379 protein-coding genes, 5 tRNA genes, 4 pseudogenes and 2 riboswitches (2 of these 390 cut by a window edge) are annotated in these 461,373 nt (G+C 29.7%); of the genes and pseudogenes, 177 read left to right on the forward strand and 211 right to left on the reverse strand.

Annotation, left to right across the window (positions count from 1 at the left end):
• Nucleotides 1–503 carry the 5' portion of an EndoU domain-containing protein gene (locus BLV71_RS07960; RefSeq protein WP_093870032.1) on the reverse strand. It extends 1,597 nt beyond the left edge of the window, so the window shows 503 of its 2,100 coding nt (coding positions 1–503); its start codon is at nt 501–503; its stop codon lies beyond the left edge, outside the window.
• A gap of 330 nt (nt 504–833) precedes the next feature.
• On the opposite strand from BLV71_RS07960, the gene BLV71_RS07965 reads away from it, so the two are divergent.
• Complete coding sequence (locus BLV71_RS07965) at nt 834–1,259, forward strand: hypothetical protein (RefSeq protein WP_093870033.1); 426 nt, start codon at nt 834–836, stop codon at nt 1,257–1,259.
• A gap of 6 nt (nt 1,260–1,265) precedes the next feature.
• On the opposite strand, the gene BLV71_RS07970 is transcribed toward BLV71_RS07965, so the two are convergent.
• The 8 genes from BLV71_RS07970 to BLV71_RS08005 form a co-directional block, all read right to left on the reverse strand.
• Nucleotides 1,266–1,478: a hypothetical protein gene (locus BLV71_RS07970; protein WP_093870034.1), complete on the reverse strand. Its 213-nt coding sequence runs from the start codon at nt 1,476–1,478 to the stop codon at nt 1,266–1,268.
• Between the two features lies 1 nt (nt 1,479).
• Entirely contained in the window at nt 1,480–2,187 is a 708-nt protein-coding gene (locus BLV71_RS07975; protein WP_093870035.1) for a hypothetical protein, read from the reverse strand.
• 46 nt (nt 2,188–2,233) lie between these two features.
• Nucleotides 2,234–2,416 carry a hypothetical protein gene (locus BLV71_RS07980; protein ID WP_093870036.1) on the reverse strand — a complete coding sequence of 61 codons (183 nt, stop codon included), beginning with the start codon at nt 2,414–2,416 and terminating at the stop codon, nt 2,234–2,236.
• A gap of 427 nt (nt 2,417–2,843) precedes the next feature.
• Entirely contained in the window at nt 2,844–4,406 is a 1,563-nt protein-coding gene (locus tag BLV71_RS07985) for a S41 family peptidase (RefSeq protein WP_093870037.1), read from the reverse strand.
• On the reverse strand, nt 4,399–4,824 hold the full coding sequence (locus BLV71_RS07990) for a deoxycytidylate deaminase (RefSeq protein WP_093870038.1): 426 nt from the start codon (nt 4,822–4,824) through the stop codon (nt 4,399–4,401). The genes BLV71_RS07985 and BLV71_RS07990 overlap by 8 nt, the downstream gene beginning before the upstream one ends.
• 58 nt (nt 4,825–4,882) lie before the next feature.
• Nucleotides 4,883–5,464 carry a HupE/UreJ family protein gene (locus BLV71_RS07995; protein WP_093870039.1) on the reverse strand — a complete coding sequence of 194 codons (582 nt, stop codon included), beginning with the start codon at nt 5,462–5,464 and terminating at the stop codon, nt 4,883–4,885.
• A 10-nt stretch (nt 5,465–5,474) separates the two neighbouring features.
• Nucleotides 5,475–5,981, reverse strand: coding sequence for an Lrp/AsnC ligand binding domain-containing protein (locus tag BLV71_RS08000; protein ID WP_369813911.1), 507 nt, complete (start codon nt 5,979–5,981; stop codon nt 5,475–5,477).
• A gap of 53 nt (nt 5,982–6,034) precedes the next feature.
• Nucleotides 6,035–6,445, reverse strand: coding sequence for a BrxA/BrxB family bacilliredoxin (locus BLV71_RS08005; RefSeq protein WP_093870041.1), 411 nt, complete (start codon nt 6,443–6,445; stop codon nt 6,035–6,037).
• 160 nt (nt 6,446–6,605) lie between these two features.
• On the opposite strand from BLV71_RS08005, the gene BLV71_RS08010 reads away from it, so the two are divergent.
• From BLV71_RS08010 to BLV71_RS08045, 8 genes are all read left to right on the forward strand, one after another.
• A complete protein-coding gene (locus BLV71_RS08010) occupies nt 6,606–7,358 on the forward strand; it encodes a TerB family tellurite resistance protein (protein WP_093870042.1) in 753 nt (250 codons plus the stop codon).
• Nucleotides 7,359–7,935: 577 nt separating this feature from the next.
• Complete coding sequence (locus BLV71_RS08015; protein WP_176974375.1) at nt 7,936–14,337, forward strand: beta strand repeat-containing protein; 6,402 nt, start codon at nt 7,936–7,938, stop codon at nt 14,335–14,337.
• A gap of 138 nt (nt 14,338–14,475) precedes the next feature.
• A complete protein-coding gene (locus BLV71_RS08020) occupies nt 14,476–20,001 on the forward strand; it encodes an Ig-like domain-containing protein (protein ID WP_093870044.1) in 5,526 nt (1,841 codons plus the stop codon).
• A 129-nt stretch (nt 20,002–20,130) separates the two neighbouring features.
• The gene (locus tag BLV71_RS08025; RefSeq protein ID WP_093870045.1) at nt 20,131–21,054 is read left to right on the forward strand and encodes a PorP/SprF family type IX secretion system membrane protein; all 924 of its coding nucleotides are present in this window, start codon (nt 20,131–20,133) and stop codon (nt 21,052–21,054) included.
• 20 nt (nt 21,055–21,074) lie between these two features.
• A complete protein-coding gene (locus BLV71_RS08030) occupies nt 21,075–23,012 on the forward strand; it encodes an OmpA family protein (RefSeq protein ID WP_093870046.1) in 1,938 nt (645 codons plus the stop codon).
• Nucleotides 23,013–23,131: 119 nt separating this feature from the next.
• The gene (gene ileS, locus BLV71_RS08035) at nt 23,132–26,539 is read left to right on the forward strand and encodes an isoleucine--tRNA ligase (protein WP_093870047.1); all 3,408 of its coding nucleotides are present in this window, start codon (nt 23,132–23,134) and stop codon (nt 26,537–26,539) included.
• A 4-nt stretch (nt 26,540–26,543) separates the two neighbouring features.
• Nucleotides 26,544–26,921: a TraR/DksA family transcriptional regulator gene (locus BLV71_RS08040; protein ID WP_093871988.1), complete on the forward strand. Its 378-nt coding sequence runs from the start codon at nt 26,544–26,546 to the stop codon at nt 26,919–26,921.
• A 321-nt stretch (nt 26,922–27,242) separates the two neighbouring features.
• On the forward strand, nt 27,243–29,135 hold the full coding sequence (locus tag BLV71_RS08045) for a M61 family metallopeptidase (RefSeq protein WP_093870048.1): 1,893 nt from the start codon (nt 27,243–27,245) through the stop codon (nt 29,133–29,135).
• A gap of 62 nt (nt 29,136–29,197) precedes the next feature.
• Here BLV71_RS08045 and BLV71_RS08050 read toward each other — a convergent pair whose 3' ends face one another.
• The 6 genes from BLV71_RS08050 to BLV71_RS08075 form a co-directional block, all read right to left on the reverse strand.
• Entirely contained in the window at nt 29,198–29,617 is a 420-nt protein-coding gene (locus tag BLV71_RS08050) for a thiol-disulfide oxidoreductase DCC family protein (protein ID WP_093870049.1), read from the reverse strand.
• 2 nt (nt 29,618–29,619) lie between these two features.
• The gene (locus BLV71_RS08055) at nt 29,620–30,906 is read right to left on the reverse strand and encodes a hypothetical protein (protein WP_093870050.1); all 1,287 of its coding nucleotides are present in this window, start codon (nt 30,904–30,906) and stop codon (nt 29,620–29,622) included.
• Between the two features lie 82 nt (nt 30,907–30,988).
• Complete coding sequence (locus BLV71_RS08060) at nt 30,989–31,792, reverse strand: helix-turn-helix domain-containing protein (RefSeq protein WP_093870051.1); 804 nt, start codon at nt 31,790–31,792, stop codon at nt 30,989–30,991.
• Between the two features lie 28 nt (nt 31,793–31,820).
• Complete coding sequence (locus BLV71_RS08065) at nt 31,821–33,371, reverse strand: hypothetical protein (RefSeq protein WP_093870052.1); 1,551 nt, start codon at nt 33,369–33,371, stop codon at nt 31,821–31,823.
• 2 nt (nt 33,372–33,373) lie between these two features.
• Complete coding sequence (locus tag BLV71_RS08070) at nt 33,374–34,237, reverse strand: ABC transporter ATP-binding protein (RefSeq protein WP_093870053.1); 864 nt, start codon at nt 34,235–34,237, stop codon at nt 33,374–33,376.
• A 4-nt stretch (nt 34,238–34,241) separates the two neighbouring features.
• Nucleotides 34,242–35,546: a serine hydrolase domain-containing protein gene (locus BLV71_RS08075; protein ID WP_093870054.1), complete on the reverse strand. Its 1,305-nt coding sequence runs from the start codon at nt 35,544–35,546 to the stop codon at nt 34,242–34,244.
• 217 nt (nt 35,547–35,763) lie between these two features.
• Between BLV71_RS08075 and BLV71_RS08080 the strand changes: the two genes are divergently transcribed.
• The 4 genes from BLV71_RS08080 (at nt 35,764) to BLV71_RS08095 (ending at nt 42,349) form a co-directional block, all read left to right on the forward strand.
• Nucleotides 35,764–36,738, forward strand: a complete 975-nt coding sequence (locus BLV71_RS08080) for a sensor histidine kinase (protein WP_093870055.1) — start codon at nt 35,764–35,766, stop codon at nt 36,736–36,738.
• Entirely contained in the window at nt 36,739–37,452 is a 714-nt protein-coding gene (locus tag BLV71_RS08085) for a LytR/AlgR family response regulator transcription factor (RefSeq protein ID WP_093870056.1), read from the forward strand.
• Between the two features lie 51 nt (nt 37,453–37,503).
• Entirely contained in the window at nt 37,504–38,076 is a 573-nt protein-coding gene (locus BLV71_RS08090; RefSeq protein ID WP_093870057.1) for a lipoprotein signal peptidase, read from the forward strand.
• A 271-nt stretch (nt 38,077–38,347) separates the two neighbouring features.
• The gene (locus BLV71_RS08095) at nt 38,348–42,349 is read left to right on the forward strand and encodes a choice-of-anchor L domain-containing protein (RefSeq protein WP_093870058.1); all 4,002 of its coding nucleotides are present in this window, start codon (nt 38,348–38,350) and stop codon (nt 42,347–42,349) included.
• Between the two features lie 5,020 nt (nt 42,350–47,369).
• Here BLV71_RS08095 and BLV71_RS18570 read toward each other — a convergent pair.
• Nucleotides 47,370–47,543, reverse strand: a complete 174-nt coding sequence (locus BLV71_RS18570; RefSeq protein ID WP_176974376.1) for a hypothetical protein — start codon at nt 47,541–47,543, stop codon at nt 47,370–47,372.
• A gap of 393 nt (nt 47,544–47,936) precedes the next feature.
• On the reverse strand, nt 47,937–48,419 hold the full coding sequence (locus tag BLV71_RS08100) for a hypothetical protein (RefSeq protein ID WP_093870059.1): 483 nt from the start codon (nt 48,417–48,419) through the stop codon (nt 47,937–47,939).
• Between the two features lie 412 nt (nt 48,420–48,831).
• Between BLV71_RS08100 and BLV71_RS08105 the strand changes: the two genes are divergently transcribed.
• From BLV71_RS08105 to BLV71_RS08120, 4 genes are all read left to right on the forward strand, one after another.
• Entirely contained in the window at nt 48,832–52,704 is a 3,873-nt protein-coding gene (locus BLV71_RS08105; RefSeq protein ID WP_093870060.1) for a T9SS type B sorting domain-containing protein, read from the forward strand.
• Between the two features lie 217 nt (nt 52,705–52,921).
• On the forward strand, nt 52,922–53,845 hold the full coding sequence (locus BLV71_RS08110) for a PorP/SprF family type IX secretion system membrane protein (RefSeq protein ID WP_093870061.1): 924 nt from the start codon (nt 52,922–52,924) through the stop codon (nt 53,843–53,845).
• A 19-nt stretch (nt 53,846–53,864) separates the two neighbouring features.
• On the forward strand, nt 53,865–55,814 hold the full coding sequence (locus BLV71_RS08115) for an OmpA family protein (RefSeq protein ID WP_093870062.1): 1,950 nt from the start codon (nt 53,865–53,867) through the stop codon (nt 55,812–55,814).
• Nucleotides 55,815–55,937: 123 nt separating this feature from the next.
• On the forward strand, nt 55,938–56,543 hold the full coding sequence (locus tag BLV71_RS08120) for a DUF4230 domain-containing protein (protein ID WP_093870063.1): 606 nt from the start codon (nt 55,938–55,940) through the stop codon (nt 56,541–56,543).
• Here BLV71_RS08120 and BLV71_RS08125 read toward each other — a convergent pair.
• From BLV71_RS08125 to pdxA, 9 genes are all read right to left on the reverse strand, one after another.
• The gene (locus BLV71_RS08125; protein WP_093870064.1) at nt 56,540–56,953 is read right to left on the reverse strand and encodes a DUF6691 family protein; all 414 of its coding nucleotides are present in this window, start codon (nt 56,951–56,953) and stop codon (nt 56,540–56,542) included. The two genes, BLV71_RS08120 and BLV71_RS08125, sit on opposite strands and share 4 nt — an antisense overlap.
• Nucleotide 56,954: 1 nt before the next feature.
• Nucleotides 56,955–57,515 (reverse strand): YeeE/YedE family protein, encoded by a 561-nt coding sequence (locus BLV71_RS08130; protein ID WP_093870065.1) that lies wholly within the window; start codon nt 57,513–57,515, stop codon nt 56,955–56,957.
• Nucleotides 57,516–57,568: 53 nt separating this feature from the next.
• Nucleotides 57,569–58,810, reverse strand: a complete 1,242-nt coding sequence (locus tag BLV71_RS08135) for a 3-deoxy-D-manno-octulosonic acid transferase (protein ID WP_093870066.1) — start codon at nt 58,808–58,810, stop codon at nt 57,569–57,571.
• 70 nt (nt 58,811–58,880) lie between these two features.
• Complete coding sequence (gene accC, locus BLV71_RS08140; protein WP_093870067.1) at nt 58,881–60,218, reverse strand: acetyl-CoA carboxylase biotin carboxylase subunit; 1,338 nt, start codon at nt 60,216–60,218, stop codon at nt 58,881–58,883.
• A gap of 76 nt (nt 60,219–60,294) precedes the next feature.
• Nucleotides 60,295–60,780, reverse strand: a complete 486-nt coding sequence (accB, locus tag BLV71_RS08145; RefSeq protein ID WP_093870068.1) for an acetyl-CoA carboxylase biotin carboxyl carrier protein — start codon at nt 60,778–60,780, stop codon at nt 60,295–60,297.
• A 24-nt stretch (nt 60,781–60,804) separates the two neighbouring features.
• Nucleotides 60,805–61,800 (reverse strand): beta-ketoacyl-ACP synthase III, encoded by a 996-nt coding sequence (locus BLV71_RS08150; RefSeq protein WP_093870069.1) that lies wholly within the window; start codon nt 61,798–61,800, stop codon nt 60,805–60,807.
• Nucleotides 61,801–61,952: 152 nt separating this feature from the next.
• Nucleotides 61,953–62,147: a 50S ribosomal protein L32 gene (gene rpmF / locus BLV71_RS08155; RefSeq protein WP_028892219.1), complete on the reverse strand. Its 195-nt coding sequence runs from the start codon at nt 62,145–62,147 to the stop codon at nt 61,953–61,955.
• 8 nt (nt 62,148–62,155) lie between these two features.
• Entirely contained in the window at nt 62,156–62,692 is a 537-nt protein-coding gene (locus BLV71_RS08160) for a YceD family protein (protein WP_093870070.1), read from the reverse strand.
• 73 nt (nt 62,693–62,765) lie between these two features.
• Nucleotides 62,766–63,800 carry a 4-hydroxythreonine-4-phosphate dehydrogenase PdxA gene (pdxA, locus tag BLV71_RS08165; RefSeq protein WP_093870071.1) on the reverse strand — a complete coding sequence of 345 codons (1,035 nt, stop codon included), beginning with the start codon at nt 63,798–63,800 and terminating at the stop codon, nt 62,766–62,768.
• A 58-nt stretch (nt 63,801–63,858) separates the two neighbouring features.
• Between pdxA and BLV71_RS08170 the strand changes: the two genes are divergently transcribed.
• The 3 genes from BLV71_RS08170 (at nt 63,859) to BLV71_RS08180 (ending at nt 67,779) form a co-directional block, all read left to right on the forward strand.
• The gene (locus tag BLV71_RS08170; protein ID WP_093870072.1) at nt 63,859–64,449 is read left to right on the forward strand and encodes a riboflavin synthase; all 591 of its coding nucleotides are present in this window, start codon (nt 63,859–63,861) and stop codon (nt 64,447–64,449) included.
• A 231-nt stretch (nt 64,450–64,680) separates the two neighbouring features.
• On the forward strand, nt 64,681–66,213 hold the full coding sequence (locus tag BLV71_RS08175) for a patatin-like phospholipase family protein (RefSeq protein ID WP_093870073.1): 1,533 nt from the start codon (nt 64,681–64,683) through the stop codon (nt 66,211–66,213).
• Nucleotides 66,214–66,480: 267 nt separating this feature from the next.
• Entirely contained in the window at nt 66,481–67,779 is a 1,299-nt protein-coding gene (locus BLV71_RS08180; protein ID WP_093870074.1) for a site-specific integrase, read from the forward strand.
• 403 nt (nt 67,780–68,182) lie between these two features.
• Here BLV71_RS08180 and BLV71_RS08185 read toward each other — a convergent pair whose 3' ends face one another.
• The 4 genes from BLV71_RS08185 to BLV71_RS08200 all read right to left on the reverse strand — a co-directional run bounded on the left by BLV71_RS08185 (nt 68,183) and on the right by BLV71_RS08200 (nt 75,296).
• Entirely contained in the window at nt 68,183–68,575 is a 393-nt protein-coding gene (locus tag BLV71_RS08185) for a hypothetical protein (RefSeq protein ID WP_093870075.1), read from the reverse strand.
• 67 nt (nt 68,576–68,642) lie between these two features.
• A complete protein-coding gene (locus BLV71_RS08190) occupies nt 68,643–69,128 on the reverse strand; it encodes a hypothetical protein (RefSeq protein WP_093870076.1) in 486 nt (161 codons plus the stop codon).
• Between the two features lie 5 nt (nt 69,129–69,133).
• On the reverse strand, nt 69,134–73,546 hold the full coding sequence (locus BLV71_RS08195; RefSeq protein ID WP_093870077.1) for a hypothetical protein: 4,413 nt from the start codon (nt 73,544–73,546) through the stop codon (nt 69,134–69,136).
• Nucleotides 73,547–73,550: 4 nt separating this feature from the next.
• A complete protein-coding gene (locus BLV71_RS08200) occupies nt 73,551–75,296 on the reverse strand; it encodes a hypothetical protein (protein ID WP_093870078.1) in 1,746 nt (581 codons plus the stop codon).
• A gap of 1,000 nt (nt 75,297–76,296) precedes the next feature.
• On the opposite strand from BLV71_RS08200, the gene BLV71_RS08205 reads away from it, so the two are divergent.
• Entirely contained in the window at nt 76,297–76,521 is a 225-nt protein-coding gene (locus tag BLV71_RS08205) for a hypothetical protein (protein WP_093870079.1), read from the forward strand.
• A gap of 93 nt (nt 76,522–76,614) precedes the next feature.
• Here the strand turns inward: BLV71_RS08205 and BLV71_RS08210 are convergent, their stop codons facing one another.
• Nucleotides 76,615–78,876, reverse strand: a complete 2,262-nt coding sequence (locus tag BLV71_RS08210; protein WP_093870080.1) for a hypothetical protein — start codon at nt 78,874–78,876, stop codon at nt 76,615–76,617.
• Nucleotides 78,877–79,229: 353 nt separating this feature from the next.
• Between BLV71_RS08210 and BLV71_RS08215 the strand changes: the two genes are divergently transcribed.
• The gene (locus BLV71_RS08215) at nt 79,230–79,439 is read left to right on the forward strand and encodes a site-specific integrase (protein WP_093870081.1); all 210 of its coding nucleotides are present in this window, start codon (nt 79,230–79,232) and stop codon (nt 79,437–79,439) included.
• A 105-nt stretch (nt 79,440–79,544) separates the two neighbouring features.
• Nucleotides 79,545–80,300, forward strand: a complete 756-nt coding sequence (locus BLV71_RS08220; RefSeq protein ID WP_093870082.1) for a hypothetical protein — start codon at nt 79,545–79,547, stop codon at nt 80,298–80,300.
• Between the two features lie 167 nt (nt 80,301–80,467).
• Here BLV71_RS08220 and BLV71_RS08225 read toward each other — a convergent pair whose 3' ends face one another.
• The 15 genes from BLV71_RS08225 to BLV71_RS08290 form a co-directional block, all read right to left on the reverse strand.
• Nucleotides 80,468–80,743, reverse strand: coding sequence for a hypothetical protein (locus BLV71_RS08225; RefSeq protein WP_093870083.1), 276 nt, complete (start codon nt 80,741–80,743; stop codon nt 80,468–80,470).
• A 32-nt stretch (nt 80,744–80,775) separates the two neighbouring features.
• Nucleotides 80,776–81,738 (reverse strand): hypothetical protein, encoded by a 963-nt coding sequence (locus BLV71_RS08230; protein ID WP_093870084.1) that lies wholly within the window; start codon nt 81,736–81,738, stop codon nt 80,776–80,778.
• Nucleotides 81,735–82,913, reverse strand: coding sequence for a toll/interleukin-1 receptor domain-containing protein (locus BLV71_RS08235; RefSeq protein ID WP_093870085.1), 1,179 nt, complete (start codon nt 82,911–82,913; stop codon nt 81,735–81,737). Before BLV71_RS08235 ends, BLV71_RS08230 begins: the two co-directional genes overlap by 4 nt.
• 36 nt (nt 82,914–82,949) lie before the next feature.
• A complete protein-coding gene (locus BLV71_RS08240; RefSeq protein ID WP_093870086.1) occupies nt 82,950–83,483 on the reverse strand; it encodes a TIR domain-containing protein in 534 nt (177 codons plus the stop codon).
• 26 nt (nt 83,484–83,509) lie between these two features.
• Nucleotides 83,510–84,127 (reverse strand): TIR domain-containing protein, encoded by a 618-nt coding sequence (locus BLV71_RS08245; RefSeq protein WP_093870087.1) that lies wholly within the window; start codon nt 84,125–84,127, stop codon nt 83,510–83,512.
• 2 nt (nt 84,128–84,129) lie between these two features.
• Nucleotides 84,130–84,690: a toll/interleukin-1 receptor domain-containing protein gene (locus tag BLV71_RS08250; protein WP_093870088.1), complete on the reverse strand. Its 561-nt coding sequence runs from the start codon at nt 84,688–84,690 to the stop codon at nt 84,130–84,132.
• A 3-nt stretch (nt 84,691–84,693) separates the two neighbouring features.
• Nucleotides 84,694–85,218, reverse strand: a complete 525-nt coding sequence (locus tag BLV71_RS08255) for a TIR domain-containing protein (RefSeq protein ID WP_093870089.1) — start codon at nt 85,216–85,218, stop codon at nt 84,694–84,696.
• 12 nt (nt 85,219–85,230) lie between these two features.
• A complete protein-coding gene (locus BLV71_RS08260) occupies nt 85,231–86,196 on the reverse strand; it encodes a caspase family protein (protein WP_176974377.1) in 966 nt (321 codons plus the stop codon).
• A gap of 13 nt (nt 86,197–86,209) precedes the next feature.
• Nucleotides 86,210–87,016 (reverse strand): hypothetical protein, encoded by an 807-nt coding sequence (locus BLV71_RS08265; RefSeq protein WP_093870091.1) that lies wholly within the window; start codon nt 87,014–87,016, stop codon nt 86,210–86,212.
• Nucleotides 87,017–87,123: 107 nt separating this feature from the next.
• Nucleotides 87,124–87,762 carry a response regulator transcription factor gene (locus tag BLV71_RS08270; protein WP_093870092.1) on the reverse strand — a complete coding sequence of 213 codons (639 nt, stop codon included), beginning with the start codon at nt 87,760–87,762 and terminating at the stop codon, nt 87,124–87,126.
• Nucleotides 87,763–87,771: 9 nt separating this feature from the next.
• On the reverse strand, nt 87,772–89,871 hold the full coding sequence (locus BLV71_RS08275; RefSeq protein ID WP_093870093.1) for an ATP-binding protein: 2,100 nt from the start codon (nt 89,869–89,871) through the stop codon (nt 87,772–87,774).
• 91 nt (nt 89,872–89,962) lie between these two features.
• Nucleotides 89,963–90,103, reverse strand: a complete 141-nt coding sequence (locus tag BLV71_RS18575) for a hypothetical protein (RefSeq protein ID WP_176974378.1) — start codon at nt 90,101–90,103, stop codon at nt 89,963–89,965.
• A gap of 315 nt (nt 90,104–90,418) precedes the next feature.
• A complete protein-coding gene (locus tag BLV71_RS08280; protein WP_093870094.1) occupies nt 90,419–90,688 on the reverse strand; it encodes a helix-turn-helix domain-containing protein in 270 nt (89 codons plus the stop codon).
• A gap of 819 nt (nt 90,689–91,507) precedes the next feature.
• Nucleotides 91,508–91,581: transfer RNA gene (locus BLV71_RS08285), tRNA-Ile, on the reverse strand.
• A 52-nt stretch (nt 91,582–91,633) separates the two neighbouring features.
• Nucleotides 91,634–92,605: a polyprenyl synthetase family protein gene (locus tag BLV71_RS08290; protein ID WP_093871989.1), complete on the reverse strand. Its 972-nt coding sequence runs from the start codon at nt 92,603–92,605 to the stop codon at nt 91,634–91,636.
• 126 nt (nt 92,606–92,731) lie between these two features.
• Between BLV71_RS08290 and BLV71_RS08295 the strand changes: the two genes are divergently transcribed.
• The 4 genes from BLV71_RS08295 to BLV71_RS08310 are packed head-to-tail and all read left to right on the forward strand — an operon-like array spanning nt 92,732 to nt 99,337.
• The gene (locus BLV71_RS08295) at nt 92,732–93,343 is read left to right on the forward strand and encodes a TetR/AcrR family transcriptional regulator (protein ID WP_093870095.1); all 612 of its coding nucleotides are present in this window, start codon (nt 92,732–92,734) and stop codon (nt 93,341–93,343) included.
• A 2-nt stretch (nt 93,344–93,345) separates the two neighbouring features.
• On the forward strand, nt 93,346–94,689 hold the full coding sequence (locus BLV71_RS08300) for a TolC family protein (protein WP_093870096.1): 1,344 nt from the start codon (nt 93,346–93,348) through the stop codon (nt 94,687–94,689).
• Nucleotides 94,690–94,696: 7 nt separating this feature from the next.
• Entirely contained in the window at nt 94,697–95,863 is a 1,167-nt protein-coding gene (locus tag BLV71_RS08305; RefSeq protein WP_093870097.1) for an efflux RND transporter periplasmic adaptor subunit, read from the forward strand.
• A gap of 9 nt (nt 95,864–95,872) precedes the next feature.
• The gene (locus BLV71_RS08310; RefSeq protein WP_093870098.1) at nt 95,873–99,337 is read left to right on the forward strand and encodes an efflux RND transporter permease subunit; all 3,465 of its coding nucleotides are present in this window, start codon (nt 95,873–95,875) and stop codon (nt 99,335–99,337) included.
• Nucleotides 99,338–99,573: 236 nt separating this feature from the next.
• Here BLV71_RS08310 and BLV71_RS08315 read toward each other — a convergent pair whose 3' ends face one another.
• On the reverse strand, nt 99,574–101,901 hold the full coding sequence (locus BLV71_RS08315; RefSeq protein ID WP_093870099.1) for a TonB-dependent receptor: 2,328 nt from the start codon (nt 101,899–101,901) through the stop codon (nt 99,574–99,576).
• A 5-nt stretch (nt 101,902–101,906) separates the two neighbouring features.
• Nucleotides 101,907–102,446, reverse strand: a complete 540-nt coding sequence (locus BLV71_RS08320) for an ankyrin repeat domain-containing protein (RefSeq protein WP_093870100.1) — start codon at nt 102,444–102,446, stop codon at nt 101,907–101,909.
• 210 nt (nt 102,447–102,656) lie between these two features.
• On the opposite strand from BLV71_RS08320, the gene BLV71_RS08325 reads away from it, so the two are divergent.
• Genes BLV71_RS08325 through BLV71_RS08340 form a run of 4 tightly spaced genes read left to right on the forward strand, consistent with a single transcriptional unit; the run spans nt 102,657 to nt 105,359 of the window.
• Nucleotides 102,657–103,730, forward strand: coding sequence for a sensor histidine kinase (locus tag BLV71_RS08325; protein WP_255405138.1), 1,074 nt, complete (start codon nt 102,657–102,659; stop codon nt 103,728–103,730).
• 3 nt (nt 103,731–103,733) lie between these two features.
• Entirely contained in the window at nt 103,734–104,441 is a 708-nt protein-coding gene (locus BLV71_RS08330; RefSeq protein ID WP_093870101.1) for a LytR/AlgR family response regulator transcription factor, read from the forward strand.
• 31 nt (nt 104,442–104,472) lie between these two features.
• Nucleotides 104,473–104,874, forward strand: coding sequence for a GlcG/HbpS family heme-binding protein (locus tag BLV71_RS08335; RefSeq protein WP_093870102.1), 402 nt, complete (start codon nt 104,473–104,475; stop codon nt 104,872–104,874).
• A gap of 14 nt (nt 104,875–104,888) precedes the next feature.
• Nucleotides 104,889–105,359 carry a regulatory protein RecX gene (locus BLV71_RS08340; protein WP_093870103.1) on the forward strand — a complete coding sequence of 157 codons (471 nt, stop codon included), beginning with the start codon at nt 104,889–104,891 and terminating at the stop codon, nt 105,357–105,359.
• Here the strand turns inward: BLV71_RS08340 and BLV71_RS08345 are convergent.
• From BLV71_RS08345 to BLV71_RS08355, 3 genes are all read right to left on the reverse strand, one after another.
• Nucleotides 105,352–105,873 carry a nuclear transport factor 2 family protein gene (locus BLV71_RS08345; protein ID WP_093870104.1) on the reverse strand — a complete coding sequence of 174 codons (522 nt, stop codon included), beginning with the start codon at nt 105,871–105,873 and terminating at the stop codon, nt 105,352–105,354. The two genes, BLV71_RS08340 and BLV71_RS08345, sit on opposite strands and share 8 nt — an antisense overlap.
• 134 nt (nt 105,874–106,007) lie before the next feature.
• A complete protein-coding gene (locus BLV71_RS08350) occupies nt 106,008–109,517 on the reverse strand; it encodes a T9SS type A sorting domain-containing protein (RefSeq protein ID WP_093870105.1) in 3,510 nt (1,169 codons plus the stop codon).
• A gap of 100 nt (nt 109,518–109,617) precedes the next feature.
• Nucleotides 109,618–110,163: a hypothetical protein gene (locus BLV71_RS08355; RefSeq protein ID WP_093870106.1), complete on the reverse strand. Its 546-nt coding sequence runs from the start codon at nt 110,161–110,163 to the stop codon at nt 109,618–109,620.
• A gap of 144 nt (nt 110,164–110,307) precedes the next feature.
• Here BLV71_RS08355 and BLV71_RS08360 point away from each other — a divergent pair, with 144 nt between their 5' ends.
• From BLV71_RS08360 to BLV71_RS08370, 3 genes are all read left to right on the forward strand, one after another.
• Nucleotides 110,308–111,267: an NAD-dependent epimerase/dehydratase family protein gene (locus BLV71_RS08360; RefSeq protein ID WP_093870107.1), complete on the forward strand. Its 960-nt coding sequence runs from the start codon at nt 110,308–110,310 to the stop codon at nt 111,265–111,267.
• Between the two features lie 75 nt (nt 111,268–111,342).
• Complete coding sequence (locus BLV71_RS08365; protein WP_093870108.1) at nt 111,343–111,933, forward strand: thioredoxin family protein; 591 nt, start codon at nt 111,343–111,345, stop codon at nt 111,931–111,933.
• 91 nt (nt 111,934–112,024) lie between these two features.
• On the forward strand, nt 112,025–112,504 hold the full coding sequence (locus BLV71_RS08370) for an ABC transporter ATPase (protein ID WP_093870109.1): 480 nt from the start codon (nt 112,025–112,027) through the stop codon (nt 112,502–112,504).
• A 63-nt stretch (nt 112,505–112,567) separates the two neighbouring features.
• Here the strand turns inward: BLV71_RS08370 and BLV71_RS08375 are convergent, their stop codons facing one another.
• The 9 genes from BLV71_RS08375 to BLV71_RS08415 form a co-directional block, all read right to left on the reverse strand.
• Nucleotides 112,568–113,101 (reverse strand): hypothetical protein, encoded by a 534-nt coding sequence (locus BLV71_RS08375; protein WP_093870110.1) that lies wholly within the window; start codon nt 113,099–113,101, stop codon nt 112,568–112,570.
• A 228-nt stretch (nt 113,102–113,329) separates the two neighbouring features.
• Nucleotides 113,330–114,019 (reverse strand): tRNA pseudouridine(55) synthase TruB, encoded by a 690-nt coding sequence (truB, locus tag BLV71_RS08380; RefSeq protein WP_093870111.1) that lies wholly within the window; start codon nt 114,017–114,019, stop codon nt 113,330–113,332.
• Entirely contained in the window at nt 114,020–114,814 is a 795-nt protein-coding gene (locus BLV71_RS08385; protein ID WP_093870112.1) for an undecaprenyl-diphosphate phosphatase, read from the reverse strand.
• 2 nt (nt 114,815–114,816) lie between these two features.
• Nucleotides 114,817–115,059, reverse strand: a complete 243-nt coding sequence (locus tag BLV71_RS08390) for a DUF3098 domain-containing protein (RefSeq protein ID WP_093870113.1) — start codon at nt 115,057–115,059, stop codon at nt 114,817–114,819.
• A gap of 62 nt (nt 115,060–115,121) precedes the next feature.
• Complete coding sequence (locus BLV71_RS08395) at nt 115,122–116,000, reverse strand: cell division protein FtsX (RefSeq protein WP_093870114.1); 879 nt, start codon at nt 115,998–116,000, stop codon at nt 115,122–115,124.
• A 122-nt stretch (nt 116,001–116,122) separates the two neighbouring features.
• Nucleotides 116,123–116,536 carry a methylmalonyl-CoA epimerase gene (gene mce / locus BLV71_RS08400; RefSeq protein ID WP_093870115.1) on the reverse strand — a complete coding sequence of 138 codons (414 nt, stop codon included), beginning with the start codon at nt 116,534–116,536 and terminating at the stop codon, nt 116,123–116,125.
• A 29-nt stretch (nt 116,537–116,565) separates the two neighbouring features.
• Nucleotides 116,566–117,111: a hypothetical protein gene (locus BLV71_RS08405; protein WP_093870116.1), complete on the reverse strand. Its 546-nt coding sequence runs from the start codon at nt 117,109–117,111 to the stop codon at nt 116,566–116,568.
• Between the two features lie 2 nt (nt 117,112–117,113).
• Nucleotides 117,114–117,785, reverse strand: coding sequence for a hypothetical protein (locus BLV71_RS08410; RefSeq protein ID WP_093870117.1), 672 nt, complete (start codon nt 117,783–117,785; stop codon nt 117,114–117,116).
• 115 nt (nt 117,786–117,900) lie between these two features.
• Nucleotides 117,901–118,521 (reverse strand): DUF2589 domain-containing protein, encoded by a 621-nt coding sequence (locus BLV71_RS08415; protein WP_093870118.1) that lies wholly within the window; start codon nt 118,519–118,521, stop codon nt 117,901–117,903.
• Nucleotides 118,522–118,956: 435 nt separating this feature from the next.
• Between BLV71_RS08415 and BLV71_RS08420 the strand changes: the two genes are divergently transcribed.
• The 6 genes from BLV71_RS08420 (at nt 118,957) to BLV71_RS08450 (ending at nt 124,372) form a co-directional block, all read left to right on the forward strand.
• A complete protein-coding gene (locus BLV71_RS08420) occupies nt 118,957–119,598 on the forward strand; it encodes a hypothetical protein (protein ID WP_093870119.1) in 642 nt (213 codons plus the stop codon).
• A 224-nt stretch (nt 119,599–119,822) separates the two neighbouring features.
• Nucleotides 119,823–120,497, forward strand: coding sequence for a hypothetical protein (locus BLV71_RS08425; protein WP_093870120.1), 675 nt, complete (start codon nt 119,823–119,825; stop codon nt 120,495–120,497).
• A 631-nt stretch (nt 120,498–121,128) separates the two neighbouring features.
• Complete coding sequence (locus BLV71_RS08435; protein ID WP_093870122.1) at nt 121,129–121,881, forward strand: sensor histidine kinase; 753 nt, start codon at nt 121,129–121,131, stop codon at nt 121,879–121,881.
• Between the two features lie 51 nt (nt 121,882–121,932).
• Nucleotides 121,933–122,580 (forward strand): response regulator transcription factor, encoded by a 648-nt coding sequence (locus BLV71_RS08440; RefSeq protein WP_093870123.1) that lies wholly within the window; start codon nt 121,933–121,935, stop codon nt 122,578–122,580.
• Nucleotides 122,581–122,621: 41 nt separating this feature from the next.
• Nucleotides 122,622–123,017, forward strand: a complete 396-nt coding sequence (gene rbfA, locus BLV71_RS08445) for a 30S ribosome-binding factor RbfA (protein WP_093870124.1) — start codon at nt 122,622–122,624, stop codon at nt 123,015–123,017.
• Between the two features lie 152 nt (nt 123,018–123,169).
• Nucleotides 123,170–124,372: an ABC transporter permease gene (locus tag BLV71_RS08450; RefSeq protein ID WP_093870125.1), complete on the forward strand. Its 1,203-nt coding sequence runs from the start codon at nt 123,170–123,172 to the stop codon at nt 124,370–124,372.
• Nucleotides 124,373–124,391: 19 nt separating this feature from the next.
• On the opposite strand, the gene dusB is transcribed toward BLV71_RS08450, so the two are convergent.
• The 5 genes from dusB to BLV71_RS08475 form a co-directional block, all read right to left on the reverse strand.
• Nucleotides 124,392–125,381 (reverse strand): tRNA dihydrouridine synthase DusB, encoded by a 990-nt coding sequence (gene dusB / locus BLV71_RS08455; RefSeq protein WP_093870126.1) that lies wholly within the window; start codon nt 125,379–125,381, stop codon nt 124,392–124,394.
• Between the two features lie 125 nt (nt 125,382–125,506).
• Nucleotides 125,507–126,385 (reverse strand): DUF5777 family beta-barrel protein, encoded by an 879-nt coding sequence (locus tag BLV71_RS08460; protein ID WP_093870127.1) that lies wholly within the window; start codon nt 126,383–126,385, stop codon nt 125,507–125,509.
• Nucleotides 126,370–126,753 carry a hypothetical protein gene (locus BLV71_RS08465; RefSeq protein WP_093870128.1) on the reverse strand — a complete coding sequence of 128 codons (384 nt, stop codon included), beginning with the start codon at nt 126,751–126,753 and terminating at the stop codon, nt 126,370–126,372. Before BLV71_RS08465 ends, BLV71_RS08460 begins: the two co-directional genes overlap by 16 nt.
• Entirely contained in the window at nt 126,731–127,264 is a 534-nt protein-coding gene (locus BLV71_RS08470; protein ID WP_176974379.1) for a YceI family protein, read from the reverse strand. Before BLV71_RS08470 ends, BLV71_RS08465 begins: the two co-directional genes overlap by 23 nt.
• Before the next feature lie 12 nt (nt 127,265–127,276).
• Nucleotides 127,277–127,621, reverse strand: a complete 345-nt coding sequence (locus BLV71_RS08475; RefSeq protein ID WP_093870129.1) for a hypothetical protein — start codon at nt 127,619–127,621, stop codon at nt 127,277–127,279.
• Nucleotides 127,622–128,009: 388 nt separating this feature from the next.
• Here BLV71_RS08475 and lepA point away from each other — a divergent pair, with 388 nt between their 5' ends.
• Together lepA and BLV71_RS08490 are read left to right on the forward strand one after the other, a co-directional pair.
• Nucleotides 128,010–129,806 carry a translation elongation factor 4 gene (lepA, locus tag BLV71_RS08485; RefSeq protein ID WP_093870131.1) on the forward strand — a complete coding sequence of 599 codons (1,797 nt, stop codon included), beginning with the start codon at nt 128,010–128,012 and terminating at the stop codon, nt 129,804–129,806.
• A 187-nt stretch (nt 129,807–129,993) separates the two neighbouring features.
• Entirely contained in the window at nt 129,994–132,846 is a 2,853-nt protein-coding gene (locus tag BLV71_RS08490; RefSeq protein WP_093870132.1) for a T9SS type A sorting domain-containing protein, read from the forward strand.
• Nucleotides 132,847–132,880: 34 nt separating this feature from the next.
• Here the strand turns inward: BLV71_RS08490 and BLV71_RS08495 are convergent, their stop codons facing one another.
• The 5 genes from BLV71_RS08495 to BLV71_RS08515 form a co-directional block, all read right to left on the reverse strand.
• Complete coding sequence (locus BLV71_RS08495) at nt 132,881–133,642, reverse strand: LytR/AlgR family response regulator transcription factor (protein ID WP_093870133.1); 762 nt, start codon at nt 133,640–133,642, stop codon at nt 132,881–132,883.
• A 14-nt stretch (nt 133,643–133,656) separates the two neighbouring features.
• Nucleotides 133,657–134,436 carry a sensor histidine kinase gene (locus BLV71_RS08500; RefSeq protein ID WP_255405140.1) on the reverse strand — a complete coding sequence of 260 codons (780 nt, stop codon included), beginning with the start codon at nt 134,434–134,436 and terminating at the stop codon, nt 133,657–133,659.
• Nucleotides 134,437–134,642: 206 nt separating this feature from the next.
• Nucleotides 134,643–135,200 carry a hypothetical protein gene (locus BLV71_RS08505; RefSeq protein ID WP_093870134.1) on the reverse strand — a complete coding sequence of 186 codons (558 nt, stop codon included), beginning with the start codon at nt 135,198–135,200 and terminating at the stop codon, nt 134,643–134,645.
• 14 nt (nt 135,201–135,214) lie between these two features.
• On the reverse strand, nt 135,215–137,587 hold the full coding sequence (locus BLV71_RS08510; protein ID WP_093870135.1) for a TonB-dependent receptor: 2,373 nt from the start codon (nt 137,585–137,587) through the stop codon (nt 135,215–135,217).
• Nucleotides 137,588–137,793: 206 nt separating this feature from the next.
• Complete coding sequence (locus tag BLV71_RS08515) at nt 137,794–138,489, reverse strand: zinc metallopeptidase (RefSeq protein ID WP_093870136.1); 696 nt, start codon at nt 138,487–138,489, stop codon at nt 137,794–137,796.
• 94 nt (nt 138,490–138,583) lie between these two features.
• On the opposite strand from BLV71_RS08515, the gene BLV71_RS08520 reads away from it, so the two are divergent.
• The 6 genes from BLV71_RS08520 to BLV71_RS08545 all read left to right on the forward strand — a co-directional run bounded on the left by BLV71_RS08520 (nt 138,584) and on the right by BLV71_RS08545 (nt 142,945).
• On the forward strand, nt 138,584–139,618 hold the full coding sequence (locus BLV71_RS08520) for an asparaginase (protein ID WP_093870137.1): 1,035 nt from the start codon (nt 138,584–138,586) through the stop codon (nt 139,616–139,618).
• A gap of 249 nt (nt 139,619–139,867) precedes the next feature.
• Nucleotides 139,868–140,590: a MotA/TolQ/ExbB proton channel family protein gene (locus tag BLV71_RS08525; RefSeq protein ID WP_093870138.1), complete on the forward strand. Its 723-nt coding sequence runs from the start codon at nt 139,868–139,870 to the stop codon at nt 140,588–140,590.
• Nucleotides 140,591–140,598: 8 nt separating this feature from the next.
• Nucleotides 140,599–141,033: a hypothetical protein gene (locus BLV71_RS08530; RefSeq protein ID WP_093870139.1), complete on the forward strand. Its 435-nt coding sequence runs from the start codon at nt 140,599–140,601 to the stop codon at nt 141,031–141,033.
• A 6-nt stretch (nt 141,034–141,039) separates the two neighbouring features.
• Complete coding sequence (locus tag BLV71_RS08535; RefSeq protein WP_093870140.1) at nt 141,040–141,669, forward strand: ExbD/TolR family protein; 630 nt, start codon at nt 141,040–141,042, stop codon at nt 141,667–141,669.
• An 18-nt stretch (nt 141,670–141,687) separates the two neighbouring features.
• Nucleotides 141,688–142,158, forward strand: coding sequence for an ExbD/TolR family protein (locus BLV71_RS08540; RefSeq protein ID WP_093870141.1), 471 nt, complete (start codon nt 141,688–141,690; stop codon nt 142,156–142,158).
• 124 nt (nt 142,159–142,282) lie between these two features.
• Entirely contained in the window at nt 142,283–142,945 is a 663-nt protein-coding gene (locus tag BLV71_RS08545) for a porin family protein (protein WP_093870142.1), read from the forward strand.
• On the opposite strand, the gene BLV71_RS08550 is transcribed toward BLV71_RS08545, so the two are convergent.
• From BLV71_RS08550 to BLV71_RS08605, 12 genes and pseudogenes are all read right to left on the reverse strand, one after another.
• Nucleotides 142,940–143,539: a hypothetical protein gene (locus BLV71_RS08550; RefSeq protein WP_093870143.1), complete on the reverse strand. Its 600-nt coding sequence runs from the start codon at nt 143,537–143,539 to the stop codon at nt 142,940–142,942. The two genes, BLV71_RS08545 and BLV71_RS08550, sit on opposite strands and share 6 nt — an antisense overlap.
• Nucleotides 143,539–145,002, reverse strand: coding sequence for an RNA polymerase factor sigma-54 (gene rpoN / locus BLV71_RS08555; protein WP_093870144.1), 1,464 nt, complete (start codon nt 145,000–145,002; stop codon nt 143,539–143,541). Before rpoN ends, BLV71_RS08550 begins: the two co-directional genes overlap by 1 nt.
• 84 nt (nt 145,003–145,086) lie before the next feature.
• Nucleotides 145,087–146,520: an asparagine--tRNA ligase gene (asnS, locus tag BLV71_RS08560; protein ID WP_093870145.1), complete on the reverse strand. Its 1,434-nt coding sequence runs from the start codon at nt 146,518–146,520 to the stop codon at nt 145,087–145,089.
• A 100-nt stretch (nt 146,521–146,620) separates the two neighbouring features.
• Nucleotides 146,621–148,987 carry an efflux RND transporter permease subunit gene (locus BLV71_RS08565; RefSeq protein WP_093870146.1) on the reverse strand — a complete coding sequence of 789 codons (2,367 nt, stop codon included), beginning with the start codon at nt 148,985–148,987 and terminating at the stop codon, nt 146,621–146,623.
• 98 nt (nt 148,988–149,085) lie between these two features.
• Nucleotides 149,086–149,640, reverse strand: a complete 555-nt coding sequence (gene frr / locus BLV71_RS08570; RefSeq protein ID WP_093870147.1) for a ribosome recycling factor — start codon at nt 149,638–149,640, stop codon at nt 149,086–149,088.
• 51 nt (nt 149,641–149,691) lie between these two features.
• A pseudogene (gene pyrH / locus BLV71_RS08575) lies at nt 149,692–150,401 on the reverse strand (UMP kinase).
• 102 nt (nt 150,402–150,503) lie between these two features.
• Entirely contained in the window at nt 150,504–151,472 is a 969-nt protein-coding gene (tsf, locus tag BLV71_RS08580; protein ID WP_093870148.1) for a translation elongation factor Ts, read from the reverse strand.
• An 89-nt stretch (nt 151,473–151,561) separates the two neighbouring features.
• Nucleotides 151,562–152,335: a 30S ribosomal protein S2 gene (rpsB, locus tag BLV71_RS08585; RefSeq protein ID WP_093870149.1), complete on the reverse strand. Its 774-nt coding sequence runs from the start codon at nt 152,333–152,335 to the stop codon at nt 151,562–151,564.
• Between the two features lie 154 nt (nt 152,336–152,489).
• The gene (rpsI, locus tag BLV71_RS08590; protein ID WP_093870150.1) at nt 152,490–152,876 is read right to left on the reverse strand and encodes a 30S ribosomal protein S9; all 387 of its coding nucleotides are present in this window, start codon (nt 152,874–152,876) and stop codon (nt 152,490–152,492) included.
• Complete coding sequence (rplM, locus tag BLV71_RS08595; RefSeq protein ID WP_093870151.1) at nt 152,876–153,331, reverse strand: 50S ribosomal protein L13; 456 nt, start codon at nt 153,329–153,331, stop codon at nt 152,876–152,878. Before rplM ends, rpsI begins: the two co-directional genes overlap by 1 nt.
• 100 nt (nt 153,332–153,431) lie before the next feature.
• Nucleotides 153,432–155,243 carry an LTA synthase family protein gene (locus tag BLV71_RS08600; protein ID WP_255405141.1) on the reverse strand — a complete coding sequence of 604 codons (1,812 nt, stop codon included), beginning with the start codon at nt 155,241–155,243 and terminating at the stop codon, nt 153,432–153,434.
• A 242-nt stretch (nt 155,244–155,485) separates the two neighbouring features.
• Complete coding sequence (locus BLV71_RS08605) at nt 155,486–156,334, reverse strand: OmpA family protein (RefSeq protein WP_093870153.1); 849 nt, start codon at nt 156,332–156,334, stop codon at nt 155,486–155,488.
• Nucleotides 156,335–156,461: 127 nt separating this feature from the next.
• On the opposite strand from BLV71_RS08605, the gene BLV71_RS08610 reads away from it, so the two are divergent.
• The gene (locus tag BLV71_RS08610; RefSeq protein ID WP_093870154.1) at nt 156,462–157,436 is read left to right on the forward strand and encodes an FAD:protein FMN transferase; all 975 of its coding nucleotides are present in this window, start codon (nt 156,462–156,464) and stop codon (nt 157,434–157,436) included.
• Here BLV71_RS08610 and BLV71_RS08615 read toward each other — a convergent pair.
• From BLV71_RS08615 to gpmI, 4 genes are read right to left on the reverse strand one after another with little or no spacing between them, the layout of a single operon-like run.
• Nucleotides 157,433–158,203 (reverse strand): class I SAM-dependent methyltransferase, encoded by a 771-nt coding sequence (locus tag BLV71_RS08615; protein WP_093870155.1) that lies wholly within the window; start codon nt 158,201–158,203, stop codon nt 157,433–157,435. The genes BLV71_RS08610 and BLV71_RS08615 overlap by 4 nt on opposite strands.
• A 5-nt stretch (nt 158,204–158,208) precedes the next feature.
• Nucleotides 158,209–159,027, reverse strand: coding sequence for a type I methionyl aminopeptidase (gene map / locus BLV71_RS08620; RefSeq protein WP_093870156.1), 819 nt, complete (start codon nt 159,025–159,027; stop codon nt 158,209–158,211).
• Nucleotides 159,028–159,057: 30 nt separating this feature from the next.
• Complete coding sequence (locus BLV71_RS08625; protein ID WP_093870157.1) at nt 159,058–159,588, reverse strand: thioredoxin family protein; 531 nt, start codon at nt 159,586–159,588, stop codon at nt 159,058–159,060.
• A gap of 15 nt (nt 159,589–159,603) precedes the next feature.
• Nucleotides 159,604–161,121, reverse strand: a complete 1,518-nt coding sequence (gene gpmI / locus BLV71_RS08630; protein ID WP_093870158.1) for a 2,3-bisphosphoglycerate-independent phosphoglycerate mutase — start codon at nt 161,119–161,121, stop codon at nt 159,604–159,606.
• A gap of 298 nt (nt 161,122–161,419) precedes the next feature.
• Between gpmI and BLV71_RS08635 the strand changes: the two genes are divergently transcribed.
• Nucleotides 161,420–164,785 carry an SMEK domain-containing protein gene (locus BLV71_RS08635; RefSeq protein WP_093870159.1) on the forward strand — a complete coding sequence of 1,122 codons (3,366 nt, stop codon included), beginning with the start codon at nt 161,420–161,422 and terminating at the stop codon, nt 164,783–164,785.
• Nucleotides 164,786–164,856: 71 nt separating this feature from the next.
• Here BLV71_RS08635 and BLV71_RS08640 read toward each other — a convergent pair whose 3' ends face one another.
• A complete protein-coding gene (locus BLV71_RS08640; protein WP_093870160.1) occupies nt 164,857–165,642 on the reverse strand; it encodes a M48 family metalloprotease in 786 nt (261 codons plus the stop codon).
• A 115-nt stretch (nt 165,643–165,757) separates the two neighbouring features.
• Here BLV71_RS08640 and BLV71_RS08645 point away from each other — a divergent pair, with 115 nt between their 5' ends.
• Complete coding sequence (locus BLV71_RS08645) at nt 165,758–167,515, forward strand: aromatic amino acid hydroxylase (protein WP_093870161.1); 1,758 nt, start codon at nt 165,758–165,760, stop codon at nt 167,513–167,515.
• 34 nt (nt 167,516–167,549) lie between these two features.
• Nucleotides 167,550–167,825: a rhodanese-like domain-containing protein gene (locus tag BLV71_RS08650; RefSeq protein WP_093871992.1), complete on the forward strand. Its 276-nt coding sequence runs from the start codon at nt 167,550–167,552 to the stop codon at nt 167,823–167,825.
• A 96-nt stretch (nt 167,826–167,921) separates the two neighbouring features.
• Here the strand turns inward: BLV71_RS08650 and BLV71_RS08655 are convergent, their stop codons facing one another.
• On the reverse strand, nt 167,922–168,872 hold the full coding sequence (locus BLV71_RS08655) for a GSCFA domain-containing protein (protein ID WP_093870162.1): 951 nt from the start codon (nt 168,870–168,872) through the stop codon (nt 167,922–167,924).
• Between the two features lie 167 nt (nt 168,873–169,039).
• Nucleotides 169,040–171,655: an alanine--tRNA ligase gene (gene alaS, locus BLV71_RS08660; RefSeq protein WP_093870163.1), complete on the reverse strand. Its 2,616-nt coding sequence runs from the start codon at nt 171,653–171,655 to the stop codon at nt 169,040–169,042.
• A 154-nt stretch (nt 171,656–171,809) separates the two neighbouring features.
• On the opposite strand from alaS, the gene BLV71_RS08665 reads away from it, so the two are divergent.
• From BLV71_RS08665 to BLV71_RS08700, 8 genes are all read left to right on the forward strand, one after another.
• The gene (locus BLV71_RS08665; RefSeq protein ID WP_093870164.1) at nt 171,810–172,778 is read left to right on the forward strand and encodes a M23 family metallopeptidase; all 969 of its coding nucleotides are present in this window, start codon (nt 171,810–171,812) and stop codon (nt 172,776–172,778) included.
• Between the two features lie 9 nt (nt 172,779–172,787).
• The gene (locus BLV71_RS08670; RefSeq protein WP_093870165.1) at nt 172,788–173,117 is read left to right on the forward strand and encodes a MerR family transcriptional regulator; all 330 of its coding nucleotides are present in this window, start codon (nt 172,788–172,790) and stop codon (nt 173,115–173,117) included.
• A gap of 11 nt (nt 173,118–173,128) precedes the next feature.
• A complete protein-coding gene (locus tag BLV71_RS08675) occupies nt 173,129–173,725 on the forward strand; it encodes a LemA family protein (protein ID WP_093870166.1) in 597 nt (198 codons plus the stop codon).
• Nucleotides 173,726–173,728: 3 nt separating this feature from the next.
• A complete protein-coding gene (locus BLV71_RS08680; protein WP_093870167.1) occupies nt 173,729–174,166 on the forward strand; it encodes a TPM domain-containing protein in 438 nt (145 codons plus the stop codon).
• Entirely contained in the window at nt 174,167–174,988 is an 822-nt protein-coding gene (locus BLV71_RS08685) for a TPM domain-containing protein (RefSeq protein WP_093870168.1), read from the forward strand. It abuts the gene before it with no gap.
• A gap of 155 nt (nt 174,989–175,143) precedes the next feature.
• On the forward strand, nt 175,144–175,857 hold the full coding sequence (locus tag BLV71_RS08690) for a hypothetical protein (protein WP_093870169.1): 714 nt from the start codon (nt 175,144–175,146) through the stop codon (nt 175,855–175,857).
• Between the two features lie 70 nt (nt 175,858–175,927).
• Complete coding sequence (gene bla, locus BLV71_RS08695) at nt 175,928–176,674, forward strand: subclass B1 metallo-beta-lactamase (protein ID WP_093870170.1); 747 nt, start codon at nt 175,928–175,930, stop codon at nt 176,672–176,674.
• 92 nt (nt 176,675–176,766) lie between these two features.
• The gene (locus BLV71_RS08700; RefSeq protein WP_255405142.1) at nt 176,767–177,627 is read left to right on the forward strand and encodes a hypothetical protein; all 861 of its coding nucleotides are present in this window, start codon (nt 176,767–176,769) and stop codon (nt 177,625–177,627) included.
• A gap of 104 nt (nt 177,628–177,731) precedes the next feature.
• On the opposite strand, the gene BLV71_RS08705 is transcribed toward BLV71_RS08700, so the two are convergent.
• The 6 genes from BLV71_RS08705 to BLV71_RS08730 form a co-directional block, all read right to left on the reverse strand.
• On the reverse strand, nt 177,732–178,106 hold the full coding sequence (locus BLV71_RS08705; RefSeq protein WP_093870171.1) for a DUF423 domain-containing protein: 375 nt from the start codon (nt 178,104–178,106) through the stop codon (nt 177,732–177,734).
• A 21-nt stretch (nt 178,107–178,127) separates the two neighbouring features.
• Entirely contained in the window at nt 178,128–181,784 is a 3,657-nt protein-coding gene (locus tag BLV71_RS08710; RefSeq protein WP_093870172.1) for a ShlB/FhaC/HecB family hemolysin secretion/activation protein, read from the reverse strand.
• Nucleotides 181,785–181,814: 30 nt separating this feature from the next.
• A complete protein-coding gene (locus BLV71_RS08715) occupies nt 181,815–182,393 on the reverse strand; it encodes a nucleotidyltransferase family protein (protein ID WP_093870173.1) in 579 nt (192 codons plus the stop codon).
• An 81-nt stretch (nt 182,394–182,474) separates the two neighbouring features.
• Complete coding sequence (locus BLV71_RS08720) at nt 182,475–183,491, reverse strand: XdhC family protein (protein WP_093870174.1); 1,017 nt, start codon at nt 183,489–183,491, stop codon at nt 182,475–182,477.
• Between the two features lie 33 nt (nt 183,492–183,524).
• The gene (locus BLV71_RS08725) at nt 183,525–185,090 is read right to left on the reverse strand and encodes a protein adenylyltransferase SelO (RefSeq protein ID WP_093870175.1); all 1,566 of its coding nucleotides are present in this window, start codon (nt 185,088–185,090) and stop codon (nt 183,525–183,527) included.
• A gap of 132 nt (nt 185,091–185,222) precedes the next feature.
• The gene (locus BLV71_RS08730; RefSeq protein WP_093870176.1) at nt 185,223–185,657 is read right to left on the reverse strand and encodes a hypothetical protein; all 435 of its coding nucleotides are present in this window, start codon (nt 185,655–185,657) and stop codon (nt 185,223–185,225) included.
• A gap of 293 nt (nt 185,658–185,950) precedes the next feature.
• Between BLV71_RS08730 and BLV71_RS08735 the strand changes: the two genes are divergently transcribed.
• From BLV71_RS08735 to BLV71_RS08745, 3 genes are all read left to right on the forward strand, one after another.
• On the forward strand, nt 185,951–186,394 hold the full coding sequence (locus BLV71_RS08735; RefSeq protein ID WP_093870177.1) for a hypothetical protein: 444 nt from the start codon (nt 185,951–185,953) through the stop codon (nt 186,392–186,394).
• 77 nt (nt 186,395–186,471) lie between these two features.
• Complete coding sequence (locus BLV71_RS08740; protein WP_176974380.1) at nt 186,472–188,106, forward strand: tetratricopeptide repeat-containing sensor histidine kinase; 1,635 nt, start codon at nt 186,472–186,474, stop codon at nt 188,104–188,106.
• A gap of 5 nt (nt 188,107–188,111) precedes the next feature.
• Nucleotides 188,112–188,849 carry a LytR/AlgR family response regulator transcription factor gene (locus BLV71_RS08745; protein ID WP_093870179.1) on the forward strand — a complete coding sequence of 246 codons (738 nt, stop codon included), beginning with the start codon at nt 188,112–188,114 and terminating at the stop codon, nt 188,847–188,849.
• 2 nt (nt 188,850–188,851) lie between these two features.
• On the opposite strand, the gene BLV71_RS08750 is transcribed toward BLV71_RS08745, so the two are convergent.
• The 5 genes from BLV71_RS08750 to msrB all read right to left on the reverse strand — a co-directional run bounded on the left by BLV71_RS08750 (nt 188,852) and on the right by msrB (nt 191,801).
• Nucleotides 188,852–189,193 carry a cyclic-phosphate processing receiver domain-containing protein gene (locus BLV71_RS08750; protein WP_093870180.1) on the reverse strand — a complete coding sequence of 114 codons (342 nt, stop codon included), beginning with the start codon at nt 189,191–189,193 and terminating at the stop codon, nt 188,852–188,854.
• Nucleotides 189,194–189,775: 582 nt separating this feature from the next.
• Complete coding sequence (locus BLV71_RS08755) at nt 189,776–190,135, reverse strand: hypothetical protein (protein ID WP_093870181.1); 360 nt, start codon at nt 190,133–190,135, stop codon at nt 189,776–189,778.
• 480 nt (nt 190,136–190,615) lie between these two features.
• A complete protein-coding gene (locus BLV71_RS19025) occupies nt 190,616–190,825 on the reverse strand; it encodes a glutaredoxin domain-containing protein (RefSeq protein WP_369813912.1) in 210 nt (69 codons plus the stop codon).
• A gap of 3 nt (nt 190,826–190,828) precedes the next feature.
• Complete coding sequence (msrA, locus tag BLV71_RS08765; RefSeq protein WP_093870182.1) at nt 190,829–191,359, reverse strand: peptide-methionine (S)-S-oxide reductase MsrA; 531 nt, start codon at nt 191,357–191,359, stop codon at nt 190,829–190,831.
• Nucleotides 191,352–191,801 (reverse strand): peptide-methionine (R)-S-oxide reductase MsrB, encoded by a 450-nt coding sequence (gene msrB, locus BLV71_RS08770; protein ID WP_093870183.1) that lies wholly within the window; start codon nt 191,799–191,801, stop codon nt 191,352–191,354. Before msrB ends, msrA begins: the two co-directional genes overlap by 8 nt.
• A gap of 105 nt (nt 191,802–191,906) precedes the next feature.
• On the opposite strand from msrB, the gene BLV71_RS08775 reads away from it, so the two are divergent.
• Nucleotides 191,907–193,112, forward strand: coding sequence for a Pycsar system effector family protein (locus tag BLV71_RS08775; RefSeq protein ID WP_093870184.1), 1,206 nt, complete (start codon nt 191,907–191,909; stop codon nt 193,110–193,112).
• 12 nt (nt 193,113–193,124) lie between these two features.
• Here the strand turns inward: BLV71_RS08775 and BLV71_RS08780 are convergent, their stop codons facing one another.
• The 4 genes from BLV71_RS08780 to BLV71_RS08795 form a co-directional block, all read right to left on the reverse strand.
• Nucleotides 193,125–195,515, reverse strand: a complete 2,391-nt coding sequence (locus tag BLV71_RS08780) for a GAF domain-containing protein (protein WP_093870185.1) — start codon at nt 195,513–195,515, stop codon at nt 193,125–193,127.
• A gap of 146 nt (nt 195,516–195,661) precedes the next feature.
• Nucleotides 195,662–198,436, reverse strand: a complete 2,775-nt coding sequence (locus BLV71_RS08785) for an outer membrane beta-barrel protein (RefSeq protein WP_093870186.1) — start codon at nt 198,434–198,436, stop codon at nt 195,662–195,664.
• A 76-nt stretch (nt 198,437–198,512) separates the two neighbouring features.
• The gene (der, locus tag BLV71_RS08790) at nt 198,513–199,820 is read right to left on the reverse strand and encodes a ribosome biogenesis GTPase Der (RefSeq protein WP_093870187.1); all 1,308 of its coding nucleotides are present in this window, start codon (nt 199,818–199,820) and stop codon (nt 198,513–198,515) included.
• Nucleotides 199,821–199,900: 80 nt separating this feature from the next.
• Nucleotides 199,901–201,418 (reverse strand): choice-of-anchor I family protein, encoded by a 1,518-nt coding sequence (locus tag BLV71_RS08795; protein WP_093870188.1) that lies wholly within the window; start codon nt 201,416–201,418, stop codon nt 199,901–199,903.
• Nucleotides 201,419–201,547: 129 nt separating this feature from the next.
• Here BLV71_RS08795 and BLV71_RS08800 point away from each other — a divergent pair, with 129 nt between their 5' ends.
• Complete coding sequence (locus tag BLV71_RS08800) at nt 201,548–202,054, forward strand: hypothetical protein (RefSeq protein ID WP_093870189.1); 507 nt, start codon at nt 201,548–201,550, stop codon at nt 202,052–202,054.
• 2 nt (nt 202,055–202,056) lie between these two features.
• Here BLV71_RS08800 and era read toward each other — a convergent pair whose 3' ends face one another.
• A complete protein-coding gene (era, locus tag BLV71_RS08805; protein ID WP_093870190.1) occupies nt 202,057–202,938 on the reverse strand; it encodes a GTPase Era in 882 nt (293 codons plus the stop codon).
• Nucleotides 202,939–203,077: 139 nt separating this feature from the next.
• Here era and BLV71_RS08810 point away from each other — a divergent pair.
• Nucleotides 203,078–203,150: transfer RNA gene (locus BLV71_RS08810), tRNA-Met, on the forward strand.
• 97 nt (nt 203,151–203,247) lie between these two features.
• Here BLV71_RS08810 and BLV71_RS08815 read toward each other — a convergent pair.
• From BLV71_RS08815 to BLV71_RS08855, 9 genes are all read right to left on the reverse strand, one after another.
• The gene (locus tag BLV71_RS08815) at nt 203,248–203,661 is read right to left on the reverse strand and encodes a VOC family protein (RefSeq protein WP_093870191.1); all 414 of its coding nucleotides are present in this window, start codon (nt 203,659–203,661) and stop codon (nt 203,248–203,250) included.
• Between the two features lie 2 nt (nt 203,662–203,663).
• Nucleotides 203,664–203,930, reverse strand: coding sequence for a hypothetical protein (locus tag BLV71_RS08820; RefSeq protein WP_093870192.1), 267 nt, complete (start codon nt 203,928–203,930; stop codon nt 203,664–203,666).
• Nucleotides 203,931–203,941: 11 nt separating this feature from the next.
• Nucleotides 203,942–204,205, reverse strand: a complete 264-nt coding sequence (locus BLV71_RS08825) for a hypothetical protein (protein ID WP_093870193.1) — start codon at nt 204,203–204,205, stop codon at nt 203,942–203,944.
• A 4-nt stretch (nt 204,206–204,209) separates the two neighbouring features.
• Complete coding sequence (locus BLV71_RS08830) at nt 204,210–205,187, reverse strand: deoxyhypusine synthase family protein (RefSeq protein ID WP_093871994.1); 978 nt, start codon at nt 205,185–205,187, stop codon at nt 204,210–204,212.
• Nucleotides 205,177–206,112 (reverse strand): agmatinase, encoded by a 936-nt coding sequence (gene speB / locus BLV71_RS08835; RefSeq protein ID WP_093870194.1) that lies wholly within the window; start codon nt 206,110–206,112, stop codon nt 205,177–205,179. The genes BLV71_RS08830 and speB overlap by 11 nt, the downstream gene beginning before the upstream one ends.
• Nucleotides 206,102–207,499 carry an arginine decarboxylase gene (locus BLV71_RS08840; RefSeq protein ID WP_093870195.1) on the reverse strand — a complete coding sequence of 466 codons (1,398 nt, stop codon included), beginning with the start codon at nt 207,497–207,499 and terminating at the stop codon, nt 206,102–206,104. The genes speB and BLV71_RS08840 overlap by 11 nt, the downstream gene beginning before the upstream one ends.
• A gap of 566 nt (nt 207,500–208,065) precedes the next feature.
• Nucleotides 208,066–208,827, reverse strand: a complete 762-nt coding sequence (locus BLV71_RS08845; protein ID WP_093870196.1) for a LytR/AlgR family response regulator transcription factor — start codon at nt 208,825–208,827, stop codon at nt 208,066–208,068.
• Nucleotides 208,828–208,831: 4 nt separating this feature from the next.
• A complete protein-coding gene (locus BLV71_RS08850) occupies nt 208,832–209,881 on the reverse strand; it encodes a sensor histidine kinase (RefSeq protein WP_093870197.1) in 1,050 nt (349 codons plus the stop codon).
• Nucleotides 209,882–212,284: a TonB-dependent receptor gene (locus BLV71_RS08855; RefSeq protein ID WP_093870198.1), complete on the reverse strand. Its 2,403-nt coding sequence runs from the start codon at nt 212,282–212,284 to the stop codon at nt 209,882–209,884.
• 480 nt (nt 212,285–212,764) lie between these two features.
• Between BLV71_RS08855 and BLV71_RS08860 the strand changes: the two genes are divergently transcribed.
• Nucleotides 212,765–213,526, forward strand: coding sequence for a ThiF family adenylyltransferase (locus BLV71_RS08860; RefSeq protein ID WP_093870199.1), 762 nt, complete (start codon nt 212,765–212,767; stop codon nt 213,524–213,526).
• Nucleotides 213,527–213,529: 3 nt separating this feature from the next.
• Here the strand turns inward: BLV71_RS08860 and BLV71_RS08865 are convergent, their stop codons facing one another.
• Nucleotides 213,530–214,288 (reverse strand): response regulator transcription factor, encoded by a 759-nt coding sequence (locus tag BLV71_RS08865; protein ID WP_093870200.1) that lies wholly within the window; start codon nt 214,286–214,288, stop codon nt 213,530–213,532.
• A 227-nt stretch (nt 214,289–214,515) separates the two neighbouring features.
• Between BLV71_RS08865 and BLV71_RS08870 the strand changes: the two genes are divergently transcribed.
• The 33 genes and pseudogenes from BLV71_RS08870 to BLV71_RS09025 all read left to right on the forward strand — a co-directional run bounded on the left by BLV71_RS08870 (nt 214,516) and on the right by BLV71_RS09025 (nt 283,818).
• A complete protein-coding gene (locus tag BLV71_RS08870; RefSeq protein WP_143032770.1) occupies nt 214,516–215,169 on the forward strand; it encodes a hypothetical protein in 654 nt (217 codons plus the stop codon).
• Between the two features lie 973 nt (nt 215,170–216,142).
• Nucleotides 216,143–216,673, forward strand: a complete 531-nt coding sequence (locus BLV71_RS08875; protein WP_093871995.1) for a UpxY family transcription antiterminator — start codon at nt 216,143–216,145, stop codon at nt 216,671–216,673.
• A 174-nt stretch (nt 216,674–216,847) separates the two neighbouring features.
• Nucleotides 216,848–218,146 carry a TolC family protein gene (locus BLV71_RS08880; protein ID WP_255405144.1) on the forward strand — a complete coding sequence of 433 codons (1,299 nt, stop codon included), beginning with the start codon at nt 216,848–216,850 and terminating at the stop codon, nt 218,144–218,146.
• Nucleotides 218,147–218,228: 82 nt separating this feature from the next.
• A complete protein-coding gene (locus BLV71_RS08885; protein WP_093870203.1) occupies nt 218,229–219,479 on the forward strand; it encodes an efflux RND transporter periplasmic adaptor subunit in 1,251 nt (416 codons plus the stop codon).
• A 104-nt stretch (nt 219,480–219,583) separates the two neighbouring features.
• Entirely contained in the window at nt 219,584–221,206 is a 1,623-nt protein-coding gene (locus BLV71_RS08890) for an MBL fold metallo-hydrolase (protein WP_093870204.1), read from the forward strand.
• 197 nt (nt 221,207–221,403) lie between these two features.
• Complete coding sequence (locus tag BLV71_RS08895) at nt 221,404–222,117, forward strand: ABC transporter ATP-binding protein (protein ID WP_093870205.1); 714 nt, start codon at nt 221,404–221,406, stop codon at nt 222,115–222,117.
• A 176-nt stretch (nt 222,118–222,293) separates the two neighbouring features.
• The gene (gene sbnA / locus BLV71_RS08900; protein WP_093870206.1) at nt 222,294–223,283 is read left to right on the forward strand and encodes a 2,3-diaminopropionate biosynthesis protein SbnA; all 990 of its coding nucleotides are present in this window, start codon (nt 222,294–222,296) and stop codon (nt 223,281–223,283) included.
• Between the two features lie 27 nt (nt 223,284–223,310).
• Nucleotides 223,311–224,276: a 2,3-diaminopropionate biosynthesis protein SbnB gene (locus BLV71_RS08905; protein ID WP_093870207.1), complete on the forward strand. Its 966-nt coding sequence runs from the start codon at nt 223,311–223,313 to the stop codon at nt 224,274–224,276.
• Nucleotides 224,277–224,583: 307 nt separating this feature from the next.
• The gene (locus BLV71_RS08910) at nt 224,584–226,518 is read left to right on the forward strand and encodes a cyclic peptide export ABC transporter (protein WP_093870208.1); all 1,935 of its coding nucleotides are present in this window, start codon (nt 224,584–224,586) and stop codon (nt 226,516–226,518) included.
• Nucleotides 226,519–226,557: 39 nt separating this feature from the next.
• The gene (locus BLV71_RS08915) at nt 226,558–228,948 is read left to right on the forward strand and encodes an ABC transporter permease (RefSeq protein ID WP_093870209.1); all 2,391 of its coding nucleotides are present in this window, start codon (nt 226,558–226,560) and stop codon (nt 228,946–228,948) included.
• Between the two features lie 153 nt (nt 228,949–229,101).
• Complete coding sequence (locus BLV71_RS08920) at nt 229,102–245,013, forward strand: non-ribosomal peptide synthetase (protein ID WP_093870210.1); 15,912 nt, start codon at nt 229,102–229,104, stop codon at nt 245,011–245,013.
• Nucleotides 245,014–245,232: 219 nt separating this feature from the next.
• On the forward strand, nt 245,233–251,793 hold the full coding sequence (locus tag BLV71_RS08925) for a non-ribosomal peptide synthetase (protein ID WP_176974381.1): 6,561 nt from the start codon (nt 245,233–245,235) through the stop codon (nt 251,791–251,793).
• Between the two features lie 202 nt (nt 251,794–251,995).
• Entirely contained in the window at nt 251,996–255,319 is a 3,324-nt protein-coding gene (locus tag BLV71_RS08930) for a non-ribosomal peptide synthetase (protein ID WP_093870212.1), read from the forward strand.
• An 80-nt stretch (nt 255,320–255,399) separates the two neighbouring features.
• On the forward strand, nt 255,400–256,137 hold the full coding sequence (locus BLV71_RS08935; protein WP_093870213.1) for a thioesterase II family protein: 738 nt from the start codon (nt 255,400–255,402) through the stop codon (nt 256,135–256,137).
• A 362-nt stretch (nt 256,138–256,499) separates the two neighbouring features.
• Nucleotides 256,500–258,041 carry an amino acid adenylation domain-containing protein gene (locus BLV71_RS08940; protein ID WP_093870214.1) on the forward strand — a complete coding sequence of 514 codons (1,542 nt, stop codon included), beginning with the start codon at nt 256,500–256,502 and terminating at the stop codon, nt 258,039–258,041.
• 11 nt (nt 258,042–258,052) lie between these two features.
• Nucleotides 258,053–258,307, forward strand: coding sequence for an acyl carrier protein (locus BLV71_RS08945; RefSeq protein ID WP_093870215.1), 255 nt, complete (start codon nt 258,053–258,055; stop codon nt 258,305–258,307).
• Entirely contained in the window at nt 258,307–259,197 is an 891-nt protein-coding gene (locus BLV71_RS08950) for a chlorinating enzyme (RefSeq protein WP_093870216.1), read from the forward strand. Before BLV71_RS08945 ends, BLV71_RS08950 begins: the two co-directional genes overlap by 1 nt.
• A gap of 147 nt (nt 259,198–259,344) precedes the next feature.
• Nucleotides 259,345–259,599 carry an acyl carrier protein gene (locus BLV71_RS08955; RefSeq protein ID WP_093870217.1) on the forward strand — a complete coding sequence of 85 codons (255 nt, stop codon included), beginning with the start codon at nt 259,345–259,347 and terminating at the stop codon, nt 259,597–259,599.
• Nucleotides 259,599–260,489, forward strand: coding sequence for a chlorinating enzyme (locus tag BLV71_RS08960; RefSeq protein WP_093870218.1), 891 nt, complete (start codon nt 259,599–259,601; stop codon nt 260,487–260,489). The genes BLV71_RS08955 and BLV71_RS08960 overlap by 1 nt, the downstream gene beginning before the upstream one ends.
• Before the next feature lie 218 nt (nt 260,490–260,707).
• Nucleotides 260,708–261,880 carry an alpha/beta fold hydrolase gene (locus BLV71_RS08965; RefSeq protein ID WP_093870219.1) on the forward strand — a complete coding sequence of 391 codons (1,173 nt, stop codon included), beginning with the start codon at nt 260,708–260,710 and terminating at the stop codon, nt 261,878–261,880.
• A 99-nt stretch (nt 261,881–261,979) separates the two neighbouring features.
• Entirely contained in the window at nt 261,980–262,564 is a 585-nt protein-coding gene (locus BLV71_RS08970) for a GIN domain-containing protein (RefSeq protein ID WP_093870220.1), read from the forward strand.
• Nucleotides 262,565–262,962: 398 nt separating this feature from the next.
• Entirely contained in the window at nt 262,963–263,097 is a 135-nt protein-coding gene (locus tag BLV71_RS18835) for a hypothetical protein (RefSeq protein ID WP_255405145.1), read from the forward strand.
• A 78-nt stretch (nt 263,098–263,175) separates the two neighbouring features.
• Nucleotides 263,176–264,018, forward strand: coding sequence for a HEAT repeat domain-containing protein (locus BLV71_RS08975; protein WP_093870221.1), 843 nt, complete (start codon nt 263,176–263,178; stop codon nt 264,016–264,018).
• Nucleotides 264,019–264,036: 18 nt separating this feature from the next.
• Nucleotides 264,037–264,927, forward strand: a complete 891-nt coding sequence (locus BLV71_RS08980; protein WP_093870222.1) for a hypothetical protein — start codon at nt 264,037–264,039, stop codon at nt 264,925–264,927.
• A 414-nt stretch (nt 264,928–265,341) separates the two neighbouring features.
• Nucleotides 265,342–272,415 (forward strand): non-ribosomal peptide synthetase, encoded by a 7,074-nt coding sequence (locus BLV71_RS08985; RefSeq protein WP_093870223.1) that lies wholly within the window; start codon nt 265,342–265,344, stop codon nt 272,413–272,415.
• A 37-nt stretch (nt 272,416–272,452) separates the two neighbouring features.
• Nucleotides 272,453–272,794, forward strand: coding sequence for a condensation domain-containing protein (locus tag BLV71_RS08990; protein WP_093870224.1), 342 nt, complete (start codon nt 272,453–272,455; stop codon nt 272,792–272,794).
• A gap of 35 nt (nt 272,795–272,829) precedes the next feature.
• A complete protein-coding gene (locus BLV71_RS08995; protein WP_143032771.1) occupies nt 272,830–273,057 on the forward strand; it encodes a condensation domain-containing protein in 228 nt (75 codons plus the stop codon).
• A 17-nt stretch (nt 273,058–273,074) separates the two neighbouring features.
• Nucleotides 273,075–273,821, forward strand: a complete 747-nt coding sequence (locus BLV71_RS09000) for an AMP-binding protein (protein WP_143032772.1) — start codon at nt 273,075–273,077, stop codon at nt 273,819–273,821.
• A gap of 29 nt (nt 273,822–273,850) precedes the next feature.
• Nucleotides 273,851–274,282 (forward strand): annotated as a pseudogene (locus BLV71_RS09005) (AMP-binding protein); the annotation flags it as partial.
• Nucleotides 274,283–274,323: 41 nt separating this feature from the next.
• Entirely contained in the window at nt 274,324–281,862 is a 7,539-nt protein-coding gene (locus BLV71_RS09010) for a non-ribosomal peptide synthetase (RefSeq protein ID WP_093870228.1), read from the forward strand.
• A 146-nt stretch (nt 281,863–282,008) separates the two neighbouring features.
• Nucleotides 282,009–282,947, forward strand: coding sequence for an ornithine carbamoyltransferase (locus BLV71_RS09015; protein ID WP_218131769.1), 939 nt, complete (start codon nt 282,009–282,011; stop codon nt 282,945–282,947).
• 70 nt (nt 282,948–283,017) lie between these two features.
• A complete protein-coding gene (locus tag BLV71_RS09020; protein ID WP_093870229.1) occupies nt 283,018–283,644 on the forward strand; it encodes a 4'-phosphopantetheinyl transferase family protein in 627 nt (208 codons plus the stop codon).
• A gap of 101 nt (nt 283,645–283,745) precedes the next feature.
• Nucleotides 283,746–283,818, forward strand: a tRNA-Met gene (locus tag BLV71_RS09025).
• A 72-nt stretch (nt 283,819–283,890) separates the two neighbouring features.
• On the opposite strand, the gene BLV71_RS09030 is transcribed toward BLV71_RS09025, so the two are convergent.
• From BLV71_RS09030 to BLV71_RS09045, 4 genes are all read right to left on the reverse strand, one after another.
• A complete protein-coding gene (locus BLV71_RS09030) occupies nt 283,891–285,138 on the reverse strand; it encodes an NAD(P)/FAD-dependent oxidoreductase (protein ID WP_093870230.1) in 1,248 nt (415 codons plus the stop codon).
• A gap of 3 nt (nt 285,139–285,141) precedes the next feature.
• Complete coding sequence (locus tag BLV71_RS09035; protein WP_093871997.1) at nt 285,142–286,149, reverse strand: 4-hydroxyproline epimerase; 1,008 nt, start codon at nt 286,147–286,149, stop codon at nt 285,142–285,144.
• A 91-nt stretch (nt 286,150–286,240) separates the two neighbouring features.
• The gene (locus BLV71_RS09040; RefSeq protein WP_093870231.1) at nt 286,241–287,845 is read right to left on the reverse strand and encodes an aldehyde dehydrogenase (NADP(+)); all 1,605 of its coding nucleotides are present in this window, start codon (nt 287,843–287,845) and stop codon (nt 286,241–286,243) included.
• A gap of 76 nt (nt 287,846–287,921) precedes the next feature.
• Nucleotides 287,922–288,851 (reverse strand): dihydrodipicolinate synthase family protein, encoded by a 930-nt coding sequence (locus BLV71_RS09045; protein ID WP_093870232.1) that lies wholly within the window; start codon nt 288,849–288,851, stop codon nt 287,922–287,924.
• Nucleotides 288,852–288,997: 146 nt separating this feature from the next.
• On the opposite strand from BLV71_RS09045, the gene BLV71_RS09050 reads away from it, so the two are divergent.
• Both BLV71_RS09050 and BLV71_RS09055 read left to right on the forward strand, forming a co-directional pair.
• On the forward strand, nt 288,998–289,837 hold the full coding sequence (locus BLV71_RS09050; protein WP_093870233.1) for an AraC family transcriptional regulator: 840 nt from the start codon (nt 288,998–289,000) through the stop codon (nt 289,835–289,837).
• Between the two features lie 183 nt (nt 289,838–290,020).
• Nucleotides 290,021–290,995: a PorP/SprF family type IX secretion system membrane protein gene (locus tag BLV71_RS09055; RefSeq protein WP_093870234.1), complete on the forward strand. Its 975-nt coding sequence runs from the start codon at nt 290,021–290,023 to the stop codon at nt 290,993–290,995.
• Here BLV71_RS09055 and murI read toward each other — a convergent pair.
• The 8 genes from murI to BLV71_RS09095 all read right to left on the reverse strand — a co-directional run bounded on the left by murI (nt 290,992) and on the right by BLV71_RS09095 (nt 298,962).
• Nucleotides 290,992–291,786: a glutamate racemase gene (gene murI, locus BLV71_RS09060; protein ID WP_093870235.1), complete on the reverse strand. Its 795-nt coding sequence runs from the start codon at nt 291,784–291,786 to the stop codon at nt 290,992–290,994. The genes BLV71_RS09055 and murI overlap by 4 nt on opposite strands.
• Before the next feature lie 80 nt (nt 291,787–291,866).
• Nucleotides 291,867–292,376, reverse strand: coding sequence for an OmpH/Skp family outer membrane protein (locus BLV71_RS09065; protein WP_093870236.1), 510 nt, complete (start codon nt 292,374–292,376; stop codon nt 291,867–291,869).
• A gap of 39 nt (nt 292,377–292,415) precedes the next feature.
• A complete protein-coding gene (locus BLV71_RS09070; RefSeq protein WP_093870237.1) occupies nt 292,416–293,207 on the reverse strand; it encodes an OmpH/Skp family outer membrane protein in 792 nt (263 codons plus the stop codon).
• A gap of 62 nt (nt 293,208–293,269) precedes the next feature.
• A complete protein-coding gene (bamA, locus tag BLV71_RS09075) occupies nt 293,270–295,837 on the reverse strand; it encodes an outer membrane protein assembly factor BamA (RefSeq protein WP_093870238.1) in 2,568 nt (855 codons plus the stop codon).
• Entirely contained in the window at nt 295,830–296,582 is a 753-nt protein-coding gene (locus BLV71_RS09080; protein WP_093870239.1) for an isoprenyl transferase, read from the reverse strand. Before BLV71_RS09080 ends, bamA begins: the two co-directional genes overlap by 8 nt.
• 4 nt (nt 296,583–296,586) lie before the next feature.
• Nucleotides 296,587–297,267 (reverse strand): type IX secretion system protein PorG, encoded by a 681-nt coding sequence (locus BLV71_RS09085; RefSeq protein ID WP_093870240.1) that lies wholly within the window; start codon nt 297,265–297,267, stop codon nt 296,587–296,589.
• A gap of 107 nt (nt 297,268–297,374) precedes the next feature.
• Nucleotides 297,375–298,271, reverse strand: a complete 897-nt coding sequence (locus BLV71_RS09090) for an NAD kinase (protein ID WP_093870241.1) — start codon at nt 298,269–298,271, stop codon at nt 297,375–297,377.
• Nucleotides 298,272–298,302: 31 nt separating this feature from the next.
• Nucleotides 298,303–298,962 carry a CBS domain-containing protein gene (locus BLV71_RS09095; protein WP_093870242.1) on the reverse strand — a complete coding sequence of 220 codons (660 nt, stop codon included), beginning with the start codon at nt 298,960–298,962 and terminating at the stop codon, nt 298,303–298,305.
• An 82-nt stretch (nt 298,963–299,044) separates the two neighbouring features.
• On the opposite strand from BLV71_RS09095, the gene BLV71_RS09100 reads away from it, so the two are divergent.
• Together BLV71_RS09100 and BLV71_RS09105 are read left to right on the forward strand one after the other, a co-directional pair.
• Nucleotides 299,045–299,761: a pyridoxine 5'-phosphate synthase gene (locus BLV71_RS09100; protein ID WP_093870243.1), complete on the forward strand. Its 717-nt coding sequence runs from the start codon at nt 299,045–299,047 to the stop codon at nt 299,759–299,761.
• A gap of 34 nt (nt 299,762–299,795) precedes the next feature.
• Nucleotides 299,796–300,566, forward strand: a complete 771-nt coding sequence (locus BLV71_RS09105; RefSeq protein ID WP_093870244.1) for an alpha/beta fold hydrolase — start codon at nt 299,796–299,798, stop codon at nt 300,564–300,566.
• Between the two features lie 141 nt (nt 300,567–300,707).
• Here BLV71_RS09105 and BLV71_RS09110 read toward each other — a convergent pair whose 3' ends face one another.
• The gene (locus BLV71_RS09110; protein ID WP_093870245.1) at nt 300,708–300,965 is read right to left on the reverse strand and encodes a hypothetical protein; all 258 of its coding nucleotides are present in this window, start codon (nt 300,963–300,965) and stop codon (nt 300,708–300,710) included.
• A gap of 144 nt (nt 300,966–301,109) precedes the next feature.
• Between BLV71_RS09110 and BLV71_RS09115 the strand changes: the two genes are divergently transcribed.
• A complete protein-coding gene (locus BLV71_RS09115; protein ID WP_093870246.1) occupies nt 301,110–301,481 on the forward strand; it encodes a hypothetical protein in 372 nt (123 codons plus the stop codon).
• 16 nt (nt 301,482–301,497) lie between these two features.
• On the opposite strand, the gene BLV71_RS09120 is transcribed toward BLV71_RS09115, so the two are convergent.
• The gene (locus tag BLV71_RS09120; RefSeq protein ID WP_093870247.1) at nt 301,498–302,076 is read right to left on the reverse strand and encodes an NAD(P)H-dependent oxidoreductase; all 579 of its coding nucleotides are present in this window, start codon (nt 302,074–302,076) and stop codon (nt 301,498–301,500) included.
• 63 nt (nt 302,077–302,139) lie between these two features.
• Nucleotides 302,140–302,676 carry a Crp/Fnr family transcriptional regulator gene (locus BLV71_RS09125; RefSeq protein WP_093870248.1) on the reverse strand — a complete coding sequence of 179 codons (537 nt, stop codon included), beginning with the start codon at nt 302,674–302,676 and terminating at the stop codon, nt 302,140–302,142.
• A gap of 471 nt (nt 302,677–303,147) precedes the next feature.
• On the opposite strand from BLV71_RS09125, the gene BLV71_RS09130 reads away from it, so the two are divergent.
• The 4 genes from BLV71_RS09130 to clpX all read left to right on the forward strand — a co-directional run bounded on the left by BLV71_RS09130 (nt 303,148) and on the right by clpX (nt 307,069).
• Entirely contained in the window at nt 303,148–303,495 is a 348-nt protein-coding gene (locus BLV71_RS09130; protein WP_093871998.1) for a phage holin family protein, read from the forward strand.
• Nucleotides 303,496–303,635: 140 nt separating this feature from the next.
• Nucleotides 303,636–304,967, forward strand: a complete 1,332-nt coding sequence (gene tig / locus BLV71_RS09135; protein ID WP_093870249.1) for a trigger factor — start codon at nt 303,636–303,638, stop codon at nt 304,965–304,967.
• Between the two features lie 124 nt (nt 304,968–305,091).
• A complete protein-coding gene (gene clpP / locus BLV71_RS09140) occupies nt 305,092–305,751 on the forward strand; it encodes an ATP-dependent Clp endopeptidase proteolytic subunit ClpP (RefSeq protein ID WP_093870250.1) in 660 nt (219 codons plus the stop codon).
• Nucleotides 305,752–305,830: 79 nt separating this feature from the next.
• On the forward strand, nt 305,831–307,069 hold the full coding sequence (gene clpX, locus BLV71_RS09145) for an ATP-dependent Clp protease ATP-binding subunit ClpX (protein WP_093870251.1): 1,239 nt from the start codon (nt 305,831–305,833) through the stop codon (nt 307,067–307,069).
• Between the two features lie 71 nt (nt 307,070–307,140).
• Here clpX and BLV71_RS09150 read toward each other — a convergent pair whose 3' ends face one another.
• Entirely contained in the window at nt 307,141–308,448 is a 1,308-nt protein-coding gene (locus tag BLV71_RS09150) for a leucine-rich repeat domain-containing protein (protein ID WP_093870252.1), read from the reverse strand.
• 130 nt (nt 308,449–308,578) lie between these two features.
• Here BLV71_RS09150 and dnaG point away from each other — a divergent pair, with 130 nt between their 5' ends.
• The gene (gene dnaG, locus BLV71_RS09155; RefSeq protein WP_093870253.1) at nt 308,579–310,558 is read left to right on the forward strand and encodes a DNA primase; all 1,980 of its coding nucleotides are present in this window, start codon (nt 308,579–308,581) and stop codon (nt 310,556–310,558) included.
• Between the two features lie 237 nt (nt 310,559–310,795).
• On the opposite strand, the gene nadE is transcribed toward dnaG, so the two are convergent.
• The gene (nadE, locus tag BLV71_RS09160) at nt 310,796–311,584 is read right to left on the reverse strand and encodes an NAD(+) synthase (RefSeq protein ID WP_093870254.1); all 789 of its coding nucleotides are present in this window, start codon (nt 311,582–311,584) and stop codon (nt 310,796–310,798) included.
• A 92-nt stretch (nt 311,585–311,676) separates the two neighbouring features.
• Here nadE and gldB point away from each other — a divergent pair, with 92 nt between their 5' ends.
• Together gldB and gldC are read left to right on the forward strand one after the other, a co-directional pair.
• Nucleotides 311,677–312,636: a gliding motility lipoprotein GldB gene (gene gldB / locus BLV71_RS09165; protein WP_093870255.1), complete on the forward strand. Its 960-nt coding sequence runs from the start codon at nt 311,677–311,679 to the stop codon at nt 312,634–312,636.
• Complete coding sequence (gene gldC / locus BLV71_RS09170) at nt 312,636–312,974, forward strand: gliding motility protein GldC (protein WP_093870256.1); 339 nt, start codon at nt 312,636–312,638, stop codon at nt 312,972–312,974. The genes gldB and gldC overlap by 1 nt, the downstream gene beginning before the upstream one ends.
• A 28-nt stretch (nt 312,975–313,002) precedes the next feature.
• Here gldC and folK read toward each other — a convergent pair whose 3' ends face one another.
• From folK to BLV71_RS09220, 10 genes and pseudogenes are all read right to left on the reverse strand, one after another.
• Nucleotides 313,003–314,133 (reverse strand): 2-amino-4-hydroxy-6-hydroxymethyldihydropteridine diphosphokinase, encoded by a 1,131-nt coding sequence (gene folK / locus BLV71_RS09175; protein ID WP_093870257.1) that lies wholly within the window; start codon nt 314,131–314,133, stop codon nt 313,003–313,005.
• Between the two features lie 575 nt (nt 314,134–314,708).
• A complete protein-coding gene (locus BLV71_RS09180) occupies nt 314,709–315,911 on the reverse strand; it encodes a hypothetical protein (protein ID WP_093870258.1) in 1,203 nt (400 codons plus the stop codon).
• The gene (locus tag BLV71_RS09185) at nt 315,904–316,446 is read right to left on the reverse strand and encodes an RNA polymerase sigma factor (RefSeq protein WP_093870259.1); all 543 of its coding nucleotides are present in this window, start codon (nt 316,444–316,446) and stop codon (nt 315,904–315,906) included. Before BLV71_RS09185 ends, BLV71_RS09180 begins: the two co-directional genes overlap by 8 nt.
• A gap of 81 nt (nt 316,447–316,527) precedes the next feature.
• A complete protein-coding gene (locus BLV71_RS09190) occupies nt 316,528–317,208 on the reverse strand; it encodes a hypothetical protein (RefSeq protein WP_093870260.1) in 681 nt (226 codons plus the stop codon).
• A 21-nt stretch (nt 317,209–317,229) separates the two neighbouring features.
• On the reverse strand, nt 317,230–318,192 hold the full coding sequence (locus tag BLV71_RS09195) for a C1 family peptidase (protein WP_093870261.1): 963 nt from the start codon (nt 318,190–318,192) through the stop codon (nt 317,230–317,232).
• A gap of 117 nt (nt 318,193–318,309) precedes the next feature.
• A pseudogene (locus tag BLV71_RS09200) lies at nt 318,310–320,537 on the reverse strand (polyribonucleotide nucleotidyltransferase).
• Nucleotides 320,538–320,720: 183 nt separating this feature from the next.
• Complete coding sequence (gene rpsO, locus BLV71_RS09205; protein WP_093870262.1) at nt 320,721–320,990, reverse strand: 30S ribosomal protein S15; 270 nt, start codon at nt 320,988–320,990, stop codon at nt 320,721–320,723.
• A 198-nt stretch (nt 320,991–321,188) separates the two neighbouring features.
• Complete coding sequence (accD, locus tag BLV71_RS09210; RefSeq protein ID WP_093870263.1) at nt 321,189–322,046, reverse strand: acetyl-CoA carboxylase, carboxyltransferase subunit beta; 858 nt, start codon at nt 322,044–322,046, stop codon at nt 321,189–321,191.
• A gap of 84 nt (nt 322,047–322,130) precedes the next feature.
• Nucleotides 322,131–323,189, reverse strand: a complete 1,059-nt coding sequence (fbaA, locus tag BLV71_RS09215) for a class II fructose-bisphosphate aldolase (protein ID WP_093870264.1) — start codon at nt 323,187–323,189, stop codon at nt 322,131–322,133.
• Nucleotides 323,190–323,278: 89 nt separating this feature from the next.
• On the reverse strand, nt 323,279–325,747 hold the full coding sequence (locus tag BLV71_RS09220; RefSeq protein WP_093870265.1) for a translocation and assembly module lipoprotein TamL: 2,469 nt from the start codon (nt 325,745–325,747) through the stop codon (nt 323,279–323,281).
• Between the two features lie 72 nt (nt 325,748–325,819).
• On the opposite strand from BLV71_RS09220, the gene BLV71_RS09225 reads away from it, so the two are divergent.
• Complete coding sequence (locus BLV71_RS09225; RefSeq protein WP_093870266.1) at nt 325,820–326,557, forward strand: TrmH family RNA methyltransferase; 738 nt, start codon at nt 325,820–325,822, stop codon at nt 326,555–326,557.
• Here the strand turns inward: BLV71_RS09225 and BLV71_RS09230 are convergent.
• From BLV71_RS09230 to BLV71_RS09270, 8 genes are all read right to left on the reverse strand, one after another.
• A complete protein-coding gene (locus BLV71_RS09230) occupies nt 326,554–327,507 on the reverse strand; it encodes a hypothetical protein (protein WP_093870267.1) in 954 nt (317 codons plus the stop codon). The genes BLV71_RS09225 and BLV71_RS09230 overlap by 4 nt on opposite strands.
• Nucleotides 327,508–327,675: 168 nt before the next feature.
• Nucleotides 327,676–328,668: an ATP-grasp domain-containing protein gene (locus BLV71_RS09240; RefSeq protein ID WP_093870269.1), complete on the reverse strand. Its 993-nt coding sequence runs from the start codon at nt 328,666–328,668 to the stop codon at nt 327,676–327,678.
• A gap of 45 nt (nt 328,669–328,713) precedes the next feature.
• Nucleotides 328,714–328,914 (reverse strand): hypothetical protein, encoded by a 201-nt coding sequence (locus BLV71_RS09245; protein ID WP_093870270.1) that lies wholly within the window; start codon nt 328,912–328,914, stop codon nt 328,714–328,716.
• Nucleotides 328,915–329,165: 251 nt separating this feature from the next.
• A complete protein-coding gene (locus BLV71_RS09250; protein ID WP_093870271.1) occupies nt 329,166–331,466 on the reverse strand; it encodes a TonB-dependent receptor in 2,301 nt (766 codons plus the stop codon).
• An 83-nt stretch (nt 331,467–331,549) separates the two neighbouring features.
• The gene (locus tag BLV71_RS09255) at nt 331,550–332,332 is read right to left on the reverse strand and encodes a response regulator transcription factor (protein ID WP_143032773.1); all 783 of its coding nucleotides are present in this window, start codon (nt 332,330–332,332) and stop codon (nt 331,550–331,552) included.
• Nucleotides 332,307–332,921: a deoxynucleoside kinase gene (locus tag BLV71_RS09260; RefSeq protein ID WP_093870273.1), complete on the reverse strand. Its 615-nt coding sequence runs from the start codon at nt 332,919–332,921 to the stop codon at nt 332,307–332,309. The genes BLV71_RS09255 and BLV71_RS09260 overlap by 26 nt, the downstream gene beginning before the upstream one ends.
• 55 nt (nt 332,922–332,976) lie before the next feature.
• Entirely contained in the window at nt 332,977–333,657 is a 681-nt protein-coding gene (locus BLV71_RS09265; protein ID WP_093870274.1) for a response regulator transcription factor, read from the reverse strand.
• Nucleotides 333,650–335,245 (reverse strand): sensor histidine kinase, encoded by a 1,596-nt coding sequence (locus tag BLV71_RS09270; protein ID WP_093870275.1) that lies wholly within the window; start codon nt 335,243–335,245, stop codon nt 333,650–333,652. Before BLV71_RS09270 ends, BLV71_RS09265 begins: the two co-directional genes overlap by 8 nt.
• 116 nt (nt 335,246–335,361) lie before the next feature.
• On the opposite strand from BLV71_RS09270, the gene BLV71_RS09275 reads away from it, so the two are divergent.
• The 4 genes from BLV71_RS09275 to BLV71_RS09290 all read left to right on the forward strand — a co-directional run bounded on the left by BLV71_RS09275 (nt 335,362) and on the right by BLV71_RS09290 (nt 340,657).
• A complete protein-coding gene (locus BLV71_RS09275; protein WP_093870276.1) occupies nt 335,362–336,081 on the forward strand; it encodes a TlpA family protein disulfide reductase in 720 nt (239 codons plus the stop codon).
• On the forward strand, nt 336,081–336,935 hold the full coding sequence (locus BLV71_RS09280) for a GLPGLI family protein (RefSeq protein WP_093870277.1): 855 nt from the start codon (nt 336,081–336,083) through the stop codon (nt 336,933–336,935). The genes BLV71_RS09275 and BLV71_RS09280 overlap by 1 nt, the downstream gene beginning before the upstream one ends.
• A gap of 74 nt (nt 336,936–337,009) precedes the next feature.
• Nucleotides 337,010–337,873, forward strand: coding sequence for a GLPGLI family protein (locus BLV71_RS09285; RefSeq protein ID WP_093870278.1), 864 nt, complete (start codon nt 337,010–337,012; stop codon nt 337,871–337,873).
• A 30-nt stretch (nt 337,874–337,903) separates the two neighbouring features.
• Nucleotides 337,904–340,657 (forward strand): carboxypeptidase-like regulatory domain-containing protein, encoded by a 2,754-nt coding sequence (locus BLV71_RS09290; RefSeq protein WP_093870279.1) that lies wholly within the window; start codon nt 337,904–337,906, stop codon nt 340,655–340,657.
• Nucleotides 340,658–340,727: 70 nt separating this feature from the next.
• Here BLV71_RS09290 and BLV71_RS09295 read toward each other — a convergent pair whose 3' ends face one another.
• Nucleotides 340,728–343,715 (reverse strand): reprolysin-like metallopeptidase, encoded by a 2,988-nt coding sequence (locus BLV71_RS09295; protein WP_093870280.1) that lies wholly within the window; start codon nt 343,713–343,715, stop codon nt 340,728–340,730.
• A gap of 68 nt (nt 343,716–343,783) precedes the next feature.
• Between BLV71_RS09295 and lipB the strand changes: the two genes are divergently transcribed.
• Nucleotides 343,784–344,485, forward strand: coding sequence for a lipoyl(octanoyl) transferase LipB (gene lipB / locus BLV71_RS09300; protein WP_093871999.1), 702 nt, complete (start codon nt 343,784–343,786; stop codon nt 344,483–344,485).
• A gap of 53 nt (nt 344,486–344,538) precedes the next feature.
• On the opposite strand, the gene BLV71_RS09305 is transcribed toward lipB, so the two are convergent.
• From BLV71_RS09305 to trxA, 15 genes are all read right to left on the reverse strand, one after another.
• The gene (locus BLV71_RS09305) at nt 344,539–345,183 is read right to left on the reverse strand and encodes a YceI family protein (protein ID WP_093870281.1); all 645 of its coding nucleotides are present in this window, start codon (nt 345,181–345,183) and stop codon (nt 344,539–344,541) included.
• Between the two features lie 68 nt (nt 345,184–345,251).
• Nucleotides 345,252–345,968, reverse strand: a complete 717-nt coding sequence (locus BLV71_RS09310) for a tRNA threonylcarbamoyladenosine dehydratase (RefSeq protein WP_093870282.1) — start codon at nt 345,966–345,968, stop codon at nt 345,252–345,254.
• Nucleotides 345,965–346,612: a TatD family hydrolase gene (locus BLV71_RS09315; RefSeq protein ID WP_176974382.1), complete on the reverse strand. Its 648-nt coding sequence runs from the start codon at nt 346,610–346,612 to the stop codon at nt 345,965–345,967. The genes BLV71_RS09310 and BLV71_RS09315 overlap by 4 nt, the downstream gene beginning before the upstream one ends.
• Nucleotides 346,613–346,622: 10 nt before the next feature.
• Complete coding sequence (gene dtd, locus BLV71_RS09320) at nt 346,623–347,075, reverse strand: D-aminoacyl-tRNA deacylase (RefSeq protein WP_093870284.1); 453 nt, start codon at nt 347,073–347,075, stop codon at nt 346,623–346,625.
• Nucleotides 347,076–347,082: 7 nt separating this feature from the next.
• Complete coding sequence (gene rsgA, locus BLV71_RS09325) at nt 347,083–348,024, reverse strand: ribosome small subunit-dependent GTPase A (protein WP_093870285.1); 942 nt, start codon at nt 348,022–348,024, stop codon at nt 347,083–347,085.
• 38 nt (nt 348,025–348,062) lie between these two features.
• Nucleotides 348,063–348,818 (reverse strand): DUF5995 family protein, encoded by a 756-nt coding sequence (locus tag BLV71_RS09330; RefSeq protein ID WP_093870286.1) that lies wholly within the window; start codon nt 348,816–348,818, stop codon nt 348,063–348,065.
• A gap of 100 nt (nt 348,819–348,918) precedes the next feature.
• Nucleotides 348,919–350,001, reverse strand: a complete 1,083-nt coding sequence (locus BLV71_RS09335; RefSeq protein ID WP_093870287.1) for a bifunctional 3-deoxy-7-phosphoheptulonate synthase/chorismate mutase type II — start codon at nt 349,999–350,001, stop codon at nt 348,919–348,921.
• Nucleotides 350,002–350,021: 20 nt separating this feature from the next.
• Complete coding sequence (locus tag BLV71_RS09340) at nt 350,022–350,870, reverse strand: prephenate dehydrogenase (RefSeq protein WP_093870288.1); 849 nt, start codon at nt 350,868–350,870, stop codon at nt 350,022–350,024.
• 1 nt (nt 350,871) lies between these two features.
• Nucleotides 350,872–352,014 carry a pyridoxal phosphate-dependent aminotransferase gene (locus BLV71_RS09345; protein ID WP_093870289.1) on the reverse strand — a complete coding sequence of 381 codons (1,143 nt, stop codon included), beginning with the start codon at nt 352,012–352,014 and terminating at the stop codon, nt 350,872–350,874.
• Nucleotides 352,011–352,835 (reverse strand): prephenate dehydratase, encoded by an 825-nt coding sequence (locus BLV71_RS09350; protein ID WP_093870290.1) that lies wholly within the window; start codon nt 352,833–352,835, stop codon nt 352,011–352,013. The genes BLV71_RS09345 and BLV71_RS09350 overlap by 4 nt, the downstream gene beginning before the upstream one ends.
• A 250-nt stretch (nt 352,836–353,085) precedes the next feature.
• Nucleotides 353,086–353,159 (reverse strand) — tRNA-Asp (locus BLV71_RS09355).
• Between the two features lie 90 nt (nt 353,160–353,249).
• Nucleotides 353,250–353,323 (reverse strand) — tRNA-Asp (locus tag BLV71_RS09360).
• Between the two features lie 54 nt (nt 353,324–353,377).
• Nucleotides 353,378–354,301, reverse strand: coding sequence for a DUF58 domain-containing protein (locus BLV71_RS09365; protein ID WP_093870291.1), 924 nt, complete (start codon nt 354,299–354,301; stop codon nt 353,378–353,380).
• Nucleotides 354,302–354,366: 65 nt separating this feature from the next.
• Complete coding sequence (locus tag BLV71_RS09370; RefSeq protein ID WP_093870292.1) at nt 354,367–356,919, reverse strand: M1 family metallopeptidase; 2,553 nt, start codon at nt 356,917–356,919, stop codon at nt 354,367–354,369.
• 108 nt (nt 356,920–357,027) lie between these two features.
• Nucleotides 357,028–357,345, reverse strand: a complete 318-nt coding sequence (trxA, locus tag BLV71_RS09375; RefSeq protein WP_093870293.1) for a thioredoxin — start codon at nt 357,343–357,345, stop codon at nt 357,028–357,030.
• A 294-nt stretch (nt 357,346–357,639) separates the two neighbouring features.
• Between trxA and metK the strand changes: the two genes are divergently transcribed.
• Together metK and BLV71_RS09385 are read left to right on the forward strand one after the other, a co-directional pair.
• Nucleotides 357,640–358,893, forward strand: coding sequence for a methionine adenosyltransferase (gene metK / locus BLV71_RS09380; protein WP_093870294.1), 1,254 nt, complete (start codon nt 357,640–357,642; stop codon nt 358,891–358,893).
• Between the two features lie 255 nt (nt 358,894–359,148).
• Nucleotides 359,149–359,415, forward strand: a complete 267-nt coding sequence (locus tag BLV71_RS09385; RefSeq protein ID WP_093870295.1) for a hypothetical protein — start codon at nt 359,149–359,151, stop codon at nt 359,413–359,415.
• Nucleotides 359,416–359,537: 122 nt separating this feature from the next.
• Here the strand turns inward: BLV71_RS09385 and BLV71_RS09390 are convergent, their stop codons facing one another.
• Complete coding sequence (locus tag BLV71_RS09390; protein WP_093870296.1) at nt 359,538–360,515, reverse strand: polyprenyl synthetase family protein; 978 nt, start codon at nt 360,513–360,515, stop codon at nt 359,538–359,540.
• A 68-nt stretch (nt 360,516–360,583) separates the two neighbouring features.
• On the opposite strand from BLV71_RS09390, the gene BLV71_RS09395 reads away from it, so the two are divergent.
• On the forward strand, nt 360,584–361,099 hold the full coding sequence (locus BLV71_RS09395) for a hypothetical protein (RefSeq protein ID WP_093870297.1): 516 nt from the start codon (nt 360,584–360,586) through the stop codon (nt 361,097–361,099).
• Here the strand turns inward: BLV71_RS09395 and BLV71_RS09400 are convergent.
• The 11 genes from BLV71_RS09400 to ruvC form a co-directional block, all read right to left on the reverse strand.
• On the reverse strand, nt 361,096–361,839 hold the full coding sequence (locus BLV71_RS09400; RefSeq protein ID WP_093870298.1) for a hypothetical protein: 744 nt from the start codon (nt 361,837–361,839) through the stop codon (nt 361,096–361,098). The two genes, BLV71_RS09395 and BLV71_RS09400, sit on opposite strands and share 4 nt — an antisense overlap.
• Complete coding sequence (gene rlmN / locus BLV71_RS09405; RefSeq protein WP_093870299.1) at nt 361,840–362,877, reverse strand: dual-specificity RNA methyltransferase RlmN; 1,038 nt, start codon at nt 362,875–362,877, stop codon at nt 361,840–361,842.
• A gap of 106 nt (nt 362,878–362,983) precedes the next feature.
• Nucleotides 362,984–364,033, reverse strand: coding sequence for a tRNA preQ1(34) S-adenosylmethionine ribosyltransferase-isomerase QueA (gene queA, locus BLV71_RS09410; protein ID WP_093870300.1), 1,050 nt, complete (start codon nt 364,031–364,033; stop codon nt 362,984–362,986).
• Between the two features lie 72 nt (nt 364,034–364,105).
• Complete coding sequence (locus BLV71_RS09415; RefSeq protein ID WP_093870301.1) at nt 364,106–365,332, reverse strand: 3-phosphoshikimate 1-carboxyvinyltransferase; 1,227 nt, start codon at nt 365,330–365,332, stop codon at nt 364,106–364,108.
• A gap of 5 nt (nt 365,333–365,337) precedes the next feature.
• A complete protein-coding gene (locus tag BLV71_RS09420) occupies nt 365,338–365,586 on the reverse strand; it encodes a hypothetical protein (RefSeq protein ID WP_093870302.1) in 249 nt (82 codons plus the stop codon).
• Complete coding sequence (locus BLV71_RS09425) at nt 365,587–365,913, reverse strand: nucleotide pyrophosphohydrolase (protein ID WP_093870303.1); 327 nt, start codon at nt 365,911–365,913, stop codon at nt 365,587–365,589. It lies immediately after the preceding gene.
• A gap of 53 nt (nt 365,914–365,966) precedes the next feature.
• Complete coding sequence (locus BLV71_RS09430) at nt 365,967–366,344, reverse strand: VOC family protein (protein WP_093870304.1); 378 nt, start codon at nt 366,342–366,344, stop codon at nt 365,967–365,969.
• Complete coding sequence (locus BLV71_RS09435; protein WP_093870305.1) at nt 366,310–367,545, reverse strand: MDR family MFS transporter; 1,236 nt, start codon at nt 367,543–367,545, stop codon at nt 366,310–366,312. The genes BLV71_RS09430 and BLV71_RS09435 overlap by 35 nt, the downstream gene beginning before the upstream one ends.
• A gap of 614 nt (nt 367,546–368,159) precedes the next feature.
• Nucleotides 368,160–368,909, reverse strand: a complete 750-nt coding sequence (locus tag BLV71_RS09440; protein ID WP_093870306.1) for a cyclase family protein — start codon at nt 368,907–368,909, stop codon at nt 368,160–368,162.
• A 13-nt stretch (nt 368,910–368,922) separates the two neighbouring features.
• Nucleotides 368,923–370,062, reverse strand: a complete 1,140-nt coding sequence (gene hemW / locus BLV71_RS09445) for a radical SAM family heme chaperone HemW (protein ID WP_093870307.1) — start codon at nt 370,060–370,062, stop codon at nt 368,923–368,925.
• A gap of 12 nt (nt 370,063–370,074) precedes the next feature.
• Complete coding sequence (gene ruvC, locus BLV71_RS09450) at nt 370,075–370,626, reverse strand: crossover junction endodeoxyribonuclease RuvC (RefSeq protein ID WP_093870308.1); 552 nt, start codon at nt 370,624–370,626, stop codon at nt 370,075–370,077.
• 48 nt (nt 370,627–370,674) lie between these two features.
• Between ruvC and BLV71_RS09455 the strand changes: the two genes are divergently transcribed.
• The 8 genes from BLV71_RS09455 to BLV71_RS09490 all read left to right on the forward strand — a co-directional run bounded on the left by BLV71_RS09455 (nt 370,675) and on the right by BLV71_RS09490 (nt 378,043).
• Nucleotides 370,675–371,418: a Bax inhibitor-1/YccA family protein gene (locus BLV71_RS09455; RefSeq protein WP_093870309.1), complete on the forward strand. Its 744-nt coding sequence runs from the start codon at nt 370,675–370,677 to the stop codon at nt 371,416–371,418.
• Between the two features lie 137 nt (nt 371,419–371,555).
• Complete coding sequence (locus BLV71_RS09460; protein WP_093870310.1) at nt 371,556–372,302, forward strand: LytR/AlgR family response regulator transcription factor; 747 nt, start codon at nt 371,556–371,558, stop codon at nt 372,300–372,302.
• Nucleotides 372,303–372,798: 496 nt separating this feature from the next.
• Nucleotides 372,799–373,317: an AidA/PixA family protein gene (locus tag BLV71_RS09465; RefSeq protein WP_093870311.1), complete on the forward strand. Its 519-nt coding sequence runs from the start codon at nt 372,799–372,801 to the stop codon at nt 373,315–373,317.
• Nucleotides 373,318–373,613: 296 nt separating this feature from the next.
• The gene (locus BLV71_RS09470; RefSeq protein WP_093870312.1) at nt 373,614–374,069 is read left to right on the forward strand and encodes a hypothetical protein; all 456 of its coding nucleotides are present in this window, start codon (nt 373,614–373,616) and stop codon (nt 374,067–374,069) included.
• Nucleotides 374,070–374,147: 78 nt separating this feature from the next.
• Nucleotides 374,148–375,908 carry a tetratricopeptide repeat-containing sensor histidine kinase gene (locus BLV71_RS09475; RefSeq protein WP_093870313.1) on the forward strand — a complete coding sequence of 587 codons (1,761 nt, stop codon included), beginning with the start codon at nt 374,148–374,150 and terminating at the stop codon, nt 375,906–375,908.
• Complete coding sequence (locus BLV71_RS09480) at nt 375,901–376,647, forward strand: LytR/AlgR family response regulator transcription factor (RefSeq protein ID WP_093870314.1); 747 nt, start codon at nt 375,901–375,903, stop codon at nt 376,645–376,647. Before BLV71_RS09475 ends, BLV71_RS09480 begins: the two co-directional genes overlap by 8 nt.
• A gap of 376 nt (nt 376,648–377,023) precedes the next feature.
• Nucleotides 377,024–377,434, forward strand: a complete 411-nt coding sequence (locus BLV71_RS09485; RefSeq protein ID WP_093870315.1) for a hypothetical protein — start codon at nt 377,024–377,026, stop codon at nt 377,432–377,434.
• 165 nt (nt 377,435–377,599) lie between these two features.
• Complete coding sequence (locus BLV71_RS09490) at nt 377,600–378,043, forward strand: hypothetical protein (RefSeq protein ID WP_093870316.1); 444 nt, start codon at nt 377,600–377,602, stop codon at nt 378,041–378,043.
• Nucleotides 378,044–378,140: 97 nt separating this feature from the next.
• Here BLV71_RS09490 and BLV71_RS09495 read toward each other — a convergent pair whose 3' ends face one another.
• Complete coding sequence (locus BLV71_RS09495; RefSeq protein WP_093870317.1) at nt 378,141–379,997, reverse strand: M1 family metallopeptidase; 1,857 nt, start codon at nt 379,995–379,997, stop codon at nt 378,141–378,143.
• A 260-nt stretch (nt 379,998–380,257) separates the two neighbouring features.
• On the opposite strand from BLV71_RS09495, the gene BLV71_RS09500 reads away from it, so the two are divergent.
• Nucleotides 380,258–380,596 carry a hypothetical protein gene (locus BLV71_RS09500; protein ID WP_093870318.1) on the forward strand — a complete coding sequence of 113 codons (339 nt, stop codon included), beginning with the start codon at nt 380,258–380,260 and terminating at the stop codon, nt 380,594–380,596.
• A gap of 65 nt (nt 380,597–380,661) precedes the next feature.
• Here the strand turns inward: BLV71_RS09500 and ade are convergent, their stop codons facing one another.
• The 3 genes from ade to BLV71_RS09515 form a co-directional block, all read right to left on the reverse strand.
• Complete coding sequence (ade, locus tag BLV71_RS09505; RefSeq protein WP_093870319.1) at nt 380,662–382,284, reverse strand: adenine deaminase; 1,623 nt, start codon at nt 382,282–382,284, stop codon at nt 380,662–380,664.
• A 94-nt stretch (nt 382,285–382,378) separates the two neighbouring features.
• On the reverse strand, nt 382,379–383,971 hold the full coding sequence (pckA, locus tag BLV71_RS09510; RefSeq protein ID WP_093870320.1) for a phosphoenolpyruvate carboxykinase (ATP): 1,593 nt from the start codon (nt 383,969–383,971) through the stop codon (nt 382,379–382,381).
• Between the two features lie 84 nt (nt 383,972–384,055).
• Entirely contained in the window at nt 384,056–384,439 is a 384-nt protein-coding gene (locus BLV71_RS09515; protein WP_093870321.1) for a DUF423 domain-containing protein, read from the reverse strand.
• A gap of 81 nt (nt 384,440–384,520) precedes the next feature.
• Here BLV71_RS09515 and BLV71_RS09520 point away from each other — a divergent pair, with 81 nt between their 5' ends.
• Together BLV71_RS09520 and BLV71_RS09525 are read left to right on the forward strand one after the other, a co-directional pair.
• Complete coding sequence (locus BLV71_RS09520; protein WP_093870322.1) at nt 384,521–385,891, forward strand: saccharopine dehydrogenase family protein; 1,371 nt, start codon at nt 384,521–384,523, stop codon at nt 385,889–385,891.
• 378 nt (nt 385,892–386,269) lie between these two features.
• Nucleotides 386,270–387,124, forward strand: coding sequence for an alpha/beta fold hydrolase (locus BLV71_RS09525; protein ID WP_093870323.1), 855 nt, complete (start codon nt 386,270–386,272; stop codon nt 387,122–387,124).
• A 9-nt stretch (nt 387,125–387,133) separates the two neighbouring features.
• On the opposite strand, the gene BLV71_RS09530 is transcribed toward BLV71_RS09525, so the two are convergent.
• Together BLV71_RS09530 and BLV71_RS18840 are read right to left on the reverse strand one after the other, a co-directional pair.
• Entirely contained in the window at nt 387,134–387,853 is a 720-nt protein-coding gene (locus BLV71_RS09530) for a tRNA1(Val) (adenine(37)-N6)-methyltransferase (RefSeq protein ID WP_093870324.1), read from the reverse strand.
• Entirely contained in the window at nt 387,854–387,985 is a 132-nt protein-coding gene (locus BLV71_RS18840; RefSeq protein WP_255405147.1) for a hypothetical protein, read from the reverse strand.
• Between the two features lie 295 nt (nt 387,986–388,280).
• Here BLV71_RS18840 and BLV71_RS09535 point away from each other — a divergent pair, with 295 nt between their 5' ends.
• The 4 genes from BLV71_RS09535 (at nt 388,281) to BLV71_RS09550 (ending at nt 393,014) form a co-directional block, all read left to right on the forward strand.
• The gene (locus BLV71_RS09535; RefSeq protein WP_143032774.1) at nt 388,281–388,931 is read left to right on the forward strand and encodes a hypothetical protein; all 651 of its coding nucleotides are present in this window, start codon (nt 388,281–388,283) and stop codon (nt 388,929–388,931) included.
• An 85-nt stretch (nt 388,932–389,016) separates the two neighbouring features.
• Complete coding sequence (locus BLV71_RS09540) at nt 389,017–389,532, forward strand: RNA polymerase sigma factor (protein ID WP_093870326.1); 516 nt, start codon at nt 389,017–389,019, stop codon at nt 389,530–389,532.
• A 3-nt stretch (nt 389,533–389,535) separates the two neighbouring features.
• On the forward strand, nt 389,536–390,447 hold the full coding sequence (locus BLV71_RS09545) for a FecR family protein (RefSeq protein WP_093870327.1): 912 nt from the start codon (nt 389,536–389,538) through the stop codon (nt 390,445–390,447).
• Nucleotides 390,448–390,545: 98 nt separating this feature from the next.
• Nucleotides 390,546–393,014 (forward strand): TonB-dependent receptor, encoded by a 2,469-nt coding sequence (locus BLV71_RS09550; RefSeq protein ID WP_176974383.1) that lies wholly within the window; start codon nt 390,546–390,548, stop codon nt 393,012–393,014.
• Between the two features lie 6 nt (nt 393,015–393,020).
• On the opposite strand, the gene mnmD is transcribed toward BLV71_RS09550, so the two are convergent.
• The 3 genes from mnmD to BLV71_RS09565 are packed head-to-tail and all read right to left on the reverse strand — an operon-like array spanning nt 393,021 to nt 394,598.
• Nucleotides 393,021–393,677, reverse strand: coding sequence for a tRNA (5-methylaminomethyl-2-thiouridine)(34)-methyltransferase MnmC2 (gene mnmD, locus BLV71_RS09555; RefSeq protein WP_093870329.1), 657 nt, complete (start codon nt 393,675–393,677; stop codon nt 393,021–393,023).
• Nucleotide 393,678: 1 nt separating this feature from the next.
• Complete coding sequence (locus tag BLV71_RS09560; RefSeq protein WP_093870330.1) at nt 393,679–394,095, reverse strand: hypothetical protein; 417 nt, start codon at nt 394,093–394,095, stop codon at nt 393,679–393,681.
• The gene (locus BLV71_RS09565; protein WP_093870331.1) at nt 394,095–394,598 is read right to left on the reverse strand and encodes a DUF4920 domain-containing protein; all 504 of its coding nucleotides are present in this window, start codon (nt 394,596–394,598) and stop codon (nt 394,095–394,097) included. The genes BLV71_RS09560 and BLV71_RS09565 overlap by 1 nt, the downstream gene beginning before the upstream one ends.
• A 118-nt stretch (nt 394,599–394,716) precedes the next feature.
• Here BLV71_RS09565 and BLV71_RS09570 point away from each other — a divergent pair, with 118 nt between their 5' ends.
• Both BLV71_RS09570 and BLV71_RS09575 read left to right on the forward strand, forming a co-directional pair.
• On the forward strand, nt 394,717–395,766 hold the full coding sequence (locus BLV71_RS09570) for a branched-chain amino acid aminotransferase (protein WP_093870332.1): 1,050 nt from the start codon (nt 394,717–394,719) through the stop codon (nt 395,764–395,766).
• 69 nt (nt 395,767–395,835) lie between these two features.
• The gene (locus BLV71_RS09575) at nt 395,836–396,666 is read left to right on the forward strand and encodes a TlpA family protein disulfide reductase (RefSeq protein ID WP_093870333.1); all 831 of its coding nucleotides are present in this window, start codon (nt 395,836–395,838) and stop codon (nt 396,664–396,666) included.
• Nucleotides 396,667–396,676: 10 nt separating this feature from the next.
• On the opposite strand, the gene BLV71_RS09580 is transcribed toward BLV71_RS09575, so the two are convergent.
• The 3 genes from BLV71_RS09580 to BLV71_RS09590 are packed head-to-tail and all read right to left on the reverse strand — an operon-like array spanning nt 396,677 to nt 398,502.
• Nucleotides 396,677–397,063, reverse strand: a complete 387-nt coding sequence (locus BLV71_RS09580; protein WP_093870334.1) for a pyrophosphohydrolase domain-containing protein — start codon at nt 397,061–397,063, stop codon at nt 396,677–396,679.
• A 23-nt stretch (nt 397,064–397,086) separates the two neighbouring features.
• Nucleotides 397,087–397,767 carry an HAD family hydrolase gene (locus BLV71_RS09585; RefSeq protein WP_093870335.1) on the reverse strand — a complete coding sequence of 227 codons (681 nt, stop codon included), beginning with the start codon at nt 397,765–397,767 and terminating at the stop codon, nt 397,087–397,089.
• Between the two features lie 6 nt (nt 397,768–397,773).
• Nucleotides 397,774–398,502, reverse strand: a complete 729-nt coding sequence (locus BLV71_RS09590) for an SDR family NAD(P)-dependent oxidoreductase (RefSeq protein WP_093870336.1) — start codon at nt 398,500–398,502, stop codon at nt 397,774–397,776.
• A 204-nt stretch (nt 398,503–398,706) separates the two neighbouring features.
• Between BLV71_RS09590 and BLV71_RS09595 the strand changes: the two genes are divergently transcribed.
• A complete protein-coding gene (locus BLV71_RS09595; RefSeq protein WP_093870337.1) occupies nt 398,707–398,898 on the forward strand; it encodes a hypothetical protein in 192 nt (63 codons plus the stop codon).
• Here the strand turns inward: BLV71_RS09595 and BLV71_RS09600 are convergent.
• The 4 genes from BLV71_RS09600 to BLV71_RS09615 form a co-directional block, all read right to left on the reverse strand.
• A complete protein-coding gene (locus BLV71_RS09600; RefSeq protein WP_093870338.1) occupies nt 398,895–399,437 on the reverse strand; it encodes a hypothetical protein in 543 nt (180 codons plus the stop codon). The genes BLV71_RS09595 and BLV71_RS09600 overlap by 4 nt on opposite strands.
• A 44-nt stretch (nt 399,438–399,481) precedes the next feature.
• Nucleotides 399,482–399,814, reverse strand: coding sequence for an ion channel (locus BLV71_RS09605; RefSeq protein WP_093870339.1), 333 nt, complete (start codon nt 399,812–399,814; stop codon nt 399,482–399,484).
• 88 nt (nt 399,815–399,902) lie between these two features.
• Nucleotides 399,903–401,939, reverse strand: a complete 2,037-nt coding sequence (locus BLV71_RS09610; RefSeq protein ID WP_093870340.1) for a dipeptidyl-peptidase 3 family protein — start codon at nt 401,937–401,939, stop codon at nt 399,903–399,905.
• 47 nt (nt 401,940–401,986) lie between these two features.
• Nucleotides 401,987–402,547, reverse strand: a complete 561-nt coding sequence (locus BLV71_RS09615; RefSeq protein WP_093872000.1) for a DNA-3-methyladenine glycosylase I — start codon at nt 402,545–402,547, stop codon at nt 401,987–401,989.
• 103 nt (nt 402,548–402,650) lie between these two features.
• Between BLV71_RS09615 and BLV71_RS09620 the strand changes: the two genes are divergently transcribed.
• Nucleotides 402,651–403,058, forward strand: a complete 408-nt coding sequence (locus BLV71_RS09620; RefSeq protein ID WP_093870341.1) for a DUF6146 family protein — start codon at nt 402,651–402,653, stop codon at nt 403,056–403,058.
• Between the two features lie 52 nt (nt 403,059–403,110).
• Complete coding sequence (gene sppA / locus BLV71_RS09625) at nt 403,111–404,856, forward strand: signal peptide peptidase SppA (RefSeq protein ID WP_093870342.1); 1,746 nt, start codon at nt 403,111–403,113, stop codon at nt 404,854–404,856.
• 87 nt (nt 404,857–404,943) lie between these two features.
• Here the strand turns inward: sppA and groL are convergent, their stop codons facing one another.
• The 8 genes from groL to miaB all read right to left on the reverse strand — a co-directional run bounded on the left by groL (nt 404,944) and on the right by miaB (nt 411,958).
• Nucleotides 404,944–406,581, reverse strand: a complete 1,638-nt coding sequence (gene groL, locus BLV71_RS09630; RefSeq protein WP_093870343.1) for a chaperonin GroEL — start codon at nt 406,579–406,581, stop codon at nt 404,944–404,946.
• A gap of 98 nt (nt 406,582–406,679) precedes the next feature.
• On the reverse strand, nt 406,680–406,955 hold the full coding sequence (locus BLV71_RS09635; RefSeq protein ID WP_093870344.1) for a co-chaperone GroES: 276 nt from the start codon (nt 406,953–406,955) through the stop codon (nt 406,680–406,682).
• Between the two features lie 166 nt (nt 406,956–407,121).
• Complete coding sequence (secG, locus tag BLV71_RS09640) at nt 407,122–407,466, reverse strand: preprotein translocase subunit SecG (protein WP_093870345.1); 345 nt, start codon at nt 407,464–407,466, stop codon at nt 407,122–407,124.
• The gene (locus BLV71_RS09645; RefSeq protein WP_093870346.1) at nt 407,466–408,191 is read right to left on the reverse strand and encodes a hypothetical protein; all 726 of its coding nucleotides are present in this window, start codon (nt 408,189–408,191) and stop codon (nt 407,466–407,468) included. The genes secG and BLV71_RS09645 overlap by 1 nt, the downstream gene beginning before the upstream one ends.
• 9 nt (nt 408,192–408,200) lie before the next feature.
• Nucleotides 408,201–408,707, reverse strand: a complete 507-nt coding sequence (locus BLV71_RS09650) for an LptE family protein (RefSeq protein WP_093870347.1) — start codon at nt 408,705–408,707, stop codon at nt 408,201–408,203.
• 53 nt (nt 408,708–408,760) lie between these two features.
• Nucleotides 408,761–409,990 (reverse strand): sigma 54-interacting transcriptional regulator, encoded by a 1,230-nt coding sequence (locus tag BLV71_RS09655; RefSeq protein ID WP_093870348.1) that lies wholly within the window; start codon nt 409,988–409,990, stop codon nt 408,761–408,763.
• 1 nt (nt 409,991) lies between these two features.
• The gene (locus BLV71_RS09660) at nt 409,992–410,489 is read right to left on the reverse strand and encodes a YcxB family protein (RefSeq protein ID WP_093870349.1); all 498 of its coding nucleotides are present in this window, start codon (nt 410,487–410,489) and stop codon (nt 409,992–409,994) included.
• A 14-nt stretch (nt 410,490–410,503) separates the two neighbouring features.
• Entirely contained in the window at nt 410,504–411,958 is a 1,455-nt protein-coding gene (gene miaB, locus BLV71_RS09665) for a tRNA (N6-isopentenyl adenosine(37)-C2)-methylthiotransferase MiaB (protein WP_093870350.1), read from the reverse strand.
• Between the two features lie 212 nt (nt 411,959–412,170).
• On the opposite strand from miaB, the gene topA reads away from it, so the two are divergent.
• From topA to BLV71_RS09700, 7 genes are all read left to right on the forward strand, one after another.
• On the forward strand, nt 412,171–414,645 hold the full coding sequence (gene topA / locus BLV71_RS09670; protein ID WP_093870351.1) for a type I DNA topoisomerase: 2,475 nt from the start codon (nt 412,171–412,173) through the stop codon (nt 414,643–414,645).
• 65 nt (nt 414,646–414,710) lie between these two features.
• Entirely contained in the window at nt 414,711–415,868 is a 1,158-nt protein-coding gene (locus BLV71_RS09675; protein ID WP_093870352.1) for a formimidoylglutamase, read from the forward strand.
• 101 nt (nt 415,869–415,969) lie between these two features.
• Nucleotides 415,970–417,343 carry a T9SS ring complex lipoprotein PorK/GldK gene (gene gldK, locus BLV71_RS09680; RefSeq protein ID WP_093870353.1) on the forward strand — a complete coding sequence of 458 codons (1,374 nt, stop codon included), beginning with the start codon at nt 415,970–415,972 and terminating at the stop codon, nt 417,341–417,343.
• 60 nt (nt 417,344–417,403) lie between these two features.
• Nucleotides 417,404–418,048 carry a type IX secretion system motor protein PorL/GldL gene (gene gldL / locus BLV71_RS09685; RefSeq protein WP_093870354.1) on the forward strand — a complete coding sequence of 215 codons (645 nt, stop codon included), beginning with the start codon at nt 417,404–417,406 and terminating at the stop codon, nt 418,046–418,048.
• 49 nt (nt 418,049–418,097) lie between these two features.
• Nucleotides 418,098–419,630 carry a type IX secretion system motor protein PorM/GldM gene (gene gldM, locus BLV71_RS09690; RefSeq protein WP_093870355.1) on the forward strand — a complete coding sequence of 511 codons (1,533 nt, stop codon included), beginning with the start codon at nt 418,098–418,100 and terminating at the stop codon, nt 419,628–419,630.
• Nucleotides 419,631–419,649: 19 nt separating this feature from the next.
• The gene (gene gldN, locus BLV71_RS09695; protein ID WP_093870356.1) at nt 419,650–420,513 is read left to right on the forward strand and encodes a type IX secretion system ring subunit PorN/GldN; all 864 of its coding nucleotides are present in this window, start codon (nt 419,650–419,652) and stop codon (nt 420,511–420,513) included.
• Nucleotides 420,514–420,604: 91 nt separating this feature from the next.
• Nucleotides 420,605–421,651, forward strand: a complete 1,047-nt coding sequence (locus BLV71_RS09700) for an NAD(P)/FAD-dependent oxidoreductase (protein ID WP_093870357.1) — start codon at nt 420,605–420,607, stop codon at nt 421,649–421,651.
• Nucleotides 421,652–421,849: 198 nt separating this feature from the next.
• On the opposite strand, the gene BLV71_RS09705 is transcribed toward BLV71_RS09700, so the two are convergent.
• The 3 genes from BLV71_RS09705 to BLV71_RS09715 form a co-directional block, all read right to left on the reverse strand.
• Nucleotides 421,850–422,479: a response regulator transcription factor gene (locus BLV71_RS09705; protein ID WP_093870358.1), complete on the reverse strand. Its 630-nt coding sequence runs from the start codon at nt 422,477–422,479 to the stop codon at nt 421,850–421,852.
• The gene (locus BLV71_RS09710) at nt 422,476–424,479 is read right to left on the reverse strand and encodes a tetratricopeptide repeat-containing sensor histidine kinase (RefSeq protein WP_093870359.1); all 2,004 of its coding nucleotides are present in this window, start codon (nt 424,477–424,479) and stop codon (nt 422,476–422,478) included. Before BLV71_RS09710 ends, BLV71_RS09705 begins: the two co-directional genes overlap by 4 nt.
• 111 nt (nt 424,480–424,590) lie before the next feature.
• Nucleotides 424,591–424,965: a DUF983 domain-containing protein gene (locus tag BLV71_RS09715; RefSeq protein WP_093870360.1), complete on the reverse strand. Its 375-nt coding sequence runs from the start codon at nt 424,963–424,965 to the stop codon at nt 424,591–424,593.
• Between the two features lie 122 nt (nt 424,966–425,087).
• On the opposite strand from BLV71_RS09715, the gene BLV71_RS09720 reads away from it, so the two are divergent.
• Genes BLV71_RS09720 through BLV71_RS09735 form a run of 4 tightly spaced genes read left to right on the forward strand, consistent with a single transcriptional unit; the run spans nt 425,088 to nt 429,294 of the window.
• Nucleotides 425,088–427,007 (forward strand): ABC-F family ATP-binding cassette domain-containing protein, encoded by a 1,920-nt coding sequence (locus BLV71_RS09720; protein WP_093870361.1) that lies wholly within the window; start codon nt 425,088–425,090, stop codon nt 427,005–427,007.
• Between the two features lie 11 nt (nt 427,008–427,018).
• A complete protein-coding gene (locus tag BLV71_RS09725) occupies nt 427,019–427,537 on the forward strand; it encodes a hypothetical protein (protein ID WP_093870362.1) in 519 nt (172 codons plus the stop codon).
• A gap of 3 nt (nt 427,538–427,540) precedes the next feature.
• Nucleotides 427,541–428,473, forward strand: a complete 933-nt coding sequence (locus tag BLV71_RS09730; protein ID WP_093870363.1) for a 1-aminocyclopropane-1-carboxylate deaminase/D-cysteine desulfhydrase — start codon at nt 427,541–427,543, stop codon at nt 428,471–428,473.
• Nucleotides 428,474–428,493: 20 nt separating this feature from the next.
• Complete coding sequence (locus BLV71_RS09735; RefSeq protein ID WP_093870364.1) at nt 428,494–429,294, forward strand: glucosaminidase domain-containing protein; 801 nt, start codon at nt 428,494–428,496, stop codon at nt 429,292–429,294.
• 56 nt (nt 429,295–429,350) lie between these two features.
• On the opposite strand, the gene BLV71_RS09740 is transcribed toward BLV71_RS09735, so the two are convergent.
• Both BLV71_RS09740 and BLV71_RS09745 read right to left on the reverse strand, forming a co-directional pair.
• Nucleotides 429,351–430,484 (reverse strand): vWA domain-containing protein, encoded by a 1,134-nt coding sequence (locus tag BLV71_RS09740; RefSeq protein ID WP_093870365.1) that lies wholly within the window; start codon nt 430,482–430,484, stop codon nt 429,351–429,353.
• Nucleotides 430,485–430,538: 54 nt separating this feature from the next.
• A complete protein-coding gene (locus tag BLV71_RS09745; RefSeq protein WP_093870366.1) occupies nt 430,539–431,240 on the reverse strand; it encodes an SIMPL domain-containing protein in 702 nt (233 codons plus the stop codon).
• Between the two features lie 305 nt (nt 431,241–431,545).
• Here BLV71_RS09745 and BLV71_RS09750 point away from each other — a divergent pair, with 305 nt between their 5' ends.
• The 4 genes from BLV71_RS09750 to BLV71_RS09765 all read left to right on the forward strand — a co-directional run bounded on the left by BLV71_RS09750 (nt 431,546) and on the right by BLV71_RS09765 (nt 435,981).
• Nucleotides 431,546–433,738, forward strand: a complete 2,193-nt coding sequence (locus tag BLV71_RS09750; protein WP_093870367.1) for a tetratricopeptide repeat-containing sensor histidine kinase — start codon at nt 431,546–431,548, stop codon at nt 433,736–433,738.
• Nucleotides 433,739–433,741: 3 nt separating this feature from the next.
• On the forward strand, nt 433,742–434,473 hold the full coding sequence (locus BLV71_RS09755; RefSeq protein ID WP_093870368.1) for a LytR/AlgR family response regulator transcription factor: 732 nt from the start codon (nt 433,742–433,744) through the stop codon (nt 434,471–434,473).
• A complete protein-coding gene (locus BLV71_RS09760) occupies nt 434,474–434,989 on the forward strand; it encodes a gamma carbonic anhydrase family protein (protein ID WP_093870369.1) in 516 nt (171 codons plus the stop codon). It abuts the gene before it with no gap.
• 113 nt (nt 434,990–435,102) lie between these two features.
• Complete coding sequence (locus BLV71_RS09765; protein ID WP_093870370.1) at nt 435,103–435,981, forward strand: hypothetical protein; 879 nt, start codon at nt 435,103–435,105, stop codon at nt 435,979–435,981.
• A gap of 104 nt (nt 435,982–436,085) precedes the next feature.
• On the opposite strand, the gene BLV71_RS09770 is transcribed toward BLV71_RS09765, so the two are convergent.
• Nucleotides 436,086–436,520 carry a hypothetical protein gene (locus BLV71_RS09770; protein WP_093870371.1) on the reverse strand — a complete coding sequence of 145 codons (435 nt, stop codon included), beginning with the start codon at nt 436,518–436,520 and terminating at the stop codon, nt 436,086–436,088.
• A gap of 89 nt (nt 436,521–436,609) precedes the next feature.
• Between BLV71_RS09770 and BLV71_RS09775 the strand changes: the two genes are divergently transcribed.
• The 21 genes and pseudogenes from BLV71_RS09775 (at nt 436,610) to metF (ending at nt 459,739) form a co-directional block, all read left to right on the forward strand.
• Nucleotides 436,610–437,587 (forward strand): endonuclease/exonuclease/phosphatase family protein, encoded by a 978-nt coding sequence (locus tag BLV71_RS09775; protein ID WP_093870372.1) that lies wholly within the window; start codon nt 436,610–436,612, stop codon nt 437,585–437,587.
• Nucleotides 437,588–437,693: 106 nt separating this feature from the next.
• Nucleotides 437,694–437,831, forward strand: a riboswitch (SAM riboswitch).
• 125 nt (nt 437,832–437,956) lie between these two features.
• Complete coding sequence (locus BLV71_RS09780) at nt 437,957–439,249, forward strand: O-acetylhomoserine aminocarboxypropyltransferase/cysteine synthase family protein (protein WP_093872001.1); 1,293 nt, start codon at nt 437,957–437,959, stop codon at nt 439,247–439,249.
• 26 nt (nt 439,250–439,275) lie between these two features.
• Nucleotides 439,276–442,674 carry a bifunctional aspartate kinase/homoserine dehydrogenase I gene (gene thrA / locus BLV71_RS09785; RefSeq protein WP_093872002.1) on the forward strand — a complete coding sequence of 1,133 codons (3,399 nt, stop codon included), beginning with the start codon at nt 439,276–439,278 and terminating at the stop codon, nt 442,672–442,674.
• Nucleotides 442,675–442,735: 61 nt separating this feature from the next.
• Nucleotides 442,736–443,902 (forward strand): trans-sulfuration enzyme family protein, encoded by a 1,167-nt coding sequence (locus tag BLV71_RS09790; RefSeq protein ID WP_093870373.1) that lies wholly within the window; start codon nt 442,736–442,738, stop codon nt 443,900–443,902.
• Between the two features lie 34 nt (nt 443,903–443,936).
• Entirely contained in the window at nt 443,937–444,344 is a 408-nt protein-coding gene (locus tag BLV71_RS09795; RefSeq protein ID WP_093870374.1) for an RrF2 family transcriptional regulator, read from the forward strand.
• A gap of 118 nt (nt 444,345–444,462) precedes the next feature.
• A complete protein-coding gene (locus tag BLV71_RS09800; RefSeq protein ID WP_093870375.1) occupies nt 444,463–444,717 on the forward strand; it encodes a DUF2061 domain-containing protein in 255 nt (84 codons plus the stop codon).
• On the forward strand, nt 444,714–445,337 hold the full coding sequence (locus tag BLV71_RS09805; RefSeq protein ID WP_176974384.1) for a phosphoadenosine phosphosulfate reductase domain-containing protein: 624 nt from the start codon (nt 444,714–444,716) through the stop codon (nt 445,335–445,337). Before BLV71_RS09800 ends, BLV71_RS09805 begins: the two co-directional genes overlap by 4 nt.
• A gap of 11 nt (nt 445,338–445,348) precedes the next feature.
• A pseudogene (cysD, locus tag BLV71_RS09810) lies at nt 445,349–446,253 on the forward strand (sulfate adenylyltransferase subunit CysD).
• 47 nt (nt 446,254–446,300) lie between these two features.
• A complete protein-coding gene (locus BLV71_RS09815; RefSeq protein ID WP_093870376.1) occupies nt 446,301–447,548 on the forward strand; it encodes a sulfate adenylyltransferase subunit 1 in 1,248 nt (415 codons plus the stop codon).
• Between the two features lie 12 nt (nt 447,549–447,560).
• Complete coding sequence (locus BLV71_RS09820) at nt 447,561–447,908, forward strand: 4Fe-4S dicluster domain-containing protein (protein ID WP_093870377.1); 348 nt, start codon at nt 447,561–447,563, stop codon at nt 447,906–447,908.
• Between the two features lie 34 nt (nt 447,909–447,942).
• Nucleotides 447,943–450,045: a HEPN domain-containing protein gene (locus tag BLV71_RS09825; RefSeq protein ID WP_093870378.1), complete on the forward strand. Its 2,103-nt coding sequence runs from the start codon at nt 447,943–447,945 to the stop codon at nt 450,043–450,045.
• 11 nt (nt 450,046–450,056) lie between these two features.
• On the forward strand, nt 450,057–450,824 hold the full coding sequence (cobA, locus tag BLV71_RS09830) for a uroporphyrinogen-III C-methyltransferase (RefSeq protein ID WP_176974445.1): 768 nt from the start codon (nt 450,057–450,059) through the stop codon (nt 450,822–450,824).
• Entirely contained in the window at nt 450,821–451,402 is a 582-nt protein-coding gene (locus BLV71_RS09835; RefSeq protein ID WP_093870380.1) for a precorrin-2 dehydrogenase/sirohydrochlorin ferrochelatase family protein, read from the forward strand. Before cobA ends, BLV71_RS09835 begins: the two co-directional genes overlap by 4 nt.
• 81 nt (nt 451,403–451,483) lie before the next feature.
• The gene (locus BLV71_RS09840; RefSeq protein WP_093870381.1) at nt 451,484–452,539 is read left to right on the forward strand and encodes an NAD(P)/FAD-dependent oxidoreductase; all 1,056 of its coding nucleotides are present in this window, start codon (nt 451,484–451,486) and stop codon (nt 452,537–452,539) included.
• Complete coding sequence (locus BLV71_RS09845) at nt 452,539–452,871, forward strand: 2Fe-2S iron-sulfur cluster-binding family protein (protein WP_093870382.1); 333 nt, start codon at nt 452,539–452,541, stop codon at nt 452,869–452,871. Before BLV71_RS09840 ends, BLV71_RS09845 begins: the two co-directional genes overlap by 1 nt.
• Nucleotides 452,872–452,899: 28 nt before the next feature.
• Nucleotides 452,900–453,643: a serine O-acetyltransferase EpsC gene (gene epsC / locus BLV71_RS09850; protein ID WP_093870383.1), complete on the forward strand. Its 744-nt coding sequence runs from the start codon at nt 452,900–452,902 to the stop codon at nt 453,641–453,643.
• 21 nt (nt 453,644–453,664) lie between these two features.
• Nucleotides 453,665–454,555 carry a cysteine synthase CysM gene (gene cysM, locus BLV71_RS09855; RefSeq protein WP_093870384.1) on the forward strand — a complete coding sequence of 297 codons (891 nt, stop codon included), beginning with the start codon at nt 453,665–453,667 and terminating at the stop codon, nt 454,553–454,555.
• 78 nt (nt 454,556–454,633) lie between these two features.
• Nucleotides 454,634–454,738: riboswitch (SAM riboswitch) on the forward strand.
• 50 nt (nt 454,739–454,788) lie between these two features.
• The gene (locus BLV71_RS09860; protein WP_093870385.1) at nt 454,789–455,793 is read left to right on the forward strand and encodes a homocysteine S-methyltransferase family protein; all 1,005 of its coding nucleotides are present in this window, start codon (nt 454,789–454,791) and stop codon (nt 455,791–455,793) included.
• A gap of 61 nt (nt 455,794–455,854) precedes the next feature.
• Nucleotides 455,855–458,530: a methionine synthase gene (gene metH / locus BLV71_RS09865; RefSeq protein ID WP_093870386.1), complete on the forward strand. Its 2,676-nt coding sequence runs from the start codon at nt 455,855–455,857 to the stop codon at nt 458,528–458,530.
• Nucleotides 458,531–458,540: 10 nt separating this feature from the next.
• Nucleotides 458,541–458,783 (forward strand): hypothetical protein, encoded by a 243-nt coding sequence (locus BLV71_RS09870; RefSeq protein WP_093872004.1) that lies wholly within the window; start codon nt 458,541–458,543, stop codon nt 458,781–458,783.
• On the forward strand, nt 458,783–459,739 hold the full coding sequence (metF, locus tag BLV71_RS09875; RefSeq protein ID WP_093870387.1) for a methylenetetrahydrofolate reductase [NAD(P)H]: 957 nt from the start codon (nt 458,783–458,785) through the stop codon (nt 459,737–459,739). The genes BLV71_RS09870 and metF overlap by 1 nt, the downstream gene beginning before the upstream one ends.
• Nucleotides 459,740–459,855: 116 nt before the next feature.
• Here metF and BLV71_RS09880 read toward each other — a convergent pair whose 3' ends face one another.
• The 3 genes from BLV71_RS09880 to BLV71_RS09890 all read right to left on the reverse strand — a co-directional run.
• Nucleotides 459,856–460,548, reverse strand: coding sequence for a nitroreductase family protein (locus BLV71_RS09880; RefSeq protein WP_093870388.1), 693 nt, complete (start codon nt 460,546–460,548; stop codon nt 459,856–459,858).
• 128 nt (nt 460,549–460,676) lie between these two features.
• On the reverse strand, nt 460,677–461,198 hold the full coding sequence (locus BLV71_RS09885; protein WP_093870389.1) for a toxin-antitoxin system YwqK family antitoxin: 522 nt from the start codon (nt 461,196–461,198) through the stop codon (nt 460,677–460,679).
• Nucleotides 461,173–461,373 carry the 3' end of a hypothetical protein gene (locus BLV71_RS09890; RefSeq protein WP_093870390.1) on the reverse strand. Its footprint extends 261 nt past the window's final position, so the window shows 201 of its 462 coding nt (coding positions 262–462); its start codon lies beyond the right edge, outside the window; the stop codon is at nt 461,173–461,175. Before BLV71_RS09890 ends, BLV71_RS09885 begins: the two co-directional genes overlap by 26 nt.

The raw sequence follows: 461,373 nt of genomic DNA on the forward strand, positions 1-461,373 counted from the left end.
TCAACGTCATTAAAATAAGGGCTTTTAGAAATTTTCGCTTTAAACACTAAATTCTCTCCATTTTGTACATAGTGTACTTTATTATATTTTAAAATATACCCTCTTATTTTGCCATTTTTCTTTTCAATAACTAAATTTTCAAAGGCTCTTTTTTCTTTAAGTTCTCTTTGAATACTAAAAGTATAAGATACATACTCTCCAATTTCTACTCTGTTGAAGTTTTCTGTATTTATAGTAAATTCATTGTTACTATGTGCGTGTTTATCAGATTTTGCATGCCCATGTTTTTTTTGATATACTTTATTTGCTTTAAATGTATTGGCTAGTTCAATGAAATCAGATTTATTTTGAGCTTCTTTTAAAGATAAGCTCTCAATAATAGGTTTAGTATTTTTTTGAGTGTTTTGTAATACAATATCATCTTCGTTTTGACAGCTGTAAAAAGTAAAAGCTAGTAAACAAAATGTGAGTAGTAGTTTGAATGTTCTTTTTTTCGTGTTCATAATTACAATTTTATTTTTTTTCAAAAATACTTAAATAAATATATTAAAAAGTAAGTCAACGACTTACTTTTTGTAAGTCATTGACTTACTTATTAAAAACTGTTTTTAAATGGAAATTAAATGAAGGAGTACTATTAGTTTAAAGAATAAAGGATATGAATTGTTATCAATTTTTAATAAAAAGAGTGTTTAAATTTTAAAGGGGAAAATACCTTTTTTTAAGATTATAACAGTACGCTGTTGCTATAGCTAGCCTTAATTTTCTTATATTTGTTACTGTGCAATCCGCTATATTGCATATTCCCAATTTAAAACCTTTCATATTTTATCATGATAATAAACAGAGTTAAAGAATTTATTGAATTTAAAGGTATTACTATTAGTGATTTTGAAAATACTATTAACATTGGTAATGGTGTTTTGAATGAAGCTATTAATAGTAGAACAGAAATAAATTCTAAATGGCTTGTTGTTATCTCTGCAAATTATCCTGAATTAAATTTTAATTGGTTGATTACAGGAAATGATTCGATGTTAAATTTAGAGAATGATTATGTGGTTGATTTGACAGGGGTGAAGAATGAAAATATTTTAGATTATATTTTAATCAATTCTGATAGTTTTAGAGAGGAAACTAAAATTGATGCCGTAGTTACAATATTATCTAACTTTCAACAACAAAGAGAGTTGAAAAAAATGTATGCTAAAATAGAAAGTTATGAAAAACTATTAGAACAAAAACTCAAAAACGAGTAATAGATTTTATAAAAAGTGAGATTTATTTTTGTTTAAAAACGTACTCATTTTTTTATCTAACTTATCGTTTATTTTTGCTGTTTTGTTTTCTTCTTCTATAACTTTTTTAGCTATTTCAATAATAGTTTTCTTTTTAATATTTCTACGTTGTTCTTTTGTAGTATAAGTCCTCTTTTTTAAGATTCTACGTATTATATTTCTCAGCAGCTTCATACTCATACTAAACTCCTTTTAGTGTTGTTACTATATCATCATCAAATGCATTGGTGTTTTCTTTAACGCTGTCAGCAGAAAGCATAGCCTTATCGTTCCTTTCAGAGTAAAGAGCTTTCAAAGCTACCCGAGGATAATGAACAGTTTTTATTCTATCAATTAATGAAAGTTGTTTTAAAATTAAATCATCTTTATAGGTGTAGTTTTTCACTAAAAAGTAGGTAAAACAACTTGAAAGTGCACCTGCAACTAATAAGATTATTATATAACTATTTTTACTAAAATCGTTATGTGTAAGAAATGTTAAATGAATTACCCAAAAAAAAGAGACTGCTATACCTGTGATTGAAATAAATTGAAATTTAAAAGTGCTTCCATTTACAATATCATGATACAATGATTTACAACTAAAAAGTAGACCTAAAATCACTAATCCAAACATGTAAATCCATAACCTAAAGCTACTTCTACCTCTAAAAGAATGTTCTTTTGCTAGCCTTTTTTTCTTTTTTGTGTAGATTTTTAATTTGTTTTGAGAAAGTTTCCATTTTTCTACCCTAGCTTTTTTATATTCTGATATGGTAAGAGTATTGCCAAGCTCTTTTAATAAGGAGTCTTGAACTTGGTTTCTTTCTTTAATAATTAAACTATAGTTTTTATAATGTTCATTATATTCATCTGAATATTTGTTAAAAAATATATGGAATAAAGACATAGTAACTATACAAAAAGCTACTATGCCTAATATAGTACTTTTAACATTATCCTTCCTCTCCTGTTTCTTGTTGATCTTCTCCTCCAACTGTTGGGTCTTCAGTTGGTTCGATGAGTTGGATGTTATTTTGTCTTTCATTTTGCTCAATTTCCTCTAAAGAATTATCCGTACAACTAGTTAATACTACCATACAAAATACTACTGCTAAAATTGTTCTTAAGTTTTTCATTTTACACTATTTTAAAGTTAATACTAGTGTAAATATAGTAGTAATTGATTGTTTAAAAGAAGTGTTTTGTATTGATTATTAGTCTGTTATAGCAAATAATGCTTTTTCAAACTTACAGCGTTTTTTTATGAAAAACAATACCCAATACCCCTAGTGTAAATCTACGGGGTTTCCCGTAGTTTGCTGTTTTTTTAACATTTTATAAAAGTGAGAATTTAAGCGTAAATATCCTATAAAAACTTGTTAATTAAAGGAGTGTGTAATATAGTTAGAAAATGCATTCAAAAATTTTCGATAATATAAAATAAAAGAAAGAGTGAAATTTAAAAACTAAAAATTCTAGTTTTAGTCTTTTAACTAAAAAAACTAACAATAATCCAGCTATTGTTAGTTTTTTTAAAGGGTGTTTTTATGTGGTTTTTAATGACTACTTTTTAGCTTCAATTTCTAAAACTTTTTGAATCATTTTATCATTTTGCTGATTTAGTTTATATAAACCTTCATCATTATATAAGTCTCTTGCAATTAATATTTTTAGATTTTTTTCTAATTGTTTCTTTGTTCTTTCTGAAACTGTATAATCTTTAAGCTTAGCTAAAAAAATATTAGATATTTTTTTATCCTTATTAAAGTTTTTGATAAAATCGCCTATTGATAATTTTGATAATTTTTTACGATTTCCATCAACATATTCAAATGCAAAATTATTTAAAGGTCTAAAAAAGATTGTTGGTAAATAAGCTGTAGTATCAACAGCTACAAACATATCAGGAATAATACCACCTCCACCATAAACAATTTTACCTTTTGGGGTTTTAAATTGTAAGCTATCAACTGTTTTTATACTATCCTTGTCAAATAATTCTCCATTGGTATATCTGTTTTGGATATCACTTCTGTAATCAGTCGATTTTTTATCCTTCTTATAAGGTTTTTGTATTGAACGTCCAGTAGGAGTGTAATAACGGGCTGTTGTTAATCTAACTGCTGAACCGTCTCCTAAATCCATTTCTTGTTGTACCAACCCTTTACCAAATGATCTGCGACCAATAATGATACCTTTATCATTGTCTTGTAAAGCTCCTGCAACAATTTCAGAAGCCGAGGCTGAATTTTCATCTATTAATACATATAAGTTTCCATTTTCAAAATCACCTTTTTCAGTAGCAAAAGATTTATTAATATCTCCTTTATTATTTTTAGTGTAAACTATGAGTTTGTCATCTTCTAAAAATTCATCTACAATCTTATTAGCTATGTCAATAAATCCACCACCATTACCACGTAAATCTAAAACTAAACTAGTCATCCCTTCTTTTAATAATTTTTCTAAAGAAGTTTTAAATTCTTTATAGGTATTACGAGCAAAACGATCTAATTTAATGTAACCAATGGTTTCATTTACCATGTAAGCTACATCAACACTCTTAATATTTACTTTACCGCGTGTAATGATAGTATTAAAAGTACTGTCATTTGTTTTTCTGTAAATTTGTAAATCAACATTGGTATTTGGCTTTCCCTTTAGTTTTTTTAGTATTTGTGCAGATTTCAAATTTTTACCATATAAAGTATCATTATCTGCTAATAAAATTCTATCACCAGCTTTAATGCCTTTTTTTATACTAGGACCACCTTTTATAGGTTCAATTACAGTAATAGTGTCTTCATCCATTCTAAATTGAACACCAATACCTACAAAGTTACCTTGCATATTTTCGGTTACTAATTGTAGGTTTTCTTTAGGAATATACACTGAGTGCGGATCTAATTTCCCAAGCATTTCAGCAATGGCACCATCTAATAGTTTGTCAGTGTTTACATTATCAACATAATCACTTTGAATGTAATCAATAAGTCTTTTGATTTTACGCTCATTAGATGAGTTTTTTCCAATGATGTTTGAGTTTCCTTTACTAAAAAATGTTCCGATAAGAATACCGAAAACAACAGCTATTGAAAAATATATAGGTAAATTGTTTTTATTCATTTGGTAAATGTGTCAGTTCTACTCCTGCTTTTTCTAAAAAATCCAATCCTGAACGATCTTTGTAAGCATCGGTATAAACAACACGTTTAATACCAGCTTGGTGTATAAGTTTACTACACTGTTGGCAAGGAGATAATGTTATATATAAAGTAGCATTAGTACATGATTGGGTTGAAGCTGCAACTTTTAAAATTGCATTGGCTTCAGCATGTAAAACATACCATTTAGTATATCCTTCATCATCTTCACAATAATTTTCAAAACCAGAAGGAGTACCATTATAACCGTCAGAAATAATCATTCGGTCTTTAACAATAAGAGCACCTACTTTTTTTCTTTTACAATGAGATAACTGTCCCCATTCATGCGCCATCTTTAAGTAAGCAATATCGTATTTACGTTGTTTTTTATTCAAGATCTAAAAATTTAGATAAAAAGCTAATTTAGTTAGAATTATAATTTAGTATTGTTAATTTTTACCAAAAAACACGATTAATCATCATTTGAAAAGCAAAACCAATAACTATAGAAGAAACAACAAGTATCCAATCACGGCGATTTACACCTAGTACACTTTGTGATAAAGAACCTATTAATAGTATTGCTAAAACTATTATTACTTGGGCAACTTCAACTCCTAGAGCAAATTCTAATAAAGGAACCAGTTTGTCACTAGACTTTCCAATCATGATTTTAAAATAATTTGAAAAACCAAGACCATGAATTAATCCAAAAAATAATGCGAAAAATAAATTTTGATTCTCCTTCCCAATTGAAGCTTTTTTTGCAGTTAAAACATTCATTAACCCTGTAATGAATATTGTTAAAGGGATTAAAAATTCAACCAAATCAGCTCGTACATTTATAATACCATATGCAGAAAGAGCTAAAGTAATTGAGTGTCCAACAGTAAATAAAGTAATTAACCATAATACTTTTTTCCATTGCTTAAATTGATATACAACAGCTAAAACAATTAAAAAAAGAATGTGGTCATAGGCTTTTATGTCTAAAACATGGAATAAGCCCATTTCAAAATATAAAACAAAATCGTTCATTTTTTAAATATTAAATTTTAATTTGTCGGTTAATTTGTTGGTCTAATGATATAAAAGTTTCTGTTCTAGAAACTCCTTTTATTGTTTGAATATCTTTATTTAATAAATGCATTAAATCTTCATTGTTTTTACACATTATTTTTATAAAAACAGCATAGTTTCCAGTAGTATAATGACTTTCAACAATTTCAGGTATTTCTTTTAATCTTTTAATAGCAGAAGAATATAAACTAGATGCATCTAAAAAGACACCAACAAAAGCTGTAGTAGTGTAGCCTAGTGTTTTCGGGTTTAAAACCATTTTATAACCCTCGATCAAATCTGAATCTTCTAATTTTCTTAATCTTTGATGAATAGCTGCGCCAGAAATTCCAACCTCACGAGCAATACTTAAAATTGGAGTTCTAGCATCTTGAACAAGTCTTTTTATAATTATTTTATCTATACCATCAATTTTAAATTTCTTTGTCATGATTTGTAATGTGTAAGAGGTAAAATTATAAAAAAAACCACTCATTTGAGTGGTTTTTGTTTTTTATTGTTTTGTTAAAATAATTTTTCAATTAAAATTTAACAAAATTCATCATAAGCTGCAGCTAAATTTTGAGCTATAGCTTGTGCTGATCTACCTTCAATGTGATGGCGTTCTAATATATGAACTAATTGACCATCTTTAAATAAAGCAATAGCTGGAGATGAAGGAGGAAAAGGAATCATATGTTCTCTTGCTTTAGCTGTAGATTCTTTTTCAACACCTGCAAAAACAGTGGTCAAATGATTTGGGCTTTTATCTGCTCCTAAAGAAGCAATAGCACCAGGTCTTGCAGTACCAGCTGCACAACCACAAACTGAATTTACCATTACTAAAGTTGTTCCTTCTTTTGCTAAAGCATTATCAACATCTTCAGCAGTATATAAAGCGTCAAAACCAGCGTTGATTAATTCATCACGCATAGGTTTTACTAATTCTTCTGGGTACATAAATAAAATTTTATACAAAGATACCTCTTTTATACAATTGAAGCAAAATTTTAAAAAAAGGAGTGTAGTTTTTAAAAAGTTACTAAAGTTATAATTTTAAAGAATAAAAAAGGTTTCAAGTTTAACCAAAGAGTGTTTATATTTGATTAAAAATATTTACATGGGGAAATTTGCCAAATGGTTAGGTGCGGGAGCTGGATTTACGTTAGGAGGTCCAATAGGAGCAATAATAGGTTTTGTAGTTGGTAGTTTTATTGATGGAGTTTCTGTTGATGATTTAAAGGAAGAAGAACAAGAGTACAAAGGGCATCAAAATGAAGAAAGTCAATATGTTCAATCTGGAGATTTTGAAATTAGTTTATTAATATTAGCGTCAATAGTAATTAAATCTGATGGGAAAATAGACCAGAGAGAACTAGATTATGTTAGGCAATACTTTGTTAATTTGTATGGAAAAACAAGGGCTAATCATGCATTTAAATTATTTAATGGAATTGTAAAAAGAGAAATTTCTACTAGACAGGTTTGTTTACAAATCAGACAATATATGTCGCATTCATCTCGCTTACAATTACTACATTTCTTATTCGGAATAGCAAATGCTGATGGTAGTATTGATGTTTCTGAAGAAGAAGCTATAAAAAAAATAGCGTATTACTTATATATTAATGAACGTGATTATAGTTCTATTAAAGCGATGTTTATTTCAGAATCTGAAAGTTCATATAAAATTTTAGAGATACCTAAAACAGCCTCTGAAGCTGAAATTAAAAAGGCTTACAGAAAAATGGTGAAAAAATACCATCCAGATAAATTAATAGGTTTAGGAGAAGAACATGTTAAAATAGGTAAGCAGAAATTTCAGAAAGTTCAAAAAGCTTATGATGAAATAAAAAAGCAAAAAGGTTTTTAGAAAGAATTGTTTTTTTTCATAAAAATATGTTAATAAATATTGATTTTTATTATATTAGCAGAGATGATATTAAAAAACAAGAGTTTTTTTATGAAGAATTCTTGTTTATGCGTGGGGAAAATCAATTTTTATAGAGCAAGTTTAAAATTTAAATTTTAAGCTATATGCTAACTACATTATAAAAACACCCTTTTTGATTTTTTTTATGCAAAAGTGAAACTATTAAGCCTAATTACTACAGCTTTAGTTTTAAAGGATAGTGTATTCTATAATTGTTAATGTCAAATCATTAAATTATAGAAATAGTATAATGTTTTTTAACATGTAAGAACTACTACTACTACTACTACTACTACTTTTTAATTTTACGGGTAATGTTACCTAATAAATTATTTACTATAAGTTTTACTTTTTTAAAGTAGAGCGCTGAGTTTTACTACTACACAACATATACTTATTACCTACTAAAGAAAGTATGTAATACAAATTTTTTAAAACTTTTTTAGTCCCCCAGATTATGAAGAGAAGTTACTACTATGGCAGTACAAAAGCCACATGTTTAAATATACTATTTAGCATGCTTATTACCTTTCAATGTGTTTTTTCACAAGAAGGAAAAATATTGAATTTAAAGCCAGCTAAAAATTCTGAAGATAATACCTCCTTTTTAGTTCTCAGAGGTTCAGAATTTAATAAGTCAATAAGTAGAAGCAGTGTTGGCAAAACAACACCATCTTTTTTGTTTTCTATGATGATGGCTACACCAACACTAGATTTAAATGGAATAACTTCAGGAAATAATTATGATTTCCAGGTTCAACCTACAACTTCAAATATATACCCCGTATCGGTTAGTCCACAAGTAACATCAGATGCAGGAATAGCAAGTGCAACAATAAGTTTTACAGGTGTTGTAGATACTTCATTTGGGGAGTTATTAGCAATTAATAGACCTGGATTTGATTTATTATGGTTTCAAACACCAGTTTCTGGTCCATTTGATTATCCAATAGGAGGTTCAACAATTCGAGTAACTCAAACTACCAGTACAACTTTTAGTGTAACAGAAACTTCAGGGAATCCGATATCAAATGCTGATTTTCAAACATTTTTGGCAACATTGTATTATGGAGATTTAGCAAGTCCTTATACAGATGGAATTCGTACAATGAATGTAGTTATCACAGATACTAATGGAGCTACAGCAAATGCAACTACAACAATAAGAGTTTTTACAACTCCACCTGTAGCTGTTGATGATGTTAATTCTGTTGCTGCTAATTCAACTACAACTATAACAGGAAACGTGTTAACAGATGGAACCAATGATTCTGGGGCTACAGCTATCTCTGTTTCGGAGGTTGATGTGTATCCAGCTAAAGTTGGTAATACATATACCACATTATATGGTACTATAACTATACAGTCAAATGGTAGTTACGTATATGATGTAGATGAAACGAGTGCATCTGTAACAGGATTAAGAAATGGTGAAACATTACATGATATTATATCATATACCATTGAAGATACAATAGGTATTAAAGATTATGGTTATTTAACAATTACAATTAATGGAGTAGATGAAGCGCCAGATGCAATTGATAATACAGATTCTTTAACGGCTTTTGTTGATGCAAGTGCTACAGGGAATGTAATTACAGATATTGGTACTGGTGGAGCTGATGCTGTTGATAGGGGATTGTCAACATTAGTATGGGAAAGTAATTTTACTAGTGGAGAAACCGTTCATGGAAAATCTAAAACTGTTGATGGGGTAGGAGTTTCATTTGTAACTGCTGATACTGGAGGTTTTGGTACATCGTTTAATCAAACGGTAGTTTATACAACTAATGGTGGGCATACAGGGTATTTATTGTATAATATTGATGGAACAACAAATCCCACGGATGATACTGTTTTAACTGTTAATTTTGATCAACCAGTCTATAATCTTGGATTTTTATTGGTAGATATAGATTTTTCTCAAGGGAGTACTTGGCAAGATCAGATTAAAATAGAAGGAACTTTAAATGGTTTAAATTCTACATATAAATATGTAACTACTGGAGGCGTGGTTGATGCAGGAAATAATACATTTTATGGTATCGGTAGTGCAATTGAGGCAGACGCAACTGGTAATGTAAATGTGTTTTTCGAAGAGCCAATTAATCAGCTTAAGTTAAGTTATAATTATGGACCCAATGCTACCGATGCAGACCAAGGAGGTCAAATAGCAGGAGTTTCTGATATTTATTGGCAAGGAGCTAGTTCAGTACTGGTTTTAAAAATAGGTACAACATTAGGGAATGTAAGTGCTGCAAATTTAGGAACTTCTTATGCTGGTACATATGGAACAATTATTGTCAATGCAGATGGTAGTTATGAGTATATTGTTGATACAACAAATCCAGCTGTGGCTGCTTTACTTGTTGGTCAAACTCTAACAGATACTTTTGTTTATGAAATTTCTGATGGAGTTTCTACAGATACAGCTAACTTAATAATTACAATTAATGGTTCAGGTAATGATGCTGATAGTGATGGGGAAGCGGATAGAGTTGATTTAGATGATGATAATGATGGTATTTTAGATACAGATGAATCATTAGGATGTGCCGGATCTCCTATGAATTTAACTGGTATTGGCTCTACTTTAACTACGGGGAGTTATTATGATGAAGAAACTCAAAAAATAATAAATGTAACAATTGCTACAACTGGTACGGTGGATGAAGGAAATGCTAATGGGGATATTTTAATGACGCAAGGAGGAACTGCTACTTTTACTTTTTCTTCTCCTGTAACTGTTTCTATTAAGCATGAAACAGGAATTACAGGAAATTTTGATGCTGGAGATACATGGGAGTTAACATCTACAGGAACTTATACTGTAGCTGATCCTAATAATGATTTAACAGTGAATTCTAATTCTGGAGGAGTATTAAATTTTGATGCCTTAGGAGCAACAGCTGCTTCTGAAGCATGGGAAATAAAGACAACTACCACTTCTTTAAAGTTTGATTTGAAATCCGGAAATACTAAATCTCCTATTAACTTAGGTTTAATTTGTGGAGGCTTTTTAGATACTGATAATGACGGTATACCGAATCATTTAGATTTAGATAGTGATAATGATAATTGTTATGATGCTATTGAGGCAAATGAGAATGTTTTAGCAAGCCAATTAGATGGTAATGGAAGAATAAATATAGCAAGCCAAGGAGGTATAGATGGGAATGGTGTTCCAAATTTAGTCAATTCAGGAGGTACAGCTGATATAGGAGGGGATCAGGGGCAAGGAGTAACTGGAAATGAAATAATAGCAACTAAAATACAGATTGATACTGAACCTACAAGTAGTACTATATGTTTGGGAGGTAATGCTACATTTACGACTGTAGCTTCTTCATTAAGTACAACTACATTTACAGGAACTGCGCCAGGGACTAATCCAGATTACAGTGGTAGTACCGGAACAACTACTGGGTTAATATACAAATGGGAAGAGCAAGTAGGAGGAATTGGAGCTTGGAATACAGTTAGTAATGGAGGTATATATAGTAATGCAACTACAGCAGCATTAACATTAACGAATCCACTTATAAGTGCTTCTACAAATAAATATAGATTAATAGCAACAAGTACAACAAATGTTTGCCAAAGTGTTACTTCTAGTGAAGTTACTTTAACAGTAACTCCAACGGTGACGATCGCAGCTTTTAGCCCAGCTACCAGTACACGCTGTCAAGGAGCAGGAAGTGTAACGACCACTACCACAGGAACGAATTCAACAGGAATCACCTATAGTTTAGATGCAGCTTCACTGACCGGAGGAAATAGTATTAATAGCGCAACAGGAGAAGTAACCTATGCAGCAGGTTGGAGTGGAACCACTACGATAACAGCAAGCGCGGCAGGATGTAACGGCCCAGCGACTACGACTCATGTGGTGACGGTAACTCCAACAGTGACGATCGCAGCTTTTAGTCCAGGGACTAGCACACGCTGTCAAGGAGCAGGCAGTGTAACGACCACTACCACAGGAACGAATTCAACAGGAATCACTTATAGTTTAGATGCTGCTTCACTCACTGGAGGGAATAGTATTAATAGCGCAACAGGAGAAGTAACCTACGCAGCAGGTTGGAGTGGAACCACCACGATAACAGCAAGCGCTGCAGGATGTAACGGCCCAGCGACTACGACTCATGTGGTGACGGTAACTCCAACGGTGACGATCGCAGCTTTTAGTCCAGGGACTAGCACACGCTGTCAAGGAGCAGGCAGTGTAACGACCACTACCACAGGAACGAATTCAACAGGAATCACTTATAGTTTAGATGCAGCTTCACTCACTGGAGGGAATAGTATTAATAGCGCAACAGGAGAAGTAACCTATGTAGCAGGTTGGAGTGGAACCACGACCATTACAGCAAGCGCTGCAGGATGTAATGGCCCAGCGACTACGACTCATGTGGTGACAGTAACTCCAACGGTGACGATCGCAGCTTTTAGTCCAGGGACTAGCACACGCTGTCAAGGAGCAGGAAGTGTAACGACCACTACCACAGGAACGAATTCAACAGGAATCACTTATAGCTTAGATGCTGCTTCACTCACTGGAGGGAATAGTATTAATAGCGCAACAGGAGAAGTAACCTATGTAGCAGGTTGGAGTGGAACCACGACCATTACAGCAAGCGCTGCAGGATGTAACGGCCCAGCGACTACGACTCATGTGGTGACGGTAACTCCAACGGTGACGATCGCAGCTTTTAGTCCAGGGACTAGCACACGCTGTCAAGGAGCAGGCAGTGTAACGACCACTACCACAGGAACGAATTCAACAGGAATCACTTATAGTTTAGATGCAGCTTCACTCACTGGAGGGAATAGTATTAATAGCGCAACAGGAGAAGTAACCTACGCAGCAGGTTGGAGTGGTACTACCACGATAACAGCAAGCGCGGCAGGATGTAACGGCCCAGCGACTACGACTCATGTGGTGACAGTAACTCCAACGGTGACGATCGCAGCTTTTAGTCCAGCTACCAGCACACGCTGTCAAGGAGCAGGCAGTGTAACGACCACTACCACAGGAACGAATTCAACAGGAATCACTTATAGCTTAGATGCAGCTTCACTGACTGGAGGGAATAGTATTAATAGCGCAACAGGAGAAGTAACCTATGCAGCAGGTTGGAGTGGAACCACGACCATTACAGCAAGCGCAGCAGGATGTAACGGCCCAGCGACTACGACTCATGTGGTGACAGTAACTCCAACGGTGACGATCGCAGCTTTTAGTCCAGGGACTAGCACACGCTGTCAAGGAGCAGGCAGTGTAACGACCACTACCACAGGAACGAATTCAACAGGAATCACTTATAGTTTAGATGCTGCTTCACTGACTGGGGGGAATAGTATTAATAGCGCAACAGGAGAAGTAACCTACGCAGCAGGTTGGAGTGGAACCACGACCATTACAGCAAGCGCTGCAGGATGTAACGGCCCAGCGACTACGACTCATGTGGTGACGGTAACTCCAACGGTGACGATCGCAGCTTTTAGTCCAGCTACCAGCACACGCTGTCAAGGAGCAGGCAGTGTAACGACCACTACCACAGGAACGAATTCAACAGGAATCACTTATAGTTTAGATGCAGCTTCACTCACTGGAGGGAATAGTATTAATAGCGCAACAGGAGAAGTAACCTATGTAGCAGGTTGGAGTGGAACCACCACGATAACAGCAAGCGCTGCAGGATGTAACGGCCCAGCGACTACGACTCATGTGGTGACGGTAACTCCAACGGTGACGATCGCAGCTTTTAGTCCAGGGACTAGCACACGCTGTCAAGGAGCAGGAAGTGTAACGACCACTACCACAGGAACGAATTCAACAGGAATCACTTATAGTTTAGATGCAGCTTCACTCACTGGAGGGAATAGTATTAATAGCGCAACAGGAGAAGTAACCTATGTAGCAGGTTGGAGTGGAACCACGACCATTACAGCAAGCGCTGCAGGATGTAATGGCCCAGCGACTACGACTCATGTGGTGACAGTAACTCCAACGGTGACGATCGCAGCTTTTAGTCCAGGGACTAGCACACGCTGTCAAGGAGCAGGAAGTGTAACGACCACTACCACAGGAACGAATTCAACAGGAATCACTTATAGCTTAGATGCTGCTTCACTCACTGGAGGGAATAGTATTAATAGCGCAACAGGAGAAGTAACCTATGTAGCAGGTTGGAGTGGAACCACGACCATTACAGCAAGCGCTGCAGGATGTAACGGCCCAGCGACTACGACTCATGTGGTGACGGTAACTCCAACGGTGACGATCGCAGCTTTTAGTCCAGGGACTAGCACACGCTGTCAAGGAGCAGGCAGTGTAACGACCACTACCACAGGAACGAATTCAACAGGAATCACTTATAGTTTAGATGCAGCTTCACTCACTGGAGGGAATAGTATTAATAGCGCAACAGGAGAAGTAACCTACGCAGCAGGTTGGAGTGGTACTACCACGATAACAGCAAGCGCGGCAGGATGTAACGGCCCAGCGACTACGACTCATGTGGTGACAGTAACTCCAACGGTGACGATCGCAGCTTTTAGTCCAGCTACCAGCACACGCTGTCAAGGAGCAGGCAGTGTAACGACCACTACCACAGGAACGAATTCAACAGGAATCACTTATAGCTTAGATGCAGCTTCACTGACTGGAGGGAATAGTATTAATAGCGCAACAGGAGAAGTAACCTACGCAGCAGGTTGGAGTGGAACCACGACCATTACAGCAAGCGCTGCAGGATGTAACGGCCCAGCGACTACGACTCATGTGGTGACGGTAACTCCAACGGTGACGATCGCAGCTTTTAGTCCAGGGACTAGCACACGCTGTCAAGGAGCAGGCAAGTGTAACGACCACTACCACAGGAACGAATTCAACAGGAATCACTTATAGTTTAGATGCTGCTTCACTGACTGGGGGGAATAGTATTAATAGCGCAACAGGAGAAGTAACCTACGCAGCAGGTTGGAGTGGAACCACCACGATAACAGCAAGCGCTGCAGGATGTAACGGCCAGCGACTACGACTCATGTGGTGACGGTAACTCCAACGGTGACGATCGCAGCTTTTAGTCCAGCTACCAGCACACGCTGTCAAGGAGCAGGCAGTGTAACGACCACTACCACAGGAACGAATTCAACAGGAATCACTTATAGTTTAGATGCAGCTTCACTCACTGGAGGGAATAGTATTAATAGCGCAACAGGAGAAGTAACCTATGTAGCAGGTTGGAGTGGAACCACCACGATAACAGCAAGCGCTGCAGGATGTAACGGCCCAGCGACTACGACTCATGTGGTGACGGTAACTCCAACGGTGACGATCGCAGCTTTTAGCCCAGGGACTAGCACACGCTGTCAAGGAGCAGGAAGTGTAACGACCACTACCACAGGAACGAATTCAACAGGAATCACTTATAGTTTAGATGCAGCTTCACTCACTGGAGGGAATAGTATTAATAGCGCAACAGGAGAAGTAACCTACGTAGCAGGTTGGAGTGGAACCACCACGATAACAGCAAGCGCGGCAGGATGTAACGGCCCAGCGACTACGACTCATGTGGTGACGGTAACTCCAACGGTGACTATCGCAGCTTTTAGTCCAGGGACTAGCACACGCTGTCAAGGAGCAGGAACTGTAACGACCACTACCACAGGAACGAATTCAACAGGAATCACTTATAGTTTAGATGCAGCTTCACTCACTGGAGGGAATAGTATTAATAGCGCAACAGGAGAAGTAACCTATGCAGCAGGTTGGAGTGGAACCACGACCATTACAGCAAGCGCTGCAGGATGTAACGGCCCAGCGACTACGACTCATGTGGTGACTATTGGAGGTTTAGTAAGTTTATCTATTAATGATATCACTTCAGATAATATATTAAATGCAGCAGAAGCAGGAACAACGATTGCAGTGACAGGAACAGTAGGAGGAGACTTTAATGTAGGAGATACCGTAACGTTAGTTGTAAATGGAAATACGTATACAGGAGTAGTTGATGCTTTAGGAAACTATAGTATTGATGTTCCAGGTTCAGATTTAGCAGCTGATGGAGATACTACAGTAGATGGTAGTTTTCTAGCAACTTTAACTTGTTCTGCTACAGATACCCAAGTTTATAGTGTTGATACGGTTTTACCAGTACCAACGATTAGCGTAGATGATATTACAGCAGATAATGTATTAAATGCAGCAGAAGCAGGAACAACGATTGCAGTAACAGGAACCGTAGGCGGAGACTTTAATGTAGGAGATACCGTAATGTTAGTTGTAAATGGAAATACCTATACAGGAGTAGTTGATGCTTTAGGAAACTATAGTATAGATGTACCAGGATCAGATTTAGCAGCGGATGGAGATACCACAGTAGATGCTAGTGTAAGTACTACCGATGGATCAGGAAATACAGCAACTGCAAATGATACCCAAGTTTATAGTGTTGATACAGTTTTACCAGTACCAACGATTAGCGTAGATGATATTACAACAGATAATATATTAAATGCAGCAGAAGCAGGAACAACGATTGCAGTAACAGGAACAGTAGGAGGAGACTTTAATGTAGGAGATACGGTAACGTTAGTTGTAAATGGAAATACGTATACAGGAGTAGTTGATGCTTTAGGAAACTATAGTATAGATGTACCAGGCTCAGATTTAGCAGCTGATGGAGATACTACAGTAGATGCGAGTGTAAGTACTACCGATGGATCAGGTAATACAGCAACTGCAAATGATACCCAAGTTTATAGTGTTGATACAGTTTTACCAGTACCAACGATTAGCGTAGATGACATTACAGCAGATAACATTTTAAATGCAGCTGAAGCAGGAACAACGATTGCAGTAACAGGAACCGTAGGCGGAGACTTTAATGTAGGAGATACCGTAACGTTAGTTGTAAATGGAAATACCTATACAGGAGTAGTTGATGCTTTAGGAAACTATAGTATTGATGTACCAGGATCAGATTTAGCAGCGGATGGGGATACCACAGTAGATGCTAGTGTAAGTACTACCGATGGAACAGGAAATACAGCGACTGCTACAGATACTCAAGTTTATAGTGTTGATACAGTTTTACCAGTACCAACGATAAGTGTAGATGATATTACAACAGATAATATATTAAATGCAGCAGAAGCAGGAACAACGATTGCAGTAACAGGAACAGTAGGAGGAGACTTTAATGTAGGAGATACGGTAACGTTAGTTTTAAATGGAAATACGTATACAGGAGTAGTTGATGCTTTAGGAAACTATAGTATAGATGTACCAGGCTCAGATTTAGCAGCTGATGGAGATACCACAGTAGATGCTAGTGTAAGTACTACCGATGGATCAGGAAATACAGCAACTGCAAGTGATACTCAAGTTTATAGTGTTGATACAGTTTTACCAGTACCAACGATAAGTGTAGATGATATTACAGCAGATAATATATTGAATGCAGCAGAAGCAGGAACAACGATTGCAGTAACAGGAACAGTAGGCGGAGACTTTAATGTAGGAGATACCGTAACGTTAGTTGTAAATGGAAATACCTATACAGGAGTAGTTGATGCTTTAGGAAACTATAGTATAGATGTACCAGGCTCAGATTTAGCAGCGGATGGAGATACCACAGTAGATGCTAGTGTAAGTACTACCGATGGATCAGGAAATACAGCAACTGCAATTGATACTCAAGTTTATAGTGTTGATACAGTTTTACCAGTACCAACGATTAGCGTAGATGATATCACGGCAGATAATGTATTAAATGCAGCAGAAGCAGGAACAACGATTGCAGTAACAGGAACCGTAGGCGGAGACTTTAATGTAGGAGATACCGTAACGTTAGTTGTAAATGGAAATACCTATACAGGAGTAGTTGATGCTTCAGGAAACTATAGTATTGATGTACCAGGATCAGATTTAGCAGCGGATGGAGATACCACAGTAGATGCTAGTGTAAGTACTACCGATGGATCAGGAAATACAGCAACTGCAAATGATACCCAAGTTTATAGTGTTGATACAGTTTTACCAGTACCAACGATTAGCGTAGATGATATCACGGCAGATAATGTATTAAATGCAGCAGAAGCAGGAACAACGATTGCAGTAACAGGAACCGTAGGAGGAGACTTTAATGTGGGAGATACCGTAACGTTAGTTGTAAATGGAAATACCTATACAGGAGTAGTTGATGCTTTAGGAAACTATAGTATAGATGTACCAGGATCAGATTTAGCAGCTGATAGTGACTTAACGGTAGATGCAAGTGTCATAACAGAAGATTCATCAGGAAATACAGCAACTGCAAATGATACTCAAGTTTATAGTTTGAAGGATACCGATGGCGATGGAATACCAGATAGTGTAGATGTAGATGATGATAATGATGGAATCCCAGATACAGCAGAAGGAACTGGAGATACAGATGGAGATGGAATACCAGATAGTTTAGATTTAGATAGTGATAATGATGGAATATTAGATGTAGATGAAGGCGGAAATGGCGATTTAGATACCAATGGCGATGGAGTTATCGATTCAAATGATACAGGCTATGTAGATGCAGACAATGATGGGCAAGCAGATGATTCAGTAGACACAGATGAAGAACCAGATACAGATGGTGATGGCGTACCGGATTATCAAGATTTAGATAGTGACAATGATGGAATCAATGATGTTATAGAGAATGGAAATGGCGATTTAGATACGAACAATGATGGAATTATCGATTCAAATGATACTGGAGGATCAGATAGTGATGGCGATGGTATTTCAGATAGTGTAGATTCAGATTCAAGTAATTTCGGAGAAGGAAATGGAGGAGAAGGAGATACAGTTGATACAGATGGCGATGGCGTACCAGATTATCAAGATTTAGATAGTGACAATGATGGAATCAATGATGTTATAGAGAATGGAAATGGCGATTTAGATACGAACAATGATGGAATTATCGATTCAAATGATACTGGAGGATCAGATAGTGATGGCGATGGTATTTCAGATAGTGTAGATTCAGATTCAAGTAATTTCGGAGAAGGAAATGGAGGAGAAGGAGATACAGTTGATACAGATGGCGATGGCGTACCAGATTATCAAGATTTAGATAGTGATGATGATGGTATCAATGATATTACTGAAGGCGGAAATGATGATGATGATGGAAACGGAGTAGTAGATGGTCCAGATAGTGACGGAGATGGAATTTCAGATGAAGTAGATGAAGATGATTCAGGATTTGGAGATTCAGGAAATACAGATGTAAATGATACAGATCCAACTGATCCAGATAGTGGAGGAACAGGAGTTGTAACAGATAGTGGAACAGATTCAGATGGCGATGGTATATCAGATAGTGTTGATGGCGATGATTCAGGATTTGGAGATGCAACTGATACCGATGGTGATGGAATTCCAGATCATCTAGATGTAGATGATGATAATGATGGAATACCAGATACAGCAGAAGGAACTGGAGATACAGATGGCGATGGAATACCAGATAGTTTAGATTTAGATAGTGATAATGATGGGATTTTAGATGTAGATGAAGGCGGAAATGGTGATTTAGATACCAATGGCGATGGAGTTATCGATTCAAATGATACAGGATATGTAGATGCAGATAATGATGGTCAGGCAGATAATTCAGTGGATACTGATGAAGAACCAGATACAGATGGCGATGGAGTACCAGATTATCAAGATTTAGATAGTGATAATGATGGAATCAATGATGTTATTGAGAATGGAAATGGTGATTTAGACACGAACAATGATGGAGTTATCGATTCAAATGATACTGGAGGCTCAGATAGTGATGGCGATGGTATATCAGATAGTGTAGATTCAGATTCAAGTAATTTCGGAGAAGGAGATGGAGGAGAAGGAGACACAGTTGATACAGATGGCGATGGCGTACCAGATTACCAGGACTTAGATAGTGATGATGATGGAATTAATGATATTACTGAAGGAGGAAATGATGATATGGATGGTAATGGAGTAGTAGATGGTCCAGATAGTGACGGAGATGGAATTTCAGATGAAGTAGATGAAGATGATTCAGGATTTGGAGATTCAGGAAATAATGATAACTTACCTGATGGGAACTCTGATGGTATCCCAGATGTTATTGATCCAAATGAAGGTGGAGGAACAGGAGTTTTACCAGATAGTGGAACAGATTCAGACGGTGATGGAATTGCTGATAGTGCAGATTTAAACGATTCTATTTTTGGAGACGCTATTGGAATTGATGACTGTGTTAGTGTTTACAATGAGTTTACACCCAATGATGATGGTAGTAATGATACTTTAATAATTGATTGTATAGAAAATTATCCTACAAATACATTAGAAATATTTAATAGATGGGGTAATTTAGTGTATAAAAAGAAGCAGTATAATAATAAGTGGGATGGTACCTCTACAGGAAGAGTAAATATTCAAGTAGACAATAAATTACCTTCTGGAACATATTTTTATGTTCTTGATTTAGGAAATGGTACAAAACCTAAAAAGGGGTGGATCTATATTAATAGAGATTAATGTTATAAATTTGCAAAATTTTATAAAAAAGACTATTTTTTGTTTAAATGTTTGCAATATAGTTTTTTACTGTATTTTTAAATAAAATAATAAAAAAAATCGTTAATAAACCTAAAGAAATTAGTAAGGATGAATAATATATTAAAAGTAATCAGCATACTAATATTAATGCTAAGTTCATGTATAGTAAGCGGACAGCAAGATCCTCAGTATACACAATATATGTTTAATACAATGAGTGTTAATCCAGCATATGTAGGTTCAAAAGGACATACAATGATCAACGTTTTGGCAAGAACTCAATGGGTTGGAATTGATGGAGCGCCAGATACTCAAACATTAAGTTATGATACTCCGTTAGGATATTCAGGAGTTGGATTAGGAATAAATTTGGTAAATGATGCAATTGGTCCATCTAATGAAACGTATATAGATGCAAATGTTTCTTATACCGTTCGAACAAGTGAAGATGGAAATTTAGCATTTGGATTAAAGTTGGGAGGGCGTTTTTTTAATGTAGACTGGAGTAAAGGAGTTTTTCGAGATGGAAATGATAGATCATTAAATCAAAATATAAGTAAGTTTTTACCAACAATAGGAGCAGGAGTTTATTATTACAAGTCAAATTGGTATTTAGGTTTTGCAGTTCCAAACATTTTGAGAACAGATCATTATGATGATGTGTCAAGTGGAGGAGTTGTGGCAACAGAAAGAATGCATTATTTTTTAATAGGAGGTTATGTATTTGATTTAAGCGAAACAATAAAGTTTAAGCCAGCAGTATTAAGTAAAATAGTAAGTGGAGCACCATTATCATTAGATGTATCAGCAAACTTTTTATTTAATGATAAATTTAGAGTTGGAGTAGCATGGAGATGGGATGATTCAATTAGTGCAATGTTAGGGTTTCAAATTAATGAATCATTACAAATAGGTTATGCTTACGATTTAACGACATCTAATTATAGTAATTACAATTCAGGAACTCATGAAGTAATGCTTCGATATGAGATATTTAAAGAACAAAAGATGAAATCGCCAAGATTTTTCTAGAACAATTAAACGGACGGGACATGAAAAGAACAATACTTTTATTATTATTGTTAGTAACTGCTATGGCTTTTGGGCAACGAAAATATGCAGCTGATAGGTATTTTAAAGAATACGCTTATAAAAAATCAGCAGAACTGTATGAAACTATTTATAACAAAGATGACAAAACATATTTGGTTATAAGTAGGTTGGCAGACTCATATTATTTTAATGTTGATTTTGATAAAGCAGAAAAATGGTATGCTGAATTAATGAACAAATTCGAATTAATGGCTTTACCAAAGCATGTGTTTAGATATGCTCAAACATTAAAAAGTAATGGTAAAATTGAAGAGTCAGATAGTTGGTTATTGAAATTGAAAAGAAATGATAGTAGAGTAAAAGCATTAGAGAAAAATAAAAATTACTTTATAGAATATTCAAACAGGCCAAAAACGTATATAAATATTCACAATCTTTCAGTGAATACAAAGTATTCTGATTTTGGTGGTTTTGTACATGATAATACATTGTATTTCGCTTCTACTAAACCTATAGATGTTAAAGATACTCGATTATATAAATGGAATAATCAACCATATTTAAACGTTTATTCGTCTAAAGAAAAAAACGTCGGAGAAGATAGAATATTATATGTAGGCACTTCAGAAAAATTAAATTCAATAAATTCTAAATATCATGAATCTAATGTAGTTATAACAAGAGATGGTTCAACAATGTATTTTACTAGAAATAATTATGATGGTGATAAATTAAAAGGAGATAAAGAAAGAACTACACATTTAAAGATATATAAAGTAAGTAAAGTAAATGAGGTGTGGGGTGATTTGAAAGAATTATCTTTTAATAATGATAATTATTCTGTAGGGCATCCTGCATTAAGTCCTGATGAGAGAACATTATACTTTGTATCTGATATGCCGAATGGCTATGGAAGCACAGATATTTATAAAGTAGCCATAGATGATAATGGTAATTATGGAAAACCAGAAAATTTAGGTGCAACAATTAATACTGAAGGAAGAGAAATGTTTCCATTTGTAGGAAATGATAATCGGTTGTATTTTTCTTCAGATGGGCATATAGGATTAGGAGCTTTAGATATTTTTGAGAGCGAGATAAAAGAAAACTCTTTTTCAGAGCCTATAAATTTGGGAAAACCTATTAATGGACCTAGAGATGATTTTTCTTTTGTAATAAATAAAGAGCTTTTTCAGGGATATTTTACATCAAATAGAAAAGGAGGAAAAGGAGATGATGATATTTATAGTTTTATAATTTACAACTGTAAAGAAGATATAAAAGGAATTGTATCAGACACAAGAACTGGAAACCCTATTGATAATGTAACTGTACGATTAATAAATGAAAAAGGAGAACCAATATCTGAGCAAGTAACAAAATCTGATGGAGCTTATTCTTTTGAAAAAATTGATTGTGAAAAGAACTTTGTAGTGGTCGCTTCAAAAGATGATTATAAAGCAACACAAAAAGAAACAGTAACTTTAGATGTAAATAAGAAAGTATTAAAAACAGATTTACAATTAGAGTCTTTAATTGTAGAAAATCAAATAATTATAAACCCAATTTATTTTGACTTTGACCTATTCAATATTCGAGAGGATGCTGAATATGAATTAGAAAACATTGTGTCTGTTATGAAAAACAATCCAGAAATGGTTATAAAAATTGAATCACATACAGATAGTAGAGGAACTAAAGAGTATAATAGAATTCTTTCAGATAATAGAGCTAAATCTACAAGAGATTATATAATTTCAAGAGGAATTGATTCAAAAAGAATAGAAAGTGCAATTGGTTATGGGGAAGACCAATTATTAAATAATTGTAAAGAAGGAAGAAAAAGTAAATGTACAGAAGAAGAACATCAAAAGAATAGAAGATCGTATTTTTATATTTTAGAAACTATTAAAAATGTAAAATCAAGTAATAAATAATATAGTAAAGTATATAAAAGCAAAAAAACGTCTCTATTCAGAGGCGTTTTTTTATAAGTCAAACATTACAATTACAAGAAAATACGTAATTTCGCACATTCAATAAATATAATAACAAAATGAGTAAGAAGTTTACTGAATACAAAGGCTTGGATTTACCAAAAGTAGCAGAAGAAATATTAAACTACTGGGAAGAAAACAACATCTTTGAGAAAAGTATTACTAGCCGTGAAGGAAATGAGCCGTTTGTTTTTTTTGAAGGACCACCTTCAGCAAATGGGTTGCCTGGAATTCACCATGCAATGGCACGCTCTATTAAAGATATTTTTTGTCGCTATAAAACTCAAAAAGGATACCAAGTAAAGCGTAAAGCAGGTTGGGATACACATGGTTTACCAGTAGAACTTGGAGTAGAAAAAGAATTAGGAATAACTAAAGAAGATATAGGAACCAAAATAACTGTAGAAGAATATAATACAGCCTGTAAAACAGCAGTAATGCGTTATACGGATATTTGGAATGACCTAACTCAAAAAATGGGCTATTGGGTAGATATGGAAGATCCATATATTACTTATAAGCCTAAATACATGGAATCAGTATGGTGGTTGTTAAAACAAATTTATAATAAAAACTTATTGTATAAAGGATATACAATTCAACCTTATTCACCAAAGGCAGGAACAGGTTTAAGCTCACATGAGTTAAACCAACCAGGAACTTATCAAGATGTAACTGATACGACTGTTGTTGCGCAATTTAAAACGATAAAAGATACATTACCTGAGTTTTTACAAGTAGAAGGAGATATTCATTTCTTAGCTTGGACAACAACACCATGGACATTACCAAGTAATACTGCTTTAACAGTTGGACCTAAAATCGAGTATGTTTTAGTAAAAACATTTAATCAATACACATTTGAAACTATTCAAGTAGTATTAGCAAAAAACTTAGTAGCAAAACAATTTGCTGGAAAGAAATTTGAACAAGTTGAAAACGAAAGTGATTTAAATAAGTACACAAAAGAAGATAAACAAATTCCATATTTAATTACTAATGAATTTATAGGTAAAGATTTAGTAGGTATTAAATATGAGCAATTATTAGATTACGTATTGCCTTATCAAAATCCAGAAAATGCATTTAGAGTAATTTCTGGTGATTTTGTAACTACTGAAGATGGTACAGGTATAGTTCACACTGCACCAACTTTTGGAGCTGACGATGCATTAGTAGCAAAACAAGCTACACCTGAGGTGCCACCATTGTTAGTATTAGATGAAAATGAAAACCCAGTTCCATTAGTAGATTTACAAGGTAAATTCAGGCAAGAAGTAAGTGAGTTTGCAGGTAAATATGTTAAGAATGAATATTATGCTGATGGAGAGGCTCCAGAAAAGTCAGTAGATGTTGAAATAGCAATTAAACTTAAAACTGAAAATAAAGCTTTTAAAGTTGAAAAGTATGTGCATAGCTATCCTAACTGTTGGCGTACAGATAAACCAATTTTATATTACCCATTAGATTCTTGGTTTATTAAGGTAACCGATGTTAAGGAAAAAATGTTCGACTTAAACGAAACAATTAACTGGAAACCAAAATCAACAGGAGAAGGGCGTTTTGGTAACTGGTTAAAAAATGCAAATGATTGGAATTTATCTCGTTCTCGTTTTTGGGGAATACCTTTACCTATTTGGCGTACTGAAGATGGAACTGAACAGTTATGTATTGGGTCATTAGCAGAGCTAAAAGAAGAGATAAAAAAATCAGTAGAAGCAGGAGTACTTTCTGAAGATATTTTTGCCGACTTTGAAGTAGGTAACATGTCTGAAGAGAACTATGATAAAATTGATTTACATAAAAATGTTGTAGATAAAATTATCTTAGTATCAGCTTCAGGAAAACCAATGCATAGAGAAAGTGATTTAATTGATGTTTGGTTTGACTCTGGTTCAATGCCTTATGCACAATGGCATTATCCGTTTGAAAATAAAGAGTTAATAGATAATACAGAAAGTTTCCCTGCAGATTTTATAGCTGAAGGAGTAGATCAAACACGTGGATGGTTTTATACTTTACATGCAATTGGAGCCATGGTGTTCGATTCTGTAGCATATAAAAATGTTGTATCTAATGGTTTAGTATTAGATAAAAACGGACATAAAATGTCTAAGCGTTTAGGAAATGCTGTTGATCCGTTTAAAACTCTAGCTGAATATGGGCCAGATGCTACACGTTGGTATATGATTTCAAATGCAAATCCATGGGATAACTTAAAATTTGATTTAGCCGGTATAGAAGAAGTAAAACGTAAGTTTTTTGGTACGCTATATAATACATATTCTTTCTTTACATTGTATGCTAATATTGATAACTTTAGTTATAGTGAAGCTGATGTTCCATTAAATGAAAGGCCTGAAATTGACCGTTGGATTTTATCTGAATTAAATACATTAATTAAAAAAGTTGATACTTTCTATTCAGAATACGAACCTACTAGAGCAACTAGAGCAATTTCAGATTTTGTACAAGATCATTTAAGTAATTGGTACGTTCGTTTATGTAGAAGACGTTTTTGGAAAGGAGAATACGCACAAGATAAAATATCAGCTTATCAAACGTTATATACATGTATGCTTACTGTAGCTAAGTTAGGATCACCAGTAGCTCCATTCTTTATGGATAGACTCTATAAGGATTTAACTGCTGCAACTCAAAAAGAAAATTTTGAAAGTGTTCATATAGCAGAATTTCCAAAATATGATGAATCTTTTGTGAATAAATCATTAGAAAGAAAAATGGAAAATGCACAAACTATTTCTTCTTTAGTTCTTTCTTTAAGAGCAAAAGAAAAAATAAAAGTGCGTCAGCCGCTACAAAAGATAATGATTCCTATACTTGATGAAACTCAAAAAGAGGAGATACTAGCAGTTGCTGATTTAATAAAATCTGAGGTAAATGTTAAAGAAATTCAATTGTTAGATGATGCTTCTGGTATATTAGTAAAACAAATAAAACCAAACTTTAAAGCTTTAGGGCCTAAGTTTGGTAAAGATATGAGATTGATAGCTAGCAAGATACAGTCTTTTTCTCAAGAAGATATTGCAATAATTGAAAAAGAAGGGAAAATATCTGTTGAAATTAATGAGAAAATTGTTAATTTAGAAACCGCTGATGTAGAAATTTCATCAAAAGATATTGAAGGCTGGTTAGTAGCAAATGCAGAAGGATTAACAGTGGCTTTAGATGTTACCATAACAGATGATTTACGTAAAGAAGGAGTAGCGAGAGAATTAATAAATAGAATTCAAAATGCACGTAAGGAAACTGGTTTAGAAGTAACAGATAGAATACGATTAACTTTCTTAAATTTTGCAGATTTACAAGAATCAATATTAGCAAATGAAACCTATATTAAAACAGAAACATTAACAAATGAGTTGGTTTTTGTTGAAGCGTTAGAAAATGGTACAGAAATTGAATTTGATACCATTAAAAGTAAAATGTTAATTGAAAAAATATAGCATTATGAATGACGTTAATGTAAGATACTCTGATAATGATTTACAAGAGTTCAAAGAAATTATTTTAAAGAAAATTGAAAAATCTGAAGAAGATTTAAAGTTGTTACAAGATTCCTATAAAAATGGATCTGGTAATGGTACTGAAGATACTTCACCCACCTTTAAATCCTTTGAAGAAGGTTCAGATACAATGTCTAAAGAAGCAAACATGCAACTAGCTATTAGACAAGAAAAATTTATCCGTGATTTAAAAAATGCGTTAGCACGTATTGAAAATAAAACATACGGAGTTTGTAGAGTTACAGGTAAGTTAATTCAAAAAGAACGATTAAAATTAGTACCGCATGCGACATTAAGTATTGAAGCAAAGCGTAAGCAATAATTTTTATAATTTTGTTAAGACATATAAAAAAGACTCCTGACTTAGGAGTCTTTTTTGGTTCAATACATAGGAAGTAATTTTCTAGATATTAGTATGTTTTCTATACCGACCGTTTTTTAATAAGAAAAGGTACTAAAAAGGTTAATAGTCAGGGTGAAATAATCGTTTTTTTGATATGAAATATTTAACTGAAAAGGAAAACTTAGTATAAAATTTATCCATGCTAATATTATCCTTTAAGAGAATTAACTTCTTTTTATAAAAAAATAAAGTAACAGATTGTACCTTTAGGCGTCTTATATAGAAGAAAAAATATTAAAAATGAATAAAAGCATATTAATTACTGCTATGGCAGGAGTATTATTAGTTGGATGTAATACTTCAAAAACTAAGTTTAACGATTTAGCTACTTCAAATCCAATAGAAACAACATTAGATTTAACTAAAGTTGAAAATGATAAAGTACCTGTAACGATAAACCCTGGACGATTTACTACAGAAAAAGTAACGTATAGATTACCAAGAGTTGTTCAAGGTACATATTCTGTTAGTGATTTTGGTAAATATGTTGATGGTTTTAAAGCATTTGATTATAAAGGAAATGCTTTATCAGTAAAAAAGGTTGATACTAATACTTGGGAAATTAATAATGCAGCTAGTTTAGATAAAATAACATATTTAGTAAATGATACTTTTGATATGGAGGTTAAAGGAGGTATAGGAGGAGAAGTTCCTTTTTCACCTGCAGGAACTAATATTGAAAACACAAACTACGTTTTAAACTTACATGGATTTATTGGATATTTTGATTCATTAAAAAATAGTCAATATAAGTTAGATGTAGTAGCTCCATCAAAATTTGCTAGAACTTCAGCTTTACAAGAAGTTGGAACAAAAACTAGTAAAGATGGAACTTCTTTAACTACAAGTTATTTTGCCCCTCGTTATTTTAATATAACTGATAATCCAATGTTTTATGGTGAATTAGATGTTGAAGAATTTAAAGTAGGTGATATTAAAATTGTATTAAGTGTATACTCTCCAAATAAAAAACATTCTGCTGAAAAAATTAAAGCGGTAATGGAAAAAATGATGCAAGCTCAAAAAGCTTATTTAGGTAGTGTTAATAGTACAGCTCGTTATGATATTTATTTATATTTATCAGATGGGTCTGAGAAAGCACCTAAAGGATTTGGAGCTTTAGAACATCATACTTCTACTGTAGTAGTTTTACCAGAAGGAATGCCTGATAATGCTTTAGCTAAAAGTATGATTGATGTTGTGTCTCACGAGTTTTTTCATATTGTAACTCCTTTAAGTGTTCATTCTGAAGACGTACATTATTTTGATTATAACCAACCAACTTTTTCAAAGCACTTATGGATGTATGAAGGAGTAACTGAATATTTTGCAACCTTATTTCAAGTAAATCAAGGATTAGTGAATGAAGATGAGTTTTATGCGAAAGTTATGGGTAAAATTAAATCAGCTTCTGGAATGAATGATACTATGAGTTTTACTAAAATGAGTGAAAATGTTTTAGATAAACCATACGCTCCACAATATTATAATGTTTACCAAAAAGGAGCTTTAATTGGTATGTGTATTGATATTTTAATGCGAGAAGAGAGTAATGGAAATAGAGGTATTTTATCATTAATGAAAGAATTATCTAATAAATATGGAAAAAATAAACCATTTGTAGATGATAATTTAATTGAAGAAATAACAGCAATGACTTATCCGTCAATTGGAGCTTTTTTAAATACACATGTTGTAGGAACTACTCCAATAGATTATAATACATTTTTTGCTAAAGCAGGATTAAATATTTCTGAATCTAAAGTAAAAACCAATTATATTCAAAATGATGGGGTTATGATTGTAAAAGGTGATAAACCAACTCAAAGTGTAAGGTTTACTGGAGGAGTTAAAAATAATAGCTTTTGGGCAGAAAATGGGGCGCAACCTAATGATGCTATTAAAGCAGTTGATGGAGTTGTGTTAACTAAAGAAAATGCAAATCAGATATTTAGAACAATGTATATGTGGCAGCCTGGAAAAGAAGTAGAGGTTAAATTAGAAAGAGATGGTAAAGAAGTTGTAATTAAAACAACATTAACTCAATCATATACAAAAGGAAGTAGTTTAAAAGAAAATTCAAACGCAACTCAAAAACAAAAGGAGTTACGTAAAGTATGGTTAAAAGGATAACCTAATTTAGTTTATAAAAAAAGACCAATGTTAAAACATTGGTCTTTTTTTATAAAACATTTTTAAGATAAAAAACGATTATTCAATTCTGGTGTTGGAATATAACAAGCTTCTTTTTTACCAAACCATTTGTACCTGTTTTTTGCAATATAAGAATACACTGCATCTCTAATAAAAGTAGGTACAATAAAAAAAATACTCAATAGCTTTACTGGAATATTTAATTTCAAGGCTATTTTTAATGCGGCAGTAGATTTAGCATATATCTTTTTATCTGGAGTAAATAGTAAAATAGAGTCTACTTTATTAGTATCAATATTAAAATGACTAATAATATTTCTTCCAATTTCCCCTTGTAAAGAAGTAAATAAAAATATTTTCTTTTTATCATGTTTAATAACATATTGTACACTATTGTTGCACAAGTTACAAACACCATCAAAAAGTATTAAATAATTATTTTCAGGAATATTTGGTAGCATATTTATCTATTATAAGGGAATTCATTAACCCAATTAAAACCTCTATTAGTTAATAGGAATTTCTTTTTGTAATCTTTAGTTCTTTTTAATTTGATTGATATAGTATCTAGTTTTACGGTTCCTTTTAAATAAAAATTAGTACTATCTCCTTCTGTATATTTTAAATTATAGATTTCTAAAGTATCTCTATAATTTTTTAAAATCAGTTCATTTTTTGTTGAATCAACAGTTAATTTATACCATTGACTTTTTTTGCCAATTGGTTTAATTTTTGCATATTTTTTACCATCAATCATTAAGTATTTCCATTTCTTTGTATTGTTAGAAGAAGAGATTAATGTATCGTTTAATTTAAATTCATCTACTTCATAAAGCCCTCTTAATATACTTTTGGAACTATTACCATAGTACTTTTCTTTAGATTCTAAAGTGCTATAAGTACCGTATCCTAAAACGTATCCTAAAAGTAATACTTTAAAAGCTAACATGGCTTTACTAATACCCTTTTTTAAAATAGGTTTATATATATCTGTAAGAGCAATAGGAGTTCTTAAAAAGAAAAATTCCCATAAAGTTTTAAAGTTTCTTGCTATTAAAAACGCACACATTAAAAATAAATGTGTAGAAAGTATTTTTACAGGAACATCATAAAAATAATTTACAGCCATAACATTTGCTGTAGTCATTAGCGTGATAATTAATCCAAAAGTTAGTGTTCTTCTAAATAAAAGTAGCACAGCTGCAACTTCAGCAATTCCCATAAATAAATTATAGCCTTTAGAAAAACCTAAGAAAGTCCATGCTAGCCCCATAGGAGAAGAATCTCCATAAGTTTGAGTTAATCTAGACATTGATGGGGCAGAAAATTGTAGTTGTATTACTTTAACCATCCCATAATTAATTAACATTAATCCTACATAACAGCGCACTGCTAGTGTTAACCAATAATACATTTTTGAATAGCTCTTAGTTTTTTTATCTAAAAAAGACCATACTATTGTTGATAACAAAGCTATAAGAGCGATTGTGAAAATTAATGTATAATCGTAAGTAGTATCTCCACTTCCGTTAGGACCAACTCTAATTTTATAAGTAATTCCTAAAATGTTTTTACCTACCCAAGGAATAAAATTATGTAAAAACTTATTGAAAAGTTCGCTAATGTAGCCAAAAAAAGGATAAGCGCCATTATTCTTAAAAAGGATAAATAAGGTAAAATAAGTAAAGAAAAAACGAAATAATATTTTTTCAGAAATAGACCAGATATTAATTTTCGGAAAAGTATTCATAATTTTTAATAATTGATAAAATATAACTTTCGAAAGTTACTTTTCAATTATAAAAATTAATTGTATTAAATGGACATTAACATTATTTTATATTTTTAAAATAAATTTCTTTTTCAGATAAAATACTGACATTTTTAAAAAAATGTTTTGGAGTTTCACTAGTTAGCTTTTTAAATATTTTATTAAAAAAAGCCTGATCATAAAATCCTGAATCAAAAGCAACATCAGATAACTTAAAAAAAGAGTTTTTAGACTTCATTTTTTTTAAAGAGTAACGAAATTTAATGTTTTTTCTTAAAATTGAAGGAGTAATTCCACAGTGTGTTAAAAAAAGACGATATAGCTTTTTATAACTACAATTGCATTTTTTAGCAATCTGGTGAATAGTTAATTCATTACTCTTCATAAGCGAAATACTTTTTAAAATAATTTCTAAATCTTTTTTTTCATTCAGTTTAGTAAGCAGAAAATCTTCAATTAATTTAATTTTAGTTATCTCTGTTTTATTAAAAAAAGTAGGATTATCTTTTAAGAAATCGTCAAACTCTTCAATTTGAAAAAAAGGGATTCTATTATAATTTTTAGTAATAAATTGAGATAAACCAAAAGCTTTGAAAATAATTACAAATTCTTTTACAACTCCTTTGCTGTTTACAAATAAAGGAGTTGTAAATTTATTTAAAGCAGTGAAAGAATTTGAAAAAGAGGAGTCTTCTGTAATTTTAATTTCATTATTAGAATAAGTTACATCAGCATTTTTAAAAAGACAAACAACATTACAGTCTGAAGGATATGCATAATATGCTTCATTGTTTAATTCTAATTCATAATAAAAGAGAATGTATTTTTCTAAATGAGGACTCGGTTTTATTGTTTTAATCTCCACTGATATTGTATTGTTTGTTTTTTAAGAGTTATAAGTTTCTTATCATTATTTTTCGTATTAAAAAACTAAAGACTATTAGTAAAATGATAGTAATTAATAGTTTAGCAATATAAATAGAATTATGTGTTAAGGCTCCAAAATAATCAACAAAAGGTATTCTATTGATATTGGCATAGGTAATCATGAAAAATAATACTTCAAATAACTTCTTTCCTTTTGTTAGGATCCCTAAAAAAATAGCTATTAAAGCAATAAAGATAGCACCTAAAATAATTGAACTAAAAGCTATAACGTCACCATGAATTATTAGGCGGATATATAAAGGACTTGCTAATAATAAAAGTAATAAAACACTTGCTAAAATTTGAGAAAATAATAAACGAGAAAGAGGTTTATATGATGAGAATGAAAAATAATAAATATCATTTTCAATTTCTTTTGTTGAAACATCTGATAACCTACCTACTTGTAAAAACCATAAAATGGGCAAAATAAATTGATGAGCAATTTGTAAAGGGGTTAGTAATAACGAAATCATTCCAGCAAAATTAATAAGCCATAACCATGTTTTTCCTTTTCTAATTAATAAGAGAAATTCGGTTTTTAGTAATGGGGAAATTTTGTAATTAGATTTAACCATTGGTAAATTAAGTAGAGTAATATCTTTGTATAAAGTTTTTTGTTTAGGTTTGATTTTAGATGGCTTATTTGAACTTTTTTCTTTTAAATTAAAACGATGAAAAAATAATGAAGTAATAGCTATTGCTCCTATAGAAAAAAGAATCCATGCTAAACGACTTAAAATAAAAGTTATTGGAAATGTTATTCCGTCAAATTGAAATTTTTTAGCTTCTTTTACATTTCCTAAAACATAACCTATACTTAGCTCTTTAGTTTTTTTCGCATTGGTAATCTTTCTCACTTGATTTTCCATATGATGCATTACTATTTCAGTGCCTAAAATATCTAATGAAAAATTGTTTTGATTCTTTTTGTTAGAAAGCATCAGTAGCGAGAATAAAAAGAAGAAACCGATATTTTGTAGAACAGAATACTTCCCTAAAAAGACTTCAAAAATAACAGCGATGCATGAAATAATAAAAAGAGCAGGTATTGTTATTATAAAGTAAGGTTTTATAAAATGAAGAATTTCAAAAGGGAAACCGTCATTGTAGAAAAAGAAAAGTATACTACTCATGATAAAGATGGTGCATAAAATGGCTAGTAAAACTAAAAAATTACTTAAAACTTTAGAAAATAAATAGTTGAAGTTTTCAATTTTAGTAGAAGCAATAATTTGGCCTACTTTTGTTTCTAAATCAGTTTTAATACTATTGTTAATTAAGTAAAAACCAATTAAAGACAGAAAAAGACTTGACATGATTGCAGTAACATAACCAAACCAAGCAGCGTTATAAGTGCCAATATAATTAGCAATTCGTATAGTTGAATAATTAGCATTAGGTTCAGGAATAAAAGTGTAGGCAATTGCTAAACTAGCACAAAGTGTAATTAAAAAAGCATAGCTTCTTGTACGTTGTAAATAATCTAATTTTATAATGGTAAAGAATGATTTCATAATTAATTAGTTTTAGTTAAGTATAAATAGGCATCTTCTAAATTAGCTTGCTGTTTTATGGCATTACTATCAGGTTTTTCAGAAATATATCTAACAATTAAATCGCCGTTTTTACGTGTAGTACTTACTATAATATGTGAGTTTTTGAACGCTGTATAATCTTCTTTTGCAATTTTAGTTTCATAAACTTTATCCTGAACTTTTCTTATGATATTTTCTTGATGACCTTTTACTATCAAAGAACCATTTTTAAGGATAGCAACTTGATCAGCAATTGTATCAATATCAGAAACAATATGAGAAGATAAAATAACAATACAGTTGTTTGCTAAGTCTGAAATTAAATTACGAAAACGAACACGTTCTTCAGGATCTAAGCCAACAGTAGGTTCATCAAAGATTAAAATTTTAGGGCTATTTATTAAAGCTTGTGCAATACCTACACGTTGTTTCATACCTCCTGAATAACTGCCTATTGGTTTTTTAGCAGCGCCAATTAAATTTAGACCTTCTAATAATTGTGTTATTCTTGGTTGTAGATTTTTACCACCAACTCCTTTCATTGCAGCCATGTATTCTAAAAATTCATAAGCATTTAAATTTGGGTATACTCCGAAGTCTTGAGGCAGAAAACCTAATTGTTTACGTATATAGTTTGCGTCTTTAGTTATGTTGTTTTTATTTAATAAAATAGTTCCATTAGAAGGTTTACTTAAGGTTGCAATCATTTTTAGTAAGGTAGATTTTCCAGCACCATTAGGACCTAATAATCCTAAAATCCCTTTTTCAATAGTCATTGAAAAATCTTTTAAACCGTACTTTTCTTTGTTATATTTCTTTGATATATTTTGTATTTCTAATTTCATTTTTTTATGATTTTATAAGTTTAATAGTAGTTTCTAACCCATTTTGTCTAAAAATTAATTCTTGAGGTTTTTCAGGGTTTACTTCTAGTTCTACACCAAAACTGCCATTATATAATTTGTTTTTTTCTTTACTTATTAAAATAACTTGGGCTCCTTGAGCTAAAAAATAAAGATGATTATTTTCTTCTTTAATTTCCATTGTCATTTTCATTCCATGTGAGTTAAATAGGTATTTACCTAATACATTTTTGAAATCTGAAGTAACATTTTTATTAAAAGAGATTGTATCTGTTTTACCATCTATAAAATTGAAAAGCTCATTTTTAAGCATTCTATTAAAAGGAATTATACGAGCATTACTAAATAGAAGAATTAAGTTTTTGTTTTTAGGATTGTAGTATTCTCTAAAAGAATATCCAATGTTGTTACCACCATGGCCAACATATCCATCTTTAAATTTCATAATTCCCAAACCATAATTAGCTTCATCAAAAGCAGTAAACTTTTGTAAAGATTTTTCAGAAATCAATGTTCCCTTTTGAAATAAGTGATTGTAAAACTTTGACATGTCGTTTAAATTAGACGCAACACTTCCTGCAGCATAGGCATAATTAGCAAAGAACCTATAATCTAAATACGATGTTATATCTTCTTTTTTGTGAATAGGTTTTGCTAAATTTTTTAGTTTTTTTGATACATAAGGGTAGGTATTTGTCATGTTACAAGGAGTAAAAATCCTTTCTTGTAATAAGTTGAAATAACTTTTATCGTTTACTTTTTCTAAAAGATGACCTAATAGAATATAATTAGTATTGCAGTAATCATACTTCCCAATTTTTTTAGGATTATTTTTAGGTATTTTATTAAGAAAATTTGAATTATAGAAAGAATCATTTTTTGCATAAAAATCCTTTTCAAAATTTTTCCCTACAATTTCTCCCAAACCACTTCTGTGTCTTAGTAATGTTTCAATAGTTAAACTTCCGTCAACATTTTTAATTGGCTGTAAATAAGTCCCAATCGAATCCGATAGCTTTATTGTTCCTTTTTCAACTTCTTGTAAAAGTAAAATAGCAGTCATTTTTTTAGTAGCGCTTCCAATATTGAAAATAGTATGATTGTTAAAATTGTATTTGCCAGCGTTGGCAACTGTAGTTTTACCGTTTTGTTGAACTAATACAGCAACTCCCTGATTTAATTCTTTAATATAAGGTGTGTATTTATCTAATTGTAGTTGTAGTGATTGTGCATAAATAATAGTAGATGTTATGCTAAAAAGAAAAATAAAGATTGATCTGTGAAATTTCATAATTAATAGTTTTTTATAATGAACACTTCAAAAGTCAATCAAAAGTTGTATTGAAAAAAAGAAGAGTGATAAACCATATTTAAAAAATGACAAAAGTGATTTTTACTATAATCATTGGTAGGAGTATGTTCAAATAAAAAAAAGTATCTTTCATCATTAAAAAATGGTTATTTTGTAAGTATAATGTATGTTTGAAGGATGTTTTTAAATAGAAGAAATGAAAAAAATTGATACTTGGATTGATAATAAAGTAGTACAAAATGTTTTTGTTTGGGGATGCTTATTCCTAGTGCTAGTAGGTGGAATACAATCAGAAAACAGATTGTCTGCAGCTTTTTATGCTATTTTATTTATTGTACCAACTATTTACTCAACTAACTATTTTATTTTACCGTTTTTTAATAAAAAGAAAATTACCTTTTTAATATTCTTTATATTAAATGGAATTATTTTTACAATTGTTCCTGTATACCTTATAAGTAAATCTTTAAAGCAAACATTAAGTTTAAAAATGTTTTTAAATCTTTTTGGATTTGTATTACTAGCAATGGTTTTTGGAATGGCTGTAAAAATTGCAAGAGATAGTTTTTCTCGCCGTCAGCAAGAAAAAGAAGCTGAGTTAAAGTTATTGAAAGCGCAGTTAAACCCACATTTTTTGTTTAATACATTAAATAATTTATATGGACTATCTGTTGTTAAATCAGATAAGTTACCAAGTTTAATGTTAAAGCTTTCTGATTTATTACGTTATAGTTTATATGAAACAAAAGAGGTTTATGTAGCACTTGAAAAAGAATTAAGTTACCTTCAAAATTATGTTTCTCTAGAAAAAATAAGATTAGAAGAACAATCTGAAATTAATTTTAAATTAGAAGGTAATTATATAGGAAAACAAATTGCTCCTATGCTATTAATTGTTTTTGTAGAAAATGCATTTAAACATTTAGGAGTTAGTTTAGATGAAAAAAGTAATGTTAAAGTGCTAGTCGATGTCACTGATGAAAACTTAAAGTTTGAATGTATAAATTCAACAGATTCAGGTTTGAAAGAAAATGATTTAGAAAAAGGAAAAAGTGGAATAGGATTACAAAATGTTAAAAAACGATTGAGTTTAATGTATCCTGAAACTCATAAGTTAGAGATTGTAAAAACAGAAAATGAATATAAAGTGAAATTAATACTTGATTTTTAGATGGAGAACCTCAAATGCATTATAGCTGATGATGAGCCAATAGCTCGTCAAATATTAGAAAGTTATATTAAAGAATTACCAAATTTAGAGTTAATATCATCGTGTAAAAATTCGTTTGAAGTAATGGCTGTTTTACAAGAAAAAGAAGTAGATCTACTTTTTTTAGATATTAATATGCCTAAACTTTCAGGTTTAAGTTTGTTAAAAACATTACAACAAAAACCATCAGTAATAATTACTACTGCATATCCTGAATATGCGGTAGAAGGTTTTGAATTATCTGTAACTGATTATTTGTTAAAACCTTTTTCGTTTGAACGTTTTTTTCAAGCTGTCATGAAAATAAAAAAGAAAGGAGTTATAAAATCAGAAGTGTTTTCTAAAAATAAAGAAGAAGAAAATAGTTCAATCTTTGTAAAGAGTGATAAAAAAATTATTAAACTAAATTTTAATGAAATCAATTATATTGAGGCTTATGGAAATTATATAAAAATTTATACAGATAAAAGAATTCTTACTCCACAAACACTTACTGATTTCTTAAAGAAAATACCGACTAACTTTATAAGAATTCATAAATCATTTGCTATTAACTTTAACAAAATTGTAATGATAGACGGTAATCAAATTGTATTACAAAACGAATTAAAATTAGCTATAGGGAAATCTTATAGGAAAGAACTTTTACAAAGAATAGATAAAGGTTTAGACTAAATTAGTCAATAACAATAGTTTTCTTATTTTTGTTGCTATTAAAATAAAAAAATGTCAAAAAAGAACATAGCAATCCTAACAGTAATTTTAGCAATTTTAATTGATCAAATAAGTAAGATATATGTGAAAACACATTTTACTCTAGGTGAAGAGGTAGTTGTTTTTAGCGACTGGTTTAAAATTCACTTTACTGAAAATAATGGAATGGCTTGGGGTTTTGAGTTTGGCGGTAAATCAGGAAAATTATTTTTAACGTTATTTAGACTAGTAGCTGTAACAGGTATTATATATTGGTTAATACAAAGTATAAAAAGAAAAACACATAACGCAGTAATTATAGCTATAGCCTTAATTTTAGCTGGAGCAGTTGGTAATATTATAGATTCAGTGTTTTATGGTGTTATTTTCGATTCTTCTATGCATAAAGTAGCTACGTTATTTGCTGATAAGCCTTATGGAGAATTATTTTATGGTAAAGTAGTTGATATGCTTTATTTTCCAATATATGAGGGTGAAAGTTTTACTTTTTTTAATGCTATTTTTAATGGTGCAGATTCTTGGATTACTATAGGAGTAATTTTACTTTTTATATTTAATAAGCAAGCTTTTCCTAAAGAAAACTAGTTTTAATTTTTATTTTTTCATTGCTGATCTAGAGTAGGTTAGGTGATTAATTATTTCTTTTTTTTTTGTAAATGTTAAATTTTTGTGTATATTAGCAATCAATTAGAGTAATATTGTCCCCCACACAATATTTTACACTTAAAGAAATTTACTCTTTTCATTATACTATAATTTTAGTATAATCTTTTACTATTTACTTTTTACTGAAAATGAATAATTAACTTTTAAAGTTTTAAAAGTTCAATTATTAATCTAATCTAATCCCCAAATTATGATTAAAAAGTATTCGTTCAGTAATCATTCTTTTTTATTGTTTGTTACATTTCTATTATTAGGAATAGGTACCTTGTTTTCTCAAGCAACCTATACAACAAATCCTTCAGCAGCAGCAATTGCAGCAGAATTACAATCGTCTGGTATCATTATTAGCAATCCAGTAATAACCTCTGGTACGGCTAATCAACTTGGTATATTTTCAAGCGGAACTACAAGTGCAAGTTTAGAGATAGATAGCGGTGTTGCTTTTACAACTTCGTCTATAGCAACAGCCTTTAATAATAATAATGTGAATGCATATAATTCTGAAGGGTTTGATGGAGGTTTCCCTTTTACTGATGAAGATTTAACAAATATTAATGCTACAGCTAACAGAGATGTTGTAGTTTTTGAGTTTGATTTTGTAGCCCAGCCAAACTATGTAGGTGTTTTGGTTGAGTATCAATTTGGTTCAGAGGAGTACCCTGATTATGTAGGGTCAGTTTTTAATGATGTTTTTGGTTTTTTTGTATCTGATCCTACTGGTTCTGATCCTTCTGTACCAGATGGGGATGTTAATTTAAATAACTTTTATGATTTTGGGGAAACACCAGCTTTAAATTTAGCAGTTGTACCTGGTACTTCTAATGCTGTATCAATTAATAATTTAAATGCAGGTTTTAAAGGGTGTGCACAAGATGGGGTAACTCCAGTCGATTTAACACAATCTGCTTTATATATTAACAATGGACATAACCCTGACAATGATGCTGATCCTAATAATACAGCTTCATGTAGCTTAAATGATCAAATAAAACCTATTCACACAGAATTTAATGGAATTACTAAAAAATTTACAACAAATATAAACTTAATTGTAGGTGTTACTTATCACATGAAAATAGCAATTGCTGATGTAGGTGATCAAAGTTTAGACTCAGGAGTTTTTGTTTCAAGTGTAGGTGGGCTTCCAATTATTGTAACGAACGATGACTCTGGAAGTGCTGTTACAACTTCAGGAGGAGTAGCTGTAGCTAATGTTTTAGTAAATGACACTGTAGGAACCGTAACAAATCCTCCTGTAGCAGATGTAGATTTAGTTGAGGTAAGTTCAACAAACGCAGGTGTTAGTTTAAATACAAGCACAGGTGAAGTTAATGTTGCTCCTGGAACAACTCCAGGCACATATTCATTAGTATATAGCACTTGTAAACCTGCGCCAACTAATTGTAGTTCTTCTACAGTAACAGTAACTGTTTTACCAGATGTAGATGGAGATAACATAACAGATTCAGTAGATTTAGATAATGATAATGACGGAATACTAGATATCAATGAAAGACCCTGCTATGCTTTCTCTGATGATTTTGGAACTGGAACTGGAAGTCCAGCTACTAGTCATCCTAATGTTCCAGCTGCAAATGTAGCAAACGTAAGAGTAGGTACTAATACAGATTTCGCAGGACAAGCTTGGTATCAGCCAAATTCTGGCTTAGATGCTGCTGGTAATGCAGAAGGAAAATATATAGCTTTAGATAATCCTATTGGAGTAGCTCCAGTTTTGGTTTATCAAGAGAATATAACAGTACAGGCTAATGAACAATATTCTTATAGTTTATTTGCTGTAGCAGCAAAAGAAGAAAGTGGTCAGCCAGCTAGTGCATATCCAGATGTTAGGATGCAAATTAAAGATGGGGTTGGAACAGTTTTACAAACAATTGACACAGGAACATTAACATTAGATTGGCAACGATTTGAGTTTTTATTTACTTCTACTACTACAACAGTTACCGTAGAAATATATAATAATAATGCTGATGCAGCATATAATACTTTATTACTAGATGAGATTGCTATTTCTTTAATTTCATGTGATACAGATAAAGACGGAACACCTGACTATTTAGATACAGATAGTGATAATGACGGATGTCCAGATTCAGTAGAATCTGGAGGAACAGACGCTACTAAAGATGGAGTTTTAGACGGAACTGGTTTCGATAGTAGTGGTCGAGTAACTGGAGGAACAGGAGGTTATAATGGAGTTAATGGAACTGAAATTATTAGTGAAGTGATTTCGAACGTTGTCATAACACCTGATCCGGCTTCAGTTTGTACTGGTAGTAATATAACATTAACAGCTACACCAACTGGACTTCGAGTTACTAATTTTGGAACAACCGGAGCAACAGGAGATGATATAACAACAGCTATTCCTTCAGGAGATTATGTGTATAAATGGTTTTTAGGAACTAGTACTACTCCTTTAACAAATGTAGCACCTTATAGTGGTACTTCTACTGCTTCTTTAGTGATTACAAATGCAACAGCAGGTTTATCTGGTAATAATTATAGAGTTGAAGTAACATCAACAAATAATAGTTGTCCACAAGAAGATACAGTAGCATTAACGGTTAATACTACTCCAGCAACGCCAGTAGTAAGTGTAACAGCAGCAAGCTGTTCAAGTGCAGCGGTAGTCACGGTAACAAATTATGTAGCAAGCGGGGTAACGTATACCTCTAGTCCAGCAGGTTTAACCGTAGGAGCTGGTGGAGTTGTAAGCGGAGGAGTAGATGGAACTTCTTATACGATTACTGCTACTAGTACCAGCGCAGGAAGTTGTCCAAGTACAGCCTCTTCAAGCTTTACTAATGATACCGATAGTCAATTAACAGTACCGAGTACGCCAGTAGTAAGTGTAACAGCAGCAAGCTGTTCAAGTGCAGCGGTAGTAACGGTAACAAATTATGTAGCAAGTGGTGTAACCTATACCTCTAGTCCAGCAGGCTTAACCGTAGGAGTAGGAGGAGTTGTAAGCGGAGGAGTAGATGGAACTTCTTATACGATTACAGCTACTAGTACAAGCGCAGGAAGTTGTCCAAGTACAGCCTCTTCAAGCTTTACTAATGATACCGATAGTCAATTAACAGTACCGAGTACGCCAGTAGTAAGTGTAACAGCAGCCAGCTGTTCAAGTGCAGCGGTAGTCACGGTAACAAATTATGTAGCAAGCGGGGTAACCTATACCTCTAGTCCAGCAGGTTTAACCGTAGGAGCAGGAGGAGTTGTAAGCGGAGGAGTAGATGGAACTTCTTATACCATTACAGCTACTAGTACCAGCGCAGGAAGTTGTCCAAGTACGGCCTCTTCAAGCTTTACTAATGATACCGATAGTCAATTAACAGTACCGAGTACGCCAGTAGTAAGTGTAACAGCAGCAAGCTGTTCAAGTGCAGCGGTAGTCACGGTAACAAATTATGTAGCAAGCGGGGTAACCTATACCTCTAGTCCAGCAGGTTTAACCGTAGGAGCAGGAGGAGTTGTAAGCGGAGGAGTAGATGGAACTTCTTATACGATTACTGCTACTAGTACCAGCGCAGGAAGTTGTCCAAGTACGGCCTCTTCAAGCTTTACGAATGATACCGATAGTCAATTAACAGTACCGAGTACACCAGCAGTAAGTGTAACAGCAGCAAGCTGTTCAAGTGCAGCGGTAGTAACGGTTACAAATTATGTAGCAAGTGGTGTTACGTATACCTCTAGTCCAGCAGGCTTAACCGTAGGAGCAGGAGGAGTTGTAAGCGGAGGAGTAGATGGAACTTCTTATACGATTACTGCTACTAGTACAAGCGCAGGAAGTTGTCCAAGTACGGCCTCTTCAAGCTTTACTAATGATACCGATAGTCAATTAAACAGTACCGAGTACACCGCAGTAAGTGTAACAGCAGCAAGCTGTTCAAGTGCAGCGGTAGTAACGGTAACAAATTATGTAGCAAGTGGTGTAACCTATACCTCTAGTCCAGCAGGATTAACCGTAGGAGCAGGAGGAGTAGTAAGCGGAGGAGTAGATGGAACTTCATATACGATTACTGCTACTAGTACTAGCGCAGGAAGTTGTCCAAGTACGGCCTCTTCAAGTTTTACTAATGATACCGATAGTCAATTAACAGTACCGAGTACGCCAGTAGTAAGTGTAACAGCAGCTAGCTGTTCAAGTGCAGCGGTAGTACGGTAACAAATTATGTAGCAAGTGGTGTAACCTATACTTCTAGTCCAGCAGGATTAACCGTAGGAGCAGGAGGAGTTGTAAGCGGAGGAGTAGATGGAACTTCTTATACGATTACAGCTACTAGTACCAGCGCAGGAAGTTGTCCAAGTACGGCCTCTTCAAGCTTTACTAATGATACCGATAGTCAATTAACAGTACCGAGTACGCCAGTAGTAAGTGTAACAGCAGCAAGCTGTTCAAGTGCAGCGGTAGTAACGGTAACAAATTATGTAGCAAGTGGTGTTACGTATACCTCTAGTCCAGCAGGCTTAACCGTAGGAGCAGGTGGAGTTGTAAGCGGAGGAGTAGATGGAACTTCTTATACGATTACAGCTACTAGTACCAGCGCAGGAAGTTGTCCAAGTACAGCCTCTTCAAGCTTTACTAATGATACCGATAGTCAATTAACAGTACCGAGTACGCCAGTAGTAAGTGTAACAGCAGCCAGCTGTTCAAGTGCAGCGGTAGTCACGGTTACAAATTATGTAGCAAGCGGGGTTACGTATACTCTAGTCCAGCAGGATTAACCGTAGGAGCAGGAGGAGTTGTAAGCGGAGGAGTAGATGGAACTTCTTATACCATTACAGCTACTAGTACCAGCGCAGGAAGTTGTCCAAGTACAGCCTCTTCAAGCTTTACTAATGATACCGATAGTCAATTAACAGTACCGAGTACGCCAGTAGTAAGTGTAACAGCAGCAAGCTGTTCAAGTGCAGCGGTAGTCACGGTAACAAATTATGTAGCAAGCGGTGTAACCTATACCTCTAGTCCAGCAGGATTAACCGTAGGAGCAGGAGGAGTTGTAAGCGGAGGAGTAGATGGAACTTCTTATACGATTACTGCTACTAGTACTAGCGCAGGAAGTTGTCCAAGTACGGCCTCTTCAAGCTTTACTAATGATACCGATAGTCAATTAACAGTACCGAGTACGCCAGTAGTAAGTGTAACAGCAGCAAGCTGTTCAAGTGCAGCGGTAGTCACGGTAACAAATTATGTAGCAAGTGGTGTAACCTATACCTCTAGTCCAGCAGGCTTAACCGTAGGAGTAGGAGGAGTTGTAAGCGGAGGAGTAGATGGAACTTCTTATACGATTACAGCTACTAGTACAAGCGCAGGAAGTTGTCCAAGTACAGCCTCTTCAAGCTTTACTAATGATACCGATAGTCAATTAACAGTACCGAGTACGCCAGTAGTAAGTGTAACAGCAGCCAGCTGTTCAAGTGCAGCGGTAGTAACGGTAACAAATTATGTAGCAAGCGGTGTAACCTATACCTCTAGTCCAGCAGGATTAACCGTAGGAGCAGGAGGAGTTGTAAGCGGCGGAGTAGATGGAACTTCTTATACCATTACAGCTACTAGTACCAGCGCAGGAAGTTGTCCAAGTACGGCCTCTTCAAGCTTTACTAATGATACCGATAGTCAATTAACAGTACCGAGTACGCCAGTAGTAAGTGTAACAGCAGCAAGCTGTTCAAGTGCAGCGGTAGTCACGGTAACAAATTATGTAGCAAGCGGTGTAACCTATACCTCTAGTCCAGCAGGTTAACCGTAGGAGCAGGAGGAGTTGTAAGCGGAGGAGTAGATGGAACTTCTTATACCATTACAGCTACTAGTACCAGCGCAGGAAGTTGTCCAAGTACAGCCTCTTCAAGCTTTACTAATGATACCGATAGTCAATTAACAGTACCGAGTACGCCAGTAGTAAGTGTAACAGCAGCAAGCTGTTCAAGTGCAGCGGTAGTCACGGTAACAAATTATGTAGCAAGCGGGGTAACCTATACCTCTAGTCCAGCAGGCTTAACCGTAGGAGCAGGAGGAGTTGTAAGCGGCGGAGTAGATGGAACTTCTTATACGATTACTGCTACTAGTACTAGCGCAGGAAGTTGTCCAAGTACAGCCTCTTCAAGCTTTACTAATGATACCGATAGTCAATTAACAGTACCGAGTACGCCAGTAGTAAGTGTAACAGCAGCAAGCTGTTCAAGTGCAGCGGTAGTAACGGTAACAAATTATGTAGCAAGCGGTGTAACCTATACCTCTAGTCCAGCAGGTTTAACCGTAGGAGCAGGAGGAGTTGTAAGCGGAGGAGTAGATGGAACTTCTTATACGATTACTGCTACTAGTACCAGCGCAGGAAGTTGTCCAAGTACAGCCTCTTCAAGCTTTACTAATGATACCGATAGTCAATTAACAGTACCGAGTACGCCAGTAGTAAGTGTAACAGCAGCAAGCTGTTCAAGTGCAGCGGTAGTAACGGTAACAAATTATGTAGCAAGTGGTGTAACCTATACCTCTAGTCCAGCAGGTTTAACCGTAGGAGCAGGAGGAGTTGTAAGCGGAGGAGTAGATGGAACTTCTTATACGATTACAGCTACTAGTACCAGCGCAGGAAGTTGTCCAAGTACAGCCTCTTCAAGCTTTACTAATGATACCGATAGTCAATTAACAGTACCGAGTACGCCAGTAGTAAGTGTAACAGCAGCAAGCTGTTCAAGTGCAGCGGTAGTAACGGTAACAAATTATGTAGCAAGTGGTGTTACGTATACCTCTAGTCCAGCAGGCTTAACCGTAGGAGCAGGAGGAGTTGTAAGCGGAGGAGTAGATGGAACTTCTTATACGATTACTGCTACTAGTACCAGCGCAGGAAGTTGTCCAAGTACAGCCTCTTCAAGCTTTACTAATGATACCGATAGTCAATTAACAGTACCGAGTACGCCAGTAGTAAGTGTAACAGCAGCAAGCTGTTCAAGTGCAGCGGTAGTACGGTAACAAATTATGTAGCAAGCGGTGTAACCTATACCTCTAGTCCAGCAGGTTTAACCGTAGGAGCAGGAGGAGTTGTAAGCGGAGGAGTAGATGGAACTTCTTATACGATTACTGCTACTAGTACCAGCGCAGGAAGTTGTCCAAGTACGGCCTCTTCAAGCTTTACTAATGATACCGATAGTCAATTAACAGTACCGAGTACGCCAGTAGTAAGTGTAACAGCAGCAAGCTGTTCAAGTGCAGCGGTAGTCACGGTAACAAATTATGTAGCAAGCGGTGTAACGTATACCTCTAGTCCAGCAGGCTTAACCGTAGGAGCAGGAGGAGTTGTAAGCGGAGGAGTAGATGGAACTTCTTATACGATTACAGCTACTAGTACTAGCGCAGGAAGTTGTCCAAGTACGGCCTCTTCAAGCTTTACTAATGATACCGATAGTCAATTAACAGTACCGAGTACGCCAGTAGTAAGTGTAACAGCAGCAAGCTGTTCAAGTGCAGCGGTAGTAACGGTAACAAATTATGTAGCAAGTGGTGTAACCTATACCTCTAGTCCAGCAGGATTAACCGTAGGAGCAGGTGGAGTTGTAAGCGGAGGAGTAGATGGAACTTCTTATACCATTACTGCTACTAGTACCAGCGCAGGAAGTTGTCCAAGTACGGCCTCTTCAAGCTTTACTAATGATACCGATAGTCAATTAACAGTACCGAGTACACCAGCAGTAAGTGTAACAGCAGCCAGCTGTTCAAGTGCAGCGGTAGTAACGGTTACAAATTATGTAGCAAGTGGTGTAACCTATACCTCTAGTCCAGCAGGCTTAACCGTAGGAGCAGGAGGAGTTGTAAGCGGAGGAGTAGATGGAACTTCTTATACCATTACAGCTACTAGTACAAGCGCAGGAAGTTGTCCAAGTACAGCCTCTTCAAGCTTTACTAATGATACCGATAGTCAATTAACAGTACCGAGTACGCCAGTAGTAAGTGTAACAGCAGCCAGCTGTTCAAGTGCAGCGGTAGTCACGGTTACAAATTATGTAGCAAGCGGTGTAACCTATACCTCTAGTCCAGCAGGATTAACCGTTGGAGCAGGAGGAGTTGTAAGCGGAGGAGTAGATGGAACTTCTTATACCATTACAGCTACTAGTACCAGCGCAGGAAGTTGTCCAAGTACGGCCTCTTCAAGCTTTACTAATGATACCGATAGTCAATTAACAGTACCGAGTACGCCAGTAGTAAGTGTAACAGCAGCCAGCTGTTCAAGTGCAGCGGTAGTCACGGTAACAAATTATGTAGCAAGCGGTGTTACCTATACCTCTAGTCCAGTAGGTTTAACCGTAGGAGCAGGAGGAGTTGTAAGCGGAGGAGTAGATGGAACTTCTTATACCATTACAGCTACTAGTACCAGCGCAGGAAGTTGTCCAAGTACGGCCTCTTCAAGCTTTACTAATGATACCGATAGTCAATTAACAGTACCGAGTACGCCAGTAGTAAGTGTAACAGCAGCAAGCTGTTCAAGTGCAGCGGTAGTAACGGTAACAAATTATGTAGCAAGTGGTGTTACGTATACCTCTAGTCCAGCAGGTTTAACCGTAGGAGCAGGAGGAGTTGTAAGCGGAGGAGTAGATGGAACTTCTTATACGATTACTGCTACTAGTACCAGCGCAGGAAGTTGTCCAAGTACAGCCTCTTCAAGCTTTACTAATGATACCGATAGTCAATTAACAGTACCGAGTACGCCAGTAGTAAGTGTAACAGCAGCAAGCTGTTCAAGTGCAGCGGTAGTAACGGTAACAAATTATGTAGCAAGTGGTGTTACGTATACCTCTAGTCCAGCAGGCTTAACCGTAGGAGCAGGTGGAGTTGTAAGCGGAGGAGTAGATGGAACTTCTTATACGATTACAGCTACTAGTACCAGCGCAGGAAGTTGTCCAAGTACAGCCTCTTCAAGCTTTACGAATGATACCGATAGTCAATTAACAGTACCGAGTACGCCAGTAGTAAGTGTAACAGCAGCAAGCTGTTCAAGTGCAGCGGTAGTAACGGTAACAAATTATGTAGCAAGTGGTGTTACGTATACCTCTAGTCCAGCAGGCTTAACCGTAGGAGCAGGTGGAGTTGTAAGCGGAGGAGTAGATGGAACTTCTTATACGATTACAGCTACTAGTACCAGCGCAGGAAGTTGTCCAAGTACAGCCTCTTCAAGTTTTACTAATGATACCGATAGTCAGTTAGTAAGTACTTCGGCTCTGTGCCTAGACACCGATGGTGATGGAATTCTTGATAGTTTAGATGTAGATGATGATAATGATGGAATCCCAGATACAGCAGAAGGAACCGGAGATACAGATGGAGATGGAATACCAGATAGTTTAGATTTAGATAGTGATAATGATGGCATATTAGATGTAGATGAAGGCGGAAATGGCGATTTAGATACTAATGGCGATGGAGTTATCGATTCAAATGATACAGGCTATGTAGATGCAGATAATGATGGTCAGGCTGATAATTCAGTAGATACTGATGAAGAACCAGATACCGATGGCGATGGCGTACCAGATTATCAAGATTTAGATAGCGATAATGATGGAATCAATGATGTTATTGAGAATGGAAATGGTGATTTAGACACGAACAATGATGGTGTTATCGATTCAAATGATACTGGAGGCTCAGATAGTGATGGTGATGGTATTTCAGATAGTGTAGATTCAGACTCAAGTAATTTCGGAGAAGGAAATGGAGGAGAGGGAGATACAGTTGATACCGATGGTGATGGCGTACCAGATTATCAAGATTTAGATAGTGATGATGATGGAATAAACGATATCACTGAAGGCGGAAATGATGATGAAGATGGAAATGGAGTAGTAGATGGACCAGATAGTGACGGAGATGGAATTTCAGATGAAGTAGATGAAGATGATTCAGGATTTGGAGATTCAGGAAATACAGATGTAAATGATACAGATCCAACCGATCCAAATAGTGGAGGAACAGGAGTTGTAACAGATAGTGGAACAGATTCAGACGGTGATGGAATTTCAGATAGTGTTGATGGCGATGATACTAATTTTGGAGATGCAACTGATACCGATGGCGATGGAATACCAGATAATATAGATGTAGATGATGATAATGATGGGATTCCAGATACAGCGGAAGGAGCAGGCGATACAGATGGAGATGGAATACCAGATAGTTTAGATTTAGATAGTGATAATGATGGGATATTAGATGTAGATGAGGGAGGAAATGGTGATTTAGATACCAATGGCGATGGAGTTATCGATTCAAATGATACAGGCTATGTAGATGCAGATAATGATGGTCAGGCTGATAATTCAGTAGATACTGATGAAGAACCAGATACCGATGGCGATGGCGTACCAGATTATCAAGATTTAGATAGTGACAATGACGGAATTAATGATGTTATAGAGAATGGAAATGGTGATTTAGACACGAACAATGATGGAGTTATCGATTCAAATGATACTGGAGGCTCAGATAGTGATGGCGATGGTATATCAGATAGTGTAGATTCAGATTCAAGTAATTTCGGAGAAGGAAATGGAGGAGAAGGAGATACAGTTGATACCGATGGCGATGGCGTACCAGATTATCAAGATTTAGATAGTGATGATGATGGAATTAATGATATTACTGAAGGTGGAAATGATGATATGGATGGAAATGGGGTAGTAGATGGCCCAGACACCGATGGTGATGGTATTTCAGATGAAGTAGATGAAGATGATTCAGGATTTGGAGATTCAGGAAATACAGATGTAAACGATACAGATCCAACTGATCCAGATAGTGGAGGAACAGGAGTTGTAACAGATAGTGGAACAGATTCAGACGGTGATGGAATTTCAGATAGTGTTGATGGCGATGATACTAATTTTGGAGATGCAACTGATACCGATGGCGATGGAATTCCAGATCATCTAGATGTAGATGATGATAATGATGGGATTCCAGATACAGCAGAAGGAACAGGAGATACAGATGGCGATGGAATACCAGATAGTTTAGATTTAGATAGTGATAATGATGGGATATTAGATGTAGATGAAGGCGGAAATGGTGATTTAGATACCAATGACGATGGAGTTATCGATTCAAATGATACAGGATATGTAGATGCAGACAATGATGGGCAAGCAGATGATTCAGTAGATACTGATGAAGAACCAGATACCGATGGTGATGGCGTACCAGATTATCAAGATTTAGATAGTGATAATGATGGAATCAATGATGTTATTGAGAATGGAAATGGTGATTTAGACACGAACAATGATGGTGTTATCGATTCAAATGATACTGGAGGATCAGATAGTGATGGTGATGGTATTTCAGATAGTGTAGATTCAGACTCAAGTAATTTCGGAGAAGGAAATGGAGGAGAAGGAGATACAGTTGATACAGATGGTGATGGAGTTCCAGATTATCAAGATTTAGATAGTGATGATGATGGAATAAACGATATCACTGAAGGCGGAAATGATGATGAAGATGGAAATGGAGTAGTAGATGGACCAGATAGTGACGGAGATGGAATTTCAGATGAAGTAGATGAAGATGATTCAGGATTTGGAGATTCAGGAAATACAGATGTAAACGATACAGATCCAACAGATCCAAATAGTGGAGGAACAGGAGTTGTAACAGATAGTGGAACAGATAGTGATGGCGATGGTATATCAGATAGTGTTGATGGCGATGATACTAATTTTGGAGATGTAACTGATACCGATGGCGATGGAATACCAGATCATTTAGATGTAGATGATGATAATGATGGAATACCAGATACAGCAGAAGGAACTGGTGATACCGATGGCGATGGAATACCAGATAGCTTAGATTTAGATAGTGATAATGATGGAATATTAGATGTAGATGAAGGCGGAAATGGCGATTTAGATACTAATGGCGATGGAGTTATCGATTCAAATGATACAGGCTATGTAGATGCAGATAATGATGGGCAAGCAGATGATTCAGTAGACACAGATGAAGAACCAGATACCGATGGCGATGGCGTACCGGATTATCAAGATTTAGATAGTGATAATGACGGAATTAATGATGTTATTGAGAATGGAAATGGTGATTTAGACACGAACAATGATGGTGTTATCGATTCAAATGATACTGGAGGATCAGATAGTGATGGCGATGGAATTTCAGATAGTGTAGATTCAGACTCAAGTAATTTCGGAGAAGGAAATGGAGGAGAAGGAGATACAGTTGATACAGATGGAGATGGAGTTCCAGATTACCAAGATTTAGATAGTGATGATGATGGAATTAATGATATTACTGAAGGTGGAAATGATGATATGGATGGAAATGGAGTAGTAGATGGCCCAGATAGTGATGGTGATGGTATTTCAGATGAAGTAGATGAAGATGATTCAGAATTTGGAGATTCAGGAAATACAGATGTAAATGATACAGATCCAACAGATCCAAATAGTGGAGGAACAGGAGTTGTAACAGATAGTGGAACAGATTCAGATGGAGATGGTATATCAGATAGTGTTGATGGCGATGATACTAATTTTGGAGATGCAACTGATACCGATGGCGATGGAATTCCAGATCATTTAGATGTAGATGATGATAATGATGGGATTCCAGATACAGCAGAAGGAACAGGAGATACAGATGGCGATGGAATACCAGATAGTTTAGATTTAGATAGTGATAATGATGGGATATTAGATGTAGATGAAGGCGGAAATGGTGATTTAGATACCAATGGGGATGGAGTTATCGATTCAAATGATACAGGATATGTAGATGCAGACAATGATGGTCAGGCAGATGATTCAGTAGATACTGATGAAGAACCAGATACAGATGGTGATGGCGTGCCAGATTATCAAGATTTAGATAGTGATAATGACGGGATCAATGATGTTATAGAGAATGGAAATGGTGATTTAGACACGAACAATGATGGAGTTATCGATTCAAATGATACTGGAGGATCAGATAGTGATGGCGATGGTATTTCAGATAGTGTAGATTCAGATTCAAGTAATTTCGGAGAAGGAGCTGGAGAAGAAGGAGATACAGTTGATACCGATGGAGATGGCGTACCAGATTACCAAGATTTAGATAGTGATGATGATGGAATAAACGATATCACTGAAGGCGGAAATGATGATGAAGATGGAAATGGAGTAGTAGATGGACCAGATAGTGACGGAGATGGAATTTCAGATGAAGTAGATGAAGATGATTCAGGATTTGGAGATTCAGGAAATACAGATGTAAACGATACAGATCCAACAGATCCAGATAGTGGGGGAACAGGAGTTGTAACAGATAGTGGAACAGATAGTGATGGCGATGGTATATCAGATAGTGTTGATGGCGATGATACTAATTTTGGAGATGCAACTGATACCGATGGTGATGGAATACCAGATCATTTAGATGTAGATGATGATAATGATGGAATTCCAGATACAGCAGAAGGAACAGGAGATACAGATGGCGATGGAATACCAGATAGTTTAGATTTAGATAGTGATAATGATGGGATATTAGATGTAGATGAAGGCGGAAATGGTGATTTAGATACCAATGGCGATGGAGTTATCGATTCAAATGATACAGGATATGTAGATACAGATAATGATGGGCAAGCAGATGATTCAGTTGATACTGATGAAGAACCAGATACCGATGGAGATGGCGTACCAGATTATCAAGATTTAGATAGTGATAATGATGGAATCAATGATGTTATTGAGAATGGAAATGGTGATTTAGACACGAACAATGATGGTGTTATCGATTCAAATGATACTGGAGGATCAGATAGTGATGGTGATGGTATTTCAGATAGTGTAGATTCAGACTCAAGTAATTTTGGAGAAGGAAATGGAGGAGAAGGAGATACAGTTGATACCGATGGAGATGGCGTACCAGATTATCAAGATTTAGATAGTGATGATGATGGAATAAACGATATCACTGAAGGCGGAAATGATGATGAAGATGGAAATGGAGTAGTAGATGGACCAGATAGTGACGGAGATGGAATTTCAGATGAAGTAGATGAAGATGATTCAGGATTTGGAGATTCAGGAAATACAGATGTAAACGATACAGATCCAACCGATCCAGATAGTGGGGGAACAGGAGTTTTACCAGATAGTGGAACAGATTCAGACGGTGATGGAATTTCAGATAGTGCAGATTTAAACGATACTGCCTTTGGTGATGCAGTTGGTGTTGATGATTGTGTTACGGTTTATAATGAATTTACACCTAATGATGATGGTAGTAATGATACATTAATTATTAACTGTATTGAAAATTATCCAAACAATACATTAGAGATATTTAATAGGTGGGGTAATTTAGTGTATAGTAAGCAGCAATATAATAACACCTGGGATGGTACTTCTAATGGAAGAGTAAATATTCAAGTAGAAGATAAGTTGCCTTCTGGTACGTATTTCTATGTTCTTGACTTAGGAAATGGAAATAAGGTTAAAAAAGGATGGATTTATATTAATAGAGATTAACACTAGTAAATATTCTAAATAGGTTAAATCATTTAGCCTATTTAGAATTCAATTTTATTTAACGACAGAATTGAACCATTCAACGAAAGATATACGAAAACGAACGTTTGATCGATGGTAAAAAATAAATAAGAAGGTAAATTGGTGTAAATACTTGAATTGAAATCAAGAATTATATTTTAATAAATCGTTAATAAATCTAAAGAAATTAGTAAGGATGAATAATATATTAAAAGTAATCAGCATACTAATATTAATACTAAGTTCATGTATAGTATATGGACAGCAAGATCCTCAGTATACACAATATATGTTTAATACAATGAGTGTTAATCCGGCATATGTAGGTTCAAAAGGACATACAATGATCAATGTTTTGGCAAGAACACAATGGGTTGGAATTGATGGAGCGCCAGATACTCAAACATTAAGTTATGATACTCCGTTAGGATATTCAGGAGTTGGATTAGGAATAAATTTGGTAAATGATGCAATTGGTCCATCTAATGAAACGTATATAGATGCAAATGTTTCTTATACAGTTCGAACAAGTGAAGATGGAAATTTAGCTTTTGGATTAAAATTAGGAGGGCGTTTTTTTAATGTAGACTGGAGTAAAGGAGTTTTTCGAGATGGAAATGATAGATCATTAAATCAGAATATAAGTAAGTTTTTACCAACAATAGGAGCAGGAGTTTATTATTACAAGTCAAATTGGTATTTAGGTTTTGCAGTTCCAAACATTTTGAGAACAGATCATTATGATGATGTGTCAAGTGGAGGAGTTGTGGCAACAGAAAGAATGCATTATTTTTTAATAGGAGGTTATGTGTTTGATTTAAGCGAAACAATAAAGTTTAAGCCGGCGGTATTAAGTAAAATAGTAAGTGGAGCACCATTATCATTAGATGTATCAGCAAACTTTTTATTTAATGATAAATTTAGAGTTGGAGCAGCATGGAGATGGGATGATTCAATTAGTGCAATGTTAGGGTTTCAAATTAATGAATCATTACAAATAGGTTATGCTTACGATTTAACGACATCTAATTATAGCAATTATAATTCAGGAACTCATGAAGTAATGCTTCGATATGAGATATTTAAAGAACAAAAGATGAAATCACCAAGATTTTTCTAAACAATTAAAATCGAAGGATATGAAAAAAATAATATTTTTATACGTATTGTTATTCGTTACTGTTTTCAGTTTCGGGCAACGAAAATATGCAGCTGATAGGTATTTTAAAGAATACGCTTATAAAAAATCAGCTGAATTATACAAAACTATTTACGACAAAGGTGATGAAACATATTTGGTTATAAGTAGGTTGGCAGACTCCTATTATTTTAATGTTGATTTTGATAAAGCAGAAAAATGGTATGCCGAGTTAATGAATAAGTTTGAAGTCATAGCTTCTCCAAAGCATGTGTTTAGATATGCTCAAACATTAAAAAGTAATGGTAAAATAAATGAATCTGATAAATGGCTGTTGAAATTAAAAGAAGTAAAAGGAAATGATAGTAGAGCCATTGCATTAGAGAAAAATAAAGATTATTTTGTTGAATATACAAACAAAGAAAAAACATTTATAAATATTCACAATGTATCTTCTAACTCTAAATATTCCGATTTTGGAGGATTTATTTATGACAATACTTTATATTTTGCATCAACTAGGCCTGACGAAGAAAATAAGAAGATTTATCAATGGAATAATCAACCTTATTTAAATATTTATACTTCAAAATTAAAAAGATTAGAAGAAGATAAGGCTTTAGATGTGGAATTATCTGAGAAGATAACAGCTTTAAGTACAAAATACCATGAATCTAATGCTGTTATAAGTAAAAATGGTAAAACCATGTACTTTACTAGAGATAATTATGATGGAGATAAGTTAAAATCTGATAAACAAAGAACTACTCATCTAAAAATTTATAAAGCTGAAAAAATTTATGAAACTTGGGGGAATGTAAAAGAATTACCATTTAATAGCGATGAATATTCTACAGGACACCCAGCTTTAAGTGCAGATGAAAAAACGCTATATTTTGTATCTGACATGCCAAATGGATATGGAGGTACAGATATTTATAAAGTAGCTATAGAGGCTGATGGTAGTTATGGGAAACCAGAAAACTTAGGTGAAACAATTAATACTGAAGGAAGAGAAATGTTTCCATTTGCAGGAAAAGACAATCGTTTATACTTTGCTTCTAATGGTCATTTAGGTTTAGGTGCATTAGATATATTTGAATCTAAAATAGAGAATAATACATATTCAGATCCAGTTAATTTAGGCGCTCCAGTTAATGGACCTCGTGATGATTTTGCCTTTGTTATTAATGACCAAAGAACTGCTGGTTTTTTTTCTTCTAATAGAGAAGATGGAAGAGGAGATGATGATATCTATAGTTTTACAATTTATAAATGTAAAGAAGATATTAACGGTATTGTGTCTGATTCTAGAACTGGAGATCCAATAGATAAGGTAACAGTACGATTAATAAATGAAAAAGGCGAACCAGTTTCTAAGCAAATAACAAATTTAGATGGAAGTTATTCTTTTGATAAAATAGATTGTGAAAAAAACTTTATAGTGGTAGCTTCAAAAGATGATTACAAAGTAACTGAAAAAGAAACAGCAACATTAGATGTAAATAAGAAAGTATTAAAAACTGATTTACAATTAGAATCTTTGATAGTAGAAGACCAAATAGTTATTAATCCTATTTATTTTAACTTTAATTTATTCAATATTAGAGAAGATGCTGAGTATGAATTAGAAAAAATAGTTACTGTTATGAAGAATCATCCTGATATGATTATTAAAATAGAATCGCATACTGATAGTAGAGGAACTAAAGAATACAATAGAATTCTTTCAGACAATAGAGCTAAATCTACAAGAGATTATATAATTTCTAGAGGTATTTCTTCAAATAGAATAGAGAGTGCTATTGGATATGGAGAAGATCAGTTATTGAATGATTGTAATGATAAGAATCAAAAGAAATGTTCAGAAGAAGAGCATCAACAAAATAGGAGGTCATATTTTTATATTTTAAGTGATACAAAAAATGTAAAAGCAATAGTTAATAAATAGGTTTCCAATAAATGTTTTTTTATTTAAGTAGTTTATAAAATGACAAAAATATGAATAGGTGTTTTTTGTAGAATTAATTCGGATAGTTTTTAGTACATTGTAACTAGATTTTATACTAGAATTATGGTGCGTTTTATAAAGTATATAGCAATTTTTTTACTAGGTTTTTTAATAGCTAAACTTTGGTATGACAGAAAAGAAGTTAAACATGAAAAAGAAGAAATAGAAGTGTTTCTTAATGGAGTACAAAACTTAAGTAAATTAGTTGTTACTGAAGGAAGTTTTTCAGAAATGTATAGTTTTTCTGAGACTAAGAAATATTTCTACGATTACATTTCTTTTCAAAAAAAAGCAATATTATCTGTCAATGCTAAAGTTGAAGTCGGCTATGATTTGTCAAAATTAGATATTCAAATAGATACTATAGGAAAACAAATTATAATTAATAAGATTCCTAAAGAAGAAGTTACTATTTCACCAGATATTAAATATTTTGATTTACAACAGAGTAAGTTTAATACTTTTTCTAAATCAGAATTGAATAAATTGAGCGATAGAGCCATTGAAAAGATAAAAACAACCATAACTGTATCAGAGTTACAAAAAGAAGCTAAAAACCGATTATTTGAAGAGCTGTCTAAAATTTATCAGCTTTCAAAAATATATCAATGGGAAGTAGTAAATAAAACTGACTCGGAGTTCTTAAAAAAGAATAGAATTAAATATTAATGAGGTAGTTTTTTACTCAGTATACCATAAATAAAAGTTCCAAAAACGGCTCCTACTAGTACAATAAGAATAGGAAGTATACCATGTCCTATTAAAACAAATATAGGACCTGGACAAGCACCTGCTAAAGCCCAGCCTAAACCGAATATTATACCACCAATTAAGGATTTTGTAAGTCCTTTTTTCTTTTCTTTTATAAAAACTTTTTTTCCTAAATAATTAGTAATGATACCTGTTTTGAATAAATACATGAAAATCATAGAAAAAGCAACAGCAGTACCAATAATACCATACATATGAAATGATTGAAACTTGAACATTTCATAAATTCGGTACCAAGAAATAGCTTCAGATTTTGTTAAAATAATTCCAAATAAAATTCCTGTGAATAAAAACTTTAAATATTTCATATTAATTAAATATTAGAGGAAATACTAACCAAACCATAAATAGCCCGCCAATAAAAAAGCCTATAACAGCAATTAAAGACGGTAATTGAAAGCTACTTAAACCAGTAATTGCATGTCCAGAAGTACAACCATCAGCATATCTTGTTCCAAATCCAATTAAAACACCAGCAAAAAAAAGTATTAAAAAACCTTTTAAAGTTAATAAACTTTCAATGCTAAAAATTTCAGAAGGAACAAAAGTAGTTCCAATATCGTTAAAACCTAATTCATTTAAGTCTTTGATTGTTTCTAAACTGATATCTATTGAAGTATCTTTTGATAAATATTCTACGGTAACATAACCACCAATTATCAATCCTATTAAAAAAATTAGAGACCAAGTTTTATCTTTCCAGTTGGTATTAAAATAGTCAGAAATTTTTCCAGCACCAGCTATTGTACACATCGTTTCTAAGTTACTAGAAATGCCAAAGTTTTTTCCGAAATAGAATAATAAAAATAAAACAATCGATATCAAAAATCCTGACACATACCAAGGCCAAGGCTGTAAAATAAATTCCATTATAATTTTTACTTTAAAATTAAGTCTTAAAGCTCATTTAAACCTAACAACAATTAATGTAAAGTATTGTTTATATAATCAATAATTAATTTGGTGGCACCAATATTATTTTCAATATATTCTTTGTTAATAACTCCCATTTTAGTTCTTAAAGTATTATTTGATTTTAAAGTTGTAAATGTAGTGTAAAAATCATTTTTATTATGAATACCAATAGCACCTTTTAAAGAAAGTAAATCTACAGCTTCTTGAAATTTTTTATATTTTTTATTTCCGAAAACCAAAGGAATACCAAAAACAGCTGGTTCTAAGGTATTATGAAGGTTAGTTTTTAATCCACCACCAATATAAGCTACGTCAGCATACGAATATATCTTGGTTAGTATACCAATTGTATCAATAATGAATACTTGATATTCTGATAAGTTTTTTTCTTCCTTTTCAGAAAACAAAACAGTCTTTTTATTTATTGATTTTTTTAAAGCTATTATGTCTTGTGAGTTTATGTTATGTGGAGCAATAATGAATTTTTCATCTTTTGAAGAACCATTATTTATATAGTTTACAATACATTCTTCATCCTCAGCCCATGAACTACCAGCAACTATTGTATAATTGTTGTTTTTAAATTCTGAAATGAAGTTTAAAGTATTGTTTTGTTTTAATATATCATATACTCTATCAAAACGAGTATCTCCACAAACTGTAGTGTTTTTTAAATTTATAGAATTTAAAAGTTTTTTTGAAGTTTCGTTTTGAACAAAAAAATAATTAAAGGCATTTAATTTTTTTCGCATAAAACCGCCATACCATTTAAAAAATGATTGTTTTTCTCTAAAAATACCAGAAACTAAAACAGTATGTATATTTAGTTTTTGTAGTTCAGATAATAAATTTGGCCAAAATTCATATTTAATTATTACAGCGAGTTCTGGGTGAACTGTTTCTATAAAATTTTGCATATTTCTTTTTGTGTCAAAAGGTAAATAGCAAACAACATCAGCATGTTTATATTCTTTTTTTATTTCATAACCAGAAGGAGAAAAAAAAGTAAGAACTATTTTATAATTTGGATATAAAAGCTTGAAGTTTTCAATGATGGGTCTTCCTTGCTCAAATTCACCTAACGAAGCCGCATGGAACCATACAACTTTATCATCTTTAGAAATAGTATTTAATTTAGAAAAAGAATCTTTTCTTCCTTCAATAAATAAGTTTATTTTTTTATTGAATAAGGCTATGATTTTTAATAAAAAATAGACAAAATGTAAAATCAAATTATATACTAAATTCATAATGCGAAGTTAGGGAATAAAAAAAATCAGTGAAATATTCACTGATTTTTATTTATTGTACTATAATAGTTTATTTCATTTCGAAATCCTCCATAAATTTTGTGGTATAGTTACCAGCAACATAATCTGGATGATCCATTAATTGTCTATGAAAAGGAATCGTAGTTTTTACACCTTCAATAACGTATTCATCTAATGCACGTTTCATTTTATTAATAGCTTCTTCTCTTGTTTGAGCAGTAACAATTAATTTTGAAATCATAGAATCATAATTAGGTGGTATCATATAACCTGCATATACGTGTGTATCTATACGTACACCATGTCCTCCTGGAGCATGATAAGAAGTTATTTTTCCTGGAGCTGGTCTAAATCCATTGTATGGATCTTCAGCATTAATTCTACATTCTATAGAGTGTAATTGAGGTGTGTAGTTTTTACCTGAAATTGGCACACCAGCAGCAACTAATATCTGTTCACGTATTAAATCATAATCAACTACTTCTTCAGTAATTGGGTGTTCTACTTGAATACGAGTATTCATTTCCATGAAGTAGAAGTTACGATGCTTGTCAACTAAAAATTCAACAGTACCAGCACCTTCATATTTAATAAATTCTGCTGCTTTTACTGCTGCTTTACCCATTTCATCACGTAACTCATCAGTCATGAATGGAGAAGGAGTTTCTTCTGTTAATTTTTGATGACGACGTTGAACTGAACAATCTCTTTCAGATAAATGACATGCCTTTCCAAAGGCATCTCCAACTACTTGAATTTCTATATGACGAGGCTCTTCAATTAACTTCTCCATATACATATCATCATTTCCAAAAGCAGCTTTTGATTCTTGTCTAGCAGAATCCCAAGCATCTTTTAAATCTTCAGCTTTCCAAACAGCACGCATACCTTTTCCTCCACCTCCTGCTGAAGCTTTAAGCATTACAGGATATACAGTTTCTTCAGCTACTTTTAAACATTCTTCAAAAGTATTAATAACACCGTCACTACCAGGAACACAAGGTACACCAGCAGCTTTCATTGTAGCTTTGGCGTTCGCTTTATCTCCCATTCTATCAATCATCTCTGGTGAAGCTCCGATAAATTTAATATCGTGTTCATCACATAATTTTGAAAATTTAGCGTTTTCAGCTAAAAAACCATACCCAGGATGAATTGCATCTGCATTAGTAATTTCAGCAGCAGCAATAATATGTGACATTTTTAAGTAAGATTCACTACTAGGAGCAGGTCCAATACACACTGCTTCATCAGCAAATCGTACATGTAAACTTTCTGCATCTGCTTTAGAGTAAACAGCTACAGTTTTTATTCCCATCTCCTTACAGGTTCTTATTACACGTAGTGCAATTTCACCTCTATTGGCAATTAATATTTTTTTAAACATAATTAGATAATTTAAGGGTTAAAATTTAAAATAAGTATACTTGTTCAAGTATTACGAACTAAATAATAACTATTAATTATGATGGGTCAACTAAGAAAAGAGGTTGGTCAAACTCTACAGGAGTAGAATCATCAACTAAAACTTTAACTACTTTACCTGATATCTCAGATTCTATTTCGTTAAATAATTTCATTGCTTCAATAATACATACAGTATCACCAACTTTAACTTCAGTTCCTACTTCAGCAAAGTTAGGCTTGTCTGGTGAAGGTTTTCTATAAAATGTACCAATAATTGGTGACTTTATAGTTATATATTTCGAGTCGTCTTCAGTAGTAGTATCGTTAGTTGAAGCTACAGGAGCAGTTGGTTGAGCAACTGGTACCGGTTGTTGTGCTATCAATTGAGGAGCAGCAGCAACAGGCGCCTGAATAATTGTAGTTTCAGGAGTTTCACTTCCGGTTTTAATGGTGATTTTAATATCTTCCATTTCTAACTTTACTTCGCTTGCACCAGATTTAGCTACAAACTTTATAAGACTTTGAATTTCTTTAATATCCATTTTCCTAAATTTAAGTTGTTTGGTTTATGAGTTATATGCCCATTTTAAATAGATAGCTCCCCAAGTGAAGCCACCACCAAATGCGGCAAAAATTAAGTTATCTCCTTTTTTCAAAACTTTTTCATAGTCAGCAAGTAACAAAGGGAGAGTGGCAGAAGTAGTGTTTCCATATTTATGAATATTCATCATAACTTTATCTTCTTCTAATCCAACTCTATTAGCTGTTGCTTCAATAATTCTTTTATTCGCTTGATGCGGAACTAACCATTGAATTTCTTCTTTAGTTAAATTATTTCTCGTTAACATTTTTTCAGCTACATCTGCCATGTTTGAAACAGCGAATTTGAAAACTGTACGTCCTTCTTGATGTACAAAATGTCTATTATTTTTAATTGTTTCTTCTGAAGAAGGTAAAATAGAACCTCCAGCGTCAATTTTTAAAAACTCTCTTCCTACTCCATCACTACGTAAGTACTCATCTTGTAAACCTAAATTTTCAGTATTAGGTTCAAAAAGTGCAGCACCTGCACCATCACCAAAAATAATACAAGTAGCTCTATCTGTGTAATCTATTATAGAAGACATTTTATCAGCACCAATTAAAAGCACTTTCTTGTAACGACCACTTTCAATGTAACTAGATGCAGTTGACATTCCATAAAGAAAGCTAGAACAAGCTGCTTGTAAATCGTAAGAAAAAGCATTTACAGCTCCAATTTTTGAAGCAGTGTAGGCTGCAGTTGATGCAACTGGCATATCTGGAGTAGCTGTAGCTACTATTACCATATCAATGTCAGAAGCTAAAACACCAGATTTCTCTAGTAAATCTTCAGCAGCTTTAATTGCCATGTAAGATGTTCCAGCACCTTCTACTTTTAAAATTCTTCTTTCTTTGATTCCAGTTCTACTAGTAATCCACTCATCATTGGTGTCTACCATAGTTTCAAGCTCTTTATTCGTAAGAGCATATTCTGGAACATATTTTCCTACTGCTGTTATAGCTGCAGATATTTTAGTCATAGTTGTTTGTTTTGTTGTAAAACGAGATTTCAAAGAAATGAAAATTATTTCACTTCTTTAAAGAAAAAAAAGCAAAAACTTATATTTCTGACTTAAAAATACGAAAAAACCCTCGAAAGGAGGGTTTTTTCAGCTTTTTTGAAAACCAGTTTTTAAGCTTCTGCAGTAGCAGATTCTAATACTACTTGACCTCTGTAGTATAATTTTCCTTCATGCCAGTGTGCTCTATGGTATAAATGAGCTTCTCCAGTTGTAGGATCAACAGCTATTTGAGGTACTGAAGCTTTATAATGAGTTCTTCTTTTGTCTCTTCTAGTTTTAGATATTTTTCTCTTTGGATGTGCCATTTTATGTCTTATTTATCTGTTAGTAAATCCTTTAATTTATCCCATCTAGGGTCTGTTGTTTTTTCTTCAACAGTTTTATCTTCGTCTATTCTTAATTCTTCTAATTTCTCTAAAGCTTCAGATTCCATAGTTCCATCCAATACTTTAGGATGTACTCTTTTATTAGGTACTGATAAAATTATGAGTTCATATATATATTGTGAAATGTTAATTTGATAAGCTTCGTTAGGAAGAATCAAAATTTCATCATTGTCATCATTATATTCATGTCCAAATTTTACAATTAAATGTAAAGTACCATCAATTTCTTGATTAAATAACTCACCTGTCATGTCACAAGGAACATTAACACTACCATTTATCGTAAAATTAAGTTCCATTAAGTTACTTTTTTTTACGAAATCTACAGTCGTATTTACGGCGCAATCATTAAAATCATCAAACTGATAAGCTTCAAAGAACGTTTTATCAATATGATATTCAAATAAATGACTCCCTTCCTTTAAACCTATAAAAGGTATGTTGAATTGTTTTAAGTCTTTCATCTACAACATCAATTTGAGCGTGCAAAGATATAAAAAATGTTTTTATATTTATATTTTGGAAATAAATTTTTCACTATTTTGTTTTTAAGGCTCCTTTTATAAGGTTTTGATACTCAATTCTGTTCTTATAAATATGAAGAGAAGTAAATAAAGCTTCTTTAAAAGATGCTGGGTTTGCTTTGTTTTTACCTGCAATATCAAATCCCGTTCCGTGATCAGGTGATGTTCTTACTTTGTTTAGTCCAGCAGTAAAATTAACGCCATTACCAAAAGATAGAGCTTTGAAAGGAGCTAGTCCTTGATCGTGATACATTGCTAATACACCATCAAATTTTTGATGAGTTTTTGATCCGAAAAAACCATCTGCTGCATACGGGCCATAAACTAATTTACCAGTTTCTTGAATTTCTTTTATTGTAGGCCTTATAATTTCATCATCTTCTTTACCAATAACTCCTTTATCTCCACAATGAGGATTTAAACCAAGTACAGCTATTTTTGGTTTGTTTATATTAAAGTCTTCTTTTAAAGAGGTGTGCATAATTTCAACTTTACTCTTTATTAATTCCGGGCTTATGGTTTCTGCTACTTGAGAAATAGGAATATGACCAGTAATTAATCCAATGCGTAACTCATCAGTCATTAAAATCATTAAACTTTCTCCTTCTAAATTATCTTCAAGATATTCAGTATGTCCAGGGAAGTCAAATTCTTCTGATTGAATATTCTCTTTGTTTATAGGAGCAGTTATTAAAAGATCAATTTTATTTTCTTTTAAAGCACTTACGGCAGATTGTAATGACTTCAAAGCGTAATTACCACCAGCTTCCGTTATTTTTCCTATTTCTATTTTAACATCTTCTTTCCAAATATTAACTAAATTGACCTTTCCATGAACTATTTTATCAATAGAAGTAATACCATGAATACTGTTGTTTAATTTTAATACTTTTTTATGATAAGAGATCAACTTGTTTGAACCAAACAGAACAGGAGTACAAAACTCTAACATGCGTTTGTCTTCAAAAGTTTTTAAAATAATTTCAATACCGATACCATTTATGTCTCCAATTGAAATACCAACAATAATTTTGTTTGATTTATCCATAGTTTACTTCTGTAATGTCGTATTTTTGATGGTAACAAAAGTAATTAAAATTTAGAGAATGTTTACGGGAATAATTGAAACTCTTGGTATTGTAACAAAACTAGAAAAAGAAAAGGGTAATCTTCATTTAACAGTTAAAAGTAGTATTACAAATGAATTAAAAATAGATCAAAGCGTTGCTCACAATGGTGTTTGTTTAACTGTGGTTGATATAGTTGCTGATGAGTACAAGGTTACAGCAATTAAAGAGTCATTAGATAAAACTAATTTAAGCGAGTTAGTGATAGGAAATGAAGTAAACCTTGAAAGAGGAATGAAGTTAGGAGCTAGGTTAGATGGTCATATAGTACAAGGACATGTTGATAAAACGGGAGTTTGTGAAAATGTAAAAGACGATGATGGAAGTACTATTTTTACTTTTTCTTATGATTTTGACGGTAATGTAACTATTGAAAAAGGATCAATTACGGTTAATGGAGTTAGTTTAACTGTTGTGAATTCTAAGAAAAATGAATTCAGTGTAGCTATTATACCTTATACGCTAGAGCATACCACATTTAAAAACTTTGTAAAAGGTACTAAAGTGAATTTAGAGTTTGATGTTATTGGTAAATACGTTACTAGATTACAAGGCTTAAATAATTATTAGTTTTTTATTCGGTTCTTTAAAGTAAAGATATTAGCTTTAATTATAGGTAGTTGAACTTTATATGGTAACGTGTTAATTTTTTTGATACCTAAAAATACTGAAAAGACAGTATTTAGTTTTTTTTAAAAAGTAAAAAAAGAGTAGTTTTAAAACCTGAAGAAAGAAGGAAAAGGTTAAATAATTGCTGTTGTTTTTCCTAAATGTATTTGGATAAATTAATCAAATTATTTTATGGAACTTTTTAAATCGATTGCTTTATGTTTTTCTGGAGGTGGCTATAGGGCTGCTTGTTTTTCTTTAGGAACTCTTTCTCTTCTTGAAAAAGTTGGCTTGTTAGAAAATGTTAAAGCAATATCTACAGTATCTGGAGGTACTATTACTGGTGTAAAATATGTGCAATCTCAAATTGAAGGAAAAGATTTTGATGCTTTTTTAGATGATTATTATAATTGGCTTGATAAAGATGAGTTAGCAAGTAATGCTATAAGTCATTTACGAGGGCCTTTGGTGTGGAACAAACCAGAAAATAAGCATAAAAGGAAAAACCCTATTAATGCTTTTTCAATTGAATACAATAACTTTACGAATAACACTACATTAGGACAGATTCAAAATTTAATTAATGAGGGTGGTTCAAAGACTCATTTAGAAAGAGTGATTTTTAATGCCACAGATTTTGATAGTACTCACCAATTTAGATTTCAAAATATAAAAGGAAATCAAAAAAGGTTTGGAAATGGTAAAGCTCATAGTAAATACAAGCATATTATAGATGATATTAAGTTAGGTGATGTTATAGCAGCATCTACAGCTTTTCCTGGAGGTTTTGAACCTATTGGCTTTCCATATGATTTTACATCAAAATATAATGATCTAAATGAAATAGGGTTAATGGATGGTGGTATTGTTGACAATCAAGGTACTTCTGTTTTTGTTTCTGAAGCTCAAAGTAACAGTGATGAGAGTTATGATTTGTATTTTGTTAGTGATGTTGCTTCACCTTATCCAGGAAAAGGTTTTGAATTTGCGTCAAAAAGTAAGTTTAGTAAATATGCATCGTTACTATCTAGTGCATTTACATTATTAATTGTGCTAATGGCAACCGTTTTTTTCTTCATAAAAAAATGGTTAGTATGGTATACTATAAGTGTAATATTTTTTGCGTTTTTAACGTTTATACACTTTTTGTTTTTCTCGCTTTCTAAATTAATGCAAAATCAAACAGGAATAGATCAGCAATTATATTTGCCACCGAGAAGAGTTGGTTTTTATATTATTAACAGAGCAAAATCACTAATGCGAATGGCTGGTGTTATTTTTCTTAAAAATGACAGGCGACAGCATGCAACAGCTATATACAGTACTTTTCCTAATAAAGTAATTTCATCTACTGTATATGAATTAAGATGTAAAGATTCTTCAGGAAATCAAACAGATAAGCCTGAAAGGGTTAGGAATTGGGATAAAATAGTTAAGTATACTGGTGCTATAAGTAATGAAGTTATAAGAAACTCCATAAAAAGTGCTTCATTTGGTACCACGTTATGGTTTACTAAAAAAGAGAAAAAAAATAAGATGTTAGAAAGCTTAATAGCGAGCGGAGAATATACAGCATGTTATAATTTATTGGCACATATTATTATACAATATGGTAGTAGGTCAACTTCAATCCCCCTTTTTAATGAGTTAATGGTGCTTTGGAAAGAATTTCAGATAAATCCTACTTTTTTAATAGAAGAAAGAAAGGCTAGATTTAATAAATAAGAGAGGTATGATTACTTTTAAAAAACAAAAAAGCTTCACAAAAAGTGAAGCTTTAATGGTGGTCCCACGAGTACTTAGTTTGTGAATCATTCTAAAACACATTTAATGACAATCGCTGGATTGTCGGTAGTGTCAGTAAATATTAATGCTCTGTCATTAAATAAGATTTAAAATAATTCAGAATTATTCAAACTAAAAACACCCTCTCAAGCACCCTAGTTTGGTACATAATTCGCTTTGTTTTAAACATAATTTAAAATAAAAGCAATGAGCAGTTTAGTATTACAAAGCACACATGGTGTAATTAGATTTAGTTTAAAAGATTCAATTAAAAGTTTAGAATTAACTCCTAAAAAAGAGAGTTTAATTATGTTGCATTTTTCTTCTAAGGGAAGACGCTTTAAAAGAAGTATTGGTTATAAATGTAACTTGAAGAATTGGGATGTAACTAAGCAAAGAGTTAAAACAGGCAAAGGAATGGTTACTAATGCATATGAAGTTAACTCATTTATAGGTAATATTCAATCTTATGCAGAAGGGGAGCTCACTAAAATGAAAAAGGAGAATGGTTCTATAGATGTAAAAATGTTATCATCTTTAATAGAGAAAAGGATAAAAGGAGGAGGTGAAATAGATAGGGATGAAGAGAGAAATAAAGATTTGATTTATTATTCTAAAAAAGTGTTAGAGCAAAAGAAGAGTCAAATTAAAATTGGAACAATAAGATCTTGTAATCAAACAATTAAAATGTTAGAAAAGTATGAGAAATCAAAAGGGTATTTGTTACAGTTTGATGATATTGACTTGTCTTTTTACAGGAGTTTTGTTCAGTTTTTAGAAAAAGAGGGTTATAGTTTAAATAGTGTTGGTAAGCACATCAAGAACCTGAAAGTTTTTCTTAATGATGCTTTAACTAATGGAATTACTGATAATGCAATTTTTAAAAGTAGAAGTTTTAAGGTGTTAAAAGAAACTACAACAGATATTTTTCTCACGAAATCAGAAGTGGGAATTCTAGCTAAAGAAGATTTTAGTTTGAGATCAAAAATAGAATTAGCAAGGGATATTTTTTTAATAGGTTGCCTTACTGGTCAAAGAGTTAGTGATTACAATGGTTTAACTGATGAAAATATTGAAATTATTGATGGTCATAAATTTATTAAGGTGCGTCAGAAAAAAACTGATACAATTATACATATTCCAATTACGTCTAAAATTAAAGAGATAATGAATAGGTATAATGGGAAGTTTCCGCCAAAATTAAGTGAATCAAAATTAAGAGAAAATATAAAATTGGCTTGTAAAAAAATAGGTTTTAAAGATTTAATAACAGTTTCTTATACAAAAGGAGGTCAATTAGTGAAAAAAGTAGTTCCAAAGTATGATTTAGTCAAGACACATACTGCAAGAAGAACATTCTGTACAAATCATTATATAGATCAAAAACCAATTCAAAATATTATGCTTTTTTCTGGTCATAAAACTGAACGAGAATTTTTGAAGTATGTTAGGATTGAAAAAAGAGAGGAGGCTTTACTTGTAATAGAAAGTGGTTTTTTTGATTGATTTTAATTACATCTTTGATAGTTTAAAACAAAATTTCTTACTATCAAAGATGTTTTAACTTGTTTAGTATTCTGTTCCTTTTGCTAAAGTTAAAGACCGAATAAAGTTTTTTAACTTCTCTATATCCTAAATTGATATTCTACTTTAAATAATTATAGGTTAATAATATTAAACCTATGACAGTTTTAAAAGTCTATAAGTAATCTTCAAAAGATAGTTTTTTATTTAGATTTATATCAATACCATGATATTATAAGTTTTAAGTCTTATAAACTATATTTAATTACTCGATTAAAACTAAAGCTTTTCTTAACAAAATACGAAACACTTAAAACCAATCATTTTAATATGTTTTAATGAAAGTATTTTCTTAAAATATTTCCGATTTTGTTTAATTCTTTATCTAAATAGTAATTGTATGAACTTCTAAAAAGCCTTCGGTTGTTTCTGAAAAAGCTTGGTGCCAAGGAGAAGTGTCACTATCTAATAGTCCAATGCAACCCAAAGTACCTAGTGTATTACCATCTGGATGTACCCCAAGTTCTGTTCGATTAGTGGAAAACTGTGGTTGCAAAAACTGAAACCAGCATTTGTTTAATGAATCACAATAGGCATGATTATTTGGTGAGCGTTCATTTAAATCATATTTTCTAAATTTATACAAACCATCTGGTAAATCTCCATTTCCATGGGGGCCACTTAAAGCTAAGGAATTAAGTCCTTTATTGTTCCAAGTTAAATAACCATATGCTATCCCACCTTCTATTCTGTCTATTGTAAATTTAACATCAATCATATTATCTATTTTTGAAAATTTAAATACTGAACTGTGCAGTATTGACTAAACAGTTTTCTATTTTAAATTAATCTTCTTTTTTCTTATAAGTATAAATCCTTTTGGAAGAGTCATCTTTACATATCTCAAGAGAATCAGTTACTATGTATTTTTCCATATTTACCATAGCTTTAGTTTCCGTGCATGATCCATTATATCGAAAAACAAAGTGCACATCTTTTAATGAGCCACAATTAGTTTCCCTAATAAAAATAGCCTGAAAGTTGTCCGAATATAACAATGAAGGGCATTTATCTGTAGCTATTTCTGCTTTCTTTGAATCACATTTTTCATTCCAGCATTTTTCTGCTTCCTTTTTTGTTAAAGGACCACAAATAAGTTTATAATTATTAGCTCCTGATATTTTTTTACCCCAATGTACATCAGGACAAGTTCCTCTAGTTTTGTGTTTAAATACATACCAATTTTTTTCGTTTGGATCATTTAATTTAGTCTCTTTTTTACAACTAAAGATAAATACTAAAGCTATTAAAAATAAAAGTGTTTTTTTCATGTTTTCTAAATTTTAAATTTTATATAATTGATTAATCTTAAGCCTTTTATAGGGAGTTGAGAGGAGTCGATGTTTTTTCTATCGAAGTTGTCATGTTGCTCAAACTCTAGTATAACAATCTCTTTAAAATTATCGTTTTTAATTTTATAATTTTTATTGCTGTTAAAATTTAAAGTTTCTGAATCTTGTAATAGTTTTTCATTAAAAAACATATTTTTAACTCGATGCTTAAATTTACAACATAAGTATACTTTTTTTTCTCCTTTTCTAAAATGCTCATTAGTAATAATTATAGTATTTCTATTCTTATTTAAAACGAACTTCTTTGTACTATAAACAGGTAATATTTCTGGTTTTGTTATTTTAGATATTATTGAATTTTTTTCTTTTAATATTTCAAAATATTTATTCTTAAATTCAATATCACTTTTTTTACCATAAGCAATTTTAAAACCCATTAACTTAACAAAGAATGCTTCAAGATTAACTTTTCTAAACTTAGAACTATTGATTGATAATACTATTTGAAACATCTTTAAATCAGTATTATAATATGGTTGGCAAACTAAGATTTTATAAAAACTTTCTCCAATTTTTATATTTTTAATTCCTAATGAAAGAAGTTCATCAATTTTACCTTGTGAGTTAATGTTGTTTGTGTTAATGTATTTTTTAAACTCTTTTTTTAAAGTATTACCCTTATTATCTTTTTCTGTACCATAATTTAAGAATTCATCTATTCTGTTTTCAGATAATTTCCCTCCTTCATTGATTAGTTTAGTAATGTCTTCTCCTAACAAAGAGACATCTCCTGAATTTTCTTCAAACAATTCTTTAAAGTTAGCATCTTTATACTTACCAATAATTAACGCAAATTTATTTTTAACTCCTTCTCTCATAAAATTTTGATTGAACAAAATTCTTATAAGAAACTGCCTTTCATTTGAAATCTTACCTCCTTTACTATTATTTTGAATAGTGTATAATAATAAATCTGTTTCTAATTCAGGAACTTCTGGAATCGTGTTATTAGGAACTATTAAATCTAGTATGTTTTTGCCTTGAGTTCCAATTTCACTTTCAAAAGTTTTATTAGGAAAATAACCTTGAAAGGCAGAAGAAGCAAAAAGTTTAATTCTTTTTTTTCTATAAAAAGGGTGACCTTCATCTTTTATAATTATTTCATTAGGTTCTCTGATTAGGTGAATTTTATTTGCATTATAAGATTGACTTAAAAATTCTAAACCATTTACTTCTATATTATCATTAGGATCCCTGTAAAATTTTATTTTTTTGGGAATGATAATATCCATAATGCTTATTTCTGGATTTATTAATTCATTTAGGACACAACATTCACATAAAGTTTTTTGTTTTTCTTTACAATCCTCAAAAATAAAATCTTTATGATATAATTTATATTTATCTAGTTTAGTGTCGTAAATAATATCCATATTCAAAACTCTAAAAACATGATTTTCTTTATAAACATCATCTTGTTGGCTATAATATTTTTCAACTTTAAACTTTGATACAAATGAATTGTACCAAAGCTCAAAGTTATCTTCGTCATTATTTATTTTAATTATTAAGACATCTTTTTCATTAAGTTTTATTCTAAAAATTTCTTGACCAATACTTTTGTTTTTCAGGTATTTGTCCATTTCTTTTTTTGATTCAAAACCTTTTTCTATTGCGTATTTCGTTGTGTTAAAGTAAGTTCCGTAATGAGTTATGCGAATACCAGAATCATTATTTTTTAAAACATACCATCTATCTCTATTGTTCTTTTTTATTTTTAATAATCTGTCATATAACCGAATTCTTAATTTTATTATTTTGGGATACGATTTTGTTTGGAGATTCTCATGTAAACTACCTTCTTTTTGAACAAAAAAGTCTACTGGGTATTCATTTTTTAATAAATCGTTTTTACTGTAATTACTTCTTAAATCACTTAAATTTCCATTGTCTAGATTCAAAGTTTCTGTTTCTTCATAATACTTTATACTTTTGGTAGCGTAATTGTTTGCGTCCTTTAAAAAATATTCTAACCTCCATTTATTTTGATTATTGGAAGTAAACCTTGATACAATTTTATTTAACTTATCAAAATCTATTAAGAATTGATCTGTATACTCAGGTAAAGACGGCTTATCAATAAAAGCAAAGTTTAATGGTTCTCCTATTTTTCCTATACCCCAAGTGTTAGAGGCAAGCAAAATAGAAAAAGCACCCAAAGGAATTTTTTCAATAATAGTTTTATTATCTATAGCAAAACTATTTGTTTTACCTGTTTTTTTAGCTTCAATTTTCACCCCTTTAGCTTTATTATAATAGGGATAAGTTTCTTGTAATGAGAAAATAGCAGTTTTTTTATTTGTTATAATGTTTTCTTTATTGAAATGAAAATACTGAGCTGTAAACAAATCGTTAGGAGAAACTTTAACTTCTTTTATTCTTGGATCTGCTAAGTAGTATATTTTTTTGTCAAGACTTTGGTATTTCCTTATTTCTTTAAGAGATCTTTTCTCTAATTCGATACATCTTTTAATAAATTGATTAATATCATTAGTATTGATTTTTTCTTTACTTAAAAAACCAAGTTGTTTAAATTTTTCCCATGTAATTCTTGGTGGATATAAATATCGTTTTTCACTATTTTCATGCTCTAAAAAATTAACAATCATAGCATTTTTACTATCTACAAAAGAAGTGTTTTCGTTTTCATAATTCTCTTTAGAAATAATAATTGGAGATCCAACATTCTTGTATGGGTATTCTTTGATTAAGAAACTTTTATCAAAAACTTCCGATTTATAATCTTCATAAGATAGAATCTGTTTAGGGAACACTTTGGATTGATTTCTTAATTTCCATTCTTCTTTAGTTTCCAAAAAATAATTGAAAGGTGTTACAGATCTTAAATAAAAGATATATTCGATTCCACATATTAATTGAGGATTATTACTTTTAACAAAAGATTCTTTTACTATAAAATTATCATTTATTAAACATTGTAAGGCATTGTCGTCATTAAACTCAGTAGTAGGTGCTTCATCAAAAGCATCAACTTTACTTTCTATAGATTTTTTTGTAACCCTATTTAATCCTAAGTTTTCTCCTTTCCAAGAAAAAAGTAAGGATGGTAAATATTCATTATCTTCACCTGTTGTGATAGTTGTATTTGGCAACAAATAGTCTGAAGTAATGATTGAGGTATTTTCAATAATTTTATTATTACTATCAAAATACTCCTTCTTAACCATACTTAAACTTTTAAATACACTATCATTACTTCTTATTAAATCTCCATCTTTTTTATATTCTTTTAAAAGAACATTAAATCCAAAAATGTTGTTAATAATAAAAGGGTTTATTATTTTATTATTCTGATTCTGGTCTTTTTTATATTTAACATTAACATATATACCATCATTTTCACTCTCATTATCAGACAACTTTGCTTTATATTTATCATAAAAAGTAACTTCAATCCTTTGACGTTCACTTTCACTTTCACTTCCACTATCAAAATCAGAATAACGTCTGAATGAAGATAAACCAATTTTACTTAGACCATTATAAAATTTATCATCTTTTGTTTTCCATAATTTATATGGATAAGGATTTTCTACTTTAAATTCATCTTGATATATTTTAGAAGTTTTAATTGAGTAAGAGAATTTATAGAGGGAAACCCCTTTATTATCAAAATCATTAAAATCATCGAGACATAATTTAAAAGTTTTTATAATACCATATTTTTTCTCTGCCAAAGTAGGTTCTTCAAGTAGCTTGTTATAAAAAGTTGTAAACTTAATTTGTTTGTCATAATTTCTAAACCTAGAAGAATTATTATTGTTATTGTCTTCAGCATGTTTTTTACCTTCATTTAAAATTTTATCATAATCTTCCTCCTCAATATTTTTTATTTTATCAAATATATCATCATTTTCAATTGAAAAACTATCATACCCGAAAGTATCTGTTGTTCTACTTTGAAAATTAAATTGTTGGACTCTTGTGAAATTATTTGAACCTCTTGTTCTTAAGTTACGAATTTCATTATCATATAAATAAGGTTTAGATCCAATTAATGGAAATGATTTATCTTTATTATTTATAATGTTGATTGAAGTGTCATTTAACTTACTTTTTATTGTGTCTAAAATTCTAGTATAAAAATCTTTAATAAAAATAGGATTCTTAGAATTAGAACTCAAATCATTGAAATTTTTAAACGTTCTTCCTCCAAAGTCAATCTTTTCAAAACCTGTGCCAGGAGATGTTGAAATACCTACTGCCATAAAGCATTTAAAAATTGCATATACTTTATCTCCGACAACTTCTACTCCATGAGGATAAGCAATTGGTTTAAAATCTAAATGACTTTCAATGATTTTTTCTAACTTCATAACACTAAAAAATAGATTTAAAATATTCTATATCTCTTTGTTCTTTATCTTTTACTATGAATTCCTCTTCTGACTTCTCACAAGAAACTTCTTTACCTCCAACAATTATGGAGTTTAATTTAAAGTTTTTTGAAGGCTGATTGTATTTATACGTAATTACTTTAGAATTGGACTTATTTTTTTCGTTACTTATAAGTTTAAAATCCTTGAACAAATACTCATCACCTTTAGAATCTTTATTAGATGATACTGAGATATAGATTGCTTCATTCGACAATCTTTCTTCAAAAATGTTTGAGTCAATATATTCAAGCTTATGAATTCTAAGAGTTTGTTTTAGTTGTTCTGCGCTATCACTTTTTTCTTTAGCTCCATATATGGTTTTTTTCATTCTAGCTTTAACTTTTAAAGTAAAGAAACTGGAAAACCTTTTCTTAAAAGTAATTATACAAACCCCGTCTAAACGATTTCCGTCACCTTCTAATCCTAAATAAAATGAAGCTGAAGCTGAAAAAATTCCTAAAATGCTAAACTTACCAACACATAATATATAGGCTTTTATTTGATAGTTACCATAATAACGCTTAATGTAAATACCACCAACTAAATAAGCAACCCCTTTTGCTACACCTCCAATATCAGCTTGATAAATAGCTCCAAATTCTAGAACAACTATTAACCCTACAATACCTTGCTTTGGCTCTACAATTATGTTGAAATAACCTTGCCCTCCAAAAGCTAAATAAATCAATCCAAATTTATTTAATGGAGACCCTAAACCGAATTGTAATTGTAAAGATTTATTTGGGTCAAAAGGGAGAGTTAAAAGAGCTGAAAAAGAAATGTTGAAAAATTTAAACGGTGCAGCATCAATTGTAAATGGAGGTAAAATATAATTTACCATTGCACCAGAAGAGTTTACCTCAAATATAAGGTTGTTGCTTATGCCGTTTAAATACTCTTGAATTGCTGAAACAAAACTTAAACAACCTGCAAATTGAACATCTCTAATTTTTACTTGAAAATCATCTTTTACATCGGAACCAGAAATAAACCTAATTTTTTCAAAATCTACATAGATTAATTTCAAAAAACCTATTTGAAAATCTACAAAAGTTGTATCTGTTAAAAATGATTGCTTTGATAATACAGGAGAAGCACCTAAAGAAGGAATATTGAATTCAAGTGAATAATTAACATTTACTGATAGCTCAGTATCTCTAGTAGGAACAAAAGAAATTATACCTAAGTCAATATTATTAAAATTCTTTGTTTTAAACTGATAGTTTAATTTTTGAGTTGTTGCCTCTTGTAATTTTTCTTTAAACTCTCTAATTTCTTTTACAAATTTTTGAACCTTAAGGTTTCTTGGGTCATTTTGTAAAACTTTTATTTGTTTTTGATATTCATTATCTAATTCTTTTTTCTTTCGATCAAAGAAGCCTTTAATTTGCTCTTCTTTATCTTTTAATATATTTTTCTCATTTTCTAAATTAATCTTTAACTTTTCTAATTCTAAATTAATTTGTTGTTCAAATTTGTAATATGCTAAAATGCCAGTGGTTATCTTATTGAAAGTTTTATTCACTTCACTTTTATATTTTTCTGAAAAATCAGATTGATCTAATTTTTTAAAAATATTTGTTTTCTCTTTTTCAATAGTTTTTTTAATAATTATTATTTTAGGTTTAATCTTATCGTCAACTTCTTTTAAAATCTTATCTAAGTCACTTAATAAGGCACCTTTCAAATCATCTGAAATTTTATTTAATTGATTGTCATTAATTAAGAAGTCTGTTTTTAAAGAATCATAATAATTTTTATAAAACTCATATTTTTTAAAATAAACATCAATTTTTTTAATATTTTCAAAGTATATATCTATTTCTGAAGAATTTTTCTCTAGAGTTTTTTGTAGTATAGTACTGTATTTATCAAGTGTTTTTTCTGTCTTTAGAGAGACTTCATTTTCTAATCTTTTATAATTAGTAAGGTTCAGTTTTTTAAAATATTTAGATGCTTTTTCAACTCCTGTTATAAAAGCTAAATAATTCTTATTCCATACATCACTTAAGGTTTTTGTTTCCTCACTTGATTCTAGTGCTATTTCTTTCTTAAGCTCTCTTAATTCATCTAAAAATAGTTCGTAAACAAGCTTTGAATTATATTTTTTTTCAATAAGTTTCTTCTCTTCTTCATTTGAATTTTTAATTATGTCATTTGATTTTCTAATTACATATAAAAATCTGTAAAAAATATAACTAGAAAAGATATTTATTAATTCTTTCTCAGGTTTAAAACTTTTTAATAAGCCTTTTATATTGTTTTTAAATAAGATTAATTTTTTCTCTAACTTTTCTTTCTCATCAGACGTTGGAAAAACTGGATAATAATCTGTAAATTTTATTTCATCTAGATTTTTATTAAAGTTTTTAAGTAAATTTTCATCTAATCTTTTTATAAACTTTTCTTTTAAGTTATTGCCAATTTCCTCAAGTTTGTCTGTCTCTTGGATAATATTGTATACTTGTTCTAGACCACTTTCGTATTTAGATAATAAATCATTTTGTCTAAGTATGTTATTTACTTGTCCCTTAAGTTCTTTTTTTACTTTCTTAAAATCATTAGAAATATTATCACTTATAAGAGATTTACTTTTATTTATGTCATCTTTTATTTTTTTAATCTCATTTTCAAGATTCTCATATTCAACAGTCCATTTGTCATAAATACTTTTTAAACTTTCAAATTTGTCTTTAATATTATCGAATGCTTTGTCTGCGTCTTTAATAAAATTAAAAGCGGGTAGTTCATCAATTCCTAATACTTTACCTACAATGTCTAGTAAGTTAATTCCAAAAATCTCTGCTTCTAATGCTTCAAAAACTGTGTTTGTTTCTATTGAAGATTCTATTGAAACATTTCCTCCCTTTTTTGCAGACTCTTCTAATCTGTTTTTATATTTTTCATTATGACTTTCACTATAAGTTATACCATTGTCTAATACAGAAATATGACTAATAGTAATACCTGGGTTAACAGCACCACCTGAATTTCTATAATTAGTGCTAAAAAAAACCTTTTAAAGGCTCGTTTTCAATAGAAAGAGGGTTTTCATGTAAGCCTTTTTTTAAATTAATTAATTTAAAAAGGAGGTGATATTTATTTTGAGATTTAATATCAAAATCATTAAAAGATGAATTATCTTTTCTTTCCCAAAAAGATTTTGTTAAAGCAACATTTCTATAAACATCTTTTCCTTCAATTTGGCTTATTTGAGGGATAACAACCTCAGCATGGTGTAAAAAAGGAATTAAAGGGTATTTTGCACTAAAAGGGTCTAAAGAAATGTCATTTTCATCACAATCTAATTCCTTGTAATCTTCAGGCACCTTTTCAATTACAATTTTTTCAGGGGCTTCAGAAAACAGAAATATGTTTCTTGTTTTAAAACTAGCATTATTAGATTTTGGGTTAACTAAATATTCCCCCTCAAACTCTGTTTGAAGTGTCGTTATATCTGCGTAGGTAATTTCATTGTCAATTTTAATGCTGTAGTGATTAATTAAATTTAAATTAGGAGAATTTATTTTATTTCTTATAGCTTTTAATAATTTTTGAATATTGTTTTTACTATTGAAATTTCTTGTTACTTCATAAGTATATTTATTATCACATTTACTATTTGGTTTTCCTTTAATTAATTGACAGTTTGGATTCAAGTTACCAATGTGACGAATATCTATATCTTTATTACTATTGGTGTCATATTTAAACTCGGTATTCTTATCGCATTTAAAAACATACTCTCCAGATTTAATATTGTAGGATTCTGCAGAAATAAAAATCATTTTAGAATAAAAAATATGCTCTTTCCCTTTTTTGTCTACGCCAATATATTTGAACTCTAAATCATTCTTTAATTTAAAATCAGAGGATATATTTTTATTGCAAAATTTATTTAAATCTTCTTTTTGGACATGGTATGTAGAGTCTCCAAGTTTAACAGGTGTAAAGTATGCGCCTTTTGTTAACGTCTTAATTTTAACAAAACTCGTTTTACCTATTATTTGAGAATTTATTAATTCCTTTTCAAACTCTAGGTAAGAAATATAATACCTTAATAGTAGAAAAGATTTACCCTCTTTAAACTTTCTTTCTGCAACAGTAGAAATTAAAAGCTTTAACCCAGTAAAAACGTCTATAGCCCTAAACGTAACAGAGACATAATTATCTCTCGCATATTTAATATGTTGTTCCCAACTGACGATAGTTGTATTTTCAATTGGTTGTTCATTTTTATATTTTAATTTAGTTGATGTTCCTAAAGCAGAAATTTTGAAAAAATTAGATACAACATCCCTTTTACTATAAGGAAGCATCGTTAATTCATTAAGTTCTTTTCTATGAGACGGGTAAGGAAGTAATTTTATGTGAGATTCATCCTCATGTTTAACATCATTATCAATAGCTTTTTGACTTTCATAATCTACTACTTTAAAACGTGGAGGATAACTATTCCCATTAATAGATTGGAACTTTAATTGATTCTCCCAAATATTATTTAAAGAATAAAAAGATGAACCTTTTTTAGAATGTTCTAATAGATTTAGATTTATATTAGAACTAAAGGAAAATTCACCAATTTGTCTTTCAAATTTGTAACCTTGTTTTGGTTCACTAATAGGAGAGAGAAACATTTTATAAGGTGCCTCGAAAGTAGAAAAATATTGAATTTCATCATTTTCGTTTTTATATGATAAAGGAAGGTTTTTAAGTTTTTCTTCATTACCTTGAAAATGTTCTTTTATGTTACATAATAATTCTCTTTTTTCTCTTAAATTAAGACTTGAAAGCTGCCCTTTAGAATTTTTTAGATGATCTAACGTAACTAGCTCAAAATTATTTTTCCAATCTAATATGTAAGATTCATTAATTCTGAATCTTTTTTTGTTTTCAACATTTTTAAGAACTAACCAAGAACTTCCAGATAAAAAAGATTTTTTTCTGTTTTTAAGCTGACCATCTTTATCTGCTAAACTAGTAACAAGTTCTTCAGCTATATGTTGAGAAGGTAATTGCACAAACATATAAAATCCTTTTTCAGCAATTAGTTTCCTTTTGTTCTTTAACTTTACATTATACAAATGAATTTTTAAATGAAGTAAATCACTTTGTCTAATTAAATCAATTAAAATTGGTTTTTGAGATGAATCAAAATTTATAAGGTTTTCGAAAAGGGATTTTGCAAATGTTGAATTAATAGAGCTTAGCGCTCCTAGAGAACCTAAAGCTGAGTTTTTTATAAAATTCCTTCTATTTAAAGCCAATTCGTATTTAGTTGATTAATTGTGTTCTAAAAATAAATAAACTTTCTAAGTTATAAAATACCTAGTAATAGGTATTTATATCAATTGAATGAAGTTTGTAATAAATTAAAAGAAATCAACAGATGTAGGAGGAATTCTTTTGGTTTTTAAAGTAGTTTTCTGTTTTAAATATATTTAATACCCCTCTTTATAAAAACATTACTAGTTGAAGAATAGTATTCTTTATATTTCTTAGTAATTTTTTAAATGAGGGTAAAAGTAGGAAGTAAAACAGAAATTTAGTATATAATTGAGCTGTCAAGATTTTCAGTCATAAGAAACCTGTATTAATAGTGCTTTACGACAATTTCAAAATGGTCGATGAAGGAGTTACAAAGTATGATTTAGTCAAGACACATACTGCAAGAAGAACATTCTGTACAAATCATTATATCGATCAAAAACCAATTCAAAATATTATGCTTTTTTCTGGTCATAAAACAGAGCGAGAGTTTTTGAAGTATGTTAGGATTGAAAAAAGAGAGGAGGCTTTACTAGTAATAGAAAGTGGTTTTTTTGATTAGTTTTTACAAAAAAAATCAACCTAGTTAGCACCTGAAAAAGATAGAGTAACTATTTCTTTAGATAAGGTACTTTTATTTAAATTTACTGGGGCTAAAATAAATCTTATGAAAAAAAAAGAAGAATTACTATTGTTGTTTGATAAAGAAGTTACTTTTAGGAAATTAATTCCAAAAAAAAGTTCTTGGTTAATTAAAGCTACGTTTAATAATGGGTTTAAGCTTATATTTCTAGTTCTTATATTTGTTTTAACCCTTTTTTTAGGTAATGCTATTTTTAATCCTTTTCCTTCCAGTTATACCAAAATTAATAATTATTTAAACCTAATTATTTTAGTGACCACTGGAGCTATTTTCATTTATGCGTTAATAGATGAGTATCTAACATCTTGGTTGATAGAAAAATACAATAAAAAATATCTTTCAGGTAAAAGTTATAAAAAAGAAAAACATTTAATCTTTAGAGAAATTCAATCTGATTATCTCCTGTCAGATTTCTTTAAAGATATTGATAGACTAAAAGTAAAGAAGATTAGAAAAGAACTAAAAGAGGATTTAAAAACATTTTCTAATGTTTTTAATATGTCAGAGTCAACATTTGCAATCTTACTTGTTCCTTTAGGTTTAGCTATATTACAATGGTATTTTGAAAAAGTTAAATTAATTCAAGATTATAGGGTAGTATACGTATATGCAATAATATATTTACTATTAATACTTGCTGTTTTTTTTACTTTTAAAAGTATTAAAAACACATATTATTTAGCTAAAAAAGAAAAACATAAAAGATTAATTTATATTTTGAAACTTTTAGAGAAGAAGATTAGGGAAAGGGAGATCTGTGAAAAAAAAAGGAGAAATTAATTTAACTGTTGATTACTTCAATAAAAGTAGTTGTAACTTCATTATAACAATGATTTACCTTTAAAATATTTTGTCAGATTCTATTAAAACTTTTATTAGTTACTTAAATGTTTGAAAATTATTTTTGACATACTCCTCTGTGATCTTAATAGTTTCATTACTGTTTGTTAATAACCATACTCGTCATAAAACTCTTCATCTTCACCCTCCTCAATATAAATCCTTCCATCGCCTTGTCCATATATTTCATCAGGAAATTCTACTACTAAGTTTTTAATTTCATTTTTATTTATTTTAATAGAATCAAATAAGACATAAACTTTATTACTTAAATCTTCAGTCAGGTATTTACCTTCAATCTCAAATATTTTCTTTTTATAAATAAAAGCGACTTTTCTATTGCTTTTATAATTTTTCTCTAAACTACAGCTGATTATAATCAAAACGATTAAAACTAATATTTTTTAACCATCTTTTACTTGTTTTTTTTCATCAACCCTTTCATTATTAAAAATATAATTTCAGTTGTATGAGTTGTTGTAAATAAACGTTTGTTCTCCTCAATTGTTAAACCGTTATTCTGACTTAACCTTTCTAATGAATAATTATTTAAAAAATCTATACAATCATCGTAATCTATTTTTCTATCATTAACTTTATTATTGTAAAAACTCATAAATTCTCTATAAGAGTTATTTGTTTCTGATTGCCATTTAAGGGTAAGTTCTTTAGGATTTTTACCTTGAATACCTTCAATTATTCTTTTTGTTATTCCTCCAAATAAACCAACAAAATATACAGGAATATCTTTTTTCAAAGAAAGTAAAGCTTCTTCGAGTAAACCAGGATACTTTCCTTTAAAATTACTCATTGACCCTCCTGTAAAAATTCTGGCATTGGTCATCTTTGTCATCTCTAATCTCATTTTAGTTAGGCTTTCAGCCCAAATAAAAAGATTGTCAAATGTATTAGGGATATAAAACTTTGACTCATCTATATCCAATTTATTAGGAGGTTGAACTTTAATTATATCGACTCGGTTTCTTTTAAAATCTAATCTATCACTTTCTAATAGTTTTGTGTGAATAGGAAAACTAAAAAAATTAACATAAAACTTTTTATTAGCTTCATTTGAAGGTCTATATTGATAGACTAAATCAGAAAAAAGTCTAGTATACCCTCCATTTCTTAAATCTCCTCCATATATTAATTTACTTCCATGAATAATCAAATATCTTGTTATTTCAATAATAAGAGATCTTTGATGCTCAATAGAATAACCCAACTCCTCTATCTCTGAACTATCACTTATGGAAATACCAACGCTTAGGTTTTTAAAAAGATGAATTTCTTTTTCTTTAGCTACCTCTTTTATTTCTTGTGCTACAAATTTATCTAGGTCTTTATTTGTTATGTTTTTTTTATTCTCTTTTTTCATTGTCTAGGAATATAAGTTGGAAGCATTAACGGTGTTATAAACTTAATATCATTATCTACATCATTTAAAAGATTCAGCTCTTCGATTCCAATTGGAGGATCTGGATATAAAACAACAAAAGGTTTAACATTTTTATTTTCTTTCTTGACATTTTCAATATCTATATAATTAAAAAGTTCAGGAGCTTTAGGAAGTATAATACAGCTATATTCTTCTTTTAATTCGTACATGTCAACTATACTTTTCAAATACAATTCATTGTATTTATCGCTAATTACTTGAGCTAGAATTAAATTTATAATTTCTTCAAAATTATTATTCCATATTATTGTGGGAAAGTTTCCACTATAAGGAAAACTTCTTCTTTCTCCTTTTTTTAGATTATTAACAGCAATAATTGGGCAACGATACCTTTTTGCAATTATAACTTCCTTTCTACACCATTTTCGATTTGAATATTCATCTGTATTGAACAAAATAAATGCAGAAGAATTAATATTCTTTTTTATTTCTTCTTCAAAAAGATGCCCATCAGCAATACTATTAGCGTCAAAGAATTTATCTAATTTGGTATTCTCATCAATATAATCCTTGAATTTTTTTGCTAAATCTAACCCATCAGCTTTCGCATGAGAAAGGAAAAGCTTAATGGGTGGATCGCTATTTTTTTCAGCATCAATTAGTTCATCAATTTTGAAAATAAATTTAGATATACTTTCTAATAATTTATATTTGATAATCTTATTATTTATCTTAAAATCATTTCCAATCGTTGGAGTTTTTTGCTCTGTTTTAATAAATTGAATTCTACTTAGGAGCTCTTCGTTAAAATAGGATGAATATTCACTAAAAGAAATAGGAAATACTCTTGCACTCGCAGGTTTATTTTCAAGTAGCGTATTAATTTCCGAAGACCATTTTGGATCATCAAACATATATTGATCTACTAAAATAACTAATGCATTCCTATTTGATTCCGAATAAGGTATTTTAAGAAAGATCTCATTCTTGTAAGAAGATGTTCTAAAATTTACAGGAATATTATATTTAGCATGAGTAGCATGATCATTATCTCCGCTATATGTTTTATAAATACTTTGAGCATATTTTGCACCTTCTTTAAATTTGGGATGCCAAATTACATAGATTGAAAGTGGGCTTTTGAATTTTTTCATTTACAAAAATATTTGGTTAATACATGTATTCTTATTTTAAATTTTAAAACCTAAAAAGTTCAAATAGTTTCTATCTACTTTTTCTAAAGTGTTTTTAATTTTATGCGTTGTATTATCTCGTTTCCAAATTGCATAATTAATTTTACTCTCTAAATCCCTTTCTATATTTCTCCAATTCATAGAGACTGCATAACCTGAATCAATATTTTGCTGAAGACGTTCAGGAATAGAATGACTTTTTGTAGGTAGATAAATTGCCAACAATCCTTTGGGTTTAAAAGATTTTAGAGGGTTTTTATTATTCTTGTAGCCTCTTAATGAAGCCCAGATTTCCCAATCAATCCATTTTCTATGACCTGTCATTTCCCCTATTAATATTATAGTAACTGAACAAGACCGCATTTTTTCTCTAATGATTTGATATATCTTTTCATCAGTTAAACTTGAAATATTCTCTTTTAGAGAATAATCAGCTATTCTCATGCCTTCTTTGGAACTTCTTAAAATCTTGACATAACCTTGATCATATTCATGGTGATAACTTAAAAAATAATTTCTTTTTTTTCTCATTAAATACTAACTTTAACCCTTCTCTATTAAGAATTTGCTCTTCTCATTTTCCTACTCAAATCATAATCACAATTTTGTCTATCAATAAATGTTTTATCTATTAAGAAACGTAGTATTTCAATATTAGATGCAATTTTACTCCAATTGACAACTGATATTTTCACATTATCTTTTAACAGGTTATCTATGATTCTTGCTGGCATGTATGGATACCTTCTTTCATATTCACTCCTGTTATCGATGTTTGTCCAAGAGGTATTGCTTGGATAGACTTCTTCCTTTTCTTCAGAATGACTGGCTGTATAATAATTACATCCCGTGCTAGGTAGGTTAATAACTAAAATTCCAGATTTTTTGTTAATTTTTCCATCATACATACTGGAAAAAACTTCCCAATCAATATGTTTTCTATTCTTTGTGTCTGTACCAACTAACAGAATTGTTACTGTAGAATCTTTTAAGTAGTCATCTCTGATAATTTCACGGATTCTCAGATCTTCTAAATCATCACTTATATCTCCTGTATCAACAGATGTATCAATAAAAATATTATGCAAACTATTTAATCGAAGTAATTCCTCTTTATATGCTTGATCATTATAATGATGATAACTTATAAATACTTTATGTTTAGTTCTTCTCATCGTTATAAATTCCAGTTTAAAACGTTGTCTAAATAATGATTACCAGCAGTATGGCTTTCTACTATATCAGATGATTCGAAAAGATTAATAAAATTTTGATTCTTAATCTTAGAAACATATTCATTTAAAGATTTTGTTCCTCTAATAATTAAAGGAGCTGTTTTAATATAATCTGGGATATCCTTATCGGGTATATCTTTTAAGGTCAAAACTCCCAAGTCAGTTGTTTCATAGCCATATCCTATTTCAAAAGGTACCCATTTCGAGTATAATGTATTATGGGATAAGACACATAACATGTGGGAACTTTTTTGAATTCCTTTTTTTATTGCGTTGACCACACCTTTGGCATTCCTTGTTTGATTACTAATTCTTAAATCATTGTCATATTCATCAAAATAAACATCAATTCCAGATTCTAATAAATAATTGGCGATTAATTTACATTGAGCAGAATCCTTTTTTTGGTGGCTTATAAAGACACATTTGATTCCCATTCTTTTCCTTTCAAAAACATTGCCTTTGTTTAAAATTCCTTTATTGGCTCTATTTATTCCTCTCATAACTTAACTACATGTATTTTTTTGCATTTGTTTACGGCTATTTATTCTATCACTACTTTGACTTTTTCTTCTGTGAAAAGTGCTATTAATAATCATTTGCATACTTTTTTTATCAGTAGTCCAATCATATATTTTTGCATAACCAGACTCAACGTTGTCAGCTAATCTTTTAGGTAGGTTTTTAATTTTTACAACCTTTTTATCATAGTCAGGGTGAGTTGGTAATAATATACCCACCAAACCTGAATAATGGTCTCCTACTTTTAAATTTAGACCTCCAGAGATTTCCCAATCAATATGTTTTCTACATTTTGTTTTTGCACCGACCAAGACAACCAAAACAGTAGTGTCAGCTAAGAATCCTTTCTGAATTAATTGTTTTATATACGTATCACTGTTATCTCCATCAATATCTCCATCCTCAACAGATTTATTGATAATTAAACTTTCAAATAGCTCAATAAATTTTTCTTTATAATATTGATCATCATTATGATAGTAACTGATAAAAGTTTTTCTTTTTGTCATTTCATATATGTTTTATAATTGATCTTTGTTTATCATTTCCCACAGATGTTGCCCAAATAGAGTAAGTTTACATGACTTACTTTTATTTGCTGCATCAAATAGATAAGTTGCTCCTTCAGGTATTAAAATTCCATGACTATAATATTCCCTAAAAAGCTTCATAATTTTAACATTACCCTCGTCATATCCTCCAGACGTGGATGTACTATAAGTAGGATCAAGTTTATATTTGAATTCTTTATTAGGAAAGTAGTTTTTAATTTCTCTTATTCTTTTTAGACTAATTTTCGGATAACATTTTCTTAGACTAACCATCTTAGATACATGAGATTTAAATATTGGGCGTTGCTCCCAAGTATCTAGTAACTGATCTGTGTATTGATAGATACTGGCAACAGTAATGTTTCCAAAAATATCAGCTGCTCCACCTTTAAGAGCATTATGAATCATTGATGTAAAGACTCCTTGTTTATTATCATCAGTTTCCATAGAAATCTGAGTGTCTCTACTAGAAGTAATTATAGAAACACCTTCTCTTAATATTGCTTTCCTATCTCCAATTTCATTTAAATTTCCAAGGTGTCCACTATGACAACAATCTAAAATCAAAACAACTTCTTGAACTTTAGAATTATTAGCCATTGAAATAATTTCACTAAGAGGAACTCCTTCGGCAAACTTCAAGGCATCTTGAGTCACCAAATAACTTCCTATATCATTTGTTGTTCCGTGACCTGAAAAATAAAAAACTGCCATTTCTGCTTCTTGTAAAAGAAGATTAGATATTTCCATTTTCAGATAGCGGGCACTTATTCCTTTAGGGTTTTCTTCATTAGATACTAAGAGTTTACAATCAAAATTTACTGTTTCATCTTCATTGCGACTTAAAACTTCGTACATGTTTTCAGCGTCTTGAATTGACCCATGTAATGGACCAGCTATATAATGATTAACCCCTACAATTAAAGCTCTTCTCATATTTATGCTTTCTTTATAATTTTGCATTTATCACTTCTCCTATATTCACTACTTCAAGCTCAATTGAACTTAAAGAAGGATCATTATCTAAGAAAGGTTCCTCAGTTAGATGAGATTTTTTTCTTCCAAAAACCTTTTTTTTAAACCTTACTACATCCATAAATACAGTTACATCATCTGACCAATTTTTAATAAATACATTACCTCTTTGTTTTTTAATATGAATTTTACTTTGAACATCTAATTCAATTGCTTTACTTCCCTGAAGTCCTTTAATATCACCTCCTAAAATTAATTCTGAAGATTTGGAATTTGATTGAATCACTAAAGCTTTATTAGCTATAGTTACTGAAGTGACCAAGAAAGTATCATCCCAAACTAGTGTTTTTCCTTGGTCATTAATTTGATTTTGAAGTGCGGGAATATCTAGAAGTTCTCTTTTCTTACAATCAATTGCATAGAAAAAAATAGCACCCTCTTCGGAAAGAGAAATTTTTACTCCAGATTCTCCTTTTGGGAAGTCTGTAATAGAAGAACCTAATTTTGCATCTACATTAAAATGAATATCAACTGAATCTTTACTTGTAAATTGGTAAGAATCTGGAGTAACTGATTCTTTAGGTTCATCATAGGTTATACCTAAATTTTTTAAGTTAGTAACCCGAGTAAATGTACCTGTTGGACTACTTTTGAATAATTTCTTACCGTAAGGAAATTTAATAATATCCCCAACAGTTATTTCCTCTCCTGGGAGATAAACTGCTATTTTACCTAACTCTTTGGCAATTTCTTTAGAATATGAAGTTTGAAGACTTGGCATATGAATCGTATTTGTTTAATACAAAGTTGATTCTTTTCCAGTTCTTATTTAACCTCAAAACTGTTGATTTTTCTTCCTTATTTTATCCTCAAAAATGAGGATAAAAACTATAAAAAATTATTTTCGTAGGCATATTTAACAAGACCTTTTGAGTTTCTAACGCCTGTCTTTTCAAGTAAGTTTCTCCTATGTGTTTCTACTGTGCTATGAGCAATAAAAAGTTTTTTCGAAATTATTGGAGTAGTATCTCCAATTGCGATAAGTTTGAGTACTTCTTTTTCTCTATTTGTTAATTTTAATTCTTCAGTATAATTTTCTTTTCTTCTCTTAATACTTTGCCTCAAAGTTTTCTCAATTTCTCTTCCAAAATACTCATCTCCTTCCATAATGAATCGTATAGCTTTCACCAACTCTTCTTTTCCATTATTTTTAAGGATATATCCATTTGCTCCAATTTCTATTAAACCTTGAACGAATTTCCCTGTATTATACATAGATAATATAAGAACTTTTACAGAGGGATATTTTTCCCTAATAATTTCCGTTGCTTCAATTCCCGTAAGAACAGGCATTTCAATATCCATTACAATAATATCCACTAGTTCTTTATCTAATTTTTCAATTACTTCTTTACCATTTTGGGCAGTTTCTATAACTTCCATATCTACCTCTCTAGAAAGAATTGATTTTAATCCATCAATTACTATTTGATGATCATCTGCTATAATAATTTTTATTTTTTTCATCTTTTCTCTTTATGATACTGGAATATTTATCGTAATTGTGGTTCCATTTCCTTTACCAGAATCAATTAATAACTCACCATTTAATGAATCTACACGAGATTGAATTCCTTTAATTCCTATTCCATTTGATTCACCAATTTTAGTTGGGTCAAATCCAACACCATTATCAATAACCATCAAATTTATAAACTCTTTATTCTTGATTAGCTGAACACTGACTTCTTCTGCTTCTGCGTGTTTTATAATATTATGAATTATTTCTTGAACTATACTGTAGAGTTCCATTTCTAAAGAATTATCTAATCTATTGTCAAAACCATAATTTAGAAATTCAATTTGTAGAGTACTAGTTCCTTCAAGTGTTTTTTGAAGATCTTCAAGCGCAGCAATTAACCCAAATTTTGTTAAAACACCAGAGATCATGTCATGAGAGATCTCTCTGACCGCAACACATGCTTCATCTAATAGAGAATTAGCTTTATTATAATGCATTCGATTTTCTTCTTTTAGTTTATCAAGACTCCCTTCTATAGAATTATAATGAAGTTTAACCATTGATAGCATGCTCCCTAATCTATCATGTAAATCTTGTGCAATGCGGTTTCTTTCGTTTTCTTGTCCATTAATCATTGCTTTAATTGATTTTAATTCTTGCTTTTTTATTAGCTCTATATTTTTTTGGACTTCTAATTTTCTATTTTTATCGGATAGTTCTTTTGCTTTTTTTGTTTTATATATTTTAAATGATAAAAAAAATAAAATAGTCAATAATATAATACCAACTATTAATGATATCAATAAGGTATTCTTTTTTTCATTTTGTTCTAAAACACGTAATATTCTTTCTTGTGCAATTTCTTTGTCTTTTTTTAAAAGTTCATTTTTTTTAATCTCATCTTCATACCTAGAATCAATCATTTGAGCTTCTTTAAAAATATTATCTACACTATCTCTGAGTACAATATGTTTTTCATTGAATATAGAAGCGTTTTTAAATTCTCTAAGTTGCTCATATGTTTCAGCTATAGTTATTAATATCTCTAGACGAACGATGTCTTTTTTATATTTTTTTGAAAAAAACAAACTCCTTTCTAAATAAATTAAAGCTTGTTTATATTTCTTTTGTTTTCTAAGCACTCTTCCTAAATTATAATAGCTATCAAGCAGTTGTAATTCATTCTTTGAAGAATTAGAAAGTTTTATACTCTTTTTATAATAATCAATAGATAGGTGCAGCTTTTTCTTATGCTCATAAGCAACCCCAATGTTATTAATCAATGATTCTTGGTTGCTTAAAGCATACTTTTTTTTCAGATTAAGACTTTTTTTATAGTATGTAATCGCACTATCAATTTTTTTACGCTTAAAATAATTAACACCAAGACTATTGTAAACTTTAGATAACTCACTAAAATTTGAAACACTTTTATTTAATTTCAAGCTCTTATTTAAACACTCTAATCCTTTTTCATATTTCTTTAAAAGGTTGTATAAAATACCAATATCTAAATATGACTTAGCTGTTTGTTTATCGTTACCCAGTTTCTCCCTTATTGCCAATCCTTTTTTATAAGCTTCAATAGATTTACCTAGAAGGTTCATACTCGAATACATAGATCCAATTGTATTGTAAATCGTTGCCATTAATTTTTGATTTCCTAACTCATTACATGCAATAATTGATTCGTTAGCGTACCTAAGTCCTTTGTCATATAGCCCTTGACTACGATATATTTTCGCCAACTGAACCTTTGCTCTTACAATACCATAAAGGTTATTTATTTTTTCTTCTATATTAAGAGATAACAAATAATACTCTTCAGCATTTTTATAATTATTTTTTTTAGATTCCAACAAACCTAACCTCATGAGTGAAGTAGAATATCCTTTTTTATATTTCAAAGAGTCACTAATAATTCTTGCCTCTTCAGCAAATATTCTACAAATAGAATCTACTCTTCTATATTTCCAAGCTAGTTTATTTAAACGTTGAACTTTTATAGTGTCTTTCTTTTGTTTTTTTAATTCATTTATTAAGCTATCTGTTTGACCTGCAATTTTGTTAATAAAACAGACAGATACTAGTAATAATAAGACTGTTCTTTTCATTTTTTGAAATTAGTTATAAAAAAAGGTTTTTCTTAATGAAAGTAAGAAAAACCTTTTACAATTAATTTAAACTATTGTATAGTTTCAATAGTTACTCAACATCATCTTCAGATTCTTCTTCTGATGTTTTTGATACGCCATCAGGTTTTCCTCCCCCTTTTGATACATCGTCTGGAATTATTACTGTTCTTTCAATGTTCTTTTTAATCCCTTCTTGTCGTTTTCTACTCATAATTATTTATATTAAAATGTTTATCAAATATCTATAGGATTAAGTGGTTATTCAATCGTCAAAAATGAGTGTTTTTATATCCTCAATAATAAGGATAGAATTAAGAAATAGGATGTAATCTATCTAACCTCTTGAAGGTTTTCATGGTTACGTTGAACATAGTGTTATGTTGAAGAAATATAGAGGTGTCTTCCCATTTGTTGAACATATTTTTTTGCTTAAAAAAAGGCAAAACGATTCCATTACAGTATTTGCATACCGTTTTGCCTTGGGTTAATAAATTAAGTAATTAGCTCAAAGAGCTTTTAGAGTTGTTTAACTAGAAAAGTTAAGTAGATCACTTTTAAAGTAAAGAACTTTTCCGTTTAAACGTTTTGCAGGTAATACCTGAGTTTTATCGAGAGTCCAAAGAGTGGTTTCTGAGATTTTTAAAAAAGCGGCAGCTTCTTTTCTAGTCAACACTTGATCTTCATTCGTGTTTTTTATTAAAGATAGAATTTGCTTTAGTTCTTCTTTAATGATTTTTTGAATAAGTATACCTAATTCGTTAGGTTGCATTTCATGTAACTTGATAATGTTAGTCATATAATAATATTTAAAGATTAATAAAAAAATAAGTAAATATGATACCTGTTTACATGTCAAAATTATATTTTAATTTATTGATACACAGTAGGTTAGTTTATGTTACTTTATATAGAGTTTAAATAAATTTATATGAAATTAATAATCTGTAAATCAACTTATTGTCTGTTTTTTAAATATTTTAAAATCATTTTATTTAACAAGACTTTAACGTAAAAAGGAACTGAAAAGTAGGTTTTATAGAGGGAAATTGAAGTCTTTTTCAGGTTTAATCAAATAAAAAAAGAGTATATCTGTCTTCATCTACCTTTAGAGTGGGTAATAAAGCAGTTTTTTTATTAAATAAACTATTGTTTTTTTGCAGTTATAACGGATAGAGGCGTACGTATAAGTTTTTGTAGGTTTGAGCTAAATGTGTTTTGTTGTTTTTTTTAATCAAAAAATAGGTGGTATAGTGTGATGTACTCTAAATCTAATTAAAACCGTAAAGTAAGATTGTTTTTTATTTGTTTTTTTAATACGTGTGTATGGGGTTTTTGTAGGTTTTTTGAAATTTTAAGAAAGTGATTGGGTTCTGGACGACTATTATGGAAATAGAGTAAAACTTGTTGTTTTTTTGAAGTACCCCCTATGCTTTTATAAAGAGTAGTGCTTTTTTGTATCTGAAATTGAATAAAAACAGCTGAGAATTTTGTATCTTTATTTATAGTGAGTAGAGTTTAATATGCTGTTTTTGAGATATAAGCACACTCTGGAACACCCTGTAAAAAGTAAAAACTCGCAACAGTACTATTTATAGTATGTTACGAGTTTGTTACGTGGTCCCACGAGGACTCGAACCTCGGACCACCTGATTATGAGTCAGGTGCTCTAACCAACTGAGCTATAGGACCCGTTATTTTGGGTGTGCAAAGATAGCATCTTTTTTAAAATACCAAACATTTTTTACACTTTTCTGTTCATTAAATTTTCACCAAAAGTGCGTAAGCCTTGCTTTGCGTCCTCATTTAGTGTCATGATATCTAAAAATTCGAACGACTTATTTGTGTAGTATTCAATAAGTTGTTGTGTGTGTTGAGGTATATTATTATCAGTGAAAATAGAAGTTGTTTGCTTGATTTTTTCTTCAATATTTTTTTCTTTTCCATTAAATAAATTTAATAGATTTTCTCTATCAGAGGTGTTCGCTACTTCAAGAGCTTTTAAATATAAATATGTTTTCTTGTTTTCTATAATATCCCCAGCAATTTGTTTCCCAAAAGTATCTGGGTTTCCAAAAGTATCTAAGTAGTCATCTTGTAATTGAAAAGCAATACCCAAGTTTAAACCATAATTATATAAATGTTGAGCTTGTTCTTCATCAGCTTCAGCTACAATAGCTCCCATTTTTAAAGCAGCAGCTACTAAAACAGAAGTTTTTAAACTAATCATTTTAATATACTCATCAATAGTAACATCATTTCTAGTTTCAAAATCAACATCTAACTGTTGTCCGTCGCAAACTTCTAAAGCGGTTTTGCTAAATAATTGAGCTAATTTTTGAAAAACAGCTGGTTTGTAGTTTTCAAAGTATTGATATGCTAGTATTAACATAGCATCACCAGATAAAATACCAGTATTTATATCCCATTTTTCATGAACAGTCTCTTTACCTCTTCTTAAAGGGGCATCATCCATAATGTCATCATGCACCAATGTAAAGTTATGAAAAACTTCTACAGCTAATGCAGCAGGAAGAGCCTCTGTATGACTTCCTGAGAAGATATCAGAAGCAATTAATGTTAAGATTGGTCTAATTCTCTTACCTCCCAATTGTAGAATATAATCTACTGGTTCGTATAGGTTTTTAGGCTCTCTTGTAAAGTTTTGTTTTTCTAAATAGGTTAAAAAGTCTGAATGATATTTTAATAAGTCCAAATCTGAAATTTTTTGTAAAAATAAGGTAAACAAAAAAAGTACACCCAAAAGAATGTTAAAAAAAGATTAAAACTTAGGAAACTTTTATTGTTTCCTAAGTTTCCTTTCGTAGATTTGCAAAGAATTATGAGAGATAAAATTTTAGAAAAATCGGGAGAAATGTTTTTAAACCTTGGTTTTAAAAGTGTTACTATGGATGATATAGCAAGGGAGCTGGGGATATCTAAAAAAACAATTTATAAGTATTTTCCTAATAAAGTTGGTTTGGTAGGAGCATCAACAGAAGCAGTTCAAGAAGCTATTGATGCCGCAATTTTATTTATTAAAGGACAAAAACATAATGCAATAGCTGAAGAGTTTGCTGTAAAAGCAATTTTTAAAGAGATGTTTAAAAACGCGAAAACTTCACCAATGTATCAGCTTAAAAAGTATTATCCTGAAACATATGCTGAGTTAATGGAACGTGAAGCATGTATGTTTAGAGATTGCAATGTAGATAATTTAACAAAAGGGATTGAACAAGGACTGTATAGGGAAAACATAAAAATAGATTTAATAGTGAATTTTTATTTCACATTAATCTTTGGTGTTTTTGAAAGCGATTTATATGGGCATGAAATGAAAGAAGTAATGAAAATAGAATATGAAGTATTAGAATATCATATTAGAGCTATTGCTACTGAAAAAGGGATAGCAGAATTAGAGAAACAATTAAAAATCATAAATAAAAATCACTAACAATGAGAAAATACATATATAGTGTATTTGTATTCTTTTGTACGAGTTTTTTACTCGCACAAGAAAAAGAAATGAGTATATCAATGCAAGAGGCAATTGATTACGCTATAAAAAATAACTACAGCAATAAAATAGCTTCAAAAAATATTGAAGCTGCAAAAGAAAGGAAATGGGAAACAACAACAATTGGTTTACCTCAAATTGATGGAAAGGTAGATTATCAAAACTGGTTGAAACAGCAAGTTTCTTTATTGCCAGGAGAAATTGCAGGAGGTGCTCCTGGGTCTTTTGTACCTGTGAGATTTGGAACGCAACAAACAATGAATGCTTCCGTAACATTAAGACAATTACTATTTGATGGTTCTTATTTAGTTGGATTGCAATCTGCTAAAACATACTTAAAGATTTCTGAGCAGGCAAAAGAAAAAACTGTTTTAACAACAAGAGAAGCAGTAATTAACGCATATGGTAATGTTTTAATAACTGAAGAAACTATTAGTATTTTGGAGAAAAACAGAAAAGTTTTACAAAAAAACTTAAATGAAACTCAAAAAATATATGATAATGGATTAACAGAATTAGAAAATGTTGAGCAGCTACAAATAACTCTTGGTAATGTAGAAAACAATTTGAATAATGCGAAAAGAATGAAAGAAATTGCATATCAAATGTTAAATATATCATTAGGAAGTTCAATAGAAAAAAAGTTAGTGTTAACTGATTCGTTAAATAGCTTAGTGGTTACTAATACCGATTTAGATTTGCTAAGTAAAGTATTTGATGTTAAAAAACACATTGACTTTAAAATGGTTGAGAACGATCGTGAAAGTAAACGATTATTAATGAAGTTGGAACAAAGTAAAGCTCTACCAAGCTTATCAGCTTTTGTTAATTATGGAGCTAATGCCAATTCAAATGATTTTAATTTTTTTAGTGGAGATCAAAAATGGTTTGATTATTCCTTGCTAGGGGTAACTTTAAATGTGCCTATTTTTAGTAGTTTCGGAAGAAAGTCAAAAACAGCTAGGGCTAGAATTGAATTAGAGAATGCTGATATTAAAAAAGAAGAAGTAAAGCAAAAACTTCGCCTTCAAGCAAAATCAGCAAAAAGTGAATATCAACTAAGTATTGAAAATTATGATACTGCTAAGAAAAATTTAGCATTAGCAGAGCGAATAGAAAAAAAACAACAAATAAAGTTTTTTGAAGGGATATCTTCAAGTTTTGATTTGTTGCAAGCACAAAATCAATTGTATTCGCAACAAAATAATTATGTGCAATCGATGTTAAATGTCATTGCCAAAAAAGCCAAATTAGAAAACGCACTAAACATACCTATTAAATAATCAACTAATGAGAAGGATTGCAATTATAATAATCACAGCAACACTTTTAGCTTCATGTGGAAGCAAAGAGCAATCAGTTGAGTCGGTAATAAACTCAAAAGATTTAAAAACAATTCGTACTAAAAAAGACGAGTTAGATAAGAAACAACAAGAATTAGCTACTCAAATTAAATTATTAAACAATGAAATAGCTAAGTTAGATACAAATAAAAAAGTACCATTAATTACTGCCATTAGTGCTCATGAAGAAGTTTTTGTTCACTATTTAGATTTACAAGGGAATGTGCAAACTAAAAAGAATGTACTAGTATATCCTGAAATGGCTGGTAAATTAGTAAAGGTTTACGTTAAAGAAGGACAACGAGTAGTAAAAGGTCAGGCATTAGCTAAAATTGACGATGGTGGTTTATACCAACAAGTTGCTCAAGTAGAAGTTCAAGCTGCATTAGCGAAAACTACATTTGAAAGACAAAAAAGATTATGGGATCAAAAAGTTGGTTCTGAAATTCAATTTTTACAAGCAAAAACAAACTATGAAGCTGCTACTAGATCTGTAAATCAATTAAAACAACAGTTGGGAAGAAGTGTAATTAAAGCACCTTTTACAGGAATTGTTGATGATGTAATTAAAGAGGAAGGTACTGTAGTAGCACCTGGAGCTGGGGCAGAAGTGTTTAGAGTTGTTAACTTAAGGAATATGTATATTGAAACTGATGTTCCAGAAAGCTATATAACAACAGTAAAAAAAGGAAAAGAAGTACAAGTAGAGTTTCCAGTTTTAGGAAAAACAGTAACATCTTCTGTACGTCAAGCCGGAAACTTTATAAATCCTGCTAATAGAACATTTAAAGTTGAGGTTGGAGTGCCAAATAAAGATAGAAGCATTAAACCAAACTTAACAGCGAAGTTAAGAATTAACGATTACACAAATCAAAAAGCTATTTTAATTCCTCAAAGTATTATTTCTGAAAATGCAAAGGGAGAGCAATATGTATACATTGTTGAAAATGTTAAGAATAAAATAGGAAAAGCGAGACAAGTAATTATAAAAACAGGTAAAACTCAAGGAGATGTTATTGAGGTTTTATCAGGTCTTACCAATGGAGTTCAAATTATAGAAGAAGGAGCTCGTAGCGTTAAGGATAAACAAGAGGTTAAACTATTAAACCAATAATTATTTAGGATGACTGAAAAACAAAAAAAACAAGTCGATAAAGAATTTGGTCTATCCTCTTGGGCTATTGGTAATAAAACTACCATCTATGTATTAATGGTGTTAATTCTTATTTTAGGAATTTCAGCTTTTGTTAACATGCCTAGAGAGAATTTCCCTGAAATTAGAGAGACAAAAATTTATATCAGTTCTATATATCCTGGTAATACAGCTGAAGATATAGAGAAATTAATAACTGACCCGTTAGAAGAGAAATTAAAAACGGTTAGTAATGTTGTAAAAGTAACATCTACTTCACAAGAAGATGTTTCTATGGTTGTTGTTGAGTTTGATGAAAAAATAGCCGTAGATCAAGCAAAACAAAAAGTAAAAGATGAAATAGACCAAAAAACGTCAGGTGAAGATTGGCCAACATTTAACGGAGCGAAGGTAGAACCTAATGTTTTTGAGTTAAGTATTTCTGAAGAAATGCCTATTTTAAATATTAATATTTCTGGAGATTATCCTGTAGATAAGTTAAAAGAATTTGGAGAATATTTAGAAGATGAGATAGAAACGTTATCAGAAATTAAAAAGGTAGATATCCGTGGAGCTGAAGAGAAAGAAGTTGAAATAGCGGTAGATATTTACAAAATGATGGCAGCTAAGGTTAGTTTTCAAGATATCATTAATGCTGTTAATGGAGGAAACTTAACAATGTCTGCTGGAAACTTAATTGCAAGTGGACAAAGGCGTACTATTCGTATTTTAGGTGAAATTGAAGAACCACAAGAGTTGCAAAATTTTGTTGTAAAGTCTGAAAAAGGAAATTCAATTTATTTAAAAGATCTTGCTGTTGTAACCTTTAAAGATAAGGACAAAACAACCTACGCACGTGAATTTGGGGAAGCTGTTGTAATGTTGGATGTTAAAAAACGTTCAGGTAAAAACATGGTAGAAGCAGCAGAGAAAATTAGAAAAATTGTTGCCGATGCAAAAGTTGATGTATTTCCTAGTAATTTGAAAGTTACTATAGCTAATGATCAATCTTCTAAAACAATAGGTCAGGTAGATGATTTAGTGAATAATATTATTTTCGGAGTTATTTTAGTGGTATTAGTACTAATGTTTTTCCTTGGATTTAAAAATGCATTATTCGTAGGTTTTGCAATTCCAATGTCAATGTTTATGTCATTAATGATATTAAACTGGTTTGGTTATACCATGAATACAATGATCCTTTTTGGTCTAATTATGGGGCTTGGGATGTTGGTAGATAATGGTATTGTTGTTGTTGAAAACGTGTATCGTTTGATGGATGAAGGGATGTCAAGAACTGAAGCAGCGAAAAAGGGAATTGGAGAAATTGCTTTCCCTATTATCATTTCAACCTTAACAACGGTCGCTGCTTTTGTTCCTTTAGGAATGTGGCCAGGAACTATGGGGCAATTCATGAAGTATTTTCCAATTACGTTATCAGCAGTATTAGGGTCATCTTTATTTGTAGCGATCTTTTTTAACTCAGTAATGGTTTCGCAATTTATGGGTGTGGAAGATAAGAGCATGCCTTTAAAGCGTATTATAGCGATGTCTTCAATTATGGGAGGTATTGGTTTATTGATTATGATTTTTGGAGGTGCTAATAGAGCTTTAGGGACAATTATGGTGTTTACAGCTATTATGTTGTGGTTGTATCGAATAGCTTTAAGACCATGGGCAAATGCTTTTCAAAATAAAATATTACCAAGATGGGAGCGCTTTTATGAAAAATCATTAAGAGCAGTTTTAAAAGGATACAGACCAATTATTATAACTGTTTTAACTGTTGTAATGTTAGTGGTTGCTTTTGGTGGTTTTGGAGCTTCAGTAGCTAGTCAAAGAACAAAAGTTGAGTTTTTTCCTGATAATACACCAAATCAAATTATAGTTTATATTGAATACCCTCAAGGTACAGATATAGAAAAAACGAATACTATAATGAAAGATTTAGAAGAGCGAGTATATAAAGTATTAAACTCTTCCGAATATCTTGATGGTGATCATAACTTCTTGGTAGAAAGTACTGTTTCTCAAGTAGGAGCAGGCTCAGGGAATCCGCAAACTGATGGGGGTTCTACTGCTGAAATGCCACATAGAGGAAAAATAACTGCGTCAATGCGTGAGTATAAATTTCGAAGAGGGGCAAATAGTAAAGAATTGCAGAAAAAAGTAACGGAAGTTTTAAAAGGAGTTTATCCTGGATTGGCAATTTCCGTAGAAAAAGAGGCAGTAGGTCCTCCTGCTGGTTATCCTATTAATATAGAATTGGAAGGGAAAGATTATGGAGAATTGATAAATACTGCTGAGAAGATGCGTGATTTTATCAACTCAAAAAGTATTCCTGGAATAGATGAATTAAAGATTGATGTAAATAAATCAAAGCCAGCAATGTTAGTTAATGTTGATCGTAAAAAAGCTGGAGAGCTAGGAGTTAGTTCTGCTCAAGTTGGGCAACAATTGCGTAATTCAATATTTGGAGCTAAGGCAGGGATTTATAAAGAAGATGGTGAAGATTATGATATTTATGTTCGTTTTAATAAGGATAATAGGTATAACAAGAGCGCCATTTTTAATCAGAAAATAACATTTAGAGATCCTTCAAATGGTCAAGTAAAAACAATACCAGTTTCTGCAGTAGCTAAACAAACTAATACGTCAGGATATAGTGCAATTAAACATAAGCAAGCTAAGAGAATTGTAACCGTTTATTCAGCTTTAGCTCCTGGATATACAGATGCGGCTTCTATTGTTGGGAAAATTAGAAGCGAAATGAAAACGTTTACTGAAAAACCAGCAACTGTTAAAATTGATTATACAGGACAAATTGAAGAACAGAATAAGCAAATGTTGTTCTTAATGGGGGCTTTCTTTACTGGTTTAGGGTTGATTTTCTTTATTTTGATTTTCCAATTTAATTCGATTTCAAAGCCCGCTATTATTATGTTGGCAATCTTTTTAAGTTTAATTGGAGTTTTTGGAGGGTTAATATTAACCGCAGCACCATTTGTTATAATGATGACGATGATGGGAATTATTTCATTAGCAGGTATCGTTGTGAATAATGGAGTGGTTTTATTAGATTATACTCAATTACTGATTGATCGTAAAAAAGTAGAGCAAAGTATAGGAGAAAATGATTATGTAGATGTTGATACCTTAAAAGAAGCTATCATTAGAGGAGGTAAAGCACGTTTACGACCAGTATTATTAACTGCAATTACTACTATTTTAGGGTTAATACCATTAGCATGGGGAATAAACATTAACTTTTTTACCTTGGTTAGTGAGTTAAACCCACATATTTATATTGGAGGTGATAATGTAATATTCTGGGGGCCACTTGCAAAAACGGTAATTTACGGGTTATTTATAGCTACCTTTTTAACTTTAATTGTAGTGCCAATATTATTTTATTTAATAACTAAGTTTAAAATGTGGTTACGTAGCGTTTTATAATTAGTTTATTTGTTAACTAAAAAAGGTTGGATGCTTTAAAGCATCCAACCTTTTTTATTGTAATTTGATATGATTGCTATACAATTAAGTAATTTAAAGCTGAATTATTGCTTTTTATAAAGTGTGTCATTCATTGGATATCTATGGAACGTATAATCTTTTAAGAAATATAGAATATTAAAAAACCAGTAAAAAAGGAATTTCTTACTGGTTTTTATAGGTTATAATATAAAGTGTTAATCAGGCAAACGATCTCTAACTTTTTTTGATCGGTTAAAGCGATAAGTAAACGTTATTGAAGTAAATCTACCAATTGGACGATTGTATGTATTTGTTGTGTAATTTTCTCCTGTTATTAATTGTTTGCTAACTCTTGAGTCTAAAATATTATTCATATTTAGAGTAACAGTAGCTTTATCTTCTAAAAAATCTTTGCTAATCCCTATGTTTGCTCTGTATTGAGCTTCAGTAAATATTTGACCACTTTGTCTTTCTCCTCTATAGTTAAAGCTTGACTGGATGGTAAGTTTTGAAAATCTCATTCTTGAGTTTAAACGAGTAGACCATGTATTATCGTTTACTGTGTAAATCCCTCTTTGATCAAAAGAATAATAGTTAAATTCACTAGATAAACGCCACCATTTGTTAGGAGAATATCGTAAAGCTAATTCAGCTCCAAATCTATTTTCAGTTCCTGAGTTTATAGGTTTGGAAATTAATGCTCCTGTCGTATTTGGAATTATTAAGGTTTCAAAAACATTTGTTGTACGTTGATAATAAATAGAAGGATTAAAGGTGAATTTATTCCAACGTTTTAATACACCTAACTCAAAAGAGTTTGTGTACATAGGATTTAAATCGGGATTACCAACACGAATATTTCGCCTATCTGAAATTCCTCCAAAAGGGTTTAAATGCCAGAAACTAGGACGTCTTATTCTTCTACTATAACTTAGTTGCATGTTTGCTCTCTTATTAAAGTTATAGGTTAAATGTGCTGTTGGAAATAAGTCAGTATAACTTTTTGCAGTTTTAAATTTGTTTTTCCTGTCTGTACTTCCAGTATTAGCATATTCTGCTCGTAGTCCAACTAGGTATTGTAGTTTGTTTTTTCTGTTACCATATTGTATGTATGCTCCGTAAATACGTTCGTTGTATTTTAATAAGTTATCTAAGCTATCTATTAGTGTAGCGTTGTCCCATACTTTATAGTTGCTATCAATGTTCCTGATTTCTCCTTTTATTCCCATTTCAATATGTGTTTTTTTTGAAATAGGTAATTTAAAGTCAGATTGAAATAAAAAATCTTTACTGCTTTCTATATCTCTACTTTTTAATAAATTTATTGCTGAGGTTGTAGGAAATGTTTGTTGCTCTTCAACTAATTCGTTTTCGTCATCATTCCAAAAATCATATTGAAAATTTACAGTTAATTTTTGACCTTTTTTGGCAAATGTTTTTACATAGTTTAATTCAATTTGATTCGCTTTTTGAGGTTCTTTATATGTTTCTTTAGAGGTAAGAACATTGTCTATTTGTTTTAAGTTGTTTAAAAAATTAAAAGTATAATCTACACTGTTTTTACTGGTGTTATTTCTATAGTAGTAGCTTAGGGTTAGGGTGTTTTGATCATTTATGTAGTAATCACTCCCAAAATAAAGATTAAACGTACTGCGGGATCTATTCATGTCTGTTGTTCTATTAGAAAATGAACTAATAGTGTTATTGGTAAAATTAGTTCTGTTTAAGTAACCATTACCATTAAACGACATGTAACGATATGAAATATTTGAAAATAGATTAAATTTTTCTTTTTTATAGTTCATATTGTAATTAATACTATGATTGTCTGGCGCTCCTGTGGTGAATTGGAGTGAGCTACCAAAGTCATTGTTTTTATTTTTCTTTAAAATAATATTAATGATTCCTCCGGTTCCTTCAGCATCGTATTTGGCTGATGGATTCGTAATAACTTCTACCTTTTGGATGGTTTCTGAGGGAATAGATTCCAAGCCGTTGTTGCTTGTTAAAACAGAAGGTTTTCCATTAATTAAAATACGTACATTAGAGTTTCCTCTTAGGCTTACTGCACCTTCAATATCTACATTAACAGAAGGAACATTGTTTAAAATGTCGTTTACTGACCCTCCTTTTGAAATTAAATCTTTACCAACGTTAAAAACACGCTTATCTAACTTGTATTCGGTAGTTGATTTTTCTGCAATGACTTCTACTTCATCTAAGGCTTGCGCATTTTCTTCTAAATGAATAGTAACCATTTTTTTGTTCTTTGTAAGTGAGAGACTATTTATGGAATAGTTTTTAAATCCTATAAACTCAACTATTACGTTATAAACACCTTTTTTGACTTTTACAGAATAGTTCCCTTTTTGATCAGTTGATTCACCGGTTATAATTTGATTTGTAGCAGGGTTTTTAAAAATAATTGTTGCGAATTCTAATGGTTGATTTGTGCTCTTTTCAACAACCTTTCCAGTAACTGTTACCTGTGCTGAAAGTGAAATTACAAAGAATAAAATAAATATTGATAGTAAATTTTTCATGTTTTTTATTTAATGTATTTTTTTAATAAGGTTATCATAGCTTCATTTTTTGTTGAAATTGCATGGTACATTGGGTATTCGTCACCAGGAGAATTCAGCATAGGATCTGCGCCGTTTTTTAATAAAATTTCAGCAATTTTATAATGATTATTTCTAACAGCAGCAATTAAAGCAGTGCCATCACCATTTACTTGTTTATTAATTTTTGCTCCTTTTTTAATAAGGTAACTAACGAAATTTAAATGCCCATTTGCTGAAGTAGCAATTAAAGGAGTTTCGTCTCCAGATGAATGGTATTCAGTTGAAGCGTTATAAGAAATTAAAAGTTTACCAATAGTTAAGTCTCCTTTTCGAGCTGCTGAGACTAATGGAGATCTAGGTTCACCTAAGCCTCTGAAACTACAATTTGGATTTGTAGTTTTTAATAATGTACGAACTTGCGTTATGTTTCTTTTATTTACTGCATCTAGTAGTTTCTTACAATTGTCTTGAGAGTAGCTTGATAAAGTAAAAGAACTAATAATAATTAATAATAACCTTTTCATCTTTTTAGAATATTTGTTTTGTTAAACAAAAATGAGATGTATTTGAGGATATTATATAGAGAATAGACAAATGAGTATTAAAAGTCGACGTTTGGTATTTTTTTAATTAAATAATTAGTTTAGGAGGAAAAAGAATACAATTAGGAGTAAAAAAAGCTAGTTTGTCGATTAGTACTAATAATTGATTATGCTATTTATATATTTACAAGTATGATTACAATAACAACTATTATTAATTTTTTTCAGAAGAAGAGAGCATTACAGCATCTTCTATTTTGGTTTGCTTTTTTTATTTTAGATTTCCCTAAAGATTCTATTAAACATAATCAAGAGTTTACTTTTATAGGAACAACAGTGATGTCCTTATGTCATATGATTCCACAAATATTGACTTCTTATTTTTTAGCATATTATGTAATCCCAAAGTTTTTGTTGAAGAAAAAATATGTAAAAACAATTATATTGTTTTTGTTGGGATCTTATTTGTTAGCTGCATTTAATCGGTTTTTAGTGGTGCATGTTGGTGAAATATTAGTAAGAAAAGGTTTTTTTACACAAGAGCCAATCTTGGAAATACTATCCGATTGGAAAAAACTTCTTTTTTACTACATACCAAGTATGTATCTAATCACATTAATATTTCTTTCAGTCAAATACTTTATGGATTATAAAAAAGTAACGGAAAAAGGATTGGTGTTAGAGAAAGAAAAAACTAAAAGTGAGTTGGAAACTTTAAAAGCACAATTGAATCCGCATTTTTTATTCAATACGTTGAATAATATTTATACACTTTCTTTAGAGAACTCTCCAAAAACACCAACATCGATTGGTAAGCTTTCAGAGATTTTAGATCATATACTATATAGGTGTAATGGTAAATTTGTGACACTTTCTAGTGAAATACAACTGATGAAGAATTATATAGAATTAGAAAAATTAAGATATGATGATAGATTGCAAATTTCTTTTATTACAGAAATTGAAAATGATATAGAAATCCCTCCATTAATTTTATTGTCGTTAGTAGAAAATGCTTTTAAACATGGAGCTGGAGAAGATAGCGGGTCGCCAAAAATTAATATTCATATATCAAATAATGAAGAAGGGTTTCTTTTTAAGATTTCAAACTCTGTGTCAAAAGATTATCAATCTAAAAGCAAAGAGAGCATTGGTCTTACGAATATTAGAAAGCAACTTAATTTAATTTACCAAAAAAAATATAGTTTGGAAATAGATTATTCTAACTATAATTTTACAGTAATGTTAAATATTAATGAAAGTTAGTTTATGAAAATAAAATGTTTGTTAGTTGATGATGAACCATTAGCTATTAAGTTGATAGAAAATCATATTTCAAAAATTGATTCTTTACAGGTTGTGGCTACTTGCAATAATGCTATAAAAGCATTTGAAATTTTAAGTACTCAGGAAATAGATTTATTGTTTTTGGATATAAAAATGCCTAATATTACTGGAATTGATTTTTTGAAAACTATAAAAAACCCTCCGAAAACAATTTTCACAACAGCATATAGAGATTATGCTATTGAGAGTTACGATTTAGATGTGGTTGATTATTTATTAAAACCTATAACATTTGAGCGTTTCTTCAAATCTATTGATAAATTTCTTAGAGCGAATTCTTTAATTGTACCTGAAAAAAAAGAAGTTTTACAAGATGAATTTATCCTTGTTAAATCAGGGAATAAGCATCATAAAATTAAAATTGATCAAATTTTATTTATAGAAAGTTTGAAAGATTATATTAAAATTCATACGGTTAATGATAAACGAATTGTTTCTAAATACAAAATAGGTGAAATAGAAGAAGAATTAGCAAATAAAAATTTTTTACGGGTACATCGTTCCTATGTCATAAATACAAATAAAATTTCAGCTTTTACAATTAATGATATAGAAGTGAATTCAGTTGAAATTCCTATTGGGGCTAGTTATAAAGATAAGGTTATTACTTTTTTAAAGAATATAGTTTAATACATTTGTAGTTGAAAAATTAATATCCATTATGAATATCACATTACTTGAAGCTGAAAATGTAATTAGCAGGGCGAAAATTAAAGCAAATCAATTAAATGTATATATGAATATAGCAGTTGTTGATGCGGGAGCAAATTTATTGACTTTTGCTAGAATGGATGGAGCTGTACTAGGAGCTATAGATATCGCTATTAAAAAGGCTAAAACAGCTCGTTTATTTAATAAAGAAACAGGAGTGTTGGGTGAGTTGTCACAACCTAATGGACCCTTATTTAATATTGAACATTCAAATGGTGGATTAATTACATTTCCAGGAGGAATTCCAATAAAAAATGCAGATGGTGATATTATAGGGGCTATTGGGGTTAGTGGAAGTTCAATAGAAAATGATTTTCTTGTAGCAGAATATGCAGTTACATTATTACAGTAAGTTTATTAGAAAATATGAGTAAAAAAGTATTTACTGTTGATGAAATTAAGAGGAAAATTGAATTTTATTGTGTATACCAAGATCGATGTCATAAAGATGTAGAAAAAAAATTAAGAGACTATAATTTAATTCCTGAAGCAAGAGAGTATGTTTTATTACATCTTTTGGAACACAATTTTTTAAATGAAGAACGATTTTCAAAAAGTTTTGCTAGAGGGAAGTTTAGAATAAAAAAGTGGGGTAAGCAACGAATAGTTCGTGAATTAAAACAAAGAGAGATATCGTCTTATAATATCAAAACGGCTTTAAAAGAGATTGATGAACAAGACTATATAGCTACTTTATACAGTTTAATAGAAAAGAAAAATAACTTTTTAAGCGAAACAAACTTATTTAAGAAAAAAAAGAAGATTATAGATCACCTATTATACAAAGGTTTTGAAACTAATTTAATTTTTGAAGCAGTAAATGAAGTCGTTATTTGAATTTAGATAAGAATAGGGAGTCTTGTACTTTTTTGATGTCAATTACTTTTCTTATATCGTTGTTAGGAATCTCTACAGATAAAACATAGTGTTTAATTTTCCATTCGTTATTTTTATTTTTTTCTAGTACTCCTGAGCCTCTACAGGTTCCCATCCATGTATTCAGTAATTCATCAAACCAAACAATTTCGTTGTTATTACTAGTGTAAATATTTCTTTCAAGAGGTTTAAAATCCCAAGCTTTTCCTTTGTCAAAATAAGGTTTACAAAAGTTACTGAATTCTTTTTTAGTCCAATTTTCTGAAGCATCAGTTCCAATATAAATAGAAGTATTCGCCAGACTATTAAAATAATTTTCATAATTAGCTTCTGCAGCAGCATTGTGCCAATTGTTTAATAACAGATTAACTTCTGTTTTTATTTCCTTAATACTAATTTTTTGGGCTTCTTTTTTTTCATTACATGCAGTAAAAATAAATACGCTTAAAGAAAATAGTAATAGAAAATTTTTCATCTTGATTATAGAATTTGTTCTTATAAAACCAAAACTACTAAAAAATAATTGAATTTGTAATTACTTGTTTTTAATTATAAAAACAAAAAACCGAAGCATATAGCTTCGGTTTTGAATCAAAAAAAAATATTTTATTATTTTAAAATAAGCTTTTTAGTAGCCGATTTACCATTCATTTGCATTTTTAGTAAATATATACCACTTGAATAGTTACTCATGTCTAAACGATGATTACTATCTTTAATATTCTTTTTAGAAAATACTTGTTTACCAGTAATATCAAAAACACCAACATTCATAGTCTCTCCTTCTGATTTCCATTTTAAATTAAAAATACTTTCAGATGGATTTGGTGAAATTGAAATGTTATTTAGTAAAGTAACATCACCACTAGATAATGTTCCTTCAATTACTAAATCGTCAATTACAGCACCTTCACCATTCGTATTATCATCAGCTTTAAATACAAAACGGATTATAAAACTGTTTTCTGTTGAAAAAGCAGATAAATCATAGCTATACTGATGAGCAGTAGCGTTAGTTCCTCCTAGGGTGTTACTTTCAGTACCAGCACCAGTCCATTGCTTTCCAGGTAATTTTGATCTATTTGTAGAATCAGTTGTTGCTGAACTATTATACCAGTTTGCATCTGAAGCTGTACCTAAAATTTTCCAGTTTTTACCATTGTCAGTAGTGTACTCAACATTCATGTAATCCCAATCTTTTTCAATATCAAAAGCCATTTTGAATTTCAAGTTAGGATTTGTGATTTGAGTTATGTCATAACAACCTGTATAAAGATATCCAGTTGTTTTATCAGGGTAGTTTCCAGTTGCTTTTGTAAAGTAAGCTTTAGATCCTGAAGGTACTTTCAATTGTGTTTTACCAGCAGAACCAATCTCCCACATTGCACTCGAGGTGGTTTCTACCAATAATTCATCACTACTATTTTCAAAAGAATTTAAAGTAGTAGGAGTGCTATTAAAATTATTTAATAAAAATGTAGTGCTTTGTTTGTTATTACTAGCATAAGCATCATTGGTAATAATTGTTTCAACAGCTAAAGAATGATTACCGCTTGCTACATTAAAAGTAGGTATTGTAATTTTTTTAGTTGCTTCAGAAGGAATACTACCAGTCCAGTTGTAAGTACTTTCAACTCCCCCGTCAATACTATATTTAACAGTTACAGCTGTTATTTCATTTTTCCCTTGGTTTTTAACTGTAACTTCAGGAGCCAAACCAGCTTCACAGTTAAGTTTGTTTGATACTGGGCTGTCTATAGATAATAAACGTACGTCATTATTAGGTAGTTTCTTTGGGATTGGTGTAGAAAATATACCTCTACCAAAAGTAGCAGCATACAATATAGCTTCTTCTTCATTTATTTCTAAATCTCTAATTTGAGTGTTAGGTAACTTATTGTCAAATGTTTTCCATTCTGTAATGTCATCATTAATATAATACACGCCTAAATTTGTTCCTAGATAAACAGTATTATTCCCACTTCTAGTATGATGTTTAATAATATTTTTACCTTCAGAAGGCAAATTTCCTAATATTTTTGTAAATGTAGGAGCATTATTTTTTGCGTTTGTAGATTTGTATACATTTTGGCTAGTTACAAGCCAAACAGTATCTGAATCGGTATTACTTACTTCTATAGAGTTTACACTTTCATTAAATGCAGCAATTATTGAAAATGTTACACCAGCATCAGTACTTTTATGAATTTTTGAAACACCAAAGCTATTTCTTCCAAATGCATATATAGTATTATCATCGTTTGGGTCAATTTCTAGGCCAACGATATCGCCTTCAAAATTATGATTTGATAATTTGATCCATTTTCTGTTAGAAGGATTAGTTTCATCTAGTTTATATACTTGACTATATCCAGCATAGATACTCCCTTTACTGTCAGAAACCAAAGGAGTGATCCATTTACCTCCAGTATCACCAGTAGCAACATTTCTTTCGTCGCTTGGTGATATTAGAGAAGAGGTTCCATTTGATGAAATATTATCAGATATGAATAAGTAATATCCATTCTGCATGAAACCATAGTGTTTTTTATAATCATTTACACTTATAATACCTTCCATTCCATCCCCTCCGTGGTAGTTATACCATTTTTCACTATTATAACCAAAACCGCCATTGTCTTGTGTACCACCAGCTATTATGTCTTTCTTTGTTTGTGAAATTGAAATTTTGTAAAATTGACTGATAGCGATATTTTTTGTTAAATCGGTATAAGTTACCCCATTGTCTTCAGACATATATATTCCTCCATCTGTACCTGCAAATAATTTATTTCCAAAAAAGCGTAAAAAATGAATGTCTGCATGAGTATAGCTTTTTTCATATTTATCCCAATTATTTGTTTTGAAAAAATTATCACCTCCATTTACTGATTGCCATATGTTTAGAACACCTACATAAAGTCTATCAGCATTGGTAGGAGATACAGTGAATGCTAGATCAAACCATGCTTGGTTACTTTCAAAAATGTTATTATTTTCATTTGTTTTAGTGAAAGTTTCACCACTATCTGTTGATTTGTAAATACCATTAAATTTTCGGTTTTCACTTCTTGTAGCTGCACTTATAACATACAAGTAATTTGAGTTTGCAGCTGTTACATCCATAGTCATTCTAGAAGAATTACTTTCATCTTTATCAGTAGTCAAAAGATTATCTGTTGTTATTCCAGGTATGTTTTTTTCAACAAAAGTATCACCTCCATCAGTAGATTTAAAAAAACGATCTTTGGTTAAAGCATACCAAGTGTTAGCATCCCCAGGTTTCATTTTTATGTCTAAGATATTTCCAGAAAGTTTAGTGCTCCAAGTTGTTCCTGCATCTGTAGTTTTTTGAACACCAGTACTTGTAGCAACTAATAGAGTATTAGATGCATTAGGCATAAAATAAATCTCATTCATAGAGTTTGGATTACCTGGAATTGCTCCTGTATTGTTCCATGTTATCCCTCCATCAGTTGATTTCCATACACCAACTGCATAAGAATGATTGGCATCATCATCACCAGTTGCAATATAAATTGTTTTTGAATCGGTAGGGTGAATAGCAATACCTGAAACACCAATTTGTGGTAAATAATCAGTTAAAGGAGTCCAATTAACCCCAGCATCAGTAGATTTCCATATTCCACCAGCAGGAGATCCAATATAATAGGTATTTGAATTACTAGGGTCAACAGCTATTGCATTAATACGTCCTTGACCAATTTGTTCAAAATTAGGAGCCAAGCCAGATGTATTTGAACTAGTAAAAGGACCAAGAGCTTTCCAATCTCCATTATTTTTTATATTTTGTTTACTTAATTGTTTTTTTTGTTCCCAAGCGTTCCATAAATCTTTTGCTGGAGCTATAGTTCCGTCAGGTTTTAAGTAATGAGACCAGTGATATTCCCATCGTTTAAAAGGTTTTAATCCACTACCTTTTTTATCTCGGTCAATGGTTTTAAAATAAGTTTCTGCAGCCTTAGAAACATCTTCTAAGGTGATTTTTTTCTTCTGCTTTAATTCACTTGATTCAGACCATGGAGCATTTTGCTGGATCTGTCCATAAAAAGGAAATGTTAAAGAGAAAAATAATAAAAGGGTAATTGTATTTTTCATTCTAAAAATTGTAAAAGAGTTATATTTTTATTCCATTTTAACTAAATTGGCATTTAGTAGTCACAATATTAACATATTTAACACCATAAACCCTACTAATTTAGCGTATTTTTTTGAATACTTCATCAATTTTAACAGAGTTGTTAAATTTGTCTTTTTTATAAATTGCAATTATTTTAGAGTTAAGACTGTTAAATGATGAAAAAATATTTTCTATTTGTTTGTTCACTTGTTGTGAGGAAATTGCAGGAATATACGTCATGTCAGCTAATCTTAAAACTTCATTTTCAAAAACATTAATGCGTGCATTGAAAGCAGGTGTTTTAAGTGTTTTTATAATATTACTATCTTTCGCTTTCTTTGTTAAGTTTTTTAATTCTAAAGCGTTGTTCAAAGCTTCTCTAGGAGTTGTTTTTTCATATTGATTAAGAAATTCAGCTAAATCAGAGTATTCTTTCCACTTTTTTAATTTGATTAGAAAAACGCTATCTAAGTTATTATAGGTATAACTATTTGTAATATTCATTCCACTTTTTGTTATAGTAGTTTTTTTTGTCTCTTTTTTAGACTGAGAACAACTTAAAACTATAATTAATACAAATAGTTTTAAAAAACGAAGAGCTGGAAGTTTCTTTAAATTTATCATGATGTAAAATTACAGATTTATTAGTTAAAGTCAAATTGATGTTTTTTGATAGAAAAATTATTAATTCTTAAAAAACAATATTTTTATTTTATGAAATCTGAAATTTGTTACTTTTGTATGTTTATATTTTTGAATTATTAATAAATGGAAGATACAATACTAATTATAGGTGCTTGTGGTCAAATAGGTACTGAGTTAACTGAAAGGTTAAGAGAGGTTTATGGGGGTAAAAATATAATAGCTTCTGATATTAGAGAAGGGAATGATGAAATGATGGCTGCTGGCCCTTTTGAAATAGTTGATGCGACCAATAAAGAACAAATTTTAGAAGTAATTGAAAAGTACAATGTAAATCAAGTATACCTAATGGCAGCAATGTTATCAGCTACTGCTGAAAAGTATCCTTTAAAAGGTTGGGATTTAAATATGACTTCACTATTAGCTGTCTTAGAATTAGCTAAAGATAAATATATTGAGAAAGTTTATTGGCCTAGTTCAATGGCTGTATTTGGCAATACTTCTCCTAAAATGAATACTCCTCAACAAACTGTAATGGAGCCATCAACAGTTTATGGTATTAGTAAGGTTGCTGGTGAACATTGGTGTAATTATTATCATAATAAATATGGAGTTGATGTTCGTAGCATAAGATATCCAGGAATCATAAGTTGGAAAACATTACCTGGTGGAGGTACTACAGATTATGCTGTTGATATCTACTTTGAAGCATTAAAGAATAAAAACTTTGAATGTTTTTTAAGTGAAAATACTAGGTTGCCAATGATGTACATGAAAGATGCTATTGACGCTACAATACAAATTATGCAAGCTAATTCTGATCAAATTAAAATAAGAACCTCCTATAATTTGGGGGCAATTAGTTTTACTCCAAAAGAGATTGCTAATGAGATAAAAAAATATGTTCCAGATTTTTCTATTTCTTATAAGCCTGATTTTCGACAAGACATCGCTGATACATGGCCTCAAATAATTGATGATTCACAGGCTAGAAAGGATTGGGGTTGGAAGCATGAATTTGATTTAGCTTCTATGACTAATGATATTATTTCGAATCTGAAAAAAAGTAAAGAATACTCGTTGTAAGCTTTCTAAAAAGTTGCGTCTAAAATTGAGTGAATACAACTAAATAGTTTAGTGTTTTAGTTAAAAATATTTAAGATGAAAGAAATTATTGAAAAGAGCTTAAGTAAAGCAATGTCTTACGATGATTATAAGGTGTTGGTTGATAAACTGATTAAAGAAGGAAAATCAACTGGAGAAAATCAATCTGAAGATCTTTTAAATTATAGTGTTTTAAATGATAAACGAATGAAGCGTTTAGATAAAACGTTGCATGTTTCTTCTGAGTCTATTGAGAACGTAAAAAAAATTAAGGATAAACAAACGTGGTTGGTATTAACTGAAGGATGGTGTGGTGACGCAGCTCAAAATTTACCAATGATAAATAAAATAGCGAAAGAAAACTCAAATATAAACTTACAATTAGTTCTTAGAGATGAGAATTTAGATTTGATGGATAGCTTTTTGACAAATGGAGGGCGTTCAATTCCGAAATTAATAGTTTTAGATGATAAGAAAAATGTGGTTGGTACATGGGGACCTCGACCAAGTGAGGCAACTGCTATGGTGAAAACTTATAAAGAAAAAAATGGAAAATTAGATGCAGAATTCAAAAAAGATTTGCAAATTTGGTACAATAAAAATAAGGGTAGAAATACCGAGGATGATTTGGTATCATTATTGAGCTAATCAAATTAAAATTAAAAGTTTAAAATCCGTTTAACCATTATGGCTAAACGGATTTTTGTTTTGGTATCTTTGCAGCTTAAAAGAAAGTAATATGTTGATAGATTGTGATTTATTATCTAATGAAGCAAAGGTTTGGGTATATCCATCAAGTAGAAAATTTTATCCTCAAGAAATTGAAGGAATAAAAAAAGAATTAGAAGATTTTACAAATGAATGGAAGTTAGAAGACGAAAACTTTAAAGCATCATATAAATTAATTTACAATAGGTTCATTGTTTTCTATGCTGCTGAAGATGTAGAGTTAAAAAATGAAGATATTGATAAACAAGTAGCTTTTATTCTTGGGTTACAAGAAAAATATAGTGTTGAGTTACTAGATAAAATGAATGTATGCTTTAAGCAAGGGGAATTTGTTCAGTATAAAGATTTGAAAGATTTTAAAAAGATGCTAAAGCAAAAATCAGTATCTCCTAAAACCATAGTTTTTGATAATTTAATTCAAACAAAAGGAGAATTAGAAAACCACTGGGAAGTACCAATAACAGAAAGTTGGTATAATAGGTTCTTGTAATTTTTTATAACTAATATAAAAAAAAGAGGTAGATTAACTAATCTACCTCTTTTTTGATGGCTTCTAATTAAAAGAGAAACCAAAACCAATAGAAACACTATCGAGATTACCGTTTTTAAAACCAGCTATTTTTTTTCTATGAAAATCTAATCGTAAGAGTCCGTTCCATCTATTGTTACTTATTGAAAGCATTCCTAATCCTACTTTGTAATAGTTACCATTTGAGAATTTTTTCGATAACCTAAACATTTGTCCATAACTAGTTTCTATAAAATAAGCATCGCTTGAATTTCTAATGAAATTATATCGTAAGCTAGCAAATGCTGGAATAGAGTTAATGGTATAGCTAAAATGATGATCATATCCAACATTTATACTTGAAGCCCAACGTTTGTTAAATTGATACCCGAATCCTGTTCTTAATAAAATAGATTTAGGAACTATAAAAGGACCGTTTCCTTCTTCGTTTATTTTATACTGTTGATTTATACCAAAAGTTGTGCTTAATGATCCTGTAAAAAAAGGATGCGCTTTATCATTTTGAGAGAATGAAGAAGTTGTTAATGTTATTAGGCTGATAAGTAGTAGTTTTTTCATGTTGAATTAATTTTCGAGTAATTACTCAAAAATTATTCCATAGTTTTTGTAACAGAAAATATATTTTAAACGACTAATTATAAAAAAAAGAAATGGAAGGAGAAGGTAGCATGCAGGCCATGAATACTATTATACGTAATAATATTAAGTTACTAGCAAGAAATCGCTATAAATTTTTCTATGCAATAGTGTTATTAAAATTAAGATATCAGAAATTAAAGGAGTATATTAATTTTCTATAGAAGAGATAAACCCATCAATACTTAAAGCTTTATTTACAGAGAAATCACCAATTTTGGTTCTCCTTAAAGCAGATAAGTGAGCGCCAGAATTAATAGCTAAACCAAAATCATAAGCTAAAGAGCGAATATAAGTTCCTTTACTACAAACAACTCTAAAATCAACTTTAGGTAAATTGATATTCGTAATCTCAAATTCAACGATTTCAATCTCACGTGATTTTATTTCAGTCGTTTCACCTGCTCGTGCTAATTCATATAAACGTTTTCCTTCTTTTTTTATAGCTGAAAAAATAGGTGGTTTTTGCTGAATTTTACCAATGAATTTTTTGGTTTTACTGTGTAATATATCTTCTGTAATATGGTCAATAGGAAATGTTTTGTCTATTTCTGTTTCTAGATCATAACTAGGAGTAGTCGCTCCAATTGTGAAAGTACCCGTGTATTCTTTGATTTGACCTTGGTAAGTTTCAATATTTTTAGTTTGTTTACCAGTACATAAAATTAGTAATCCAGTAGCTAAAGGATCTAAAGTTCCAGCATGCCCAACTTTTATTTTTTTTATGTTATACTGTTTGCGAATATGCCAGCGAATTTTATTTACTACTTGAAATGAAGTCCACTCTAAAGGTTTATCAATTAATAAAACCTGTCCGTTTTTGAAATCTTCTGCTGTCATTTAAAAAAATAAAGAATAACTAATAGCTAATAATCCTACAATAGCACAATATAAAGAAAAGTATGATAATTTACTTTTTTTAACTAATGAAATCATCCATTTACAAGCAAGTAAACCAGAAACAAAAGCGGCTATAAATCCTGCTGTAAGCGGAAGTGCTTCAGAACTTTGGAAGTTAATGTCACCACTTAAAAGATCTTTAGCTACTTTTCCAAAAATTAAAGGAACAACCATTAAAAATGAAAAACGAGCAGCTTTGGTACGATCAACTCCTAATAAAACAGAAGTAGAAATTGTTGCTCCTGAACGAGATATACCAGGTAGCATTGCAATTGCTTGAGAAATACCAATAATTATTGAATTTGAAAAGGATACGTTTTTAGTAGTGTTTTTAGCTTTGTCAGCAAGTAACAGTAGTGCGGCGGTTACTAAAAGCATGCAGCCTACTAATAATATCTTTCCTCCAAAAAAACTTTCTAACTGTTCTTCAAACAATAATCCTATAATAACTGCAGGAATCATAGAAAGTACAATTTTTAAAGAGAATTTAGTTTGTTCATTCCACTTAAACTGAAATAAACCTTGAAAAATTTCTAAAACTTCTTTTCTAAAAATAACAAGAGTACTTAAAGCTGTAGCAGCATGTAACACTACAGTAAAAGTTAAACTTTCTTCTGGTACAGATGTATCTCCAAAAATTGCTTTGGCTAACTCTAAATGTCCACTTGATGATACAGGTAAAAATTCTGTTAACCCTTGAATAATTCCAAGAATTATTGCTTCTAATAAATCCATACTTATTTTTTAGGGTTGGCAAAAATAGCATAAATTTCTATACCAAGACCAATAATAACTAAGGTAGGCGCTAAACGAATTCTACGCCAACTATAAATATCAGGATTAAAAACTTTAGGATCGTCGCTACCGCCACCTGCCATTAATATAAATCCAAGTGCAATAACAGCTATTCCAATAAGCATAATAACATAATTACGTTTACCAAATAAAAATTGTTGTTTTGAGTTGTTTTCGTTTTTCATTACTGTAAATTTTAGTGTGTGATTGAAAGAATAAACTTTAAATCAATCACTCTGTATATAATTTAATAATACAAGTCGTTAGTTTGTAAATTTAAGAATCGTTGAGTAGCAAAAAATGTACTAATCCATGTGATAAAAAAGGCAATGAATAGCACACCACCAGTAACATAACATAACGAAACATAATCTTTAATTAATTCAAGTGTTGGTATATAGCTATCTACATAGTAAATTACTATTGATAAACCAAGAAATGCAATAAAAGCACCTAGTAATCCAAGTTTAATACTTTGCCAAATAAAAGGTTTTCTAATAAAACGTTTAGTTGCACCGACCATTTGCATAGTTTTTATATTAAAACGTTTTGAATATATAGATAATCTAATAGAACTATTTATTAAAATAATGGCAACTAGTCCAAAAAAACCACTTAAAACTAGTAGCCAAAAACTCATGCGTTTAATGTTTTTGGTTAATAACTTAACTAACGGCTTATCGTAGTTTACTTCAGCTACAAAGCTGTTTTTTTTATATTTTTTTTCAAGTTCTAGCATTTTTTCAGGAGTAACATAAGTAGCATTTAAATAAATATCTATCCCGTTTTTTAATGGGTTGTCACCTAAAAACTTTAAGAAATCTTCACCTAAATCTCTTTTATATGATTTGGCAGCTTCTGCTTTACTTATGTATGCTAAATTTTTTGTGTAAGCTTCTTTTTGTATAGCAGTTTTAAATTTATCTAACTGTTTTTTAGAAACATCATCCTTTAAAAATAAAGTCATCACAACTTTTTCTTTAAAGTGATTAGCAACTTTCGTTGATTTTAGTAAAACTAAACCAAGAACACCAATCATAAAAAGAACCAAAGCAATACTTACAACCACCGAAACGTAAGAAGATTGTAAGCGACGTTTTTGAAAAGAATCAAAAGATGTATTCATTTTAATAAGTCAGTTTATAAACCCTGCAAGATACTAAATACTAGTCAATGCTCAATAAGGAATTATTATTTAATGATTATTATAATTAACGTTTAATAACTCGGTTATTGCATTATAATTATTTACACATTAGAGTTTTTAATTTCTTGGCAAAGTTCAATTAATACCCCGTTCGTTGTTTTTGGGTGTAAAAAAGTAACTAGTTTATTATCAGCTCCTTTTTTAGGAACTTTATTTAAAACAGTAAAGCCTTCTTTCTCTAATCGATTAATTTCTTGTTCAATATCATCAACGGCAAAAGCAATATGATGAACACCTTCTCCTTTTTTTTCTATAAATTTAGCAATAGGACTATCTTCTTTTGTAGCTTCTAGTAGTTCTATTTTGTTAGGTCCAGATTTGAAAAATGAAGTTTTAACCCCCTCACTAGCTACTTCTTCAACTTTATAATGAGGTTCACCAAATAAAGAAGCAAATAGTTGATTTGACTTTTCTAAATCTTTAACGGCAATACCAATATGTTCTATTTTATTCATAGGATAAAAATAAAAAATATAGTTTGATATTATAGGTTTTCTAAATCTATTTTTTCAGCCATAATTATAATCACATCCGACCTGCTAATTAGCGATAATATTTGAGCAGTAATGCCTTTTAATTGTTCGTGATTAGAGCAAAAGTTCCATACTTCGTTTAAAAAAATAGTAAAGTTTTCATTTGTGTCGTATTTAAATTCTTTTGTTTGGTATATTACACCTAATAATTGATTAATTAAAGTTGAAGCGTTTTCTAGTTTTGTAGAATAAGCAGAAAATGTTTCCCACAAATCTTGTTGAGCTTGTGTTAATATTGTTGCTGCAAGATGTGCATATTCTTTTTTTTTGTTCCCATTAGTACCTGGAATAAAAGCTGTTAGCTCACCTCTTTTTACTGAAAATTTAGATGACTCGGGTAAGTTAAGTTCTTGAAGCATTTTTTCGGTATTAAGTAACCAGTCGTTTATACTTCTAATGCTTTGCGAGCTTTTTTTCTCTAACTGATTTACTAAGTTGTGAATTTCTGAAAGTTGCTTTTTTATATTTGAAGTTATTTTTGTTATAGATTTCCTCATGGCTATTCAGGTAGTAATTTAGATTCTTTCTCTCCATTTTCATTCTCTGAAGTATACCATTCCATACTTTCTTCGTTTAATGTCATTTTAATTTGAACAATATTTTCGGGTTTAATTTCATTCAATTTATGAGCCTCTACAATAACTTTTGTATTCTGTTTTACTAACTGTCTGTTTTTTATAGAAGGTTTAAGATCTGTGGTCAATTTGTTTACCAAAGAAGTATAGTCTAGTTTTTCTTTTGAAACTGAAACAAATTTTTCAGCAACTCTTTCTGAAAATTGTTTTAGTGAAAGATCTTTGTTTTCGGTAGATTTTATATTTCTTTCAAGTTCATCGGTTTCTTTTGCAATAACCGAACGTAGGCTTATAGATGTTTTTCTATCAAAAGAAGTGGCTTTTGAAGCGTCTTTTAAAATGGTATAAGTTTTAGAATTAAATCCAATATTATCTATAGGTTGATATTCTTTTTCATAACTATTTTCTAATTCACCAATAGCTACAGGAATTGTAAGTTCAATGTTTTTAGCTTTAAAACGAGGAATTGAAAAATGTTTTAATAAATCGTGTTTTGCAAATTTTTCTGCAATTTCTAAAGATTTTAAATCCGACATTAATCGGGCTTCTGAAATGCTAGTGGCTATACCTCCAAGGTATTCATTTAAATTGACCATAATATAAGTTTTTAAAAAGAGGCTATCTAAAAAATGGTCATTACGAATGAAATGAAGATTTTTCGGAATGGCGTTAAAAATAATTTTTTAGATAGTTTCTCTTTATTTGTTAGTGTTAAGCAACTGCAGCTATACTGTCTTCAAGCATGTCTAAGATTCTACTTAAACCTTCAGGTAATTCATCATTCACAGCTTTTACTTTTACTCCTAAGTTGTAAGTTTTATCAACTTTTACTCCTTGTGAAGTATTACGCTTATAAGAAGCAGAAGCTTTAAAATTCACTATTTTATAGTTAATACCTAGTTCTGCACTAGCAGCAAATTCAGAAGAAACATTTCTAGTTTCTGTTGAGCTTAACCTAGCATTAAAATCAATATTAACTTCATCAATTCGTATAGAAGGAATTGTTAACATTGTTAAAAAAGGCACTTTAATTTCTACTTCGTTATCTAAAAAGTTATTAGTAGTGTTTGTAGAAGGAGGTAGGCCTTCATCTGTTAATTCTTGGGCAGTTTTACCTACATGTGGATTAGGAACTGATTTTTTGTATTTAAAATCTACATAACGTAATTGGTCAACTGTGTTAGGATCATTGTCATTTTCAAAACCAACTTCTTTAATGAAGTTTACAGTAGCCATTGAGGCAGCTGTTTGTGCTTGAATTGCAGCTTGTAAAGGCCCACCAACATACACGTTAAAATCTAAACTATTCAATTCTGGAACTAAATTTGGCATAATATTTATTTTTTACCTACTCTATTTATTATTAGGCTTTTCGGTTATCGCCTTTTAGTCTTTCGAAATAACTGATGGCAAAATTCAATTAAATTAAAAGTGTATTTGTAAGTAAAACAACTATAAAGAGTATGTGATAACCCGTTTGTTTTTTAAGGTGTTTTCTCCTGAATAAAGAGTTTATTAATTGTGTGAAAAGATATGAGGTTTGTTTATGGAGTTTTTTAATGTGTTCAAGAAATATTTTTTGTAGAAAAAATATAGTATATTTGATGTTAAGGATTGGCTATGAATTTCCTGCAGATTTTTAATGTTAACATATATTACAATTACACCTTATTCAATTGAAGGTGTATATGATTTTGTTGTATGTGTTATTCTGTATGAAAAAAGTAGTTACCTAAAAATAATTGCAAACTTTTTAAAACAAATTTTATGAAAAACAAATTTTTAGTAGTAGCAATGTTGGCTACCACGATTTTTACATCTTGTAATCAAGATAAATTGGAAGAGGCTCCACTAAATAAGGAAACAAAAATATCTCGACCTTACAATATGTTAATGTATAAAGATATAGTTGCTATGTTGGAGCATTATGACAAAACAAGAAAGCCATTGTTAGAGAATGGGTTAGGGTTTGAGGATACTAGAATGAATTATTATTCAATAGAGACAATTGAGAATTATTTGGTTTATGTAAAAACATTAGCAAAGGAAAAGAACATAAAAATTACTGGAATTAATTTTATATCGGCAGCCTACCCATACAAAACTAAGCACGGAACTCCAAATTATCAAACTAACATGTTTATGCCAACAACCGAAATTAGAGGTGAAAACGTTTGTTTTGATCCAGTATATTCAACTAAAGATAAGATAGTGACCATGAAAGAAATGTTAGCAAAATATGGTTATAATTGGGTGTATGATACTAAGAGAGATTATGATAATCGTAATGTAGTTCTTAAAGAAGTAAAAGACAACCTTAAAAATAGAGAAACTATAGAAGATCAAATGAGTAGTGCTGGTAATTTAAGTCATAAAAAACCTCCATATCCAGATGAGGATAGTAATTAAAATATGAAAAAAGCTAACAAATTTATTTGTTAGCTTTTTTGTTTTTTGGTAATTGAACAACAGTAAAATACTTGAAAAGAACATAGGTTATTAGCTTTTAGGTTTAGGGTGTTTTACCTGATTGTTTTATGTAAAAGCTTGATTTACTTAGGTGCTTGTAAAAATGATTTGCTTTTCAAAAGAACAAGAGTGTATATTTGACTAGAATTAAAACCAAACGTATTATGAATAAAAAGAATATATTTCAGAAAATAATTGGAATATTCAGAAGCATCTTTTGTAAAGAATGTACCTATGAAGAGTGTATTGAAAATGCAAATGAAAATGGTGTTTTTTGTTATAAGGATGAAGGTAGAACAAAAGAGATGTTGAGCTACTCAGAAATTATTGAAATGCTAAAAAGTTATGATACGACAAGAATAGAGCCTATTGAAAGAGTACTTGGGTATGAAGATTCTCGAGTTACAACTTTTGATTTTTTACAGTTTAAAAAATATCTAGGACATATAGAAAACTTGAGTAGAAAAGTGAAAATTGAAATTACAGGAATTAGTTTCATTGCAACTGTAAAACCAAAGCATGAAGGAAAAGAAAAGGGATATGGTAGTTTAATTTATATGCCATCTACAACTATTAGAGGTAAACAAGTTTTATTTGATCCGGTTCAAAGTGCTAAACGTGGTGAATTAGTAACGTTTAAAGAAATGTTAGTTAAGCATGGGTATAATTGGATTTATGATTCAGAGGGGGATTATAAAGAAGGGAAAAGAAAAGACTATAATTATAATTTACCATCAATAAAGAAAGAAACAGTTGCTTTTAGTATGAGAAACGGAGATGATATGGAAGAAATAAGCGGTGTAGGAAATAGAGGCTTACCACAACCGCCTTATAAATAAAATGAGACTTAAGAATGGTTTTTTTCTATACAGGATATATTTTGTCAGCAGTTAGCTTTGTTATGTTTTTAGTAAAATTCAAAACGACTTTTACGGGTCAAAAAACTAATTTGTTTTTAATTTATCTTTTTTGTCTGTTTTTTGTAGAGACATTGGCTCTTTTGCTTTCAAGTTTCCAATTTAATAATTTCTTTTATAATGTATTGATTCTTTTAGAGTTTAATATATTGTTATTTTTATATAAAAATATTTCTGAGGATAGGCTTACAAATAAGGTAATTAAGTTAGGCGTAGTTTTGTATAATGTAGTGTATTTTTGTAGTAGTTTTTTTTATGGAATTTCAATATTTAAAACTAAATTAAATACTATAGCTCCAGTTTTTGGTTCTTTATTCATAGCTGTTACCTTACTTTTATTTCTAAGAGAAATGTTATTGTCAGAGGATATAGTAAATTATAAAAAAAATATTTTTTTTTGGATATCAACAGGCTTACTGCTTTATTATTTAGGAACACTTCCTTTAACAGCTATATTTAATTTTATGAAAGAAGGGAGTAATTTTTTTGAGTTATATAGAATTCAACATGTTTTAACTATAATAATGCATAGTTGTTTTATAATTGGTTTATTATGGAGTTGGAACAAGAGCAAGTTATAGTTTTAATATCAACAGTATTAGTTGTTTTTGGAGTGTTGTTTCTGATAATACTATTTACAGTTTTCCAGCGTAGAAAAAATAAATTATTACAAGAAAGAAATAGTATTAAAAAACAGTTTGAAAGAGAAATTGCAGAAACACAAATAGAAATACGAGAAGAGACTTTACGTAATATTAGTTGGGAGTTGCATGATAATATTGGGCAACTTTTAACTTTAGCAAAAATACAATTACAGTATGCATCACCTGATAATATGGGTGAAATAACAGAAACAATAACGAAAAGTTTAACGGAAATTAGAGCGCTTTCAAAATCTATAAACCCTGAATTTATAAATAATATAAAATTTATTGATGCCTTACAATTAGAAATTGAACGTTTTAATAGGTTAAATTATATAAATGCTAGATTAACTATTTTAGGTGAAACAAAAGAGATAAATCAAAAGCATGGAATTATAATTTTTAGGGTGTTACAAGAATTTTTCTCTAACACTATTAAGCATTCTAAAGCTACTAGTTTAGATGTGGTTTTAGAATATAGAAACAATGTTTTAGATATTGTAGCTAAAGATAATGGAGTAGGGTTTGAGGTAGAGAAAGTTACCTTAAAAGGTATTGGTTTACAAAATATAAAAGCAAGAATAAAATTGATAAAAGCCAAAGCAACTTTAAAATCTGAGCCTAAAAAAGGTACAACTTTAACAATTAATTACTATTTTTAAGCTTTCCCCAATATCTAAGCAGAAGTCTAAATATAACCCTAACTCTACTATATTATGAAATATTCAGTTGTAGTCGTAGATGACCATACACTATTGTCGCAAGCTATTGAAGGGATGGTGAATACCTTTGATAAGTTTAAAGTTTTATATACTTGTAAAAACGGAAAAGAAGTTTCCGATAAGTTTTTAGGATCGCCTAAAAATATTCCAGATATAGTATTAATGGATGTTAATATGCCAGTAATGAATGGTATAGAAACAACTCATTGGATTGTTGAGAATTATCCTAATGTACATGTAATGGCATTGTCAGTTGAAGATGCTGATGGTACTATCTTAAAAATGTTAAAAGCAGGGGCAGTAGGGTATTTATTAAAGGATACCCAAAAAGGAGTTTTAGAAAAAGCCTTGTTAGAGTTAATGGAGAATGGGTTTTATCATACTAAAGAAGTTACTAATTTATTGTTAGATTCTGTTTCTGGTAAAAATGGACGAAGTACAGTTAGCTTTAAAGAAAATGAATTAAAATTTATGCGTTTAGCTTGCTCTGAATTAACGTATAAGGAAATTGCTGAAAAAATGTTTTTAAGTCCTAAAACAATTGATGGGTATAGAGATAGTTTATTTACTAAATTAGATGTTAGAAATAGAGTGGGCTTGGTAATGTATGCCATAAAAAATAAACTGTATACACCATAAAATAGTACTGTTAGGAAGAAAATATTTCCTAAATTTGCAGCATGGAAGAAACAAATAGACAGCGTAAAATTGCAGGTGTATTGCAACAAGACTTAGTAGATGTTTTACAAAGAGCTGCTCAAGATGGAATGAGAGGGGTAATAATATCTGTATCAAAAGTATCAGTAACTTCAGATTTAGGTGTGGCAAAAGTATACTTAAGTGTATTTCCATCTGACAAAAGAGATGAAATTATTGATGGAGTAAAATCTAACACCCCATTAATAAGGCATGAAATGGCTCAACGAACAAAAAATCAATTACGAAGAATGCCTGAGTTGTTGTTTTTTGGAGATGATAGCTTGGATTATATTGAAGAAATAGATAAGTCTTTAAAGGGAGATGATGTTGATCCGATTAAAAACCCAGACGTTTTACCTAAACGTCAAAAACGTTAACATTCTTATATAGTATATAGAAATATAAACTACTTGTGTTTGCAAGTAGTTTTTTTATTTGTAAATATTTTAAGTATTAAAAATATAAAGAGAATAGTTAAAAAAAAACGCATAAATTTGAAAGATTAAATTCTAATACGCATAATCAACTATTGAAGTTTTCTTTATACATAGCTAAAAGATACTTGTTTTCAAAAAGCGGTACAAATGCAATTAATATAATTACTTTCATAGCAACCTTTAGTGTTGTGGTTGGTACTATAGCATTGTTTGTGGTTTTATCAGGATTTTCAGGTCTTCGTACTTTTAGTGATTCTTTGTTAGAGGCTTCAGATCCTGCTATAAAAATTATACCCGCTAAAGGGAAAACTTTTGTGTATACAGAAAAAATTGATGAAGTATTAAGAAGTAATAAAGGAATTCAAGTAAGTTCAAAAGTTATAGAAGAACGAGTTTCTTTAAAATATAAAAATAAAAATCATATAGCTTACATAAAGGGTGTTGATGAGTTATATAATCAAATAGTAACTATAGATTCCTCTTTAACTGTTGGTAGATGGTTAGATAAAGAATATAGAAATACAGCAGTTGTTGGATATGGTATTTTTTACAAACTTTCATTAGGTGTTTTAGATTTTGGAGAACCTTTACAGATTTTTGTGCCAAAACCTGGTAAAGGATTTATAAATCCTAATAATGCTTTTAATTCAGTAAGTACTCAAGTTATAGGTGTGTATTCTGGTTCTGAAGAGTTTCAGAATAAATATGTATATACTAATATTGATTTGGCTAGAGTACTACTAAATTATTCAGAAAATACGGTAACTGGTTTAGAGTTAAAATTAAAAAACTCTTTTAATAATGACGATGTTAGAGATGAATTACAAAATGCTCTAGGTAGCAACTATGTTGTTAAAACAAAAAAACAGTTAAATGCATTATATTATAAAGTAGTAAATACAGAGAATTTTATATCTTATTTAATATTTACATTAATAATAATAATTGCTTTGTTTAATGTAATAGGTTCAATAATTATGATGATTATTGATAAAAGAAAAAATTTAAAAACTTTATTAAGTCTTGGAGCTAGTATAAAAGAAGTTAAAAATATTTTCGTGTATCAAGGTTTTTTATTGGTTCTGGTAGGAATGATTTTTGGTCTAGTTTTAGGTATAAGTTTAGTGTTAATTCAGCTCCATTATGGTGTGTTTATGATAGCCTATAATTTACCTTATCCTGTTGAATTTAGGTGGACGAATTTATTAGTTGTAGCAACTACAATCACGATTCTTGGGTATGTAGCTGCTAAAATTGCAAGCTCTAGAATTTCTGTTAAGTTTATTGAGAAATAGTGCTCCTATTAACTATATGTTATAGTATAGAATCTCCAAATTTGTCTTTCACTAAATTAAAAGTATCAAAAACATCTTTTGGGTCATCCATGGTTACCATTTTAAGACGGTATTCTTTAAAATGAGGAATGCCTTTAAAATAATTAGTATAATGCCTTCTTGTTTCAACAACCCCTAGGCGTTCTCCTTTCCAATCAATAGCCATTTCTAAGTGACGACGAGCCATTTCTGTACGCTCCAAAATAGTAGGAGTAGGTAAATGTTCTCCTGTTTTAAAAAAATGTTTAACTTCTTTGAAAAACCAAGGATAGCCGATAGAAGCTCTACCTATCATACAGCCATCTAAACCAAATTTATCTCGCATTTCCATTGCTTTTTCAGGAGAATTAACATCACCGTTACCAAACACAGGAATATGCATTCTTGGGTTGTTTTTTACTTCAGCTATTGGAGTCCAGTCTGCATTTCCTTTATACATTTGGGCACGAGTTCGACCATGAATTGAAATAGCTTTACAGCCTACATCTTGCAAACGTTCTGCAACTTCAACTATTTTAATTGAATCATGGTCCCAGCCTAAACGTGTTTTAACAGTAATAGGTAACTTAGTGTGCTTAACCATAGCTTCAGTTAACTTAACCATTAAATCGATATCTTTTAGAATACCAGCTCCAGCTCCTTTAGAAACTACTTTTTTTACAGGGCACCCAAAATTAATGTCAATAATATCAGGGTTAGTCTTCTCTACAATTTCTACAGAACGTAACATTGAATCTAAATTGGCACCAAAAATTTGAATACCAACAGGTCTCTCTTTTTCATAAATATCTAATTTCATAACACTTTTAGCAGCATCACGGATTAAACCTTCTGAAGAAATAAATTCTGTGTAAACTACATCTGCCCCATTTTCTTTACACAAAGCTCTAAAAGGAGGATCACTTACGTCTTCCATAGGAGCTAGTAATAGAGGGAAATCAGGTAGTTCTATAGTATCAATTTTAACCAAAATATTCAATGTTTTACAGCGGCAAATATACAATATTCTCTCTCCATACCTTATTTAAATATAAGATGTAAAAAAAGTTTCCTGAAAAGGAAACTTTTTAAAAGTAACAATATATAAATAAGTGATTAAAACACTCTTACTATATTAAATCCAAATACTAAATCACCACTAGCTTTGCTTATGAATCCTGGTTCATTACTAGATTGTGAGTTTGTAAATAATAACTGAAATACATGACCACCAGTTTCTATGTCAACACCGAAAGTATAAGGATTCGTATAATTCGAATCTTTATGTCTGTTTAAATTATGAACATATTCAGCATTTAAGCTTATTCTTTTACTTAATTTATATCTTCCTCCAAAGCCTAAAGCAAATTGATTATGATTAGCTTGCTTTACAATATCTAAAACTTGTAAGTTCTGACGTATGTATGTTGGAGCAAATTCGAATGAAAATTCTTTTGAAAATCTGCGAGAAGCTAATAGTTGTAGTGAATAGCTATATCTATCTGCATCTTTCAATGTGTAATTTGAAAAAGAAGCATTTTTGATTTCTGTATTTCTATTTATAGTAGCATACCCTACTAGATTTAGGGGGAATTTATTAGATTGTTTTGCAATTCGAACTTTAGCAGAAGCAGCTAAAGTTTTTTCAAAAGACTCTCTACTAATACTGAATTGAACACCGTCCCAGAAACTATATAAAAGTTCTATCTTGGTAAAAGCATCATCTAAACCAAAAAAACTATCAAATCCATTTTTCAAAGGGCCAAATCTATGAGAAACTATTAAGTAAAGATCCCCTTTATCAGCAATTTTAGTAGATTGTAAGTTTCCAATTTTTAATGTTTTAAATGCTGGTAAGTTAAATTGAGTTCCTGCATTTGATTCTTTATCCAATTCATCTAATAAATCATCTTGTGCGTATAAAGTAAAAGACGAAACAAGTAAAAAGGTTAAAGATAGTAGTGTTTTTCCTAGATCATTTATTTTATAATACATTGGTTGAGTTTTAATTCGTTTAGTAATTCGTCGTATCCTATAACAGTTCCTTTTACTGTTATTTTATCTTGTTGTTTCTTTGTTAAGCGAGCATCTTTTCTTAATTGACAAAAAATAAAGTCGTCTAGAATGAAACCATTATTTACAACAGAAGTTATTGTTCCTTCTAATTCAATTGTTTTAGTGTTCCATTTATCAAAACCTTTTTGGAGCTCTTCAATGAACATTTCAGAACTTCCGGTATAAACTGCTTCAATTTCTTCCGTAGTTTTATGAGGTTTATATACTTGCTTGTATACAACTATTCCACCTATAAAAATAATGCTTATGGCTAATAAAAACCACTTACTTTTTTTCTGAAAGCTCATAATTAATGATAATGTTTATTTTGCTGGCTATTTTTTTTCTAATAATGCTAGGTATTTCAATGTTATAATCCTTAGGGCTTACGGAAAAATTACCAGTCAGTTTAATTTTTTCATCTTTTTTGTTTAAAGAAATAGGAAAAGAGATTTCTTTTGAGATACCTCTAATAGTTAATTTCCCTTTTAATGTATAGGTAGTTTTAGAATTAAGATTGTCAAATTTGAAATTTTCAATTTTACCCCTGAAAACAGCTTTTGGGTAAGTGTCTGAATCCATATAGTTTTCATTAAAGTGCTCTTGCATCAAGGCGACTTTAAATTTAAAGGCACTTACAAAAAGTTGGGAAGCTACATCGCCATTTTTAGTAAGTATAGCAGAAGTACTATTATTAATTGCTTCAACTGGTTCAAAAGCATCAACTGAAGCTTTGAATTCGGTTATTCCAGTTCTAGTAAAGTATTTTTGGGCGAAAATGGTTTGTCCAATAAATAATAATATAATTAATAGTCTCATGAGTTCTTGTTTTTATTCAATATATCCGTCCGATTTCCATTTGTCTATAACGTTTTTTTTGTCAGTAGCAAGTGGACTACTAGGAGGCATGGTGTTATTGTCTATTCTAAAGTGTAAATTACCATTTTGAGCAGCGTTTTTAACTTGGGTGTAATTTGTTAAAGATAATCCAGCTGCTGGACTTGAAGCAGAATGACATCCAGAGGTTGCACAACTATTGTCGATAATAACTTTTACATTTTTGCTATAAGTAATTTCTTCTGTAATAGGCGGAGTTATCGGTACTTCTGAAGAAGAACAGCTAGTTAATGATATTGTTAGTAAAGAAAATAGAATAAAAGCAGTGAGATTTTTCATGAATTCTGAATTTTAAATGATTAGTTTTTTTGTTACGTGATAATTTTTGATTTTTTTCAAAAATCTTGTCTTGGTACAAATAAACTAAAAGTCAGTCTATTATATATGGATATGGTGGTTGAGGGGGAAAAATATACCTATGAAAAGGAAAAAAGAATGGTGAAGGAGATAAAGAAAACATATTTTTTTAATGGAATGAATTATTATTTAGTTGTATAATTACTTTTCAAGGTTTTATTTTCCTTGGAATAAATATAAGCAAATTTTTTACCAAAATGTAAAATATTTTAAATAGCTCTTTTTATAGGGGACTAACTGTTAATTTTTTATTTGCTTAAGCATGTAATTAGCGTATCTTTGTCGGTCATCAGTATATAGATTTAGATACATGAAAAACATTAGAAATTTTTGCATCATTGCACACATAGATCACGGAAAAAGTACATTAGCAGATAGATTGTTAGATTATACAGGAGCAGTTACTGAACGTGAAAAGCAAGATCAATTATTAGATAATATGGATTTAGAGCGTGAGCGTGGTATAACTATTAAATCACATGCTATTCAAATGGATTATATTCATAATGGAGAGCCTTATGTTTTAAACTTAATTGATACTCCTGGGCACGTTGATTTCTCATATGAGGTGTCTCGTTCTATTGCAGCATGTGAAGGAGCTTTATTAATAGTGGATGCTGCTCAAAGTATTCAAGCTCAAACAATTTCTAATTTATATTTAGCATTAGAAAATGATTTAGAAATTATTCCAGTACTTAATAAGGTAGATTTACCAAGTGCTAACCCAGAAGAGGTAACTGATGATATTGTTGATTTATTAGGATGTGATCCGGAAGATGTAATTCATGCAAGTGGTAAAACTGGTTTTGGTGTAGACAATATTTTATCAGCAATAATTGATAAAATTCCTGCACCTGAAGGAAATCCTGATGCGCCTTTAAAGGCATTGATTTTTGATAGTGTTTATAATTCTTATAGAGGTATTGAAACTTATTTTAGAGTTATTGATGGTTCAATCAAAAAAAACCAGCAAATAAAGTTTGTAGCTACAGGAAAACAGTATACTGCTGATGAAGTAGGTACTCTTAAACTAGAACAAGTTGTTAAAAAAGAAGTTAATACTGGAGACGTTGGGTATTTAATAACAGGAATTAAAGCAGCAAAAGAAGTTAAAGTAGGAGATACTATTACAGATTTTGAAAACCCAACTACAGATATTATAGATGGTTTTGAGGATGTAAAACCAATGGTTTTTGCTGGTATTTATCCAGTTGATACTGAAGATTATGAAGAATTACGTAATTCAATGGAGAAATTACAACTAAATGATGCTTCGTTAGTATTTCAACCAGAAAGTTCAGCAGCATTAGGATTTGGTTTTAGATGTGGGTTCTTAGGAATGTTACATATGGAAATAATTCAAGAACGTTTAGAGCGCGAGTTCAATATGACTGTTATTACAACGGTTCCTAACGTTTCTTACCATGCATATACAAAGAAAAATCCTGATGAAATTGTATTATTGAATAATCCAACTGACTTACCAGACCCGTCAAGATTGGATAGAGTAGAGGAGCCTTTTATTAAAGCAACTATAATTACAAAATCTGATTTTGTAGGTCAGGTAATGAGTTTATGTATAGAAAAGAGAGGAGAAATAGTTAATCAAACATATTTAACAACAGAAAGAGTTGAGTTAACTTTTGACATGCCTTTAGCTGAAATTGTTTTTGATTTTTATGATCGATTAAAAACAGTATCGAAAGGTTACGCTTCTTTTGATTATTCACCAATAGGAATGAGGTCTTCTAAATTGGTTCGTGTAGATATTTTATTGAATGCTCAGCCAGTAGATGCACTTTCTGCTTTATTACATGCGGATAATGCTTACACAATAGGTAAGAAAATTGTAGAGAAATTAAAAACATTAATTCCAAGACAACAATTTGATATTCCTATTCAAGCTGCCATTGGTGCAAAAGTTATAGCAAGAGAAACTACAAAAGCTTTACGTAAAGATGTAACAGCGAAATGTTATGGAGGTGATATTTCTAGAAAACGTAAATTATTAGAGAAACAGAAAAAAGGAAAGAAAAGAATGCGTCAAGTTGGTAACGTAGAAATTCCACAAGAAGCATTTATGGCTGTCTTAAAACTGAATGATTAAAAAATAATTTAGTTATTGTTTTTTAGAGTTTCATCTTTTATTTTCGCAACCGAAAAGAAAATAATATTGCTAAAAAAACCAAAAGTAATGATGTTTACTTTTGGTTTTTTTTGTTTTTAAAAATTGCTATAAGAATTAAAGAAATCTTATGAAATAGTAAAATGATTAATTATAAAAACAAATAAATATGATAAGAAAATTACTTTTATTTTTTGGACTGCTATTAGTAGTAATAAGTACTGTAGCCCAAACTACTCCATCAGAATATGGTGATTCTCCAGATTGGAAAAATGTACTAGCTTTTGGAGGAGATGGAAAAGAGACAGTAATAGAAATGCAAAAAGATGCAAGTGGGAACTTGTATGTATTGGGTAATTTTTATGGAAAAACTATAATTGATTCTAAAACTATAGAAAGTCAAGGAGAGAATTCGAATATCTATTTAGCAAAATTTAATATTGATGGTAAATTATTATGGATTACTCAAAGTGATAGTGAGATAAGTGGAAATTTAGACGCTTTTCAAATAAAATTAAAAGGTACTCATATTTATGTTTTAGGAAGTTTTAAAAATGGAGACAAATTATCTAATCAGGTTCTGTCTGGTTCGAAACCTAATAACTATTTTTTTGCTAAATATGATATAGATGGAACGTTAGTGCAAAAAAAGGTTTTGGAAAGTATAACAACAGTTACTGACGGATATCAAAAACCAATATTCACCTTCAATGATACTGAGAAGGTATTTTATATAGCTGTTTATAATGAATTACACTCTGTGAATGAAGAGTTAACTCAAGTAGAACTTAAAAAAACGTATGATGTTGATTTGTTAATTACAGATATTCTATTTTTAAATAATTCTATTTTTATTACAGGAAATACTAAAAGGGATGTTATGTTGGGGAATGTTCAGTTATCTTTTACAGGAAGATATTCGTCTCTTTTTTATGCGTCATTAAATACTGATTTAGAAACTAATTGGGCATATGTGGCAAAATATGACACTTCAGATAGAGGAGATTCTAAAATTGGAAAGTTTAGTGTTAAGAATAATCAATTATTTTGGAGTGGTGTAGTAAATGGGAAAGAAACTATTAATAACTTGACTTTTTCACAATCTGGAACTACTAATTTATTACCTTTTATTGTTTCTGTTAATGCTACTAATGGAAATTTAAGTTCTTTAAGATGGTTTCTTCAAAATAAGGTAATTACTAGTGATAGGAGTATAAATAATATTAAACATTTGATAAACGAGAATGATGAAATAACCTTTTTATATAAAACTATTGATTTTACAAGTTTAAATAGGTTAATTTTAAATTCTGGAGAAGGAGCAGAGGAGGTAAAAACAAATGTTTTGACTGAAAATGTACTGTCAATTTATGGTCTTAATGGTGAAGAAATAAAATCAAACATTAATACTAATTTAAATTTAAATATAACAAAGTATATTAATAGTGATGAGCAATGGAAGCAGGTTTTTGTAGGAGAGAATGGTAGTTCTTCTAATGTTCTTGATGTGGTTTCTGATAAAGGAAATTATTATTATGCATTGGTTGAAGATGGTAGAAAAACGAATAATACTTTTGGAAGTGGAGATTTAGCTTTAATTAAAGTTGATTTTAATAATCAAATAATTTGGTCAAAACCTATTATTGGAGATTTTAATGGAGCTACGAGTGTAGGAAATTTTATTACCTATAATAATGGTAATGTGTTTTTGTCTGGAGATATTTTAGGAGATGTAAGGATAGGTGATCAAGAAATAAATCCAGTAAATAATGAGTACAGAACTTTATTGTTGACTAAGGTTTCTTCTGAAGGTGTATTAATAAATCATACATTAATAAACCCGTCAACTAACGAAAATCAATTTATTGATGTTATATCTCATGATAATGGTAAAATTGTGGTTACTCAATTAATTGGGAATAAAAAGGCGAAAGCAACATTGTTTAACGCTGATTTAACTATTAATAAAGCAGTAACTTTTGAAGCTTCTACAGTTTATATTTTAGAAGGAACCAAAGGGAAGGATAATAGAACATATTTAGTTGGTGAATTTTATGGAGATACTGTAACTTATGATGGAACAGTTTATAATAAACCTAATACTGATACTGCAAAAAATGGAAATAATGTTTTCTTTGAGTTAGATAGTGAATTTAATTTTTTAAATGTATTTAATTATGCTCATTCGTCTAAAAATTATGGTTCATGGCCTACTTCTATAGTGAGTGACGGCAAGGGTAATAAATATATTGGAGGGGTTGTTGTTTATACTCAAGAATATTCTTTTAATAATATAACGCCTAACTTTGATTCAAGAGCACCAAGGTATAATTTATATTATGCAAAAGTAAATAAAGATAATAATTTTGATTGGGTTAAAACGATAGGAAGTAATGAGTTGCTTTTAAATTACTCATCAATTGATATTGATCAAAAAGGTAACTTATATGCTTCAGGTTATTTTAAAAAGAAAATGTTTATTAATGATAAAATAGAATTGTCTTTTGATTATGAAGAAGGACGTAGTTCTTATATTATTAAATATAACACATTGGGTGAGGTACAATGGGTAAAAACAATTCCTTCAACTTCAATTACAAATACAGCAGGAGTAGCTGTTAATAATACTGGAGAACTAGTGCTAGGAGGTTATTTTTCTAAAAACGGTACTTTTAGTAAGGGTTTTCATTATACTAGTAAAGGTGGTTCAAAAGGTTTTTTAGCAATATTAGAAGCTAATAAATCATTAACTGTTAATGAAGTTGGTTTAGAGAAAAATATGACGGTTTATCCTAATCCTTCAAATGGTATTTTTAATGTTAATACTTCTTTATTAACACTGTCTAAGAATAAAATTTATACTCAGGTTTTTGATTTGCAAGGAAGAATTGTTTACAGTAAAATGAATTCAGTAATTAATAATGAAATAGGGTTTAGTCTTAAAGGTTATTCTAAAGGTGTTTATATTGTTAAGATTACAGATGGCATTCATAAATATTCAAATAAAATTATTTTAGAATAAATATTTTTAAGAAATGGTTTGAGCACTAATTTTATTACTCAAGCCATTTCCTAAAATCAGAGGTTGTAGATGAGCTTGTCATTGCTTTTTCTTTTCCTCCAGTGTATGATATTAGTAGTCTGTTTTTAAAATGATTTTCAATATTCTCTATAAAATCAATACTAATAATTTGACTTCTATTTATTTTGAAAAACTTATTAGGGTTTAATTGTTGAAATATTGAACCTAAGCTTTGAGATATTGTATGTCGTTTTCCTATATTATCTGTAGCTATACAGAAGTCACCAGAGGCTTCTATTAAACTTACATTAGTAACGTTTAAAAGTTGTATTCCTTTAGCTTTTTTAATAACAAATCGTTTTTTATAGGAAGTGTTCTCTTCTTTTAATGCAGATTTAAGGTTTGATATTGTGTTAGTGTTAAGTTTGTTATAACTTCCATTGTTGAATAAAGCTTGATATTTTTCTATTGCTTTTTTAAAATCAGATTTTGAAAAAGGTTTTAATATGTAAGCAATTCCATTGGTGTTGAAAGCTTTGAATAAGTATTCGTCATGTGCAGAACAAAAAATAATAGGGCAATTTATAGTTACTTCATCAAATAAATCAAAGGAGATCCCGTCTAATAATTGGATGTCGGATAAAATAAAATCATATTTGTTTTGAGCTAGTAATTTTTTTCCTTCTGAGTTAGAACGTGCTAAATCATGAACAAATTCTTCTTCAAAAGTATCATTCAGGTAATTTACTAATTTTTGATATGCAGGTATTTCGTCTTCTAGAATTAGTATTTTCATTTTACAACATGTTGTTAGTTTTCTTCACTCAATTTGATTATTGGAATAGATATTACAAAACGACTATTGGCATTTTTGATATCTACTTTTTTGTCAGATAACAACTCATAACGAGTCTGTAAATTTTGTAATCCAGTTCCTAAACTTTCTTTGTTTAAGGTGTTAGATTTTGTGTTATTAACAGTAAGCCAGTCATTTGTTACTTTAATTTGAGTTTTTATAACTTTATTGCTAGCTTTATTATGCTTTACTACATTTTCTAATAGTGCTTGTAATGCTCCAGTTGGTATAAATTTATCTGTAATATCGCCTTCTTTTTCAATAGTAAACTTATAGTCGTTACCAAAGCGAGTTTCAATTAAAAAAATATAGTTTTCTGCAAATTGAATCTCACTTCGTAATTCCATAACTTCTGCATCTTTTGTTTGGATAAGATATCGATAGATTAACGATAAGCGATTAATATATTCTTTTGCTTTTTCTGAGTCAGAATCTATTAATGAATCTAATGTGTTTAAGTTGTTAAACAGAAAATGTGGGTCTATTTGTGAGCGTAATAGCTTTAGCTCATTTTCTTTTTGTTGTTTTTCTATTTTTAATATTTGACTTTGCCCTTCGTAGAATTTTTTGGTTAATAAAAGAGCAAAAGGAAAAGCTGTAGAGTATGTTGCGCGATCTATCATCTTAAAAAAGAAATCGACAGGCTTAGGGAATTTTGACCAATCATTATTCCCAGACCAATACCCTATAATATAATCTATTCCTGAAAAAAAAAACAAGAATAAAAACTCCAAATAAAGTGAATAAGAAGTATTGTTTATTAATCATTAGCTTAGGTATTAGCCAAAAAATATATAAGAAAACAATAGAGCTAATCATGAAAATCTCTATAGGAAAATCAATAAGGTACTCTCGAAGTAATGCTTCTCTTAAATAGTAATCTCTTGCTTGCATAATAAATGAAACAATGAAATATATACTAAGAAGAATAAAATCTGATTTATTGAGTTTGGTATTCATTAATCGATTTGTTTTTGTAAAATATTATAGCATATCCAATAGCAGTAATTACATATACATAGATTAACCTTGAAGGTATAAATCTACCAAAAAATGCAATTAGAGTTGCAACTACTACAAGTATTACACCTAGTTTATTTTGTTTTAAATAATTTAAAGCTAAAAGTAATAAACCAATATTTAAAAAGTTAGGGCCAGTGGTTATAAATGGTTTCCATATTGATGGGAATTTAGAAATATGCCCTGCGAATTCATTCCGTATTTCTTGAGTAGGTTGGCTCCACCAAATAAAATCCAATACACACATTCCTATGATAGAAACTATTCCAATAATAATAACAGGAATTCCTAGGTAACTATATGTTTTTTTAGGAAATTGCCCTAGTTGAGGTATTAATAAAGTAACCCCAAGGAATAATGACCAATGAGCGAAGTCTATAGGTTTTAAGGCATATACAAATTCATTACCTTGAGCTAATAATAGTTGACCAATAGCTTCAAAAAGTAATCCGGCAATAAAAAAAGGTTTAAAGTTCATTTTGTACGAAAGTATTAATTATTATCTTGAATCCTGTTTTCTTCATCTCTAGAAGAGTTACGCTTTGATTTTTTCTTTCCAAATTTAGATCCAAAACTATAGGTTAATCGTAGTTGAATGTTCTGACGTGAACCATTACTTTCTACTTTGGCAGTTCCGTTTCCGTAATCAATTGTTCCGTTAAAACCACGGTTTAACATTTTATTAAAGCCTAGGTTAACTTTTAATTTATCATCTAAAAATTTTTTTCCAAGTGAAAAATCTAAACCAGCAAGCCAATCAACATCAATTTGTCCTTGTAAAGCTCCAGTTCCGTAATTACCACTCATTTCAAAGTTAACATCCCAAGGTAGTTTGTAGCTAGCTTGAATAAACCAAAACAAATTCCACTTTGATAAATCTACTCCATGTATTATTGAGTTGTAGCTATTTTTGTTAACTATAAAACCAGTATAACCTTCAACTCCTTTAATAAAGTTTAATGGACCGAATAATCTAAAGTTCCAATTGGTGAAGTTTTCAACATTTACTGCTTGTTGTCTAATCTGTGCGTTGCTATTATCTTGTTTAATTAAATCAAAAATAACATCATTGGTTTTACTGTAACCAACTGTAAAGAAAGGTTGCCCTTTGTAAGTTAAATTAAATTGGTAGTTATTAGTAAAGGCAGGTTTTAAGGCTGGATTTCCTTCACCAGCTGAAAAGGGGTCTAGGTAAGTAGCGAATGAATTTAAACTATTATAAGAAGGTCTTCTAATTCTATAACTATAAGATAAACTACTTCCTATTTCTTCAGTAATTTTTCTACTAATTGAAGCGCTAGGGAATAATTTACTTATAGGTCTTTTCTTTAATTCTGTAACCATTTGGCCATTTTTTAAAAAAACTGAAGTACCATCAGTGTTACTATCTTCAAAACGTAAGCCACCAGAAAAAGACCATTTTCCGTAGTTGGCATTAATTTTTGAATATATGGCGAAAATATTTTCATTAACTAAAAATTGGCTACTATTTGTTTGATCAAAGTCAAATGTTCCAGTGTTGTTTTCTAAAAATGATTTTAAATCACTATCAGTATTTACCATAGCGTATTTACTACCGATACTTAATTTAAAGTTATCAGAGAAGGTTTTGTTATAGTCAATTCTATACGTTTTAATAGTGTATTTACCATCTTGAAGATACCTACGGTCTTGAAAAGGAATTGTGCTTCCTGGAACATCTGATAACGTGTTTGTATTATCGTTTTTATAATCAATATAGTTAAAATCGATTAAAAGTTTGTCTGTGTCTGATTTGTACTCGTAATATGGGTTGATGTTAAAGTCAACTCTATCTCTATCAAAACTATTTTCTGAAAATAATATATCAGTGGTATTAGTTCTAGATATAATAGTTTTACTTGAGGCAATCCTGTCTGATTTTCTGTTATTCCATCGCCCACCAATACCTATAGAGTTTTTATCATTAATATAATAATCTAAGCTACCGCTAACTGTAAATCTATTAGGGTTATACGGTTCTTTGGTTGCTTGATCATAAGTTTCATTTCCAACGGTTCTTACTAAAAATAAATCATCTCTCCATGTTGGTTGTGAATGACTAATACTAGTTTGCCAGTTTAGTTTGTTTTTATAACTAGCTATCGAGGCTCTAGTTCCATATTCAAAACCTTCATCTTCACCAATCCATCCCATTACACTACCATGAGTTCCTAAACTAACGTTTTTCTTTAGAATAATATTTATAATAGCTCCTGACCCAGAAGCATCGTATTCGGCACCGGGTTGTTCTACGACCTCTACTTTAGAAATATTATCAGCAGGAAAATCACGTAATAAAGTGTCAACATCCATGTATTCAGTTGTTTTTCCATTAATAAGAATTCGTACGCCGCTTTTCCCAGCTATGGTAATTCCACTATTAGTTACTAAAACTCCAGGAACTTTTCGCATTACATCCTGTAAGCTAGAATTAACCATTTCAGTTTTTTCTAAATCTACAATTAATTTTTCCGCAGTTTGTTTTATAACTGGTCTTTTAGATTTAATAACTACTTCATTTAATGTTTGACTTTCTTCTTTTAAAGTGAAGTTTAAAGTTTTATTGCTGTCAAGTTTAAACTCTTTAGATTTCTCTATTTTGAAACCTAAAACAGAAATTTCAATTTGATAAGTATTAGAAGAGATGTTTTCAAATTTATAGTTACCATTTTCATCAGTAACAGTTCCTTTTGGAGTTTTGTTTCCTTTTTTTTCTTTTAAAATTACGTTAGCAAATGGAACAGTTGTGTTGTTTTGATCAATTACCTTACCGCTAATGCTATGTTGAGAAAAAGTTGTTGTTATTATAAAGAATAATAAAAGAGTAGTAGTTAAAAGTTTCATGTTAATCTTTTTTTCATTTTTACACTTCAAAAGTGCGTTGTTAATTAAAGTATTGAAATAGAAATCTGATGAATTAGGTTATTTTTCCGATGAACAGATATTCATATTCTATGAAAATAAAGACACATGAATTTTATAAATAGTTGCCTTAAAGCAAAAAAACTTCGGCATTCCCGAAGTTTTTTACAAAATTTAAAAGTTAATTATTAGTCTCTACTAGCAGCCATTAATTTCATTGCCCAATAAGCAAGCATAGCTAAAGAGCCTAAGGCAGCTACAAGATAAGTTCTTGCCGCCCATTTTAAAGCATCTTTTGATCCAGCGAATTCTTCTCTAGTGACTATATTTTTGGCTTTTAACCAAGCTAAAGCTCTATTACTTGCATCATACTCAACAGGCAGGGTAATAAAACTAAATAAAGTACTCATTCCCATTAATACAACTCCACCAGCTAAAACCCAATACCCTAAACTTGAAGCAGCACCCAAAACTAATCCTCCCATGATTAAATATTGAGAGAATCTTGAAGATACAGTTACCATTGGTACTAAATTTGAACGCATTTCTAGCCATTTATATGCTTTTGCATGTTGTACAGCGTGTCCTACTTCGTGAGCTGCAACAGCGGCCGCAGCGGCGTTACGTTGATTGTATACACCTTCACTTAAATTAACTGTTTTGTTTTTAGGGTTGTAATGATCAGTTAACATTCCTGGAGTTGATATAACTTGAACATCAAAAACACCATGATCATTCAACATTTTTTGAGCAATTTCAGCACCACTCATTCCGTTGCGCAAGCTAACTTTTGAGTATTTTTTAAACTTTTGTTTTAACGTATTGCTAATTAACGAGCTTACTAGAGCCATAACTCCAATAATTATATAATATTCTAAACCCATAATTTTAAGTTTTTTGTAATTTAATTCTTTTTAAGTTAATAAATTTACCGCATAAATTATTCCATAATATAATAACTAATAATAAAATGTCAAAATGACAAAAAAACCAAAAATACTTATTGTTTATACAGGTGGAACCATTGGTATGGTTAAAGATTATAAAACAGGAGCGTTAAGAGCATTTGATTTTAGTCAAATATCAAATAAGATACCAGAATTACAACAGTTACATTGTGATATAAAAACTATATCGTTTGATGAACCTATAGATTCATCTAATATGAACGTAAATTATTACGTAAGTATAGCTGAAATAATAGCAGATAATTACTCGATATTTGATGGTTTTGTAGTTTTAACTGGCTCGGATACTATGTCTTATACATCTTCAGCTATTAGTTTTATGTTAGAAAACCTGCAGAAGCCTGTGATTTTTACTGGTTCACAGTTGCCAATTGGAGATTTAAGAACAGATGCTAAAGAGAATTTAATAACTTCTATACAAATTGCGTCAACATTAGAAAATAATGAACCAGTAATTCAAGAAGTAGGGCTGTATTTTGAGTATAAACTATACAGAGCTAATAGAACAACAAAAATTAGTGCAGAACAATTTGAAGCATTTGCTTCTATGAATTACCCTCCGTTAGTTGAAAGTGGAGTGCACTTAAATTTTAATTATCCAATTTTATTAAGATCTAAGAATAAAGAAGAAAAGTTGATTTTTAGAAAAAAGTTAGATAATAACATTGCTATTTTGAAATTATTTCCAGGTATAACTAAAAAAGTTGTTGAAAGCTATAAGCATATTGACGGTTTAAAAGGTATAGTTTTAGAAACCTATGGTTCTGGTAATGCTCCAACTCAAAAATGGTTCCTGAATTTATTAGAAGAATTTGTAAATAATGGAATTTATATTGTAAATGTAACTCAGTGTGAAGGAGGAAGTGTTATTTTGGGACATTATGAAACAAGTTCAGATTTAAAGAGAATAGGGGTTATTGACGGGAAGGATATAACTACTGAAACTGCAGTAGCAAAAATGATGTATTTATTAGGTGAAAACTTAACAAAAGACCAATTTAAAGAATATTTTGAGTTACCACTTAGAGGAGAAATTAACAAATAAGCAAAAATGGTATGTTTTTTGTTGCTATAAATGCCTGAATACCTTGTGAAAAGACTAAAGTGGTAATGTTAATATATAAAACCGTTAATTTTTTTTTAAGAACCAACATTTTTTTGTTACTTGCCACTCTAAAAATGAAAAAATACGATAAGTGTAACTAAATATGCCACTTATTAGTTTTTTTATATTAAAATTACAGTAAAATTTGTATTTTTAACTCGTTAACTATTTAAAATTAATTATAACAAAATGAAGAAAGTAGTAAATATCCTAACTATTGCAGGATTTATGTTTTTAGGAGCTATTCAATCAACTCAAGCTCAGGAAGCAGCTAAAAAAAGTGAAGGTTTTCGTCAAGAATTAAAACAACGTTTTATTGAAGGAGATCCTGGGTTTATGGGAATTGTATTGGTAGCTTTAATTTTAGGTTTAGCAATTGCAATTGAAAGAATTATTTATTTAAACATGGCTACAACTAATACTAAAAAGTTAGTTGCTAATGTTGATGAAGCATTAAGTTCAGGTGGAGTTGAAGCTGCTAAAGAAGTATGTAGAAATACTAAAGGGCCAGTTGCTTCTATCTTTTATCAAGGTTTAGAAAGAGCTGATGAAGGTATTGACGCTGCTGAAAAAGCTGTTGTTGGATATGGTGGAGTACAAATGGGATTATTAGAGAAAAATATTTCTTGGTTATCTTTATTTATAGCTTTAGCACCGATGTTAGGATTTATGGGAACTGTAATTGGAATGATTACTGCATTTGATTCAATTGCTGTATCGAATGATATTTCTCCTGCAGTAGTAGCTGTTGGTATTAAACAAGCACTTTTAACAACTGTATTTGGATTAGTAGTAGCAATTATCTTACAGATTTTTTACAATTATATTGTTTCTAAAGTAGATAATATTGTAAACAACATGGAAGACGCTTCTATTTCTTTAATCGATTTGTTAGCTAAGTACAAAAAATAATTTTTCTTATGAACGGAAAAGTATTAAATATATTAATAGCTATCATTGCAATAATAGGAATCGTATTATTTGTAATGGTAGGTATGGCAGAGGAAGCTTCAGAAAGTTTGAGCTCTGCAACATCGACAATCGTAGATTATTCTTTAACCTTGTTAATTGCAGCAGTTGTAATTTCTGTTGTTTTATCAATCTTAAGTTTGCTACGTAATCCAGAAGCATTAAAAAAGACATTATTAGGACTTGTAGTATTAGGAGTTTTATTTGCTGTGTCTTATTTTTCTTCTTCTGATGCGGCTGTTATAGGAACTAGTAATGAATTATTAGCACCTCAAGGTGATACTTCTAAGTGGTCAGGAACAGGATTAATATTCAGCTACATATTATTAGTTGTAGGTGGAGTGTTTTTTGTTTGGGATTTATTGAAAGGATTAATTAAAGCATAATATACTATGGCAAGAAGAGAAAACCCAGAAATTAATGCAGGTTCGATGGCAGATATTGCCTTCTTGCTACTTATCTTTTTCCTTGTAACAACTACGATGGATGTTGATTCAGGTGTTTCTAAGAAATTAGCTGAAAAACCTCCAATAGATTTTAAACCACCTATTATTAAGGAGAAAAATATTTTTGAGATTAGTATAAACCGTAATAACGATCTTTTTGTAGAAGGAGAGATTATGGAGTTAAAAGATCTTAGAAAGGCTACAATAGCTTTTATAGATAATGGTGGAGGAGAAGGTAAAGAAGAAAATGGTGTGAAAACTGGTCCTTGTACATATTGTAAAGGGGAAAGAGATCCAGAATCTTCTGATCATCCTAACAAAGCTATTATTTCTGTAGAGAGTGATAGAGGTACGGAATATGGTACTTATGTTTCTGTACAAAATGAATTGTTAGCTGCTTATTCAGAATTACGTAATCGATTATCACAAGAAAAATATGGTATGAGCTTTACTGAACTTGAAAAAGCATTTAAAGATAGTGCAAGAAAAGATGAATCATTAAGGAAAAAAGTTAAGGATATTAAGAATAGTTATCCTCAAGTTATTTCTGATACTGATCCAACAAGTGTTCAATAGTAATTAAAAGCAAGAATTATGTCTAAATTTAGAAAAAAGAAAAAAGGCTTACCAGCTTTGTCAACGGCATCTTTACCAGATATTGTTTTTATGTTATTATTCTTTTTCATGGTAACAACTACTATGAGAGAAACTAGCTTGCTGATTGAAGCACCACGTTTACCTAGTGCTTCAGAGGTTAAAAAATTAGAGCGTAAGAGTTTAGTAAGTACTATTTATGTTGGTAAAGCTAAAGATACTAAATATGGAACTGGATTTGATAAAATTCAATTAAATGATAAGATATCTACAGCTGCTGATGTACCTTCTTTTATAATTAATGAAAGAAGTAAAGTTTCTGAAGCTGAAGTTCCTTTTATGACAACTTCAATTAAAGCTGATAAAGAATCTAGCGTAGGTACGTTAGCTGATATTCGTGAAAAGTTAAGAGATGTTAATGCTCTTAAATTAAGTTTATCTACTCACAAAGGAAGTGCTATAAGAAAATAATGTAAATTATTTATAATTATACAAAAGTGCAATCAATTCTGATTGCACTTTTTTTATACAATAGCTTTATATTTATACGATTTTTATTAAATGAGAGTTTTATTATCATATAATTTCTAAGTAAATGAAAAAAATATTTATAATACTATTTTTGATACTTTGTAATAACCTTTATAGTCAAAAGGATTCATTAAGTTTTGGAGATAAGTATTTAGAGGATCAATTGTATATTAATCTTAGTTATAATGTATTGTATAAACAACCAAAAGAAGTAAGTTCAAGTAAGTTTTCTTATGGGATTTCAGGAGGTTATATAAAAGATATTCCTATTGTTACTAATGGAAAGTTAGCTTTTGGTGTCGGTATAGGTTATGGCTTTGATTCTTTTAATCACGGTGTTAAAGTATCACAAGTTAGTTCAAAAGACTTTCTTGAGTCAATTCCTAATAATAAATTACGAATTCATAATATTGAAATGCCTTTGCAGTTTAGGATACGATCTTCAGAGGTTAATAAATATTCTTTTTGGAGAATTTATGTAGGTGTTAAAATAACATACAATTTAAATAATAAGTTTAGTTATGTTACTAACGGTACTACTGTTAATTTTAGTAATATTGATTCCTTTAATAAATGGCAAACAGGACTTACCATTTCTGCTGGGTATGGTACATTTAATTTTTATGCGTATTACGGTTTAACTCCTATTTTTAAAGATACTATGATAAATAACATACCTATTAACACCAAAATATTTAAATTAGGATTAAGTTTTTATCTGTTATAATAAAAAGTATACAATAAATTGAGAGGTAAAACCTAAAAAGAAGCCTGTATACACCTCTTTTGGGGTATGTGCTTTTAAATACAGTCTTGATGTTGCTAAAAGCCCAGAAAGAATAATAAAAATGATAATTATTGGTAGTATATTAATACCATGTATTTCTTGAAATATTAAAAAATAACCTACAGCTCCTCCCATAGAAAGTAAGTGTAAACTTGATTTCAAACGTGTAAAAAATAAAAAATAGGTAATGGTTAATCCTAATACTATACCGTAAAAAAGGTAACTTAAATCTTTAACAATATTTAGTTTTTGAAATAATTCGGCTAAAAAGAAAAGTAATGCTATCATAAAAAATAAAGGAACCTTTCTTTCTTTAATACTAAATACTTGGTACGATTTTATATATCCTATTGCCTTTAGAAACACTAATAATAGTAGCGGAACAATATAAGTTGAAATAAAAACAATGCTGAGTATAGTTAACTGTTGCTGGCTGCTCAAATTAATTGGAGAAAAAATAAAATACAATAGAATTCCAATAGTAGGCATTACTATTGGATGTAAAATTGTTGATATAAATTTGTGCCAGCGCATTAAATTTCTTTTCGTAAACGAGCAACAGGAATGTCTAATTGTTCTCTATATTTAGCAACTGTTCTTCTTGCTATCGGATATCCTTTTTCTTTAAGAAGTTTAGATAGTTTCTCATCAGTAAGAGGCTTTCTTTTTTCTTCTTCAGCAATAACAGTCTCCAAAATTTTCTTTATTTCACGAGTTGAAACATCTTCTCCTTGATCATTTTTCATAGATTCGGAAAAGAACTCCTTAATTAATTTTGTTCCGTAAGGAGTTGTAACATATTTACTATTTGCTACCCTTGATACCGTTGAAACATCCATGTTAATTTCATCAGCAATATCTTTTAAAATCATAGGTTTCAATTTCCTTTCATCACCAGTTAAAAAATATTCTTCCTGATAATGCATAATAGAACTCATAGTTATTAAAAGTGTTTGTTGACGTTGTTTAATTGCATCAATAAACCATTTTGCAGCATCAAGTTTTTGTTTGATAAACATTACTGCATCTTTTTGTTCCTTACTTTTTTCTTTAGAATCACTATATCCTTTTAACATGTTATTGTACTCACGAGATACATGTAGTTCAGGAGCATTACGAGAGTTTAGTGTAAGTTCCAAAATACCTTCAACAATTCTAATTGTGAAATCAGGAACAATTTGCTCAGCAATTTTATTATTACCAGCATACGAACTACCAGGTTTAGGATTTAATTTACCAATTTCAGTAATAACATCTTTTAGTTTTTCTTCAGTAATATCAAACTTTTCAAGAAGTTTTTTATAATGCTTTTTAACAAAGTGATCAAAAGCATCTTCAAGTATTTTAATAGCTAAATCTCTATTTTCTTTCTCTGTTTTTGACTTTAATTGGATAACTAAACAATCTTTTAAGTTTAAAGCACCAACACCAATAGGATCTAATTTTTGAACAACATTAATTAATACGTGGTTTACTTTTTCTTCAGTAGTAAAAACGTTTTGGGTAAATGCTAAATCATCAACCAAATCTATAATTTCTCTTCTTATATAACCACTATCATCTATACTACCAACTAAAAACTCAGCAATAGCTTTTTCCTCTTCATCAATTCTAAATGTATTGAGTTGATTTTTCAAAGATTGGTGAAATGTTGTTCCTGCTGCATAAGGAACTTGTTTGTCTTCATCGTCTGATGAGTAATTATTTGCTTGAGTTTTGTAACTAGGGTATTCATCATCACTTAAATACTCATCTATGTTTATATCTTGAGCATCTATTTTTTCATTACCAGTATCATCATAATCAGTATCATTGGCAAGTGTGTCTTCAAAATTTTCAACCTCTTCTTTGCCCGTATCTAACGCAGGGTTTTCTTCTATCTCTTGTTTTAAACGTTCTTCAAATGCCTGAGTAGGTAATTGGATTAGTTTCATCAGTTGAATTTGCTGAGGAGATAGTTTTTGAAGTAATTTGTGATGTAAACTTTGTTTTAGCATAAATACAAATATATGAATTCAGGCAAAATAAAATCGCCATTCTTTGAGGAATGACGATTGTTTTATATAAGTTTTATGATTTTTTTAAAATTCTGCGTTCTGTGGCGTCCTTGGAAAAGGAATTACATCTCTAATATTACTCATTCCGGTAGTGAATAAAACTAAACGCTCAAAACCTAAACCAAATCCAGAGTGAATAGCAGTACCAAATTTACGAGTATCTAAATACCACCATAATTCTTTTTCATCAATATTTAATGCAGCCATTTTTTCTTTTAGTACATCTAAACGTTCTTCACGCTGAGCTCCACCAACTATTTCTCCAATACCAGGGAAAAGAACATCCATAGCTCTAACAGTTTTTCCATCTTCATTTAAGCGCATATAAAAAGCTTTAATGTCAGCAGGATAATCAAATAAAATCACTGGACATTTAAAGTGTTTTTCAACTAAAAAACGCTCATGTTCAGATTGTAAATCGGCACCCCATTCATTTATTGGGAATTGGAATTTCTTTTTCTTATTAGGTTTAGAGTTACGCAAAATATCAATAGCTTCTGTATAGCTTACTCTTTTGAAATTATTATCAACAACAAATCTTAATTTTTCTAGTAAACTCATATCGCTTCGTTGAGCTTGTGGCTTACTTTTTTCTTCCTGAGTTAGTCGTTGATCTAAAAATGCTAAATCATCTTCACAGTGTTCTAGAACATACCCTAAAACCGATTTAATGAAATCTTCAGATAAATCCATATTACCATCTAAATCCATAAAAGCAACTTCAGGTTCAATCATCCAAAATTCAGCTAAATGACGTGTAGTATTTGAGTTTTCAGCTCTAAATGTAGGTCCAAAAGTATATACTTTACCTAAAGCCATGGCGTAAGTTTCTGCTTCTAACTGACCAGATACAGTTAAGTTAGTTTCTTTACCAAAAAAATCTTGTTTATAATCTATTTGCCCTTCTTCATTTAAAGGAGCTTTATTTGCTTCGAAATTTGTTACTTTAAACATTTCTCCAGCACCTTCAGCATCTGACCCTGTAATGATCGGGGTATTAACATAATTAAATCCGTTGTCTTGGAAATATTTATGTACCGCAAAAGATAGCTTAGAACGAACTCTCATAACAGCGCTAAACGTATTCGTTCTAACACGTAAATGTGCATTTTCACGTAAAAACTCTAAACTATGCTTTTTAGGTTGAATAGGGTATTCATCAGGATTAGAATCTCCAAGAATTTCTAAATTAGTTACATTAATTTCAACCTTTTGTCCTTTACCCTGGCTTTCAACAAGAGTACCAGTTATACTAACGGCAGCACTTGTAGTAATTCTTTTTAATAAAGCCTCATTAGTATTTTCAAAATCTACTACACATTGAATATTATTTATAGTAGAACCATCATTTAAAGCAATAAAACGATTGCTTCTAAAGGTTCTAACCCATCCTTTTACATGTACTTCATGTAAAAACTTATCCGACTGTAATAGTTCTTTTACGCTACTTCTGTTCATTATTTCTTAAATTCTTGTATAAAAACAAGCAAATATACTTTTTTGCAATAAGATGAGCAATGATATTTTGAATATAAGAAATAGAGTGCTTAAAAACAGTTTATTTATCCTCTTCTTTTGGAGGTAAAATTTTAAAATTAGTTTCTTTTAGTACTTTTTTGTTTGCAATTTTCTTCTCAAATGAAATTAATAAAGAAGGTAACAGTACTAAGTTTGAAACCATTGCTAATAATAGAGTTACTGAAACTAAGCCTCCTAAAGCTATAGTACCACCAAAACTTGAAATAGTAAATACTAAAAAACCGAAAAATAATACAATAGAAGTATAAAACATACTTACTCCTGTTTCACGTAATGCTGAGTATACAGCAGGCTTTATTCTCCAGTTATTTGCTAGGAGTTCTTGTCGATATTTTGCTAAAAAGTGAATGGTATCATCAACGGAAATACCAAAAGCAATACTAAATACTAAAATAGTTGAAGGTTTTATAGGAATATTAAAGAACCCCATTAATCCTGCGGTTATTAGTAAGGGAAGCATGTTTGGGATAAGTGAAATTAATATCATTTGTGGAGATCTAAACATCCAAGCCATAAAAATTGAAATTAAAACTATGGCTAATGATAATGAAATAACTAAATTTTTGATTAAATAATTTGTTCCTTTAAGAAATACAAGTGCTTTTCCTGTCATAGAAACATTGAATTTTTCTTCAGGAAATTGTTTTTTGATAACCGCATGTAGTCTATCTTGAATGATATCCATTTTATCGGTACCAATATCTTTCATAAAGGTTGTGATTCTAGCATACCTACCTGTTGAATCAACAAAGTTTTTTAACATTCCTGAATTACTACTTGAATTTTTTGTGTAAGAAAAAATATAGCTTTTTTCTTGTGATGTGGGTAATTGGTAAAATTTCGGATTTCCTTTATAATAAGCCTGTTTCGAGTATTTAACAAGGTTGGTAATTGAAATAGGTTTAGATAACTCAGGAAACGTTTCTATTGTTTCATTAAGCTTTTCAATCTTTTTTAAAGTTGAAAGCTTCATTACTCCTTTTTCTCTTTTAGTGTCTACTAAAATTTCCAAAGGCATTATACCACCAAATTCACTTTCAAAAAACTTAATATCTTTATAAAATTGTTTGCTTTTGGGCATGTCTTCAATTAAACTACCTGAAACTCGTATTTGGTATAAACCGATCATACTTAGTATTATAACAACAACAGTTGTAATGTATATAGTAATACGTTGAGTTTTTACAGTATGTTCCATCCAGTTTACAACATCTTCTATCCATCTTCTTTCCAAATGAGTTAAATGTTTCTTCTCAGGAAGTGGCATAAAGCTATAAATAACAGGTATAATTAATAGTGCAAGAATAAAAATACTTATAATGTTAACAGAAGCTAAAATACCAAATTCACGAAGTAGCTGACTTTTTACAAAAACAAATGTAGCAAAACCAGATGCAGTAGTAATGTTTGTCATTAAAGTAGCATTACCAATTTTTGATATTACTCGTTGTAATGATTTAGCTTGATTTCCATGTTTTTTTACTTCTTGTTGGTATTTATTAATAAGGAAAACTGCGTTTGGAACTCCAATTACGATAATTAAAGGCGGAATAAGAGCAGAAAGAACTGTTATTTCATATCTAAACCAACCAATAAAACCAAAAGCCCATACAACACCAATTCCAACTACAAGTAATGTGATAAATGTTGCTCTAAATGAACGAAAAAAGAAAAAGAATATAAGGGCCGTAATAAGTAATGCTCCTAATACAAAAATCCCCATTTCTTTAGTAATATTTAAAGAGTTTAAGGTTCGTATATATGGCATTCCAGAAATGCGGACATCAATTTTTTGTAATTCTTCAAATTTTTCTATTTTAGGAATAAGTATTTCGGTAATGAAATCTGCTCTTGCAGGAGTATTTATTATATCTTTATTTAAATAAATAGCAGTTTGTAAAACACCTTTATCATTATATAATAAATTTTCGTAAAATGGTAGTTTTTCGAAAAGTTGTATTTTTATTTTGTCAATTTCTTCTTTAGTAGATGGAGGTTTACTAAATAAAGGTTCTACTACGAACTTTCTGTTTTTCCTGTCTGCTTTTAATTGTTTAACATCAGAAATTGAAACAGAGAAATCTACTTGTGAAATTTCCTCAAAAGATTTCGTTAGTTTATTCCAAGCATTAAATTTTTCTGGAGAAAAAATGGTACTGTCTTTTATACCAAGAATAATAAGATTACCCTCTTCTCCAAAAATTTCTAAAAATTTATTGTACTTAAGATTAGCTTCGTGATCACTAGGTAGAAGATTAGCTTCAGTGTAAGAGAAGCGCATATATTTCATTTGAGTGACTAAAAGCCCAGTAATAACAGCAATAAAAAGTAAAACAAAGTAACGATTACGTAATATAAAACCTGCGATCTTGGTCCAAAAAGTCATTCAAAAAAAATTTTAGCAAAGGTAGTTAAATGGGTGTAATAAAAATAAAAAAAAGAGTGTCTTAAAAAACACTCTTTAAAAAGCTTATTTAAAAGAAATTATACAGTCATAATTTCTTTTTCTTTTACTGTAAATTTATCATCAATGTCTTTGGTAAATTGATCAGTCAAATCTTGAATATTTCCTTCAGCTATCTTTTTCATATCATCAGAAATATCAGTTTTTTTTATGTCGTTATTTGCTTCTTTACGAGCATTACGAATTCCAACTTTTGCATGTTCTGCTTCAGCTTTAGCTTGTTTTGCTAAATCTTTTCTACGTTCTTCTGTTAAGGCAGGAACATTAATAATAATGTTTTCACCATTATTCATTGGATTAAAACCAAGGTTAGCATTCATAATTGCTTTTTCAATTTCTTGTAACATGTTTTTTTCCCATGGTTGAATTGAAATGGTACGAGCATCAGGTGTATTAACATTAGCTACTTGACCCAAAGGTGTAGCTGAACCATAATAATCTACTTGAACATTTGCTAACATAGCAGGAGAAGCTTTTCCTGCTCTAATTGTTCTTAGTTCTTTTACTAAATGATCAATTGCTTTGTTCATACCTTCTTTGGCTGAATCTATAATAAAATCAATTTCTTCGTTCATTTTGTATGTATTTTAATGCCTCTTTATTAATTTAGAGGTGATTATTATATTTTATTGATTATCAACTATTGTTCCAATATTTTCTCCAGATATAAGCTTCAATAAGTTTCCGTTAGTGTTCATGTCAAAAACTATAATTGGAAGCTTGTTTTCTTCACTTAATGTAAAAGCAGTCATATCCATAACCTTTAGGCCTTTCTCAATAACATCTTTAAAGGTAATATTATTAAATTTTATGGCATCTTTATTTTTTTCAGGATCGGAGTTATAAATCCCATCTACTCGAGTACCTTTTAGTATTGCATCAGCATTAATTTCAATAGCTCTCAATACAGCAGCTGTATCTGTTGTAAAATACGGATTTCCAGTACCACCTCCAAATATTACAACACGTCCTTTTTCTAGATGTCTATTAGCTCTTCTTTTAATGTAAGGCTCAGCTATTTCTTTAATTTCGATTGCTGTTTGTAATCTAGTTTGAACACCCTCATCTTCTAAAGCACTTTGCAACGCTAAACCGTTTATACAAGTAGCAAGCATTCCCATATGATCACCCTGAACTCTGTCCATACCATTACTAGCACCAGCAACGCCCTAAAAATATTTCCGCCACCAATAACAATTGCAACCTCTATATCTTTTTCAACAACCTGTTTTATTTCTTGTGCGTATTCTTTAAGTCTTTTAGGATCTATCCCATATTGGCGTTCACCCATCAAAGCTTCACCACTTAATTTTAAAAGGATTCTTTTATATTGCATAATTTTATTGAAAGTTGGGCAAAATTAATGATTTTTTTTGAAGCATAAAAAAACCATTCTTAAAAAGAATGGCTTTTATATAATGTAAATGTTTTATGGTAATTACCCTAAAGTAACTCTAACAAAACTTTTAATATCAACATCACCGTATGATTTAACATAGTCAGCTACTGTTTTCTTTTCATCTTTAATGAACTTTTGATCTAATAAACATTGTTCTTGATCTAAAGTTGTGTTATCAGAAATAAATCTTTCCATTTTTCCTGGTAAAATTTTATCCCAAATTTTTTCTGGTTTTCCTTCAGCTTTTAATTGCTCTTTAGCAGCTTCTTCAGCTTTGGCTAAAGCTTCATCAGTTAACTGTAGCCTAGATACGAATTGAGGAACGTTTTTAAGAGTTTTACCTAAACGAACTAATTCTTCATTATCTTTTACAATAGCAGCAATTCTTGCTTCAGTTTCAGCAGTAACAAATGCAGGGTCAAAATCTTTATACGATAAGCTTGTAGCTCCCATAGAAGCAGCTTGCATAGCTAAATCTTTAGTTAAAGCATCTGCATTATCTACGCTAGAAGTTAATCCTACCATAGCAGCAATTTTACCAACGTGAGTATATGCTCCTACATATGGTGCTTCAATTTTTTCGAAAGATGTAATATCGATTTTTTCACCGATAACACCAGTTTGTTCAATCAGTTTTTCAGCAACAGTAACTCCACCGAAATCAGCAGCTAAAAATTCTTCTTTAGTATTGTAGTTAAAAGCGATATCTACAAATTGAGATGCTAAAGCTTTAAATGAATCGTTTTTAGAAACGAAATCTGTTTCACATGCTAATACAATAGCAACTCCATATGTGTTGTCATCGCTAATTTTAGTAATAGCTACACCTTCAGTAGATTCACGATCTGCTCTTTTAGCAGCGATCTTTTGTCCTTTTTTACGTAAAATTTCAATTGCTTTATCAAAATTACCTTCAGCTTCTACTAATGCATTTTTACAATCCATCATTCCAGCTCCGGTAGTTTCTCTTAATTTCTTTACGTCTGCAGCGCTAATTTTTACTGACATTTCTATCGTTATTTTTAGTTGTAAATATTTTTGTTGTACAAGATATAAAAACCTAAAGGTTCCAATGTAATGAAACCTTTAAGTTAAAATTATTTTGATTCTTCAGTTGTAGCTGGTTTTTCTGTAGCAGCTGGTGCTTCAGTTTTAACCTCTTTTTCAGTTTTAGCCTTTTCTTTTTCGGCTTTTCTGTCAGCTAATCCTTCAGCAATTGAATCAGTAACATAAGATAATACTTTATCAATAGATTTAGAAGCATCATCATTTGCAGGTATAACAAAATCAACTGGTCTTGGATCAGAGTTTGTATCTACCATAGCAAAAATTGGAATGTTTAATTTTTGCGCTTCAGCAATAGCAATGTGCTCTTTCTTTACATCAATTACAAATAAAGCTCCAGGTAAACGAGTCATATCAGAAATAGAACCTAAATTCTTTTCTAATTTAGCTCTTTGACGATTGATTTGTAATTTTTCTCTTTTAGATAAAGCATCAAAAGATCCATCTTGTTTCATTCTATCAATAGATGCCATTTTTTTAACAGCTTTTCTAATAGTAACAAAATTTGTTAACATACCACCTGGCCAACGCTCAGTAATGTAAGGCATGTTTACATTTTTCGCTTTTTCAGCAACGATATCTTTAGCTTGCTTTTTAGTTGCAACGAATAAGATTTTACGTCCTGAATTAGCTATTTTTTGTAAAGCTTTAGAAGCTTCATCAATTTTAGCTGATGTTTTATACAAATCGATGATGTGAACACCATTACGTTCTGTATAAATATATGGAGCCATGTTAGGGTTCCATTTTCTTGTTAAGTGACCAAAGTGTACGCCACTTTCTAATAATTCTTGAATGTTTGCCATTTTAATAAATGTGTTTACGTTCTGTTTTCGCAATATTTCAGTAGTTATTAAGTCTGAAATATTTAGATACTAAACTGTTAAAAATTGATATATAATAACAGTCTCTTTTGAAAATAAACATTGAAAGCCTTTTTGGAAGGCAACAATGAAAATATTAACGTTTAGAGAACTGGAATTTCTTACGTGCTTTCTTCTGACCGAATTTCTTACGTTCAACCATTCTAGGGTCACGAGTTAATAATCCTTCTGGTTTTAATACTAGTCTATGATCTTCATTAATAGAAACCAAAGCTCTAGTGATTGCTAAACGAATAGCTTCAGCTTGACCAGTAACACCACCACCATAAACATTTACTTTAATATCATAAGACTCTAAATTGTCAGTTAACATTAAAGGTTGTTGTACTTTATATTGTAAAGTACCTGTTGTAAAGTAGTTTTTATATTCTTTTTTGTTGACTGTAATGTTTCCACTTCCTTGTGAAACATAAACACGAGCAACAGCTGTTTTTCTTCTACCTATTTTGTGTATAGTTTCCATTATATAAGATCGTTAAGGTTAGTAGCTTTAGGGTTTTGAGCATTTTGTCCGTGCTCAGTACCTGCATATACATATAAATTTCTGAATAATGCACTACCTAATTTGTTTTTAGGTAACATTCCTTTTACTGCTTTTTCGATAAGTCTTGTAGGATCTTTTTCGAACATTTCTGTAGCAGTAAGTGATCTTTGCCCTCCTGGATAACCTGTGTGACGGATATAAGATTTATCAGTCCACTTTTTACCAGTTAAGTTAATTTTTTCTGCGTTGATAATAACTACGTTATCTCCACAATCTACGTGAGGAGTATAGTTAGTTTTGTATTTACCTCTAATTAGTTTTGCTACTTTAGAAGCTAGACGACCCAACGTTTGCCCGTCCGCATCAACCAAAACCCACTCTTTGTTAACAGTGTTTTTGTTAGCTGATACTGTTTTGTAACTTAATGTGTTCATAATTACACGATTAGTTTTTGTCAAATGATTAATAATAATAAATTTTCCTTTAAAAAGGACTGCAAAAGTACGATTATTTATTTGATTGACAAATAGTAGGTTAGTTTAATTTGAGTTTTTCATTTTTAAACATTTCATAAGCAGCTTGATAGTATGAAATTGTTTCTTTTAAAAATGTAGAGTCAGTTTTAATAGGTGTAATTTCATTTTTCAATTTATTCCAGTCGTAAAAAACATGACCTCTTTGAGTTTCAAGTAATAATAATTTACCAGGTTTTAATAATCCTACTTTTCTATGGTTGCCTATTAGTGCTCTTTCATCTTCTGGGTTCATTTTATTAATATCTTTTCCATAAAGATTTGAAGTATAGCTCCAGTTTAAATATCCGAATAGGGTTGGAAAGATGTCTATTTGTGATGAAAGCTTATTTATTACAGTTGGCTTATTTTCTTTCATGTTGAAAATAAAAGCTGGTATGTGATGATTTTCTACATTTATTTCTGTTCTACCAGCACTAAAAGCACAATGATCTGACATGATAACAAAAATTGTGTTTTTAAACCATGGTTTTGTTTTTGCTTCTGCTAAAAATCGTCTCAAACTTTCATCTAAGTATTTCATAGACCCTCTTATATCTACACCAGGAGGCAAATCTATAATATTCTCAGGGTATGTATGTGGTTTGTGATTAGAGCTTGTCATTACAAAATTGAAAAAAGGTTGTTGCTCTTTGTGTTGTTTATCAGCTACCTTTATAACCTTATTAAAAAGGTCACCGTCACAAATAGCCCAAGCATTTTCAAAAGTTGTTTCTTCATCTTTAATTCTTGTTCTTTTTGTAGGTAAATTCTTTTTTAAACGATGTAATTTTCTTCTGTCAACAATATCAAATCCATTATAACTAAAATAATCGGTCATATTATCAAAATGGCCATCACCCCCATAGATAAATGATCGAGAGTATCCTTTTTGTTTAAATACTTCCCCTATGGTAAAAAGGTTTTCGTTGTTTTCACGTTTTACAATACTTCTTCCTGGTGTAGGTGGAATTGATAAACTAATAGCTTCTATACCTCTTATAGTTCGAGTTCCTGTAGCATATAAGTTGTTGAAAAATATTGATTCTCCAACTAAAGAATCTAATGTTGGTGTCCATACTTTATCGTTACCAAAAGTGGTCATGAATCTAGCGTTCAAGCTTTCTAAACCAATAAATATTATATTTGGTTTTTTTTCTTCTCCTAAATTAATTGTATGTCTTTTAATGCCTTCATAATTTATAAGACTATCATTTGAGGCTTTTATGTTTTTTCTTAATATGCCGTATACTTCTTTTTTTGAAATAGTGTCGTAAAATTCTTTATAATTAAGCTCATTACTTTTGTAAGCAGCAAAGAAAGAAAATAGACCAGACTTTGCTAATTCACTTTCATTGATATTGTCAAAAATTTCTGCATTGGTGTTTTTAACTTTAAAATGGAATAATGAAAAAATTAGAACAGCGAAAAATGCAGGGATTATTTTTTTATTAAAAGAATCATCACTTTCAAATGTAAGTTTATATGCATTTCTTTTTTTAGCAAATCTTATGCTGATTATTAATATTAAAACAATAACTCCTACTAACAAAGGAATAGGAAATGATTGATGTATGTTTTCAACTACTTCATAGGTGTATAATAAATAATCGACAGCAATAAAGTTATATCTTCTTTGATATTCTTGCCAAAAAGGAACTTCGGCTAAAAAAGAAAATATAAAAACAAATAATAATAATCCGTAGGTGAATTTTGTTATGAGTTTATCAAGTTTACTTCCATGGAACTTCTTAGGTATTATTAATAGATATATAGTGTAAAGTAGTAATACATATGATAGTACACCAATATCATAAAATATTCCTATAGCCAATATTTTGAATAGATTAATAATAGAAAAATCAATTGTATTTAGCGTTAAGAAATATAATGAACATCTAATTACGAAAGCAAAAAAAAGTATGGTTAGTACAAATGTTTTAGCTAGCTGAAATCTTTTAGGTAATAGTTTTGTTAGCATGAAGTTATTAAAATGTAAAGTTGCAAAGAACGAGAATTTTATTAAAACAAAAAAAAACTGCCATTAGGCAGTTTTTTATTTATATGTTTTGTTTGTTATTCAGCTTTTTGCTCTAACAATTCGAAGAATTGGTTTAAACGAGGAAGAATAATAATTTTTGTTCTTCTGTTTTTTGATTTGTTTGCAGCTGAATCATTAGTGGTTAAAGGAGCGTAACTACTTCTACCTGCAGCAATTAATCTACTAGGAGCTACGTTGTATTTGTTTTGTAATTGGCGTACAATTGCAGTTGAACGTCTAACACTTAAATCCCAGTTATCTTTTAAAACTGAAGAACCTTTTATAGGAGTATCATCAGTATGACCTTCTATCATTACATCCATTTTAGGCTGTGCATTAACAACTGTTGCTACTTTTTCTAATACTTTAGAAGCTTTATCTGTTATAGTATAGCTACCGCTTTTAAATAAAAGCTTATCAGAAATTGAAATAAAAACTACTGTTTTTTCAACATTCACTTCAATATCTTCATCATCAATTCCTTGCTGTAATTCTTTCTTTAAATGGAAAGCAACAACTAAGTTTAATGAATCTTTTTTAGAGGCAGCTGCTCTAATTCTATTAATGTATTTGTCTTTTTTGCTTAATTGAGCAAGAGTTTCTTTAATGTTATCATTTGCTCCTTGAGTTAAAACAGTTAAATTTCCTACTTGTTTTAGAGTTTCACTTTTGTCTTTACGTAAGTCATTAACAGTGGTTTGTAGGATACTTGATTTTTCTTGAAAACGTTCTTTTTCAACCAAACACTTTGTTAAATTTGTTTTTACAGCAAGTAATTCTTCTTGTGTTTTTTCATGTTTAGCTTTTAAAGCTTCCATTTCTTTAGTAGAAGCACAAGAAGCTATTAATATGGTTAGTACAAATAATAGAAATGCTTTTTTCATCTTAAATTAAATTTACTTTGATTGAATATTATAAAGCAAAGTTATAAAAATGGGAATACAAAAAAGATAATTAACAATCTTTTATGAAGATTGAAACTATTATTTTTGTGCTTAAATATTTTAACTGATGCTAAAAAAGAGTTTTTATTTAAGTACACTAGTGTTATTTGTTCTTTTTGGATGTAGTGAAAAAAAGCAAAAAGAGATTGTTAAGCTCGAAGGAGTTGTTTTTGGAACTACTTATCATATTACCTATTTAGATAAGACAAATTACCAAAAATCGATTGATAGTTTATTTAATTTGGTTAATAATTCGTTATCTACCTATATGCCTACTTCTGATATATCGAAAATAAATAAAGGTGACTCAACGGTAGTGGTAGATGATATGTTTGTAGATGTTTTTGAAAAAGCTAAACGAATTCATAAAGAAACTAATGGGTATTTTGATCCTACGATAGGTCGTTTAATTGATGCGTATGGTTTTGGATCGGGAAAAGAGAAAAAGAATTTGAGTTCAGAAGAAATTACAGGACTTATGAAGGGAGTAGGTTTTGATAAAGTAAAACTAGAGAATAGAAAGGTGTTTAGGGAAACTTCTAATATAGAATTTAATGTGAACGCTTTTGCTAAAGGATATGGTATTGATGTTATTGGGTGGTTTTTGGAGAGTAAAAAGATTAATAATTATTTAGTAGAAATAGGAGGTGAAATTAGAGCAAGAGGTAAAAAGGAAGGTAAATTATGGAAGGTAGCTATCGAAAAACCAAATGTTGATGGTACACGATCACTTCAAAAAATAATTGAATTGGATGATGAATCTATGGCTACTTCAGGAAACTACAGAAAATACAAAATGAATGAAGAAGGGGAGAAAATTGTGCACACAGTGAATCCAAAAACTGGTTTAGCGAAAGAAAGTAATTTGTTAAGTGTTTCAGTTCGTTTAAAAGGAGATTGCGCTGATGTAGATGCTTATGCCACTGCGTTTTTAGCAATGGGTTTAGATAAAACAAAAGAATTTTTGTTAAAGCATCCTGAATTGAAGGTTGTTTTATTATACAATGATAAGAATAATAAGTTGCAGGAGTTTATAAATTAATTTTTAAAACAGACTGGTAAAATTTCACCTTTCATTAAAGCAAATCGTTCTAGTTTTTCTGGAGCGATTTTTTTTGTGAAATCAACTTCATCAACTTGAAAACCAATAGATCGAAGTTTGTTAAAATAATCACGACCATATACACGAACATGATCGTATTGACCAAATATTTTAGCCCGTTCTTTTGGGTCGGTAATGGTATCGTCTTCAAAAGTAGTTTCTCTATTTAGATCTTGAGGGATTTGAAAAATACCAAAGCCACCAGTTTTCATAACTCTGAAAAGTTCGTTCATGGCTTTTGTGTCATCTTGAATGTGTTCTAAAACGTGGTTACAAAAAATAACATCAAATGAATTGTTTTCAAATGGTAAGTTACAGATATCAGCTTTTACATCTGCTATCGGTGATTCTAAATCAGAAGTAATATATTCTAAGTTTTTTTGTTTTCTAAAAATGTCTAAAAAACACTGTTCTGGGGCAATATGTAATACTCTAAACTTTTTTTTTGAAGAAAAAAAAGTAGATTCATTTTGTAAATACAACCACAATAAACGATGTCTTTCTAATGATAAGGTAGAAGGAGATAAAGCATTTTCTCGTTGTACACCATATCCGTAGGGTAAAAATTTTCGAAAAGATTTTCCGTCAATAGGATCTGTATAATTATCACCCTTTAACCACCAAGAAATAATGGGTTTTGCCCAGTAACTAGCTTTTATTAAAATAGGTCTAGGTATAGTATTTAAAATAGCTTTAAAAAAAGACACTTTTATTATAATATTAAAGGTTTTTGTCTAAACTCATCTTCTTCGTTACTTTCAATTCCTAAAGCATCATATATGTATTTGAAAGTAGAAAGTAATTCTGGTTTACCATCTACTATAGCTACATCATGCTCAAAATGAGCACTAGGTTTGTCATCTAAAGTAGTAATAGTCCAACCATCATTATGTTGACGGATTTTATGAGTACCTAAATTAGTCATTGGTTCAATAGCAACAACCATTCCTTCAATAAATTTTTTCCCTCGTCCTCTACGTCCATAATTTGGCATTTCAGGGTCTTCGTGCATTTTTTTACCTAAACCATGACCTACAAGTTCTCTAACAACACCGTAACCATGTTTTTCTGTGAAATTTTGTATAGCAAAACCAACATCTCCAACTCTATTTCCAACTTTTAATTCACGTATGCCAACATATAAGCTTTCTTTAGTTATATCTAGTAATTTTTGAGTTTCTGGAGCAATTTCACCTACAGGAAAAGTGTAAGCATGATCTCCATAAAAATCATTTTTTATAGCACCGCAGTCTATTGATATAATATCACCTTCTTGAAGAGGAGTGTTATTAGGAATCCCATGTACTACTTGAGAGTTAGGGCTCATACATAGTGTGTTAGGGAAATCATATAAACCTAAAAAACCAGGAATAGCACCTTGCTCACGAATAAAATCTTCAGCTAATTTATCCAAATGTAATGTGGTTACACCAGGTTTCACTTCTTTAGCAAGCATACCTAATGTTTTTGAAACAACTAAAGCACTTTCGCGCATTATTTCTATTTCTTCTCTAGTTTTTGGTTTGATCATGTTGAAAAATATTGAAGCGCAAATTTACGTTTATTTTTGATATGGATGTTTATAAGGTTGTCCTGATATTATTTTAAAAATATCATCTTCAATCGTTGAGCCATCATGGGCATGTTCTACGAATCGACCAATTTCTTTTCCGTTTTTATAAAAGATAAAGGTAGGAACACGAATAATGTTAAAACCTTTTTCTAATCCATCTGCTTTTTTTTGACGATTTACAGTGATCATTTCAAGCTTTTTATAATTAAATTTAGCTTCGTCTAATAATTTGTAAAAATTAGGGATTTCACGTTTACTATCACCACACCATGTTCCCATAAATGCTTTTATTTTAATCCCATTTAAGTTTTTTTCTAACTTTTGAGCAGTTGCTTTTTCAATTTCATAATAAGAATAGAAATCATTAAACCAATCACTTCCGTAAGGTTCTTGTTGGAAGTCTTTACGAGTTGCTATTCCAATTAAATTACCGTCTTTATCTTTAGTCGCTGGTTTTTTAGGGACTGAAGCACATGAACTTATTAATATAAAGGATAAAATAAAAAGTATTTTTTTCATAAAAAAGATATGTTTTTAGATAAGAGAATGTTGTGTCATTTCTTTAGGTTTATCAATTCCTATTAATTGTAAAATTGTAGGAGCAATATCTCCTAAAATTCCATTCTTTATTGATTTTAATTCTTTGTCAATTAAAATCATAGGAACAGGGTTTGTGGTATGAGCAGTATGTGGTGTTCCATCTGGATTAATCATCGTTTCGCAATTACCATGATCAGCAATTAAAATTGTAGTATAATCATTTTCTAATGCAGTTGTAATTACTTCTTTTACACAACGATCAACGGATTCGCAAGCCTTAACAGCAGCGTCAAAAATACCAGTGTGACCTACCATATCTCCATTTGCAAAATTCAAACAAACAAAATCTACATCTCCTTTTTTTAATTCTGGAACAATAGCATCTTTTATTTCATAAGCACTCATTTCAGGCTTTAAATCATAAGTGGCAACCTTTGGCGATGGGCATAATAATCGTTTTTCTCCTTCAAACTCTTTTTCTTGCCCACCAGAAAAGAAAAAAGTAACATGCGGATACTTTTCTGTTTCTGCAATTCTAATTTGTTTTTTATTTGCTTTTTCTAAAACTTCACCTAAAGTGTTTTCTATATTTTTAGAATTGTAAATTACATTTATGTTGGTAAAAGTTTCATCATAGTTTGTCATAGTAACAAAATATAGAGGTAACTTTTTCATGTTAAGTTCAGGGAAATTGTTTTGACTTAAAGCATTTGTTAGTTGACGACCTCTATCGGTTCTAAAATTGAAGAAAATAATAACATCATCGTCTTTAATACTAGTTTTAGGGCTATTATTTTCATCAACCATTATAATTGGTTTTATGAATTCGTCAGTAACTCCATTTTCATAACTAGTAAGAATACTTTTTTCTGCATTAGAAGATTTTATACCATCTCCATGAGTCAAGGCATTATAAGCTAATTGAATACGTTCCCAACGATTATCACGATCCATTGCATAATAGCGTCCAGTTATAGAAGCTAATTCACCAGTGGTTTGTTTCATGTGTTCTTGAATGTCATTGATGAAAAACTTACCTGATTTTGGATCGCAATCACGCCCATCAGTAAAAGCATGTAAATACACTTTTTTTAAATCATGGTCGTTTGCGGCAGTTAAAAGACCTTTTAAATGATTAATGTGAGAATGTATCCCTCCATTAGAAACTAATCCTAAAAAATGAACATTTTTATTATTTGTTTTAGCGTATTCAAAAGCTTTTAATAACTCAGGCTCATTCGCTAAAGTTCCTTCTGTTATTGCTTTATTAATTTTAGCAAGATTTTGATATACGATTCTACCTGCCCCTAAATTCATATGTCCAACTTCTGAATTCCCCATTTGACCTTCAGGTAATCCTACATGTTCTCCATCTGTCCGTAGTTCGGCATTCGGGTATTGGTCATATAATGAGTTAATAAAAGGAGTTTTGGCATTGTAAATAGCAGATACTTTAGGGTCTTGTGTAATTCCCCAACCATCAAGTATCATTAAAATTACTTTCTTGTTCATTATTTTAAGAATTGAATGGTAAATGTAAGAAAGAAATTAGTATTTGTATAAATGAATGAGATGAATTAATGGATTTGAAAATAGATTTTTACTGCATCAACAGGAAAAATTTATATAAATAATAAAAGTGGTACTGTAAAATAGTTATTTTTATAAATTATTAATCGTTGTGAAAAGAATTTTGACTATTACATAAAAACATAAGAAGACTACTTATGTGATAAAAATTGTTTCTTATTTATTCTTATTAGAAGGCAATAGATTAAAAAATGTATATAAAATTAATGATTTCAAATAAATGAATTTACCTACATTATTTAATAGTTTGAGTACGCGTTTTGGACTTTTAAAATCTAAAATGAAAATAGAAAATGCGGTTAATGATTTTGGGTTACAAGTATTGTTAGAGAACACAGCGATAGAAATTTTAAACACCGTTTATGGATATAAATTTATAAACGCTAATAAAGAATCATTAAACTTTGCAGCAGTTGATGCTTTAGATAATGAAAATGAAATTGCGCTTCAAATTACTTCAACTTTTAGTAAAATAAAAATAATTTCTACTATAAATAAGTATTTAAAAAACGATTTACATAAAAACCATAAGCACTTAAAGTTTTTCTTTTTAAAAGATGTGAAATCATTAAATAAAGGAACTATAAATGAAATTTCTAAATTATTAGAAACAAAAGGACTTAGTTTAAATGTAAAAGAAGATTTTATTGATTATGAGGCTATCTATCAAAAGTTATATTTTGATACTCCAGATATTCCTAAAATACTTAAGGTTATCGAAATAATTGATAATGTTTTAGGTGTTTTACCAATTAATAAGATTTCTAGTTTTGCTTCTTTGGGAATTTCATTTGAGAATGATGAAATGGAAAATGTTCACACACTTGTTTCAAGTCTTTTAAAACAGGGGATTAACATTTATATTACATCTAAAAAGTTATATGATGAATTAAAAGATCATCGTTTTTTTGATTATTTGGTGCTAGTTAAGGATGTTAAAAGTATTAGCCATATTAATCATTATTTAATTATTATATCTAATCAATATATTCAAAAAAATTTAATAGAAGAAGAAAGCTGTGTTTTGTTTAAAACGTTATTGCATAACAATTATAAATCTAAAACATTAGCGTTCAATCCGTATATTAATAATTTAAATAGAATTAAAAATAAACGGTTTAGGGTTTATAATAACTTAGATACCGATAAAAAAAATATTCAAGAGTTTTCAGAAAATCTAGTGGTTAATTTTATGTCGTCTAATACATCTCAACTTAAAGTTGATACAGAAAACATAAAAGAGAGTTTAATAAGTATTCGTAAAGGATTTGAGCATAAAATACTTCTAGAGAATAATCAACAAAAAACCATTTTATTTTATATAAATAAAATGGATGTTAAAATTATTTATATAGTTTTAAAAAATGGTTTTTCAACTATTTCTACAATAGCTTATGTGAAAGGCCTTTCAAAAAAATATCCACTTAAAAACATTAATCTTTTAGTACCTCAAAACCCTAATCATAAAACTAGAAAAGTATTAGATACTTTTAAAGATAAGATAAGGATAGAAAACGTGTATTATATTGGAGAATTTTTGTTTGAAGAAACACTAAATGATATTAATCAATTACCAATTTTAGGAATCGATGATTTTGTATCGCCAGTAATCAAACATGAAACAAATAGTATTCATTTAGTAGATATTTTACATTGGATTGTTGAAGAACGTTCACCTTCTATAGGAATCATTGAAGCGCCTGGAGGAATAGGAAAAACAACTTTAGTTGAAAAAATACATGATGAATTAATTAATAAAGAAAATGAATATAAACATTTGGTTCTTTTTATAGAAGCTAATGCTTTTATTGAAAGTTTTAAAAATACTGATTTTTCAGATGAAACTGAATATGATTTGTATTCTATTTTTAAGAAATGCCATAGTCAAGGGAATAGCATAGATGAGCAGTTGTTTTATAATAACTTTAACTATGGAAATATTTTAATGATAATTGATGGTGTAGATGAAATAGTGTCAACAATTACAAGTTTTAACTTAGATTCTTTTTTAATTAAATTATCTGAATTAGGGGAGAAAATAGGAAAAGGGAAAATACTCTTAACCAGTAGAGATTTATATGTAAAAGATATTCAAACTTTTTTAAACAAAATTAATGGTAATGGAAATGCTATTGTTGTTTATAATTTAATGCCTTTTAATAAAAAATTAGCCGAAAAATATTTTTCATTAAATGGGGTTTCGCCTTCAAAAATAAAAAGGGGGCTTTCGTTGTTACATGAATTTGTAATGGAAAAAGAGAAGGGTAATGAATATGTATATCCTCCTTTTGTTTTAGATGTTGTTCTTGATTTTATGAATTCTGAAGAGAATTTTGAGGTTGATTCCGAGATGTTTAATTCAAATTATTTACTATCAAACCATAGATTAGATTTTATTATTCAACAAACATTTAATAGGGAGGGAATAAAAAAACATGAGTATGGTTATGACTTAAGTATTGATAGTCAAGTAGCTTTTTTTACCCTTATGGCGATAGAAAAAATGGGTAGAATAAGAGAAGAAGAAATATTAGAAATAGTTAATCAAATTGATTTTATAAGTAATTCTGAAAAAGTAGCAAAAGGGTTAAGAGACCATCCTTTTATAAGAAAACAAGATGATTATTATGTTTTTATATACCGATTTTTGGCATCTGAATTTTGTGTTACTGGTGTTTTTAGCTTGTTGAAAAAGGAACCATTTATAGAAATTAGTAATGAATTAATAAGAGTTTTAGCTTTTGAAGCTAATTATAATTCTATCATAGCTAAAGGTATTATTGATAAAGTTAATTTAGATAATTCTTTTTCTAAAGATAATTTTTATGTTTTTATAAGAGGGTTAATTAATGATATAAAACAAAATAGAGAAGAGTTAAAGTTTATTGATAAAAAGGCAATAAGTAATTTGTTTTTATTGTTGTGTGAATATTACTCTAATGAAGAGAAGTATAGCAATGAAAATTTTAATCATTTAATTAAAGTTGTTTTTGGAGATAAAGAAGGAAGTTTTATCTCTAACTTTTATTTAATGGATGTTCCAGATAACTTCACATTATTATTAAATTTTAGTGGGCTGAATTTGAAAAATAGTGAGATTAATAATTTTAATAATTTTATTTTTTGTGGATTTAATGCTGATACATCTTTTGAAAGTTCTTGTGAAATAAAGAATATAAACCTTCATGGAGTTTCTTTATTTGATAAGTTGGAAGAAGTATCAATAAATGAAGAAAATTTTGATAATGTTGTAGGAGATAATAGTCTTCATAAAATTTTAAGATTAAAAGAATTAGGTAAAAGCGGGATAGAAAAAGAGATTAGAAAATATTTGAAATCTTTTTATATCGGAAAAACACTCAAAGACGCTATAAAACTAAGAGAATTAAAAAATACATATCAAAATAACGATTTGATGGGAAAGATAACTAAGGAAATGCACAAACAAAATATCTTATTAGAAATTGATAATAGCGAATTAGTTATAAATACGAAGTTGAAAAGTAAAATCAATAAATTTGTATATCAGGGTAGGAGTTTTACTGAAATAAGAGAGGTGTTTAAAGGAATTGCAGTTTCTATTTAATGTGTTTTAAAATAGCCATAAAGTAAAAGTATAACTATAAAATTTGTTTTACTTCATGGCTATGCAAGTTTTTATTTGCTGTACTTTTTAATTGCAACTTTAATTTTTTCAATTCTATTTTCAGGGTCAGGATGTGTGCTTTGAAATTCAGGAACACGATTAGGTCCAGCTGCAGCTTTTAAAATTTCCATTACGTTTATTAGATAGCGAGGGTCGTAACCTGCATCTATCATAAGTTTTACACCCAATTCGTCACTTTCTAGTTCATCACCACGCCCATTTTTAAGTAAAGTTTTTTGACCAACACTATTAGCAAGTTGACCTAAATCAGCACCAACAGAAGCTCCCATTGTTAAAAGCTTCCAAAAGTTAGCTTCAGTAATTCTTTCATTTGAATGTTTACCTAAAACATGCCCAATTTCATGACCTAAAACCCCAGCAAGCATATTTTCATTCAAGCTACCATTACTGTTTGTTAATTTTGAAAATAAAGCATAAGTAATAAAAATTTGACCACCAGGTAAAGCAAAAGCATTAATAGCTCTTTGATCTTTTAATAAATGAAAATCATATTTGTATCCAGACTTTCTTGCTACAGTATTATTTACTAATTTCTGACCAATTTGATCAACAATCTGTTGATATCTGTTGTCAGGATATAACCCACCGTGTTGTTGAGCCATAGAAGGAGCTTGTTGTAAACCAATGGCAATTTCTTGTTCTGGAGATAAACTAATAGATTGTGTTTTTCCTGTATAAGGATTTTCTTCTTGCTGACTACATTTTTTTAAATATGCAAACGCAACGATTACTAGTCCAATAAGTAAACGAATTTTAAAACCGCCTCTATTTCTCATTTTTATGCTTTGATTTTTTGTGTTAGCTATAAATATACAAAATATATAATTTAACGGATATCAGTTTTTTGTGAAGCATAAAAAACTTAAATTTACGCAGTTAAAATACCATTCTATGGAGGCTCATTTTGAATTGAATGAAGTAACTAAAAAGTTACCTAAACATTTACATAAATTTATAGTAAAACAACCTTATAATGAATATACTGCGCAAAATCAAGCAGTATGGCGTTATGTAATGAGAATGAATGTAGATTATTTGGGTAAAGTTGCCCATAAATCATACATAAAAGGTCTTGAAAAAACAGGTATTTCAGTAGAGTATATTCCTAGAATGGAAGGGATGAATCGTATATTAAAAGAAATAGGATGGTCAGCTGTTTCTGTTGATGGTTTTATACCTCCTAATGCATTTATGGAATTTCAAGCTTATAATGTATTGGTTATTGCTTCTGATATGAGAACAATTGGTCATATAGAATATACACCTGCGCCAGATATTATTCATGAGGCAGCTGGTCATGCTCCAATTATAGCAAATCCAGAATATGCTGAGTATTTACGTCGTTTTGGAGAAATTGGTGCAAAAGCTATTTCTTCTTCTAAAGATTTTGAAATGTATGAAGCCATTCGTTTGCTATCAATATTAAAGGAAGACCCTAATGCCTCAAAAGAAGCAATTGAAGAAGCACAAAAGAAAGTTGAATGGCTACAAGATAATATGGGAGAATTGTCTGAGATGGCTCAGATAAGAAATTTACACTGGTGGACTGTTGAGTACGGATTAATAGGTACTGTCGATGATCCAAAAATTTATGGAGCTGGCCTTTTATCTTCAATTGGTGAAAGTAAGGGGTGTTTACAGGAAGAGGTTAAGAAATTACCTTATTCAATTGAAGCTGCAGATGTAAGTTTTGATATCACTAAACCACAACCACAATTATTTGTAACTCCAAATTTTGCACATTTAAGTTTAGTTTTAGAACAGTTTGCTAATAAAATGGCAATAAGAACAGGTGGATTAAAAGGAGTAGAAAAATTAATAGATTCTAATAATTTAGGTACTATTGAATTAAGTACTGGTATCCAAATATCTGGTGTATTTACAAATGTAATATCTGATGAAAAAAATCGCCCTATTTATATTCAAACAACTGGAGGTACTGCATTATCAAATAGAGATAAAGAGTTAATTGGACATGGAATAAATTATCATGCTGAAGGGTATGGAAGTCCAATAGGAAAATTAAAAGGGATTAATATTCCAATTGAAAATATGAGTCCTAGAGATTTAGAGGCTTATGGAATTTATGAAGGAAAACAAGTTTCTTTAGAGTTTGAAGGAGGAGTTAAAGTAGAAGGAGAAGTTATTACTGGTACAAGAGAGTTAAGAGGGAGGATTTTATTAATTTCTTTTAAAAATTGTACGGTAACATATGGAGAAAAAGTATTATTCCATCCTGATTGGGGTATATATGATATGGCTGTTGGTGTTGAGGTGGTTTCTGCCTATGCAGGACCAGCTGATGTAAACTCTTTTGAAGATTTAGGAAAAGTGTCAGAAACCAAAACTCATAAAATAGCATATTCAGAATCTGATGAGAAATTATATTCATTATATGATTCGGTTAGAGAGATGAGGGAAAATGGTACGGTTTCTGAAGTTAAAATAAAAGATATTTTTGAACAACTAGAATCTCAATTTAAAAACGATTGGTTATTACCGTTAGAGTTATTAGAGTTAGCTTTTGATAAAGAATATTCAATAAAAAGTAGCATAAAAGAATATTTGGAGAAACTTAAAGGTAACAAAAGCTACAAAACATTAATAGAAAACGGATTATTTTTGCTTAACAATTACCAACAAGCATAAAATGGGATTATTTAATTTATTTAGAAAAAAAAACATGAGTAACGAAATTAAAGAATATTTAGAGAAAGGAGCAGTTGTATTAGATGTTAGAACTCTAGGTGAATGGAATGAAGGACATTCTGAAGGTGCTAAGCATATTGTTCTAAACACAATACCAGAAAATGTAGAAACAATCAAATCATGGGGAAAACCTGTAATTGCTGTTTGTAGAAGTGGAGGAAGAAGTGGTCAGGCTACTGATTTTTTAACTAATCATGGAGTTGATGTAATTAATGGTGGCCCATGGGGAAATGTAGATCAACATCTTTAAACTACTTTTAAGAAACTGTTTAAAATAAAAAAGGCAATCTGAAATAACATATCAGATTGCCTTTTTTATACTATATATAGTATAAAGTTGATGTTTTTAAAAGGAAATATGTGTGTGTGTGTCTTTTAAGATTTTTATTTTTTCTTGAAGATTACTTATAAATTTCTGGTGTGCTTCTGAATTAGGGTTAAAAGACCTATGTGCCAATCCTTTTTGAATAATTTCAATTTGATTCATTGTTTGTAAAGAATCGTTTGTAAACCAAGTTTGGTTGAATTTTTCCCAAATATAATTTATAGCTGTTGTATTAGGGTGAATCATATCTTCAGTATAAAAACGATAATCACGTAATTCATCCATCATTATTTCATAGGAAGGAAAATAATATGTTTTGTCTCGAGGTTCAATAATATTATGAATAGCCGTTAATAAATGTGATTTACTTCGTTGGTTTTCAATAAAACCATCTTTAATATGACGAACAGGAGATACTGTATATAGTATCGAAACATTTTTATTTACTGATTTTATTAATGAATTAATAGCGTCTAAACTTTCTGAAATTTCTTCAACAGATAAAATTTCTTTTAAAAACTTTTTTTGCGGTATTTTATGACAATTAGCCACGATAGTGTCACTTTCTATAAATCGATATATCCAAGAAGTCCCCAATGTAATAACTATATGTGAGGCAGTTTTTAACTGTTTTGAAGTTGTATTAATAGCTTCGTTTAAGCAATTTAATAGCTCATTTTTATCAGGAGAACTTAAAGAAGAATGAGCATCAAAAGTATGCCATCGTTCATTCTGAAAAAAGATATCTTGTTCAGTATATTCTTTTTGGTTAATTGCATTATTAACTATTGTTTCAATAGCTTTAGGATGAAATAAAATACCAAAAGGATTTTGTAGCGTTTTAAATTTATAATACGTTAATTTATTTCCGATATTTTCAGAAAAGCAAGAACCAATTAATACAACTTCCGATTGATAATCTAATTGATTATGCTGTTGAGGTTTTAACGGTACTTGAGTTTGTAAATTCATGATTAACACTTTGATATTGTAATATAAGTAAGTCTTTTTTGAAACCAAGATTAGAGTTTTCTAGTGCTTAAATTTAAAATGCTCACCTTTATTTCTTTCTCACAAATATAAAAAGGTTCAAAGTAAATGAAAACTATGAACCTTTTTTAAAATATTTTTAATCTGTTTTATCCGATGTATTCAATTGCTTTTTCTAATACTTTTGGAATTCCACCTGGGTTTTTACCTCCAGCAGTAGCAAAGAAATTTTGTCCACCACCACCACCGTGAATGTACTTCCCTAATTCTCTAACTACTTTACCAGCATCATACCCACGTTCGTTTGCAAGTTCTTTAGAAATATAACAAGTTAACATTGCTTTTTCAGGCGAAGCAGAAGAAGCAAATAGAACAAATAAATTATCTATTTCCCCACCTAATTCAAATAGTAAGGTTTTAATACTAGTTGGATCTAAATCTACTTTAGTAGCTACAAAGTGAACACCATTAACCTCTTGTAATTGGTTTTTGATGTCACCCTTCATGTTTTTAGCTTTATCTTTTAATAATTGCTCTAATTGCTTTTTTAAATTAGCATTTTCATCTTGTAAAGCAACTACCGATTTAGTAAGGTTTTTAGGGTTTTTTAATACCTGTTTTACTTCTGTGTAATTACGTTCAATATCTTCAAAGTAATCACCTACGGCTATATTAGTAATGGCTTCAATACGACGAATTCCAGCTGCAACGGCTCCTTCTGATTTTATTTTGAAATACCAAATATCACCAGTTTGTTGTACATGAGTTCCACCACATAATTCTATTGATTGTCCAAAACGAATAGCACGAACACTATCACCATATTTTTCACCAAATAAAGCCATTGCACCTTCATCAATAGCTTGTTGCATTGGGATGTTTCTTTTTTCTATTAATGGAAGGTTTTCTCGAATACGAGCATTTACAAACTCTTCTATTTCTTGTAATTGATCTTTATCAACTTTAGAAAAGTGAGAAAAATCAAAACGTAAATGTTTAGGACTAACTAATGATCCTTTTTGTTCAACATGAGTTCCTAAAACTGCACGTAATGCTTGGTGTAATAAGTGAGTAGCAGAATGATTACTTGCAGATAATCGTCTAAATTCATCATTTACTACTGCTTTAAACGTGTCATTTAAGTTTTTAGGAAGGTTTTTAGCAAAATGAATAATTACATTGTTTTCCTTTTTAGTATCCGTTATGTATATAACATCACCATTTGGAGTTTCAATGGCACCTTTGTCACCAACTTGTCCACCACCTTCAGGATAAAAAGGAGTCATGTTAAATACTAATTGATATTGGTCACCATCTTTTTTAGTGGTAACTTTTCTGTAACGTGTTAATTTTACATCAGCAGTTAAGGTGTCGTATCCAATAAATTCTTCTACTTCATCTTCTATTAAAATAACCCAATCACCAGTTTCACTTGCAGAAGCTGCACGAGAACGATCTTTTTGAGCTTTCATCCCAGCATTAAATTCTTCTTCATTAATCTCATATCCTTTTTCACGAGCAATTAATTGAGTTAAATCTAAAGGAAAACCATAGGTGTCATATAATTCAAAAGCTTTTTTACCAGATACTGTTTTTCCATTAGTGTCTTCTATAACTTTATCTAATAATAACAATCCTTGATCTAGTGTACGTAAAAAAGAAGCTTCTTCTTCTTTAATTACATTATGTACTAAAGTGTCTTGCTTTTTAATTTCAGGAAAAGCAGCACCCATTTGATGTGATAACGTTTCTGCTAACTTATAAATGAAAGGTTCTTTTTGATTTAAGAATGTAAATCCATAACGAATAGCTCTACGCAATATTCTACGAATAACATAACCTGCACCATTATTACTAGGTAATTGACCATCAGCAATAGCAAAAGCAACTGCACGAACGTGGTCAGCAATAACACGAATAGCAATATCTATTTTTTCATCTTTGCCATATTCAATCCCAGTGATGGTTTCAACTTCACGAATTAAAGGTGTAAAAACATCAGTATCGTAATTAGATTGAACTCCTTGTAAAACCATACATAAACGTTCAAACCCCATACCTGTATCAATATGTTTAGAAGGAAGCCCTTCTAAAGTACCGTTAGCTTTACGATTGTATTGCATAAATACTAAGTTCCAAATTTCAACAACTTGTGGGTGATCTTCATTAACTAATGATTTTCCGTCTACTTTAGCTTTTTCTTCGGCTGTACGAATATCAACATGAATTTCTGAACATGGACCACAAGGACCTTGCTCACCCATTTCCCAGAAATTATCTTTTTTATTTCCCATTAAAATACGATCTTCTGAAATATATTGCTTCCATAAATCGTATGCTTCTTGGTCCATTTTAGTACCGTCTTTTTCATCACCTTCAAAAACGGTTACGTATAAAATATCTTTATCTATTTTAAAAACCTCAGTTAATAATTCCCAAGCCCAAGCAATAGCTTCTTTTTTAAAATAATCACCAAAACTCCAGTTTCCTAGCATCTCAAACATAGTATGATGATAGGTGTCATATCCAACTTCTTCTAAATCGTTATGTTTTCCTGAAACACGTAAACATTTTTGAGAATCTGAAATTCTATTATTTTTTGGTGTGGCATTACCTAAAAAGTACTCCTTAAACGGGGCCATACCAGAGTTGGTAAACATTAAGGTAGGATCGTTTTTTAGCACCATAGGTGCAGAAGGAACGATGTCATGTTGTTTCGATTTAAAAAAATCTAAAAATTTAGCTCTAACTTCTTGAGATTTCATACCACTCCAGTATCTTAAAATTGTTAATTTTTAACTAAAAAACCGCTTTAAATAAGTAGTTTTAAAACATTTTGTAAATTTGTGTGTTTCCAAACAATAAACCCTTAAATAAAGGCGCTCGTTTAAAGAGCACAAAAATAGTATATTTAGCATTATGGCGAAAGTAAAATATTATTATGATCCAGAGACGTTATCTTATAGAAAAATAGAGAGTAGATCAGCCGAAAAATATAAGAAAGCTTTTTTAGTGGTAACAGGAGGATTATTAATTGCTTTTTTAGGATTCATAGGTTTTAGTCAGTTTTTATTAACACCAAAAGAGAGAGCCCAAAAAAGAGAATTAGAAAACTTAAAGTTACACTATGAACTACTTTCAAAAAGAATGGACGAAAGCTCTGGTGTTTTAACTGAATTACAACAAAGAGATAACAACATTTATAGAACATATTTTGAGGCAAGTCCAATTGCTGAAGAACAACGTAGAGCAGGTTTTGGTGGTGTAAATAGATACAAACATCTTGATGGTTTTGATAATAGTAGCATGATTAAAAATGTAACCAAAGAGTTAGATATTTTATCTAAACAAATGGTAGTTCAATCAAAATCGTTAGATGAAATAGTCAATTTAGCTAAAGAAAAAGAAAAGATGCTAGCTTCTATTCCTGCAATACAACCTGTGAAAAATGAAGATTTAAAAAGAATGGCTTCTGGGTATGGTATGCGATTACATCCTATTTTAAAATCTTGGCGTATGCATAATGGAATGGATTTTACGTCACCTACTGGAACACCAATTTTTGCATCAGGAAATGGAAAGGTAATTAAAGCACATAGAAGTTCAACTTTTGGAAAAGTAATTTATATAGATCATGGCTATGGGTATAAAACAATTTATGCTCATATGAGTAAAATGGTGGCTAAGAAAGGACAAAGTGTAAAAAGAGGAGATTTGATAGGGTATGTAGGTAATACAGGACGTTCTGCAGCGCCACACTTACATTATGAAGTTCATAAAAATGGACGACCAGTAAATCCTATTTATTTTTATTATGGCGATTTAACTCCTGAAGAATTTATAGCAATGCAAAAGGCGTCTCAGCAAAAGGGGCAGTCGTATGATTAAAAAATAAAAATGTACGTAGAGTTACCTGAAAAAAGATACTATAAAATTGGCGAAGTTGCTGATGCTTTCGGAGTAAATACTTCCTTGATCCGTTTTTGGGAAAAAGAGTTTGATGTAATTAAACCTAAAAAAAATGCAAAAGGGAATAGGTTATTTACAAAAGTAGATATTGAAAACTTTAAACTTATTTTTAATTTAGTTAAAGAAAGAGGCTTTACTTTAGAAGGAGCTAAACAAAAGTTAAAGAGAAATCCAGATAAAGTGGTAAACAATCACGAAATAATTAGTAGATTGGAAACTGTAAAAGCAGAATTAATAAAAATCAAAAATCAATTATAAAATCAAAAATTATGAAAAAATGGTTAGTACCTTTAATTATTGTAGGTGTAATAGCGTTTGCTTTATATAGTTGGGCTGTAGGATTTAATAATACAGCAGTTGAATACCAGGAGAATGCAAAAACTAAGTGGTCAAATGTAGAAAGTTCTTATCAACGAAGAAATGATTTAATAGGTAATTTAGTAAAAACGGTACAAGGAGCTGCTGATTTTGAAAAATCTACGCTTACCGATGTAATTAATGCCCGTGCTAAGGCTACTTCTGTAAATATAAACGCTGGAGATTTAACTCCAGAAAAGATGGCTCAGTTTCAGCAAGCTCAACAAGGATTAACTGGAGCGTTGTCTAAATTATTAGTGTCAGTTGAACGTTATCCAGATATTAAGGCTAATAAAAACTTTTTAGAATTACAAAGTCAATTAGAAGGTACTGAGAACCGAATTAATGTTGCTCGTGACCGTTTTAATGAAAGCACAAATATTTATAATAAACATATAAAAAAGTTTCCAGGATCAATTTTAGCTGGAATCTTCAATTTTGATGAAATGAATCGTTACAAATCTGATGCAGGTTCTGAAAATGCACCTAATGTAGATTTTAAGTTTTAATTGATGTCTAAAGTTGAAGACTTTCTTTCTGTTCAAGAAGAACAAGAAATTGTTTCTGCGATTAGGCAAGCTGAACTAAATACTTCTGGTGAAATTAGAGTACATATTGAAAAGAGCACAACACTTTCTCATTATGATAGAGCACTAGAAGTATTTAGTACTTTAAAAATGTATAATACCAAGCAAGAAAACGCAGTACTTATTTATGTAGCTGTTGAAGATCATAAGTTTGTAATTTATGGTGATAAGGGTATTGATACTGTAGTACCTAAAAACTTTTGGGACACTACTAAAAATACCATGCAGGAGCAATTTAAAAAAGGCAATTTTAAGCAAGGGATTATTGATGGTGTTTTAAAAGCAGGTGAAGAACTAAAAGCACATTTTCCTTGGCAGACTAATGATGAAGATGAGTTGTCTAATGAAATATCAAAAGGCTAAATGAAATTGAAAAAGACCATTTCTACTTTAATCCTTATATTTTCACTATTTAGTGTTTTTAATATCTTTTCTCAAGGTTTTGAAATTCCAAAGAAGCCGAAAAAAGAAAAAGATCAGACGAGTTTATTTGATTATATAGGTTTATTAACTCCGCATGAGAAAACTACATTAGAACAAAAATTAATTAAATATTCAGATACTACTTCTACACAAATAGTAGTTGCTGTTATTAATTCCACGAAAGGTGAAGAAATAGGTTATTTAGCTACAAATTGGGCACATGAATGGGGAATAGGTCAAGAGAAAGTAGATAATGGTATTTTTATATTGTTAGCTAAAGATGATAAAAAAATTACTATTAGAACTGGTTATGGGACTGAGCATTTATTGACTGATTATGTTTCACGTCAAATAATTGAATACAACATTATTCCTTACTTCAAAAAAGGAAATTACTATGCAGGTTTAGATAGTGGAATTAATTCGATATTTAAAGTACTTCAAGGAGAATTTAAAGGAGAAAGAAAGCGATCTAAAGATGGTTTTGACCCGAGTTTTATTATTTTTATAATTATACTTATTATATTCTTTATTATAATATCTCGCGGAAACCGAGGAGGTCGAGGCGGCGGAAGAAAATATAGAAGATCAGATCCAGCTAGAGACATCTTCGATACTATCATACTAAGTAATTCTGGAAGAGGAGGTTTCGGAAGCGGAGGCTTTGGAGGTTCTTCTGGTGGAGGATTTAGTGGCGGCGGTTTCGGAGGAGGCTTCGGAGGCGGAGGCTTTGGCGGAGGTGGTGCTACTGGAGGATGGTAACATAAAAATACTTTTCAGTTTTAAAAAATATACAAATATAAAACCACTGATTTTTCAGTGGTTTTTTTATGATTATAAAAAAAAATAATATTTAAAAAATTAAATTATTAAACTAATGGTTTATATATTAGTTTCTAACTAATTAATAGTAAATAATGGAAAATAAAAAAGCTCCTGAAAAAAGTAAAATAGATTTTATAAAATGGTTTATAAATACAGTAGTAATAGGATTATTAACTTTTTTCTTTTCATGGGTTTTAGATGAACGAAAGCAAGGGGTTGAAGAAATAAAAGTATATAATACATATGTTGAATTAATAACAAAGGTTGACGGATTAGCAGAGAGAAGATTATTAGCAGAGTTTTTTTCAAACGTAACAGTGTCTGGTCAGTTAAAAGAAGGATGGAAAGACTATTATGATATTTTAGATAAGCAATACAAAAATGAAATAGCTAAACAAGATTTAATTATTTCTAAAACTGATACAACGACTATAGAAGGGAAATTTGAACTTGAAAAAGCAATTTTGAAAAAAAGTAAAATAGAAGGTACAGGTGTTATATCTCCTATTATAACAAAACTAAACCCTCAAAACTTTAAATTGGCACTACAAAAAGAGTTAGAAGGATTTTCATTATTGATAGATAAAGATATTGAGGGAGCTATTTTAGCTTTTTCTGAATCTGAAAATGCATATAATTCATTTCATCAAGTATATGAAATAGAAAAATACTTGAAAAGTAAATTGCAGTCAGAAGAAGTAAAAAGTGATGAGTTTTGGAAAATTATTTATAAAGACTTACTTGAAAAATATAGCTGGAAAATGCCTAAAATAATTAAATTTAAATTAGAAAATTTTTCAAAATAATGAGTTGCTTATACTAAGTAAATTGAGAGAAGTATTTTCATAATTGTATCTTTGCAAGAAATAAATTATTATGAAAAACTACTTCTATAGGATAGGTGTTATACTACTATTTTTAATTACTGTTAGTTGTAAAAAAGAGATTGATGCATCTAACGAAGTTTATTCTTCAGAAACATTAAAATTAAAAAAGCTAACCGATAATGTGTATGTGCATACTACATTTTTAGACACAGAAAGTTGGGGGAAAGTAGCATGTAATGGAATGTTAGTTATAGATAATAATGAAGCAGTGGTTTTTGATACACCATCTAAAAATAAAGTAGCGAAAGAATTAATTACTTGGGTAGAAAACCAAAAAAAAGCTACCATAAAAGCTGTAATACCCACTCATTTTCATGTTGATTGTTTAGGAAGTTTAGAAGCGTTTCATCATAAAGAGGTACCATCATATGCTAGTCTAAAAACGATAAAACTAGCTAAAGAGCAGGGTACTATTATACCACAACATGGTTTTTATAATAATTTTGAATTAAAAATAGGTAATAATAAGATTATTTGTGAGTTTTTAGGAGAAGGTCATACGAAAGATAATATAATTGGGTATTATTCTAAAGATAAGGTATTGTTTGGAGGTTGTTTAGTAAAAACACTAAAGGCTAAAAAAGGGAACTTAGCAGATGCTAATGTTAAAGAGTGGTCAAATACCGTTAATGCAGTAAAAGGTAAATATAAAGATGCTAAATGGGTGATACCAGGGCATGGTAATGAAGGAGATACTTTATTGTTAAATTATACAATAGCGTTATTTAAGGAATAACTGGATAGTTAATATTATACATAAACTAACTTTATAGTGTGGCTTAGAAATTGTTTTTTAAGTACCTTTACTATTATAAGTAATTCTTTAAAATGAAAAAGGTATTCTATTTTTTTTTAAGTATATTTTTAGTTTCAAGTTGTACAAATTATGGGCAATTAAAAATAGTTGGCTCAGTGCCGGATGAACTAGAAGAGGTGTCTGGAGTTGAAAAAATAAAAGGATCAGATATTTTATGGATGCATAATGATGGTGGAAATGAAGCTGATATTTATGGTGTAAATGTTTTTGGTGAAATACAACAAACAATAGCACTGACCACAAAAAATAAAGATTGGGAAGACATTACTTCAGATGAAGAAGGTAATTTATATATTGCTGATTTTGGGAATAACGGTAACAAACGTAAAAATTTAGTTATTTATAAAATAACTGCAGAAGAGCTAGCGTCTCAAAATATAATAACACCAGAAAAAATTAAATTTAAGTATCCTAATCAAACTAAATTTCCACCCAAAAAGAAGAAACGTTTTTTTGATGCTGAATCATTATTGTATTTTAAAGGTGGGTTATATGTTTTTACTAAAAGTCGTGTAAAAGGAGCGTATGGCAAAACAAGTTTATATAAAGTACCAACCACAAAAGGGAAATATACTGCAGAATATATTGATACGTTTGAAAATTGTAATAATAGTATACACTGTTGGGTAACTGCTGCATGTATATCTCCTGATAAAACAAAAGTAGCCTTACTAACTCATGATCAAGTATTAATTTTTACAGATTTTACTAATGATAATTTTTTCAGTGGAGTAGTAACTGAACATGATTTAGGGCATACTTCACAAAAAGAAGGAATTACTTTTAAAGATAATAACACACTTTATATTACTGATGAACAATCTCATGGAGCTGGAGGGAAGTTGTATGAGTTTTCCCTTGTGGAAAAATAAAAATTTGTTGACTTGAAATCTGTCATAGCGAGTATACGAAGCTATTAAAAAATACTTCTTTCGTGCCCCAATCTTAATGAAGTTAAAAATATACTTGGAATAAATTACAGGTTAATAATTTCAACAAATAAAAGGATCCAGCCAATAACTAAGAATAGTCCACCAAGTGGAGTAATTGGACCAAGAAAACGTAGCTTTTTGCCTTTGGCATCTGATAAAACCAATCCGTAAATACTAAATGAGAAAAGTAAAACTCCAATTATAAAGCTCCATCCTAATAATGGATTTGGTATTTTGAAGTTAAAACCAATGGTAAGTAAAACAATAGCATGGTACATTTGGTATTTTACTCCTGTTTCAAAAGATTTTAATTGATGATCAGTTAAAATTTTCTTTAAGGCATGGGCTCCAAAAGCACCAAAAATAACTGCTAGCATTCCAAAAATGGCTCCAAAAAATAAAATGGTTTGTTGTGTCATAATTTGTTAAAAAAAATTGTGTTAAAAAGAAAAACCAATACCAAAAGCAACTCTATTTTCGTTAGTGTTTCCTTGGAAGTAAGAAATATTTAGGGTGAATAAATCAATTCCACTTAACCAAACAGAACCACCATAACTTGTATGCCATGTTGAATTTGAAACTTCTCTTGGACTCCAAACACGTCCGTAGTCAAAACCAGCAGAAACTCCCATTTTTAATGGTAAAAAAGAAGTTTTAATTTCTCCAAAGCGCAATCGTAAATCATTACTATGATAAAAGCTTTGAGTTCCTGTAAAACGCTGACGGTTAAAACCACGTAAGCTTTTATCACCACCTAAAGTAGCAGCTTGAAAAATTTCAAAACGGTTACCAATGTTAATATGTGTACCAACTTCAGAAGCTAAAACTAATGAACGATTTTGCACCAAGTTTTGATAAATTGCTAAAGAAGATTTAATATATCCAAAACGCCTTTCAAAGTCATTAATTTTTGATTTTGCTCCAACTGCTAATTCAAAATTCATTCCTTTAGTTGGGAAGCTTACATTATCAATTCTGTTATGAGTAAAACCAAGTTCACTTCCTATAAAATAATTAGTATCAAAAATATTAATAGCACTTTGATTGTGATTTCTAATGTTTCTATTCGGTGTGTTTTGTACACGAACACCTTCTATAGAAGAAGCTAATTGAACAGCAAACCCACCTCTAAAACGTTTTAAGAGTGCTGGCGAAAAGCTTAATTCACTTTTCTTAATACGGTAATAATCTAAATCAAAATTTTGATTATTTACACTGTTATTACCCCATCCAAAAAAGTTAATAGAATAATTGTCACTAGTTGCTTTTGCGCGTATTGCTAAACTCCAATCTCCTATAAATTCAGTAAACTCACCATTATATTCAATGTCAAAACCATTAATAGCTGAAAAATAGTTTGCTGATAAAGAATGTTGACTTGCAAATGGACGTTTTTTAAACCCTTGTCGTGTATGGGTTACAGAGGCGCCAATAAAGAAACCATCATCTGGATTACTACCTAAGCTAGGAAAAACAAGAGTAGTGTTGTTATCTATATCTCGGTGATTATAGGTGTTTCTATAGTAATTGTCTGAGCGTAAATCGGCAGTTTCCTTGTTTCCGTTTACGGTATTTTTCTTTGATTTATAATCGTAGATTTTTGTTTTCTTACTCCAACCAGCTACTGAAGACTCATCAGTATACACATCATGATCTTGTCCTCCTATTAAGCGAACTAAAATACCGTTTTTAACTTTTCCAGTTATGGTGAAAGTATCATCACCATTTAATCCATAGATTTGAATTTCATTCGTTTCTTTGGTCGTAAAAGTGCGTTTATAGATTGTATTTTTCTTACGAGTAACAGTAACTCTAGTTTCAGTGTTATTTATACGTTCTATTGAGAATATATCCTTTTTGTCAGTACCTACAATGTATACAGTTTTAGCTTGTTTTGTATAGTATCTACGAGCAATGCTTTTTAATTTATCTCTTCGTGATTTTATTTTTGCAATTGTTTCTTTTCCGTCTAATTCATAAATCTTGGTAGGTAACTTTTTTATTGAAGCTTCAATAATATCATCTGTTAATTGTTTTTGAATATAATCCGCTTGTGCTAACCAATCTTTTAAAGTTAATTCATTTAAAAATTCAGCATCAAAAAAACGAGGGTAATTGTTATACCATTTCATATTTTTAATATCATTTTCAAAAGTTTGCATGTTTTTAACTAAAGGAGCAAACTGTTGAAATAAAGGAATCATAACTCCGTCGAATTTAGAAAAAGGTTGATCTCTATCTCTAGGTATAGGTCGGTAATAGGTGTTGCCATTATCGGTTTTAAATGAAGCCCAACGCCATTGATCTTCATGACGATCCCAATCTCCAATTACCATATCAAACAAGCGAGAACGTATAGCCCATTCTTGATCTACTGTATGCTTTCCATTTTTACGAATCTTTTCTAAAACATCAAAAGTATTTATAATGTTCGTTGAATTACCAAAACTATCTACATCTTTTCTATTACCAGCAGGACGTTCTTCTAATAAATATAAACCACCTCCAAAAATAGTGTTGTATTTACCTAAAGCTGGTTGTTTAGGCATATAGTATAGCTTAGGATTTGTATGGTAAATATTCACAGCTTCTGCCATATCAGGAATAACAAATGCAGCATATGGGTGCGACATAGTAAAAATATCTTGTACAACGTCAATTAAAAAAGTCCCTTTTAAGATTCCTCCCATAATACGACTACCATTTTTATACATAGAACGTAGTACATATTGTTTTCCTTCAGAATTTTCAAGACGAAGTGAATTTGTTTGGTTTCCTCCTCCTTGTCTAATAGGCTTTAATCCACCAAAAACAGACTCTAATTCTAAAACAGGTACTTGTATTTTTTTACCATATTTTTCACGGTGTAAGTCTCCCCACATAAATTTATGAAATCCACTTACTTTTGTAGCTTCTGAAGGATAAATAGAAGTTTCAATAACTTTTTTATGAGCATTATATTCACTAAAATCAGGAGCTTTCTTTACTGTTTTTGGAGTGATAATTTCTTTACTAAATAGCAGCTTATTATTATCGGTAGTGTTAGCAGCGTAATATTCAATTACAGCAGAACCATCTTTATGAAAATTTAATTTAGCATATCCGTGATTACCATAGGTGAAAGGAGCATTATAACCAGCTAAAGCAGGTGATTGTTTAGAACCTGAACCACTTACTACTTGTTTGAAACCATCATTTTCTATATACTGAAGGTTGTGTTCATGACCACCAACAAAAACAATGTTATTTTTAAAGTCATCAGCAATAGTTTTTATTTGTTCTATAAAATCTGTGTAACTTTTGTTAAAATTGTCAGTTTCAATACCTGCATGTGAACGCAACATATTTTTTAGAGTACCTAAAACAGGTATAGGCTTCATATGGTCTTTAAAAGAAAAACTACCACCATGAGGTCCATTACTATATAATGGGTGATGCATAGCTACTACTACATTTTTATAACGATTTTTTTTAAACATTCCAGATAGTTCATTCATAAAATGTTCACGTGTTTTAATATCACAATTCTCATTAATAGTTGGGTGATTATTCCAGTCAGTAATAAACCATTTACTGTCAATAATAATAAGAGTTAAGTTATCATTGATGTTTACTTTTTTTAATCCACATCCTTTTTCTGGTAAAAAAGAATTTTTACCCAAGGCCTTTTCTACCATTTTTTCTTGGCGTTTTAAACCTTTTAAACCATTATACCAATCATGATTACCAGGAGTGAAAATAGTTTTTCCTTTAAAGTTTTTTACAGCATCTATTTGAATTTGTAATCTATGTTCAGCTAACGCTCTTTCAGTAGTTTTCTTTTTAGGCATTCCTATAGGATATATATTATCACCTAAAAAAAGAGCTGTACTATTTTTTGTTGAGGTTTGTAAATCTTTTTGAAAATACTCTAAAGAAAGTAAGTTCTTACCTAAGTCAGCATTACCAGCATCTCCAATTAAATAAAAAGAGTGAGAAAGCTCTTTATTAACCTTAATTGTTTTAGGTGCTTTATTATTGGCATATTGTGCTTTATACGTTGCACAGCCAGTTATAAAAATAAAGGCAATGAAATATAGGAAAAATCTAATGTTCATAAGTGGTTTTATTGAATTACAAAAATACTATTAATTCGTTAGTTTATTATAGTCTTCAGGAGTATCAATATCTATCAAATTAAAAGGCGTCATTTTTACAAGATTTTCTTCTTCATTATTAAGAAGCTCTTTAGCACCTTTGTCGCCTTTTAATTGTAACAATTCTGAAAAATAAGTAGCTGGAAATATAGCTGGGACACCTACTTTTTTACCATAATTAGAGCCGATTATTTTTGTAGGGTTCTCTTTAGATAGAAGAAACATTTCATGAATATATGATGAAGTGACTTTTGGTTGGTCAGCCAAAAGTATCGTTACTGAATCGTATTGTTTGTCGAGTACGTATTTAATCCCAGTTACTATGCTTGAACTTAATCCATTTTCATAGTTATAATTATGTAATATTTGGATAGGGTAGTGCTCAATTTCTTTTTTTATAAGTTGAAAGTTTGCTCCTAAAACACAATAAACAGTTCCTGTTTTTAAATTTAAAACTTGCTCTATCGTCCAACCTAATAAGTTGGTATGTTTAAAAGGGAGTAGTTGTTTAGAGCTTCCCATTCGAGAAGAACTTCCAGCGGCAAGAATAAGAATAGCGGTTTTATTCATTGTTCTTAATAATTATTGTAAATGAAGTAAAGTATTCCATATAGAGATTGCTTCATTACTTTCGCAATGCCGAATTTATAATTATGTGTGAATTTTACCTGTTATTTTTTTTAATGAAAAAACTTCTTTATTTCTGATAACTGATAATATTTCAGCAACAATAGATAATGCAATTTCTTCTGGAGTTATTGCGCCAATATTTAACCCGGCAGGCGTGTGAATTTTATCTAAAAAGCTATCAGAAACGTCAGGAGATAGTTCAAATAATTCATTGAATAGTTTTTCTCTTCTCTTAGCAGCGCCCAATATTCCAATATAACTAGGGTCGGTTTCTTGTAGTTTTATTATGTATCGTAAATCGTAGGTGAAATTATGATTCATAAGAACGATAGCAGTATGTTGATTTATGTGTGTTAATTCAACCAAATCTGGAGTTTGTGCAATTACCGATTTTGCTCCTGGGAAATCTGATGATTGTTTAGGGTCTTTTATAGAGGTTATGACTTCAACCTCCCAACCTAATAACGTGGCTTGTTTACATAGTTTAACAGCGTCGTGTTCTCCACCAATAATTATTAAACGAAATAGCGGTTGCATGGTTTGTGTAAATACTAAAAATTTGTTATTTACCGTAGGTTTAAAATGATTAGAAAAGGTGAAGGATTTTTTGCCAAACTGAATTACTGTGCCGAAGTTTCCTTCAATTTCATCTTCTTTTTTATAGTGAGCGTTTATACTAAAAGGGATTCTTTTTTCGATACTACTAGAAAATTCTTTTAAAAATTTAGGTGTAAGATTAATGGATTCTAATAAAATATATAAAACGCCCTCACAACCTAACCGATATCTACCGTCATAAGCTATAACTTTTGGAGTTCTTGTTTTAAAAACTGTTTGAGCTCTTCGTTGCACTTCTTTTTCTACACAACCACCGCTTACGGCTCCTGTTATTTTTCCGTCAGAAGATAGCAACATTTGTACACCAGGCTTTCTATAGGAAGAACCATCTAAAGCAACAACAGTTGCCAATATATTTTGGATTCCTTTTTGCTGATTAAGAAAAGCTTGTTGAATAATTTCTTTAAACTCGTGTGTCATTAATAGAAAACATTTCCTTAAAAGTACAAATTTTTAGGAACTACATGAAAGCATTGAGCAACCTACTTTATTACGTGCCCATTCAGGGCGCTTGGCAAACCATTTATGATGTTGAGGTTGTTCGCTATACGGTTGCTTTAATAACTGATAAAATTCTTCAATTAAATTGTAATCACCTTTGTTAGCATCATCAATTGCCAGTTGTGCCATGTAATTACGTAATACGTATTTAGGGTTCACTCCATTCATATGTTGTTTACGCTGTTCATTAGTTTGAGTTTCTTGTTGTAATCTATCAATATATTGAGTAAGCCAAGTTTCCCAATGCTGTTTTATTTCGTCTTTTAATTCTAGTGGGTTATAAAAAGCTTCTGCTATTTTTTCAATAGCTATAGAAATGGTGTCTTCTTTAGTGATTTTTGAAAGGTTTCTGAAAAATATAGTCATATCCGTTTCTATCAAATGTAACGTTTCTTCTAGTCTACCAATAAGCTCAGAATCCGTATCGTTATTTTGAATTAAACCTAACTTACTTTTCATCATAGTTTCATATTGCTCTTTAAAAAGAGAATTGTAACCATCTAAAATTTGTTGTAAAGGTTCAGCTTCTTCAATAAGTGGATATAAAGCATTCGCTAGTTTAAAAAGATTCCATAATCCAATATAGGATTGATTTCCGAATCGATAACGTTTATGTTGAGCGTCTGTTGTATTTGGCGTCCATCCAAAATCAAAACCTTCTAACCATCCATAAGGACCATAATCAATTGTTAATCCTAAAATAGACATGTTATCCGTATTCATAACACCATGTACAAAACCAACGCGTTGCCAATGTACTATCATTTCAATCGTATTATCTCTAACCTTGGTTAAAAAATCAAGATATTTTTGTTTTCCTGTTGAAGTTATTTCTGGGTAGAAATGGTTGATTGTATAATCTGTTAATTGTTGTAAAGCTACGTTGTTTTTTCTAGAAGAAAGAATTTCAAAACTTCCGAAACGAATAAAACTAGGAGCAGTTCGACTAACAATAGCTCCTTTTTCATAAGCTCGGTTTCCGTTGTATAATACATCTCGTAAAACTTCATCACCAGATAAGCTTAAAGACAAAGCTCTAGTTGTTGGAACTCCTAAATGATGCATTGCTTCACTACATAAATATTCTCGTATAGAAGAACGTAAAACGGCTAAACCATCAGCAGTTCGTGAGTAAGGTGTTTCACCAGCACCTTTTAATTGTACTGCCCATTGTTTTTTATTATGAGTTACTTCAAATAAATTAATAGCTCTACCATCACCTAATTGCCCAGCCCAATTCCCAAATTGATGACCACCATAGCACATGGCATACGGATGCGTATTTTCTAATACCTCATTTCCTGTAAAAATACTTAGAAATTTGTTCGTTTTTGCATCATCTTTTGTGAGACCTAATTCAACTAACATTTCTTCAGAAACATGAATTAATGAAGGATTAGCTGTTTTTTTAGGCGTTACATACGAAAAACAAGCATCTAGTACTTGCCTGCGAGTGTTTTCTAAGACTTTATCTGCAGGTAGTTCTTTATTAAAAGTATTATTTAGGTGTAGCTTCATTAGAGTGTGGTTTTACTTCTCTTTTTTCAACTAACAAAGTTATTACACTTATAATAAATAAACTGAGTATTAATAAAAAATAAAAAACCTCAGACTAGCTTAACTAATCTGAGGTTTTTAGATTTTAAAAAATTATGCTTTAGATGCTACTTCAGATTCATGAAGTAATAATTCTAGTTCTTTATTTAATAAATCATGATTAAATCGATCACCAGAAAGGTCAGTATTTATAATAGTTTCTCTAATTCCGAAAGGACCTTTTACAATTCCTTTAATGTGGAAATTAAGTTTAGTACTAGTACATTGCCATTTAGAAATAGTTACTTCAAGAGAAAGTGGTCCCATTATTGGGTAAGTATTTGTTTCATTTCCTTTTAAAACAACCCTTTTACCACCACTACCACGATTGGTTTTAACAAAAACATCAGTGTGAAATCCAGCACAACCACCATTATTGTCATAAACTTTAATGTTTGCTGTTCCTTCTATACGTATTCCAACAATACTAAATTTAAATTTTCTAGTTTCGTCAATAATAATTGGTCCTCCGTTTGATAATTCGCTCATAATAAATAGTTTTAATATTCCTTACTCGTAAGGCTTTTCAGGGTTCGCCTCGTTTTTGTAGTTTCTGAACTCTACTCTGTTTGGTTTTAGAAAACTATTTTTAGCGCTAATAATAAGTTTCTGATCCTAAAATTACAATTGAACAAGTACTTTAATAGATTAATCTCAGTGAATGAATTAAGAAACTTCGTGAGTGCTACAAAAAAGGAGTTAAGCGTTTGAAATTGAGTATTTGATGTGTTGATGGTTATTTCACAATAGAGTATCTTGCACTATAATCAAACTAATAAATCATGGAAAACAAAACGAGCTTAGAATTATATTCTATAATTAAAGAATTAAAAATCAGAAAAATTGATGGAAACCAAACTCCTATTAGTATTGATGGACACACATCTTTAGGTCCTTTTGTAAGAATAACAGAAACAGGTAGCTTAAATTATTTATATGTTACTGCTTTTTTTGATGAAGAAGTTATAGAGGGTGGTGTTGAAGAGTTTGATATTGATGGAATTATTTCAAATAAAGAATTGAGTTTGTTGATTAAACCTAAAAAGAAAACTAATCCAAAAGCAGAAAAACAATGCTTGTTAGTTTTTATCTTTACTATAGATGATGAGCAAATGGATACGGTTGATAAAGTAAGAGTTACTATTAATTTTAATGGAGAACCATTTATTAAAGAACCTAGAAGAGGTACATTGGTTATTCCTCCAAATTCAACTATCAAGAATTAATTATGCACTATAAAGTGAAGTTTTTGCTTTATTTTCTGTTTTTTTTTAGTTATTCATCTTTTTCTCAAACTTCATATGTGAAAGAGTTTTTTTCTGAAAACTGTACTATCTGTGCAAGTTTAGATAGTGTTAACTTGGATAAGTTACCAGATTTAGAAAAGAATGCTTGGCATAATGCCCATATTTCTTTCATAGATAATGATTATGAAAAGGTAAGTTATTATTTGTTGAAAGATGAAAATACTAATAATAAATTGAAAAGTATTTTACAAGGACATTTATTTTTACGTTTAAAAATATACGATAAAGCTGAGTTTTTTTTTAGAAAGAAGATATTAAAGAATGATGAAAAATATCGCTTAATTGTAATGAAAAGTCTTGGAGAGTTTTATGAAGGAAGAAATTATGATTCGGCTGTATTTTATTACAGTGAAATATTAAAGTATAAAAGTCTGCCTTATAAACTAGAAAGTGAATTAAATGAAAGCTTAGCTTTTTTAAACTCATCAAAAAGAGAATTTAAAAAAGCCGAAGTTTTATACCTAGATTTACTAAAAGCATATAAAAAACATAATGATTCTTTATCATTAGCTAGGGTGTATTCTAATTTAGGGAATTTGTATTTTGAACAATATCAAGATAAAAAAGCAAAAAAGTATTTTGATTCTGCTTATGTAGTGGTAAAACCTTTAAGAAATTTTCAACTAAAAAGTTTTATTACCCATAACCTATATATTGTATCTGAAGCTTTAAAAGAGCATAAAGAAGCAGTTGGATATTTAAAGGAATACAATGTTTTTCAAGATTCCATTCAAAAAGAGAATACAGTTTGGCAAATAGCGCAACAAAAAGAGGCGTTTAATATTGAGAAAAAGCAAATAGAGGTAGATAAAAAAACAGCGCAACGTAATATTTTTATAATCATTACTGTTGCTATATTATTACTGTTAGTAGTAATTTATTTTTTCTATAAAAAACTAAGACAAAAGCATCAGCAAATTGGTGTTTTAAATGAAGAGTTAAAAGAAGTAAATGCATTAAAAAATCAAATATTTAGTATTGTTGCTCATGATTTACGAAGTCCTGTAGCTTTATTAAAACAGAAATTTCAAGTTTATGAACCTAAAGAAAATAAAGAAACGATAACTATAAATAAAAATGTAGTTTCGGTAATAGATTCACTAAGTTTTTTGTTAGATAATTTGTTAAACTGGTCGTTAAGTCAATCAAACTTATTGTTTGTACAAAAAGACTGGTTTCCATTACTGCCCGTTGTTAAGCAAATAGAACATCAATATCAATCGTTATTACAAGAAAAAAAGATAGAGTTCAGTAGTAAAAATTTAAGTTCGATATTAATTTTTGGAGATATGGAGTTGTTTAAAATTGTACTACGTAATTGTTTAGACAATGCCATAAAATTCACGCCTGTTGGTGGGAATATAAAAATATATGGAGTGGTAGAAAGTGATTTTTTTAAATTACGAATTCAAGATTCAGGAGTTGGTATATCTGAAACGGTATTGAAAACATTATTTGAACTAGATGCTCAAAAAGCGCAAAAAGATACTGAAGGAAGAAAAAGTTCTGGCTTAGGTTTACATCTTGTAAAATCGATGATTGAACTAAATGATGGAATGATAACTATAGAAAATAACCCCCAAGGAGGAACGATAGTAAACATATCAATACTTCATAAAATAATAGCCTAATAGGTATGGAAAGAATTAAGATTTTAATTTTAGAGGATAGTAAAGAAGAAGCACAAATAGTAGAAAATATAGTGTCTAAACATTATGATGTTGTTGGTGTAGCTACAAACTATAATGAAGCTGTTGCCTTTTATCATTTACACAAACCTGATTTAGCAATTTTAGATGTTTTTATAGAAGGAGAGCGAGAAGGAACCAGGTTTGCAACTTATATTAATGAAAACAGGGCAATACCTATTTTATTTTTAACAAGTGCTAAAGATAAAATCAGTTTTACAGCAGCAAAAAGTGCAAACCCACATAGTTATTTGTTAAAACCTATAGATCCGTTTGGTATTAAATTTACTATTGAACTGGCTTTTGAAAAGTTTGTGAATGGAGTAGGGCAATTATCTACTAAAGAAGAGGCGGTTCTAAAAGTAAATGAAGAGTTATTTATAAAAAAGAAAGATTCGTTATTTAAAATATCTAAAAATGATGTGTGTTATATAGAAGTAGATGATAAATATTGCCATGTTTATACAAAAGATGCGCAATTTTTAGTACAAAAAACCTTGAAAAGTTTTGCTGAAGAATTTAAAGATATATTTATTCAAACTCACAGAAGATATTTGATAAATAGAAACCAAATAGAAAGGATTGATACAGCAGATTATAATATTATTCTTAAAAATAAGATGACAGTTCCGTTAAGTCAACGACATAAAAAAGAAGTGCTTGAAATTTTTACTATTTTAAAATAGTTTTAAGTGGTGTGTTTATTTAAATGGTTGATATAATTTGTTAAAAGCCCTCTAATTTGTTCTGCTGCTACTGGGTTTGCTGAATGAACTTTAAACTGTAAGTTTCTCAGGTCTAAACCAGATTTGTAAACAAGCCATTTAGCTGCAGCCAATCCATCGGGTGCAATATTTCCATTAGCGTCAAGGCCTAGGTCATTGTCAAAACTAATAAAATTAGGGAGTCCGTTAGTAGTAATATAAGCTACAAAGTCTTCATAAGTTCTAACAATGTCAAATTCACTTTCCATTGATTTGTCATAAATCATTTCAATAGTTCTAATATCGTCAAGAAATGGTTTTTTCATAGTTTTATATTTTCATGTGGACATTGATATTTTTTGATTTTAAATCGTTATAAAAATCATCTAAATTCTTTTCAGTCCAATTTTCACCACAGCAATCGACATCTAAATTAACACAATAAAAAGTTTCAATTTTTTTTCCCAGTTTAATTTTAATTTGGTTACGATTAATTATGAAAAAGATCCATAAAAATATTGAATTTACTGTTCTTTTATCGTTGTCTATTATAACTTCATTAATACTGCTTAAATTATATTTTTTAATTGTTTTAAAAGGAAAGTTTGGGTTTATAACTAGTAGATAATTGTTAGAAACAATAAAACTATTGTTGTAATAGGCAGAGATAACGTATGATATAATGAAATAATTAAAGAAATGATAATTATATTAAAAGAAGTTGAGAATAATGAGCCTATAAAATAAATTGAAAAAGGACTAATGATGATTAGTATTAAAAAAATAAAAATAAACCATGATTTTATAGGGCTATGATAAACAGTATATTGATCAAGAGGTAGCTGTTTTAGGTGTTTTTTTATTCTTTTATCTTCTAGCTTCATATAGTTTTTATTGCAATTTTTTAATTAAAAGTTTCTTAAACTACTATAATGGTAATGATTTGTTAGCTCTTCTATATTGTTAGTTGTTTTGATTTTTCTTCCTTTTTCTGTGAAAACAAAAATAGAGGATTGATTTTTTACTAATCTTATAATGTTTTTGTCTATAAGAATTTTAAAGTGTTTTAATATTGTTTTTTTAGGGTTATTAGTATTTTTAGATACCTCATGTAATAATATTGAAATATTTTCTATAGACTCAGTTCCATTATTTGATTGAAGCCAAAGTAATTCAAAAAGATTTTCAAATACATTAAGTTTTGAATTTAAAGAGTCAATAAAAGATAGCTGATTTTCATAATTATAGCCATTGGTTATGAGTTTCATTTTTACATCATTGAATTCTAATAAAAGTGTAGTCTCTGAAATTTGATATTCATATTTTTTCCATGCTAGATATCTAGCATATCTTATAGGTAAATTAAGTTTAATTAAAAGATTAAATAAAGAAAAAAGAGATGGGGTTATTTTTTCTTTTCCACGTTGGAGTTTAATTTTAATAATGTCATTATTATTAACAGGTATAACTGAAATTTTGTTTGAATAATTAAATCGTATTAAAATTCCATTAGTGTATTTTTGAATATTGCATCTTGTGTTAATTTTAATAGCATTTATTTCTTTGTTTTCAGTACTAATAGATTTAACAAAAAATAGTATTCATTTTTCTTAGAGAAAACTTTATTGGTTTACCAATGAGTTTCTCTATGCTATAATTTTTTATTTCTTTTCCAGTTAAAATCACGTATTCTTTTCTAGTTCGCTGTTTATTTAATGGAAAATTTATCAATCCATTTATTTAACTCTTTATCTGAAGGGTTTCTGAGTTTTTTTTTTACCAATTGTAATAGTAGGGAAATTCAATTTTTTATTTTCATATAATTTACGGAGCTCTTGAGCATACTCACTATTTTTTTCAACATCTAAAAAAATAAAATCAATATTCTTAGCAAGGAAAAATTCTTGGTAATATATGGTTTTATGACACCTTTGAGCTCCGTATAATTTAATAATCATTGCTTATTTTAATTTGTCAGCATATAGTTTTCTAAGTTTACTTAACTTTGGGGTAATTACAAAATTACAATATCCTTGTTCTCTATTTTGATTGTAATAATCTTGATGATCCTCTCCAGCATCATAAAAAATAGGAATTTCACTAATTTCAGTGACTATAGGTTCTTCAAAATAAGGTTGTATCTGTTGTATTACTTCAGTGGCTATTTGTTTTTGCTCTGAGTTATGATAAAAAATAACAGATCGATATTGAGTTCCTACATCAGCTCCTTGTCTATTTAAAGAAGTTGGATCATGAGTGGTCATAAAAATAGTGATAATTTCTGCATACGAAATTATTGTTGGATCAAACATAAATTGAATCACTTCTGCATGTCCAGTCAATCCTGAACAAATTTCTCTATAGGTTGGCTTTCCTGGAACAGTACCTCCGGCATATCCAGAAACTACTTTTTCTACACCTTTTATTTTTTGAAAAATAGCTTCAGTACACCAAAAACATCCACCTCCTAATGTTGCTAACTGTTTATTCATTACTTTCTAATTTAATACTTAATGAGTTTACACAATAACGTAATCCGCTAGGTTCTGGCCCATCAGGAAAAATATGACCCAAGTGGGCATCACAAGTATTACATAAAATTTCTACTCGTATCATTCCATGCGTAGTATCTTTATGATATTTAACAGCGTTTTCTTCTACAGGCTGTGTAAAACTTGGCCATCCTGAACTTGAATCAAATTTTATGTTTGAATCAAATAAAGGAGTATTACAGCAAGTACAATTATATTTACCTTCTGTAAAAGATGAGCAAAGCTCTCCGCTAAAAGGTCGTTCGGTTCCTTTTAAACGTGTTATAGTATATTCTTCTGAAGATAATAATTTCTTCCATTCTTCATTAGTTTTTTCTACTCTTTTCGTTGGAATTGGATTTCCGTTTGTAGTAAAACTGATAATGTTTTTCCAAGTAAGCATATTCTATGTTTTTAAGTAATTAATAGTCGGTACAGGGGCTAATTCCTTACAATTATTAATTGTGCTAAAGTTTGGTTATTTTTACATTCTAAAAGTAGCCAATTCATGAGTAATTTATTAGAAAAAGTAGAAAGTTATGTGATAAATTTTTTAAACGCTGGTTTAAAAAAGAAATTTGTATATCATAATATAGCTCATACGCAACGAGTAGTAGAGAAGTCAAAAGAATTAGCGGAGCTAGAGTTACTTGATGAAAGAGATACAGAAATACTTCTTACAGCTGCTTGGTTTCATGATACAGGGTACACTGTAGATTTAAATAATCATGAGGAGGAAAGTGTAAAAATAGCTTCTGAATTTTTAAAAAAAGAAGGTGGTGAGGAAATAATAGATGAGGTTACCCGTATTATTTTAGCAACAAAAATGGGTGTAGTACCTAACAGTTTACTAGAAAAAATTGTAAGAGATGCTGATTGTTCTCACTTAGGGAGTAAGAATTATGAGGAGTTCTCTGAATTACTTCGTAAAGAGTTAGAATTAACAAAAGGATTAGAGTTTTCAGATATTGATTGGCTTACTAATAATATTAATTTTTTAACTCAAGATCATAAATATTATTCAGTTAAAGCTATTAAAACTTGGGAAAAGCAAAAAGGTAAAAACTTAGCACAGTTATTAAAAGGGTTAAAGAAAACCAAACAAGAATTAGCTAAGATTAAGCAGAAAAAAGAAGAATTAGCTATTAAAAAAAATAAAATTGATTTACCCGAAAGAGGTATTGAAACAATGTTTAGAGTAGCGCTTAGAAATCATATTACTTTAAGTGATATTGCAGATACGAAAGCAAATATTTTATTATCGGTAAATGCTATTATTATTTCCATGACATTGTCTACTTTAATTCCTAAATTAGATAATCCATCAAATAGCTACTTATTAGTTCCGTCTATTATTTTTATAATTTTCACAGTAATTTCTATTATTCTATCTATTCTTGCTACACGGCCTAATGTTACTGAAGGAAAGTTTTCAAAAGAAGATGTTGCTAACAAAAAAGTAAACTTAATATTTTTTGGTAATTTTCATAAAATGAGTTTACCAGAATTTGAATGGGCAATGGATGAAATGTTAAAAGATCGAGATTATTTATACGGCTCACTTACTAAAGATTTATATTTCTTAGGATTAGTGTTAAATAGAAAATACAGTATATTAAGAACAACATATACTGTATTTATGATTGGAATTATAGTAAGTGTAATATCTTTTGCAATAGCTTTTTATATGCAAAGTGGTGCGGCTGCAGTGTAACTGCACTAAATACTATTGCTTGAAATCGTGTAAAAGTTGGTCTATAGTTATTGTTTTGTCTGATGTAAAATCATTTTGATAAATTACTTCAACTCGTAAAGCTTTTAAACCAGAAACCCCTTGAAGGTCTTCTAATTCTAATTTTTCTATGCTCCCAAGCTGATTTTTTGACTGCAAATATTTTATGTATTTAAGATATTCTCTAGCATCTTTATCTTGTGAATAAACAATAGCTATTTTACCAGGTACAGTTAATCTGTCATTGGTGTTTTTTATATGTGCTTTGTCTATTCGTTTTTTTATTATTTCATAACGAATATTATAAGCTCCATCAACATCAAATTGTTTTTCATCCATTCTAAACTTTATAGCTAAAGAATTACTGTGAACTAAAATTAATGAAGCAACTTCTAAATCATGTGTTAATGTTTTTCTAGTAGTGTTAGCAAGGTTCTCCATTTCACACATGGTTTGTAATTGCCATAAACGAAGGTTATAGAGGTACAGTTCATCAAACTTTTTTTGTCTTGTTAACGATTGCCCAATGTACATGTTGTACTCAACACCATCAGTTTTATAGCGTTCAAAATAATGAGGAAACATTTCTTGAGCTTCCTCTTGCTTAGTGTCAATAAACTTTGCTAGCTTGTCATTAAGCTTTGTAACGCTTTGTTCATAGGCTTTACGTTTGTCATAAACTACATGTAAATTTGCATCTAAGCTGTTAGTATATGTTTTTACAAGCTCTGTGAGTTCAAGATTAATTTCTTTTACATGGTTAAAAACTGGATAAATATCCTTCTTAAGAAAATCTAAAATGCCTATTTCGTCACCGGCTTTTAGTCCCTTTTTTACTTCGTGTAAATATTCTTTAACTCTAAATGTTAGTTCATTATATATCGGTAGATTTTCGGCTTTACAAGCTTCATTTAAAACATTAATTGCCAATGTTAATTGAGTTGTTAAATCGTCTTTAATAGCCGTGTTTCTAGCTATAGAAGATCCTTTAACATCTATTTGACCATATAATGGATATACATTTTCAAAAACAATTTGTTCAATTTTTGCTTCTTCTTGCTTTGAAAATAAAGCGTTTTGATATTTTTCAGCTGCTTCATAAAATCGCCATTTTACCGAAGGGTGAATAGAAGTATAATGTTCTTGGATAGTAGCTTCTAAGGTGTTTAAAAACTCTTCAGAATTTCTTTCTGCTGCAGCTTTAAAAACTGGAATTATATCTTTTAACTTTTGTTTATTTACTGAGTTTAATTCATAAGGTCTTGGTGAAGCTATTTCAAGTAAAACAAGATCTCTGTTGGTAGATGTTTTTATAGGAATTAATATAATGCTTCCTATATTTTTTTCTTTTAGTTTTTGGTAAAAATCATTTTCACCTGAATTTATTCCATATTGTTCAATATCAGAAAGTACTACTTCTTCATTTTTATTGAAAATTTTAGAAATTATATGATCACAGAAAAAATCATTACAGGTAATTATTGTTCCATTTTCAATTAAAATACTTTCAGAAATTTTTACTCTTGGAGGTTCTACTTCAATATTACTAACATCATATACAGAAAAGCCTACTTTTAAATCTTTAATAGTGTAAAACTCACTTAAATTTTTCTGTAGTTTCTCAACTATACTACCGTCATCTTTTTGAAGTAAATTGGTTCTAATAGCACTTAGTGTTTCATCGGCTGTAACATCAAAAAGATTCATAATCCCAAACCCTTTAAATATATATGAGTTTGGTGGAAATTTTTCTCTCCAAATATCAATATTATTAAAATTATCTAATAATAATTTGATGTCTTCTTTCGTGATTTCTGGAGCATTTTTAGATGGAGAAATATCCATAAAATCTCCATTGAAAGCAACACGATAATGCTTAGTTACTCCTTGTTTTTTATCTGGTATATCAAAAAAGAAAGGTCTTTTTAAATCTACAGGATAATTATATACTGTTCCTAAAATAAGTGTACAAGCATAAATGTACATTACATCATCTTCAAAATTCCGAACTTTTAATTCGTAGTCATCACCCGCATTTTCTAGTATATTTTTAAAACGTTCAGTGTATTTAAAAGTGGTAAAAGAAAAAGGAATAGTGGCTACTTTAATTTCATTATTTGATAATATTTCAGGGAATAAGGCATCTAATAGATGGTTGATTGTGTTTTCATGTTTTTTTAATAATGAAAAATCTGAAAAACCATTGATAAGTTCAGGAGCTTTTTCAATTTCACGGATCATTACTTTAGCAGATTCATGGAAAGGATGTTGCTTAGATGCTTTATCTGCATACTTTTGAAATATTTCAAAAACTCTTTTAAAACTAATGTTTAGTTGTAAAGGGAGTTCTATGTTTTGAATATCCGTAATACTTTTAATTTCCATGTTGGGTGAATTTCTTTTTGCAAATTTACAAAATACTAATGGTATAGTCGTTTTTTGATAAGTGAGCTTGCATTGTAAAGGAATTTGTGTGAATAAAAAAAGCCATTATAGGATATAATGGCTTTTTATTGAGTTTTTAAGGCTGATTAAAAATGACTTCCGTAGTCTCGAATTTTTCCTTTCTTACCTAAACTATTAAATTTCCAGCTAAACCCTAACATAAAATATTGTTGAAGTACAGTACTTTCAGAATCTTGAATATAGTTAGATGTTGATGTTCTTCTGGCATTATTATTCTGTTTTAATAAATCATAAGCTTTTAAAGTGATTGTTCCTTTATCTTTCATTACAGAATAAGCTAAGGTAGAGTTCCAAAACCAAGCAGAGTTGTTAAATCCTACTACATTGGGGTTGTAACTATATCGTATATCATTTCTCCACTCTAATTTTTTAGGGAAGTTTGTTTTCGTTCTAATATTTAAATTGTGTCTTGTAAAGTTTAAGTTGTTAAAATTATCAATATCAAAAGTTGTATTTGATAACGATACTGAATATCTAGGCTCAATACTTATAATTTTATTCCATTCAAACGTAAAACCAATATTAGGAGATATTGATGTTGTTGTTGATTTATATTGTATATCATTAAAGAAGTTAATGCTTCTATTTCCGTTAATATTAGTTCCAATTCTTAGTTTTATAGTGGTAATAGAATCTAGTTTTACTTGTTTACTGTAGCTACCGCCACCCCAAAAGTTGTATCCGCCATTTACATTTTCATAAGTTGTAGTTCTAACAAAGTTAGCATCAATACTACTCTTAGAAACTACTTGGTTATTTACTAAATCACCTCCAGCATAGATAAACATTCCTGTTCTTTTTTGCCAATTGTATTTGTTGAAGTTAAGATATACTCTATGTCTTTTAATTGGTTTTAAAGAAGGGTTACCAGTTATTATATTTAGTGGATTACTAACATTTTTAAAAGGTTGCAATTGAGTTATAGAAGGAGCATCATTTTCTAAATTATAATCGAAGTATATTGATGCTTTTGAATCAAAACGATACCTAAATGTACTTCTAAGTTTTAAAGCATTAAAATCTTTCTTTAAGTTTAAATTAGGTCTTAACTGATCATTGTTTTTTAGAGTTCTATTAACATATCCAGCTTCAATGTCAAAACGCCACTTTTTAACTTTATAAGCAATACCTAAAGAAGGGGTTTTGGTAATGTCGTCTGATTTAAAGTTTGAGCTTAAATCTGTATTGAAATCGGTATACTGATTTAAAGAACTATTAAAGTCAAAAGTATTATTTACATTTTCACGTTCATTTTTTCTATAACGATATTCGAAATCTAAAAATAGTTTTTTAGAAATTATTGCATAGCGATAGCTTACACTTGTTCTGAAACTATTTAAATTATTTTTAATATCACTAAATTGATTTCTGTTTTCTACAGAAGGTGAAGTTCCAAAAATTTCTGTTTTAGAAATATTGTAATTTTCAGTATTAGCTTTATCAATTTGATTGGTAATAGAAGCTTTAATAAAAGAACCTTTACTATTTAATCGTTTAGTAATATCAATATCATTTTCAAAATTATTGGCACTTGATTTAGATCTAGAGTTGATAAAAGATTTATTGGTTAATGTTTTGTCTTTATCAAAAGATTCTTGAAGATTGTTATAAGTTCCCTCTCTATCATTTTTTATAAACCTAGGGGCAACATTGATTAAAAATGTTGAGTCGATTTCTATATCAAATTCAGCATCTATACTATGATTATCATTTTCATCAAAAGTAGAAGAGTTTGAGTTAGAAAAATAACGACTACCATCAGGTAAAATATTTTCTCTATTTCTTTTAGAGTCATTGTTAGAAGAACTACCAGAATAAAAATAGTTTAAATTAACATCTAAACCTTTTTTATAAGTATCTGCATAAGTAACTCCTGCAGTTTTAGATTTAATAATTCCTTGGCCGCCTCCAAAACGTCTTCCGTTTACACTGAAAGATCCATTACTACTGAACCATGTGTTACCTCCTCCAAACATTTTTTGAATTTCACCAAAACTAAATCCAGGAGAATTAATATTATTGGTACTAGCTAATACACTAATTCTTCTATCATTATTAAAACGATTAACCATTGTGGCACCTTCATAGCGTTTATCAGTTCCTGCACCTGCTGAAATTCTTCCAAACCATCCTTTGTTATTTTCCTTTTTTATTGTAAGGTTTATTGTTTTATTATTAGCATCTCCTTTACCACCACTAAAAGCATCAGATTTAGATTTAGTATCTGTAATTTGAACTTTTTCAATAATTTCTTTTGTTAAATTTTTAGTTGTAATTGAGGGGTCGTTACCAAAAAAAGGTTTTCCATTTACCAAAATCTTATTAACAGGTTTTCCATTTACAGTAATTTTACCTGCTTCATCTACTTCAACACCTGGAAGTTTTTTTAATAAATCTTCAACATTTGCATCTTTCTTTGTTTTAAAAGACTTTACATTAAACTCTAAAGTATCTTTTTTAACAGTAATAGGCGCTCTTGATTTTATTACAACCTCACTAAGAAGAGTGCCTTCTTCATCTAGAGATATGTTACCAAGATTATATAATGATTTTTTGTCAAGAGAAATTAATTTCGAGTAATTTTTCATTCCAACAAAAGACACAAAAAGTTTAAGGTTTTTATGAAATGATTTTCCTTCTAAAGAGAAAAAACCTTTGTCGTCAGATATTGTATAAGAAACAACTGAGCTATCTTTTATTTTTTCTAAGTGAATTGTCGCAGCTTCAATAGCTGTTTTTTCTTTTTCTGTTTGAATTTTCCCTGTTATTTTAAAGGGGTATGATTGTGCAAAAAAATGGGTGCTAAATAAAAATATAAAAGCATATAGTAGTTTTTTCATAGTTTTTGTACATATAAATTTCAATGCACAAAAGACGAGAAAAAACTACTAACGTTTCATTAAAAAAATGTTAAACTTATTTCTGTCTAAAATAGATACTTATAGGAACACCTGTATAGTTATAATGTTCACGTAATTGATTTTCTATATAACGTCTATATGGATCTCTAATATATTGAGGTAAATTAGCAAAGAAGGCAAATTGGGGAGTATGCGTAGGTAACTGCATACAGTATTTAATTTTGATATATTTACCTTTAGTTGCTGGTGGTGGATTATGTTGTATAATTTCTAGCATAGTTTCATTTAACTTACTAGTTTGAATACGACGTTTTCTGTTTTCAAATACTTCAACAGCAGTTTCAATAGCTTTGAATATACGTTGTTTTGTAAGTACAGAAGTAAATACAATTGGTACATCAGTAAAAGGAGCTATTTTTTTACGTATCTGCGCTTCAAAATCACGCATAGTATTGGTTTGTTTTTCAACTAAATCCCATTTATTAACTAGAATAACAACTCCTTTTCTGTTTTTCTCAGCTAACCAAAATATTTTTTCATCTTGACCTTCAAAATCTCTTGTTGCATCAATTACTAGAACAGCAACATCACAATGTTCAATTGCTCTTACAGCTCTCATTACGGAATAGAACTCTAAATCTTCTTTAACTTTTGATTTTTTTCTAATTCCAGCTGTATCTACTAAATTGAATTCAAAACCAAATCTATTATATTTTGTATCTATAGAATCTCTAGTTGTACCAGCAATATTGGTAACAATGTTTCTGTCTTCTCCAATTAAAGCATTGATAAAAGATGATTTTCCAGCATTAGGTCTTCCAACTATAGCAAAACGAGGTAGTTCACTTTCTTCTTCTTCTTGATCTGGTTCAGGAATAGCCTCAACTACAGCATCTAATAATTCTCCAGTACCACTACCATTTATAGAAGATATAGTATAATAATCACCTAATCCAAGATTGTAAAACTCTACAGCATCAGCATCTCTCATGGCGTTATCTACCTTGTTTACAGCCATAAAAAGAGGCTTTTTAACTTGGCGTAATATTTTAGCTACAGCATCATCCATAGGAGTAATTCCTTGCTCTACATCTACCACAAATACTATAATATCAGCTTCATCAATAGCTAATTGTACCTGTTTTCTAATTTCACCTTCAAAGATATCATCTGACCCAACTACATATCCTCCTGTATCAATTACAGAAAATTCTTTACCGTTCCATTCTGATTTTCCATAGTGCCTGTCTCTTGTAACACCACTTACAGAATCAACTATTGCTTCTCTACGTTGAACTAAACGGTTAAATAAGGTAGATTTACCTACGTTTGGTCTTCCTACTATTGCTATAATATTACTCATTTTGCAAAGGTAGTGTTTCTATAAAACAAAACAACTATTGATTGCTCACCAATAGTTGTTTAGTTGCATTTTTTTTAGTTTTATTTTAAATTTTCATAAATACTAACAGTTCCACTATCTTCATTAGATACAATAAGTAAATCTTTACTATTAGGGCTATCCTTTGAAGGAATAGCTAATAATCCTTCTGGAGCTTCATCACCATTATGAGATAGAATAGTTAAAAATATTGGAGCAGCAGGATTAGAAATATCATATACTAATACTTGGTCAGTTCTTTCAAGGCCAACAAATAGAATATAACGTTGATTAGCTATATTTAAAACTTCTACGCTTTCAGGTTCGGCACCTTTATCGTCACTTCTTTTATCGTCATCATTAAATTTATCAGAAGTAGTTGCTAGTAGTTCTTTAGCAATTGTATTTCCACTGTCGTAAATTAAATTTCCATTTTCAGACCAAATACTAAAAGAGCGTGCACCATAAGAATATAATTTATCATAATCTCCGTCATTATCTGTATCGCCTATATCTAAAGCAATTTTTAATCTTCCTAAATTAGCTTCATTTTGATAATCATTTACAGAAGGAAAAACAGTTGGGTCTAATTTTATTTTTTTAATTCTTTCTTCATTAACAAATCCAGGAGTTCCATCATACTCTCTAGCGTCACCTTCATTTGCTGAGATAACATAACCAACTCCTTTTATAGTAACATGAGTTATAGCATCAGGTTGATACATTCCGTAAACTGGTACTTGTCGTAATTCTTTTTTACCGTCTTTATTACTTGGGTCAATTGAGTTTTTAGCTATGCTATAGTCTTTAAAACCTAAAGGATAAATAGTTTCTATTGTTTTTGTAATCAAATTTATTTTGGCAATTCCGTTGTTTTCTTGAAGTGAAACCCAAGCAGTTTTTGAATCATCTGAAATAGTTATGTATTCTGGTTCAACATCTTTAGCTAAAGTAGCATTGGGGCCAAATACTCTAAAACCTTTACTTTCTAATTCAGCCTCTTGAGAGTTAAACGAAGAAAAATCAAGAGTAGTTATTTGTTTGTTTTCAATAGAAATAATGCTAACACTTCCTAAAGGGTCATTAGTATAGTCTTTATTAGGTTCACCTTCGTTTGCGCAAACAATCATTTTCCCATCTTTAGAAAAAGTGACCATGTCAGGTAATGCCCCTACAGTAAAAGAAGCTTCTAATGATTGATCATCTGTATTGTAAAGCGCAATTTTCCCATTACTTTGTTTATTGTTATTTTCAATAGCTACAGCTAATTTACCATTGTATATACTAACGCTATTAGGTGATCCACTTGTTATTGTTATTGGTGTTTTTTTTACAGGTGTATTTAAATTTGTTATGTCATAAATTGAGATTTCTTTTTTTTCAACATTTACAATAAATATTTTTTTAGTTTTCGCATCATAAGCAGTTATTTTTGAAGCACCTTCACCGCCTACTTTAATTGTTGTTTTATGTTTAAAATTCACATTAGTGTTTTCAAGGGCAGGAGCTGGAGAGTCATCATTACAACTTGCAATGAATAAAAAAGATAATGCAATAATACTTTGTGCTAAATTTTTCATGGTTTTTATATTTCAGGCAAAGCTGTAAGTTCTTTTTTAACTAAAAGTTAGTGTAAGTGTAAGTATTTGTTATGATTAGTTAATAATTGTTTTAAAATTGTAAATTTGATAAAATCAATTAGCTAGGTAATGGATAATACATTATACAATCAAATTTTTTTAAAGCCAAGGTTTCAAATAGATTTTGAAATGAAAGCCGATTTATTACTTGAAAAAATAAAAACTAACATAGACGAAAACCAGAAGTTTAAAATGAAGGTTGTTGATAATCATATTATAGTTGATGTGCCTGAGAAAGAAAACCATTATTGGTCACCGCAATTACAAATAGAAATTGAAGAGTTAACTGAATATACAAGTAAAATTAAAGGTTTGTTTGGTCCTAAGCCCCAGGTTTGGACATTGTTTATGTTTATACACTTTGGTGTTGCTACTGCATTTTTAATTTTTGCTGTAGTTGCATATAGTAATTGGTCTTTAAAAAAAAGTGGATTTTTTCCTATAGTAATGCTTGTAGTTTTACCTTTACTATGGATTGTACTATATGCCATAGGAAGTATAGGTAAATCAACTGGGAAAAAGCAGATGGATGAACTTAAAGAATTTACTAAGCAGATTTTAAAAAATATTAAATAAAGTTAATCTTTATATCCAAAACGTTTTAATTGTTTATCATTAGAACGCCAGTTTTTGTTAACTTTTACATATAAATCAAGAAAAACTTTTTTATCAAAAAAACGCTGTAAATCTTTACGAGCTTCTGTACCAACTCGTTTAATTGCACTTCCTTTATGACCAATTATAATACCTTTTTGGGTATCACGTTCAACCATAATTACTGAGCGAATTTTTATAATATCTTCTTCTTCAGTAAAACTTTCTGTTTCTATTTCAACAGAATATGGAATTTCTTTTTTATAATGTTGTAGTATTTTTTCTCTAATTTTTTCATTAACAAAAAAACGTTCAGGTTTGTCTGTTAATTGATCTTTAGGATAAAAAGCTGGGCCTTCAGGTAAAAGTTCTATGATTTTTTGAAAAACATTTTCAACATTGAATTTTTCAAGAGCAGATATTATATAAACAAATGAATTTGGAACTTTATTTTTCCAGTAGTTAATTTTATCTTCTACTTCCTCTTGACTAGATTTATCTATTTTATTTAACAATAAAATTACCGGTATTTTACTGTGAATTATTTTATTGAAAAAAGCTTCGTTTTTTAGCTCTTTTTCTCCCATTTCTACCATGTATATGAGCACATCAGCATCTTCAAAAGCTGCTTTTACGAAATCCATCATAGATTCTTGTAGCTCATAAGCTGGTTTTATAATACCAGGTGTATCAGAAAAAACAACTTGATAATTATCATTATTCACAATTCCTAAAATACGATGTCTAGTAGTTTGTGCTTTAGAAGTAATTATAGAAAGTTTTTCACCAACGAAGGCGTTCATTAAAGTTGATTTACCAACGTTTGGATTACCAATAATATTTACAAATCCTGCTTTGTGTACCATGAGGCAAAGATACATGGTTTTTAAAAATAAAAAGGATTTTTAATGGTCTGTAATTGTAGTGGTTATGTTTTTTGCGAATAAAAAGATGCTTTTTATTTGTTTATAAAGATAAAAAAGACGTATATTTGCAACCGCAAATCGCGGGATAGAGCAGTAGGTAGCTCGTCGGGCTCATAACCCGAAGGTCACTGGTTCGAGTCCAGTTCCCGCTACTAGTAATGACAAGGCTTCACATTTCTGTGAAGCCTTTTTTTATGTTTCATATAAAACAAAATGTATTATATTATTCGTTACTCTTTCTGCTTAGAATTAAGATTTAAATATTGATGATTTCTCTTTAAAACTTTTAAACTCTATCATATAGCTATTTGGGTCTTTTACAAAAAAGGACAAGTGTTCACCAACATTTCCTTTCATAAAGGTTGTTTCAATTGTTACTCCTATATCCATTTGTAATAGTTTCCCATAAAGTTTACCAAATTCATCGATATCTAATATAATTCCGAAATGGAATGAAGGTAAAATATGTTCTTCTAATCTATAATTTTTAAATTCAAAATTAAATTCACCTGACTTGGTAAAAGTAATTTGATTTCCAAATAAATTAATATCTAACCAAGAGTTAGTATTCCTTCCTAATTCTACATTAAAAACTTTTGTATAAAAAGTCTTAGTAGTTGCCACATCTTTACAAGGTAATGATAAATGAAAGTTTGCACTCATAATTATATAATTTCTAAGTTATCTAATCTTAAAACTACAAAATCTTCGTCATCAAGATCTTCAGTTAATACAGAATAAGTAATATTAAATTTTTTTCCTTGAAACTTACCTGATTTTAAATTGTACTTTTCTATCACATCTTTTTTTATTTCTTCAAAAACAATTTCTTCTCCATTTTCTAAAAGAAAACTATAATACCCAAATTGAAAAGTTATAAAAGTACCTGTTTCGTCTATTTTTTCTTCACTTGAATAATAATTATACTTCATAGCTAGATTGGTTAAAAGTTATCATCTAAAAAATTTTCTTCATCAAAAGAGTTCTCATCTTCTATATAATCATCCATTGTTTCTTCTAACTTTCTACTAATTTTTACTAAATAAATAGTATCATTAGTTCTAACTTCAACAGCATTTATTGTTTTTCCTTCTGCATTTTGAAAGAAAATAATATCGCTGTATTCGTAACCATCAGGATATTTTTCAACTAATAAGTTTAATATATCTGTGGTTAATTTGTTGTAGTCTACAATTATTCTTTTCATAATTTTACATATTTAATAAATAAGCAAAAATTAACGGTGCAACTATAGTGGCATCACTTTCTATAATATATTTTGGCGTATCAATGTCTAGTTTTCCCCAAGTGATTTTCTCATTTGGAACGGCTCCTGAATATGAACCATAGCTAGTTGTAGAATCTGATATTTGACAGAAGTAACTCCAGAACGGAGTATCTTCTCTTTCCATATCTTGATACAGCATTGGAACTACACAGATAGGAAAATCTCCTGCAATTCCTCCACCAATTTGAAAGAAACCGATTCCATTATTTGAATTATCTGTATACCAATCAGCCAAAAAAGTCATATATTCAATACCAGACTTCATGGTTGAGGCTTTTAAATCACCTTTAAGCACATAAGAGGCAAAAATATTTCCCATTGTTGAATCTTCCCAACCAGGAACTACCATTGGTAAGTTTTTTTGTGCTGCTGCATACATCCAAGAATCTTTAATATCTATCTCATAGTATTCTTCTAAAACACCAGATAATAATAACTTGTACATAAATTCATGTGGAAAATAGCTTTCATCATTTTCCTCTGCTTCTTTCCATATTTTAAAAATATGTTTCTGTAAACGTCTAAAAGCTTCATCTTCTGGAATACAAGTATCTGTTACTCTATTCAAACCTTTCAAGAGTAAATCCCATTCGTCTTGCGGTGTTAAATCACGATAATTAGGAACACGTTTATAATGTGAATGTGCCACTAAATTCATAATATCTTCCTCTAAATTAGCTCCTGTACATGAAATAATGTGTACTTTGTCTTGACGAATTATCTCTGAAAATATTTTCCCTATTTCAGCTGTACTCATTGCTCCAGCTAATGACACTAGCATTTTAGAACCTTGTTCTAATTGTTCTTCATATCCTTTTGCTGCATCTACTAATGCCGCAGCATTAAAGTGCAAAAAATACTTTTCTATAAAGTCTGATATTGGATGTCTATTAGTATTCATCATTATCTCTAAATTTTGAAAGTTTATTAAATGGTGAGTCATTATTTTCATCTTCTTCATAATCATCATCTTTTAAAGAAAATTTATAGCTTAACATTTTATAATACAATTTAGCAGCTAAAAAATCAGATGATTTTTCTGATGGATTAGGACATAGCTCTACAATATCAAATCCAACTACATTTTTAGCTTTAAATACTTTTTGTAAAAACTCTAAAGTTTCATACCAAAACAATCCTCCTGGTTCTGGAGTTCCAGTACTTGGCATTATAGAAGGATCTAAAGCATCTAAATCAAAAGTGATAAAAACATTCCCTGTTAATTGATCAATTACATCATCCATCCAGTATTCGTTCGTAGCCATTTCATGAGCAAAAAACACTTTATCCTTGTTCATTACTCGGGTTTCTGAAACATCCATACTACGAATACCTACTTGTACCAAATTAGTATTCTGATTGGCTTCATATACAGCACAAGCATGATTGCAAGAAGAACCATTATATTCTTTTCTTAAATCTGCGTGTGCATCTATGTGTAATACTGTTAGGTTGTTGTAGCATTCATTAAAAGCTTTAATACTTCCTATTGAAATTGAATGTTCTCCTCCAAATAGTGTTACAAATTTATTCTTGTTAATAAACCTTTTAGTTACTTCATGTACAGCCTCTACCATAGCTTCTGGCGAGCTATTTTCTGTTACAGCGTCAGCTAAATAAATTCCTTCTTTGTAGACTTCACTATTTGTTTCTATATCATAAAGTTCCATGTTTTCTGATGCTTTTAAAAATGCTTCTGCTCCTTTATCAGCACCTTTTTGCCATGTACTTGTTCCGTCAAAAGGCACAGGAATTAATACTACTTTTGAAGTTTCTAATTTTGAGTATTCTTCTGCAATTCCTGCATAAGTTCTATTAGTTTTCATATCCTAAAATTGAAAGAAATTCTTTACTTGTTTGTTGTTCTTTAAATAATTGTGTTTTTATATTTCCGTTCTCGTCTTCTTGAATTAAAACATGTTTTGGATGTGGAATTAAACAATGCTGTAATCCACCAAATCCACCAATGGTTTCTTGATAAGCTCCTGAATTGAAAAAGCCAATGTATAATGGTTTCTCTTTTTCATAAACGGGTAAATAAATGGCATTTATATGTTGTTCTGAATTATAATAATCATCACTATCACAAGTTAACCCGCCCAATAAAACACGCTCGTATTGTCTATTCCATTTATTAACTGGAAGCATAATAAAGCGTTTATTAATCGCCCAAGAATCAGGTAGTGTAGTAATGAAAGATGAGTTTATCATATTCCATTTTTCTCGATCGTTTTGTTTTTTTTGATATAGTACTTCATAAATAGCTCCTCCAGCTTCTCCTACGGTAAAGCTTCCGAATTCGGTAAAAATATCTGGGACATTAACTCCAGCCTCATCACAAGTTGTTTTTACCTGGGTTATTATTTCTTCAACCATATACTCGTAATCGTAATTAAAAGCTAATGAGTTTTTGATTGGAAACCCGCCTCCAATATTTAAACTATCTAATGTTGGACAAACTTTCTTTAAATCGATATAAACTTTTAAACACTTCAGTAGTTCGTTCCAATAATATGCATTATCCTTTATACCTGTATTGATAAAAAAATGAAGCATTTTTAATTTTACTTGCGGATTGTTAGCTATTTCTCTTTCGTAAAAAGACACAATGTTTTTATAACCAATACCTAAACGACTTGTATAAAATTCAAATTTAGGTTCTTCTTCTGAAGCAATACGAATTCCTACCTTAAATTGATTATTAGTCTTATCTAACAATAAATTCAACTCTTCAAAATTATCAATAATGGGAATACAATTTTTATGCCCGCCATCTATTAAATTAACAATGTTCTCTATGTAAGTATCACGTTTAAAACCGTTACATAATACATAAGCATTATCATTTAACTTTCCTTTTTTCTTTAAAGATTTGATAATATCAATATCAAATGCTGAAGAAGTTTCTATATGTATATCGTTTTTTAAAGCTTCTTCAAGGATATATTTAAAGTGTGAGCTTTTAGTGCAGTATGAGTAATGGTATTTGCCATTGTAATCTAATTTAGATATAGCGTTATTAAACCACTTTTGGGCTCTTTTAATGTTTTTGGAAATTTTTGGTAAATACGTAAATTTTAATGGTGTTCCGTATTGTTTAATTAATTCCATTAAATCTATTCCATGAAAGAATAAGTTTCCATTATGGGTGTGAAATTCCTCTTGAGGAAAATCAAATGTTTGTTCTATTAAATCTTTGTATTTAGTATTCATTTTATTTCAATAAAAATTATAGAATACAACCTTTTAATCACCTTGTGATTTGGTTGGATATAACTTAAATTGAAATAAGACTAAACTCTAAGGTCTAGAAAAACACCTCTTAGTCTGAGGTTTTGGAGTATACTTAATTGTAATAAAGTAGAAGAAACCTTAATTTTTTCGCTGTGTTTCCAAAACACTAAGCAACTTTCCATCTTCCTATTCAAGTTGCCTACGAAACGTGCTAAACGTAACATTTTATTAATCCATAGGTAAATCAAATATAAAGTTTTTTTTAACATAAAAAACTTCTTTTTTGTTGATTAATAATTTTAATACAGCACACATAAAAATAAATTATATCAATTGTTTTTATTGGATTTAATTGCGTATTCTGTTATATAAGCAAATAGTTTTATATTCACAACCTGAAGGTCACTGGTTCGAGTCTAATTCCCGTTACTAGCCAAGATTCATCACCATATTTTGTTGATGGGTTTTTTATTTTCTTTTTAAGACATGTCAAAAAAAAATAATAGACTATGACTTATAGCTAGTAGTTGATAAGTGAAGCTGTTTTAATCATTTCCCATCCAATCTAAAAACTGAATAACTTTTACTCTACTTATGAGGATGTCATCATCTACAGGTAATTTCAGTTTAAGTTTAAGGCGACTGTTGAAAAATTTAGAGGCTTTTTCTACAGCATCGATATTGATAATATACTTGCGAGATACTCGAAAGAACATTTTGGGATTAAGTTTTACTTCTATTTCATTAAGAGAAGGGTCTAATAGAAACTTGTCTTTTTTATAAGTTACTAAATAAGTGTATTTAGCATCAGAAAAGAAATAAGCAATTTCACTAGTATGAACATACCGAAAAACATCACCGATTTTAATAGTAAATCGATCTTTATATTCTTTTTGAGGAGATTGAAGTAGTACTTGTAGTTCTTGCATCGAAATAGTCTGCTTCTTCTGAATTAACATTTCGTGTTTTTGAAGAGCCCCTTTCAGGTTCTTTTGATCAACAGGTTTTAACAAATAATCAATACTGTTTAGTTTAAAAGCTTGTATCGCATATTCATGATATGCAGTTAGGAATATAATAGGAGCTTTAGGTGTTATGTCTGAAAAAATTTGAAAACATTGTCCATCCGCAAGTTCTATGTCCATAAATATGAGATCACACCCATTTTCATTAGTAGTAAACCAATCTATGCTATCTGAAACTGATTTTAAACAAGCAACAATATTAATTTCTGTACCAGTTTGATGGAGCATTTCTATTAATTCTCGTTGCGCTAATACTTCGTCTTCTATAATAAGAATATTCATTATTTTATAAAAAGGGTAAAATTACTTTAAAATCGTTTGGGGTTACTATAACATTAATCTCTTGATTAAATTTAGCGTATTGCATACGGATATTTTTTAACCCAATACCCCAAGACGCCTCACTTTTCTTGTGCTGAATAATATTATGTACTGTAATTGAATTAGCGTCAGAGATTATATTAATTTTTAGTGGTTTACTATCTGTAATACTATTATGTTTTACAGCATTTTCAATTAAAATTTGTAATGCCATTGGAATTATTTTTTTTGTAAGATGGACATCTTTTATTTGAACAGAGATTTGTAAATTAGATTCAAAACGTGTTTTTAATAAGAAAATATAATCTTTCAAAAAATTAATCTCTTCTTCTAAAGTAATCAATTCTTTATTGTGTTGTTCTAATACGTGTCTATATACATTGGATAATTTCCTTGTAAATTCTTTCGCTTTATTACCATCAAAGCTTACCAATGCTGAGAGTGTGTTTAAACTATTAAATAAAAAGTGAGGATTAAGTTGATTTTTTAATATTTCATATTGAAAATGAGAATTTTCTTTTTTTAACCATGCATTATCCAAGGCCGTTTCATAATGTCTAGTATATTGAAAATAAAATTCCATTGTAAGGATTAATAAAATATTAATAATAACACCAATTATAGAGCTGTAGAATATTTTTTTAAAAGGAATGATTTCTTGACCTTTATATAGATAGATAATAAGATTGATGAGTATTACCCAAACTATAATTATAATTATTCCTAAAAAAAATTCGATAAAGAAGCGTTTTATCATGCTGCTATAATTATTCCATGAAAAATGGATGTCTAATTTTTGAATTAACCGATAATCTAAATAACATATAAATAAAAGATTAGGGAAGTTGATTAAAAATTTTGATAGTAAGTTTTTGAAACTAAATAAGGCTTCATTGTTTTGTAGCCAGTAAGAAAAATCAATAATTACTTGAAAAGTAATGGCGTAAAATGCTAGAAGGAGAATTAATTTCCAATTAAAAAAACGATTCGTGTACTGTAGATTAGGTAATTTCAATTAAAATTCGATTTTATAATAAAAATTAGGAAGAAGAAATAAAACATCATTATCAACTACTTTGTTAGTGAAAAAATTATATTCATATCCTTGATTTTGTGTTGCTAATGTAGCATTTTGAAAATCCAATCCCCAAGTGGTTGTGCTTTTCTTTTTATTAATTTTATAAGTAACTCCAAAATTAACCCATAATTCTGGGTCGTTCTGTAGGCTATATAATCGGTCGTGATCTAGAACAACTTTTTGTTTTGCAGTACTTTGAGCTTCTAAAAACGGAGTATTACGTTGACCGCCCAAATAAGTTGTATTAAAATTGAAGCCAAGTGTTCTTTTTTTATAGTTGGCTATATCTTTACTATTACTAATAGTAAATTCTTTACCAGCAGTTAGAGTAGCTGAGTAACTTCTATTAAATAAAGAGTTTCTTTCAATACCATCACCACCAACATAATTTGAGTTGAAGAAAGATGCTGTTAGTAAATAATAATAGTTGTTACTAAAATACTTTTCTAAAGTAATATCAACTCCAATGTTTTTACCAGTACCATCATTATTCAAGGCTCTGTCAAGTTTCCAAAGCTGGGTGTAGTTAGCGGTAGAGTATGAGCTATCTATAGCAACAGGTACATCATGTAATTTTTGGTAATAACCTTCTACATTAAGATGTAAACTGTTGTTTATTTTCAAATCAACACTTGCAACATAATGATTTGCTTTTGATTTTTTAATATGTTTATTATTTCTGATTGCTCCATTTTTATCTAAATGCTTAAAATAATAGACTTTTAAATCTTCTCTACGACTATGTGAACCATAGCCTAACCCAAATTTAAGCTTTGGTGAGGCTTTCCATTGTATACCTGCTCGGGGTTCAATAGTAGTTTCTTTATTTACACTAAAGTGTGAAATATTAACACCAAGTTGTGCACTAAATTTTGGCGAAATTTGAAAATCTGTTTGTGTATAAGTTTGAAAGTAATAACTGTTTTCTTTAGTGTTTAGGTATTCTTTTAATGGTTCTTTAGAATTATCAACTTGACGTGCGGTTGCTTTTAGACTAAGATAATCAGCAGTAATTCCAGTAGAAGTATGTATACGTTTAGAAAATTTATTAGATAAGTTTGTGGTAAGAGTGTATTTAATTTCACGATTTTCTAGATTACTATAAGGTGTTAATGTTCCTGTATTTAAAAATTCTGAATCTGGTTCGAACCATTCTGTTTTAGATTTGTAGCCACTAGTTGTTATACCGATAGAACTATTTAAAAAAGATTTTTTATTTAATTGTATTTTATGATTTACACCAATTGCCATCATATCAAAATCAATATCGTCTTGTTTAAAATCTCTTTCAGTTTCTCTACGCTTTATTTCACCATCTTTTTTATCTACTTTGTATTTTTTATAAGGAGTAAATATGGAGCTTATTCCAGCCATACCCCACATGGAAAAGTTTCCACTGTTTTCGGTTGGGATATATAATTTAAATGAAAGGTCTTGGTAGTCTGGAGAAACACCTCTTACGAGTCTTCCATAATAGCCGATAAAGCCATGACGATAATTTACAAGATAGCTGGAGTTAGATCCTTTTTTTAGAGGACCTTCTATTGCTAAATCAACTCCTAGAATTCCTAATTGCCCTGTATATTTGGTTTCATCATTATTTCCTTTTCTAAAATTGATATCAAATACACCAGAAGTAACATTACCATAAGCAGCAGGGAAAGCACCAGTTATAAAGTCTGATGTACCTAATACATTAGGGCTAAAAATAGTAACAAGACCAGCACCAGCAAGATTACCGCCACCAAAGTGTGAGGCGCCAGGTACTTCTATGCCTTCAATTCGCCATAATACATTGGTAGGAGAATTTCCACGAATTACGACTCCATTATCTTGAGCGGATCCAAAAGTAGCTCCAGCAAAATTGTAAGCAACTCTGGCAGGATCACCTAATCCACCTGCGAAGCGGGTAGCCTCTTCTATGGAAAAAGAGCGAGCACTAACTTTTGCTGATTTGTTTAAAGGGCGCTTCGCATTTATAGGGGTAATTAGAACTTCATTAAGATTTTCTAGAGATTCTTCCATTTCTACAATAATTGTATATGCTCTTGCCGATGTAATAAGTGCTCCTCTAGTAATTATAGGTTGATAGCCTATAAAAGAAACTTTAATGTCTTGTCTTCCTATAGGAACATTATTGAGTTCAAATTCTCCATTTATATTTGTTATAACTCCTAACAAAGGTTTTGTGTTTGGTATGGTAATAGTTGCGCCTATAAGTGGCTGTTTAGATGTAGCATCTATAACTTTTCCAGAGATTTTCTGAGTAAGTTCCTGGGATATAGATAAGTAAGTGTTCAGTATGGTAATTATAAAAAATAATAAAACTCTTAAAAACATAATTAAGTATTTGATTTAAATAAAGGGATAAAAGTATAGAGAACGCATAGGTTGAATATTGTTAATTCTGATGAGCTTTAGAATAAGATGGATAAACTCTTTTGTTTCGTTAATGAAATGATTTAGAGTGTTTAAAAAAATGTTAATTTTTTATTAGTATAGAAGGTAGAGTAGTCAGGAATATCAATAAATAAAAAATAAACTCGTCTAGTGTTACTTGAGAGGAAGTAGTAAATTAATGAAATATATGAATTTTGAATAAAGAGAAAGCGGTTTTAAGAGCATTGAATTTGGTTTTAAAACGTTTTTTTAAAAATTCTTTAAATCAATATCTTGGATGTTTTTTTATAAAAAAAGAAATTATTTAATAATAGTTTGAAGTAAGAAATCTAATATAAAAGAGTTAAAATTTAAAAACTACCCTTTTGTGTAAATTACATTATCTAGATTGCTTTACTTTTGATGTAATAAAACATAACAATGGAAGATAGATATATAAGGAATAGAATATACCTGACTGAAGAAGAACAAAAAATAATAAAAGATTTTCCAATACTGCTTGCAGGTGGAGGAATAGGAAGTGTTATAGCAGAATGTGCATTACGTTTTGGTTTTGAGACAATTACTATTATTGATGGAGATCAAGTTGAGAAATCTAATTTAAATCGTCAAAATTATACAGAGGCTGATATTACTGATAATAAGGTGGATGCATTAGAGAAGCGTTTATTATCTATTAATAAAAATGCAAAAATCAAATGTGTAGATTTTTTTTTAACTGTTGAAAATGTTAAAGAGCATATAGAAGGTCATAAAGCAGCAATTAATGCTTTAGATTTTTCTTCACCAGTTCCTTTGATTTTTGATACAACTTGCCAAAAGTTAAATATTCCAGTTTTGCATCCATATAATATTGGTTGGGGTAGTTTGGTTACAGTTATAACAAAAGATGGATTATCATTAGATACCTTGTCTAAACCTGATCAAGATTTTAATGAAGTTGTTATGGTAGAGTATGCTTCAAGTTATTTGAAATTTTGGGGTAATCCTCAATTATGGATTGATGATGTTATAGAAAAATATAGGAAAGAAGAAGGTACATTATCTCCCCCACAACTATCAATAGCATCGTGGTCAGTAGCAGCAATGTGCACACATTTACTTTATAATATTGCAACAGGGAAAAAATTTAAAAAATTCCCAGAATTTTATTTATCAAAGGTAATAGATGATGCTTTATAGTAATTAAATTAATTTATTATTTGTAGCTGAAGAAATAGCTTCTGAAATATTAGCTACTTCTAATTTTGTAAATAATTTTCTTCTATGAAATTTAACTGTATCGGGAGAAACAAAAATAGCATCTGCTATTTCACCAATAGTGTATCCTCTTATAGAGAATTGTAAAACTTCTTTTTCTCGATCAGTTAATTTTATTTTATCCATTGTCTTCCAGAAGTTACCTTCTAGATCATATTTAAGTACTTTATTATCTCCTTTCTTATAGATCTTAATATTTCCAGATTGTTTTTCAGATGATAAAGAAATGATACAGATGGCTTTCCAAATTTTTCCAGATTGTGTTAAATATACTGGAGTTAGTTTTTGATTTATTAAAATAGTTTTTCCATCCGGGTTCTTTAAATGAAAATCATAACTAATAGTATGGTATATACGTTGCTCAACTGGTATGTTTTCAAAAAAATCAAAACCAATAGTATTGATTTTTAATAATAAGTCTAAATCATCTTTAATAACATATTTAAAATAAAAAGCATAGCCCATTTCTTGAACTTCAGCTGCTGTGTGTCCGCATAAAAATAATGGATTTTCAGAAACATATTCAAATCCTTTTTTTTCATAATCGATAACATAAATACTCTTATATGTAGTTCTTGCGAAAGCTTTAATTGCTTCTACATAGTTCATATTTTGTCTTATTTCATTCTCAGAAATTTCATTGACAGTGTTACGAGATGTAAAAAAGTCATTTTCATTTGGCATAGTAGTATTTTTTTTGGAACCTAAAAATAGTGTTTTTTTTTAACATTTAAAAAGAAGCCAAACTATACTGTTTTTTGGTTGTTTTATTTACCCTATAAATGATGTTTTTAAAAAAAAATGAAAAACTACCCTTAAAGGTAGTTTTTTGTTATATATCTGATAACTAAACTTTTGTGTAGCGTGTTGGGATGCTGGTTGTAATAATTTTAGCTAAAACAAAAACCACTATGCTAGTTCAAAACCAACAACCAAAAGTAAGTCAAAATGAATTCTTAAACATGTCTAAATTTATCGTAACAGAGAATTTTAAGCATCATACAGACAATAACTCTTCAACAAATTACAAGAATGAAATTAGTTCAGTGTATGAAGAAGAAGTTAGTTATTCAAACAATTCAAAAATATTTGTAATTAAAGAAAATAGCGAAAGTATACTAGGAACTATAAGAGTTTTAAAATGGGATTATATTAGTATGCTTCCAATACAAAAAATGTTTGGAATAAATCCATTAATGTGTACTAATGGGAATTCTATAAATGAGATATGGCATATTGGAAGATTTGCTATAAAACAAGGAGTACGTGATATTAATTTGTTAAAAAAATTAATGGTTTGTGCTATTATGCCTGTTTGTATGCATAAAGACAATATTGCTTTTGCTGAATGTGATGCTAAGTTGCTACGAGTTATGTCACTTATGGGAATTGAAACTAAAATAGTGGGAGAGTCAATTAATTATTTAGGATCTGAAACAATTCCAGTAAGTATGTCTTATGACGGATTAATTAATTTTTATCAAGAGAATAAGCATTTGATTGGTGAATCAAAAGATTTTAATGAATTACCAAAAGTCAATGTTTTATTTAATGACGTAGTATAAAGTTATTAAGTTTATTATATTAAGTGTTACTTAATATTTGGTGATATAAAAAGTGATAAACATATTACCATTAAAGAATTTAAGTAATGAAAATTTTCAAAGGAGTTTTACAAGTGTGTTAGATGGGTTTTATATTTCTAATTAATACTTTGAGAACTATAAGTAGCTTTTAAGAATTTTGACAAAACATAGAATTCCATTTTTTTAATGATTTAAGTGTTTTGTATTGAAATCCCGTTACTTTTTTTGAATCTTAAGGATGTTCAATTTTTAATCTCACTACCTAAAAGTATAGTAATTAAGGTGTAATAATGTAACTACCTTATGGTGTAGCATAAAAGCTACATAAGTACTTTAACTTTGGATAAAGAATAAGTAAAAGTCAAGTTCATTGAATTGTTAATAGTTAAAGTGTTCTTTTAATAGGGGTATTAAAAGAGTTTGTTTAAAAATACTTTAAACTTAGGTTAACAAAACAATGTTTGTAGTCAGTACTAAATTGTATTGATTAAAAAGATTACTCTAATTTTTTAATTAAACAACCATGTGACATGGAATGGCGAAGCCATGTTTAGTCGATAAAAATAACTTAAGAAGGAAAATAATACAACATGTAGTAACTAATTAAGTCATTTTAAAAATTAGATTAGAACTACCTAAAAGTGTAGTAGTTAAGGTGTAACGATGTAACTACCTTTTGGTGTAGTTAAAAAATAAGAGTTGTGCTTTAAATTTGAATAAACAATAAGTAAAAGATAAGTTCATTGAATTGTTAATAGTTAAAGTATTCTTTTAATAGAGGTATTATAAAGAACTTGTTTAAAAATAATTTTAAACTTTCATTAACAACACAATGTTTATAGTTAATACAATTAAGTATTGATTAAATAAATTACTATAATTTTTTTTAAATGCAATAACCATGTGACATGGAATGGCGAAGCCATATCCAGTCGATAAAAAAACAGGAAAAATGAAAAATAATATAGGGTGGCATGTGCTTCATGTAAAGTTTAATAATGAGAAAAGAGCTCATAATGATTTAAAAAGATTAGGTATTGAATCATTTCTTCCAATGGGATTAACAATAAGACAATGGAGTGATCGAAAAAAGAAAATTTATACACCTCTATTTCCTAGTTATGTTTTTGTTAATATAAAATCTAAACTAGATTTTCATACAGCTCTTTCTGTAGATTCTGTAAGGTCATATATCCGTTTTGGAGACGAATATGGAAAGGTTTCTGAAAAGGAAATTAAGCAAATGAAAATTTTAACCGAGGATAAAGAAATTACAGAGGTAGAAACGAATGTTAAACTACCAAAAATAGGGGATAAACTTAAAATTGAAAAAGGAAAATTATCAGGAGTAGAATGTGAAGTTTATAGAGTAAATGAAAATCATAAAATTAATGTTTGGATAAATTCTTTACATCAAAACATATCTGCTACTGTGCCTTTGCATTACTTTCAAGGAAGTGGTACAAGTTTAATGCAACATTAAAATAAAAAACATACGAACTAGAAATTAACCATTAATTAATAAGAAGCATGAATTTAATAAAACCAAGCTCTATTGAGTGTGTACCGTATGTAGAATTAGAAACCAGCTATTTAAATAAAAACCATGAAAATCAATTTTCAAATATTTATAATAACATTTTTGATGATCTCAAAGATGAGCGTTGGGCAAGAGCGCTGGACGTTAAATAAATGTGTAGAGTATGCTATTGAACATAATTTACAGATTAAGAAAAATAAATATAAAAATGAATTTAACAGAGAAAAATATAAACAATCATATAGGAGTTTATTACCATCTGTAACTGCTACTTCTGATTATGCTACCCGTTTTGGACGTTCAGTTGATCCGAATGATAATAGTATTTCTGACACAAAATTTTTTATTAATAATTATTCTATAGAGGCGTCTATAGATTTATTTAAAGGATTTCAGAAGTTGAACGCTATAAAAGCTTCTAATCTCATTTATAAAACAACTGAAAAAGAAGCTTTACAAGAAAAGTACTTATTAGCCTTAAGAATAATGCAAGTATTTTATGATGTTCAATTTCTTAAAGGCGCTTTAGTCATTGCAGAAGAGCAAACAAAAGTGTCTCAGGCTAATTATGATTTGGTAAAAAGAAAAATAGAGTTAGGTGTTGGAGCTGGTGCAGATCTTTATGAAGCAGAATCAATATTGTTAACGGAGAAGTTAAATGTGACAACAACATTTAACCGATTAGCTGCTGCAAAATTAGTGTTGATTCAAGAAATGAACCTTGAAAATACTACTGAAATTCTTTTAGTAGAACAAATAACTAAAAATAATGAGTTAAAAAAAAATAAGGTACAATCAGATTCAATTTTTAAGAAAGCTAAAGGTTTTATACCAATAATTAAGGCTCATGAATTTAAGATTGAAGCAGCTAAAAAACAATTGGCAATAGAAAGAGGTAAGTTGTACCCTTCTTTGTCTTTATTTGGAAGATATGGAACAGGTTATGTTGAAACGATTAAGAATAGTTTAGGTGAAACGGTTTCCTTTGGTAAACAAATTAAAAATAATGCTTTTCAGGTTGTAGGGGTATCTCTTAATATTCCAATTAGTACTGGATGGGCAACTCGATCTAAAATAAAACAACAAAAAATTGCTTGTTTAGATGCAGAAAATGATTTGTTAATGCAAAAACAAATTTTATATAAAACTATTCAGGAATTAGTACTTGAATATAATGCACTTAAAGTTGAGTATAAGCAAACCATTAAAAATGAAGAAGTACAAAGTTTAGCTTTTACAATTGCTCAAAAACGATATGAGAAAGGAATGATTAGTAGTATAGAGCTTTTTACTGCTAAAAACCTTTTTGCAAATTCTCAAAATCAGAATTTACAGGTTAAGTTAAAATTGGAGATAAACAGAAGTACATTAAATTTTTATGAAGGATTACCAGTTTTTTCAATCTACTCTAAATAAGAATAATTAACACGAATACGCTTTAACTTATGGTTTTAGTGAACAATAAAAGAATTTATAAACAAACAATATTTTTTTAATTATGGATATACAAATTAAAAAGAAAAAGGGATTTAGAAAAAAACATTATGGCTACATGGCCCTTTGCGTATTAGTTCTCTTTGTAGGGTATCAATTTGTTTTTGTAACAAGCATTTCTACATATAGAATAGAAAAAGATAAGGTTTCTATATCAAAAACTACAGAAGGAAAGTTTGATGATTATATAACAATAAGTGGAAATGTAGCTCCGATAACAACAATATTTATGGATGCCTATGAAGGAGGAAGAGTAAGTGAAAAAATGATTGAAGAAGGAGCAACGGTGAAAAAAGGTGATATTATTTTGAAATTAGAAAATATGAATCTTTATGAAAAAATAATGGCTAGTGAAAGTAACTTAGCTTTAAAACAAAATGATTTAAGGTCTACCAAGCTAACATTTGATACTCGCCAAGTAGAAGGTAAAAGATCATTAGCAACTGCAAAAACTGACCTTCAAAGGCTAAAGAGAAATTTCACTCAAAATAAGTCTCTTTTTAAGGAAGAGTTAATTTCTAAAGAAAAATATTTACTTTCTAAAGAAGATTATGAATTGGCATTAGAGCAATTCAATATTATAAAGTTACAAAAAGAAAATGATGATAATTTAAGAACGACTTCATTATCAAGTTTAGATACTGATTTAAATAGAATGAGAAAAACATTAGCGATGGTGTATAAGCGTTTAGACTATTTAAATGTAAGAGCTCCAGCTGACGGGCAACTTGGTTTTTTAGATGCTGAAATCGGTCAAAATATATCTCAAGGCCAACGCATAGGTCAAATAAATGTATTAACAAACTTTAAAATAGAAGCTAATATAGATGAGCATTATATTGAAAGAGTGAAAAGAGAATTACAAGGTGAATTAGAACGTAATGGAGCCAATTATTTTTTACGCTTAAGAAAAGTTTATCCAGAAGTTAGGAATGGGAAATTTAAGGTAGATCTTGTTTTTAAGAATGATAAACCAGAAACTATTAGAACAGGACAAAGCTACAATTTAAAGTTAAGACTAGGAGAATCTTCAGATGCAGTTTTATTACCAAAGGGGAGCTTTTTTCAAAGTACAGGAGGACAATGGGTTTTTGTTGTTAATTCAGAAGGAACTGAAGCTGTAAAAAGAAGTATACGCATTGGAAAGCAAAATTCTAAATATTACGAAGTAATCGAGGGGTTAAATTCTAAAGAGAAAGTAATTACTAGTAGTTATGATAATTTTGGAAACGCAGAACGTATCATCTTAAAATAGAAACTTTCCATTTTATCATTATTTAATATCTAAAATCTTTTAAAGAGATAGTCAATTAAGTGTGAGTAATAATCACTCTTCTTTAATTATTTAAAATAATCATTATGAATAACGAACTATATTATTTAAAGCAAAACATACAAGTAGAACCATTAATCAATAACTGGTACGCATGGATTCAAATAATACCACCTGTACAAGGAGCTTTAAATGTTTTGCATAGACATTTACCTATGATGAATTCTTATGTAAGTGCACCAGAAATTCATGCTTCAGCTGTAAAAAATCCAGCTTTTAGAGGAGGACCTTTTATAGATTTAAATGGAGAGAAAGTAGAAGAGGTTACAGAGCTTATAACAAAAACAAATGGCGACTGTAAAGCTAGTATTGAATTTGCAAAAGCGATTAGAGATCTGTATAAGATGCTAGAAACTGAAGCTAAAGGTTATTCTATGGAGCCTTTATATGAAAAAGTTCCAGATATTCTTAAAGGTTATGTTGAGTTAGTTTACGATATGAACCATAATCCTTCTTTTAGGTTTTTTGAAGGATTATTATATAAAAGTGAGTTTTATGATACATCATCTCAATCAATAGCTATTTCATTTATAGAAAAAGATGCAGATAGACCTTTTATATTTTCTACGCCAAGATTGGAAAATAAAGATACATTAAGGCTTAATATACCATTTGCAAATAAAGGGTTAGATGAGTTATTCAAAATGAAAAAGGCACCTCAAACTTTGAAGTATATTAAAGAGTCTTTAAATGTTGAAATTGATAATACGGAGCTTTTTGAGTCGTTTTTTACTCAAGAAAAACCTAGGGAATATGAAGAGTATGTTGGAGATAATATGAGAATTAGATATTTTGGACATGCTTGTATACTTGTAGAAACAGGAGGCGTTTCTTTTTTGTTTGATCCAGTTTTAAGTTATACGTATGAGTCAGATATTTCTAGATATACCTATGAAGACTTGCCTGAAAAAATAGATTATGTTCTTATTACTCATAGCCATCATGACCATGTATTGGTTGAAACGATGTTACAAATAAGACATAAAGTAGATAATATAATTGTAGGTGCTAATGTAAAAGGAACTATACAAGACCCTTCTTTAAAAATTTTACTAGAAAATTTAGGGTTTGATAATGTAAAAGAACTTGAGGAATTTGAAGAACTTAAATTTCCTGGAGGAAAAATAACGGGAATACCATTTCTTGGTGAACATCATGATTTATTTATTCAGAGTAAACTTTGTTACTTGATAGATTATAATGACTCTTCAATACTTTCCGTTGCTGATTCATGTAATATAGAGCCGAGGCTGTATGAAAAAGTACAAGAATTATATGGAGAAGTAGATGTATTGTTTTTAGGAATGGAATGTGATGGAGCACCATCTTCATGGGTATATGGCCCATTATTTCCTGAAACTCCCGATAGGGATAAAGATTATTCTAGAAGAGGAAGAGGTTGTAACTATTCAGAAGGAATAGGATTAGTAAATATTTTTAAACCAAAAGAAGTATATGTTTATGCAATGGGAGAGGAACCTTGGATACGACATATTTTAGACGTAGCTTATACAGAGGAATCTAATCCTATAATTGAATCAAATAAACTTATTGATGATTGTAGAAATAGAGGGGTAATTGCTGAGCGATTATTTGCAGAGAAAGAGTTGTTAGTTTATTCAACAGAACCAGTACTTGATGAAAGGTGAAAACAAAAAAACTGATTGTCGTTGTAAATCTTGTAAAAAACTTACTTGCAAGATAGCAATAGAAAAAAGAACAATATCGTTAGGTGAAAAAACGCTGTATACGAATGATAATTTACCTTTTAAAAAATAAAAGATAATAAGTACTTAACTAATAATAAGCATAGAGTTATTTTAATTAATAAACAAAATCAATCAAAATGATTAAGATTCAAAATTTAAAGAAAAGTTTTAGAACAGAAGAAATAGAAACTTTGGCACTAAATAATATTAGTTTTGAAGTGAAAAAAGGCAAGTTTACTGCAATAATGGGACCTTCTGGATGTGGGAAATCAACATTGCTTAATATAGTTGGTTTGCTAGATGGAGTAAATAGTGGTAGCTATCAGTTTAATGGAGTTGAAGTTAGTGGATTTAATGAAAAGGAGTATGCTGAGTTAAGAAAAAGTAATATAGGGTTTGTTTTTCAGAAGTTTAACTTAATTGATGAACTTACAGTTGAAGAAAATGTTGAATTACCATTAATTTACCTTAAAATAGATAAACAAGAAAGAAAGACTAGGGTTCAAGAAATACTAAAAAGAATGCAAATTGATCATAGGTCAAAACACTTTCCTAAACAACTATCAGGAGGACAACAACAACGTGTTGCAATTTCTAGGGCAGTAGTTACTAATCCAAAATTAATTTTAGCAGATGAACCAACGGGAAATCTGGATTCTAAAAATGGAATAGAGGTAATGAATTTATTAGGTGAATTACATAAAGAAGGAGCTACCATAATTATGGTAACACACTCAGAAAGAGATTCAAAATATGCTGATACAGTAATTAATCTTTTAGATGGACAAATCGTATCAGAAGATATAGTAAAAGTCGAGAAACAACAAAAAGAAGCTGTTCTTCTAAGTTAACTAATAGTTGCTTTATTCACGATTAAAAATAATTAGTAGATCGTGTTTTTTTGGTACACACAATTAGTTTTTTCATTGTAAATAATATATCTAAAAATATTACCAAGCTATAGAATATAGGAGTTGGTAACATATCATCTGCTTTTATATAAAAAAGCTTTTAAATTACTCAAATCATGGTAAATAATATTTTAAATAAAATAGGAAATACTCCTATGGCATTTCTTCCGATTGCAAACCAACGAAACTTGAACGTTTTTGCAAAATTAGAATTCTACAATCCTACAGGTAGTGTAAAAGATAGAGCGGCATGTTATATTATAAATCGCTTATTAAGAGAAGGAACTATAAATAAAGACACAACATTAATAGAATCTTCTTCAGGTAATTTTGGAGTAGCTCTTTCTGCATATGCTAAGCATAATGGGTTAAAATTTATTTGTGTAATAGATAAAACTACGTTACCAGTTAATGAAATGCTAATTCGTCTTCAAGGAGCTGAGGTTATTCGTATAACTGAGCCTGATGCTCATGGGGGATATTTATTAAATAGAATTAAAAAAATAAAAGAAATACTAAATAAAACGGATAACATTTATTGGGTAAATCAATACGCCAATCCATTAAACGCTAGAGCTTATTATAATTCTTTAGGAAATGAAATATGTCTTGAAGCACCAAGACAAAAAATTGATTACTTATTTATGGGCATAAGTTCAGGAGGAACAATAACTGGTGTTTCACAAAAAGTAAAAGAGAATCACCCTAATGCTAAAGTTATAGCAGTAGATGTTGAAGGATCAATAATTTTTGGAGGAAAGTCCCGTAAAAGATTCATTCCTGGAATTGGTTCAAGTATGAAACCAGATATAATAGAATATGCGAAAATAGATGATGTTGTTTATGTAAATGAAGAAGAAACAATACATTCTTGTAGAGAATTATTAGAAAACCATAATTTATATGCAGGCGGATCTTCAGGATCTGTTTATGCAGGAATAAAAAAATATTTTGAAAATAATAAAGTAAGCTCAAGTGTTAACATAATGTGTGTGTTTGCAGATAGAGGAGAAAGATATATAAGTACCATTTATAATGATGAATGGTGTAAAATGGTTAAGGAATATAGTGAGAAAAATTTTTACTCAGAACCTATTGCTATTTAAAAAAATAATAAAAAAGAACTAAAGATAATGATATACTTAGGGGAAAAAAATATAAAGGATATAGATTTAAATTGGGAACAAAATATTAAAGCAATTGAAATGGCTACTCGATGTATAGAGTCAAATGATATTGCTCAACCAATAAAGCCATATTTAAGATATGGAGATATAAAAAATAGAATTATTGCAATGCCAGCATTTGTTGGAGGAAAAATAAATAGATCAGGAATAAAATGGATTGCTAGTTTTCCTGATAATCCACAAAAAGGAATTGCAAGAGCGCATAGTGTTATTGTTTTAAATGAAGCAGAAACAGGTAAACCTGTTAGTATAATAAATAGTGGTTCTATATCGGCAATTCGTACAGCTTCCGTTAGTGGTTTAATGATTAAGAAATTTATGGAACTAAAACGACATAAAAATGTCAAAGTAGGTTTAATAGGTTTTGGTCCAATTGGTCAATATCATTTAGAAATGTGTAATGAATTATTAGGAGAATCTCTTGAAGAGGTCCTTTTATATGATTTAAAAGATATTTCAAAAGATGATATAAATTCTTCAATAGAAGAAAAAATTAGCATAGTGAACAGTTGGGAAGAAGCATATGCGAATGCCGATATTTTTATTACTTGTACAGTATCAAAAGAACCATACATTGATAAAAAGCCTAAAGATTCATCTCTCCATTTAAATGTTTCTTTGAGAGATTATAAAACAGATGTATTTCCATGGTTTGAAAAGAGTATGGTAGTTGATGATTGGAATGAAGTGTGTAGAGAGAATACAGATATAGAAATGTTTCATAAAGTAAATCATCTAGAAGAGAATCAGGTGAGTTATATGCAAGATGTACTAAATGGATTCTTTGAAACTTTAGATGATAAACAACCAATCATGTTTAACCCAATGGGAATGGCTGTTTTTGACATGGCTATAGCAGGACATTATCTAAATTTGGCTAAAGAAACAGAAGAAGGAGTATTACTAGAGTAATGTAGCGTTAAGTGTGTTTTAGCTTTTTAATATCTTTATAAAGGGTTAATAATCATGTGACCACACTTAAAAATCAAACAATTTTAATGATTTTAAATTAAATGATTTGAATTTTTTAGAAATTCAAGTTAGGAGGACTATTGTCTTTTTTAGAGTTGTTTTAAGAACACTTGTATTATTAAAGAAGTATTAAAATCAGTGGTTTTTTCAATTTTAAAATAGTAAGAATTGAAAAAAATATCAAAAAAATATCAAAAAAAAAGTAAAATAAAAATTAAAAACAGAACACTTAAACTAATAGATAAAAATGGAAAGTATTATTAATGTATCGTACATAATTAATGGTATAATGGCCTTTATAGGTGTATTATATTTAGGAATAGTTGTTTACCAAAAGATGAAGAAAAAAAGAACTATTCTTTTTACCAAAGAAAATATATTGAATTATTTCTTAGGTTTTTTAGTGCTGGCACCAATATTGGCAGTTTTATATATCATACCTATAGTATTTTATGATCCTAATTTTTGGTTAGAAGGAACTTCTCAGTATATAGAAGCTAGAAAAGGAATATATAGCTTTGGCGTAGGGGTTTTATGTTTTTATGCAGTGTTAAGAGCGTCAATTTTTATGCCTCATGAAAATGAGTATTATAATATTACTCCAAAATTACTATTCTTAAGTTTATTTCCTGGTGTAGCTAGTGCAATTAACGTGATGATTATAAGTAAGTTTCTTACAAATGATTATGATGCGAAATACTTTTTGTTATTTTTCTTAATAAACACTTTTATTTATGTAATAACTACAAGAATTAGTAAAAGGGAAACTGTAAATCTAGGAATCTTAACAGCACATAAGTTTAATCTTTTAATAATAGATAAAATTTTTAAAACACCATATAGAAAGCAAGAGGAAGTAAAGGAAGGAAAGATGTATACCATACTAAATGATGATATAAGAACAATTTTCTCTTTTTCACAAGATATAATTTTAACATATACAAACTTGATAACTTTAATTGTAGTTCAAGTCTATTTATTTACTATTGATTGGGCTAGTTCATTAGCACTTTTAGGAATCATAGTTTTTGTAATGGGGTTTCTTGCTATACTAGTACCACGTCTTAATAAAACAGGAAATATAGCAAGAGAAAAAAGAGAAGAGTATTCGGAGTTTATATCCGGGCTAATAAAAGGATTTAAAGAACTAGTTTTACATAAAGTTAAGATAGGTAAATATAAAAAAGACATGGAGGAATCTAGTAAAGTGTCTTATAGTGCAAGTCAAGATTATGCTAATGTTGGAATTGATGCAAATGTATTTTCAGAGTTATCTTTTACAATAGCTATGGGAGCATCATGTTTGGTTTTTCCTTTAATTTTTAATCTAGATAAACAAATAATAACTGCTTATGTTTTGGTTGTTTTATTTTTAATGGGACCAGTTACAATAATCTTAAACGGATTACCTCAAGTAGTTCGTCTTAAAGTGTCATTAGATAGAATTAAAGCATTTATAAAAGATGCAGAGATAGAAGATGAAACTTCAAATGAGTTAATAGATAGAAATGTAATTCCTTTTGTTACAAGTATAGAAGTTAAAGATGTTTCTTTTACTTATGATAATGAAGATGAGAGTATGAATTATGGAATTGGACCAATAAATTTTAAAGCTAATAAAGGTGAGTTAGTTTTTATAATTGGAGGTAACGGTAGTGGAAAAACAACGTTTTTAAAATTGTTAACAGGTCTTTATAAACCTAATTCAGGGAACATTCTTATAAATGATATGGAAACAAGTAGAAAAATGTTAGGTGAGTGTTTTTCAGTTATTTATAGTGATTCTTATTTGTTTAAAAAATTATATGACCTTAAAGAAGATAGACTTAATCAAGTAAATGAATGGTTAGATGTATTACAGTTATCTGATAAGGTTACTATTGAGAACGGTGTATTTAGTACAATAGCCTTATCAAAAGGCCAGCGTAAACGTTTAAGCATTTTAAAATCTTATTTAGAAGATAGGCCAGTTTACTTTTTTGATGAAGTAGCTGCTGATTTAGACCCTGAATTTAGAGACTTCTTTTATAACGACTTGTTAGTTAAATTAAGAGAAGAGGGGAAAATATTGATTATCATTTCCCATGATGATAAATATTTTAGTTTGGCAGATAGTATTTATAAAATGGATATGGGGCAATTGTCTCATCAAACTATAGATACATTAGTATTATTCGAGTAGTATTAATAAATATAAAATTTCATCTTAAATTTTAAAATTATGCTAAAACTTAATTTTTTATTAGTGCTTAGGCAAATAAAGAAAGACAAAAAATCGTTTCTAATTAATATTTTAGGAGCTTCAGTTGGTCTTACTACTATTGTATTAATGTCGTTGTATATTTTTTATGAGAAAAATTATGATAGCTTTAATGAAAATAACGATAAGTTATATAGGGTAGAAAGGGTTGTGAATGATAATATGCAAAATCAAATATTTGATTCAACACCTTATGAATTATCTAAAGAAATTAGAGCTTCTTTTCCAGAGATTGAACATTCAGCAAGTGCAAAATATACAAGTAATTTTCTAGCAATAGGAGATAAACTATACCCTAGAGAAAAAGGAATATTGGCAGAAAATAGTTTTTTAAAAATGTTTAGTTTTCAGTTTATCTCTGGAGATCGTTTTAAAGCTTTAAAGAATCCTATGAGTATTGTGGTTTCTGAATCTTTAGGAAAAAAACTATTTCCTAATGGAGATATTTTAGGGAAAACCATCAAAATTAATAAAAAACATATTTTAAATATAACAGGAGTTTTTAAAGATTACCCGAAAAATTCTCATTTTAATATGGAATACATTATTTCTTTTAATTCATTAAAAGAACTTTATGAATCAGAAATGGAAAAAGGTTGGGGTGAAAGTTATGTTTCTACTTATGTTTTATTAAATAAAAATGCAGAGGTTAATAGCTTATCTAATAAATTAAAAAATCTTTTAACGAAACATAATGATTTTAAAGACGGTATTACTCAAACTCTTAGTCTTAGACTTGTAGAAGATATTTATTTGAAGGCCTCGTATGTTAGAAATGACTCTATGGGAGGTAGAAGAAATACTATGATTTTTATCTATTTATTTATGTTAGTTGTGTTCTTTACAGCTTTCATAACAATAGTCAATTATATAAATATGACTACAACAAAGTTGATTAATAGAGAGTTGGAAATAGGAATGAAAAAAGTTTTAGGAATTTCTAAAAGACAACTACAATTTCAATTTATACTTGAATCGTTAGTTAAGGTTATTAGTGTTATAATAATTTCAAGTGTATTGGTGGTTGTTTTACTTCCTGTTTTTAATTCTGTAGTTTCTAGGGAGCTTTCATTTGTGTTTACAGGAAGTTGGTTATTTGTTTTAAAAATTATATTTTTTAGTGTTTTTATTGGTATAGTAGCAGGTTTATATCCAGTGTTTTACCTGTCATCATTAAAGATTACATCTTTTCTACAAGGAAATACTTCGATTAAGCGTAGGAGAGGTTTGCGAAAAGGATTAGTGTTTTTTCAACTGTTCGTTACAATTCCATTAATTGTTCTTTCATATTACATCGTTTCACAAATTAATTATTTAAAAGAAAAAGATCTTGGTTTTAATAAGAAAAATGTATTGTCAACTTGGGTTAAAGTATCAGATGATCAGGATTTAAGTAGTGTTAAGGTTGTGAAGAATAAATTACTTAAAAATCCAAATGTTTTGAGTTTTTCTATTTCAGAATGCGCTCCATTTTTAGGTTTTGGAGATAAGAAAAAAGTAAATTGGGAAGGTAACAAAACTGATAATAAAGCTAGTTTAAGTACTTATGGAGTTGATTATGATTTTATTGATGTATTTAAGATGGAAATGAAGGAGGGTAGATGGTTCTCTAAAGATTATTCAACCGATAAGCAAAGTTCATGTGTGATTAATGAAACAGCAGCTTCGCTTTTAGGGTGGGAAAATCCAATTGGAAAAACACTTGATAATGGAAAAATTAAAGTTATAGGAGTGGTTAAAGACTTTGATCAAGTTTCGTTAACACTTAAAATTCCTCCAATGATGTTAACTATGAATTCAGATGATAAGAAGTATTTTGTAATTGGTGTTAAAGTTAATGAGAATAATAAATCTGAGACGAGAAGTTTTATTAATAAAACATTTAATTCACACTTCCCAGAAAAACCAATAGAATTTGGCTTTTTAGAAGACGGAATGGACGCAGCTTATATGTCTTTATTAGAAAATGTAATGAGAATGTTTATGCTTGTTTCTATCATTTCCATTTTATTAGTTATTGTAGGCCTTTATACATTAATATCGTTTTCATTAAGAATGCAAAAGAAAATGATAGCAATGCATAAAATCTTAGGAGCAACTAAAAGAGAGTTGTTTAGACTTATTTTAAAAGAGTATGTGATAATTTATGTTTTAGCAGCTACGTTAGGGTTGATACTAACATATTTCTTAATACTTCAATTCTCTCAAATAGGACCTTATAATGTTAGTATTAATCCTATAGCCTTTATGATTGTCGTCTTAATTACTTTTTTCATTGTTTTATTTACAGTAAGTGGAAAAATATGGTCAGCTTCTTCTGAAAACCCAATTAAGGCTATTACACTTGAATAAAAACATAAAATAGGCTTAATTATTAAGCTTTTAAAAGTAACGAACTGTTGATATACAAAACATCAATGATATATGTATTATTGAGGTTTCTTGTCTTGTTTTAATGTTGTGTCAATCTTCGGTATACTTTTCATTAATTATTACTTACAAATCATGAAAGATCAAAATAAATTTATAGATACTAAGGGGAGTGACTGTATTATTTTAGGACGTACAAACTTGAGTATTCAGTGTGCCAAAATATTGTTAGATTATGGTATAAATATTAAAGCTTTTATTACTCAGGATATCAATGTTCAAAAGTGGGCGAACTCAAAGAATATTATTGTTTATAATACACTTCAAGAGTATCATCAATTACTTAATAATAAAGTTGATTATGTTTTTTCAATTATTTATGGAGCAATTTTAAGAACTAAGGACATTGCTCTTGCTAAAAAAGAGGCTATTAACTATCACGATAGTTTACTGCCAAAATACGCAGGTGTCCATGCAACAAATTGGGCAATTATTAATGGTGAAAAAGAACATGGTGTTACATGGCATCGAATTGATTCGGGAATCGATACTGGTGATATTATTGAACAAAGAAAAGTATTAATAGATTCAACTGAAACCAGTTTTTCTTTAAACTTGAAATGTTCTGAAGCTAGTTTAGAGGCTTTTGCATTGATAGTTAAACAAATTGAGTTGAAAAGGCAGTTTAAATATCAGAAACAAGATATTGAAAAGCGTACTTATGTAGGACGATATAAACGTCCAGAGAATCATAGTTACCTAAGTTGGAATATGCAAGCTGAAAATATGGGGCGATATACTCGAGGACTTGATTTTGGTCCAACCGAACCGAATATTTTGGGAGTACCTAAGTGGAATTTAGATAAAAATACATTAGTTACAGGAAAATTCTCGATATTAGAAACAAGATCTGAGGAAAATCCAGGAACGATTTTAAAAGTATCAAATGCCCCTTTAACAATAAATATAGCTACGGCCACCAATGATGTAATGTTAACTAAAATTACTCTATTGGACGGACAAGAGATTCCGAAAGAAATCAAATCTTTTCTTAAAGTAGGACATAAAATAGAAGCTTTAAATATTGATAAATTAAAGACTTTAAAATTAGAAGAGAGTTCTCTAGTTTACAAAAACGAACAATTTTTCGAAAAGTATATTAGACAATTTGAGAGGACCAATTTGCCTATAAAAAGTATAAATTCAGAGTTGTTTTTAACTAAATATCCAGAAGATAAGGTTTTTAAACAAGCAATGAATCTATTGGATTTAACATTTGAAGAATTAATTTTTGGTTTAAAACTGTTGTACCTATCTCGCATTAATGGTCATGATATAGTTAATGTAGTGGTATATGTTCCTAAACATGATAATGAACAATGTTATTTAGAAAACAGATTACCATTTGTATATAAATTTAATAAAAGTAAAACTATAGGAGACCATCTTAGAGCTATTGCTAGTCAATACAGTAAGTTGCTTAAAAAGGGGTGTTATGCGAAAGATATTTTTGTAAGATACCCAAAGTTAGAAGGAAAGGATGTTTTTGTTAATCAGGCTATTGGTTTTAAGAATGATAAGGGGATTCAAGGAGCTAAAAATTCTGTTTTATTGGTAATTGATAACGAAAATCAATCTTATGAATGGCAATTCAATTCTGAAGATTTTTTGAATCAAGAAGTTAGAATGAATCAAAACTGGTTCAATGTTTTTTGTGCTAATTCATTAAATAATCTAGATGATTACGCCTCAAAAATTGATTATATTACTAAAGAAGAAAGACAATCTGTTCTTACTTTAGGAAAAGGTAAAGTAATCGATTATGAAAAAAAAGAATCTATTATAAATATTTTTTCATCTCAAGTAGAAAATACTCCAGATCAAATAGCATTAGTTTTCGAAGGAGAAAACTTAACGTATAGAGATTTAGATAAACGTTCAACTCAACTTGCAAGATATATCAATAAAAAAGTTGAAGAGCAATCATCATTGATTGGCCTTTGTATAGATAGGTCTATTGATATGATTGTAGGTATTCTAGGAATATTAAAATCAGGTAGAGGTTATGTTCCAATAGATGCTACGTATCCAATGAGTAGAATTAATCATATGATCGAAGATTCTGGTCTAGAATTAATAGTAACTCAAGCATCTTATTCAGAGTTGTTTACTAATGTTGAAAATATTTTATTAGATGAAGATAAAGATTTAATAGGAAATGAATCAACAAGAGAGCTTGTTTTGCCTTCTAATTCTAACAACCCAGCTTATGTTATTTATACTTCAGGAAGTACAGGGCAACCTAAAGGCGTTTTAGTAAATCATCAAAATGTTATTAAGTTAGTTAAGGAAACAGGTCCTATTTCAGTACAACCAACAGATAAAGTATTACAATGGTCAAATGTTGCTTTTGATGGTTCTGTGTTCGATATATTTTGTAGCTTGTTAAATGGAGCTACATTGTGTTTAATCGACAAAAGAACTTCTTCAGATGTAAAAGCTTTATCTAAAACTATAAAAGAAAATGAAATAAGTATAACTTTTCTTACTACTGCATTATTTAATGTATTTGTGGATACTGAAATTGAGGGGTTAGCACCTTTACGAAAGGTAGTTATAGGAGGAGAGAAAATTTCTATAAAGCATATTCAAAAGGCATATGATGTATTAGGACCAGGAAAAATGGTAAATGGTTATGGACCTACTGAAACAACCGTTTTTGCTATTAGTTATTCGTTTGACGAAAAGCCTGTTTATAATGTACCTATAGGGAAGCCATTAAATAATACTAAAGCATATGTTCTTGATGCTTCAGGTAATTTATGTGGTATTGGAATCACAGGAGAACTTCATATAGCAGGAGATGGAGTATCTATGGGATACCTTAATGATACAGAAAAAACAAATGCTAAGTTCGTAGATAGCCCATATGAAGTAGGGTCATATTTGTATAAAACAGGAGACTTAGTAAAATGGTTACCTGATGGAAATCTTGATTTTATAGGGAGAAAAGATAATCAGATAAAATTGAGGGGCTTTCGAATAGAATTATCAGAGATAGAGTTTCAATTAGATGCTATCGGTGAGATAAAGAATAGTGTTGTATTAATGAAAGAAATTGGAGGTAAAAAGTGTTTAGTAGCGTATTATAAGTCAAAAGAAACTATTGATACTTCAATGATGCGTGACTCTTTGTCTGAAAATCTGCCAGAATATATGTTACCTTCTTTTTATGTTCATTTAGAAGATTTTCCTCTTACATCTAATGGGAAAGTAAATCGAAAAGCACTTCCAGAGCCAACAGTAACTAGAGAAGAGGAATATATAGCACCAACTAATGAAATTGAGCATAGATTAGTTGCTATTTGGGCCGATGTATTGAATATAGATACCGAAGTAATAAGTATAAATAGTAATTTTTTTAATTGTGGAGGAGATTCATTAAACGTAATCTTTTTAAGTAATAAAATAAATAAGGAGTTTGGTGTAAAAGTTTCAGCTAGAGATATTATTGAGTACCCTACTATAAAATATATAAAAGATTTTATATCTAATTCTTCAATAGTAGATTATATATCAATTCCTGTAGCTGAAAATAGACCACATTATCCTTTATCTTCTTCTCAAAAAAGAATGTATTATTTATATGAATATAATAAAGATACTATAGAATATAATGTACCTACGGTTATCACTTTAAGTGGTGCTTTAGATATAGGAAGATTGAAATTTTCTTTCGAGCAGTTAATTAAACGACATGAAAGTTTACGAACTGTATTTGAGTTTAATGAAGGGGAATTAGTACAACGAATTTTATCAGACATACAATTTTCTATAAAAAAATTCGATAAAGAACAAAATATACAAGAAATTTTAAAAAGTTTTGTAAAACCTTTTGATTTAAGTAAATCTCCATTATTTAGAATAGGATTAACATCTGTTTCTGATGTAGAACATATTCTTATAATAGATACCCATCATATTATTTCTGATGGAATTACAAATTCTATACTAATAAAGAATTTTTTCTCATTTTATAATAAAGAAAGTTTACCTGAGCTTAGAATTCAATACAAAGACTTTGCGGTTTGGGAAGAAGGAGAAGAATATCAAAAGGAAGTAACTAAACATAAGAAATACTGGTTGAATAGGTTTTCTAAAGAAACTACAACGCTTGAATTACCTTATGACTATCCGAGACCTAAAAAATTCAATATTGAAGGTAAAAACCATGCAATAGAACTGGATAATAATTATGTTGAAAGTTTAAATAATATAGCAGATAAAGAGGGGGTTACTGTTTACTCTGTGTTTTTAGCAATATATAATCTATTATTACACAAGTTAACAAATCAAAAGGATATAGTAATTGGTACTGCAGTTTCAGGAAGATCTCATATTGATTTGGAAGCTATAACGGGAGTTTTTATCAATACATTAGCTATAAGAAACAATCTTGAAGAGAATTTAACTTTTAGTGAGTTTTTAAGAAAAGTACAAAAGAATAGTCAAGCTGATTTAGAGCATCAATTATATCCATACGAGGATTTAGTTGATAATTTGAATATAGAAAGAGTCGCAGATAGAAGCCCTTTATTTGACGTATTTCTAAGCTATCAGTCGATGAAAGATATTTCTTTCTCTAAAAACTCTGAGTTACAGGTAAAGTTGTTTGAAGATTTATTTTCTTTGGCAAAATTTGATTTAATATTCACGATACTAGACTTTAGAGATAGGTTTAAATTGAATTTTACATATAGAAATGAATTGTTTAAATCAGAAACGATTACTCGATTTATGTCTTATTTCGTAAATGTAATAGACCAAATATTGTTAGATGATACTATTTTAATCGAGGATATAAATGTTTTATCACAAGAGGAAGTAACTCAGCAAATAAATGAATTTAATGACACTGATGTTGTATATGAAAAAAAAGAATCTATTATAAATATTTTTTCATCTCAAGTAGAAAATACTCCAGATCAAATAGCATTAGTTTTCGAAGGAGAAAACTTAACGTATAGAGATTTAGATAAACGTTCAACTCAACTTGCAAGATATATCAATAAAAAAGTTGAAGAGCAATCATCATTGATTGGCCTTTGTATAGATAGGTCTATTGATATGATTGTAGGTATTCTAGGAATATTAAAATCAGGTAGAGGTTATGTTCCAATAGATGCTACGTATCCAATGAGTAGAATTAATCATATGATCGAAGATTCTGGTCTAGAATTAATAGTAACTCAAGCATCTTATTCAGAGTTGTTTACTAATGTTGAAAATATTTTATTAGATGAAGATAAAGATTTAATAGGAAATGAATCAACAAGAGAGCTTGTTTTGCCTTCTAATTCTAACAACCCAGCTTATGTTATTTATACTTCAGGAAGTACAGGGCAACCTAAAGGCGTTTTAGTAAATCATCAAAATGTTATTAAGTTAGTTAAGGAAACAGGTCCTATTTCAGTACAACCAACAGATAAAGTATTACAATGGTCAAATGTTGCTTTTGATGGTTCTGTGTTCGATATATTTTGTAGCTTGTTAAATGGAGCTACATTGTGTTTAATCGACAAAAGAACTTCTTCAGATGTAAAAGCTTTATCTAAAACTATAAAAGAAAATGAAATAAGTATAACTTTTCTTACTACTGCATTATTTAATGTATTTGTGGATACTGAAATTGAGGGGTTAGCACCTTTACGAAAGGTAGTTATAGGAGGAGAGAAAATTTCTATAAAGCATATTCAAAAGGCATATGATGTATTAGGACCAGGAAAAATGGTAAATGGTTATGGACCTACTGAAACAACCGTTTTTGCTATTAGTTATTCGTTTGACGAAAAGCCTGTTTATAATGTACCTATAGGGAAGCCATTAAATAATACTAAAGCATATGTTCTTGATGCTTCAGGTAATTTATGTGGTATTGGAATCACAGGAGAACTTCATATAGCAGGAGATGGAGTATCTATGGGATACCTTAATGATACAGAAAAAACAAATGCTAAGTTCGTAGATAGCCCATATGAAGTAGGGTCATATTTGTATAAAACAGGAGACTTAGTAAAATGGTTACCTGATGGAAATCTTGATTTTATAGGGAGAAAAGATAATCAGATAAAATTGAGGGGCTTTCGAATAGAATTATCAGAGATAGAGTTTCAATTAGATGCTATCGGTGAGATAAAGAATAGTGTTGTATTAATGAAAGAAATTGGAGGTAAAAAGTGTTTAGTAGCGTATTATAAGTCAAAAGAAACTATTGATACTTCAATGATGCGTGACTCTTTGTCTGAAAATCTGCCAGAATATATGTTACCTTCTTTTTATGTTCATTTAGAGGATTTTCCTCTTACATCTAATGGGAAAGTAAATCGAAAAGCACTTCCAGAGCCAACAGTAACTAGAGAAGAGGAATATATAGCACCAACTAATGAAATTGAGCATAGATTAGTTGCTATTTGGGCCGATGTATTAAATATAGATACCGAAGTAATAAGTATCAATAGTAATTTTTTTAATTGTGGAGGAGACTCTCTTAGGATGGTTTTTTTAGTTAATAAAATAAATAAGGAGTTTTCTGTTGTTATTTCTCCAAGAGATATTATTGAAAATCCTAGTATAGCAACTATTCAAAATCTTATTTCAAAGTCTTTAAAAATAGATCATATATCAATTCCTGTAGCTGAAAATAAACCACATTATCCTTTATCTTCTTCTCAAAAAAGAATGTATTATTTATATGAATACAATAAAGATACTATAGAATATAATGTACCTATGGTTGCCATTTTAAAGGGAACTTTAGATACAGAGAAATTGAGATTAGCTTTCGAGCAATTAATTAAACGACATGAAAGTTTACGAACTGTATTTGAGTTTAATGAAGGAGAATTAGTACAACGAATTTTATCAGATGTGCAATTCTCTATCTCTACTATAGAAAAAATAAAAAGTGTATATGAACTTTTAGACTGTTTTGTAAAACCTTTTAATTTAAATGAGTCTCCTTTATTTAGAATAGGATTAACATCTATTTCTGATGAAGAACACATTCTTATTATGGATACTCATCATATTATTTCTGATGGAATTACAAATTCTATACTAGCAAAAGAACTTTTCTTATTATATAGTCAAGAAGATTTACCTGAGCTTAGAATTCAATACAAAGACTTTGCGGTTTGGGAAGAAGGAGAAGAATATCAAAAGGAAGTAACTAAACATAAGAAATACTGGTTGAATAGGTTTTCTAAAGAAACTACAACGCTTGAATTACCTTATGACTATCCGAGACCTAAAAAATTCAATATAGAAGGTAAAAACCATGCAGTAGAACTGAACAATAATTATGTTGAAGGTTTGAAAAATATTTCTAAATCTGAAGGAGTTACTATATATACAGTGTTTTTAACTTTTTTCAATATACTATTATATAAATTAACAAATCAAAAGGATATAGTAATTGGTACTGCGGTTTCAGGAAGATCTCATGTTGATTTAGAAGATATAACAGGTTTTTTTGTAAACACATTAGCTTCAAGAAATAATATTGAAGGTAATTTCACTTTCAGAGATTTTTTATTGCAAACACAAAAGAATAATCTAGCAGACTTAGAGCATCAATTGTATCCTTATGAAAATTTAGTAGAAACGTTAAATATAGAAAGAGTCTCAGGTAGAAACCCTTTATTTGATGTAATATTAGGTTATCAACCAATCAATGATGTTTCATTACCTGAAAATTCAGAATTAGAAGTAGAACTGTTTGAGGATTTATTTTTTCAGGCAAAGTTTGATCTTTTATTTACAATATTAGATTTTAATAACAGATTTAAGTTAAATATAACCTATAGAGATGAGTTATTTAAATCAGAGACGATTACTCGTTTCATGTCTTATTTTTTAAATATTATAGATCAAGTATTGTTAGATAGTTCTGTTTTAATTAAGGATATAAATGTTTTATCACAAGAAGAAGTTGATCAACGATTGATTAGTTTTGATAAAACTGAGGTAGAATATGAAAGAGATGAAACTATTATAGAACTTTTTTTAACTCAAGTTAAAAATTATCCTAATAAAGTAGCATTAGTTTTTGAAGATGAAAAGATAACTTATAAAGAACTGGATGAACGCTCTAATAAGTTAGCGAGATATATCAATAAAGTTAATGTAAATAAGTCTTCATTAATTGGTCTTTGTTTAGATCGATCTACCGAAATGATTATTGGAATTTTGGCTATTTTAAAAACTGGAAGAGGTTATGTACCAATTGATACTTCATATTCGACCAACAAAATAATTAACGTGGTAGAAGATGCTAATTTGAATATTATACTTACTAATAAAGGGGAACTTAACTCTTTCGAAAATATAAATATAATCTTTTTAGATACTGAAAAAGATGAAATTAATATGCAATCTAGTGATACCGTTTTTCAAGAGGTTGGATTGATTGATATGGCTTGTGTTATTTATAAACCTGAAAATTTAGGCAACCTAAAAGGAGTGAAAGTAAATCATCAAAATGTGGTGAATCTTGTACAGGAAAAAGGAGCAACTAAAGTATTAACAGACGATCGTGTACTTCAGTGGTCAAATATAGCTTTTGAGGGTTCTATATTCGATATATTCAGTAGTTTACTTAATGGGGCTACACTATATTTAATTAATCAAAAAATTACTAGAGATATAGAAAAGCTTTCAGGTGTAATAAAAGATAATAAAATATCTGTAGCTTTTTTTACTACAGCGATTTTCAATGTTTTTGTAGATTCTAAAATAGAAGGGTTATTGACATTACGTAAATTGCTTTTTGGAGGAGAAAAGGCTTCTTTGAAGCATGTTCAAAAAGCATATGATATTTTAGGTTCTGGGAAGCTAATAAATTGTTATGGCTCTGTTGAAACTACGATTCATGCAACATATTATAATGTAGATGAAAGACCAGTTAGTAATGTGTTAATAGGTAAATCAGAAACGAATACTAAAACGTATGTGTTGAACTCAGATATGGGGTTAAGTGGTGTCGGTATTGTTGGTGAACTTTATATAGCTGGAGATAGTTTAAGTTTAGGTTACCTTAACGATAAAGAGAAGACAAGCATTAGCTTTGTAGAAAACCCATTTGAACCTGAATCATATATTTATAAGACAGGAGATCTGGTAAAGAGATTATCCAATGGTGGTTTAGAGTTTGTAGAAAGAAGAGGTAATCAGTTAAAATTACGAGGGCATATAATAGGGCTTTCAAATATTAAGTTTCATCTAAATACCCATAGTAAAATACTTAACAGTATTGTTTTGGTAAAAGAAACAAATGGAGTAAAAGAGTTAATAGCATATTATCAATCTGAAGAGCCAATAACGGTTTTAGATCTAAGTGAGTACTTACTTTCACTTCTACCAGATTATATGGTACCGTCTCATTATGTGTTTACAAAAGTATTTCCCCTAACATCTAATGGTAAAATTGACCATACAGCACTTCTAGATCTAGAAATTAATGAGAAAAAAGAAAAGAAAGAAATAAGAAGTAAAACAGAAAATAAACTGATTGAAATTTGGGCAGAAGTACTAAATTTAAGTTCAGAAACAATAGGTGTAAATAGTAACTTTTTTGAATTAGGAGGAGCTTCTCTTAAGATGATTTTTTTAATTAATAATATTAAAAATGAGTTTGGGGTGGATGTTCCATTAAAAGAAATATTAGTAAACCCTACTATTAAACAGATATGTAAGTTAATTAAAGAATCAGAGACAGTTAATTATTCGTCTATAACTCCTGTAAATAATAGAGAGTACTATCCTTTATCATCAACTCAAAAAAGAATGTTTTATGAGTATGAATATGATAAAGAATCGATAGCTTATAACGCTCCTGTTTTTCTCACTGTTAAAGGTTTTTTGGATGTTCATAAACTAGAAGGTGCTTTCACAAAACTAATTGAACGACATGAAAGTTTACGAACTGTATTTGATTTTGTTAAAGGAGATTTAAAACAAAAGGTACTTCAAGATTTTATGTTCTCTATTGATGTTTTTCAAAAGAGTGAAAATCCGAATAAAGTAATAAAGAATTTTATAAAACCATTTGATTTAAGTAAGTTACCTTTAATTCGAGTAGGTGTAATTAAAGTAGAAGAAAATGAAAATATTCTTGTAATTGATTGTCACCATATCATATCTGATGGAGTTTCAACAGGTATATTACTAAATGATTTGATAAATATATATGAAGGTAAAGAGTTAGCAGAACCAAAAATTCAATATAGAGATTATGTGATTTGGCAGTTATCGGATGATAGGCAAGAGATTCTAGATAAGAATAAAGAGTATTGGATTAATCAATTTGATGAATGGCCAGCTTCTCTTGAGTTACCAATTGATTATACCAAAGCTGAAGACACGAAAAAAGCAGGGAGACAAGTTCAATTATTTTTGGATAGTGAAAAAACGAAAAAATTAGAGAATTTAGCGAAAGAAGAGAATACAACTTTATTTATTGTATTGCTTACTGTTTATAATTTATTTTTAACTAAACTTAGTAATCAGGAAGAAATTGTAATAGGGTCTTCAGTTTCAGGAAGATCACATGTGGACTTAAATGGTGTTATAGGTGCCTTTATAAATTTATTGATTCTTAAAAATTATCCGAAGGGAGAAAAATCTTTTATAGGTTTTTTAAAGGAAGTAAGCCAAAAAACGATTGAAGCTTATGAACATCAAGAATATGCTTATGAAGATTTAGTTATGGCTTTAAAAAACAAAAGAGCAGATAGAAACTCTTTGTTTAATGTAATGTTTGAGTATGTGAAATCTTCTGAAATAGGTGTTTATAGTGATGTTGTATCTGTAGAAAAGTACAATTATGATTATGACGTAACTAAGTTCGATTTCACACTTAGAGTATTTGAATTGGAGGATGGTTTGGAAATAACTTTTGAGTATAATACCACTCTTTTCAAGGAAACTAGTATTGAGAGATTTAAAAAATATTTTGAAAAATTAATAGATGAAGCACTTTTAAACCCAAAGGCTAAGATTGAGAATATTACTATGCTTCCGAATGCTGAAGTAGATATGTTAACGAATACTTTTAATGATACGAAATTGTCTTTTGATACGAAAAGTAGTTTAGTTACAATACTTGAGGAAAATGTAGATTCTCACCCTAATCGTGTAGCAATTTCTTATCAAGGAGAAACATTAACATATAAAGAATTAGATGATAAATCAAATAGAGTAGCCAATTATTTAATGTCTGGAGGGGTAGCACCAAATGTGGTAGGATTACTTATTGATCGTTCTATAGATATGATTGTTGGTATGTGGGGAGCATTAAAAATAGGAGCTGGATATTTACCCTTAGATCCTAACCTTCCAGAGGAGCGTATACGTTATATGCTAAATCAGAGTAGAGCAACTTTTTTACTTACGCATGAAGAGCATTTAGAAGCTTATTCTGCTTATTTACCAGTACAATCTATTGATTCATTAGAGATATTTTCTCAAAGTGTTGAAAAAGTTGATTTTAATACAGAATCTTCGGATCTAGCCTATTGCATTTTTACTTCAGGTTCTACTGGGAAGCCTAAGGGGGTAATGATAAGTCATAGTAATGTAATTAATTTAGTAAGAGGCCTTGAAGAAAGAGTATATAAACCTTATCAGGATAAAGTATTAAGAGTAGCATTATTGGCATCTTATGCTTTTGATGCTTCAGTTCAACAAATTTTCGGAGCATTATTACAGGGGCATAGTCTTTATATAACGAGTGATGAAATAAGAAAAGATGGTGCTAAATTATTAGAGTTTTATAATAAAAATAAGATAGAAGTGACTGATGGAACACCAACGCATTTAAGATTGTTGGTAGATTCTTTGGAAAAGGATTCTAAGTTAGAAACTTTATCAAGCTGGTTAATAGCAGGAGAAACTTTATCAAAAGAGTTAGTAAGTAAATTTTATGCAAATTTAGGAGAACAAACTCAATTATATAATTTTTATGGGCCTACTGAAACTTGTGTTGATTCAACCTCATATAAAATTAACCCAAAAGAAATTGATAATTTAGTAAGTATTCCTATAGGAAAACCATTACCAAATGAACGTGTTTATGTTACTGACAATACAGGAAATATAGTTCCTGTTGGGGTGATGGGAGAACTTTGTATTGCAGGAGATGGATTAGCCCAAAGATATGTTGGAGATCAATTTCTTACAACAGAAAAGTTTAATACTGAATGGATATCTCAAGAGAATAGAGTGTATAGAACTGGTGACATAGTTAGGTGGTTACCTGATGGAAATTTAGAATTCCATGGGAGAAAAGATAATCAAGTTAAAGTAAGAGGGTATCGAATAGAGTTAGGAGAAATTGAAAAACAATTGAATGCACATTCAGAAATAAAGCATTCTGTAGTACTGGTTAAAGTATCTAAAGGAGAAAAACATATCGTTGCTTATTATCAGGCATCTGATAAAATGAAAATTTCTGAATTAAGGGAGTACTTGGGTAAATTTTTACCTGACTACATGATACCTAGCTATTATGTATATATAGAAGAATTTGAGCTTACAATAAATGGTAAGGTAGATTCTAGAGCTTTACCAGATTATAAAATTATACAAGATGATCAAAATATTATTGCCCCATCTAATAATATAGAACGAAGATTAGTATCGATTTATGCAGAAATACTTAGTCTTGATTCTAACATGGTTGGTAGAAATAGTAATTTTATTGAGTTGGGAGGACATTCTCTAAAAATGGTATTCTTATCAAATACTATTAAAAAGGATTTTTCAGTAAAAATTTCCTTAAAACAAATTATAGAAAACCCTACTATAAATAGATTAAGTAATTTAATATCTCAATCGGTAACCGTTAATCATTCTCAAATTCCAGTTTTTGAGTCTATGGAGTATTACCCATTATCCTCTTCTCAAAAGCGAATGTATTTTGCATATGAGTATAATAAAGAATCACTATCTTATAATGTTCCTACGGCAATTAAATTGAAAGGGGAATTAAATAAAGAAAGATTAGAAGAGTCTTTTGTTAAACTAATTAAACGTCATGATAGCTTAAGAACTGAATTTGTAACTATAGATGGTGAACTTTCTCAGCGAATTTTATCAGAAGCTAATTTTTCAATAAACTATTTAAATTATGAAGAAGATCTTGAAAGTATAGTTAAAGACTTTACGAAGCCTTTTGATTTAGGTATGGGACCAATATTTAGAGTAGGGATTGTTAGAGTAACTAACCAAGAACACTTATTAGTTATAGATTCTCATCATATTATTTCAGATGAAGTAACAATTAAGATCCTTTTAAAGGACCTTTTCTCTATTTATAATGGAGATAAACTTCCAGAACTTCGAATACAATATAAAGATTTTGTAATGTGGCAAAATCAAGATCAACAGCAGGAAGAAATTAGACAACATAAAAAGTATTGGTTAGATAAGTTTTCTAAAGAAGTACCAACTTTAGAATTACCTTATGATTATCCTAGAACATTTAAGAATACGGATGATGGAGGGAATTTATTAATTAAAATAGATGATAATAGAGTTGGACAATTAAAGAAGATAGCGCAGGAAGAAGGGTTAACATTGTATAATTTATTTTTATCAATGTATAATATTCTATTGTATAAATTATCCAATCAAAAAGATATAGTTATAGGTACTCCAGTTGCAGGAAGACCCCATCATGATTTGGAAAGTATAACTGGTGTTTTCATTAATACATTACCAATTAGAAATCAATTTAAGGGAGATATAACTTTTAAAGAGTTTGTTAAACAAGTTCAAAAAAGTAGTATTGCAGATCTTGATCATCAGTTATGTCCTTATGAAGATTTGGTAAATGAGCTTAATATAGAAAGAAGCTTAAATAGAAATCCATTATTTGATGTATGCTTTAACTTTATAAAGGAAGATTTAGGTATTATGAGTTTTTCAGGCCTTAATGTTGAACTTTATGATATAGAATATAATCAATCAAAGTTTGACCTTAACATGATAGTAGTTCAAAGAGAAGAAGATAGTTATATTCTTGTAGAGTATGCAAAACAGCTTTTTAAAGAGAGTACTATTGAAAGATTTATGAGTTATTTTGATAAAATAATGGAAACAGTTTGCGAAAATAAGACTGTGAAAATTGCAGATATTGAAATACTAGAAGAAAAAGAAAATCAATTATTAAATTCATTTAGTCCTATGGTTAATTCAAGTAAAGAAAACGATACAATAGTAAAAGTTTTTGAAAACCAAGTAAATAAAACTCCATTGGCAATAGCAATTAGGTATGGAGAAAAATCATATAATTATCAAGATTTAAATAAGAAAGCAAATCAATTAGCAAGAAGTTTACAACAAAATTTTGGAATTAGTAAAGGAGAAGTTGTAGGAGTTTTGTTTCCTAAGTCAGATGAAGCTATTGTATCTATTTTAGCAGTACTTAAATTAGGAGCCGCATATTTACCAATAGATACTAAATATCCATTAGAAAGAATAAATTATATTATTGAAAATAGTGGTTTAAGAGTTTTAATAAGCAACACTAAGGTTTTAGATAAAAAAGTGGTTGCAGATTGTGTTGTAAACTATGACTCATTAAATTATATAAATGAAGAACTAACTAATCTTAACACGAATATTATTTCTAATGATTTGGCTTATGTGATTTATACATCTGGTTCTACAGGAAAGCCAAAAGGGGTTATGATTGAACATGGAAGTAATGTAAACATGTCAACAGATATAGTAAAGCAGTTGAATGTAAATGATAGAGATACTATTTTGTGGTTTGCCTCAATAGCCTTTGATGCGTCTGTATATGAAATTATGATGGCATTATACAGTGGAGCTACATTAGTAATACCTGAAGATAAAGATATAAATGATATTACACGTTTTTGTAAGTTAGCTTCTGAAACTAATACTACAATTGTTACATTACCTCCAAGTTATTTAGAAACATTACCTCTTGATGAGTTAGATACATTGAGAATAATTACCACAGCTGGAGAAGCTGCAAATCCTAAAAAAGCAATTGAAGTTATTAAAACAGGGATTAGATATTTTAATGCTTATGGACCAACTGAATGTGCTGTTTGTACTTCAATTTATGAAGTGTTTAGAGGAGATGCAGGTTTAACTAACATCCCAATAGGGAAACCTATTGCAAATACTGAAATGGTTATTCTAGATAATGACTTAAAGCAAGTTCCTATAGGAGTAAAAGGTACGATATACATAGCAGGTAAGGGAGTAGCAAGAGGATATGTTAATAATGCCGAATTAACAAGTAAAAGCTTTGTTACTATTTCTTATAAAGGAATAGAAAAAAGATTTTATAATTCAGGAGATATAGGTGAATGGACTGAAAATGGTTTAATAATATTTCATGGAAGAAAAGATAATCAAGTTAAATTACGAGGTTATCGAATTGAACTTGGAGAAATTGAAGGAACATTATCAACTATAAAAGGAATTCGAAATAACCATGTTATTGTAAAAGATATAGAAGGGAATAAGGAATTAGTTGCTTTTTATATTGCTGAAGTGGGAATAAATGAGACCAAAATAGAAGATGAATTATTAAAATTAATTCCAGAGTATATGATTCCAAAATCTTGGGTGAAATTAGATGAGTTTCCTCTTACAATTAATGGTAAGATAGATACTAAGAAACTTCTTCAGTTAGAAATAAAGAGTGTATATGATTATGTTGCTCCATCTAATAATATTGAGAGGAAACTAACTGAAATTTGGGCTAAAACATTGAACATTGATGTGACTAAAGTTAGTGTATTAGATGATTTTTTTGATTATGGAGGAAATTCACTTCTAGCGATACAATTACTTACTGCAATTAATAAAAATTATGGAATTCAACTTGAATTGCAAGAAGTATTTAAGTTGAAAACTATACGAGGTTTATCAGAATTAATTGATCTTGAGGTATGGGTTAACGATGATGAGAAAAAGGATGTTGAATATAGCGAAACAGTTATATAATATTTGATAAAATGTCAAAGGTCATTTTACGTTCAAATTTTCTTATATATCAAATTAAAATGACCTATTTGACTTACTGCTAGTCTTCTGTTATAGAAGCTTCATAAAAGTTTACTTACAAATAAAAACATGACTACTCTTAATCTATTTGATATAGGAGTTGTTAAGGCTTTCTTGTTTTCAAACGAGATGGTTTTTACTATAAAAAAATATTCAAAAATGGAAAATTTACTATTAGAAATAAAAAAATCTGGTATTCGTATCAACGTTAATGAAGAAAATTTAAAGTTGAAAATTCCAAAAGGCTTTAATAATGATTCTTTATTAGAAAATATCAAGAATAATAAGTTAAAGTTGATTGATTATGTAGAAAAGAGTAAAAGGAAAAATAATATTTTTAAGGAAATTCCAAAGGTTAATAGTAAATCTTCAAAATTAACACCATCTCAATTGAAAATGTTTTTAGCTGAGGAGGTAACAAAGGGTACCAACGTATATAATACTCCTTTTGCTTATGAACTGAAAGGAGCGTTAGATATAAAACAATTTGAAAAAGCTTTTATTGAATTAATTAAAAGACACGAAAGTTTAAGAACGTATTTTGTTTTAGATAATAATCACGAGCCAATTCAGAAAGTTTTAGAAAATTTTGATTTTAAGTTAGATTATTGCTCTTGTACAAAAGAAGAACTTGAAAAAATAAAGGAAAGTTTCTCATATCCTTTTGCTTTGGATAAGGCGCCATTGATAAGAGCAAAGTTATTAGAAATTGATAAAGATTCATTTATTTTATTAGTAGATATCCATCATATTGTTTTCGATAGCATCTCTATGGAGATCTTTATGAAAGAATTATTTTCTTTATATAATAATATAGAGTTACCTAAGCCTAAATTAAATTATATTGATTATGCTACCTGGTTTAATGGAAAAGAGAATAGAGAAAATTTAAATACTCAAAAAGAGTTTTGGGTTAATCAATTACAAGGGTATTCAAATACAGCTATACTGCCTTCAGATTTTAAAAAGAAAAATGAAATGTCATTTGAAGGAGACTGCATGAAATTTAAGATATCAAATAATAGAAAAGAAATCCTTGAAGTACTTGCCAAGAAATATAAGATTTCTTTGTTTACTTTACTTACTAGTCTATATGGTATTTTACAAGCAAAATTAACTGGTGTTGATGATATAGTAGTTGGAACACCTGTAGCAGGAAGAAGGCATTGGAGTGTTGAAAATATTATAGGTATGTTTATGAATACTCTTGGGATTCGTATACTTCCTAAAAATGAATTGAAATTTGATGAATATTTAAAAAATGTTAGTTTAAGTGTTATGCAAAGTTTTGATAATCAAGAGTACCCGTATGAGGAGCTTCTTGAAGATTTGAAAACAAATTATACTAACGAAAAGACTCCATTATTTAATACTCTTATTTCTTTGGTTAATTCTACAAAAAATATAGGAAGTAACATAGGTGAATTTAATATAAAGCCTTTAGAGTTTGATAAAGCTACTTCTAAGTTTGATTTGAGCATGTATTTTGTTGAGGGAAACGACGAAATCAGTTGTGTATTTGAGTACAATACACAATTGTTTAAGAAAAACACTATAAAACAATTTTTTAATTATTTTACAAATATTATAGATCAAGTGTCTATTAACGAGTCAGTTATTTTGGGTGAAATATCTCTTCTTAATCAAAGCTCTAGTAATGAATTAATAAAACTTAATGATTTTACCAATGTGAGCTTTCAAAAAGAAGCGACTTTGGTTGATTTATTTGAGAATCAGGTAGAGAAAATGCCAGATGATATAGCTTTAATATTTGGTGAAAAAACGATGACCTATAACGAGGTAAATCAAAAATCAAATAAAATAGCTAGAATGTTACGTTCAAAGGGAATTGGTCGTAATGATGCTATAGGTGTTTTAATGGAAAAAAACCTAGAAGTAGTAATAAGTATGCTAGGTATTTTGAAAGCTGGAGGAGCTTATGTTCCTATTGATGTTACTTATCCACAAGAAAGAATCGATTATATAGTAGAGAATAGTCAATTAAAATGGACATTAGCTTCTGAAGAGTATTATGGATTAGTTGATAAAGCTAATGTAGAAATTATTAATGTTTTAGACTCAGAGTTAATTTTAGATTCTTCAAATTTACCAAAAATGAATCATCCTGAAGATCTTTGTTATATAATTTATACTTCAGGAACTACTGGTAAACCGAAAGGAGTTATGGTAGAGCATAAGAATGTGGTTCGTCTTCTTTTTAATAAAGAGTTTCAATATGATTTTAATAATAAAGACGTGTGGACAATGTTTCATAGTCATTGTTTTGATGTAAGTGTATGGGAAATGTACGGAGCATTACTTTATGGCGGTAAATTGATTATTGTTTCTCAATCAGATGCTCGAGACCCTTCAAAATATTTAGAAATATTACAGAAGCATAAAGTAACCATATTAAATCAAACTCCTACAGCTTTTTATTCATTGAATAATACTTGTCAGAAAAAACAAGTGTTATTACCAGACGTACGATATGTTGTTTTTGCAGGAGAAGCATTAACTCCTTCAAAATTGAGTAAATGGAGAGAGCGTCAACCAAAGGCGAAGTTAATTAACATGTACGGAATTACGGAAGTTACTGTACATATGACTTATAAAGAAATTGGAGACCAAGAAATACAAGATAGCATAGGTAATATAGGGAAAGCTTTACCAACAGGGGCTATATACCTTTTAGATAAAAATATGAAGCAAGTACCTGTAGGGGTTATTGGTGAAATTTATGTAGGAGGTCATGGAGTAACCCGTGGTTATATGAATAATAAAGAACTTACAGATTCACGTTTTATAAAAAACCCTTTTAAAGAAGGAGATCGTCTTTATAAATCAGGAGACTTGGCAATACTTTTGTCTAATGGAGAATTGGAATATAAAGGACGAATTGATAGACAAGTTCAATTAAAAGGTTTTAGAGTTGAGTTAAAGGAAATTGAATCTCATTTAGTTCAACATGAATTAATAAAAGATGTAGTTGTAAATATGGCTAAATCTGAAAAAGATGAGCCTTATTTGTGTGCATATTATATAGGACAACAAGAATTACAAGTTACTGAGTTGAGGGCATATTTGGAAACTAGGGTACCACACTACATGATACCATCTTATTATGTTAAAATCGAAGAAATACCATTTACATCAAATAATAAAATTGATTTTTCTAAACTACCAAAGCCAAAAGTTGGAACATCTGAAAAAGCATATTTGGCCCCAACCAATGAAGAAGAAAAAATAATGTGTAAAATTTGGGAAGAATGTTTAGGTGTTGGTCAGATAGGAATATTAGATAACTTCTTTGCTTTAGGAGGAGATTCTTTAAAAGCAATTGGGTTGATATCAAGAATAAATGAGTCTTTATCATCGTCTCTAATTATTGCTGATATTTATTCAAATCCAACAATCAAGAAATTAGCAAGTATCGTTAGACCTGAAGAAGATTTGAAGTATGAGATTTTGAAAAAAGAAGTAGATGAAGAGCTAAATCTATTCCAAGAAACGTATAAAAAAAATAATCAATTTCAGGATTCTTACGAAGCAGTATATCCAATGAGTGGGATAGAAAAGGGAATGGTATATTATACACTATTAACGAAAGAAGAAAATGCTAATAATATTTTGTATCACGAGCAAAATATATACCCTCTTCTTCTAGATAATTTTAATTTAGATACTTTTAAACGTGCATTAAAATTATTAACTAATAAACATGAGGAGCTGAGAAAAATATATGATTTAAATAATTTAACTCATATTATTTTAAAAGAAATAGAACCAGACTTGAAGTTTATTGATATATGTCATTTAAATACTCAGGAACAAAAGGAATATATTTCGAAAAAATGTGAAGAGGAAAAATTGAAGCAAACTGAGCTTTCAATGTCTCTAATCTGGAGAATGCATATTATTAAAGTTCGTGAAGATTATCAATATTTATTATTTGATTTTAACCATTCATTGATGGATGGTTGGAGTTTGGCTGTGTTTTTAAGAGACCTATTTAATACTTACGATTACCTTGTAAACGACTCAGAGTATACTCCAATGCAAATTCGAGGAGGGTATAAAGATCAAATAGCCGCAGAATTAATGGCTTCTAAAAATGAATCGAGTAAAAATTATTGGAAAACAGAATTAGAAGATTATAAACGTTTTGAACTGAAACCTACAGGAAATCCAAGTAAAACAATTACTAATAATTATGATTTAGGTATTGAATTCCGAAAAGAATTAGAAGGAGTTGCAGAAAAATTGAATGTGAGTTTTAAACATTTATGTTATGCAGCATTGATGTTTTCGTTGAAAAGAATGACTTATGAAAATGACTTAACAATTGGAGTTTCTTCAAATACAAGACCTTTAATTATAGATGGAGAAGAACTGGTAGGCTGCTTTTTAAATACAGTCCCATTTAGAATAAAAGTTCCTGAAAATATAACTTGGAAAGAATATATAAACCTTGTAGATGATAAGTTAATAAATTTAACCTATCATGAGCGTATTCCTTTTTATAAGATTTTAGAATATATTGACGAAAAAACCATTGATCAAAATCCTATTTTTGATGTAAAACTGAATTATATTGATTTTAGGCCTTATAATGAGTTTAAAAATAAAGAGGATAATTTTTTAGAAAAAACAATGGCTGATGCCAAAGCTTATGTAAATGAAAATACCCCTTTAAATTTAACGATACTTGCTCAAAATGATATGTTTGCGCTGAATTTGATTTATTCTTCGGCATTTTTAGAAGCAGAAGAGTCAGATAAATTGTTTAGATATCTTAAAAACACTTTAGAGCAGATAGCAAACGATGTTAATGAAAAACAAAAAGGTGATAGTATTCTAGATCAAGAAGAGTATTTGAAATTAACGAATGATTTTAATGATATAGAAGCTCCTTTTAAAAATAATAAAACAATTCTTGATCTTTTTAATGAACAAGTTAAAGAGTTGCCAGAGAGCCTAGCAGTTACTTTTGAAAATAAAAGTTTAACGTATAAAGAACTAGATGAACTTTCAAATAAATTAGCTCATAGACTTATTGATATGGGAGTTAAAAATGAAACTTTAGTTCCAATAGCTGTAGATAGGTCAATAGAAATGATTGTAGGAATTTTAGGTGTTTTGAAAGCTGGAGGAGCTTATGTTCCAATTGATCCTACATTTGTTCAAAAAAGAATAGATTATATCTTGAGTGATATTAATTCAAAGTTTGTATTAACTCAACGTCAGTATGATAGTAAATTTAACATATCAAAACTTTTCATAGATGACTTATCAACTTATAGTGATTATGATAAGTTGCCTCCAAATATTAAGGTAGATATTACTTCTTTAGCTTATGTTTTTTATACTTCAGGAACAACAGGACAACCGAAAGGGGTAATGAATAGTCATTCTGGAGTTTGTAATAATTTGTCATGGATGAAGAATCATTTTAATATTAATAAAGATGATCATATTCTACAAAAAACTAATTTCTGTTTTGATGTTTCAGTTTGGGAGTTAATACTTCCAATTATTTCTGGAGCAAGAATAGTTTTTGCAAAACCAGAAGGACATAAAGATCCTAAGTACATAGAGAAAGTAATAGCTGAAGAGGAAATAACTTTAGTGATTTTTGTACCTTCAATGTTAACCATTTTCTTAATGGGGATAGAAAAATTTAATGAAGGAAAACTTCGTGGTATTATTACGATAGGAGAAGAGTTAAAATTATCAACAGTACGAGATTGTAAGGCTAAACTGCCAAATGTATTATTGCATAATACTTATGGTCCAACTGAAGCTGCTATTGCTGTAACTTCTATAAACTTAAGTGATTATGCTGCTAATATTGTTCCTATTGGTAAACCTATAGGAAATACGAAGATTTATATAGTGAATAGTCAAAATGAGATACAACCTACAGGGGTTAAAGGTGAATTATTAATTGGTGGTGTTCAAGTAGCAAGAGGATATCTTCATAAACCAGAGTTAACATCTGAAAAATTTATAAAAGACGAGTTTGACCCAAATAGTGAATACAAATTATATAAATCAGGAGATTTCGCTCGATGGCTTCCAGATGGAACAATAGAATTTTTAGGTAGAATAGATAATCAAATAAAACTTAGAGGAAATAGGATAGAGTTAGGAGAAATAGAATTTAATTTATGTAATCACGCTGCCATAGAAACGGCGATTGTATTATTAAGAGAATACAATGGAACTCCGCATATAGTAGCTTATTATCTACCTAATGGAAAAGAATCATTAAATATTGATGGATTAAAAAATTATTTAAAAGAGAGTTTACCAGAATATATGATTCCTACATATTTTGTTGAATTAAATGAATTACCGTTATCATCAAGTGGTAAACTAAACAAATCTTTACTGCCAAACCCAAAAGTTTTAAGATTGGCTTCACATGTAAACCCTTCAAATAAAACAGAAGAATTATTACTGGATATATGGTCGGAGATTTTAAGTCTTGAAAAAGATAAAATTAGTGTAACTACAAGTTTCTTTAACATTGGTGGAAATTCATTAAGCGTAATAACTCTCGTAAACGCTATCTCAAAGATGTTTTCTGTTGATATGTCACTAACTGATGTTTTTGCAAAACAAACGATAAAAAGAATATCCGATTACATAATTACTATTAAACAAGTAGAAATGGAACCTGAAGTTATCGACAAAAATGTAGCGCTGTTACTCTAGTTAACAGTAGGGTTGGTAATTAGTTAAATGCAATTATATAGTTAATACCTTATTGATTTTGTAATTATTGAAATAGTTGCTTTTGAATCATAAGAGCATTGTTGAAGAAATATCAAATGTAGTGCCTTTATAAATTTTATTTCAACCTTAACATAACAGAATTATATAGACAAAATAATAATCGAAAAACTAAGTCGATATCATGAAAATAGACGAATATATTAGTAGCTTAAGAGATAAGAATATTATTGTTTCTTTTTACAATAAGCAAATTGCCGTTAATGCAGAAGACGGAGTTTTAACACCAGAAATAGTATCAGAATTAACTTCTAAAAAACAGGAGCTATTAGATTTTTTTGGGGCAGTTAAAAAAGGAAAACAGTTTGAACCAATTCCTAAGGCATTAGAGCAAGATTATTACCCATTATCATCTGCACAAAGCCGCATGTATTTTTTATATGAGTTTGAAAAAACAGGAACTAGTTATAATATGCCTAGTTTTTACAGGATTAGTAAAAATCTGGATATCTCTAAGTTAGAAGCTGCTTATAAAGAATTAGTTCGCCGTCATCAGAGTTTATGTACAGTTTTTAAGTTAGTTGATAGTCACCCAGTTCAACAAGTCATAGATTCTAGTTTATTTGAATTGACATACCACCAGTGTTCTGCCTCAGAGGTAGATAGTACTATCGCTGATTTTGTTAGGCCATTTGATTTGTCAAAAGATTTTCCAATTCGTGTATCATTGGTAGATGTAATAGGTCAGGACTATCTTTTGATGAGTGATGTACATCATATTATCAACGATGGTGTTTCTAATGAAATTTTGATGCGTGATTTTTGGTCAATATATAATGAAGATGTTTTACCTGATTTAGGTATTCAATACATAGATTATGCAGTATGGCAGGAAAGTAATACTTATCAAGAGTTAATATCACAACACAAGACGTATTGGTTAGATTGTTATAGAGATGAACTTACTACTTTGGAATTACCTACAGATTATTCTAGACCAGCTAATCCAAGTAATAAAGGAAAAGATTATAAATTAACCTTGTCCAAAAAACAAAGTGATCAGTTAAGATCTGTAGCTGGATCGGAAGGGGTTACAATGTATATTCTGTTTTTAGCAATATATAATGTGCTTTTAAATAAGTTATCGAACCAGACCGATATTGTAGTAGGTACTCCTACAGTTGGACGTCATCATGCTGATTTGGAAGGTTTAGTTGGTATGTTTGTGAACACTTTAGCTTTACGCAATAAAGCAGATTCAAATCTTAGTTTCAGAGATTTTTTAGCTAATGTTAAACAAAATACTTTAAAAGCTTTTGATAACCAGTTGTATCAGTATGAAGAATTGGTAGACACTATAGAAATACCTAGAGGTACAGGTCATAATCCATTATTTGATGTTTTCTTTTCTTATGTAAATCGTATAGGAAATGTTGATATTAATAACAGTTTGGATATTACTATTGAACCTCATGGAGTAGCCTATACGAGTGCAAAGTTTGATTTGAGTTTTGAGGTTATAGATGCTGATCAGATTAGCTTCATATTTAATTATAGAACAGACTTATTTAATACTACTAGTATAGAACGTTTTTCAGGTTCTTTATTAAGAATTATTGATGAGGTTTTAGAAAATAAGACGCAATTATTAAGTGAAATTAATATTTTATCGGATTCAGAAAGAACTCAATTATTAGTGGATTTCAATAGTACATCTGTTGATTATGATTTTGATAAGACTGTATTGGATATGATTAAGAATCAGGCTGTCACAAGACCAAATGCAGAAGCTGTTATTTTTGGAAAAGAGATACTTACTTATAAAGAATTGGATTTACGTTCAGATCTTTGGGCTTCTAATTTAATGACTTCAGGAGTAGTAACTGGAGCTGTAGTTGGTTTAATGATGACTCGTTCAAGTGAAATGATCATAGCTATTTTGGCAGTTATGAAGGCAGGAGCTGCATACATGCCAATAAATATTGATTTGCCAGGTTCACGTGCAGTTTATATGATGGAAGAAAGCGGCTGTAGTAGTATTATAGCGAACATAAAAAGGAAGCCAACAGAATTAGAATCTTATTCATGGATAAGTGTTGAAGAATTAGATAATGAATTCAATAATAAAAAGAAATTACCTATTGTAAAGTCTGATAGCTTAGCTTATATACTTTATACATCTGGCTCTACTGGTAGACCTAAAGGTTGTATGATTTCTCATGTCAATTTATTCAATTATATTTTTTGGAGTAATAATTATTATTTTAAAAATCCAGAAGAAGGAAATTGGGGATTAATGACTTCTATGTCATTCGATTTATCAGTAACAGCAATTTTCACAAGCCTTTCTAGAGGGAAGAAACTATATTTATGTGATGAAGGTAAGAGTGTAGATCAATCACTGTTAGAATGTTTTACTAACCCATCATTAGATACTTTAAAAATAACTCCCACACATGTAAGTGTTCTTAAAGATTTAGATATTTATAACACAAACATAAGTACTGTTATTTGTGGAGGAGAACAATTAAAGAAAACACATGTAAAAATCTTAAAAGATTTAAACGAAAATATTAGGATATATAATGAGTATGGTCCTACTGAAACTACAGTTGGTTGTACTGTAGCAGAAATAAGAATGGATGATAATAAAATTTCTGTAGGAAGTCCTGTTGCTAATACAAGATTATATATTCTTGATTCTAATCAGAAAGTATTACCCATAGGAGTGGTCGGGGAAATTTATATTGGAGGAAAAGGAGTCTCAAAAGGATATATTGGAAATTCATTGTTAACTACAGAAAGGTTTGTGTCAATTGATAATTCAATTTGCTACAAAACAGGTGATTTTGCACGTTGGTTGCCTAACGGTACTATAGAGTATTTAGGAAGAATAGATGATCAAATAAAACTTAGAGGATATAGAATTGAGTTAGGAGAAATAGAAAACAGATTAATAGAATATTCAGAAATTAGTTCAGCAGTTATTATTAACAAACAATTTAATAATGATGATTGTTTAGTGGGGTATTATATTTCAGAAGGAAATAGTCAAATTAAAATAGAGGAATTAAAAAAGCATTTATTGCAAACTTTACCAGCTTATATGATTCCTTCTTATTTTATTGAGATTGTTGAAATTCCGTTAACTCCTAATGGTAAATTGGATACATCTTCTTTACCTGAACCAGAAATATTAAGGTTAGCATCTCATGTTGATCCTTCTAATGAAACAGAAGAAAAGTTACTAACTATTTGGTCAGATATATTAAAGGTAGAAAAAGAAAAAATTAGTGTAACGACAAGCTTTTTTAATATTGGGGGAAATTCTTTAAAAACTATTACACTGTCTAATTATATCTCAAAAATATTTTCAGTTGAAATTTCAATAACTGCACTTTTCAATAAACAAACTATAAAGTCAATAGCAGATTATATTATCACGGTTTATCAACTTGATAATGAAGCAGAAAATGAGAGTGAAGAAAAGGTAGAAATATTATTATAATAATTGTGAAAAATTGTACGGGATAACAATTTATGTCTCTAACAACAAGAACGTGGAATAATCAGATTAAAACTTAAAACATGAAAAAACAGATAAAACTATTCTGCTTACCATATGCTGGTGGATCAGCAAAATCAATTTATAGTAAGTGGAAAGAGAGTTTAGATTCAGCTATTGAATTACATCCAGTAGAGTTAGCTGGTAGAGGACCAAGAATTGGAGAAAGTCTTTATTCAAATGTAGAAGAGGCAGTAGAAGATGTTATTTCTAAGATTAGAAACCAAATTACAGATTGTGATTATGCTATTTTTGGGCATAGTATGGGGTCAATTTTAGCATATAAAGTTATTCAGAGAATAAATGAACTAAAATTACCACCACCAATTCATTCCTTTTTCTCAGGGCGAAGAGCACCTCATTGTCCAAGTAGAAGGCCAAAACCTTTTTCAGATATGAATACATTAGAGCTTGAAAAAGAAATAAAGGAATTAGGAGGTACTCCTCCAGAGTTTTTTGAGTATCCAGAATTAAAAAATATTTTTATGCCTATTATTAAAAGTGATTTTAAAATTGCAGATACTTTTGTTGAATCATCAGATATAGTAATGTTTAATCATGAGATATCGGTTTTTGTGGGTAAAGAAGAGGACGTAACTAATATAGAAGCTGATGAATGGATGCAACATACAAGAAAAAAATGTTCAGTTGAATATTTTGAAGGAGGTCACTTCTTTTTATTAGAAGAGGAAGAAGGTCATAGAGTTATTGATACTATCAATAGCTGCTTAATAAATAAACATCAATATATAAGTATGTAATGATTCGTAAAAACTTTTTAATAAGAGAAAGTTAAATCATACATAAAAGTCCATACTATTGATAAAAACTATTTTAAGTTTTTAGGCCACTAATACTTCAGGGTCATGTTTTTAATAGGAACAATGTTCTTAATAATAGCACTTAGATTAAGAAATAAGCCATTTCATATTGTCCAGAAAATTTAGAAATAAATACTGGAGAAAATATGAGAGATATCGTATAAGTGTTTTTCTTAAGTATCACACTACATAGTATTTGTATTAAGGAATCTCTGTTCAAAGGTTTTAAACACTAATGCTATGTTTAAATTGAAACTTAAATCCATTATAGATAATATAACTAACAGTAAATTTTAAAAATTATGCAATATTCTTTTAACTCAAATAGAAGACTTGAAGAGCATTTCAAAGTAAATGCAAAAAAGTTTCCCAAAAAAGTTGCAATTTCATGTAAAGGTGTTGATTTAACTTATGAAGAGTTGGATCAAAAATCAGATTTGATAGCCAATTTGGTAATGAAGAATCTAAAGGAAGACACTCAATATGTGGGCTTGTTAATGAATAGAGGCTTGGAAATGGTAATCTCTATTTTAGGTATTCTTAAAGCAGGAGTAGCTTATATCCCTATCGATCCAGTAAATAACCCAACAGAAAGAATTAAACTTTGTTTATCAGAAGTAAATTTAAATCTATTAATTACAGATAGAGTAATAGATATAAAGAATGTAAAAACTTTACTTGTAGAAAAAGATATTCTTAATGAGCAAATTGAATTATCTAGACAGGAAATTATTCCTGTTAAAAAATCGGAAATTGCTTATGCTATTTTTACTTCAGGAACTACTGGAATTCCTAAAGCTGTTCCAATAATACATGAAAATGTATTGAATATGTTTCATAATTCACAAGAAATTTTTGAGTTTTCTAAAGATGATGTATGGGCTTTATTTCATTCAATAGCTTTTGATTTTTCAGTGTGGGAAATTTGGGGAACATTACTTTATGGGGCAAAGTTAGAAATTGTACCGTTTGCAGTAGCTAAAAATACAGCACGCTTTCGCCGTTTCCTAATGGAAAAAAAGATATCAGTTTTAAATCAGACAACAGGTGCTTTTTATAGTTTAATAAAAGCAGATCAAAATAAAGAAACTAAAATTGATTCTTTAAGGTGTTTGATTTTTGGAGGTGAGAAACTTGATGTTCATTTACTAAAACCATGGGTTGATAGGTATTCTTCTACAGCTTCAAAACTAATTACGGTATATGGTACAACAGAGACTACAATTTTTACAACTTTTAAATATATAGGTCATAACGATATTATAGATAATAAGTTAAGTCCAATAGGAGAGCCTATTCCAGGGTCGGATATTATTTTAGTTGGAAAAGGAAACGAAATAGCTACTGAAGGTGAAATATACATATCAGGAGAAAGATTATCAGAAGGTTATTTGAATAGAACGGAATTAAATGAAACTAAATTTATTTCAAAAACCATATTAGGTGAAACTGTTAAGTATTACAGAACAGGTGATTTAGCTTTTGAAAAGAATGGAGAGTATTATTTTCTTGGAAGAGTTGATAGTCAAGTGAAGTTTAATGGGTATAGGATTGAACTTGAGGGAATTGAGAGTGTTGTTATGTCACACCCTAAGATTATGAGGTCAATAGTTTCGGTAGATAAGACCTTATCACATCCAAGATTAATAAGTTTTCTAGAACCAATAGATAATCTTTCTATAGAGGATGAGGATAATATTATTGATGAGGTTAAGAGTTTGACAGAGAGTTTATTGCCGTTTTATATGGTTCCTTCCGAGTTTATGTTTATTGATAAAATTCCATTAACAGTTAATGGTAAAATTGACCATAAAGAATTATCAGAATTAAGTAAAACCTATTAAATAAATAAAAAATGAAATCAGAAGAATTATCAGTAAAGAGTCACAAACTATGGAGTGATATATTAAGTAATGAAAAAATCAATAGAGAAGAAGATTTCTTTGATCAAGGAGGAACATCATTGTCTTTAATAGAATTAATATCTAAGACCAAAGAGCATTTCTCTGTTTCTTTAAAAGCAAGTGACTTCGAAGAAGGATTATCCCTTGAAATTTATGAAGGACTTATATTAAAATCAATGAATAAAGAACCACAAAAAGTAGTATAATGAATAGTATAGAAGCACCAACAAGAGAATTTAAGTTTAGTAAAAAAGAATTAGAAGAATTCAGAAAGAATGGATATGCAGGACCATTTACCTTGTATGATTCAGAAGATATGAATGAAATAACAAAAAAACTTAGATATAGTTTATTAGATCGTTCAAATAGTGTGTATGAATTCAACGAGGATATTAACGAGATAAATGATAGAGCAAATTATGACCGTCATTTAGATGTTCCTTTTTTAATGGATCACATAAAACAACCTAAGATTGTAGATAAACTTACTGATGTTTTAGGAGAAAATGTTCTTTGTTGGAGGTCAGAATGGTTTCCAAAGTATCCAGGTGATAAAGGAACAGATTGGCATCAGGTAGATACATTTGAATTTTCTAGTGGAGAACCACAATTAGTATGGCCTCAGAAAGAAGACTTTGGAGGTACTATAACAGTATGGACAGCACTTACAGATGCAACTATAGAAACAGCATGTTTAAAGTTTATGCCAGGAACACACGAAGAATTATTTTATGATGAGAGTAAAGGAGTTGATTTTGATCCTGATGCGATTCATGATGGTTTTTTTGGGTATGATTATCAAAATTTACAAAAAGATTCAGATTGGGTACCAGACGAGTCATTAGCAAAATCGATAGAGATGAAAGCAGGACAGTTTATTATTTTCTGGTCTACTTTAATGCATGCTTCTCACTCTCATTTAGGAAAAACGAATGATATGCGACTTGGATTTGCTGCACGATTTGTGCCTGATATGGTTGACGTTTATCCAGGGAATCCTAAAGAATTAACTGAATTTGGAAGCACAGTTTCTTTAGAGAAGTATAGAACTGTTGCGGTTGCTGGAGTAAATAGAAATCCTAATAACATAACTTAATTTTATATAGAAGATAGTAGGTGTTCTACTTCTTTTTCACAGGATTCTATTGAAGTTTATCGATGAAAATCCATTAAAAATTAATGAAAAAGGTGATTATAAAGACAGATAGAATTAAATAAAACTAATTAATTAAATAAATAAAAAATGAAATCAGAAGAATTATCAGTAAAGAGTCACAAACTATGGAGTGATGTATTAAGTAATGAAAAAATTAATAGAGAAGAAGATTTCTTTGATCAAGGAGGAACATCATTGTCTTTAATAGAATTAATATCTAAGACCAAAGAGCATTTCTCTGTTTCTTTAAAAGCAAGTGACTTCGAAGAAGGGTTATCCCTTGAAATTTATGAAGGACTTATATTAAAATCAATGAATAAAGAACCACAAAAAGTAGTATAATGAATAGTATAGAAGCACCAACAAGAGAATTTAAGTTTAGTAAAAAAGAATTAGAAGAATTCAGAAAGAATGGATATGCAGGACCATTTACCTTGTATGATCCAGAAGACATGAATGAAATAACAAAAAAACTTAGATATAGTTTATTAGATCGTTCAAATAGTGTGTATGAATTTAATGAGGATATTAACGAGATAAATGATAGAGCAAATTATGACCGTCATTTAGATGTTCCTTTTTTAATGGACCACGTAAAACAACCTAAGATTGTAGATAAACTTACTGATGTTTTAGGAGAAAATGTTCTTTGTTGGAGGTCAGAATGGTTTCCAAAGTATCCAGGTGATAAAGGAACAGATTGGCATCAGGTAGATACATTTGAATTTTCTAGTGGAGAACCACAATTAGTATGGCCTCAGAAAGAAGACTTTGGAGGTACTATAACAGTATGGACAGCACTTACAGATGCAACTATAGAAACAGCATGTTTAAAGTTTATGCCAGGAACACACGAAGAATTATTTTATGATGAGAGTAAAGGAGTTGATTTTGATCCTGATGCGATTCATGATGGTTTTTTTGGGTATGATTATCAAAATTTACAAAAAGATTCAGATTGGGTTCCAGACGAGTCATTAGCAAAATCGATAGAGATGAAAGCAGGGCAGTTTATTATTTTCTGGTCTACTTTAATGCATGCTTCTCACTCTCATTTAGGAAAAACGAATGATATGCGACTTGGATTTGCTGCACGATTTGTACCAGATATGGTTGATGTTTATCCAGGGAACCCTAAAGAATTAACTGAATTTGGAAGTACAGTTTCTTTAGAGAAGTATAGAACTGTTGCGGTTGCTGGAGTAAATAGAAACCCTAATAACATAACTTAAAAATGAATAATCATTGAGCAGAGATATGGAGATATTCTATAGAAGAAAGTTTTAATGTCTGTCTATAAAGATGACAATTTTTAAACTTTCTTCTTGAACTCCTATTGTTTATGTAATATGTTTTTCAAAAACAAAAACTAGCAGTTTTATATAGAAACTCTATGATGTTAACAATTTAACACTTTTTTAAATTAATCCACTTTTATAAATTATTTTTTATGCTAAATACTATAGAACAGATAGAGATAAGTGAATTTTTAGTGAACATTAAATCCTTATTGAAACAACGAAGTGAACAGGTAAGGATTTTGAAACAAGTAGAGCTTGATTCTAAAGGGTTTTATACTAAACTTGAGGAAGTTTTAAAAGAATTAGAAATCTATAATCATGTTGATTTTATCACATCTAAACCAAATGATTTTGACTTGTATGAAGAGATCATAAACACATTTTGTAATGATTACTTTACTAAACTGGGAAATCTTGATATTCATGGTTTGAAAGAGAATCTGATGAATTATGGAAATAACCCGATTCATATAGTTGATAGAGTAAAAACTCAAAAATTGACAAGTTCTGATGGTACAGTATTGGATGTGTTTTCTTACGGAGATATTGAGAATAGTCCAATAATAATAGCCCTTCCAACTGGGTTACCAATGTTAATAATGAAACCTTGGATAGAACTTTTAGCTAATAAATATTTTGTAATTACATGGGAAACAAGAGGGATGTCTAAATCGTCAACTACAAAACAATTAGATATTCCAAGTCAATTAGAAGATTTAAAAAATGTTATGAAGTTTTTCAATCTAGAAAAAGTTCATTTATTTGGAGTTTGCCATGGAGCTAATTTAGTGCTTCATGCTTGTAATGAAATCGATTCTAAAATTATATCAGCAAGTCTTTGGCATGGTGATTTTAACTGGAATGATGATAATAAGCTTACATATATACAGCAAAATATGAAGCGATTACTTGAAATGGCAGGGAGTCAAATTAATATTTCAGATTTAAGAAACTTAATGACTAATCCTAAGTCCATTGGTAAGTTATCAACTGATTATCCTATTAAAAACTTACCGCATATTATGTATCCTTATTTGACAGATGAGATTTTTTCCAGCTTCATCAAGTTGTCTAAAGATGTAATGAATAGAAATTTAAAGGAAATTGTAGATAAACTAAATAAAAAAATACTGATTGTTACCAGTTCAAATGACAATACTGCTCATCCAGAGGGGTCGGTTTTACTACATTCTTTTTTAAAAGAATCAGAGTTTTACAATAGAGAATTTGGGAGTCATATTTCTTTTTTTGAAGCACCAGAAGAATTATACAGCCTTTTTTCTAATTTTTATGAAAATAGCTTTGCTTGTAGCTTAGCTTAATACAGGAAAATATCTTTATTTAAGTTATCCAATAGTAAAATAAATTGTTGTTGACAATTTAATAAGATAAAAAATTAAATCTCATTAAAACAAATCGAAATGAAAATAAATAAACTTATGACATTACTAGGTACTTCATTGAATAGGCAAACTACAGCAAAGGAAAATGAAACTCGTAATTTAGAAAAATTTAATAAAGTAAATCTTGAAGGTAGAATAGAGCTTCATTTAGAAAAAAGCTCTCACCATTCGATAGAAATTAGAACAAAAAAGGCCTCAGATATTGCTAATTTAGTTACAGAGGTTCGTAATGACGAATTATATATTCATAATGAAAAAAATGTAGGCCATAGTAAAACTCCTAAATATATTATTCGACTTAGTCATTCAGGTATTTCAGATATAACATTGTCAGGAGTAGTAAGACTTATGTCGGATGATGTGATAAGTCAAAAATCTTTCAATATAGTAGGTGAAGGAATTTTAAACGGAAGTTTAAAAGTGTCTGTAGATAACCTTAATACAGATATGAATGGAGTTTCAAATATTAAAATTTCAGGTTTTGCTGATGTAGCCGATCTAAACATTACTGGTATTGGGAGAATTAATGCGAAAGGTCTTGAAACTAACAATGCCAAAAAAAGTACGGATGGTATTGCTACTGTTTTATTACCTTCAAATTAATCAATTTCGTTTTTCTTAACCAAGAATAAACTACAAGCTATAAAATATAAAAGCAATTTATTAAAACAGATTATGTTTAGCGCTGGTAGAAAAATCTAGAAAACTTATTTAATCATAATAACTTCTCTTTTCAGATAGTATTGTCTAACTATACAGTTAGTTTCAATGGTTTGCTCAATAGGAACTTCCTACAGTACCAATAATGTCAAATTCAAGACAAAAAGAGCTTAACTTTTGAAGAAGTTCTTATATCCGAATAATATATAACTACAGGGAAATACGTGATTATAAACGTATACAACAAAAAAAATATACACTAACAATTGTGTAATCGGCATAGTAAATAACATTTACTATTTAATTATTAATCTTTAAATTTTGTTAAAATGAAAACAGCAATGAAACAAAGACAGACAAAAAAAGTAAACCTACCGGAACTAAAAAATCCAATTAGTTCTAGCGTTAAAGAGGGGGCTTCTAATGGAACACAGCCTTGTTTAATTATAGGATGGCTTCCTCCTTACTTTCGTTAATCTTAATTAATGTTTTTGTAGAAGAATTCAAAATTAAAAAGCTATTTAGTTTTGGATTCTTCTTTAAATAGATGCTATATGAAACAAAATTTAAATTCAAAAAACAGTCAGATTTTCAAAAAATTTGAGGACAAAATATTGTTGTTAAATAACGAAAACGATATACTTAATGAAGTAAATATTTTTAGTAAAAGTATTTCAATAAATGGTATACTAAATCATTTACTTGAATTATTCTCTAATGAGAAGTATTACCTTCCTAATAATTCAACACAAAATAAAATAACATTGTTTAGTTCTTCTAGTTATGAGTTTAGTTTGATACATACTCCTCCTGAAGTAAGAACTTCTAGCGAAGCTACTTCATTGTATACTTATACTAATAACGTATTCTTTTGCCCATTAATTGATGTTAATGATGTGAGGTATACCATTTATGAACAAAATAAACGAGTAGCTCCTGATGTATTAGATGAAGATGTCAAACTACAGATAAAAAAAGAAAATGTTTTTGTTAAGAACGAGACAATTTTTTTAAGAAAATTTAAAGATGTTCTGCGTTTTGATGGAACTAAACCCTTGCTCCTTTTTATGATTATTTCAAGAAAAGATACATTAAAATATTCTTGGGAGTATAATTCTATTAGCCTTAAACCAGTACGTATAGTGTTAAGAGAAGTTAACTTCGCAAGATTAGGAACTACAGCGAAGATTTTAGGTAATATAGGAGATGGGAACTCTAAGGCATTATTATTGAAATTATCTCAACACGAATCACATATAGTAAGATGGGAAGCTGCTAGAGCTTTAATTAATATTGATTTTGAAGAAGGAGTTTCTGTGTTAAAGAGAATGATGAATGATAAACATATAGAAATAAGTATGGCTGCTAAGCAGTCAGTACAAATGCTAAACGTTTAAAATTAAAAAAAATATAATATGGCATATACTTATAAATCAAATACAACTGAAAGTATCAGTTTAGAAGAATTTATTGATACTTTAAACAGAACTATTTCTTCCGGAGATGAAGATTCTCTATTAGCTTGTGTTGATCCACTTTTTAAAATATCCAACAATGCTAATTTTTTTACAGAATACCTTAATAAGCAATTAGCATCAGACCTTTCTGATTTTCAAAATGCGAATGTGTATTCGGAACAAAGTTACATGATTTATGAATGTAAAGATTTTTATATAAGAGTTACATACTGGCCTGTATTATCTAATAATAATAATGTAAGAGATTCTCAAAACGAATTATTTTCATATGATTTTGCTCATGACCATAACTTTCCATTGCTAACAGCTGGATACAAAGGAGGTGGTTATATTACTAAATTGTGGGAATACGATTATGAAAAAGTAATAGGATATGCAAACGAAAAAGTTGATATCAGGTTTTTAGAGGAAGTGACTTTAGCTCCTGGTAGGGCATTGTATTATAGACCATCGAAAGATATACATTCTCAGTTTGCTCCTTTGAAAGAAGATTCGTTGGCAATCAATATTATTATGAAATCAAATAAATATTCTGATTGTAAGCAATATGAATTTGATATGAATAAAAAAGTAATTAAGAATGTAATGCACGGTAGCTCTTCCGCCAGATTTGGACTACTAGAATTGACTAATTTAGTTTACAATAGTACTACTATTGATTTACTACATAAATTGTCGAAAACCCATGAACTTCCACAAGTACGTGAAGAAAGTTTAAAAGCATTATACAATATTGAGAAAACAAATGAAGTATGGAAAATAGGGCTTCAGGATATAGATAAATCTGTTCAGCTTTATTCTGAATTGAGGATTGAAAATAATACATAGAGGAATATTTTTTGGAGATTACCGGAGACGAAAGTGTATGAACAAATAGACACTTGATAAAAAGATGTTTCAGATTAATTACGTTTTAAATATTTTTTAGTTTTAAAATAAAACCCAATCCTCTTATCACAAACATAATTTTATTTTCACAGATAATCTCAAAATTAGACCAATCAAAGTTTAATAATCTAGTAAAGTAGCATCACTCTTGTAAGTATTAGAGAGGTTTTATTAGGTAACCTCACTTGGTTACGATGCTTTTCTATCAATTTCACGAAAGCCCACTATAGCAAAGAGTCAAAGGGTACTCATAGTATTGGTATTTAATTACCACATGTTTAAAATGTGAATTGATCACAATTAATTGAAAGAAAAAAAATCACATCTACACACACACATAAATAAGTTAATCTCATGAAAATAGATGAATATATCAGTGACTTAAGAAAAAAGAATATTATTATTTCTGTAAAAGAAGGGAAAATATCTTTGAAAGGATCAAAAGAAAAGATTACTCCTGAAGTTATTAAAGAGTTGACTGCTAAAAAGCAGGATATTTTAACTTTTTTCAAGTCAATAAAAAAAGTAAAAGAGTTTGAGTCTATTAAACCTGCTCCTAAACAAAATTATTATCCATTATCATCGTCTCAACTTAGAATGTATTTTTTATATAATTTTGATAAAGAGAGTACAAGTTATAATGTACCAGGTTTTTATAGAGTTAGTAGAAATTTAGATGTATTAAAGTTAGAACAAGTTTTTCAAAAATTGTCTAACCGTCATCATAGTTTACGTACAGTTTTTGAAATAGTAGATGGAAACCCTGTTCAACGTGTGTTGGATTCAAATTCCTTAAAGGTAACTCGTCATCAAGGTACAACGTCAGATATAAATCGTTATATGGATAGTTTTGTTCGTCCATTTGACTTATCTAAGGAGCTTCCTATTCGAATTTCTTTAATGGAGGTTTTAGAAGAGGATTATTTATTGATGATTGATATGCATCATATTATTAATGATGGTGTTTCTAGTGAAGTTTTAATGCATGATTTTTGGTCTTTATATCAAGGTAATGTTTTACCTGATTTACCTATTCAATATATAGATTATGCGGTGTGGCAACAAAGTGATGTTTATAAAGATTTGATATCTAGTCATAAAGAGTATTGGTTAGATAGGTATAGTGATGAATTTACTGTGTTGGAGATACCAACGGATTATACTAGACCTATTCAGCTTGGTAATGAAGGTTCAGCTTATACACTTAGTTTGTCAAAGAAACAAAGTGATAAGTTACGTGATTTTGCAAGTTCACATGGAGCAACTATGTATATGCTGTTTTTGGCTATTTATAATGTTTTATTGAATAAACTATCAAATCAAGATGATATTATTATTGGTACTCCTACGGTTGGACGTCGTCATTCAGATTTGGAAGGTATAGTAGGTTTGTTTGTGAATACATTAGCATTACGAAACCAGATAACTTCAAATGTTAGTTTTAGTGATTTATTAGCAAAAATTCAAGAGGATACATTAAAGGCATTTGATCATCAGTTGTACCCTTATGAAGAATTGATTGATGCCTTAGATGTTTCTCGTAACGTAGGGCGTAATCCGTTATTTAATGTTTTCTTTTCATATAACCAACAAGAAGGAAGTACTAGTTCTAGTAATGATTCTGATCTTAAAATTGTAAATCATGAAGTGCTATATAATATAGCAAAATTTGATTTAGAACTTGATATAATTAATCAAGGTGATTATTATGATATGCTTTTTAGTTATAATCTTTCTTTATTTGATGAAAAAACAATAAAAAGATTTTCTACGTATTTAGAAGCTATAATAGAACAAATAGTAACTGAAGGAAATATTAAAATATCAGAAATAGATATTCTTTCAAAGGAAGAAAAAAGTCAGATTATTCATGAATTTAATGCTCCAGAAACAAATTACAATATTAAAGGAACTGTTGTTGATTTAATTGAGGAACAAGTTTTTTTTAATCCAAAAGCTAAAGCTTTATATTTTAAAAATCATACTATTGATTATGGAGAGTTAAATAGCAAAGCGAATAAACTTGCTCACTATCTTATTAATGTTATGGGAGTTCAAAAAGGAGACCAAGTTGGTGTACACTTTGGGCGCTCACCAGAAATGATAATTGGATTTTTGGCAGTATTAAAATCTGGAGCTGCTTACGTTTCGTTGGATCCTGGAAATCCTTCAAGTAGAATTAATTTATTAATTGAGAATTCAAATTTAAAATTTATTTTAACCAATTCTTATGAAAAGCTGTTGGCTATTAACACTTCTGTAGAGGTTATAGATTTAATAAGAGAAGGGTTAAATATTGGAGAAATGCCAAGCAATAATCCTTTAGTTAAGATAAAAGAGAATGATCCAGCATATATAATTTATACCTCTGGAAGTACAGGGAAACCAAAAGGTATTGTTATTGAGCATAGTTCTTTAGTAGATTATAGTATTACTTTTAAAGAATATTTCTCGTTAACAACATCGGATAAAGTTGTACAACAAGCCTCTCCTGCGTTTGATACAGTTGTAGAAGAAGTATTTCCAGCATTGTTAACTGGAGCATCTATTGTTATAATGCCAGATGGAGGGAAAAATATAGAATATCTTCTTAAAGAAATTAAAGAAACTAAAGCTACAATATTAAGTACAGTTCCAGTTGTCGTAGATGCTTTAAATAATTATTCAGATGCTTTAGAAAGTTTAAGGTTGATTGTTAGTGGAGGAGATGTGTTACTTCCAAGGCATATTAGTAATTTAATAGAAAAATATCCAATATACAATACTTATGGGCCTTCAGAGTCAACAGTTTGTATTACCTACCATAAGGTTAGTTCACTTGATAATACTTCATGTATTGGTAAACCAATTCCTAATAGACAAGTATATATACTTAATAAAGACAAACAGTTATGTCCAGTTGGAGTTACAGGAGAACTTTGTGTTTCAGGTAAAGGTTTAGCAAAAGAATATTTAAATGATAAAAAATTAACAGAGGATAAATTTATAAAAAATCCTATAATTCCAACTTCAAGAATTTATCGTACTGGTGATACAGCTAAGTGGAATTCTGATGGAACCATTGAATTTCTTGGAAGAGTTGATAATCAAGTTAAAATAAGAGGTGTCCGAATCGAATTAGGAGAGATAGAATCTCAATTAGAGTCTATTGATATAGTAAGTCAAGCATTAGTATTGGCAAGTGGATCAGAAAATAATAAGCAGTTGATAGCTTATTTATGTGGTGTAGGGGAGTTAGACGACATTTCGATTGCTACGTTATTGTCGTCAAAGCTTCCTGATTATATGATTCCTTCAGGTTATATATGGTTAGATTCTTTTCCAGTAAATTCCAATGGAAAAATAGACAGGAGAGCGTTGCTTAGTCCAGATTTAACTTCAGAGGAGAAGTATGTAGCGCCAGAGACTAATGATCAACAGAAATTAGTTAAAATTTGGTCAGAAGTTTTAGATCTTGAAGAGGATACGATTAGTATTACATCAGATTTTTTTAGATTAGGAGGTCACTCATTATTAGCCATTACATTAACTAATAAAATTAATCAAGTTTTTAATATTGAAGTTTCTCTAAAAGATTTATTTTCTTATCGTACTATTTTAGAGTTGTCAACTTATATATCAGAAAAAGAACATGTTCAATTTGAGTCTATACCAAAGGCCTTAGAGAGTAGTTCTTATCCATTGTCATCGGCACAACGTCGTATGTATTTCTTATATGAATTTGACAAGGGTAGTACAAGTTATAACATGCCAATGTTTTATAGGGTTGGAAGAGATTTAGATGTTTCACAATTAGATAAAGTATTTAAAGAATTAGTATCACGTCATCAGTCTTTACGTACCGTTTTTGAGTTGGAAGAAGGATATCCAGTTCAACGAGTTTTAGAAGCAACAAATTTTAATATAGCTTATAAGCAAGGTAATCCAAGTGATGTTGATAGGTATGTGTCTGAATTTGTACAACCATTTAATTTGGCTGAAGAATTACCATATCGTGTATCATTAATAGATATTACAGGTGAAGACTATTTGTTAATGATAGATTCACACCATATAATTAATGATGGAGTTTCCAATGAGATTTTAATGAAAGGATTTTGGTCATTATACCATGGAGAGTCTTTACCAAGTTTAAGTATTGATTATATAGATTATTCAGTTTGGCAACAAAGTGAGGGGTATCAAGATTTAGTATCGAGTCATAAAACGTATTGGTTAGATAAGTATAGTGAAGAGTTAACAGCATTAGAATTACCTACAGATTATCCTCGTAGTCAAGATCAAAGTACAGAAGGAGATGTTCATTCAATAACTCTAAGTAAAAAACAAAGTGAAGAGTTACGTAAAATAGCAGCAAGTGAAGGAGTAACAATGTACACATTGTTTTTAGGTATTTATACAATTTTACTAAGTAAGTTGTCAAATCAAGAAGATATTGTTGTAGGTACTCCAACAGCGGGGCGTCATCATGCCGATTTAGAAGAGGTTGTAGGAATGTTTGTGAATACATTAGCTCTACGTAACCAAGTAGCTTCAGGAACTAGTTTTCAAGAATTTTTATCAGAACTACAAGTAAATACATTAATGGCATTTGATCATCAATTGTATCAGTATGAAGAATTGGTGGATGCATTAGATGTTTCACGAGATAGTGGACGTAATCCGTTATTTGATGTTTTTTATTCATACAATCAATATCAAGAAGTAACTGATGTAGAAGAATCAGAGAGTTTGAAAATAGTAGGCCATGATGTTAGTTATACTATAGCGAAGTTTGATTTAATGTTAGATGTTTTAGATTCTGAATCAATAGTTTTATCACTTAATTATCGAACAGATTTATATAGCTCTTCAAGTATTGCAAGATTTTCAGGTTATCTAAATAAAATTATAGATAGTGTATTAGATAATAAAGAAAAGCAACTGAAGGATATAGATATACTATCAACATCAGAAAAAGATAGATTGTTATTAGGTTTAAATACTACCAAAGTGAATTATGATTTAGAGGAAACAGTTTTAGATATGTTTCGCTCTAAAGTTGAAGAGTTTCCAAATTCTATAGCTTTAGTTATGGAAGGAAAAAAACTTACTTACCAAGAGTTAGATGCTCGTTCAGATTTATGGGCAACTCATTTGATGAATTTAGGAGTGTTAAAAGGTTCTATAGTTGGTTTAATGATGACTCGTTCTTTAGAAATGATCACAGGTATTTTAGGTATAATGAAAGCAGGGGGAGCGTATTTACCAATCAATGTAGATCAACCTTTATCTCGAACTCATCATATGTTAGAAGAATGTGATGTAGAATTAATTTTAGGAAATGTAAATACTGATGATATTGTAATTGATTCGAAATATACCTTTATTGAAGCTAAAAAATTAGATCTATCTTTAGAAGTCAAAAAGAAATTATCTTTTGTTGAGGTATCAAATTTAGCTTATGTAATATACACTTCAGGATCAACAGGAACTCCAAAAGGAGTTATGGTTGAACATAAATCAGTTACAAATTTAATTAACCATGAGCGTGAATTTTTAGGAGTAAATATAACAGATAAGATATTACAATTCTCTCCATATTATTTTGATGTTTCTGTAGAGCAGATTTGGTTAGCCTTAACTACAGGTTCAAGTTTAGTTTTATTAGAGAAAGATACTTTAATAGATCATCAAAAATTTATAAATGTATTAGTTAGAGAAGAAATTACACATTTAAATGTTACCCCCTCGTTTTTAGAAAGTTTATCCTTACCTTCATTAAAATACCTTAAACGTATAGTTGTTTCAGGCGAGTCATGTAAGCCAAGTTTGGCAAAGAAATATATAAAAGATTATGATTTTTATAATGAATATGGACCAACAGAGGCAACTGTTATTTCAGTATCCAAAAAATTAAAATTAGAAGATTTAAAAGGAAGTAATATCTCTATAGGGTATCCTATTGCAAATACACAAGCTTATGTTTTAGATAAAGATCTAAAATTATTACCAAAAGGAGTTGTAGGAGAGCTTTATATAGGTGGAGTAGGATTATCATCGGGTTATATTAATAATGTTACATTAACAGAAGAACGTTTTATAGCCAATCCATTTGGAGAAGGGCGTTTGTATAAAACAGGGGATATAGTAAGATGGTTACCTGAAGGAGATTTAGAGTACTTAGGAAGAAATGATCATCAAGTAAAGATACGAGGTTATCGAATCGAATTAGGAGAGATAGAATCTCAATTAGAGTCTATTGATATAGTAAGTCAAGCATTAGTATTGGCAAGTGGATCAGAAAATAATAAGCAGTTGATAGCTTATTTATGTGGTGTAGGGGAGTTAGACGACATTTCGATTGCTACGTTATTGTCGTCAAAGCTTCCTGATTATATGATTCCTTCAGGTTATATATGGTTAGATTCTTTTCCAGTAAATTCCAATGGAAAAATAGACAGGAGAGCGTTGCCTAGTCCAGATTTAACTTCAGAGGAGAAGTATGTAGCGCCAGAGACTAATGATCAACAGAAATTAGTTAAAATTTGGTCAGAAGTTTTAGATCTTGAAGAGGATACAATTAGTATTACATCAGACTTTTTTAGATTAGGAGGTCACTCATTATTAGCCATTACATTAACTAATAAAATTAATCAAGTTTTTAATATTGAAGTTTCTCTAAAAGATTTATTTTCTTATCGTACTATTTTAGAGTTGTCAACTTATATATCAGAAAAAGAACATGTTCAATTTGAGTCTATACCAAAGGCCTTAGAGAGTAGTTCTTATCCATTGTCATCGGCACAACGTCGTATGTATTTCTTATATGAATTTGACAAGGGTAGTACAAGTTATAACATGCCAATGTTTTATAGGGTTGGAAGAGATTTAGATGTTTCACAATTAGATAAAGTATTTAAAGAATTAGTATCACGTCATCAGTCTTTACGTACCGTTTTTGAGTTGGAAGAAGGATATCCAGTTCAACGAGTTTTAGAAGCAACAAATTTTAATATAGCTTATAAGCAAGGTAATCCAAGTGATGTTGATAGGTATGTGTCTGAATTTGTACAACCATTTAATTTGGCTGAAGAATTACCATATCGTGTATCATTAATAGATATTACAGGTGAAGACTATTTGTTAATGATAGATTCACACCATATAATTAATGATGGAGTTTCCAATGAGATTTTAATGAAAGGATTTTGGTCATTATACCATGGAGAGTCTTTACCAAGTTTAAGTATTGATTATATAGATTATTCAGTTTGGCAACAAAGTGAGGGGTATCAAGATTTAGTATCGAGTCATAAAACGTATTGGTTAGATAAGTATAGTGAAGAGTTAACAGCATTAGAATTACCTACAGATTATCCTCGTAGTCAAGATCAAAGTACAGAAGGAGATGTTCATTCAATAACTCTAAGTAAAAAAACAAAGTGAAGAGTTACGTAAAATAGCAGCAAGTGAAGGAGTAACAATGTACACATTGTTTTTAGGTATTTATACAATTTTACTAAGTAAGTTGTCAAATCAAGAAGATATTGTTGTAGGTACTCCAACAGCGGGGCGTCATCATGCCGATTTAGAAGAGGTTGTAGGAATGTTTGTGAATACATTAGCTCTACGTAACCAAGTAGCTTCAGGAACTAGTTTTCAAGAATTTTTATCAGAACTACAAGTAAATACATTAATGGCATTTGATCATCAATTGTATCAGTATGAAGAATTGGTGGATGCATTAGATGTTTCACGAGATAGTGGACGTAATCCGTTATTGATGTTTTTTATATTCATACAATCAATATCAAGAAGTAACTGATGTAGAAGAATCAGAGAGTTTGAAAATAGTAGGCCATGATGTTTAGTTATACTATAGCGAAGTTTGATTTAATGTTAGATGTTTTAGATTCTGAATCAATAGTTTTATCACTTAATTATCGAACAGATTTATATAGCTCTTCAAGTATTGCAAGATTTTCAGGTTATCTAAATAAAATTATAGATAGTGTATTAGATAATAAAGAAAAGCAACTGAAGGATATAGATATACTATCACATCAGAAAAAGATAGATTGTTATTAGGTTTAAATACTACCAAAGTGAATTATGATTTAGAGGAAACAGTTTTAGATATGTTTCGCTCTAAAGTTGAAGAGTTTCCAAATTCTATAGCTTTAGTTATGGAAGGAAAAAAACTTACTTACCAAGAGTTAGATGCTCGTTCAGATTTATGGGCAACTCATTTGATGAATTTAGGAGTGTTAAAAGGTTCTATAGTTGGTTTAATGATGACTCGTTCTTTAGAAATGATCACAGGTATTTTAGGTATAATGAAAGCAGGGGGAGCGTATTTACCAATCAATGTAGATCAACCTTTATCTCGAACTCATCATATGTTAGAAGAATGTGATGTAGAATTAATTTTAGGAAATGTAAATACTGATGATATTGTAATTGATTCGAAATATACCTTTATTGAAGCTAAAAAATTAGATCTATCTTTAGAAGTCAAAAAGAAATTATCTTTTGTTGAGGTATCAAATTTAGCTTATGTAATATACACTTCAGGATCAACAGGAACTCCAAAAGGAGTTATGGTTGAACATAAATCAGTTACAAATTTAATTAACCATGAGCGTGAATTTTTAGGAGTAAATATAACAGATAAGATATTACAATTCTCTCCATATTATTTTGATGTTTCTGTAGAGCAGATTTGGTTAGCCTTAACTACAGGTTCAAGTTTAGTTTTATTAGAGAAAGATACTTTAATAGATCATCAAAAATTTATAAATGTATTAGTTAGAGAAGAAATTACACATTTAAATGTTACCCCTCGTTTTTAGAAAGTTTATCCTTACCTTCATTAAAATACCTTAAACGTATAGTTGTTTCAGGCGAGTCATGTAAGCCAAGTTTGGCAAAGAAATATATAAAAGATTATGATTTTTATAATGAATATGGACCAACAGAGGCAACTGTTATTTCAGTATCCAAAAAATTAAAATTAGAAGATTTAAAAGGAAGTAATATCTCTATAGGGTATCCTATTGCAAATACACAAGCTTATGTTTTAGATAAAGATCTAAAATTATTACCAAAAGGAGTTGTAGGAGAGCTTTATATAGGTGGAGTAGGATTATCATCGGGTTATATTAATAATGTTACATTAACAGAAGAACGTTTTATAGCCAATCCATTTGGAGAAGGGCGTTTGTATAAAACAGGGGATATAGTAAGATGGTTACCTGAAGGAGATTTAGAGTACTTAGGAAGAAATGATCATCAAGTAAAGATACGAGGTTAATCGAATCGAATTAGGAGAGATAGAATCTCAATTAGAGTCTATTGATTATAGTAAGTCAAGCATTAGTATTGGCAAGTGGATCAGAAAATAATAAGCAGTTGATAGCTTATTTATGTGGTGTAGGGGAGTTAGACGACATTTCGATTGCTACGTTATTGTCGTCAAAGCTTCCTGATTATATGATTCCTTCAGGTTATATATGGTTAGATTCTTTTCCAGTAAATTCCAATGGAAAAATAGACAGGAGAGCGTTGCCTAGTCCAGATTTAACTTCAGAGGAGAAGTATGTAGCGCCAGAGACTAATGATCAACAGAAATTAGTTAAAATTTGGTCAGAAGTTTTAGATCTTGAAGAGGATACAATTAGTATTACATCAGACTTTTTTAGATTAGGAGGTCACTCATTATTAGCCATTACATTAACTAATAAAATTAATCAAGTTTTTAATATTGAAGTTTCTCTAAAAGATTTATTTTCTTATCGTACTATTTTAGAGTTGTCAACTTATATATCAGAAAAAGAACATGTTCAATTTGAGTCTATACCAAAGGCCTTAGAGAGTAGTTCTTATCCATTGTCATCGGCACAACGTCGTATGTATTTCTTATATGAATTTGACAAGGGTAGTACAAGTTATAACATGCCAATGTTTTATAGGGTTGGAAGAGATTTAGATGTTTCACAATTAGATAAAGTATTTAAAGAATTAGTATCACGTCATCAGTCTTTACGTACCGTTTTTGAGTTGGAAGAAGGATATCCAGTTCAACGAGTTTTAGAAGCAACAAATTTTAATATAGCTTATAAGCAAGGTAATCCAAGTGATGTTGATAGGTATGTGTCTGAATTTGTACAACCATTTAATTTGGCTGAAGAATTACCATATCGTGTATCATTAATAGATATTACAGGTGAAGACTATTTGTTAATGATAGATTCACACCATATAATTAATGATGGAGTTTCCAATGAGATTTTAATGAAAGGATTTTGGTCATTATACCATGGAGAGTCTTTACCAAGTTTAAGTATTGATTATATAGATTATTCAGTTTGGCAACAAAGTGAGGGGTATCAAGATTTAGTATCGAGTCATAAAACGTATTGGTTAGATAAGTATAGTGAAGAGTTAACAGCATTAGAATTACCTACAGATTATCCTCGTAGTCAAGATCAAAGTACAGAAGGAGATGTTCATTCAATAACTCTAAGTAAAAAACAAAGTGAAGAGTTACGTAAAATAGCAGCAAGTGAAGGAGTAACAATGTACACATTGTTTTTAGGTATTTATACAATTTTACTAAGTAAGTTGTCAAATCAAGAAGATATTGTTGTAGGTACTCCAACAGCGGGGCGTCATCATGCCGATTTAGAAGAGGTTGTAGGAATGTTTGTGAATACATTAGCTCTACGTAACCAAGTAGCTTCAGGAACTAGTTTTCAAGAATTTTTATCAGAACTACAAGTAAATACATTAATGGCATTTGATCATCAATTGTATCAGTATGAAGAATTGGTGGATGCATTAGATGTTTCACGAGATAGTGGACGTAATCCGTTATTTGATGTTTTTTATTCATACAATCAATATCAAGAAGTAACTGATGTAGAAGAATCAGAGAGTTTGAAAATAGTAGGCCATGATGTTAGTTATACTATAGCGAAGTTTGATTTAATGTTAGATGTTTTAGATTCTGAATCAATAGTTTTATCACTTAATTATCGAACAGATTTATATAGCTCTTCAAGTATTGCAAGATTTTCAGGTTATCTAAATAAAATTATAGATAGTGTATTAGATAATAAAGAAAAGCAACTGAAGGATATAGATATACTATCAACATCAGAAAAAGATAGATTGTTATTAGGTTTAAATACTACCAAAGTGAATTATGATTTAGAGGAAACAGTTTTAGATATGTTTCGCTCTAAAGTTGAAGAGTTTCCAAATTCTATAGCTTTAGTTATGGAAGGAAAAAAACTTACTTACCAAGAGTTAGATGCTCGTTCAGATTTATGGGCAACTCATTTGATGAATTTAGGAGTGTTAAAAGGTTCTATAGTTGGTTTAATGATGACTCGTTCTTTAGAAATGATCACAGGTATTTTAGGTATAATGAAAGCAGGGGGAGCGTATTTACCAATCAATGTAGATCAACCTTTATCTCGAACTCATCATATGTTAGAGGAATGTAAAGTTTCTTTTGTTTTAAGTAATTTAAACGACCTTTCAGAAGAAATTAAAGCCAACTATAGTTATTTGAGCAGTAGTGTTTTAGATAAGAAATTAAATGTTAATAAGAAAGAATTACCAGTAGTTACTTCAGATGATGCAGCTTATGTAATTTATACTTCAGGTTCAACAGGAAATCCAAAAGGGGTATTAGTAGCATATAAAGGAATAACAAATTTAAATTGTTTTCAAAGAGAGTTTTTTGATATAGGTACAGCTGACCGTATTCTTCAATTTTCACCCTATTATTTTGATGCTTCTGTAGAGCAAATTTGGTTAGCTTTAACTTCTGGAGGTAAAATGGTTTTAATTGGTAGAGAAGTTCTTTTAGATCCAACTCTTTTTAAGAATTATCTTTTAGAAAATAAAATAACTTATTTACATAGTACTCCATCGTTTTTAGAAAATTTACCAATAGACGAATTACCATTTCTTAAAATTGTTATATCAGGTGGAGAAAAATGTACTCCTTCATTAGCTAATAAATTTTTAGGAAAATCAAGATTCATTAATGAGTATGGACCAACCGAAGGAACGGTAGTATCTATGGCTTATGAGGTGTTAGAAAAATTAAATACGAATGTACCTATAGGACGTCCTATAGCTAATACTCAAGCTTATATTTTAGATAAAGATTTAAACTTATTACCAGAAGGAACTATTGGAGAACTTTATATTGGAGGTGTTCATTTAGCGGAGGGTTATGTTAATAATGTGACATTAACGGAAGAACGTTTTATAGGGAACCCTTTTGGAAAAGGGAGTTTATACAAAACAGGAGATTTAGTAAAATGGTTACCTGAGGGAGATTTGGAGTATTTAGGAAGAAATGATCATCAGGTAAAGATACGAGGTTATAGAATTGAATTAGGTGAAATTGAATCTGTGTTAGAAGAAGTACCAAGTATAAATCAAGCATTAGTTTTAGCTCATGGGACAGGTGTAAATAAACAGTTAGTAGCTTATTTATGTTGCAACGAGGTAATTGAAGAGCAAGATATAATATTGTTATTATCAGGAATGTTACCAGATTATATGGTTCCTTTAAGTTATATTTATTTAGATAGTTTTCCATTGAATGCTAATGGGAAAATAGATAGAAAGTCATTACCTATACCAAATCTAATAGATAAGGAAGCGTATGTTGCTCCTACTAATGAAACCGAAACATCATTAGTACATATTTGGTCTGAAATTTTAGATCTTGAAGAAAATGCAGTTAGTATTACTTCAGACTTTTTTAGACTGGGAGGTCATTCATTATTGGCAATTACTTTATTGAATAAGGTGAATAAGATATTTAATGTAGAAGTATCATTACGAGATTTATTTTCTTATCGTACTATTTTAGAGTTATCAACTTATATTTTAGAAAAAGATCATGTTCAATTTGAATCTATACCAAAGGCATTAGAGAGTGAATCTTATCCATTATCATCGGCACAACGACGTATGTATTTCTTGTATGAATATGAAAAAGATGGTACCAGTTATAATATGCCAACATTTTATAGAGTTGGAAGAGATTTAGATGTTTCACAGTTAGATAAAGCATTTAAAGAATTAGTGTCTCGTCATCAAGTTTTACGTACTGTTTTTGAGTTGATAGATGGGCATCCAGTGCAACAGGTTTTAAAAGATGTAAACTTTGAAATAGATTATAAACAAGGTGCTGCAAGTGATATTAAAAACTATGTGTCTGAATTTGTGCAACCATTCAATTTAGCTGAAAATTTACCATATCGTGTATCATTGATAGATATTACAGGAGAAGATTATTTGTTAATGATAGATTCGCACCATATAATTAATGATGGAGTTTCTAATGGAATTTTAACTCGTGATATCTGGTCATTGTATTATGGAGAATCTTTACCGAATTTAAGTATTGAGTATATAGATTATTCAGTATGGCAGCAAAGTGAAAGTTATCAAGATTTAGTATCAAATCATAAAAAATATTGGTTAGATAAGTATCGTGAAGAATTAACAGCATTAGAATTACCTACAGATTATCCGCGTAGTCAAGTTCGAAATAATGAAGGAGGAGTTCATTCGCTAATTCTAAATAAAAAACAAAGTGAAGAGTTACGTAAAATAGCAGCAAGTGAAGGAGTAACAATGTATACATTGTTTTTAGGTATTTACACTATTTTACTAAGTAAGTTATCAAATCAAGAAGATATTGTTATAGGTACCCCAACAGCAGGACGTCTCCATGCCGATATGGAAGATGTTGTAGGGATGTTTGTGAATACCTTAGCTCTTCGTAACCAAGTAACTTCAGGAACTAGTTTTCAAGATTTTTTATCAGGATTACAAACAGATACATTAATGGCATTTGATCATCAGTTGTTTCAATATGAGGAATTGGTAGACGCATTAGATGTTTCACGAGATAGTGGACGTAATCCATTATTTGATGTTTTTTATTCATATAATCAAGAGAAAACTTATGTAGAAGAATCAGAAAGATTAAAAGTTGTAGGTTATGAAGTGGATTATAACGTAGCAAAGTTTGATTTAGAACTAGATGTAGTAGAGCAAGAAGAAGGATGTGGTATATTTTTTAGTTATAGCCTATCGTTGTTTAATGAAAAAACAATAGAAAGATTTTCAAAAGGATTTGAAAAAATAATAGCAGAAATATTAGTAGATAAGGAAATTGAAATATCAAAAATCAATATTCTTTCAAATGAAGAAAGTAACCAAATAATTAAAGAGTTTAATGCGCCAGAAATAAATTATAACATTAAAGGAACTATTGTTGATTTAATAGAAAAACAAGTTTTATTAAACCCATTGGCAGAAGCATTATATTATAAAGGTTATACAATGAGTTATCAAGATTTAAACTTAAAAGTTAATCAACTAACTCATTACCTTATTAAAGTAATTAAAGTTAAAAAGGGAGATAGAATAGGTGTCTATTTAGGACGTTCACCTGAAATGATTATTAGTTTTTTAGCAGTTTTAAAATCAGGTGCTACATATATTGCTCTTGACTCTAATAATCCTTTGGATAGATTAAAAATGTTGATTGATGGTTCAGAGATGAAGTATATACTTACTAATTTAAGTACTGATTTAGTAAATCTGGAAACATCAGTATCTGTTATAGATTTGATAATAGATAAAGTCAAAATTGAAAAAATGCCAGAGATTAATCCTTTACTATCAATAAAAGGAAATGATACTGCATATATTATTTTTACCTCAGGAAGTACTGGAAAACCCAAAGGAGTAATTATAGAACATAACTCGTTAGTAGATTATAGTATTACTTTTAAGAAATATTTTTCATTAACACCTTTAGATAAGGTTATTCAGCAAGCTTCACCTTCATTTGATACGGTAGTAGAAGAAATTTTTCCAGCTTTACTAACAGGGGCTTCTCTAGTAATTATGCCTGAAGGAGGAAGAGATATAGAAGCTCTTATTCATGGTATTAAAGAAACAAAAGCAACAGTATTAACTACTGTGCCAGTTGTTCTTGATGTACTGAATAAGTATTCAGATGATTTACAAAGCTTAAGGTTTATTGTAAGTGGAGGAGATGTGTTATTACCAAGGCATATTGATAATTTAATAAATCATTATCCAATATTTAACACCTATGGGCCCTCAGAATCAACAGTTTGTATTACTTATCATGAGATAGATTCACTTGAAAAAACTTCATGTATTGGTAAGCCAATAAATAATAGGCAAGTATATATATTAAATGAAGCGAAACAATTATGTCCTATAGGAGTACCTGGAGAATTATATGTTTCAGGAAAAGGATTAGCTAAAGGGTATTTAAACGATGATAAGTTAACAGAAAATAAGTTTATAGAGAATCCAGTTATTCCAGGAGTAAGAGCTTACGCTACAGGAGATTTAGCAAAGTGGAATGAAGATGGTACTATTGATTTTCTAGGTAGAATAGATAATCAGATTAAGATAAGGGGGCTACGAATTGAGCTAGGAGAAATAGAATATCAATTAGAAAAGATTGAATCTATTAATAAATCATTAGTTATTGCTTCAGGTGAAGGAGAGAGTAAACAATTAGTCGCCTATTTATGTGGAAATATTAATATAGAGGAAAGTAGTATTAAGAACATACTGTCTTCTAAACTTCCGAATTATATGATACCTACCACATATATTAAAGTGGATAATTTTCCTGTAAATTCGAATGGGAAAATAGATAGGAAATTATTACCAAGTCCTAATTTTACTACAGGAAGTGAGTATATAGCACCAAATAATGAAGTTCAAAAGAAACTACTAAGTATTTGGTCAGAAGTTTTAAGGGCTAAAGAAAGCGAGATTAGTATTACTTCGGATTTTTTTAAACTAGGAGGACATTCATTGTTAGCTATGGAGATGAAGCATAAAATAAGCAAGTACATGAATGCTGAATTTCAGCTTTCTGAAATTTTCTTAGCTCCAACTATTGCTTCTTTATCTCTTAAGATTGAGCAGAAAAAGAATGAAGATATAAAAGTAGTTGATGTTATACCTTTAAATAAAAGAGAAACAGAAGATAAACTTTTTGTTATTCATGACGGTAGTGGTGAAGTAGACGGTTATCTTGAACTAACTAGAAATATTAAAGAGTATCAATGTTATGGAATTAAATTTGAGCATGATTACGATATAATATCAGCTCCAAGTATTAATGAGATTGCTTCAGTATATATAGAAAAAATAAAATCTATTCAACCTACTGGCCCATATAACTTATTAGGATGGAGTTTAGGTGGAGAGATAGCTACTGAGATAGCATTACAACTTGAAACATATAATGAGAAAGTTGAAAAACTAATTATAATAGATTCTTATTTAGGGTATGAAAAACCAGCAAAAGAAACTTTGTTTAATGTTGATTCAGAGTTAGAGTTGTTTAGTTCGCTTTTTAGCTTTAACCCTATAAATAAACAAGAATTTTATTCACTTAAAGGTTTGCAAGACGAGTTGTTTAATTCAGAACCCTTTAAAGCTTTAACAAGTAATCAAATGCAGGATTTAATTCCTCAAAGTATCAAACAACTTATTCCAGATTATATTAATAAAACTAAAGAAGAGCTATTTACGGCAACAAGTAAAATTCGTTTATTAGTTGCTTCTTCTGATAATAATTGGATAAACAAGCAAGTAAAAGCAAACACACTTTATATATGTCCATCACAATCTATAAATAATCAAAATATTGATAAACTTAAAAGCGTATTTGTAAACATCAATATTAGTAATATTCCAGGGGATCATTTTTCTATTATGAAAGCACCTAGGGTAATGCCTTTATCAAACCTTATAAATAAACATTTTGAATTAACATTAGTATCATTGGAATAATCATACTGATGGAAAATACCTTGTAAACTTTATGAAAGTTAAGCTTTTTTAGTACAAGAGTAAAATAGCATTATTAATAGTGTTACTAATCGATTAATAGCTAGTGATTAATAAAATTTAGTATAAAAAAAATAAAAAACAAAAAAATGAGTCTTACAATAATAAATGAGAAAAAGCATATAATATCTTTAAAAAACTTGTCAAAGCAAGAAGTGTTAGATATAGTTAATAGAGGAGTAGAATACTCTAATGGTACTGTTGAGTTAGGGTATCAATTAAAAAATCAAGTAGTTGGTGTTTATTTTACCAAAACATCTACAAGAACAAGAACCTCTTTTACAACTGCTGCACTTCGGTTAGGAGCTAATGTTATTGCTTATGGACCTAATGATTTACAAATAAACACAGGTGAAAGTATGAGTGATACTTTACAAGTACTTTCACGTATGTTAGATGGCTTAGTTGTTAGAACAGCAGGTAGTCCAAATGTACTTAAAGCTTTTGCAAATCAAAAAAGAATGTCTATCGTTAATGCAATGACAGAAGATGAACACCCAACTCAAGCTTTAGCAGATCTGACAACATTAATGTGTCATTTTGGTGAGCTATCAGGTTTAGAAATAGTCTATTTAGGAGAGGGGAATAATACAGCAGTTGCGTTGGCATTAGCTTTAGCTAAGTTTTCTAATATTAAGTTGAGTTTTTTTACTCCACCAAATTATCAAATACCAGCAAATGTATTGCAGTATGCAAAAAACGAAGCAGCCAAAAATAACACTGTTATTAATGAATTTCATGATATGAAAAAGTTGCCTAAAAATGCAGATGTAATATACACTACACGTTGGCAAACAACAGGAACTACAAAACCTGATGCAAATTGGAGAGAGATATTTGACCCTTTTGCTGTAACTCAAGAAGTAATGTCAAAATATTCAAATTCTATTTTTATGCATGATCTTCCAGCTCATAGAGGAGAAGAAGTAGAGGCTTCTGTCATAGATGGCACAAGTAGTATTGTTTTTCAACAAGCCGAAAATAAAGCACATAGTGCAAAAGCTGTTTTGGAATGGTGTATGAGATAGTTTTATCTGTTTTAAGATGTAAGTAAACTAGAACATGCATTAAGTAATTATTAACTTTAATTTTATTCTTATGACATCAATTTATTATACTTCATGTAAAAAATTACCTGAAAATGAATATAAAAAATTAGCCGAGTTATTGCCTAAAAAAATGCAAGAAAGGTTAAGTAAATTTCGTCGCTGGCAAGATGCTTACACGTATTTATATGGGAAGCTACTTTTGAAAAAGTGTATGCTTCAATTTGGCTACGATAATTCTTTAGAATCTATAAAGACGACTGAACATGGTAAGCCGTATTTTGAAAATAGTTCTTTCTCATTTAATATTTCTCACTCAGAAGAATACGTTGTGTGTGCAATTAGTAATGATGAACAAGTAAATTTAGGTATTGATATAGAAAAAGTAAAACCAATTAAATTAGATGGTTTTAATACTGTTTTTTCTCCAGAAGAAAAGAGAGAAATAGATAGTTATAACAAGTTTTATACATGTTGGACAAGAAAAGAAGCTATTGTAAAAGCTGATGGTAGAGGGCTAACTATACCTCTAAATACAATTAACACCTTAAGCTCGTCAACGAAATTAGATGATGAAAAATATTATTTATCTAAAGTAGATATTAACAATGGGTATATTGCTCATATTGCGTCTCAAACTAAAATAGAAAAAATGAATGTGATTAACTTTTGTTTTTAATTTTAAGGCTTGATTGTTAACTGTTTTTGGTTTTTTGTAAAATAAAAACAAAAAAACACATTGTCTTTCTGTAAAAACATTGTATATTTGCAACCGCAAATCGCGGGATAGAGCAGTAGGTAGCTCGTCGGGCTCATAACCCGAAGGTCACTGGTTCGAGTCCAGTTCCCGCTACTAAATAAAAAAGCCTCATATAATTATGAGGCTTTTTGTATTAATAAAATTTCTTAAATAAACTTATTTTTTCTAATTATAACGTTCAACATTAAATGGAGTTAAATTTAAACTCGTTTTTTGCTCAGAAATTAACTCAGAAACTATTTTACCAGTAGCAGGACCTAAACTCCAACCCATCATAGCATGTCCTGTGGCAACAGTTACATTTTTAAAATTTGATAATTTACCGATGTAAGGTAATCCATCTGGAGAGCATGGACGTAAACCTGAACGAGCATTTTTAATGTCTGAAGAATCAATTTTTAAACCTTTATAATAATCTTCAGAAGCTCTGGCAATCATTGAAACTCTTTTAGTATTGATTTTTTCGTTTATTCCAGCTATTTCCATTGTTCCAGCAAAACGAGTATATCCTTTCATTGGGGTTACTGCTACTTTTGCTTCCATTAATATTGAAGGAATATTGATTCCTGTATCTTTTTCAACATTAATACGATAACCTTTTCCAGCCTGAACAGGTATTTTTAAATCGAGTTTTTTTGCAATTATAGGGGTCCAAGAACCCGTTGCTAAAACCATTTCATCAGCTATAATTTCTCTATTATTAGTTTTTATTGAAGAAACTTTGTTATTTGAGGTTGTTATATCAATTAGTTCTTCATTAGAAAGTATAGTAACTCCTGAATTTATTAAATAGTTTTTCATTTGTTTTATAAATTCTGAAGGTGTCATGTGAGCATCTGAATGATAATAAACAGCTCCTTTTATATTTAAATCAACATTAGGTTCAAGCTTTTGTACTTCTTCGAGAGTTAAGTTCTCTACTTTTAATCCTTCTTTAATAGCTCTTTCCCCAACCCTCCATTCTTCTTCACCAGTTTTTTCAGTTTGATAATACATCATCAATCCTTTATCTTGATAATCAAAATCAAAATCAGATGAAGCTTTAATGTCTTTATATAATTTTTTACTAAAAAGATTAATATCTTTTATTACTGGTATAGATTTTTCAACTTTCTGATGAGTTGAGGCTTTTTTAAACAACCAAGACCAACGTATAAAATCAAAATCTAATCTAGGTTTTATTGATAAAGGACTTGTTGAACTAAACATCCATTTAATTCCTTTGTTAATCATTCCAGGAGCAGCTAGAGAAATTATATGACTTGGAGTAATAAGCCCTGCATTTACATGCGAAGCACCACTTAACAAATCTGACTTGTCAATAATAGTAACATTATGACCTTCTTTTTGTAAATAATAAGCAGAGCATAAACCTATAATACCACCACCTACAACTAATATATTTTTATTCATAAACTATATAACTTGGAATCCATGTGCATATGGATCGTCTTCATCGTCAATTATTATATTATTATAACCATAAACTTTAGCCCAACCTTGGATGCTTGGTATAATTGCTTTTTTACCATTTAAAGTTGTTTCTTTTTCTACACAACCTATAAATTTACTACCAATAAAACTTTCATGAATATACTGTTCACCTTGTTTTAATTTACCTTTGGCATGAAGTTGTGCTATTCTAGCTGAAGTTCCTGTTCCACATGGGCTTCTATCAATTGCTTTATCACCATAAAAAACTGCATTTCTGCCTGATGAAGTCGGGTCAATAGGATTACCAGTCCACAACATATGAGTTACATCTCTAATGGTATCATTTTCAGGATGAATAAACATGTCAGGATATTTCTTATTAATTCTATCACGAACAACTTGTGAATATTGAATTATTTTTGAAGCTGTAAAATCATGAATACCACTAAAGTTTTTTTGAGGATCTACAATAGCATAATAATTTCCTCCATAAGAAACATCAAAAGTAATTTCTCCTAATTCAGGACATTCAATCGTTAATCCTTCGGCAGCTAAATAACTTTTTACATTTGTTAATCGAACCCAATCAACTTTTTTACCCGTTTGTTGGTATTCTATTTCAACTAAACCAGCAGGGGCTTCCATTTTTATTTTTCCAGGAATTTTTGGCGTAATTAACCCTTCTTCAATAGCTATAGTTATTGTACCGATAGTTCCATGTCCACACATTGGTAAACAGCCAGAAGTTTCAATAAATAAAATTGCAAAATCATTTTCCGGATTGTGAGGAGGGAAAAGTATTGAACCACTCATCATATCATGACCTCTAGGTTCAAACATTAAACCTTTCCTAATCCAATCATATTCTTTAAGGAAATGTTGACGTTTTTCGCTCATATTTGAGCCTTTTAAATTAGGGCCGCCACCAGCAACAACTCTTACTGGGTTACCACATGTATGTGCATCTACACAAAAAAAAGTTTTTCTCATTAAATATATCTTTTTTAACCCCAACCTAACTCCCCTTAAGGAAAAACACCCTTCTAAGCTTTTCCTTTAGTGAGGAGTATAGGTCAGTATATTAAATTTTTCCGTTAGTAATTTTGTTGTTAACTAACCTTGATATACCTAATGAATTTTCATTCTTTAGTTCTTCAGGTAATAATTCATTTGGCCAATTTTGATAGCTAAATGGTCTTACCCATCTTTTAATAGAACTTGTTCCAACAGATGTAAACCTAGGGTCTGTTGAAGAAGGATAAGGGCCTCCATGCACCATTGAAGAACAAACTTCAACACCAGTAGGAACTCCATTAAAAATAATACGTCCTACTTTATTACTTAAGAGCGAAAGTAAATAATTATACTCATTTATTTCAGAATTATTTCCTAAAATTGTTCCAGTAAGTTGCCCTTCCAGATTCGACACAACTTTTTCTAGTTCTTTTTTGTCTTTACATTTTACTATTAAGGAAAACGGGCCAAAAACTTCTTGGTGAAGGTTCGGGTTTTCTATAAAATCACTACCATTAACAACCGCTAATGCTTGTTTTGCAAAATTAGCTTCTGTATCATTTGCATAGTTGGCAACAGTATGCGTTTTGTCTTGACTAATTATATTCTCTTTATTAGCATCGTATGATTCTTTAATATTAGGATGTAGCATACAAGTAGGGTCTATTTTTACTATTTCATTAGATAAATTAGTAATGAATTTTGAAAAATCGTCACTTTCTATTCCTAGAATTAAACCAGGATTTGTACAAAACTGACCTGTTCCTAATGTAATTGAAGAAGCATAAGTCTTAGCTAATTCTTCCCCTCTTGTTTTTAAAGCTTCTGGTAAAGTAATAACTGGGTTAATACTTCCCATTTCAGCAAATACAGGAATCGGTGTTTCTCTACTAGCTGCTTTGTTAAACAAACTTCTACCTCCAGCAATACTACCTGTAAAACCAACAGCTTTTACATTTGGGTGTTCAACTAGAGCTACACCAACAACTCTTCCGCTTCCGGTAATGTTTGAAAATACACCATTTGGCATTCCAGTTTTTTCTGCTGCTTTAATAATAGCACTAGCTACTAGCTCACCAGTACCTGAATGCATAGAGTGTGATTTTACAATTACTGGACATCCAGCAGCAAGAGCACTAGCGGTATCTCCTCCTGCAGTTGAAAAAGCTAAAGGAAAATTACTAGCGGCAAATACAACAACAGGACCAATAGGAATGTTTATTTTTCTTATATCAGCTTTAGGTAATGGTTGTCTATCTGGTATAGCAGTGTCAATAGTAGCGTCAATCCATGAACCTTCTTCTACCAATTTAGCAAATGATTGTAATTGAAAAATTGTTCTACCTCTTTCTCCTATAGCACGTCCTTCAGGTAATCCTGATTCTGAACAATAAGTTTGAATTAAATCATCTCCTAATGCCATGATTTCATCAGCTATTGCATTTAAAAAAGCTGCTTTCTTAGCGCCTGAAAAAGTTTTATACTCTTCAAAAGCTTCATTGGCTAATTCTACAGCTTCATTTACTTCTTCTATAGTTGCTTCATAAAAATTAGAATCGTTTTCTATATTAAGTTTTGGATTGAATGTTTTATGAGTTACGTTTCCTTCCGCAGAAAGTTTATTTCCTATTTGGTTCTTTCCTGTAACTCTTTTTGTGATGGTTGAAATCATAATTTATTTTTTAAATGAAGCTTTTTTGTGAAATAAAATAATTATAAGTTGAGGTAATTATACCCCAACTTATCTGTTAAATAGCTAATTCTAAGCTTTTATAATCAGGTAATGTAGGACGGTTTTTTACTCCGTTCTCAATTATCTCTAGTACTTGTTTACGTTCTTCACCTATTAAAGGTAATCTTGGTGCTCTTACATTTTCTGTTCCAATACCAGTTGCAACTTCAGCTAATTTAATATTTTGCACTAATTTAGCATTAATATCTAATTCTAATAAAGGTAAAAACCAACGATAAATGGCTACAGCTTCATTGTATTGACCAGCTTTTATTAATTGATAAATAGCTACTGTTTCTGCAGGAAAAGCACAAACTAAACCAGCAACCCAACCATCAGCTCCTAAAACTAAACTTTCTAAAGCTAAAGTATCAACACCACTTAAAATAGCTAATCTATTTCCAAAACGATTCTTTATTCTTGTAACATTTGAAATGTCTCTTGTAGATTCTTTTACGGCTTGAATATTTGGGCAAGAAGATAATAATTCTTCAAACATATCTAATGTAACTTCAATTCCATAATCAACTGGGTTGTTGTATACCATAATAGGTAAATCTGTTGAATTAGCAGTTTGCTTAAAAAACTCAACTGTTTCTCTTGCATCTGCTTTATAACGCATAGGAGGTAACATCATTAAAGCTGATGCTCCATCTTCTTTCGCTTTTTTTGCAGCTTCAATAGCTCCTTTTGTAGTTTGTTCAGCTATATTCATAACAACTGGTACAGCACCATCTACTATGCGAACTGCTTCTTTAACTAATAAACGTTTTTCTTCATCAGATAAAGTTGAAGCTTCACCTAAAGTTCCACCTAAAATGATTCCGTCTACACCAGCTTCTAACTGAGCTTTAATGTTTACTTCAAACATTTGTAAGTCTAGTGTATCGTCATTTGTGAATTTTGTTGTTACTGCTGGCATAACGCCTTTCCATTGAATGCTCATTATAATTGTTTTTTTTTACAAATTTATATTGAAAAAGAAAATTGAAACGTGATTCTATTATCTCTTGTTGATACTATATTACCTTGTTATTTGTTTTTGTGTGGTTATAATGTGTATATTTAATAGATTTGATAAAAATAACCCTCATGAAAGTATTACCTTTTAAAATACCAAAAGCAAAAAACATAGGACTTATTTATCAAGAAGATAGAGGAGTTTCTTTTTATGATAAACTACATCAGCATGAAGAAATTCAAATTTGTTATATAGTAAAGGGAGAAGGTGCTCTAATAGTAGGGGATGCTGTAAATGATTATTGCGATGATACTATTTTGGTTATAGGAGGAAATCAACCTCATGTTTTTAAAAGCGATAGTTCTATCATTAAAAAATCATTTATGATGTCGCTTTTTTTTACAAAAGAATCATTTGGGAATGCTTTTTTTGATTTAGATGACTTTAAAGAATTAGAATATTTCTTTAATAATGCTAAAACTAGTTTTAAGATTAAGAACAATAGTCAAGAATTAATTAGTTGTTTTAAAGATTTACCTAAAAGTGATGATTTTGAAAGGTTTATAATCTTCCTTAAAATTATTAAGCTTATTTTAAAGTCAGATATTGAGCGATTATCCACTTTTTTGTACACAAAAAAGTATACAGATAATGAAGGGAAAAGAATGGGAAAGGTTATGGATTATACTTTAAATAATTATAGTAAAAAAATAGATTTAGAGGAGGTTTCTGAAGTAGCAAATATGACTCCCAATGCTTTTTGTAGATATTTTAAGCAAAGAACAAATAAAACATATTTTACATTTCTTAATGAAATTAGAGTTGAAAAAGCATGTAAATTATTGCAAAATAAAGAATATTTAATAACAGAAATATCTGAAAAATCTGGATTTAAAAATATATCTAATTTTAATAGAAAATTTAAAGAGATAAAAGGATTTACTCCGTCTGATTATCGAGCTAATTACTAAATATTTAGAATAAAGTAGGGAAATATATATTTTAACTGTTTATTATGTTGGGGGCTTTTTAATATTGAGGTTCTTTAATTAGAAACATATCTAGTATTTTGTGAAAATAAATCTTGTTTTTAAAAAAAATTAACAAATTTTTATGACTCTGTTGTTTATATTTGGGGTCCTATCTACATTTTAATGAAAAAATATATACAATCCTTATTATCGATTATCTTTTTTGTGAGTTTGCACACTAAAGCGCAAGAAACTTTACCGATTTATTCAGATTATTTATCAGATAATGTCTTTCTGATTCACCCTGCTTCTGCTGGAATCGGAGAGTGTGGTAAAGTAAGATTAACTGCACGTCAACAATGGGTTGGTGTTAAAGATTCTCCTGAGTTACAAACATTAAGTTTTCACAGTAGAGCTGGAGATAATTCAAAAGCAGGTTACGGATTTGTGCTATTTAATGATAAAAATGGATATCATTCTCAAAAAGCTGTTCAAGGTACTTATGCATATCATTTAGATTTAGGAAACGAGAATTTGTTTAATCAAGTTTCATTTGGTTTATCATTTTCAGCGGTTCAAAATGAAGTAGATCAAACGGGGTTTTTTAATGATCCTGCAGTAAGTCAGGTTGTAGAAAGTAGTTTTTACTTTAATGCAGATTTTGGTATGGCATACCATTATAAAGGCTTTTCATCATATTTTACAGTAAAGAATATTTTATTATCTGCAAAAAATAAATTGAATTCAAATTTTGAATCATTTAACCTTAGAAATTATATTTTGGGAGCTGGTTATTTCTTTGGTGATGAAAATAATGTACAGTTTGAACCTTCTTTTATGTTTCAATACAAAGATCAAACAGGAGAGAAGATTGCTGATATTAACTTAAAAGCTTATAAGAAATTCTCAAACACTCAATTGTGGGCAGCAATTTCTTATAGAAGAAGCTTTGATGGTACTGTATTTGGTGATGCTCATTACGTTACACCAATAGTTGGAGTGAACTACAAAAAATATATGATAGCTTATACATACACAAAACAAACTGGTGATATTACTTTTTCTAATGGTAATTTTCATCAAATATCACTAGGTATAGATATCTTATGTAGAAAAAGAAGAGCTTCTGCTTGTCCAAATATAAATGGTAGTTTTTAAAAATCTAATTCTTTAATAATACTATTAGGATATTGTTTTAAAAAATAACTAAGTGTAGATTTATTTTTGTTAATATAGAATTGATAAGTAGGAGTATTATTACTTTGTAATAGTAATTTATGCTTACTTAATACATGCTTTGTTTGTTTAGCAACTGCAAGTCCTGAGTCTATTATTTCTATTTTATTACCTACAATTTTTTTAATTAGATCTTTTAAATATGGGTAATGAGTACAACCTAAAACAATGCAATCTGCATTTTTTTTAATCATTGGCGTTAGATATTTAGTAAGTAGTTTATTCATCTCAGGAGAATTAATTTCTCCCTTTTCAATTAAATTTACTAAACCTTCACCAACCTGTTCTATAACCGTGATATTATTTTCTAGATTAGATGATGCTTTTTCAAATAATTCACTATTTAATGTCCCTTTAGTAGCTAAAATACCTATAGTATTAGTATTTGTTTGAAGTGATGCTGGTTTTATTGCTGGTTCTATACCAATAAAAGGGACATCATATTTTTGTCTTAATATTTTTATAGCATTTGTTGTAGCAGTATTGCAAGCAACTACTATGATTTTACAATTTTTTTCTAATAAATATTCAGTATTTTTAATTGACAATTCAATTATTTTCTCTTCTGATTTATAACCGTATGGGGCGTTTTTACTATCAGATAGATATATAGTATTTTCATTAGGCATTAAAAGTTGAATTTCTTTCCAAATTGAAGTTCCTCCTACACCTGAATCAAATATGCCTATTGGATTTTGAGATTGTGCTTTCATGATATTACAAAAATAAAAAACCTGCTTTATTAAAGCAGGTTTTAAAAATTATCTTTTGTTAAATTAAGTACTACAATGTATTAGAAACCTAATTTAGCTTTTACAGCATTGTAAATATTTTCACCTTTATCGTAAACGATTAATCCTTTACCTGGAGCAGCATCAAATACATAAATAATTCCTTTTTCAGCAGCTACAGCTTTAATAGCATCTTCTGCTTTCTTTAAAATTGGAATAGTTTTTTCTTGATATTTTTTTTGCATTTCTTTTCCAGCAGCTTGTTCAGCTTGAGAAATTTTAGCTCTTTCTTGTTGAATTTCAGCAGCTCTCTTTTGATTAACTTCTAAAGTTTGGCTTTTCCCTTCTGCGTCGTATTTTTTATATTTAGCTTCAAGTTTTTTGTACATTGTTTCAATATCATCACGGTACGTTTTATTTAACTTTTCAAGCTCTGCTTTCATTGCTTTGGTTGCAGGCATTTCAGCTAATAATTTATCAGTATTTATATGTGCAGTTTTTTGTGCGTTAGCTACACCACCTAATCCAACTGTAAAAATTGCAACTAATAATAACGTTTTTAAATGTTTCATCTCTGTTGTTTTAATTTAATTATTGTCTTTATTCTTGATTTATTTGTTTTCTTCTTGTTGTTTTTTCTTTTCTTCTTGCGCTTTTTTTAATGCATCTCTTTTCTCTTTTAATAGTTTTCTTTTTTCTGCTCTAGCTTTTAAACGCGCTTTTCTTTTTTCTTCAATTTTCTTTATTCTTTCTTCTCTTTCAGAAAGTTTCTTTTGTTTCAAAGCAGCTTTTTTAGCGGCTATTTGCTGTTGTTTTTCGCTTAAGTCACCATTTTTTAATAGTTCTTTCTTAGCAGCTATTTTATCTTTTTTAGCTTGCTTTTTTTGATCTATATTGATCATTTTTACTACAAGATTACTAATGTCGTGTTTCTTGTTAGAGTAAAGCATTACTAAATCAGAAGATTTATCAAAAACAAAATCGTATTTCTTTCTAGAAGCAATAGTTTGTACTGAATTATATACTTGATCTTGTACGGGTTTTATTAATTGCTTTCTAAAATTATACATATCACCGTTTGGACCAAAATATAAAGATTCTAACCTTCTAAGTGATTCTTGTTTTATCTTAATATCTTCTTCACGTTCCTCAATTAAATCTTTAGTTAAAATGGCTTTTTCATTAACAAGATCAGTTTTCAAAACTTCAATATTACGAGCCTCTTTATCTAATTTTTTTTTCCACTTATCAACTTTTGCATTTAACGAATTTTGAGCTTCAATATATTCAGGAATATTCTGCAGAATATATTCCATATCAATATATGCAATACGTTGATTTTTTTGTGCAAAAGAGGTTGCGACTAAAAGTAAAAGAACTACTGATAAAATGTTTTTTTTCATCTTTGTATAATGTGTTTAGAAAAAACCGTGCCAAAAACCAGACACATTACAAATGTAAGGTTTTAGAACTGTCTTCCAATAATAAAATGTGTTTGCCAACCAGATTTTAAAGCGTTTATACCTTCTAACCCGGGTAAAGGATCAAATCCATGTGCGAAATCGATTCCTAATAACCCAAAAGCAGGCATAAAGATACGAACACCCACTCCAGCTGAACGCTTTAACCTAAACGGATTAAAATTGCTAAAATTGTCATATGAATTTCCAGCCTCTAAAAAACCTAAAGTATAAATAGATGCAGATGGTTTATCTGTTATTGAATAACGAACTTCTAACTGAAATTTATTATATATAGAACCACCATCAATAGATGATATTCTATTATTTTCATAACCTCTTAAACCAATTGTTTCTCTTCCATCTAATTGCCCTTGAGCAATACCATCACCACCTACAAAATATCTTTCAACTGGTGTTAAGCCTAAATTACTATTATAACTTCCTAAATATCCTATTTCAAAATTAGACATTAATACTAATTTTTTAGCTAATTCAGTATACCATTTTCCTTTTGCAGAAAGTTTATAATACTCTAACCATTTATATTTATCAGCAAAATATGCTTGTTCTTCTGGAGATCCTTGAATTAAATCAGAAGGTCTTGTATAATCTTTACCATTAATTAAAGAATAAGGAAGCGTTGCTTTTGCTCTAATAGTAAACTCTGAACCATAAGTAGGGAAAATTAAACTAGGTCCTGTTGAATTACGGCTTAAAGCAGCTGTATAAGCTAAGTTATTTAAATCACCTTCACTTAAAACTGCATTTGATGAACCTACTCTGTATCCGTAATTTTGTAAGTCTATACGTTGGTAACTAATGTTTTGAGATAATGTAAAGTAATCATCAGGCCATTTTAAACGTTTACCTAAACCAATAGAAGCACCAATAATACTCAAGCTTTCATCTTTATTAACTGAGTTGGTAGTAAAGTTATACCTATATTGATTTGACAGATATACAGAAAACGATAAAGATTGTGGAGTTTTACCACCTAACCATGGCTCAGTAAAAGAAAAACTATATGTATTAAAAGTTCTACTTGCTTGTAAACGTAGTGATAGACTTTGTCCGTCACCCATAGGTAAAGGTTTATAGGCCTCTTTATTGAAAATGTTTCTTATAGAAAAATTATTAAAAGATAAACCTAAAGTACCAATAAATGAGCCACCACCATAACCACCTTGTAATTCTATCTGGCTACCACCTTTTTCAGCGACAGAGAATTCAATATTAGCAGTTTTATCTTGATAATTAGGAGTAACATTAGGAGTAACATTGGTGTCAAAGAATCCTAATTGACCAATTTCACGGATAGAACGTATAATGTTTTGACGACTAAATAAGTCTCCTGGCTTTACACGTAATTCTCTAAAAATAACATGGTCATTAGTTTTATCATTTCCAACAACAGTTACTTTTTTTATTGTTGCTTGTTCATCTTCTCTAATTCGAACTTCAACTGTAATTGAATCATTTTTAACTTTAGTTTCAACAGCGTTTATTTGAGAAAATAAATACCCATTATTATGATAAAGTGTTTGGATATCCTGAGAGCTTGGTGTACCATCTCCAGAAATACGTTCTTTCAATACTTTTCCATTGTAAACATCTCCTTTTTCAATACGTAATAAGTTTTGTAGTTGAGAATCAGTATAATTTTTATTTCCTACGAATAAAATATCTCCGAAACGATATTGGCGACCTTCTTCTAACTTTATTTCAAGGTTAATAGTATTGTCATCATTCCAGGTTACTTTATCTGATAATATTCTAGCATCTCTATATCCTTTTTCGCTATACTTTTCAAGTATATTTTCAAGATCTTTTTTATAGTCTTCTAAAATATATTTTGATGATTTCCAAAAACGACCAAAAAACTTACGCTTGGTGTTTTTCATAGCACTTCTTAAAGCACCAGCTGACATAGCTTTGTTACCAGTAAAGTTAATTTCTTTAATTTTTATACGATTACCTCTGTCTATAAAAATTTTCATGCTAATGGCATTTACATCAGAAGTATCTTTTTTAGTTTCTAATGATACTTTTGTTTTTAAATACCCTTTATCTGTATATTTTTTCTTAATATAATTACGAGTAGTTACAATAAGGTTGTCAGTTACCATCATACCTTTTTTTAACTCAGTCTCTTTTCTAATATCTTTTGCTTTTGATTTGCTTACACCAGTAATAACTACATTTGATAGTTGTGGGAGTTCAGTTACATCAAATTGAAGGTATACTGTATTTCCATCTAACTTAGATAAGTATACATCTACTTCACTAAATTGTTTACTTTCATACAGTTTTTTTATAGCACTTGTAAGTTTATCACCTGGAAGTTTTACTGGTTGTCCATTTACTAGACCAGTATAAATTCTAACAGTTTGTTCGCTGAATTTTTGAAGTCCAGTAACAGTTATGCCTCCTAGTATATAATCTTTTCCTTTTTCGTAAGGAATAACACCATTTGTTTTGGTACTGTCTTTAACTATTATGTCTTGACTTTGAGCATTTACTGTTATAAAAGTAGTAATAAATAATGCTATTAAATATGAATATTTATTCATCGCTTTCAATCTGTTCACTTGTTTTTCCAAATCGTCTTTCCCTATTTTGGTAATCTATTATTGCATCAAATAGATGCTCTTTTCTAAAATCTGGCCAAAGTACTTCAGTAAAGTAAAGTTCTGCGTATGCCATTTGCCACAGTAAATAATTACTAATCCTTTGTTCCCCACTTGTACGTATCATTAAATCAACGTCGGGCAAATTAAATGTATATAAATGATTATTTATAACTTTTTCGTTAATTTTTTCAACATCTAGCTCGTTATTAACAACTTTTTTAGATATGTTTTTGATAGCATTAACAATTTCTTCCCTTGATCCATAACTTAAGGCAAATGTTAATGTTATTTTCTTATTGTTTTTTGTGCTTTCAATTACATGTGCTAAAACCTTCTGAGCATTTTTAGGCAAACTACTTATGTTTCCTATTGAATTGATTTTAACATCTTTTTTTATGAACTCAGGTAATTCTTTTTTAAGAGTAGTTACTAATAGGCTCATCAATGCATCTACTTCAAATTTTGGTCTATTCCAGTTTTCAGTAGAAAAAGCATACAATGTTAAAAATTTTATGCCTAAATCAGAAGCTGTATCAGCAGTTTCTCTAATTGCAGTTAAGGCATTTCTATGCCCAAAAACACGTTGCATCCCTTTACCTTTAGCCCATCTACCATTACCATCCATTATAATGGCTATATGATTAGGTTTCTTATGTAAATTAATGCTTCGTAGTTTTTCTTCCATATTTTTATTCGGTTAATCCGTTATAACATTGTGGCCTGCCAAAGGTATAAACTATTGATAAACCAGAAAAGACATACCAATCATTTCCATTACCTCCAAAATTAAGAGAACTTATGTCAGGAGTGCTATAATCTATATCATCGGCAAAAGTAAATCTAGCACCTATTTCAAAAGCAATAGCTAGATTATTAACTAGTAATCCTTTTATACCTATACCTACTGGGGCTGAATAAGAGAATTTGTTTTTTAATTCAATAATGTTGTTAGAAACTGCTCTAGCTGGACTTTTGTAGTTAAAAGTAGCTACTTCAGCAAAAATATAAGGAGTATAACTAGTTCGGTGATCACCTATGTTGTAGTCATAAAAATTAAATTCAATACCAGCTGCAAATTCGTGTATATTATTAGAGAAAGTTCTTCCGTTATTTTGTCTAAATGCATTCTCAGCATCACTATCTTTAGCAGATACAGGGATGTATGTATAAGTACCCCTAAGTGCTATTCTAGGATTCAAATTGTACTTATATATTATACCACCGCCTATTTTATTTGGGTAAATATAGTTAGTTCTTCCTATGTCACCTATGAAGTTTGAGCCCCCTAACAAGACCCCTATTTCATGGCTTTGAGCCTGTGAAACAATTGAAGCAATTGAAAATAATATGAATAAAATTTGTTTTTTCATTATAAAAATAGCGTGCAAATATAGGGAATTGAATTTGCTTTAAAAAGTTAATAATCTGTCTTTTTTGATTAACTTTTTTTTTGAAGATTTATTGTGGATAGTATATTTTATAAAGCTTCATTTCTTGTGTCTTCTCCCCATAATAGTTTACCTCTAAGTGTTTTTATGTAGGATTGATTTTTTGGTAGAATACTTTTAATAGTAAAAGGAGCTTTTTTTATTCGGATTGTTGTTTTTTGATCTACAGTAGTTATTCTAGAATCTAAAGATATTAAATAGTCTTTTTCTCTTGCGCTAACTTCTAGTTGAATTGAGGTGTTATCGGGTATTACCATTGGTCGGGCATTTAGGTTGTGAGGAGCAATGGGTGTAATAACTAAACTTTTAGAGTTTGGTAAGATTACTGGTCCGTCGCAACTTAAAGAGTAGCCAGTTGATCCTGTTGGTGTTGATATAATTAAACCATCTGCCCAATAGTTTGTTAAATATTCATTATTTAAGTAAGTTTTTATCCCAATCATAGAAGTTGTGTTTCTACGCGCGATTGTTATTTCATTTAAAGCAAAATTTAATTCTGAAAACTCTTCTGTTGTAGGATTGGTCTCAATTTGTAAAAGAGTTCTTTCTTGAATAGAATACTCTTTTTTTAGTAAAAGCTCAATAGATTCTTCTATTTGGTCTTTTTGTATGGTAGCTAAGAAGCCTAATCTACCAGTGTTTATACCCATCATAGGGATATCTAAATTACGAACATATGTAATTGCTCGTAAAAAAGTTCCGTCACCTCCAATAGTAAACAATAGATCAAAAGAATCTGACAAATCATTAAAGTGAGAAAAGGTTGGGTATTTTTTTTCAAGTGATTTGTTTTCAATTAACAAGTCGTAAAATTTTTGTTCAAAAAAAACAACAATATTGTATTTTTTTAAAACAGCAAGCAAAATTTTTATTTCCTTTTCAGCAGAAATAGTATACGCTTGTCCGTATATGGCTACTTTTTTCACTTTTTGATAATGTTAGTTATAATTATGAAAGTTACATGTCTAGATATTTTCTCAAATATCTAGCTCTATCTTTAAGTTCTTCAATGTAAAAATCATCATCATGTTGTGTTACTACAGTGTAATCATATCTCCTAAAAGTTTGAATGATTTCATTTATTTCTGTTGATGATACTTTTAATGTTACTTGGATGTTATCTTGCCCTTCATGAGACATATACATACCTAATAATTTTCCATTATTACTTTCAACTATTTGAGAAATTTGACTCATAGAGTGTTCACTTTTCCCTTTTTGAATAATTAAAGTTTCACTTTCTAAATGTAAAAAAGGGCTGTCAGCAAATGCATCTAAAATATCACCTAGCTCATAATATCCTACATAGTTTAACTCGTTGTTTAAAACAGGAATTAAATTACAATCATTGTCAGCAAATAAAGTAACTAAATCAAGTAAGGTAGCTCTTTCATTAGTGTAAAAATGATCTAGTAGGTAGTCATATTCTTTTATACTACCATTTTTATTTTCAATAGTTTGAATATCACTTTCAGGTAAACAACCTATAAGTTTTCCGTTTTCAATAACTGGAATATGTGTTATAGGTAAATTTTTAAATAAATCTTGAGCACTACTTACCGTGTCTTTTAAGCCAAGTTCTTTAATTTCGTTTAATATAAAATCGTTAATATTCATTAGTACGAATATAGGTTAAAATGATTTAATCGATTACTTTTGCTCATTATAATATATAGCTTAAAATAAAACTTAAACAGTAATGGCAAAGTTAAGTGTAAATATAAATAAAATTGCAACATTACGTAACTCAAGAGGAGGTAATGTACCTAATTTACTTAAGGTAGCACAAGATGTTCAAGATTTTGGTGCTGAAGGAATAACTATCCACCCAAGGCCAGATGAGCGACATATACGTTATCAGGATGCTTATGATTTAAAGTCTATCGTTACTACTGAGTATAATATTGAAGGAAATCCAATTAAGCAGTTTATGGATTTGGTGTTAGCAATTAAGCCAACGCAAGTAACTTTAGTTCCGGATGGAGAAAATGTACTTACATCTAATGCAGGGTGGGATACTGTTAAGCACCAATCATATTTACAAGAAGTAATTTCAGAATTTAAAAAAGAAGGAATTAGAACTTCTATTTTTATAGATACAGATTCAAAATTAATAGAAGCAGCGGCAAAAACTGGAGCAGATAGAATAGAGTTGTATACAGAAGATTTTGCTAGTGGATTTGAAAAAGGGAATACTGAAGCTATAAAGCCATATACTAAAGCTGCGGTTTTAGCTCATGATTTAGGTTTAGGAATCAACGCAGGACATGATTTAAATTTAGAAAACATTCAGTTTTTTAAACAAAATATTCCAAATTTAGCAGAAGTTTCTATAGGACATGCATTAATTTCTGAGAGTATATATTTAGGTATTCAGAATGTTGTAAATATGTATTTACATAAATTGCAAAGTTAATTTAAATGAAGTTTTTTACCATAATTTCATAAGTATGGAAATTTTACATTCACGAATTGTAGGAGAGGGAATACCGTTAATTATTTTGCATGGCTATTTTGGTATGGGAGATAATTGGAAAAGTCACGCTAATAAACTGGCTAATGACGGTTTTGAAGTTCATCTAATAGATCAACGAAACCATGGACGTAGTTTTCATTCAGATTTTTTTGAATATGAATTAATGGTAGAAGATTTACGAATTTATGTAGAGTTCCATAAAATAGAAAAGCTACATTTATTAGGGCATTCCATGGGAGGGAAGACTGCAATGTTGTTTGCTACTGAATATGATGAGTTAGTTGATAAATTAATAATAGCTGATATTTCACCAAAAACTTACCCACCACATCATAATGATATTTTAGCAGCATTAAATTCCGTTGATTTTACTATTCAGAATTCTAGAAAATTGGTTGATGAGAAATTAGCAGAATTAATACCGCAAGCTGGAGTTCGTCAGTTTTTATTAAAAAGTCTTTATTGGAAAGAGAAAGGAAAATTAGATTATCGTTTTAATTTGAAATCGTTAACGGAGAATAATAATGAAGTAGGAGTAGCATTACCTTCGTTTACTGTTTTTGAAGGTGAAACATTATTTTTATCAGGAGAGAACTCTGGTTATATTTCTAAAGAAGATGAACCTTTAATAATGGCTCATTTTCCAAAATCTATAATTCAAACAATAAAAAATGCTGGGCATTGGTTGCATGCTGAAAATCCAAATGATTTTTATCAAGAAGTAATAGGTTTTTTATTGGATTAATTAAGCGATGAGAAAAGTGCGTTTTTAGAATTTTGTTAGTTGATGATTTTCACTAAAAAAAAACGAGGCAGGAAAATTAAATAACCCACCCCGTTAGCGCCCCTCCGTATCTGCTTTAAGAGGGAAATTCAAGGGATACCTTCAATCTGCGTTATTTTTAATTTGATTAGCTATATTATTTATAGAGTTGTTGATTAATAGCTTTTCCTTCATATGATTGTTAAAAACTATTGTGATAGCCTTAGCTATTACCAAGTTGTTTCTTTTTCCAGAATATACTTTCTGTATAGTTTCTAATGAAAAATCATAATCATTCTCCATAAGGTATTCTTTAACTCTTTCCCTGTATTTGGGAGGTTTAATTTTTTCTAATTCTTTTCGTTGCATTGTTGTTATCATAAAAACTACAGTTGTTTTTTAGTAAAATACAGCACTTTTAATTTATATTTGTACGTATTTTGTACTTATGATACTACAAATCTACAAACAAAATTCTAATTAGAAAAACAAAATTAAAATAAATTTAGAAAAAAGTTATTTTTAATGAGTGATTTTATTGATCAGACATATAAAAGAGTAGAGCAGATTATTGATTATAATAACCTGAATATTAAGTCTTTTGAAGATAGGATTGAGGTGTCTAATAATTCGATAGGTACAGCTATAAGAAGAAAAGCCTCATTTAAAAGTAATGTGTTAAACAAAATTCTAAATTCTTTCCCTGATATAAATCCAACATGGTTGTTAACTGGAAAAGGGAGTATGATTTTAAATGATATAACGAGAGAGCCAGAATCTGATTATAAAAATCAAAAGTTACAATATCAAATAAAAGAGCACCTCATTGAGTTACTTTTAGAAGACAATGAGGTGATAAGTGTACTTTCAAATCAAGTGAAAAGTATAATTAATTAAAAAGTTATTTTAGTAGTTATTTTAATTTTTCACCTAAGCTATATAGTTTATTAAGCCATTTATCTCGATGTTTTTCTGTTGAATTTTTAATAACGGATAAATAAGTGATTTTAACAGGTTTTATACCACAAAACTGAAGAGTTCCTTTTTTGAATTGATTAATTGCTGGTCTTTTCATAAATAAATAGTCATACCAACTAGGAGTATCTGAGGTAATTACAATTCTTGCTGTTTTTCCTTTTAAAAGTTTTTTAGGAAAAGGTTTTCCATTTACAGGTTCAAAAGTTATACCAGGCAAAAAAAACCTGTCTATAAAGCCTTTCATAATAGCAGGGTAGCCTGCCCACCATAAAGGAAAAAACCAAACAATATGATCTGCTTTTTTAATTTTATTAATCGCATTTATTAAATCAGTTTCCAGTTCTGTTCTTTTCCTGTAGCCAAATTTTAAATTTGAATTAAAATTTAAATCTACTATGTTAATTTGATCAATTATTACATTTGTTTTTTTTGTCCCTTTTTTATACGAATCACATAAAGCATGATTGAAACTTTGTTTGTCAGGATGTCCATTTATGAGTAAAATCTGTTTCATTTGTTTCTTTATTGTTTGATAACAAAGAAACGTATGCTTTAAAATTAAAAAAAGGACATTTGTCTAATTATGAACAGACCTTCTTATTCTACTTAAATGTCTTTGTGTAATTCCTAAATAAGAAGCAAGATGGCTTAATGGGATTGATTGAAGATAGTCTGGATGAGTGTTAAGTAGTTCCTTGTATCGTTTTTCTGCACTTTCTTTTTGCAAAAGAAAAATTCTTTTTTCTAAATTAATGTACTCCTGTTCAGCAAAAAGCTTAAAAAGGCGTAACCAGTTAGTACTTGATTCTTCAAGTTTAGAAAGTTGGTTTTTTGATATTGAATATAATTCAATATCTGTTAATGCTTGAATACTTTCTGTTGTTTTTGTTTGTGTGATAAAAGATGAATATGCAGTAATAAATGAATTTTCTGATAAAAAACAGTAAGTAACTTCTTCTTCGGTAGAAGAGTAATAAAATGACCTGAAAATACCGGATATTACAAAAGCCACTTCTTTACATATAGCACCTTCTTTGATAAAAAAATCACCCTTACTTAATTTTTTGTAGGTAACTAAATTTAAAAATGTTTCAATTTCTTGATTTGTAAGAATATTATATGATTCAAGATGTTTTTTCGTTTACAAAAATGTTACTTTATCTAAACAAATATAGATGATTTAGTATATTATATTGTAAATAAACTGACCTATAACTTCACCAGAGTTATATAAAAAAGTTATACATATTAAACAAATATAGATTGAAGAATATATTTTTTTTGAGGTTTTAGCTTTTTCTGACTTAAAAATGAAAAATATTGAAACTAATAGTAAAATAAAATAATACATAATTTTCTTTTTTGAATTAATTTAATTTTGAGGATATATTATAATTGGTATTCTTAAAAGAAAGAATATTACAAAAACTAATAATATTTTTAGTCATAATAAAAAACTGCCAAAAGAGCAGTAAAAATTATTTGGTATGATTATGGAATATAATTAAACAATAGTAGATGACTTTAAGAAGTATAATATTAGTATTCTATAAGTTCTACTGTATTAACATTGATAAAAGAAAAAATGAAAATATTTTTAAAATTACTACTAACAGCCATAGCGGTAATTGTGTTGGCTGCAATTTTACCAGGAATTACAGTTACTAATTATGTAACAGCATTTATTGTTTCCATAACAATTTCATTATTAAATATGTTTGTAAAACCTCTTCTTATATTTTTTACGTTACCAGCAACTATAATAACTCTTGGGTTGTTTTTATTTGTTATTAATGCAATAATTATAATTTTGGCAGGTAAATTAGTAAGTGGTTTTGTAGTAAGTGGATTTTTTACGGCATTAATATTTAGTGTATTATTGTCAGTTTTTAGATCGTTTTTATTCTCTCTAATGAAAGAAGAGAATAAATAAAAAAGTAAATTAAAAATTTAATATCAAGATATAAGTCTTGAAAAATAAACAGCAAGTCTTTATTCTTATGGTTAAAAGACTTGGTTCTCAATAAGAAAAGTAGTAATTTTGCACCCGATTTTAAAGAAACAGATTTTAAGATGAACATAACAAAAGAAAACGTAGATGCATTAAATGCAGTTGTAAAAGTTGATATTGTTGCAGACGATTATAAAGAAAAAGTAACAAAAATATTAAACGATTACCGTAAGACAGCTAACATTCCAGGATTTAGGAAAGGTAATGTACCAATGGGAATGGTAAAGAAGCAATATGGTAAATCTGTAATGATTGATGAAGTAAACAAGCTTTTACAAGAATCGTTAAATAAATTTTTAGTAGAAGAGAAGTTAGATATTTTAGGTAATCCATTACCAAAAGTAAATGAAAACTTTTCTTGGGATTCTGAACAATTTTCTTTCGAATTTGAGTTAGGGTTAGCGCCAGAATTTGATGTAGATTTAAAATCTAAAAAAGTAAAGCAATATAATATTGTTGCTACTGATGAATTAATTGAAAAAGAAGTTGAGAATATTCAAAGCCGTTACGGTAATGTTATAACTCAAGAAGTAGCAGAAGAGCATTCAAATGTTACAGGAACTTTTGTTAACGAAGAAAAAGAAATTAACAAAAAAGCTACTTTTTTAGTTAACGATTTAAAAGGAAAGAAAAACGAAAAAAAATTAATAGGAACCAAAGTTGGTGATGTTGTTGAATTAGAAACGAAAAAGCTTTTTGCTGATGACCATAAGTTAGAGCAAATTTTAGGAGTTTCTCATGATGAAGCACATGACTTAGATGTAAAAGTAACATTTACTGTTGAAGAAATTAATGTTACAGAAAAAGCAGAATTAGATCAAGAGTTATTTGAAAAACTTTTTGCTGATGGAAGTGTTAAAACTGTTACTGATTTAAAAGATAAAATTAAAGAAGACGCAGAAAAGCAATTTCAACAACAAGCAGATCAACAATTATTAAACTCAGTAACTGAAACTTTAGTAGAAAATACTAAGTTTGATTTACCTAAAGAGTTTTTACAAAAATGGTTACAAACTGCAGGTGAAAAGCAATTAACTGCTGAAGAAGCTGTAGCTGAATATGAAAAGTCTGAAAAAGGATTACGTTATCAATTAATCGAAGGAAAGATTATGAAAGATAACGATATTAAATTAGATTATGCAGAGTTAACTGATTATGCTAAAGGTTTTATAAGAACTCAAATGGCTCAGTTTGGTAATGCTAATCCTGAAGAAAAAGAGTTAGATGAAATCGCAGGAAGAATTTTATCTAATCAAGATGAAGCACGTCGTTTACAAGAACAATTAATGTCTCAAAAATTAGTAACTTTCTTTAAAGGAAATATGAAATTTGATACTAAAGAAGTATCTTATGAAGATTTCATTAAAGAAGTTTACAACGTAGATAAAAAATAAAAAACAATAACATTGTTTAAAAACCTGAACATATTGTTCAGGTTTTTTTGTTACAAAAGATGGCTATAATATTAATGTAAATGTTCTTATATTTACATCTTTATAACCAGAAAAACATTTTACAATGGATTACGGAAAAGAGTTTGAAAAATACGCAACAAAGCATCATGGAATAAATAGTACATACTTAGGTAAAGTAACTAGTAGCTTAACGCCATATATTATGGAAGAGCGCCAGTTAAACATTACGCAAATGGATGTTTTTTCTCGTTTAATGATGGATAGAATTATATTTTTAGGTACTGGTATTAATGATCAAGTAGCGAATGTAATTCAAGCGCAATTATTATTTTTAGAAAGTGTGGATGCTACTAAAGATATTTCAATATATATTAATTCTCCAGGAGGAGGAGTATATGCTGGTTTAGGAATTTACGATACGATGCAGTTTATAAAACCAGATGTAGCTACAATTTGTACAGGTATGGCAGCATCTATGGGAGCTGTATTAATGTGTGCTGGAGAAAAAGGTAAACGTTCAGCTTTACCTCATTCACGTATCATGATTCACCAACCATTAGGAGGGGCTCAAGGGCAAGCTTCTGATATGGAAATAACAGTAAAAGAAATAGGAAAATTAAAAACAGAATTATATAATATTATTTCTCACCACTCTGGGCAACCTTTTGATAAAGTTCATGAAGATTCTGATAGAGATTATTGGATGAAAGCTGATGAAGCAAAAGCATATGGAATGGTTGATGAAATTTTAACTAGAAAATAATTTCTGAAGTTATTATAAATAAAGAAGTATAGTAATATTCTTATTTAAATAACGACAACAATACAATAAAGCAAGAATAATGTCGAAAGAAGAAAACTTACAATGTTCCTTTTGTGGTAGAAAAAAACCAGAAACAGATTTATTAATAGCAGGTTTAGATGCACATATTTGTGATAAGTGTATTGAACAAGCTCATGGAATAGTTGAAGAGGAAGTAGCAGAAGCTAAAACGAGTAGCTTGTCAAGTGATTTAACCTTAAAAAAGCCAAAAGATATTAAAGCTTTTTTAGATGAATATATCATAGGTCAAAGTCAAACTAAAAAGTCAATGTCTGTAGCTGTATATAATCATTACAAAAGATTATTGCAAACTAAAGATGATGAGAATGAAGTTGAAATTGAAAAGTCAAATATTGTTTTAGTTGGTGAAACAGGAACAGGTAAAACATTAGTAGCACGTACAATTGCTAAAATGTTAAATGTTCCATTTTCAATAGTAGACGCTACTGTTTTAACGCAAGCAGGATACGTAGGAGAAGATGTAGAGAGTATTTTAAGTCGTTTATTACAAGCTGCTGACTATGATGTAGAAAAAGCTGAACGAGGAATTGTTTTTATTGATGAAATAGATAAAATAGCTCGTAAAGGAGATAATCCATCAATTACTAGAGATGTTTCAGGAGAAGGTGTGCAACAAGCTTTATTAAAGCTTTTAGAAGGAGCTGTTGTAAATGTTGCACCTAAAGGTGGACGAAAGCACCCTGAACAAAAATTTATAGAAGTTAATACTAAAGATATTTTATTTATAGCAGGAGGAGCTTTTTCTGGAATTGATAGAATTATAAGTAAGCGTTTAAATATGCAAGCTGTTGGGTACAGTGCTTCTATAGATGAAGATAAGGTTGATGAAAGTAATTTACTACAATACATTATTCCTTCAGATTTAAAAAACTTTGGTTTAATACCTGAAATTATAGGTCGTTTGCCAGTGTTAAGTTATATGAATCCGTTAGACGCTAAAACATTACGTGCTATTTTAACAGAGCCTAAAAACTCGATTATTAAACAATACACCAAGTTATTTGCGATGGATGATGTAGAGTTTTCTATGACAGAAGAAGCATTAATGTTTATTGTAGGAAAAGCTGTTGAATATAAATTAGGAGCACGTGGTTTACGATCATTATGTGAGGCTATTTTAACAGATGCCATGTTTGAGCTTCCAAGTACAGATGACAAAGAATTTATTGTTGACGTAGCGTATGCAGAAAATAAACTTACTAAAAATGCTTTAACAAAATTAAGAGCAGCTTCTTAAGTAAAAAAAACAATAAAAAAAAGCCTCATTTTTAATAAAATGAGGCTTTTTTATGTTAAAAAATGTGCTTTTTAAAGCGCTTTAACTTTACTATGTTTAACTATCCATTCTGAAAGCTGAGCAGCAGTTATGTTATACTTCTGTTGTATTTTACTTTTAACACTTTGTGTATATGAATGGTTTAAAACTAATTTTTCATATTCACCAACAACAGATTTTTTAAATTTCAAATAATAGCTTTCAGTACTTTCTTTTTGAGGTGCTGTTTTTGCTTTTAAAGAAGGAGTACCAAACTGATCTATCCATTTAGTAAGATCACCAGGGTTTAAATTATATTTTTGTTGTATTTCTTCTTTTTTACTTTGTAAATACGAATGGTTTAAAACTAATTTTTCATATTCATTAACGGCTAAATGTTTAAACTTTGAAAAATAAACAGCAGTATTCGTTTTTATAACAGTTTTGTTAGTGTTAGTTAAATTTGAATATTCAGCTATCCATTGACTAAATTGACTACCATCTAAACTATATTTTTGTTGAACTTCAAGTTTCTTGTTATCAAGATGAGAAGGAGCTAAAAGTAATTTGTCATATTCTGTAATTACTGATAGTTGAAACTTTTCATAATAGTTAGCCGCTGTTTCAGTAGATTGATTACTTTTTTCAGTCGTAATAGTTTTTGGTGTGCTAGTCGTTTTAGGAGTACTTTCTACTTTAGTAATTTGTATAGGTGCGCTAGCTTCCATGTTTTCAAGATAAGCTACTGAGCTATCCTTATACCAACCTTCTGAATATTTAGAATAGGTTTCTTTGTTAATTAGAATTTTTTGAAGCTTATTATTACTTGCATCAAAGTTTTCTAAAGCAGTACAATTTTTAATACTTAGTTCAGTAAGTTTATTGTCATTACAATATAAATCCCTCATAGTAGGTTTATCGCCAAGTTTTAAAGAGATTAATTTATTGTTGTCACAACTTACAGAAAATAAATTTGGATTGTTGCTTAAATCTAAAGTTTCAATTTTGTTATCACTACAGTTTAAAAAAGTAATTTCAGTGTTTTTAGAAAGGTCTAGTTTAGTAATTTCATTACCATAACAATCTAAACGTTTTAAGTTTGGAAAGTGTTCAATACCTGATAAATTTTTTATTTTAGAATTAACATTAGGTAATAATTTATTATCCAAAGGAGTATTAATATTTAGGTTTACAACATATCGTGCATCACTAACTAAAATATTTCCATTTAAACCGTTAGTATCAATGTTTAAATCTATTAAAGCCTCTTCAAAACCAATATCAGGTATTATAATTGTTTCCTGCGAAAATAAACTGATTGTAAATAAGATTGAAATACAAAAAGTATTAATTAATTTCATAAATGTATAGAATTTGGGGTCAAATTTATATATTTAATATGCTTTAAAAAAATTAAAGTGTCAACTCGCTTAATTTTTAAAGACAAGAAAAAGGTAAAACTAGTATCTTTGCAGGCCATATTTATACTATATGATTACTCAACAAACAATCGACAGAGTCTTTGAAGTTGCCCAGGTAGAAGAGGTAATAGGAGAGTTTGTACAATTAAAAAAGTCAGGAAGTAGTTTTAAAGGATTAAGTCCTTTTACAGACGAAAGAACCCCTTCTTTTATGGTATCTCCAGTAAAACAAATATGGAAAGATTTTAGTACAGGAAAAGGAGGGAATGCTATTTCATTTTTAATGGAACATGAACATTATACTTATCCTGAGGCAATTAGATGGCTAGCTAAAAAGTATAATATTGAAATTGAAGAAACTGAGCAGTCTGATGAGCAAAAAGAGCAAATGAATGAACGTGAAAGTATGTTTCTAGTTTCAAAATTTGCAAAAGATTATTTTCATGATTTATTAATGAATAGTCAAAACGGACGAGCAATAGGTTTGTCTTACTTCAAAGAAAGAGGTTTTAGAGAAGATATTATCGAAAAATTTGACTTAGGATATTGTAAAGATGAATGGGATAATTTTACAAAAGCTGCATTAGCTAAAGGCTATGATTTAAAATATTTAAAATCTACAGGATTAACAATAGTAAAAGAAGGTGGTGCTCAAGATAGGAAGTTTGACCGTTTTAAAGGGAGAGTAATGTTTCCTATTCATAGTATGTCTGGTAGAATTTTAGGATTTGGAGGAAGAATACTTACTAATGATAAAAAAGCAGCTAAATATTTAAACTCACCAGAAAGTGAAATTTATCATAAAAGTAAAATTTTATACGGACTTTATCATGCTAAAAAAGAAATAGCAAAGCAAGATAATTGTTTCTTAGTAGAAGGGTATACTGATGTTATTTCTTTTTACCAGTCAGGGGTTGAAAATGTAGTAGCTTCTTCTGGTACAGCATTAACTCCCGATCAAATTCGATTGGTAAATAGATTAACAAAAAATATAACGGTTCTTTTTGATGGAGATGCTGCAGGAATTAGAGCTTCTCTTAGAGGTATAGATTTAATTTTGGAGCAAGGAATGAATGTGAAAGTTGTTTCTTTCCCTGAAGGTGAAGACCCTGATAGTTTTGCTAAAGCACATTCTACAGCAGAGTTGAAAAGTTACTTAGAAGAAAAATCACAAGATTTTATTGAATTTAAAGTGTCTCTTTTAATGGAGGAGGCAAAAAATGATCCAGTAAAAAAAGCAGGTTTAATTCGAGATATTGTTACTAGTATTTCTAAAATTCCAGATGGTATCCAGAAAGAGGTGTATGTACAAGAATGTGCCAGAATTATGGATATTTCCGAACGAGTTTTATTTAGTGAGTTAGCTCAGTTAATAAATAAAGGAGCAAGTAAAAACTCTACTCAATCTACTCAACGAGCTTCTGAAAAAACAAAAATGGAGCTTGTTAAAGGGAAAGCTTCAGGTAAAGGTGCGCAAAAAATAGATCAATTAACAATTCTAGAAAAAGAAATTATACGAATTTTGTTGTTGTATGGAAACGAGGTGATTGATTTTATTAACTGGGTAGATGTTGTTGATAAGCATGGAAGACCTATGCTAGAAAAAGAAGAATACCAAAATTCAGTATCAAATGAATTGTACCTGAATTTACAAGAAGATGAAATTGAATTTTCAAATGAATTGTTTAGGTTAACCTATTATGAATTAGTACATCAATTAAATCAAAAAGAAAAAATAGTAATTGATCAGCTAATAATGCATGAAAATACTAATATCTCGAGTTTAGTAACTAATATTTTAATGGATGAAGAAAAATATACATTAAGTAGTTGGGAACGAAAAGAAGTTTTTGTTACCGAAACTGCTAAAATATTGCCAAAATTAGTTACTGATGCTATTTTGAATTTAAGAAGAGTGTTAATAGAAAAGAAAATAGAGGGTATACTTCAGGATATACAAGAAAAGCAAGCAGTTCCTGACTTAGAAGAGATTAGTAATTATACAGAGCTTAAAAAACTTCTTTTTGAAAAACTTAATAGAGTAGTTTAAAAAATAAAAAAAAGATAAAAGGTGTTTTTCCTTTGTGTAAAAAAATACGTTTTATCTTTTTTTTTGTAAATTGCCCTCGAAAAGAATAAAGAAAACTAATCATAACAAATAATCATGAGAAAATTTTTACAAATTTTCGAATTAATTAGGCTAATTATTTTACTCCCCTTTAAAATTTCAAATGGTCAAAAAAAACGAGCGTACAAGAGAATAAAGCAGCAGATGGTATCTGCAAATTTACTTTAAGTCTTTTGGAATCTCGCAAACAGGTATAGGTATCATCTTATGCTGGTTTATTCGGTTGAGTCGGGTGTATATTTTGTATATTTCTAACTTTCTACCAGTGAAATCAGTGCTAATTTTACCCTTTTCCTGCATGTCCATAGCCCATTCTAATTCATCATATGAAGCTCCAATTTGATCTTCATCGGTTCTACTATCTCCAAATAAGCCATCTGTAGGTTGTGCTTTTTGAATTGATGTTGGAACTTCTAAATATTCAGCAAGTTTGTAAACTTCTGATTTTACTAAATTTGCAATGGGGCTTAAATCTACACCACCATCACCATATTTAGTAAAAAAACCTACTCCAAAATCTTCTACTTTATTACCAGTTCCAGCAACTAATAAACCGTGTAATCCAGCAAAATAGTATAACGTAGTCATACGTAAACGAGCACGTGTATTTGCCAGTGCTAAATCTACTTTAGGAGATGAAGTGATTTGTGGAACTACTGTTTTAAAATTTTCAAAAGTACTTGTTAAATTAACTTCAGTTTCGCTAACATTTTTAAATCGTTCTTTTAGTTGTTTTATATGTTCATTAGCTCTATTTACTTGAGAAGTAGCTTGGTGTATTGGTAGTTCGACACACAATGTTGTTAAACCCGTTTCAGCGCATAGGGTAGATGTAACTGCACTATCTATTCCTCCTGAAATTCCAACAACAAAACCACTAACTTTTGCATTAGTAGCGTAATCTTTTAACCATTTAATAATATGCTCAGCAACTTTAGGTGTATCCATTCTATAAGTATTTGTGTGTATAAGTTTTTACTTGGTGAAACTATTTTAGTAATTTCGACGTTGTAAATTTGAATGTAAATATACTAAAGTTAATGCAAAAGTTTTTAGCCCTTTTTTTGATAACAGTGTTGTTTTTTTCTTGTAAAAACGGAAGTAAAGATGAGGTTGATGTGTCTAATATTTCAATAAATTTTAAGCTTGATAGGTTTGATGTAGATTTTTACAATTCACATGAAAAACAGCTAAATGAGTTGAAACAATATTATCCTTTTTTATTTCCTTTTGGTGTACATGATAGTGTTTGGTTAAAGAAAAGGAAAGATAAAGATGAACAAGAATTATTTGTTGAAGTTCAAAAAAAGTACAATAATATAGATGTTTTAAAAAATGAGTTAGCGTTATTGTTTAAGTATGTAAAATATTATAACACGAAATTTAAGAGTCCTAAGGTAGTTACCATGCTTACAAATATTGATTATGATCATAGAGTTGTGTATGCTGATAGTTTGATGTTAATTTCATTAGATTCTTATTTAGGAGAAAAACATGAGTTTTATGGAGAATATCCAGCATATATTAAGCAAAATAATACTAAAGATCGAATAATAATAGATGTTGCTAATTCTATTATAAATAAACAAGTATTGATAGGGAAGGGAAGAACTTTTGTAGATAAGATGGTAGACAAAGGAAAAAAGATGTACTTATTAGATGCCTATGTGCCTATGATTGATGATAGAATAAAGATAGGTTATAATGCGTTGAAATATAGTTGGGCAAAAAATAATGAAGAAGAAATATGGCAGTATTTTATAGAAAAAGATTTGTTGTTTAGTACCGATAAAAGTTTGGACAGAAGATTTTTGGAAATAGCTCCATTTTCTAAATTTTATAAAGAGGAAGATAACTTGTCACCAGGAAGGATAGGAGAGTGGATTGGATGGCAAATTGTTAGGTCATATATGGATAAGAATGATGTATCTTTGCATCAGTTAATACGAACAAGCGAAGAGGAAATCTTTAAAAAATCTAAATATAAACCAAGGAGATAATGAGTGTAGTACATAAATCAGAAATAGCATTTACAGTAGGATTAGACGAAAATAGAATCCCTGAAGAAATTTCATGGAATGCTGAAGACGGTGGGATTAAAAATGAAGAATCTAAAGCAATTATGTTATCTGTTTGGGATCATAAGAAAAAAGACACTTTACGCATGGATTTGTGGACTAAAGACATGCCTGTTGATGAAATGAAGCAGTTTTTTCATCAAACCTTAGTATCTATGGCAGGATCATTTGAAAGAGCTACAAATGATGAGAAAATGAGTGCTACTATGAGAGATTTTTGCGATTATTTTGCAGAAAAATTGGAATTAGTAAAGAAATAAAAAAAAGCAACTTTTAAGTTGCTTTTTTTTATGAAGTATGGTTTTTTATTTTGTTAATTATAAATTCATAATCTTCTGTATTATTAACGAAATCTAAATTAGAAACGTCAATAATTAAAATATTAAGATCTGATTGAGTTTTTATAAAATTACTATAACCGTCATGGATTTTTTGTAAATAACTTGCTTCTATATTTTGTTCATAATCACGTCCTCTTTTCTTTATGTTTTGTAGTAAACGTGTTGTGTTTTGATACAAATAAACATAAAGATCTGGCTTTGTAATTTCTTTATACATCATGTCAAACATCTTCCTGTATAAAGTGTACTCGTCATTCTGAAGAGTAATTTGAGCAAAAATTAATGATTTAAAGATATAATAATCTGAAACTATAAAGTTTTTAAATAAATCAAACTGAGCTAAATCTTCTGAAAGTTGTTGATAACGATCTGCTAAAAAGCTCATTTCTAAAGGAAAAGCATATCGTTCATTGTCGCTATAAAATTTAGGTAAAAACGGATTGTCAGCAAAACGTTCTAATACTATTTTTGCATTAAATTCATCTGCCATCATTTTTGTTAACGATGTTTTACCTGCTCCAATGTTACCTTCAATAGCTATGTAATTATATTTTTCAGTAATTGGTATAGGTCTGTTTAGCTTTTCAGGAATAGTCTTTATATCTGAAGTATCTGAACAGTTATTTAAACAATCAGTTAATTTTATTTTTTCAATAGGATGAATTACATTTTTTGCAATCTCTACCAGTGGAGCAAGGGCGAATTTTCGCTCTAACATTCTTGGATGAGGAACTATTAAGTTTTTTGAAAAAATAATTTCATCGTCAAAAAGAAGAATGTCAAGATCAATAACTCTATCAGAATATCCATTATTATCATTCCTTACTCTACCTAAATCATTCTCGATTTTGAGAAGTGTTGTAATTAATGTTTCTGGTGGTAGATAGGTAGAGACTTTAATGCTAGTATTATAAAAGTTTTTACTACTAAACCCCCAGGAAGGAGTTTCATATATAGAAGCAACTTTTAGTACTGATCCAACTTTATTTGCAATTACATCAATTGCATTTTGAAGATTTTTTAACTTGTCTCCTTGGTTAGTTCCTAATGAAAGGTATGTAATTCGTTGTATTTTCATTTGTAGAATGCAAAGAAAAATAAAATATAAAAGAATATAGAGATAAAGAAGAGTTTTATTTTTTTAGAATATTAAAGTATGATTTTTATTCTAATTGATTCAATTAATAAGTAATGCTTAAATACCATTATGCTAACTTTATAAAAGTAGGGTAAAACACTTTTAATTAGTTATACTACTATAATTAGTTTTTAACTGTTTTACTAATTTAAATGGAAGTAAGAATGAAAATAATGAAAAAAATATCGCAATTACTTGAATTAATCGGGTTAATTATATCCTTGCCTTTTAAAATCTCTAATGGGCAAAAAAAACGAGCATACAGAGAAATAAAAAAACAACTAATCTCTACTAAACTAATTTAAGTTTATTTAGATTAAAAAAAATTGCTTTTTAGGTAGGGTAAAGTAAAATTTAATTGTTTTATAATTGAATTTCTTAATAGAGTAAGGTTTTTTGCTAAGATCGTAATTGGGGAATTAGATCTTGATTTATAAAAAAATCTCTTAATTCAAAAGGCTACCAATTCTTGGTAGCCTTTTAGCTTTTTAATTTTTTTAAAGTGAAAAATTTAATTAAAATTTATAGTTAAAGCCAATTTGCAGACCTATACTGTAAGGTAGGCCTGCTGATTTATTTTGTAAGTTGAAATACTTTTTATAATTTAATTCCAAATTTAAATAAGTATTTTTAAATAAATTCAACTCTGAAGAAACTCCTAGGTTTAATGAGCTCGCTTTATCATTAAATAAATTGTTATAACCAATATCGAGTTTTTCATTTTTAGAAGTACTTATATATATGGTGTTGTTTTCTTGATATATCATGCTGTATCCAATTATGGTACTTAAATTATAACGCCCTTTTAAAATTTGATACTTCATTTCTAATGGAAATTCTAAATAGTTAAGCTCTTGAGTTATATTAAATAAATTATCATTGCCAATAAAATTAAAAATATCATTATTGTTGCTAATGAATGATATTCCAGATTGTTTTAGAGTTGTTGAAATTTGATTGTTGATGTTTTTTGTTTGAATGTTGTTGATACTGTTTTTTAATCTTAGCTTTTGTATACCAAGCCTTATTAAAAGATTATTGTTAATTCTGTAATTAAAATACATTCCATAGTTATAGGAGAAGGAATTATTTGTTGTATTTGATCCAAGTTTATTGCTATAAATATCATTTAAATTACTTAATGAACTAAAGTGGTTAACTCCAAAATTTGCAGTGATACTTATTTTACTTTTACTTTTTTTTGATTGATTTTTATAGGTATTTTTATTTAGTATGTAAATAGAGTTTGTGTTCTTATATGGTTTAATACCCATGGCTTTAAGCTTAGTATAACTTTTTTTAGTATTAATACCATGTTTAAATATTAGTGTTGTTTCATGTGTTAGAGCAACTTTCTTATCAATACTTTTATGTTTAGCTTTTTTAGAAGTTAAATTATTTTCTTTCCCTTTTCTCTTGTCTTCTATGCTTATATAGCTGGCTAGTGCTTTTTCTTTTTGTATGATTTCAAGTGGATTATTATTGTTGAGTTTTTCTGTTTTATCTATCGATTTTAAAGCTGTTTTCTTTAGTTTTAAATGTATTGTTAACGCTAACAAGCTTACTAAAATTAATATGATGATTATTCTTTTTGTCCAGTTTTTCTTTTTTTGATTAAGTTCTGATGTAATATTTGCCCAAACAAAATCATCAGGAGTATCTTTGTAGCCTTCTAACCTATCTTTAAAAACAGCACCTATCTCTTTATTATTATTCATGTGAATTGTTTGTTTTTTTATAGTTTAGAACTTTGTTTTTTAATACTTTTTTTGCTCTAAATAAATTAGATTTAGAAGTTCCTTCTGATATAGAAAGCATTGTAGATATTTCTTTATGTGAGTAATTATCTAGTTCATATAAATTGAAACAGATTCTATATTGATCTGGTAATTCTTGAATGAATTTTAATATGATGGACAATGGTATTTCTTTTATTGGAGGTATTTCTATATTAGCTTTTAAATGTATGTCTTTTAGAGGAGTGTTTGATTTTATGTTTTTTTTGTATTTGTCAATAGCTTTATTAATTGTAATTCTTTTCATCCAACCTTCAAAAGATCCTTTGTTATTAAATTTTTTTATATTATTTAGAATTTCAATGAATGAATCTTGAAGATTGTCTTGTGCTTCTTCTCTATTTATACAATACTTTAAGGATACACCAAATAATACATCTTTATATAGTTTATAAAGTGCGTTCTGTGCTTGATGCTCTTTTTTTATACAAGAATTAATTAATTTTTCTAATTCCAATGTTTTATTTCTTTAACATATATATATGTAATTTTAATTAAGAAGAGATACAATATAAATAATATTAAATAGAGAAATGATTTATAGTTTTACAGCATTCCATATACCTGGTGAAAGATACACATGTTTATATGTACCTCTTAATGTCATTTCATCTAGTGTTCCTGTGTATATATAAGTACATTTATTTAATTCTGGTTTGTTACCATTGAATATGTATGTTAAAGTATTTCCATTTAAAGACCAGGTTCCATATGTTTTATATAAACGTACTCCATTATCTGTTAACTCCTCAAATTTTGTGGAATTGTTTTCATAAAACTCTACTTCTGAATTTATTTTATAATTATTTTTAGGATAAATAGTTAGCATTTTCCAAATTGTATTTTTAAAAGGTAATGTAGCAAATACTTTTTCTTCACTATATAATATATCTTTCTGAGTTTTAATAAATGACCTGAAATAATAAGTTGTATTAACTAATAATCCTTCAATTTTTGTGATATAATTTTTTTTAGATTTATCTTCAATAAATGTATAATCATTTATAGTTGGTTTCGGTTCTAGGCTCCAACAAATACCATATTCAATTAAATTATTACTGTTATGCTTTGAGTTAATTTTTATTGAGGTAAAAGTTTTTTGAGAAGAATTTATAATTGATGGTTTTTCTATAAAGTTTAGATTCAATTTTTCTTCTGAGCAGCTAATAAATATTTGAATTGAGAAAAATAATAATGCTAATAGTGTTAGTTTTTTCATTTTTAATTATTTTATGTTTAGTTAATCTGCATCATATGCTACATAAGCACTAGTAAGCCCTTTTTGGTAGTCTTTGTTGTTTTTTTTAAGAAAAAAATTATAATTAACCCAACAATACCCTTCGTTACCCCAGTTTGTTCCCCAGGAATTAACAATGTTAAAGGCATTCATAGTATCATCATATCCAACTATTAAAATTGCATGTCCACAAAGCCCTTCAATAGGGTTTTTGCTATAAGTATTGGTAATATATTGTCCCTTTTGATTTTCGAAAACTAGATTTTCAAAGTCCATTGAAATTACAACAGGTTGTTTTTGGTTGAGTAATGTTTTTATTAGGTTTATTAGAGTGTATCTTTTTTGAGTAATTGTATCAGGAACACTCACGTAATAATATTCTTTTATTTTATTTTTTTCAGCTAAAGCAAGTTGCTTGTTAGTAGGTAAAGTTGAGCAAGCGATATCTGTATAAGGAAACTCTTTCCAACTAGTTGTTCCTTGACTTTTTAAAAGTTCTAGAGCATTTTGAATGTTAGATCCTGATAAACAGTTTGAGTTTTCTTTAGTTTGGTTATAGACAAAAGAAGGGCTCATTACATCTTTATATGAGCTGTACTCATAGTTATGTTGTGTTTTTTCTTGATAACTTTTTAAATAATAGCTTGTAGCCCATGCTACACAACTTCCTTGATGACCTTGACTTCTAACCGGTGGCATATCGGTTGATAGATCAATAATATTAGGTAAACTATCAGGGATTGTAATTAAATTTATTAACTCAGATGATGAAGTTTTTTTTAAAGCACTATTACAAGCACTTCCTGTTTGGTTTGGATCGTATGGAGATTCTTCTGAAATAATTATATCCGGAACAAAAATAGGAGGGGTTTCATTTTCAAGAGGGAATTGATTATATGAATATTCGCAGCTATTTATAAACAATACAGATAGGGAAATAATAAATAGATGAATCCTTTTTTTCATTTTAAATAATTTAGAGTATTATTTAATAGTCTGAGTAATCAAAAAAGGTTGCGTTAAAATCAAAAAAAATCGCCAAAAATATTTTTTGGCGATTTTTTTTATAACTAAATAAAGTTTTTAGTCTTCTTTTTTAGCTTCTCTAGGCTTTCTATCATCACGACGATTGTCACGCCCACGATTATTATCCCTATTTCTATTATTATCTCTAGGAGGTCTAGCTACATAACCTTCAGGTTTAGGTAACAATGCTTTTCTAGAAACTTTTTCTTTACGAGTTTTAGGATCAATTCCGAAATACTTTACATCAAGTACGTCACCTAATTTAACAACGTCAGTTACATTATTTGTGCGTTCCCAAGCTAATTCACTTACGTGTAGTAAAACTTCATTACCAGGAGCCTCAGCATATTCTACTACAGCACCAAAGTCTAAAATTTTAATTACTTTAACTTGATAAACAGAACCTCTTTCAGGTTTGAACATCATTGACTCAATACGAGCTATAACTTTTTCAATTCCTTCTGGGCTTGTTCCTAAAATTTCAACAATTCCTTCTTCAGTAACAGGATCTTCATTGATAACAATTGTAGTTTCTGTTTCTTTTTGTAATTCTTGAATATGTTTACCACCTGGTCCAATAAAAGCACCAATCATATCATTAGGGATAGTTCTGGTAATCATTTTTGGAGCATGCGCTTTAACCTCTTCACTAGGTTGAGCAATAGTATCTGTTAATTTTTCTAAGATATGTAAACGACCTTCACGAGCTTGTTTTAATGCATTTACTAAAATTTCATAAGATAAACCCTTAACCTTAATGTCCATTTGACAAGCAGTAATACCATCAGCAGTACCAGTAACTTTAAAGTCCATATCACCTAAATGATCTTCATCTCCTAAAATATCAGATAAAACAGCATAACGATCACCATCAGAAATTAATCCATAGCAATACCAGAAACTGGTTTTTTTAGTTGAACTCCAGCATCCATTAATGCCATCGTTCCAGAACATACAGTTGCCATTGAAGAAGAACCGTTAGATTCTAATACTTCAGATACAACACGAACTGTATAAGGACAATCAGCAGGAATCATTCCTTTTAATGCACGTTGTGCTAAATTACCGTGCCCAACTTCTCTTCTAGAAGTTCCTCTTAATGGTCTAGCTTCACCTGTACAAAAAGGAGGGAAGTTATAATGTAAATAAAATGTTTCTTCACCTTCATAAGATGGCATATCTATTTGATTTGCTTCTCTAGAAGTTCCTAATGTTACTGTTGCTAAAGCTTGAGTTTCCCCACGTGTAAAAATAGAAGAACCATGAGTAGAAGGTAAATAATCAACCTCACACCAAATTGGTCTGATATCTGTAGTTTTACGTCCATCTAAACGTAAACCTTCTGAAAGAGTTAGTTCTCTAACAGCATTTTTTTGAGCTTTATTGAAGTATTTTCCAATTAAACTTCCAAAGTCAGTAATTTCTTCTTCTGTAAATGAAGCAACAATTTCTTCTTTTACTTCAGAAAAAGCTAAACCTCTTTCTTTCTTAGAAGTTCCTTTTTTAGCTATATCATAACATTTTTGGTAAGCAGCATCATGAATTTTCTTTGCTAATTCCTCATCTTCTCTTTCTGGTTCATATTCACGAGTTTCTTTTTTACCGAAAGCTTCCGCTAAACGTACTTGTGCAGCACATTGTACTTTAATAGCTTCATGAGCAAATTTAATAGCATCAGCCATTTCCTCTTCAGTAACCTCATCCATTTCTCCTTCTACCATCATTACAGAGTCAGCAGAAGCACCAATCATCATGTCTAAATCAGCATCAGCTAATTGAGTTCTGTTAGGATTGATAACGAATTCACCGTTTACTCTAGCAACTCTTACTTCTGAAATAGGAGTTTCAAAAGGAATGTCACTTAATTGAATTACCGTTGAAGCAGCTAAACCAGCTAAAGCATCTGGCATAACATTTTCGTCATGAGACATTAACTGAATCATTACTTGCGTTTCTGCATGGTAATCTTTAGGGAATAATGGACGTAATACACGATCCACTAAACGCATTGTTAATACTTCTCCATCACTAGGTCTTGCTTCTCTTTTAAAGAAACCACCAGGATAACGACCTGCAGCTGCAAATTTTTCTCTATAGTCTACAGTTAATGGTAAAAAATCAACATCAGATTGTTTGTAGTTAGATACAACTGTACATAACAACATTGCTTTTCCCATTTGAACAACAACTGAACCGTGTGCTTGTTTTGCTAATTTACCCGTTTCTAATGAAATGGTTCTTCCATCTCCAAGGTCAATGACCTCTCTAAATACTTTTGGAATCATAAAATGTTTTTTCTAAAAATTTTAATTCGTTTTTTGTGTTGTTGTGTTGCTGTTGTTTCAATGGAAGTATAAATACTTTTAATTGAAGTTTTTAAAATGAAAAACGAAGTTAAAAGTAATGAATTTTATTCAATTTTTTACAATAAAAAAGAGGCAGGAAATTCCTGCCTCTTTTTGTAAGGATTATTTTCTAATACCTAATTCTTTGATAATTGCACGATATCTGTTGATTTCTTTTTTCTTTAAGTAATCTAACAAACTTCTACGCTTACCTACCATCTTTACTAAAGAACGCTCAGTGTTAAAATCTTTACGATTTCTTTTTAAGTGCTCAGTTAAATGGTTAATTCTGTGCGTAAATAACGCAATTTGTCCTTCTGCTGTTCCAGTATCGTTGTTACCTTTACCGTGTTTAGCAAAAATTTCTTGTTTTACTTCTTTAGTTAAATACATACCAATATTGTTTAAATGATTTTAATGTACTCAATGATTTTTCATTGAAGGTGCAAATGTACAATTATTTTTTTATGATAAACTTAATTAGATAAGAAAAATACAATAGCAGTTAATGATGTTAATTATTATGTAATCAGATAGATATTGTATTTATCTTGTAAAAAGAAAAAAGCCAGTTTTAGCTGGCTTTTAGTTTTATGCTCTAATAGGTTGATTTTGTATTAGGTCAATATATAAGTTAACCTGTTGTTTTAGGTGTTTTCTTTCATAAATTCCATCAAGGAAACCATGTTCTAATACAAATTCAGAACGCTGAAAACCTTCAGGTAATTCCTTACCTGTTGTGTCTTTTACAACACGTGGACCTGCAAAAGCAATTAATGCATTTGGTTCAGCAATATTAATATCACCAAGCATTGCAAAAGAAGCTGTTGTTCCTCCAGTTGTTGGATCTGTACATAATGAAATGTATGGAATTTTTGCATCTGCTAATTGCGCTAATTTAGCTGAAGTTTTTACTAATTGCATTAATGATAAAGATGCTTCCATCATACGTGCTCCTCCAGATTTAGAAACCATTAAGAAAGGCAATTCGTTTTTGATTGAATAATCAATAGCACGTGCTATTTTTTCTCCAACAACACTTCCCATTGAGCCACCAATAAAAGCAAAATCCATTGAAGCAATAACAATGTCTTTCCCCATTGATTTCCCAACGGCAGTTCTAACAGCATCTTTTAATCCTGTTTTCTTTTGAGCAGCCTTTAAGCGATCTGGATATTTTTTAGTGTCTTCAAATTTTAAAGGGTCTTTCGCAGTTAATTTTGCATCTAACTCTTTAAATTCATTATTGTCAAAAAACAATTCAAAATATTCTTTACTACCTATTCTTACATGGTATCCATCTTCAGGACTTACATATAAGTTTTTCTTTAATTCTTCAGTATCAATAACCTTTCCACTTGGGGTTTTGTACCACAAGCCTTTAGGTGTGTCTTTTTTTTCTTCAGTTGGGGTCTGAATTCCTTTGTCTTTACGTTTAAACCAAGCCATAATATTCGTCTATAGTTATTTGTTTATGTGTATTTGGTTTTCTTTTTCTGTTGCTTATTTTCTTTTTTTGAAAAAGCTAAATTACTATAAAGTATTAACATTATTTAAATCTTCGAAAGCCTTTTTTAATCTTGCTTTAAATGTTTGCTCTCCTTCACGCAACCATTTACGAGGATCGTAGTATTTTTTATTAGGTACATCGCTACCTTCAGGGTTACCTATTTGTGCTTGTAAATATGCTGATTTCTCAGTGATGTAATCACGAATACCTTCTGTAAAAGCATATTGTAAATCAGTATCAATATTCATTTTAATTACACCGTATCCAATTGCTTCACGAATTTCTTCTATAGTAGATCCTGAACCTCCATGAAAAACGAAATCTATCGTATTATGAGGAACATTGTATTTTTTAGATATGTACTCTTGAGAGTTCTTTAAAATTTTTGGAGTTAATTTTACATTTCCAGGTTTATAAACACCATGAACATTTCCAAAAGCTGCAGCAATGGTAAATTGATCACTTACTTTTAGTAATTCTTCGTAAGCATAAGCTACTTCTTCTGGTTGTGTATATAGTTTAGAAACATCTACATCAGAATTATCAACACCATCTTCTTCACCACCAGTAATTCCTAATTCAATTTCTAAAGTCATACCCATTTTACTCATTCGAGCTAAGTATTTTTTACAAATCTCTATGTTTTCTTCAAGTGGTTCTTCACTTAAATCAATCATATGAGAACTATATAATGACTTACCTGTTTCTTTATAAAACTCTTCACTTGCGTCTAATAAACCATCAATCCAAGGTAATAGTTTTTTAGCAGCGTGGTCAGTATGTAAAATTACTGGTATACCATAAGCTTCAGCTAATAAATGTATATGTTTTGCTCCAGCTACAGCTCCAGCAATGGCAGATTTTTCGTTTTCATTAGATAAACCTTTTCCAGCATTGAATTGCGCACCTCCATTAGAAAATTGAATAATTACAGGTGAATTTAATTCTTTTGCAGTTTCTAAAACTGTATTAATTGTATTTGAACCTACAACATTAACTGCGGGTAAGGCAAAGTTTTTTTCTTTTGCTAATTTAAAAATCTCTTGAACTTCTTTACCTGTGGCAACTCCAGCTTTAATCATTTTTTAATTTTTAGTTTACAGTTGTTTTGAATGACAAATCTACACTTTTTTAGCTAAGTTCCGATGATTTTTTTATGATAACGTTTTCGTTAAAATGGGTAGTTAATACCTATGTTTAATACTGAACTAGAGAAATTAAAATTATTAAACCATTTATTTTCGGGTAAGTATGGTTCATGAATCTTAAACCCTAAATCTAATCGTGCTATTAAAAATTTGAAGTCATACCGTAAACCAAAACCACTAGCTACCGCTAAATCTTTTATTGATTTAAAGCCATTAAATTTTTCAGATTCATCAATAACATCAGAGTTATTAATGCTCCATATGTTACCAGCATCGGTAAATAAAGCTCCTTTAAGAGACCCTAGTATGTCAAATCGATATTCAAAACTTGTTAGAAATTTAAAACTACCAATGTTATATTCTAAACCAGGAGGTCTTGTCCCTGGTCCTAAATCATAGGTTCTCCATGCTCTAATATCATTTGATCCTCCAGCAAAATAACTACGTGAAAATGGAATATCTGAATTATTATACGTAAAAATAGCTCCTAAAAAAGTTCTATGCGCAAGAACAGAGTTATTACCTAGTTTCCAATATTTTTTATATTCTATATCTGTTTTGAAATATTGAGCTACAGGGATTTTAAATACAGTAGATTGGTTGTTTTCATTTTTTTGTTTTGATAAAATTCCCATTACATTACCGGAGTTTGCTACCCGTATTTTAAAAAAAGAGAAACTTTGATCTTTAGCACTTTGTTGATTGTTGTAGGTGAAACTGTAAGCAATTTCGGGAATTAAAAAATCTGAAGTAACTATTTGGTATCTATTAATGATATTTAAAATTGTTCTTGCATCATCAGGATCGCTTATGCTGCTCGTTATATCTCCAACATATTGTCTTATTTGATTAAAGTTTCCAGAGATATTTAAAGGAATAGGTATAGAAGGGGCTGCTACTTTTCCAATTGCTACCAGCTTATTGTATTCTGACCTATAAATTGAAAAATAGTTTTCAACATTTAAGTTACGAATATATTGCGCGTTTATTAACTCTAATTGTATTGTTTTTTTTCGATTATACTTCCATTTATAATCAATTCCAAGAGATATATTTTGTTTATCTAATCCTATGTTTTTTTGGATATTTATCCCTGCAAAGAATTTTGTTTTAGGAAACATTCTTTTAGGAACAAATTTATGTAGCCCAAAAGGAGCCATGAACCTAGGAACTTCCAATGAAATATTACTTCCTAATTCCCAACCAGGACCATTATTAGAATTAAAGTAAGAACCAAGTGCGGATAATTTAAATATTTCAGCACCTTTAAATGTGTTTCTATTAACTAAAGAAAACTTTCCAGAAATATCAAAATTTCTAATATTAGACCGCGATAATTCAGTGTCAAATCCTAAAGTGTATTTTTCTTTTGGGGTTAAATAAATGTTTGCTTCTAATTCATGATCGTTTAATTCATTGAACCTAATAGAAGTCGATTTAAAGTTTTTTAAACCTCTTAAGTGTGTTCTTGTTAAATTTCGGAGTGTATCACTATACACACTGTTTGGTTTTATAAATAATGATTGTGATAAATATTTAGGATTGTATTTTTGCTTTTCATGAGCTAGATAATTAACGCTTTTATATAATACTGAATCTTTATAGGGAGTATTCTTTTTACTGTAAGAATAATCAGTAACAACATTTATTCTTTTTATTTTTTGAATTTTATATGGTTTTGAAAAATAATTCCCATTTTCTTCAACTGTTCTATCTGAAATAACTAATTCAACGTTTGTTTTATAGCTTGCAGTATCAGATACATAAAAATCGATACTATTATTTTTATCAAAGTGAAAAATACCGTTATTTCTAAAAAGTTTTGTTAATCTATTAGCTTCATCAATAAAATTTTGATCATTATATTGTTGGTTTGATTTTAAGAAGCTTTTGTATTTGTTAATCTTATATATAGAGTCTAGAATTGGAGATTTAATTTCTCTAAAAATAGTATCTAAAAATAAAGCTTTTCCTTTCTTTATATGATACGATATAGCTCCCTTTTTATTAGATATAGTATCTTTTTTTGACGTTACTTTAGCTTTGAAATAACCATGGTTTTGCAAGTAAGTATTTAAATTTTCTATTGTCCTTTTGGTTTTTCTATCATTAATAATAATAGGAGCTTGTCCACTTTTTAGAAACCAATTATTAAAGCTGATAGCAGACTTCGCAACAGATATACTTTGTTTTTCTGAGAAGGTATTTTTAAAGAAAGAGTATGTTTTAGGGTGTTTTTTACCCCACTTACTAGGCGTTTTAGGGCCTTCAGGATTACCTATATTATAAAAATATAAAGATAAAGGTAGACCAAAAGTTTTAGCATTTGGGCGTTGTATTAAAAGTTCATTTAAACTTTCATCTGAAGTTTTTACACTATCAACAAATATGGTATTTCTTGCTAATAGCAACTCGTTTTTTTTTACATATTTTATTGTATTACAAGAATAGAATAATACCAATAATAAAAGGATGAAAGAAAGTTTTTTCATTAACTTTACGCCTCGAATTTAATTACCAAAAATACTGTTTTTTGGTGGTTTTATAATGTTAAAAATTATTTAATGAGTTTATCTAAAAATAATATAAAACTAATAACTAGTTTACAACAAAAAAAGTATAGACAAAAGCATAATTTATTTGTTGCTGAAGGAATAAAAGTAGTAAATGAATTATTAAAATCTAGTTTAGAAGTTTATCAGATATTTTGTGTAGATGAATCTTTGGAATTTGAAAAGAATATAGAAGTAATTTTAATTTCTGAAATTGAATTAAAAAAGGTGAGTTCATTAAAAAGTCCAAATAAAGTATTAGCATTATTTAAAATTCCTGAGGAAATATTGACTAGAAAAGATGATTTTATAGTAGCTCTTGATGGAATAAATGATCCTGGTAATTTAGGAACAATTATCCGTTTATGTGATTGGTTCGGTATAAAAGAACTTGTTTGTTCAGGCAATACAGTAGATTGTTATAATCAAAAAGTGGTGCAATCAACTATGGGGTCTTTAACTAGAGTTAATATTTATTATACTAAGCTATCAGATTATTTACAAACTACAGGTTTACCTGTTTTTACTGCAGACATGGATGGTGAAAATGTATATAAAAAATATTCATTACCACAAAAAGCTATTCTAGTTATGGGGAATGAAGCGAATGGTATTTCGCCAGAAGTTGCTGCTATAGTTGAAAATAAATTAACTATACCTCGATTTGGAGAAACCCAACAAACTGAAAGTTTAAATGTTGCTACAGCTACAGCAATTTTATTAAGTGAGTTTAAAAGAAGGCTAGTTTAGTTTTCTGTAAAGTTTAAAGAGAACTCAAGATTATTACTAACAACCCCTAACTGTTTAAGAGATACATATTCTTTTTCTTCTTTCCATTTACCAATATATGGATTGTAGTTACATTCTGTTGAATGGAACCACTCCTTTTCATTTCTTTGCTCTGGAACTCTATTGTCTACGCACATATATTTAAACTCACAATCTTTACAAACATCACAAATATCTTTATGAACGTTCCAAAGCTTTTGAAATTTATTACTGCTAATAACTCCATTGAGTTTTTGTATTAAATTTAAATCAGTCAGATTAGCAAATACATCTACAGATTCGGGTGTGTTTTTAATTTCTCCTTTATTTCCGATGTATATTTTTTTATTAAAATAATTATGGTGAAAATGAGATTCTACGAATAATTGGTAATTAAAATCTACAGAATCTCTATGTACAAAAGGTCTGTTATCTTTTTGAGTAATTAGTATTCTAAATCTATTTTTTTCTAGTAACATTTCTTTGTTGTTTGTTACAATAGTAACAGATTCAGGGAAAGATTTATCTTTTATTTTTTCTTCAATCTGATTAATAATATTATTGTTAAGATGGATAACTAAATTTGGGATACAAATTTTTTCGCAAATATCAATTACTTTGTCGATTCCTAAAGAAGTAGAGTAGTTGTAAATTAAAAACTCAATGTGATATTTTGATGCGTATTGCAACTTTTTTTCAGGAAAGTTATTTTTAATATTTTCAGGAATTTTATAAACCATTCTATTTTCTATCAAAAAATCAAATAAACCAGGCGTTACGTCTTCTTTTTTAAAAAAACGCTTTTTTATTAATCTATGAATTTCAACAGCTTGATTGTTTTCTATATGAAATAGTTCATTGTTTTTAAAATTACCTAAAATACTTTTTTTATAGCCTTTAGTTAAAGTTAAGTTACTTGAAATTACAAACATGTTTAAACTATTTTTTTTGTGGGTACTGTAAAAAAGTTCCAATTTGACCTACTGTTTTTTGAGTAAAAACTATTGGTCTCTTTTTTGATAAATCCTTTTTTAGAAAATGAACGGGTATTTAACATATCTAATGGAAATTTATGCTTCTTAATAAAATCTTTATATTCTTTAGTGTCCTTCATATTTAATTATTTCTTGTGCAATTACTTTATTTAAATCTATGCCACAAACAGCACCTAAATATCCAAACTGACCAATAGGATTTACTTCTAAAAAGTAATACTCATCATCTTCTGTATAAATAAAATCAAAAGAACCTGTATTTAATTTTAAAGACTTCATTAATTGGAAAATTTTTGTTTTGAGAGAATCAGGAATCGTATAGGGTTCGTCTAAGTATGGGTTTTCTGTATTGTACACACGACAATCAACAGCAGATTCTTCATTCATTTGAGAGAAAATAGCCATTGCGTAAATTTTTTTCAAGAAAACGAAGACTCTAATTTCAAATAGTTTTTTTATTTCTTTTTGAATAAGGGAAGTCATGAACTCTTCAGAAGAAGAAGTGTTTTCTATTCGTGCTGTGTAATTTAAAAACTTTTGAGTTTTTGTTTCCATTTCTAGCGGAATCGCAAGAGTTTTTGATATGTAATTTTCGTTTGAATTTAAATTATTGAAGTTTGTTTTTAAATAAGTATGAGGAATTTTAAAACCACATTTTTTAGACTCCTCTAAAACAATAAGCTTGTTAATAAGAGCTAAACCCCATAAGCCAATAATATTATATTTTTTTTGAAAAAAATATGCAAGAAATTCATCTAAATTCTGAATATAACTGTAAAAGTAATCTTTAACTGAGTTCTGTTTTAATAAAGTGTCTGGTATTTTATTGACATTGAATTTTAACTCACCATTTCTAATAAAAACAGTTTTCAACTTATTTAAGTTTATTATAGTTTCATCTTTTTTATCATCAATTAATAAAATCATCTCTTCAGTTTGCATGTTGTAATTATAAATACTAACAACATCGTTATGAGTATTAATGCAAAAAAAGTTAACTTTAAAATATGCTAACCAATCAGCAATAGATTTTAAATTCCTGTCATTTTCAGAAGATAGTATTAAAAATTCTGGGTGTTTTATTATTTTTTGATTCATGAATAATAATGAAAACCACCACTTTTAAGTGGTGGTAGGTGTTATTTAAAATCTGAATGTTTGTTTTTTAGCATACACATCAAGGTCATAATGACCATTAATATAACATCTAGCAGCTAAATCACCTTGAGTTTCACCATTTGGACCTACGCTTTGTGTTTGTTCCCAATTTGGAGCTCCCCCTTTTATTTTGTTTAATTCTGATTTTTCGTTTTCAAATTTTTTAAAACTTTCAAATTTTTTCATGATTAATAGATTTTGGTAAGGCCTACAAGTTTGTAAGTGTAGTCTTCTTGTTAATAAATACTTGCATAGTTTTTTAATCTGACAATTAAATAATCTATGACTTGGGTAAAGTGTGTCAGCACTTATTTGTTTATATAACCAAGTATAGAGTACTTATTTTTATTACCCTTATTAAATGATTAAAAATGAAAATTTTTAAAATAGTTGCTTACGTTTTATTTTAATTTATTGATATTGTGTTGTTTATGGGGTTATCTAATTCTATTCATATTTCTATTAATGTTTTTGTTTGTATTATTAATTTTATTAATTTTTCCAAAAGAGTATTTTAATGAAAAGGCTATTTCATTAGCATCTGTAAAAAAAACATTTTTGACATTTAACTTTTGTAAAGAATAAGTTTCTCTAAACTCCATAGTATTAAAAATATCATTGAAACTAACAGTGAAGTCTAATGAGTTAAATAGTTTCTTATGCAACGAAGCATTTAAAACAAAAATTGATTCTCTCGTAAATATTCCCTCTTTTCTGTTTGTTAGTCCCCAAAAGTCAAAAGCAAAAGAACTTGATTTGTTTATTTTAAATTGATGATTAGAGTAGTAGTAAAGGTAAGGTGAGAGTGAAGTATTTAAAGCTCTAGTATCATTGATAGTATTTAAATGAAAGCTTATTGTATTTGATGATGACCAGAGCTTATATTTTTTAGGAATATTCACTTCTAAATTCACTCCTTTTTCATGTACTAGATTTGTAGGGTAAATAAGAGTTTTATTATTGTTTTCATCATAATGAAAACTATAAAATATAGGATTTTGTTTATGATAATAATTAAAATTAATAGAGTTTTTATTGAATTGATACCTTATGGAAACTTCATTTGTTATAGATGGGGTTAAATGTAAATTACCTCTAAACTCTAAAAAAGGATTAATAAAAGCTGAAGTAGAGGTGGTTGATGAATAATTTGGTCTAGTAATATTTTTACTGTAGTTAAGAGATATAGTTTTCTTCTTATTTATAGCATAAGCGATATTCAATTTTGGAAAAAAATCTGTACTATTTTTCTTAAAAATGATGTTTGAATTTTTTGAATATTTCCCATCAGTTTCGTTATTTTCAAATCGTAAGCCTAGAGAATATTTTAAGGTGCTTAAGTTATTTGAATACTGGATATACGCAGCTTTATTTTTTTCTGTGAAATAATAATTCTGTTTTATAGTATTAGTAAATGTGTTTATAGTAGAATTTGTAGAAGTATTAGTGTAGCTTGTACCTATTTCCAAAGTCTTTTTTTTTTTAAGTTTTTTCGTGTAGTTACTTTTTAGAGTATAGGTGTTTATGTTGAATTTTTGTAATCTATTTATAGTAGTTGTAATAGGTGTTACATTGAATTTATTAGTAATAGAATTGGTTATTCTTTGGTCATAAAAGGTATACTGGGCGCCGAAGAAAAACTCATTAGAATTATTTAGAGATTTTATATAATTTATATTTGAAGTAGAAAAATAACGATTACCATCATTAAAGCTTTTTGTATTTATAATATCACTATTAATGTTTGTTATTGTGTTTATAGTAAAAGGTTCCTTTTGTGTACGGAGATTAGAATTAACAGATAGATGATTGTTTTTATTAAACTGATATGAAAAACTACCTTGAATAATGGCTTGCTTTCTATTTGTTTTAGCTACTACTAAATAATCAGAAGAAATACCTTTATAAGGTATTTGATAATCTGCACTATTACTTTCCCATATTTTTAAATTATTAAAAGAAATGTTTAAGTTGAATCTTGCTTTTTGATGTTTAAAATTAGTAGAAGCATTAAGGTAATTATTAAAGTGTTTTTTAAAAGAAGTTGTTTCAGTTACTGATATTTTCATTCCGTCTTGAATTTCTTTTTTTAAAGTAATAAGTAACAAACTCCTGCCTTCTGCTTCATATTTTGAAGACGGATTATTAATGATTTCAATTTTTTCAATTTGTGAAACACTAAGGTTATTTAAATCATCAATAGAAATCCTTTGATGGCCAATATAAATAAGTGGATTTCCTTTGCCAATTACTTCTATAGATGATTTATTAGATGCTATTTGTATTCTAGGTAATTTAGATAATAAATCTAAAGTATTAGATTCTTTTGATAATCTTGTTTTTGCTACATTAATAATTATGTTGCCATTTTTATTTTCAATTACTTTTTTTGAAGCTGTAATTTCTACTTCAGATAAAATGTTGTTTTTTTCTATAAATTCAAGTTTTAAATGTTGATTACTTTCTAGTTTTATTTCTTTTGAAATTTCAAAATAGCCTAATGAATTTACTTTTAAAAAATAGTTTCCTTTTTTTACCTTTTCTAGATGAAATTTCCCATTATTAATAAAAGTGTATTTAATAATTTTATTATCAATTTTTGAAATTAATAAAACATCACCAATTGTTATAACTTCTTTATTCTGGGTTGAAACAATTCCTGAAATATTGAACTGTTCTTGGCTAAAGATTGAGTTAAGGGAAGTGAAAAAAATAAATACTATAATGAGGTGCTTCATGAATTAAAATTTTGAAGCAAAAAACAGTAATAAAAAAATAAAATAAGAAAGGAAAGAGGGTGATTTTGGTACTAGTACCGCTACTATTTTTTGAAATTAAGTATTAATTCTTTTCTGTTGGAAATATTTAATTTATGGTAAATGTTGGTTATGTGTGTTTTAACAGTGTTTAAACTAATATATAATTCGTTAGCAATTTCTTTATTGCTTTTACCTGAGATAATTAAATTTTTGATGATCTTTTCTTGTTTACTGAGTTCAGGCTGAGTAATATTTTTTGTTTTTCTAATGATTTTTATGCCGAGAATAAGTAATAGTAGAGTAATACTTATTAAAAAATAATTTAATGATTTACTTTTTACGTAGGCATTTTGAACTTCATTAATTTTTATTTTTAAAAGTTCTTTTTCTAAAAAAGCATACTCTTCAGGTATAATATTGCTTCGTGTTAGTTCACTTAATAATGATTTGTAGTAATTGATGTTTAGTAAAACGTCTTTTTTTAAAAGTCCTTTATTATGAAGTTTTTTAAAACTTAAAACCTTTACTGCCAAAATTTGTAAAGAATCTTTTGAATATGAACGTATTTGATTTAAATACGTTTTTTGAGGTTTCTTATTTAAGTTTTTTTCAAAAAAAAGTAATTTTTTCCATTCGTCCTCAGCCTTTTTAAGGCTATAATGAGTACTATTATCTCTTGAGATATTATTAAGTGAATCTTTTAATAATTCTTGAGATTTATAATCAAAATTTAATTGAATTTTGTTTTGTGCATATAATTGAGAACAATAAAATGTAAGAACCAACACGTAGTATATTGGTTGATTAATTCTTATGTTCTTAAAATAACCCATTAATTTGAGCATCAATTTTATCAATGATTGTTCCTAAATCCTCTTGATTTTCAACAAAGTCTAAATTGTCAACATCTATAATAAGTAATTTTCCTTTGCTATATGTGCTAATCCATGCCTCATATCGCTCATTTAATCTACTTAAATAATCAATACTAATAGAGTTTTCATACTCTCTTCCTCTTTTATGAATCTGTCCAACTAGAGTAGAAATATCAGCACGTAAATAAATTAATAAATCTGGAGGAGTAACTAAATTTTCCATTAATTCAAATAAAGAACTATAATTACTATAGTCTCTATTAGTCATTAATCCCATTGCATGTAAGTTAGGGGCAAAAATATGAGCATCTTCATATATGGTTCTGTCTTGGATAATTTTTTTTCCAGATTTGCGCAATTCTAATACTTGGCGAAAGCGACTATTCAAGAAAAACACCTGTAAGTTAAAAGACCAACGCTCCATCTCAGCATAAAAATCATCTAAATACGGATTTTCATCTACAGATTCAAAGTGAGGATCCCAATTGTAATGTTTTGCTAATAATTTAGTTAGGGTGGTTTTTCCCGCACCAATATTTCCGGCAATAGCTACATGCATAATTTGTGAATTTCTATGCGTAAAACTACATAAAAAATTAGAAATGAAAAGAGGTTTAACAAATCAATTTATAACCATAACCTCGAATGTTAACAATTTGTACATTATTATCTTTCTGAAGTTTTTTTCTAAGCTTAGAAATAAACACATCCATACTACGAGCATTAAAAAAATCATCATTACCCCATAGTTTCTTTAAAATAAAAGCTCTATCCAAAACTTCATTTTTCTTTTGTGATAGGTGAAAAAGCAGCTCGTTTTCTCTATGTGTCAATAACTCAGAATCAGTTTTAAAGGTTAAAACTTGTTTAGGATAGTTTAAAATGTAATTACCAATTGTGATTTTTTCTTGGTTAACTTTTAATAAGTTTCTATCAAGTAATGATTGAACTCTAACAATAAGTTCTTCCATTGAAAAAGGTTTTTTTAAATAATCGTTACCGCCGTGATTAAACCCATCAAGTACATCTTTAGTTTGTGATTTCGCTGTTAAAAAAATGATAGGAATTTGTTTGTTTTCCAATCTTATTTCTTTTGCTAATGTAAAACCATCTTTTTTAGGCATCATTACGTCTAAAACTAATACATCAGGATTTATTTCATTATAAAACCTTAAAGCTTCTTCACCATCATGTGCATGATGAACTTCAAAATTCCTCGTTTCTAGACTTTCTTGAATAATTTGACCTAAACTAGGTTCATCTTCAGCTAAAAGAAGTTTTATTTTTTTATCCATTTGGTAAGTTAATTTTAAAGATAGTGTGTTTAGAGTTTGATATTAGAAAAATAGACCCCTCATGTTTTTCAATGATTTTTTTAGTATAATATAATCCAATACCAAATCCTTTTACGTCATGAGTATTTCCTTTAGGAACTCTATAGAATTTATCAAAAATTCGTTCTTGTTGGTTTTTTTCTATTCCTTTTCCATTATCTGCTACTGATATTTCAAGGGTATTTAAAACTTTGTTAACGTTTATTTCAATAATATCACCTCCATATTTTACAGCATTATCAATTAGGTTTGAAACAGCATTTTCAAAATGGAACGTATCAACCTCTGTGTAGTGATTTTCAATACTAGAAGAGAAAGTAATCGTTTTAGAATTGTTAATTAATTGATGCTTTTTTGATGTTTTTTCTATTAAATCAATGATGTTTACTTCTTCTTTTTTTAAGAGTAACTTCTCACTATCTAAAGTAGCAGTTTCTAATAATTTTTCAACCATTTGGTGCAGTTTTTTTAGCTGAATAGAAGAAATAGAAAGGTACTTTTTAGTTTTTTCTTTGTCATCAATCATGTTGAAATTATCAATAGCCTCGATAGCTGCGGATACAGTTGTAATAGGTGTTTTAAATTCGTGTGTTATATTACTAATAAGATCATTTTTTATTTCGGCAAGTTCCTTTTGTTTGTTAATAATTCGAAGTAAATAAAATAAACTACTAATAACAGCTAATGATAAAATAAATGAGAGTAAAATACCAGTAGAACTTCTTTTTAAAGCTTCAATAGTTGGGTTACCATAATGCAAAGCAATTTCTTCATCCAGTTTTAAAAAAGTAGATTTAGCTTCACTAACTAAAGGAAACGTTTCATAGGGTGCCATTTTATTACTAAATATGATAGAATCCTTTTTTTTATGTTGAAAATAATAAGAAGTTAAAATCCCTTTATTTTGCAAGTCTTTACGTAATATTGAATCTATTTTTGTATGGTTTATTGTATCATTTTTAATTGAAATAAACATAGTTTGTAAACCTTTAATAAGTTTTAAACTATCCGTAGCTCGCTTACCAGTGAAAACTTTAACCTTGCTAATTTTGTTGTTAGAATTTATATGAATTCCAGTTTTTTTATCTTTTGAAAACTGTGTAAGTCCAACAATTGGAGTTGGTTTCTTTTTCGATTTATTTATATCCGAGTTTATATCACACATTATGGAATCTATAAAAATAGAATCCATTGCTTCAAATTCCTTAGAACTATCAGTAGTAAATTCTAATGATGATATTTTAAAAGAAACCGAGTCCTTTACTTTTGTTTTCTTTAGAGGAGAGAAAATATCATTTAAAATATTTTGTTTAGCTAAACTATCTTGTTTAGTAGTTTTTTTAGGTTGTATAATAGCAAAAAAGTTTTCTTTACTAAGTTTAAGAAAATATTCTTCAATAGAACTGTCTAGACTTTCTTGTATCTCATTTATAACATATTGTTTGTTTTGCTCATAGTTTTTATAATTCCAATAAAACTGAACAGCAATAGTTGCTAAAATTGTAGCAGAGATTAAATAAAAAATCCAACGATGCTTTTTTTCATTCATATTTCAAAGGTAAGAAGTTAAAGTATATAAAAATTAACGGTTAACACTCGTTAACACTTGTTAACTAAGAGGTAATTAATTGATTTACATATTTGTGGTGTCAAAATAATTATAAAATGAAAAGAATACTAGTTTTTACCGCATTATTAACGGTTTCATCTTTATTAAAAGCACAAACTGTAGTTTATACATCTAATGGAAATGAAATGATGAGTGAATTAAGTTTTAAAAAAGAAAGAGATATTATCAAGAAAAAATTTAGTAAAATTTTTAAAAAAGAAATGTTTGTTGGAACAAAAATTAAAAAAATAGAAAGAAGAAATGATTCAATAATTCATTTTATATCATTTGATGTAAAGGATAAGAAATCAAAGAAGTCAAAAATGGAGAGCTTATTGGGAAAGGAATTTCCAAACTTTAAATTTAAAGATATTACAGGGAAAGAAATTTCATTAGAGTCATTAAAAGGAAAACCTACTCTTATAAATTTTTGGTTTACCAAATGCCCACCTTGTATTGATGAAATGCCACATTTAAATAAGCTTAAAAAGAAATATAATAATTCAATGAATTTTATTTCTATGACTTATGAAAATAAAGATGCAGTAAATAAATTTTTATCTAAAAAGGAATTCAATTTTAAACATATTGTTGATGTAAAAGAATTTACAGATAAATTAGAAATAGAGTCATTTCCTTTAAATGTTTTTTTAGATGAAAATTTAAAAATAAAAGTGCTAGAATCAGGATTGCCATATCAAAGAGTAAATGGGAAAATGGTTATAAAGAGTGCAGATAGTTTTGAAGATATAATAAAAACCTTAAATATAAAATAATGAAAAAAATAATTTTAATAGTATTAATATTAAGTGGAGTATTAATGAATGCTCAAAGCTTTCAAGGAAAGGCAACCTATAAAACACATCGAAAATTTGATTTAAATTTAGATAAAGGAAAGGGGAAGGCTAAAGCTAAAGGAATGATAGACGATGCATTGCAAAAGCAATTGAAGGCTCAATTAATGAAGCAGTTTCAAAAAACATATACCTTAAATTTTAATAAATCAGAATCTACGTATAAGCAAAACGAAGAATTATCATCACCAGGTGGTCAAATGAATGGAGTTCGAATTCAAATTATGGGTAATGGCGGTGGATCTGATATTTTGTATAAGAATATCAATGAAAAAAGATTTTCTAACAAAACAGAAATTAGTGGCAAGCGCTTTTTAATTAAAGACAAACTAACAGATTACGGATGGGAAATGAGTGGTGAAACAAAAAATATTGGAAACTATACATGTTATAAAGCTACTAGAAAAAGAGAAGAGCCTAGAACTTCTTTTTCAATGACTGATGGAGAAAGGGAAGAGAAAAAAGAAACAGTGACAATAGAAACCATTGCTTGGTATACTCCTCAAATACCAGTTAGTAATGGCCCAGGAAGGTTTTGGGGATTACCAGGTTTAATTTTAGAAATTCAAGATGGAAAGCAGACTATTGTTTGTACAGAAATAGTATTAAACCCATCAGAGAAAATGGCTATTAAAGAACCTAAAAAAGGAAAAAAAGTAACTCAAGAAAAGTTTGATAAAATAATGGATGAACATTCTAAAGATATGATGGAGCGTTTTAAAAATAAACGTAAAAGTAAAGACGGAAATTCTTACAGTATTGAAATTCAAGGATAGCAAATTAAACCTTTGGTGTTGTTTGTAGTCTAATTCTTAAATATTAAGAATTATTCAAAAATAACACCAGAGATATGAGAAAAATCACTACTTATTTATTTCTTTTATGTACCATTTCGTTATGGTCGCAAAAACAGTTTCAAGGTAAAGCGGTGTATCAATCTAAAACAACTGTTGATATGAGTTCTTGGGGAGCAGAAATGTCTGAAGAACGAAAGAAACAAATAAAGGCGCGTATGAAAAACTTTTTAGAAAAATCATACGCTTTAAACTTTACGACCAAAGAATCTGTATATAAAGAAGAAGCAAAATTGCAAGCTCCCGGAACTAGAGGATTTCGCTTTGGCGGTTTTACAGGAGGAGGGATTAAATATAAAAACCTTCAGGCAAATAAAGCTCTAGAGTCTGTTGAGTTTTTTGGTAAAAAATTTTTAATAACTGATAATACTGAAAAACCAAAATGGGAGCTTGGTAGTGATACAAAACAAATAGGGAAGTATACCTGTTTTAAAGCTACACTAGTAAAAAAAGTTGATGCTTTTGATTGGAGAAATATGAGAAGGAGAGGAAGAGGTAGAGGAAAAGGAAAGAAACCTTCTGATAAATCAAAAACAACTAAAGTGACAGAGGAAATTGAAATTCCAAAAGAAATTACTGTAACTGCTTGGTATACTCCACAAATACCAGTAAGTAATGGACCTGGACAATACTGGGGGTTACCAGGGTTAATCCTTGAAATAAATGAGGGGAGAACTACCATTCTATGCTCTGAGGTAATAATGAATGTAAAAGATAAAGAAACAAAAATTGAAGCTCCAACAAAAGGTGATGAAGTGACGAGAGAGGAATATAATAAGATTGTGAAGAAAAAAATGGAAGAAATGAGAGAAATGTTTCAAAGAAGAAGAGGAGGAGGAAGAGGAAGAGGTCGTTTTTAAATAAATAACAATAACTTAGTAATTAACAAAATGAAAAAAATACTACTAGTGGTCATTTTAATGACTGCATGGGGTACTTATGCCCAAGTAACAATGAAAGGAGTTGTGAAAGATAGCATTGGAAACCCTCTAGAAATGGCTAATGTAATAGCTATAAACAAACAAACAAAAAAGTTAGACTCCTATGGTTTTACTGATAGTAAAGGGAATTATAAATTAAATTTAAAAAAGAATTCTAATTATAGTATAAAGGTTAGTTATATAGGTAAGAAAACAGTTGAAGTTTCTGTGAATTCAAAGGACTCAGATATTGAAAAAAGTATTAGCATGTTAACAGATGATACTCTTGATGAGGTTAATATAACTTATAAAATGCCTGTAACAGTTAAGGGAGATACTATAGTATATGATGCTGACAGTTTTAAAAGTGGTACAGAAAAAAAATTAGGAGATGTTCTTAAAAAACTACCAGGTATTGAGGTAAATGATGATGGAGAAATTGAAGTAGAGGGTAAGACTGTTAAGAAGGTGATGGTAGAGGGGAAAGATTTTTTTGATGGAGATAGTAAATTAGCTACAAAAAATATCCCAGCCGATGCTATTGATAAGGTTCAGGTATTGAAAAATCATAGTGAAGTTGGTCAGTTAAGTAGTGTTACTGATAATGAAGATAATGTTGTTATTAATTTAAAATTAAAAGAAGGGAAAAAGAATTTTTGGTTTGGAGAAGTTACAGCAGGTATAGGAATGGGAACTAGTAAAGAACGTTATATAGCACATCCTAAGCTCTTTTATTATAATCCTAAGTATAGTGTAAATATAATAACAGATGTAAATAATATAGGGGAAGTACCGTTTACAATGAGAGATTATTTTAAATTTACTGGTGGATTTAGAAGTTTAGGGGGTAGTAGTAATGGAACAAATTTCAATGTTGGGTCTAATGATATATCATTCTTAACACTCCAAAATAATAGAGCTAAAGAGATAGAAACTAAGTTTGGAGCGGTCAATTTTAGTTATTCACCTAAAAAAACATGGGATTTAAGTGGTTTTGCAATTTATTCGGGAAATAAAACTGATATTGAGCAAATGACAAGTAGAACGTATTCAAATGCGACTATTGATAAAAATAATATACCACCTGCAGCTGGTAAAATAATTGATACTGAAACTACTCAAGACCAAACTGATCAAGTAAGTGATTTAGGTTTGTTTAAATTAAGCTCTAGTTATAAACCAAATTCAGCAAATCAATTTGACTATGATATTTTTGCAAAGGTTTCTGGACAAGAGCAAAAACAGTCTACAATTTCAAATAGAACATTCTTAAATGCAAATAACGAAATTGTTCCGATTAATCAAGTTTCTACTCAAAATCCATTTTCTCTAAATCAAAATCTGAATTATTATTATACGTTAAATGATAAAAATATTTTTGCTTTTGAAGCCCAGCATTTATGGCAAGATGAAGATCCTTTTTATAATGCTAAACTTGAACAATTGTCATTTGCTAATCTAATAGGATTAAACTTAACAGCTAATCCATTTGACGTGATGCAAGAGAAAAGAATTAAAACAAACAAGTTTGATGCGAAATTAGACTATTACTATGTTTTAAATTCAAAAAGTAATATAAATGTAACTTTTGGAAGTACATTAAGTAATCAAAAGTTTAACTCTACTATTTTTGAAATTTTAAATGGAAATAGAACTTCGGTAAATAAAACAGAGTCTATAAATGATGTAGATTTTACATTTAATGATTTATATCTTGGTTTACATTATAAATTTATTACTGGTATTTTTACCTTCAACCAAGGATTTACATTACATAATTATACTTCAAAAAACACGCAGTTAGGATCAGTAGTTGATAATAATTTTACAAAACTTCTTCCAGACGCTTCAATAAAAGTGAATTTAAAGAAATCAGAAACTTTACGTTTACGTTATAGTATGCAAACTAGTTTTACAGATGTAAATCAACTAGCTCAAGGATATGTTTTCAATAATTACAATAGTTTGTATTCTGGTAATAGGGAATTAGAGAATTCATTATCACATAATGTAAACTTGAGTTATTTTAGTTTTAATATGTTTAATTATACTAATATTTTCGGATCTATTAATTATAGTAAAAGAATCGATGCAATTAAATCAAATACTCAGTTTTTAGGAGTTAATCAGGTTAGAACTTCTATAAATTCATTGTTTCCAGATGAAACAATTTCAGGAAGGTTAAATTTTCAAAAGAGTTACAGAAAGTTTAAAATCACATTAGGAGGAAATGTTTCTTATGCTAAATCAAATAGTTTAATAACGAATAGATTTAATAATGAGATTACAAACAGGCTATCTAAAACATTTACACAAAGTTATACAACTAAGTTTAGTACAAATTTTAGATCTGCTCCAAACTTTGATGTTGGGTATAATGTTGCAATCAATAATTCTAATATAGGTGGTGTAAAAAATACATTTACAACACATAGTCCGTATATGAATTTAGATGTATTTTTTCTAAAAGAGTTTGGATTTACTTCTAAATATACCTACAATCAGGTTGTTAGAGATGGAGAAACAATTGATAAGTATGGGTTTTTAAGAGCTGATTTAACGTATCAAAAGAAGGATAGTCAATGGGAATATAAAATTGGAGTTACTAACCTTTTAAATTCAAGAAGTTTAAATCAGAACAGTAGTAATGATATTTTTATAAGTAATAGTACATATATAATTCAACCTAGAATAGCGGTACTTAGTATTAAGTACAATTTATAGATAGATTATTTGAATAAAGAAAGGCGAGCATATTATGCTCGCCTTTTTTGTTTTATAGTAATAAATAAAATTATTTAATTATTAATTTCTTGGTAGTCTGTAGTCCACCATTTTGAATTTGTAGTAAATACATACCGCTATTAACAGTATTGAATAATAACTCTTCAGAAAAAATTAAAGAAGAGTTAGAGAAGTTTTTAGATTCTACTAATCTTCCTCTAATATCAAATAGTTTTACAGATACTTTATCTTGTGTTTTAGTTTCAAAAGTTAATTTAAATCTACCATTTGAAGGATTTGGGAATAAATTGAAATTATTAAACGAAACTTCATCAGTTGAAGCAGTAGCTTCTTCAATAAAAACTGTATAATCTTCAACTTCGCCATCAAAACCTGTTTCACAAACACCAGGGAACCCGTCACCAGCAAATTTTGTTGAAACTCTTAAGATAGTTGTACCTAGCACTGCATTATTAGGCACTGTAATACTTAAAGGGCTTAAAGTTGTTTTTCCATTAGTACTTCCAGTAACTGTTCCTAAATCAAATTTTTCATCATCATCAAATTGACAATTTTGATTCCAATCAATCCACGCTAAAGTTCTCGTTGAGTATTTTTCAGTAGCTGAATCATCAGTATTAGTGTTTACCGTTAATTCATGGGTAGTCCCTTTTTTAACTCTTGTTACAATGTGTCTGTAACTATTATATGCTTGTGTTTTATTTAAAGTTTCATTATTTATAGTATTAAATTTAACTAAAGTTGTTCCAGTTTGATAAGTAGTTGAACCTGATGAACCACAAACAGAACTTTTAATGTTTAATTTTATATCTATATTTTTTTCTAAAGTAGTAGATTTTGCATTTAAGGTAATAATATGATCGCCATCAACAACAGTATTTAAATTAGTTACTTTTAATGAAAAGTTTCCGTTCGAATTAATTGTAGTAGGTGTTATTTCTGTAGTAGCACCTGTAGGACTCTTTGTAATTGTCAAGTTAACTGTTTCAGAAAAACCATTAGAAGTAATATAATTAAAGTCAAATATTTGTTCACTTGTTCCAGATTTACAAACTGATACATCACCAGTAGTGTTTGAAATTGCAAAATCAGGAGTTGAGTTTATAGTGAATTTAGGAGTTATATTATAAAAAATATTGTCAGCTGCTTCTATTAAAATAACAGCATTAGTTGTGTTAGCTATACTACTAGGTAAAAGAATAGATTCACTTCCATCATTTGGGGTATTAGAGGCTAATGTAATACTAAAAGTATTACCACCATCCGTAGATAATTTAATATTTACGTTTTTACAATTAATAGGGTTTATATTTGATTTCCCTACAGCCCAAGTAATATCCCTAGTGGTATTTTGAGCCCAGGTAGCTTGGTTACTAATTGTAAAAGCAGGAGAATCTGTAACTGTAATTTTAATATCATCTCTAGCACTAGCTCCACCTCCAGAATTATTATCTCTAACTGTAAATGAAAAATTCATATCTCTTGCTACAGAAGGTAATACTTCCCATTGTGTAGATGTAGCTCCAGAAAGAATTGTACTCAATTCAGGGAAATATCTATCTGGTGTTGTTTTTGAAGAAAGAGACCTAAATAAAGGACCTCCAGTATTGGTAGCAACTGGTGGCATTACAGCAATTTCAGTATCAATCTGTTCCCAGTTATAAGTTAAGCTTGTTGTTCCATCAGCATCGGTAGCTTTTCCTTTTAAAATAAAAGGAGTAGATTTAGGAATGCTCACATCAGCACCAGCATCAGCAGTTGGAGCATTGTTCCCTGTATTAGTTGTTGTTGCACATGTAGCTGTTCTCTGAATTGTACTCCACATTTCAGCAATACTAACAGAATGAAAATGATCATCGCTATTAGCTTGAACATTAGGAGTACAAATACCAGCATAAGCCATAATAGAAGAACCACTTCCAGGTTCTACTGCTGTTGAACCATTTCTATTTCCATTACAAGAATTGTTAAAAGTATGATTAGCGCCAAATTGATGTCCAATTTCATGAGCAACATAATCAATATCATAAGGGTCACCAATTGGGTTTGTTCTACCTGTTACACCTCTACCTTTTTGGCCAGTAACACAAACAACGCCTAAACCAGCAAGTCCACCAGCCCCAGTACTAAAAGTATGTCCAATATCATAATTACTATTTCCAATTACATTATCACAAATTCTTTGACTTTCGGCAATTAAAGAAGTAGCACTAGAGTTAGAAAGGTTATCAGTATTGGCATCAAGAAAAATTAATTTTTCATTATCACTTACTATAACCATTTTAACAGATAAATCTCTTTCATAAACAAGATTTACACGCGCCATTGTAGTATTCATTGCAGATAAAACAGCTGCTTTTTTTGTAGCATCAGTGGCTGTTGAAGGAACGCTTTGATTGGTTAAATGAAATTGAGAATATTCTCCAGTAGAAGCTATAGCTATTTTGAAGGTTCTTAATTTTCCATCATTAGCATTTCTACTTGCAGTTTTATTAGTATTAGGGAAATGTTTGTTTTTTAATTCATCTGCCTTACACTCAAAATCATCTTTACTAGAAACAAAGTCTTCTTTTTTATAAGAAATATAGTTTTTATTGTCTTTAGTTAAAGGGTCGATGTATAAAGTACTAAAGTTTCCTGATATTATCATAACATGAACTCCATCTGTTCCAATACTTATTTTAGCTGTTGCAGAAGGGTCATCAATACCTTTTGCTGAGTAAGATTTTATAGAAGGAAATTTTTTTGCAAGTCCATCTTCAAAATTAGAAGTCTCTACTACTTGGTACTTAGAAGTTGTACCATTTTCGTTAGGAAGATCTATAATATTTGAACTTTTCTTTAATTTAGAGTTTAAATGTAAAGTGAAGTTATTTAAATTTAAAGAGAAAAGATGATGTTTTTTTGGAGTGTCTACTCGTTGATATAATTCTGATTTACTTCTTTGATTACCGGATTCCATTTTTTTCCAGTAATTTTGTGCATTAGAAATAGTAGCTAATGACAACAAGAGTAACAAAAGGGTAATTTTTTTCATTTGTTGTTTAATTTTAAAGTTTAAAAAAATGAATTTCTTAAGTAGAGATGGGGATAAACAACGAAAATATGAATAAAAATGTACATGTAAAAGATTTGTTAATAAAAGATTACAAGGAAACTTGGGATTTACAAACAAAGTTGTTAGATGAAATCGTTACATTGAAGAGAGAAAGAAGGAACGGATCGGTTGATATTGTAACTCCAAATCACTTTTTATTTGTAGAGCATCCTCATGTATATACACTAGGTAAATCGGGAGATTTTAATAACTTATTATTAAATGAAAATCAATTAAAAGAAAAGGGAGCTACATTTTATAAAATTAATAGAGGAGGAGATATTACGTATCATGGTCCTGGTCAAATTGTTGGTTATCCTATTTTAGATCTAGAGAATTTTTTTACAGATATTCATAAATATTTACGATTATTAGAAGAGGCAATTATTTTAACATTAGCTGAATATGGTATTAAAAGTGAAAGAAGTGAAGGGGAAACGGGAGTATGGTTAGGTGTTGGAACTCCTTTTGCTAGAAAAATATGTGCTATGGGAATTCGTGCTAGTAGATGGGTAACAATGCACGGCTTTGCATTAAACGTAAATGCTAATCTTGGATATTTTGATAATATTATTCCTTGCGGAATTAGAGGTAAAGCTGTTACTTCTATGGAAGTAGAATTAGGTGAGAAAGTTTCTGAAGAAGCTGTAAAAGAAAAAATATTAAAACACTTTAAATCATTATTTGAAGTTAAAGAGTTTATAAAGTAAAAAAAGAGGTTGATAATCAACCTCTTTTTTTACTTTATAATAAAAGCTTTTTTTTATTTTTTAGCTTTAATATCAAAAGATATTTCCATTAAATCATTAATGAATTTATCTTTTAAAGCTGCATCAAATTTCTTTGAGCTATAAGTAACACCAAACTCAGTTCTATCAACACTAAAAGTTTCACTTTTTAATGTAGCTGAATCACCATCTTCAGTAACAGTTACAGGAATTGTAATGCTTTTAATAACATCTTTTAATGTTAAATTACCAGTAACGTGTAATTTTCCATCTTTTTTTTCTGAACTAGCTATTACAAATTTAGCAGTAGGGAATTTTTCAACATCAAAGAAATCAGAAGCTTTTAAGTGTCCTTCTAATTTTTCTTTACCTTGTCCTGCTTCTAAATCAGTACAAGTTATCGTGTTCATGTCAATAGTAAATTCACCAGCTTTTAAAGTACCATTTTCTATATCAAAAATACCATTTTGAATTTTTAAAACTCCATTGTGTGATCCAGTAGGTTTGTTTCCTTTCCAGGCAACAACAGATTCAGCAACGTTTGCTTTGTATGAGTTGATTACATTTTCTACTTTCTTTACATCTTTAACCTCTTCACCAGTAGCTGCTTTTTTCTTGTCGTTTTTACATGAAATAACAGTTAATGCTATAAAAGCAATTGCTAAAATTGATTTCTTCATAATATTGATTTTAATGATTGATTTTCTAATTTAGAACAAATGTAAATAAAAAATAGTTTCCGTGGAGATTATTTTTTAGTTATTAATTTGTTAATAACATAAGATGCTGCTTGTAAGCCAAATGCAGCTGGCATATAACTAATAGTACCATAAAAAGATTTTTTATAATTTGTACCGTCAGTAAGTTTTAAACTATTTGATTTTTGCATTTCTTCAGAATAGACTGCCCTTATACCTTTATCAATGTTATGTTCTTTTAAACGCTTTCTTAAAACTCTAGCCATAGTGCAGTGCTTAGTCTTACCTATATCTTTAATTTTAATTTTTGAAGCATCTATTTTACCACCAGCTCCCATAGAACTAATAAGTTTTACTTTTTTTCTTTTGGCAGCAATCATTAAATTTAGTTTTGGAGTGATACTATCTATGCAATCCATTACATAATTATATTTACTATCTACAATTTCAAAAGCTCTTTCAGGTGAAAGGAATTCTTCAAGCACAGTAAGTTCAATATCTGGGTTAATATCTTTAAGTCGTTCAGCAACAATTTTTGCTTTAGATTTGCCTATGGTACTATTTAATGCAGGTAATTGTCTATTAATATTTGTCTTGTCAAATACATCACCATCAACAATTGTCATTTTTTGTACTCCTGCTCTTGCAATAAACTCTGCAGCAAATGAACCAACCCCGCCTAAACCAACAATTAAAATATTTGCCTTTTTAATTTTTTCCAATCCTTCTTGTTGTACTAATAATTCAGTACGTTCTAACCAACTCATACAATAAATATTCTATTAAAATTTTCTGTTATCTTTTGTTTAACTATGCTTAAGTCTTTCTCTTTTATTTGAGCAAATTTATTGTAAATGTTTTTAATAGGTTCATTAGAATCATCAGTTTCTAAAAAAATGTTTTCTACAGGTATTTCTTTTATAGTATTCTGAAGTTTCTCTTTTCTTAGAAAGCTTGCGCCAATTGAAATAATAATATTGTTTTTTATTAAATCATTGGCTATTTGTTTGTTTTTATTGAATCCATGAATAATCCATTGCTGTTGAGGTTTGTGTTCTTTTTTAAGATGAATAATATCATTAAAAGCTTTTACGCAGTGAATAATTAAAGGTTTGTTATATTTTTCTGATAATAAAATATGCTTTTTGAAAACGCTTATTTGAAGATTGTAGTTTGTTTTAGATAATTTATCTAAGCCACACTCGCCAATTGCTAAACAATTTTTTGCATATAGTTTTTGTTCTACGTTTTTAAAATCTAATTGGAGGTTATTTTCTGTAATATACCAAGGATGTATTCCAATAGAAAAAGGATTGTTTTTTGGAACAATATTATTGGGATAGATATTAATTATTGATAAAATCTCAGGACATTGTTTAGTTGCGTGCGTATGAATATCAATAAAATCCATAAAGTTAATTTTATTCTTTATTTTTAGAATCGATAATGATAGTAACTGGTCCATCATTTAGTAATTCAACTTTCATATCAGCTCCAAATTGCCCAGTTTGAACTTTTTTATTTAGGTCGGTCTCTACCTGCTTAATAAATGCTTCATATAAAGGAATTGCAATATCAGGTTTCGCAGCTTTTATATAGCTTGGACGATTCCCCTTTTTTGTAGAAGCGTGTAAAGTGAATTGACTAACAATAATAATATCTCCTTTATTATTTATGATAGATGTATTCATAACACCTTGGTCATCATTAAATATTCGAAGGTTGCATATTTTTTTTGACAACCAACTGATATCATCAGAAGTATCTTCATTAACAATTCCTAATAAAACAAGAAGCCCGTTTTTAATATCAGCAACTTTTTTATTGTTAATGGTAACGCTAGCTTTTGAAACTCTTTGTATTATGGCTTTCATTTATAACTTATTTCCAAATATCTGTTCGATAATTTTCTTCTTCTCCTTCTAGAATTTGTAAATAACTTTTATAACGAGACCAAGATACTTCATCCTTTTCAAGAGCATCTTTTACAGCACATTTAGGTTCATTAATATGAATACAATTGTTGAATTTGCAATTTTGTTTTAATGCAAAAAACTCAGGAAAGTAGTCGCCCAATTCATCCTTATCCATATCAACTACACCAAAACCTTTTATACCAGGAGTATCAATAATTCTAGCATTAAAGCTAAGATCAAACATTTCAGCAAAAGTAGTAGTGTGTTGACCTTGTTTGTGTTGTTCTGAAATTTCCTTAGTTTTTAAATTTAAATCTGGCTCAATAGCATTTACTAAAGTTGTTTTTCCTACTCCTGAATGACCTGCAAACATGCTAACTTTATCAAGCATTAACTCCTTTATTAGGTCAATATTTTTATTCTCTTTAGCAGACACTTCAATACATTTATAACCTATAGCTTCATATATATCTTTTAAATATAATATTTCAGCCTTTTGATCTATTTGATAAGCATCAATTTTATTAAAAACTAAAACAACATTTATTGAGTATGCTTCAGCAGTTACTAAAAAACGATCTATAAAAGTGGTGAAAGTAGGCGGATTGTCTATTGTGATCAACAGAAAAACTTGATCAATATTCGCAGCAATTACGTGAGTTTGTTTTGATAAGTTTACTGATTTTCTAACAATATAATTAGTTCGTTCTTTAATTTCAGAAATTACTCCAGTTTCATCATCTGTTTTAGCTTCTAAATTAAACTCAACAATATCACCTACAGAGATAGGATTCGTACTTTTAATACCTTTCATCCTAAATTTTCCTTTAATTCTACATTTATGAAAAGTATCTTCAGACTTTACCCAATACCAACTTCCTGTAGATTTATAAACCGTTCCAATCATATAACAAAGATGAGAATAAAAAATGAATGTAAATAGAGTTATTTTTGCATCAAATCACCTACTTTTTTAGCAATTGAGCCTCGTTCGCCAACTCTAACAATCATAAATATAATTTGCGGAATTACCCCAGGGTTTATAATTATAGATGCTTTTTGTGCAACTTTTTCATCTCTTTCTTTAATTGATTGTAATTTATCTTTTTCTGGAGTAGAGGAAAGCTTTACTGCAAAATTCCAAGCACCATCTCTAGCTAATTTCATGCTAAAATCAATTAAAAAGCTGTCAATTTTATGAGTAAACTTTAGTATTTTTTTTAAAAAGGGCCAAATTGTACTTAAGTCTTGTTCTACTTCGTTTACTAAAGAAGATAAAATTACGTTTATTTTATTGAAATCACCTTTAAGATTATCTATTGGTTGGTCTTCAGAAACTTGAGCTGCGGCAATACCTAAATCTAAATTTATATGCGCATTCATTCCTATTAGTAAATGTTGTAAAACAATAGGCCAGTATTTTGTAGAGATGCTAAATGCTTTTTCCCATGATGCACTTATTGGTTTGTTTTCTTTGTAATCATAATACGCCGTGATGTATCTTTTAGCAAAAATGACATCTAATTTTTCCATTCGTTTTCCATCTTCGAAGAAATTTTCAGAAATACCTTGTTTAACTTTTTTAGTTACTTTAAGGTAGAGAGCAGCAAAATAGCCTAAAGTACTTTCATTTTTAATAGCATCTTCAATGATATTTTGTAATGTTTCAATTACATCATCTATAGTTTCAATTGGTGGCATTTTAATATAAGTTTGGTTGTGTTGAAATTACAAAAAAAACACAAATAAAAAGGTTGCCTTTTGGGCAACCTTATAGCATTTATTAACATTAAAATAGATGTTATCCTTTAATGATTTTTTCTTGATGATTTATACTCTCTTGGTGAATTGCTTTAAACATTTTTAAAACAAACTCTTCACTCAATCCTCTTCGTTCTCCTTCTAAAATCATATTTCCTAGAATTTCATTCCATCGCTTAGATTGAAGGACAGCTACATTCTTTTCTTTTTTTAGTTCCCCAATTTTGTCAGCAATTGTCATTCTTTTTCCAAGCATGTCAATCAATTGATTATCGGTAATATTTATTTGAGCTCTTAGGTTATCAAGAGACTCTCTATAGGTTTGATCGGTAGTTGTTTCTTTTCTAACACGTAAGTCGATCATCATTTGCTTTAAAGTATCTGGTGTTACCTGTTGGGCGGCATCACTCCATGCATTGTCTGGATCAATATGAGTTTCTATCATTAAACCATCAAAATTTAAATCTAAAGCAGTTTGTGAAACATCAAAAACCATATCTCTTTTTCCTGTAATATGAGAAGGATCGCAAATTAAAGGTAAATCAGGAAATCTGTTTTGAAATTCAATAGCTAATTGCCATTCTGGAATGTTTCTATATTTCGACTTTTCATAGGTAGAAAAACCTCTATGTATAGCTCCTAGGTTTTTAATTCCTGCTGAGTATAAACGTTCTATTCCACCTAGCCATAAAGCTAAATCTGGATTAACAGGGTTTTTTACTAAAACTATTTTATCGGTACCTTGAAGAGCATCAGCAATTTCTTGCATAATAAACGGACTAACTGTAGAACGGGCACCAATCCAAAGCAAATCAATATCGTGTTCTAAGGCTAGTTTTACGTGAGCAGCATTCGCTACTTCAGTACAGGTTTTCATTCCTGTTTCTTCTTTTACTTTTTGTAACCACTTTAAACCTAAAGCGCCAACACCTTCAAAATTACCAGGTCTTGTTCTTGGTTTCCAGATTCCAGCACGGTAATAGTTTACATCAGAATCTTTTAATTCATGTGCAATTTTTAAAACCTGATCTTCGGTTTCTGCACTACAAGGCCCTGCTATTACTAGTGGATGAGCAAGATTCATATCATCCAACCATGTTTTTAATTCTTTTGTATTTTCCATTTTACTTGTTGTTGTGGCTTTTAGTTTATGCCGTTTAAAATTTGTTTTATATGATTTGTACTTTCCATTTCTTGATAAATTTCTGCAAAATTATCTTGAAGCATGAGTTCTTTAAACTGTTGTAAGTTTTGAATATATTCTTCCAATGTTTCTATAACATTAGTCTTGTTTTGCTCAAAAATAGGAGCCCACATTGCAGGTGAACTTTTAGCTAAACGTACAGTTGAAGCAAAACCACTCCCTGCCATATCAAAAATATCACGCTCATTTTTTTCTTTTTCAATTACTGTTTTTCCAAGCATGAAAGAACTTATGTGTGATAAATGAGAAACATAAGCAATGTGTTTATCATGTGATTTAGGATCCATATAACGAATACGCATTCCAATTTTTGAGAAAATATCTAATGCTTTTTCTTGTAGCTTAAAAGCTGTTTTTTCTACTTCACAAATAATGTTTGTTTTGCCTCTGTATAGGTTTTTAAGAGCCGCCTTCGGTCCAGAAAATTCAGTTCCTGCTATTGGATGGGTAGCTAAAAAGTTTCTTCTTTTTGGGTGGTTTTTTATGATTTCACAAACGTCTTCCTTAGTAGAGCCTACATCCATAACTAATGTGTTGTCAGAAATTTCATCTAACACTTTTGGGGTTAATTTAAGAGAAGCATCTACTGGTACAGAAATAATAACAATATCTGCATTATTTAAGTCGCTAAACGCAGCTTTCTGTTGAATAATTCCAATTTCCAAGGCTTGATTAAGATGCTCTTCATTTGTGTCTATTCCGTAAATAATCACTTCATTAAATTCATGTTGAATATCTAGTGCTAAACTTCCACCTATTAATCCTAATCCTATTACAAATACGTTCATTCTAAAATCGAGTTATTGCTTCTTTAATCTTTTCTTCGGGTACACATAATGAAAATCGAATGTATCCTTCACCTTGGCTTCCAAAAATTGTTCCTGGGGCAACAAATATGTGTTTGTTATGTAATAAATCGTCAACTACTTTTTCCGATTCTTGGCCTTCAGGTAATTTAGCCCAAACAAACATTCCTGAAGTATTTTTGTTATAAGTACAGCCTAATGTGTCAGCTATTTTGAAAATTAATTGTTGTCTTGATTGGTATATTTTATTTTGTTCCTTAAACCATCTATCGTCAAGTTCTAGTGCTTTTATAGCTCCTTTTTGAATACCATAAAACATACCAGAATCCATTTGAGTTTTTACTTTTAAAACTTCGTTTAAAAAATGTTGATTACCAATTAATTTACCAACTCTCCAACCTGCCATGTTGTATGATTTACTTAAGGAGTTTAACTCAAGTGCTATATCTTTAGCTCCTTCAACTTGCAAAATACTTTTTGGAGTATCGTTTAATATGAAGCTATATGGATTATCATTTACAATTATGATATGGTGTTTTTTTCCGAATTCAATTAATTGTTGATAGGTTTCTTTTAAGGCTTTTGTACCTGTTGGCATATGAGGGTAATTTACCCACATTAATTTTACGTTTGTTAAATCAAGTTTTTCTAACTCATTAAAGTTAGGTTGCCAATTGTTAGTAGCGTCTAATTCGTAAAAAACCGATTTAGCTCCTACTAGGTTGGTCACTGAACTATAAGTAGGGTAACCAGGGTTTGGAATTAAAACATGATCACCTTCATTTAAAAAAGCTAATGAAATATGCATAATCCCTTCTTTACTTCCCATTAAAGGAAGAATTTCGTTGTCAGGGTTTATAATAACATTATACTTAGCCTTGTAAAAATTGGCAACAGCATTTCTAAATTCAGGTAAGCCCTGGTAACTTTGGTATTTATGAGCACCTACATCTGTTAAGCTATCTTGAATAGCTTTTATTACAGTAGAAGGTGGTTGTAAATCTGGGCTACCGATTCCCATATTTATTATTGGCTTTCCTTCAGAGGCTAATTGCCTTACTTCTTTTAATTTTTTTGAGAAGTAGTATTCTTGTACGGTTTCTAGTCTTTTTGCTGATTGAATCATTTTCTTCCGTTTTTATAAGCTCCTAAAACTTTAAATTCTTCTGCCATTATTTCTATAATTGCAATTGCTTTTTCATAATCTTTATAACTATCAAAAGTTACATCAACAAAGAATGAGTATTTCCAAGGTGATTCTATAACTGGTAATGATTGTATTTTTGTTAAATTCATTTTACAATCGCTTAATACATTTAAAATAGTTGCCAAACTTCCTCTTTTATGATCTAATTGAAACTTAAAAGAAGCTTTGTTTATTTGGTCAATACCATTGTTAGGTTTTTCTGTTTGAATAATTACAAACCTAGTTGAGTTGTCTTTCATGGTTTGTATTTCATCTTCTAAAACATCTAAACCAAAAATTTCAGCGGCTAATTTAGGTGCAATTGCTGCAACTCCTTTTAATTGTTCTTTTGCAATACGTTTAGCAACTTCAGCTGTATCTACATCTTCAACTAATCTAATGTGCGGATGTTTTTTAAAAAACTCTTTACATTGTAATAAAGCCATTGGATGTGAGCATACTTCTTTAATTTCTTCAATTTTTTGACCAGGTAAAGCCATTAAATGATGATGGATATTTAAGTACTCCTCTCCACTTATGTGTAAATTATTAGAGTCGATTAAAGCGTAATTAGGTATAATAGAGCCAGCAATTGTGTTCTCTATAGCCATAACAGCTTTATCTGATGTTTTATTTAATAAGCAATCTACAAGAATATCAAAAGACAAACATTCTTCTAACTGAACATCTTTCCCGTAAAAATCGCGAGCTACTTTATGATGATTAGAACCTTCGGCTCCTTGAATGGCTATTTTTTTCATTTTAGTGTAAAAAAAAAAGCCTCGATGTTATCGAGACTTTATGGTTATAATATTTTTTTGTTATTTAAATATATGATATAAAGTCTCTGCTCTTACTAAAATAGTAAAAGAAAAAATAGAAACCTTGCCATACGTTTTGTAACATTCTTTGTGTCTTTAATTTGTACGTGACAAATCTTAGAAATTAATTTTACATAACCAAACTTTTGTGTAAAAAAAAACCTCTTCAATAAAAATTGAAGAGGTTTTGCGGTCTGGACGGGACTCGAACCCGCGACCCCCTGCGTGACAGGCAGGTATTCTAACCAGCTGAACTACCAGACCGTTGCTTAAAGCGATTGCAAATATAGAATTACTTCTGTTATTTACAAATATTTTATAAAGAACGTCTCTTTATGTAAGAGAAACTTTTCGCGGTCTGGACGGGACTCGAACCCGCGACCCCCTGCGTGACAGGCAGGTATTCTAACCAGCTGAACTACCAGACCGTTGCGTTAAGCGGATGCAAATATATAACTTTATTTTAATTAAAAAAGGAAATCTTATAAAAATTTTCGACGACTAATAAGATAAGACGTAAGTATGTCATTGTAGCCTTCATGTATGTTTACAGGTATATAATCTATTTTGTATTGTAAACATTTGTTCTTTAAGTTTTTAAAAAAATCGTTTGTTAATTCTGTATACTTTTGCTGTACATTTTCTGCGTATAAATTTATTTCTTCTCCAGTTTCTACATCAATAAATTTTTTGGGTGAATTTCCAAAATTGAACGAAAATTCTAATTCTTTATCATATGTGTGAAATAAAACTACTTCATGTTTATTATGTTTTAAATGTCTAAGAGCATCAAAAAGTTCTTCATTATCTTTAGTTGTTTGAAACATATCGGTAAATAAAAATATTAAAGATCGTCTATGAATTTTCTCTGCTATCTCGTGTAGATATTCATAAGTATGGGTAGATGATTTTGAAGTTGAATTGATTAATGTTTCTAATTGGTTTAAAATCATCTTCCTATGGCGTTCACTTCCTTTTTCAGGTGCATAGTACTCATATTTGTCAGAATAGATACTTAAACCTACTGCATCACGTTGTTTTTTTAAGATATCCATCAAACATGCACTGGCAACTGCTGAATAACCAATCTTATTAAGGTTATTGATAGTTTGTTTTTCAATAATAGGATAGTGCATGGATGCAGAATTATCAATGATAATATGGCATCTTAAATTTGTTTCTTCTTCATACTTCTTAGTGTATAGCTTTTCTGTTTTAGCAAAAAGTTTCCAATCTATGTGCCGAGTACTTTCACCTTTATTGTATAATTTATGCTCTGAAAATTCCACAGAAAACCCATGAAAAGGACTTTTATGCATCCCTGTAATAAAGCCTTCTACTACTTGTTTGGCGTGTAGTTCAAGGTTTTTTATTTCTGACGAAAGAGAGTTGTTTAAATCAATCATAAGTACCGAAAATAAAAAAAGGTTTAGCAATAGCCAAACCTTTTAGTTTATATCTTTTAAGTAAGTTACTTTTTTATTTGTTGTGCTCTGTCCATTGTGTCAACTACCATTAATAATTTTTTTAATAATATAGGATTGTAAGTTGGATTGTCATTTAAAAATGCTTGAACTATTGAGTGTGCCTTCTTCGATGTATAATTACCAACAGAACTTGTTAACCATCTTTTTGGGAAAAATATATCACCGGTTAATTGAATTTCTTCTAAAAGTTCTAAGCATGTTTTTAGGTGTTTAGTGGCGCTTTCTTGCCTAAGAGGATGATGAATATTAGTTAAAGCAGCTGTAACCCAAGATTCTTTTTCTCTATTTTTAGCTTCTTTTAAGGAATGCATAAAATTATCACGAATTTTTTCATCTGAAGAAAGAGAAGGAAGTAACCAGGTAAAACGTTCCTTTTTATCTTTATTAGTAATTTTTTCAAGTTGTTTTGCTAAAATTATATCAGATTCAGGATGCTTATATATAGCTAATTTCATGGCTAAACTCGTTAACTCACTTTCATTTAATGTAAAGTTTTTTGTAGAAACTTGTCCGCTCCATAATCTATATAAAATTGCAGTACCTCTTTCTTGATAAGCTACTTTTGTAAGTAAATTATATAGTGTCTTTTGTATGTTTTTAGAATTTGATTTTGATAATTCGGTAGTAATCATTTTGGTTAAATTAGTACCAGTTTCTATACGTTCATTCTCATTTAAAAATTTCCAAAAGATAGTATTGATACTGTTGGTAATATAATTGAGTATTAATTCATTCTTTTCTGAACGTAATCCTGCTAAAAAAGAATACATGGCTGTTTTGATAGGAGTTTTTCCAGAAAGCATATTTTCGAATAAATTAATATAGCTATGCCCTCTAGCAATATCGTTTTTAATTAAAAAAATAGCATCGTTGTTAAAAGGAAAAATACCATAACCAAAACCATTATAATTATATATTATTTCTAAAGGTTTAGGAAGTCCAATAGCTTCATTTATAGTAATTGATTGATTGTTTAAATTACATGAAAGTATTTTTACTTCATTTGGGTATACTAAACCAATTGAGAATGATTGTTCCCAAATATTTGACGAACCATCTTCTGCTTTTTGTTTAACAGTAAAAGAATCTATTTTTCCATCTTTATAGTTAATAGCATCAGATATAATAGGACGTCCTGATGAATTTACCCAAATAGTACTCCATTGAGTAATGTTTTTAGATGAGTTTTTATCAAAGATAGCTACAAGTTCATTCCAATCAGCATTACTATTAGCATAAGTAGTAATGTATTCTTGAATTCCTTTTTGAAAGTTGTCTTTTCCTACTAGTAATTCTAATTGTCGCATCATAATTGGAGCTTTATTGTAGATGATTCTCCCATATAATGAACCTGCATTTTTTAAATTGTCTAAATTTTGACGAATAGGGTTAGTACCTTTGGTTCTGTCTTCTGAATATGCACTAGGGTAATGAGACATCATAAAATTTAAGTCATGATTAACCTCAGGAAAAACTGGATTCATGATTTTATCAGCCATAAAATTTGCAAAAACTTCTTTCATCCAAACATCATTAAACCATCGCATTGTAACTAAATTACCAAACCACATATGAGAAGTTTCATGCGCTATTAATTTTGCTCGACGTAGTTTACGAGTTTGCGTAGCATTTTTATCTAGAAAAAGTAAGTTTTCTCTATATTGAATAGCACCAGTATGTTCCATACCACCATATTGAAAAGGAGGGAGGGTTGCGAAATCCATTTTTTGAAAAGGAAAACTGTAGTTAGTATACTTTTCTAAAAAGTTTAATGAGTTTTGGTGAATAGAAAAAATAGCATTTAAACTTTCATTTATTTTGCTAGGGTTTGTTTCTCTATATAAAAAGCGCATAGGAAATGCACCAGGGTTTTTAATTTCTTCGTTAAACTTACCCGCAACAAACGAAAATAAATAAGTACTCATTTTATCAGTTTGTTTAAAGTGATGTTCTGAAAAATCACCTTTAGGAATTACATTCTTTTCAAATGCACCACATAGTACTTTCCAGTCTTTAGGAGCTGTAATTGTTAAATTGTAAATTGCTTTAATGTCTGGCTGATCAAAACAAGGAAATAAAGTACTTGCTCTATCTGGCACTAAAAGGGTGTATAAATATTCTTCGTTTCTGTTTAAAGAAAGTTCGCCAGCATCAAATTCAATTACTATTTTATTAATACCTACTTTCAAAAGAGTTTTGTTTATAATTATATGCTCATTTTTATGTAGGATGGAACTAGTAGAATTATTAACGATTATTGATTTTAAATGATTCGTTTTTTCATTGAAATCTAAAACTAAGTCGTTTTTTATGTTAGTTATATTGAGGGATAAAGATAACTTAGCAGGTATTTTTTCTTCTTTTTTGGATGGTATATGGAAATTTAAATTATAAATAACATCTTTTATTTGTTTATTTCTAAGCTTAGCTAAGTTTAAAGAAATACCTTTTTCAATATTTTTATTAATGGGCTGTTGTTCTTTATTACAAGAAAAAAACAATACCAATAAACTTAAAGAGAGTATGTATTTATTCATAATTTAAGTATAGTAGTTCGTGTTGAGGTTGTTTGTTTAAAAAGTAAAAATAAAAAAAAAGGTTTAGCAATTACTAAACCTTTTTTTTATAATTAGTAAAATTAACTACTATAAGTTAGCGTCAATTTTATCTGTATATGTTTTTTTAGGAGCTGCACCTACTTGTTTGTCAACTACTTCTCCGTTTTTGAAAATTAATACAGTAGGGATGTTTCTTACCCCGTATTTAGCAGCAAACTCTTGGTTAGCGTCAACATCAACTTTACCAACAACTGCTTTACCTGCGTATTCACCGCTTATTTCATCAACAATAGGAGAAACCATTCTACATGGTCCACACCAAGCTGCCCAAAAATCAACTAATACTGGTTTGTCTGATTTTAATACTACTTCTTCAAAAGAAGCATCTGTAATTTCTAATGCCATTCTATTATATTTTTATTTAGAGGTTATTATTTCTCGTTTACTATTACAAATGTAAACAAATATTTTGCCATTTCAATTTTAAGAAAATTAGTTTTTATTATCACTATATCAATAGTTTTTATTGCTAGTTTGTTTTTTAGTATCTAAATAATCTTTATTTTTGTTCGATAATAATAAGAGGAGAAATTTGTTCTGATTGCAACCTCATTAAAAAATGCTAAAGCAGTATCTACTACTTCTTTTTGCAGCAATCAAAATAAACTTCTTTCATTCAACATAAAAAAGAAGAAAATTATGCCATATTTTTTTACCTCTGAAAGTGTTTCAGAAGGACATCCTGATAAAGTAGCTGATCAAATTTCTGATGCTTTAATAGATAATTTTTTAGCTTTTGACCCTGAGTCTAAAGTAGCTTGTGAAACATTAGTTACAACAGGTCAAGTGGTATTAGCTGGAGAAGTAAAGTCGAATACGTATTTAGATGTTCAAAAAATAGCTAGAGATGTAATTAACAAAATTGGATATACAAAAGGTGAGTATATGTTTGATGGAAACTCATGTGGAGTTTTATCAGCAATTCACGAACAATCTGATGATATTAATAGAGGTGTAGATAGAGCTAGTAAAGAAGAACAAGGAGCAGGAGATCAAGGAATGATGTTTGGGTATGCTACTAAAGAAACTGAAAACTATATGCCTTTAGCGTTAGATTTATCGCACTTAATATTAAAGGAATTAGCGGTTTTACGTAGAGAAAATGATGCAATTGCATATTTACGTCCAGATGCAAAAAGTCAGGTAACTATTGAATATTCTGATAATAATGTACCACAACGTGTTGAAGCGATTGTTGTTTCTACGCAACATGATGATTTTGCTGATGATGAAGAAATGTTAGCAAAAATTAGAAAAGATATTGTTGATATTTTAATTCCTAGAGTTAAAGCTCAATTAACACCAGAAATTCAAGCGTTATTTAATGATGATATTAAATATCATATTAATCCTACTGGAAAGTTTGTAATTGGTGGACCTCATGGTGATACAGGGTTAACTGGACGTAAGATTATTGTAGATACTTATGGAGGAAAAGGAGCACATGGAGGTGGAGCTTTCTCAGGAAAGGATCCTAGTAAAGTAGATAGATCTGCTGCTTACGCTACGCGTCATATTGCTAAAAATTTAGTAGCTGCTGGTGTAGCTGATGAAGTTTTAGTACAAGTTTCATATGCAATTGGAGTAGTGGAGCCAATGGGAATTTTTGTAGATACGTATGGTACTGCTAAGGTTAATTTAAATGATGGTGAAGTAGCTAAAAAAGTTTCTGAGATTTTTGATATGCGCCCACATGCAATTGAATCTAGATTAAAATTACGTACACCTATGTACAGTGAAACAGCCGCTTATGGGCATATGGGACGTGTAAATGAAGTAGTGTCTAAAAGTTTTACTCAACCAAATGGTGAAAGTAAAACAATGGACGTAGAGTTATTTACTTGGGAAAAATTAGATTACGTAGCTAAAGTTAAAGAGAGTTTTAACTTGTAATAACTTTTAGTAAAAAACTATATAATGAGCCTCAGGATTTCCTGAGGCTTTTTTGTTGTTATAGAAATAATTTTTAAAAAGCTGTTTTTATATTTTAGATAGTTAAGTTTAAACGTTAATAAAATAGATTGTTTTGTCACTTTTTCTAGAGAAATGATACTTGAATTTTTACGGAAAATCACATTATTTTCTGCGGACATCACCTTTTTAATAAAGAACCTTATAAATAACTTTGTATATATAATATACTTAATTATGGAGGAGGTAGTTTTTAAAGCGTTATTATTTAATACAAAATTTACTAGAATTGAAAATTTTATTCAAGAGGTACTTGATAGCAATAACGATATTACGTATGAAGATGTTAAAGAATCTATATTGAAGCTAGTTTTATATCGATTTATAAAAGTTGATAATAATTTATCTCCAGAAAACTGTATTTTAAAAGAAGCCAATTTTTATGAAGCACAACGATTAGGAGGAGTTAATTCGTGGTTAGAAAAAAAGAGAGCAGTAGCTTAATTCGTTTTAAAATCTATAAAAAACAATTTAAAATTAAAACAATACCTTCTTGAGGTAAGTCATTTTTCTATTATATTTCAAGTCACTTCCCAGGAATAAAGTTAAAGGTATAGCTAAAGGAATTAAATTTTACGCTCTACCACGTAATCAATCATTTGCAATAAAGAATCTTTATAAGTAGAGTTAGGGTAATTATTAAGAATAGCTAATGCTTTATTTTTATAATCATGCATTTTTTGAGTAGTGTATTCTAATCCGCCATTATTTTTAACAAAAGTAATTACTTCTTTAACTCGTTTCTTATTCTTGTTATGTTTTTTTACAGAATTAATTAACCAAGCTTTTTCCTTTTTAGAGCAGTTATTTAGCGTGTAAATTAAAGGTAATGTCATTTTTTGTTCTTTAATGTCAATTCCTGTTGGCTTTCCTATTTTGTCTTCAGTATAGTCAAATAAATCATCTTTAATTTGAAAAGCGATACCGATATATTCACCAAATTTACGCATTTGTTGTACAGTTTCATTGTTTGCGCCAACAGAAGCAGCACCTATACCACAACAAGCAGCAATTAGTGTAGCGGTTTTTTGACGTATAATTTCAAAATAAATTTCTTCGGTAATATCTAATTTACGAGCTTTCTCGATCTGTAATAGCTCACCCTCACTCATTTCTCGAACTGCGATAGAAATAAGTTTTAAAATATCGAAATCTTCATTGTCAATTGAGAGAAGTAATCCTTTTGAAAGTAGAAAATCACCTACTAAAACAGCAATTTTATTTTTCCATAAAGCATTGATGGAAAAGAAACCTCTTCGACGATTACTGTCATCAACCACATCGTCATGAACTAGCGTAGCAGTATGAATTAATTCTACAACTGAAGCACCACGATAAGTTCGTTCATCAAAACCGCCATCAGAAACCATTTTGGCAACTAAGAATACAAACATTGGACGCATTTGTTTTCCTTTTCGACGAACGATATAATAGGTAATACGGTTTAATAATGGAACTTTAGACAACATGGCATCTTTGAACTTTGTTTCAAAGAGTTCCATTTCTTTTGCTATAGGAAGTTTTATTTGCTCTACTGGCTTCATAATAGTGGACAAAAGTAAGAATAAATTAGGGATTGTTTATATTTGAAGAATAAACAATATGCATAACTGTGAAACATTTTTTAGGAGTAGTTTTTTATTTATTTTTTACAATTTCGATTTCAGCGCAAACATCAAAAATATTTCCTGATGATTTTTTAGGAATTTATAAAGGAGACTTAACTATAAATAGCAAAAGAGGAGTTCAAAAAATACCTATGGAGTTTCATTTGTTAGAAACTAAAACAGAGGGAAAATATGATTACAAGTTAGTGTATAATGGTCAACCAAGAAATTATACATTAGTTGTAAAAGATAAAATAAAAGGAATCTTTGATATTGACGAAAATAATGGCATTATTTTACCTGTACGTGTAGTTGGAAATGTTCTATATAGTTTTTTTGAAGTACAAGGAAATATGTTAACTAGTCGTTTGGCTTTTACAGATGATAAGGTTGATTTTGAAATTTTATTTACTGCAACTAAAAATAAAATAACTACAGGAAAAGGAACGAAGGAAATACCTTTTGTATATGGATACCCTATTTCAGTTGTTCAGCGAGCTTATTTAAAAAAGAAAAATTAGTTAAAACTTCTCACTTTTTTTAGTCGTTTCCAAGCTGCTTTATGTCGTCGTTTATAAAAAGACATAGTTCCTCTATCTAAGCCAAAGTAAAATAAACTTATTCCAGCTGGAGGATTAGCACTAGGTAAAAAGTTAAGTTTATTAAAGGCAACTGATGGCCATTGCCAACATTCTAAACTAGTTCCTATAAGTTCAGTAATTGCTACTACACAATACATAACTAGAAAAAATAAACGCTCTTTAGGATGTTTTCTTAAAAAGTAAAAAACAAAAAAAGTACATACAAAGCCTAAAATATCATTTTTAAAAATTAAAAAACATAAAGAAAAAGGAATAATAAGTGAAGTACAAAAGACCTCTATTTTTTTTCTATTGTATTTTACTTGTGACTTTCTGCTAAAATAATATACTAAAAGAAACACGATTGCGTGTCCTGGTGGTATATAATGTGGAATGTTTTTCAAACGGTAGGTATACATGCCTAAAGTTTTAGAAAAAAGATATTCTCCTGCAATTGCTATAAGTGTAGCATATATTAAAAGTTCTCTTGTTCTAGATGTTGCTTTGTAATATAAAAAGAGAAATAATGGAATAATTAATAGCGTAATTATATGTTGGGCATTGTAATAATAATGTTCCGCAATAAATTTACTATCTAAAAAAAGACCTAATGAAATAGCAAAAAATAACCATCCTAGGGTTTGTAAAGTTTGACCTAAGAGTGTTTTTGAAAAAATCATTTACGATTTGTTAGCCAATTGTCCACAAGCGGCATCAATATCTTTTCCTCTAGAGCGTCTAACATTAACCACAATATCATTCATTTCTAAATTTGAAATATAATTGTTTAAAGCTCTTTCAGAAGCTTGTTGAAATTCGCCATCATCAATAGGGTTGTATTCAATTAAATTAACTTTACAAGGAACATATTGACAAAATTTAACTAAGGCATCAATGTCTTCTTTTTTATCATTAATTCCATTCCAAACTACATATTCGTAGGTTATTGTTTTGTTGGTTTTCTCATACCAATATTCTAAAGATTCTTTTAAATCTTTTAAAGGAAAAGTACTGTTAAAAGGCATGATAGAAGTTCTTACTTCATCAATAGCTGAGTGTAATGACACAGCTAAATTAAAACGCACTTCATCATCTGCCATTTTTTTTATAATCTTCGGAACTCCAGAAGTAGATACAGTTATTCTTCTTGCAGCCATTCCTAATCCTTCAGGTGAAGTAATTTTATCAATAGCTTTAATAACATTGTTATAGTTCATTAAAGGTTCTCCCATTCCCATAAATACAATGTTTGATAATTTATGGTTGTGGTATAATCTACTTTGCTTATCAATTGCAGCTACCTGATCATAGATTTCATCTGCATTTAAGTTTCTCATACGTTTTAAACGAGCAGTAGCGCAAAATTTACAATCTAAACTACAACCAACTTGACTAGAAACACAAGCTGTGGTTCTTTTTTCAGTAGGTATTAAAACAGATTCAACAATTAAACCATCATGTAGTTTTATGGCATTTTTAATGGTGCCGTCTTTACTACGCTGCATGGTATCAACTAAAATATGATTAATAACAAAATTATCATCTAACATTTTACGTGTTTCTTTAGATAAATTAGTCATGTCATCAAAAGAGTGAGCTACTTTATGCCATAACCATTCATACACTTGGTTACCACGAAAAGCTTTATCGTTATTTTTTACAAAAAAATCACGTAATTGTTCTTTAGTTAATGCGCGTATGTCTTTTTTCTTACTCAAACCTATTAGATTGAAAATTGATTGTTAAAATTTAGTTGCAAAGTTAAACTAAAAAACTGGTAACCATTTTTGATTACCAGTTTTCTGTTATAATTTATCGTGTTAATTATAAAATTAACATTGCATCACCGTAAGTGTAAAACTTATATTTTTCTTTGATAGCTTCTTGATATGCTTCCATCATAAAATCATGACCTGCAAAAGCAGAGACCATCATTAATAAAGTTGATTTAGGTGTATGGAAGTTTGTAATCATACAGTTAGCAATACTAAAGTCATAAGGAGGGAAAATAAATTTATTTGTCCATCCATTGTAATCATTTAATCTGTTGCTAGAAGATACAGAAGATTCTACTGTACGCATTACTGTAGTTCCTACGGCACAAACTTTACGTTTTGTGTTTATTGCATTGTTAATAGTACTAACACTTTCTTCTGGAATTATAATTTTTTCAGAATCCATTTTATGCTTAGATAAATCTTCAACCTCGACTGGGTTAAAAGTACCTAAACCAACATGTAAAGTCATTTCTGCAAAATCAATTCCTTTAATTTCTAAACGCTTCATTAAGTGTTTAGAAAAGTGTAATCCAGCAGTTGGTGCAGCTACAGCTCCTTCATGTTTTGCAAAAATAGTTTGGTAGCGGTGCTCATCTTCTGGTTCAACATCACGTTTTATATATTTAGGTAAAGGAGTTTCTCCTAATTCTAATAATTTTTTTCTGAATTCTTCATAAGAACCATCAAATAAGAAACGTAAAGTTCTACCACGAGAGGTTGTATTGTCTATTACCTCAGCAACTAAACTATCATCATTACCAAAAAATAATTTATTTCCAATTCTGATTTTACGAGCAGGATCAACTAATACATCCCATAAACGATTTTCAGCATTTAATTCACGTAATAAAAATACTTCAATACGAGCTCCTGTTTTTTCTTTATTACCGAACATACGGGCAGGAAATACTTTCGTATTGTTTAACATCATTACATCACCTTCATCAAAATAATTGATTAAATCTTTAAATAATTTATGTTCAATTTTTTGAGTATCACGGTGTAATACCATTAAACGAGCCTCATCTCTATGTTCTGAAGGATATTCTGCTAATAATTCTTCTGGTAATTCAAATTCAAAATTTGATAACTTCATATGTAAAATTTTCTAAACGATGGCAAATATACAATATCGAAATAGGCGTTGTCAAGTTAATAACGTATTATTTTATAATTCGCAAGTATCTACCCTTATTTTATTCATATCATTCCAGAAGTTTCTATATGATTTTGTTACCACTTTAGCTTCTTTTATTACAAGTGTTGTTTTTAAAGCTAATGGAGCAAAAGCCATTGCCATTCGATGATCGTTATAGGTTGAAATTTGTATGTCCTTATTAATTTTTGTTGAAGGTTTTAAATGTAAACTTTCATTGGTAACTTTAATAGATGCTCCAAGCTTGGTAAGTTCTTCACGTAGTGCCTCTAATCTATCAGTTTCTTTGATTTTTAAGGTGTGTAATCCAGTTAAATCGCAAGCTATACCTAAACCAAAACAAGTCACAGCAATTGTTTGTGCAATATCTGGAGCATTTTTTAAATCTTGAATAAGAGTATCATTAATATGGGCTTCATTTTTAGTTAAAATAATACTGTTTTTTTCAAAATGAGTAGAAACTCCAAAATGCTTGTATATAGTAGCTAAAGAACTATCACCTTGTAAACTATCTTCTTTATAAGCAGTTAGTTTTACTGTTGAATTTACTGTACTCATTGCTATTAATGAATAAAAATAAGACGCTGAACTCCAATCAGATTCTACTACGATAGTTTGATTGTTTGTCGCAGTTTTAGGAGAAATGTTTATATTTTGTCCACTAAAACTAGCTTCAATTTCCAATTGGTGTAGCAGTGAAAGTGTCATGTTTATATAAGGTACAGAAGTAATTTTACCTACAAGTTCAATACTAAGGCCATTTTTTAAACTAGGTGCAATAAGCATTAATGCAGATATGTATTGGCTACTTACATTACCATTAATAGAAACAGTATTTTTAGTTAATTCTTTACCTACAATTTTTAAAGGAGGATATCCTTCTTTTTTTAAATAAGTTATATCAGCACCTAAAGAGCGTAATGCATCTACTAAAATTTCAATAGGACGGTTATGCATTCTATCTGATCCTTGTAAAATTTTTGTAACTCCCTGTTGAGATGCAAAAAAAGCAGTTAAAAACCTCATAGCTGTTCCTGCATGACCAATATCTGCTATTTCTTTTTTAGAAGATAAAGCATCTTGTAAGTGATGAGTATCATCAGAATCAGATAAGTTTTCAATGTGTAAATTAGGATATAATTGTTGTAAAATTAATAGCCTGTTCGATTCACTTTTAGAACCTGAAATAGTAATTTCAGCATCTAAAGCTGTAGTTGTTGTGTTTAGTTGTAAGTTCATGGGGTTTATGCCATTTTTTTGTTAGTCATCCAAATTCCATATAAAAAGCTTAGTACGATTTTGAATCCCCAAAATTGTTTCCATTTTCCTTCTGAAAAATTTGTTTGGTTAACAAGATCAAAGTTTCCTGCAAAAATATCACGCCAGCTATTCATAAATAGCGTAATAATTGTTACCACTATAAAAAAAGGAATGGCAACCTTGGCTACGTTTTTCCAAAATATTGGTTGTTGTATTTTTTGTAATAAACTCATTTATTTTAGTTTTTCGTTGTTGTGATGACGATTATGGTCTCGTTTTGTTTTTATATCTAATTTCTTATCAAAAGCCTCTTGTAAATTAATTCCTGTTTGGTTGGCTAAACAAAGTACTACAAACATAACGTCAGCTAACTCTTCTCCTAAATCTTTTTCTTTGTCACTTTCTTTTTCACTTTGTTCTCCATATCTACGCGCAATAATTCGGGCAACTTCACCAACTTCTTCTGTTAATTGCGCCATATTGGTTAATTCGTTAAAATAACGAACTCCATGATTTTTAATCCAATCATCTACTTGTTTTTGTGCGTCTTGAATATTCATTAGATAGTATTTTTAATCTTCTATTAAGAGTTCAAATATAAAGTTTCTTACTGCTAATTAATTCTCCAAGGCGGATTTTTTCTATTCTTTCCAGCTTTATATAAAATAAGTTTGTTTCCATCAGGATCTTCTAGGTGAGCTTCACGCCAAAGCCAAGTTTCACTTTTAGGCAACTGAGAAAATTCTATACCTTTTTCTTGTAGTTTTTCTACAAGAGTATCAAGGTTTTCATCTTCAAAATAAATTATAGGAATATTTTCTGTTGCAATTTGATCAACTTTATGAATAGATAGTGTGCTATCTCCATTAGGTAATTCAAAACGGACATATCTAGGACTTGCATCTACAATAAGATGCAAGCCTAGTTTTGTGTAAAAAATTACTGCTTTATCAACATTAGTTGAAGGCAGAGTTACTTGGTTTAAGTTCATGTTTTTCTTTTTTAATTACACGCATTAATAGTAGAAGCGCTAACATTCCTACAATTGATAAGCCTGTCATGATACTCCATGTACTATCGAAACCTAATTTATCAATTAATTGTAATCCTGCATTATGACCAAATATATGAGATGCTGAAAAAGCAATGCTATAGTATGCCATATATTCTCCCTGATTTCCTTTTTTAGCTCTATCCATTACAAATGCATTTGAAAAAGGAAAGGCTATCATTTCACCAATAGTCATAAGTAACATACCTATTATTAATACACCTATCCAGCCAGTAAGGTTTAATACTAAAAAGCTTAAGCCGGTTAAAAACAATCCAAAAAACATTAAAAACTCTTTTGAGTATTTACTTTTTTGCAGCCACGCAATTAAAGGCATTTCAAGGGCAAATATTATAAAACCATTTAACCCTAGAAGTAAACCAATTTTTAATTCAGACAAATGATGTTCATCTTTATAATATAGAGGCATTGTTGAAAAATACTGTAAGAATATAAACCCGAACATAAACATACTCACAAAAAAGATCCAGAAAGCTTTATCAGAGAAAACTGATACTGGATTTTCTACTTTTACTTCATCAACGACTTTTGATTTTTTAGGATGCAATACATTTATTAATAAAATAGTAGCTAAAATACAAGTAACACCATCTACCCAAAAAAGTCCGCTATACCCTAATGAGGTAATAATAATCCCTCCAACTGCTGGCCCAGCTGAAAAACCTAGGTTTATCGCTAAACGAATTAAAGTTACTGAACGTATTTTGTTTTCAGGTTTACTGTAGGCACTTAATGCAACAAACATTGCTGGTCTAAAAGTATCAGCAACTAGCATTACTAAAAATATACCAATACAAAATCCTGAAAAAGTATCAACAAATTGTAATGCTATAAATAATAAACCTGTTAATAGTAAACTAGCTTTCATTACTTTATAGTATCCAATTTTATCCGTTAATTTACCACCTAACCATGACCCTGCTACTGAACCTAGTCCAAAACAGCTCATAATCCAAGCGACATCGATTTTGGTAAATTCTAAACTTTTGGTTAAATACAACGATAAAAATGGAATAACCATTGTTCCTGCTCTATTAATGAGCGTAATTAAGGCCAGCCACCAAACTTCTTTTGAGAGGCCTTTAAATGTGTCTAAATAATTGAAGTACAATTTTTTCATAGTGTTATAAATTTAGTTGTTTGGAAGTGATATAAAAGTAAAAAGTCCGACTGTGAAGTCGGACTTTTTATAATAGTAATATTTTATTTTCATATAATCATAATACATTAATAGCCCGATATCTTCTGTGCCTAACAGATGATTTACATTGCTTATATGTATTATAAATTGTCATTTTTCTATATAATTATGCCGTAAAACTATAAAAAAAAGGAATAGCTTTTACAAATGATGGTTATTAATTTCTTCTTTATATTGATTTTAGATAAGTAATACTGATTTAGTTAAGGGGGAGTCAAAGAAAATAAAACTAGTATTTAATGTAAATTATCGAAAGGTATTTCGACTTAAAAGGTAATTGTATTCAATTCGTCGATAGTAATTTACCTTTCAACTTAAATTGTAAATTGAATTTGAATAGTTGTGCTATTTTTGAAGTGTAGATGAAACATAAAGTAAATTTCGCCAAATAGATAGAAGTCACTAAAAAGAAACATTTACAGTAATAATACAAACAAATAGAAAAAATTATATAAGTATGTTTATGATACCTATTTACCTTTTAATTGTAATAGCTTTTTTATTACAAACGATAATCGCTAGACCTACACACTTTAAACCAGTTTATATAAAATTGGTTTGCTTGGAGAAGCATCATTCTCAAAAGGTGCAATCATAAGATTTAAAAAGTATGTTCCATCTTTTATACTATTAGGAACGTAAATGAATTCTGTTATGGTAGCATTAAAACGAATGATTCCCTTCGTATTCCAAAATGCATTATGCGCTAATAACTTTCCTTCATCTTTTTCTTTATCAACTGAAGGAAGGTCTATTAGCAAATGCTTAATCCCAATTTCTTGTAAATAAACAGCCGCTTCTTCTAACATATATGGAGGATTTGTATTAGAATATCTAGCTGATCTTTTTTCTTCTGAATTAGGGAGTGTTCTAATTACTATAGCCTCACATGTTTTGTTTTTTAATACTTTTTGAAGTTGTTGTAATGTGATTACTTGATCGCCATTAGATTTTTTTTCAGGTGCTATCGTCACCACTTCTGCAAGAAAGAAAAATTTTTGTAAATTTTTATTTATTGAATGCACATCTTTAGTTATGTGTCCTACACACTCAGTATGTGTTATATGTGCATGCGGATTAAATGCAATGTTATTAAAATTCACTGCTGAACCTGCAGCAACACTTCCTACCCAATTATCAGTTGAAACAGGTGATATTTCAGGTTCTTTTAAATACCAAGCATTAATATTTTGTTTAGAAATGTTTATAGGAATTGAAATATCTAATGGGTTAGATAAATCAATGGTATACTCTTTTAAACGATGTTTAATAGTTGCAATCATGGGCTAAAGATACTTAAATTATAAATAAATCACTAGCTAATCCATCTGCTAAGAACATTCCTTTTTGGGTAGTTTTTAATACTTCGTTTCCTGTTTTCGAAACAGTTATTAGTAATAATTTTTCATTTATAAACTTTTGAGAGTTTGTAATTAATTTTTTATACAAAACGTCACCAAAATCTTGTTTTATCTTAGTTAAAGAAACACCCCAAATTGTTCTAAGACCTGTCATTAAATATTCATTAAATTGATCTTCTTTGGTTAGTTTTTCAACTTCGTTAGGTAAGTTTCCAAGTTGTATGTTTTTAATGTAGTTAGCATTATTAGCAATGTTCCAACTTCTATGAGTATTGTTAAAAGAATGAGCTGAAGGACCAATACCAATGTATTTTTTACCTAGCCAATAACTTGTATTGTGTTTTGAAAAGTAATCAGGTTTTCCGAAATTAGAAATTTCATAATGAACAAATCCATTTTTAGAAGTTTCCTCCATTAAAATATTAAAATGCTCTTTTGCTTCGGTTTCATCAGGTTCAGGATACTTTCCATTTTTCACAAAACTATCTAATACAGTTTTAGGTTCAACTGTTAAGGCATATGATGAAATATGATTAATTCCAAAATCAAAAGCAATTTGTAAATTTTCTTTCCATCGTTTAGTACTCATATTTGGAACTCCGTAAATTAAATCGATGGTAATATTATCAAAATGGTGAGTAGCTATAGCTAAACATTCTTTTGCCTCTTTTGAATTATGAGCGCGATTCATGCTTTTTAAATCTTCTTCAAAAAAAGATTGAACACCAATACTTAATCTGTTAATAGGAGATTTTGCTAATTCTTCTATTTTTTCCTTAGATAAATCATCAGGGTTTGCTTCCAATGTAATTTCAGGAGCTTCTATTACATTGTAATTTTTATAAATGGCATTAAGAAGTTGGTCAATTTCACTAGCTGTTAATAGGCTAGGGGTCCCTCCTCCAAAATAGATAGTTTCTATTATTTCGTTTTGTAATTCGTTTTTTCTTAGTACTAGTTCTTTTATTAAACAATGAACTAATTCATCTTTCTTTTTTAAGGAAGTTGAAAAGTGAAAGTCGCAATAAAAACATGCTTGCTTACAAAAGGGAATGTGTAAATAAATTCCTGCCATTATAAATATTAGTTAATTTATTTTTTTAGGATTCTGTTTTACAAAAGCTGCCCATCCAGTATAATTTTTTCCTCCAATTTGTTTTCCAGAGTTATAATAATGACAAACAGCAGCAGCTAAACCATCAGTTGCATCTAAGTTTTTAGGTAATTCTTTTAAATTAAGTAACGACTTAAGCATTAAAGCAACTTGTTCTTTACTTGCAGTTCCTTTACCCGTAATAGCCATTTTAATTTTTTTGGGCGCATATTCAGTAACAGGTATTTCTCTAGATAAACCTGCAGCCATAGCTACACCTTGAGCACGTCCAAGTTTTAACATTGATTGAACGTTTTTGCCAAAAAAAGGAGCTTCTAATGCAATTTCATCAGGGTTGTAAGTATCTATTAACTCTATAGTACGTTCAAAAATGAGTTTTAATTTTAAATAATGGTCGTCATATTTTTTTAATAGTAATTCATTCATTTGAACAAATTCCATTTTTTTACCAATGATTTTAATAATACCAAACCCCATGATAGAGGTTCCAGGGTCAATACCTAATATGATTTTTTCTGTCTTCAAATTTTATTGTACTTTGTACATGCACAAAACTAATCAAATATATTTTTAATGAGTGTATTCGGGCTTAGAACTTCAAATCCTGCATTTACCAATTACTTTTGGAAGAAGTCAAAAAGTTATTCATCAAATAAAATGACTTTAGGAGGGATTATAACAAAAACCCTTTTCATGTTAGTATTAGTATGTTGTACTGCTTTTTATACCTGGCATTTGTTTTTTAGTGGAGTAGTGGTAAAGTGGCATACATCTATTGGAGCTTTGGTAGCTGTTTTTTGTAGTATTTATATTTCATATAAACATAATGTAGCTAAATATCTATTGCCAGTATATGCGTTGGCTAAAGGATTTTTTCTGGGCGGTATAAGTGCTTATGCTCATAAACAGATTCCTAATTTACCTTTTCAGGCTGTTGGTGTTACTTTACTTACATTTTTTGTAATGTTCTTTTTATATAAATGGAGAGTGATTAGAGTTACTAAGGCGTTTCGATCAGCTATAATAACCACATCTGTAACTATATTTTTGCTGTATTTTATAAGATGGATATTTTGGTGGTTTGGAATTAGTGTTTTCTTTTTATCAGGCAATTCAAGGTTTGCTATTGCTTTTAATATTTGTACAGCTATTGTAGCATCGTTGAGTTTGTTATTAGATTTTGATTATATACACAGATACCTTGGTAAAGCTTCTAAAGAAAGAGAATGGTTGGCTACTTGGGGCTTTCTAATAACATTAATTTGGTTGTATGTTGAGGTTGTACGTCTTTTAAAAAAAATAACTTTTCGAGTCTAATTTATAGAAGCTATTTTTCTATTCCTTTCTCCCCTTGTTTTATACTTGATTTTTAATGCTTTGTAACCTTTTTTAATGAATTTGGTTAAAAAATCGGTCTTTTTGTAATAGTAAATTTTATCTAAAACAGATACTCAATGAATAATATTAATGTATTTATTATTGAGGATACCCCCGCAGAAAGCAATCGATTAGTAAAATTTCTTGAAGCTAATAGTTATTCTATATCTGGTGTAGCTAAAAGCTTTAGAGAAGCTTTAATTCTATTTCATAAAGTTAAAGTAGATATTGTTATAATTGATGTTTTTTTGAATGGTAGTCCTGATGGAATTGCGTTTGCAGAAATGATCCAAGCCAATCCTGAAACAGCAAAACCTTTTGTGTTTTTAACTAACTCGGTAGACCGACAACTTTTTTTGAGAGCTAAATTAACAAGACCTTATAGTTATTTGATGAAGCCATTTAACGAGTTAGAAATTTTGTATGCTATTGAAATGGCTGTTTCAATGTTTTATACAGAAGACAATACTTTTTTGAATGAGGAAGAAGAAACAATTATAAGTGAAAATTATGTTTTTATAAAAAAAGGAAAGAGTTTAAAAAAAGTACATATTAATGATGTTATTTTTATTGAAGTTGAAGAGAAATACTGTTCTATAGTTACAGCAAAAGAAAAGTTTGTGATATCAATATCACTCACAAAAATTTTAAAACTTTTAGATAATTCATTGTTTTGTAGAACTCATAGAAACTTTATCGTTAATATTGAAAAAATTGAAGAGATTATTCCTGTTGATAACCTTATTATACTAGATAAAAAACATAAAGTACCTCTTAGTGAAAAATATAGAGGAGTTATAAAAAAAGTGCGTACATTAAAATAACGATTAGTTATTATTGATAAGTTACCTATGGGTACTTACATATACATCATTACGAGGAGGTACGACGAAACAATCTGCTATTCTTATTAAGAAGATTACTTCACTTCGCTAGGGCTACGTTCTTAATGACGATTATATATGTCATTGTGAGGAAGTATAACAAAAAAATCTGCTATTCTATTAGAAAGATTACTTCACTTCGCTAGACTACGTTCGTAATGACGATTATATATGTCATTTCGAGGAGGTACGACGAAACAATCTGTCGATTTAAAAGCTATATCCTCAATTTTCCTTTTCTTATAGCCGAAAACGCCTGTTTTATAGGGTTTTAATTATTTTGTTTTGGTTTGTTACCTAATTTTACTTCGAGAAACATAAACACTAGCTAGTTATTTTTTTCTTTTAAAAACCAAACTTGTGGAGCAGTACCCACTATAAAAAACGAGGCGATATCCGAAAAGCCTTATGAGTAGGAATTTTAAAACTAATAACTATGTCTAATACAATCGATATTTTAACAGTAGTTGATGCAGTATCTTTACAAGAAGCAGTAGCGTCAGGAAAATTAAAAAAAGGAACAAAAACAAACCCAACATCTTTAGGGTCGTATGGTACATCTGATGCTTATATTTATATGATAACTGCTAATAATTACGTAGTAAATGACCAAGCAAAATCAGAGTTAACAATAGCTGCTAATGTAGGAGATACTGTTCGTTGGATGATTACTTGTCCAGGAGGAGGGACAGGAAACAATGTTATATTAATGGATTGGAACTCTAGTTCTGCTAGTGGTATTATAGATCCAATTTCTTTAGATATTGACATTGATTTATATGTAGGTAGTGCAACTGTTGCTCCAACTTCAGTAGAGTTTCAAAACTATTGTTTTGCAGGTATGTTAACTAAAAAAGGAAATGTACAGTACTATATTACTTTTCAATTATTAGATGAGCATGGAGCTGATTTAGGTTTTTACTTATGGGATCCATTTATTAATGTTGCTAATTAAGTAAATAAATTAATTTTATAAAACGTGAATAAAGTGTTTAAACATTTTATTCACGTTTTTGTTTAGCTTCTGATGTATCGTTTTAAAAAAATGCCATTGCGATGTAGAGAAAATGACTAAAATAATATACTTATTAAAAAAGAGATAATAATATTATGAACCCCGTTCCAATAATTTCTCATCTTATACCAAAAAAATAAGGTTTTACACTCATTCTTTTTTTATAGTTTACTATTTTGTTGTTTCTTTAAACTAAGAAAACAAAATAATAAATACTAACCTTAAATTTTAAAATTATGAGTACTCAACCAACAATTCCAATTCCTGGATGTAAGTTAACAACGGTAAAGCAGTTAACAGATACTGGAGCGGCATTAAATTTTGGAACAAGTTTTCCTAAATTTAATGCACCGTCAAAACCTCTAGCTCCATTAGTTATGGCTTGCTTTGATAATGAAGGGAATATTAATGTTTCTACCTTTTTATATATTCCTAATTCAAATAATGGTCAAAATATAACGTTTCAGATAAATATTCTAGAAACTAATTCAAATAAATTAGCATTTTATATTTCTCATAAGGCAACACCTACAAGTTCTCAAATTCAATATCCTTATGGAATTTCATTTTCAACATCAGGTACTAACTATAAAGAAATGGGGATAACTGATATAAAAGTATATGGATGGGATGATGACCCTGAAGGGTCTAGAGGAACAGAGACTACAGTTAAAGATCCTATGGGAGGCTAAATATTATGAACAAATAAAGGGGATTACTATTCTCTTTATTTGTTTTTAATTTTCACTAAATTGCTAAAAATTTAGTAAATGAGTGTTAAATTTAAGTTTTTAATTTTTTTCGTTTTTTTTAGCCAATTATTATCTTCTCAAATTAATAAAAAGCAAAATGCTTTTTTTACTCAGATAAAAAATAAAACGGAAAAATTTAATAAAAATAAAATATTTAGTAAAGTTCAGACTTTTTTTTTAGAAAGTAAGTTCGACTCAGTTCTAGTGTATTCTTCAAAATTATTGACTACTCAAAATGACTTCGAATTAAATGAATATTGCTACTTTTTAAGAGGGTATAGTTTTTATAAAAAAAGAATATTTAAAGAAGCTAGAAAAGAGTTTTTTAATATTTCTAAGAAATTTGAATTTTATCAAAATACTCAAATACTTTTGGGTACTATTGCTCTAGAAAAAAAAGAGTTTAACAGGGCTATATTATATTTTAAGGAAGTAGAAAAAGATGGTTTTAATGAGCTTTTAGGTATTGACAAGAGTAATGTATTGTATAATTTAAGTTTATGTTATCTACATCTTAAAAAATTCGATAGAGCTGAAGGCTACTTAACAGAAAATATAAAATTAGTTGAAAAACAAAAAGATACATTAGAAATAATAGAATCGTATGGAAATATAGCTAATTTTTATTATGAACAGTATAAAGACAATTTAGCAATTCCTTATTTTTTGAAAGCTTATAAGCTTTCAAAAAAATTAACAATTGAAAGTAGTATAAAGGGAAAAATATTTAATCAAAAAAGAAAGACAGCCAAAAACATGTCTGCTGTTGAAGAGAATCGTAAGGACTATAAAAAAGCATTAAAATATCGCAAAGAATCACAACAATGGAAAGACTCTTTAAATAATCAAAATAGAATTTACGAAGTAGCTAAAAAAGAGAAAGAATTTGCAGTAAAAGAAAAACAAAAAGAGGTTACTTTTTTAGAAACTGAAAATAAAATTAAAGAAGCACAAAAAAAAGAGCTTTTATATGCCGCTATTGTGTTGTTAATTTTATTATTAACTAGTATTTACTTTTATAGAGAAAAGGTAAAACGAAATAAAATTATTGCGCATCAAAAAGAAGATTTAGACGCTTTAAATGCTACAAAAGATAAGTTGTTTTCTATTGTAAGTCACGATTTACGTTCTTCAGTAAATGCTTTAAAAAGTAGTAATGTTGTTTTGTTAGATAATTTGGCTTCTAAAAATATTGATGCATTGGGTAATTTATTAAAGAAAAATAGTGCTATTGTTAACGGGGCGTATGGGTTGTTAGATAACTTATTGCATTGGGCGTTGTCGCAAACCAAACAAGTTTATTTCGAAATAAAATCTACTCGGTTGTTTTTTATGGTGGAGCAAATGGCTTATAATTATAAACCTTTAATGCTTGAAAAAAACATTCAGTTTGAAAATAAGGTGTCTAAAAAAGATCTTGTTTTAGCAGATCAAGAGTCATTAAAGTTAATTATTAGAAATTTGTTAGATAATGCCATAAAGTTTTCTAATAAAGATGGAGAGATTAAAGTATATTCAAGAAATGAACATAAAGGTTACTGCGATTTAATAGTGGAAGATACGGGTATGGGAATGACAAATGAAACTCGTTTAAAGCTTTTAGAAGATACGTTGCTACTATCTAAAAAAGAACATGAAGATGTTATAGGTACTGGATTAGGATTGCAATTATGTAAGACAATGGTTAAAAAAAATAATGGAAAATTTTCTATAGAAAGTGAATTAGGTGTAGGTACAAAAATGATTGTATCTTTACCTAAAAAACAAGATAATGGATAATGTTAATGTATTTATTATAGAAGATACTCCAGCAGAAAGTGATCGTTTAATTAAAGTGCTAGAAGCCAATAATTATGTAATTACTGGAGTTGCTAGAAACTTTAAAGAAGCATTAACTAAATTTTACCAGGTAAAGGTAGATATTGTTATCATAGATATTTTTTTAAATGGAGTAGCTGACGGTATTTCTTTTGCAGAAACCATTAGTATTGTTCCTGAAGCAACAAAACCATTTGTTTTTTTAACTAGTTCTACCGATCGTCAAATTTTTGAAAGAGCAAAGCTAACTCAACCATTTAGTTATTTAATGAAACCTTTTAATGAGTTAGAGGTTTTATATGCTATTGAAATGGCAGTAGAAAAATTTTATGACCAAAATGATGTTTTTTTAGACGAAGAAGAAGATACTGTTATAAGTAGCGACTATTTGTTTATTAAAAAAGGAAAGTCGTTAAAAAAGGTATTACTCTCTGATATTATTTACATTGAAGTTGAAGAGAAGTATTGTAATATCATTACAGAAAAAGAAAAGTTTGTCATTCTAATTTCATTAACTAAAATTTTAAAGCTATTAGATTCGTCTATTTTTTGCAGAACACATAGAAACTTCATTGTAAACATGGAGAAAATACTAGAGATTGTACCTTCTGATAATCTTATTTTGTTGCAAGGAAATCAACATGTTACCTTAAGTGAGCGTTATAAAGATATTATAAAAAAAGTCCGTACGTTGAAATAGTGCCATCTACAATCTCATTGTAGATGTGAATTTGTCTTTTAATAACATCTTAATTGTTCCTAATAATACATTTTAGGATTAAAAGCTTTGCGAAAATATAAAAAAGTCATTGCGATTGAGGTACGAAAGAAGCAATCTATTGGTATTGGTTAGCTAACAAATTAATCTTACATCATTGATGGTATTTATATCAAACTATAAAGTGTAAAACATATAATAATTAATACTCCATTCCATACTTTTCTTCCTTTGTGGAAAAGAATTCTTGTCTTATTCCATTTTTTATATTTCTAGGGTACTTCTAAAGTAATTTTGAATTAGAAATAATAGTTAACTACAATTTTTCGAATTTAATTACTAACCCAAAAAAGAAATTATGTCAAATACAATTAACATAACAAAATGTGATAATCAACTTGTTCTTTTTGCTGTGAATGGAAGCGAAAGTTATGAAATATGTAATATACAAAGTGGGAATTTTCATGCAGTAGATTTAGATATCAATGTAGAAGCAAGTGAAAATGGAACTTTTTCAGGTACATATCAACCAGAAGGAGGTACATCAAAAGATTTAAGTGGAGCTATCACTGTAAAAATACCAGCAGGAAACTATTCTTTAGTATATGCAGGTTTAAATTGGGGAGGGCCTTATAATTTTGAATTTACTTTAAATGATGGTGAACCATACAGTTTATTAAATAAAGAAGATAAACCATTAGAAGGAGTGGTTTGGGCTCAGGGTAATTTAAATATAACATTAGATGTTAAGGCTACGGCTACCGTTTAAAATTAATTATTAATAATAATGAAACTGCCTAAAAATTCATCATTAAAGTCATTGCGAATTTTTTTATTTAAGAGTAATCTGTAAATCAGATATTTTAAGATGACTTCATTTTATTTGTAAAGACAATTTTTAAACAGTTTAGTTTACTAAAAAAAAACAGAAATTATGTCAAAAGTATTTCAATTATCAGTTTTAAGTCAAAATGATCCAGGAGCAGCAGATGGGGATAAATTATGTTGCAAAATTGTAGGTGTATGCAACGGATCATTACGTGAAGGATCTTTCCCAGTAAATGAAAATGTTGCTTTACCAATACCACCACAAGAAGGGAAACAAGCACCAGCAACACCAACTTGGTTTTTAATACCAGAAAATGGTTTAGAAGGAAGTTTTACAGTTGAAATTTTTTGCCCAACTGATCCATCTTACCCTAGTAGAACAATAGCTGTTTCTGAAGCAGATGTTATAAATTGGGCAAAGGTGCCTTTTGGGGAAAGAGAAAATCAAATTTATGAAGGTGGAGAATATGGTATTTTTGGATTTGCTCAAGAAGGGCCAATTTATACTATTACCGCTGGGGTTTTAAATCCAAGAAAAAACGGGAATTAATAAACAATATATAAAGTGAGTTTATACGTTTTACTGTAAAGAAAAACTCAGAATTTAATTTTAAATTCTGAGTTTTTTTATAGTATTAGACTAGATATTATTCTTTGTACCCTAACATGTCATCAATAGTATTTGCGGTTACTGAATGATAGTTAACACGTGATTTTTTATATATAGCTAATGCTTCATCAACTTTGTTACTGTTTTTATACGCTTTAAAAATAGTTGATACATACCAACGTCTACCAACGTTAGTTAAAAAAGCTTCAATAGTAGCATCAACATTATTACCTCTATAATTATGCGTTATGGCTTTTTCAAACCAAACCATAGCAATGTAAGAGTTTGTTGAGCTTGTTAAATTAAAGATAGTATCAAGTGTTGTTAATTGTTCTACTGTAATTTCTTTAGGGAAATTACGAATGAAGTGAACCCATTCTTGTGTTGTCCAGTCTTTTGTAATAGTAGCATCAATGCTATTTTTGTTAATAAACTCAGATAACACTTTTTCTACATTACTAAATTTATCAGAAGTGATTATTGATTGATTTTTTGGAACTCCAGGTTTGTAAATCCATTCTTCTGTATTAAATTCAACTTGATTTTTTTCTAAAAGGTTTGCATTTAAATAAGTAATAAACTTTTCAGTAGTCATTGTTGAGAAGGCATGAGTTTTAAAATAATTTTTTAAAAAGATATCAAATTTTTCTCTACCTACAGTTTCTTCTAAAGTTCTTAAAAATAAATATCCTTTATCATAAGCAATGCTATTCATTCCGTCATCAGGATTACGGCCTTTTAAGTTCAATTTTAATTTAGTGTCTTCAGGAGAATCTTTAAAGCCTTCTAGCTCATCTTCTAAATCTTGTTTAGCTATAAGTGCTAACATGTTGGCTCTGTCTTTTCCGTATAAAGCTTCCATAATACGTAGCTCAAAATAAACAGTGAATCCTTCATTTAACCAGAAATCATCCCAGGTAGCATTTGTAACTAAATTTCCAGACCATGAATGTGCTAGCTCATGAGCAATTAATGAGGTTAAACTTTTATCTCCAGCAATAACAGTTGGAGTTGCAAATGTTAAACGAGGGTTTTCCATTCCTCCAAAAGGAAAACTTGGGGGTAAAACAATAACGTCAAACTGTTCCCAGTCATAATCACCATATAAATTTTCAGCAGCAGCAACCATTTTTTCCATGTCTGAAAATTCTTCATGCGCTTTATCTAACACAGATTTTTCAGCATAAATACCAGTTCTATTACTAACAGCTTTATATTCTATATTACCAACAGAAAGTGCAATTAGGTAAGGAGAAATAGCTTGTTTCATTTTAAATGTATAAATACCATCCTCATTTTTTACTTTAGGATTCTCGGCACTCATTACAGCCATCAATGAAGATGGTACTTTTACAGTTGCGTTATAGGTAACTCTAATTTGCGGGCTATCTTGTATTGGTATCCAAGTACGGGTTAAAATAGCTTGCCCTTGTGTAAATAAAAACGGATCAGTTTTATCTGCAGTTTGTTGAGGTGTTAACCACTGTAAAGCTTCTGTTTTATTAGTAGTATTATAATGTATTGTGATAGTTTTTGTACCTGAAGTAATAGGTATTTTTAAAGCTTTCCCTAATTGTTTATTAAAATCTCCAAGAGAAAATTTCACTTCTTTGTTGTCGGCTAGCACGTTTTTAATTTCTAAAAACTTGGTGTCTAAGATAATCTCAGAAGCTTCATTGCTAGTGATATTATATGTTGCAGTTCCTTCAATTTGTTTTGAATTGAAATTAACATTAATATCTAGATTCAGATGGGTAATAACCGCTTGGTTAGGTTTTGAAAAAGAGTGTGGCTCTTCTGCATATTTTTTACTTACTTTTTCTTCTTTCTTTATGTCTGTGCAGCTTGTTAAACAAATTAAGATTAAAAAACTTAAAAGATTTATTTTTTTCATGATGTGATTTTGTGGCACTAAAGTATTATTATATTTTTAAAATATTCATTTTATTGATAATTTAATAAGGTAGAGCATGTTGTTTTTATATAAGCTTGGTAGGTAATTTAATATTATTAGATACTTCATGAAATTAGTTCTATGGTTTCGTATTCTTATACACAAAATTGATGTTTTTGTTCCTTTTTTTTCTAAAACATTAAATAGCTAGGGTACTTTTAAGAAAAAATTAAGTAATAAACACTTTAAAACTAATTATTATGTCAGAGCAAACTACAAATTATCCAGTAAACATAGAGCAATTATCAGGTCAACATGGTGGTTCAAGAGAATTTGGACCATTATTACTTACCTATAATTTAGATTTAACTCAAGAGAATATTACTGTTACTGCTAAATTTGCAGGAGTTACAATTGGAACTAGATTTTTAGAATTAATGGATCCTTTACCTGTTGAAATTAGTGGGGCTGTGGGGACAGGTAAAACACAAATAATTTTAAACTCCGATCCTACTAATAAAACTTTGAATTATAATGTAGATATTGAGGTGCTTGGAAGCAAGGTTTGTGGAGGGAAAGGAATCCTTTTAAATTGGTAAAAATAAAAAGCTTGTTTAATTTTTAGTTAAACAAGCTTTTGTTTTAAAATGAATTTTATTATTTTCTATTTTACTTCAAGAGAAGTGAATTTGAATGTGTTTCCATCAAATAATCCTTTATCAGATAATTTTAAAGAAGGAATAACTAGTAACGCCATAAATGATAATGTCATGTATGGAGCACGAAGTTTACTCCCTAGTTGTTTTGCTATGGTATCTAACTCAGCATAGGCCTTTCCAATTTCATTAGCAGGTTTGTCGCTCATAATTCCAGCAACAGGTAAGGGTACTACCTTTTCAACAGTATTTGAAACTGCACAAATACCACCTTTGTTTTCAATTAAAAGGTTTACAGCTTTACAAATAGCTTCATCTGAAACACCTACAGCTATAATATTATGTGAATCATGGCCAACAGAACTAGCAATAGCACCTTCTTTCAATCCGAAATTTTTAATAAAAGCAATAGCTGGCTCTGAGTTTTGATAACGATTTACTACTGTCATTTTTAATACATCATTATTTATATTAGAAACTAAGTTGCCTTCTTTAATTAACGAGTTTACTTCAATTTCGTTGGTAATTAATTCACCGTCCAAAGCTTCAATAGCTCTTATTTTATCAGAAGAAGAATGAAACTCAAAATCAGATATAATTTTTTTATCAGTATTAAAATTATTTAAAACTTCAAATTCTACGGACTTAATAAAAGATTTTCCGTTTTCAGCAACTAACTCTCCATTAATATAATTTTGTAAAACATTAAATTCTTTTAAATCGTTAACCACTATAAAATCGGCATCATCTCCTTCTGTTAATAAACCGACCTCTAAATTATAATGTTTCACAGGGTTTATACAAGCAGCTTGTAATACTTTAAAAACATCAATATTTTTAGCTACAGCACGTTTACATAAGTGATTAATATGACCAACTAATAAATCATCTGGGTGTTTATCATCAGAGCAAAACATCATGTTTTCGAAATGATCAGGTAGTAAATCAATTAAAGCATCAAAGTTTTTAGCAGCACTACCTTCTCTAATAATAATTTTCATTCCTTTCTGAAGCTTCTCTAAAGCTTCTTCGTATGTAAAGCATTCATGATCTGTATAAATACCAGCAGAAATGTATTTAGTTAAATCATCCCCTCTTAAACCAGGAGCGTGACCATCTACAGGTTTATTGTAATGTTTAGCCCAACCTATTTTTTTTAGAACTTCAGTGTCATCATATATAACACCTGGGTAATTCATCATTTCAGCTAGATACTTGATGTCAGGGTTTTCCATCATTTTTTTGATGTCATCTGAATCAATGATTGCACCAGCACTTTCAAAAGAAGTTGCAGGAACACATGAAGGAGCACCAAAATTAAATTTTAACGGGACTTTTTTCCCATTTTCAATCATAAAATTAACTCCTTCAATTCCTAGTACATTTGCTATTTCATGTGGGTCAGAAACAGTAGCAACTGTTCCATGAATTACTGCAATTTTTGCAAATTCAGAAGGAACTAGCATAGAGCTTTCAATATGAATATGTGCATCTACAAAACCTGGGATAATATAGTTTTCAATCGAATGATTAGCTTCTTTTATAGTAACTATTTTTCCGTTTTTACATTCAATTTCACCCTTATAAATTCGTCTATTAATAATATCAACTATATTTCCTTGTATTGTCATTCTTTGTTCTTTTATAAATGCTAAAATAAGTAGTATTTCTGCATAAAAAAAGCACCCTTTACAGGATGCTTTTTTAATTGTTATATTTTTTAAGTTAAGCTATTGGCCCTCCTTTAATAATTTCTTCACTTGCCATTTCTTCAAATTGAGCAAAATTCTTTCTAAATGAAGTAGCTAATTCCATTGCTTTAGCATCATAAGCATCTTTGTCTGCCCATGTTTGTTTAGGATTTAAAACTTCATCAGGAACATTTTCACAAGTTGTAGGCATTGATAATCCAAATATTGGATGTTGTACAAATTCAACATTTTCTAGCTTACCTTCTAAAGCTTCAGTAATCATAGCACGCGTATGCTTTAATTTCATTCTACTTCCTGTACCATAAGAACCACCAGTCCATCCTGTATTAATTAACCATACATTTACACCAGCTTCTTGCATTTTATTACTTAGCATTTCAGCATAACGAGTTGGATGTAAAGGCATGAATGGAGCACCAAAACAAGCAGAAAAACTTGGTAAAGGTTCATTAATTCCAGCTTCAGTACCCGCCACTTTAGCTGTATAACCAGAAATAAAATGGTAAGCAGCTTGACCAGGTGTTAATTTAGATATTGGAGGCAATACACCAAAAGCATCAGCAGTTAAAAAGAAAATGTTTTTAGGATTCTTTCCTATTGATGGTTTTTGAATGTTTTCAATATGATAAATAGGGTAGCTTACACGAGTGTTTTGAGTAATTGAAGTATTATGGAAATCAACATCTGCTTTTTCATCCATTACAATGTTCTCTAATATTGCACCACGCTTTATTGCTCCGTAAATTTCAGGTTCTTTTTCTTGAGATAAGTCAATTACTTTAGCATAACAACCTCCTTCAAAGTTAAAAACAGTGTTTTCAGAAGTCCAACCATGTTCATCGTCTCCAATTAAACTACGGTTTGGATCTGTAGATAAAGTAGTTTTACCAGTACCTGATAAACCAAAGAAAATGGCAGTATCACCATCTTTTCCAATATTAGCAGAACAGTGCATTGGTAATGTGTTTTTATCAACAGGTAAAATGAAATTTAAAGCAGAGAAAATTCCTTTTTTAATTTCACCAGTATAGCCAGTACCTCCAATTAAAGCTATTTTTTTACTAAAATTTAAAATAGCAAAATTATGTTGACGTGTACCATCTACTTCAGGGTTTGCCATAAATCCAGGAGCATTAACGACAGTCCATTCAGGAGAGAATCCTTTTAACTCTTCTTCCGTTGGACGTAAAAACATGTTGTAAGCAAACATGTTACTCCAAGGATATTCGTTTACGACTCTAATGTTTAATTTATAGTCTTCATCAGCACAAGCATAACTATCTCTAACAAAAACCTCTTTATTTGAAAGATAAGAAGTAACCTTATCGTATAATTTATCAAACTTTTCGGAATCGAAAGGGATGTTTATATCTCCCCACCAAATTTCATCTTTGGTGATATCGTCTTTAACGATAAATCGATCCATAGGAGAACGTCCTGTAAATTCACCTGTTTTTACTGCTAATGCACCAAAACTAGTATTTTCTCCTTGTTCTTTTTCAATAGTAATATCATGCAACTCGTCTGAAGTCAATTGATAACGCACCGTAGCATCTTTAATACCTAGGCTGTCTATCGAAATCGTTTTCGCATCAAGATTTGTCATCTTAAAATATTTTAGTTGTGTTTTATTTGGGACAAAAATAGTTCTTTTTGTTAAAACACCTGATACATCAGCAAATTTTATTAACTATTCATTCTTAATAACTTTCTTTAAAAAATAAAAAGAGGTTAAAAACCAACCTAAAATTAATAATAGTCCCCCCAATGGTGTAATGAACCAAATATATTTAGCAGGAACACTTAGTAGCTGGATAGCGTAGATAGATCCAGAGAATAAAATAATACCAATGATTACTAAAAGACTTATTTTATGCTTAAAGGAGGTGGTTATTTGATTACTTACATTTATGAATAATAAAAAAAGAGCATGATACATTTGATATTTCACAGCTGTTTCAAAGCTATTTAAAGCTTCTGGGCTTAATTTATTTTTTAAAGCATGTGCACCAAATGCACCTAGAACCACTGCTACTGCTCCTAAAACTGAAGCTATTGTTAAATTTTTATACATTTTTAAAGTTTTTGTTTAAAATTAAACTTTTTTAACGATATTGCTACCCTAAATTAATAAGAACAAAAGTACATTATATAGATGAAAAATATATTGATTATTGGTGCTGGAAGATCTAGTTCTTCGCTTATAAAATATTTGTTAGATAAGTCTTCAACAGAAAATCTACATATTACTATTGGAGATGTATCAGAAGAAAATGCATTGTCGAAAATTAATGGGCATAAAAATGCATCAGCAATTAAGTTAGATGTATTTAAAGAAGAGGAAAGAATAGCCGCGATAAAAAAAGCTGATATTGTGATATCAATGTTACCTGCACGTTTCCATATAGAGGTAGCAAAAGATTGTGTTACTTATAGTAAACATATGGTTACTGCATCTTATATTTCTGAAGAGATGAAAGCTTTGGATGCCCAAGTAAAATCGAAGGGCTTAGTTTTCATGAATGAAATTGGTTTAGACCCAGGGATTGATCATATGAGTGCTATGCAAGTAATTGATAGAATTAAAGATGATTCAGGTAAAATGTTACTGTTTGAATCTTTTTGTGGAGGTTTGGTAGCTCCTGAGAGTGATACTAATTTATGGAACTATAAGTTTACCTGGAATCCAAGAAATGTAGTTTTAGCAGGGCAAGGAGGTGCTTCTATGTTTATTCAAGAAGGGACTTATAAATATATACCTTACCATAAATTGTTTAGAAGAACAGAGTTTTTAACGATTAATGGAAGTGGGAAATTTGAAGCTTATGCTAATAGAGATTCTTTAAAGTATAGAAGTATTTATGGATTGGAAGACATAGAAACAATGTACAGAGGAACGGTACGTAAAGTTGGTTTTTCTAGAGCTTGGAATGTATTTGTTCAGTTAGGAATGACTGATGATTCTTATACTATTGAGGATTCTGAAAATATGAGTTACCGTGATTTTACAAACTTATTTTTGGCATACTCTCCTTCTGACTCAGTTGAGTTAAAGTTTCGTTCTTATTTAAAAATTGACCAAGATGATATAATGTGGGATAAATTTTTAGAGTTAGATATTTTTAATCCAGAGAAGAAAGTAAACTTAAAGAATGCAACACCAGCACAAATTTTACAAAAGATATTAATGGATTCTTGGACTTTAGAAAAAGAAGATAAAGATATGATTGTAATGCACCATATTTTTGGTTATGAGAAAGATGGAGGTAAGCATCAGGTTGAAAGTAGTATGATTATTAAAGGAGATGATCAAACATATACCGCTATGGCAAAAACTGTAGGATTACCAGTGGCCATGGCTGCATTACGAATTTTGAATGGAGATATAACTACTCCAGGAGTACAGTTGCCAATAAATAAAGAAGTGTATGAGCCTATTTTAAAGGAGTTGGAGGAGTATGGAATTATTTTTAAAGAGAAAGATGTACCTTTTTTAGGGTATAATCCTGAGAGCGTAAAAGGTTAATTTTTATTGATTAAAAAAATAATCTTTAACTTACAAAAGATTATTAACAATAAAAAGTACACTAATTTTGAGTCATTTATTATCACAGTTACATAAAAACAGTATAGTAAATACTTATTAAAAATAAAATAGGCATTGATTTATCAGTGCCTATTTTATTTTTAATAAGTAACATTCTTAGGGAGAAATTTCTATTGAAAAACTGTTTTTATTTTTCTACAGAAAGAAAGTATTTTTTAGTAGAAAGATAAAAATCAATAAAGTAAAGTTAATTTAACCTAAATGAATTAGGGAGTTAATTTATTTCCTACTAGTTTTGCAGGTTATTAATATAATTAATTAAAAACAATACCATAACACAAATAACAAAAGTCAATAATGAAAAAATCAACCTTTCATAAAATTATTTTTTCTTTTTTAATTTTTCAGTTTAGCATTATAAATGCACAAGATAAATTTAATACTCCTTATGGAAATAATTCTGCAGTTGGGAAGTATGTAAAGATAAATGGAGCTAATATCTATTACGAAGAATACGGTAAAGGTGAACCTTTATTAATAATTCATGGATGCGGTGCAGATATAAAAGCAATGGAGTATCAAATTGATTATTTTAAAGATAAATATAGGGTAATTGTAGCTGATAGTAGAGGTCAAGGTAAATCTGAATTGAAAACAGACTCTTTAACTTATACACAAATGACAAAAGATTTTGTGGAGCTTATAAAATATTTGAAATTAGATGCAGTCAACATTCTTGGTTGGAGTGATGGTGGAATTTTAGCTTTAAAAATAGGAATAACTAATGAGGTTAAGGTGAATAAAATAGTAACTATGGGTGCTAATTTACGACCAGATACTACAGCTGTTAATAGCTGGGCATTAGAGCAAGTTAGAGAGATGCATGCAGAAACATTAACAATGATAATGAAAGGTGATACATCTAAAGATTGGAAAACAGAATTACAATTAGATAGAATGTTGTTAACCCAACCGAATATTAGCCATTTAGAGTTGAAAAAAATTAAAGCTTCTGTATTAATTATGAATGGAGATAGAGACATTATTAAAAATAAACATGCTGTAGAGATATTTAGCAACTTATCTACTGCACAATTATGTATAATGCCAGGTACTAATCATGGAGCCCCTCGTAATAAATCAAAAATGTTTAATGAAATTGTAAATGATTTTTTGAGTAAAGAATTTAATTATTCAGATAAAACACACTAACTATAATAATTACATTTTTAAATAAAAATCTTTGGTAAGATTTATATAGGCATCAGTATACTGGTGCCTTTCTTTTTCAATAACTAATTCTTCTTGTATAATATCAGATTCTATAAAAGAAAACTCTAACAAACTTCTTTTAAACTCTGTGTTTTCATTTCCTTTTACGTGACATATTTTATTAGGAAAAAGATTATTTGATTTTGCTATTTTAATAAACTCTTTTTCTTCTTTAGATGGAATTATTACCGAAAATAAACCGTCCTTTGAAAGTAAATTACGTACTCCCTCAATTAATTCTTTAAAAGAAAGAGATGTTGTAAAGCGTGCTTTATTTCTTGCTAAATCAGTTGTTTCAAATTCATCATTGTAAAAAGGAGGATTAGAAATAATAAGATCATATTGTTCTTCTTCTTCAGTCATTTCAATAGCAAACTCGGTAAAAGGAGCATTATAGCAAAATAAGCGATCTCCCCAATCGGATTGCTCAAAATTCTCTACTGTTTGTTCATATGCATTTGCTTCTATTTCTACAGCATCTATAGTAGAAGCATTACTTCTTTGTGCTAACATTAAAGAAATAATACCAGTTCCTGAACCTATATCTAAAATAGTATCTGGATAATTGTTTAGTGAACACCAAGCTCCTAATAAAACAGCATCAGTGCCAATTTTCATAGCAGTTTTATCTTGATGTATTGTGAATTCTTTAAATTTAAATGGTTTCATTTATAAAATTCTTTCTAAAAGTTTTTCTGCATTTAACCATAAATAAAGAGCAATTGCTAACAGTATTATAAAAAACAATCCTTTTTTAGGTTTTGTTCTTTTTCTATTTCCAAACCTTCTTTTAAACTCCATTTACTCTATTCTGAAAAATTACAATTCGAAGGTAAAACAAACCAATCTATTTACATTAATAAAAAGTAAATTTTATTTTTTTTAAAAAAAGTATAGGGTAAAAAGAAGTATAAAAGTATTAGATATGAAGCTAAACGTTTAGGTAAAAAAAATATTAATTTAAAATGGGGGATTATGAAATTATTTATTAATAGAATTCAGAGAATAGTAAAAATAATAAAACTTAGTATATCTATGAGTGATCTTGGTAAAGGTGCTGGATATGCTATCAAAAGGTAAAACTAAAATTTTAAAAATGAAAAAAATAAATTTATTAGGAACAGCAGTATTGGCTGTAATGATATTAACATCATGTTCAAATGATGAAATAGTAAATCCAAATTCAGAAGAGGATAATAAGTTAGAATTATTTAAATATTCTTTTGAAAAAAGCAATGAAGGTTTTTTAACAGCAAAAGAGAGTGATTATACAGCTAATACACCAGTGGTTAATCTTTCTGCAGATAAAAATCATTGTGGAAGGTTGTTTACCGGAACTTCTAAAACGTTTACAACTTGGAAAGGGTACAGTTTTAAAGGTAATGATACTAGGTTTTTAGGGTTGAATATGGGGAATTGTAAAGGTGTTTTTGACGGGGTAGCTAAAAAGGATTTTAAGCTTTCAGTACCATTATTAAAAGGTAAAGGTAAAATTTCATTTAATTATTATAGGCCAGGAGACTTTACTGGTTGGGGATATGTATTTAAAGTGTATATAAGTAAAAAAGAAGAGAAAGATCCTTTTAAAAATTCAATTATACAGTTAGAACCAAGAATTGAGTCAAGTGGGTGGATTAGTTATGCAAAAGATTTAAATGTTGATTTAAAATCTGGAGATTATACACTGTATATTCATATGGTTGGGGCAGCAGCCATCGATGATATTTCATTAATAGAAAAAAAATAAAACTATAATTTTAGAAAAGATTTCTTAAAAAAAGAAATCTTTTCTAATTGAAACTTAAAACTAAATACAGTATCTTGGTTTGTGTATGATTAGTGATAAAAAGTCAATTTGTAATCCTATTGTTTTTGAAGAGGTTTACAAAACAAATATAAAAGCGCTGCGAAATTATATTTATTATAAATGTGGTGATGTATCGTTATCTGAAGATATTGTGCAAGATGCATTTATGAAAATATGGAAGAATTGCTCAAACATAATACCTAATACAGTTAAAGCATTATTATATAAAATGTCATTTAATTCACTCATGAGTTTTTTTTCTCATAAGAAGGTAGTTCTAGAACATGAAAAACTACAAAACCCTATTAATTCAACAAATGAAGATCCTGAGTTTTTACTTGAAGAAAAAGAATTTCTAAAGAAATTACAACAAGCTATAGCTGAATTGAGGGATAAAGATCGAGAGGTTTTTTTGATGAATAGAATAGATAAAAAAAAGTACAGAGAGATAGCTGATGTTTTAGATATATCTATAAAAACGGTTGAAAAAAGAATGAGCAGTGCACTAAAAGAATTACGAAAAAAAATAGAAATCATTTAGTTTATGAATAATGAAAAATATAATATATTATTAGCTAAATGGCTGGAGAATGATATTTCTGAAGATGAATTAACTGTATTAAAGCAAAGACAAGAGTTTGAAACATATTCTAAAATTGCAAAATATAGTTCAGAGTTTTATGTTCCTGGTTCTAATGAAAAAGAATTGTACAATCAGTTTTTAAATAAAACAAGAAATGAAAAAAAGAATAAAACTAAAAAAATAAGCATTGGTTATTGGGGAGCTAGTGTTGCTGCTACTATATTGCTTTTATTTGGAGTTTTTCAAATGAAAAATAGTTCAGTAGAAGAGTTTACAACAATGTATGGAGAACAATTAACAGTATTTTTACCAGATAGTTCCGAGGTTCTTTTAAATAGCAATTCTAAAGTGTCATTTTCTCCGAAACTTTGGAGTAAAACTAGAAAAGTAACTCTTAAAGGAGAAGCCTATTTTAAAGTGAAAAAAGGGGAGAAGTTCAAAGTGATAAGTAATGAAGGAGAAATATCAGTTTTAGGAACAGCTTTTAATGTTAATTCGCAATTAAACTTTTTAGAAGTTAAGTGTTATGAAGGCAAAGTATTGGTTAGCAGAAAAGGAGTGGAACATATATTGGTGAAAAATCAAGCTATTAGGCAAATTAAAAATGAAGCTTACGAAAATTGGAATATTGAAAGTTTTGAACCAATTTGGAAAAATGGTGAAATTTCTTTTGATAATACTCCTTTAAAATATGTTGTTAATAAGATACAAGATGTTTTTGGGGTTTTAATAAAAACAAAAAATATAGATTTAGAAAGAAGGTTTTCAGGAAGTTTTTCTAATTCTGATCTAACCATAGCATTGGTAGCAATAACTGATACTATGGGATTCAAGTATGAAGTTAAAGAGAAAGAAGTTTTATTTTATAAATAGGTTATATGCGAAATTGTTTTTTTTTTCTAGTTGTTTTATTTGTTGCAAGTTCAGTGTTTACCCAAAATAAAGTAAAAAAAAAGAACTTATTAAAAACAGTGCTTTTTAATATCGAAAGCAAGCATAATGTAAAGTTTTCTTATGCTGAAGAAACAATAAATAATAAATATTTTGAACTTCCTATTAATGGTGAAAATTTAGAGGACTTATTACAAAGCATTGAAAAAGAGGTAGGGGTTTATATAAATAAAATAAATGAACGTTATTATTCTATTGTAAAATATACTTCTAAAAAAATAAATATTTGTGGTTATATCAAAGATAGTTTAACAAATTATTCTTTGGAGCAAGCGACTATTGTTTTAAAAAATAAACAGAGCATAGGAACTACAACAGATTCTAATGGTTTTTTTAAATTAAAGAAAATCAGAATTAATGATACATTACAGGTGTCTTTTGCAGGTTACAAAACAATTCTTATGTTAGGGAACGACTTTTACAAAAAGAAATGTTTAGAAGTTAAATTAAAAGAAAAGCTTAATGTTTTAGATGAAGTAATTATTGCAAATTACCTTTCAACAAATACAATTAAAAATGATGATGGTTCTATTGTTATGAGACCCAAAAAACGTGGAGTTTTACCTGGTTTAACAGAGTCAGATGTATTATTAAGTACTCAGCAAATACCAGGGATTCAAAGCCCTGTAGAAACAGCCGCAGGAATTCATATTAGAGGAGGAACTCCAGATCAAAATTTAATTTTATTTGATGGTATTAAACTATACAATACAGCTCATTTTTTTGGTTCTATTTCAGCATTTAATCCAAATATTATTGATAAGGTAACAGTTTATAAAAATGCTTCTAATATTAAATACGGAAACCATATTGCTGGAGTAATATCTATGAATTCCATGGATGAAGTTCCTCAAAAACAGTCAACTGGATTTGGGGTAAATATGACCGCAATTGATGCTTTCACAACAATACCGTTAACAAAAAAAATAGGAATACAATTATCTATTAGAAGTTCACTGTCTGATTTTTTAAAAACCCCTACAATGAATAATATTTCTACTAAAGTGTTTCAAAATACAAGTATTTCAAAAGGAAATTTACTGGCAGAACAACCTTATGTAGAAGCAAAAAATGATTTTAGTTTTCTTGATATGAATACAAAATTTCTATACCAGTTAAATGAGAAAAATAAAATAACATTACAACAAATATTAATACATAACTCGTTAGATTATAGTTTGCAAAACTTTAAAATAAATGATATAAGAAGCGATAAATTAAAAATTAAAAATTATGGATTTGGTGCTACCTGGGATTCAAAATGGAATACTAGTTGGAAGCATAATTTAAATGTATATCATGCAAAATATACCTTAGGGTATCAACGAGAAAAAAATAGAGCAAAAACTATATATGATTATACAAATAAAGATAATACAGTTAATGAATTAAGTTTTGATTTTTTGATAACAAAAGAGTTGAATAAAAAAAGTAGTTTTTTAATTGGCTATCAGTACGCTTTTAGTAAGATTTTTTTTAATTTGGAGAAAAAAAACACTGTTGTTTTTTCTGAGTCTAAAAATAAAAATGATGGTAGTATTAATAGCCACAGTATATTAACGGGTTATAAATATAAAAACAAAGATTTTTTTATAGTAGATATGGGAGTAAGAACAACTTACCTATCATCATTAAATAAAGTTGTTGCAGAACCAAGATTATATACTCAATTGAAAATAGCACCTAATTTTTGGTTGAATGCTTCAGCGGAATTAAAACAGCAATACACCAGTAAAATTGTAGAGTTTTTTACTTCAGATTTTGGTTTAGAAAATAAATTATGGGCTCTTTCTGATAATGAAGAGATCCCACTTTTACAAAGTAAACAATTTACATTTGGAAGTATATTTAAGTATAAAAAATGGGTAGTTGATTTTGGAATGTACTATAAAAGTATAAATGGAATAACTTCTTTAAGTTCTGGGTTTAATAATTACAGTAAAACAGTTTTCAATGGTAGTGCTTTAATTAGAGGATTTGATTTGTTAGTAAGAAAAAAGTGGAGTAATAGATTAAATACTTGGTTTAGCTATAATTTAGGAAATACCGCTCTTACTTTTGATGGCTTTAATAGTAATCAATCTTTTAATGGGGGATTTAATATTTCAAATTCACTATACATAGCACAACAAATTAAATTAAGTAGTTGGGATTTATCTTTGGGGTGGACTTATAAAGCGGGTTTACCATTTAGTTCTTTGATTAATTTAAATCCTAATAATGGGTTAGAGATAGAAAAGTATAATAACTCCAATTTACCAGCATATCATAGGTTAGATGCGTCTGCTACGTATAATTTTTTTTGGGATAAGAAAAATAAGATTATATCTAAAGTAGGTATTTCTTTTTTAAACATTTATAATAGAAAAAATATATTAAAAAGAACAAGTGAAGTTTCTTATGATGATGCTTTTAAAGCTACTTTAAATACAATTGATACATACTCTTTGAGTTTTACTCCGAATATTATTTTTAGAGTGGAGTTTTAAGGTAGATTAATTTCTTTTGGTTCCTCTTAACATTTCTCTTTTTCCTGGAGGTCCTGGAAGTCGTTCAACAATAAATCCAACTTTTTGCATTGCTCTCCTAACACTTCCTTTTGCAGAATAAGTTACCAATACACCATCATTCTTTAGAGAAATAAACATTTTATTAAAAATTTCTTCTGTCCATAATTCTGGTTGAACTCTAGCTCCAAATGCATCAAAATATATTAAGTTGTAAGTATCTTCATCTTTAATCTCTTTAAATTTTTTTTGTTGTTTTAATAAGCTGAAGTTCGAAGTAATTTGGTGTTTCACTTCCCAGGAACAACTATGCATTTTGTTAAAATGAATAGCTTGTTTTTCTGCTTTTAAAGTAGATACGTAATTTAAACTTTCAATTTCTTTACCTGTAATAGGATAGGCCTCTACACCAACATAATTGATGCTTTTTTGAGATTCTAAAAAAGTAATTAAACAATTTAATCCAGTTCCAAACCCAATTTCAAGTATAGAAATTTCTTTTTTTTCGATAGTCTCTAAACCACTTTTAATAAATACATGATAAGCTTCTTGAATAGCTCCGTGTTTAGAATGATATTGTTCATCCCATTCAGGTAAATGTATAGTTGTTGAACCATCAGAGGTTATAATTATTTCTCTTTTCAAATTATTTAATTAATAACTTTTTAATTCTTGGTATTGGACCTGTACAAGTAGTTTGATGACAAGCAATACAGCTATTTACAGCTTGATTAAAGTTTGTTGTTAAAGAGTCTTTAGAACTAGTATATACTTTTTTCATATTTTGTATATAGAGGTTTGAAAACTGTTTAAAGCTAGGTGTTCTGTCAGTAGAATCTGTTAATGTAGCTGTGTGTATTTTTAAATATCTTTCAGGAAAAGAATCAGGTATTTGACCTTTAAGTATTTTTTCTTTTAAATTTAAATTAACATGGTACATAGTATTCATTAAAGCTGCCATTTCTGACTGCTTATACATGATTAACTCTGTATTCTTTTTCTCTTCTTTTTTACAAGAAAAAAGAAGAGAAATTAATATCAAAATTATGAGTGGTCTTCTCATTAGTTTTTTAGTAAAACACCATCAGCTTCAAAAGCATAAGTGTATTTAGGATCGGTAATTTTTGCTATTTCTTCTTCGCTTTTACCCGCATCTTTAGCATAATGTTGTAAATCTTTTACTGAAGTTTCAGTGACAAAAGCTTTACCGTTAACAATAACTTCTTTTTTATCAGAGTTAAGTGGCATGAAAAATCCGTAATCTTTAAAACGTACCATAGATTCCTTTTCATTTCCTAAATCTAATTTCATCCAACATCCTTTTTTCTTACAAACTTCATTTATAGTAGACGCAAATTTTATATTTAAAGTGTCGCCAGATTTTAAATTTTGGAATTTAGCAAGAACATCTGTTTTTGACAAAGTATTATCACTAGAAATTTTTTCACCAAAAGATACATATTCAGATTTTTGAGAGCTTTTTTCTGTAGTAGTTTCTTTTTTTTCTGTTTTACAAGATAAAAATAGAGTAGCAACAACAAGAGTTGCAGTTAGTAGTTTTTTCATAATCAGTTGCTTAAAAATATAGAATAACAAAGATAGGTATATTTGTTTAACTCTTAAAGTAATGCTTTTGATACTTATTGTTTTTGTAACTTTGTTGTATTATAAAAATAGTAGTTTTATGGATATTAAAATTCAACCAATAAAAGAATCTAAAATTAGTCAAGTAGATTTTAACGATTTAAAATTTGGAAGTGTTTTTTCAGATCATATGTTTGTCTGTGATTATGTAGATGGGAAATGGCAAAATCCTAGTATAGTACCTTATGGTCCTATAACTTTAGATCCCTCTGCTAAAATTTTCCATTACGGACAATCTATTTTTGAAGGTATGAAAGCTTATAAAGATACAGAAGGTAATACTTTGTTGTTTCGTCCTTTAGATAATTGTAAGAGACTAAATATCTCAGCAAAAAGAATGGTTATACCAGAAATTCCAGAAGATTTATTCATGAAAGGTTTAAAGGAGTTGTTAAAGGTTGATAACGCTTGGATACCAACTAATGAAGGAAGTTCGTTATATATTCGTCCTTTTATGTTTGCCACAGGAGAAGGTTTTCATGCATCACCTGCTGATGAGTATAAATTAATTATATGTACTGCGCCCTCAGGAGCTTATTTTTCTGGAAAAGTAACAGTTCTAATTGAAGAGAAATATGCAAGATCAGCCAACGGAGGTGTAGGTTTTGCAAAAGCTGGAGGTAATTATGCTGCTCAATTTTATCCTACTCAGTTAGCTATAGATAAAGGGTATAATCAGGTAGTTTGGACAGATGATAATACACATGAATATATTGAAGAGGCAGGAGCAATGAATGTTTTTATCAGAATTAACGATACTTTAATAACTAGCCCTACAAGTGATAGGATTTTAGATGGTATTACTCGTAAAAGTATACTTCAATTAGCAGAAGATAATAAAATACCATTTGAAGTGCGTAAAATAACAGTTAAAGAAGTTGTTGAAGCAGCAAAGAGTGGTGAATTAAAAGAAATGTTTGGAGCTGGTACTGCTGCTGTTATTTCTCCTATAGCTGGTTTCGGGTATAAAGAAACTGATTATGATTTGCCAGAAATTGAAAATTCATATGCTTCAATTTTTAAAGAAAAGCTACTTAATATTCAGTATAACAGAGGAGAAGATATTCATAATTGGAGTGTTAAAGTTTAAAAAGGATAAAATATTTTCTCCAAAAAAGAGTTAATTATATTAAAAGTATAATTACTTAAATGGGAGAGAATGAAAAATATACTGCTTACAATGTTGTCTATTGTAGCTGGTTTTGGAATAAGCTTTTTTAGTATAAATACTTATTTGAAAACAAATGATTTAGCTGAAGTAAAAACTGAATCGGAAGTTACAAACAATAAATTAATATTAGACTTAAAGTCTAGTGATGTTCAAAAGAGCTTTAAGAGTTGGGATTTATATTCAAAAAAGAATATTGATTTGATGTCAACTTTTAAAGCTCTTGATGAAAATGGTGAAAATATTAGTAAAGGTGCTTTTTTAAATTTATTAAGAATTGGTTCTTATTTACCTATGAAAAGAGTTGATAAAAGAGAACTTTCTTATCAATTAGTATCTTTAAAAAACACTTCTGAAGTAAAAATTAAAAAATCAATAAAGAGTTTAGCGACTAATGCAAATCATTATTTTAGAATGGAAGGAAAACGACTTCCAGCTTATGAATTTGTAGATTTAAATGGTGTGCCTTATAATAAAAAAGACACAAAAGGTAAATTACTAGTATTGAAATGTTGGTTTATTACTTGTAAGGTTTGTGTAGAAGAATTTCCTGAGTTAAATAAGCTAGTAGATAAATACAAAGATGAAAAAGTAGCCTTCGTTAGTTTGGCCTTTGATGAAAAAGATAAGCTAATTAAATTTCTAAAAACAAAAACATTTAAATATCCAACCATACCAATGCAAAAAAAATACATGTCCAAGAAATTGAAAGTTAAACAATATCCTACACATGTAATTGTTGATACTAATGGGGTTATTATTAAGATGGTTAATAATGTACGTACTTTAACCTTTGAGTTAGATCAAATTTTAGGTAAATAAAATTAAATAATTATTTTTTTAAAATTTGTTCTATGTTAGGTTTAAAATAATTGGGTCCTTTTAAAACTTTCCCATCTTCACGGTAAATAGGCTTCCCATCTTCTCCTAATTTACTCATATTACTTCGTTGTATTTCATTAAATACTTCTTCAATCTTATCCTGCATACCATGCTCAATAATTGTTCCACATAAAATATACAGCATATCACCCAAAGCATCGGCAACTTCTACTAAATCATTATTTTCAGCAGCTTCTAAATATTCTTCATTTTCCTCTTTCATTAGGTTGTAACGAAGAAGTTTTCTTTCTTTATCAATGTTTGTTGTAGGGGTGTTTTTAATACCTAAACCGAAAGCGGTATGAAATTCGTGAACAGCGTTAATTTTGTTTTTCATGTATGTAGATTTTTTATAATGAATTATTTTATGCCTAGTTTTTTTTCTGTATCATTAAGATTAAATTGAGTCCAATTACTAATGTGATGTTTGATGTTCATTTTTTTAAAGTCTGAAATGTTTTTATCATTTACACCTACAAAATGGATGTCTAAATTTTTAGCAGTTGTAACATCCCACAAACCATCTCCAAAAGAAATAATGTTTTCAAAATTAGAAGTATGGTAATAATTTTTTGCTTTTTCTATTGCCGATTTTACAATATCTTCTCTTGTGAAAATTGTATTTGAAGCTTCTAAAACTTGAGGAATTAAATTGATATTTGCTTGTTGTAATTTTAAAAAGGCAGGTTGTAAAATAGAGCCAGTGGCAAAGCAAACACCATAATTGGTTTCATTAATAAAAAAATCAACCATTTTTTGAGCACCTTCAATTTCTGGAGTATCAGGATAACTTAAAAAATGTTCGGTCATGACTTTTTCAAATTCAGGAATAAAACCAAAGTCAAATTTTTTCTGATGTGTTTTTTCATAGTTAACACTAAAAATATAACTATCTGTAGCGTTTTTATAAGTTTTCCAATCAGTATTTACTTCGGTTATTCCAAAGTGCTTCATTGCAAATAATAATGAATCGGTGTGTTTGTCTTCACTTTTAGTAAGTGTGTCGTCTATATCAAGTACGATTAAGTTTTTCTTTGTCATAATGTGTTATGTGGCTAATTTTAAAAGTTTAGCTGGAACTATTTTTAGAACCCATGCAATCAATATCCATCGCTTAGATATATAGGCTACTCGTTTTTTTCTTTTAATAGCACTATAAATTTGTTTACTTGCTTTTTCAAGGGGTGTAAGCCAAAATATACCATCACCTAAAGCCATTGCTGTATCTACAAAACCAGGTCGAATATCTGTGATATAAACTTTTTTTGAGGGTATCGATTTTGTTTTGATGTATAAACTTTCTAGATATGCCTTTTGATATGCTTTTGAAGCAAAATAAGCAGGAGCAAATCGATTACCACGCAACGAAGCAATAGATGAAATACCAACCAAATGTCCGAAACCTTGTTTTTTAAATAAAAGATAAGCTAAGTTATATAACTTAGTAACACCAATTACGTTAGTTTGTAAAGTAGTATTTTCCTTTTCCCAGTTTAACTTAGTATTGGTAAAACCTACCCCCGATGATTGTATAATCAAATCAATTTTTCCTAATTCCGAAACGATTTCGTTAAATACATTTTCAACGCTTTCAATATCTTGTATGTCGTTTTGTTTACTAATAATTTGAGAAGGATAATTATTTTTTAACTCTTCTAGTTTTTCTTTTCGCCTTCCTGTGATAGCTACTCTATAACCATCATTAATTAAAAACTCTGTTAATCTTTTTCCAATACCAGAAGTGGCTCCAAAAACAATAGCCGTTTTAGTTTGCATATAGTTAGTTTACAGATAAGGTTAAAACATTTTACCTATCAAGTAAATATATAAAGTTTATTTCTTATTCTCTCTCTTTTTAAGAAGGTATTAAAACTTTATTATAGATGATAATTATTATTTGAAACACAAATTCTTAAAAAATCTAAAATTTAGTAATCATCAATATAAATCATTCTTTAACTTTGCTGAAAATATAATTTTATGTTTACACCTGGTCGAATAATTTTTGCAAGCTTATTTGTGGTTGTTTTTATAATAGCTATGGTTGTTAGTTATAAGAAAGATGCTAAAAGAAATAAAAAGCATTATCAAAACGCAGCATTATACGTGGCGATATCGATAATAGTAACTATTTTATTGTTATTTCTTTTTAAGTATATAAATAAACATTAATCAATGTCTTCTAACTCATTTAATTTTGAATGATCTAAAACAGTATATCCTTCATCATCATAATAAAAAGTAGGAATATATTTAGCACCAACTTTTAGTTTAGAGAAATCGTAAGAAGATATTTGATATACATCTTGCCCAAAAGATTGTTCATGGTAACGAACAAGAATGTAAAGTTCAGCATCTAGTTTAGCTATTTCTTCACTAGTATATTTAAATAAAGGGCTGTTTTCATCTATTTCATGTACAATAGTCCAAGTAGTTGGAAGGTACATTATTTTATCTCTTTCTAAAGAGAATCTATAATAATTTCGTTTAAACTTATGATTTCCTGAGTCTTCTGTTATTGATAGAGTTACTGTAACTTCTGGTTCTATCATTACCGTTTTTCTGCTATTCATTATACGAAACATTAAAGCTCTGTGTTCTTTAAAATCTCTTAGAACTATATTTTCGCTAAAATGAATTGCAGCTTTAGGTTTAGAAAATCGCCCGTATATAAGTCCAGTTATAAAAGAAAAGCTTAATAAACCTAGCATAGCTTCAAAAGCAGCTATAAAATTGGCTATTACCCCTTGAGGTGCTAAGCCCCATAACCAACTGTAGTTAATGTTTGGGCGCTAAAAAAGAAACCATTTAATAAGTTTTCAAAAAAAGAACCTTTTTCGTCTGTTATTTGCTCAATACCTATTGATATGTAGATTAATCCAAAAACTATATTTAGAAGTGTATAACCAATAAAAACAAAAGCAAAAAATTTTATCCAAGATAGTTCAATAAAATACGTGTAAATATCACGAATTGTAAATTTCTTATTGATATGACGAATGTTTGAGGTTCCGTCTTTATTAATAATATTTTGTGCATTTCTTTTTGAAGAATATCCCAATCCAGGATCTTTTATTTTTTTAGCCATAGGGATTTTTTATTGTCGATTGTAAAAATACAAAAACCGATTCTTTTCAGAATCGGCTTGTTATATTTAATAATACTTAAATTAATTATTAGTTTTTACTAGGTAAAAAGCTATAATTTTTAGCATAAAAATACATTTGTTCTTCAAAAGAGTTAGGTTGCATAATTTTTATGTCAGTAATAATACCTTCATCATTAGTTACAGGAGTTAATACAGGGTTAACAAAACCACTATATGGAGCAGATTTGAATTGTGAATTACGTTCTAAAACCTCTTTGTGAAGTTCTTGATCTACCTTTACACCGTATCCTTCAACTAAAGCTTTGGCAGCTTCAAAATCTCCTTCAGATTTTATTCTTTGTGTTTCTTTTAATAGGCGACCAAAAATTTCATGAAGTTTTGCATAGTCATTAACTATAAAATAAGTTTTTCCATTTTTAACAACTTTTTCAATAACATTGTCTTTTTTACCTTGTTCAAACGACCAAGCAGATACCCATTGACGATTTACCATATGATCTTCTTCAATATCATCTCCTAAATTAATTCTTATTAATTGAGTCATTAATCCATTTCTGATATATCCATCATAAGCCGCTTTACCAACTTTTTTCCAGTCATCAACTAGTCCAAGTTCTTGTAATTTTGGGTTCATTAAATAATATAAACCAACTAAATCTGCTCTACCTTCTTCCATTGTAGAAGCATAGTTTTTTAGAGTTTCTTTCGGTTGTCCTATTCCATCATTAATTTTACCAGAAGCATGGCCAATAACTTCATGAAGTGCTGTATGTAATTTATCAGCAAGTTTACCATATTTTACTTCTAACTCAATTTCTTCTTTATCATGAGCAAACTCTTCTAAACGACCAGTTCCTCCTGCATTATTGTATGACCCAATAATATTACCTAAAGAAACAGATTTTGAACCGTGTTCTTGACGAATCCAGTTGTTGTTAGGTAGGTTTACTCCAATAGGTGTACTTGGAGAAGCATCTCCAGCTTCACCAGCTACATTTACTGTTTTATAAGAAACACCTACAACATTTTCTTTTTTATGAGAAGGATCTAAAGGAGAGTTGTCTTCAAACCATTGAGCATTGTCAGATAAAACTTTCATTTTTTTAGACATGTCAAAATCTTTTATTTGAACTACAGTTTCATAAGATCCTCTATAACCTTTTGGGTCATTATATACTTCTATAAATCCGTTTATCCAGTCAATATTTCCTTCAGTTGAAGTAACCCAAGAAATAGCATACTGATCCCAAACATCTAAGCTACCTGTCTTGTAATATTCTATTAGCAAACTTAATGTAGTTGCTTGTTTTTCGTTTTCAGCTACATCTTTAGCCTTTTCTAGCCAGTAAATAATTTTATCAATAGCAGCTCCATACATACCACCAGATTTCCATACTTTTTCAACTAATTTTCCGTTTTCACGTACTAATTTTGAATTTAAACCCGCTTCGATAGGCTTTCCTTCTGGACCTTTGTATGCTTTAGCATAAAAATCTTCAACATCTTTACTAGTTATATCAGGGCTGTAAAAATTAATAGCAGAAGCTAAAACATTATCAACACCAGCTTTTTTATTTACTTTTTTAGTATCTTCATTATTAAAAATTACTTCTAAAGCTTCAGAAGATAAAGTAGTATTTGTTTCTTTTAATAAGCTCTCTAAATATTCTTTTGAAAACTCAGGTTTTAATTTGTCGTTAGAGTAGTGGTGATGTATTCCATTTGAAAACCAAATTCTTTTTAAGTAGGTTTTAAAAGCAACATAATCTTTACTTTTTTTATCTCCTTTAAAAGTTGTGTTTACAGTTTCTAAAGCATTTCTAATTTCTAAATTATGACGATAATTTTGATCCCACATTATATCGCGCCCAGCCAATCCAGCTTGCGTTAGGTAGTATACTAACTGCTTTTCTTTTAATGTTAATTCTTTAAAACCAGGAATTTGGTAGCGTAAAACTTTGATGTCAGCAAATTGTTCAACTACGTATTCAAAATCTGTAGTTTTAGTTTCTTTTGTTGTAGTAGCTTCTTTTTTAGTGTCAACACCACAAGAAAATAAAATACTTGTAGTAGCAATCGTACAAAGCACTTGTTTTAAGTTCATTTATAAATATTTAAATTAATTTTTAGTTGAGCGATAAAAATACGAAATTAAACCTCGTGATATCTAAAACAATCTGTTGTATGATCATTTACCATACCTGTTGCTTGCATATGTGCATAAATAACAGTTGAACCAACAAATTTAAAACCTCGTTTTTTTAAATCTTTTGAAATTTTATCAGAAAGATCTGTAGTTGCAGGTACATCTTCTCGTTTATTAAATACATTTTTAATAGGTACTCCATTAGTAAAGCCCCAAATGTATTTAGAAAAAGTACCAAATTCTTCTTGTATTTTCATAAAGGCTTTAGCATTTGATATTGTTGCTTTTATTTTTAATTTATTTCTTATAATTCCAGCGTTTTGTAATAGTTCTTCATATTTATTTTCAGAATAATGTGCTATTTTTTTATAATCAAAATTGTCAAAAGCAATTCTAAAATTTTCACGTTTTTTTAAAACGGTAATCCAACTCAAGCCAGCTTGAAAAGTTTCTAAAATTAAAAATTCAAATAATTTATCATCGTCATATACAGGAACTCCCCATTCATTATCATGATATTCAATATATAAAGGGGCATTACTAACCCAAAAACACCTGTTTTTCATATTGTTTTGTTTTAAGAGGTTTAAAAATACTGTTAAATCATTTAAAAACAATTTGAAAATGGAATAATTTTCGGAACTTTATAGAGGTTGAAAATCATTGATTATGAAAGTTTTGAAGTATGTATTAGTAATGGTAGTTTTTAGTGTTATTTTTTATGGATGTGCTTCTACATCTGTGAAAAATAAATCAACAACAAAAGAAGAGCCTGTTGTAATAGCAAATGATAGTTTAGAGTATGAAATTATTATAATAGATCCAGGTTTTACAACATATCTTAATTCTATAGCTAGGCCAGTAGGTTTTTATTCACAATCTTATTTAGAAAATAAAAATAGATTTTATGTTATGGCCTGGAATAGAAGGGTAGGGAGTCCAGGTACATTTAATCCAAATATATATGAAAACATAATTGATTATAACATACATATTGATTATGGTTATGAAGTAAATTATAAGTTATTTAATTATTTTGAGTTTGCACAAGGTAAATATAGAATGGTTTTAAGATGATACTTTTTTAACTCAAAAACGTATATTTGCTATCAAAAAATAATTACTAAGCATGAAGTTTTTACGAAATTTACTAGCCTCTATTATAGGCTTTTTTATATCAATATTTTTAATCTTTATCTTTTTTATTTTCATAGCCTCATTAATGGGGTCTCCAGATGAAATAATAGTAAAACCAAATTCAGTTTTAAAGTTAGATTTAACTACTTCAATAAAAGATTATGCTCCAAAAGATACAAATCCTTTAGCGGAAATATTGGAGTTGAATGATCAGAAATTAGCTTTAAATAAGATATTGAATGCTATTGATAATGCTAAAACTGACGCTAATATTAAAGGGATAAATATTAGAACGGTATATGTTAATGCAGGAATAGCGCAAACTCAAGCTATTCGAAATAAAATAGAAGAATTTAAGAAGAGCGGTAAATTTGTGTATGCATATAACGATTTCTTTGATCAAAAAAGTTATTACTTAAGTTCTGTTGCAGATAGTGTTTTTGTAAACCCTGTTGGAATGGTTGACTTTAAAGGACTTTCAACAGAGATTTTATATTACAAAGATTTTGAAGACAAGTATGGTGTGAAAATGGAAGTAATTCGTCACGGAAAATATAAAAGTGCCGTAGAACCTTATTTGACAAACAAAATGAGTGAAGCTAACAGAGAGCAAACGGTTTCTTTTTTAAAGTCTATTTGGTCTGAAATGACTGGGGATATTAGTAGAAGTAGAAAAATTTCTATTGAAAAATTAAACGAGATTGCTGATAATTCAAATGGAAGAAATGCTGATTTAGCTAAAGAGAGTAATTTAATTGATGCTGTAATTTATGAAGATGAATATAAAGATAAATTAAAGTCAATAGTAGCTTCAAAAGTTAATACAATAAGTATTCAAGATTATATTAAATCAGGAAAAGGTAGAAAATCTTCATTAGCAAAAAATAAAATTGCTGTAATTTATGCTCAAGGGCAAATAATGTATGGAGAAGGAAATGAAGATATAATTGGTCAAGGAATCATAAATAAAGCAATAAAAAAGGCAAGAAAAGATAAGAGTGTAAAGGCTATTGTTTTGCGTGTTAATTCTCCAGGAGGAAGCGCCTTAGCTTCTGAGTTGATTTGGAGAGAATTAGAATTGACAAAGAAAGAAAAGCCATTAGTAGTGTCTATGGGGAATTTAGCTGCTTCAGGAGGTTATTATATTGCTTGTAATGCAGATAAAATTATTGCAGAACCTACAACAATTACAGGTTCTATTGGTGTCTTTGGAATGATTCCAAACATTAGTAAGCTTACTGATAAACTAGGAATTAATGCTGAACAAGTATCTACTAATAGTAGTGCTAATTATAGTGTTTTTGAACCTATAGATGAAAAATTTTATAAAGTAACTAAAGAAGGAGTAGAGCAAATTTATAATGTTTTTGTAACTCGTGTTGCAAATGGAAGGGGTTTGAAATTTGATGAGGTTGATAAAATAGCTCAAGGAAGAGTTTGGACTGGTAAACAAGCTTTAGAAAATGGTTTAGTTGATGCTTTAGGTAGTTTAGATGATGCTATTGAAATGGCAGCAAGTATTGCTAATGTAGATGATTATAGAGTTAGAAATTACCCTAATTACAAGAAAGACATAAAAGAATCGTTTAAGTTTTCACCTTTTGCAAAACTATCAAAAGAAGAATTGTTAAAAGAGGCTTTAGGAGAAGAGAATTATAGGTTATATGATAATATAAATCAAATCAAAAATATAAAAGGAATACAAGCTAGAATACCTTTTATATTTGAGGTTAAGTAACCTCGTTTAATTATATAAAGAAAGGCTGTTTGATAATTCAAACAGCCTTTTTATTTTATAAACTATATGTGGAAATAGTTTTAATTATTACATCATTCCTGGCATTCCACCACCCATTGGAGGCATTCCTCCTCCAGCTGGAGATTCTTCTTTAATATCAATTAATGCACATTCAGTAGTTAAAATCATTCCAGCAACTGAAGCAGCATTTTCTAACGCTACACGAGTTACTTTTTTAGGATCAATAATTCCAGCATCTAACATATTTACATATGTTTCAGATTTTGCGTCGTAACCAAAGTCTTTTTTACCTTCAAGTACTTTATTGATAACAACAGAGCCTTCACCACCAGCATTCTCAACAATAGTTCTTAATGGAGATTCAATAGCTCTATTTACGATTTGTACTCCAGTAGTTTCGTCTAAATTCTCAGTAGTTAAAGTCTCTAATACTTTTTTAGCTCTTACTAAAGCAACACCACCCCCGGCAACAATACCTTCTTCAACAGCAGCTCTTGTAGCATGTAAAGCATCATCAACTCTATCTTTCTTTTCTTTCATCTCTACTTCAGATGCAGCACCTACATATAATACAGCAACACCACCAGCTAATTTAGCTAAACGTTCTTGTAATTTTTCACGATCATAATCAGAAGTAGTTGTTTCAATTTGTGCTTTAATTTGATTAACACGAGCTTTAATCTGTGTTTCATCACCAGAACCATTAACAATTGTAGTATTGTCTTTGTCAATAGTAACAGTTTCAGCAGTACCTAATAAATCTAAAGTAGCATTTTCTAAAGAGAAACCTCTTTCTTCAGAAATAACAGTACCTCCAGTTAAAATAGAAATATCTTCTAACATTGCTTTTCTACGATCACCAAAACCTGGAGCTTTTACAGCTGCAATTTTTAAACCTCCACGTAATTTGTTTACTACTAAAGTAGCTAATGCTTGTCCATCTACATCTTCAGCAATAATTAATAAAGGTCTTCCTGATTGAGATACTGGTTCTAATATTGGAAGAATTTCTTGTAAGTTAGAAATCTTTTTATCAAATAATAAAATATAAGGATTTTCTAAAGTAGCAATCATTTTATCTGCATCCGTTACAAAGTAAGGAGATAAATAACCTCTATCAAACTGCATTCCTTCTACTACATCTACATAAGTGTCAGTACCTTTAGCCTCTTCAACAGTTATTACACCTTCTTTACCAACTTTACCAAAAGCAGTTGCAATTAAATCACCAATTACTTGATCGTTATTTGCAGAAATAGAAGCTACTTGTTGAATTTTTTCAGAAGAATTTCCTACTTCTTCAGATTGCTTTGCTAAATCTTCAGTAATAACAGCAACAGCTTTATCTATTCCACGTTTTAAATCCATAGGATTAGCTCCTGCGGCAACATTTTTTAATCCTTCTTTAACGATAGATTGAGCTAAAACAGTAGCAGTAGTTGTACCATCACCAGCTAAGTCGTTAGTTTTAGAAGCAACTTCTTTTACCATTTGTGCTCCCATATTTTCTAGAGCATCCTCTAATTCAATTTCTTTAGCTACGGTAACACCATCTTTAGTTACATGAGGAGCTCCGAAAGATTTTGAAATAATTACATTACGTCCCTTAGGACCTAAAGTTACTTTTACTGCATTAGCTAATGCATCTACTCCACGTTTTAATCCGTCACGAGCATCAACATCAAATTTTATATCTTTTGCCATTTTATTTAGTTTTTTTTGTCTAAAGCTTATATGTAATTTTAGACTTTGTTTTTATTTAATTTATATAGAGCAATTGGATAGCTCAAAAAAATAATTATTTAGATAATAGCGAAAATGTCGCTTTCTCTCATAATTAAATAATCGTTACCTTCAAGTTTTAATTCAGTACCAGCGTACTTTCCGTATAAAACAGTATCTCCAACTTTTACAGTTAAAGGCTCATCTTTTGTTCCAGTTCCAACTGCAACAATAATTCCTTTTTGAGGTTTTTCTTTAGCGTTATCTGGAATAATAATTCCTGATGCAGTAGTTGTTTCTGCTGCAGCAGGCTCTACAAGAACTCTATCTGCTAAAGGTTTAATGTTTAATCCCATTTTATATATTTTTTAATTAATTAAATTAAGTTTTTAACTGGTTACTTTTAGTCAGAAATTATGCCATTGTTTTTATGCTGACACTTTTTCAACGAGTATAGTTTTTTGTGAAAAAAAAATGCCAACGTGTCATTACGTTGGCATTTCTATATGATTAAGATAGATATTATTTTACGCTATCGTTTGCTGTATTTGTTGTTGTAGCTGGAGTATTAGTAGTTGTTGTTTCTACTCCGTTTAATGTATCATCTAATTGAGGTGCATCTTGAGCATTTCCTCTAGGGATAGCAAAGTTAGCTAATAGGATTAAAGCAAACATTGTTATTGCTAAAGTCCATGTAGTTTTATCTAAGAAATTGTTTGTGTTTTGTACACCTCCAATGTTTTGAGATCCACCACCACCAAAAGATGAAGATAATCCTCCTCCTTTAGGGTTTTGTACCATTACAATTAAAATTAATGCTATTGCAACTATTAAAATTAACACTAAAAGTAAAGTATATGTAGTCATTATTTATTGTTTTGTAAAATTTTAATTTTCTTAATTTGGTCTGCAAAGAAACCACTTTTTTCTGGATATTTCAAACTTAATATTTTATATGCTTGAATTGCACTATCATATTTTTTCTGTTCAAGATAAACTTTAGCCAAAGTTTCGGTCATTAATCTGTTGTTTTGTTGAGATTCTGTAACCTTAATTTCTTTAGAAATACCTTTTGTAGGTCTTGTTATTTTAGGGCTAGTTTCAATAAAACGATTAATTAGTATATCTTTTTCAGAGTTTTTTTCAATCTTTTTTTCTGAGGATTGGTCTCTTACTATACTATTTTTAGAAGAAAGTTCTAACCATTGATTAAAAGAAAAAGTTTCTTTTTTAGTGAAGTTAAGAGGTTTTCCTATGGCTAATTCTTCATTAGTTGTGTCAGTTTTTAATAATTTTGTTTTTTGAATTACAATTTCTTTTAAACTTCTTTTTTCTGAATCTTTTTTAGTTGATGTAAAACTTTTAGATGTTATAAAATCAAATAAAACTGAACGATCTGTTGTATGGGTAGCAGTGACTTTAAGCTCATTATTGTATTTATAGCTTTCTTTGTTTTTTAAAGCTTTTAAATATAAAGAACGAGCAGACTGAAAATAAGGATATTTATCAATTATAGTTTTTAATTGATTAATACTTTCATCCTGGAAAAGTTCAGGGCTTTGAATAAATTTTATATAGTCGTCTGTTGTCAAATTAAAATATTACCATTTAGCTACCGATTCATTAAATATGTCTTGAGTAATTCGCTCTAATATTTTTTTTAGAGCATTATCTAATACGTTACCAATTAGTTGTTCAGAAGCACCGTAGTCATCATAAAAGGTGAATTGTTTTTCAAAACTGTCTTTTTCCTCTAAGTTATTGGTAAATCGAACGTTAACTACAATAGTAAGTCTATTTTGAGCAGCAGTTTGGTTTGCAGTTGCACTCATAGGAGAAATTCGATAATCAGTTATTTCACCTTCAAAATGTAATTGTCCTCCAATTCTTACCAAAGCTAAGTTAGTTTGACGAGTAAATAAATCTCTTAAGTCTTGTGTAAAACGTTTACTTAATGTTGGTTCAATTATTGGTGCTTGGTTTGGGAAAAAATCAATTTGAATTGTTTTAGCATTCCCTGTGTTTCCTCCTGTGAAAGAGTATGCTCCACAACCTATAAAAGTAATTAGAAGTATAAATGATAAAGATGTGTATAAAAGTTTTCTCATTTTAATTTAATAATGTAGTTCTGTAAAGGTAAATAAAACGAAAGTTAATTTTTTTATAAATCGTATTGTTTAATTTTTCTGTAAAGTGTTCTCTCAGATATACCTAATTCTTTTGAAGCAAGTTTACGTTTGCCATTGTTTTTTTCTAGAGATCTTCTTATCATTTCAATTTCTTTTTCTTGTAATGATAAATTTTCATCCTCTTCAATAGTTTCAACAAAATCATAGTTGTTTTGATTTGCTGATTCAGGAATTTGTACTACTTCAACTTTTGGAGTTTCAGTTTGTTGCTCTTGATATATTTTTTGAATTAATCGATGATTATCTTCTTGAACTTGTTTCGAATTTCCTTCTTTTAATAAATCTAAAGTTAACTTTTTTAAGTCATTAATATCGTTTCTCATATCAAACAATATTTTATACATAATATCTCGTTCGTTAGAAAAATCATTATTGTTATTAGCTTTGTTGTTATTAACAACTGCAGGAAGATTTCCTTGAATATTAGGTAGATATTGTACTAGTTTCTCAGGAGAAATAAGCCTATTTTCTTCAACTACTGATATTTGTTCTGCAATATTTCTTAATTGTCGTATGTTTCCTGGAAAGTTATAATTTAATAAAAGCTTTACAGCATTTTCTTCTAGCCTAATAGTTGGCATACGATATTTTTGAGCGAAATCTGCTGCAAACTTTCTAAATAGTAAATGAATATCTTCTCCTCTTTGTTTTAATGGAGGAAGAGGTATTTCAATGGTACTTAGTCGATAGTATAAGTCTTCACGAAATTTACCATTACTAATAGCATTGTGCATGTTAACATTTGTAGCTGCTACAATTCTTACATTTGTTTTTTGAACTTGAGAAGAACCAACTTTTATAAATTCACCGTTTTCTAAAACACGTAGTAAACGTACTTGAGTAGTTAAAGGTAATTCTCCAACTTCATCTAAAAAAATAGTACCTCCATCTGCAACTTCAAAATAACCTTTACGCGTAGCAGTAGCTCCTGTAAAAGCTCCTTTTTCATGACCAAATAACTCACTGTCAATAGTTCCTTCAGGAATTGCACCACAGTTTACAGCTATATATTTAGCATGTTTTCTATGTGATAATTGATGAATAATTTTTGGTACGCTTTCTTTACCAACACCACTTTCACCAACAACTAATACTGAGATGTCAGTAGGAGCAACCCTAATGGCTTTTTCAATAGCTCTGTTGAGCTGAAGGTCATTACCAATAATACCAAAACGTTGTTTTGTTGCTTGTAAGTTTTCCATATTAATAACCTAAGTTTTTGATTAAAGTTTTGAAATCGTTTAATTTCTTTTGGCTAAAAAAGTTCTTATTAAGATATGACTCTTGTCCATTTGTGTTTTTGAAAAGGAAAAAAGTTTTATGTTCTTTTATGTAATTTATTTGAGACCATTGAATAAAGTTATTATACGACTCACCAATTGTTTTAATACCATCTTTTGTGTAAATAACAGTTGTTTTTTCTTTTAAAATTTTATTGTTGTTATAATTCTTTTTTAAACCAAAATAAAAACTAAAAGGAAAAATAATAAAAACTAAAAGAGGGATGATAATGTTTATTGTTGGAATACTCTCATTTGTATAAATAGAATTGTCGAAAAAAAAAAAAATATTAAAAATAAGCATTAAGAATGCTAAAAAAAACACAAACCAGATTCCCCATGATTTAAATATTTTATTAATTAGAGGTGAGGTAAAATCTTTAAAACGATAAATGGGCTTTATAATTATTTCTTTTTCCATAGAAATTAAATTTCTTATTGATTGTCAGAATATCCAATAGCAGTTCCTAATAATGTAGCTGAAGTACAATCATCAACTTTAACGTTTACAAAATCTCCCATTTTATAATGTTCTTTAGGGAAAATTATAACTGTATTTTGAGTATTACGACCTTTCCATTCATTTGGATTTTTCTTTGAAGTACCTTCAATTAAAACTTCTTGTATCTGCCCTAAATTTTCTTTGGTTCTATATAAACTATGTTCTTGTTGTAAATCTATAATTTCTTGTAGTCTACGTTTTTTAATAGCTAAAGGTATATCATCTTCCATTTTTTTAGCTGCTAAAGTTCCAGGACGTTCTGAATAAGCAAACATAAACCCGAAGCTGTATTTTACATGGCGCATCAAATCTAAAGTATCTTGATGATCTTGTTCAGTTTCTCCACAAAAACCAGCAATCATATCTTGACTTAAAGCCATTTCAGGAATGATTTTATAAATATTATCAACTAATTCCATGTACTCTTCACGAGTGTGTTGACGGTTCATTGCTTTTAACATAGCATTACTTCCACTTTGAATAGGTAAGTGAATGTATTTACATATATTTTTATGTTTTGCCATTACATGAATAACATCAAGAGTCATATCTTGAGGGTTAGAAGTTGAAAAACGAAAGCGTATTTTAGGGAATTCTGTAGCACACATATCTAACAGTTGAGCAAAATCTACAGCAGTAGCCTTTGCCATTTCTGAAGCTTTATTGAAATCCTTTTTTAAGCCACCTCCATACCATAAGAAAGAATCTACATTCTGACCTAATAAAGTAATCTCCTTGAAGTTTTTCTCTTGCATTGATCTGATTTCTGCAATAATACTTTGAGGATCTCTACTTCTTTCTCTACCTCTTGTAAATGGAACAACACAAAAGGTACACATGTTATCACAGCCACGAGTAATTGAAACAAAAGCAGATACTCCATTAGAGTTAAGTCTTACAGGAGAAACATCAGCATATGTTTCTTCTTTTGATAAAATAACATTAACAGCATCTCTACCAGCATCTACCTCTTCAACTAAATTAGGTAAATCACGATAAGCATCAGGACCTACTACTAGATCTACAATTTTTTCTTCTTCTAAAAATTTTTCTTTTAATCTCTCAGCCATACAGCCTAAAACCCCAACCTTCATTTTAGGATTTATTCTTTTTACAGCATTATATTTTTTTAAACGATTACGAACAGTTGTTTCAGCTTTTTCACGAATAGAACAAGTATTTACTAGTACTAAATCTGCATCTTCTAAATTTTGAGTAGTGTTGAAGCCTTGTTCAGAAAGGATAGAGGCCACAATTTCACTATCATTCATGTTCATTTGACAACCATAGCTTTCAATAAAAAGCTTTTTACTGTTGTTCTCTTTTTGCTCAGTAAGTAAAGGTTTTCCTTGTATTTTCTCGTCAATTACTTTCTCAATGTGTTCCATATAATCCTTAAGTGATAATAAAAAATAGAATGCAAAGATACGACCAAAAACTATAAAATATGACAAATTGACATAAATTAATTAAAGGTTAAAAGCGTTAAAAAAAAGTAAAGTTTAGAAGAAAAAGTGCTAATAAAAAAAAAGTGTCTACTTTTGCAAACTGAAAAAGGGTATCATTATATTATGGTATTATTTAGATAAGAGTAAGAAGTATGGCAAAGAATTTAGTAATAGTAGAGTCACCAGCAAAAGCAAAAACTATAGAAAAGTTTTTAGGGAAAGATTTTCAAGTTGAATCTAGTTTTGGACATATAGCAGATTTACCTTCGAAAGAATTAGGAGTTAATGTAGAAGGAGATTTTAAACCAAAATATATTGTTTCAACTGATAAGAAAGCAGTTGTAAAAAAACTAAAGGATTTAGCAAAAAAAGCAGAAACTGTTTGGCTAGCAAGTGATGAGGATCGTGAAGGAGAAGCTATTGCATGGCATTTGGCAGAGCAGTTAAAACTTAAGGATAAAGACACTAAACGAATAGTGTTTAACTCTATTACTAAGAAAGCAATTTTAAAAGCAATAGAAAATCCAAGGACTATAAATTATAATTTGGTAGACGCTCAACAAGCAAGGCGTGTATTAGATAGAATAGTAGGGTATGAATTATCACCTGTTCTGTGGAGAAAAGTAAAAGCAGGATTGTCAGCTGGTAGGGTTCAGTCTGTAGCTGTACGATTAATTGTAGAAAAAGAAAGAACTATTGAAGGTTTTGAGGCTAAGGCGTCATATAGAGTAGATGCTGAGTTTTCTAATGAAGAAGGAAAAAGTTTTAAAGCAAAGTTGGCTAAGAATTTTACAACGAAGAAAGAAGCAGAAGAGTTTTTAAGTTCTTGTGCTGATGCAAATTTTAACGTTGAAGATTTACAAAAGAAGCCAGCAAAAAAATCTCCAGCAGCTCCTTTTACAACATCAACTTTACAGCAAGAGGCATCTAGGAAATTAGGTTTTCCAGTTGCAAAAACAATGATGGTTGCTCAGCGATTATATGAAGCAGGACTTATAACATATATGAGAACCGATAGTGTTAATTTATCGGATGATGCTAAAACTGCAGCTGAAGAAGAAATATCTAATTACTACGGTAAAGAATATAGTAAACCAAGAAATTATTCAACTAAATCAAAAGGAGCTCAGGAAGCGCATGAGGCAATTCGTCCTACAGATATGACTCGTCATGAGGTGTCAGTTGAATATGATCAAGATCGTTTATACGGTTTAATATGGAAACGTACTTTGGCTTCACAAATGAGTGATGCCCAATTAGAAAGAACATCGGTTAAAATAGAAAATGATAAAAATGATAAAGTTTTTTCTGCTAATGGAGAAGTAATAACTTTTGAAGGTTTTTTAAAAGTATATTTAGAAGGTAATGATAATGAAGATGAAGAGCAAGATGGAACACTTCCTAAAATGAAAGTAAGTGAAACTTTAGTTAATAAATTTATCTCAGCAACAGAAAGGTATACCCGTCCGCCAGCAAGGTTTACTGAAGCATCTTTAGTGAAAAGGTTAGAAGAATTAGGAATTGGTCGTCCTTCTACGTATGCACCTACTATTTCTACAGTTCAAAGAAGAGGGTATGTTGAAAAAGGTACAGCTGAAGGAGTTGAAAGAAAGTATACTCAGTTAATGCTAGCTAATGCAAAAATTTCTGAAAATGTTCTATCAGAAAAGGTAGGGGCAGATAAAGGGAAAATAATGCCAACTGATATAGGGAATATTGTTAACGACTTTTTGGTAGAGAATTTCAAGAGAGTATTAGATTACGGTTTTACAGCAAAAGTAGAAAGTGATTTTGATGATATAGCAGAAGGAAAGGAAAATTGGACTTCAATAATTAAAGATTTTTATAAAGATTTTCATCCTAATGTAAAAGATGTGGCTGAAAACGCTGAAAGAGCTAGCGGACAACGTTTATTAGGAGTTGATCCTGATAGTGGTAAAAATGTATATGTTCGTTTAGGTCGCTTTGGCGCCATGGTTCAGATAGGAGAAGCAACTGATGAAGAAAAACCGAAGTTTGCAAGTTTACAGGCTGATCAAACTCTAAGTTCTTTGACTTATGAAGAAGCAATGGATTTGTTTAAGCTACCTAAAACTGTTGGAGATTATGAAGAGAAAGAAGTAATAGTTGCAAATGGTCGTTTTGGGCCTTATATTAAGTTTGATGGAAAATACGTATCTTTAGATAAAGGAGAAAATCCAATGTCTGTTGATATGGATAGAGCTATTGAGTTAATTGAAGCTAAAAGAAAAGCTGATGCACCTATAGGACATTATGAAGAGCTTCCAATTCAAAAAGGAGTTGGTCGTTTTGGACCGTTTATTAAATGGAATTCAATTTTCATTAATGTAAATAAAAAATATGATTTTGATAATCTTACACAAGAAGATTTAGAAGAATTAATTGAAGATAAAAAAAGAAAAGAGCGAGAAAAGTTAATTCATAATTTTGAAGAAGTTGGTATTCGTGTAGAGAAAGCACGTTGGGGACGTTTTAATGTTATTAAAGGTAAAATTAAAATTGAACTGCCAAAAACTACAGAAATAGAAAAGTTAACTCAAGAGGAAGCTGTGAAAATGGTAGAAGCTAAAACACCAAAAAAGAAAAAAGCTAAAAAAAAGAAATAAAGTAAATTAAAAAGAGAATAGTTTTTTTGTTATATTGCGGTTCCTTATTTAATCCCCTTAAATAGATGAATATCGATTTTTTTTCACCGGTAAGTGACTCTGTTGTTACACATGTTATGTCGCAGGCATCCTCGACATTGGGTGGGAATATTAGTATTCATACTTCAGAGAATGGATTTCCTGACCTTTCTAAAGTAAAAATAGCAATACTTGCTGTTTCGGAAGGAAGAGGAGCCGATCAATACGATTGTTTAGAAGGTATTTATAATATCAGAAAAGAATTATATCAATTGTTTTCTGGTAATTGGCACACAAAAATTGCTGATTTAGGAACCATTGAGCAAGGAAGTACAATTAAAGATACTTATTTTGCCGTATCTTCAGTTATTACTTCATTACTTAAAGATGATATTATTCCAATAATAATTGGAGGAAGTCAAGATGTAACCTACGCAAATTATAGAGCTTATGATGCTCTTGAACAAACTGTAAACTTAGTGTCAATAGATAGTAGGTTTGATTTAGGTGGAGATAATGAAGAATTATTAGCTAAATCTTTCTTAGGGAAGGTTATAATGGATGAACCAAGTAATTTGTTCAATTATAGTAATATAGGATATCAAACTTATTTCAACTCGCAAGAAGAAATAGCATTGTTAGATAAGTTATATTTTGATACATTTAGGTTAGGAGAAGTTAAAAATATTACATTAGTAGAGCCAATTTTAAGAGATGCTGATATCGTTAGTTTAGATATAGCAAGTGTTAGACAAGGAGACGCACCTGGAGCTATTAATGCTTCGCCTAATGGATTTTATGGTGAAGACATGTGTGCAATAGCAAGATACTCAGGAATAAGTGACAAAGTTACTTCTTTTGGTGTCTATGAATATAGTAGTAGTTTAGATGTTAACAATCAAACAGCAAGACTTATAGCTCAAGCTATTTGGTATTTCATTGAAGGTGTAAATCATAGAGCAAATGATTACCCATATGTAACAAAAGAAAATTATGAAAGATATACAGTTGTTTTAGATGACGATGATCCATTAAATTTTTATAAAAGCGATAAAAGTGGTCGTTGGTGGATGGAAATAAATTTAATATCGAATAATAAACATAAAAGACATGCGTTAATACCATGTAACTATCGAGATTATGAGCAAGCATTAAATCATAAAATACCAAAAAGATGGTTTAAGGCATTGCAAAAGCTTACGTAAAAGAGAGTTATCTTTTTAAAGATAAATTTTTATAACTCGTAATTGTTTTTTAATAAAAAAAATAATAGGTTTACGCCTCTTTTTATAAGAAAGAATAAAGTATGAAGAAATTAGCAGTATTTGCATTATTAGTATCTATCATTTACGCCTGTGGTTCTAACGGAGACAGAGGAGAATTGACAGGAGTTAAATCAAAAAGAAAATGGTTTGCTGAAAAACCTTATGGTATGGCTAAAATACCAGGAGGTTCATTTACTATGGGTAAACAAGATGAAGATCCTTTAGGCGCTATGAACGCTCCTACTAAGACTGTGACTGTACAGCCTTTTTATATGGATGAGTCTGAAATTACTAATAGTGAGTATAAGCAATTTGTTTACTGGGTAAGAGATTCAGTTACTAGAACAAAATTAGCGTATCAAGCTGAATTTGCATCTAGTGGAGAAGAAGGAGCTGACGGAGAGAAACCAGCAGGTATTCAATTGTATGCTTTTGCATCTAAAGATACCGTTAATGAAACTCCATATGAGAAATACATGCGTGAAAATTACTATGAAGTAGGTGAAGGTTTAGATTCTTTAAAACCTTTAAATTGGGAAGAAGATCTTATTTGGGAACAACAAGAATTTCCTGATGCTGACTACGTAGAGGTAATGGATTCATTATATATTAAAAAAGAAGAAGCTTTAAACGGTATTAGAACTTTTAAAACTAAATTATTAAACTACAGATATTATTGGTTTGATAATGAAAAAGCAGCTAAATCTGGAAAAGACAGAAAAGAATTCATGAAAAATGAAGAAATTAATATCTATCCTGATACTACAGTTTGGATTAAAGATTTTAATTATTCATACAATGATCCAATGCATCAAGAATATTTTGCACATAAAGCATATGAAAACTATCCAGTAGTTGGAGTTAGCTGGAATCAAGCAAAAGCATTTTGTCACTGGAGAACACAAACTAAAAACAACTTCCAACGTTCAAAGAAAAAGTTAGGTTTAGTTCCTGCTTTTAGATTACCAACTGAAGCTGAATGGGAGTATGCTGCTCGTGGAGGTCTTAATTATGCTAAATATCCTTGGGGTGGACCAAGTACCACTAGTGATAGAGGATGTTTCTTAGCGAATTTTAAACCAGTTCGTGGAGATTATGCAGCTGATGGAGCTTTATATACAGTTGAAGCTGTTTCTTATAACGCTAATGAATACGGATTATATAACATGGCAGGAAACGTTGCTGAATGGACAAATACAGCATATAATCAAATGTCGTACTATATGGGGTCAACGATGAATCCTAATGTAGAAAATAGAGAAAATAGAAGAAAAATAATTAGAGGTGGTTCGTGGAAAGATGTAGCATATTTCTTAGAAGTAAGTTCAAGAGATTGGGAGTATGCAGATACAGCAAGAAGTTATATCGGATTTAGAACTGTACAAGATTATTTAGGTACAAGTAAAAGTAAGTAATAAAAAAAAGTAACAAGTATAAATAAAAATTAAAATTAATTCCCTTAAAAAAGTAAAATTATGGCACAATCAAAATCGAGTAAGAAAGTATTTAACATGGCCTATGGTTTAGGAGCCTCTGTAGTAATTTTAGGAGCACTTTTTAAAATCATGCACTTTAAAATTGGCCCATTAACAGGAGGTGTAATGTTAACTGCAGGGTTAGTAGTAGAAGCTATTATTTTTGCAATATCTGCATTTGAACCTATCGAAGATGAATTAGATTGGACCAAAGTTTACCCAGAATTAGCAGGAGGTTCTTCATTAGGCAAAAACAATGAAGCATCACCAGAAGAGGCTCAAAGTATGTTGTCTCAAAAATTAGATAATATTTTAAAAGAAGCAAAGTTAGATGCTACCTTAATTTCAAGTTTAGGCGATAGTATTAAAAACTTTCAAGGTGCTGCAGAAGGTTTAACTGCTACATCAGCAACTGTTTCTTCAACTAACCAATATAACGAGCAAATGTCTATGGCAGCTGCTAAGTTAGAATCATTAAATGGAGCATATTCAGTTCAAGTTGAAAACGCAACCAAACAAGCTGATTTAAATTCAGCAATGGTAGAAAACTCTCAACGTTTACAAGAACAAATGCAATCATTAGCAACAAACTTATCTTCATTAAATGGAGTATATGGAGGAATGTTATCTGCAATGTCTAAGTAATATTAGTTTTATTAACTAAAATATATATTAATTAAAAAAAACTAATAGAATGGCAGGAGGAAAACAGTCACCAAGGCAGAGGATGGTAAACTTGATGTACCTTGTTTTTATTGCAATGTTAGCAATGAACATGAGTAAAGAAGTTTTATCAGCTTTTGGATTAATGAATGAGAAGTTGTCAGAGTCTAATACTAGGGCAACTAAATCAAATCAAGCTTCATATGAGGCTTTAGCTTTAAAAGCATCAGAACAAGCTAAACAATATGGGAAAGCTAAAGAAGACACAGATAAATTACGTGTTATGGCTGATGAATTGTTTAACTATATAGATGAGTTAAAAACAAAAATGACTAGTGATTTAGAGGATACTAAAGCCTATGAATCAATGGATAAATCTGGATTTTTAGATCAATATTTCTTTGCTAATGGAAAAATTTCAGCAAAAGGTAAAGAATATGTTGCTAAAATTAAGGAGTTTAAAGAAAAAGCGTTAGAAGTTTTAGGAGAAAGAGACTTAGCAAAAGTTGTTTCTGAGCGTTTTAAAACTGATGATGTTAAAGATAAAGAAGGTGTTAAAAAATCTTGGTTAAGTTATAATTATGAAGGTTTTCCTTTAATTGCTTCTTTAACTAAAATGACACAGATTCAATCTGATGTTAAAACAACTGAGTCTGATGCGTTATCTGCTTTATTACAAGGTGAGTTATCAAAAGCAGTTTCTATGACTAATTATGAAGCCATGGTTGTTTTTGAGAAAAACGCTTATTATCCAGGTGAAAAATTATCAGGTAAAATAATTTTAGGTAAAAATGACCCTAACTTAACTGCTGAGAAAGTAATAGTTAACGGTAAAGATATAGAAGAGGCTAAAATTAAAGCTGGTCAAGTTATATTAGATGGGCCTGCTGGTTCTGTTGGAGATAAAGAACTTAAAGGTGAATTTCACTTTAAAGAGGGAGATTCAACAGTTATTATTCCAATTAAAGGAGGTTATTCTGTTATACCTAAACCAAATGAAGCTGTAATTTCTGCTGATAAAATGAATGTAGTTTATAAAGGATTGTCAAATCCATTAACTATATCTATTCCAGGTGTAGCAGGTAACAAAGTTGTAGCTTCTGCTCCAGGATTAAAAAGAGTAAAAGGGAATAGTTATGTAATGAGACCAAAAGGAAATGGTGAAGTTACAATTAGAGTTTCTGGAACATTACCTAACGGAAGTAAAGTAAGTTCTAATAAGAAGTTTAGAATTAAGGATATTCCACCAGCTGTAGGTATGGTTAGAAATCAATATGGTACAGTTAGAATGCCAAAAGCTAGTGTTAGAAATATTACAGTTGGAGCAGGATTACCTGATTTCTTATTTGATTTAAAACTAAATGTATCTAGCTTTAAAATTAAAGTTCCTGGTCAAACAACAATTGCAGTTTCTGGAACACGCTTAAATGCTAGAGCTAAAAAAGCTCTTTCAAGAGCAAGAAGAAACGATGTAATTACCATTTTTGGTATTGAAGCATCTGTGTCTGGATCTAATTATAAAATAAAGAAAGTGCTAAATGTTAGCATTGAAGTTACTAATTAATAAGTAAAACAAGAAGAGTATGAATTGGAAGCGTTTTTATTTGGTTGCATTAACACTTGTAGTAACAAGTTATGCAAGTGCACAAGCAAACCTTTTAAATTCTAAAAAGGTAAGCGAAATAGGATTTAAATCAGAAGCTCAAATTGCTTCAGAAGATGATAAACCCTTACCTTATGGACATATTACAGACAGAGATGTTTTGTGGTCTAAAGTGGTATGGGAATACATTGATTTAAATCAAAAAATAAACTTACCTTACTATTATCCAATAGATACAGTAAGTACAGGTAATGGAAGACGTTCTTTATTTGATTCTTTATTAAAAGGAATTAGAGATGGTGAAATAAAAGAAGTTTATGATGACTCTTATTTTACGTCTAAAATAGGAATGGATGAAATTAAAGAGAAAACAGAAGATTTAAGAGACGATGGTTATGGTAACATTGATCCATATACAATCAAATCTGAACAAGTTAAAGGATATTTAGTTAAAGGTATTTGGTACTTTGATAAGCGACAAGGAGAGTTAAAGTATCGTTTATTAGGAATTGCTCCAATGGGACCAGATGTTCAAGTTCTAGGACGTGATGAAATTGATGATAAGGATAATATTTATGAACTTTTTTGGATTTTTTATCCTGATGCTAGAGAAACACTACATAAATCAAAAGTATTTAATCCTTTAAACTCTGCTACTCCAATATCATATGATAACTTATTAAACGCTCGTAGGTTTACTGCTACAATTGTAAAGGAAGAAAACTTATATGGCGATAGAGAGATTAAAGATTATGTTCGTGGAAACTCATTATTTCAACTTTTAGAGGCTAATAGAATAAAAGAAGGAATACGTGATAGAGAAATGGATATGTGGAATTATTAATATTTCTAATAGATAAATTAAGAAAAGCGTTTGCAGTATATGCAAACGCTTTTTTATTTATTTGAATATTCTTTATTATTACCTTTGCTTTATGATTAAAGAGGTTGATTATATTATAGTTGGTTTAGGTTTAGCAGGAATTTCATTTGCTGAAGAATTAGCTAAAAATAACTATAGTTTTGTAGTTTATGAAGACTGTTCTCAAACATCTTCAAAAGTAGCTGGTGGGGTTTATAATCCTGTTATTTTAAAAAGATTCACACCAGTTTGGAATGGTCATGATCAACTTGAGTTTGCGCTACCTAAATATGAAGAATTAGAAAATAAATTAGATGTTAAAATAGATTCTAAATTTAAAACCAGGAAAGTATTTAATTCAATTGCTGATGAAAATAATTGGTTTGTAGCATTAGATAAACCATTTTTATCTAATTATATGCAACCAGATATTTTAAAGGGAAAAATTGAAGGAGTTATTGGTGATTTTGGTTTCGGTGAATTAAAAGGAACTGGGAGAATAGATACCCATAAACTTATTTTAAATTATACAGAGTATCTACGTAAACGTGGTGCTATATATGAGGAAAAATTTATTTATGATGAGTTAATTATAGAAGATGAATTTCTTAGATATAAAGACATCAAATCTACCAAAATTGTTTTCTGTGAAGGTTTTGGAATAACAAAGAATCCTTTTTTTAATGATTTACCTTTAAAGGAGTCAAAAGGAGAAATACTTACAATTCATTCACCAGAATTAAAGATTGACTTTTTATTAAAATCAAATGTATTTGTTATGCCACTAGGTAATGATTATTATAGAGTTGGTGCAACATTTAATTGGACAGATTCTACAACTACTCCAACTAAGGAGGGTAGAGAAGAACTTGAAGCGAAGTTAAAAAATGTAATTTCTGTTCCCTATAAAGTAACTAATCATACAGCTGGAATAAGACCAACAGTTAAAGATAGAAGACCTTTGTTGGGTAAGCATCCTAAATATTCAAATTTAGCTGTTTTAAATGGCTTAGGAACACGAGGTGTTATGATAGGTCCAACAATGGCTAGCATGCTGTTTAAACATTTAGAAAAAGGTGAGTTATTAGAAAAAGAAGTAGATATTAATAGGTTTAATTAAAAACGATCTAGTTAATGAAAACTAGATCGCTTTGTACAAGTAGTATTAAGTAAGATGTAAAATTATTCAAATCCCCCCAGAAAAGAATAAATTCCCTTATTAGATTACATTCTTACAGTGTTTGGTCTTTTCTGTTAAACAAAATAAACGAATTTTATTGATACGGAGATGGGTATTAATACCCAAAAACATTTTTGCTTAAGTAAATAAGTGCTTGTTTTTTTGAGTCCAGTTAAGTAAGGCCCCTGTTTTAGGGCTTAAATCTAGCTTCAAAATAATTTTGCTTCTATATTTTTCAATAGTTCTAGGTGATAAAAAAAGTAAATGACCAATTTCCTTATTTGTTTTATGTTGCGAAATTAGCTTTAATATTCGTCTCTCTGCTAACGTGAAATCTTTTAATACACTATTGTCATCTTCAGTAAAATTTAAAAGATCTTTAATTTTTTGACTAAAAAAAGGAGTATTATTTAAAACAGAGTTTATACATAATTCAATTTCTTCAAGTGCAAATTCTTTTAATATATATCCATAGATATTATATTTCTTTGCTTGTAAATATAATTGAACTTCTTTGTGAAGTGTAATAAGTATAATTTTTGAACTTACATTATTTTTTAAACATTCTTTAGCTACTTCTATACCTGTTAACTTAGGCATTTCAACATCTAAAATGGCTATAGAGGGTTGGTTTTTTAGTATAAAATTAAGTGCAGATTTCCCATCATTTCCTGTACCTATGATATTATACTCTTTTTCAATTAATAAATCTTTCAACCCTTTAATCAATATAGGGTGATCATCAGCTATGTAAATGGTTGGTTTCATATTTTAGGAAATGAAATTTCAATTGTTGTACCTTTATTTAATATAGACTTGACTCTAATTAACCCTTTTAAAAAAATCACTCTATTCTTTAAGTTTTTTAATCCAATACTATTGGGTTTTTGATATTTTTCAAAATAGTTAAAACCAACGCCATTATCTTTTACTGATAAAAATATTCTTTTACGAGTTTCATTAATCATAACTTGAGCAGAATCAGCTTTTGAATGTTTAATAATGTTGTTTAGGCATTCTTGAATTATTCTATATAAATTTAATTCCTGTTTAGGAGTTAATAGATGATCAATATTATCAATATCTCCAAAAACTAAAATAGTTGAATAATGAGAATCTAATTCATAGATCAAGTCTTCAATAGATTTCGTTATTCCAATTTGCTTTATTTGATTCGGTTGAAGATTTTTAGAAATTATACGTATTTCATTGATAGCTTCATTAACTAATTCACAGCCTTTTTTATCACTATTAATTAAAACTTGATTTTTTACTAGTAGTAGTTTTTGACCGAGACTATCATGTAAATCTTTAGAAACTCTTTTTCTTTCATTATCTATATAAGATAATAAATTTTGAGAATATAGTCTTTGTAATCGTTGTTTTCTTTTTAAATATCTACTATTTAAAAAGAAATAAACTAAGGTGATTATTGATAAGCTAAGAACAAGAAGACTAATAAGTAATATATACTTATTCTTTTTTTCTTTTTTAAGAATTAAAATATCACTTTTTTGTTGTTGTATTTTTTGGTCATTTATCTTTTTTTCATGCAACGTTTGGTAATAGTAAAGAATATTTAGTTTCTCTATGTTGAAAATAGAATCTTTGATGTAATTATAAGAATCATAATGTTTCAGAGCCTCTCCAAAATTACTTTGTGCTTTAAATATTTTATATAAAAGTTTTTCAGCATCGATAACATCTTGTGTGTGATGTTGTTTCTTTGCATCAAATAGTACTTGTTTGGCAACAACAAGTGCTTGTTTTAAGTTGTTATTCTTATATAAGTAGTAGCTTCTTAATTTTTTATAATAATGATAGTTATCATTATCTGAAGTTTTTATTAGTTTGGTAGCCAGCTCATAATATGTTTTAGCCTTGTTATTTTTGTTGTTGTCTAAATAATATTGAGCTAAATCACAATAAATGTAAGATAAGTTTTTAAACTCATCGTTCTCTTTTTTTGCTTTTTCAACAGCCTTTGTAAGATAAAATTTTTGTTTTTTGTATTGCTTGTTTTTTTTGTATTCGGCAGCTAAATTTTGATAGTCATTAGATAAACCTAAAGTGAAATCTGTTTCAATTTTTTCATTTATAAGTTTTAATCGTTCTTGTATAGCTTTATCAATAAATCCATTTGCTCCATGTATATTAATCATTGCTGATTTTGTGTAAAAAGCATAATGAACATCATTTAAGGAGGTATAATAATCTAATGCTTTTTCATAACTTGAAAGAGCGCTTAGGAAATTATGGCCGTTGTAATAAGCTTGACCTCTGAAAAAATATGCATCAGCAGAATGAATAGAATCTTTATCAGTAAATGTATTAATAGCTATCGTATAATTATCAATGGCTTTTGTATAATTTTTCCCATTAAAATATAGTCCACCTTTTTTTAAATAAATGGCACCAATTAAAAAGCTATCATCAATTTTATTTTTAAATTTTTCAATTTTATTTAGTAGTTTAAAAGCACGTTCTCTTTGCCCGAAATGAGTGTTTATATAATAAATTACTTTGATACCACGGCTAATAGCTTTTTTATATTCTTTACTTTTTATAGCTAACTCAATATATTTTTCAGAGTAATCAACCATTAAATCAAATTCTTTTTTTGATTTCGATAGTTTAATTAAACTATCGAAATTTCTTAGTTGAACTTGAGCAGTTTTAAAAGAATTGATTTTCTTATCTGATCTCTTTTTTTGATAAAAAAAAGAATAGATAATTAAAATAGGTATAAAATAAAGATATTGTTTCAAATGGGGATTTTTAATTTAAAAAATACAATTAAATCAAAAGCGAGGGACCCTATACCCAAATATAGTAAAAAAATGAATAATTGTAAATAGTAAAAAGTCTCTTTTATGATACTATTTTATCTTGTTATACTTAACAAATAAGTTTATCCAAATAATTCTTGATAAACGTAAACTAAAAGGTGTAAGTAAAAAAGATACTATAATTATGGCAATAAAACTTTGTAAAATTGAGAGACCAAAAAATAGTTTAGCAATAATAAAAATAGCTACAAATAAAGCTACTGCGATACCATAGTTAATATACATTGCCCCAAAGAAAAAAGAGGGTTCCATCATGTATTTTAAATTACAATTAGGGCAATTATCATGTAATTTTGTAATCTTTTTAGGATTTATTGAAATTCTGTATTTAAAAAAATCACCTTCATGGCATTGAGGGCATTTACTTTTGAATATACTATATAATTTACTGCCTTTTCCAAACATAATCTTAGGGGTATAAGCTTAAATAACTATTTCGTTTTTGTAAGTTTGTACAAATTTCAACAAAAACAAAAAAACATTAAGTAACAAGAGTTACAAAGTTACTGTAATAAGTTAAAATATATATGTTAAACGTACATAATTTAACAGTTTCTTTTATGGGAACTGATTTATTTTCTGGAATCACTTTTAAATTAAATAAAGGAGATAGAATAGGGTTGATAGGAAAAAATGGAGCAGGAAAATCTACTTTATTAAAAGTATTATCAAAAGATATAGAAAGCAGTGGAGGTACTATGGCCTTTGATAAGGAGGTACGTATAGGTTTTTTACGTCAAGATATCGACTTTGTTAAGGGAAGAACTATTTTAGAAGAAGCATACCAGGCTTTTACTGAAATTAAAGAAATTGAACTTCAATTAGATGAAATAAATCAGCAATTAGTAGAAAGAACTGATTATGAAAGTGAAGGTTATAATCAATTGATAATTGATTTAAACGAAAAAACTGAAAGATATGAACTCTTAGGAGGTTACAACTACCAAGGTGATACAGAAAAAATATTACAAGGATTAGGTTTTCAACGTGAAGATTTTAATAAGTTAACTGATACTTTTTCTGGGGGATGGCGTATGCGTATTGAACTAGCAAAGTTATTATTACAAAATAATGATATCTTGTTACTGGATGAACCAACAAATCACCTTGATATTGAGTCAATTATTTGGTTAGAAAATTTCTTAAAAAATTACCAAGGAGCTATTGTATTAGTATCGCATGATAAAATGTTTTTAGATAATGTAACTAATAGAACTATAGAAATTTCTTTAGGTCAGATATACGATTATAAAAAACCATATTCTCAATTCTTAGAGTTAAGAGCAGAAATAAAAGAAAAACAACTACAAGCTCAGAAAAATCAAGACAAAGAAATAAAAGCTAAGCAGCAGTTAATTGACAAGTTTAAGGCCAAAGCAAGTAAGGCATCTATGGCACAATCGTTAATGAAACAGCTTGACAAAGTTCAGCGTATTGAGGTTGATGGAGAAGATAATGCAGCAATGAATGTTCGTTTTAGTATATCTAAAGAACCTGGTAAAATAATTGTAGAGGCTGAAAATTTATATAAAAGTTATGGTGATAAGCACGTTTTAGAAAATGTTGACTTATTAATTGAACGTAATAGTAAAATAGCTTTTGTAGGTCAAAATGGGCAAGGAAAATCAACATTAGCAAAAATGATGGTTGGTGAAATTCCATTTGAAGGAAATTTAAAACTAGGTCATAACGTTCAAGTAGGATATTTTGCTCAAAATCAATCAGAACATTTACCACCAGAAAAAACAGTTTTGGAAATAATGGAAGATGCTGCAACTGATTCTAATAGAATGCGAGTAAGGGATATGCTAGGGTCGTTTTTATTTGGAGGTGATGCTGCAGATAAGAAAGCAAAAGTACTATCTGGAGGAGAAAGGAATCGTTTGGCTTTATGTAAATTATTATTATCACCTTTTAATGTGTTAATAATGGATGAGCCTACGAATCACTTAGATATTGCCTCTAAAAATGTATTAAAAAAAGCTCTTGCTGAGTTTAATGGAACATTAATTATAGTATCGCATGATCGTGATTTTTTACAAGGCTTAACAACAACAGTTTATGGGTTTAAAGATAGAGAGATTAAAGAATATTTAGGCGATATTGATTATTTCTTAGAGCAACATAAAATGGAAAGTTTACGTGAAGCTGAAAAGAAAACGGTTATAAAAGAGACTAAAGATACTTCTAAAAAGGAGGCCTATAAATTATCTAGAGAGGAAGAAAAAGAACTCAAAAAACTAAAAAATAAACTCGGTAACATTGAAAATCAAATAGCTGATTTGGAAAGTGAAATTGAAAAAATTGATTTAGAGTTAGCTGAGAATTATGATGAAGTATCTTCAAGGCCTAATTTTTTTGAAAAATATAAAGCAAAAAAAGCTAAAGTTGATACACTAATGGAAGAATGGGAGCTAGTAGAAGAAAAAGTCGAAAAATTTAATTAAGAATAAATACTATGAAAAGATTTTCTTTATTTTTTCTCCTTCTAATTATTTTTTCATGTACTAAAGATGAAGAAATTAAAAACGAACCAAAGACAATTGAAATTACTACAGGACTTGAGTTGGTAGACCTTATGGGGAATGTTACAGGGAAAATAGCGAACCCCAATATTTATACAAAAAGAAGTGCCGTGGCAATGTATCCAATACCTACCAATTCCTTTTTAAGTGTAAAATCGACATCTAGTATAAAAAATGTATGGATAGTTAAGGCTATAGTAAGCAAAGAGTTTTTGAATGTAGATTATTCGTCTATTTTAAATACTAAATTATATAGTTCAAGTGAACTAAAACAAAAATCAATCAAATCGTTTGAGGGGCTGAATAAATCATCTTTAAAAATTGATTTTTCAACTTATCCTGAAGGGCATTACAGAGTTTTTGTTGAGTTAGAAAATGGAGATATTTATTGGAGTAATACATATACAGGTATTATAAAAGGAAGTGTTTTTGATATTGATTTTTGGAAATAATTTATGCTTACTAATTCAGTAGTTACAAGAAATCAACAAGTACTATTACCTGTTTTAGAAGAAAAAGGTATCCAACTTTTTATTAAAAGAGAAGACGAGATTCATCCTTTTGTATCTGGAAATAAATTTAGAAAGTTAAAGTATAATGTAGAAGAAGCTAAGAGGTTAAAAGTAAAAACGTTACTTTCTTTTGGAGGTGCATACTCTAATCATATAGCTGCAACTGCATCTTTTGCTCAATTAGCAGGCTTAAACTCAATTGGAATTATACGAGGAGATGAACTTGCAATTAATTTAAAAGAAGTTTTACAAACAAATTTAACTCTGAAGCATGCTCATAAAAATGGAATGCATTTTAAATTTGTTTCTCGAGAAGTTTATAGGAATAAAACCGCAGCAAGTTTTATTGATAGTTTAAAAGACGAGTTTGGAGAGTTTTATTTAATTCCAGAGGGAGGTACTAACGAATTAGCTATTCGAGGTTGTGAGGAAATTTTGACTTCAGAAGATGAAAAATTCAATTATATTTGTTGTGCAATAGGTACTGGTGGTACCATTTCGGGATTGATTAATTCAGCATATTCCGTTCAAAAAATAATTGGATTTCCAGCTTTGAAAGGCGACTTTTTAATTAATGAAATTATTAACTTATCAAATAGGAATAATAATTGGAGCATAGAAAGTAAGTATCATTTTGGTGGGTATGGAAAGCTTAATGACGAATTAATTACATTTATTAATCAATTTAAAGATGCTACAGATATTCCTTTAGATCCTATTTATACTGGAAAAATGATGTTTGGACTCTTAGATATGATTTCTAAAAACAAATTTAAGAGGGGTAGTAAAATAATAGCAATCCATACAGGAGGCTTACAAGGTATAACCGGCATAAATGAAAGGTTAAAGAAAAAAAAGAAACCATTAATAAAATAAAGATTTTTAGGAAGGTATATATGAAATTAAAAATAAGTTTAGTACTTATAATAAGTACATTGGTTTTAACAAGTTGTGGCTCTAAAAAAAGAGTAGTTAATTCTAATAGAAAGCAAGTAGTGTTAGAAAAAACACCAGAAAATGTACCAGATATACCACAACTAGAACAAGTAAAAAAAGTAAGAAAAACAACTACTAATCATACTGTAGCTTATATTGAAAAATATGCTCCGATAGCGGTAAGAAAAATGTATGAATATAATATTCCAGCAAGTATAACACTTGCCCAAGGAGTACTAGAGTCAGGGAGTGGTAGAAGTCCTCTTGCAATTCGTTCAAATAATCATTTCGGAATAAAGTGTCATAGAGGTTGGAAAGGAAAAAGAGTAACACATGATGATGATGAAAAAGGAGAATGTTTTAGAAAATATAAATATCCAGAAACATCCTATGAAGATCATTCAAAATTTTTAACATCAAGAAAGCGATATGCGAGTTTGTTTAAATACAAACACACAAACTATAAAGCATGGGCATATGGTTTAAGAAGAGCGGGATATGCAACGGATAGAAGGTATCCTCAAAAATTGATAGGTATTATAAAAAAGTATAACCTATCAAAATATGATTATATGAAACTTCCAAAGAAAAAAAATAAATATACACCAGTTAAAACTGTAGGAAATTATTATAAAGTTAAAAAAGGAGATACTTTATTTTCAATTGCTAGAAAGTTTGATGTGAGTGTAAAACAGCTAAAAGAAGTAAACGGATTAAAAGATAATACAATTAGTATAGGACAACATTTATTGTTACAATAAAATAAAAAGCGAAGTATAATATATACTTCGCTTTTTTAATAATCCCCCGATTATCACTACCATGAGTAGTTTTTCTTTTTAGCTTGTTTTTTAATAGCTTTTATTATAACACTTTCTAATTCATTCTTTTTATTGTTTTCCTTTTGTTTTTTTGCAACAAATTTTTTTCTTTTTTTACTTAATTCTTGAATTTTAAGTTGAATTTCTTTACGCTCAGCATGTTGTTTTTTTACATAACTTTTAATTTCTTGGGTAGATTTATTTTGTAAGTAACTTGGCAATTGTTTCTTTTTTAGTTTTTTATATGAAAAGTTTTTATCTTTTGAAGCATCTACCAAATCCCAAGAGGCATTGTTATATAATTTAGAGCTTTTAGTAACAGCTCTTTTTACAACAACGACTTCATCTAAAGCCTCTGCATTAGTATCTTGTTTCGCTTGTTTTTCATACTTTGAAGCTCCTTTATTACCATAATATAAGTAAGTCTTATTAAGTTTTTTATTTAAAATTATAATGTCATTATCGTATGGTGTAACAATATGTACAATATTTTTATTTTGATTAATAGTCATATAATCACCACCACCTAAATGCGCACCTTGTTGCCAGCTTCCAGAAATTCCTTGATTATAATTTCCACAAAAAATAGTATTTATAGTAATGTCTTTTTCTTTAGCATCTGTTATAGCGTCTTTAAAGTTAACCTTACCTTGAGTAAAAGGTTCGTTTCCTGCAATGAAAATCATTTTTAAATCACCTTTATCTTCTCCCCATTTTAATTCATTTATGGAAGTTTGGATTGCTTGACCACAATATTCACTTCCTCCATTAGTAGTTAATGAAAATAAATGTTCAGAAATTTCATCTAGATCACTTGTAAATTTTGAAACTAGTTTGATATACCCTTCTTTTACAGATAATCTACTATTTCCATATTCATACAAAGCAATCTTTAAATTAGGCGATTTTCCTCTACATTTTGCATATGAAAGTTCATTGACAATTTCCCAAAGTTGTGCTTTTGCTTGATTAATAAGACCATCCATACTATTACTAGTATCTAATAATAAAGCAACCTTAACAGTTTGTTTTTTGTTATCATTTTTAATAATTGGGTTATTAGTAGCATAGCTGGTTATACCAGTTAATAAATGAATTAATAGAAATACTTTTAATACATAAGTTCTCATAATTTTTTGTTTTTAAGTTTATAAAAAGATTAAAAGTTTGGAGTTGAATTACTATTATTTAATTTCAAAAATCACATGGATTGTAGAAACAAGTTTTATGTTTTCAAATTGAACAGTTTCGTTTCTGTAGCTTTTAATTTTTGAAATGTTAGAATTGTATGAATTAGAATTACCTACATAGTTAATTTGTGCAAAATTTTGATGGTTTTGTTCAATTTCTGTTACTTTAATTGGTTTACCTGTTTTAGCATTAATAGCATTAAGTAAATAATCAGCTTTTTCTTTGGCTGCTTTAATAGCATTAATTCTATTTTTCTTTCTATACTCTGCAAGTTTTGAATGCGTAGCTTTAGTTAAAGAAGCTTCAGTGATCTTTAATTTCTTGAAAATTTTAAAGGCTTGTTTCAATTTTTGAGCCCCAGCTATTTTTAAAGTATATTTACCAATTGAAAGTATTTCTTTTGTCCACCAACCAGTTTTTGAAATTATAGAGTTAACGTCAGAAATAGATAAATTTTTGCTAGGGATATTAATGAGTTGTAATTCCCTTTTTAAAGAGTTTTCTAGTTCTCCTAAAGTGATTTTCTTACCCTTTTCTACTCGTTCTTGTAAACAAATATCAATGTGAATTTCATCAGGACTAACTTCCAATTCAGCTTTTCCTGTAATATTAATATGTGGTCTTTCATTAGTATTTATTTGACTGATACTTGTAGTTGAAATAAAAAGAAGAAGTAAAATGTAAATAGTCCTCATAATGATTTATTGTTTTTTGATAGTGTAAAACTACTACCAACTTTTTCATAATAAAAAGAAGAATGAGTATGTGCCCTTTTTTAATGAGTAAACGGGATAACTAATTTAGTTAATAAGGAAAAATCACAGGGAAAAACCCTATTTTAAGAGGAGAAGCATTTTTTTTATTGGTTTTTTGATGATAAGTTTACATCATATTAAAAGTAAAAAGAACTACTGTAAGTTTTCGGTAAAACTTTTTTCTAATAAATAGGACAGATATTTTTTACAATTTTAAATATCTTTAAAAAGGAAATCATATAAAAATGTGGAAAAAAATACAAATAGTACTCTTTTTTTTAGTAACTCATACACTAGTTTCTCAACAATTAAAAAGTGCAAATTATATTATAAAAGTACAAGTAGTTGATATAGAAAGTAAGAAATCAATACCTAACGCTGATGTGATGGTTAATGGTTCTTTTTATAAATATTCTCCAATAAAAGGCAGATATGAAATAAAAGCTAAAAAAGGAGATGAATTAATAGTAAGGCATTCCGATTTTAATACTGTGCATTATACTATTCAGGGTAATGATGATATTCGGATAGAGGTAGAAAGCACTATAGATAAAAAAGTGTTTAGTAGGGTTTTAAAAAATCCTAGATCTCTCAAAAAGAGAAAAAGAGAATCTTCATACAATGAATACCTTGATTCAGCTAAATTTTATAAGAAAAAAAATATAGATAAAAGTTTATCGTTCATAGAAAAAACATTAAAAGAGGTAGAGTCTAAGTCAAGAAGAAGTGCTTCTTTTAAGGTGTTGGCTGATATTTATTTGTATTGGAAACAATATGATTTAGCTATTGAAAATTATAAAGCATCCTTAAAAGAAAAAGAAAGTGCTAAAGTTCGATTAGAACTAGCCAAAGTTGAGTCTTTGAATAAGCAGTATTCTGAAAGCGAACAATCTTATTTAAAAAGTTTAAAAGGAAGGTTAAGTGCTTATGAGAAGTTAACTGCATTTGAAGGTTTAGGTGATGTTTTTAAAGGGAAAAAGAATTTTACAAAGGCAGAATATAACTATAAACAAGCATTAATAATTGCAAAGAAAAATTTAATAACTCCTAAAGTAACAGACTTAAATTCAAAATTAGCTGAAGTGTTTGCTGAACAAGGTAAAATAAAAAAAGCAGATATTTTATTTCAAAATTCATTGCAGTTAGCTAATAAAGAAAATATTAAGCGATCATTAAAAGAAGAACAAAAAGTTGCTGATTTTTATAATAAATCTGGTCGGTTTGATGATGAAATTCAATTACGAAAAGAGAGTTTAAAAAAGGCAAAAGATATTAATATAGAAACAGAAGATAAAGAAACACTTGTAGACTCAATAACTTCACAAAAAATAAATTATAAAATTGGAAATGCATATCTTCAAAAAGAAAATTATCAAGAGGCAATAGCTTTTTTAGAAAAAAGTATTGATGATGCTGATAAAAGTGAAGACTTAATTATAAAAAAAGATGCAACAAGGAAGTTATCTGAAATACACGAAACTGTAGGTGATTACACAAAAGCTTTAAAAAGTTACCAAGATTATGTGAAATTAGTAGATACTTTATATATAAAAAAGGAACAAGAAATACAGCAAGTAAAAAGATTTAGTAAACGAATATTCGATAACCAAAATAGAATTGCAAGTTTAGAAAAAGATAAAGAACTTTCTGATAGTAAAATAAATTTAGCATATAAAGATCAACAATTAGTTGAAGAAAGTAATAAGCGACAAGAAATAATAATTTATTCTTTATTAGGAGGTATGTTGTTAATTAGTTTACTTGTTTATTATATGTATAGAAATATAAGACAGCAAAAATTAGCCAATAATTTACTTGCTTTGAAATCAATGCGTTCGCAAATGAATCCGCATTTTATTTTTAATGCACTAAATTCTGTTAATAGTTTTATAGCTGTAAATGATGAACGAAGTGCTAATCGATATTTATCTGAATTCTCAGTGCTAATGCGTTCTGTACTTGAAAATTCTGATGAAGATTTTATACCACTTTCAAAAGAAATTGAACTTTTACAATTATATGTGAAGTTAGAACATAATAGATTCCAAGATAAATTTGAATATACTATTTCTGTTGATGAAAAAATTCCTTTAGATAAGTATTCTATCCCGCCAATGCTTTTACAACCCTATATTGAAAATGCTATATGGCATGGGCTTCGATATAAGAAAGAAAAAGGGAATCTTATTATTTCTATGAATCAGAAAACAGAAAATACCATAATGATAAACATTGAAGATGATGGTGTGGGTAGACAAAAGTCAATGGAAATGAAAACAAAAAATCAGCTAAAGCAAAAGTCAAAAGGAATGAGTACTATAAAAAATAGAATAGGCATTCTTAATGATATGTATCAAGATAAAATATCAGTAAATGTAACTGATAATTTTGCTGATGGAAGAGGTACAAAAGTCGAATTAATATTAAAAAAAGATTAAGCTATGAAAATAAATGCCATCATTGTAGAAGATGAAGCTATAAGTAGAGATATACTTAGAAATTATATAGGAAAGTATTGTCCAAATGTAAAGCTATTAGGAGAAGCAAGCAATATTGAAGACGGGTATGAACTAATTCAGAAGCATGAGTTAGATTTAGTGTTTTTAGATGTTGAAATGCCATATGGAAATGCTTTTGACTTGTTAGAAAAAGTTGGAGATAGAACCTTTGAAACTATTTTTGTAACTGCCTATGATCATTATGCAATAGATGCATTAAATAATCAAGCTTCTTATTATTTATTAAAGCCTATATCAATAGATGAATTGATAAAGGCAGTAAATCATGTTACAGAAATAAAAGAAAAAGAGATAGCACTTGAAAATGAAGTATTGACTCCTAAAGAAATTACTAAATCTGGGAAAATTACAATTCCACAGTTAGACGGTTTTGAAGTAATAGATGTAAATGATATTCTTTTTTGTAAAGCTGATGATAATTATACAGAAATATATTTTGCAAACACAAAAAAATTAGTAAGCAAAACATTAAAACATTTTGAAGAAATATTAAAAGAATACACATTTGCTAGAGTACATAAATCGTATTTGGTAAACGTAAATGCTATTGTAAAATATAAAAAAGGTAAAGGAGGGAGTATTGTTGTTTCTAATGGAAAAGAAATAACAGTATCATCAACAAAAAAAGCAAACTTATTATCATATTTTAAATAAATGAAAATTATAAAACCAGTAAACGGAAAATATCCACAGATACCTGATGATTGTTATGTGGCAGAGAATGCTACTATAGTTGGAGATGTACAAATAGGTAAAGAATGTAGTGTGTGGTTTAATGCGGTAATTCGTGGAGATGTACACTATATAAAAATGGGAAATAAAGTGAACATACAAGACGGAGCAGTAATTCACGCGACTTATCAAAAATCACCAACAACTATTGGTAATAATGTATCAATAGGTCATAATGCTATAGTTCATGGATGCACAATTCATGATAATGTTTTGGTAGGAATGGGGAGTATTATCATGGATGACTGTGTAGTAGAATCAAATTCAATTATTGCTGCTGGAGCAGTTGTTACAAAAAACACAAGAGTTGAAAGTGGAAGTATTTATGCAGGGGTACCAGCTAAAAAAGTAAAAGATATTTCAGAAGAGCTTATTTCTGGAGAAATAGATAGGATAGCAAATAATTACGTAAAGTATTCTGGATGGTTTAAAGAATAAATAGTTAGTTTATAAAAATATTTTAAAAAGTAAGCCAATGACTTACCAAAAGTAAGTCGTTGGCTTACTTACTCTGTGTTTTTTGTTTGTAGTTTTGCCGAAAAAAAATAAAAATGAAAAAAAAGACAGAAAAATTAGTTGTAAATATTTGCAAAGGAATACTTTTTTTAAGCATGCCATTAGCATTAAGTAATTGTGAGAGTGAAATTAATACTCTATCACCAGATGGAATTAATACTACACTTCAAGAGCAAGGATTGAATGAACAAAATGAAGGCATTTCTTTACCTGTAGATTGTCAAGGAAATGATTGTTCTTCAACTATTTTAGCAAATAAAATAAATGAATTACTTGATAAGAGTTTAAATGAAGAAGAATTATTGTGGTTATTTAATAATGAAGAAGAGGCTAAACAAATTAAAAATTATTTAGAAGTTAATCAAGTTTCAAGTAAAGCTAAAAAAATTGCAAAATTTCAAATTGAAACTAACATTTTAATCGGGTTAACAAGTAAGTTGAAAGTTTTAAAAACTTCAAATTTACCAACTTATATGATTGGAGAATCGTCAGAAGTAAAAGATTTACTTGCTAATTTTTCTAAATTAATAGACTCTAAAGAAATGAGCTATCAAGAAAATTTAGATAAAACTGTATCAAGCTATTTTAAAGTAAGGTTTCCTTATAATAATACCTATATAAATATAGAAACAAAAATAAATCCAGATACTCCAAGTACTATTATAAATGAATTTGAATTATTGAAAATAGATTCATATAGTAATAAAGTTGGGAATAACTTTGTAAACTGGACGCAACAATCTTTTGAGAAAGAAACAAAAGGAAAGCTAGCAAAATTAAAAATTTCAGGTTCTTTTGAGTTTATAGTAACATATGAAAATACTGATATGTTAGTTGAAGAGTTTTGGGTGATTGACTTAGAACTTAATAATCAAACAGGAAAACCAATTTCAATAGAACTAGGAAAAAAATAATTTAATAAAATAAAGCTCGGTTTTATAACCGAGCTTTAAAAACTAATCACAGGTTAATCAAACCTATCTACTACTACTACTACTACTACTACTACTACTACTAATTAATGTCTATTACTTCTTTTGTGCATTTTTTTCTTAGCTTTCTTCTTTCTTTTATGCATTTTCTTAGCGGTCATTTTTTCAAATCTTTCATATTGCTTTTCGTTTAAAATACTTTTCATTTCTGTTTTAAAAGCAATTAACTTGTTAAGTCTACTATTAGCAACTGCATAACGTTCATCAGCAGAAGGTTTTTTACCACTTTCTTTCATAGCCTTTCTTTTAGAACGTAATTCCTTCTTTTCATTAATTTGCTCAGCAAGTAAAGGTTTTACTCTACGTTGTTGAGAATCCGTCAAATCTAACTTTAAAGCCATTTTTTTAACAGCTAATTCAGTTTGTTGTTCAACTGTCATTCTTTCTTTCTTTTCTTTTTGTGCATTTACAGAAGTGGAGATGCTTATTACAAAAACTAAAAACCCTATTATTTTTTTCATTTTATTTAAATTTTAATTACACATCTATGACTAATCAATCATAAAAAGGTTTAAATTTGGTAGAAATATTAACACTCTTTAACATCTTTATGAAACGCTTTTTATCCTTTCTTTTGAAGCTTGTATTACTATTAACTGTAATCTTTATAATTTTCTTTTATTGGGCATCTTCTTCAACAAAAGAGAAATCTAGTTATGCTGAATTGCTTCAAAACGAGTACTCTACAATAAAAGATAATGATTCTATATATAGTATTGTAACTTATAATATTGGATATTTAAGCGGAATGACAAATAATAGAGCAGTAGCTAAATCAAAAGAACTATTTGATACTAATTTGAAGAAAGTTATTAAGGAAATAAAAAATGTGAATCCAGATATTATAGCATTTCAAGAAATAGATTACAATGCTTCACGTTCATATGAAGTTAATCAAGAAGAAGAAATAGCAAAATTAGGATATAATTACGTAGCTAGAGGTGTTAATTGGGATGAACGCTATTTACCTTTTCCGTATTGGCCACCAAGCATGCATTTTGGAAAAGTAGTTTCTGGACAATCTATACTAAGCAAGTATCCATTAAAAGAATATAAAAGAGTTGTTTTAGAAAGGGTTTCTGATAACCCTTTTTATAGAGATGCTTTTTATTTAGATAGATTATTACAAATAACTAAAGTAGTTATTGAAGATAAAGAAGTGGTATTAATGAATGTACACTTAGAAGCTTTTGATAAAAAAACAAGAGGAAATCAATTACAAAAAGTAATACAATTATTTAAAAAATATTCTAAAACAAACCCAACAATTTTATTAGGTGATTTTAATAGTGATCCAAAATATAAAAATGCATTAATTAAACAAGTTTTTAAGATTCCAAATATTGGTAATGCTGCTTTTTTAGATACTAAATATGAAATGACTTTTGATACAAAAGATCCTTTTGAGCGATTAGACTACATTTTTTACACAAAAAACACGATAGAATATATAAAAGGAAAAGTATTGAAAGAATTTGGTCAATCGTCTGATCATCTGCCTGTTGAGATGAGTTTTAAACTGAGATAAAAGTAGGTTTTATTTTGTTTTATTTAAAAAAAGTAAAATAATGTTAGGATATTAAAAATTAATTTTAAAATATTTGTACTCGTAAAAGTTCAAACACTTATTGACGATGTTATCAAGAAAGGTGGAGGGATTAGACCCTGTGAAACCTTAGCAACCCTTTGCGCAATGCAAAGAAGGTGCTAAATTCTACCAAAACATTACTTCATTTTAAATTTAGAAGTAATAATAAACGGATAGATAACCCAAGAGAAGTTTCTAAATTCAAGAAACATCTTAATTCTTAATAACATTTTTCTAGTAAGCAACATCTTTTAAAGATGTGTTTTGGCTTTTGTTTTAATTTTTTTATTAACTCAAAAAACAAGAAAAATGAGTACACAAAAATTTGCAACTAATGCGTTGCACGCAGGACATGATGTTAAACAAACAGGTGGAACAAGAGCTGTTCCTATTTATCAAACAACATCATATGTTTTTAATGATTCTGATCATGCAGCAAATCTATTTTCATTAAAAGAATTAGGATTTATTTATACACGTTTAAATAATCCAACAAATCAAATTTTACAAGATCGTCTAGCAGCTATTGAAGGCGGTACAGGAGCTGTTGTTTTTGCTTCAGGAACTGCAGCAATTTCAACAGGGTTATTAACTTTGTTAAAAGCAGGTGATCATATTGTAGCATCAAGTAGTTTATATGGAGGAACCTATAATTTATTAAGCGTTACATTACCAAGATTAGGAATTACAACTACATTTGTTGATGCTTCAAATCCTGAAAATTTTGAAAAAGCAGTACAAGAAAATACAAGAGCATTTTTTGTTGAATCATTGGGGAATCCAAAATTAGACGTATTAGACTTAAGAGGAATTTCTGTATATGCAAAAAAAGCAGAAGTCCCTTTTATTGTTGACAATACGGTAGCAACACCTGCATTATTAAATCCAATAGAACATGGAGCAAATATTGTAATTCATTCACTTACAAAATATATTGGAGGTCAAGGAAACTCTTTAGGAGGTGCAATTATTGATGCTGGAACTTTTAACTGGGCAAATGGAAAATTTCCTGAGTTTACTGAACCTTCAGCTGGTTACCATGGATTGGTATATCATGAAGCATTAGGAGTAGCATCTTATACATTTAAATTAATTTTAGAAGGATTACGAGATTTTGGAGGAGCATTAAGTCCAACAAATGCTTTTCAAATAATTCAAGGATTGGAAACATTAGAAGTTCGTATTCAAAAGCATAGCGAAAATGCTTTAGAGTTAGCTAAATGGTTAGAAAATCAAGAAGAAGTATCATGGGTAAACTATCCTGGTTTAGCAACTAGTAAATATAAATCATTATCAGATTTATATTTACCTAAAGGACAAAGTGGTATTGTAACTTTCGGATTAAAAGGAGGATATGAAGCGGCAAAAACAGTAGCAAATACTACAAAGTTATTTTCACTGTTAGCAAACATAGGAGACACTAAATCTTTAATTATCCATCCGGCAAGTACTACTCATCAGCAATTGAGTGAAGAAGCTCAAGAAAATGCAGGAGTAACAAAAGACTTAATTCGTTTATCAGTAGGGATAGAAAATATTGATGATTTACAAACTGATTTAAAAGAAGCTTTTACTAAAATTCCTCAAGAAGATTTAGTTTAAAAAAGAAGTTAAAGGAAATCATGAGTATTAAAGAAAAATTAAATCACCTAACTATTTTTAGTTGTATTACAGATAGTGGTGCTCAGTTTACTAATTTACCGTTAAGTTATCAGTTGTTTGGTAAAAAACTGGGTACTGCTCCTGTGATTTTAATAAACCATGCGCTAACAGGAAACAGCAATGTAGCCGGAAAAGAGGGATGGTGGAAAGAATTAGTTGGAAATGAAAGAGTAATAGATACCAATGTGTATACGATACTTTGTTTCAATATACCAGGAAACGGATTTGATGATTTTTTAATTGACGATTATAAAAGTTTTGTAGCTCGTGATATAGCTAAAATATTTTTAGAGGGATTAAAATTATTAAAAATAGAAAAGCTTTTTGCTTTAATAGGAGGTTCTTTAGGAGGTGGAATAGCATGGGAAATGGTAGTTTTAAATCCTAAAATAACTGAGCATTTTATACCTGTAGCTACAGATTGGAAATCAACCGATTGGTTAATTGCTAATTGTCAAATACAAGAGCAGTTTTTAGTAAATTCTAGTAACCCTGTTCATGATGCTCGTATGCATGCAATGTTATGCTATCGTACACCAGAATCTTTTAAAAAACGTTTTCAACGATCTAAAAATGAAGAACTACAAATTTTTAATGTAGAAAGTTGGTTACTTCACCATGGAAAAAAATTACAAGAGCGTTATCAGTTAGCTTCTTATAAATTGATGAATCAATTGTTAAAAACAATTGATGTAACCAAAGGTAAAAAAGGAAGTAATGTATTAGAAACGATTGAAGGAGATATTCATATTGTTGGTGTAGATTCTGATTTGTTTTTCACTGCGGAAGAAAATAGAGAAACACATAAAGAGTTAGCATTAGTAAATTCAAATGTAACCTATAACGAAATAAATTCTGATCATGGACATGATGCATTTTTGATGGAACATGATCAATTAGAAAAAATTATTGAACCAATATTCAATAAAAATTCAAAAAATAAAAAAATGAAAATTTTAAAATTTGGAGGAAAATCTTTATCTAACGAAGGGATACATAATGTAGTATCTATTATAGAGCAAAAGATTAATGAAGGAGAAAAGGTGGCTGTTGTAGTTTCTGCAAGAGGGAACGCAACAGATACATTAGAAGAGCTATTAGTTAAGGCATCAAAAAATGAAACATATTTAGAACAACTAGAAGCATTTAAATATGAACAGTCACAAATTACACCATTAGTTGATTTTTCAAAAGAGTTTACTAGGTTAGAAAAACTATTTGAAGGAGTAAGTTTATTAGGAGATTTTAGTGATAAAATAAAGGATGAAGTTTTAGCACAAGGAGAATTATTGTCTATAAAAACAGTAGCTGAGTTACTAGAACAAAAAGGAATTAACACTAAAGCTACTGATGCTAGAGGATTATTAAAGACTGATAAAAATTTGGGTAATGCTCAAACAGTTCTTGATGTTTCAAAAGAAAATGTAAAAAAACATTTCAAAGAATTTAATGGAACTACCGTTAATATAGTAACAGGGTTTATAGCTTCTAATACAAAAAATGAAACAACAACACTGGGTAGAAATGGAAGTAATTATACAGCTTCGCTCTTAGCAAATTATTTAGATGCTGAAGAATTGCAAAACTATACTCATGTTGATGGAATATTTACAGCAAACCCAGATTTAGTAGAAGATGCAAAAAAAATAGAAGAGTTATCTTTTTCTGAAGCAAATGAATTAGCCAATTTTGGGGCAAACATTTTACATGCAAAAACAATTATTCCATTGTTAGAGAAAAATATAAATCTACGTATTTTAAATACATTTAACCCTGAAGATAAAGGAACTTTAATCACAGCTAAATCAAGTTCTAAGGGTATTAAATCATTATCTGTATTAGATAAAGTAGCTTTACTAAACTTTGAAGGAAGAGGTTTATTGGGTAAGGTAGGTGTTGATGCTCGTATTTTTAAAGCATTAAGTAGCCAGGATATAAGTGTTAGTATTATTTCGCAAGGATCTTCTGAAAGAGGCATTGGATTAGTAGTTGATAAGGATAAATCAGAAGAGGCAGTTAAAGTATTAGAGCAAGAATTTGAAAGTGATTTATTATCTAAAGACGTGAATCAAATATCTATTATTGATGATGTTTCAGTAATTTCAATAATAGGACAAGATTTGAGTGAATTTCATCACCCTTATAATGCCTTGATTAAAAATCAAATTGTTCCTTTATTATTTAATAATACAATTACGGGTAAAAATGTTAGTCTAGTAGTTAAAAAAGAAGAATTACATAAAGCAGTTAATGTAATTCATGGACAAGTTTTTGGAGTTGCAAAAAAGATAAATATAGCAGTATTTGGAAAAGGATTGGTTGGTGGAACGTTAATAGATCAAATTTTAGAGAGTGCTAAAGCTATTTTAGATAGACGTAAAGTTCAATTAAATGTTTTTGCTATAGCAAACTCCAAAAAAGTAGTATTAACAAAAACTGGAGTTACCAAAAATTGGGAAAAAGAGTTAGAAAATAGTGAGAACAATTTACAAACTGTAGATGCTGTAATAGCTTATGCTAAGAAACATCATTTAGAAAACTTAATAGCAGTAGATAATACAGCTAGTAAAGGTTTTATAGATAATTATATTCCACTAGTAGAAGCTGGTTTTGACTTAGTTTCGTCAAATAAAATTGCAAATACTGTATCATATGATTTTTATAAAAAGTTACGAAAAACACTAGATATTAATAAGAAAAATTATTTATATGAAACGAATGTAGGAGCAGGATTACCTTTAATTGATACTATAAAGTTACTGCATGATTCTGGAGAGAATATAACAAGAATTAGAGGTGTTTTTTCGGGTTCATTAAGTTATTTGTTTAATAAGTTTTCATCTGAAAAGGTAGAGTTTTCAGAGGTGTTACAAGAAGCTATAGATAGTGGATTTACCGAGCCAGATCCAAGAGAGGATTTATGTGGAAATGATGTGGCAAGAAAATTATTAATCTTAGCTAGGGAATTAGATTTAGAAAATGAATTTGATGATATTACAATAGAGAATTTAATTCCTAAAGAATTCAGAAAAATATCATCTGAAGAGTTTTTGTCAAGCTTAGAAAAATTAAGCCCTATTTTTCAAAAATTAAAAGAGGAACAAGAAGAAAATCATGTGTTAAGATACATAGGTGATTTATATGGAGATTTATCACAAACAAAAGGAAAGTTAGATGTAAAATTAGTTTCTGTACCTGTTAGTTCTCCTTTAGGAAGTTTAAAAGGATCTGATGCTATTTTTGAAATTTACACAGAATCTTATGGAGAACAACCTATTGTAATTCAAGGAGCAGGTGCTGGTGCAAAAGTAACTGCAAGAGGAGTATTTGGAGATATTCTACGATTGACAAAAAGCAATAACTAGGCATTAAACGTCATTAAAATATAAAAGATCAAAAATATTTTAGATCTATAAAAAAATAAATATGAGTAAAAAATTTGAAACACAAGCTATTCGTACACAAACAGAACGATCGCAATTTTCTGAACATTCAACACCTTTATACCTAACATCAAGTTTTGTATTTGATGATGCTGAAGATATGAGAGCTTCTTTTGCTGAAGAAAAAGAAAAAAATTTATATAGTAGATTCTCTAACCCAAATACAACTGAGTTTGTAAATAAAGTGGTTGCAATGGAAGGTGCTGAAGCTGGTTATGCTTTTGCAACAGGAATGGCAGCTGTGTTTTCAACTTTTGGAGCTTTATTAAATGCTGGTGACCATATTGTTTCATGCAGGTCAGTATTTGGATCAACTCATAGTTTGTTTACTAAGTATTTACCTAAATGGAATATTGAAACCAGTTATTTTAAAATTTCTGAACCTGAAAAAATTGAAAGTTTAATTAAATCAAACACTAAGGTTTTATATGCGGAAACTCCAACAAATCCTGCTGTAGATATTTTAGATCTTGAAATACTTGGTGCTATAGCTAAAAAGCATAACTTATTGTTAATCATTGATAATTGTTTTGCAACACCTTATTTGCAAAATCCAATCAAGTTTGGAGCAGATTTAGTTATTCATTCAGCAACAAAATTAATAGACGGGCAAGGAAGAGTTTTAGGTGGTATTACAGTTGGTAAAGCTGATTTGATTAGAGAAATTTATCTTTTTTCAAGAAATACTGGGCCGGCAATGTCTCCATTTAATGCTTGGGTGTTGTCAAAAAGTTTAGAAACATTGGCTATAAGAGTTGAAAAACATTGCGAAAATGCGTTAAAAGTAGCTCAGTTTTTAGAAAAAGAATCAAAAGTAAACTTAGTAAAATATCCTTTTTTAAAATCACACCCTCAATATGAAACAGCCAAGAAGCAAATGCGTTTAGGAGGAAATATTGTAGCTTTTGAAATTAAAGGTGGAATTGAAGCCGGAAGAAAATTTTTGAATAATATAAAAATGTGTTCATTATCAGCGAATTTAGGAGATACGAGGACGATAGTTACACATCCAGCTTCAACAACACATAGTAAATTAAGTATAGAAGATAGGTTAGAAGTTGGTATTACTGACGGTTTGGTACGATGTTCTATTGGTTTAGAAAATGTAGAAGATGTTATTAATGATTTAAATCAAGCATTAAATAATTAGAAAATAAATAAAAGTAAAAGTGTATTTTTGTAATATGCTTTCTAAAAAAACTAAATACGGAATAAAGGCGATGACTTTTATAGCTAGGCAAGAGCCTGGTAGTAAAGTACAAATAGCAACTATTTCAGAAAAAGAAAATATTTCTCATAAGTTTTTAGAAAGTATATTACTTACCTTACGTAAAGCTGGAATTTTAGGAGCAAAAAAAGGAAAGGGTGGTGGATATTATTTGCTAAAAGAAGCAGGTACTATTAAAATGACTGAAGTCATTAGAACTCTTGAAGGTCCTATAGCTATGGTTCCTTGTGTTAGTTTGAATTATTATGAAAAATGTGACGACTGCCCAGATGAGGATGCATGTTCAGTACATAAATTAATGATTCAAGTAAGAGATAACACCTTACAAGTATTACGTAATACTACACTTGCTGATCTTGTTTAGATAGTTACAAATATTATCTTATTGTTAAAAATTTAATTTTTTTCTTTGATATTAATAATCAGTATGTATATTTGTCAACTTAAAACCTAGTATTCCGATAGGGTAAAGGTATTTTAAAATGATTGTAGAACAAATAATAGAAAATAAAGCAAATTTTAACGCAGATAAGCGTTCAGAAAAGCCTATAAGAAGTATAGTTAAATCAATTAGTTGGCGAGTAGTTGGAACGATTGATACCATTCTTATTTCTTGGGTAATAACTGGAGAGGTGAAAACAGCTTTTTCTATAGGAGCGATTGAATTAGGAACAAAAATGATATTGTATTTTTTTCATGAAAGAGCTTGGAATAATATTAAATGGGGTAAAAAATGAGTATAGAAACAATTGATTTAGCAGCAATAAATAACCAATTAAAAGGTAAGTCACCACAAGAAATTGTAGCATGGGCTTTGTCTGTGGCAACTAAACCAGTGGTAACAACAAACTTTAGACCGTATGAAGGTGCTATTCTACATTTAGTAGCAGCATTAAAAAAAGATGTAAAGGTGGTTTGGTGCGATACAGGTTACAATACTCCACAAACATATAAACATGCAGAAGAGTTAATAGCAAATTTAAAACTTAATATTCATTTGTATGTGCCTAAGCAAACCGTAGCTCATAGAGATATTACTTTAGGATTACCTACAATTGAAGATCCAAATCATACAGTTTTTACGGAACAAGTAAAGTTAGAGCCTTTTAAAAGAGCAATGGATGAGCATAATCCAGATGTTTGGTTTACTAATTTAAGAAAAGGTCAAACAGCTTTTAGAGATAGTATTGATATTGTATCAAAAAGTAAAGACGGAAAGTTAAAAATAAGTCCATTTTATAATTGGTCAGATAATGAGTTGGATACTTATTTGGAAGAAAATAATTTACCAAATGAATTCAAATATTTTGATCCAACTAAAGTAGAAAGTAATAGAGAGTGTGGTTTACATATATAAAAAATATGATTATGAATACAAATATAATTAAAGTAGGAGCTTTAGAAAGTGAAGCCATATATATATTGAGGGAAGTAGTCGCGCAATTTGAGAAACCAGTGTTATTATTTTCAGGGGAAAAGATAGTATAACATTGGTGCGACTAGCTCAAAAAGCATTTTATCCAGCAAAAATTCCTTTTCCTTTAATGCATATTGATACTGGACATAACTTTCCTGAAACGATTGAATTTAGAGACCGTTTAGTAAAAGAGTTAGGAGTAGAGTTAATTGTACGAAATGTACAAGACAATATAGATACAGGAAAAGTAAAAGAGGAAACAGGGAAGTACGCGAGCCGAAACATGTTACAAACTGAAACGTTATTAGATGCCATAGAAGAATTTGGTTTTGATGCATGTATCGGTGGTGCGCGTAGAGATGAAGAAAAAGCAAGAGCAAAAGAGCGTATTTTTTCTGTACGTGATGATTTTGGGCAGTGGGATGAAAAAAACCAACGTCCAGAATTATTTGACATGCTAAATGGAAAGATTGATTTAGGACAAAACGTACGTGTTTTTCCAATATCTAACTGGACAGAATTAGACGTTTGGTCATATATAAAAGAAGAGAAAATTGAAATTCCATCTATTTATTTTGCTCATAAAAGAGCTACTTTTTTAAGAGATGGACTTATTTGGTCGGCTGAGGACGATGTTGTTTATCGAGAAGATGATGAAAAGGTTGAAGAACGCATGGTACGCTTTAGAACTGTAGGAGACATGAGCTGTACAGCTGCAGTATTATCTAATGCTATTGATATAAATACAGTTGTAGAAGAAATTAGAGATTCTTCTATATCTGAAAGAGGAGCAAGGATAGATGATAAACGATCGGAAGCTGCAATGGAGAAGCGTAAACAACAAGGATATTTCTAAAAAAACAATAATAAACTATTTTAAAATAATAGTTAAAAAATACTAAAATGAACGTACTAAAAATAGCAACAGCAGGGAGTGTAGATGATGGTAAAAGTACTTTAATAGGACGTATTTTATACGATACGAAATCATTAACTGAAGATAAATTACAAGCGATAGAAGAAAAAAGTAAACAAAGAGGATTTGATTATTTAGATTTTTCATTAGCAACAGACGGTTTAGTAGCTGAACGTGAACAAGGAATTACTATTGATGTAGCACATATTTACTTTTCTACACCGAAAACGAGTTTTATTATTGCTGATACTCCTGGTCATATTGAGTATACTAGAAATATGGTAACTGGAGCATCAAATTCACAAGCTTCTATTGTTTTGGTAGATGCTAGAAATGGTGTTGTTGAACAAACGTATCGTCATTTCTTTATCAATAATTTATTAAGAGTAAAAGATGTTGTAATTGCTATTAATAAAATGGATTTGGTAGATTATTCTGAAGAGAAATTTAACCAAATAAAAGGTGAAATTGAGTATTTAGCAAGTAAAAGTGAATACCAAAATCAAAACTTAACTTTTATTCCTTTATCAGCTTTAAAAGGTGATAATGTGGTAGAATCATCAGATAAGATGCAGTGGTACAAAGGTGAACCTTTGTTAAATCATTTAGAAAGTTTAAGTTCTGATAATGTAAATACTAGTTCTCAAGCTCGTTTTCCTATACAAAGTGTTATAAGGCCAAAAACTGACGAATATCACGATTTTAGAGGGTATGCAGGTAAACTTTATGGAGGTGATTTAGCAGTAGGTGATCAAGTAACTATATTACCTTCTAATACGCAATCTAAAGTTAAAAGTATTCAGTTTTTTAATCATGAATATCAAGAAGCAAAAAGTGGTAGTTCAATAACTGTAACACTTGAAGATGATGTAAACATAAGTAGAGGAGATATGTTGGTTAAAAGTGGTGAAGAACCAAAAGTTGTAAAACAAATTGAAGCAACTATTTGTTGGATGGATAAACAACCACTTCAGGTATCAGAAAAATATTATATAAAGCATGGTGTAAATGATGCTCAAGCTAAAATAACAGATGTATCATCGTTAATTCATACTGATTTTTCAGGAGAAGAAAATTCACCAAATGAATTATCACTTAACCAAATTGGTAATGTTACTTTAAAAATAAGTAAGCCGCTTTTTGTTGATAAATTTCAAGAGAATAAAGCTAATGGTGCATTTATAGTTATTAATCCAAAAACAAACAACACAGCAGGTGTTGGTTTTATTAAGTAAAAAAATAAAGCAATGGCAATTATAATAACAGACGAATGTATTAACTGTGGAGCTTGCGAGCCAGAGTGCCCAAATACAGCAATTTATGAAGGGGCTGATGATTGGAAGTATAGTGAAGGTACATCTTTAGAAGGAGCAGTTAAATTACCTAATGGTGATCAAATAGATGCAGATGAGGTTCAAGAGCCAGTTTCTGATGAGTATTATTTTATTGTTCCTGATAAATGTACAGAATGTAAAGGGTTTCATGAAGAACCACAATGTGCGGCAGTATGCCCAGTAGATTGTTGTGTACCTGATGATAATCATGTAGAAACAGAAGAAGAGTTATTAGTAAAACAACAATTATTACACAACTAGTATTAATGCTTTTATAAGCAAACAATTAAAAATCATGCAAAGTTTTAGATCAGAAATAGAGAACCCTGTTGTAGAAAAAGATATCCTTGAATTAGAACGTAAAATAAGTTTATTTAAAGAAGGAAAGATAGATGAAGAGCGTTTTAGAAGTTTACGTTTAGCAAGAGGAGTTTATGGTCAACGCCAATTAGGTGTACAAATGATTCGTATTAAATTACCTTATGGTAAAGTGTCTAGTGAGCAATTACATAGAATAGCAGATGTTTCTGATGAATATTCAAGAGGAAGGTTACATATAACTACGCGTCAAGATATTCAAATTCACTATGTAAGCTTAGATAGAACCCCAGAATTATGGGCTCAATTAGAAAAGGATGATATTACATTACGTGAGGCATGTGGAAATGCTGTTAGAAATGTAACAGCATCTGAAACAGCAGGTATAGACATCAATGAACCTTTTGATGTAAGTCCATATGCACATGCAACTTTTGAATTTTTTCTACGTAACCCAATTTGTCAAGAAATGGGAAGGAAGTTTAAAATGTCGTTTTCAGCAACTGATGAAGATACTGCAATAAGCTTTATGCACGATTTAGGTTTTATAGCTAAAACTAAAACTATTGGAGGAAAAACAATAAAAGGGTTTAAGGTATTGTTAGCGGGTGGATTAGGTTCTCAACCACGTCATGCTGATGTTATGTATGAGTTTTTAGAAGCTGATTTATTAATACCAACTATTGAAGGAGTTTTACGTGTGTTTGATCGTTATGGTGAACGTTCTAAAAGAGCAAAAGCACGATTAAAGTTCTTGGTAAAAGATTTAGGTTTGGATCAGTTTTTAACTTTAGTTGAAACAGAAAGAAAGGCTTTAGCATACCAATCGTACTCTATTGATACTTCAAAATTTGAACAAGAAATTACTTTTGAAACTTTAGAGGTTCCTTCAGTATCAATAGAAGATGAAAAAGCATATGAAGAATGGAAGCAAGCGAATGTTATAAAACAAAAGCAAGAAGGATTGTATGCTGTTGGTGTTAAAGTTCATTTAGGAGATTTTTATACAGATAAAGCACGATTGTTAGCTGATTTAATTAAGAAATATGCAGCAAACGAACTACGTTTTACGTTAAGACAAAATATTTTAATACGCCATGTAAGAGAAGAGTTTTTACCTTTCTTTTATGTAGAGTTACAAAAATTAGGATTTACTGAAGTAGGTTATAATAGTACAGCTGATATTACTGCATGTCCAGGAACAGATACATGTAATTTGGGAATTTCAAGTAGTACAGGAATTGCGGCAGAATTAGAACGTGTTTTTAAAACTGAATATCCAGAATATCTTAACAATAAGGAAGTAACTATAAAAATTAGTGGTTGTATGAATGCTTGTGGTCAGCATAATATGGCACACATTGGTTTTCAAGGAATGTCTGTAAAAGTAGGGAACTTATTAGCACCAGCATTACAAGTGTTAATTGGTGGAGGTATTGTAGGAAATGGAGAAGGTCGTTTTTCAGATAAATTAGTTAAAATACCTAGTAAAAGAGGTCCGGAAGCATTAAGAATTTTATTAAACGATTTTGAGGATAATAAAGAAGAAGATGAGGATTTCTTAGCATACTATGATAGAAATGGAAAAACATATTTTTATGATATTTTAAAACATTTATCTGATACTACCAATTTAAAAGAAGATGATTTTATCGATTGGGGTCATGATAAAAACTATGTAAAAGCAATTGGAGTAGGTGAATGTGCTGGTGTAGTAATAGATTTAATAGCAACTTTACTTTTTGAAAGTGAAGAGAAATTAGAAAATGCAACACAGGCTTTTAAAGAAAAACAATGGTCTGATAGTATTTATCATGGGTATTCGGCTATCGTAAATACAGCAAAAGCACTGCTAACATCTGAAGGTAAAAAGACAAATACTCAAGCAGGAATTATAAAAAACTTTGATGAGGTATTTGTTGAAACAAAGAAAATTGAGTTATCAACTTCATTTTCAGAATTAGTATATCAAATTAATAAAAATCAACCTACTGAAGCATTTGCTAGTAAATATTTGCAAGAAGCTAAAGCATTCTACACAACTATAGATGCTTACCGAAAAGTGGTAGTAGAAAGTTAAAAGGAATAATGATGAAAAAACAACCTAAATTAACAGTAGTAGGAGCAGGCCCAGGAGATGTTGAGCTAATTACGTTAAAAGCTATTAAAGCACTAAAAAATGCAGATGTTGTTTTATATGACGCTTTAGTTAATCCAGAACTTTTAGATTATATCAATCCAAAAGCAGAACTAATTTTTGTTGGTAAAAGAAGGGGTTGTTACCGCTATCAGCAAGAGCAGATCAATGAGTTAATTGTGGCAAGAGGGTTTTCTCATGGTCATGTAGTTCGTTTAAAAGGTGGAGATCCTTTTATTTTTGGAAGAGGAGCTGAAGAAATGCAATATGCAGCAACATATGGTCTTGAGGTAGCTGTTGTTCCAGGAATTTCATCATCATTAGCTGTACCAGCATATCAAAACATACCATTAACAAAAAGAGGTAGTTCAGAAAGTTTTTGGGTAATAACAGGAACAACTAAGCAACATAAATTATCTAATGATGTTAGGTTAGCCGCAAAATCAAATGCAACAGTAGTTGTGTTAATGGGAATGGGGAAATTATCTGAAATAGTATCACTTTTTAAAGAAGAAGGAAAGTCAGAATTACCAGTAGCTATTATTCAAAATGGAACAACTCCTGAAGAAAAAATAGGAATAGGTACCGTTGATACTATTGAGGAAGTGGTTTATAAAAATAATTTAAGTAATCCTGCAATTATTGTATTAGGAGAAGTGGTAAAACATCGTCAACAGTTAGCAGATGTTAAACAAGAAGTAGTTCTAAAAAGTGTGGTATGATAGATAAAGAAAGAAATAATTTATATCCAGTTTTTTTAAAGGTAAATGAACTGGAAGTTTTAATTATTGGAGGAGGTTATGTAGCTGAAGAAAAATTAACTTTTTTATTAAAATCAAGTCCAGATGCTAAGGTAACGATGGTTTCTCCTTATTATAGAAAAAACACGATTAAAGAAGCTCAAAAAGCATCAGTAAAAATGATTAAAGATGTTTATAAAAAAGAGTATTTAATAGGAAAACACATGGTTATTGCTACAACTGATATTCCAGAAGTGAATGTACAGGTATATAAAGATTGTAGAGCAGAAAATAAACTAGTAAATGTAGCTGATAATCCACCCTATTGTGATTTTTATATGGGAGGAATTGTAACTAAAGGAAATGTAAAAGTTGCAATTTCAACAAATGGAAAATCACCTACAACAGCAAAAAGGTTACGACAATTTTTTGAAGAAGTAATGCCAGAAGACATTAATCAATTAGTTGAAAACTTAAATAGTTTTAGAAAAACAATCAAAGGGAACTTTGAGAAAAAAGTACAAACATTAAATAAACTTACAGAAGGTTTAATAAATTAAAATTATAATGAAATAAAGGAATAAGAAAACTATCCAATAATATAGATTTCCTTATTTTCATAATAATTACAAATAAAAGAAATGATACAGACAGATATATTAATTATTGGAGCAGGCCCTACTGGGTTATTCACAGTTTTTGAAGCAGGATTATTAAAATTACGTTGTCATTTAATAGATGCGTTGCCACAACCAGGAGGACAATGTTCTGAAATTTACCCTAAAAAACCTATTTACGATATACCAGCATATCCAGAAATTTTAGCTGGAGATTTAACTAAGAACTTACTAGAACAAATAAAACAGTTTGAACCAGGTTTTACATTAGGTGAACGTGCAGAAACTATAGAAAAGCAAGACGACGGAAGCTTTATTGTAACTACTAATAAAGGAACAAAACACCAAGCACCTGTTGTTGCTATTGCTGGTGGGTTAGGTAGTTTTGAGCCTAGAAAGCCTAAAATAGAGAATATTACAAAGTTTGAAGATTTTGGTATCGAATATATGATAAAAGAGCCAGAACTATATAGAGATAAAGATGTAGTAATTGCAGGAGGAGGAGATTCAGCTCTAGATTGGTCTATCTTTTTAACAGATGTAGCTAAATCAGTTACACTAATTCATAGAAGAAATGAATTTAGAGGAGCTTTAGATTCAGTTGAAAAAGTTCAAGAATTAAAAAACTTAGGGAAAATTAATTTAATTACCCCAGCTGAGGTAAAAGGAGTTTTAGGAAATAACCATGTAACGGGAGTTGTTATTGAAGAAAAAGGGCAGGAACCTTATATTTTAGATACAGATCATTTTATTCCATTATTTGGATTAGCTCCAAAACTAGGACCTATTGGTAATTGGGGATTAGAGATAGAAAAGAATGCAATTAAAGTAAATAATGCTTTAGATTATCAAACCAATATACCTGGTATTTATGCAATTGGTGATGTGAATACATACCCAGGGAAATTGAAATTAATTTTATGTGGATTTCATGAAGCTACTTTAATGTGTCAAAGTGCTTACCAATTAATACATCCAGATAAGAAGTATGTAATGAAGTATACAACGGTAGGTGGAGTTCAAGGTTTTGATGGTACCAAAAAAGAAGCTCCAAAAGCAGTAGTAAAGGCTATAGAGTAATGGAGCAAGATGTTACTATAAAAATAACTGACCGAGAAGGTGTAATGCATGAGGTAATTGCACCGACTGATATGGCAATGAATTTGATGGAAGTAGTTCGTTCATACGAATTAGCTCCTGAGGGAACGATTGGAGTATGTGGAGGAATGGCAATGTGTGCATCTTGTCAATGTTATGTGAAATCAAATCATGAGCTTCCTGAAATAACGGATGATGAAGATGCTATGTTAGCAGAAGCTTTTGATGTTCAGGATAATAGTCGTTTAGGATGTCAAATTCAAATAACCCCTAAGTTAGAAGGCTTAGAGATTGAATTAGCACCAGAAAGTTAATTACATTTGTAAAAAAGAAACCTATAAAATGCAATTTAAACAGTATGACTTATCATTAAAAGATGATGTAGAAGTATTTACAAAGCAATTATTTTATGCATTGTTTAATGATGTTTGTCAAGAAAAAGCAAATCATTTAAGAGAGTTATTTCTTAAAATTTGTAAAGGCTTAGAGATTCCTAAAGCAAATAATGTTTGGGAATTTTACCAACAATCTTTTTGTGAAATTCGAAATCAATTAGATTTAGATGCAAAAGCCTTTGAAAGTACTGACCCTGCATGCAAAAGTCTAGGAGAAGTATATTTGGCATATCCAGGTTTTCATGCAATAGCTGTATATCGATTAAGTCATGAATTGTATAAAATAGAAATTCCTGTTTTACCAAGAATGATGAGTGAATATGCACATGGTGTAACAGGAACAGACATTCATCCAGGCGCAATAATTGGAGAATCTTTTTTTATTGATCATGCTACAGGTATAGTTATCGGTGAAACGACAATTATAAAAAACAATGTAAAAATATATCAAGGAGTTACATTAGGTGGAATTCAAGTTAAAAAAGAATTAGCATCCACTAAACGTCACCCTACTATTGAAAGTAATGTAACGATTTATGCAAATGCAACTGTTTTAGGAGGAGATGTAACGATAGGAAAAGATAGTGTTATAGGAGCAAATGTGTGTGTAATAGATTCAGTACCTGAAGGATCAATTGTAACGTATGAATCAGAAAATAAAATCATAATGAGAAAATCATATGTTAAATGATTTTTATTAAACAAAAAACGAATGAAAACCAAAACAATAATAGATAGTGTTGGTAATACACCTTTAGTAGAAATTTCATCGCTTATTAATAAAGAAGGAGTACGATTATTATTAAAGTTAGAAGGTAATAACCCTGGAGGGAGTGTAAAAGATAGAGCAGCCTATAACATGATATCTGAAGCTATTAAGCGAAAAAACATCAAAAAAGGTGATTCTTTGGTGGAAGCAACTAGTGGAAATACTGGTATTGCTTTAGCTTTAATGGCAAAAGTTTTAGGAGTGAATATGGTTTTAGTAATGCCAGAAAATGCAACTGAAGAACGAGTTAAAACGATGAAGTCGTATGGTGCTGAAGTAATTTTAACATCAGCAGGTGAAGGTATAGAAGGCTCAAGAGATAAAGCACTTGAATTACGATATAAAAAAGGATATTTTATGCTAAATCAGTTTGAGAATAATGATAACTGGAAAGCACACTATAAAACTACTGGACCAGAAATATGGAATGATACTGAAGGAGAAATAACACATTTCGTTTCTGCAATGGGTACTACAGGAACTATTATGGGAGTTTCTACCTATTTGAAAGAGAAGAATTCTAACATTCAAATTGTAGGAGCTCAGCCTAAAGAAGGTTCTAGAATACCTGGAATAAGAAGGTGGTCACCAGAATACTTACCAAAAATATTTGATAAAAATAAAGTAGATAAAACTATTGAAGTAAGTAGAGAAGAAGCTACAAAGATGACACGAAAATTAGCTAAAGAAGAAGGGATAATGGCAGGAATGAGTAGCGGTGGAGCTTTGCATGTAGCTTTAGAAGTAGCTAAAAAAATAGATAAAGGAATTATTGTAGCTATTGTTTGTGATCGAGGAGATCGTTATTTATCTTCAGAATTATTTGAATATTAAAAACAATTATTCTTTTTAAAGTAGTAAATAAAAAATAATTCGTTTATTTGCATTATATTATAGTTCATTAACTTAATGATGTTATCAAGAAAGGTGGAGGGATTAGACCCAACGAAACCTTAGCAACCCTTTGTGCAAACAAAGAAGGTGCTACATTCTACTGTGAAAGCAGGGAGATAACGGAAAGAATTTTACTTCTCTTTTCCTGATAACATTACAATTAAATATCAGGAATGTCAAACATTTACAAAGAAATACAAAAACGAATTCTCGTGCTCGATGGAGCAATGGGAACTATGCTTCAGGAATATAAATTCACTGAAGAAGATTTTCGTGGAGAACGTTTTAAAGAGTATCCTACACCTTTACAAGGTAATAATGATTTGTTGTCAATAACTCAACCTGAAGCGGTAAAAGAAGTACATAGAAAATACTTTGCAGCAGGTGCAGATATTGTTGAAACAAATACTTTTTCTGGAACTACAATTGCTATGGCTGATTATCAAATGGAACATTTGGTATATGAATTAAATTATGAATCAGCCAAAATAGCTAAAGAAGTAGCTCAAAAATTTACAGAAAAAGAACCTCATAAACCAAGGTTTGTAGCAGGTTCAATAGGACCAACTAATAGAACAGCAAGTATGTCTCCAGATGTAAATGATCCTGGATATAGAGCAGTAACTTTTGATGAATTAAGAATAGCTTATAAACAACAAGTAGAAGCTTTAATTGATGGAGGAGCAGATCTTTTATTAGTTGAAACTGTATTTGATACTTTAAATGCAAAAGCAGCATTGTTCGCTATTGAAGAGGTAAAAGGAGAACGAAATATTGATATTCCTATTATGGTTTCCGGAACAATTACTGATGCATCAGGAAGAACATTATCAGGGCAAACTGCGGAAGCTTTTCTTATTTCTATTTCTCATATTCCATTATTATCTGTAGGATTTAATTGTGCTTTAGGGGCAAATTTATTACAACCTCATTTAGAAGCTATAGCTTCGAAAACAGATTTTGCTATTTCTGCACATCCTAATGCTGGGTTACCAAATGCTTTTGGTGAGTATGATGAAACACCACAAGAAACAGCTAGTCAAATCGAAGAATATTTAAAAAAGGACTTAATAAATATCATTGGAGGGTGTTGTGGTACAAGACCTGCTCATATTAAAGCTATTGCTGAAGTAGCTGTTAATTATAAACCAAGAAGAACATTAGCAATACAAAAATAGTAAGTCATGGTTAATGTAAATAAAATTATTAAATGTTGAATTTCCTGAACTATATAGATAGATGATTGAAGAAAGAAAAAACATGAAATTAAGTGGTTTAGAACCCTTAATAATTACACCAGAAAGTAATTTCATAAATGTAGGAGAACGTACCAATGTAGCTGGATCGAGAAAGTTTTTGCGATTAATTAAAGAGGAGAAATTTGATGAAGCCTTGGCTATAGCTCGTCATCAGGTAGATGGAGGTGCTCAAATTATTGATATAAACATGGACGATGGTTTAATTGATGGAAAAGAAGCCATGGTACGTTTTTTAAATTTGATTGCGGCTGAGCCTGATATTTGTCGTGTTCCTATAATGATTGATAGTTCAAAATGGGAAATTATTGAAGCTGGATTACAAGTTGTACAAGGAAAGTCAGTTGTAAATTCTATTAGTTTAAAAGAAGGAGAAGAAAAATTTATTTGGGAAGCAACTCAAATAAAAAGATATGGAGCTGCCCTAATAGTAATGGCTTTCGATGAGGTTGGACAGGCTGATAATTATGAACGTAGAATTGAAATTGCTGAACGTTCATATAGGGTATTAGTTGATAAAGTTGGGTTTCCTTCCGAAGACATTATTTTCGATTTAAACATATTTCCAGTGGCTACTGGTATGGAAGAGCACCGTAAAAACGCAATAGATTTTATTGAAGCTACCCGTTGGGTACGAGAAAATTTACCAAATGTAAGTGTAAGTGGAGGGGTGAGTAATGTATCATTTTCTTTTAGAGGAAATAATAGTGTAAGAGAAGCAATGCATTCTGTATTTTTATATTACGCTATTCAAGCGGGAATGAATATTGGGATAGTAAACCCTACTATGTTAGAGGTGTATGATGATATTCCAAAGGATTTATTAGAACACATTGAAGATGTAATTTTAGATAGAAGAGAGGATGCTACTGAACGATTATTAGACTTTGCTGAAACCGTAAAAGGGAAGAAGAAAGAAGATGATGGAAAAGCATTAGAGTGGCGTAAATTACCATTGCAAGAAAGAATAACACATGCTTTGGTAAAAGGGATAGATGCTTTTATTGTAGAGGATGCTGAAGAAGCTAGATTAGGAGTAGAGAGACCTTTGCACGTAATTGAAGGGAATTTAATGGCGGGAATGAATGTTGTTGGTGATTTATTTGGTGCAGGAAAAATGTTTTTACCTCAAGTGGTTAAATCTGCACGAGTAATGAAAAAAGCTGTTGGATATTTAAACCCTTTTATTGAAGCAGAAAAAGGAGAAAAACAGCAAGCTTTAGGTAAGGTTTTAATGGCTACTGTTAAAGGTGATGTTCATGATATCGGGAAGAATATTGTTTCTGTAGTTTTAGGATGTAATAATTATGAAATTGTTGATTTAGGGGTAATGGTGCCACCTGAAAAAATTATTGAAACAGCAAAAAAAGAAAATGTAGATGCCATAGGATTAAGTGGTTTAATAACACCTTCTTTAGATGAAATGGTTTACTTAGCAAAAGAAATGGAACGTCAAAATTTTGAAGTTCCTTTATTAATTGGAGGAGCTACAACTTCAAAAGCACACACAGCTGTTAAAATAGATACTCAATATAAAAATGCGGTAGTTCATGTAAATGATGCTTCCAGGGCCGTTACTGTTGTTGGTGATTTATTGAATAAGAACACTAAAAATGAGTATGTAGCAAAACTTAAAAAAGATTATGAAGAGTTTCGTGAAAAATTTCTTAAAAGAGGTAAAACGAAAGCATATATAACTATTCAAGAAGCCCGTAAGCGTAAATTTAAAATAGATTGGAGTATATCAAATATTTCAAAGCCAAAAGAATTAGGAATTCAAACATTAGAACAATTGAGTTTAAAAGAATTAATACCTTTTATTGATTGGTCTCCTTTCTTTAGGTCATGGGATTTACATGGTAAATTCCCTGCTATTTTAGTTGATGATGTTGTAGGAGAGCAAGCTACAAGTTTGTATGAAGATGCTCAGAATATGCTTCAAGAAATTGTAGATAATCAATTGTTAAAACCTAAAGCTATTTTTGGGTTATTTGAGGCTAATACTACTAATGATGACGATATTTCAATTAAGAAAAAAGGTAAAGAAATAGCCGTTTTTAGAACTCTTCGTCAACAATTAAAAAAGAGAGATGATAAACCAAGTTTTGCTTTGTCAGATTTTATAGCTCCAAACGATTCGAATAAAACGGATTATATGGGAGCGTTTTGTACGGCAATTTTTGGAGCTGATGAATTAGCGAATACTTATAAGAGTAATGATGATGATTATAACGGAATTATGGTACAAGCTATTGCTGATCGTTTTGCGGAAGCCTTTGCAGAGTATTTGCATCATAGAGTACGAACAATACATTGGGGATATGGTGCAGATGAAAATTTAACAAATGAAGATTTAATAAAAGAAAATTATAAAGGAATTCGTCCCGCTCCTGGATATCCTGCTTGTCCTGATCATTTAGAGAAAGAAACAATTTGGGAGTTATTAAATGTTGAAGAAAAAATTGGAGTAACCTTAACGGAAAGCCTCGCAATGTGGCCAGCTGCAGCTGTTTCAGGATATTATTTTGCAAATGAAGAGGCTAAATACTTTGGATTAGGAAAAATAATTGATGATCAAGTTAGAGATTTTGCAACTAGAAAAAATATTTCTTTAGATAAAGCAAGAAAATGGCTTCATCCTGCAATTGCTGACAATTAAAAGAGGTGAAATGGAAACAAAATTTATAGAATTAAATTTAAAGAGCCATATTATTTCTCATGGATATGATGAAAATAATAAAGAAGTTACAGAGGAGATAATTGTTGGTGAATTCTCTTCTAAATTGATAGCAATCAATAGAATTAAATCTTTAAGTAAAAAATATGTATTAACTGATTATATAGATGGAAGGTTGATTTATTGGGAATATCAAGAATCGTATGATTTAGTTAAAAAACAATTATTAGAATAATGAAAGTTACAGATCACATAAAAAAAGCAAAAGATAAAACGTTATTCTCTTTTGAAATAGTTCCACCACAAAAAGGACAAAATATACAAGAATTATATAATAACATTGATCCTTTAATGGAATTTAAACCTCCTTTTATTGATGTAACAACATCAAGAGAAGAGCATGTTTATATACCAAAAGAAAATGGATTATTAGAGCAGAAAATAACAAGAATGCGACCAGGAACTGTTGGTATTTGTGCATCATTAAAATACAAGTATGATGTAGATGCAATACCACATGTTTTGTGTGGTGGATTTACAAAGGAAGAAACTGAATATGTATTAGTTGATTGTCATTATTTAGGATTAGATAACGTGATGGCTTTAAGAGGAGATGCAAGAAAAGATCAACAATATTTTAAAGCCTCTAATGGAGGAAATACCTATGCTTCTGATTTAGTAGGTCAAATTAGCGATTTAAATAAAGGGAAGTATTTGCATGAAATTATTGAAACCCCTTATAAAGCTGATTTTTGTATTGGAGTAGCTGGTTATCCAGAAAAACATTTAGAATCTCCAAGTTTAGAAAGTGATTTAAAACGGTTAAAAGAAAAAGTAGACGCGGGAGCTGATTATGTGGTAACTCAAATGTTTTTTGATAATTCTAAATATTTCAATTTTGTTAAAAAGGCAAAAGAGATAGGAATTAATGTACCTATTATTCCAGGAATAAAACCTTTAGCTGTAAAAAGGCACTTACAAATTTTACCACAAATTTTTCGTTTAGATTTACCGCAAGATTTAGTAAATGCAGTTGAAAACTGTAACACTAATAAAGAAGTGAGGCAAGTTGGAATTGAATGGGCTATTCAGCAAAGTAAAGAATTAATAAAAGCGGGTGTTCCTGTAGTTCATTATTATTCAATGGGGAAATCAAGTAATATAAAAGCTATTGCGAGCGAAGTTTTTTAATTTAATCGAACTTATGAAATTAATAAAAGCTCCTTTTTTAATAGTATTTAAAAAGAGGAGCTTCTTTATCTTTAAAGGTAATAATAGAAATTGAAATCAAATGTTTTTTATGAATTTCATTCATAAAAAACAGCCATTTCATCTAAAGTTTTTCTTTTTAAATCAGGAACATAAACAGGTGTTTTTGGGTACCCAACAGGGAGTAATAAAAAAGCTCTTTCATTGACTGGCCTGTTTAATATACTTGTTAAAAAATTCATAGGACTAGGCGTGTGTGTAAGTGTTACCAATCCCGCGTTATGAATAGCTGAAATAAGCATTCCACAAGAAATCCCTATCGATTCATTAACATAGTAATTATTACATTTTTCTCCGTTTATATCAAAATCATAGGACTTTTTAAAAACAACAATTAACCATGGAGCGTCTTCTAAAAAAGGTTTGTGCATATCTGTGGCTAAATGCTCTAGATCTTTTTTCCAACGTTCACTCATTCGATGTTCATATCCTTCTTTTTCCTCTATTTCAGCAGCAATTTTAATTTTAGTTTTTATAAAAGGATTTGAAACAGCGCAAAACGTCCAAGGTTGATGATGCGCACCAGAAGGAGCAGTTGATGCACTTTTTATTATATTTTCAATTACTTCCTTTGGTATTGGTTCAGAAGAAAATTCTCTTACGGATCTTCTTTTGTTAATCCATTCATAGAAAATTTCACTTTTTTCAATCATTTCTTTTTTGGATATTTTAATTGAATCATATTTGATATGATTGTATCCATTGATGTTAATGTTTTTTGAAAGTTCCATAATTGAAATTATTATTTTTTTAAATCTTGAAAATAAGATTTTTATTATACTAATTTAAGAAAATATTTTATAGTGTATTATTGTTTTAAAATGGAAAATATTTGGAAGGAAGAGATTTTTTACAATTGTTAGTGTATTTTTAATACTTCTTTTTGTTTACCTTCTTTAAATTGTACTTCAGCTGTTAGTTTTCCATCTTCAATAGCGTAAACCTTCCATATTCCGTGTCTTAATCCGTTTTTCATCAAACCCACTCCGGCTAAATGTCCTTTTTCGTGAAACCATTTCATTAACCCGTTTGCTAATCCATTTTTATAATACCCTTCTAATACTAAAGTGCCATTATTCGACCATTCTTTATGTAGTCCTTCTTTTTGATTATTTATAAAAGCTCCTTCACTTTTTATCTGACCGTTTTTATAGAATTTTTTTAAAACTTTTATTTTTTTATCTTTTTTGTAATGGAAAGATTTTGAGGTGTCGGTGTATAGGGTTTTAGAATTATTGTTATTTGTTTTTTGTTCTTTTTTGTATTGTTTAACACACCCATAGTAATTCGATAGTATTAAAACTAATAGAAGCGATTTTATAAGAGCATTTAGTTTGATAATGTAAAAACCTTGTTTACTTATGATCTCTTTTTTTAGCATACTTAAATTTACTGAATTTTTTAGGAAGTTTATTCGTTACTTCAAGTTTGTTAGATGTTATGGTTGGTTTTATTTTAATAACTTTAGTATCGTTATCAATTTCAATTTCATGTTTACTTCTCATATTCACTACATCAATATGTAATACCTTAAAGTGATGTTTACCTTTTTTAAG

It is taken from the genome of Tenacibaculum sp. MAR_2010_89, from assembly GCF_900105985.1.
Lineage (GTDB): Bacteria > Bacteroidota > Bacteroidia > Flavobacteriales > Flavobacteriaceae > Polaribacter > Polaribacter halocynthiae.

Excerpts from the sequence above, each read along its gene's own strand:
- BLV71_RS08310 (WP_093870098.1), top strand. The coding sequence starts at position 95,873 with ATGACTGAAAAACAAAAAAAACAAGTCGATAAAGAATTTGGTCTATCC.
- BLV71_RS09180 (WP_093870258.1), bottom strand. The coding sequence starts at position 315,911 with ATGAATAATAATAAAGAGATAGGTGCTGTTTTTAAAGATAGGTTAGAA.
- BLV71_RS08385 (WP_093870112.1), bottom strand. The coding sequence starts at position 114,814 with ATGGATTTATTAGAAGCAATAATTCTTGGAATTATTCAAGGGTTAACA.
- BLV71_RS09260 (WP_093870273.1), bottom strand. The coding sequence starts at position 332,921 with ATGCATGTAGCTATTGCCGGAAATATTGGTGCGGGAAAAACCACCCTA.
- BLV71_RS09715 (WP_093870360.1), bottom strand. The coding sequence starts at position 424,965 with ATGTTTGGAAAAGGCAGTAAATTATATAGTATATTCAAAAGTAAATGC.
- BLV71_RS09310 (WP_093870282.1), bottom strand. The coding sequence starts at position 345,968 with ATGAGTTGGTTAGAACGTACTGAATTATTAGTACAACAAGAAGGATTG.
- BLV71_RS08885 (WP_093870203.1), top strand. The coding sequence starts at position 218,229 with ATGGATATACAAATTAAAAAGAAAAAGGGATTTAGAAAAAAACATTAT.
- BLV71_RS08635 (WP_093870159.1), top strand. The coding sequence starts at position 161,420 with ATGAATTTACCTACATTATTTAATAGTTTGAGTACGCGTTTTGGACTT.
- BLV71_RS08530 (WP_093870139.1), top strand. The coding sequence starts at position 140,599 with ATGAACGGAAAAGTATTAAATATATTAATAGCTATCATTGCAATAATA.
- BLV71_RS07965 (WP_093870033.1), top strand. The coding sequence starts at position 834 with ATGATAATAAACAGAGTTAAAGAATTTATTGAATTTAAAGGTATTACT.
- rpoN (WP_093870144.1), bottom strand. The coding sequence starts at position 145,002 with ATGCTAAAACAAAGTTTACATCACAAATTACTTCAAAAACTATCTCCT.
- BLV71_RS08715 (WP_093870173.1), bottom strand. The coding sequence starts at position 182,393 with ATGAATAAAACCGCTATTCTTATTCTTGCCGCTGGAAGTTCTTCTCGA.
- BLV71_RS09760 (WP_093870369.1), top strand. The coding sequence starts at position 434,474 with ATGAAAATTATAAAACCAGTAAACGGAAAATATCCACAGATACCTGAT.
- BLV71_RS08680 (WP_093870167.1), top strand. The coding sequence starts at position 173,729 with ATGTCTAAAGTTGAAGACTTTCTTTCTGTTCAAGAAGAACAAGAAATT.
- BLV71_RS09050 (WP_093870233.1), top strand. The coding sequence starts at position 288,998 with ATGAAAGTATTACCTTTTAAAATACCAAAAGCAAAAAACATAGGACTT.
- BLV71_RS09750 (WP_093870367.1), top strand. The coding sequence starts at position 431,546 with ATGTGGAAAAAAATACAAATAGTACTCTTTTTTTTAGTAACTCATACA.
- BLV71_RS19025 (WP_369813912.1), bottom strand. The coding sequence starts at position 190,825 with ATGATTATTAAATTATACGGAGCTCAAAGGTGTCATAAAACCATATAT.
- BLV71_RS08780 (WP_093870185.1), bottom strand. The coding sequence starts at position 195,515 with ATGGAAATTAAAAGTATTACGGATATTCAAAACATAGAACTCCCTTTA.
- BLV71_RS09650 (WP_093870347.1), bottom strand. The coding sequence starts at position 408,707 with ATGAGAAAACTTTTATACACATCTTTATCATTTATACTTCTAATTACT.
- folK (WP_093870257.1), bottom strand. The coding sequence starts at position 314,133 with ATGAAAATACAACGAATTACATACCTTTCATTAGGAACTAACCAAGGA.
- BLV71_RS08390 (WP_093870113.1), bottom strand. The coding sequence starts at position 115,059 with ATGAAAAACGAAAACAACTCAAAACAACAATTTTTATTTGGTAAACGT.
- BLV71_RS09195 (WP_093870261.1), bottom strand. The coding sequence starts at position 318,192 with ATGAAAAAAAGGATTCATCTATTTATTATTTCCCTATCTGTATTGTTT.
- BLV71_RS09575 (WP_093870333.1), top strand. The coding sequence starts at position 395,836 with ATGAAAAATATACTGCTTACAATGTTGTCTATTGTAGCTGGTTTTGGA.
- dtd (WP_093870284.1), bottom strand. The coding sequence starts at position 347,075 with ATGAAAGCCATAATACAAAGAGTTTCAAAAGCTAGCGTTACCATTAAC.
- BLV71_RS09130 (WP_093871998.1), top strand. The coding sequence starts at position 303,148 with ATGAAAATATTTTTAAAATTACTACTAACAGCCATAGCGGTAATTGTG.
- BLV71_RS08370 (WP_093870109.1), top strand. The coding sequence starts at position 112,025 with ATGTTGATAGATTGTGATTTATTATCTAATGAAGCAAAGGTTTGGGTA.
- ade (WP_093870319.1), bottom strand. The coding sequence starts at position 382,284 with ATGACAATACAAGGAAATATAGTTGATATTATTAATAGACGAATTTAT.
- sppA (WP_093870342.1), top strand. The coding sequence starts at position 403,111 with ATGAAGTTTTTACGAAATTTACTAGCCTCTATTATAGGCTTTTTTATA.
- BLV71_RS09740 (WP_093870365.1), bottom strand. The coding sequence starts at position 430,484 with ATGAGAACTTATGTATTAAAAGTATTTCTATTAATTCATTTATTAACT.
- BLV71_RS09780 (WP_093872001.1), top strand. The coding sequence starts at position 437,957 with ATGAGTACACAAAAATTTGCAACTAATGCGTTGCACGCAGGACATGAT.
- cysM (WP_093870384.1), top strand. The coding sequence starts at position 453,665 with ATGAAAACCAAAACAATAATAGATAGTGTTGGTAATACACCTTTAGTA.
- BLV71_RS08950 (WP_093870216.1), top strand. The coding sequence starts at position 258,307 with ATGAATAGTATAGAAGCACCAACAAGAGAATTTAAGTTTAGTAAAAAA.
- nadE (WP_093870254.1), bottom strand. The coding sequence starts at position 311,584 with ATGGATACACCTAAAGTTGCTGAGCATATTATTAAATGGTTAAAAGAT.
- speB (WP_093870194.1), bottom strand. The coding sequence starts at position 206,112 with ATGAAAACTAATAGAACTTATGCAGGAATTGCAGAAGAATACTCAAAA.
- BLV71_RS08930 (WP_093870212.1), top strand. The coding sequence starts at position 251,996 with ATGAAAATAGACGAATATATTAGTAGCTTAAGAGATAAGAATATTATT.
- topA (WP_093870351.1), top strand. The coding sequence starts at position 412,171 with ATGGCAAAGAATTTAGTAATAGTAGAGTCACCAGCAAAAGCAAAAACT.
- BLV71_RS09150 (WP_093870252.1), bottom strand. The coding sequence starts at position 308,448 with ATGAAATTAATTAATACTTTTTGTATTTCAATCTTATTTACAATCAGT.
- BLV71_RS09105 (WP_093870244.1), top strand. The coding sequence starts at position 299,796 with ATGGAAATTTTACATTCACGAATTGTAGGAGAGGGAATACCGTTAATT.
- BLV71_RS08305 (WP_093870097.1), top strand. The coding sequence starts at position 94,697 with ATGAGAAGGATTGCAATTATAATAATCACAGCAACACTTTTAGCTTCA.
- BLV71_RS09485 (WP_093870315.1), top strand. The coding sequence starts at position 377,024 with ATGTCAAATACAATTAACATAACAAAATGTGATAATCAACTTGTTCTT.
- BLV71_RS09055 (WP_093870234.1), top strand. The coding sequence starts at position 290,021 with ATGAAAAAATATATACAATCCTTATTATCGATTATCTTTTTTGTGAGT.
- BLV71_RS08055 (WP_093870050.1), bottom strand. The coding sequence starts at position 30,906 with ATGAATACTTTTCCGAAAATTAATATCTGGTCTATTTCTGAAAAAATA.
- BLV71_RS09565 (WP_093870331.1), bottom strand. The coding sequence starts at position 394,598 with ATGAAAAAACTACTAACTGCAACTCTTGTTGTTGCTACTCTATTTTTA.
- BLV71_RS08345 (WP_093870104.1), bottom strand. The coding sequence starts at position 105,873 with ATGAAAAATTTTCTATTACTATTTTCTTTAAGCGTATTTATTTTTACT.
- BLV71_RS09250 (WP_093870271.1), bottom strand. The coding sequence starts at position 331,466 with ATGAAGCACCTCATTATAGTATTTATTTTTTTCACTTCCCTTAACTCA.
- ileS (WP_093870047.1), top strand. The coding sequence starts at position 23,132 with ATGAGTAAGAAGTTTACTGAATACAAAGGCTTGGATTTACCAAAAGTA.
- BLV71_RS08965 (WP_093870219.1), top strand. The coding sequence starts at position 260,708 with ATGCTAAATACTATAGAACAGATAGAGATAAGTGAATTTTTAGTGAAC.
- BLV71_RS08945 (WP_093870215.1), top strand. The coding sequence starts at position 258,053 with ATGAAATCAGAAGAATTATCAGTAAAGAGTCACAAACTATGGAGTGAT.
- BLV71_RS09660 (WP_093870349.1), bottom strand. The coding sequence starts at position 410,489 with ATGGAAAAAGAAATAATTATAAAGCCCATTTATCGTTTTAAAGATTTT.
- BLV71_RS09490 (WP_093870316.1), top strand. The coding sequence starts at position 377,600 with ATGTCAAAAGTATTTCAATTATCAGTTTTAAGTCAAAATGATCCAGGA.
- BLV71_RS08070 (WP_093870053.1), bottom strand. The coding sequence starts at position 34,237 with ATGAAATTAGAAATACAAAATATATCAAAGAAATATAACAAAGAAAAG.
- BLV71_RS09525 (WP_093870323.1), top strand. The coding sequence starts at position 386,270 with ATGAAAAAATCAACCTTTCATAAAATTATTTTTTCTTTTTTAATTTTT.
- BLV71_RS09340 (WP_093870288.1), bottom strand. The coding sequence starts at position 350,870 with ATGAACGTATTTGTAATAGGATTAGGATTAATAGGTGGAAGTTTAGCA.
- BLV71_RS08000 (WP_369813911.1), bottom strand. The coding sequence starts at position 5,981 with ATGAGTGGTTTTTTTTATAATTTTACCTCTTACACATTACAAATCATG.
- BLV71_RS08490 (WP_093870132.1), top strand. The coding sequence starts at position 129,994 with ATGATAAGAAAATTACTTTTATTTTTTGGACTGCTATTAGTAGTAATA.
- BLV71_RS08725 (WP_093870175.1), bottom strand. The coding sequence starts at position 185,090 with ATGAAGCTACACCTAAATAATACTTTTAATAAAGAACTACCTGCAGAT.
- BLV71_RS08365 (WP_093870108.1), top strand. The coding sequence starts at position 111,343 with ATGAAAGAAATTATTGAAAAGAGCTTAAGTAAAGCAATGTCTTACGAT.
- BLV71_RS09415 (WP_093870301.1), bottom strand. The coding sequence starts at position 365,332 with ATGAACTTACAACTAAACACAACAACTACAGCTTTAGATGCTGAAATT.
- BLV71_RS08985 (WP_093870223.1), top strand. The coding sequence starts at position 265,342 with ATGAAAATAGATGAATATATCAGTGACTTAAGAAAAAAGAATATTATT.
- BLV71_RS08090 (WP_093870057.1), top strand. The coding sequence starts at position 37,504 with ATGTCAAAAAAGAACATAGCAATCCTAACAGTAATTTTAGCAATTTTA.
- BLV71_RS09465 (WP_093870311.1), top strand. The coding sequence starts at position 372,799 with ATGTCTAATACAATCGATATTTTAACAGTAGTTGATGCAGTATCTTTA.
- rpsI (WP_093870150.1), bottom strand. The coding sequence starts at position 152,876 with ATGGAAACTATACACAAAATAGGTAGAAGAAAAACAGCTGTTGCTCGT.
- BLV71_RS09495 (WP_093870317.1), bottom strand. The coding sequence starts at position 379,997 with ATGAAAAAAATAAATCTTTTAAGTTTTTTAATCTTAATTTGTTTAACA.
- BLV71_RS08435 (WP_093870122.1), top strand. The coding sequence starts at position 121,129 with ATGGAGTTGGAACAAGAGCAAGTTATAGTTTTAATATCAACAGTATTA.
- BLV71_RS08350 (WP_093870105.1), bottom strand. The coding sequence starts at position 109,517 with ATGAAAAATACAATTACCCTTTTATTATTTTTCTCTTTAACATTTCCT.
- BLV71_RS09270 (WP_093870275.1), bottom strand. The coding sequence starts at position 335,245 with ATGAATGAAAAAAAGCATCGTTGGATTTTTTATTTAATCTCTGCTACA.
- BLV71_RS09745 (WP_093870366.1), bottom strand. The coding sequence starts at position 431,240 with ATGAGGACTATTTACATTTTACTTCTTCTTTTTATTTCAACTACAAGT.
- BLV71_RS08785 (WP_093870186.1), bottom strand. The coding sequence starts at position 198,436 with ATGAAAAAACTACTATATGCTTTTATATTTTTATTTAGCACCCATTTT.
- BLV71_RS18575 (WP_176974378.1), bottom strand. The coding sequence starts at position 90,103 with ATGAGTAGAAAACGACAAGAAGGGATTAAAAAGAACATTGAAAGAACA.
- BLV71_RS08800 (WP_093870189.1), top strand. The coding sequence starts at position 201,548 with ATGGATAATACATTATACAATCAAATTTTTTTAAAGCCAAGGTTTCAA.
- BLV71_RS08240 (WP_093870086.1), bottom strand. The coding sequence starts at position 83,483 with ATGAGAAAAAAAAGAAATTATTTTTTAAGTTATCACCATGAATATGAT.
- BLV71_RS08315 (WP_093870099.1), bottom strand. The coding sequence starts at position 101,901 with ATGAAAAATTTACTATCAATATTTATTTTATTCTTTGTAATTTCACTT.
- BLV71_RS18835 (WP_255405145.1), top strand. The coding sequence starts at position 262,963 with ATGAAACAAAGACAGACAAAAAAAGTAAACCTACCGGAACTAAAAAAT.
- BLV71_RS08375 (WP_093870110.1), bottom strand. The coding sequence starts at position 113,101 with ATGAAAAAACTACTACTTATCAGCCTAATAACATTAACAACTTCTTCA.
- lepA (WP_093870131.1), top strand. The coding sequence starts at position 128,010 with ATGAAAAACATTAGAAATTTTTGCATCATTGCACACATAGATCACGGA.
- BLV71_RS09290 (WP_093870279.1), top strand. The coding sequence starts at position 337,904 with ATGAAAAAAATACTACTAGTGGTCATTTTAATGACTGCATGGGGTACT.
- BLV71_RS07995 (WP_093870039.1), bottom strand. The coding sequence starts at position 5,464 with ATGAACGATTTTGTTTTATATTTTGAAATGGGCTTATTCCATGTTTTA.
- BLV71_RS09020 (WP_093870229.1), top strand. The coding sequence starts at position 283,018 with ATGACATCAATTTATTATACTTCATGTAAAAAATTACCTGAAAATGAA.
- BLV71_RS08830 (WP_093871994.1), bottom strand. The coding sequence starts at position 205,187 with ATGAATACTAATAGACATCCAATATCAGACTTTATAGAAAAGTATTTT.
- BLV71_RS09595 (WP_093870337.1), top strand. The coding sequence starts at position 398,707 with ATGTTTACACCTGGTCGAATAATTTTTGCAAGCTTATTTGTGGTTGTT.
- BLV71_RS08990 (WP_093870224.1), top strand. The coding sequence starts at position 272,453 with ATGTACACATTGTTTTTAGGTATTTATACAATTTTACTAAGTAAGTTG.
- BLV71_RS08495 (WP_093870133.1), bottom strand. The coding sequence starts at position 133,642 with ATGAAAATACTAATTCTAGAAGACGAAATACCTGCATATCAAAAATTA.
- murI (WP_093870235.1), bottom strand. The coding sequence starts at position 291,786 with ATGAAAGCACAATCTCAAAATCCAATAGGCATATTTGATTCAGGTGTA.
- BLV71_RS08705 (WP_093870171.1), bottom strand. The coding sequence starts at position 178,106 with ATGACACAACAAACCATTTTATTTTTTGGAGCCATTTTTGGAATGCTA.
- BLV71_RS09590 (WP_093870336.1), bottom strand. The coding sequence starts at position 398,502 with ATGCAAACTAAAACGGCTATTGTTTTTGGAGCCACTTCTGGTATTGGA.
- BLV71_RS08970 (WP_093870220.1), top strand. The coding sequence starts at position 261,980 with ATGAAAATAAATAAACTTATGACATTACTAGGTACTTCATTGAATAGG.
- BLV71_RS08880 (WP_255405144.1), top strand. The coding sequence starts at position 216,848 with ATGAGCGTTGGGCAAGAGCGCTGGACGTTAAATAAATGTGTAGAGTAT.
- rpsB (WP_093870149.1), bottom strand. The coding sequence starts at position 152,335 with ATGGCAAACATTCAAGAATTATTAGAAAGTGGCGTACACTTTGGTCAC.
- asnS (WP_093870145.1), bottom strand. The coding sequence starts at position 146,520 with ATGAACAGAAGTAGCGTAAAAGAACTATTACAGTCGGATAAGTTTTTA.
- secG (WP_093870345.1), bottom strand. The coding sequence starts at position 407,466 with ATGACTACATATACTTTACTTTTAGTGTTAATTTTAATAGTTGCAATA.
- BLV71_RS08650 (WP_093871992.1), top strand. The coding sequence starts at position 167,550 with ATGAGTAACGAAATTAAAGAATATTTAGAGAAAGGAGCAGTTGTATTA.
- BLV71_RS09015 (WP_218131769.1), top strand. The coding sequence starts at position 282,009 with ATGAGTCTTACAATAATAAATGAGAAAAAGCATATAATATCTTTAAAA.
- BLV71_RS09725 (WP_093870362.1), top strand. The coding sequence starts at position 427,019 with ATGAAAAGATTTTCTTTATTTTTTCTCCTTCTAATTATTTTTTCATGT.
- BLV71_RS08280 (WP_093870094.1), bottom strand. The coding sequence starts at position 90,688 with ATGACTAACATTATCAAGTTACATGAAATGCAACCTAACGAATTAGGT.
- BLV71_RS09835 (WP_093870380.1), top strand. The coding sequence starts at position 450,821 with ATGATAGATAAAGAAAGAAATAATTTATATCCAGTTTTTTTAAAGGTA.
- BLV71_RS09845 (WP_093870382.1), top strand. The coding sequence starts at position 452,539 with ATGGAGCAAGATGTTACTATAAAAATAACTGACCGAGAAGGTGTAATG.
- BLV71_RS09610 (WP_093870340.1), bottom strand. The coding sequence starts at position 401,939 with ATGAACTTAAAACAAGTGCTTTGTACGATTGCTACTACAAGTATTTTA.
- BLV71_RS08135 (WP_093870066.1), bottom strand. The coding sequence starts at position 58,810 with ATGAATTTAGTATATAATTTGATTTTACATTTTGTCTATTTTTTATTA.
- BLV71_RS09040 (WP_093870231.1), bottom strand. The coding sequence starts at position 287,845 with ATGATTTCAACCATCACAAAAAGAGTTACAGGAAAGAACCAAATAGGA.
- BLV71_RS08395 (WP_093870114.1), bottom strand. The coding sequence starts at position 116,000 with ATGAATACATCTTTTGATTCTTTTCAAAAACGTCGCTTACAATCTTCT.
- BLV71_RS09560 (WP_093870330.1), bottom strand. The coding sequence starts at position 394,095 with ATGAGAAGACCACTCATAATTTTGATATTAATTTCTCTTCTTTTTTCT.
- BLV71_RS09390 (WP_093870296.1), bottom strand. The coding sequence starts at position 360,515 with ATGAAGCCAGTAGAGCAAATAAAACTTCCTATAGCAAAAGAAATGGAA.
- fbaA (WP_093870264.1), bottom strand. The coding sequence starts at position 323,189 with ATGATTAAAGCTGGAGTTGCCACAGGTAAAGAAGTTCAAGAGATTTTT.
- hemW (WP_093870307.1), bottom strand. The coding sequence starts at position 370,062 with ATGGCAGGAATTTATTTACACATTCCCTTTTGTAAGCAAGCATGTTTT.
- BLV71_RS09295 (WP_093870280.1), bottom strand. The coding sequence starts at position 343,715 with ATGAAAAAAATTACCCTTTTGTTACTCTTGTTGTCATTAGCTACTATT.
- BLV71_RS09385 (WP_093870295.1), top strand. The coding sequence starts at position 359,149 with ATGGAGGAGGTAGTTTTTAAAGCGTTATTATTTAATACAAAATTTACT.
- BLV71_RS08840 (WP_093870195.1), bottom strand. The coding sequence starts at position 207,499 with ATGAATACTAAATACAAAGATTTAATAGAACAAACATTTGATTTTCCT.
- bamA (WP_093870238.1), bottom strand. The coding sequence starts at position 295,837 with ATGAATAAATATTCATATTTAATAGCATTATTTATTACTACTTTTATA.
- BLV71_RS08735 (WP_093870177.1), top strand. The coding sequence starts at position 185,951 with ATGGAAAACAAAACGAGCTTAGAATTATATTCTATAATTAAAGAATTA.
- BLV71_RS08015 (WP_176974375.1), top strand. The coding sequence starts at position 7,936 with ATGCTTATTACCTTTCAATGTGTTTTTTCACAAGAAGGAAAAATATTG.
- BLV71_RS08475 (WP_093870129.1), bottom strand. The coding sequence starts at position 127,621 with ATGAAAAATCTCACTGCTTTTATTCTATTTTCTTTACTAACAATATCA.
- BLV71_RS09840 (WP_093870381.1), top strand. The coding sequence starts at position 451,484 with ATGATACAGACAGATATATTAATTATTGGAGCAGGCCCTACTGGGTTA.
- BLV71_RS08795 (WP_093870188.1), bottom strand. The coding sequence starts at position 201,418 with ATGAAAAATTTAGCACAAAGTATTATTGCATTATCTTTTTTATTCATT.
- BLV71_RS09345 (WP_093870289.1), bottom strand. The coding sequence starts at position 352,014 with ATGATTCAATCAGCAAAAAGACTAGAAACCGTACAAGAATACTACTTC.
- BLV71_RS08255 (WP_093870089.1), bottom strand. The coding sequence starts at position 85,218 with ATGACAAAAAGAAAAACTTTTATCAGTTACTATCATAATGATGATCAA.
- BLV71_RS09720 (WP_093870361.1), top strand. The coding sequence starts at position 425,088 with ATGTTAAACGTACATAATTTAACAGTTTCTTTTATGGGAACTGATTTA.
- BLV71_RS08050 (WP_093870049.1), bottom strand. The coding sequence starts at position 29,617 with ATGCTACCAAATATTCCTGAAAATAATTATTTAATACTTTTTGATGGT.
- BLV71_RS09430 (WP_093870304.1), bottom strand. The coding sequence starts at position 366,344 with ATGAACTTAAACCAAGTAACTCTGCCTTCAACTAATGTTGATAAAGCA.
- BLV71_RS08175 (WP_093870073.1), top strand. The coding sequence starts at position 64,681 with ATGGAACTTTTTAAATCGATTGCTTTATGTTTTTCTGGAGGTGGCTAT.
- BLV71_RS08690 (WP_093870169.1), top strand. The coding sequence starts at position 175,144 with ATGGAAAATAAAAAAGCTCCTGAAAAAAGTAAAATAGATTTTATAAAA.
- BLV71_RS09500 (WP_093870318.1), top strand. The coding sequence starts at position 380,258 with ATGTCAGAGCAAACTACAAATTATCCAGTAAACATAGAGCAATTATCA.
- BLV71_RS09535 (WP_143032774.1), top strand. The coding sequence starts at position 388,281 with ATGAAAAAAATAAATTTATTAGGAACAGCAGTATTGGCTGTAATGATA.
- BLV71_RS08655 (WP_093870162.1), bottom strand. The coding sequence starts at position 168,872 with ATGAATTTACAAACTCAAGTACCGTTAAAACCTCAACAGCATAATCAA.
- BLV71_RS08250 (WP_093870088.1), bottom strand. The coding sequence starts at position 84,690 with ATGAGAGGAATAAATAGAGCCAATAAAGGAATTTTAAACAAAGGCAAT.
- BLV71_RS09675 (WP_093870352.1), top strand. The coding sequence starts at position 414,711 with ATGAATATCGATTTTTTTTCACCGGTAAGTGACTCTGTTGTTACACAT.
- gldC (WP_093870256.1), top strand. The coding sequence starts at position 312,636 with ATGAGTGTAGTACATAAATCAGAAATAGCATTTACAGTAGGATTAGAC.
- BLV71_RS09735 (WP_093870364.1), top strand. The coding sequence starts at position 428,494 with ATGAAATTAAAAATAAGTTTAGTACTTATAATAAGTACATTGGTTTTA.
- BLV71_RS08340 (WP_093870103.1), top strand. The coding sequence starts at position 104,889 with ATGAGTAAAAAAGTATTTACTGTTGATGAAATTAAGAGGAAAATTGAA.
- BLV71_RS09370 (WP_093870292.1), bottom strand. The coding sequence starts at position 356,919 with ATGAATAAATACATACTCTCTTTAAGTTTATTGGTATTGTTTTTTTCT.
- BLV71_RS08110 (WP_093870061.1), top strand. The coding sequence starts at position 52,922 with ATGAATAATATATTAAAAGTAATCAGCATACTAATATTAATACTAAGT.
- BLV71_RS08460 (WP_093870127.1), bottom strand. The coding sequence starts at position 126,385 with ATGTATTATAAAATAAATGATCTAGGAAAAACACTACTATCTTTAACC.
- BLV71_RS08510 (WP_093870135.1), bottom strand. The coding sequence starts at position 137,587 with ATGAAACTTTTAACTACTACTCTTTTATTATTCTTTATAATAACAACA.
- BLV71_RS09600 (WP_093870338.1), bottom strand. The coding sequence starts at position 399,437 with ATGCTAGGTTTATTAAGCTTTTCTTTTATAACTGGACTTATATACGGG.
- cobA (WP_176974445.1), top strand. The coding sequence starts at position 450,057 with ATGAAAAAACAACCTAAATTAACAGTAGTAGGAGCAGGCCCAGGAGAT.
- BLV71_RS08270 (WP_093870092.1), bottom strand. The coding sequence starts at position 87,762 with ATGAAAAAAATAAAAATTATTATAGCAGATGATCATCAAATAGTAATT.
- BLV71_RS08260 (WP_176974377.1), bottom strand. The coding sequence starts at position 86,196 with ATGAGAAGAGCTTTAATTGTAGGGGTTAATCATTATATAGCTGGTCCA.
- BLV71_RS08415 (WP_093870118.1), bottom strand. The coding sequence starts at position 118,521 with ATGCCAAATTTAGTTCCAGAATTGAATAGTTTAGATTTTAACGTGTAT.
- BLV71_RS09585 (WP_093870335.1), bottom strand. The coding sequence starts at position 397,767 with ATGACAAAGAAAAACTTAATCGTACTTGATATAGACGACACACTTACT.
- BLV71_RS09110 (WP_093870245.1), bottom strand. The coding sequence starts at position 300,965 with ATGATAACAACAATGCAACGAAAAGAATTAGAAAAAATTAAACCTCCC.
- BLV71_RS09880 (WP_093870388.1), bottom strand. The coding sequence starts at position 460,548 with ATGGAACTTTCAAAAAACATTAACATCAATGGATACAATCATATCAAA.
- BLV71_RS18570 (WP_176974376.1), bottom strand. The coding sequence starts at position 47,543 with ATGCCATCATTATCACTATCTAAATCTAAACTATCTGGTATTCCATCT.
- rpsO (WP_093870262.1), bottom strand. The coding sequence starts at position 320,990 with ATGTATTTAACTAAAGAAGTAAAACAAGAAATTTTTGCTAAACACGGT.
- alaS (WP_093870163.1), bottom strand. The coding sequence starts at position 171,655 with ATGAAATCTCAAGAAGTTAGAGCTAAATTTTTAGATTTTTTTAAATCG.
- BLV71_RS08895 (WP_093870205.1), top strand. The coding sequence starts at position 221,404 with ATGATTAAGATTCAAAATTTAAAGAAAAGTTTTAGAACAGAAGAAATA.
- BLV71_RS08685 (WP_093870168.1), top strand. The coding sequence starts at position 174,167 with ATGAAATTGAAAAAGACCATTTCTACTTTAATCCTTATATTTTCACTA.
- BLV71_RS09825 (WP_093870378.1), top strand. The coding sequence starts at position 447,943 with ATGCAAAGTTTTAGATCAGAAATAGAGAACCCTGTTGTAGAAAAAGAT.
- BLV71_RS08700 (WP_255405142.1), top strand. The coding sequence starts at position 176,767 with ATGAAAAAGGTATTCTATTTTTTTTTAAGTATATTTTTAGTTTCAAGT.
- BLV71_RS09440 (WP_093870306.1), bottom strand. The coding sequence starts at position 368,909 with ATGATTGCAACTATTAAACATCGTTTAAAAGAGTATACCATTGATTTA.
- BLV71_RS08405 (WP_093870116.1), bottom strand. The coding sequence starts at position 117,111 with ATGAGGAAATCTATAACAAAAATAACTTCAAATATAAAAAAGCAACTT.
- gldK (WP_093870353.1), top strand. The coding sequence starts at position 415,970 with ATGAAGAAATTAGCAGTATTTGCATTATTAGTATCTATCATTTACGCC.
- BLV71_RS07975 (WP_093870035.1), bottom strand. The coding sequence starts at position 2,187 with ATGTCTTTATTCCATATATTTTTTAACAAATATTCAGATGAATATAAT.
- BLV71_RS09070 (WP_093870237.1), bottom strand. The coding sequence starts at position 293,207 with ATGAAAAAAAACATTTTATCAGTAGTTCTTTTACTTTTAGTCGCAACC.
- BLV71_RS09515 (WP_093870321.1), bottom strand. The coding sequence starts at position 384,439 with ATGTATAAAAATTTAACAATAGCTTCAGTTTTAGGAGCAGTAGCAGTG.
- BLV71_RS07980 (WP_093870036.1), bottom strand. The coding sequence starts at position 2,416 with ATGAAAAACTTAAGAACAATTTTAGCAGTAGTATTTTGTATGGTAGTA.
- BLV71_RS08320 (WP_093870100.1), bottom strand. The coding sequence starts at position 102,446 with ATGAAAAGGTTATTATTAATTATTATTAGTTCTTTTACTTTATCAAGC.
- BLV71_RS08755 (WP_093870181.1), bottom strand. The coding sequence starts at position 190,135 with ATGAAACTCATAACCAATGGCTATAATTATGAAAATCAGCTATCTTTT.
- BLV71_RS08610 (WP_093870154.1), top strand. The coding sequence starts at position 156,462 with ATGCTAAAAAAGAGTTTTTATTTAAGTACACTAGTGTTATTTGTTCTT.
- BLV71_RS09520 (WP_093870322.1), top strand. The coding sequence starts at position 384,521 with ATGAAAAATATATTGATTATTGGTGCTGGAAGATCTAGTTCTTCGCTT.
- BLV71_RS08890 (WP_093870204.1), top strand. The coding sequence starts at position 219,584 with ATGAATAACGAACTATATTATTTAAAGCAAAACATACAAGTAGAACCA.
- accD (WP_093870263.1), bottom strand. The coding sequence starts at position 322,046 with ATGGCTTGGTTTAAACGTAAAGACAAAGGAATTCAGACCCCAACTGAA.
- BLV71_RS09425 (WP_093870303.1), bottom strand. The coding sequence starts at position 365,913 with ATGAATATTCAAGACGCACAAAAACAAGTAGATGATTGGATTAAAAAT.
- BLV71_RS08665 (WP_093870164.1), top strand. The coding sequence starts at position 171,810 with ATGGCGAAAGTAAAATATTATTATGATCCAGAGACGTTATCTTATAGA.
- BLV71_RS09460 (WP_093870310.1), top strand. The coding sequence starts at position 371,556 with ATGAATAATATTAATGTATTTATTATTGAGGATACCCCCGCAGAAAGC.
- metK (WP_093870294.1), top strand. The coding sequence starts at position 357,640 with ATGCCATATTTTTTTACCTCTGAAAGTGTTTCAGAAGGACATCCTGAT.
- gldN (WP_093870356.1), top strand. The coding sequence starts at position 419,650 with ATGAATTGGAAGCGTTTTTATTTGGTTGCATTAACACTTGTAGTAACA.
- BLV71_RS09285 (WP_093870278.1), top strand. The coding sequence starts at position 337,010 with ATGAGAAAAATCACTACTTATTTATTTCTTTTATGTACCATTTCGTTA.
- BLV71_RS08980 (WP_093870222.1), top strand. The coding sequence starts at position 264,037 with ATGGCATATACTTATAAATCAAATACAACTGAAAGTATCAGTTTAGAA.
- BLV71_RS09545 (WP_093870327.1), top strand. The coding sequence starts at position 389,536 with ATGAATAATGAAAAATATAATATATTATTAGCTAAATGGCTGGAGAAT.
- BLV71_RS09100 (WP_093870243.1), top strand. The coding sequence starts at position 299,045 with ATGGCAAAGTTAAGTGTAAATATAAATAAAATTGCAACATTACGTAAC.
- BLV71_RS09765 (WP_093870370.1), top strand. The coding sequence starts at position 435,103 with ATGAAAAAAAAGACAGAAAAATTAGTTGTAAATATTTGCAAAGGAATA.
- BLV71_RS08865 (WP_093870200.1), bottom strand. The coding sequence starts at position 214,288 with ATGCCAAATGAAAATGACTTTTTTACATCTCGTAACACTGTCAATGAA.
- BLV71_RS08545 (WP_093870142.1), top strand. The coding sequence starts at position 142,283 with ATGAAAAAAATATTTATAATACTATTTTTGATACTTTGTAATAACCTT.
- BLV71_RS08955 (WP_093870217.1), top strand. The coding sequence starts at position 259,345 with ATGAAATCAGAAGAATTATCAGTAAAGAGTCACAAACTATGGAGTGAT.
- BLV71_RS08065 (WP_093870052.1), bottom strand. The coding sequence starts at position 33,371 with ATGAAATCATTCTTTACCATTATAAAATTAGATTATTTACAACGTACA.
- BLV71_RS08730 (WP_093870176.1), bottom strand. The coding sequence starts at position 185,657 with ATGAGCGAATTATCAAACGGAGGACCAATTATTATTGACGAAACTAGA.
- BLV71_RS09085 (WP_093870240.1), bottom strand. The coding sequence starts at position 297,267 with ATGAAAAAACAAATTTTATTCATATTATTTTCAATTGCTTCAATTGTT.
- BLV71_RS08125 (WP_093870064.1), bottom strand. The coding sequence starts at position 56,953 with ATGAAATATTTAAAGTTTTTATTCACAGGAATTTTATTTGGAATTATT.
- BLV71_RS09335 (WP_093870287.1), bottom strand. The coding sequence starts at position 350,001 with ATGGAAAATACAAAAGAATTAAAAACATGGTTGGATGATATGAATCTT.
- BLV71_RS09080 (WP_093870239.1), bottom strand. The coding sequence starts at position 296,582 with ATGGAAGAAAAACTACGAAGCATTAATTTACATAAGAAACCTAATCAT.
- BLV71_RS09705 (WP_093870358.1), bottom strand. The coding sequence starts at position 422,479 with ATGAAACCAACCATTTACATAGCTGATGATCACCCTATATTGATTAAA.
- BLV71_RS08820 (WP_093870192.1), bottom strand. The coding sequence starts at position 203,930 with ATGAAGTATAATTATTATTCAAGTGAAGAAAAAATAGACGAAACAGGT.
- BLV71_RS09700 (WP_093870357.1), top strand. The coding sequence starts at position 420,605 with ATGATTAAAGAGGTTGATTATATTATAGTTGGTTTAGGTTTAGCAGGA.
- BLV71_RS08750 (WP_093870180.1), bottom strand. The coding sequence starts at position 189,193 with ATGAAAAAACCATTTCTTGACGATATTAGAACTATTGAAATGATTTAT.
- BLV71_RS08075 (WP_093870054.1), bottom strand. The coding sequence starts at position 35,546 with ATGAAATTTCACAGATCAATCTTTATTTTTCTTTTTAGCATAACATCT.
- rbfA (WP_093870124.1), top strand. The coding sequence starts at position 122,622 with ATGGAAGAAACAAATAGACAGCGTAAAATTGCAGGTGTATTGCAACAA.
- BLV71_RS08005 (WP_093870041.1), bottom strand. The coding sequence starts at position 6,445 with ATGTACCCAGAAGAATTAGTAAAACCTATGCGTGATGAATTAATCAAC.
- map (WP_093870156.1), bottom strand. The coding sequence starts at position 159,027 with ATGATCAAACCAAAAACTAGAGAAGAAATAGAAATAATGCGCGAAAGT.
- groL (WP_093870343.1), bottom strand. The coding sequence starts at position 406,581 with ATGGCAAAAGATATAAAATTTGATGTTGATGCTCGTGACGGATTAAAA.
- metF (WP_093870387.1), top strand. The coding sequence starts at position 458,783 with ATGAAAGTTACAGATCACATAAAAAAAGCAAAAGATAAAACGTTATTC.
- BLV71_RS08875 (WP_093871995.1), top strand. The coding sequence starts at position 216,143 with ATGAAAAATAATATAGGGTGGCATGTGCTTCATGTAAAGTTTAATAAT.
- BLV71_RS08275 (WP_093870093.1), bottom strand. The coding sequence starts at position 89,871 with ATGAAAAGAACAGTCTTATTATTACTAGTATCTGTCTGTTTTATTAAC.
- gpmI (WP_093870158.1), bottom strand. The coding sequence starts at position 161,121 with ATGAACAAGAAAGTAATTTTAATGATACTTGATGGTTGGGGAATTACA.
- BLV71_RS08025 (WP_093870045.1), top strand. The coding sequence starts at position 20,131 with ATGAATAATATATTAAAAGTAATCAGCATACTAATATTAATGCTAAGT.
- BLV71_RS09870 (WP_093872004.1), top strand. The coding sequence starts at position 458,541 with ATGGAAACAAAATTTATAGAATTAAATTTAAAGAGCCATATTATTTCT.
- BLV71_RS08920 (WP_093870210.1), top strand. The coding sequence starts at position 229,102 with ATGAAAGATCAAAATAAATTTATAGATACTAAGGGGAGTGACTGTATT.
- BLV71_RS08960 (WP_093870218.1), top strand. The coding sequence starts at position 259,599 with ATGAATAGTATAGAAGCACCAACAAGAGAATTTAAGTTTAGTAAAAAA.
- BLV71_RS08095 (WP_093870058.1), top strand. The coding sequence starts at position 38,348 with ATGATTAAAAAGTATTCGTTCAGTAATCATTCTTTTTTATTGTTTGTT.
- BLV71_RS08675 (WP_093870166.1), top strand. The coding sequence starts at position 173,129 with ATGAAAAAATGGTTAGTACCTTTAATTATTGTAGGTGTAATAGCGTTT.
- BLV71_RS09480 (WP_093870314.1), top strand. The coding sequence starts at position 375,901 with ATGGATAATGTTAATGTATTTATTATAGAAGATACTCCAGCAGAAAGT.
- BLV71_RS08915 (WP_093870209.1), top strand. The coding sequence starts at position 226,558 with ATGCTAAAACTTAATTTTTTATTAGTGCTTAGGCAAATAAAGAAAGAC.
- BLV71_RS08330 (WP_093870101.1), top strand. The coding sequence starts at position 103,734 with ATGAAAATAAAATGTTTGTTAGTTGATGATGAACCATTAGCTATTAAG.
- BLV71_RS08130 (WP_093870065.1), bottom strand. The coding sequence starts at position 57,515 with ATGGAATTTATTTTACAGCCTTGGCCTTGGTATGTGTCAGGATTTTTG.
- epsC (WP_093870383.1), top strand. The coding sequence starts at position 452,900 with ATGCAATTTAAACAGTATGACTTATCATTAAAAGATGATGTAGAAGTA.
- BLV71_RS08325 (WP_255405138.1), top strand. The coding sequence starts at position 102,657 with ATGATTACAATAACAACTATTATTAATTTTTTTCAGAAGAAGAGAGCA.
- BLV71_RS08625 (WP_093870157.1), bottom strand. The coding sequence starts at position 159,588 with ATGAAAAAAATACTTTTTATTTTATCCTTTATATTAATAAGTTCATGT.
- BLV71_RS09580 (WP_093870334.1), bottom strand. The coding sequence starts at position 397,063 with ATGAAAAACAAAATTAACGCTGTTCACGAATTTCATACCGCTTTCGGT.
- BLV71_RS09330 (WP_093870286.1), bottom strand. The coding sequence starts at position 348,818 with ATGCCACCAATTGAAACTATAGATGATGTAATTGAAACATTACAAAAT.
- BLV71_RS09030 (WP_093870230.1), bottom strand. The coding sequence starts at position 285,138 with ATGAATAAAAATATATTAGTTGTAGGTGGTGGTATTATAGGTTTATGC.
- pckA (WP_093870320.1), bottom strand. The coding sequence starts at position 383,971 with ATGACAAATCTTGATGCGAAAACGATTTCGATAGACAGCCTAGGTATT.
- BLV71_RS08170 (WP_093870072.1), top strand. The coding sequence starts at position 63,859 with ATGTTTACGGGAATAATTGAAACTCTTGGTATTGTAACAAAACTAGAA.
- rplM (WP_093870151.1), bottom strand. The coding sequence starts at position 153,331 with ATGAACACATTAAGTTACAAAACAGTATCAGCTAACAAAAACACTGTT.
- BLV71_RS08245 (WP_093870087.1), bottom strand. The coding sequence starts at position 84,127 with ATGAGAAGAACTAAACATAAAGTATTTATAAGTTATCATCATTATAAT.
- frr (WP_093870147.1), bottom strand. The coding sequence starts at position 149,640 with ATGAACGAAGAAATTGATTTTATTATAGATTCAGCCAAAGAAGGTATG.
- BLV71_RS07970 (WP_093870034.1), bottom strand. The coding sequence starts at position 1,478 with ATGAGTATGAAGCTGCTGAGAAATATAATACGTAGAATCTTAAAAAAG.
- BLV71_RS08535 (WP_093870140.1), top strand. The coding sequence starts at position 141,040 with ATGGCAAGAAGAGAAAACCCAGAAATTAATGCAGGTTCGATGGCAGAT.
- BLV71_RS09655 (WP_093870348.1), bottom strand. The coding sequence starts at position 409,990 with ATGGAAAACTTACAAGCAACAAAACAACGTTTTGGTATTATTGGTAAT.
- BLV71_RS09115 (WP_093870246.1), top strand. The coding sequence starts at position 301,110 with ATGAGTGATTTTATTGATCAGACATATAAAAGAGTAGAGCAGATTATT.
- BLV71_RS08425 (WP_093870120.1), top strand. The coding sequence starts at position 119,823 with ATGAATAAAAAGAATATATTTCAGAAAATAATTGGAATATTCAGAAGC.
- BLV71_RS09435 (WP_093870305.1), bottom strand. The coding sequence starts at position 367,545 with ATGAAAAAATTGTACTTCAATTATTTAGACACATTTAAAGGCCTCTCA.
- BLV71_RS08845 (WP_093870196.1), bottom strand. The coding sequence starts at position 208,827 with ATGAATATTCTTATTATAGAAGACGAAGTATTAGCGCAACGAGAATTA.
- BLV71_RS08080 (WP_093870055.1), top strand. The coding sequence starts at position 35,764 with ATGAAAAAAATTGATACTTGGATTGATAATAAAGTAGTACAAAATGTT.
- BLV71_RS08420 (WP_093870119.1), top strand. The coding sequence starts at position 118,957 with ATGAAAAACAAATTTTTAGTAGTAGCAATGTTGGCTACCACGATTTTT.
- BLV71_RS09530 (WP_093870324.1), bottom strand. The coding sequence starts at position 387,853 with ATGAAACCATTTAAATTTAAAGAATTCACAATACATCAAGATAAAACT.
- BLV71_RS09265 (WP_093870274.1), bottom strand. The coding sequence starts at position 333,657 with ATGGATAAAAAAATAAAACTTCTTTTAGCTGAAGATGAACCTAGTTTA.
- bla (WP_093870170.1), top strand. The coding sequence starts at position 175,928 with ATGAAAAACTACTTCTATAGGATAGGTGTTATACTACTATTTTTAATT.
- BLV71_RS09225 (WP_093870266.1), top strand. The coding sequence starts at position 325,820 with ATGAGTTTATCTAAAAATAATATAAAACTAATAACTAGTTTACAACAA.
- BLV71_RS08720 (WP_093870174.1), bottom strand. The coding sequence starts at position 183,491 with ATGACACACGAGTTTAAAGAAATTATTCAACAAGCTTTTCTTAATCAG.
- BLV71_RS09770 (WP_093870371.1), bottom strand. The coding sequence starts at position 436,520 with ATGAAAAAAATAATAGGGTTTTTAGTTTTTGTAATAAGCATCTCCACT.
- clpX (WP_093870251.1), top strand. The coding sequence starts at position 305,831 with ATGTCGAAAGAAGAAAACTTACAATGTTCCTTTTGTGGTAGAAAAAAA.
- BLV71_RS08540 (WP_093870141.1), top strand. The coding sequence starts at position 141,688 with ATGTCTAAATTTAGAAAAAAGAAAAAAGGCTTACCAGCTTTGTCAACG.
- BLV71_RS09805 (WP_176974384.1), top strand. The coding sequence starts at position 444,714 with ATGAGTATAGAAACAATTGATTTAGCAGCAATAAATAACCAATTAAAA.
- BLV71_RS09230 (WP_093870267.1), bottom strand. The coding sequence starts at position 327,507 with ATGTTTGTAATTTCAAGTAACTTAACTTTAACTAAAGGCTATAAAAAA.
- BLV71_RS08410 (WP_093870117.1), bottom strand. The coding sequence starts at position 117,785 with ATGGTCAATTTAAATGAATACCTTGGAGGTATAGCCACTAGCATTTCA.
- gldM (WP_093870355.1), top strand. The coding sequence starts at position 418,098 with ATGGCAGGAGGAAAACAGTCACCAAGGCAGAGGATGGTAAACTTGATG.
- dnaG (WP_093870253.1), top strand. The coding sequence starts at position 308,579 with ATGATTACTCAACAAACAATCGACAGAGTCTTTGAAGTTGCCCAGGTA.
- BLV71_RS09730 (WP_093870363.1), top strand. The coding sequence starts at position 427,541 with ATGCTTACTAATTCAGTAGTTACAAGAAATCAACAAGTACTATTACCT.
- BLV71_RS09605 (WP_093870339.1), bottom strand. The coding sequence starts at position 399,814 with ATGGCTAAAAAAATAAAAGATCCTGGATTGGGATATTCTTCAAAAAGA.
- BLV71_RS09220 (WP_093870265.1), bottom strand. The coding sequence starts at position 325,747 with ATGAAAAAACTTTCTTTCATCCTTTTATTATTGGTATTATTCTATTCT.
- miaB (WP_093870350.1), bottom strand. The coding sequence starts at position 411,958 with ATGGAACACATTGAGAAAGTAATTGACGAGAAAATACAAGGAAAACCT.
- BLV71_RS09790 (WP_093870373.1), top strand. The coding sequence starts at position 442,736 with ATGAGTAAAAAATTTGAAACACAAGCTATTCGTACACAAACAGAACGA.
- BLV71_RS08195 (WP_093870077.1), bottom strand. The coding sequence starts at position 73,546 with ATGAAGTTAGAAAAAATCATTGAAAGTCATTTAGATTTTAAACCAATT.
- BLV71_RS08520 (WP_093870137.1), top strand. The coding sequence starts at position 138,584 with ATGACAAAAAAACCAAAAATACTTATTGTTTATACAGGTGGAACCATT.
- BLV71_RS09365 (WP_093870291.1), bottom strand. The coding sequence starts at position 354,301 with ATGATTGATTTAAACAACTCTCTTTCGTCAGAAATAAAAAACCTTGAA.
- BLV71_RS08940 (WP_093870214.1), top strand. The coding sequence starts at position 256,500 with ATGCAATATTCTTTTAACTCAAATAGAAGACTTGAAGAGCATTTCAAA.
- BLV71_RS09815 (WP_093870376.1), top strand. The coding sequence starts at position 446,301 with ATGAACGTACTAAAAATAGCAACAGCAGGGAGTGTAGATGATGGTAAA.
- BLV71_RS09190 (WP_093870260.1), bottom strand. The coding sequence starts at position 317,208 with ATGAAAAAACTAACACTATTAGCATTATTATTTTTCTCAATTCAAATA.
- BLV71_RS08710 (WP_093870172.1), bottom strand. The coding sequence starts at position 181,784 with ATGAACATTAGATTTTTCCTATATTTCATTGCCTTTATTTTTATAACT.
- metH (WP_093870386.1), top strand. The coding sequence starts at position 455,855 with ATGATTGAAGAAAGAAAAAACATGAAATTAAGTGGTTTAGAACCCTTA.
- sbnA (WP_093870206.1), top strand. The coding sequence starts at position 222,294 with ATGGTAAATAATATTTTAAATAAAATAGGAAATACTCCTATGGCATTT.
- BLV71_RS18840 (WP_255405147.1), bottom strand. The coding sequence starts at position 387,985 with ATGGAGTTTAAAAGAAGGTTTGGAAATAGAAAAAGAACAAAACCTAAA.
- BLV71_RS08045 (WP_093870048.1), top strand. The coding sequence starts at position 27,243 with ATGAATAAAAGCATATTAATTACTGCTATGGCAGGAGTATTATTAGTT.
- msrA (WP_093870182.1), bottom strand. The coding sequence starts at position 191,359 with ATGAATAAACAGTTAGCAACATTAGGAGGTGGATGTTTTTGGTGTACT.
- BLV71_RS08150 (WP_093870069.1), bottom strand. The coding sequence starts at position 61,800 with ATGACTAAAATATCTGCAGCTATAACAGCAGTAGGAAAATATGTTCCA.
- BLV71_RS08935 (WP_093870213.1), top strand. The coding sequence starts at position 255,400 with ATGAAAAAACAGATAAAACTATTCTGCTTACCATATGCTGGTGGATCA.
- tsf (WP_093870148.1), bottom strand. The coding sequence starts at position 151,472 with ATGTCAGTAAAAATTAGCGCTGCAGACGTAAAGAAATTAAGAGAAACT.
- BLV71_RS08190 (WP_093870076.1), bottom strand. The coding sequence starts at position 69,128 with ATGAAAAAAACACTTTTATTTTTAATAGCTTTAGTATTTATCTTTAGT.
- BLV71_RS08515 (WP_093870136.1), bottom strand. The coding sequence starts at position 138,489 with ATGGGTTTAGAATATTATATAATTATTGGAGTTATGGCTCTAGTAAGC.
- BLV71_RS08910 (WP_093870208.1), top strand. The coding sequence starts at position 224,584 with ATGGAAAGTATTATTAATGTATCGTACATAATTAATGGTATAATGGCC.
- BLV71_RS09620 (WP_093870341.1), top strand. The coding sequence starts at position 402,651 with ATGAAAGTTTTGAAGTATGTATTAGTAATGGTAGTTTTTAGTGTTATT.
- BLV71_RS08040 (WP_093871988.1), top strand. The coding sequence starts at position 26,544 with ATGAATGACGTTAATGTAAGATACTCTGATAATGATTTACAAGAGTTC.
- BLV71_RS08995 (WP_143032771.1), top strand. The coding sequence starts at position 272,830 with ATGATGTTTAGTTATACTATAGCGAAGTTTGATTTAATGTTAGATGTT.
- BLV71_RS08905 (WP_093870207.1), top strand. The coding sequence starts at position 223,311 with ATGATATACTTAGGGGAAAAAAATATAAAGGATATAGATTTAAATTGG.
- BLV71_RS08300 (WP_093870096.1), top strand. The coding sequence starts at position 93,346 with ATGAGAAAATACATATATAGTGTATTTGTATTCTTTTGTACGAGTTTT.
- BLV71_RS08010 (WP_093870042.1), top strand. The coding sequence starts at position 6,606 with ATGGGGAAATTTGCCAAATGGTTAGGTGCGGGAGCTGGATTTACGTTA.
- pdxA (WP_093870071.1), bottom strand. The coding sequence starts at position 63,800 with ATGGATAAATCAAACAAAATTATTGTTGGTATTTCAATTGGAGACATA.
- rsgA (WP_093870285.1), bottom strand. The coding sequence starts at position 348,024 with ATGATTGGAACGGTTTATAAATCTACAGGAAGTTGGTATTGGGTAAAG.
- BLV71_RS08745 (WP_093870179.1), top strand. The coding sequence starts at position 188,112 with ATGGAAAGAATTAAGATTTTAATTTTAGAGGATAGTAAAGAAGAAGCA.
- BLV71_RS08160 (WP_093870070.1), bottom strand. The coding sequence starts at position 62,692 with ATGAAAGACTTAAAACAATTCAACATACCTTTTATAGGTTTAAAGGAA.
- BLV71_RS09315 (WP_176974382.1), bottom strand. The coding sequence starts at position 346,612 with ATGGATTTTATTGATATTCATACGCACGCAACTAAACAATGTCCTGAG.
- BLV71_RS08265 (WP_093870091.1), bottom strand. The coding sequence starts at position 87,016 with ATGCCAAGTCTTCAAACTTCATATTCTAAAGAAATTGCCAAAGAGTTA.
- BLV71_RS08465 (WP_093870128.1), bottom strand. The coding sequence starts at position 126,753 with ATGAGCTTTCAGAAAAAAAGTAAGTGGTTTTTATTAGCCATAAGCATT.
- BLV71_RS08670 (WP_093870165.1), top strand. The coding sequence starts at position 172,788 with ATGTACGTAGAGTTACCTGAAAAAAGATACTATAAAATTGGCGAAGTT.
- BLV71_RS08360 (WP_093870107.1), top strand. The coding sequence starts at position 110,308 with ATGGAAGATACAATACTAATTATAGGTGCTTGTGGTCAAATAGGTACT.
- BLV71_RS08105 (WP_093870060.1), top strand. The coding sequence starts at position 48,832 with ATGGATGGAAATGGGGTAGTAGATGGCCCAGACACCGATGGTGATGGT.
- BLV71_RS09420 (WP_093870302.1), bottom strand. The coding sequence starts at position 365,586 with ATGAGTTTATTACAAAAAATACAACAACCAATATTTTGGAAAAACGTA.
- BLV71_RS09095 (WP_093870242.1), bottom strand. The coding sequence starts at position 298,962 with ATGAATATTAACGATTTTATATTAAACGAAATTAAAGAACTTGGCTTA.
- BLV71_RS09255 (WP_143032773.1), bottom strand. The coding sequence starts at position 332,332 with ATGCTCAAATTAATGGGTTATTTTAAGAACATAAGAATTAATCAACCA.
- BLV71_RS09820 (WP_093870377.1), top strand. The coding sequence starts at position 447,561 with ATGGCAATTATAATAACAGACGAATGTATTAACTGTGGAGCTTGCGAG.
- BLV71_RS09570 (WP_093870332.1), top strand. The coding sequence starts at position 394,717 with ATGGATATTAAAATTCAACCAATAAAAGAATCTAAAATTAGTCAAGTA.
- BLV71_RS08640 (WP_093870160.1), bottom strand. The coding sequence starts at position 165,642 with ATGAGAAATAGAGGCGGTTTTAAAATTCGTTTACTTATTGGACTAGTA.
- BLV71_RS09455 (WP_093870309.1), top strand. The coding sequence starts at position 370,675 with ATGAGTGTATTCGGGCTTAGAACTTCAAATCCTGCATTTACCAATTAC.
- gldB (WP_093870255.1), top strand. The coding sequence starts at position 311,677 with ATGCAAAAGTTTTTAGCCCTTTTTTTGATAACAGTGTTGTTTTTTTCT.
- clpP (WP_093870250.1), top strand. The coding sequence starts at position 305,092 with ATGGATTACGGAAAAGAGTTTGAAAAATACGCAACAAAGCATCATGGA.
- BLV71_RS09755 (WP_093870368.1), top strand. The coding sequence starts at position 433,742 with ATGAAAATAAATGCCATCATTGTAGAAGATGAAGCTATAAGTAGAGAT.
- BLV71_RS08505 (WP_093870134.1), bottom strand. The coding sequence starts at position 135,200 with ATGAACTTTAAACCTTTTTTTATTGCCGGATTACTTTTTGAAGCTATT.
- BLV71_RS08120 (WP_093870063.1), top strand. The coding sequence starts at position 55,938 with ATGGTGCGTTTTATAAAGTATATAGCAATTTTTTTACTAGGTTTTTTA.
- BLV71_RS09240 (WP_093870269.1), bottom strand. The coding sequence starts at position 328,668 with ATGAATCAAAAAATAATAAAACACCCAGAATTTTTAATACTATCTTCT.
- BLV71_RS09305 (WP_093870281.1), bottom strand. The coding sequence starts at position 345,183 with ATGAAGAAATCAATTTTAGCAATTGCTTTTATAGCATTAACTGTTATT.
- BLV71_RS09470 (WP_093870312.1), top strand. The coding sequence starts at position 373,614 with ATGAGTACTCAACCAACAATTCCAATTCCTGGATGTAAGTTAACAACG.
- era (WP_093870190.1), bottom strand. The coding sequence starts at position 202,938 with ATGGTACACAAAGCAGGATTTGTAAATATTATTGGTAATCCAAACGTT.
- BLV71_RS09400 (WP_093870298.1), bottom strand. The coding sequence starts at position 361,839 with ATGATTTTTTCAAAAACACTCTTAGGTCAAACTTTACAAACCCTAGGA.
- BLV71_RS08180 (WP_093870074.1), top strand. The coding sequence starts at position 66,481 with ATGAGCAGTTTAGTATTACAAAGCACACATGGTGTAATTAGATTTAGT.
- BLV71_RS09045 (WP_093870232.1), bottom strand. The coding sequence starts at position 288,851 with ATGAGCATTCAATGGAAAGGCGTTATGCCAGCAGTAACAACAAAATTC.
- BLV71_RS08295 (WP_093870095.1), top strand. The coding sequence starts at position 92,732 with ATGAGAGATAAAATTTTAGAAAAATCGGGAGAAATGTTTTTAAACCTT.
- BLV71_RS08335 (WP_093870102.1), top strand. The coding sequence starts at position 104,473 with ATGAATATCACATTACTTGAAGCTGAAAATGTAATTAGCAGGGCGAAA.
- BLV71_RS09475 (WP_093870313.1), top strand. The coding sequence starts at position 374,148 with ATGAGTGTTAAATTTAAGTTTTTAATTTTTTTCGTTTTTTTTAGCCAA.
- BLV71_RS08975 (WP_093870221.1), top strand. The coding sequence starts at position 263,176 with ATGAAACAAAATTTAAATTCAAAAAACAGTCAGATTTTCAAAAAATTT.
- rpmF (WP_028892219.1), bottom strand. The coding sequence starts at position 62,147 with ATGGCACATCCAAAGAGAAAAATATCTAAAACTAGAAGAGACAAAAGA.
- BLV71_RS08925 (WP_176974381.1), top strand. The coding sequence starts at position 245,233 with ATGGAAAATTTACTATTAGAAATAAAAAAATCTGGTATTCGTATCAAC.
- gldL (WP_093870354.1), top strand. The coding sequence starts at position 417,404 with ATGGCACAATCAAAATCGAGTAAGAAAGTATTTAACATGGCCTATGGT.
- BLV71_RS07985 (WP_093870037.1), bottom strand. The coding sequence starts at position 4,406 with ATGAATAAAAACAATTTACCTATATATTTTTCAATAGCTGTTGTTTTC.
- lipB (WP_093871999.1), top strand. The coding sequence starts at position 343,784 with ATGAATAAAAATGTACATGTAAAAGATTTGTTAATAAAAGATTACAAG.
- BLV71_RS09245 (WP_093870270.1), bottom strand. The coding sequence starts at position 328,914 with ATGAAAAAATTTGAAAGTTTTAAAAAATTTGAAAACGAAAAATCAGAA.
- BLV71_RS08855 (WP_093870198.1), bottom strand. The coding sequence starts at position 212,284 with ATGTTTTTAAGAGTTTTATTATTTTTTATAATTACCATACTGAACACT.
- accC (WP_093870067.1), bottom strand. The coding sequence starts at position 60,218 with ATGTTTAAAAAAATATTAATTGCCAATAGAGGTGAAATTGCACTACGT.
- der (WP_093870187.1), bottom strand. The coding sequence starts at position 199,820 with ATGAGTAATATTATAGCAATAGTAGGAAGACCAAACGTAGGTAAATCT.
- BLV71_RS08230 (WP_093870084.1), bottom strand. The coding sequence starts at position 81,738 with ATGAAAAAAGAGAATAAAAAAAACATAACAAATAAAGACCTAGATAAA.
- BLV71_RS09795 (WP_093870374.1), top strand. The coding sequence starts at position 443,937 with ATGCTTTCTAAAAAAACTAAATACGGAATAAAGGCGATGACTTTTATA.
- BLV71_RS09540 (WP_093870326.1), top strand. The coding sequence starts at position 389,017 with ATGATTAGTGATAAAAAGTCAATTTGTAATCCTATTGTTTTTGAAGAG.
- BLV71_RS09350 (WP_093870290.1), bottom strand. The coding sequence starts at position 352,835 with ATGAAAAAAATAGCCATTCAAGGAGCCGAAGGTTCTAATCATCATAAA.
- BLV71_RS09775 (WP_093870372.1), top strand. The coding sequence starts at position 436,610 with ATGAAACGCTTTTTATCCTTTCTTTTGAAGCTTGTATTACTATTAACT.
- BLV71_RS09120 (WP_093870247.1), bottom strand. The coding sequence starts at position 302,076 with ATGAAACAGATTTTACTCATAAATGGACATCCTGACAAACAAAGTTTC.
- BLV71_RS08355 (WP_093870106.1), bottom strand. The coding sequence starts at position 110,163 with ATGATAAATTTAAAGAAACTTCCAGCTCTTCGTTTTTTAAAACTATTT.
- truB (WP_093870111.1), bottom strand. The coding sequence starts at position 114,019 with ATGACAGCAGAAGATTTCAAAAACGGACAGGTTTTATTAATTGATAAA.
- BLV71_RS08220 (WP_093870082.1), top strand. The coding sequence starts at position 79,545 with ATGAAAAAAAAAGAAGAATTACTATTGTTGTTTGATAAAGAAGTTACT.
- BLV71_RS08565 (WP_093870146.1), bottom strand. The coding sequence starts at position 148,987 with ATGACTTTTTGGACCAAGATCGCAGGTTTTATATTACGTAATCGTTAC.
- mce (WP_093870115.1), bottom strand. The coding sequence starts at position 116,536 with ATGAATAAAATAGAACATATTGGTATTGCCGTTAAAGATTTAGAAAAG.
- BLV71_RS08525 (WP_093870138.1), top strand. The coding sequence starts at position 139,868 with ATGAAGAAAGTAGTAAATATCCTAACTATTGCAGGATTTATGTTTTTA.
- BLV71_RS08550 (WP_093870143.1), bottom strand. The coding sequence starts at position 143,539 with ATGCGCTGGCACAAATTTATATCAACAATTTTACATCCAATAGTAATG.
- BLV71_RS08115 (WP_093870062.1), top strand. The coding sequence starts at position 53,865 with ATGAAAAAAATAATATTTTTATACGTATTGTTATTCGTTACTGTTTTC.
- BLV71_RS08605 (WP_093870153.1), bottom strand. The coding sequence starts at position 156,334 with ATGAAAAAAGCATTTCTATTATTTGTACTAACCATATTAATAGCTTCT.
- BLV71_RS09065 (WP_093870236.1), bottom strand. The coding sequence starts at position 292,376 with ATGAAACATTTAAAAACGTTATTATTAGTTGCAATTTTTACAGTTGGA.
- BLV71_RS08215 (WP_093870081.1), top strand. The coding sequence starts at position 79,230 with ATGGTCGATGAAGGAGTTACAAAGTATGATTTAGTCAAGACACATACT.
- tig (WP_093870249.1), top strand. The coding sequence starts at position 303,636 with ATGAACATAACAAAAGAAAACGTAGATGCATTAAATGCAGTTGTAAAA.
- BLV71_RS09800 (WP_093870375.1), top strand. The coding sequence starts at position 444,463 with ATGATTGTAGAACAAATAATAGAAAATAAAGCAAATTTTAACGCAGAT.
- trxA (WP_093870293.1), bottom strand. The coding sequence starts at position 357,345 with ATGGCATTAGAAATTACAGATGCTTCTTTTGAAGAAGTAGTATTAAAA.
- BLV71_RS09615 (WP_093872000.1), bottom strand. The coding sequence starts at position 402,547 with ATGAAAAACAGGTGTTTTTGGGTTAGTAATGCCCCTTTATATATTGAA.
- BLV71_RS09035 (WP_093871997.1), bottom strand. The coding sequence starts at position 286,149 with ATGAGAAAAACTTTTTTTTGTGTAGATGCACATACATGTGGTAACCCA.
- BLV71_RS08815 (WP_093870191.1), bottom strand. The coding sequence starts at position 203,661 with ATGAGTGCAAACTTTCATTTATCATTACCTTGTAAAGATGTGGCAACT.
- BLV71_RS09280 (WP_093870277.1), top strand. The coding sequence starts at position 336,081 with ATGAAAAAAATAATTTTAATAGTATTAATATTAAGTGGAGTATTAATG.
- BLV71_RS09885 (WP_093870389.1), bottom strand. The coding sequence starts at position 461,198 with ATGCTAAAAAAAGAGATCATAAGTAAACAAGGTTTTTACATTATCAAA.
- BLV71_RS08235 (WP_093870085.1), bottom strand. The coding sequence starts at position 82,913 with ATGAAAAAATTCAAAAGCCCACTTTCAATCTATGTAATTTGGCATCCC.
- BLV71_RS08825 (WP_093870193.1), bottom strand. The coding sequence starts at position 204,205 with ATGAAAAGAATAATTGTAGACTACAACAAATTAACCACAGATATATTA.
- msrB (WP_093870183.1), bottom strand. The coding sequence starts at position 191,801 with ATGCTTACTTGGAAAAACATTATCAGTTTTACTACAAACGGAAATCCA.
- BLV71_RS09860 (WP_093870385.1), top strand. The coding sequence starts at position 454,789 with ATGTCAAACATTTACAAAGAAATACAAAAACGAATTCTCGTGCTCGAT.
- BLV71_RS08185 (WP_093870075.1), bottom strand. The coding sequence starts at position 68,575 with ATGATTGATGTTAAATTTACAATAGACAGAATAGAAGGTGGGATAGCA.
- BLV71_RS08775 (WP_093870184.1), top strand. The coding sequence starts at position 191,907 with ATGAGTAATTTATTAGAAAAAGTAGAAAGTTATGTGATAAATTTTTTA.
- accB (WP_093870068.1), bottom strand. The coding sequence starts at position 60,780 with ATGGATATTAAAGAAATTCAAAGTCTTATAAAGTTTGTAGCTAAATCT.
- BLV71_RS08645 (WP_093870161.1), top strand. The coding sequence starts at position 165,758 with ATGGAGGCTCATTTTGAATTGAATGAAGTAACTAAAAAGTTACCTAAA.
- queA (WP_093870300.1), bottom strand. The coding sequence starts at position 364,033 with ATGAAGTTATCAAATTTTGAATTTGAATTACCAGAAGAATTATTAGCA.
- BLV71_RS09275 (WP_093870276.1), top strand. The coding sequence starts at position 335,362 with ATGAAAAGAATACTAGTTTTTACCGCATTATTAACGGTTTCATCTTTA.
- BLV71_RS08470 (WP_176974379.1), bottom strand. The coding sequence starts at position 127,264 with ATGAGACTATTAATTATATTATTATTTATTGGACAAACCATTTTCGCC.
- BLV71_RS09635 (WP_093870344.1), bottom strand. The coding sequence starts at position 406,955 with ATGGGATTAAACATTAAACCTTTAGCAGATAGAGTTCTTGTAGAGCCT.
- BLV71_RS08030 (WP_093870046.1), top strand. The coding sequence starts at position 21,075 with ATGAAAAGAACAATACTTTTATTATTATTGTTAGTAACTGCTATGGCT.
- BLV71_RS08085 (WP_093870056.1), top strand. The coding sequence starts at position 36,739 with ATGGAGAACCTCAAATGCATTATAGCTGATGATGAGCCAATAGCTCGT.
- BLV71_RS08870 (WP_143032770.1), top strand. The coding sequence starts at position 214,516 with ATGCTAGTTCAAAACCAACAACCAAAAGTAAGTCAAAATGAATTCTTA.
- BLV71_RS08860 (WP_093870199.1), top strand. The coding sequence starts at position 212,765 with ATGGAAGATAGATATATAAGGAATAGAATATACCTGACTGAAGAAGAA.